Origin of the sequence: Xanthomonas sp. BRIP62415 (assembly GCF_003993515.1) — a bacterium.
In the GTDB taxonomy this organism is placed as follows: Bacteria; Pseudomonadota; Gammaproteobacteria; order Xanthomonadales; family Xanthomonadaceae; genus Xanthomonas; species Xanthomonas euroxanthea.
This window is the reverse complement of record NZ_QEZH01000018.1, coordinates 1-389,887: the sequence shown is the minus strand read 5'-3', so window position 1 is coordinate 389,887 and position 389,887 is coordinate 1. Positions and strand designations below refer to the sequence as shown.

The following is a 389,887-nucleotide window of genomic DNA, read 5'->3' as shown; positions in this document are numbered from 1 at the left end:
GGATTGGGGATTGGGGATTGGGGATTGGGAGTCGGGAATGGGAATTAGGGTGACTGCGCTTGATGTGGGATGACTGCGTGTTCCGGGTATCTGTCTATCAGCCCGTTACGCGTTGCCCGGCATCATCCAGCACGCGTTCGCCGTCTTCCTTGACGAAGCCGTGCGTCGCCGGCGGCAGCAGGTCCAGCACCCGTTCGGAAGGGCGGCACAAGCGCGTCCCCAGCGCGGTTTGCACGAAGGGTCGGTTGATCAGGATCGGATGCGTGAGCATGGCGCTCAGCAGCGCTGCGTCGTCCAGCGCGGGATCGTCGAGCCCGAGTTCCAGATACGGGGTGCCTTTCTGACGCATGGCCTCGCGGACCGGGATGCCGGCGGCAGCGATCAGGGATTGCAGTGTTTCGCGTGTGGGCGGGTGTTGCAGGTAGTCGACGATCTGCGGCTCGATGCCGGTATGACGGATCAGGGCAAGGGTGTTGCGGGAGGTTCCGCAGTCGGGGTTGTGATAGATGACGGCGTGCATGGAAGCCTGGTGCGCGGGGTTGCCGACACTATAAATCGCTGCGATGGAATGGCATGCGCAACCAGCGCAGCGTACGCGCAGCGCGCCGATGCCGATGCCGATGCCGATGCAGGGCATCAGCATCTCGCCAGCAGGCGCCAGTGCAGGGCTTGCGCACGTTGGTGCATCCGCGCTGCCTGCACAGGCCCTGCCGCCGGCCTGGGCGGACTACTGCCCTGCTCCCTTCGGCAGAGGGGTTGGGGTGAGGGTACGGGCCGAAATGCAGATAGACCCAACGCTGTACTCAAGCTCCGCCGGGCTTCGCGCCTGCCCTCATCCGCCCCTTTGGGGCACCTTCTCCCAAGGAGGAGAAGGGAGACGTGATCCGGCTACTGGCGGCCAAGGACGGCCTCTGGCCCCCCGGTTTGCGTCAAAACCCTGACCAGCCCGCTCGCCAATCGCCGTTGCACTTCTCGGAAATTTCCCTCGACGCAAGTGCGCAGGTGACTGTTTCAGGCGCTCGTTTCGCATTCAGCACCCTACATGTCAAAAGATTGACACACATCACAGATTCATGATTCAGTCATGAACAGACTGAAACGGAAGGATTCCCCCGACGCTGGTGTCTGCACGGCGTCCCTTTTCCCTGCTGGACCCAAGGAAACCCCAACGATGATGAGCTTTCGTAAGCCCGGATGGATGCTGTCCGGTGTGTTGTGCGTCGTTTGTCTGCCGGCCATGGCCGTCGCGCAGGAGGCCGCAACCAGCAGTTCCAAGGTCGGCATCGACCCCGCCACCGGCAAGCTGCGCCCGCTGACCGACGCCGAGAGCGCGGCGCTGGACCAGCAGGCCGCCTCGGACGCCCGCAGCAGCGCTGCCCGCACTGCGGTGCCGCAGACCGAATCTGCCGCACGCGCGACCGAGCGACGCCTGCCCAACGGCACCGTGGCGCGCAAGTTGCCGGCCACGCAGATGAGCTCACTGATGGCGACGCGCCAGGCCGATGGCCGCATCGTCATCGAGCACGGCGACGACGCCGCCACCCAACCCGCCCACGCCGAGCACGGAGCGCTGCCGCATGAATAAGCCCTTGTTGCTGTTGTCCCTGGCCGTGGCTGCCGCCATCGCGCCGCTGCACGCCAGCGCCGCCAACGTCACGCTGATCAATGGCGACGCCGGCACCAGCGTCGGCTTGAACGACCCCACCAGCGCTGCGCCCCTGGGCGGCAATCCGGGGCGCTCGGTCGGCGAGCAGCGTCGCATCGCCTACCAATACGCGATGGACCTGTGGGGCGCGGTGCTGCAGAGCAATGTCGAGATCAAGGTGTATGCCTCGTTCGCACGGCTGACCTGCACCGCCACCGGCGGCACGCTGGGCCAGGCCGGCCCGAACTGGATCGTCAACGACTTCCCCGGTTCCAAGCCCAATACGCTGTATCCGTCCGCGCTGGGCGATGCGATCGCCGGGCAGGACCTGGTCCCCGATCCCAGCGATCCGGCCGACGTGTTTTCGCAATTCAACGGCGACCTGGGCAAGGACGACTGCCTGGCCGGCTCGGGCTGGTACCTGGGCCTGGACGGCAAGACGCCCGAAGGCCAGATCAACTTCCTCAACGTGGTGATGCATGAGATTGGCCACGGCCTGGGTGCGGCCGGCTTCCTCAACAAGACCACCGGCGTGCTCGGCTCGGGCAGCGGCCTGACCGACGTCTACACCGCGCAGGCCTTCGACAATGTGCAGAACAAGCGCTTCGACGATCCGGCCATGACCAACGCGCTGCGTGCCGAAGCGATGCGCACGCCCGGCCGTACGGTCTGGGCCGGCACGCGCGTCAACCGCGAGGCGGCGCTGATCCTGGATCCGCGCACCCTGTTGCAGGTGAGCGCACCGGCCAGCGCGGCCGGCAAGTTCGAGGTGGGCTTTGCCAGCTTCGGGCCGCTGGCCACGGCGGCCAATTTCCCGGCACGCGCAGTGGTGACGGTCAATGACGGGGTGGCTGCCGCGTCAGCCAGCGATGGCTGCGAAACGCCGTTCGTCAATGCGGCCGAGGTGGCCGGCAAGGTGGCGCTGATCGACCGCGGCACCTGCGCGTTCGCGATCAAGGTCAAGAACGCACAGCTCAACGGTGCGGTGGGCGTGATCGTGGCCAATAACGCGTCCGGCGTGCAGACGATGGGCAATGCTGCACCGCCGATCACCGACATCACCATCCCGGCCATCATGGTCTCGCAGGCCGATGGCGCGCGGCTGAAGGGCAGCGCCGGAGTGGTGGCGGCGTTGTACGAAGACCCCGAGCTGCTGCAGGGCACCGACAGCGCAGGCCGCACGCGGCTGTACGCACCCAGCGTGGTGGCCGGTGGTTCGACGTTCTCGCACTTCGATACCGACCTGCAGCCCAACGCGTTGATGGAACCGTTCGATACGCCGGAAGTGCAGGCGCATCTGAACATCGACCTGACCCCGGCGCTGTTTGCCGATATCGGCTGGACGCTCAATCGCGGGCTGGCCAAGCTGGGCAACTGCAATACGCTGGTGCCGACGCTGGAGACCGGCGGGCTGATTCCCGGCGCGAACATCTCGGCCGAAAACAGCCTGTGCAAGGCGCAGAACGCCGGCAACCGCCTGGGTTACCTGACCTGCATGGACGAGCACGCGCGCGAGTTGCAGAACCAGGGGGCGATCAGCCGCATTCAACAGGCGGCGGTATTTGTCTGTGCCACCAAGGTGCGCCCGTAATCCGCAAGATTCACTGCGTGTAATGCGAACGGCGCCGTCAGGCGCCGTTCGTTTATCTGCAATCACCCTATTCAACGCAAGCAGATCGGCTGCCTGCCAGCGCAGGCGTCGCGATTTCGCTTCAGCGTCTGCCATTCCCGCACGGAGCTCGCTCCCAGCTGCGATTGAGCGATGCGCCGCAAGGTTGCTGCTGCCTGCTATGAGCGGCAACGGTTCTCGATGCGCCGCTGCACGTCAGTCACTGCCGCGCGTGGTCACCGGCGTCCGGTACCGGCGGCAGGCCGAACACATCGCGCAGATAGCGCAGGTAACCGGCGTCCTCGCACATGCTCTTGCCCGGCGAGTCGCTGAGCTTGGCCACCGGCTGCCCGTTGCAGCGGACCATCTTGATCACGATCTGCAGCGGCGTCGGCCCCAGGTCGTTGGTCAGGCTGGTGCCTACGCCGAACGCCAGCCGGCAGCGCGTGTGGAAGTGCGCGTACAGCCGCATCACCTTGTCGATGTTGAGGCCATCGCTGAACACCAGCACCTTGGTCGCGGGGTCGATGCGGTGTGCCTGCAGGTGGGCGATGACACGCTCGCCCCATTCGAACGGGTCGCCCGAATCATGGCGCATGCCGTCGAACAGCTTGCAGAAATACAGGTCGAAGTCGCGCAGGAACGCGTCCAGCCCCACCACATCGGACAGGGCGATGCCCAGGTCGCCGCGGTACTCGCGCGCCCACGATTCCAGCGCGGCCACCTGCGAGTCGCGCAACCGCGGCCCCAGTGCCTGGAACGCCTGCAGATATTCGTGCGCCATCGTGCCCAGCGGGGTCAGGCCGTAATGCTTGGCGAAATACACATTGCTGGTGCCGACGAACTGCGCGCCCAGGCCATCGCGCAGCAACGGCAGCAACTCGCCGTGCCAATGCCGCGAATAGCGCCGCCGGGTGCCGTAATCGGCAATCTTGCAGCCGGCCGGCATGCTGCGCAGGCTGCTCACCTTCTCGCGCAGGCGGCTGCGGCCTTCCTCGAAATCCGGCTCGGAGGTGTTGCGGAACCACACTTCGTTGATGATCGCCAGCAACGGCACTTCGAACAGGATGGTGTGCAGCCACGGGCCGCGGAGGGTCAGCTCGATCTCGCCCGGATGGGTGGTCGATGCCGACAGCTGCAGGTATTTGCGGTCCAGATGGAACAGCGCCAGGAAGTCGGCGAAATCCGGCTTGATGAAGCGCAGGCCGCGCAGATAGGCCACCTCGTCCTCGTGCAGCCGCAGCCGGCACAGCGCGTCGATCTCACCCGAGATCTCGTCGATGAACTGCGCCAGATCCACGCCGGGCGTGCGGCATTTGAAGCGGTACTCGACCTGCGCGGCCGGATGCTGATGCAGCACCGCCTGCATCATGGTGAATTTGTACAGGTCGGTGTCGAGCAGCGAATGGATGATCATGCCGCCGGATTATGCCCGCAGCGGCGGGCGTGCCGCGTGCAAGCCGGTCGATGCGCGGGGGCGGCGGCACGCAAGCTGGCGGCAGTGCGCCGGGCCATTACCTTGGCGATACCTCGGCAATGGCGCTGGGCAATGGCGCTGGACGATGCCCAGCGCCATCGCTCAGCGCGCCAGCACCTGCTGCGCCGGTTTGCCCTGCACGGTGAAGTCGCTGTCGCCCGGCCCGCCGGCCTTGGGATCGGTGTACCAGCACCACAGCGCGATGCCTTCCACCCCGTGCGCCTGCAACACCTTGCGCCACTGCTGCAACACCTGCAGTTGCAGGCGGGTATCGACGGCGGCAGCGCGTTGTTCCGGGCTTTCCCAGGGTGCGGCCAGGCTGCCGCGTGCAGACCTCAGGCCCAGCTCCGCCACCCACACCGGCTTGCCCACACGCTGGCCCAGTTGCTGCAGGCGCTGCGCGGCGGCGTTCATCTCGGCCGTGCGGGCGGCGGCCGCTTCGGACAGGCGCGGATACAGGCTGGTGCCCACCGCATCGAACAACGACCAGTAGCGGAAGCTTTCGGCGTGCTCCATGCCGTCGGCCACGTACAGCAGCTTGCCGCGGTAGACCTTGCGCACCTCCGCCACCAGGCCGGGCCACTGCGGCGCGTCCTGCAGCTTGCGCAGTTCGGTGCCGATCACCAGTGCTTCGGCGTGCTCGTCTTCGGCCAGCCTGGCCAATGGCAACACCGCGTTCTGATACGCGGCAAACCAGGCTGCCTGATCGGTGGGCGCGGTATCGCCGGCCCAATGCCCGGGAATCCACACATGCACCTTGAGCGTGGCCTGCAGACCGGCGTGGTGGCTCTGCCGCAACGCGGCGCGCATGTCCTCCACGCTGCTGTCGCTACCCAATACCGGGTCGTTCGACTGCGGGCTGGCCTGCCACACAAACGCCACCAGCAGCGCCTTGCTGGCGCCGGTCTTGGCCAGCGCATCCAGCGACTGCCCCGCCGCCTCGCTTTGCCACGGCGCATTGGCCGAGACCTTGACGTTGGCGCCCATCCACGTCGATGCATCCGCATTGCAGCCGTTGGCCAGCATGCACGCCCCGACCAGCAACGCGGTGCTCAGAACGCGTTTGAACATGTGGCAGATGCCTCGGTGGTGGACGCTGCGGTGCTCCGCGCACAGTCCATTGCACCAATGGCCGCGGTGTTCTTGCCCGGCTGCACCATCGCCGCAGTGGCAGCCGCAGCGGGCGCACTGGCGCCGGCAGCACCCTGCGTGGCCACGGCATCGCCCACGGCGGTCGCCGCGGTGGGCGGCAACTGCGCCGCGTCCGCTGCCGGCGTCGCCGGGTCACTGGTCGGCAACGACACCGGCGCGGTCATCACCACCGCCTCGCCCTGCAGCAGGGATTGCGCATCGGCAGGCGCCGCACGCATCCAGCTGCCCCAGCCCTGCGGCTGTACCCAGGCCGCCCCGATCAGGCCCAGCAACAGCAGGCCGGCGGCCTGGGTGCGCTGATCGGCATGCAGTGCGCGCAGCAGCAACGCGGCCGGCACCCACAGCAGCAGCAAGGCGTCAAACCCGGCCCAGCCGAAGGCGAACGCCAACGCCGCCGCACAGAGGACGGTGCCGGCACTGGCCACCACGCCGCGCGTGAGCGCGCTGCTGCGGCTGCGGGACAGCAAGGCCAGGACCGGGAAGCAGACTACCGCCGCCACGCCCCAGCGTACCGCCGGCAACCAGCCTTGCGCATGCTCGGCCAACGGCAGCGGGAGCGGATGCGCGCCCTGCCCGATGCTGGACAGCGTCGGCCATGGTGCGTTGAACACGGTCAGGTTGACGTAGGCCCACATGCCGACCAGAAACGCGAACGGCAGGTAGCACACCAGGTAGAACGAGCCCGGCGCCTTGCGCAGCATCTGCGGCGGCATCACCAGCAGCAGCCACGGTGCCACCATCGTCGACAGTGCCAGGGTCTGCAGATCCAGGCACAGCAGGATGCACAACCAGCCGGCGATACGCAGATAGGTGAAGGCCTCCACCGGTGTCTGCAGGCGGCGCAAGGTGCGGCACAGGCCGTAGAACGCCAGAAGGCCCAGCGCCTGGCTTCCGCCTGCGGCGATCGGCAGCAGGAACAGCGGATTGCAGCCCACCAGCACCGTCAGCCCACTGGCCCAGCCACGTCCGAACACGCCGGCCAGATCGCGCCACAGCAGCGACAGGAATAGCGCGTTGGCGGCGACCGCCAGGAACGGCCAGACCTGGAACGGCAGATTCCAGCTGTCCAGCCCCAGATTAATCGCCCAGGCCAGCACGCCGGTTGCCGGCAAGCCGGCTGCTGGTGCGATGGCCGGTGCGGCGGAGCCGGCCGACTGCAGCAGCAACGGCTGGCTCAGCAGCGACAGCGCCACCACGGCGACCAGAAACGCCGGGAGCCCGCTGTGCCGGCGCGGAACTGCCGACTCACTCTTCGAGTGCGGCGCGGCGCTCGTTTTCCGAATGCTTGCTGATGCCATGAGTGGTCTTCTCCCAATAGAACGGATTGTGGATCAGCTGCCAGAGGCCCTTGTAGGCGGCGATCGACTGCAGCGCCCAGTACAACGGCACGGTCAGCGCGTAGGGCGCCAGCTTGAAGTAGTCGCGTTTGAACGCGGCCACCAGCGTGATGTAGATGAAGAACGCATTGGCCAACAACAGATTGACCAGCGAAATGGTGGCCAGCCACGGCGGGAAGAACCGTTCGAACGCGCTTGTCCCGGTGACTGCCCAGACCACGTACAGCGCCCACAGCACCGGCACGCCCAACGCGGTGAAGAAGCCGCCACCGATGAAGAACTGAAAGCCCCAAAAGCCCTTGAACCCGGTGCTGCGATACAGATGCACCGGGTCGCGCATGTGCACCAGCCAGGTCTGCATATAGCCCTTGAGCCAGCGCGAACGCTGCCGGATCCAGTTGGGAATGCTGACGTTGGCTTCTTCGAACGTGGTGGAGTTAACCACGTTGACGCGGTAGCCGTTCTGGATCAACCGCACGCCCAGATCGGCGTCTTCGGTGACGTTGTACGGGTCCCACGCGCGCACCTGGCGCAGCACATCCAGACGGAAATGGTTGGAGGTGCCGCCCAACGGAATCGGAATGCGCAGGTATTCCAGCGCCGGCAGGTAGAAGTCGAACCAGAGCGTGTACTCCAGCGTAAACATCCGCGTCAGCCAGTTTTCGTCGGCGTTGTAGTAGTTCAGGCGCGCCTGGATGCACACCACATCCTTGTCGGCCTTGCGGAATGCCGCCACCACGCGCTTGAGCTGATCCGGCTCGGGCTTGTCTTCGGCGTCGTAGATGGTGAGCAGTTCGCCGCGCGCAAAATGCAGCGCGTAGTTGCAGGCCTTGGGCTTGGTCTTGGGCTGCGACGGCGGCACCCGGATGATTTCGAAGAACGCTTCCAGGCCGAGTTTCTTGGCGGCCTCGATGGTGTCGAAATCGTCCGCTTCCAGTACCAGCTTCACGTCGAGCTTGCTGATCGGGTAATCCAGCTTGCGCAGCGCATTGGCCAGGATCGGCAGGACTTCCGGCTCCTTGTACATGGGCACCAGCACGGTATAGACCGGCAGGTCGTCATCGCGCAGTGCGGCCACTTCGTCCTCGGTGACCTTGATGTCGATGCGGTGGCGCGAGCCGAACCACACCAGCAACAGCTTCAGTCCGAAGGTCGCCAGAAAGCCCAGCGCCACCAGCACGTTGACGGTGATCAGGGCCGGCACCGGGAACAGCACCATCGCGATCACCAGCACCGCGGCAATTGCCCACAGCGTGAGCTTCTGCCCGCGCGTCACCACCTGGCGCGCCGAGTAGGTCGGCGCATGCGATGCGAGCAGGTTCAGCGCGTTGTCGGTGAGCTGTTCGTCGGCGTAGCGCTGCAGGCTCCAGATGATGTCGAACTTGGCGGTGCCGACAAACCGCACGTCTTCGCCATAGTGCGCACGCGCCCAGGCGAACACCGCCGGGTCGGGGTCGGCCACGGCCAGCACCAGCACGCCGTCTTCGCGGCGCCACGGCAGCAGCAGACGCTGCGCATAACTTTCCAGATCGCCGGGGGTGAGCAGTTCCGGATCCGGCGGTTGCTGCACCAGGTCGACGAACTCCAGGCCGAAGTGCGCGGCGACGATGGCGTAGAACCGCTGTGCCGGCACGCCGCGCTGAGCCAGGATCACATCGCCCAGGCGCGAGTTCCAGCGTTGCTGCAATGCCAGCGCCGAGCGCAGTTGTTCGTCGGTGATGACGCCTGCCGTGACCAGCGCGCGGCCCAACAGACCGCGTTCGCGGCCGATGTCCGGTGCCCGTCCCAGCGCGTCCATTTCGCAGGTGACCGTCATTGTCGTGGCGTCCTTAGAACCGCCACCAGGCAGCCACGAATGGCCCACCTGCAGCAGCGGTGTTGCGGCCCATCACTGGCTGCTGATACCCCACCTGCCACTGGCTGCCGCCCGGCGCGGTGTACAGCGTGGACAACTGCAGCTTCGTGAGGTCGTAGTTGGTGCCGGTGGCAACGAAGCCGACGCCCCCAGCAGAGCCTGGGACGTCAAAATTGTTGCGCCCGTTGCCCAGACCCTGGATCACGTTGACTTCGCCAAGCAGCAACCAGCTCGGGGTCAGGCTCAGGCCGCTGGAGGCGTCCACGCGCAGTTCGTCGGAGGCCGCACTGCCGCGCAAGCGTACTGCACCCCCCAGATCAACGTAGCCGTTGCGCCCGCCCAGCGTGTAACCACGCCCACGGCTGTAACGCAGCTCTAGGCCATAGTCGCCCAGGCCCAGCGCAGGATCGGTATTCGCACTGGGATTGTTCGGATGGTAGGTCTTGCTGCGGCCATAAGCCGGAATGCTGACCAATGCCTGCACCGAGCTGCGCCAGACGTCCTCTTGCGCGCTTGGCAGCGCATAGCGCAAGCCAACTTCCTGATCGGCAAGACCGGTCGTGCTGGTGCGGGTCCGGCCATCACCGCCGTAATTGCTGAAACCCACTTCGGTGAAATAGAAATTGCCGATGAAGCTCAGCTTGTCGGTCAGCCCATGCTCGACGTAGACATTCAACTGGTCCTGGCGGCTACGCCCGTTTCCGTCGAATTGTTGGCCGTCGCCAAACGTCGTGCGGTGATGGCTGTCGTCGAACCAGCCGCGGCCATCGCTATGCAGCGCCTTGACGATCACCAGGGTGTCGCCCTGCGGCTGGGTCCAGGCACCGGCCACGGCGGTGCCTGGCACGGCGGCCATCACACAGCTCAGCGCAAGCGCCGATAGCGCGGCTGCCGGCACGCGGCGGGTGCTGGATGCAAGAGAAGGAGGCGAGACAACCGGACGGGACTGCAGCGCAGCGGCGCACGGCTGACGTACCCGCAATTGCGGGTCGTTCTGTAAGGACATTTGCACGATTCCTGATGGGGGACCCGGAAGGGACAGGAAGCTAGTGATTGATCACACTTCGAAGCGAAACGTATCACAGTTACGCCCCGCCACCCATCACTGATTTATCACAAATTTAACGCTAGCGAACTCATCTCTTTCGCAACAATTTCGGCACCTGGGCAGCGGCATGGGTCCAGATCGCCAGCCATACGCCGAGCCGGGTGACCGGCCCGCGCCGGCCCGCCTCGAACTTGCGGAAATAGCGCCACAGCCCGCGGTGTTTGTGCCACTCCACGAAGAATGGCCGCGACCGGCTGGACACGCCACGCACGTGCACGACCTGCAGATCGTTGGCCACCGCCACCAGCGCGCCGGCCTGACGCGCCCGCCGGCACAGGTCCAGGTCTTCGGCATGCAGGCGGTATGCACCGTCCCAGCCGTCGAGCCGGTCGAACAGGCTGCGCTGCATCAGCATCAAGGCGCCGGAGATGGCGTCCACCACCTGCAACGTCGCAGAAGGATCGGCCGGCACCGCCAGCTGCGCGGCAGCGCGCGGTGCGCGCAGCATCGCGGCAAAATCCGGATCGCGGCGGCGCACTGCCGCATCCGGCTGCCCCTGCTCGTCCACCTGCTCCACGCCCAACAACACTGCCGCATGCCCCGCCGCGCGTGCGCACAGCTGCGCCAATGTGTCGCGCTCGACCATCAGGTCCGGATTGATGAACACCAGCCAGGGCGCCTGCGAGTCGCGCGCGCCCTGGTTGCAGGCCGTCGCAAAGCCGGGGTTGTCCGGGTTGGCGATGAAGTGCAGGCGCGCATCGGCCAGGGCATGCCGCTGCACGACTTCCAGGGTGTCGTCGCTGGAGGCGTTGTCGACCACCCGGATCTCGCTGATGCCCTCTGCCACGCGCAGCCGCGACAGGCACGCATCGATGGTGCTGCTGCTCTGGTAGGTGACGACGACGGCGGCGATCTGGACAGGAGTCATCGGTCCATTATCCGGTGCCGAGGCCGCGCAGCGCCATCACGCCGATGCCGGCCCGCACATGACGGCTGGCAGCGCCAGCAGGCATACTGCGCGCCCGGAGCCGCCCGGCGGTCTTCCGCAGGCGCCGCCCACGGCGCACCCCACATTTTCAGTGTCGAGATGACGGCCAGCGACCTTTCGGTGTTGCGCTGCCTTTTCATTCCCTGCAGCGCAACCGCCTGATGGCGCGCGCGCTGCAACGACGGCCCGGCAGCGCCGTCCGTGTTATCGCCGGTGCGCGCGCCGGGTCCGCTACAACGGCATCGATTGGCTGGTCTATACCACTGGCGTGCGCCGCACCGGAGCTGCGCGCATGAGCACCTCGCATCAGGTGCACGGCATGAGCCTGGAGTTGGCACTGCCGGACTGGCCGGTGTTGACTGCCGAGGAAATCCATCGCGTGCTGCAGCACGTTTGCGCTGCCGGCGATGGCGCACGGATTCGCTGGCATAGCGCACGCCCGTTTTCCGCTGCCGCCTGCGTGGACACCGCCACCGGCACACTCATCGTCAAGCGGCATCACCGCAGCGTGCGCAGCATCGCCGACTTGCGCCAAGAACATGGCTTCATGGCGCACCTGCGCTGGGCCGGCGCGCCGGTGGTCGAGGTGCTGCACGATGCCGCCGGCCACACCGCCCTGGCCGATGCGCACTGGGTCTATGAAGTACAGCGCGCAGGCCTCGGCCAGGACCTGTATCGGGACGCCTTGTCGTGGACGCCCTTTACCAGCGCGGCGCATGCGTTGGCCGCAGGCGCCGCGCTGGCACGCCTGCATCTGGCAGCGCAGGGATTCGATGCGCCGCCACGTCGAAGCAGCGTCCTGGTCGCCAACCTGGCGCTGTTCGCGCAGGCCGACCCGCTGCGGGAGGTGGAACAGGCATTGCTGTCGCGCCCCGGCCTGGCCGCCGATTTCCAGGGCCGGCCCTGGCGCCGCGACCTGGCCGACCATTTGCTGCCCTGGCACGCCCGGGCATGGCCAGTATTGTCGGTGCCCGGCGCATTGCCGCCGCTGTGGACGCACGGCGACTGGCATGCCTCCAACCTGCTGTGGCGCACGCACGACGATGGCGACACCGAGGTCGGCGCGGTGTTCGACTTCGGCCTGTGCGACCGCAACTTTGCGATGTTCGACCTGGCCACGGCGATCGAACGCAACCTGATCCCATGGTTGAACCTGGACGCAGGGCAACGTGCGCAGCCACAGCTGGAGCAACTCGACGCCTTGCTGGACGGCTACAGCCGGCACTGCACGCTGGGCGCGGTGCAGCTGCGGCAGCTGGTCGCCTTGCTGCCGATCGTGCATGCCGACTTCGCCCTGAGCGAGATCGACTACTTCGCCGGCATCACCCGCTCGGCCGACAACGCCGACATCGCCTATCACCGCTACCTGCTCGGCCATGCGGACTGGTTTGCCAGTGCCGATGGCCAGCGTCTGCTCGACCACCTGCACGCGCGCGCGCGCCGGTTGCCATGAGCGCTCTTTCTTCTCCTTTTCGAGTCCTGCGCATGCACCTGCCCGTCTCCCTGCCCCACCGCCGCCCGCTCGCGCTTGCACTCGCGCTGTGCGTGGCCACCCCTGCACTCGCGCAGCAAGACCCAGCCGCCGAGGCGGTGGAACTGGATGCGGTCAACGTGCGTGGCGAACGCGCCGAGGCCAGCACCGCATTGACCGGCTTCGGCGCCACGCGGCTGCTGGATGCCCCGGCCTCGATCGCGGTGATCGATCGCCAGCAAGTGCTCGACCGCCAGGCACGCGTGCTCAGCGAGGTATTGCGTGCCGATGCCTCCACGGGCGAGGCCTACGCACCGATCGGCTACTACGAAAATTTCGTCGTGCGCGGCTATTCGCTCAACGCCGCCAACAGTTACCGCATCAACGGCCTGAGCGCAGTGGGCGAGCAATCCATCGCGCTGGAAAACAAGCAGCAGGTGCAGCTCCTCAAGGGTCTGGCCGGGCTGCAATCGGGTGTCAACGAACCCGCCGGGTTGATCGACTACCGCACCAAGCGGCCCGAGCACGTGCGCAGCGTGACCCTGGGGACCGACGAACAAGGTTCGCGCTATGTCGCCGCCGACCTGGGCGACTGGTTCGGCGCCGAACGCAGCCTGGGCCTGCGCGTCAATGCCGCACGCGAAGACATCGACAGCTATGTCGACCACGCCGACGGCTACCGCAATTTCCTCTCGCTGGCCGGCGACTGGAAGATCACCCCGCAATCGCTGCTGCAGCTGGACGTGGAATACCAGCATCGCCAGCAACGCTCGGTGCCGGGTTATCAACTGCTGGGCGGCACCCAGGTGCCGCGCGCCATCGATGTGCATCGCCTGCTCGGCTACCAGCCATGGTCGCGGCCGGTGGAGATGGATGCGCTCAATGCGCAGCTGCGTTACGCCTACCAGTTCAACGACGACTGGCGCGCCACTGCCGAAGCGGCGCGCAGCCGCTCGGTGATCAACGATTTCTCCGCATTCGCCTGGGGCTGTTACGGCGCGGCCAGTTGCGCCGACAGCGTCACCCCGAATTTCTTCAGTGCGCAAGGCGAGTACGACGTCTACGACTACCGCAACCCCGACGACACCCGCGTGCACGATCAACTGCGCGCCATGCTGGAAGGCCGCGTGCTCACCGGCGCACTGGATCACCACCTGAGCATCGGCGGCGACTGGCTGCGCCGCACCATCGATCGTTTCGGCTCGGTCAACGAATTCGTCGGCAGCGGCAGCATCGACCGCGACCCGGAGGTGTTTGCACAAACCGACGTCGCCCTGGACCCGAAACAGCGCCGCCTGGACAGCCGTCAACGCGCCCTGGTGGTCGCCGACCGGATCGGACTGGGGCCGCGGTGGGAGCTGTCGCTGGGTGCGCGCTATGTGCGCCTGGACGAGCGCAGCTTCGATCGCGATGGCGTCCTGGAGCGCCGCACACGCAAGGACACGCTGCTGCCGCAGGCCGCACTGCTGTTCAAGCCGCAACAGAACGTGTCGCTGTATGCCAGCTACGCCAAGAGCCTGGCCGCCGGCGGCACCGCGCCGTGGTTTGCCGACAACGCCGATGAGATCCTGCCGCCGACCAATGCCTACCAGCTGGAAACCGGTGCAAAATTCGATTTCGACGGCCTGCGCCTGGGCGCGGCGCTGTTCGACATCCGCCAGGCCTACCAGTTCACCCAGCCGCAGGCCGATGGAGGCTTGCGCTATGTGCAACAGGGCCGCCTGCACAACCGTGGGCTGGAACTATCGGCCGACGGGGCGGCAACCGAACAGCTGCGCCTGTTCGCCAGCGTCGCCGCCATCCGCGCGCGCGCCGAAGACACCGACATTGCCGACTACGAAGGCCATCAGGCCATCAACGTACCCAAGCTGCGTGCCAGCCTGCAGGCCGACTACAGCGTGCCCGGCATCGACGGCCTGGCGCTGCTGGCAGGCCTGCAATACAGCGGGCGCAAGTTCGCCGACCGGCTCGGCAATGCCAGCGTGCCGGCCTACACCGTGGCCAACCTGGGCGCGCGCTATGCCACCGCACTGGGCGGGGCGGCCACCACCTGGCGCTTGAACGTGGACAACGTGTTCGACAAACGCTACTGGCGCGATGCCGGCGAATACCAGGGCGATGCGTACCTGTTCCCGGGTGCGCCGCGTACGGCGCGCCTGACGGTGCAGGTGGATTTTTGAGGCCTGCTGCCCCCATCCGCCCTTCGGGCAGCTTCCCCCGCAGGCGGGGGAAGGACCTCGAAGCGAGTCAGCTGTGCTTGTGCGTGTTTGAGGCAATGGCTGAAAACAGCAGGCACCAGTTGAAGGCAGGGACTCAGCGGTGAGAGCGCTATCGCGTTTCCATCGCATGCAGATTCGGGGCACCGCGCAGCATCCACTTCCGACCGCACCGCTGCTTTGCACGGCCTGCACCTCTCCCACCGCTGTCCACTTTCCATCAGGCATTGCATGTCGTTGCTCGAATCCACCGCCGTCGTGATCAACCTGCTGGGCGTGTGGCTGACCGCGCGGCGCATTCGCTGGTGCTGGCCGGTCGGCATCGTGGCGGTGGCGCTGTATGCCTGGCTGTTTTATCAGTGGAAGCTGTATTCGGACATGCTGCTGCAGGGCGTCTACGTGCTGACCCAGCTGTACGGATGGTGGCACTGGCAACGCGGTGCCGCTGCAGAAACGCGGATTCGCCCGCTGCCGATGCCGGTTGCGGAACTGTGGCTATCGCTGTGCATCGGCGCGGCGTTCGCTGCCGCGCTCGGTGCCTACATGCATCACCGCACCGATGCCACGCTGCCGTGGCTGGATGCGGCGCTGGCCAATTTCAGCCTGGTCGCCAGCGTGTGGGCCGCGCGCAAACGCATCGCCAACTGGGTGCTCTGGATCGTGCTCGATTGCATTTACGTAGGCGTGTTCCTGAGCAAAGGGCTATACCCCACCGCCCTGCTCTACGCCGGTTTCGTGGGGCTTGCGGTGTATGGATGGCGTAGCTGGAAAGCCCAACAGCAGCAGAACCCGGCAGGCGTTGTCTGAGCCACCTGCGGTTTGCGGGCGCGTTCTTCTTTACCATCGCCGCATGTACCTCTCTCACCCGACTGCCTTGCACAGGCGCTGCAGCCACCACCGGCGGATCGCCGCATGAGCGCACCGCGCCAGCACGCCATCACCGAAATCGTCTCCGCGCAGATCGCCGCCGGCGAATGGGGTCCGGACCAGCGCCTGCCGGTAGAGCGCGAGCTTGCCGAACGCTTCGGCTGCACCCGCATCACCTTGCGTGAGGCCTTGCAGCAACTGGAAGCGCAGGGACGCATCTACCGCGAGAACCGGCGCGGCTGGTTCGTCAGCGCACCGCGCGTGCGCTACGACCCCACCAGCATCGCCGGTTTCATGCAGTACGTGGCGGCGCAGGGGCGCAAGCCGCGCACCGAGCTGTTGAGTGCCAACCGCCAGGCGGCGGGCGCTGCCTACGCGGCGGCGCTACGGCTGCAGACGCCCTACGAAGAGGTCTTCGTGCTGCAACGCCGGCGCTGGATCGACCGCCGCGCGGTGCTGCTGGAAACCAACGTGGTGCTGGCTGCCTGGGCGCCGGGCCTGCTGGAACACGACCTGGCCGGCTCGCTGTCGAGCGTGTTCAACCGGAAACTCGGTCTGTTCCTGAGCCGCGCGCAGTTGTCGATGCATCCGGCCGGGCTGGACGCCGCGCAAGCCCTGTTGCTGCAGTCCACCACCGGCACGCCCTGCTTCCGGCTGCAGCGGATCAGCTTCGCCGAAGACGGCCGCGCGGTGGAACTGGATATCGAATCCTGGCGCCACGATGCGCTGGAGGTGGTGGTACGCACCGAGGCACCGATGCGTTCGGCTTCTTGAGCGGCTAACAAGACGACGTCACGTCAGTCATTGCACTGCGGCCTGGCTGCAGGGCCCTTGCCCGCCCACCATCGCGGGACACGCCGTGAATCCGTCCATGGAGGCTCTTACGCGGCATCCATGCCGCGTAAGGTCCCGCGACGGTGGGCGGGCAAGGACCAGTCGAGATGGTCGGTGTGCATGTTTTCAACAAAGCAACCGACTCACTCTCCGGTGCGGTGTCCTCGCCGATTGCGGGACCGTGTGGCGGCATGGATGCCGCCACCGAGCCCCCAGGGACGGGTTCACGGCGTGTCCCGCGAGCGGTGAGGGCACCGCGCCCTCGACCCCCTCGGCGTTTGACCTGGACTCCCGATAGCATCTACCAGCATACGGCCGACAAGCCACTGCACTCACCGCACGGCAAGCAGTCGTCAGGTTGCATAGGACAGCGCTCAAGAAACTGCACTGCACAAGTCCACCGAACACCGGCTGCGCCCGCCTGACGGTGAGCATGCCGCTTTGGCAGCTGTTCTACGCGTCAAATAGCCTGCGTTGTGGATCCGGCGGCGGTAAATCGGCTAGCAGCTGCGCGAGTTGATCGCGCTGCGCACGTAGCGGGTCGTGCATCAGGAAGTTGGCCAGGCGGGCGTGCCAGGCCGGCCAGCGCGTGGCCAGGGCATCCATGTCGCCATCGGCCGGGCGGCCTTCGTGTGGCGAGGCGACAAAGGCGGTATCGCACAGCACGTTGCGCCATCCCAGCCCCGCCATGCGCAGACTCAGGTCCACCAGTGCCGCATACCAGGAGCCGTAGCTGCTGGCATCCAGGCCGCCGGCCTTGCGCCGTGCGCTGCCGCGCAGCAGCACCGCGTGGCCGATCGCCGATGGCAGTTCCGGATGCAGCGGCGGCATCGCCGCACACGCAGCGGCGAGCCGCTCCCGCGCCTCGGGCATCGGGTTGAGTTCGCCCAGGCGTGGCCAGGCACAGGCTTCGCCCACATTGCTCCACGGGGTGGCGGTGGCAATCGCCGCATCGCGCGCAAAACAGGCATCGAGCTGATTCAACCAACCCGGCAGCGGGCAGGCGTCCACGCCCAGCACCACCACGTCGGCATCGCTGCAGGCGCTGAGCATTTCGTCCAGATGCGCGACCTCGCCGAGCATGCGCTGGCGCCGTGTGTGATGCGCCTGCAGATGCGTGCGCGCCAGCCAGTGCTCGATCACCGCGCGGCCGCGCGGGCCGGCCTGCGCGTCGTCGGCCAGCCACACCCGCGTGCCGGCGGGGGTGGCCGCATCCAGTGCACCCAGGCAGGCATCCAGGGCCTCGTCGTCGGTGCCGACCGGCACCAGCACGACGGGCAGTGCCGCACTCATTGCGGCTTCTGGCTGGGCTTCAGCGGCTCCATGGCCTTGAACTTCTGGCCGTACTCGTCGGTGAGATTGCGCGCTTCCTGCGGGTTGCGCACGATCGACGGGGTGATCAGCACGATGACTTCGCGGCGGGTATTGCTCTTTCCCTTGGTTCCGAACAACGCACCGACTACAGGAAGCTTGCTCAGGAAGGGCACGCCATCGCTCGTATCCGTGGTTGTGTCATCAATCAGACCGGCCAGCATGATCGTGTCGCCGCTTTGCACAGCAGCTTCTGTTTTGACACGGCGGGTGTTGATGTCGACGTTACAGGCTGCTGCGTTTACCGTTGCGGTCGCCGAAGTACACGCGGCAGGCCGATCACCGGGGCTACTTACTTCTTGGACGATATCCAGAAACACCATCCCGTCCTTGGTCACACGCGGACGCACCTTCAAAATCACGCCCGTATCAATGTATTGCACAGAAGAGAAACTACTGTCGCTACCAAGACCCGTATTGATCGAAGTTGAGTTGATCGCAATTCGCGAACCGACGTTGAGCGTCGCTTCTGCATTATTTCGCACAAACACCGAAGGCGTTTGGAGCAATCGGACATTTGTCACCCGATCTAACGCAGTGATGATGGCAGCCGCATTCTTTCCAAGAAATGTCCATCCCAAACCGTTACTAGTCACGCTTCCGGCAATATCCCCCCAGATGTTCCGACCCGCAGCGTTGGTAAGGCCAGCGCCAACACCAATACCAGTGGCATTCGTTAATGCAGTCGCTGGATCTCTCGAAGCATTCACCGCGTTTTCGAAGTACCAATTGACGCCGTAGCTGAGGTCGCCCGTCAAATTCACCTCAGCCACCTGCGCTTCGATATGCACCTGCATCGGCATCACGTCGAGCTTTTCAATGACGTCGCGGATGGAGGTCCATGCCTGCGGGGTGGAACGCACCAACAAGGTATTGGTTTCGGCCACCGCCGACACGCCGACCTTGTCGCCTTCCACCTCCAGCGTCACCGCACCATTGCCGTTGCTGCGCGGCGACAGCTGCAGGCTGCCGTTGCCCAGCCCACCGCTGCTGCTGCCACTGCCACTGCTGCCACCGAAGCTGCTGCCGGAGGAGCTGCCATCGCTGCTCTCGCCGACGCTGCCGCCGGTCATGCCCGAGCTGCCGCCCATGCTGCTGTCGCGATTGCCCAGCTGCCCACCCAGCACGCTGGTTTCCGCGCCCGGCGCCAGCGAAGCATTGGAGTCGCCGTTGTTGCCGCGGCCGCCGAACACTTCCGACAGGCGGTCGGCCAGGTCCTTGGCCTTGATGTACTTCAACTCATACGAGAACAGGCGCACGCCGCCACCGGCGCTGTCGATGCGGTCCAGCCACTGCTGGATCTGGTCCAGGTAGCGCGGCTGCGGGGTGATCACCAGCACCGCGTTGGCGTTCTCCAGCGGCATGAAGCGGAACATGCCGGCGCTGGGCGTCTTGCTCTGTTCGCCGAACACCTTCTCCAGATCGGCCGAGACCTTTTCGGCCTTGCCGGACTGGATCGGGAACACGCCCACCGACATGCCCGACAGCCAGTCCACGTCGAAGATCTGCACGGTGCGCAGGTAGTTTTCCAGCTCGGCGCGGGTGCCCCCCAGCGTGATCACGTTGCGCGAGGGGTCGGTACCGACGATGGCGTTGGGGCGCGCGTACGGCTCCAGCACCTTCTTCATTTCGCTGGCGGAGATGAACTTCAACGGCACCACGCGCACTTCGAAACCGCGCGCGGCCGAGGGCGATGCGGTGCTGGGCGCGACGGTGCCGGCCAGCGCCTGGTCGGCCGGCACGATGTTGTAGCGGCCACCGCTGAACACCATGCGCGCGTTGTTCCAGCCCAGCACCATTTCCAGCAGGTTCAAGGCCTGCGCCGGCGAGACCGGATTGGGCGTGGCCAGGGTCACGGTGCCCTGCACGCCGGGGGCGATGACGTAGTTCTGCCCGAGCATGTCGCCCAGGATCGCCTTGACCACCGCCTGCACCGATTCGCCTTCGAAGTTGAAGGTGGCGCTGCCGCTGCTGGCCATGCCCAGCGAGGGCGACGGCGCGGCGGCGGCGCTCTGGTTGATCATGGTGCCACTGCCACGCCGGATCACCGGGGTGGGCTTGGCGCTGGCATTGCCCTCGGCGCGTTGCTCGGCGCTGGTCTGGGTGGCGCCGGCAGCGCCGACTTGCGGGTCCAGGCGCGCGTCGCGGCGCACCTCCGGCGGCGGCGTGGAGGCGCAACCGGCCAGCAGGCCGATCAGCAGGGACACGGGAAACAGGCGCTGCGTCATGCGTTCACTCATTGGGTCTGACCGGGGGTAGAGCCGCTCTGGCGCTGCTGTTGCAGCTGGCGGCGTCGGGCTTCGATACGTTCGCGGATGGCGCGCATCTGATCGTCGGAGGGGCGTGGGGCTTCCTGAGCGCCATCGCTGCGCTGCGGCGGCACCGTCGGCGGTGTCTGCCCGCCGGGCTGCTGTGGCTGCGCGGCGGGCTGGGTCTGCGGCGGTTGCGTCGGCGCAACGGCGGCGGCATCGGGCGAGGGTAACGGCGGGATGGCACCGGCAGCGGCGCGCGCGCCCGCATTGGCGGTGGGTGGCTGCCCGCCCAGGCCGTTGAACACATGCAACTCCAGTGTCTGAGTGCCGCCGGGGCCCTCGATGGTTGCGCTGCGCGGCTGCAGGGCGAGCAGGCGCCAGCCCTTGACCGCCTCGCCGCCCAGTTGCACACGCACCGAATCCTGCGGGTCCAGCGTCAGCGTGGCCATCTTGAAGTTGTCCGTCAGCAGCACGCCGGTCAGGCGCACCGTCGAGGCAGCGCTGCTGCCGTCGTTGCCGGACAGGAAGAACGGATGCGGCAGGCGGTCTTCGGCGAAGGCCGGATGCGCGGCGATCTCCGAATATTTTTCGAATGCGCCCAGCCGTTCCGGGGCTGGTGCCGGCAGCGTGGGCAGGCGCTGCACAAGCGCCGGGTCGTCCGGCAGCAACTCCACGCGCTTGCCCAGCCCGGCCACGGCCAGCACGCATACCAGCAGCGCCCAGCCGACCACGGTGGCCAGCAGCCAGGTGCGCAGGCCGATCATGTCAAGGCGCATTGCCGGCCTCCGCAGCGTCGGGGGCGGCGGGCGCCGCGTCGGTGTTCAACGGCGCGGCGCTGGCGCCCGGGCGCAGATAGCCGGCCAGTTCGAAGGCAATGTCCAGGCCGTTGCCGCTTTCGTTGGGCGAGAGTTGGTAGCGCTGCGCCATCACGTTGAGGTTGTCCACGAACAGGCGCGGGGTGCCGTTTTCCAGGCTGTACAGCACCGAGGCCAGCTCCGGGGTGCCGCAGCGCAGGCGTACCTGCACCGCGACGCGGGTGAAGCGGTCCTTGCTTTCCGGCTGCAGCGGCGAGCGGTTGCTGATCGCGCAGCTGCGGTTGCCGGGGCTGGCTTCCACCACGGCGCGTTCCAGCCGCTGCACCAGGCCGGCCGATGCCAGTTCGGCCGAGGTTTCCGGCAGGAAGCCCGGGCGGCTTTCCAGGGTCTGGCGCGCCTGGCGTAGCCGTTTGCTGACTTCCGGCGCCTGCTGCAGTTGCACGCGCACGCGCAGCTCGCGCTCGCGCAGCGCTTGCAGGTCGTCCTGCACCGCGATCATCGGCTGGGTGAACCAGGGGTGCACCAGCACCAGATAGGCCACGCCGATCACCAGCAACAGCAGGCCCAAAGCGATCCAGCGATCGCGCTTAACGCTGCGTGGCATCGGCCGCCTCCTTAGCATCGGGGCCGGCCAGTTCGGCGGTGATGGTGAAGCGGTCGACGTTGCGACCGGCATCGCTCTGCAGCACGCCGGTCAGCGAGGGCGTGCGCCACAGCGGCGAGCCTTCCAGGCGCCGCACCAGCGAGGAGGCTTCGTTGCTCAAGCCGATCAACTGCAATTGCCCACCTTCGACCGAAAATTTTTCCAGGTAGGTGCCGCCCGGCAAACGCCGGCTCAGTTCGTCCCAGATTTCCACCGAGGTGGGGCGGGTGGCACGTTGCTGCTGAAAGAAGTTGGCCCCTTCGACCAGATCCAGCAATTGCTGGCGTTCGGCGGCGACCTGGCGCGCACGTGCGGCGTTGGCCTGCACCTTGGCACGCAAGTCGTCGGCGGCCTGGCGGCGGTTGTCCAGCAGCAGCCAGCCGGCCACGGCCAGCAGCACCAGTGCGGCGGCAGCGAGCAACAGATTCCAGCGCTGCATCGGGTCGCTGCGCCGCAGCCGCCGCGCCGGCGGCAGCAGGTTCACGCCCAGCGGCAGGCCCTGCGCATCGGCGACATCGATGCCGGACAAGGCGCTGGCCCATGCGTCGGGCACGCCGTCCGGGCCATCGATCAGGCGCCGCGGCACCACCACCAGTTCGGCATCGAGCTGGCCGTCCTCGCGCACGTCCAGCACGCGCGCATCGAAGTACACCTGGTCGGCAGTGAACGGGGTTTGCCGATCGATCTCGAAGCGCGCCACATCCTGCAGCCGCGCCGCTGCCGCAGCAGGCAGGCGCAACGGACGACGCAAGGCATGCGCGGCCGGCAGCAGCCAATGCCGCGGCAAGCCTTCCATCGCGGTCGGCAACAAGGCATGCACTTCCTGCGGCTGCACCGGCCACGGCAGGCTGGCGATGGTCTCGCTGCTGTGATCGCGCTGACGCAGCAACTGCAACGCCTGCCCATCGGGCTGCAACAACAGCCGCGACGGCGACAGGCCCAACTGCCATTGCCAGCGCTGCGGCAGCCAGGCCAGCAGCGATTGTTGCCACCAACGCCAGAAGCCTCCGGCTCCCGGCATGGCGCGTACGCCGATACGACCCAAGGTGTCCCGCCATGCGGTCATTGCACTGCTGCTCCCTCTTCCCAACGCAACACGGTATACGCCGACCCAGGTAGTGCGGACGCACTGGTGGAGACCACCGCCCGCAACACAGCCTCGCGTCCCTGACTCAGTCGCGCCCGGCTCTCGATACTATAAGTGTCCGACCCACCGACCGTCGCCTCGCTGCCCGGCAAACCCGGCGGCGCGTCACGCTGGGCCAGCAGTTGCCGCGCATCCAGGCCCATCGCGGTCAGCACCGGGCCCGGCGCAAAGCGCGCTTCGGGGCGCGAGCGTCCGCTGTACAGGGTGAGGTTGGGCAACAGCTTGCGATACAGCTCGCCATCCATTCCCAGCACCAGGCGCAACTCGCCCAGCGTTTCGAACGGGCCATCCTTGGCACCGTACGGCAATCCGGCATCGGCATAATCGCGATCTTCCGCGCCACCGCCGGGCTGGCTCAGCGAATCGCCATCGCGCCAGTCGACGATCGCGCCGGCAATGCGCGTATCGCGGCCCTGCTCGCCACCGACCGCGCGTACCAGGCCAGCCAGCAGCGCGGGCTCGGCCATGTTCAAGTCCACCTTGCCGCTTTCATCGGTAATGCGGATCTCCACCGTGGCATCGTCCATCTGCCAACGATAGCGCCGGCCGTCTGCGAGCCAGCGTGCCTGGGTGTCGGTGCTCTGCAGGCGGGACAATGCGTATTCCAGCCCCGAGCGCGCATATTCCTGCGCCTGCGCGCCATTGCGCAGCATGCTGCCCTGCAGCGCTTCCACCCGCGCGGTCAGCGCGAATGCACCGATCATCGCGGTGAGCAGCGCAATCAGCCATAGCACCAACACCAGCGCGGCACCGCGCATCGCGCTCATTGCCCCGCTCCCGGGTTGCTGGATTGCGGCAGGGCCACCACCAGCGGCGGCCAGGCGGCACCGCCACTACGGATCTCGATGCGCACCAGCAACGGCAGGCGGTCGTGCCATTCCCACTGCGGCAACCACGCGCTGAGGCGTCCGCTCTGCGGATCCATGCCGCGATACCGGAAGCTCACCTGCTGCACGTCGTCGGCAAGTGTTTCCGGCGGCAGCGTGGTGCCCTCCTCGATCGGCTTGCCCGATTGCAGCATGGTCAACGCGATCCGCAGGGTGCGCTGCTCGCCATCGCCGGCCACCGACAGATCATGCAGGTACGGCCCGCCGCGGCCCAGGTAATCCGGCACATCGGCGGCAAACCGCATGCGCTGCGCCTCGCCGATGAACAGCATCGGCTGCTGACTCTGCGGGTCGATGCCCATCGCGATCGGCAGTGCCGCCGCCAGTCGCCGGCGCAGGAATTCCTCCACTGCACGCACGCGCTCGCTGCGCTGGGCGATCGCCTCGCCGCGCTGGCTCACCGCGCTGGCCGAGCGCAAGGTGGCAAACGCCAATGCCAGCCCGCCCACCAGCAACATCGTCGCCAGCAACACTTCGATCAAGGTGAAGCCGGCACTACGCGGCCGACTCATGGCGCGCTGCCCGGTTGCGCCGCCGCGACCAGCCGCAAGGTGCGCCACTGCAACACCTGGTTGGGTTGCTCGCCCCAGCGCACCACCAGGGTCAGCTGCAGCAACGTGTGTGCGCCGGGGGACACCGGCGCCTGCGGATTGCGTCGCGGCTCGTCGTACGGGCGCACATCCATCGACCAGCGGAAATGCCCGTCCTCGAACGTGCCTTGCTGCTGCTCGGGCACCAGCGGTTTGTCCATGCCCTGGGCCGCCAGCAACGATTGCGCATGCAAGGTGGCGCGCGTGCTCTCGTCGGCCGCGCGCACCTGACGCGCGGCACCGGACAGCGATCCCAGCAACAGGCTCAATGCCAGCGCCAGTAACGCAAAGGCGACGATCACCTCGATCAGCGTGTAACCGCGCTGGCGCTTCATGGCGCCGGCGTCCGCAACTGCCCGGAACGCACTTCGCCGGTGATCCAGCCCACGTCCACGCGCCAGGTCGCGTCCTTGACGCGCAGATCGATGCGCCCGCCGGTGGAGGCGCCATCGGGAAAGAACTGGATGGCGCCCTGATCCTGCCGCGACTGCACCTGCCGCGCGCCGGTGAAACGCACCTCCAGCGACGCCGGCAGATCGCCGTGATGGCCGCCGGGTGCTTCCCAGCGGCGCTGCTGCGGGTCGATCAGAAAGCGCTGCGGCGTGCCGGTGGCGATCGCCTGCGTGCGCGTATAACGCAACTGCGAGGCGATCGCCTTGCCGGCGGTGCGCAGGCGCATGCCGTCGATCCCGCCGTTGAGCGCTGCGGCGGCCAGCACACCGGCCATCGCGATCAGGGCGATGACCAGCAGCATCTCCAGCAACGAACTGCCACGCGTGCGTGTGCGACCAGGGCCGACCACTCCATGCGGATGACGCAACGGCTGACACGCAACGCGCATGGCGAACGGCTTATTGGTACTTGATATCCGCGTCGTAACTGCTGCCACCGGGGCGGCCGTCCTTGCCCAGGCTGATCAGATCGAACGGCTGGCCATCGCCGGGCGCGCGGTATTCGATGGTGTGGCCCCACGGGTCGTTGAGTTCGGCCGGCTTGGCGTACGGGCCCAGCCAGCCGCTGCTGCCGCCGGGCTGGGTGACCAGGTCATCGAGCTTGCTCGGCAACTTGCCGGTGTCCAGCTGGAAATTCTCGATCTTGCCGGCCAGGGTCTGGATCTGCGACTTGGCCAGATTGGCCTTGCCGCGATCGGCACCACCGAGCACACGGCTGCCGACCAGGGTCAGCACCGCGCCGATCAGGACGATGACGATGATGATTTCCAGCAGGCTCATGCCGGCCTGGCCTGCACGCGATGGGCTACGGGTGATGGAGCGCTTGATCATGAACGATTTCCTTGCACGTCGATGAAAGATGCTGCCGCCAGAAGATGACACAGCGGCCATTGCAATGGTTCCCGCATGGGTGTCGCGCGGTCGCCGGAACGTTGTTGTGAATCCACCGCCACGTTATCCGATGGCATTGGTCAGGTCATACAGCGGTACCAGCACCGAGATGATGACAAGCCCCACCACCGAGGCCAGCACCAGCGTGATCAGCGGCACCAGCGCGGCCAGCGCGCGGTCGATGGCCTGCGCGGTTTCCAGCTCGAAGGTGTCGGCGGTCTTGAGCAGCATCGTATCCAGCGCGCCCGATTCTTCGCCGACCTGGATCATCTGCAGGGCCAGCCGCGGGAAGCGCTTGCCACGTGCCAGCGCCATCGCCAGGCCATGGCCGTTCTTGACGTCGTCGGCGGCGGCATCGACATCCTCGACCAATGCCAGGTTGGACATCACGTTGCGCGCAATGCCGATCGCCGCCAGCAGCGGCACGCCGTTGCGCAACAAGGTGCCCAGGGTACGCGTCAGCCGTGCGGTTTCCAGGCGCGCGATCAGGCTGCCGACCACTTTCTGCCGCAGCAACCATTCGTCCAGCGCGGCACGGAAGGCGGCATTGCGGCGTTTGCGATCCAGCCACAGCCCAAGCACGCCCGGCACCACGATCAACACCACCCACCAGTCGCGCACCAGCAGGCCCACGCTCAACACCGCCTGGGTGAACCACGGCAAGGCCACGTCCAGGCTTTCGTACATCTGCGCGAACTGCGGCACCACATAGCCGAGCAGGAACAGCAGCGCGCAGCCGACCACCGCCAGCAGGATCGCCGGATAGATCAACGCGTTGATCACCTTGCCGCGCAGCGCGCGGCTGCGCTCCAGGTAATCGGCCAGGCGTTGCAGCGTGTCCTGCATGCTGCCGCCGGCTTCGCCGGCGCGCACCATGTTGATGTAGAGCTTGGAAAACAGCCCGTGCTGGCGTTCCAGCGCCGAGGACAGCGGCGCGCCGCCACGCACGGTGTCACGCACATCGCCGATCACGCGCCGGCTTTTGTCGTCTTCGGGCAGATCCATCAGGATCGACAACGCGCGATCCAGCGGCTGGCCGGCACCGATCAGCGTGGACAACTGCTGGGTGAACTGCACCAGCGCGGCGTTGTCGAACGGCTTCTTGCGCAACAGCATGCGCAGCGACGGCGAGTCGTTTTCGCCGGTGGCCAGGCGCGTTTCCACCGGCAGGTGGCCCTGCTCCTGCAGGCGCAGGGCCACGTCGGCGTCGCTGGCCGCTTCCATCTGGCCATCGAGCATTTCGCCGTGGGCGTCGAGCGCCTTGTAGCGGTACAGGGGCATCAGGCTGGAAGGCCGGGAGTGGGGAATCGGGAATCGGGAATCGGGCAAAGCACGGTGCTGCGCTGTGCTGGCGCGACTGCGCGCATCTGCGCGTGCGCGCACCGCAGTGCCAGGACGCTGCTTTGGTTATCTTCCGATCCTGAGCATCCGATGCTCGTTGTGGCTCCGTTGACTCTCACGCATCCTCCGTCACGCGCAGCACTTCTTCGATGGTGGTTTCGCCGCGCAAGGCCTTGGACAGGCCGTCTTCGTACATGGTGCGCATGCCGGCCTTGCGAGCCAGTTGCTCGATCTCGCCCATGCCGGCGCGACGCATCACCGCGCGCCGCAACTCGTCGTTCATGACCAGGAATTCGACGATGGTGGTGCGGCCGAGGTAACCGGTCGGCGCGGCGGCAGAGGCGCGCGGGCGATACAGGTAGATCTCCCCGTCCGGCTGCAGCCGGCGCAGGTTGAAGCGTTCGATTTCTTCCGGCGATGCCGGATAGCGCTCGGCGTTGGCCAGGTCGAGCTTGCGCACCAGGCGCTGCGCCAGGATGCCGTTGATGGTGGAGGTGAGCAGATAATCCTCCACGCCCATGTCGAGCAGGCGGGTGATGCCGCCGGCCGCATTGTTGGTGTGCAGCGTGGACAGCACCAGATGGCCGGTGAGCGCGGACTGGATCGCGATGCGTGCGGTTTCCAGATCGCGCATTTCGCCGATCATGATGATGTCCGGATCCTGGCGCACGATGCTGCGCAGCGCGTTGGCGAAATCCAGCCCGATCTGCGGTTTGGCCTGGATCTGGTTGATGCCTTCGATCTGGTATTCCACCGGGTCTTCGACGGTGATGATCTTCACGTCGGAGGTATTGAGCTGGCTCAATGCGGTGTACAGCGTGGTGGTCTTGCCCGAGCCGGTCGGGCCGGTCACCAGCATGATGCCGTGCGGTTGCTCCAGCACCTTGCGGAACTGCGGCAGAAACTCTTCGGTGAAGCCGAGCTTGTAGAAGTCGAACACCACCGTCTCGCGATCGAGCAGGCGCATCACCACGCTCTCGCCGTGCGCGGTGGGCACGGTGCTGACACGCAGGTCCAGCTCCTTGCCCTGCACGCGCAGCATGATGCGGCCGTCCTGTGGCAGCCGGCGTTCGGCGATGTTGAGCTTGGCCATGATCTTGATGCGGCTGATGACCGCGGCGGTGAGCTTGGCCGGCGGGCTTTCGCCTTCCACCAGCACGCCGTCCACGCGGTAACGCACCTTTAGCCGGCTTTCGAACGGTTCGATATGGATGTCCGAGGCGCGCAGCTCCACCGCGTGCTGGATCACCAGGTTCACCAGGCGAATCACCGGCGCCTCGGACGCCAGGTCGCGCAGCGCTTCGATATCGTCGCTGCTGTTGGCATCGCCATCGGCGGTTTCCACGATGGTGCCCATCGCGCTGCGGCCCTGGCCGTACCAGCGCTCGATCAGATCGTCGATTTCCGAGCGCAGGCCAACCTGCAGGAACAGCGCACAGCCGATGGCAAGCCGCACCGCGTCGATCGCGTAATCGTCGTAGGGATCGGCGATCCACAGCTCCAGCCGGCCATCGCGTTCGCCGACCGGGCACAGATGGAATTGCTTGAGGAAGCGCAGCGACAGCCCCTGCACTTCCGGCAGCATCTCCGGCGGGGTATCGCCGAGCTGGCGGGCATCCACCAGCGGCAGACCCAGCACATCGGCGCAGGTCTCGGCATGATCGCGTTCGGACACCAGGCCCAGACGGCCGAGCAAGGCCAGCAGGCCCATGCCGGATTCGGTCTGCAACTGGCGCGCGCGCAGCAGATCGGTGTCTTTCAGACGACGGCGTTCGAGCAGCGCCTCGACGATGCGCGTCTCCGCACTGCGATGCTCAATTGGATCGACGGCAACCGCGTTCACACTCGTCTCCACTGGTCCGGCGCCGACTGTAGCAGTTTGCCGCGACGATCAACCGTACGCATCTGAATCGCCATGAAAAACGATGCCCCCGGTGATTGGCCGGGGGCATCGGTCACACTATTTAGCTACTTACTGTCGTGCAACGAGCGTCAGCTTCGCGTAGTCGCCAGCGCCCACCAGCTTGATGTAGTAGGTGCCTGCCTTGGGAGCAGTGAAACGCACGGTTTCGCTGTTGCCCGGGCGGGTCGACTTGGCGTCGTAACTGGTCGCGCTGGGTTCGGCTTCATGGCTGACGTACACCGACACATCGCCGGTGCCGCCGTAGGTCATGAAGCTGAGCACGGCCCCGGCCTTGGCTTCGAAGCTGTACAGCGTGGCGCTGCCGGCGGTACCACTCAGGCCGGTCAGCGGGGCCTTGTTGGTCAAGGCAATGGCGGTCGGCGCGCAGCTTTCGGTGGCCGGATCGCAGGGCTCCACCAGCACCGCTTCCAGCGCGGCCTTGGCATCGACGATGCCGCTGCCGATCGGGGTACTGGCCGGCGGCGTCACCGGGAAGCGGCGGCTGGTCTGCTTGAGCAGGGCTTCCACTGCGGCCGGAGTCAGCGGGCCATCGCCCAGGCCGATCGCCGCGCTCTGCACCAGGGCGACGACACCGGCCACGTGCGGCGATGCCATCGAGGTGCCGCCTAGTCCCATATAGGTATAGGTGCCCGAGGTCGGCGTGGTCGCACCGGTATAGCCGGCCTGCCAGATGTAGCCGCCCGGATTGCCGTCCACGCTGCCACCGCCGCCCGGACCGGACAGGTCCACCTTGCTGCCGTAGTTGGAGTAGTAGGTGATGCCGCCGGTGATGCGCGTGGCACCCACGGTGATGGTGTTGTTGCAGCTGGCCGGCGAATGGTTGGCCGCGTCTTCGCCGCTGTTGCCGGCCGCCACCACCACGGTGGTGCCGCGCGAGACGGCGCCGTTGATCGCCAGCTGGGTGGCCGAATCGCACGGCTCGCCGCCGCCCAGGCTCATGTTGATGACCTCGGCCGGGTTGGTGTTGGCGGGCACGCCGGCAACCGTACCGCCGGAGGCCCAGACGATCGCATCGGCGATGTCGGAGGTGTAGCCACCGCAACGGCCGAGCACGCGCACCGGCAGGATGGTCGCCTTCGGTGCCACGCCGGCCATGCCGACGCCGTTATTGGTCGCTTCGGCCACGGTGCCCGAGACATGGGTGCCGTGCCAGGAGCTTTCCTGCGCCACCGAGCCGTCATAGCAGACGTTGTCGGCCTCTTCCCAGTCGCCGTAATCCAGCGCGCCCGGTACGCGGGCATCGGTGGGACGACGCGAGACTTCGGCATCGGTAATGAAGTCGTAACCCTGTAGCAGGTTGCCGGCAAAATCCGGATGGCCCGGCAGGATGCCGGTATCCAGCACTGCCACCACCACGCCGGCGCCCTGCGACAGATCCCATGCGGCCGGCGCATTGATGCCGCCGTTGGGGTTGCTCAGATGCCACTGGTACTGCGCGTACAGCGGGTCATTGGGCACCAGCTGCGGGCTCACGTCGGTGGCGGCGAGGCTCTTCTTGATCTCGACCGGGCGCAGCATGCGGTCGATCTGCACGTCGGCCACGGACGGGTCGTTCTTGAGCTCGACCACGACCTTGTCCACCTGTGCGGTGGTCAGCGTGCTGGACAGCTTGATCAGGTCCGAGCCGATGCCGAGCTTGCGCACATACGTCGCCTTGGCGGCGGCTGCGCTGCTGCGTGCGCCAGTGCTCGCACCGACACGGCCGACGGCGGCCTGCACCGCGCTCAGCTTGCTGGCGCGATCGGTCGCGGCGGCGGTGTTGTCCTTGTAGCGCACGATCAGGCGGCTACTGAACGCAGCGCCGGCCGATGCTGCCTGGGTCGGTTCCTTGACCAGCAGTTGCGGGGCAGCAGCGAGCGTGCCCGATGCACCGAGCGCCATCATCAAGATGGCGCCGGTCAGCGGGGAGAGACGGAAATTCTTGTCGATCACGGTGAAGTCCTCTTCGTGTTTTTCGTCGATCAGCTGGGAGCGGCTTTCGAAACTGCTGCGCAACTGCGGTGCAGCTCGCTGCGTTTGATCAGCCACTCCTGGTAAGGCCATCACTCCATCGAATCCGTTGGCCGGCCCAGCCACGGTCCTTGCCCGCCCCCTCGGGCCTTGCTCTGGCGCGGCGGCGCACACCGGCGCCGGCGCGTGTCATGCACCCAGCGGGTTACCAGCCGAAGCCGGCACCCACACCGATCGAACTGTCGTCACCGCTGAGTGCGCCGCCCACCGTCAGCGTGGCGCGCGGGCTGATCGCACGCTGGTAGCCCACCGACAACGCCGATTCGCCGTTCTGGAAACCGACGCCGGCACCGACGCGGTTCTGCGTGGCGATGCCACCGACGCTGGCGGCCATGTTCAACATCGCCGAACTCATCGCGCCCTGACGATCCAGGCGACGGTTCTGCCGGCGCAGACGGTCTTCGATATCGCCCTGGTAGGTCTCGAAGCTGTCGGCCATCGCGTTGTAGCGGCTGTCGGTATAGCTGTTGGCCGCGGCAACGCCGTTGTCCAGCTGTCCCTTGTTGACCGCATCGGTGGCACGTGTGCCGGCGGCCACGTTGGCCACCTGACGCTCGCCGCCGACGCTACCCACCGACACCGTGTTGGCGCGATCGGCAACCGACCCCTGACCCAAGGCAACCGCACCTTGCGCACTGGCACGTGCGCCCTGGCCGATCGCCGTGCCGGAGGCCGCACTGACCTGCGCGCCTTCGCCCATGGCCACCGCATTGGTCGCCACCGCGGCAATCTGCGTATTGGCGCCGACCGCGGTGCTGCCGTCGGCATTGACGCGCGCATTGCTGCCGATCGCAGTGTCGTTGGGGCCATGCGCATACGCGCTGCCGCCGATCGCCGTGCCGGTCACGTGGTTGGCCACTGCCGCCGTGCCGACGGCGGTGGACGCTGCGGCCGGGGTGATGCTGCCGACCACCGCTGCGGTCGGCGTGCCCTGCACGCTGGCGCCGGTATCGGCGACAGCGTTGCTCGATGCAGTCACTGCACTGGTGGCAACAGCCGGCACCGCTGCGGTGCGCAGCGACAGCGTGCGTGCCGCAGTGCTGGCCGTTGCAGTACCGCCACGCGCGTCCAGCTCGGTGACCTTGCTGTCCAACGCGGTCAATGCCGCACCGACGTTGTTGTAGCTGGCACCCTGGATCACGTAGGTCGGCGCGACGAACACGCCTTGCGCACCGATCGCCGCACCACCGCCGAGGAAGCTGGCAGCGTTGCTCAACGACTGGAACAACTGGCCGCCGTTGACCGCATCGGTGCTGGCACTGGCAATCGCGCCGCTGCCGACATTGACGATGCGACGGGTGGCCGGGCCGCCGCGGCCATCGCCGCTACCGACCGACACCACGTTGGCGTCATAGGTGCGCGAGCCCGAGCCCAACGCCACCGAGTCCGCACCGCTGGCACCGGCATTGGCACCCAGCGCCACCGCATTGGCACCGCTCTGGCGCACGAAGGAGTTGTAGCCCAGTGCCACGCCGTTTTCGCCGATGGAATTGGTCTGCCGGCCCATCGCAGTGCTGTTCACGCCGCTGGCGCTGCTGTCCACGCCCATGGCGCTGGCGCCGGTGGCAGAGGCGCGGCTGCCGGAGGCGATCGCCACGCTGCGTGCGCCACTGGCAGTTGCGCCGGCACCTGCGGCGGTGGCGCGATCACCGGTCGCGGTGGCCACCCCTTCGCCGGTGGTCTGCACCATGCCGGTGGTGGTCTGCACATCGGCCGCCAGCGCATCCAGCTGGCCCTTGTTGACCGCATCGGTCGCCGCCTGGCCGTCGCTGACATTGACGATACGACGGGTGGCCGGACCGCCGCGGCCGTTGCCGCTGCCGATCGACACCGTGTCGGCTTCGTCGCTGCGCGAGCCCGAGCCCAGTGCCACCGAATCGGCACCGGTTGCACCGGCATTGGCACCCAGGGCCACACCGTTGACCGCGCTCTGGCGCACAAACGAGTTGTAGCCCACCGACACCGCGTTCTCGCCGATCACGTTGACCTGTCGGCCGACGCCGGTGCTGTTGATGCCGGTCGCCGATGCATCCACGCCGACCACGCTGGCACCGACCGCATCGGCGCGGCTGCCGCCACCCAGGGCCAGCGTGTTGTCGGCAAGTGCCGCCGCGCTCTGACCCAGCGCGGTGGCATTGACGCCGTCGGCATAGGAATTCCAGCCGATCGCGGTGGTGTAGTCGGCCGTGGCCCAGGCACCTGCACCGAATGCGGCAGCGCCGGTGCCGGTGGCACGCGCCGGGATGAAGCCGAAGAACGTGCTGCCGCCCACCGCCACGCTTTCGTCGCCGGTGGCTTCGCTGAACTCGCCCACGGCGACCGCGCTTGCACCGGAGGCCAGCGATGCGGCACCGACCGCGGTGCTGTAGTCGCTCGAGGCCACCGCGCCGTAACCCAGCGCCGACGACAACCGGCCGCTGGATTCGCTGTAGCCACCGAAGGCGGCGCTGCCGACATTGGAGGCGGTGCTGCGGAAACCGGCCGCCGTGGCCTGGTTGTCCGATGCCACTGCCTCGCTGCCGAGCGCGGTGGTATAGGTCGAAACCGCTTGCGCGCCGGCACCGTTTGCGGTGGCGCCGACATCGCTGGCCAGGGCATTGCTGCCGACCGCGCTGCTGTTTTCGCCGGTGGCCTGGGCATTGTTGCCCACCGCCGCCGCGCCGATGCCGCTGGCCAGTGCGCTCACGCCGACCGCCGTTGCGTTATCGACTACCGCCTGCGCGCCTGCGCCCAACGCCGTGGTGCCGGTGCTGGTGGCATTGGCGCCCTCGCCTGCAGCCAGCGCGTTGTCGCCATCCACATAGGCGCCGGCATCGCTGTCGGCGCTGCCGCTGGCCTGGAAGTACTTGCTGGTGGATTGCGCGGTTTCGGCCACGGCGTTGAGCTGGTCCAGATTCACCGCATCGGTGCCCTGCGTACCGGCGGCCACGTTGGTGATCTGACGCTCGTTACCGGCGCTGCCCACCGAGACCGCAAAATCGCGATCGGCCACCGAATCGGCGCCCAGCGCCACGCTGCTTTCGCCGGTGGATTCGGCGAAATTGCCGAGTGCGGTGCTGTTGAGGCCAGGCGCCCATGCAGCGCCGCCGAGCGCGGTGGAGAAGTCGCCGGAGGCTTCGGTCGGCAGCAGGCCGAGCAAGGCGCCACCGACCGACACGCTGTTGTAGCCGCTGGCCACGCTGCCCTGGCCGGCCGCGACGCTGTAGTCGCCGGTTGCGGTGGCATCGCCACCCACGGCCACGGTACTGGAGCCGCTGGCGGTGCTGAAATTGCCCAGCGCGGTGCTGTTGAACCCGGTCGCGCTGGAATAGCCGCCCAGGGCGGTGGAGTAGTTGGAGGTGGCCTCGGCGCCGAAGCCGAACGCCGCCGCGCTGGTGCCATCGGCCACGCTTTCCGCGCCGACCGCGGTGGCCGAATCGCCACTGGCGCTGGCGAAATAGCCCACTGCGGTGGTTTCGCTGCCATCGGCCACGCTCAGCGTGCCGGCCGCCAGCGACCCATCGCCATAGGCGCCTGCCGCCGCACCCAGCGCGGTGCTCTGCGCGCCGGCGGCTTCGCTTTCGCCACCCACGGCCACGGCATAATCACCGCTGGCCTGGCTGAAGGCGCCGCTGGCCACACTGCCGTATCCGCTGGCGGCGGCGTTGTAGCCGGCCGCATTGGCGTACTGCGCGGTGGCGCTGGCACCGCTGCCGATGGCGACCGTGCCGATCGCGGTGGCCTGGCTGCTGGAGCCGAACGCGCTGCTGTAATCGCCATCGGCGGTGGCGTTGGACCCGGCCGCGATGGCGTCCTCGCCCTGCGCATCGGCGGTGCCGGTGCCGGTACCGGTAAACAGGCGCGCAGTGGCTTCGGCGGTCTCGCCGACCGCGTTGAGCTGGTCCAGGTTCACCGCGTCGGTGCCTTCGGTACCGGCGGCGACATTGGTGACCTGGCGCTCGCCACCGACGCTGCCCACCGACACCGTATTGGCGCGATCGGCAACTGCGCCGGCGCCCAGCGCTACGCTGTTTTGCGCGGACGCAAGCGCGTTGCTACCGATGGCCACGCTCTGCGCGCCATCGGCCTGCGCTTCCCAGCCCAGCGCAGCGCTTTCATCGCCTACCGCGGCAGATTCACTGCCAAGTGCAATGGCACGCGCGCCCCACCCGTTGGCGAACGCACCCATCGCCACCGAGGCGGTGTCGGCGGCGAAGGCATTGGGGCCCACTGCGGTGCTGTCGTAGCCATAGGCCGAACTCTCGATGCCGATCGCGGTGCTGCCATCGCCCCAGGCGACGCTGGCCCTGCCCAGCGCAGTGGCCGAGCCGCCGTTGGCGATGCTTTCATAGCCGATCGCTGTCGAGTAGCGTCCGTTGGAGATGCTGTTGCCGCCGACGGCGGTGCTGAAATATCCCGATGCATTGCTGTCGCCGCCGAGCGCGGTGGCGTAGTCGTCACCGGCGCTGCTGTTGAAGCCCACCGCCGTGGCATTGGCGATGCTGGCGTTGGCATTGCTGCCGACCGCCGTCGTGCCCAGCGCGGAGGCCTGGCTGCTCGCACCGAGCGCAATGCTGTCGTCGCCCGACGCGTTACTGGCGCCACCCAGCGCAACGGTGCGCTCGCCGAAGGCACTGCTGTTTGCGCCGATCGCAGTGGATGCGCTACCGCCGGCGGCGGCATTGGCGCCGAAAGCGGCGCTGTCATCGCCGAACGCGACGCTTGCACCGCCCACGGCCGTACTGGTGTCGCCGAAGGCCACACTGCCCGCCCCCAGCGCAGTGGAGTCGGCGGCGTTGGCGATGCTCTCGTAACCCAGTGCGGTCGCGCCGCTGGCGGTGGCCTGGCTTGCGCCGCCCACTGCGGTGCTGGACTCGCCCGACGCGCTGCTGGTGGCGCCAAGCGCAGTGGCGTTGTCGGCGACTGCATTGCTGTTGAAACCGAGCGCGCTTGCATTCTCGCCGGTCGCGATGGCGCCGCTGCCGAGCGCGGTGCTGCCCTGCGCGGATGCCTGGCTGGTCGAACCGAATGCAGCGCTGTAGTCACCCGTTGCCGATGCGTTGGAACCGGCCGCAACACTGTCGATGCCTTCAGCAATCGCGGTGCCATCGCCGGTGGCCACGAACGTGCGCGCGGTGGTGGAAGCAACGTCGGACACGGCGGTGAGCTGGTCGAGATTGACCGCATCGCTGCCTTCGGTACCGGCGGCGACATTGGTGATCTGGCGCTCATCGCCGGCCGCGCCAACGGACACGGTGTTGGCGCGCGTGGCAATCGAATTGGCGCCCAACGCAACCGAGTTGGCGCCGCGTGCGGTGCTGTAGTAACCCAGCGCCGTGCTCAGCTCGCCGCTGGCCCAGGATTCCGGGCCGACTGCCGTGGCACCTTCGCCGGGTGCATAGGCGAAGTAACCCACGGCGGTGGCTTCGGTGCCGGAGGCTTCACTGAGCACGCCGACGGCGGTGGTGTAGGTACCCGATGCGATCGCCCCGGCGCCGAGCGCGGTGGACGCATCGCCGCTGGCCTGGGTCTGCACGAAGAAACCCAGACCCGGGACGTAATCGACCGGACCACCGACTGCGGTGCTGCTGGTGCCGCTGGCGCTGGTCTGCGTGCCCACGGCGGTGGCGTAATCGCCTGCCGCATTGGCAACCGCACCGAACGCGGACGACTGCGCACCGGCCGCATACGCGCCGACGCCGAACGACGAGGCCGCGAAGCCATCGGCATTGGCGCTGGCGCCGACCGCGGTTCCGCCGACGCCGGCACTGGTGGCACCGGTGGTGACCGGCACGCCGCCGTTGGTAACCAACGGCTCGCCGTCTTCGTCTACTGCAGCGCCGCCGACGGCCACGCTGCCGGGGCCGTTGGCCTGCGCGTTATGGCCGAATGCCGCGCTGTTCTGCCCGGAGGCGAGCGCATTGGCACCGACCGCGGTGGCATTGTCGGCCACCGCATTGGCACCGGTTCCCAGCGCAGTGGTCGCCGTGCCCGTGGCATTGGCGGCATCGCCGGCAGCCAGCGCGCTGTCGCCATCGACATAGGCGCCGACGCTGTCTTCGCCCGGGGTCGCCTTGAAGAACGTGGCGGTGTCTTCGGCCACGTCGGCCACGTCGCGCAACTGCGCCACGTTGACCGCGTCGGTGGCGTTGACGCCGGCGCTGACGTTGGTGATGCGGCGCGTGGCCGGGCCACCGCGGCCATTGCCGCTGCCGACCGACACCACATCGTCCTCGTGGGTGCGCGAGCCTGCGCCCAGCGCCACCGAGTTGGCACCGGTCACGCCGGCGTTGGCGCCCAGCGCCACGCCGTTTTCGCCGCTCTGGCGCACGAAGCTGTTGTAGCCGATGGCCACCGCGTTCTCGCCGATCGCATTGGTCTGGCGGCCGATCGCGCTGCTGTTGACGCCGCTGGCGCTGCTGTCGGCACCGGTGGCGAGCGCGCCGGTCGCGCTGGCGCGACTCCCGGCGCCGATGGCGGTGGCGTTGGCGGCAGGTGCCGACGCACCGCGACCGACTTCGACCGATTGCGCCACTGCGGAAAGGGGGATGGCGATGCCGGCGCTACCCAGCGCCAGGGCGATCGCGGCAACCAGGCAACGGCTCTGGCGGCGGTCGATGAATGCGGCGGTGCTCACTGCGCCCGGGCTGTCGCCGCTGGCCAACTCCGATGCCACGGCCCACACGCCTAACGATTTGTTCCAGACCTTGCGATAAATCCGATTCATCGACGCCCTGCTCCTGAATGTTGGGACTGGTTTTTTTGACAAACACCCACCGTCGCGAGGCCGTCAGCCACTGCGATCCCCGTGGTGATTGGCGCCATGGGCCAACTGGCGGTGCGCGGAAAGCGGCACCCTGGATAGTCAAAAAGTGAACGCTACCCAACCATAGAACTGAGCGAAGTGTTAACAGCGGTCAAATCGGGCGTCAAGTTTTTGACAGAAAGCGAAGCTGAGCGTGCTTTTCGTCACACTTCGGCTTGCGATTATTAGTTTTTTGATAATTCTTTGGAAAACAGCGATCTAGATCATGTCCTGCGAGACATTTGAAAGCTGAATACGGATGTCTGCAGCAGACAAAAAAGCCCGCTGGCAGGACGCCAGCAGGCTTGGTTGCGCAAAACCGCGCGCGAAACAGGTCAGGAACCGCGCCAGCGCATCCCGCGCCGACGCTTCAGGCCACGACGCCTCGCAATGAGGCCGCTCTCATCCGCATCATCGCGCCAAGAAACCGGCGGCAGCGCCCTCTGGGGCCACCGCGTGTCGGATCACTGGCGCGCCAACAGGCTCACCCCATCGAAGCTGCTGCCATCGAGCCGGATGAAATAGGTTCCGGCACGCGGTGCGGTGAAGCGCACCGTCTGGCTGGTCCCGCTCCGGCTGGACATGCCGTCGTTGTCGGTTGCGGTCGGCGCGCGGCCCATGGCGACATACAGCGCCACCTGCCCGCTGCCGCCGAAGCTGACGAAGCGCAGCACCGCACCCGCATTCGCTTCGAAGGCGAAGACGCCGGCATCGCCGGCCACATTGGACAGACCGCGCTCGGGCACGCTGTTGCGCAGCGTCTGCGCGTCCAGCTGGCAGCCCAGGTCGCCGCTGTCGCAACGGCGCAGTGCCCGATCGATGGCCGCGCCGGCATCCACGATGCCGCTACCGGCCGGCGTGCTCAACGGCAACTGCACCGGAAACGCGCGCGCACTGCGCTTGAGCAGGCGCTCCAGTGCCGCGGGTGTCAGCGGCGGCTTGCCGTCGGCGATCAGGGCGCTCTGCACCAGCGCGGCCGTCCCCGCCACATGCGGCGCGGCCATCGAGGTTCCGGCAAACCCAGGCCCGAGATAGGCGAATTGCCCGGACGTGGGCGTGGTCTTGCCGGTGTAACCGGTCTGCCAGATCCAGCTGCCGATCGGGCCGTCGTACAAGGTGTCGGTTTCCAGATCGCGCGCGCCGCCGCCGGGTGCTGCCAGATCGATCAAGCTGCCGAAATTGCTGTAGTACGCCAACCCGCCGGTCAGGCGGGTGGCCGCCACCGATACCACGTTGGCGCAGTTGGCCGGCACGGCACTGGACACGTCCGCGCCATCGTTGCCGGCCGCCACCACCACGGTGGTGCCACGCGACACCGCAGCGTTGATCGCCGCCTGCGTGACCGAATCGCAGGGGCCAACGCCGCCCAGGCTCATGTTGATGATTTCCGCCGGGTTGCGATTGTCCGGCACGCCATCCACATGGCCGCCCGACGCCCACACGATGGCATCGGTGATGTCCGAGGACGAACCGCCGCAATGACCCAGCACGCGTACCGGCAGCACCTTGGCCTTGTAGGCCACACCGGCACCGCCAATGCCGTTGCCGGTGGCTTCGGCAATCGTGCCGGCCACATGCGTGCCGTGCCAGGAACTGTCGCGGGCCGCTGAAAAAATGCCGCATTCGCCGTCCGTCGCTTCCCAATCCCCGTAATCCAGCGCGCCCGGCGCACGCGCGTCGGTGGCGCGTCGCGATCTGTCGGCGTTGGTGATGAAGTCGTAGCCCTGCAGCAGGTTGCCGGCCAGATCCGGGTGCCCCGGCAAGATGCCGGTATCGATCACCGCCACGACCACGCCTTCGCCCTGGGCGGTGGCCCAGGCCGCCGGCGCATCGATGCCGCCAACCGGATCGGTGAGATGCCATTGATTGCCCGCCAGCAGCGGGTCGTCGGGCAGGCTGCCACCGCTGTTCTGCAACGGATACATGCGCGTGTCGATCTGCGCGTACTCCACTGCAGGATCGGCCTGCAGTTCGCGCACCAGGCGGTCGGCGTCACTGCGGCTGAGCTGTGCGGGCAACCTGATCAACTCACTGCCCACCGCCAGCGTACGCACATGCGTCGGCGCGGCTTGCGTGCCGCTGCGCGCGGCCGGCACCAGGCGCACTGCCGCGCGCGATGCCGCCGCGGCGATCGTGGCCACCGACGCAGTGCCGACACTGCGCGCGCTCACCCGGCCACTGCGATAGTTGACGATGATGCTGTCGACCGGGGCGTCGCGCATGGCCTGCTGACGTTGCGCAGTGCGTACGCCGGAATCCGGCGTGGCCGCGGTGGCGATGCCGCTGGCGAGCGACAGGACGGCACTGCAGGCGATGGCGAGCGTTCGGGAACGATGGGTCTGAATCACGATGACGTCCTCTTCAAGATGAAATGCAAAGCAAATGAGTGAGCACGCAGCGGCCACACGCGCGCCGCTGCAACGGCAAGGCCTGCGTTACCAGCCGAAGCCGGCGCCCAGGCCGATCGACCTGTCGTCACCACTGAGCGCGCCGCCCACCGTCAGCGTGGCGCGCGGGCTGATCGCACGCTGGTAGCCCACCGACAACGCCGATTCGCCGTTCTGGAAACCGACGCCGGCACCGACGCGGTTCTGCGTGGCGATGCCACCGACGCTGGCGACCATGTTCAACATCGCCGAGCTCATCGCACCCTGCCGGTCCAGGCGACGGTTCTGCCGGCGCAGACGGTCCTCGATGTCGCCCTGGTAGGTCTCGAAGCTGTCGGCCATCGCGCTGTAGCGGCTGTCGGTATAGCTGTTGGCCGCGGCGACGCCGTTGTCCAGCTGGCCCTTGTTGACCGCATCGGTGGCACGCGTGCCGGCGGCCACATTGGCCACCTGCCGTTCGCCGCCGACGCTGCCCACCGACACCGTGTTGGCGCGATCGGCCACCGACCCCTGACCCAGGGCAACCGCACCTTGCGCACTGGCACGTGCGCCCTGGCCGATCGCCGTGCCGGACGCCGCGCTGACCTGCGCGCCTTCGCCCATCGCCACCGCATTGGTCGCCACCGCGGCAATCTGCGTATGGCGCCGACCGCGGTGCTGCCATCGGCATTGACGCGTGCGTTGCTGCCAATCGCAGTGTCGTTGGGGCCATGCGCATACGCGCTGCCGCCGATCGCCGTGCCGGTCACGTGGTTGGCCACTGCCGCCGTGCCGACGGCGGTGGACGTTGCGGCCGGGGTGATGCTGCCGACCACCGCCGCAGTCGGCGTGCCCTGCACCGCGTTGCCTGCATCCAGCGCGCTCGCCGTTGCAGCAACCGACGACGCCGAACTTTCTGGCATGCCGTCGGTGGCCAGCGCTGTCGCCTGCAGGCCATCGTCTGTCGCATCCGCCGTGGTGGCGACAGTCGAGGCGTCCGCAACTGGTGAAGGCGCCGCTGCCACACGCGCAGCGCTTGAACGTGCGGCAGTGCCGGAGGTGGCCGTTCCACCTCGCGCATCCAGCTCGCTGACCTTGCTGTCCAGCGCGGTCAGCGCCTCGCCCACATTGCGGTAACTGCTGCCCTGGATCACGTAGGTCGGTGCCACGAACACCCCTTGCGCACCGATCGCCGCGCCACCGCCGAGGAAGCTGGCAGCGTTGCTCAACGACTGGAACAACTGGCCGCCGTTGACTGCATCGGTGCTGGCACTGGCAATCGCGCCGCTGCCGACATTGACGATGCGACGCGTGGCCGGCCCGCCGCGGCCATTGCCGTTGCCCACCGACACCACGTTGGCCTCGTAGCTGCGCGAGCCCGCGCCCAGTGCCACCGAATCGGCACCACTGGCACCGGCATCGGCACCGAGTGCGACGGCGTTACTGCCCCCTTGCCGAGTGAAGGCGTTGTAGCCCATCGCCAGACTGTTGTTGCCCAGCGCATTGGATTGCACGCCCAGTGCCATCGCCGCGCTGCCCGCTTCACCGACGAATACGCCGACGCTGGCATTGCGCCCGATCGCGATCGCGTCGGGCGCATCCGCCCTGGCGTTGGTTCCCAGGGCGATATTGTCGCCATGGAGGATCGACGTATTGGCGCCGCTGCCGATCGCGATGCTCCTGCTGGAGGTGGCGCGCGCGTCGTAGCCGATGCTGATCCCCTCAACGCCCTCGGCAGATGCCAGCGCCCCCAGCGCCACCGTGCGCGGCGCGAACGAGGCCGCACTATGGCCGATCGCCACCGCATCGGCATTGCTGTCGTTGGAGAACACATTGGCGTTGTAGCCCAGCGCAACGGCGTAATCGCCGTCGCTTCGCGCGCCGGCGCCGATGGCAACGCCACCGACCCGGAAAGCACCTGCCGACCTGAGCGTGGAGCTGATCAGTGACATGCCGCCAAGCGTCACACTGCGCTCACCAGCGGCAACCGCCAGACTGCCCACGGCCACACTGCCCTCGCCAAGACTGGAGGCGTTGAAGCCCACTGCCGTGGTCATGCTCGCGTTGGCCAGCGCACCGAAGCCGAAGGCCGACGCCGCCGCACTGCGGGCGCTCGAAAAGGCGCCCACCGCAGTGGCCACATCATCCTGCGCACGGGCGCTGAATCCGGCCGCCATCGATTGCTCGCCACTGGCCGCGGCCCCCGTGCCGACCGCAGTGGCGAAGCTTCGCTGGGCAATGGCCGCGCTGCCCAGCGCCACCGCGCCGCGTGCCTGGGCCGAGGCACCCTGTTCCTGCGCGCCGACGATCGAGCCCGCCGCATCGAACACCGGCACGGACGCCACGCCGCCCACTGCAACGGCCGATGCATCGGCCGCGCTGGCGTTGCGGCCGACAGCCACGGTATCGCGCCCCAGCGCCAGGCTGCCCGAGCCCAGCGCATTGGCGCCGTCGCCGATGGCGTTGCTGGCGCTTCCCAAGGCCAGCGCATTGAGTCCGTCGACATGGGCAGCGGCTTCGTCCGTATCGGTCTTGCCAATGGCCAGCGTGCTGTCGAGCCGATTGGTGATCGCACGCACGCTGTCGAGTTGGGCCACATTGACCGCATCGTTGGCTTCGGTGCCTGCCGCCACGCTGGTGATCTGCCGCATCAAACCCGCCTGCACATCGCCCACCGACACCGTGTTGCTGCGGTAGGCGTAGGAATGTGCGCCCAGTGCGACGGCACTGGATGCCGAACGGTTCCAGGCATCGTCGACAAAATCGCCCACGCGCGCGCCATAGCCGATCGCCAGCGCATCGATGCCATTGGTCTGGGAATCTGCACCGATCGCGGTGTTGTTGCCGTTGAACCACGAGGTGGCGGCGCGCGCGCCCAAGGCGATACTGTTTTCCACGTAGGCCGTGCTGTCGTGACCGATCGCGATGCCGCCATCGCCCATCGTCAATGCAAAACCACCCAGCGATACCGTGCGTGGCGCGAACGAACCGGCGCTGTGGCCGATCGCCACGGAATCGGTATTGCCAGGCCGATTCGGAAAGATGTTGGAATCGTAGCCAATGGCAATCGCATAATCGGACTGGCTCTGCGCACCTGCGCCGAGCGCGATGCCGCCTGTTCCGGTGGCGGCGGTGATCGAGCCGAAGTTGCTGATGCCACCAACCACCACACTTTGCACCCCGCTGGCCAGTGCGGTATCGCCCACTGCAATACTGCTACTGCCTTCGCTGCGCGCCCGGTAACCGAAGGCGGTGGACGTATCTCCGCTGGCACGCGAACTGTAGCCGCCGGCGGTGGAGAGAAAACCACTGGCCGTGGACAGACCGCCCACCGCGGTGGCGCCGTCGTTGCCGGTCTGCGCGCGATACCCCACCGCCGTGCCCTGCACGCCGATGGCGCTGGCGCCGCTGCCCAGGGCGCTGGAAAACGGATCGCCGGCCAGTGCACCACCGCCGATGGCCGTCGCCCCCACCCCGGACGCTTGCGTGGCCTGTTCGCGTTGCCCGATGACAAAACCGAATGCGTCGTAGTCGTAGACCGTTGCCACGCCGCCAATGGCGGTTGCCGATTCCCCGGCGGCCGATACGTTGTGCCCGATCGCGGTGGCGTCGCGCTCCAGCGCCAGGCTTCCGCCACCGAACGCACTGGTGCCATCGCCCAGCGCGTTGCTCGCATTGCCCAGTGCCAGCGCATCCTGCCCATCCGCAAACGCCGGTGCATCGGTATCGGCCGCAGGCGTTGCGGTCACCTGCACGCTCGCGGTTGCAGGCACTACGTCGTTGCGGGTCGCCGCATCGGTGTCGCAACGTTGCCGGCCTTCGACCACCGTGCAATGCGCAAGCGCATCGGCATGCGTGGTGGCCTGGGCAGCTGCGGCCACGCCGGCAAGTGCCAGCAGCATCGCTGCCGCCAGCCTGGCGCGCGCATGCACCGGCGATCGATTCAACCGCTGATTCCCCACATCGCAGGCAAGCCTGCCCGTTCGGCAATGGGCATGCTGCCCACCGCCGGCATCCAAGTACATTGGTTTCATCGACGACTTACTCCCCATTGGTCTGGTGTAAAAACCGACCACCGCGCGATTGCATCGCACGGTCCCCCTGAGGTTTATCTAAAATGCACTCGCACTGCGTCTGCGCCGGAGATTACCCGCGCAAAAGAACCCACGAATCGCGACATAAAGTGCTGCAGAAACGCCATGAATCAATGATTCAAAACGTGGTCTGAATCTATTGAAAAACCAAAGATTCAATTGGGATTGACATCACACAAGCAGCATCACCGTATACCGCAAGTAAATAACTAGTAGTTTTTATAGTGACGTGAAGTAAACCATGTCCCGGCGTTGATTAACGTGCTTTCTTGCAGGATCAGCAACGACAACGGCCGTGTGCATCGCTGCACACGGCCGTCCAATGGCACCGTTGGTACGGCGCTTCAGCTCATGCCGTACCGCGCCACATCATCAACCGCACCAGACTCGCGCATTGCGGAACATGCGCAGCCACGGCGAATCCTCGCCCCAGTCGGCCGGGTGCCAGCTCAGGTTTGCCGTGCGCGGGGTGCGCTCCGGATGCGGCATCAGAATGGTGGCGCGACCGTCGGTGCTGGTCAGACCGGTGATGCCGTCCGGCGAGCCGTTCGGATTGAGCGGGTACTGCGAGGCCACCGCGCCATCGCCATCGATGAAGCGCAGGGCCACACGTGCAGCGGCCTGATCCACCACGGTGTCGAACGCGGCGCGACCTTCGCCATGCGCCACCGCCACCGGAATCCGCGAGCCGGCCATGCCGCGCAGGAAGATCGACGGCGACTCCACCACTTCCAGCAAGGCGGTGCGCGCTTCGAACTGCTCGCTGCGATTGCGCAGGAACCGCGGCCAATGCTCGGCACCGGGAATGATGTCCTTGAGCTGGCTGAGCATCTGGCAGCCGTTGCACACGCCCAGCGCGAAGGTGTCGCTGCGTGCGAAGAACGCGGCGAACGCATCGCGCAAGGCTGACCGTTCCAGGATCGAGGTGGCCCAACCGCGGCCGGCACCCAGCACGTCGCCGTAGCTGAAGCCGCCGCAGGCGGCAAACCCGGAGAATTGCGCCAGATCCACCCGGCCTTCGATCAGGTCGCTCATGTGCACGTCGAACGCACGGAAACCGGCGCGCTCGAAGTTGTAGGCCATCTCGATCTGCCCGTTGACGCCCTGCTCGCGCAGGATCGCCACCTTGGGCCGTGCACCGGTCGCCACGAAGGGCGCGGCCACGTCTTCGGACGGATCGAACACCAGCTTCGGACGCAATCCCGGCGCCTGGAAGTCGCGCGCCTGTGCACGCTCCTCGTCGGCGGTTTCCGGGTTGTCGCGCAACTTCTGCATGGCGTGGCTCACCGACCACCAGGCATCGAACAAGGCTTCCCAACGCCACTCGGCCAGCACGCGGCCCTGCCCGCTCACGCGGATGCGCGGCGCGCCGGTGGGACGTGCGATGCGCTGCGCGCATTCGGTCAAGGCATGCCGCTCGACCAGATCGGCGAACGCGGCGCGATCCTCGTTGGCGATCTGCACCACCGCGCCCAGTTCTTCGTTGAACAGGCTGCGAAACGCGTCGTCGCCCCAGGCATCGAGCGTGATATCCAGGCCCTGGCGCGAGGCGAACGCCATTTCGCACAGTGCCGCAAACGCACCGCCATCGCTGCGGTCGTGATACGCCAGCAACAGGCCGCTTTCGCGCGCGGCGCGGATCAGTTCAAAGAAACTGCGCAGCCGCTGCGCATCGTCCAGATCCGGCACCTCGCCGCCGAATGCCGGCAACGCGGCATCGTCGGCATACACCTGCGCCAGCACCGAGCCCCCCAGACGCTGCTTGCCGCCGCCCAACCCGATCAACCACAGCTCGCTCTCTTCGTCACTACGCAACAGCGGCGTCAACTGCGTGCGCACATCGCCGACAGGCGCGAACGCACTGATGATCAGCGAGACGGGTGAAACGCTCTTGTGCGTTCCACCGGGAATGGGGAGTGGGGAATCGGGAATGGTGGAAGCGGCGGGCTGCGACGTTTCGTCATTCCCGATTCCCGATTCCCCATTCCCGACAACCCACTGCGCCTGCATCGACAGCGAGTCCTTGCCCACCGGTACGCTCAGTTCGAGCGCCGGGCACAGCTCCATGCCGATCGCGCGCACCGCGTCGTACAGCAAGGCGTCTTCGCCGGCATGACCGGCCGCGGCCATCCAGTTGGCCGAGAGCTTGATGCTGTCCAGCGTCTGCACCGGGGCGGCGCACAGGTTGGTGATCGCCTCGCCCACCGCCATGCGCGCCGACGCGGCGGCGTTCAACAACGCCAGCGGGGTGCGCTCGCCGATCGACATCGCCTCGCCGGCGAAGGTATCGAAGCCGGCCAGGGTGATCGCACAATCGGCCAGCGGCAGCTGCCACGGGCCGATCATCTGCTCGCGCGCGGTCAGGCCGCCCACGCTGCGGTCGCCGATGGTGACCAGAAAGCTCTTGGACGCCACCGTGGGATGCGCCAGCACGCGCAGGCCGGCCTGCTGCAGATCCAGCGCGGCGGTCTGCAGCACCGGCCATTGCGGCGCCGGCGGATGCACCGCATCGCGATGCATCTTCGGCGCCTTGCCGAAGAGCACGTCCATCGGCAAATCGATCGGCAGCTGGGAATCGGGAGTGGGGAATGGGGAATGGTGAGAAGCGACATCGGCAACCGGCAGTGCGCCGTTACCATTCCCGATTCCCAACTCCCCATTCCCGGCGTCGAAGACGCCGTAGCCGACCACCAGCCGCTCCTCGGCCGTGGCCACGCCGACGGCGGCAAACGGGCAGCGCTCGCGCGCGCAGATGGCGGCGAATTCGTCCAGGCGCGCCTGCGGTACGCCCAGCACGTAGCGCTCCTGCGATTCGTTGCACCACAGTTCCAGCGGCGACAGCGAGGGGTCGTCGGTGAGCACGCGGCCCAGGTCGATGATGCCGCCCACGCCCGAATCGTGCAGCAACTCGGGAATGGCGTTGGACAGGCCGCCCGCGCCCACGTCATGGAACCAGCGGATCGGGTTGTCGGTGCCCAGCGCCACACAGCGGTCGATGACCTCCTGGCAGCGGCGCTCCATCTCAGGGTTCTCGCGCTGCACGCTGGCGAAATCCAGTGCCTCGGCGCTGTCGCCGGCGGCCACCGAACTGGCCGCACCGCCGCCCAGGCCGATCAGCATCGCCGGGCCGCCCAGCACGATCACCGCATCGCCGGGCTGCAGGCGCAGCTTCTCGACCTGGTTGCGATCGATTGCGCCCAGGCCACCGGCCAGCATGATCGGCTTGTCGTAGGCACGGGTCAGGCCCTGCCCTTCGGCAAGCTCGAAGCTGCGGAAATAGCCCAGCAGGTTCGGCCGGCCGAATTCGTTGTTGAACGCGGCGCCGCCGAGCGGGCCGTCGAGCATGATGTCCAGCGCCGGGGCCATGCGCGGGTTCAGCGCGCGCGGCGCCTCCCACGGCTGCGGCAGGGTCGGGATGCGCAGGTGCGAGACCGTGAACCCGGTCAGGCCGGCCTTGGGCTTGCCGCCGCGGCCGGTGGCGCCTTCGTCGCGGATCTCGCCGCCGGCACCGGTGGCGGCGCCGGGGAATGGCGCGATCGCGGTCGGGTGGTTATGCGTTTCCACCTTGATCGCAAACGCCGACGGCAGCACCGCCTCGGCGCGGTACTCGCCGCTGGCCGGATCCGGCCGATAGCGCGCGGCCGGCACGCCTTCCACCACCGCGGCGTTGTCGCTGTAGGCCGACAGGGTGTGCTGCGGGGTCTGCTGGTGGGTGTGCTTGATCATGCGGAACAGCGAGCGTTCCTGCGGCTTGCCGTCGATGGTCCAGCTGGCGTTGAAGATCTTGTGCCGGCAGTGCTCGGAGTTGGCCTGGGCGAACATCATCAGCTCGACATCGGCCGGGTCGCGGCCCAGCTCGGCGAAGCGTTCGCGCAGGTAGTCGATCTCGTCCTGCGCCAGGGCCAGGCCCAGGTCGCGGTTGGCCTGCTCCAGCGCCGCCAGCGGCACGCGCTGCAACTGCCCGCGATCGGGCACGTTGAACAGCGCCTCGGCGGCCGCGGCCGAGCCAAGCAGCGACTGCGTCATCGGGTCGTGCAGCAGCTTGGCCACGGCGGCCTGCATCGCGTCGTCGGCCGGCCAGCCGGCCAGATCGATGCGGGTGCCGCGCTCCACGCGCTGGATCGGCTGCCCAGCCCCGCGCACCAGTTCGGTGGCCTTGCTCGACCATGGCGACAGCGTGCCCAGGCGCGGCACCACGTAACGCGAGGAAGCCTCCTCGGCCCGCGGAGCGGGGGCGGCTTCGGCCTGCAGGATCCGCTGCAAGGTGGCCTGGTCGGGCGCTTGCCCGGCCTCGGCGCGGATGAAGTACACGTGCCAGGCGCCGGTGATGCGCAGCGCGGGAACGAGGGTTTGCAGGCGGGTTTCGAGCCGAGCGCGGCGGAACGGCGAAAGGGCGGAAGCGCCCTCGAGGACCATCATGTCCGGGGAACCGTGTCAGAAACGGGGCTGCAGATTGTAACGGAGCTGATGCGTCGGCGCCGGACCCGGGATGTGGCGGCCAGCGATCTGTGCGGTGGTGACTCGCCCCGCCCGGCGCGGATTCGGCACGTTCCGGCCAGATGCGGCAGCGGCAGCGGCGGATGGCGATGCCGACCCGGATTCGCGCGCACACCTGCCCAGGGCCGGATCTGCGCGCGGGGGCGACGTCCGCAGCGCTGGCCGCCACGCCGGTCCATCGCCGCTCTCACCCGACAAACCGTGCTGCCAGCCCAAACCCCGCTGCCAGCCGGTCCTGAAACGCAACAGGCCGGAATGCATGCGCATCCCGGCCTGTTGATCGATCACGCCGACCGTCGCGGCGGCCAGCGTCAGCGCAGCATCACGGCGCTGCCGGCGGCGACGTCAGCGGCTGCCACCGGCGGTGGTCACCGCGCGCTTTTCCAGCGCTTCACGCAGCTGCGCCGGCGGCAGGTAGCCGCCCAGCTGGGTGCCGTCCGGGGCGAAGATCGCCGGGGTGCCGTTGACGCCCAGGCGCTGGCCCAGCGTGTATTCCATCGACACCGGATTCTTGCAGTCCTTGGCATTGACCGGCTGCCCGGACTTGGCCGCGGTCAGCGCCTGCTTGCGGTCGGCGGCGCACCACACCGCGATCATTTCCTTGTGGTCCTGGCTGCCCAGGCCCATGCGCGGAAACGCCAGGTATTCCACCGCGATGCCCTGCTTGTTGAGCTCGCCGATCTCGCTGTGCAGCTTGCGGCAGTAGCCGCATTCCACGTCGGTGAACACCGTCACGGTGTATTTGGGGTTTGCCGGCGCAAACACGATGCGGTCGGCCTTGGGCACGGTTTCCAGCTGCTTGCGGCGGTAGGCCAGCAGGCCCGGGCTGGCAGCAAACTGCTTGTTCTGGATGTCGAACGGCTGCGCCTGGATCAGGTAACGGCCGTCGTCGCTGACGTACAGCACCTGCCCGCCGACCACCACTTCGCGGAAACCGGGAAACGGCGCTGCGCCGATGTAATCCGGCTTGAAATCCGGATCCAGCGCCTTGAGCGCAACGCTCACACGCTGGTCCACGTTGCCCGCGGCGGCGGGGGCGGCAGCAGCGGCTGGCTTGGCGCCGGCGTTGCTTGCCGCAGGCTGCGAGGATTGCGCGCAGGCGGTAAGGCTGAGTGCGCCCAGCAGCGCGGCGATGGCAAGACGATACATTCACGCATCCAGTGGAATGGGGTGCCTGGATTCTCGCACAGCGCAGATGAAGCCAGACAGCGGCTGAAACGCTTTCTTCTTTCTCTGGACAGTTGCCTCGCCTGCGGCGCACCCGCCATCACCCGCGCGGGTGATGGGCGGCATGCAGCTTCTGCAGGTGCTGACGCGCAACCAGCGTATAGATCTGGGTGGTGGACAGCGAACTGTGCCCGAGCAGCATCTGCAGCGCGCGCAGGTCCGCGCCGTGGTTGAGCAGATGGGTGGCAAAGCTGTGCCGCAGCCCGTGCGGGCTGACCGTGGCGGGGTCGATCCCGGCCACTGCCGCATAGCGTTTGACCAGCGCCCAGAACTGCTGGCGGCTGGGCGGCTGCCGCGCCGCATCGATGAACAACGGCACCTGCCCGTCCACCGCTGCCACCGCCTTGTGGCTGGCCAGCAGCGGGCGCGCCTGGCTCAGATAGCGCTCCAGCCAGTGCTGGGATTCCTCGCCCAACGGCACCAGGCGCTCCTTGCTGCCCTTGCCGGTGACCCGCAGCACGCCCTGGCGCAGGTTGACCCCCACCGCCGGCAGGTTGACCAGTTCGCTGACGCGCAGGCCGGCCGCATACATCAGCTCGAGCATCGCGCGGTCGCGCAGGCCCAGCGGCGTGGCGATATCGGGCGCAGCCAGCAGCGCCTCGATCTGCGTCTCGGTCAGCGCCTTGGGCAGCGAGCGCGGCAGGCGTGGCGGGTCCAGCAATGCGGTGGGGTCGTCGCCGCGCACGCCGTCGCGCAGACACAGGCCGTAGAACGCACGCAGGGTCGACAACAGCCGGGCATTGCTGCGCGGCGAATAGCGCGCCTCGGTGCGCCAGCGCAGATAGTCGAACAACACCGCCCGATCGACACCCAGCAAGCCGCCGCCGGCACCGTCGCGCCAACGCGCCAGCCCTTCCAGGTCGCGCCGGTAACTGTCCAGGGTCTGCCGCGCCACGCCCTGCTCGGCCCACAACCGGTCCAGAAAGCGTTCGATGGCGGCGGCATCGGCGGCCTGCACCGGCGGCAGGTGTTGCGCCAGTTGGCGGCGTTCGGCAGGACTGCTGGCTGACATCGCAACAGCATAGAGCGTGGCATGCGTTTTGCGGCGCGCCATGTCAGCCAGGAGCGGGATTTGGCAACGCAGACTGCCTCGATCGGCCACACGCCACGTGGCTCTCAGCTCAACACCCAGGCCCCGCCTGGCGCGGGATTGCCGCAGCGCGACGTTGCTCGCTCGCCTGCGCCGGCTATGCTCGCAGCATGACTTCGCCCCCCGCACCGCGCAGCGCGCGCGCACCTGCCCTAGTGGTCTGGCGACTGCTGGCCATGTGCTACGACGCCTGGCCGGTGCTCGCGCTGTGGATGCTGATCTCCGCCGCGTTCACGCTGGGATTTACGCTTGCCGGGCATCCGGCCCGCGAGAACATTGCCCCCTTCAGCGGCTGGCAATGGCTGTTGTGGCTGTGCTGCTGGATCGCGGCCGGGGTCTACGCCACCGTCAGCTGGCGGCGGGGTGGCCAGACCCTGGGCATGCGCCCGTGGCGCTTGTCGCTGGTCGGGCCGCAAGCCTCGTGGCGCGTACTGTGGATCCGCTATGCCGTCGGTACGCTGTCGCTGGCCCTGGCTGGCGCGGGATTCTGGTGGGCCTGGCTGGACCGCGATCGGCTGGCCTGGCACGACCGTGCCAGCGGCACCCGGCTGCAGCGCACGCCCAAGCGCTGAAACGCCTGGGCCGGCAGCTTGCCGACCTCCCCGGCAGGCAGTGCTGGAATGCGGCCGCCGTGCAAAGCCCTGGCAGCCACACGCGCAAACCGGTACCACCGTTTAGCGCAGGCAGCGCACGGTTCCGAAGACGCTGAACCGGCGCAGCCGCGTCAGCTACTGCGCCGTCGGAACAACCACACCGACACGCCCAGCATCACCATCGGCGGCAGCGCATAGGCGATGCGGTAGTCCAGCTTGAGGGCACCGGCCATGCGGCCGAAGAACAGCTGCAGCAGCCAGAACCCCAGCGCGAACAGGATGCCCAGGAACAGGCGCTTGCCCAGCCCGCCGCTGCGCAGCGAACCGAACGAGAACGGGATCGCCGCCATGCACAGCGCCAGCACGTTGAGCGGGTAGAACCAGCGGCTCCAGTACTGATCTTCGTAGTCGCGCGCATCCAGGCCGTTGCGGCGGCGGTATTCGATGCTCTGCTGCAGATCGCGCGCAGACAGGTTGCGCGGCTTGGCCAGCCCGGCCGCCAGCGCTGCCGGGCTGAGCTGCGACTGCCACGCCAGCTCGGGGAAGGTTTCGCGCTGCACCGAGCGTTCCTGGAAGGTATCGCGGCGCACCTGGCGCAGCGTCCAGGTCCCGTTGCGGTTCTCGGCCAGCGCCGCGTAGGTCAGCTGCGCCAGACGGCCGCCGGCATCGAGGTGATACAGCCGCACATCGTGCAGATCCAATGCGGTGCCGCCGCCGTCGAGCAGCTTCTCTTCGCCGCTCAGCGCATTGAGGAAGGTGTCGCCCTCGCGCGCCCACAGGCCGGAATAGCGCGCCATTGCCATGTCGCTGTTGTAGCGAGCGCTGGTTTTCAGGGTATCGGCCTGGTTCTGTGCCCACGGCCCCACGGTCTCGCCGCTGATCACCATGGTGGCGGTCAGCAGCGCCATGGCCGCCACCACCGAAGCCGACATGCGCTTGCGCGACACGCCGAGTGCGCGCAGCGCGGTGAGTTCGGACGTCGCCGCCAGCTGGCCCAGGCCCATCAAGGCGCCGATCACCGCAGCGGTCGGAAACAAGGTGTAGGCCCGGCGCGGCACCGTGTAGGCCACATACGCGATCGCGTGTCCAAAGGTGTAGGCACCCTGGCCGATGTTCTTGGCCTCGCTGGCAAAGGCATTGACCAGGTCCAGGCCCAGCAGCACCGCCCACGTAAGCAGCACGGTGAACAGCACCGCACGCCCGACGTACCAGTCATGCACCCGCGGCATCAGCCTCATGCGCGCACCCTCGGCCGGCGCACGCGGCCATCGCGCGCATATGCCCAGATCGCCACCGCCAGCAGCGGCAAGGTCAGCCACCACAGACCGAGCGCAGCCGGGGTCTTGCCATTGGCGATCCACTGGGTGCCGACGATCATCAGATTGGTGCCCACCATGTAGGCCAGGAAGGCCAGCATGATCCGGCCGTAACGCTGTTGCCGCGGCGCGCTGCGCGACAGCGGCAGGGTCAGCAGCGCGAAGGCCAGCGCCAGCAACGGCGGCGCCAGGCGCTCATGCAGCTGCGCGCGCGCCGCCGGGCGCTGGTCCGAGAGCAGCTGCGTGGTCCACATCACTTCCGGATCGTTGGCATCGTGCACCTGGGCCCGGTCGGGCAAGGCCACGTCGTTGCTGGCGAACTTCATCAAACGGTAGTCCAGGGTGTTGCCGGCGGCCGGGCCTTCGATGCGGTAGCCGTCCTCCAGGCGCAGGTAACGGTCGGCCTTGCCTTCGAAGAACATCGCGCCGCGGTCGGCGGTGACCACGTCGATGCGGTCGTCCTTCTGGCGCTGCAGGAACACCTTGCCCAGGCCCTTGCCGTCGGCCGAGATCGTAGTCAGGTAGACCACCCCGCCGCCGGACAGCGGCGTGAACTTGCCCGATTCCAGGCCGGCCATCACGATGCTGCGGTTGGCGTCCTCCAGCATGGTCTCGGCGGTGCGGCTGGCCCAGGGGCCCAGCCACAGCGAGCACAACCCGATCACCACCACGACCGGCACCACCAGCATCAACATCGGCCGCAACATGCGCCGCGGGCCCACGCCGATGGCGGTGATGACCGCCATTTCTGAATCGCGGTACAGCCGCGCCAGTGCCAATAACAGCCCCAGCATCAGCGCCAGCGGCAGGATGATCGGCAGGTACGCCACAAATTGCAGGCCCACCTGGGACAGCAGCAAGCGAGCAGGGATGCGGCCATCGGCGATATTGCCGAGGATATCCACCAGCACACCGCCCACGCTGACGACCAGCAGCACGATCAAGGTGGCCAGGAAGCTCTGGGTGAAATCGCTAAGCAGGTATCGATCGAGCTTCGGCATGGGGTGGGCTTGTTTTAAACTCTCGGATTCGTTCGCGGCGGCGCCAGCCTAGTCCGGTTGGCGTAAACAGCCCGCGATTGTACGGATTTGCCTACGGAATCTGATCAATGGCCCTGCAATTCACCCTGAACCAAGACGCGCCGGCAAGCGCCGCCGTCGACTGCATCGTGGTTGGCGTGTTCGCCGACAAGACCCTGTCGCCCGCCGCCCAGGCGCTGGACAGTGCCAGCCAGGGCCGTCTGACGGCCCTGGTGGCACGTGGCGACGTGGCTGCCAAGACCGGCAGCACCAGCCTGCTGCACGACCTGCCGGGCGTTGCCGCCCCGCGCGTGCTGGTGGTGGGCCTGGGCGAGGCCGGCAAGTTCGGCGTGGCGCCGTACCTCAAGGCGGTGGGCGATGCGACCCGCGCGCTGAAGACCGGCCCGGTCGGCACCGCCCTGCTCACCCTGACCGAATTGCCGGTCAAGGCGCGCGACAGCGCCTGGAACATCCGCCAGGCGATCATCGTCAGCGACCATGCCGCCTACCGCTACACCGCCACGCTGGGCAAGAAGAAGGTCGACGAGACCGGCCTGACCACGCTGGCGATCGCCGGCGACGACGCCCGTGCCCTGGCCGTGGGCGTGGCCACCGCCGAGGGTGTGGAATTCGCCCGCGAGCTGGGCAACCTGCCGCCGAACTATTGCACCCCGGCCTACCTGGCCGAGACCGCAGCCGCCTTCGCCGGCAAGTTCCCCGGCGCCGAGGCCGAGATCCTGGACGAGACGCAGATGGAGTCGCTGGGCATGGGCTCGCTGCTGTCGGTGGCGCGTGGCTCGGCCAACCGCCCGCGGCTGATCGTGCTGAAGTGGAACGGCGGCGGCGACGCGCGCCCCTACGTGCTGGTCGGCAAGGGCATCACCTTCGACACCGGCGGCGTCAACCTCAAGACGCAGGGCGGCATCGAGGAAATGAAGTACGACATGTGCGGCGGCGCCAACGTCATCGGCACCTTCGTGGCCACGGTCAAGGCCGAGCTGCCGATCAACCTGGTGGTGGTGGTGCCGGCGGTGGAGAACGCCATCGACGGCAATGCCTATCGCCCCTCCGACGTGATCACCAGCATGTCCGGCAAGACCATCGAGGTCGGCAATACTGACGCCGAAGGCCGCCTGATCCTGTGCGATGCGCTGACCTACGCCGAGCGCTTCAACCCCGAAGCCCTGGTGGACGTGGCCACGCTGACCGGCGCCTGCATGGTGGCGCTGGGTCACCAGACCGCCGGCCTGATGAGCAAGCACGACGACCTGGCCAACGAACTGCTGGCCGCCGGCGAGCACGTGTTCGACCGCGCCTGGCGCCTGCCGCTGTGGGACGAGTACCAGGGCCTGCTGGATTCTACCTTCGCCGACGTCTACAACATCGGCGGCCGCTGGGGCGGCGCGATCACCGCCGGCTGCTTCCTGTCGCGCTTCACCGAGAACCAGCGCTGGGCACATCTGGACATCGCCGGCGTCGCCAGCGACGAAGGCAAGCGCGGCATGGCCACCGGACGCCCGGTGGGGCTGTTGACGCAGTGGTTGCTGGACCGCGCCGCAGGTGGGAATTGAGAATCGGGAATAGGGAATCGTGAAATCCCTTTCCTCTCAGTCATCGCCGCGACCTTCGAGGTCGCGGCGATGCCGTGACCATTCCCGATTCCCCTCTACCGATTCCCTGCCCTGATGCCCCGTGCCGACTTCTACCTGATCGCCAAACCGCGCTTCCTCAACGAACCGCTGCGGCTGGTCTGCGAGCTGGCGCGCAAGGCCAACGACGCCAACCTGCCTACGCTGATCCTGGCGCGCGACGCCGCGCAGGCCGAGGCATTGGACGACCTGCTGTGGGCATTCGACGACGAGGCCTACATCCCGCACCAGATTGCCGGCACCGACGAGGAAGACGAGCTGGCGCCGGTACTGATCGCCTCGCCGGAGTTCGATGCTCCCTCGCGCCCGCTGGTGATCAACCTGCGCGACGATCCCTACCTGGGCGCCTGCGACCGCGTGCTGGAAGTCGTCCCCGCCGACCCGGCGGCCCGCGAACCGCTGCGCGAACGCTGGAAGCAGTACAAGGCCCTGGGCCTGGAACTGACCAAGTACGACATGTGAGAGGGGCGGGGATTGGGGAGTTGGGATTGGGGATTCGTAAAAGCAGACTTTTTGCGCGTCCCTAGGCTGCATCCAGCCACGCATCCCAAATAGCCGATCTTCGCTCCACACCACCACTGCTGACGTTGATGAGTGGATTGCCAGTGCTTCTCGCCGGCCCCATGACGCAACCAATCCCGAATCCCGAATAACGAATCCCCGCCCCACTATGACCACCCTCGCCTCCAGCTACGACCCCTCTTCCTTCGAATCGCGCCTGTACGCGCAGTGGGAGGCTGCCGGGTATTTCGTGCCGTCCGGCCAGGGTGAGCCGTATACGGTGCTGCTGCCGCCGCCGAATGTGACCGGTACGCTGCACATGGGCCATGCGTTCCAGCAGACGCTGATGGATGCATTGGTGCGCTATCACCGCATGCGCGGCTTCGACACGCTGTGGCAGGTGGGCACCGACCATGCCGGCATCGCCACCGAGATGGTGGTGTCGCGCAACCTGGCGCTGGAAGGCAAGGGCGAAACGCGCGACTCGCTGGGGCGCGAGGGCTTCATCGCCAAGGTGTGGGAGTGGAAGGCCGAATCCGGCGACACCATCGAGCGCCAGATGCGCCGCCTGGGCACCTCCAGTGACTGGTCGCGCAGCACCTTCACCATGGACCCGCAGCCGTCGGCCGCGGTCAACGAGGCGTTCGTGCGCTGGTACGAGCAGGGCCTGATCTATCGCGGCCAGCGCCTGGTCAACTGGGACCCGGTGCTGAAGACCGCGATCTCCGACCTGGAGGTGGAAAACGTCGAGGAAGACGGCTTCCTGTGGTCGATCCGCTATCCGCTGGCCGATGGCGTGACCTACGAGCACGTCGAGCACGATGCCGACGGCGCCGAGACGCTGCGCGAGACCCGCGATTACCTGGTGGTCGCCACCACGCGCCCGGAGACCATGCTGGGCGATACCGCAGTGATGGTGCATCCGGAAGACCCACGCTATGCCACGCTGCACGGCGCCCGCATCGTGCTGCCGCTGACCGGCCGGCAAGTGCCGGTGATCACCGATGACTATGTCGACCGCGCCTTCGGCACCGGCGTGGTCAAGGTCACGCCTGCGCATGACTTCAACGATTACCAGGTGGGTGTGCGGCATGAGTTGCCGCTGATCAACCTGTTCACCGTCACCGCCACCATCAACGAGAATGCGCCGGAGCGGTACCGCGGCCTGGATCGTTACGACGCACGCAAGCTGGTGCTGTCCGAACTGGAAGACCTGGGCGTCTTGGTCGAAACCAAGCCGCACAAGCTGCAGGTGCCGCGCGGCGACCGTACCGGCCAGGTGATCGAGCCGTATCTCACCGACCAGTGGTTCGTGAAGATGGACGCGCTGGCCAAGCGCGGCCTGGAGCTGGTCGAAAGCGGCCAGGTCAAGTTCGTCCCGCCGAACTGGATCAATACCTATCGCCACTGGATGGAGAACATCCAGGATTGGTGCATCAGCCGTCAGTTGTGGTGGGGGCATCGCATTCCGGCGTGGTTCGACGAGGCAGGCAAGTGCTATGTCGGCCATGACGAAGCCGAGGTGCGCGCGAAACACGGCCTGGGGGCCGACGTCGCGCTGCACCAGGACAGCGACGTGCTGGAAACCTGGTTCTCCTCGCAACTGTGGCCGTTCTCCACGCTGGGCTGGCCGGACGCGAACGCGATGGCCGAGCGCGGTTTCGCGCGCTATCTGCCGTCGTCGGTGCTGGTCACCGGCTTCGACATCATCTTCTTCTGGGTGGCGCGCATGATCATGGCCACCGACAGCTTCACCGGCCAGGTGCCGTTCCGCGATGTCTATATCACCGGCCTGATCCGCGATGCGCAGGGCCAGAAGATGTCCAAGTCCAAGGGCAACGTGCTCGACCCGCTGGACATCATCGACGGCATCAGCATCGAAGACCTGGTTGCCAAGCGCACCACCGGGCTGATGCAGCCACGCATGGCCGAGAAGATCGAAAAAGCCACGCGCAAGGAGTTCCCGGACGGCATCATCGCCCATGGTGCCGACGCGTTGCGCTTCACCATCGCCGCACTCGCCACGCATGGCCGCGACATCAAGTTCGATCTGGGCCGCGCCGAAGGCTACAAGAACTTCTGCAACAAGCTGTGGAACGCCACGCGCTTTGTGCTGATGAACACCGAAGGCGCGCGCTTTGCCGGCGTGCCGCAGCCGCGTACCGAAGCCGAGCAATGGATTCTGGCGCGCCTGGACAAGGTGACTGCAGAAACCCACGCACACTATGCCAGCTACCGCTTCGATCTGCTGACGCAATCGCTGTACGAGTTCGCCTGGAATGCGTTCTGCGACTGGTTCGTCGAACTGGCCAAGCCCGCGCTCAACGGCCAGGACAGCGAGGCAGCCGCCAGCACGCGCCACACACTGCTGTACGTGCTCGAAGCGCTGCTGCGCCTGCTGCACCCACTCACCCCGTTCGTCACCGAGGAACTGTGGCAGCAGGTTGCACCGCGCCTGGGCATCAGCGCCGCCACGATCTCGTTGCAGGCATTCCCGCAGGCCGGCGATGTCGACACTGCGGGCTACACCAGCGCAGAGGCGGATGTCGAATGGCTGAAGTCGATGGTGTCGGCACTGCGTCGTGTGCGCAGCGAGTTGAACGTACCGCCGTCCAAGCAGGTGCGCCTGCTGCTGCAGGCCGGCACTGCCGACGATCGCACCCGTGTCGGCCGCTTCGCCTCGCAGCTGTCGTTCCTGCTCAAGCTCGAAGCGATCGACTGGCTCGACGCCGGCCAGGACACACCGCCGTCGGCCACGGCCATCGTCGGCGAGCTCACCCTGCTGGTGCCGCTGGAAGGCCTGGTCGACATGGATGCCGAACGCACGCGCCTGGACAAGGAAATCAAGCGCGTGGAAGCCGAGATCGGCAAGTGCAATGGCAAGCTGGGCAACGCCACGTTTGTGCAGAACGCACCGGCCGTGGTGGTCGAGCAGGAACGCGCGCGCCTGAACGACTGGACCACGCAGCTGACCGGCCTGCGCGAGCAACGCGCCAAGCTCTAGGACCGCCAATCACTGTTGGCCGAGACGGGGTCAACAGCCTGGTTAGTCGAGGGCGCGGTGCCCTCACCGCGTGCGCGACACGCCGTGAACCCGCCCCTGGGAGCTCGGTGGCGGCATCCATGCCGCCACACAGTCCCGCAACGGACAAGGACACCGCACCAGGCAATTGGTCGGCGCTCATCTGAAAAGCTGTCTGTCGTGCGGTGTGCATTAGACGCGGGGCCGATACGTCACGATCGAACAGGGCGCATCCAGCACTGCTCTTCCATGCACACCGACCGTCTCGACTGGTCCTTGCCGGCCCACCGTCGCGGGACCCTGAGCGGCATGGATGCCGCGCCGGAGCCTACATGGACGTACTTGCGGCGTGTCCCGCGATGGTGGGCCGGCAAGGGCCCTGCAGCAAACTCGCAGCGTCGAGTGCGCGGTGCCCTCACCGCTTGCGGGACACGCCGTGAACCCGTCCCTGGGGGCTCGGTGGCGGCATCCATGCCGCCACACGGTCCCGCAACCGGCAAGGACACCGCGCCAGACAGTTGGTCGGCTGCTTTACTGAAAACCATGCACACCGATCATCTCGACTGGTCCTTGCCCGCCAACCGTCGCGGGACCTTACGCGGCATCGATGCCGCGTAATGGTGGGCGGGCAAGGGCCCTGCATGGATCCTGCGCCCGGCTGCGCAGAGAACTGAAGACGCGTGATGCTGCGCGCACGCGCCACGGCGTCGAAACAGCGTATGTCGCCGGACAATGAGACATCGATAAGGACATTACGCAAACGCACAACGCCCACAGTGCTGCGGGCGTTATGGAAAGACGTGCAACGCTGCACGCATCGCGGCGTTGCGTACCGCAGGGGCCTTACAGCTTGCCCGCCCCGGCCTTTGCCTTGACGTCTGTAGGTATAGGGCGGCTTCCAGCCGATGTTGCTGTTCCACGAGCAATTCAGCGCCTTGCCGTTGATCAGCGAACCCTGGTCACGATACACGCTGCCCTTGTAGTCGCCGGCGATCTTGTCGCAGCTGCTCACACCACCGATGTCGAACGCATTTGCAGTACCCGTCTTGCGGGCACTGCATTTGCGTGGTGCATTGATAAGGCTTACAGCTTTCCGGCGCCGGCCTTCGCCTTGACGTCCGCAGCGACCTTGTCGGCCGACAGCAGGCTATAGGTGTACGGCGGGGTCCAGCCGATGTTGCTGTTCCACGAGCACGTCAGTGCCTTGCCGTTGAGCAGCGAGCCTTGATCGCGATAGACGCTGCCGCCGTAGTCGGCCGCAATCTTGTCGCAGCTGCTCACCCCACTGATGTCGAACACGTTGCGCTCGGAGAAGATCTTCGACTCCTTGCCCACGCCATGCGCATGCGAGAACGGGTAGACCTTATTGCTGGTGCTGCCGACGTGGTAGTTGTTGTACAGATGCACCTGCCCGAAGCGCACCCGCGGTGCGCGTGCGGAGATGTTCTCGAACAAGGTGTTGTGGATGGTCACCTTGAGCTTGCCGCTGTCGGTGCTGGAGGCGCTGTCGCTGGAGCCGATCAGGTCGTTCTTCTCGTGCGACTTGAACGCCGAGTAGGAAATGGTGACGAAGTTAGCGCCCTTCTTAACGTCCATCGCACCATCGTGATGCTGCTTGGGACGGCCGTTGGCGGTGCCGTTCTGATCGTCGGTACGACGACCGTCGGTGAAGGTGACATGGTCCACCCACACATTGGTTGCGCCCTCGACCGTCAGGCCGTCGTACTCGGCATTCCAGTTGCCGGCGCTGCCGTCATCCGGGTCCCAGACCGGCTGCGGATCCCACGGATTTTCAATGGTGAGATTGCGGATGATGACGTCGTTGGCCTTGACGTAGAAATAGCCTTCGCGGATCTCCGCATTGCTGGTGATGCCGATCAGCGTGGTCTTGGTGGGGATGTCCAACCGCGCGCGGCTCTTCATGTCCGAGGTCGTGGTGTACGGCTTGCCTTCGCTGATATCGATGATGCCGCTGATCTTGATGATGCGCCCGTTGCTCCCCACGCTGGCTTTCAGCGCGCTCTTCAGCTCGGCGGCAGTCTTGACCGTGTAGATATTGGCTGCGGCCGCTTTGGAACCGCCCTTGGTCCCTCCGTTCTGTGTTGCCCAACCAGTGGTTGCAACTTCCAGTGCAGGATCGGCGCAGGCAACGCCAACAACCAGCAACGACCCGACAAACAGCGACGCGGCGGCCGCCGTTGAAAATTTCGGCTTCATCTTGATCTCTCCCTCGGATAGGTTCGATGCGCCGCGCGGCGGCACACCCCTCGTCTAGCAGGCGCGGAACATACTTTTCATCTCTGTAATGTTCAGTTCCGCGACGCCGATACTAGGAGCATCGCAATGGCTTGTATCTAGCCGATGTATCGATGTGCACGCGCAGTCACGCAAACGGTTGCGGGACATCCAGGAGAAGACAAAACGCTGTAATCAAGACACGCGGAGACAGGCATGAGGACACTGCAGCGCAGCATGCTCTGCATCGCAACGCAGACCGACACAGCTCCAGCACGGTGTGCCGCCGCCATCACATGCATGCGTGTTTTTTTTCGGCGCGCACGGCAATTGCACTGCGATGCATCGCTATCGCAATGCGCCTGGCACATGGACACAGTCGATTGGCGCTGCTGGAAACCACGGGTGGCACGTGGCGGCATGATCACCGTCGCGGTTGCAGGTGCGCCCTGCCGGATGGCGCCGCGCAGACGACACCTCGGGCGATGCAAATGGGAAAAACATTCACCCTGTTGCGATCGATTGCAGCGATGCGCAACAGCTCGGCGCACAGCGGGTGCGTTGCCTGATGACCTGATCGTGGTGCATCACCACAACGCCGCTTCAGTGGCGAAACAGCAAGGCGCCGGCACGGTCGCCTGGCGGCTACGCAGGAGCCGGGGTGGTGTCTCGGGTCGTGACGCGTGCCTCACCGATGCAACCGCGCGACGCGTATCAGGTGCGTCGGGGCAGAACCAGCCGGACGCGGGAGAACGCTTCCATCAGCCTCGGCCGATGAGGCTCAGGAGAACCCTTCGAAGGACAACTCGATTGCCATCACCAGCGCATCTTCGCGGCCGGTATTGGAGGGGTAGTAGCGTGGGCGCCGCCCGATCTCATTGAAGCCCTCGGAGTGATACAGCGCAATCGCCGACGGATTGGACGGGCGTACTTCCAGAAACGCGCGCCGCGCGCCGCGATCGCAGGCACCCTTGATCAGCGCGCGCAACAGCACGCGGCCATGCCCGCGGGATTGCGCCTCCGGTGCGATGCAGACATTGAGCACGTGCGCCTCGTCGGCAGCGATGCTGATCACTCCGTAGCCAATGACCTGCCCGCCCTGCTCCATCACCCAGCCCGGATAGCCGGCCTGCAGGCAGTCGCGAAAGATGCTGCGCGTCCACGGGAACGGATAGGCCCGATGTTCGATTTCCATCACCACATCCAGATCGCTCTCGCGCATGGCGCGCAGCGAGGTGGGCAGCGGCGCGTTCAAGGCGCTCATGCCGGGTTCCGACGCCGCCGCAGCGCGCGCAGTTGCGGCCACAGCGCGCGCTTGGCGGCCGGGTTGCCGCGCAGCTCGGCCAGCGGCCAGGACGCCATCAAGGCTTGCGTATTCGGATCGCCGGGGTTGCAGCCGGAGGCGCGCAGCAACGCCATCTGCAGGCGATCGGGCATGCCGACCCGGCTGCGCCGCGGCGGCGCTGCCGGCGGCGCAGTCGTGACCGCATCCGGCGCGTGGGCCGGCGCCACCGGTGCGCTGCGGCGGACCGCTGGCGCCGGCATTGGTGGCGTGCGCTCCACGCGCGGCGGTGCAGCCGCCGGCGCGCGCTCCATCGTCTCCTCAGGCACCGCCGCCGCGTCCACGGTGTCGCGATCCAGATACACGGTGTGTCCCAACGCCTGCAGATACGACACCTGCAGATCGGACCACATCGGCTCGGAGGCCAATTGACTCATGGCATCTGGCTCATGGCAGCTCGGGCGTGCGCCGCCAGCGCCGCCACAGCCACATCACCGGCCCGGACAGTGCATACAGCACGCCGATCACCAGCAGCGAACGGGCCAGATCGATCACCAGCAGCGCGATCACCACCGTGGCGATCGCCAGCGCCAGGAACGGCACACGGTCGGCACGCGGACCACGCGCGCCGCCCTTGAAACTCCAGAACCGGATCCGGCTGACCATCAGCAAGGCCGATACCACCGTGACCGCCAGCGCCAGGTAACGCAGCTGCTCGCCATCGAAGCCCAGGCTGTCGTCGGCAAACGCCCAGACGAAGGACATCATCAAGCCGGCGGCCGCCGGGCTGGCCAGGCCGATGAACCAGCGCTTGTCGACCACCCCCACTTGCGTGTTGAAGCGCGCCAGGCGCAGCGCCGCGCAGGCCGCATACAGAAACGCGGCCGACCAGCCGACCCGGCCCATCACGTTGCTGTCGTACTTCAGCGCCGACAGCGACCAGTGATACATCACCAGCGCCGGGGCCATGCCGAAGCTGACCAGATCGGCCAGCGAGTCGTACTGCACGCCGAACTCGCTGCTGGTATTGGTCAGGCGCGCGACCCGGCCGTCCAGCCCGTCCATCACCGCGGCCACGAACACCGCCATGGCGGCCTGGACGAATTGCCCGTTGGCGGCGGCGATGATGGCGTAGAAACCGGAAAACAGCCCGGCGGTGGTGAACAGGTTCGGCAGCAGGTAGATCGTGCGCGAGCGCGGGGGCGGTCTCATCTCATCCATCCGGCAAGTGTAGGGCCTGAGGTCCATCCGGCGGTAGCGCGCCGGCGTCTTGCAGCCTCACTTGCCAGCGCCGGCCGCGGATGCTGCAATCGCCGCGGGAATCATCCAGGGGAAGCCACATGCACCTGTCGTCCGGGCTTTGCGCCCTGTTGATGCTGGTCAGCGCCGCCGCCGGCGCGACCGATCTGTACAAATGGAAGGACGCCAAGGGCGTCACCCACTACACCGAAACCCCGCCACCGTCCGGCCAGCGCTACGAAGCGCGCCGGATCGATGCACGCAGCGGCACCGCCGCCATCGCCGCGCCGGACACCACCACGCCCGAATCGGCCGACTGCCTGACCGCACGCCGCAACCTGGAGCTGCTCAGCGGCAAGGGCGAGGTCACCATGGGCGCCGGCGCCGATGGCAAGCCCGGCACCCCGCTGGACCCGGATGCCCGCGCGGCGCAACGCAACCTCGCCGAAGCGGCCGCCAAGGCCTATTGCAAGCCGGCAGCGAGCGGCACTCCGGCCTCCTGAGCCGGCCCGGGAGCGAGCACCTACCGGCCCATGCGTCCGGCCGATCGGCCGGCGCCACTGACCGGCAGGGCGCGAGACTGGCAAACTATGGGCTTTCCGCCCAAGCGAAGCCCGATGCGTCTTTCCCAGTTCCACCTGCACACCACCAAGGAAACCCCGGCCGACGCCGAGTTGGTCAGCCACCGTCTGATGCTGCGCGCGGGCATGATCCGCAAGCTGGCCTCCGGGCTGTACACCTGGTCGCCACTGGGTCTGCGCGTGCTGCGCAAGGTCGAGGCCATCGTGCGCGAGGAAATGAACCGCGCCGGGGCGGTGGAAGTGCTGTTCCCCACCATCCAGCCGCGCGAACTGTGGGATGCCACCGGTCGTTGGGAAAAGTTCGGCGGGCAGTTGCTCAAGATCAAGGATCGCAAGGAGCAGGAGTTCTGCTACAGCCCGACCGCCGAAGAGGCCGCGGCCGAATTCGCGCGCCAGGAAATCAACAGCTACAAGCAGTTGCCGCTGAACTTCTTCCAGATCCAGACCAAGTTCCGCGATGAGATCCGTCCACGCTTCGGCGTGATGCGCGCGCGCGAATTCCTGATGAAGGACGCCTACTCCTTCCATCTCACCGATGCCGACATGGCGCGCGAATACGACAACATGCGCGCGGCCTACACCCGAATCTTCACCCGGCTGGGGCTGGAATTCCGCGCCGTGCAGGCCGACTCCGGCGCGATCGGCGGCGATGCCTCGCAGGAATTCCACGTCATTGCCGCTTCCGGGGAAGACTCGCTGGCATTCTCCACCGGCTCCGATTACGCCGCCAACGTGGAAACCGCCAGCGCCGCCCTGCCCGCCCCGCGCGCCGAGGCTGGCGAGGCGATGCGCCAGGTCGCAACGCCCACCCAGAAGACCTGCGAAGACGTCGCCCGGTTGCTGGGCATCACGCTGCAGCGCACGGTCAAGTCGGTGGCGGTGATGACCGAGGCCGGCTTCGTGCTGGTGCTGGTGCGCGGCGATCACGCCGTCAACGAGATCAAGCTCGGCAAGGTCGCCGGCCTGGCCGGCTACCGCCTGGCCAACGAGACCGAGATCCGCGACCACCTCGGCTGCGAGCCGGGCTTCCTGGGCCCGGTGAACACCGCCCGCCCGGTGCGCGTGGTGGCCGACCGCGATGTCGCGGCGATGGCCGATTTCGTGGTCGGTGCCAACGTGCCCGGCGAACACCTGGCAGGGGTCAACTGGGGCCGCGACCTGCCCGAACCTGACACCGTTGCCGATGTGCGCAACGTCATCGACGGCGAACGCGCGGCCGATGGCGGCGAACTGCGTCTGGCGCGCGGAATCGAGGTGGGCCATGTGTTCCAGCTCGGCGACCAGTATGCGCAGGCACTGCAGGCCACCGTGATCGACGAGAACGGCAAGCCCGCGGTGATGAAGATGGGCTGCTACGGCATCGGCATTTCGCGCATCGTGGCTGCGGCGATCGAGCAGAACCATGACGATGCCGGCATTGTCTGGCCCGCACCGATGGCACCGTGGCAGGTGGCGATCTGCATCATCAACCCCAAGCAGGATGCACAGGTGGTTGCCGCCGCCCAGGCATTGCTGGACGAATTGATCGCCGCGGGGATCGACGCGGTGCTGGACGATCGCGGCCTGCGCCCGGGCGCCATGTTTGCCGATATGGAACTGCTGGGCATTCCGCATCGGGTGGTGGTCTCCGAACGCGGATTGGCCGCCGGCACATTTGAATATCGTGCCCGCACTGCAGAGGCAGCAGAAAACCTGGATAAGGCCGGGTTATTCTCCCGCCTGGGTTGTTGATCAAATCAGCCGAAACTACTTGGATTGGATGAACACAAGGCGCCGAATTATTTCGGCGCATTTGTCACCCGGGTTTTCTGACATTATGATGGCAAGCGCTGCCACGGACCGGCATTCTTTTCTCTCTCATCCTCCGGAGTAGTGATGTCGATCGATCTTAGCGGCCTGTCGGCCAAGCAGTTGGGTGCCCTGATCAAAAACGCGAAGAAGCAGCAGACCGTGGTTGCCAAGCGTGCTCCGATTGCCAAGGTCCGCACGCAACTGACCCGCGCGGCAAAAGCCCAGGGTTATTCCATCGAAGAATTGTTTGGCACCAGCGCCGGCCCGGGTCGTCCTGCTGCCGCTGCCAAGCCGGGGCCGCGCGCCGGCCGCAAGCTGGGCAAGGTTCCGCCCAAGTATCGCAACCCCGCCAATCCCCAGGAAGCCTGGACCGGCCGCGGCAAGCAGCCGCGCTGGCTGGCCGAACTGACCGCCGCCGGCAAGAAAGTCGAAGACTTTCTGATCAGCAAGGTCAGCACCAAGAAGACTCCGGCCAAGAAGGCCGCCCCGCGCAAGGCCGCCACCAAGCGCGCGCCCAAGAAGTCCAAGGCCGCCTGATTCACAGCAATAAAAACCCCGGCATTGCCGGGGTTTTTATTGCGCGTTTTTATCTGTCATAAATTCTTGCGGGCCGGAATCAACAGATTGCCGAACAGCAATCCGGCCATCAAGGCCATCACGATATTGGTCACCGCCAATAGTGCGGCCTGCCCGACACTGACATCCTGTTGCTGTACCAGGGTCAGAAAGCCACGCAAGCTGACACTGCCCGGAACCAGCATGATGATGCCGGGCAAACGGATCAATGCACCGGGTTTTTGCACCACCCGCCCGAACAGATTACCGGCGGCGGTCAATGCCATCGCCGATGCAAAGACACCGGCCGGACCACCCCAGGCATGTCCGGCATAACGCGCAATGACATACCCGGACATGGCCGCTGCCATGATCCATAAATAATCGCGCCGATTGGCCTTGAACAACACCGCAAATGCATAAGCGGCCACCAGCAGCGAGGCCCATTCCACCCAGCTGGCCTGCGGGCGCAATGCAGCCACCTGCGGATGCAGGCCGACCACCTGGGTCAGCGTCACCGCGATCACCGCACCGACGGTGAGCTTGAGCACCGTGGTCACCGCACCGGCCAGCCGCGCCGTGCCCGAGACCCAGTGCTGGCTGGCCAGCTCGTTGAAGGCATTGGTCAACGACATGCCGGGCAGCAGCACCACCAGCGAGGCGATGATCACCGTATTGAGGTTCAACGGCCCGAGCAACGACGCCACCACGGCGGCCACGACCCCGGCCAACAGCCCGGCCAGCGCCTCGCCGGCCTCCTTGGTCGCCGGCCGCTTGTCGGTGTACTGGGTCAGCAGGCCGATCGACATGCCGATCGCGCCGGCGGTGGCGATGTCCAGCCAGGGCAGTTTCCACAGCCCTGCCACGCCGGCGGCGGCCAGCCCGAATGCCAGCACCTGCATGGTCTTGCCGCGCCGATCGACCTCGCGGTCCAGCCGCCGCAGCGCGGTGTGGCCCTGCGCGATGCTCATGCGCCCGTTGGCCACGCTGTCGGCCACGTAATCGGCCACGCTGAGCTTGTACAGGTCATTCTCGCCCGGGGCCAGCCGGATCACCCGGGTGATGTCGCTGGAGCCGATGGCCTTGGTCGGATCGCTGAAGCTCAAGATGATCCCGGTGGGATTGGACCAGGGCTCGCAGTCCAGGCCCAGCTTCTGCGACAGTCCGACCACGGCGGCCTCCAGGCGCTGCGCGGTGGTGCCGTAGGAATGCAGGCGTCCGGCGATTTCCGAAACAAAGGCGACGCGCTGGGCATAGGTGGCGCTGGCGGACGGTTGGACGACGGTGGCAGCGGACATGCGTGGCGGGTCGGATCGGAGAAACGCCGTCTGGCGAGGCCGCCAGTGTATGCCGCAGCGCCCCTGGCCGGCGTGCCGATCGTCTGTGCCGGGACCACAAGTGCGAAGCGTCCCCATCATTCGCTCACGCCGGGCGCGGTATGCTGGCGCCACGGACAGGCCACCCATGATCAAACCGCAACCTCCCCGCATCGACCAAGACTCGCAGGATCAGACCCAGCTCCGCCTCGCCGGCAGTTGGGTGCTGGCAACCGCCCTGTCCCAGGCAGAACAGCTGCAGGCCGTGCCCGACGGGGTGCGCCGCATCGACGCGCGCGGCATCGGCCAACTGGATTCGGCCGGCGTGCTGCAGTTGCTGCGCTTCGCCGGCCGCATGGGCCTGAAGGAAGATGCGATCGATTTCCGCGATGAGCACCAGGCCCTGGTGTGCACCATCGAGGAACTCAACGACGAACGCCCCAAGCCCAAACGCGACTACGGCTTTGTCGCCGCGCTGGACCGTCTGGGCCGCACCACCCATGGCGTCGGCCAGGGCATCCTGGAACTGAACAGTTTTCTAGGCGAGAACCTGGTCAAGATCGGGCGGCTGATCCACGAGCCGCGCCGCTTCCGCCTGACCGCCACCGTGCACCACATGGAGCAGGTCGGCCTGGACGCGGTGCCGCTGGTGGTGCTGCTGTCGTATCTGGTTGGCGCGGTGATCGCGTTCCTGGGCTCGACCATCCTGCGCGACTTCGGCGCGGAAATTTATGTGGTGGAGCTGGTGTCCATCGCCTTCCTGCGCGAGTTCGCGGTGCTGCTGACCGCCATCGTGCTGGCCGGGCGCACTGCCAGCGCCTTCACCGCGCAGATCGGTGCGATGAAATCACGCGAGGAAGTGGACGCGATCCGCACCCTGGGCCTGGACCCGATCGACCTGCTGGTGATCCCACGCCTGCTCGCGCTGATCTTCACCCTGCCGCTGCTGACCTTCATCGCGATGATCGCCGGTCTGGCCGGCGGCGTCACCGTGGGCGCGTTCGACCTGGACATTCCGCCGCAGATGTATCTGGCGCGCATGCACGACACCATCCAGTTGCGGCATTTCCTGGTCGGGCTGTCCAAGGCGCCGCTGTTTGCGCTGGTGATCGGCCTGATCGGCTGCCTGGAAGGCCTGAAGGTCAGCGGCACCGCGCAATCGGTGGGCGAGCGCACCACCTCCTCGGTAGTGCAGACGATTTCCTTGGTCATCATCCTCGACGCGGTCGCCGCGCTGTGGTTCATGAAGATGGGGTGGTGATGAGGACGGGATTCGACATTCGGGATTGGGGATTCGTGCAGGGCGCGAGCGCAGCTGGTGCCCTGACTTTCGGGAGAGCTGTGCTGTGACCCATCCCGAATCCCCACTCCCCAATCCCGGCACAGAGGCCGAGGCCGACGACGACCAGCTGGCGATTTCCGTGCGCGGGCTGACCAACCGTTTCGGCAGCCAGGTCGTGCACGAGGACCTGGATCTGGACGTGCGTCGCGGCGAGATCCTGGGCGTGGTCGGCGGCTCGGGCACCGGCAAGTCGGTGCTGATGCGCAGCATCCTGGGCCTGCGCGAGCCGGATGCCGGCAGCATCCAGGTATTGGGGGCGGATGCGCGCTCGGGCCGCTTCGCCGACCGCCAGCACATCACCCGCAATACCGGCGTGCTGTTCCAGGACGGCGCGCTGTTCTCGTCGATGACCGTCGGCGAAAACGTGCAGGTGCCGCTGAAGGAGCATCACGGCGAGTTTCCGGAGCGCTGGTATTTCGAGCTGGCGCTGCTGAAGATCAAGCTGGCCGGCCTGCCGGCCGATGCGCTGGACAAACTGCCCTCGCAGCTGTCCGGCGGCATGCGCAAGCGCGCCGGCCTGGCGCGGGCGCTGGCGCTGGATCCGCCGCTGCTGTTCCTGGACGAGCCCACTGCCGGGCTGGACCCGATCGGCGCGGCCGCCTTCGACCGCCTGATCCGCACCTTGCAGCAGGCATTGGGCCTGACCGTGTTCCTGATTACCCATGACCTGGATACGCTGTACGCCATCTGCGACCGCATCGCGGTGCTGGCCGATCACAAGGTGATTGCCAACGCGCCGCTGGCCGAGATCGAACAGGTCGACCACCCCTGGATCCAGGAATACTTCCACGGTCCGCGCGCCCGCGCCGCGCGCGCGGCCAAGACCGACTCCACCGAGACCGCCTGAGCATGGAAACCAAAGCCAATTACGTCCTGATCGGCGCCTTCACCATCGTGGCAGGCCTGGCCCTGCTGCTGTTCGGGCTATGGGCCGCAAAGTATTCCTCCGACCGCACCTGGCAGCAGTACCGGGTGGTGTTCCGTGAGGCGGTGACCGGCCTGTCGGTCGGCAGCCCGGTGCAGTACAACGGCATCGCGGTCGGCTCGATCACCGAGCTGACGCTGGCGCCGAACGACCCGCGCCAGGTGGTCGCGCACGTGCGGGTGAACTCCACCACGCCGATCAAGAGCGATACCCGCGCCAAGCTGGCCATCACCAGCCTGACCGGCCCGTCGATCATCCAGCTCTCCGGCGGCACGCCAGAGGCACCGTCGCTGACCACCATCGACAAGAGCGACGCGCCGATCATCCAGACCACGCCGTCGGCGCTGCAGAACATCACCGACACCGCCAACCGCATCGTCGAGCGCATGGACCAGATGCTCTCGGACAAGAACGTGGCCAGCATCACTGCCACCTTGCAGAACCTGGAAAAGATCAGCGGCGGCATCGCCGATCGCGACGAAGGCATGCAGGCGCTGATCGTCAGCGCGCGCGATGCCGCACGCAATCTGGACACCACCCTGACCACCACCAACGGCACCATCAAGCGGCTGGACCAGAACCTGGTGCAGCAGCTGCCGGGCATCCTGGAGAAGCTCGATGCCACCCTGGTAAAGCTGGATTCGGCTGCCGGCAACGCCGACAACATCCTTGGCGAGAACCGCGCGGCCATCAACAGCTTTGCCAATGACGGGCTGGGCCAGCTCGGGCCCACGCTGACCGAATTGCGCGGCCTGATCCGCGACCTGCGCCGGGTCAGCGACAAACTGGACAACAACCCTGCGCGCTACCTGCTCGGCCGCGACGCACCCAAGGAGTTCGAACCGAAATGACTGCCATGCGCCTGTTGCGTCCCGTGTTGTGCGTCTCCCTGCTGGCGCTGGGCGGCTGCTCGCTGCTGACCGGCGGCGACCAGAAGCCGGCCACCATCTACGCGCCGACCGTGCGGGTGACGCCCAATCCGTCCTGGCCGCAGGTGGCCTGGCAACTGGCGGTGGCCAAGCCGAGCGCGGCGCGCATCATCGACAGCCCGCGCATCAACGTGCGCCCGACCCCGAGCGAATTGCAGGTCTACCACGGCGCAGGCTGGGCGCAGCCGGCCACCGATATGCTGGAAGACAGCGTGGTGCGCGCATTCGAGGACTCCGGCAAGATCGCCGCAGTCGCCCGCATCGGCACCGGCATCCGCTCCGACTACAAGCTGGCGATCGACCTGCGCCGCTTCGAGTCCGATTACGCCGGCCAGGCGCTACCCTCGGCCACCATCGAGCTCAATGCCAAGCTGCTGCACGCCGCCGACCAGCGCGTGGTGGCCTCGCGCACCTTCCTGGTGGCACGCCCGTCCAGCGGCACCGACACGGCGGCAGTGGCAGCGGCATTCGAACAGGCGATGACGCAGGTCACCACCGAACTGGTCGGCTGGACCCTGCTCAATGGCCAGCAGGATAGCCAGCGAGTGCCGCGTCCGCTGTCACCGCGACAGCCGGACTAGCGCTTGGGGCCCCGCGCATCAATCTTGCGAAACGTCAGATTGATGCGCTCGCCGACCGGTTTTGCGGTGCGCGGCAACGCATGCTTGTAGTGGCGCTGGGTATCGCCTCCCATCAGCAGCAAATCGCCGTGCCCCAGTTCCAGCGCCTGCTTCAACGCCGCATCCTCGCGATGCCTGAAGGCAAAGCGCCGCGTCGCGCCCAGGCTCAGCGAAGCGATCAACGGCTGCGCGCCCAACTCCGGCTCGTCGTCGCTGTGCCAGCCCATCGCATCGTTGCCGCTGCGGTAACGGTTGGCCAGCACGCTGTTGAATGGCGCCCCGGTCTCGGCCTGCAGGCGCGCGCGTAGAGGCTGCAATACCTCCAGCCACGGCTGCGGCGCGAACTGCGTGCCCGAGTAGCGGTAGCTGGCGTCCGCATCGCCGATCCAACTGCTCAGACGCGGCGAATCCACCGTCCGCCCGAACATGCGGATGCGATGCACCTCCCACTGCACCTGCGTCAGCAGCGCCTGCAGCAGCGCATCGGCCTGCGCGCGCGGCAACCAGCCACGGCACCAGGCGATCTCTGCATGCGGCAAGGCAACCCGAATCTTCATGCTTCAAACGCTAGCACGCTCCCGCTGCGTGAGGCTGGGCGGTACGGATGAATCGATCCGATTTGCCGCCGTCACATCGAATCCCGGAAAATGCGCGGTAGCCATCGAGCCAACGGGAGCGGAGCAATGTCGGAAGCAGGAGTCGGCGCAAGTGCGCCAGAGACGGTCGAGCGCGACGTGATGGAGTACGACGTCGTCACCGTCGGCGCCGGCCCGGCCGGGCTGGCTTTTGCGATCCGGCTCAAGCAGCTGGATCCGGCCATCAGCGTCTGCGTGATCGAAAAATCCAGCACCATCGGTGCGCATATCCTGTCCGGCGCGGTGATCGAGCCGGGCCCGCTGGATGCCTTGCTGCCGGGCTGGCGCGACAACCCGCCGCCGATCTGCGTGGCCGCCACCGACGACGAGTTCTGGTTCCTCGGCAAGGACAGCGCGCGCAAGTTCCCGGTGGTGCCGCCGGGCATGCGCAACCACGGCAACTTCATCGTCAGCCTGGGCGCAATGTGCGCCTGGCTGGCGCCGCAGGCCGAAGCATTGGGCGTGGAGATCTATCCGGGCTTTGCCGCTGCCGAAACGCTGCACGACGCCAACGACCAGGTCATCGGCGTACGTATCGGCGACATGGGCGTGGCCAAGGATGGGTCGCACAAGCCCGGTTACACCGCCGGCATCGACATCCGTGCCAAGGTCACCGTGCTGGCCGAAGGCGCACGCGGGCACCTCACCAAGCGCCTGCTCAAGCGCTTCGACCTCACCGCCGACGCCGACCCGCAGGGCTATTCGATCGGCATCAAGGAACTGTGGCAGGTACCGGAGGGGCGCGTCAGTCCCGGCAAGATCGTGCATACGCTGGGCTGGCCGGCCGACAACCGCACCTACGGCGGCAGCTTCCTGTATCACCTGGACAATAACCAGATCGCGCTTGGTTATGTGAGCGGGCTGGACTACAGCGACCCGCAATACCAGCCATGGGAAGCCTTCCAGCAATGGAAAAACCACGCGCTGATCAAGCCGTTGCTGGAAGGCGGCAGCATCCTCTCGGCCGGCGCGCGCGCCATCGTCACCGGCGGCTGGCAGTCGCTGCCGAAGGTGGAAATGCCGGGCGCCCTGTTGATCGGCGACACTGCCGGCCTGCTCAACGTGCCCAAGATCAAGGGCACCCACCAGGCGATCCGCAGCGGCATGCTGGCCGCCGAACATCTGGTGCAATCGCAGCTGGCGCCGCAAGGCTTCGACGCCAAGTTGCGCGCCTCCGATGCGATGGCCGAGCTCAAGCAGGTGCGCAACATCAAGCCGGGCTTCAAGAAGGGCCTGTGGTTCGGCCTGCTCAACGCCGCCTGGGAAACTGCGCTCAAGGGCGCCTCACCATGGACACTGAAGAACAAGCCCGACTGGTCGGCATTGCACAAGATCGGCGAGTACGAGCAACCCACGCGCCACTACGGCACGCGCGAGCTCGCTCCGCGCGACCGGCTGCAGGCGGTGTACTTCGCTGCCACCGAGCACGACGAAGACCAGCCCGTGCATCTGAAGGTACTCGACACCGACGTGTGCGCTACCCGCTGCGTACAGGAATACGACAATCCCTGCACCCGCTTCTGCCCGGCCAACGTCTACGAAATGGTCGCAGACGCCGGCAGCCCGTCCGGCAAGCGCCTGCAGATCAACGCCGCCAACTGCGTGCACTGCAAGACCTGTGACATCAAGGACCCGTACGAGATCATCACCTGGGTCACGCCGGAGGGTGGTTCGGGCCCGAACTACCAGAATCTATAAATAAAAAAGGCGCTCATCTGGCGCCTTTTTATTTAGACCCGATAATCTTTACAGATTATTTAACAGGGTCAAGCTCCAGCGTTGGCTGCCCAAAATCAGAAAACCAGCTAACACCTTCTTGTACCACATCCACCTTAAGCTTACGTCCATCCAAGCGCGACTCTAGTGGAAACTGCACAGTAACGGAAGCTGCATTACCTGGCGCAATATCGGGCAAGGGCGTACGCGAAAAATCTCTTACCATCCCTTCTGCACTCCCGTCAGGGCCAAGAATCTGAACCCCTAGATTCACAGGCGGATTGCTAGCCCCGGAAAGTGCTGCAACACCATGGTTTTCCACTTTCACCACGAAACTGACAGACCCAGAGGCTGTATCAACCTTAGGCTGAGACTCAAGCGTTAGCTTTACACCAACTTGATCTGCTGTAAGTTTTTTAATTTCCTGAACACCAATAGGCGTTGCAGGTTCAGAAGAGGCTGGGGTAGCAGTCGAGTCTTTAGAAACCTCAGGTGCATTTGACTCATTTTTACTGCATGCAACTGTCATCATCGTCATCGCGATAGACAGCATAAATATATATGAGCGTTTCATCATTTGACCTAGGAGTAGTTAAGTAAAATTCTCGTGAAGAATTCACCAAGCAAATTGGTGCTACTGGTCCATACTACACTGCTAACGCCCGCTTGAATTGATCTCCTGTACGATATTCGACGCCCGTTTTCTCTCGAAGGTCAAGCTCACTTACCCCGTCCGCCGCCTCCACCAACACCAGCCCGCCATCGGTGACGTCGAATACGGCCAGATCAGTGATGATGCGATCGACCACGCCAACGCCGGTCAATGGCAGGTCGCATTCGGGCAGGATCTTGTGGCTGCCGTCCTTGGCGACATGTTCCATCAGCACCACCACGCGCTTGACGCCAGCCACCAGGTCCATTGCGCCACCCATGCCCTTGACCATCTTGCCGGGCACCATCCAGTTGGCCAGGTCGCCGCGGTCGGTGACCTGCATCGCCCCGAGAATCGCCAGATCGATGTGCCCGCCGCGGATCATCGCAAACGAGTCGTGGCTGCCGAAATAACTGGCACCGGCACGCGCAGTCACCGTCTGCTTGCCGGCATTGATCAGGTCCGCATCCACCTCGTCCTCGGTGGGAAACGGGCCGATGCCGAGCAGGCCGTTTTCCGATTGCAGCCACACGTCCATGCCATCGGGAATGTGATTGGCCACCAGCGTCGGCAGGCCGATGCCCAGGTTGACGTAGGCGCCATCGGTCAATTCGCGCGCCGCACGTGCGGCCATCTGCTCCCTGGTCCAGGCCATCAGTGCTGTCCTTCGCGCACGGTGCGCTGTTCAATGCGTTTTTCCGGCGTGGCGTTGAGCACCAGCCGGTCGACATAGATGCCGGGCAGATGCACCTGGTCCGGATTGATCGCGCCCACCTCGACGATCTCCTCGACCTCGGCAACGCAGACGCGACCGGCCATGGCACAGGCCGGGTTGAAGTTGCGCGCGGTCTTGCGGAACACCAGATTGCCGGCCGTGTCCGCACGCCAGGCCTTGACCAGCGCGACATCGGCCTGCAGCGCGGTTTCCATCACGTACTGTTTGCCGTCGAATTCGCGGGTTTCCTTGCCCTGGGCCACGATGGTGCCGTAGCCGGTTGCGGTGTAGAACGCGGGGATTCCCGCACCGCCCGCGCGCAGACGCTCGGCCAGCGTGCCTTGCGGGTTGAACTCCAGCTCGAGTTCGCCGGCCAGATACTGCCGCTCGAATTCCTTGTTTTCGCCCACGTAGGACGAAATCATCTTGCGGATCTGCCGGGTGGCCAATAATTGGCCCAGCCCGAATCCATCGACGCCGGCGTTGTTGGAAATCACGGTCAGCCCGCCGACCCCGCTCTCGCGCACCGCTGCAATCAGCGCCTCCGGAATTCCGCACAGGCCAAAGCCGCCGACCGCCAGGGTCTGGCCATCGGCCAGCACCCCATCCAGCGCCGCCCCGGCATCGGCATAGCGTTTGCCGCTTGCCGCACCACGCCCACCATTGCTCATCACCGCCCTCGCCTCGCTGATGTGAAGCGGCCATTCTAGCCGCTGACTGTTCCCTGTCCCCGATCGCAATTCCGCCACACCCAAGACACGGCGCAGCCGCTAAACTCGGGATTTCCCCCACCCCAGGAATTGCCCATGACGCTACCCGCCTTCAAGGCCTACGACATTCGCGGCCGCGTGCCGGATGAACTCAACGAGGACTTGGCGCGCCGCATCGGCGTGGCATTGGCGGCGCAGCTGGAGCAAGGGCCGGTGGTCCTGGGCCACGACGTGCGCCTAGCCAGCCCCGGCCTGCAGGAAGCGCTCTCGGCCGGCCTGCGCGCCAGCGGCCGCGAAGTGATCGACATCGGCCTGTGCGGCACCGAGGAGGTCTATTTCCAGACCGATCACCTCAAGGCAGCCGGCGGCGTGATGGTCACCGCCAGCCATAACCCGATGGACTACAACGGCATGAAGCTGGTGCGCGAGCAGGCGCGGCCGATCAGTTCCGACACCGGCCTGTTCGCGATTCGCGACACCGTCGCTGCCGACACCGCCGCCCCCGGCGAGCCCACGGCAAGCGAGCACAGCCGCACCGACAAGACCGCATATCTGGAGCACCTGCTCAGCTACGTGGACCGCAGCACGCTCAAGCCGCTCAAGTTGGTGGTCAACGCCGGCAACGGCGGCGCCGGCCTGATCGTCGACCTGCTTGCACCGCAGCTGCCGTTCGAGTTCGTCCGCGTCTTCCACGAGCCCGATGGCAACTTCCCCAATGGCATTCCCAACCCGTTGTTGCCGGAAAACCGCGACGCCACGGCCAGGGCGGTCAAGGAACACGGCGCCGATTTCGGTATCGCCTGGGATGGTGACTTCGATCGCTGCTTCTTCTTCGATCACACCGGCCGCTTCATCGAGGGCTATTACCTGGTCGGCCTGCTGGCGCAGGCGATCCTGGCCAAGCAGCCCGGCGGCAAGGTCGTGCACGACCCGCGCCTGACCTGGAACACCGTCGAGATGGTCGAGGACGCCGGCGGCATTCCGGTGCTGTGCAAGAGCGGCCATGCCTTCATCAAGGAAAAGATGCGCAGCGAAAATGCCGTCTATGGCGGCGAGATGAGCGCGCACCATTATTTCCGTGAGTTCGCCTATGCCGACTCCGGCATGATTCCGTGGCTGTTGATCGCCGAGCTGGTGTCGCAGTCGGGTCGTTCGCTGGCGGATCTGGTCGAAGCGCGCATGCAGAAATTCCCCTGCAGCGGCGAGATCAACTTCAAGGTGGACGATGCCAAGGCGGCGGTTGCCCGCGTGATGGAGCACTACGGCGACCAGTCGCCGGAACTGGACTACACCGACGGCATCAGTGCCGATTTCGGCCAATGGCGCTTCAACCTGCGCAGCTCCAATACCGAGCCGCTGCTGCGTCTGAACGTGGAAACGCGCGGCGACGCCGCACTGCTGGAAACGCGTACGCAGGAAATTTCCAACCTGCTGCGCGGCTGATTTAACATCGTCCCCCACTTTGACGCATTGGAGTTTCCCCGCTCATGAGCGATGTCCTTCCGATTATCCTGTCCGGCGGTTCCGGCACGCGCCTTTGGCCGTTGTCGCGCGAATCCTATCCCAAGCAGTTCCTGCCGCTGGTCGGCGAGCACAGCATGCTGCAGGCCACCTGGTTGCGTTCTGCTCCGGTGGCGGCACACGCCCCCATCGTGGTGGCCAACGAAGAGCATCGCTTCATGGCCGCCGAGCAGTTGCAGCAGCTGGGCGTGAAGCCGTCGGCCATCCTGCTCGAGCCCAAGGGACGCAATACTGCCCCGGCAATTGCCGTCGCTGCGCTGGAAGCCACCCGTAACGGTGGTGATCCGCTGCTGCTGGTGCTTCCTTCGGACCACGTCATTCGTGACGAGGCTGCTTTCCAGGCGGCAGTCACCGTCGCAGCCGCCGCCGCAGAGCAGGGCAAGCTGGTCACCTTCGGCATCAAGCCGACCGCGCCTGAAACCGGTTATGGCTACATCAAGGCCGGTGCCGGCACCGGCGCCACTGCGGTCGAGCGCTTCGTCGAAAAGCCCGACCTGGCCACCGCGCAGGGGTATCTGGCCAGCGGCGAGTATTACTGGAACAGCGGCATGTTCCTGTTCCGTGCCTCGCGCTACCTGGAAGAACTGCGCAAGTTCCAGCCGGCCATTGCCGATGCCTGCCAGAAGGCGTGGGAAGGCGGCAAGCGCGATGCCGACTTCACCCGTCTGGACAAGGACGCGTTCGCCTCCAGCCCATCGGATTCGATCGACTATGCGGTGATGGAAAAGACTGCCGATGCAGTGGTGGTGCCGCTGGATGCCGGCTGGAACGATGTCGGTTCGTGGTCGTCGCTGCTGGACGTCTCCGAACAGGACGGCCAGGGCAATGCACACCACGGCGATGTCATCCAGCTGGACTGCAAGAACACCTATGCGTATGGCTCGCGCCTGATCGCCATGGTCGGCCTGGAAGACGTGGTTGTGGTGGAAACGCCAGACGCCGTTCTGGTCGGTCACCGCGATCGCATCCAGGAAGTGAAGGATGTGGTCGGCCGGATCAAGGCCGACGGTCGCTCCGAGGCGACCTGGCATCGCAAGGTCTATCGTCCGTGGGGTGCTTACGATTCGATCGACATGGGTCACCGTCACCAGGTCAAGCGCATCACCGTCAAGCCCGGTGCCGTGCTCAGCCTGCAGATGCATCACCACCGCGCTGAACACTGGATCGTCGTCAGCGGCACCGCAGAAGTCACGCGTGGCGAAGAGGTGCTGTTGCTCACCGAGAACCAGAGTACCTATATTCCGCTTGGCGTGACCCATCGCCTGCGCAATCCGGGCAAATTGCCGCTGGAACTGATCGAAGTGCAGTCCGGCAGCTATCTGGGCGAAGACGACATCGTGCGTTTCGAAGATACCTACGGGCGTACCTGATCGGTCGCTTTCGGGATTCTGCAGTACATAAGCAAACAGCCGGGGATTCCCGGCTGTTTGCGTTTGCGGCTTGAATGCGTCGGCGGAAATATCGCCACCGGCCAGAGTCGCGTATCTAGTGCCTGGCAGCGGCGATTTCGGCAATCACGCGCTGCAGGCCGACTTGCCAGTCCGGCAACACGATGTCGAAATCGCGCTGCAGTTTGTCGATCGACAGCCGCGAGTATGCCGGCCGCTGTGCGGGCGTCGGGTAGTCGGCGGTCGTGATGGGCACCACACGCGGCGCGCGCGACAACAGGCCTGCGCTGACCGCCTCCTGGAAGATCGCCTCGGCAAAGCCATGCCAGCTGGTCTGCCCTGCTGCCGTGAGGTGCCATGTCCCCGAGGTGCCTGGTCTGCGTTGGCGCAGCAACTGCGCGGTGACATCGGCGATCAGGGCCGCGGGCGTGGGTGTTCCGACCTGGTCGGCCACCACCCGCAGCTCATCGCGCTCGGCACCGACACGCAACATGGTGCGCAGGAAATTCGCGCCATGCGAGGCATACACCCATGCCGTGCGCAGGATCAGATGCTGCGCGCCGGAAGCACGGATGGCCTGCTCACCCGCAAGCTTGGTCTCGCCATACATGCCCAGCGGCGAGGTCGGCGCGTCTTCCGGATACGGTTCTGTGCCCCGACCGTCGAAGACGTAGTCGGTCGAGTAGTGCACCAGCGGTACGTCACGGGATGCGCACCAGGCGGCGATGACGCCAGGCGAGGTTGCATTGACACGCAATGCGCTGGCGCGATCCTGCTCGGCGCGATCCACCGCGGTATAGGCGGCGGCATTGACCACATGCGACGGGGAAACCCGGTCCAGCAAGGCAGTTAGCGTTTGCGGTGCGTCCAAGTCCGCCGTCTCGCAGGCGCTGCCGTCAGGCAGCTGACCACTGCGTGTCGTTGCCTGCACCGAGCCATCGGCGGCCAATGCGCGCAACAGTTCCGCCCCCACCTGCCCGTTCGCACCAAACACCAACGTGGTCACGGCATATACACCGGCAGTCGGTCGGCTGGCACCTCATCCAGAAACGGCGCCTTGGCGTCCTTGGCCGACAGCAATGGATCGCTGATCGGCCAATCGATACCGATCGCCGCATCGTTCCAACGCACGCCTGCATCCGCTTCCTTGACGTACACGTCGGTGCAGAGATAGTTGAAGAAAGCTGTTTCAGAAAGTACAGCAAACCCGTGTGCGAAACCTTCTGGAACCCAGAACTGCCGGCGATTTTCACCACTAAGTATTACTGCCTCCCACTTTCCAAAAGTCGGCGAGCCGACGCGGATGTCCACTGCAACGTCGTAGACCTCACCTTCGAGCACGCTAATCAATTTCCCCTGAGGGCGAGGCCACTGGTAGTGCAACCCACGAATGACGCCCTTGCTTGAACATGAAACATTGCTCTGCACGAACTGCATATTCAAGCCATTTTGCTTGAAGCGCTCAGCATTCCATGCCTCAAAAAAAAATCCACGATCATCTGTATGAATCGCAGGCTCGATAACGCAGCAGCCATCCAGCCTTGTGGGTAGGATTTTCAAAGCTTGGCTCCTCGCCGCGCAAGCTCCTTCAGGTAGCGACCATAGTCATTTTTCAGCAATGGCGCAGCTAGCGACTCAAGCTGCGCAAGATCAATCCATCCCTGCCCGAACGCAATTTCCTCTGGGCAGCAAACCTGTAACCCCTGCCGTGCCTGGATGGTTTCGATGAAGTTGGACGCCTCATGCAATGATTGGTGCGTGCCGGTGTCCAGCCATGCGTAACCTCGCCCTAAGGCTTCCAGATGCAGGTCTCCTTCCTCAAGGTAACGTCGATTGAGATCGGTAATTTCCAATTCGCCACGTGGGGAAGGCTTCAGTCCAGCCGCATACTCTGCTGCCTTGCCGTCGTAGAAATACAAACCGGTGACCGCATAGTTGGATCGAGGCGAACTTGGTTTTTCTTCGATGCCGACAACTTTTCCATTGCCATCGAACTCGGCTACACCGTATCGCTCCGGGTCGTTGACCCAGTAACCAAACACGGTGGCTCCATCGCTGCGTGCGGCGGCACGACGCAGAATGTCCGTAAGTCCATGCCCATGGAAAATATTGTCTCCCAGCACGAGACAGCTTGGCTTGTTGTCGACGAAGTCGCGCCCGATCAAGTACGCCTGCGCAAGCCCGTCAGGGCTTTGCTGAACTGCATACGAGATTGACATTCCCCATTGAGATCCGTCACCTAACAACGATTTGAATAACGCCTGCTCGTGGGGAGTGTTGATGATCAGAACTTCGCGTATCCCAGCAAGCATCAAGACGCTCAGCGGGTAATAGATCATCGGCTTGTCGTACACCGGTAGTAGCTGTTTGCTGACACCCTTGGTGATTGGATACAGGCGGGTCCCGGAGCCGCCTGCCAGGATGATGCCTCGACGTTGGGTCATATGGTTCTCACTGATTTAGATGGCACGTTCATTGGTGAGTACCTTACAAGGCACCTAGGCGTTGCATCCGGTAGCTACCGTCCAGGACACCACGCACCCACTCTTGATTTTCCAGATACCACTTAACCGTTTTGCCGATTCCTTGCTCAAACGTGTACTTGGGCTCCCAACCCAGTTCGTCCTTCAATTTGGACGCATCAATTGCATAGCGACGATCGTGTCCGGGGCGATCGGTGACATGGGTGATCTGGCTTGCGCGTGGCTTGCCGTCCGCACGCGGGCGATGCTGATCCAGCAGCGCACAGATCGCCTGCACGACCTCGATGTTCTGGCGCTCGGAGTTGCCGCCCACGTTGTAGGTCTCGCCGACCTTGCCCTTGGCCAGCACGGTGCGGATCGCCTCGCAGTGGTCGCTGACGAACAACCAGTCGCGCACCTGCTTGCCATCGCCATACACCGGCAACGGCTCGCCGTCCAGCGCCTTGGCGATCACCAGCGGAATGAGCTTTTCCGGGAAATGGTAGGGGCCGTAGTTGTTCGAGCAGTTGGTGGTCAGCACCGGCAGCCCGTAGGTGTGGTGGAACGCGCGCACCAGGTGATCGGAGGCCGCCTTGGATGCTGAATACGGGGAATTGGGTGCATACGGCGTGGTTTCGGTGAACTTGCCGGTCTCGCCCAGCGTGCCATAGACCTCGTCGGTGGACACATGCAGGAACCGAAAGGCCTCGCGGCGCGCGTCCGGCAGCGCTTTCCAGTAATCGCGCACGGCCTCGAGCAAGGCCAGGGTGCCGACCACGTTGGTCTGGATGAACGCGCCGGGGCCTTCGATCGAGCGATCCACATGGCTTTCGGCAGCGAAGTTCAGCACCGCATCCGGTTGATGTTCCTGCAGCAGCCGGGTCACCAGCGCGCCGTCACCGATGTCGCCCTTGACGAAGACATGGTCGGCATTGCCCTCCAGCGACGCCAGCGTGTTCAGGTTCCCCGCATAGGTGAGCGCGTCGAGATTGATCACGCGGACCCCGCGCGCGACTGCCTCAAGAACAAAATTTCCGCCGATAAAGCCGGCCCCGCCGGTTACTAGCCAAGTCGCCACTGTCTACCCCTCCTGGTCGCGCGCGCGCGGCGCCGCATTTTCAAACCACACAGGATATACGGTCCGGGCAATACCGGGCCTAAGCATTGCCCGAACAACTGCGCGAAGCTGTTGCGCCGCAGCATCCATACGCCATCGCATGGTACTGCTTGCCCGGTTAGAATGGCCCCACTCCCGAGCCTGCCGCCGCGGCCGGGCCTTCCCGCAACAGCTGAAGGATCTCGTACACGATGAAAATCCTCGTCGCCTACAAGCGCGTGGTGGACTACAACGTCCGCATTCAGGTCAAGCCCGATGGCTCCGGTGTGGTCACCGACGGCGTCAAGCTCTCGCCGAACCCGTTCGACGAAATCGCCCTGGAAGAGGCGCTGCGCCTGCGCGACGCCGGCATCGCCACCGAGGTGGTGGTCGCCACCCTGGCGCCGGCCGATGCGGCCGCGCATCTGCGCAACGGGCTTGCCATGGGCGCCAACCGCGCCATCCACGTGGTCACCGACGCGGCGATCCAGCCGCTGACCGCCGCGCGCGCCCTGCTCAAGCTGGTCGAAAAGGAACAGCCGGACCTGGTCATCCTGGGCAAGCAGGCGATCGACGACGACGCCAACCAGACCGGTCAGATGCTCGCCACGTTGTGGGGGCGCCCACAGGCGACCTTCGCCGGCAAGCTGGTGGTCGCCGATGGCAAGGCCACGGTGACCCGCGAGGTGGACGCAGGCCTGGAAACGCTGGAAGTGGACCTGCCGGCGGTGATCACCACCGATCTACGCCTGAACGAGCCGCGCTTCATCAAGCTGCCGGACATCATGAAAGCCAAGAGCAAGCCGCTGGAAACGCTGGCCTTTGCCGATCTTGGCGTCGCTGCGCACGACAGCCTCAGCACCACCCACTATGCGCCGCCGTCCAAGCGTAGCCGCGGGGTGATGGTCAAGGATGCCGCCGAACTGGTGGCCGCACTCAAGCAGAAGGGGTTGCTGTAATGGCCAAGGTTCTCATCGTTGCCGAACATCTCAACGGCCAGCTCAACGCGGCCACCGCCAAGACCCTGAGCGCCGCGCTGGCCGTGTCGGCCGAGGCCATCGACGTCGTCGTGCTGGCGGCCGACCCAGCCGCGGTTGCGACCCAGGCCGCGCAGCTGGCGGGTGTTGCCCGCGTCCTGACGGTGGCAAACGCCGCCAACGAACATGCCATCGCGCAGGTGCTGGGGCCGCAGATCGCCCAGCTCGCCGGCCAGGGCTACACCCATGTGTTCGGCCCCTCGACCACCTTCGGCAAGGACCTGATGCCGGTGGTGGCCGCGCTGCTGGGCGTCAACCAGGTCTCGGACCTGATGGCAGTCGAAGATGCCTACACCTTCAAGCGCCCGATCTACGCCGGCAATGCGATCATCACGGTGAAGGCACCGGCCGACCAGGTCGTGGTCGCAACCGTGCGCAGCGCCTCCTGGCCGGAAGCGGCAGCCGGTGGCAGCGCAACGATCGAGTCCGTCGCTGTGGATGCCGCGCTGCCGACCCACACCCGCTTCATCGGGCTGGCCGCAGGCAGCTCCGACCGCCCCGACCTGCAGAGCGCCAAGCGCGTGGTCTCCGGCGGCCGCGGCGTCGGCTCGGCCGAGAACTTCCAGCACATCTACAGCCTGGCCGACAAGCTCGGCGCCGCCGTGGGCGCCTCGCGTGCCGCCGTGGACGCCGGCTATGTGCCCAACGAACTGCAGGTCGGCCAGACCGGCAAGATCATCGCCCCCGAGCTGTACGTGGCGATCGGCATCAGCGGGGCGATCCAGCATCTGACCGGCATCAAGGACGCCGGCACGATCGTGGCGATCAACAAGGACCCGGAGTCGCCGATCTTCGAGATTGCCGATATCGGGTTGGTGGGGGATTTGTTCACGCTGTTGCCGGAGCTGGAACAGGCGTTGAGCTGATACGGCGATGCGCGCCGCGTGGCCAATCGGCTGCGCGGCGCCGGTCAGGATCGCGGGGGGCGGCCGACAAACTGTCCGCCACAACAGCACGTGTCGTTATAATTGGCGTCACTTATCGGGATACCGTAGATGCCCTTGCAGAGCTTCGAGGTTCCGGCCACACGTGGGTTGAAGGTCGTCAGCTCCGTGTCGCCCCTCGTCGCCGGAACCGGTGCGTCGACAAGTCCCGGTGCTGCGAATGAAGACGGATACGCGATAGACCGCGCTGCAAGGAGGCGGATCTGGCAGCCAGCGCTGCCCATGCACTGCCGGCATCGATTGCGGGGCCGACGCTTGTGTTCGTTCAAACCTCCTGCGCTGCATCGAAAGTCCGGCGCCATACCAAACAAGCCAGGTTGGCTCCCCCAATCGTCCCCCTGGGCCAGGCCTGCCCGCTGACCAGCGGTCGAACGCGATATCCTTCTGCTCAAAGATTCCTCGGCCGTGCATCGCTGCCGCAGCATTTCAACTCCATCCACACATCACTTGATACCTCGGATTCCATGGACGCTCTGATTCCCGTCAACTCGTTGTCCCGCCACATCGCGCCCGTACAGGATGCCCTGTCTCAAATCGCAAGCACTATCGTCGCAAGTGGCTACTATGTGCTCGGTCCGAACGTGAAGGCCTTTGAGCAGGAGTTCGCCAACTATTGCGGCGTCCGTCATTGTGTCAGCGTCGCCAATGGAACCGACGCCCTGGAGCTCTCCCTGAAGGCCTTGGGCGTCGGGCCCGGTGATACGGTGGCCGTTGTTGCGAATGCCGCGATGTATGGCACCAGCGCAGTCCTGGCATGTGGCGCTTCGCCGGCGTTTGTCGATACAGGTGCGGGCACTGGGCTGATGTCCGTACCTGCGCTGGAAGCAATGCTCGCTGGCGGCAGTGCGCCAGCAGCCGTCATCGTGACCCACCTGTATGGCCAACTTGCCGACATCGAAGCGATCGTCGCGCTTTGCCAACCGCGTGGCATCAAGGTCCTGGAAGACTGCGCCCAGGCCCACGGCGCGGAGCGAAATGGCCATCGCGCAGGCAGCTTCGGCGATATCGCTTGCTTCAGCTTTTATCCGACCAAGAATCTGGGTGCACTGGGCGATGGCGGCGCGATCGTGACAAAGGACGACGAGCTGGCCGCCAGAGCTGCGCAACTGCGTCAGTACGGATGGACAGCCAAGTACACCAACAGCTTGCGGGGTGGCCGCAACAGTCGTCTCGACGAGCTGCAGGCCGCCATGCTGCGGTACATGCTTCCCCTGCTGGATGGCTGGAACCAGCGTCGCAGGGAGATCGCCAACCGCTACGCCCAGGGGCTGTCCAACCCTAGGATCGAAGCAGCCGGCCAGGTGGGCGCTGACAACGTGGCGCATCTGTACGTCGTGCGTTGCGATGACCGTGAGCAACTGCGTGCACACTTGCAGGCCACCGGTGTGCAGACGGAAGTCCATTACCCGTTGTGTGACCACCGTCAGCCCTGCCATGCGGGTGCATTTGATTCAGTGGTACTGCCAAACACGGAAGCCGATGCGGCGCGCGTCACCACACTGCCCTGCTTCCCCGAGCTGACCGACGCGGAAGTCGACCGGGTCATCGAAGCATGCAACCGGTTCTGAGCGACGTGCAATTGCCTTCTCTCAGCCTCGTCGTTCCGATCTATGGCAACGAGGGTTCGATCGATGAACTGCTACAGGCCGTCGACTTCATCGCACGGAGCGTGGGTGGGGATTTCGAAGCGGTTTTCGTGGTGGACGGCAGCCCTGACCGCAGCTACGCCCTGCTGCGCGAAAAGTTGCCGGGCTGCGCGTTCCGCTCGCAACTGGCAACGCTGACCCGCAACTTCGGCGCATTTCCGGCGATCCGTACCGGGCTGCAGCTCAGCTCCGGGGAGCTGACGGCGGTCATGGCCGCCGATCTGCAGGAACCCCCAACGCTGGTCATCGACTTCTGGCAACGCTACGCCAGCGAGCGCTATGACGTGGCCTTCGGCGTGCGCGAAGCGCGCAGCGATCCGGCGGCCTCGAAGCTGGCGTCGACCTTGTTCTGGGCAACCTACCGGCGCATGGTCATCAAGGACATTCCCAAGGGTGGCGTGGATATCTTCGCTGTCAGCCGTGGTTTCCTCGAGCGGCTGTTGCTGTTGAACGAAGCCCATTCCAGCCTGCTTGCGCAGCTGTTCTGGCTGGGCGGCAAGCGCGAATTCGTCAGTTACCAGCGGCGCGAGCGGCAGCACGGCAAGAGCGCCTGGACCCTGAGCAAGAAACTGCGGTATCTGTCCGACAGCGTCTTTGCGTTCACCGACCTGCCGGTCCGCATGCTGACGGCGCTGGGCCTGATCGCGCTGGCATTTACCACGCTGCTCGGTGCGCTGGTGCTGGCCGCGAAGTTTTCCGGACTCGTCGCAGTGCCGGGCTATACCCTGACCATCCTGACCATTCTCTTCTTCGGCGCGCTCAATTCATTGGGCCTGGGTATCGTGGGTACCTACGCCTGGCATGCGTTCGAAAATACCAAGGCACGTCCGCTGTCGATCATGCAGTCGGTCGAAAACTTCGAAAAGGATAAACCGTGAGTTATTTCGTGCATCCCAATGCCCTTTGCGAGAGCGAGAACATCGGCGAGGGCACCCGCGTCTGGGCATTCGCGCACGTGCTTCCCGGAGCGCGCCTAGGCCGCGACTGCAATATCTGCGACGGCGTGTTCGTTGAATCCGATGTCATCGTAGGTGACCGCGTCACCGTCAAATGCGGCGTGCAACTGTGGGACGGCGTGCGTTTGGGCGACGACGTTTTCGTAGGGCCGAACGCAACCTTCACCAACGACCTGTTCCCGCGCAGCAGGGTGTATCCCGAGAAATTCCTCGGCACCGTGGTCGAGTCGGGCGCCTCGATTGGCGCCAATGCAACCATCCTGGCCGGCACCACCATCGGCAGTGGTGCGATGATCGGCGCTGGCGCAGTCGTTACGCGCTCTGTGCCGCCCAATGCCATTGTGGTTGGCAATCCCGCACGCATTGTCGGCTACGTTTCCGACAAGGACGCAAACCAGCCTGCCGCATTGCCGGTTGACCAGGGAATCACCGACACTGCCGTTCCGGGCGTCAAGCTGTACCGGATGCCCAGTTTCGCCGACATGCGTGGCTCGCTCTCCGTGGGAGATTTCGATAGTTTCCTGCCTTTCAATGCAAGACGGTATTTTCTGGTTTACGGCGTCCCCACCCAGGAGACCCGTGGCGAACACGCGCACAAGCGCTGCCATCAGTTCCTGATCTGTGTCTCCGGTTCGGTCAGAGTCCTTGCAGATGACGGCACCCGCCGTATCGACGTCGAACTCAACTCGCCGAACCAGGGCATCCACCTGCCGCCGATGATCTGGGGCACCCAATACAAGTACTCGAAGGACGCTGTTCTCCTGGTGTTTGCTTCCGAGCCCTACGATTCAGATGAATACATTCGCGATTACGCTGACTTCAAGAGTCTGGCGAATGCAGCCGGATGAGTCCTCACAGGCCGATGCCCTGCTCGGGCGGCATCGGCCACTGATCTCCGTAGCGCTGCGCTTCCTGCTGGGCGGGGCACTCAACACGGGCCTGACTCTGGTGCTGTACTGGGTGCTCCTTCGCTTTATGCATTATCAGTGGGCTTATCTTGCGAGTTTCTGTGCAGGCATCTTGCTCAGTTACCTGATCAACACCCGTTACGTCTTTCGTGCTGAACACAGTTGGTTGAAGTTCGCGGCGTTTCCGCTCATCTACCTGGTGACCTACGCACTTGGCGCCTTGGCGCTGAAACTCAGCGTAGGGCATCTGGGCGTGCCGGCAGCGGTCGGCCCACTGATCTCCATCGTTGTCACGCTGCCGGTGTCGTTCATCCTGAGCAAGTTGTTGTTGCAGGCCCCCAAGCGAGACTCCCCCCAGGGCTGAGCCAGACGCGGCGCAGAACGTCACCCCACCTAACGCCTGCCTGCAGCCTCCGATGGCGCAGCGCATCCATCCTTGAACTGTGGACTAGATGAGCACCCTACTTCCTCCTACGACGCCGGCCCGCCCACTTCTCAAGGCCGAATGGCTGCCCCTGCTGTTAGGCGCCGTTCTGTCCGTAGTGGCCGGCAGCGTCCTGCTCGTCGGCTGGCGGGCGGGCCTGTTGCCTGTGCTGGATTACCCACTCTCGTATAGCGGCGACGCTTTGAGTAGCCTCTGGCTGACGCAGCGAGCGATGGAAGGATGGATCTTCGAGAACGCCCGGAGCGGATTCCCATTCGGCTCCTCCTTCCTGGATTATCCCGGAGCAGATTCCGGCAGCTTCCTGTTCCTGAAGCTTGCCGGCATGCTTGCCGGCAGCAGTGCCGCGGCACTCAATCTGTTCTTCCTACTGGGTTTTGCGGCGAACTTTCTAACGGCATATTGGGTGATGCGCTGGCTGCGCATCGGTCGTTCGCTGTCCTTTACCACAGCCATGCTCTTTACGCTGGCGCCGTTCCACTTCCTTCGACTGGGACACATCTTTTACACTTGGTACTTCAGCATCCCGATCTACTTCATGCTTGCGATCCGGATTGCACGCGCGGATGCATCGCTGGATTTCTGGAGCGCCCGACCCACGCGCAAGATCGCACTTGCAGTGCTTTACCTCGTCCTGAGCTGCTTCGGCGTTTACTACACGGCATTCGGCCTCATCCTGATTGGAACAAGCTGCCTTATTGCGCTGTTTCAAAAGAATTGGACGTCAATCACCCGCATCGCTGCACCTGCCATTTTTTTCCTCGCGGCTGGAACGCTGGCAAATGTCGCGCCCAATGTGATCAACGAGCGGATCAACGGTCACAACCCGGAGGTCGCGGCCCGCGCACCTGGCGAGTCCGAAATCTATGGCGTGAAATTGATGCACTTGATCCTGCCCAGACCAGAACATAGATTGCCGAAACTAGCCAACGTGACCGCCAAGTACATGGCCAACACGCCCTTAAACAATGAGAATACGACGGCCTCCATGGGCTTGATCGGCTCCTTTGGCCTAGCCATCCTGGCATTGGTCGCCTTCGCGCGGCTGGCCGAGCAGCGTACAGAAGAACGCATTGCGCTGTTTGCCACTCTGTCTGCTGTCCTTCTCGCATTCATGACCATTGGTGGGCTTGGCTCTCTCTTCGCGCATGTTGTATCGCCATCTATCCGAGGTTGGAACCGCGCCAGCATTTTCATCACATTCAGCACGCTCGCCGCAGTGGCAATAGTGCTGCAGTTGCTGTCCGACAAGTTAGGACGTCGGCACGGTATCACCATCGCTCCGGTCGCGGCTGTCGTCATACTGGTCTTCGGTGCATGGGACCAAACCTCCCCTGTCTGCAGCGGATGCCAATCTGACGCTCGCACTGCGTACGAGCAGGACAAGCGTTTCATACAGAGCATCGAAGCTGCCCTGCCTCCCGGTGCAGCCGTTTACCAGTTGCCCTACATGCCATTCCCGGAAGTGCCTCCCAGGAACGCCTTGCATACTTATGACCTGGCTGTGGGATTCCTACATTCGCAGCATCTGAAGTGGAGCTACGCGGGAATGAAGGGGCGCGAGGGTGACCTATTTTACCGAAACCTAGAAACCCAACCGGCTGCGACGCAGCTGCAAGCTCTTCATCGCTTCGGCTTCGACGCCGTCTATATCGACAAGAGAGGCTATGCTGACCAAGGCGCTGAAGTTATCGGTGAATGGACACGCGCTATCGGCGAGCCGCCGGCGATGGTTCGCGAAGACGGCGACGTCGTGGTTTTCCGTTTGCCAGGTGGTGCGAAACCTTCAAATGCAGCTGCTGCTAAGGAAGCATTAATCGCCGAACCGCCGGCAGACACCAAGATTGCCGCCGCCTCACTTCGCAGCTTTCTCACGGAAGGCTGGTCGTCCGACGAGGCGTGGGGCGTCTGGTCCGCAGGTGCAACGTCATCATTGCGCTACCGCGTCAACGCAGCGACTGCTGGCAGGACAACGGTGATTTTGCGTGGAAATCCGTTTTTGCCCGGTCCTCAGCAGGCCCTGCGTGTACTCGCCACTGTCAACGGCATCCAAGCGCTCGACACCCGCATCACTGCAGCACAGCCGCTGCCACTGGCGCTTAGAATTCCCGTCACAACCCGCCAGCCGGGTGAGGTAGTGCGCATCGTTCTAAACTACGAAACACCTGTATCTCCCGCAAAGATCGGCTTATCTATGGACCAGCGGCTGCTCGCCTTCGGGCTCACCAGCTTAGAAGTTTGCACGTCCGAGTGCGACAGACGATGAGCCTTCGGAAACAATGCGTGGTCTGTTGCTACTGATGAAGGCTTGACTGTAAGGACAACGCCGAGAAAACACTACGCTTACCGCACAGCGAGGGCTCAGCTGGATTTTCCAGCCGCCCTCGGCTGCTCTCACTATTTGAGGCTGGAGGCCTCGAGCATCCAGCGCAGAGTCTCCTCAAGCGGCGGACATCGCCAATCACCAATGAGGCGCTGCAGCTTGGCATTGCTGCCAAGTAACTTCTTGACTTCATTCTGCCGAACAAAATCCGGGTTCACTCGAACTTCGATTTCGTGACCAGTGATCTTTGCGCAGATCCTAATAATGTCACCAAGTGAACTGGCTACGCCCGAACATACATTGACGATCTGACCCTCGGCCGCAGGCAACTGCAGAAGCTGGCGGTAAGCCAGCACGACCGCTCTAACATCGCCGAAATCACGCCATACCTCAGTGTTCCCTAGTTCTATAGAAGCAGCCCGCGACGCAAAATGGGAAACAATCTTGGGTACCAGGAAATTAGCTGCCTGACCCACCCCGGTATAGTTAAAGGGGCGGGCAATCACCAAGGGAAGGCGCTCCTGCCATAATCGGGCGACGTGCTCCATTGCGAGCTTACTAACCGCATAATCGTTCGCTGGCGCAGGCTCAACCGATTCCTCGATCACGCCCTCAGTTGCATTGCCGTAAACATTCGCACTACTCGCAATCAGCACCTTTTCGGGCCGGCGCCGGGTTGAAGCCAGCGCCTGTAGTAGGTTACGCGTGCCGAGCAGATTGACGCGGTAGAAATCGTCGACGTCGCCATGGCCGACGAAAGCCACTGCCGCCAGATGAACGACATATTCGGCGTCAGCCTCTGTGACAACACGAGCGACGTCCGCAGGGTCCCGCAGATCCATCGGCCAAAACTCGTCGATGCCGGCCGAGCTCGTAGTGTCGGGGCGCGTCCCGACACCAATGACCGTGCACCCCTGCTCTTTGAGCTGCTGCGTCATATAGCGTCCGGTGAAACCGGTCGCTCCACTAACCAGCACCCGCTTGCCAGTCAGATCAGAATGAGAAGCCACGCTCGTTCCTCTTGAGATCGGCCTCAACCATCATCTGGCACAGCTGCTCCAGCGTGGTTTCAGGCTTCCAACCAAGGACGCGGGCCGCCTTCTCCGGGTCGCCGATCAGCAGCTCAACTTCTGCAGGGCGATGAAATTTCGGATTGATGCGCATAACCGCCTTGCCGGAGGCCATGTCCACAGCAACCTCATCGACATCCTTACCGCGGAACTCGACGTTGATACCCGCACCCTTGAACGCCATGCTGACGAAATCACGGACGGTTTCGGTACGATTGGTTGCCAGCACGAAGGTATCCGGCTCGTCAGCTTGAAGCATCCGCCACATTCCCTCGACATACTCCTGCGCAAAACCCCAGTCTCGCTTCGCGTCTAGATTGCCCAATTCAAGACAGTCAAGCAGACCGAGCTTAATCTTTGCGACGGAGTCGGTGATCTTACGTGTCACGAACTCACGTCCACGCAGTGGACTTTCGTGATTGAACAAGATCCCGCTGGAACCAAAGATGTCGTAGCTTTCGCGATAATTCACCGTAATCCAGTGCGCGTAGAGCTTTGCGACGCCATAGGGACTACGAGGCCAGAAAGGCGTGTCTTCTTTTTGAGGAATTGCCTGAACCTTACCAAACATCTCCGAGGTCGATGCCTGATAAAAGCGAATTTTTGAGTTCACCAAGCGAATGGCTTCCAGTATGTGCAACGCACCGACACCTGTGATTTGGGCCGTAGTGGTCGGCTGCTCAAAACTGACGCCTACGAAGCTCTGAGCAGCCAGGTTGTATATCTCATCCGGCTGGATCCGCTGGACCATCGCAATGGTCGTGCCGAGGTCGGTGAGGTCGTACTCGACCAGTTCAAGATTAGGATGTTTGGCGACTCCTACCTCCTCAAGTCGCCAGAAATTTACAGAACTAGTACGGCGGTAGGTCCCATAGACCTTGTACCCCTTGCCCAACAGGAGTTCGGTCAAGTAGGCACCGTCCTGCCCGGTAACACCAGTAATAATTGCCGTCTTTTTGTTAGTCATTTACATTACTCTTTGAGAATTAGGGAGGCAGCCTAGTTTGGAGTGCGGGCTGTTGGTCTTGCCCAGCACACCCCACGTAAGATGCCATCTGCGTATCATAACTTGCCGTTGACTAAGACTGACTCTTGGGCCACAGGTGCCAACGCAACATTTGCAAGTTGGTCGGCACTTTGCACCCACGTTAACCAAGGCATTGCATCCGTGCGCGGATGCGCACCGCGAGCATGAAGCTCTAGCCACTTCTCGATCGCATCCCCGATCTCCAACGGCGTGCGGCCCACAAAGTAAGCAGCATGCTCACCAGCCACTTCTCGAAATACTGGAATATCGCGGGCGAGCACCGGCAGCCGGCGCTGGCCGGCCTCAATAAGCGGCAACCCGAAACCCTCACCTTCGGAGGCAGCAATGAGGCAAGTGCATGCTGCATACAGCATCTCCAAGAACTCATCACTGGCGGAAGCCAACCAGAACAAGTTGCGGTGCAATTGAGGATGGTTTTCGAGCTTTTCGCAGAGTTCGTCAACCAGCCAGCCTTTCTTGCCAACGATCACCAAAGCGATGTCACTGCCCATTGACCAGAGATGCTCAAACGCAGCCAGGACCCCTGCGTGTCCTTTGCGTGGTTCGAGAGTACCAACTAGCAAAAAGCTTGGCACCTGCTGTAGACGCGACAACAAAAGCTCCGCACGTTCTGGCATTCCGCGGCTTGGCGCACTACCTTCAAGATCCGCACCAAGGTGAAACCACTTCATATCTGGACATTGTTTGATTCCGTTCTCAAGCATCCAGCCTTCAACGTCGTCTGCCACAGCTCGCGAAATACAAATCAAACGATCTGACACGTCGATGATCCCTCGCAGCCAACGTTCGTGGTGCTGCCCACCGGGTCCGGGCCACCACTCGGGATGTCGCACAGGCAGGATGTCGTAGATGACGAAATTGATAAGCACACCGGTTGCACGAAAGTAGTCGAACCACTCGGATGCAACATCGACCGCGTGGCCTACTAAATCCAGACCTAGAAACACGTCCCCGGCATGGCAAACAAGCGGAGCGTCTTGACCCAGATCCTCCCCTAGCAGGTAACCAGCATACGCATTCGCACAGATATAGCGGCGTGAATCACGGTCTAGACGAATTAGTTGAACTCTGTAGCCATCCGGCGCCTGACGCAGCCACTCGTTAGAGATCGCACGGGTCACGCGCTGAATCCCGGTGCCAAGGTCATGCGCTGCGAGTTCGGTCACGTCAAGCATCAACATTCGCGTCGCTGGCGCGATGCTGCGATCAAGCGCATCGGCTGCAGCAACAAGTGCCAGAGGATGAACGTCATCGGCGCTGATCGCCGCAATCGCAAGATCAATCACCTCCTCAACGCCTATCCGTGGCAGCGACCGCGCATGGACTTCTTCACATGCATCCAAGAAGGACTCTGCGCTTTTCTCCCAAGAGAACGCGTTTGCGCGTTGCAAGGAAAATGCACGAGAGGCGGCAACTGCCGCTTCGTCTTCAAGCATCCATCGGATGCGTTCACTCATCTCGGCTGTGTCGTAGGGGTCGAACAACATCGTTGGCTCGGTGGCAATTTCACGTATGCTCGATGCATTGGCAGCGATCACAGCGGCGCCACATGCCATGGCTTCCAGTACTGGCAAACCAAATCCCTCATGCCAAGATGGAAACACAAAAAAACGACATTCGTTATAAAGCGCAACCAACTCCTCGTCGGTCACGTAGCCTGTAAAACGAACTTCGCGGGATTCGAGGCCACAGACAGCTGCCACTTGCATCAGCTCATCGACTAGCGGCGACGGCATTCGTCCTGCCAGCACGAGTTGAGCTGTCTTGCGAAGATTTGCAGGTACGCCAGCGTATGCCTCGACCAAGCGCTTGAGGTTTTTGCGCCTATCTGCGCCCCCTGTATACAGAATAAAATCACCCTCGATCGCAAATTTGCGTCGAGTCGAGCGGCGCGCTGGATCAAGCTTCTGGAGAGGCACGAACACGGAGTCGCAACCTGCAGAGATGTTGTATACCTGCTCCCGTTCAAATCCACCGACAAGGCATGCCTCTTGGACAGAACTGTCCGAGATCGCAAGCAAGGCATCAGCCTCCTGCAGATAAGAAAATTTCTTCAAATAAGCGTTTTTATAATTTGGCTCCGGGTCAAGGTAAATCTCAGGATTCATGATGGGAATCAGATCGTACATCGTAACGATAGTCGGGACCCTGCATGCGCGGCCAATGCTGGTCACGGCATTGTCCCCATAGCCCTCGAACAGACTAGATACATGTAAAACGTCCGGCTGCAACGCAGCTAGCGACGCCTCACGAATGATCTCCGCATGATTACATCGCGCGGCGTTTCCCGAGTCGCACGTATTGACAGGAAGCGAAACATGCCACACATGAATATTTTCGGGGGGGACGAGACCCTTGAATGTGGTACGTATATCCTTGATGGATTCAGTGAAAGCCCCGTTTAGTGCAAGATGGATGTCATGCCCTCTTGCACGGCGCGCCACAAAAAGCGCGAGAGAAAGACTATACCTGCCGATACCGCGAAAGCGGCTTTCGGATTGTGCACCCTGAAGATCTATAACAATACGCATCAAACAAGCTCCGTGTTACGCGCTGTCAGCATGCGCCCATAAAACTTTAGTCCGCGAGAAGACAACTGGCTCGCGGCACTGTGCTCGGTGAGCGCTGTTGTATCGATCACATGACCAACAATTGAGACGTGTTGCGGGGCAGCGTGAGCTGCACGTTCAATAAGCATATCTGAGGTCGCAAGCGCTCTTATTTTCGAATGCAATGGGGGTGAGTTACGCAGCGCACGATTAAGCATTCTTGCAAACGCAGGTCGCTTCAAAACCCGGCGGATCAAGGCAACCATTATCCGTCTAATTGAGGCTCTCGGACCTCTTGCCAAACGCGCCATGCCCCTTAATGGTCGAGTCAAGCGCCATGACGTAGTTGCATGGACCGCATGAAGATTTTGTTCGGCAACGCTGGCACGCAAGTACCAATGATGTGCGTTCTGGAGCGAGGAGTTGAGTTGCGCACGCACATCCTCAATTTGCTCACGCAGTGTTGCAAAACTTACCCCTGTAGCTTGCAGTCGGCGACGAACCTCATTCATTTTTGCATTGTCCGAACTATGCACCTCATTCAGACTTAGGATCGTCTCGTTGAGTTCTTCTCTGATTCTGTCGCCTTCCCCGGCCTGTAGATACCAGCGGTGTGCGTTGCTCAGCGACTCGTTCAACTTAGCCTTCAGCCCCTCTAGCTCGCTCTGCAGATGTCTGGCAGAACGCTCGTATATTAACAATGCTCCCTCCTGCTTGCGCAGGACGTGCAACCAGCCGGCCTGCTCGGGCATAGATGTAGTTAGGCCGAGTGCGTCATGCAAGGCTCGATAGGTCCAATTCTCCTGAGGCAAGGCAAGAACATGGTGGAACGCATCCCTATATCGCGCAGGCAGCATGGAAATATCCAGTAGTGGGCGTCGTACCGGAAGCGGCGCACTCACCTGTCCGTGCACGATCTCACGAAGAGTAATAAGTAAAGAAAGCAACAAGTCATTTGGCCAAACGCAGTCGGCAGCCTCGGTAGAAACGGCGCCATAGTCGATGAAGGCAATGCGCCCGGCGTCATCGAGCAACAAATTCCAGCATCTAATATCATTGTGATATAGCCCGGCAGCTTCAAGTGCTACAAGCTGTGCAATGATGGTATCGGCGACTTCTTCATAGGCATAGGGCGCCTTCTCCTCGATCAGCTCCGAAAGCAGCCTCCCGGCGAGCTGTTGACGCAGTATCCACACGTCCTGGCTGTCCTGAAGATGCGCCATCAAGGATGGAGCAGTTACGCCTGGCGGCGGCATGCGCAAGAAACTGACTTCGTTTTCATACTCCGTGAGATTGATATTTCGACGTGCAGGATTGACTAGCGACATTTTCTTGAGCAAGACGCCTTCCGCAAAATAGTAGCGTCTCGTTCCAGCATGGCTGTTCATCGCATTGGCATGCGATTCGCTACGCCAAGTATCGAACTGTCTAAAATCCTCGCCTAACAGCCAATAGTGGCTGCTTGCGTAATACAGGGGGCGCGTGATTCCTGAAAGATGCGTGACCTGGTGAGCTAATACGCGAAGCAATGCGTAGCGCTGCAGCAGTTCTGCAGGATCGGCAGGCTGGCTGGGAGCCCAATAAAGAGGTTCCTCTCGAACAGCCAATTCGTAGATCCCAATCGGGATGCAACTATTGATGCGACCGACGAGATCGACAACAGGCTCGAGCCCGTGCTCATGGATCAGGTGATGGAAAACGCTCAGCCCGAGTACAAGATCATACCTGCCGTGCTCTAGCCGCCCGACAATCTCTTCGATCCGCCCGCATTCAAACGTTGCTGCTGCCGATCCTTGCTCACGCGCCAACGCCTGACACACCGCAACGTTGCGATCCAAGAAATCCACCCCGTGCACGATGAATCCTCGCGCAGCGAGATTGAGCGAGAAAAAGCCCTGGGCGCACCCCAGGTCAAGTATGCGAGCAGGACGTTCCAGTGCCGTCTGGAGCCGACCAGCAACATCCAGAATCAGCTCGAGTCTGTCCTCGCAACTACGCGAGCTATCCTCGGAAAGCTCCGGGTGGCCAAAGATCGGCTGATACTTTTCAGGGAGGGCGGCCACCAAGTCGGAAATCGAGCTGGTGACAGATGGCAAAGAATCGATCATCGATAGGAACCTAAGCGGAGGCGGCATGTCAGCGTGACATGCGGAAGTTGGCAATCAGGCAGCGTCGGTAGAAAATTCGGCCTTTAGGTCGATGATTCCCCAGAACTGCATAGGGCGACTGACGTCAAGCATGATTGCATCGTAACGGCGATCCAAGGGCACTAGTTCAGCCAGCGGATCACCGCTAGAAATTCCCAGGGAAACCATGTAATGCCCCTCATTGACGCTCATCGGAAGACTGAAGTGGCAGGTCACCATGTCACCGGCACGCGGAGCGATCACTTCACGTCCATCACTGGACAAAAACGAGTTGGTCCCATATAGAAATAGCCCTTCCAATGTTTTGAGCAAAAACCCGGGCACAACGTTATCAAAATCACGCTCGAAGACGACTTTCATATAAAAATTGGTGACCGCTCCGCTTTCGATCCGCGCGGGGAAACGCTCCCCCCCGCTCACGACGGCGTAGTCGATGATCTTCGCCCCGCCCTGGCCCCAACGATGCTCGCCGCGGTTGTAGCCGTGTCGGGTATGAAAGACGTCTTCGGCGCCTTGGTCAGGCATTACCTCTAATGAAACATGACCTGGCGAAAGACTGGCACCCGACGTGCGCCCAAACAATTCGTCCAGATATAGATTTGAGATCTCACGCGCGGGACCATCCGCGTAGACTCCCCCGTCCTTGATAAAAAGAACGCGATCGCAATGCTTCACGATGTCGCCTACGGCATGACTCACAAGGATCAGGGTGGTCCCGTGTTCCTTGAACGCCTGAACACGTTTAAAGCACTTCGCTTGAAAGTAAGCATCGCCGACCGAAAGTGCCTCATCGACGATCAACACGTCCGGCCGGAACGCCGTCGCCACTGCAAACGCCACCCTCACCTGCATACCGCTGGAGTAGGTCCTTACCGGTTCGTCAAAGTATTCACCAACCTCTGCGAACTCCTCAATGTCTGCTATTGCTGAATCGATCTGCTGCTGCGAGTAACCCATCAGGCCCGCCGAATGGTAGGCGTTCTGCCGGCCGGTCAAGTCGGGATTGAACCCCATGCCCAGCTCAAGGATTGCAGCGATATGACCAGAGCGGACAATACGGCCTTCGGTTGGCTGCACCGTTCCTGTGATCAGCTTCAGCAAGGTACTCTTGCCAGCGCCATTGCGTCCAACCACACCAACTGTTTCGCCGCTTTTTATGGAGAACGACACGTTGCGCAGAATCCAGTGCTCCTCGCGGGGGCGAACAGGGGCGCCAAACCAACTCGCCGCGCGCAGCCACTGGCTGCTCCAGACCCGATAGGCCTTGCCGACCCCCTCGACCTTCATAACAAAATCGTTCATAGGGCGTCCACCAGTTCCTGACTTGCTCGCCGGAACACCACGAGCGACATTACGCCCAGCACTACTGTCGCCAAACCAAGCGGCGCCAGTGACATCCAGTCAGGGTTCTTGTCATATAGCAGAACCTGCTGATAGGCCGTAACAAGCGGATACAGAGGATTGAGCCTGAAAACATCTCCAACCTCCTTCGGCAAGATGGTGATGTTGTAAACAATGGGAGTCAGCCAGAACAGTGCCTGCAGTATCACCGGCACGACCTGTGCGATATCGCGCATGAACACATTAAACACACCAAGTAGCAGCCCGACTGACATAGCGAAGGTGAGCGTCAGTAGCATGAGCATCGGCAGCCAAAGAACAGGATGCCCGGGGAAATGTCCGAGGACAGCGAAGACAATAAAGATGGCAAACAGCAATAGTATGTTGTTCACAAGCATTGCACCGCCAGCGATGAAGGGCAGGCAAATGCGGGGAAACGCCATTTTTTTCATCAAGTTACCATTCTCTACAAACAGTGAGACACACTTATTGATTGTCTCGCTGAACATGCTCCAACATAGCGTGCCTGACATCAGGTACAACGCGTATGCGTATTTATTGTCAATGCCTGGCAGCTTGGCTGACAGCACTTCCGAAAGAATCGTTGCAAAAATCAGAACCTGCATTAATGGATGGATGATCATCCACAGTGCGCCGAGTTTGCTTTGTATAAAACGCATCCTCAATTCGTTCTTGATCGAGGAGAAGATGAAATACCTGTAGGCCCATAGGGACCGCAGCATGTCTTTCATGATGTAACGCTTCCTGAAAAGGATGACGGCACCGCAGCCGATGCGGCAGCCCGGACGGGTTGATGAGCGCCAGCGCGGCGATTCATTGCAGAATCGTCTCTAAACGCGTTTGCATGGAGGGGACTTGGCTACTGCTCGCATGTTGCCAGAGCAACGAGCGGATCATGTTGCGCAAACGTTCTATAGGTTCGTTTAGTGCTCCAACTTCGTCCGGTGGGGGCAATATGGCGGCATTTGCGACGATACCGCACTGCCTGAGCACATTGAGCGCGACGATGTCAGGCACCAGGATGCGGTGGCACCGTCTGAGAGTAGCCAGAAGTGCTGGGGCACATTGCATCGACTCTGAAACATTGCTCAGCAACACGATCACGACCCGATCGTGGCGCTGTTGAGAATCCAAGAGATCGGCAAGACCCTCCTGTCCGTCCAAAAGATCCTCCTCGATCACAACAGCATTTACTCCGTTGCGGTCGAACGCGGTGATCGATTGCTCGGCTACAGAGACAGGCGAAACGCCTCCCGCCACGTCAATCGATACACTTGAAGACATGCTCCGGAGAAGCACTACTTTGCCTGATAGCGCATCAGCCAATGAGTCTTTTTCTTGCGCTGCACCTAAGTAATGCGCTGATCGCTCGATCCATCCGATTACTGGCTCGACCGCGCGTATTGGCCGAGTGGATATGTCGTGAGCGAAATCCACTAGCCGCTGCGCAACATGCTTCCAAAGGAATTGATTGCGAAGTAACCGCTGGCCACACAAGGTTCGCTCCATCCGCTCCTCGGGGGAGAGCCCGTATACCTCGCGCAACAGACCGGATAGCCCCCTTCGAGATGGCTCCGCCCAGACTGAATGTGGAAGGCCAAAGACCGTCTCGGCCGGTGCGAATGTGTAATCAATGAGCCACGAAGTATCCTCATTACAGAACTCGCACTGCCCTCCCCAAGCAGTGGTAATCACCGCTAAACCGGACACCATGGCCTCTGCAAGCGGGAGGCCGAAGCCTTCTGCTCGACTAGGGGCAACCATCACATCACACTTCGAGTAGAGTTGTTTGAGCGTGGCGCTGTCGATGTCTTCTTCAATGATGATCACGTGCGGAAAGTCAGCATTTTCCCGTTGCGCATCATTTAGCCAACGCCGGACGTCGTTTTGAGGATTGGTAAATGTCTTGATGACCAAAGTCACATCGTCTGCATTGCTGAAGGAATCGCCATAAGCCTTGAGCAGCACATCGACACCCTTGCGCGGAAGACAGGACGACACATGCAAGAAACGGAAGCTACGCGCCTGTAACTGGAAGTCCTCTCCGTCCGGAATACCATCCCAGTGATCCACGCCTGCGCCGCAGACCGCCAAAGGAAGCGCAGCACCGCTATCGACCAACGTTTTTACAACATGCGTCGAAAGAGCTGAAATACCCTGAAGAAATTCATTGAAGTCCGCGACCCACTCTGCCGGTATCTCAGACTCCTCCCATGCGTAAGCATGAAGCAGGTTGAATCTGGACATCATATCGGCAACGCGCGGGGGATACAGCAGGCGACTGCAGACATCAGCTGCGGCTGGCGGATATTTGTCGGTTTGGTCGTGAAGCTCTGCGATCGCGGGATTTGCAGCAAGAAATTCGGTGTTCGCAGCGAAGTCCCCTGCCCCATCGGTCGAATGTAAGGCCACGTCTAGGTTCAACGAGGCGAGCGCGCGTGCAAGTTCGCGATTGACAAGGGCAAGGCTATAGCTACTGTCGAACGGGCCTTCGACACGCCAAATGGGGCGATCAGCAAGCGGAGAGTAACGGCGTAGCACGTCGCGCGCGAGATCCTCGTTGGCATCAATGGCCGCAGCGGCCTGCATAAGATCCTCTTCAGACACCACGTCCTGCGGGCTACGCGCATCAGCAAGCTCCGCGACGAGCGCACCACGGGTGGTTTCCAGGGCTTCATGGGCTTCGCGCCACCCCAGGCGCACGATAGGGCGACTGCCACAACAATCCTCAAATGCGTCGAGCGCGCGCGACGCGGACTTTGCCCAGGAAAACTTACTTGCACGTTGCGGGCCATACTGGCGCAGGCTCGCTGCAAAATCGATATCGTCCAGCACGCGGCGGATTGCGAACGCGATAGCCGACGCATCGCTGGGATCAAACAACGCATCCTCGCGCCCAATGACCTCGGGAATACTGCTTGCGCGAGCGCCGATCGCGGGAGTCCCGCAAGCCATAGCCTCCAGCAAGGGGAGACCAAATCCTTCTTGCAACGAGGGAAGTACAAACAACTCAGCGCCGCAATAAAGTTTCACCAAAGCGTGATCGGACACCCACCCTGTGCAGATGATTCGATTCGCTGGTAGACGCAAGCGACGCGCCACCAACGCAAGTCGCTCGCGCTCCAGGTCAGTCAATTGGCCGGTCACTACAAGCTGATAGCGCTGCTGAATGTCCTCACCAAGTAGCGCATATGCCGCGATAAGAGTCTCCAGATTTTTGCGGGGGTCCATCGCACCGCTGTACATCAAGTAATGCCCGTAAATACCGTAAGCACGTGCAAACCCGGCTCGTACGTCGTCGCTGATCGGAATCGGCCTGAATGCTTCCGATGCGGCGGACGAAATATTGACAACACGGTCAGGATCCACAGAAAGGCTATCGATTGCATCGCTCCTTACGTGATCAGAGATAGCCAGCAGAAGATCTGCACGCCGCAATGACTTAACCTTGTCTGCGTACCACTGTGCTGCCCAATCGACAGCGATGTATCGCTGATCATGGAGAGGAATCAGGTCATACAAGGTAGTCGCAGTGAACGGCGATGAAGGCCGACGCCCGATGGAAGTCACCGCGCTATCCTGCGCGCCTTCAACAAGGCTGGACACATGGATAACATCGGGCTGCAAGGTTTGTAGAAACGCCTCGCGCATTCGTTCTGATGCTGCCCGTCGCCACGCATTCGCCGGATCACGCCAATGAACAGGCTGCACCGAGCGGAATTTCACCACTCTTTCTGGTGGCAGCAAGTACGCCAGTGCATCCACATCGGTTTGTTCGATGTCACCGTTGACGACTAGCCAGAACTCGTGATCTCTCGGCTCACGGAGCATCGCTTCAGCCAAGGAAAGCGAATAACGACCAATGCCTCGGTGCCTACTCTCCGTTTGAACGCCCTGCAGATCTATAGCAATGCGCACGGCTCAAAGTGCCCTATCAGACATTGCCCGACGGAGATCGTCATAGATGCGAGCCCCGCGTGCATTTAGCCGCCCTCGCAGGGCTGGATTGCTCGGCCTACCGTTGATTGCCAAGTGACCATGCCCCATCACATCACCCAACCCAGCGCGCGCACCGAACCGCTTGGCGACCAAGAGCAAACTTGGCGCAGCCGATAACCCACGCATCAGCGCCCGCTTAAGGACAGGACGCAACAAGATGTATCGCATCGTTCCGATCAGTACGGATCGAAACCTGCTGCTGCGCGGCCTGATGCCACCCGGCAAGCCGCTCATCGGGATTTGCCTAAGTGGCACTGATGCAGCGCAGCCTTCACCACGGCAGCGACGGACTTATCACCCAAGAAGCGCACGATCCAAATCCCCCCGCAAATCCCCAACATCCTCAATCCCCACACTAAGTCTGACCAGCGCGTCGCTGATGCCGAGCTGGTCGCGGCGGGCCACCGGGATGGAGGCATGGGTCATGACGGCGGGATGGTTCACCAGGCTTTCCACACCGCCCAGGGATTCGGCCAGGGTGAACAGCTCGGTCTTCTCGCAGAAACGCTTGGCCGCGTCGAAGCCGCCCTTGAGGACGATCGAGACGATGCCGCCGAAGCCGGACATCTGGCGCTGGGCCAGGGCGTGCTGCGGGTGCGAGGCCAGGCCGGGGTAGATCACCTTTTCGATCGCGGGGTGGGTGTCAAGCCATTGCGCCAGCGCCAGCGCGTTGTCGCAATGCGCGCGCATGCGCAGCGGCAGGGTCTTGAGGCCGCGCAGGGCGAGGAAACTGTCGAAGGGCCCCTGCACGCCGCCGATGGAGTTCTGCAGGAAGGCCAGTTGCTCGGCCAGCTCGGCGTTGTCGCCGACCACCGCGATGCCGCCGACCATGTCCGAGTGGCCATTGAGGTACTTGGTGGCCGAGTGCACGACGATATCGGCGCCCAGGCCGAGCGGGCGTTGCAGCATCGGCGAGGCGAAGGTGTTGTCGACCACGATCAGCAGGCCGTGCTTGCGCGCGATCGCGGCAATGGCGGCGATGTCGACCAGCTTGAGCATCGGGTTGGTCGGGGTCTCGATCCACACCATCCTGGTCTCGGGGCGGATCGCAGCTTCGAAGGCGGCCGCATCGGTCAGGTCGACGAAGCTGAAATCCAGGCCAGCGGTGCGGCGACGCACGCGCTCGAACAGGCGGAAGGTGCCGCCGTACAGGTCGTCCATCGCCACCACGTGGCTGCCGGCATCCAGCAGCTCCATCACCGTGGAAGTGGCGGCCATGCCGGAGGCGAACGCGAACGCGCGCGTGCCGCCTTCCAGCGACGCGACGCAGCGCTCATAGGCAAAGCGCGTGGGGTTGTGGGTGCGCGAGTATTCAAAGCCCTGATGCTCGCCCGGGCTGGACTGCGCATAGGTGGACGTCGCATAGATCGGCGGCATCACCGCCCCGGTGCTGGGATCCGGCGACTGCCCTCCATGGATCGCCAGCGTCGCCAGCGACAGTGCGCGCTCGCCATCGTGGCTGGGTGGGGTGCGATTGGACATGGAGGTTCCCGGAAAAAGTGGCGGATTGTAGCAAGCAGGTCTGAATGGCCGGTGCCGCGCGTCTCATCCGGGCGCGCGGCGCTACCCGACCCTGCCTGCAATCACTGCACGCGGCGGCGCAGGTAGTTCAGCAGGTCGATACGGGTGATCAGGCCGAGGAACTGGTTGCCGTCCATGACGATGGCCACCTGGCCGCGGTCGAACACCGGCAGCAGCGCTTCGATCGGCGAGGCGACATCCAGGCGATCGAGCTTGCTGACCATGGCGGTGGAGATCGGGTCGCGGAAGCGCGCCTCGTCACCGTACACATGCAACAGCACGTCGCTCTCGTCGACGATGCCGACCAGCTCACCGTCATCGATGACCGGCAGCTGTGAGACGTCGTACAGCTTCATGCGCTGGTAGGCGGTGGTCAACAGGTCCTTCGGCCCGACCACCACGGTGTCGCGCTTGTTGTACGGGCGCAGGATCAGGTCGCGCAGGTCGCCGTGCTGCGGGCGCTCCAGGAAGCCGTTGTCCAGCATCCAGTAGTCGTTGTACATCTTGGACAGGTACTTGTTGCCGGTATCGCAGACGAACACCAGCACGCGCTTGGGCGTGGTCTGCTCGCGGCAGTACTTCAGCGCGGCGGCCAGCAGGGTGCCGGTGGACGAGCCGCCCAGGATGCCCTCCTTGGCCAGCAGCTCGCGCGCGGTGTGGAAGCTTTCCGCGTCGGTGATCGAATAGGCCTTCTTGACCCGCGAGAAGTCGGAGATATCCGGCAGGAAGTCCTCGCCGATGCCTTCGACCAGCCAGCTGCCGGATTTCTCGCTGACCGTGCCCTCTTCGATGTACTGGGTCAGGATGGAGCCGACCGGGTCGGCCAGCACCAGCTCGGTCTGCGGCGATGCGGTGGCGAACGCGCGCGACAGGCCGGTCATGGTGCCGGAACTGCCGCAGCCGAACACGATCGCGTCCAGCTTGCCGTCCATCTGCGCCAGGATTTCCGGGCCGGTGCCGAATTCGTGCGCGGCCGGGTTGTCCGGGTTGCCGAACTGGTTGATGAAGTAGGCGCCCGGGGTCTCGGCGGCAATCTTGGCGGCCAGGTCCTGGTAGTACTCCGGGTGGCCCTTGGCCACGTCCGAACGGGTCAGCACCACCTGGGCGCCCATGGCCTTGAGGTTGAAGATCTTCTCGCGGCTCATCTTGTCCGGCACCACCAGGATCAGCGTGTAGCCCTTCTGCTGGGCGACCAGTGCCAGACCCAGGCCGGTGTTGCCGGCAGTGCCTTCGACCAGGGTCGCACCAGGGCTGAGGTCGCCGCGCTGCTCGGCCGCTTCGATCATCGACAGGCCGATGCGGTCCTTGATCGATCCACCGGGGTTGGCCGCCTCCAGCTTGAGGAACAGCTCGCAGACGCCGGTGTCCAGGTGCTGTGCCTTGACGATCGGCGTGTTGCCGATCAGTTCGAGTACGGAGGAATGGATCGCCATCGGAATATCGTCACTGCGTCGCGCGGGGCTTGGCCGCCCATTATCCGACGAACCGCTGGGGAATGCTCATTCAGACTGGAACCGATCGCGCCGGCCCGTGAACGAGCGGGCCCAACGCGCGCTGCCATGACCTGACTGTCCGGCCGCAGGGCAGGCGTTGGCGCCATCCTGCCCGCCGCGTGACCCACAGGTTGCGCATAGAAAGACGCGGACGGTGGCAAGCCGACGAGGAGGCCGCCACCGCCCGCGACGGTGAACTTGTTCTAACGGTGGGGAAGGATCAGTGGGTGAGCTGGTCGTACATCCGGGTGAGCTTCTCTTTTGCCTGCAACTTCTCGCGCTTCATCTGGCCCAAGGTCACGTCGTCGATGGGGAGCACCCCGAGTTCGGCATCCATGCATTTCTTGTTCAAGAGCTTGTGGCGTTGGTACAGCTGCTTGAACTCGGGATCTGACTTGACCAATGCGTCGATTTCGGTCTGCGGTTGCCCTTCGAACATGGCGTTACCTCCTTCACTTGAAACACTTAAAACAAGAACGCCCCGGCCGCGGCCGGCACGGGGCGCTGCTTGGGGATGGAAGACTCACGGATCACAATGGCAGGCGCACTGGCGGAACCCACACGCTGCCCGCCAAATTGCGTTGATGCGTGCCCTTGCGTCACTGGCCCGGCCCTCCGTACGTCCAGGCAGCGGAGTGCTGCCCGGGAGTACGACCCTACGCCGGTCGCGGAGGGGGTTCAAGGCCGGAACGGCCGCTTTTGCCGTTCCCTGTGCCAATCAGTGACCGCGGTTCAACCGGGCGTCATGCCCGGGTTAAAAGACCTTAACTTCCAACCACTTGCATCACGGCGAGACAACAACCTCGGCAGCGCGCGTCTTGCTGGCGGCGGCCTTGGTGCCATTGACCTGCAGACGCGCACTGGCAACGCCGGCAGCCACCAACGCGTCGCGCAGCGCTTCGGCCCGCTTCTTGGCCGTGGCCGCATCGCTGTCGTAGCCGACGATGCTGACCCGGCCCTTCTTGCCGATGTTCAAGTATTCGGCCAGCGCCTTGGCCTGCCCTGCGGCATCGCCTGACAGCGCCGCCTTGCCACCAAACGCGCCACTGCCCAACGAAAATACTTCGCCGCGGCTGTCGAACCTGGCGGATGGCAACTTGGCCCCGGCCACCAGCTCGGCTTCTTCGTGCGCCAGTTGCACGGCCTTTTGCTGGGCCGCATTGAGCTTGGCGGTCTGCTTGCCGGCCACGCTGGTCAGCGCCAGCTCGGCGTCCTGGCGGGCCAGGGTCTCCTGCTCGGCCGCCTGACGCATGCGCTCGGCCTCCTCGGCCTGGATCTGCGCCTGCACGCGCAGACGCTCGGCCTCCTGGCGCGCACGCGAGGCGTCACGGCGGCTGGCTTCGATCAGCAGGTCGTTGCGGGTGCCCTCCAGCCGATCCAGTTCGCGCCGGGCCAGCGCAGTGCGGGCGGTGAGTTCGGCGATTTCGACCCGGCGGTCGGCCAGGAACACCAGTTCGTCGCGGTCGCGGCGCTTGGCCTCGGCCAGCGCCGCCACGCTTTGCTGCGCCTGCAGCCGCTCGTAGCGGGCCAGGTCGTTGGTCTGCGGGTCGTTCTGCAGCGCGGCCAGGCGCCGGTTGAGCGCATCGGCCTGCGGGTCGTCCTTGGCGGCCATCGCCAGCGGCGGCAGCGTGGTCAGGCTCAGCACACCAAGATAGAGGAGCGGACGCAGTTTCATCGGCCGGCCTCCCCGGTGTTGAGGCTGTTCTGCAGCTGCGCCACTTCCTTGCGGCGTTGTTCCAGCTGGGCGGTGACCACCGCCTCTTCGCTGCGCGCCTTGGCCAGGTCGGCGTCGGCCGCTGCGCGCAAGGCGATCTGCGGCACCTGCTTGCGCTGGCGTTTGTCCAGTTGCGCCTGCTGGGCCTGCATCAGTTCCTGGCGGGCCAGGTTCACCAGGTCGGGGGCGTATTGGTCGGCATCGGCCTGGGTGGCGCGTTGCACGGCCTGTTCGGCGGCGGTGAGCTCCGGTGCCACCTGGGCAGCAGCAGGAGAGGAAAGAACCATGAAACAGGCGATGCCATACAGGGATCGCCGCAAGTATGCGAAGCTAGCCGTCATTAGGGGAGCCGTAGCGAGAAGTCTCGAGCACGGCCATTGTCGGAAGCCTGCGGCGTACTTGCAACGAGACGCTGCTGTTTGTTGGGGAACCATTGCGCATGGATATCGGCTACTTCCTGAAGCTGATGACCGAGAAGAATGCCTCGGACATGTTCTTGACCACCGGCGCACCGGTGTACATCAAGATCGAAGGCAAGCTCTACCCGCTCGGCAATACGGGATTGCCGCCGGGAATGGTCAAGAAAATCGCCTACTCGCTGATGGACGAAGGCCAGGTGCCGCAGTTCGAGCGCGAGCTGGAACTCAACATGGCCATCGCCCTGCAAGACGCCGGCCGGTTCCGCGTGAACGTGTTCAAGCAGCGTGGCGAGGTGGGTATGGTGATCCGCGCCATCCGCAGCCGGATTCCCAGCATCGAAGAGCTGAACCTGCCGCAGGTGCTCAAGGACGTCATCATGACCCCGCGCGGGCTGGTGCTGGTGGTCGGCTCGACCGGCTCGGGCAAGTCGACCTCGCTGGCCTCGATGATCGACCACCGCAACAGCACCACCACCGGGCACATCCTCACCATCGAGGACCCGATCGAATATCTGCACAAGCACAAGATGTCGATCGTGAACCAGCGCGAGGTGGGCCTGGACACGCATGCCTTCCAGAGTGCGCTGAAGAACGCGATGCGCGAGGCGCCGGACGTGATCCTGATCGGCGAGATCCTGGACGCCGAGACCATGGAGGCGGCGATCGCCTTCGCCGAGACCGGCCACCTGTGCCTGGCGACGCTGCACTCCAACAATGCCGACCAGACCATCGAGCGCATCCTCAATTTCTTTCCCGAGAGCGCGCACAAGAACGTGCTGATGAACCTGGCGCTGAATCTGCGCGCCGTGGTGTCGCTGCGCCTGGTCAAGGGCGTGGACGGACGCCGCCGGCCGGCGACCGAGGTACTGCTCAACACGCCGATGATCCGCGACCTGCTGCGCCGCGGCCAGGTGCACGAGGTCAAGCAGGCGATGGAAGAATCGCTGGAAGAAGGCATGCAGACCTTCGACCAGTGCCTGTTCCGCATGGTCAAGTCCGGCGAAATCGAGCAGGAGGAAGCGCTACGCGCGGCCGACTCGCGCGACGGGCTGGCGCTGAAGTTCCGCCTGTCCGAGGGCGGCTCCGGCGAGCACGACCCGTATGCGGACTACGAAACGGCAGCGGCACCGAAGATCAGCCACGGCTTTATCTGATGGATTCGGTAGCGAAACGCGGCATGCGGCAGCACTGATGGATCACGGCTGCCGACGCTGGGTTTTCCGGCGTGCTGGCGCTGCCGCAGGCACCCTCATCCGGCGCTGCGCGCCACCTTCTCCCGCCCGCGGGAGAAGGAGAAAGACGTCGGTAACACCGGAACGTCACCCAAGGGCTCAGGGCGAGCGCCATCGCGGTCGGCGGCACCTTTTCCAGCGCTGCTGCCTTCTCCAGGCACATCACCCGCTCGAAAGCACATCACCTGCCTTCTCTGGAGCGTCACCTGTTCCAAAGCACGTCATCCGGCTTCTCCAGAGCGCCTCACCTGCTCCGAAGCGCATCATCCGGCTTTTCCAGAGCGCCTCACCTGCACCAAAGCACATTATCCGGCTTGTCCAAAGCGCCTCACCTGCTCCGAAGCGCACCATCCGGCTTCTCCAGAGCGCCTTACCTGCTCCAAAGCACGTCATCCGGCTTCTCCAGAGCGCCTCACCTGCTCCGAAGCACGTCATCCGCTTCTGCAGAGCGCATCCTGCGTTTCTCCAAGGCCCCCACTCCGCACTCTCCGAAGCACCTGGACCGGCGTTGCGAGCCTCTCCTCTCATTAATGGCGACACCAGGATCGGCGGTCGTGCAAAGCGGCGAGCCATTCGCCCGGAGCGCCTGGCCGGAAGCTGACGCGTCGGCTCCCCGGCATACCCTTCTCCCGCGCGGCGGGAGAAGGTGCTCGCAGCGCGGATGAGGGCCCTGATGCGCCAGCGGCGAGCCAGTTCCCGGGAGTACCTGGCCGGCCGCCAGCGTGTCGGTGCCCGGCATACCCTTCTCCCGCGCGGCGGGAGAAGGTGCCCGCAGGGCGGATGAGGGCCTTGATGCGCCAGCGGCGAGCCAGTTCCCGGGAGTACCTGGCCGGCCGCCAGCGTGTCGGTGCCCGGCATACCCTTCTCCCGCGCGGCGGGAGAAGGTGCCCGCAGGGCGGATGAGGGCTTGACACCCTGCCCTCACGCCACCGCATCCACCTGCATTTCCGGCCGTGCCGCATCGAAGGCCGGCAGCGCCAGGCAGGCCTGCTCAATGCGTTGCAAGGTCGGATACGGCGCCAGATCGACCTCGAAGCGATGCGCGTTGTACAGCTGCGGAATCAACACGCAATCGGCCAGGCCTGGCGTATCGCCATGGCAGAAGCGCCCGGTGTGCGCATCGCGCGCCAGTTGCGTTTCCAGCGCGGCGAACCCGCGCTGCATCCAGTGCCGGGTCCAGTGCTGACGTTGCGCGACGTCCAGCGCGAACGCGCGCTCCAGCAGCTGGGTGACACGCAGATTGTTGAGCGGATGCACATCGCAGGCGATGAGCTGCGCCAGGGCGCGCACGCGGGCGCGCTCGGCCGGCGCAGCCGGCAGCAAGGCCGTGGTGTCCGCGAACGCCTCTTCCAGATACTCCAGGATCGCCAGCGACTGCGCGATCACCACGCCGCCGTGGCGCAGCGTCGGCACCAGTTCCTGCGGGTTGAGCTGCGCATAGGCCGGCGCGTGTTGCTCGCCACCATCGCGCACCAGATGCACCGGATGCGCGAGGTAGACCAGCGCCTTCAGCTGCAGGCCGATGCGCACGCGGTACGCAGCGCTGGAGCGCCAGTACGAGAACAATTCCAGTGGCGCACTCATGCCCGGCCCCGCATGCGCTGTTGTGCGTGCACACGCGCCGATGTCATGGCAGCGGCTGACGTTCGACGCGTTGTTCGATCGCACCGAAGATGCTGGCGCCATCGGCGGCGACCATCTCGATCCGCACCACGTCGCCGAAGGACAGGAACGGCGTGCGCGGCGCGCCGTCGCGCAGGGTTTCCACCACGCGCTGTTCGGCAAAGCACGAGGCGCCCAGCGTGGTGTCCTGGTTGGCGATGGTGCCGGAGCCGACGATGGTGCCGGCCGACAGCGGCCGGGTCCTGGCGGCGTGGGCGATCAGCTGGGCGAAGTCGAACTGCATGTCGTTGCCGGCCTCCGGCGCGCCGAACCAGGCGCCATTGACGTGGGTGACCAGCGGCAGGTGCACCTTGTTGTCGCGCCAGGCCTCGTCCAGCTCATCGACGGTGACGAACACCGGCGACAGCGCCGAGCGCGGCTTGGATTGCAGAAAGCCAAAGCCCTTGGCGAGCTCGGCCGGAATCAGGTTGCGCAGCGACACGTCGTTGACCAGGCCGACCAGCTGGATATGCGCGGCGGCCTGCTCGGGCGAGGCGCCCATTGGCACATCGTCGGTGATCACCACGATTTCGGCTTCCAGGTCGATGCCGTGGTCTTCGCTGATCACCTTGATCGCATCGCGCGGGCCGTAGAACCCGGCGCTGGTGGCCTGGTACATCAGCGGGTCGGTGTAGAAGCTCTCCGGCACCTCGGCGTTGCGCGCGCGGCGCACGCGCTCCACGTGCGGCAGGTAGGCGCTGCCGTCGACGAATTCGTAGGCGCGCGGCAACGGTGCGGCCAGCGCCTGCAGATCCAGATCGAACACGCCATCGGCGCTGCCCTCGTTGAGCGAGGCCGACAAGGCATTCAGGCGCGGCGCGACATTGCTCCAGTCTTCCAGCGCGCGTTGCAGCGTCGGCGCGATGCCGGTGGCGCGGACCGCGGTGCGCAGGTCGCGCGCGACCACGATCAGGCTGCCATCGCGGCCGCCTTCCTTCAGGGAACCTAGCTTCATGACCGTCCAATGCTGTGGCTGATCGGTCGATTGTACGGCCTGCCACAAGGGTGGTTGCACCTGAAACAACTGACCCGTGGCCCAACCGGGGAACTGGCCTTTTGTGCAGCGCGCCAAACGCGCGTACACTGGCCCGGTCTGCATGCGGCCGTCCGTTTCCCTTAGGGACAGCCGGCGAGGCCAGGATCGATCGATCCGCTCGCCCGCCCCACCCGACGCCTTTCGTGGTGCCGACAAACCCATCGTTCCTTGATTGGGTTGTTCCACCATCTCGCAGCGCGGTTCACGGGAACGCTCCGAGCCTCACCTTTTTGCATCTGCAATGCGTTTGCGCTCCGGGCCTGTCCTGGTGGCGACGCTTTACTTGGAGCTTCCTGATGTCTTTTGAATCCCTGGGCCTGGCGCCCTTCCTGCTGCGCGCGTTGGCCGAGCAGGGCTACGAAACCCCCACTGCGATCCAGCAGCAGGCGATCCCGCTGGTGCTGGCAGGCCACGACCTGCTGGCCGGCGCACAGACCGGTACCGGCAAGACCGCCGCGTTCGGCCTGCCGCTGCTGCAGCACCTGGGCACCAGCCCGCAGCCGGTCAACGGCCCGCGCAAGCCGCGCGCGCTGATCCTGACCCCCACCCGCGAGCTGGCCACCCAGGTGCACGACAGCCTGCGCGGCTACAGCAAGTACCTGCGCATCCCGAGCGCGGTGATCTACGGCGGCGTGGGCATGGGCAACCAGCTGGACACGCTGCGTCGTGGCGTGGACCTGCTGATCGCCTGCCCGGGCCGGCTGATCGACCATATCGAGCGTCGCAGCGTGGACCTGTCCGGCATCGAAGTGCTGATCCTGGACGAAGCCGATCGCATGCTCGACATGGGCTTTTTGCCCTCGATCAAGCGCATCCTGACCAAGCTGCCGCGCCAGGACCGCCAGACCCTGCTGTTCTCGGCCACCTTCGAAGAGAACATCAAGCAGCTGGCGCTGGAGTTCATGCGCAACCCGATGCAGATCCAGGTCACCCCGAGCAATACCGTGGCCGAGAGCATCACCCACCGCGTGCACCCGGTCGATGGCGCGCGCAAGCGCGACCTGCTGCTGCACCTGCTGGCGCAGGACAGCCGCGAGCAGACCCTGGTGTTCGCCCGCACCAAGCATGGCAGCGACAAGCTGGCGCTGTTCCTGGAAAAGTCCGGCATCAAGACCGCGGCGATCCACGGCAACAAGAGCCAGGGCCAGCGCATGCGTGCGCTGAGCGACTTCAAGGCCGGCCGCGTGACCGTGCTGGTGGCCACCGATATCGCCGCGCGCGGCATCGACATCGACCAGCTGCCCAAGGTCATCAACTACGACCTGCCGATGGTGGCCGAGGATTATGTGCACCGCATCGGCCGCACCGGCCGTAACGGCTCCACCGGCGAGGCGATCTCGCTGGTGGCGCAGGACGAAGCCAAGCTGCTGCGCCAGATCGTGCGCATGCTGGGCCGCGATGTGGAAATCCGCGACGTGCCGGGCTACGAGCCGCAGACCCCGATCCGTTGGGGCAATAGCGCGCCGGGGCGTGCCGAGCAGCCGGGCGGCGATCGCGCGCCGCGCAAGAGCCACGCCCGTCGTCCGCATGGCGATGCACCGCGTCAGGCGCATGCGCATGCCGGCCCGAAGAAGCCCGGTGGCCAGCGCAGCAGCGGCCCGCGTCAGGCCGGTGTTGCTGCCGGTGCCGGCGCAGGCCGTCGCGATGGCGGCCGTGGCGGTCAGCGTCCGGGCGGCACGCGCTGAAAATTCTGCGCGCCGGCACGACCGGCGCCCAGGTCTGCGTTGCACTGAAAAAGCCGCCCCTCGGGGCGGCTTTTTTTGTGGGCACGGCGCAGGCGATGCGGTACGAACAGGACTGCGCGTAAACACCCGACGCAGTCCGTCACGTCCCTAACCCTCGATCAACGCCGTATTGCGATCGATCGCCTCGCGATACCGATCCAGCACCGCGGCGGTCTGCACGATGTAGGCGCTCAGATCCTCCCAGCGCCGGTCTTCCAGCGCTTCGCGGATGCCGGGCAGGGTCTTGACCTCGTAGCCGGTGGCCAGGCCGGGGGCGTAGATCAGGTTGCGGTACCACGGCCGCCCCGGCAGACCGCCTTCGGCCAGCAGGGTCTGGTCGATGCGCTGCAGCGAGGCATTGAGCTTGCCGCGCACGCGTGCATCCAACGCGCCGCCGCGCGATGCCAGCGCATCGTCATAGCGCTTGGCGCTGGCCTGCAGGCGGGCAATGGCCTGATCCAGTGCAGCGAAGTCGATCTGCGGCACCGCGGCTTTCGGCTCGGGGGCGCGTTGCGGCCGGTTCGGGTTGTCGACAGCCGCATAGGCGCCGGCCTGCAACAACTCGGCCTGGGTGCGTGCGGCAGTGCGGTCGCTGTCGGCCTGCTGCTTGAGCTCCTGCGCGTAGCCGGCCACCGCGTCGGCGAAGTCGCCGAAGCGCTGCGGCAACACCGGCGCGTTGGCCACGCGCAGCACCGTGCGGCCGACCGTCTGCGACAACAGCGGCAGATAGCTGAAATCCGGGTCGATATAGCGCGCGAAATAATCGTAGGAGTCGTACAGCGAGTGATAGACACCGCTGCCGCCGCCCTGCCCGCCATAGCCCAGATCCAGCGTCGCCAGCCCCAGATGCTGCAGGAACGGGCTGTAGTCGCTGCCCGAACCGAGCGCCTTGAGCGGCACATCGCCGCCGGCCGCGACCTGCCTGGCGATGTCCTTCTGCGCCGGCTTGGCGGTGGCCGCCAGCGCATCGATACGGGCGCGGGCGCGTTGCCGTTCGAGCACGCTCACGCCGCTGTCGGGATCGCGCAGGTCCGCCGCCACGCCGTTGACCATGCGCTGCAGCGCATGGCTGCCGCCGGCATTGAGAAAGCCGCGCCCGTTGCCGTCGGTGTTGACGTACAGCACCGCCTTGCGGCGCAGTTCGTCGGCGTGCTGTTCGGCCCATTCGGTGGAGCCGAGCAGGCCGGCCTCCTCGCCGTCCCAACTGGCGTAGACGAGCGTGCGCTTGGGGCGCTGCCCCTGCCTGGCCAGCTCGCCGATCGCCTTGGCTTCGGCCAGCAAGGCGGTGGTACCCGAGAGCGGATCGGCCGCACCGAACACCCAGCCGTCGCGGTGATTGCCGCGCACCACCCACTGGTCCGGATACTCGCTGCCACGCAGGGTGGCGATGACGTTGTAGATGGTCTTGCTGCCCCACTCCGCGTCCACCTTGAGATGCACGCGCGCGGTGTCGTCGCCGCCGATGCGGTAGGTGATCGGCAGCGCGCCACGCCAGTCCTCCGGTGCCACCGGCCCACCCAGCGCGGCCAGCAAGGGCTGCGCGTCGCCCCAACTGATCGGCAGGGTCGGGATCTTCAACACGCTGCCGGCCTGGTCGATCTTCAGGCGTTTGGCGCCCTTGCTGGCGCCGACGCCCGGGGTCAGCGGATCGCCGGGATAGATCGCGAAATTGGCAACCGAGCCGCGCTGCACGCTCCATTGATTGCGCGCCGGGCCATCCGGATACGCCCGATCCTGGAAATAGCCGTCGTCGCGCGGATCGGAATAGATGATCGCCCCGATTGCGCCATGCTCCTGCGCCAGCCGCGGCTTGAGCCCGCGCCAACCCTTGCCGTAGCGGGCGATGACGATCTTGCCGCGCACATCCACGCCGTTGCGCGCCAGCGCTTCGTAGTCTTCGGCGATGCCGTAATTGACGTAGACCAGATCGCCGGTGACATCGCCGTTGCCGCCGTAGATCACATACGGCGGCAGCACGTTCTCGGTCTGGGTGGAGGTGCTGTCGCCCGGCAGCGGCGGCTCCTTCAGACGCGCGACATACGGCTTGGCCCCGAGCAATTCCAGCTGCGAGCTCCTGGGCGAGGGCCACAGCACCTGGAAGGTTTCGATGCGCGCATCCCAACCGTAGCCGCGCAGGCGGTTTTGCAGATCGCGGGCGTTCTCCAGGTTGTGCGGCGCGCCAACGTGATTGGGCGCCGACGACCATTGCTTCAACCAGCCGCGATAATCGGCATCCTTCAGGCCGCTATCGAAACGCGCTTCCAGCGCGCGCTGCGCCTGTGCGGCAGCGGCGTCGTAACCCGGCAGCGCGACGGGTTGGGCCGCAGGTTGGGCGGCGAGGCAAGGTGCGACAAAGGCCAGGGCGAGCAGCCAGGCATGCGGCGAAGATGTCATCGGAGTTCCTTGGAAAGTGTCCGGGGGCGAACGGCGATTGGGTTGAGACAGCACGCTGGAGTACGCACGCACCATCGCACGGGCGTGCATGGGCCGTGCGTATGCCGGTCAGAATCGATAGTCCAGGCCCACGGTGAAGTAACGCCCGCGCAGGTCGTACTGGGTAAAGTCATAAGGCGCACGAATGCCCGGGAACGAGGCATCGACCGGTGGCTGCTTGTCGGCCAGGTTCTCGATCTTGGCGTACAAGGTCAGCTTGTCGATGCCGGTGTAACCCAGATACAGGTCGAACTGGTTGTAGTCGCCCACGCGCGACTGCACGGCAGTGGCCGCGGCGCTGGCCTTCTGGTCGTAGCCGCCGGTGTAATACCAGGTCAGTGCGGCGCTGACGGTGCCCAGGTTCCAGTCCAGCGTGGTGGTGGCTTTGTTGCGTGGCAGCGACGGGCCGAGATTGCTGCCGGCGTAATCCTGCAACGGGCCACCGACCACGGTGGGGCGGCGGTAATCGCGCACATGGGTGTAGGCGGTATTGAGGCCGAAGTTGCCGGCCGCCTCGGTGCGCCAGCGCTGGCGCAGTTCGACATCGATCCCCGAGGTCGTCAGCTCGCTGAGGTTCTGGTAGCGGTTGTACACCGCCACCAGCGTGCCGCGCTCGTTGCGGATCACGTCGGCCGGGTCGTTGTTCTGCACGATGGTGGCGTTGTTGCCGGTGCCGACCAGATTCTCCAGCTCGATCTTGTACCAGTCCACGCTCAGGCTGGTGTCGGCCCATGGCGACAGCACCACGCCGAGGTTGTAGCTGCGCGTGCGCTCGGGTTCGAGCGCGGTGTTGCCGACGGTGAAGAAGGTCGGGTTCTGGCGCGAGCCCGGCACGTCCGGATCGAACGGGTCGACCACCGAGCCGTAGGAAATATTGGTGCTGGCCGCATTCTCCGACAACGATGGTGCGCGAAATCCGCGCGAGGCGGCCGCGCGCACCAGCACGGCGTCCAGTGGTTGCCAGCGCAGGCTGGCCTTGGGCGAAAACGCCTCGCCAAAATCGCTGTAATGATCGCCGCGCCCGGCAAGCTGCAGTTCCAGCGACTGCAGCAGCGGCAGGTTGACCTCGGCATACAGCGCCGACACCCTGCGCTCGCCATCCACCGCGGCAATGGCAGGGCGGATCTGCAGACCCTGGTCGATCTGCCAGGGATTGCGCGAGACCAGCTCCTCCTGCCGCCACTCGGCGCCGGCGGCGAACCCGACGCTCCCGGCCGGCAGCTCGAACAGGTTGCCGGACACCTTGGCATCGACGCCGCGCAAGGTCGATTGCGCAGGGCGCAGCGTGCTGAGGTTGATGCCGTCGATCACCGACTGCGGCGTGGCCGACGGGTCGAGCAGGTTGTAGCTGCCGTCGGCCAGCGCCTGCGCCAGGGTGAAGCGATTGGCGAAACCGCCGGAGACGGTCTCATGCTCGGTGCTGCGCGCGGCGAATGCTGCCGCCTCCCAATCCCAGCGCTCGGTCTTGCCGCGCACGCCGCCGAGAAAGCGGTAGGACTGCGAGCGATTGGTTTTGAGCGTCTGGCCCAGGTCGAAGAAGGTGTATTCGATCGGCACCGCGCTGCCGTACGGGTTGTACGGGCTGGAGGCCGGCAGCAGGTTGGACACCGGCTCGGCCAGCCCGCTGGTGGCATTCAATGCAAAGCGGCCGCCCTCCAGGGTGAAATACGGGCTGGAGCCGAAGATCGACACGCCCTTGACCTCGCTGTAGAGCGCCTCGCCGAAGGCTTCGACGGTGTCGCTGAGGCGAAAGGTTGCGTTGGTGTAGGCCTGATAGCGCTTGGTCGAGGGGATCAGCGTGGTGAACGGGGCCTGGTTGAAGCCACAGGTGTCGCCGGCCAGGCCGTCGATCGGTGCGCTGGCGGTGAGCACAGTCCCGGCGGGGCAGTTGCCTTGCGCATCCAGCATCGGCACCGAGCGGCCACCGACCAGGTAACGGGCGCCCTTGGCCGACCAGCCGTTCCAGCGCCCGCCGGGCAGGTCGGTGTAGATGCCCGAGCGGGTCAGCGCGCGCTGGTCCTGATCCAGCCGATCGCGGTTGTAGGCGTCGAAACTGAAAAGGATGTTGTAGCCGTCGCTATCCAGGTCGCCGACGCCGCCGATGAACTTGGCACGCTGGGTGTCCATGCCGCCCTGATCGGAGCTGCCGCCGCTCACGCCCAGCTCGGCACCCTGGAAATCCTGCCGGGTGATGATGTTGACCACGCCGGCCACCGCATCGGAGCCGTATACGGCGGAGGCACCGTCCTTGAGCACCTCGATGCGTTCCACCGCCACCAGCGGCAGCGCATTGAGGTTGACGAAGGTGTCGCCCAGGCCATTGGCAGGAAAGCCGTAGTTGGCCAGGCGGCGTCCGTTGAGCAGCACCAGCGTGTTCTTCTGCGACAGCCCGCGCAGGCCGATGCCCGCCGAGCCGGACGCCCACCCGTTGTTGGTGGTTTCGTTGGTGGCGTTGCCGGTGTTGGCCGAGATCGAGCGCAGCGCGTCGGCCACGGTGACCTTGCCGGACTGCTCCAGCTGCTGGCGGTCGATCACCTGCACCGGGTTCGGGCCTTCGCTATCGGTGCGCTTGATGTTGGAGCCGGTGACGCTGACGGTGGCCAGGGTCTTGCCCGCGCCGGGTGTCGCGTCATCGGCATGGGCGAGGGGAATCAGCGCGGACAGAACGGCAGCGGACAGCAGATAAGGCATCGGGCGCTTCACGCACGGCCTCCATGAATGGGGGGTGTTGCAGTGGGCCACGCGCAATCGATTAACAAAAATTACAGATCTGCATAGAGATATGACGCGCGGTGACACACGCCGCTGGCCGGACGCGGCAGAGCGCGCGTCGGACTTGTGCGGCCGATCGGGTGTGGCGCTCCAGCGCGGTGCGGCCAACCCATGTTGTGGATGCCACGCGGGCGCGCCAGTCCGTTGTGTCGCCGCGCTCGGGGCAGCCCGGTAGGCACCAGCGCACTTACAATGGCGCGCATGGATATCTTCAAAGTCTTTACGCTCGAAGCCGCGCATCGGCTTCCCAATGTGCCGCCTGGCCACAAGTGCGCCCGTTTGCACGGGCATTCGTTCCGGGTCGAGCTGCATGTCAGCGGCGAACCCGGTGCCGAGACCGGCTGGATCATGGATTTCGGCGACATCAAGGCCGCCTTCCAACCGATCTACGACCGCCTGGACCACCATTACCTCAACGACATCGAGGGGCTGGAAAACCCGACCAGCGAGCGGCTGGCGATCTGGATCTGGAACCAGCTCAAGCCGGCGCTGCCGCAGTTGAGCGAGATCGTGGTGCACGAAACCTGCACCTCCGGCTGCCGCTATCGCGGCTGATCACGTAGCGCAGTCTGTGACCCAAGGCCGCCTCCCGGGCGGCCTTGCCATTTCTGCGGCACGGATAATTGATTGATTCCACGCCATTTTCCAGGCGATTTCGGAAATTTTCAGCAAACGTGTTGCATCGCAGCAATATCCGGGTATGCTGCAACGCAACAAACGGTCACGGCTTTCCCCGAGGGGTTCGCAATGTCGGCGCAGTTCGAAAACAGCTTCACCAGTCAGTTCGCCTCTGTCGCAGCACGTGCCAACCAGTTGGCATTGGACACGCTGGAGCAGAACGTCAACGCAACCACCACGTTTTTCGGTGAGTTTGCGCAGGCACGCGACCTGGGTGCCTACCAGACGCTCTGGCCAAAAGGCTTGCAACTGGCCCGCGACAACCTGGAACGCCTGGCTTCGGCCAATCAGGAAGTGGTCGGGATGGGATTGAAGATGTCCAGCGAGCTTGGACAGTTTGCAAAGCAGCAGTTCGACACCGGCAGCGAACAGGCCGGCGCAACAGGCAAGAACCGGCGCAGGTAACGGCCGCCAACATTCAGCGTCTTTGCATGGGTCCCTCCCCCCATGCAATCCGGCCCGACAGATCCCTCCCTCTGTCGGGCTTTTTTATTGTTTTCTGTGCGGGCGTCTTCGATCCAGCACCGGCATGCGGGCCGCCGCAGTCAGCGTACCGGAGCCGGGTGCACGGGAACGACGGCGTACCGCCCATTTGCCGGAAGTGCAGGCGCGGCGAGCTCAAGCACGGCCCTGATCTCTGCGACAGCGCGCGCGCGGGCCGCAGCCCAGGCCGATGAAGAGCCTGTCCGCAACAGCAGAACATGCAATGACCGCCTCTAACTAGACTGGCAGCTGCAGCCCTTGCGCCTGGCGGGCGGCGTCGGCATCGGGTGCCCAGCGGATCCGGCCCCAGCACGGCATCGCCAGGCGCTGGTGCAGCATGCCGATGTTCTCCTCGATGCGCTCCATCTGCGGGTCGATCTCGTTGGCGATCCAGCCGATGCAGTCCAGCCCGTCGGCGGCGATCGCCGCAGCGGTCAGGCGCGCGTGATTGATGCAGCCCAGCCGGACGCCGACCACCAGCACCACGGGCAGCGTGAGCGCGCGCACCAGGTCGGCCTGGTCCAGCTCGGCACTCAAGGGCGCGGCCCAGCCGCCGACACCTTCCACCACCACCACCTCGGCCTGCGCGCGCAGTTGCGCGAAGGCCTGGGCGATCGGCTCCAGCGCCAGGGTCACACCGACATCGGCGGCAGCCAGTTCCGGTGCCAGTGGTGCCGGCAAGGCATAGGGATTGAGGGTGGCGTAGTCGGGTTGCGGGGCGCTGGCCGCCTGCAGCGCCAGCGCGTCCTCGTTGCGCCAGCCCTGCGGTGTGTTCTCGCAACCGCTGGCCACCGGCTTCATGCCCACCGCCGTGCGGCCTTGCGCGCGCAGTGCGTGCAGCAGCGCGGTGCTGGCCATGGTCTTGCCGATGCCGGTGTCGGTGCCGGTGACATACAACGCCGGAAGCTGCATGCGTGTGTTCCTGCGGCCGCGCCGCGGTTGCCGTGGGGGCGCGCAGCATAGCGTGCGGATCCGAACGCGCGGCTGAGTCGCAATGCCGCTGCGGACGGCCGCTGCTAAACTTCGGCCATGTTCGCCACCTCTTCGCTGACCGGCAGCAAGCCGGAACAATACGCCCAGCTCACCGCCCAGGCCCAGGCACTGGTGCACGGCGAGCCGGATCGGATCGCCAATGCCGCCAACCTGGCTGCGCTGATCTTCAATTCGCTACCGTCGCTCAACTGGGCCGGCTTCTATTTCTACGACGGCCGCGAGCTGGTGGTGGGGCCGTTCCAGGGCTTGCCGGCCTGCGTGCGCATTCCGCTGGACAAGGGCGTGTGCGGCGCGGCCGCCAGCACCCGGCAGAGTCAGCGTATTGCCGACGTGGATGCCTTCCCCGGGCATATCGCCTGCGATTCGGCCTCGCGCTCGGAGCTGGTGATCCCGCTGGTCAAGGGCGATGTGCTGATCGGCGTGCTGGATCTGGACAGCCCGGAGCTGGATCGCTTCGACGCCGACGATCAGCGCGGCCTGGAAGCCATTGTGCAGGTCTTTGTCGGCGCGCTGACGTGACCACCGAACGGCTGCGCAACATCGGCCCGAAAAGTGCAGCGTGGCTGCGCCAGGTCGGCCTGCGCACGCAGCAGGATCTGCAGGCGGTAGGCGCGGTGGGCGCATTCGTCAAGGTGCGCCGCGCCGGCTTCAAGCCCAGTCTCAACCTGCTGTATTCGCTGGAAGGCGCGTTGACCGACTGCCATTGGCAGGACGTGCCGGAGGCGCGCCGACATGCCTTGCTGGCCGAATACGAAGCGGCGAGCGCGCTGTTGCCGGTACGCGGCCGCGCGGTCGCCGGGCCGGTGGAAACCGTGCACTACGCACGTGCCGACAACGACGACACGCATGGCGACCTGATCGAGGCTGCCGACGACGCTGCGGACCTGGGCCAGACGCACGACGACTGAGCGCCTGTGCCGGGTGGCCGCCGCCGCATGCGTGCGGCGCCAGCGCTGCGATCGGCGAGAGCGCACCTGTTGATGCCCAGCGCGGCGTCGCTTCGATCGCCTGCTCGATGGAGTGTCGTCAACGCGCCGCTGCAGCTTGTAACGTTGGCGCAAGCGATGCGCCCAACGTCTGACCATGGCTGAGGCCTGGCAGCGGTCGGTACTCGGCGGTGAGGCCCGGTAACGCCGACAGCAGCGCTACGAGATGCTGTGCGGCCTGCGGATCTGCACGCGGCCGCCCCGGACGATCGGGTCTTGCAGGGTTCGCCGGTGCTCCGCCCTCGCCTGCCAGCAGCGTCAGACGACGCGTGGCTTGCTGTATGTCTGCCGAGGCGTCCCGGGCTTGCTCGACCACTCGCTGCGCCTGCTGGACGATAAACCCATCGCCCCACCACAGCGACGGATCGACCGCGACGTAGTGCTGGAACAGCTGCGGCTGCGTCAGCACTACCTGCAGCACGAACAGCCCGCCATACGAATGGCCCCAGAGCGTCTGCCGCTGACGATCCACCGCCACGCGCGCTTCCACCTGCGGGCGAATACGTGTGGCGATCAGCTGCGTGAACGCCGCCGCACCGCCGGTCCTGCGCTGCGGATTCAGCGGATCGGTTTCCACCCGCCCGTCGCCGTAGCGCGCAGGCGTGTAGTCCAGGCTGCGCCCCACCGCATCGATGCGCAACGCGCTGTCGTCGGCGATGAACACCAGCACCGGCGCATCGCCGTGGGTGGACAGGCTGTCGAGCAGGCGCTCATCCAGTTCCATCAATGCCGCATTGCCATCCAGCAGATACACCACCGGATATCCCGCCGCCGGTGGCACGGCTTTGGGGGTGGCAATGCGCACGCGGTAATGGCGTTGGCCATCGGCCGAATCCAGGCGCAATGCGCTGAAGACATACGAGGCACTGGGGCGATCGGCGACAGTGCTGCCGATCGTGCGGCTCAGGTCCGGCTGTGCGAAAGCCGGCACCGTGCCGACGATCCACGTCAGCACGCCGGCACAGGCAAGCCACCAGGAATCACGTCGCGTCACTGCATGTTCTCCTCGTCGTGCGCCCACGTTCGCGCGCGCTGCCGCATTGCTGTCAGAAACCGAAACTCAGGCTCGCCCAATACGCGCGACCGGGCTCGTTGTAGGTAGCTGCACCCGCTGCACCGCTGGTGTTGTTGGTGCCTTCGCGGAACAGACGGGTGTCGAACAGGTTGTCCACACCGACGCCCACGCTGACCTTGCGGGTGATGCGGTAACGCGCACTGACGCCCCACAGATCGTAGGGGTCGCGCGAGTCGGGGGCGATGGCACCGCCGCTGGTGCTCGATTGCGTGGCCGACTCCTGCTTGCCGTAGAAGGTGCCGGTGAGCAGCAACGACAAGGCCTGGGTCGGTTGCCAATCCAGCGTGGTGTTGACCGTGTATTCCGGGATCACCGACAGCGGCTGATCGGTGGCGGTGTTCTTGTTCTCGATCATGTAGGTGACATTGGTATTCCACTTCAACACGCGGCCCTGCTCGCCCAGCAGCGGCAGGGTGAGATTGCCTTCCACCCCCTGCACGATCGCTTCCGATGCGTTGGTCCACTGGAACACCTGCCCGCGCCGGTCGACCGTGACCCCGACCGGCACCATCCCGGCGACGATCTTGTCGTCGTAGGCATTGTGGAAGTACGTCAGCGAGGCATGGTGACCGGTCTGCGGCGCCCACTCGACGCCGATTTCCTTGTTGATGCTGGTCTCCGGATCGAGATCGTCGTTGCCCTGGATATAGCAGCCCGAGCCGAGATTGGGGAACAGCACCGGGCAGCCATTGCCGCGCGTGTAATACAGATAATTGGCGTTGGACTGGTACAGGTTGGGTGCCTTGAAGGCGCGCGCGATGCCGCCCTTGAGCAACCAGTCTTCGCTGAGCTTGTACTGCACGTTGAGGCTGGGGCTGAGGTTGTTGCCGAACTGGCTGTGGTGGTCCAGCCGCACACCCGGCGTCAGCGTCAGCCGCTCGCTGGCGTAGATGTTGTCTTCCAGATACACCGCGCTGAGCGTGGCCTCGCTGCGCGGGCTGCGCGTCCCGTTGGGAAGGCCGGGGAAACCACCACCGGCACTCACCATCTGCGACATCGAATACGCATCGCTGAGGCGGCTCTGGCGGCGCTCGAAGCCCAGCGTCAGCACCTGCTCGGCCCAGGCCTGCAGCGGCAGGTTGAACTCGCCATCGATATTGAGATTGTCGAGCGTGGCGGTGGAGTTGAGCAGGCTGGCGGCAATGGAGCCTTCCGGCCCGCCGGCCAGGCCTTCGTTGAGGCGGGTGTTGTCGGTGCCCTCATAGGCGGCGGTGAGGCGCGAGGTGCCGAGCGCCCAGGTGCCGCGATGGGTCAGCGAGGCGGTGCGGCGGATCATGGTGTTGGTTTCGCTGCCGAACAAGGCGCCCAGGTCGGCACCGGCCAGGCCATCGGCGCTGACCGCACGATCGCCGGCATACAGATTGCCCTGGCGACTGACGCCGGCATCGAGTTCGATCACCTGGCCTTCCATCGGATCCCAGCGCAGCAGGCCGTTGATGTCCTTGTTGCGCACGCCCTCGCGCCCGGCCGGCGGCACCGCAGCGGCACTGCTGGCAAAGCGGCGATTGAGCTCCAGCGAATCCGGATCGGTCTTGTTGAGGTTTCCATACAGGCGGAAGGAGAACGTATCGCTCAGCGGTCCGCTGAGCTGGAAGCCGGCACGCTGGCCGCCGCCTTCGGCACCGTGCTGCGGCACCAGGCCGAATAGGCTCATCGAGCCGGTCAGATCGCCGGTGGGCTTCTTGGTGATGATGTTGACCACGCCGCCGGAGGCACCGGAGCCATAACGTGCCGCCGCCGGGCCGCGCAGCACTTCGATGCGCTCCACCGCTTCGGCCGGTACCCAGTTGGTGTCGCCGCGCGTATTGCGCTCGCCGCTGCGGCCCATGCGCACCGCATCGCGCGATCCCACCGGTTTGCCATCGACCAGAATCAGCGTGTTTTCCGGGCCCATGCCGCGCAGGTCGATCTGGCGATTGTTGCCGTACTGGCCGGAGGCACTGTTGCCGGTGAGGTTGACGCCCGGCATGGTGCGCAGCAACTGCGACAGATCGTTGACCGGCGGACGCCGTTCGATGTCCTCGGCGGTGATGACCGATGACCCCAGGGCCTGGCGGGCGATCTGCGCGGCGGTGACGTGCACGGTGTCCAGCGACTGCGGCTCGGCCGCGGCGTCTTCGGCCGATGCGCTGCAGATGCCGCTGCCACAGCCAAGCGCAATGGCCAGCACCAGCTGACGGTGGGACAACACGGGACGACGTGCAGACGCAGACATCCATGACCGGCGTGATGCGGACATTCTCAAACCTCTCGACAGGCGATGGACCTCTGGCGACGGCTTGAGGTGATACGTGGGGGAGGCTGCGTGCAGCAGGCGCATGATGTGCTTGCCAGGCGCTGACGCAGTCAAAGTTGTCCGGACATTCTACACGGATGCGATTCATTCTCAAATGGAACGAACGCGCTAGCGGAGCGGCATGCGGCACTGGCGGAACCAGAGCAGCGCTTTGTCGCAAGGCGTTGCGCACCATTGCAGACAGGTGCGCATGCCGGCTGGCTTACGCTGCCGGTCTCAGGCCTGCGACGTTGATCCAGGGCGGCAAGCCGAGCGCGGCATTGCTGCTGCAAGCCATGCTGGACGCAGTCTACACCCGGTGCCGATCCCCTTGCGCGTTCTGCTTCAAGGCAAGCAGCTCGCGCATGTCATCCATGATCGCCACCGCCCCGGCGCTGTGCACATCGAAGCCGCGCAGATAGCCGTAACGCACCATCGCCAGCGGCATCGCCGCGGCGTTTGCCGCCGCCGCATCGGTGGCCGAATCGCCGACCATCAGGCACTGCTGCGGGGTGAGCCGGAACTGGCTGGCCAGGTGCAGCAGCGGCGCCGCATCGGGTTTGCGCTGCGGCAGCGAATCGCCACCGAGCACGCTGCTGAAATGCGCAGCGATACCAAGATGCTCCAGCAGCGGCGCGATGAAGCGCGCGGGCTTGTTGGTGCACAACGCCAGCGTGGCACCGGCCTGGCGCAGGCCGGCCAATGCCTCGGCAACACCGGGATAGAGCTGCGGGTTGTGCAGCAGGCTGGCCTGGTAGTGACGCATCATCACCGGCATCTCGGTATCAGCATCGTGCGTGCCGCCGGCTTCGCGCAAGGCGGTGGCGAGCAGCACGTGCACTCCTTCACCGATCCAGCTGCGGATCGTCGCCTCGCTGAACTGCTGCAGCCCGAGTTCCTGCAAGGTGGCATTGAGCGCTTCGGCGATATTGGGTGCGCTGTCCACCAGCGTGCCATCCAGGTCGAAGATCACCAGCGGATACGGAAACATGCGCACAGTCTCGTTGGGGGAGCGGCCTGCAGTGTACGAGCGACGGGATTCAGGGCGCGTCACCGTGGCGCACTGCGGATGCTCAATGCAGGCGCCGATGCAGGTGCGCATGCGCGCGTGGTTGCCGTCATCGCTGCACGCTGCACGCCACGTCCGCAGCAACGCGGGTACGGCACGCGCACTCACTGTGCCTGCGGCATCTCGCCGAACAACTCGCCCTGCACCGCGCCCGCTTCCGCGTCGCTGAAACCGCTCAAGCCCACACCGACCAGGCGATAGCGCGTGTCGTCGGGCAACTCCACGCGCCGGGTCAGCGCCAGCGCGATCTCCGCCAATACCTCCAGCGAAGCCGGTGGCTGATCCGGCGTGTAGGAACGGGTCAGGATGCGAAAGTTGGAAGTCTTCAACTTGAGCACCACGGTGCGCCCGATACGCTCGGTGCGGCGCGTGGCCAGCCAGGTCTTCTCGGCCAGGCGCAGGATGTGCGGATCCAGTGCCTCCAGTGCGATGTCCTCGCTGAAGGTATCTTCCGAAGACACCGACTGCACCTCCTGGTCCGGCTCGACCGGGCGTTCGTCGATGCCGCGCGCGCGCCGGTACAGGCTCTGCCCGAAGCTGCCGAAATGGGCCTGCAGTTCTTCCAGGGGGCGCAGCCGCAGATCGGCCACGGTGACGATGCCCAACGCTGCCAGCTTGCCGTCCATCACCTTGCCCACGCCGGGAATGCGGTTGACCGGCAGAGGCAGCAGGAACGCATCCACGCGACTGGGCGCGATGACGAACTGCCCATCGGGCTTGCGCCAGTCCGAGGCGATCTTGGCCAGGAACTTGTTCGGTGCGATGCCGGCCGATGCGGTGAGCCGGGTTTCCTCGCGGATCTGGGTGCGGATCAGCTGCGCGATTTCGGTGGCCAGCTGCATGCCGGTCTTGGCCTGCGTGACGTCCAGGTAGGCTTCGTCCAGGGACAGCGGCTCGACCAGGTCGGTGTGGCGATGAAAGATCTCGCGCACCTGCCGCGACACCGCCTTGTAGCGCGCGAAATCCGGCGGCACGAACACCGCATCTGGACACAGGCGCTCGGCACGCAGCGCCGGCATGGCCGAACGAATGCCATAGGTGCGCGCTTCGTACGAGGCCGCGCACACCACCGAGCGCGCACCGCGCCAGGCCACCACCACCGGCTTGCCGCGCAGCGATGGGTCGTCACGTTGCTCCACGGACGCGTAGAACGCATCCATGTCCACGTGCACGATCTTGCGCATCAAGCTGGCATCTCTCCGAAAGCGTACCGGCAATGATAAATCAGCCGCGTCTCACGCCTTGCGCCGGGTCAGGGCGTCAGCCCGGGCGCGAACGGACGCAAGCGTCGGCAGGACGCGCAGCTGCGTCTTTTTCCCAGCGTCCCGCCCCGAGTACGCACGCCTGACCGCGCTTGGCCGGAGGCCGTCGCCTGCGCTCGCTAGTGTCGGCACAACGCGCTTGCCGCACTGCGCGCGCGGCTGAAAACAGCACGCATGCGTACGGATAAAACGTTTGATTGAACCGCGCGCCCTCATGCACCCTTGCCCGCCTCGCCTTTCGCTTCTTGCAGGAAACGTTCGTCATGACTCGTCAAAGTGCGTACTCGCGCGACCAGCTGCTGGCCAGCGCGCGCGGGGAATTGTTCGGGCCCGACAGTGCCCGCCTGCCCAACGATCCGATGCTGATGTTCGACCGCATCACCGAGATCAGCGACAGCGGCGGCGCGCACGGCAAGGGCGTGATCCGCGCCGAACTCGACGTGCGCCCGGACCTGTGGTTCTTCGGCTGCCATTTCATCGACGACCCGGTGATGCCCGGCTGCCTGGGCCTGGACGCGATGTGGCAGCTGACCGGCTTCTTCCTCACCTGGATCGGTGCCGCAGGCCGCGGCCGCGCACTGGGCTGCGGCGAGGTCAAGTTCACCGGCCAGGTGTTGCCCAGCGCCAAACTGGTCAGTTACGAAATCGATGTCAGCCGCGTGATCAACCGCAAGCTGGTGATGGCGCAGAGCGATGCACGCATGCTGGTGGACGGGCGCGAAATCTACACGGCCAACGACCTGCGCGTGGGCATGTTCACCTCAACGGAGAATTTCTGATGCGTCGTGTCGTCGTCACCGGAATGGGCATCACGTCCTGTCTGGGCAATGATCTGGACACCGTCTCCAGCGCCTTGCGCGAGAGCCGCTCGGGCATCACCGCATTGCCCGATCATGCCGAGGCCGGCCTGCGCAGCCAGGTGGGCGGCGCGGTGGCGCTGGATCTGGACAGCCTGATCGACCGCAAGCTCAAACGCTTCATGGGCGATGCCTCGGCCTACGCCTATCTGGCCATGCGCGATGCGATCGCCGATGCCGGACTGGATGCCGAGCAGGTCAGCGACCTGCGCACCGGCCTGATTGCCGGCTCCGGTGGCGGGTCCAGCCAGTGGCAGGTGGAAACCGCCGATCTGCTGCGCAACCGCGGCGTGCGCAAGGTCGGCCCGTACATGGTGCCGCGCACGATGTGCTCGTCGGTCTCGGCCTCGTTGGCAACCGCGTTCAAGATCCGCGGCCTGAGCTATTCGCTGTCGGCGGCCTGCGCGACCTCGGCGCATTGCATTGGTGCGGCCGCCGATCTGATCCGGCATGGCGCGCAGGATGTGATGTTCGCCGGCGGCGGCGAAGAACTGCACTGGACCATGAGCGTGATGTTCGATGCGATGGGCGCGTTGTCCACCGGCTTCAACGACCGCCCGGCGGTGGCCTCGCGCCCCTACGATGCGCAGCGCGATGGCTTCGTCATCGGCAGCGGCGGTGGCATGCTGGTGCTGGAGGACTACGACCACGCCATCGCGCGCGGCGCGCACATCCACGCCGAATTGCTCGGTTATGGCGTGACCTCCGATGGCGCCGACATGGTCGCGCCCAGCGGCGAAGGTGCGGTGCGCTGCATGCACATGGCCATGCACGGCCTGACGCAGCCGATCGACTACCTCAACACCCATGGCACCTCCACGCCACTGGGCGATGTCACCGAACTGGGCGCGGTGCGCGAGGTGTTCGGCGACAACGTGCCGCCGCTGTCCTCGACCAAGGCGCTGTCCGGCCATTCGCTGGGCGCCGCCAGCGTGCACGAGGCGATCTACAGCCTGCTGATGCTGCGTGACGGCTTCATGGCCGGCTCGGCGCATATCGACGAACTCGACCCGCGCGCCGAAGGCTTCCCGATCCTGCGGCAGACCCGTGACGCCACGTTGAATACGGTGATGTCCAACAGCTTCGGCTTCGGCGGCACCAACGCGGCGCTGGTGTTCGGCCGGGTGTAGTGGCACGGCGCAAGGCGCCGCGCGGAACCGGGATTTGGGGGGCGGTGTGCCGAGAGCGCGCGCTTGGCACTCCCCGCTCCCGATCCCCCACTCCCGATCCCCTATCCCGGCTCAGCCGGCCATGCCGCTATGCCGCAACAGCGCATCGATGCTCGGCGCGCGCCCACGGAAGGCGCGGAAGTTGTCGGCCGCGCTGCGGCTGCCGCCACGCGACAACACTTCATGGCGAAAACGCGCGCCGGTGTCGGCCACCTGCTCGGGCGCTTCTTCGAAGGCGGCGTAGGCATCGGCGCTGAGCACTTCGGCCCACTTGTAGCTGTAGTAACCGGCCGCGTAACCGCCAGCGAAGATGTGGCTGAACTGGTGCGGGAAGCGATTCCATGCCGGCGGGCGGTTGACCGCCACCTCGTCGCGCACGCGCTCGATCAGCTGCAGCACGTTGTCCTGGGTCGGGTCGAAGCTGCTGTGCAGCTGCATGTCGAACAACGCGAACTCCAGCTGGCGCACGGTGAACATGCCGCTCTGGAAATTACGCGCGGCCAGCAGCCGATCGAACAGGTTGCGCGGCAGCGGCTCGCCGGTCTGCACGTGCGCGGTCATCGCCTGCACGCGCTCCCATTCCCAGCAGAAGTTCTCCATGAACTGGCTGGGCAGTTCCACCGCGTCCCATTCCACGCCGTTGATGCCGGCCACGCCCAGTTCGCCGATGCGCGTGAGCAACTGATGCAGGCCGTGGCCCATTTCATGGAACAGCGTGGTGACTTCGCCATGCCGGAACGTGGCCGGGGCATCGCCACTGCCGCGGCCGAAGTTGCACACCAGATACACCAGCGGCGTCTGCACGCCATTGGCGGTGTCGCGGCGGTTGCGGCAATCGTCCATCCATGCGCCGCCCCGCTTGCCTTCGCGCGCGTACAGGTCCAGGTAGAACTGGCCGACCAGCGCGCCCTGCGCATCTTCCAGGCGATAGAAGCGCACGTCCTCATGCCAGACCGGCGCACGATCGAGCTTGACGGTCAGGCCATACAGGCTGTGGATCACATCGAACAGGCCGGCCAGCACCTTCGGCTCGGTGAAGTACTGCTTCACCTCCTGCTCGGAGAAGCTGTAGCGCGCCTGCTTGAGTTTTTCGCTGGCGTAGGCCAGATCCCAGGCCTGCAGTTCGTCCAGGCCCAGCGCATCGCGTGCAAAGGTTTCGAGTTCGGCGCGATCGCGTTGCGCATACGGCTTGGCGCGCACCGCCAGATCGCGCAGGAAGCCCATCACTTCGTCCGGGCTTTGCGCCATCTTGGTGGCGACCGAATACTCCGCGTAACTGGCAAACCCGAGCAGCTGCGCCAGCTCGGCGCGCAGGGCCAGAATACGATCGATATTGGCGCTGTTGTCCAGCGCCGCATCGCCGAACTCGGAGGCGCGCTCGGCGTTGGCGCGATACAGCCGCGCGCGCAGTTCGCGATTGTCCGCATCGGTCTGCACCGGCAGGTAGCACGGCATCTGCAAGGTGAGCTTCCAGCCCGGCACGCCGTCCTTTTCGGCAGCGGCGCGTGCCGCGGCGACCACTTCGGCGGGCAGGCCGGACAGCTCGCTTTCGTCTTCGCTCACGTACGACCATGCATCGGTGGCATCGAGCACGTTCTGCGAAAACTTGGCGGCCAGCGCGGACAGTTCTTCCTGGACCTGCGCAAACCGGGCCTTGGACGCGTCATCCAGCTCGGCACCGCCGAGGCGGAAATCGCGCAGCGCGTTTTCCAGCACCTTGCGCCGCGCGGCGTCGTAGTGCGCCGCTTCCGGCGCGTCGGCCAGCGCCTTGTACTGCGCGTACAGCGCCAGGTTCTGCGCCAGCGCACTGCCGAAGCGGCTGAGCTTGGGCAGGTTGCTGTTGTAGGCCTCGCGCAGTTCCGGCGTGTTGACCACCGCCTGCAGATGGCCGACCTGGCCCCAGGCGCGCCACAGCCGCTCGGTGGCATCGTCCAGCGGCACCACGAAGCTGTCCCAGCTGACCGGGCTGACCTGCTCGGCCGCTTTCACTGCGGCCTCGGCGTCGGCCAGCAGTTGATCGATCGCCGGGCCCACGTGCTCGGGGCGGATCGCATCGAAGGACGGCAGTCCGGACAGGTCGAGCAGCGGGTTGGTCATGGGGCGCTCCGGCAGTGGACTGGATCAGGAATCAGGATGAGGTGCTGGCAGAGGTTGCGATACGCAACGGTTTTGCCGGCGGCGTGCAGGATATGGCGGTCATTCCAGCGCTGCACAAGGCAGCGCCGGCAAGTCGCCGCCGTTGACGGCGATGGCAATGGCCGCATCGCTGTCGGTGACGTCGATCTCGCGCGCCGCGTACCAGGCCGGGTCGTAGTAGCTGTGCGCGTAGCGCTCGCCGGCATCGCACAGGATGGTGACGATGGAGCCGCTGCGGCCGGCCTGGCGCATGCGCTGGGCGGCCTGCAGCACGCCGACGAAGTTGGTGCCGGTGGAACCACCGACGCGGCGGCCGAGCGTGGCGCTGACATGGCGCATCGCCGCCAGGCTCAGGGCGTCGGGCACCTTGATCATCATGTCCACGCAGCTGGCGATGAAGCTGGACTCCACCCGCGGGCGGCCGATGCCTTCGATGCGCGAGCCGCCGGTGATGGCCAGCTCCTTGGGGCACTGCCCGTCCACCGCGCGGCAATAACCGTCGAAGAACACCGACACTTCCGGGTCGGCGCACAGGATGCGGGTGGCATGGCGCCGATAGCGCACATAGCGGCCCAGCGTGGCGCTGGTGCCGCCGGTGCCGGGGCTGCAGACGATCCAGTCGGGAATCGGATGCGGCTCCTCGGCCAGCTGCTTGAAGATCGATTCGGCGATGTTGTTGTTGGCACGCCAGTCGGTGGCGCGCTCGGCGTAGGTGAACTGGTCCATGAAATGGCCGCCGGTCTCGCGTGCGAGCTGGTGCGAGGCACTGTCCAGATCGCAGGCACGTTCGACCAGGTGGCAGCGGCCGCCCTGGAACTGGATCGCGGCGATCTTTTCCGGCGAGGTCGACGCCGGCATCACCGCGATGAAGGGCACACCCAGCAGCCGCGCGAAATAGGCCTCGGAGATGGCGGTCGAGCCACTGGACGCCTCGATCACCGGCCGCCCCGCACGCAGCCAGCCGTTGGTCAGCGCATACAAAAACAGCGAGCGCGCCAGCCGGTGCTTGAGGCTGCCGGTCGGGTGGCTGGACTCGTCCTTGAAATACAGGTCGATGCCCGGAAAGCCCGGCAGGTCCATCGGAATCAGATGGGTGTCGGCCGAACGGTTGAAATCGGCCTCGATCTTCTGGATGGCGGCGGCCACCCACTGGCGCTGCGACATGGCAGGACTGTGCGGCGAAGGAAGCCCCAATTCTACCGCTGCCTGGCGCGCGGCCACGGCGGGCGGGTCATCGGGCGGACAGCTGGGCGCCGGTGCTATGCTGGCCGCACCTGTCCGCCGCCCTGACTGCCCGTGCTGCGTTGCCTGCTCCGCCTGCTGCTGTGCCTGTGCCTGGTTGCCAATACGGCCACCGGCGCCTGGGCGTCGGTGGGCATGGCGCTGCCGGCCATGGCCTCGGCCCAGGCGGCGTCGGCCGCAGCGATGGCGCACGCGGCGATGCCGGCCGCGTTGCCGTGCCATGAGGACACGCAGCCACCCGTTGCGGCGCATACCCCGGACCAGGCCAGGCACGCGCACGCGGCCGACTGCTGCAAGCTGGGCAGCTGCGACTGCCTGCAGCACTGCAGCCTCGCCCTGCTGACCCTGCCTGCGGTGCCCGCCGGCCTGCCTGGCCGCCCCACCCTGCCTGCCACCCTGGCCGAAGGGCGCGGCAGCCCGGTGCCCGAGCAACCGGTTCGACCTCCCATCGCCTGAGCGCTGACGGCCTTGGCCGTCATCGGTCCCGCGCGCGTGTTGCGTGGGTTTCCCAGCGATGCATGCGCCCGCCTTCAGTGGTGGGCCGCAGTGGAGATGTCATGTCTTTCGATCCAACTTCTTTCGATCCACCCTCCAATGGGGGCCTGAGCCGACGCCGCTTCGTGCAAGGCCTTGCCCTGGGCGGCATCGCCGCCACTGGCGGCCTGTGGCGCGGCGCTGCACGTGCCGCCCCCCCGGCGACGCCCGAGTTGCGCGGCAGCAGCCAATCGCTGCAGATCGGCCGCATGCCGGTCAACCTCACCGGGCGCACGCGCAGCGCCATCACCGTCAACCAGAGCCTGCCGGCGCCCACGCTGCGCTGGCGCGAGGGCGACACGGTCAGCGTGCGCGTGCGCAATGCGCTGGCCGACCAACCCACCTCGGTGCACTGGCACGGCCTGTTGCTGCCGGCCAACATGGATGGCGTGCCGGGGATGAGTTTCGACGGCATCGCGCCGGGCCAGGAGTATCACTACCGCTTCGCGCTGCGCCAGTCCGGCACTTACTGGTATCACAGCCATTCGATGTTCCAGGAGCAGGCTGGCTTGTATGGCGCCATCGTCATCGACCCGCTGGCGCCGCCGCCGTATCGGCACGATCGCGAGCATGTGGTGCTGCTCTCGGACTGGACCGACCTGGACCCGGCCGCGCTGTTCCGGCGGCTCAAGCAGATGCCCAGCCACGACAACTACGCGCAGCGCACGGTGGGCGATTTCCTGCGCGGTGCGCGCGACGACGGCTTGCGCGCAACGCTGGCCGATCGCGGCATGTGGGGACGCATGCGCATGACCCCGACCGACCTGTCCGACGTCAACGCCAACACCTATACCTACCTGCTCAACGGCGTCGCCCCGGCAGGCAACTGGACCGGACTGTTCACCCCCGGCGAGAAGGTGCTGCTGCGTTTCATCAACGGCTCGTCGATGACCTACTTCGACATCCGCATCCCCGGCCTGCGCATGACCGTGGTGGCCGCCGACGGCCAGTACGTGCATCCGGTCAGCGTGGACGAGCTGCGCATCGCGGCGGCCGAAACCTTCGACGTACTGGTCGAACCCATCGGCCAGGATGCGTTTACGTTGTTCGCGCAGGACATGGGCCGCACCGGCTTCGCCTGCGGCACGCTGGCGGTGCGGCAGGGGTTGCAGGCGCCGATACCGGCGCTGGACCCGCGCGCGATCTTGACCGTGCAGGACATGGGGCACGGCGATGGCATGCACCATGCGGTACCGCCGATGCACGGCGCCGCCGGGATGCAGGCCGCGCATGCGGGGCATTCCTTGCACACGCATGACGCTTCCCCGGCGGATGCGCACGACAAGACGCCACGCCACCCTGCCAGCGAAGATGGCAATCCCTTGATCGACATGCGCAGCAATGCCACCGCGCCGCGCCTGGACGACCCCGGCGTTGGCCTGCGCGACAACGGCCGCCGGGTGCTGTGCTACGCCGACCTGCACAGCCTGTTCGAGGATCCGGACGGACGCGAGCCCGGGCGCGAGATCGAACTGCATCTGACCGGGCATATGGAGAAATTCGCCTGGTCGTTCGACGGCATCGCCTTCGCCTCGGCAGAGCCCTTGCGGCTGCAGTACGGCGAGCGGCTGCGCATCGTGCTGGTCAACGACACCATGATGCAGCACCCCATCCACCTGCACGGCATGTGGAGCGATCTGGAAGACGCCGACGGAAATTTCCAGGTGCGCAAGCACACCATCGACATGCCGCCCGGCACGCGCCGCAGCTATCGCGTCCGCGCCGATGCGCTGGGCCGCTGGGCCTACCATTGCCATCTGCTGTACCACATGGAAGCGGGCATGATGCGCGAAGTGCGGGTGGAGGCATGAGCGCACTGCATACGCAACACGTGGCGCTGCTCGCACTACTGCTGAGCGCATCGGCTGCTGCACAGGAGCATCAGCATGCGGTGATGGCGCCATCCGCGCATGCCGATGACGCGCATGCGATGCAGATGGCTGAGCAGGCGACGGCGTCCCAGCCGCAGACGTCCATCGCGACAGAGACATCGCCGTCATCCGCGCAGGTGAGCGCAGATGCAATGCAGATGGATCATGCGCATCTGCACCACGCGCAGCACTCCAGCACCACATCGGCATCGGCATCGACAAACGCTGCTGACGGCACGCCTGCGCAACGCGCGGTACACGCCGACGTTTCGGCAGTGCCGACATCGACGCACCACGCCGGCATGCAGCACGCCGATGTCCAGCACGCCACACGCCAGACCTCTGCCAATCCGCACCCGGACCCCACCCTGCAATCACAGGTAGACAGCGACCACGACGCGATGGAGCACGCGTCGATGGATCACGCGTCCATGGAGCATGCGTCGATGCAACATGGACAGGCGCAGCACGGGGCGATGGATCACGCCGCGATGGAACACGCGCCGCATCCCGAAGCAACCACGCAAACACCGGCATCACCCACCGCCAGCGCAGTGCCACGCATGCCGATCCCCGAGCCCACGGCCGAGGAAATCGCTGCGGCATTCGCACCCCTGCAGCACCATGCGATGCACGCGCCAGGCATCAATCACTACGTACTGCTCGATCGGCTGGAAGCCTTCGACACCACGCGCGGCAGTGGCCAGGACTGGGAAGCACGCGCCTGGATCGGTGGCGATATCGACCGGCTCTGGTTGCGCAGCGAAGGCGAGCGGCAGGACGGGCGCACGCAGGCCGCATCGGTGGAGGCGTTCTATGGCCACGCCATCTCGCCATGGTGGGATCTGCTGGTCGGTGCACGCCAGGACATCGGGGCGGGCGAGCATCGCAGCTGGGCCGCCTTCGGCGTGCAGGGACTGGCGCCCTACAAGTTCGAGACCGAAGCCACACTCTACGTCGGCAGTGGCAGCCGCGCCGCCTTGCGGCTGGAGGGCGAGTACGAGGTGCTGCTCACCAACCGGCTGATCCTGCAACCGCGTGTGGAAGCCAGCATCGCCCTCACCGATGATGACCGGCGCGGCGTCGACAGCGGCCTGGAGCAGGTCGAGGTCGGCCTGCGGCTGCGCTACGAAATCACCCGCCGCTTCGCGCCCTATATCGGCTGGGTGCACAGCCGCAGCTTCGGCGACACCGCCCGCCGCGCTGCGATCGACGATGAGCCTGCACGCGACAGCCGGTTCGTCGCCGGCGTGCGCATCTGGTTCTGAGACAGCCGGTGTGCGCATGGGCCTGGCCATTGGGATTCCAATGCAGGCCCATGCCACGCGCTTGACCAGCGCAAGTCGTGCTGGCGCGCGCGATCGATCGGAGCGCGACGCCAGATCACCGATGCGCACCCTGCAGACATACCGACAACCCCTGCCCCGCTACCATCGGCACCCAGCGCAGCCCGACCTGCCACCACATTCCACCGAGGAGACCACAATGCCCTTGACCGACCTGCAACACGTCCCCGGCGCCAGCGCCGCACCTGCCGACACCGCCGGCTTCGTGTTCAACCACACCATGCTGCGCATCAAGGATGCGCAGCGTTCGCTGGATTTCTATACGCGCGTGCTGGGCTTCCGCCTGCTGGATGCGCGCCATTTTGCCGATGCGCAGTTCAGCCTGTACTTCCTGGCCCTGCTGCCCGACGGCACCGCGATCCCCGACGACGATGCCGCGCGTCGGCTGTGGATGGCCGGCATCCCCGGCGTGCTCGAACTCACCCACAACCACGGCACCGAAACCCAGGACGGCCCGGTCTACCACGACGGCAACAGCGACCCACGCGGCTTCGGCCACATCTGCATCTCGGTACCGGACATCCACGCCGCCTGCGCGCGTTTCGACAGCCTCAACGTGCCGTACCAGAAACGCCTGGAGGACGGCCGCATGAAGCACCTGGCCTTCATCAAGGACCCGGACGGCTACTGGGTGGAGATCATCTCCAATACGCCGCTGGCGTAACGCATAACGCCGCATGGCAAGGTGCCCGGAGTTCCCGGGCACCGACGATTTCAAGCATTACGCTACCGGCACTTGCCACCAAACGCCGCGCGCGAACAGGCTGCGCCAGCGGAGACCACCGCTCCCGCATGTGTCCGCGCGCCATGCACCCAGATGCGGGTGCCATCGTGCGCCACGACGCCGGGCGGGACATCGCTGGCCATTGCGGCGCCGCTCAGCGCCGAGGCCGCCACCGCAATAAACGCTTTCATGGATTCCTTCCCCTGGAAACAGCGTCGCATTGCGTGTCCCCCACGCAATGCGACATGGCACTGTCAGATCGCGCGGACAGCGATCAACCGCACAGTGCTTCGGTCCATCAGACAACGGTCCGCAGTCGGCTAGAACGCTCAGTTGCGGGCTGAGTGTGAGCGCATCGTGCGCACTTGGCAGTCGGGGCGGTCCCCACAGCTGTAGGGACCGCCCCGGAAGTGACGCTTAGCTACGCATGCAGCAGTCCGCCGTGACTGCGCTGCCACTGGCGCGGCGGGCGCAGTGCGGCAAGCGTGCGGACCAGTTCGCGGTAGGTCCCGGCCAACTGTGCAAACAGGCCTGCATCGCTGTAGCGGGTGTCGGCCACTTCGAAATATGCGCCGCGGCCCAGTTCGATGAAGTAATCGACGCTGAGCCGGCGGCGCTGCGCGATCCCGGGAAACAGGCCTGCAATCAGCAGGCATTGATCTCCGATGTCGCGCAATGCATCCGCCCGCAGACTGCCGGTCTGGTCCTGCGCGTGCAGCCAGGCCAGCGCCTGGGTGCGCGAGACCAGCTGCGCATCGCGCTGCAGGCGCAGCAGCACGAACACCAGATAGTGCTCGCGCGATTCGTCCAGCGGATGTGCGATCCGCTGCCCGGCCTCACGTACCAACGCCTGCCACAACTCGGCAGGCGCGCCCTGTTTGAAAGACTCGTGCATACGTCCTCCTGCGTGATGGGACCCTCGCAGCAAGCGTATGCATAACCTGGGCCATCGCGTTGGCAGCCGGACCGGTCGTCTGCCAATCTTCCATCACTTCCGCATCGATCGCGCCCTGAACCCGGTGGCACGACCCGATGACCCCTCAACCTGTGGGTCATGGCGACGCAAGCCGCCGCACCCGTCACCCGATGCCAGGCGCAACCAAGGGGGAGGCTGGCCAGACGCGGCGGGCAGTCGTCTGCAGGTGCGGTGGAGAACCGCCATGCACGTGGGTGGATGCCGTAGCTGGCGGCGACTGCGCTCGCGTTGCACCGAGCGCAGCCCTTCGATCACCTGCGCCTACCTACTCCACCGTCACCGACTTGGCCAGGTTGCGCGGCTTGTCCACATCGGTGCCGCGCGCCAGTGCGGTGTGATACGCCAGCAGCTGCACCGGAATGGTGTGGATCACCGGCGACAGCACGCCGGCATGGCGCGGGGTACGGATCACGTGCACGCCTTCGGATTCGCTGAAGTGGCTGTCCTGGTCGGCGAACACGAACAGCTCGCCGCCGCGTGCACGCACCTCCTGCATGTTGGATTTGACCTTCTCCAGCAGGCGGTCATTGGGCGCGATCACCACCACCGGCATCGCCGCGTCCACCAGCGCCAGCGGGCCGTGCTTCAACTCGCCGGCCGGATACGCTTCGGCGTGGATATAGGAGATTTCCTTGAGCTTGAGCGCGCCTTCCAGCGCGATCGGGTAATGCAGGCCGCGGCCGAGAAACAGTGCGTTTTCCTTGACCGAGAAACGCTCGGCCCAGGCCATGATCTGCGGCTCCAGATTCAGCGCGTGCTGCACGCTGCCGGGCAGAAAGCGCAGCTGCTCCAGATAGTCCGCCTCTTCGGCTTCGCCGATGCGCCCCTGCAATTTGCCCAGCACCATGGTCAGCTGGAACAGCACCGCCAGCTGGGTGGTGAACGCCTTGGTCGAGGCGACGCCGATCTCGGCACCGGCACGCGTGTAGCAGACCAGTTCGCTGGCGCGCGGGATGGCGCTTTCGGGCACGTTGCAGATCGACAGCGTGTGCAGATGCCCCAGCGACTTGGCGTATTTCAGCGCCTCCATCGTGTCCAGCGTTTCACCGGATTGGGAGATGGTGACGATCAGATGTTTCGGGTTGGCGTAGGCGGCGCGATAGCGGTACTCGCTGGCGATCTCCACGCTGCACGGCAGCCCGGCGATCGCCTCGATCCAGTAGCGCGCGGTCATGCCGGCGTAATAGCTGGTGCCGCAGGCCAGGATCTGCACGCCTTCGATGTCGCGCAACACCGCTTCGGCAGTCGGGCCGAACAGGGACGCAGGGAAGCCCTTGGCATCGATCGCCGCTTCGATGGTATCGGCCAGCGCACGCGGTTGCTCGTGGATTTCCTTCTGCATGAAATGGCGGAACGGGCCCAGTTCCAGCGATGCCAGCGACACATCCGACAGATGCAACGGGCGCTCGACCGGCGCGTCGTTGCCATCGAAGATGCGCACGCCATCGCGGCGCAACTCGGCGGTGTCGCCCTCTTCCAGGAAGATCACCTGGCGGGTGGCCTGCACGATGGCCGAGACATCGGAGGCGACGAAGTTCTCGCCCTCGCCCACGCCGATCAGCAACGGGCAACCCATGCGCGCGCAGACGAAGCGCTCCGGCTCGGCCTGGCTCATCACCGCCAGCGCGTAGGCACCGGTGAGCTCCTTCACGGTGCGCTGCAGCGCGGTCAACAGGTCGCCTGCGCTGCCCAGATGGTGATGGATCAGATGCGCGATCACTTCGGTATCGGTCTGCGACTCGAAGGTGTAGCCCAGCGCGCGCAGCTTCTCGCGCTGCTGTTCGTGGTTTTCGATGATGCCGTTGTGCACCAGCGCCACGCCGTCACTGATGTGCGGGTGCGCATTGGCCTCGGTGACCCCGCCATGGGTGGCCCAGCGGGTGTGGCCGATGCCCAGCGTGGCCCCGAACTGCTCGGCCTGCGCCGCCTGCGCCATCTCCGCCACGCGCCCGGTGCGGCGCACGCGGCGCACCTGGTCGCCATCGAGCACGGCGATGCCGGAAGAATCGTAGCCGCGGTACTCCAGACGCTTGAGTCCCTCGATCAGGACCGGGACCACGTCGCGCCCGGCGATCGCTCCGACAATGCCGCACATAGGACAACCCTTGAGGACGAAGCCGCGCATTTTAGCGTGTCCGCTCTTGTCCGCTGCATGACCATGCCCGGACAACCTGTCCGCAGCGGTGTCCGCGGACACTGCGGACACCGCCCGCCAGCCCATAAAGATGATTGCTTTCAATCACTTGAAGATTGGCACACGTCCTGCTTTATCGCAGTGACGCCACCGAGCCAGCCGACCATGATTCGCGATACCTCCGCCCAGGACCAGGTTCTCCGTACACCCGCCCGGCACGCGCCCTGGCGCCGTTGGCTATGGCCCGGCGTCGCCGTGGTCGCGGTACTGGCCGGCATTGGCTGGGCGGTCACCGCGTGGAGCGCCGGCAGCCGTTCGTTCGATGCCAGCCGGGTGCGGATCGCCACCGTCAGCCAGGGTGACCTGGTGCGCGACATCGCCGCCGATGGCCGCGTCATCGCCGCCAACAGCCCCGTGCTGTACGCCATCTCGGCCGGCACGGTGACGCTGAGCGTGGTGGCCGGCGACGTGGTCAAGCAGGGCCAGGAGCTGGCGCGCATCGACAGCCCGGAACTGCGCAGCAAGCTGGCCCAGGAGCAGGCCACGCTGGCAGGCCTGGAAGCCGAATCCAGCCGCGCCGGGCTGGACGCCACGCTGGCCCGCGCCAACGCCAGCAAGCTCACCGACCAGGCCAAGATCGACAAGCAGGCTGCCGCGCGCGACCTGGAGCGCTACCAGCGCGGCTACGATGGCGGCGCGGTGCCGCAGGTGGAACTGGCCAAGGCGCAGGACACCTTGAAGAAGACCGACATCGACCTGCAGCACGCCGAGCGCGACGCATCGCTGAAGAGCCAGGGGGCAGACCTGGATTCGCGCAACAAGCGCCTGCTCGCCGACCGCCAGCGCGCGGTGGTGGCCGAAGTGCAGCGCCAGGTCGATGCGCTCACGCTGCTGTCGCCGTTCGATGGCCAGGTCGGCCAGGTGCAGGCGGTGCAGCACACCCAGGTCGCGGCAAACGCGCCGATCCTGGGCGTGGTGGATCTGTCCAAGTTCGAAGTCGAGATCAAGGTGCCGGAAAGTTTTGCGCGCGACCTGGCCATCGGCATGCCGGCGCAGCTCACCAGCGGCAGCGGCGAACCGTTCCCCGGCGCCATCTCGGCGGTGTCGCCGGAAGTGGTCAACGGCGAAGTCACCGCACGCATCCGCTTTGCCGACAAGCAGCCGCCGGGCCTGCGCCAGAGCCAGCGCATGAGCGCACGGGTGGTGATGGACACGCGCCGCGACGTGCTCAAGGTCGAGCGCGGCCCGTTCGTCGAACAATCCGGCGGCAGCTACGCCTACGTGATGGATGGCAACACCGCGGTGCGCCGACCGGTGCGCATGGGTGTCAGCAGCCTGGGCGAGGTGCAGGTGCTGTCCGGGCTGCAGGCCGGCGACCGCGTGGTGGTCTCCGGTGCAGACAACTTTGGCGATGCGCCACGCGTCACCGTCCACTAGAAAGCGGCCACTACGCAGCCTTACACACGCCGGACGACCGCGCGCCACGTTGCGGTCGCCACTCTAAAGCTCTTTCGCACCTACCTCTCTTGCAAAGGACTCGGCAATGCTCAAGATGCAATCGGTCTCCAAGGTCTTCCGCACCGAACAGGTGGAAACGCATGCACTGCGTTCGCTGGACCTGCATGTGCGCGAAGGCGAATTCGTCGCCGTCACCGGCCCTTCGGGCTCGGGCAAGACCACCTTCCTCAACCTGGCCGGGCTGCTGGAGACCTTCACCAGCGGGCAGTACCTGCTCGACGGCGAGGACGTCAGCCATCTGTCCGACGATGCGCGTTCGCGCCTGCGCAACCGCAAGATCGGTTTCATCTTCCAGGGCTTCAACCTGATTCCCGACCTCAACCTGTTCGACAACGTCGATGTGCCGCTGCGTTATCGCGGCATGGCTGCGGCCGAGCGCAAGCAGCGCATCGAAGAGGCCTTGACCAAGGTCGGCCTGGGCTCGCGCCTGAAGCACTACCCCACCGAACTGTCGGGCGGCCAGCAGCAACGTGCCGCCATCGCCCGCGCATTGGCCGGCAGCCCGCGCCTGCTGCTGGCCGACGAACCCACCGGCAACCTCGACTCGCAGATGGCACGCGGGGTGATGGAACTGCTGGAAGAGATCAACAGCCAGGGCACCACCATCGTGATGGTCACCCACGACCCGGAACTGGCCGCACGCGCGCAGCGCAACGTGCACATCGTCGACGGCCAGGCCACCGATCTGGAACGCAACCCCGCCCTGATGCGCGCGCGCCACAGCGCCCCCACCCTGGCCGAATAAGAGGCACATCCCATGTTCGGCTACTACTTCAATCTGGCGTTACGCAGCTTCCGCCGCAACAAGATACTGACCGCACTGATGGTGCTTGCGATCGCGCTGGGCATCGGCGCCAGCATGACCACCTTGACGGTGTTCTATGTGCTGTCGGGTGATCCGATTCCGCAAAAAAGCGATCGGTTGTTCAGCGCCTTGGTGGATCCATACCCCAAGGCAGGCTACCAGCCGGGAGAAGAGCCTGGCGACCAGGTCACTCGCTTCGATGCCGAAACGCTGCTGCGCGAAAAACGTGCAAAACGGCAAGCGCTGATGACCGGTGGAAGAGTGGCGATCGAGCCCGACAAGAACGGTATGACTGCCTTCAAATCGGAAGTGCGCTTTACGTCGGCAGATTTCTTCCCGATGTTCGAAACGCCTTTCCTGTATGGCCAAGGCTGGTCGGCCGGTAGCGACGCGGGCCACGAACGGGTTGCGGTGATCACCAAGGAACTCAACGACAAACTGTTCGACGGCAGCAATAGTATCGGCCGCGACCTGCGCATGGACAAGAACACCTTTCGTATCGTTGGTGTTCTCAATGACTGGAAAGTCAACCCACGTTTCTATGATGTCACCAACAGCTACGGCTCGAACGAGCAAGTGTATCTGCCATTCTCCGTCGCAATGGATCTGAAGATGGACCATTACGGCGGTATGAATTGCTACGGTAAAAACGACAACAGCGATCAGACAGCGCTCAACGCATCCTGCACATGGATGCAGTACTGGGTGGAGCTTGACAGCCCAGCGCAGGCCGGCGACTACAAAGCCTACCTGGATAACTACTCCGATCAGCAGCGCGCTGCAGGGCGCTTTGAACGTCCGAACAATACCCGCCTGCGCAACGTGATGGAGTGGCTGGACTACAAGGAAGTGGTCCCGAGCGACGTCCGACTGCAGCTGTGGCTGGCGATGGGCTTCCTGCTGGTGTGCCTGCTCAATACCGTAGGGTTGTTACTCGCCAAGTTCCTGCGCCGCAGTGGAGAGATCGGCGTGCGTCGCGCCCTGGGTGCCTCACGCGGCGCCATCTTTGCGCAATGCCTAGTCGAAGCCGGAACCATCGGACTTGCAGGCGGCATGGCAGGGCTTGGGCTGGCATGGTTGGGGTTGTGGGTCGTGCGCCAACAACCTGTCGACTACGCCAAGCTTGCGCACCTGGATCCGAAGATGTTGTTGCTCACCTTCGCATTGGCGCTCGTTGCCAGCCTGTTGGCCGGCTTGCTGCCCTCCTGGCGTGCCATCCAGGTTGCGCCCGCGCTACAGCTCAAAGCGTCCTGACCACCAGGCCCGCCGCCCAGCGGCGGGCACGGCCTCTTATCCGAAGGTACCGCCCATGGACATCCGCCCCATCATTTCCACCCTGCGCCGTCACAAGACCGCAGCAGCATTGATCGTGCTCGAGATCGCACTCGCCTGCGCCATCATCTGCAATGCCATGTTCTTGATCGGCAACCGCATCGAGACGCTGCAGCAACCCAGCGGCATCGCCGAATCGGAACTGGTCAGCATCCAATTGGGAGGCATCGGCACCCAGGTCAATGCAGAAGCGCGCACACGCGAAGACCTGGCTGCACTGCGCAGCCTGCCAGGTGTCCGCAGCGCGATCGTCATCAACCAGATTCCCTTTGTGCATTATTCATGGAACAGCAGCATCTCTCTGACGCGTGAACAAGAGCGCCAGACACTTAGCGCTGCGCAATACATGGCCAGCGAAGGCACCCTCGGCACGCTTGGCCTGCAACTGGTGGCGGGGCGTGACTTCACCGCAAGCGAATTCATCGATATGGCACAGGCCAATAACGACAGGTCCATCGACCAAAAAGGCCTGTCAGTGATCATCACCCAGCGCATGGCCGACAAGCTATTCCCCTCGCAAAATGCATTGGGAAAGACAGTCTATGCAGGCGATACCGCACTCCACATCATCGGCATCGTGCAGACACTGGCACGCCCCACCAACAACAGCGCCGGCGGTGTTGATCAAAGCAATTACTCGATGTTGCTGCCACTGCGCATCGACTACACCGCAGGCCAGTACATCATTCGTGTCACCGACCCAACGCGGCGGGCAGAAGTGCTGCAATCTGCCGTCGCTGCGCTGATGAAATTAGACAATAGCCGGCTGGTCCTGAAACAAGAGACGTACAGCGACATTCGGACGGAATATTTCGAGAATGATCGCGCAATGGTGTGGCTACTTGGCGCGGTCTGTATCGCACTGCTGATCGTCACCGCACTGGGCATCGTCGGCCTGGCCAGCTTCTGGGTGCAGCAACGCACCAAGCAGATCGGCATCCGTCGCGCACTGGGCGCTACACGCGGGCAGATCCTGCGCTACTTCCAGATCGAGAACTTCCTGCTGGCCTCGGTCGGCATCGTGCTCGGCATGTTGCTGGCGTACTCGATCAATATCTGGCTGATGGACCGCTACGAGTTGCCACGCCTGCCGGTGCTGTATCTGCCGATCGGTGCGCTACTGCTCTGGGCGCTGGGCCAGATCGCCGTGTTCTGGCCCGCCCGGCGCGCCGCGCTGGTGCCGCCGGCAGTGGCCACGCGCAGCGCGTGAGGTGACACAGATGCCGATCGAACCCCGCAAAGACGTCCGGTGATGTTGCGTTACTGCCTGCAACTGGCCTGGCGCAGCCTGTTGCGCACCCCGATCGCCAGCACCCTGGTGGTACTGGCAATCGGTCTGGGCATCGGTGCGAGCATGACCATGCTGACGGTCCTGCATGTCATGTCGCGCGATCCGCTGCCAGGCAGAAGTCAGCTGCTCTACACCCCACATCTGGATCCGCTGCCCCTGGACCTTCCACGCACGCGGGAATGGGGCGACCCGTCGGACAATCTGACCTGGCCAGATGCGATAGCCCTGCTACGTGCAGGGCCGGCCGTCCATCAAGCGGCAATGGCGAGCGGGCAAACGCTGATCTGGCCGGTGCAGGCCGCCACAGCCCCACTCGACCTCAACGGCCGCTATGCCACTGCAGGGTTCTTTGCGCTGTTCGGCATCCCGCTGCAACGTGGGCGCGGCTGGAGCGGGCAGGACGACCAGAACCACGCGCGCGTGATCGTGTTGAGCCAGCAGCTTGCAAACACCTTGTTCGGTTCACGCAATCCAATCGGCCAGACCGTCGCCGTCGGCGAGCAGCGCATCGGTCTTCGCGTTATTGGCGTCCTTGCCAAATGGAATCCGCAACCGCTCTTTTATGCCGACCCAAGCCGCAAGGGCGCCTTTGGCGACCAGGACGATTTCTTTCTGCCGCTCTCGACCGCGATGCAGCTTGAGCTGGACGCCGGCACCAGCATCAGCAGTTGGGAGACGCGCAGCGACAGCGGCGTCAGACAACTCCACACCCCATCCACCAGCTGGCTGCAGTTCTGGGTGCAACTGGATACCCCGCAACAGGTGGCCGCATACGAGCGTTTTCTCTACGACTATGCTGCGACTCAACACGCCAGCGGGCGCTTTCAGCGGCCACCGCAGACGGCACGACTGTATTCGCTGATGGACTGGCTGAAACACCTGCAGATGGTGCCCAACGACCTGCGCCTGCAGACGCTGCTGGCCTTGGGGTTTCTGTGGATCTGCCTGATCAACGTGATTGCGTTGTTGCTGGCGAAATTCCTGCGCCGCCGTGGCGAGATTGGCGTGCGCCGCGCACTTGGCGCGCGCCGCGGCCACGTGATGTTGCAGTTTGGCACCGAAGCGGCGCTGATCGGCGTCGTGGGCGGCCTGCTGGGGACCGCGATCGCCGAAGTGGGGCTCTGGAGCGTGCGCCAGCGGCCCGACGACTATGCCGCGTTGGCGCACCTGGATGCACCAATGCTGCTGACCACCGTGGCGCTTGCCATCGTCGCCGCACTGCTTGCAGGACTGCTGCCGGCCTGGCGGGCCAGCCGCATCAACCCGGCCCTGCAGGTCAAGGACCTCTGAGATGCGCCTGCCACTTCGCCCGATTCTTTCCAGCTTGGGACACCACCGCCTCACCGCCGGGCTGTTGGCCCTGCAGGTGGCGCTGACCTGTGCATTCGTCACCAATGCGGTATTCCTGATCGACGACCGGATCGACAGACTGCGCACGGCGACCGGCTTGCCCGAAGACGAAGTATCGCTGGTCACCGTTCGCGGCCTGCACGCCAAGGCCGATGCGCCAGCGCAATGGCAGGCGGACCTGATCGCGCTGCGCGGCATTTCCGGGGTCACGGCAGCCACCGCAATCGGAGCGACGCTGCCGTTGTCGGGTGGCGCCGACGACAGCGGCATCTGTGCCGATCAACGCGCACTGGAGCGCGCAATCGCACTGCGATCCAGCGGCGCTGCCGGCTGCGTCGACGCCAGCTACTACACCGGCTCGCCCGGCTTCGTGCAGGCCATGGGCGCACGCCTGATCGCCGGCCGCGATTTTCGACCGGACGAGTATTCCGGCGCCACGCCGGGCGCGATCATCGTCACCCGCTCGCTGGCGCAGCAACTCTGGCCAGATCAGCTGGCCGTTGGCAAAACGCTGTACGGATGGGACAGCCAAAGCACCGTCGTCGGCGTGGTGGAGGACCTGCTGCGGCCAAGGCTGCGCAAGCCCGAGCTCGATCATCTGGTGGCCTTGTCGCCGCAACTCCCCAGCGGCAATCAGACGCACTATCTATTGCGCAGCGCGCCGGAGGACCGCGGTCGCGTGCTGGCGCAGGTGGCCGGCGTGCTGGCCAGATCCGGCCCGTTGCGGATGGTCCCGGGCGACAAGCAACGCAGTTTTGCGCAGATACGCGCACGCTATTTCCAACGCGATACGACGATGATCGGCCTGTTGCTTGCGGCGACCACGGGCCTGCTGTTTGTCACCGCCCTGGGCATCGGAGGACTGGCCAGTTTCTGGGTCCAGCAGCGGACGCGACAGATCGGCATCCGTCGCGCCATTGGTGCAACCCGTGGCGATATCCTGCGTTACTTCCAGGCGGAAAACCTGCTGATCGTCGGCAGCGGCAGCGCCCTGGGCATGCTGTTGGCAGTGCTGCTCAACCAATGGCTGATGCTCCGTTACGACGCGGTGCCCCTGCCGCCACTTTACTTACCCGCCGGTGCGGTGACCGTGCTGCTGCTCGGCCAGCTTGCGGTGCTGTGGCCTGCACGACGCGCTGCGGCAGTGGCCCCGGCGATTGCGACACGTAGTGCATGAGGCGCCCGGCCTGCCGGATGCCGGCACGACAATCCTGCCTGCTGCTGCGATGATGCGATCTGTCAACCTCGTCCGTCCGTTCGCCCTCGCACTCCAACAAGGTTCCCGATGCCGCAGATCCTGATCATCGACGACAACACCGCCGTGGCCACCGCGCTGGAGGTGCTGTTTTCCTTGCACGACATCGAGGCGCGGCACGCGCATTCGCCGCAGGCCGGGTTGGCGCTGCTGGACGAGCAGGTGTTCGACCTGGTGATCCAGGACATGAACTTCACTGCCGACACCACCTCCGGCGAGGAAGGCGAAGCGCTATTCACCCAGATCCGTCAGCGCCACCCGGACCTGCCGGTAATCCTGCTCACCGCCTGGACCCACCTGGGCAGCGCGGTGGGCCTGGTCAAGGCCGGGGCAGCCGACTACATCGCCAAGCCCTGGGACGACACCAAGCTGCTGACCACGGTCAACAACCTGCTGGAGCTGTCCGAAGCGCGCCGCGAGCTGGAACGTCGGCGCGCGCGCGAGCGGCGCGGCCGTGAGCAACTGACCCAGCGTTACGATCTGCGCGGGGCGGTGTTCGCCGACCCGGCCAGCGAACGCGCAATCGCGCTCGCCTGCCAGGTCGCACGCTCGGACCTGCCGGTGCTGATCACCGGCCCCAACGGCAGCGGCAAGGAGAAGATCGCCGAGATCATCCAGGCCAACTCACCTGCCAGGCACGGCCCCTTCATTGCGCTCAATTGCGGCGCGTTGCCTGGCGAACTGATCGAAGCGGAGCTGTTCGGCGCCGAGGCCGGCGCATACACCGGCGCCAACAAGGCGCGCGAGGGCAAGTTCGAAGCCGCCGATGGCGGCACGCTGTTTCTGGACGAAATCGGCAACCTGCCGCTGGCCGGGCAGATGAAGCTGCTGCGCGTGCTGGAGACCGGCCGTTACGAGCGCCTGGGCTCCAACCGCGAACGTCATGCCAAGGTGCGGGTGATCAGCGCCACCAACGCCGATCTGCCGGCGATGATCCGCGATGGCAGCTTCCGCGAAGATCTGTACTACCGCCTCAACACGGTGGAAATCGCGTTGCCGGCCCTGGCCGAACGCCCTGGCGATATCGGCCCGTTGGCCGAGCACTTCCTGGCCGGCGAAAAACCCTTGTCCACACAGGCACGCGATGCCTTGCAACGGCACGCCTGGCCCGGCAACGTGCGCGAGCTGCGCAACGTGCTGCAACGTGCGTCCCTGCTCGCGCAAGGTGCGCGCATCGAAGCCAGCGATCTGAACCTGCCGCGCGCGGCCGCAGCGCGCCCGGCCGCGCCGACCGCCGGCGAGCCGGATCGCGCCCGGATCGAGCAGGCGCTGGCGCGCGCGCAGGGCGTCATCGCCCAGGCCGCCGCCGAGCTGGGGCTGAGCCGGCAGGCGCTGTACCGGCGCATGGACCGCTACGGCATCAGCCAGGAGTAAGCCTGAGCATGTGGCAGCCACGTTCCTTCACCTTCTCGCTGTTCCTGCGCCTGCTGCCGGTGCTGGTGCTGGCCGCCGCCCTGCCCTGGTTCACCGCGTACTGGCTGGATCACGGCTGGGAAGTGGCAGTGATCTCCGCCATCGTGCTGCTGGCGACGATGTGGTGGAGCCTGCAACGCGCCACTGCACCGATGCGCTCGCTGTTCCGCGCCCTGGCCGGCACCACCAGCAGCTACCGCGATGGCGAATACAACTTCGGCGTGTACTGGCGCGGCAGCGACGAACTGGCGCAACTGGTGCAGGCGCATGCGGAACTGGGCGAGGTGCTGCGCGCGCAGCGGCGCAATCTGGTGCAACGCGAACTGATGCTCGACACCATGTTGCAGAACACCCCGGTGGCGATGCTGTTGGTCGTGGCCGGGGGCGATGGCGTGCGCCGCATCGGTTTCTCCAACAATGCTGCACGCAAGCTGTTGCACGACGGCCGCAAGCTCGAAGGCCAGCACCTGGACGACGTGCTCGCGCGCATGCCCGGCGAACTGCGCGATGCGCTGGCACGCGGCGGCGATTGCCTGTTCGCGGTGCGCGAGGACGGCGATGACGAAGACGACGAGCAGATCTATCACCTGTCACGCCGCAGTTTCCATCTCAATGGACGCGGCCACGAGCTGTTGCTGATCCGCACCTTGACCACCGAATTGCGGCGCCAGGAAGTGCAGACCTGGAAAAAGGTCATCCGCGTGATCAGCCATGAATTGAACAACTCGCTCGCACCGATCGCCTCGCTGGCGCATTCCGGCGCCGAGTTGCTGCGCCGCGAACGCACCGACCGGCTCGGCACGGTGTTCGAAACCATCGAAGAACGCGCCCGTCATCTGGAAGGTTTCATCCGCGGCTACGCGCGGTTTGCCAAGCTGCCGCAGCCGCAATTGCAGACCATTGAATGGGCGCCGTTCCTGGAACGTTTGCGGCAGCAGATTCCGTTCCAGCTGCAAGGCGCACTGAGCGATGTCTCCAGCCGCATCGATGCCGCGCAGATCGAGCAGGCGCTGCTCAACCTGCTCAAGAACGCGCACGAGGCCTGCAGCGAAGCGCAGCCGCCCAACAGGGATGTCGCCGTCCGCGTCACGCGCGTGCCGCAATGGCTGCGGATCGAAGTGCTGGACCGCGGCAACGGCATGAACGAGGCCGTGTTGCATAACGCACTGATGCCGTTCTACTCGACCAAGCGCAATGGCACCGGGCTCGGGCTTGCGCTCACCCGCGAGATCGCCGAAGCGCACGGCGGACGTATCTCGCTGCATAACCGCGAACACGGCGGCTTGTGCGTCACCTTGCTGCTGCCGGCGGCGGCGGCGACCGGCTAGCGCGTTGCAAGCGATCGCAGCGTTCAATCGCCGCGCAGCGTCCCGCGCTCCTGGATCCGTGGCTGTTTCAACGCACCGCAGGCATCGTCGGCACCGCTGGTGCGGGTGGCGGCGATGGCGCCGTAATAGCCGGCTCCCACGGTGTTGTCGACGAACTGCCCGCCTTGCGACGGACATTCGCCATCGGGCTTGATCCAGTCCGAAAACGCCGCGTACTTGCCGGCCCGGACAAAACGATTGGTCGCCACGTAGGTATTGTCGGAGGCATCGCGGGTACGCACGGCATCGCCGTTGACCTCGGTGAAGGTATTGCCTTCGATGCGGTTTCCGGAGGAGTGGCGCGCCAGGTAGATCGCGTGCACGAAACCCGAGGTCCGGGTGTCGTTTTCGATGGACACAAAGCGATTGCGTTCGATGCGGTTGTCGCGCGAGTTCTGCAGGCGGATCGCCGCGAACGAATAGGCGGCCTCGCTGCTGCTGCCATGGATGCCACCGATCCGCTCGAAGGTCATGTTGCGGATGACGTTGCCGCTGTTGCCGTCGGCGCTGCGCTTGCTGCTGCCCAGGTCCATCGCCATCCAGTAATTGCTGACCTTCAACCCGGCGAAGGTCAGCCGGGTGGCGGCATCACCACCGCCCTTCAGCGTGAACCAGGTCGCACCGCCGCGTCCGTCGAACCACGGTGGCGCGGCCGCATCCGGCGCAGCGATGAAGCGAATGGGCGCCCCGTTGGTGAAGGTCCATTGCACCGACTGCCGCAGATACGTGCCTGCGGCAATCACCACGTCCACCGCACCGCCCGGCCGCTGCTCCAGCAGCCGTTGCTGGGCAGCCGCCAGGCTCCGCAACGCGGTCGCTGCGCTGGTGCCCGCCGCCGCATCGTTGCCGTCCGGCGCCAGATACAGCCGGTAGGTCTGCGCATGGGCTGACATGGGCAGCAGTGCCGCCAATGTCAGCAGTAATGTCACCCACAACGCGCAACGTGACGTTTGCATCGTGCACCTCGTGATCGGTCGTGGCGGGCGTGGCCTGTGCACGGCACCGCTGCACAGCGGCGGCCCGCCCCTTGCAGCGACGTGCAGCCACGCCACACGCCTGGAAAACACGCTATTTCTTGGTCGGGCGTTCCCAACCTTCGATCACCGTCTGCCGCGGGCGCGCCACGCTGAGCTGGCCGGCCGGCGCATCGCGCGTGATCACCGAGCCCGCACCGATGGTGGCCATTGCGCCGATCTCGATCGGTGCCACCAACGCGCTGTTGGACCCGACGAAGGCGCCATCGCCGATGGTGGTCTGCGACTTGTTCACCCCGTCGTAATTGCAGGTGATGGTGCCGGCGCCGATGTTGACCTTGCTGCCGATCACCGCATCGCCCAGGTAGGTCAGATGGTTGGCCTTGCTGCCCACGCCCATTGTGACCTTCTTGGTCTCGACGAAGTTGCCGATATGCACGCCATCGGCCAGCACGGTGCCAGGACGCAGCCGCGCGAACGGGCCGATCTGCACCGCCCCTTCGGTCACCACGCCTTCCAGGTCGCAGTGCGCGCGGACCTGCGTGCCGGCGCCCAGCGTCACATCGCGCAAGCGCACGAAGGGGCCGATCACCACGCCATCGCCCAGTGTCACATTGCCTTCCAGGACCACATCGATGTCCAGCTGCACGTCGCTGCCTACCGTCACCGAGCCGCGCTGCTCCACGCGCGCCGGGTCGGCCATGCGTACGCCCTGCAGGCAGAGCGCACGCGCCGCACGCAGCTGCCAGGCGCGCTCCAGCTGCGCCAGCTGCCAGGGGTCGTTGGCGCCTTCCACGTCCTGCGCATCGGCCACGTGCACCATGTCGGCCGGAGTGAAATCGGCAGCGGCGCTGGCGAACACGTCGGTGAGATAGAACTCGCGCTGTGCATTCTCGTTGGACAGACCGCCCAGCCAGCGGCGCAGCGCCGTGGACTCGGCAGTGAGGATGCCGGTGTTGATGGTGCGGATGCGGCGCTGCTCGTCATTGGCGTCCTTCTGCTCGACGATCGCGGCGACCTTGCCTTCGGCATCGCGCAGGATGCGGCCGTACCCGGTGGGATTGGGCACATCGGCCACCAGCACCGCCATGCGTCCGGGTGCATGCAGCAGCTGCAGCAGGTCCTGGCACTGGATCAGCGGCACATCGCCGTACAGCACCAGCACCGTCGCCGCATCCGGAATCGCATCCATCGCCTGTTGCACCGCATGCCCGGTGCCCAGTTGCTGGCGCTGCTCGGCCCAGTGCAGGTCGTCCTGCGCGGCGAACGCCGCCTGCACCTGCTCGCCGCCATGCCCGTGCACCACATGGATCGCTGCCGGCTGCAGCTGCCGCGCGGTGGCGATCACATGTGCCAGCATCGGCTGGCCTGCCAGCGGCTGCAGCACCTTGGGCAGGGACGAGCGCATGCGCTTGCCCTCGCCCGCGGCCAGGATCACGACGTGCAAGGGCAGAGTCATCGAAGCGTTCCAGAACGTGGGAGCGCTAAATTCTAGTCGCTGTCCCGGCAATGCGTCGTGTTCCGCCTGCAGCACGCGCGACGATGACACTTTTCAAGCGCCGCTGCCGTTAGCATGAGCGCCCCTCCACGATGACCCGGCCTGCATGAGTCTGTTCCGCCAAGGCAGCCAATTCATGATCATTGGCGCCCTGCAGCTGGCGGTGGATTGCGGCATCTTCATCGCCGCCACCGCGGCCGGCATGCCTGCCGTGCCGGCCAACCTGCTCGGGCGGATCAGTGGCGCGGTGCTGGGCTTCTGGCTCAACGGCCGCTACACCTTTGCCCAGGACGGCGGTGCACGCCTGGGCTGGCCGCGTTTCCGTCGCTTTGCGCTGATGTGGCTGGCACTGACCCTCATCAGCACCTGGCTGTTGTCGGCGACAGTGGACCTGGTCGGCCTGCGTCAGGCCTGGCTGGCCAAACCGCTGGTGGAAGGTGGCCTGGCGATCGTGTCGTTTTTCCTGGGCCGGCACGTGGTGTATCGCTAGCGAGCCCGCTGACGTCAGCGCAGTCGTCGACAACGGTGCCGGGTTGGACTGACAGAAAACGCGATCGGCGTTGCCGTCACCCGCACCGCCGAGGTCTGCGCCGTGCATGGCCCGCCTTGGACGCCACGCGAATCAGTGGCAGAAATCGCCCAGGCTGCGGACCAGCGCCGCGCGATGCAGCGCGTCCAGCTGCCATTGCGCCGCATACCGGGCGGCGGCATGCGCGGTATTGGCCGGGCATTGCGGCGCTGCACGCGCCGGCGCGACATCGGCCAGTGCGTCGAGCAGTTCGCCTTGCAGCTGATCCAGACGCGTGCGCAGACCCGCCAGATCCGGACGCGCCGTGTCCGGCGCGCGCCCACGTTCGCGCCAGTGGTTCAGCAGTGCGTACTGCACCGACTTGTTGGCCTCGATCTGCGCAGCGAAGAAGCGCGCCGCATCGTCGGCATCCAGCCCGTGCGCAGGCGCCTGCTCGCGCACGCTCTGCAGCACCGCCGCCTCGCGGGTCTGGTCCAGCACCGGCTTGCCGCTGTCCCACTTGCTCAGCGCCACCGCATCGCCGATGGCGTTGCGTTGCACGATGCGGTCCAGCAATGGATCCAGCGGCGGCTGGCTGCGTGCCGGCAGCGCACACCCCAGCAACGCCACGGCCAGCAGGCCGCTCAGCGCGTAGCCACGAAAGTCATCGATCGTCCGGGTCATCGGGTGTTCCTCGATATGCAGGTGAGATGCCGCGCCGCCGGCAGCACAGCACAAGCCACGCAGTGTGCCTGCAGTCCCCGAGCCTGCAAGCCGCCCCACGCATGCGCAGCGCCAGAAACGAAAACGCCGACACGAGGGTCGGCGTTTTCACTCCACACCTGGGTGTGGCGGTGCAGCAGGTACCGCGTAACGCGCAAACGGGCGCGAGCCCGCGTGCTTAGTGCTTGAGGGTGCGACGCAGCCGTTCCAGTGCCTGCAGCTGCACGGTCGCTTCGGCCAGCCGACGCTGCGCATCGGCCACGTCCACGGTGTCGCCACGGTTGGCCAGCAGACGCTCGGCCTCTTCCTTGACCTTGCGCACGGCGGCTTCGTCAATGTCCTGGGCACGCACCGCGGTGTCGACCAGCACGGTCACCACCTGCGGCTGCACTTCCAGGATGCCGCCGGAAATGGCGAAGTCCAGGTGTTCGCCATTGGCGGTGGTGACCACCACCTTGCCCGGCTTCAGGCGCGTGATCAGCGGCGCGTGCTTGGGCGCGATGCCCAGCTCACCCAGCTCGCCGGTGGCCACGACCAGCGTCGCCTCACCGTGGAAGATTTCCTTCTCGGCGCTGACGATGTCGCAACGGATAGTGCTCATGGTGCCTCACTGTAGTGAGGCGGGAATCGGGAATCGGGAATCGGGATTGGGAAGAGCGGCTGGCTGCACGCTTTCCCTCTTCCTGTCGATTCCGACCTACCGATGACCCGCCTTTACGATTCCCGATTCCCGATTCCCGATTCCAGCCGCATAGCGGCTGGGATCCATCAGGCCTTGGCGCTCATCTTGTTGGCTTTCTCGACGGCTTCTTCGATGCTGCCGACCATGTAGAACGCCTGCTCCGGCAGGTGGTCGTACTCGCCGTCGCAGATCGCCTTGAAGCCGCGGATGGTGTCCTTCAGCGAGACGTACTTGCCCGGCGAGCCCGTGAACACTTCGGCCACGTGGAAGGGCTGGCTGAAGAAGCGCTCGATCTTGCGTGCGCGCGAGACCGACTGCTTGTCTTCTTCGCTCAGCTCGTCCATGCCCAGGATCGCGATGATGTCCTTCAGTTCCTTGTACTTCTGCAAGGTCTGCTGGACGCGCTGGGCGGTGTCGTAATGCTCGTGGCCGATCACCAGCGGGTCCATCTGGCGGCTGGTGGAATCCAGCGGATCCACCGCCGGGTAGATACCCAGCGAGGCAATGTTACGGCTCAGCGTGACGGTGGAATCCAGGTGGGCGAAGGTGGTCGCCGGCGACGGGTCGGTCAGGTCGTCCGCGGGCACGTACACGGCCTGGATCGAGGTGATCGAACCGCTCTTGGTCGAGGTGATGCGCTCCTGCAACACGCCCATTTCCTCGGCCAGGGTCGGCTGGTAACCCACTGCCGACGGCATGCGGCCGAGCAGCGCGGACACTTCGGTACCGGCCAGCGTGTACCGGTAGATGTTGTCGACGAACAGCAGCACGTCCTTGCCCTTGCCGCTGGCGTCCTTCTCGTCGCGGAAGTACTCGGCCATGGTCAGGCCGGTCAGCGCAACGCGCAGACGGTTGCCCGGCGGCTCGTTCATCTGGCCGTACACCATCGCGACCTTGTCCAGCACGTTGGAGTCTTTCATCTCGTGGTAGAAGTCGTTGCCCTCGCGGGTACGCTCGCCCACGCCGGCGAACACGGACAGACCCGAGTGCGCCTTGGCGATGTTGTTGATCAGCTCCATCATGTTGACGGTCTTGCCGACGCCGGCGCCGCCGAACAGGCCGACCTTGCCGCCCTTGGCGAACGGGCACATCAGGTCGATGACCTTGATGCCGGTTTCCAGCAGCTCGGTGCTGGAGGACTGGTCTTCGTACGACGGCGCAGCGCGATGGATTTCCCAATGGTCCGATGCCTGCACGTCGCCGGCTTCGTCGATCGGGCGACCCAGCACGTCCATGATGCGGCCCAGCGTCCCGGCACCGACCGGCACCGAAATCGCACGCTCGGTGTTGGTGGCCAGCAGGTTGCGCTTCAGGCCGTCGGTGGAGCCGAGCGCAATGGTGCGCACGACGCCGTCGCCGAGCTGCTGCTGCACTTCCAGGGTGATTTCGGTGCCATCGACCTTCAACGCGTGATAGACCTTCGGCACTTCATTGCGCTGGAATTCGACGTCGACGACCGCGCCGATGATCTGAACGATCTTGCCCTGACTCATTTTGCTGCTCCGGTTAGCTATGCTTTGTCCGAGTGGCAGATGCCATCTCGTTGAATTTTGTGATTTGGGATTCGTGATTGGGGATTCGCAAGGGCGCAGTCCGCTGCGCTCCTACCAATCCCGAATCCCCAATCCCGGCTGCTCTTACACAGCGGCCGCGCCGCTGACGATTTCCGAAATTTCCTGGGTGATCGCCGCCTGGCGCGCCTTGTTGTAGACCAGTTGCAAGGTGCCGATCATCTTGTTGGCGTTGTCGCTGGCGGCCTTCATCGCCACCATGCGCGCGGCATGTTCGGAGGCCACGTTTTCCAGCACGGCCTGGTACACCAGCGACTCGATGTAACGCGTCATCACGTGCTCCAGCACGGTCGCGGCATCGGGTTCGTACAGGTAATCCCAATCGTGGTGGGCCACCTTGTGCTCGGCGGCCGGCAGCGGCAGCAGCTGATCGAAGCTGGCCTTCTGCGTCATCGTGTTCACGAAGCGGTTGTAGACCAGATACACGCGGTCCACCTTGCCCTCGACGAAGGCATCCAGCATCACCTTGATCACGCCGATCAACTGCTCGATCTGCGGGCTGTCACCCAGATGGGTGACGCTGCCGACCATGTTGACCTTGATGCGACGGAAGAACGCCGAGGCCTTCTGCCCGATGGTCACCACGTCGATCTCGGCACCTTTGTCCTGCCACGGGCGCACTTCGCCCAGCATCTTGCGGAACAGGTTGTTGTTCAGACCGCCGGCCAGGCCGCGGTCCGAAGAGATCACGATGTAGCCGACCCGCTTGACCTGCTCACGCTCGACCAGGAACGGATGCTGGTAGTCGGTGCTGGCCTGCGCCAGATGCCCGATCACCTGCTTCATCGCCTGCGCGTACGGACGCGAGGTCTTCATGCGGTCCTGCGCCTTGCGGATCTTGGAGGCCGAGACCATTTCGAGCGCGCGCGTCACCTTGCGGGTGTTCTGCACGCTCTTGATCTTGGTTTTGATTTCGCGTCCGCCTGCCATACTCGCTCGCTTCGCTCGCTTAGTGGGAATGGGGAATCGTGAATCGGGAATTGGCACAGCCAACCCGCTTTGACGATTCCCTATTCTCGATTCCCGATTCCCGCAGCTGGATTTACCAGCTGCCCGTGGTCTTGAACTCTTCGATGCCCTTCTTGAAGGCAGCTTCGATGTCGTTGTCCCAGCCGCCGGTGGCGTTGATCTTGGAGATCAGCTCGCCCTGGGTGTTGGCGAAGTGCGCGTGCAGGCCTTCTTCGAACGCCAGCAGCTTGTTGACCGGCACTTCATCGAGGTAACCCTCGTTGACGGCGTAGATCGACAGCGCCTGGTTGGCGATGGACATCGGCGCGTACTGCTTCTGCTTCATCAGCTCGGTGACGCGCTGACCGCGCTCGAGCTGCTTGCGGGTGGCTTCGTCCAGGTCCGAGGCGAACTGCGCGAACGCCGCCAGCTCACGGTACTGCGCCAGCGAGATACGGATGCCGCCGGACAGCTTCTTGATGATCTTGGTCTGGGCCGCACCACCGACGCGCGACACCGAGATACCGGCGTTCACGGCCGGGCGGATACCGGCGTTGAACAGGTCGGTTTCCAGGAAGATCTGGCCGTCGGTGATCGAGATCACGTTGGTCGGCACGAACGCGGACACGTCACCGGCCTGCGTTTCAATGATCGGCAGCGCGGTCAGCGAACCGGTCTTGCCGGTCACCGCACCGTTGGTGAACTTCTCCACGTATTCCTCGGAAACGCGCGCAGCGCGCTCGAGCAGGCGGGAGTGCAGGTAGAACACGTCGCCCGGATAGGCTTCGCGACCCGGCGGGCGCTTGAGCAGCAGCGAGATCTGGCGGTAGGCCACGGCCTGCTTGGACAGGTCGTCGTACACGATCAGCGCGTCTTCACCGCGGTCCATGAAGTACTCGCCCATGGTGCAGCCGGCATACGGGCTGATGTACTGCATCGCGGCCGATTCGGACGCGGTCGCAGCCACCACCACGGTGTGCGCCAGCGCGCCGTTCTCTTCGAGCTTGCGCACGATGTTGGCAACGGTCGAGGCCTTCTGGCCGATCGCCACGTACACGCACTTGATGCCGGTGCCCTTCTGGTTGATCACCGCATCGATCGCCAGCGCGGTCTTGCCGGTCTGACGGTCGCCGATGACCAGCTCGCGCTGGCCGCGGCCGATCGGAATCATCGCATCGACCGACTTGTAGCCGGTCTGCACCGGCTGGTCGACCGACTTGCGCCAGATCACGCCCGGCGCCACGCGCTCCACCGGTGCGGTCTGGGTGGCGCCCAGCGGGCCCTTGCCATCGATCGGCTCGCCCAGCGCGTTGACCACGCGACCGAGCAGCTCCGGACCGACCGGCACTTCCAGGATGCGGCCGGTGGTCTTGGCCACGTCGCCTTCGCGCAGGTTTTCGTAATCGCCCAGCACCACGGCGCCGACCGAATCGCGCTCCAGGTTCAGCGCGAGCGCGAAGGTGTTGTTCGGCAGTTCGATCATTTCGCCCTGCATCACGTCGGCCAGGCCGAAGATGCGCACGATGCCGTCGGACACGCTGGTCACGGAGCCTTCGTTGCGCGACTCTGCGGACAGCTTGACCGCCTCGATGCGGGTCTTGATCAGGTCGCTGATTTCGGAGGGGTTGAGCGTGGTTGCCATCGTTCAGTCCTAGGTGCCGGCCGCGAGGGCCATGCGTTTATGTGAATTCAGTGGGCGAGCGAGCTTTGCAGACGCGCAAGCTTGCCCTTCAGCGAGCCGTCGATGACCACGTCGCCGGTGTCGATCACCGCGCCGCCGATCAACGAAGCATCCACCGCGGTGGTGATGTCCACCTCGCGGCCGAAACGCTTCTTCAGCGCAGCAGCGATCGTGTCCAGTTCCGCCTGGCTCATTGCAGCCGCCGAGGTCACCGTCGCCTTGACGACGTGTTCGGCGTCGGCCCGCAGCTGTTCGTACAGTCCTGCCACTTCCGGCAGCAGCGACAGCCGCTGCGCGTCGGCCAGCAGGCCGAGGAAACGCAGATAGTCTTCGCTCGCCTGCGGCGGTGCCAGCAACGTCACTGCCTGATCCTGGCGCAGCGCCGGGTTGAGCAGCAGCGCGGCCACGCGCGGGTCGCCGGCCACCTGCGCCGAAAACGCCAGCGCATCGGACCAGGGCGCGAAGTTGCCGCCCTCACGCGCGATCGCAAACGCGGCGCGGCCGTACGGACGGGCAAGTGTGAGGGCCTGACTCATCGATTAAATCTCCGCCGCCAGCTCGTCGAGCAGCGCCTTGTGGGCGTTGGCATCGATTTCGCGCTTGAGCAGCTTCTCGGCACCGCTGACGGCCAGCACGGACACCTGCTTGCGCAGTTCCTCGCGGGCACGCGTGGCGGACGCGTCGATCTCGGTCTGTGCCAGATCCTTCTGGCGGTTGGCTTCGGCAATTGCCTCGTGCTTGGCCGCTTCGATGATCTGGTTGGCGCGCGCATGGGCCTGATCGATGATCTCGTTGGCCTTGGTGCGTGCGTCCTTCAGTGCTTCGTTGACCTTTTCCTGCGCCTGCGCCAGATCCTTCTGACTGCGATCGGCCGCAGCCAGACCTTCAGCGATCTTTTGCTGACGCTCTTCGATCGCCTGCAGCAGCGGCGGCCAGATCTTGGTCGCGACGATCCAGATCAGACCGGCGAAGGCCAGCGCCTGGGCAAAGATGGTAAGGGTGATATCCATGGGTCGCTCAATCGCTGTTTAGGGGTGAAAGCGCCACCGCGGGGCGACGCTTTCCGACCTTCATCCGCGGGGGCAACCGCACGCGGTTGCCTCCACATCCTGCTACCGCTGGATCAGCCGGCAGCCTGCGACAGACGTTCGATGAACACCTGGGCCAGCGGGTTGGCGAAGGCGAACAGCAGGCCGACAGCGACGCTGATGATGAACGCGGCGTCGATCAGGCCGGCGGTGATGAACATGCGGACCTGCAGCACCGGGATCAGTTCCGGCTGGCGCGCGGCAGATTCCAGGAACTTGCCAGCCATGATGGCCAGACCGAGGCCGGCACCCAGCGCGGCCAGGCCGATCATGATGCCGACGGCGAGGACGGTGGAGCTCTGGACTTGAGCGAGGTTGGTCAGGACGGCGAGGTACATGGTGATCTCCGAACGAAAGTTTCTAAGGGTGATGGATGAATCGGGATGAAGCAGATGAAGGGTGCAGCAAACTCAGTGGCTGTCTTCGGCAAGGCTCAGATACACGATCGACAGCATCATGAAAATGAAGGCCTGCAGCGGAATCACCAACAGGTGGAACAGCATCCAGCCGAGGCCGAATACGCCGCCAGCGACCATGCCGGCGATGCCCGCACCGCCCAGCACCCAGATCAGCAGGAAGACGATCTCGCCGCCGAACATGTTGCCGAACAGTCGCATCGCCAGCGAAATCGGCTTGCTCAGCCACTCGACGATGTTCAAGAGCAGGTTGAACGGCATCATCCACTTGCCGAACGGCGCCGTGAGGAATTCCTTGGTCATGCCACCCACGCCCTTGGAGCGCAGCGAGAACACGATCATCAGGAAGAACACGCTGATCGACATGCCCAGGGTGGCATTGACGTCGGCGGTCGGCACCGGCTTCCAGGCGTGGATACCGGCCCAGCCCAGCGGGATGGCGATGAAATCGGCCGGGATCATCTTGATGAGGTTCATCAACAGGATCCAGAAGAAGATGGTGATCGCGATCGGCGTCACCAGCTTGCTGCTGCCGTGATAGGTGTCTTTGGCCTGGCGGTCGACGAACTCCAGGCAGATCTCGACGAACGCCTGCCACTTGCCCGGCACGCCGGCGGTGGCATTACGGGTCGCCGTCCAGAACGCCAGGACCATGACCAGGCCCATCAACACCGCCATGACCAGGGTGTCGACGTGGATGGTCCAAAACGTGCCGCCACCCTCGCGAACCGGATAGATCAGGTTCTGCAAGTGATGCTGGATATAGGAGGTAGGTGTTGCTGCCTCGCCCGCCATGTGTCCGGAGCCCTTTAAGTTCGAATCAACGCCTGGCCAGAGCCAGAACCTGAAAAATCAGCCCGATGGCGATACCCGCCAGCAAGGCCAGAGGAGGCAGCCGCCACAGGCCGAAGCCGAGCGCCAGCGCCACGAAAACCAACACCCACTTCAACACCATCGCCAGAATCAGCCGGACCATGGCAATGCCGGCTGCCTGAATACCGCCACCTAGCGCGGTACGTGCTGCCACCCAACCGCCCAGCACCGTCGCAAACCCGGTCAATGCCAGACCGGCAGAGTAACGGGGACCGACCAACAGCAACCCCAGACTGGTTATAGCTACGGCGGCAAGCGGATATACCGCAGCGCGCAGCATCAACCGCCGACCCGCGTCAACGGAGTTCAGCACTACGGTTACCTTACGTGTGAATGAGTGGGAAGCGCAGATGCGCCTCGTCGAGCCGCGAAAGTATAGCAATGGGACAAATTGCGAGACAACCGGCAGAGGTCATCCGTTGCTGCGGCGCACCAGACAGGGGGCGCCGCAGCGGGTGGGAACTTTGCCACAAACTGGCGGTCATAACTGCCGAGGCCTGCACATCCTCGTCGAAAGGTTCCGCCGCAGGTCGCGTATGGGAGCCCCGGGCCACCGGGGCTCCTGCTTTTTTACGCATTTTGTCGCACCCTGCAACCTTCCCATCGGCGGTCCAATCAGCGCAGTCGCTGCGCGACCCCGGTGGTATCGCGTCACCGTTGGCGCCCTAATTGCGCAGCGCACGACCAACATCGGAGCGCCTGCGGCAGCGGACCGTTTTGTCCGATTGCTATCTTGCCCTTCACGCGTATGCGACAGCTCCTTCACTTATGGAAGACGCCGTCTTATCGAAGATGCGCGGCACAGGCCCAACCGCCTGATCATTCCAAGAATCGGAGCTCCCCATGAAACACCTCCTCGCACTGGCCATCCCGTGCGTATTGGCTGCCGCCTATGCCGCGCCGGCGCACGCCGAAGATACCGATGACCGCTTCCAGATCCGTCTGGGCGCGATGAACATCGACAACGACAACACCTTGCGTGGCAACACCGTGGTGGCCGGCAACGAAATCGCGCTGGACCAGGATTTCGATTTCGGTGGCAAGGAGTGGGAGCCGCGCATTGATGGTGTGTTCCGCATGAGCACCCGTCAGCGCTTGATCTTCGACTACTTCAAGTACGACAAGGATCGCCGCGAGACCCTGGGTGAAGACGTCAGCGCCGGTGGCTTCACCGTGCCGAGCGGCAGCTTCATCAAGGGCGAGCTCAAGTATCAGGTGGCGAGCCTGGTGTACGACTACTCCGTGGTCGACACCCCGGAATTCAGCCTGGGCCTGCAGATCGGTGCCGAATACGCCAAGGTCGAGGCGAATGCCTATGCCGACCTGGGCGACGTGTTCACCGGCGACGTGCTGGACGAAAGCGAAGACGGCGTGGCGCCGGTGGTCGGTATCCGCTTCACCGCACGTCCGAGCGAGCATTGGCTGTTCAACGTGCAGGGCCAGTACCTCAACACCAGCTGGGGCGACTTCGGCGACTATTCGGGCGACCTGAGCCGCGCCAACGCGATGGCCGAATACCGCTTCACCAAGAACTTCGGCATCTTCGCCGGCTACGACTGGTTCAAGCTCGACGTCGACCAGCGCGGCAGCGACGGCCTGATCGGCCTGAAGCAGGAGTTCAAGGGCCCGGTGGCCGGCGTGACGTTCGCGTTCTGATTCTTTCGGGCCCCGGAACCCGGGGCCCGCAAAGGCAGCTTCATGCAGAACCCCGCAGCGATGCGGGGTTTTGTCGTTTAACGGATGCGTGGCAAGTAACCGACGCGGCTGCAACCCAGGGCAGCAGCGGACACACGCTCAGGGCGGCCTGGTCGCACCCGCCACCAACAGATGCTGGTGCGTGGTGCAGTAGCACTCGTCGTGCCAACCGTAGTGCGGATCGGTGCAGATCGCATGCTGCACCGTTGCCGGCAGCGACGCCACGTCGCTGTGCAAGTCGCGCTTCAGCGAGACGAACACCGAGCCCGGATGTGGCCAGTCGGTCCGCCGCGGCGGCTCGGCGATCCGGTTGCCGCTGGCCAGTTCGCGCTGCAGCAGCGCCTGCAGCTCAGGACACAGATCGCCCTGCCCCATCACGACCTCCATGCGTCGACTCACCACCGCGGCGACCGCACCACACGCGGCGGCAAGGCCGTGCTTACTTCTTCTTCGGGATGTACAGGTCGGTGATGGTGCCGTCGTAGACCTCGGCGGCCATGCCGACCGACTCGCTCAGGGTCGGATGCGCATGGATGGTGTGGCCGATGTCTTCGGCTTCGGCGCCCATCTCGATCGCCAACCCGATCTCGGCCAGCAGGTCGCCGGCGTGCACGCCGACGATGGCACCACCGATGATGCGATGGGTGTCTTCGTCGAAGATCAGCTTGGTGAAGCCCTCGGTGCGGCCGATGCCGATCGCACGGCCGCTGGCCGCCCATGGGAACTTGGCCACGCCGACCTTCAGGCCCTTGGCCTTGGCCTCGGTCTCGGTGACGCCGACCCAGGCGATTTCCGGGTTGGTGTAGGCCACCGACGGGATCACCCGCGCCACCCACTCCTTCTTCTCGCCGGCAGCCACTTCGGCGGCCAGCTTGCCTTCGTGGGTGGCCTTGTGCGCCAGCATCGGGTTACCGACGATGTCGCCGATGGCGAAGATATGCGGCACGTTGGTGCGCATCTGCCGATCGACCGGAATGAAGCCGCGATCGGTGACGGTAACGCCGGCCTTTTCCGCGCCGATCTTCTTGCCATTGGGCGAGCGGCCCACGGCCACCAGCACGCGGTCGAACGCAGTGGCCTGCAGGCCGGGTTTCTCGCCCTCCACGGCCGCTTCGAACGACACCGTGATGCCGGCGCCGTCGGCGGTGACGTCGGTGGCCTTGGTCTTGAGATGGACCTCAACGCCCTGCTTTTTGAGACGATCGGCCAGCGGCTTGACCAGGTCCTTGTCGGCGCCCGGCATCAGCTGGTCCATGAACTCGACCACGGTGACCTTGCTGCCGAGCGCGCTGTACACCGTGGCCATTTCCAGGCCGATGATGCCGCCGCCGACCACCAGCAGGGTCTTGGGGATGTCATGCAGTTCCAGCGCGTCGGTGGAATCCATCACGCGCTTGTCGTCCCACGGGAAGTTGGGCAGCTTCACCGCCTGCGAACCGGCGGCGATGATGCAGTGCTCGAAGCGCAGCAGCTGGGTCTTGCCGTCGTCGCCGACGATCTCCAGCTCGTTGGGCGACACGAACGACGCCACGCCGGTGACGGTACGCACCTTGCGCTGCTTGGCCATGCTGGCCAGGCCGCCGGTGAGCTTGCCGACCACCTTTTCCTTGTACTCGCGCAGCTTGTCCAGGGTGATCTGGGGCTGGCCGAAGTCCACGCCAAAGTCGCCGGCATGCGCCACTTCGTCGATCACCGCGGCGGCATGCAGCAGCGCCTTGGACGGGATGCAGCCGACGTTGAGGCAGACCCCGCCCAGGCTGGCGTAGCGCTCGATCAGCACCGTGTCCAGGCCCAGGTCGGCGGCGCGGAACGCGGCGGTGTAGCCGCCGGGGCCGGCGCCGAGCACCACCATCTTGCATTCGATATCGGCCGGCTTGCCGCTGGCCAGTGCCGGCTTGGACGGCGCCGGTTCGGCCGGGGCGCGATGCGACGGCGTCACCGGCGGCTTGCTGCCGGGCGCGGCAGCTGCGGGGGCCGCAGCAGGCGCAGCGGCCTTGGTCTCGGCCTTCGGCGCGGCCGGTGCGGCAGCGGCCTCGCCTTCGGTTTCCAGCAGCAAGACTACTGCACCTTCGGACAGGGTGTCGCCAATCTTGACCTTGAGCTCCTTGACCACGCCGGCGGCCGAGGACGGCACTTCCAGCGTGGCCTTGTCCGACTCCAGCGTCACCAGGCCCTGGTCCTTGACCACGCTGTCGCCGACGGCGACCAGCACTTCGATGACGGGGACATCGCTGTAATCGCCGATGTCGGGAACCTTGATTTCAATGACCGCCATTTGCTTCTCCTGTGGCTCAACCGGCCGTGCCGGCAAGCGTCTGCTGGAGTTCATCCAGCGACGATTCGATTTGGGTCCAGCGCTTGTCGCGCTTGTTTTGCTTGCTTTCGCTGGCTTCGATCAGCAACGCGGCCTGCTGCAGCAGCAGCTCGCCAGCGCCGCAGCTCGGGCGGGTGCCGCTGTAACGCACGCCATCGACCTGGAACGACAGCACCTCGCCCTCGCTTACCGGCGCGGTGCGGCCGACTGGTGCCAGTTGCGTCAGTGCGCCGCTCCAGCGGCTGACCAGGCGTTCTGCCAATGCCGCCGGGATCGGGATCTCCACCGTTTCCGGGGTCTGCTCGGTGCGGAACTGCACGCTGCCGCGGTCGCTCTGGCTGACCCAGCTGTAGACGCGCTCATCGGCGCGGCTATGCCGCAGGGTCCAGTCGGCACCATCCTTGCCCGGCACCAGCGACACCCCGCTTTCCACGCCGCGGGTAGGCAGCGTCAGCAACGCCAGGCTCGGCCTGGTACCGGCGTCGAGCAGCGTGGTCACCGCGGTGCCGTAGTTGCCCACCGCCGGCGGCCAGCCGCGCCCGAGCGTGCTCTCGCACTGGCGTGCCGCCGCCGATGTCCACGGCAGCACGCCCAGCAGGGCAAGCGTCAGCAGCGCTGCTCTCACAGCAGGACGCGGCGCATGTCGGCCAGCACCTGGCTGAGGTAGGTGGTGAAGCGTGCGGCCAGCGCGCCGTCGATGACGCGGTGGTCGTAGCTCAACGACAACGGCAGCATCAGCTTGGGCGCGAACTCCTTGCCGTTCCACACCGGCTGCATCGCCGACTTGGACACGCCCAGGATCGCCACTTCCGGCGCATTGATGATCGGCGTGAACGCGGTACCACCGATGCCGCCGAGCGAGCTGATCGAGAAGCAGCCGCCGCTCATGTCGGCCGGGCCGAGCTTGCCGTCGCGCGCCTTCTTGGCCAGCTCGCCGCTTTCCTGCGCGATCTGCAGCACGCCCTTCTTGTCGACGTCGCGGATCACCGGCACGACCAGGCCGTTCGGCGTATCGGCGGCGAAGCCGATGTTGATGTACTTCTTCAACGTCAGGTTTTCGCCGGCCGCATCCAGCGAGGCATTGAACTCGGGGAACTTCTTCAACGCCGCGGCACTGGCCTTGACCAGGAAGGCGAGCATGGTCAGCTTGATGCCGGCCTTCTCGTTTTCCTTGTTCAGCGCCACGCGCAGGGCTTCCAGGTCGGTGATGTCGGCCGATTCGAACTGGGTGACGTGCGGAATCATCGCCCAGTTACGCGCCAGGTTGGCACCGGAAATCTTCTTGATGCGCGACAGCGGCTGGGTCTCGGTCTCGCCGAACTTGCTGAAGTCCACCTTCGGCCAGGCCAGCAGGTTCAGCCCCGTGCCGCCACCGGCCGGCGCAGCACCGGCGGCGGCAGGCGCGCCGCCGCTGAGAGCGGCCTTGACGAAGCGCTGCACGTCCTCACGGGTGATGCGGCCGCCCTTTTCGCTGCCCTTGAGCTGGTTCAGGTCCACGCCGAGCTCGCGTGCGAACACGCGCACCACCGGGCTGGCGTAGGCCACCTTGGACGGCAGCACGCTGTCGGCGTCGAAGGTCACCGGCGGGCTGGACGGGCTGCCGGCGGACGGCTGGCCGCCCTGCGCAGGCTGCGCGGCCTCGCTGGGGCGGGCGCCCTGCACCTGTGCGATCTCGCGCTGGGCCAGCTTGTCCGGCACCGCGGACACCGCGACCGGCTCGACCTTGCCGGCGGTTTCGGCGGTGTCGGTGCTGGGCTTGGCCGGGGACTGCGCCGCACCGGCGCCGCCATCGCTGGCAGCGATGATCGCCACCACGTTGCCCTGCGAGAGCGTGTCGCCGACCTTGACCTTGAGTTCCTTGACCACGCCGGCGGCCGAGGACGGCACTTCCATCGTGGCCTTGTCCGATTCCAGCGTGACCAGGCTCTGGTCCTTGGCGACGGTATCGCCGACGGCGACCAGCACCTCGATCACCGGGATGTCGGTGTAGTCGCCGATATCGGGCACGCGGGCCTCGACCAGGCCGCCTTCCGAAGACGCGGCGGGCGCGGCCGGCTCGGCCTTGGCGGCAGGCGCCGGCGCGGCAGCGGCCTTGGCCGGGGCGGCGGGAGCGGCGGCCGGTGCAGGTGCCGCGGCGGTTTCGGCGCCGGCGTCGGCCACTTCGATCAGCGCGACCAGCGCACCCTGCGACAGCGAATCGCCGACCTTGACCTTGATCTCCTTGACCACGCCGGCCACCGACGAAGGCACTTCCATCGTGGCCTTGTCCGATTCCAGCGTGACCAGGCTCTGGTCCTTGCTGACCGTATCGCCGACCGACACCAGCACCTCGATTACCGGGACATCGCTGTAGTCACCGATATCGGGGACAAGTGCTTCCTTGATTTCGGCCATACGGGGAACTCCGGCAACAGAATGGGGAAACCCCTATTGTGGCCGGCTGCGGCCCGCAGCGCCAACCATTGCCGTGGAAAAAGTCGCGCATCGGGCGGGACGCAGCGTTCGCAGGCGCAGGCGCCGGATCATTTCGACGCGTGGCGATCGACCCGCAACAGTTGCAATGGCTCGCCCGAGGGCAAACGATACGCCAGCGCATTGTCCAGGCCGTCGAGCGCTTCGACCCGTGCGCACAGCTGTTGCGCGCGTGGTCGCAGTGCACGCGCCTGCGGCTCGATCAGGCGCTCGATGCGCGTTTCCACCCCCTCCAGCGACCGCAGCTGCAGATCGTTTCCGGTCAGTGCCGACTGCACCGCGCCGGCGACGACATCGCCGATCAGCTGCGGCAGCAGCTCGGCCACCATCGCGCCGATGTCGTCATCGATATCGATCGAGGTCAGCTGGCTTTTCCCGAAGCTCTGCTTCAGGCGCATGTCGATCTTTTCGCGCACGGCCGCCAGTTGCACGCGCGTGGCCTCGGGGCTGTGGCTGAAGCCGGCCGCCACCTCGCCCAGCGCGGTGACGGCGATATCGGCCGCTTCGCGCCCGACCTCCTGGGCCAGCGGCACTACCTCGCGGGTCTGCCGCTCGAACTGGATCAACCGGGCGCGATCGTCCGCGCTCAATGCGACCCAGCGGTCGTCGACGAACAACGCGCCCTGACGCAGCACCAGCCGCTGCGGCGCGCCCGACGTGTCCGACGTGTCCGACGTGCCCGAGGTACCCGGGGTGCGGATCAGGATCACGCTGCGCGGGTTGAGCGTGAGGTCGTAGTCGCTGCTGACGTTGCAGTGCAGATCGTCGGCGCTGGCGGCCTGTCCGGCGACCAGCAGGCCCAGCAGCAGGCCCGCTGCCCTCGGTCGTGCGTGCTTGATCGCCATCTGGTCGTTTCCGTTATGGGTTGGGGGCAGCATGCCTGCGCAGGAGGCGCACTTGCCCGTGCCGGAGGCTGGCATGACTTCCGGCCGGTGGCTGCGCCGTCGCCAGCACGGCCGGCACTGCGGTGCTCACACGTGCTGGCTGGACCGGCCGCATGCGGGCAGCTGGCGCCAACGGCGCCCTTGGCCCCACGGATGCCTCGATCGTGGAATGGCTGGGTGGCGATCCAACCTCGTTAATCCAGCGCGTCGCGCAGCGGCTGCCAGGCGTCGCACAGCCGTGGCAGCGACCATGCCGCATTGGCCGGGCTGGTGGATGGCAACGCCCACATCGGCACGGCATGCAACGCAACCGGCAGCAGCGGCCACACATGCCGGCGCCATGCCTGCGCGGCGGCCGCGCCATTGCAGGCCACTGCGCGCAGCTGCGGCAGCGTGGCCAGCCGCGCCGCCAGCGGGTTGGCCACGATGCTGCTGGCAACGATGGCCGTGTCCAGGCTGCCGCGCCGCGCGCATTGGCCGATCACATCCCACAGGCCGATCCCGCAGCCGGCCAGCGCCTGCAGCCGGGCCGGATACGCCAACCCGGCATCGATGCCCAGCAATGCCTGCATCAGCGGCCAGAAACGGTTGCGCGGATGGGCGTAGTACATCGATGCCTGCAACGAGGCGTTGCCGGGCATCGAGCCGAGCACCAGGACACGGCAATCGTTAGGAATGTGCGCTGGAAGGCCCTGCAGGATGTCGGTTTTCATCACAACGGTCGCATCTGCGTGAATGCCTTTTTCAGCTTGCCCATTGCAGCCACGGCCTTCTCCGGAAACTTGCTGAACAAACGAAATTTTAGCGAGCCACGGGTGGGCGTGGATTCAGATTTTCAGGAATAGCTTTGGCGCGGCCCACTCCACGGGCCCAACAAGAATACTGAGGAGACCCCCAATGCGTGCCATTTCCATCCTGAGCCTGGCTGCCGTATCCGCACTTGCGTTTGCCCCGTCTGCATTTGCACAAGACACCACCTACACCGGCGACACCTCCTCGGCTTCCACCAGCGCCGACAGCGCCTCCGGAAAGCATTGGGCAGTGGTCGGCGGTGTTGCGCTGATCAAGCCGAAGAACGATCCGGCCCCGGGCCTGGACGTCGATGGCGGCCCGGCGCCGACGCTGAGCGCCAGCTACTACATCAACGACAACTGGGCCGTTGAACTGTGGGGCGCCGCCGACAAGTTCAACCACCGTGTCAACGCCGATGGCGTGGGCAAGATCGGTACCGTCGAGCAGCAGCCGATCGCCATCAGCGGCCAGTACCACTTCGGCCAGGCCGATAACGTGTTCCGTCCGTTCGTGGGCGTGGGCTACTACGAGTCGAACTTCAGCAACGAGAAGATCGACGCGGCGTCGGCCACCGGCCAGCACGTGGGCCTGGATACCGCCAAGGGTGTCATCGGCACCGTCGGCGTGGACATGAACATCAACTCCACCTGGTTCGCACGTGCCGACGCCCGCTACATGCGTTCGCGTCCGGAACTGCGCGTGGGCGGCCAGGGCACCGGCAGCGAGCTGGAACTGGATCCGTGGACCGTCGGCTTCGGCGTCGGCGCGCGCTTCTAAGCACGCGCAGGCAAGCGACGTTTCAGTCGAACAAAAACGGGCCGCAAGGCCCGTTTTTTTATGCGCGTGGAAAGCGCGGTGCTGCATCGATTGCGAAGCGCTGAATCTCGCACGCGATCTGCGTGGGAACGCTGCGTGCGACGGGTAGCCCGCCCGCGTTCGTGCCCTTCCATACCAGTGCGATTGCGATTGCCGGTGCGGGTAATACCGGTGGTGCCAGTGCCAGTGAAGCACCGCCATTCGCTACGTACGCGCGCCAGCTCACCGCCAGTAGACGCTGCCGCGCAGGCGCGCACTGCGCCAGCGCCACCACAGCAAGGTGGCATAGGCCAGCGCGTAGCCGAGCAAGACGCCGGCCGCGCCCAACAGGCTGGCGTGGCTGAGCCACCCTTCCGTGGGCCAGGCCGCTCCCTGCCAGGTGCTGCGCCACCCCTGCACCATGCCCGCGATCACGCGCACCACCACCAGCGCGGTCAGGGCCAGCACCAGCCACAGGTTGGGCCGGTAGAACAGGCCCTGCTGGGTGCGCTCGAAGCGGGTCAGGCGCAACGCCAGCAAGCCCAGCGCCAGCCCGCAGGCCCAGCCGAAGGCGGCGTGGCTGATCGCGCCCGGCCAGAACGCGGCGGCGATCAGTACGAAGATCACGAACAACACGGTGGACAGGCCGGCCGAGACCAGATTGATCATCAACAGCCAGCCACGCGCCTGCCGCCGCGCGGTACCGACACGAAAGCGCTGCACCAGCGACAACGGCAACAGCACCGCGAGTACCGCCAGGGCGATGATCACGGCCAGCGGAATGGCGAGGAGAAGTGGCATCGGATGCTCGGTGGCGGCAAGGAGTGACCAGCACGACGTAGCGCGCGGTCGTCAGGTGGACGTGGACAGCGCGCTCGGAACCGACGTGTCCGCATGGTGCATGCCGACGCCGAGCAGCGACCGTGCCCGCCTGGCGGTCAGCGCAGTCGGTTTGTTAGCCGCTCTCAGAACGCCGGCAACACCGCGCCTTTGTACTTCTGCTCGATGAACGCCTTCACTTCCGGGCTGGTCAAGGCCTTGGCCAGCTTCTGCACGCGCGGATCGTCCTTGTTGTCCGGGCGCGAGACCAGGAAGTTCACGTACGGCGAATCCTTGCTCTCGATCGCCAGCGCGTCACGGGTCGGGTTGAGGCCGGCGTCGAGCGCGTAGTTGGTATTGATCAGCGCCAGGTCGACCTGGTCGAGCACGCGCGGCAGCATCGCCGAGTCGAGTTCGCGGAACTTCAGCTGCTTGGGGTTCTCGACGATGTCGCGCTGGCTGGACAGGGCGTTGCTCGGATCCTTGAGTTTGATCACGCCCGCCTTGTCCAGCAGGATCAGCGCGCGGCTGTTGTTGCTCGGGTCGTTGGGAATCACCACGTCGGCACCGCTGGGCAGTTCGGCCAATGCCTTGAACCGGCGCGAATACGCGCCGAACGGTTCGATATGCACGCCGACCACGGTCACCAGCTGGCTCTTGCGGTCGCGGTTGTAGGCATCCAGATACGGCTCGGTCTGGAAATAATTGACGTCGATCTGCTTCTGCACGACCTGGTCGTTGGGCTGCACGTAGTCGTTGAACACGCGCACGTCCAGCTTGACGCCCTGCTTGGCCAGCAGCGGTTCGACCACCTCCAGGATCTCGGCGTGTGGCACCGCGGTGGCGGCCACCGTCAGCGTGTCGCCGCCGCTACTGCCGCCGCTACCGCCACAGGAAGCCAGGGCCAGCGTGGCCGCAGCCAGGAGGGAACGAAACGCGAATGTGCTCATGTAGGGGTCCGTGGGAGGAGGAATGCGGCACTGCCGCAAGAGGTAAACCTAGCAGACCGCGGGTGCAGCGGCGATTCGCAAGCGCATGCCGCATGCGCGGCCCTCCGCGCCACGCGGCACCCGGTCGCGGCAGACCTCAGCGCCGGCTGTAGCGCGCCACCAGCCAGTCGCCCAGCATCTGCAGCAGCTGCACCAGCACCAGCAGGGCGATCACGGTGATCAGCGCGACATCCGAATGCGAGCGCAGATAACCCTCGCGGTACGCGACATCGCCCAGCCCGCCGGAGCCGATCGCACCGCCCATCGCGGTGAAACCGATCAGCGCGATGGTGGTCACGGTGGCGCCGGCGATCAGGCCCGGGCGGGCTTCGGGCAGCAGCACGCGCAGCACCAGCTGGCGGGTGGTGGCGCCCATCGCCTGGCTGGCCTCGATGATCCCGCGGTCCACTTCGCGCAAGGCGGTTTCCACCAGCCGCGCATAGAACGGCGCGGCACCGACCACCAGCGGCAGGATCGCGCCGCGCACACCCAGCGAGGTGCCCATCAGCGTCAGCGTGAGCGGAATCATCGCGATCATCAGGATGATGAAGGGCACCGAGCGCAGCAGGTTGATCACTGCCGCGAGCACGCCGTACAGCACCGGGCGGCGGCGCAGCTGCGGGGCGCCGCACAGGAACAGCGCCACCCCCAGCGGCAGGCCGATCAACAGCGTCAGCGGCAGCGCGCCGGCGAGCATCAGCAGGGTGTCCAGGGTGGCCTGGCCGATGTCGCCCCACTTGCCGGCGTCGAGATTGCGGAAAAACCCGCTGGTTGTCGCGATCGACAGGGTCATGCGCGCAAATCCTCCACATGCACGCCGGCGGCGACGAAGCCGGCGCGTGCCGCGTTATGGTCGCCACCGGTCAGGGCGACGATAAGCTGCCCATACGGGGTGTCCTTGATGCGGTCCACGCGCCCGGACAGGATGTTGTAGTCCACCCCGGTCTCGCGGGCGATGCGGCCGAGCACCGGTTCATAGGTGCCGTTGCCCAGGAAGGTCAGCCGCACGATGCTCCCGCCCACCGCAGCGAAGTCGCGATGCAGCTCGGCCTCGTCCACGTGTTCGGCCTCGGACACGAAGCGCCGGGTGGTGGGGTGCTGCGGATGCAGGAACACCTCGGTCACCGGGCCGGTTTCCACCAGCTTGCCGGCATCGAGCACCGCGACGCGGTCGCAGACCCGGCGGATCACGTCCATCTCGTGGGTGATCAGCACGATGGTCAGGCCCAGCTCGCGGTTGATCTGGGCCAGCAGCTGCAGCACCGAGGCGGTGGTCTGCGGGTCCAGCGCGCTGGTGGCCTCGTCGCACAGCAGGATCTGCGGCCGGGTGGCCAGCGCGCGCGCAATGCCCACGCGCTGCTTCTGCCCGCCGGACAACTGCGCCGGATACTTGCCGGCGTGCTGCTCCAGCCCGACCCGCGCCAGCAGCTCGGCCACGCGCGCATCGACCTCGGCGCGCGGGGTACCGGCCAGTTCCAGCGGAAACGCCACATTGCCGGCCACCGTGCGCGAGGACAGCAGGTTGAAGTGCTGGAAGATCATCCCGACACGCCGGCGCAGCGCGCGCAGGCCCTGGCTGTCCAGCGCGGTGACGTCCTCCTCGCCGATCAGCAACCGCCCGCCGCTGGGTTCTTCCAGCCGGTTGATCAGCCGGATCAGCGTCGATTTGCCGGCACCGGAGTGGCCGATGATGCCGAACACCTCGCCGGGGCCGATCCGCAGGTCGAGGGGATGCAGCGCCACGACCTGGCGACCGTCAACGGAATAAGACTTGTGCAGGCGCTGAAACTGGATCACCGCGCGTGGCCGATTGGGGGGCCGTGAAGCCTACCAGTCAATGTTTGCGGACGATATTCCATTAGGTTCTAACCGTGGGGATTCGGGAGTCGGGATTGGGGATTCGTTAGAGCAACGGCAAGGCGCCCTGACTTTTGCGAATCCCGAATCCCCAATCCCCAATCCCCAATCCCCAATCCCGACTCCCGACTCCCGACTCCCGAATCACGGCCTATCCAACGCCGCCGGGCGATCCGCCTGCCGTATCCGCTCCCGCCGCAGCAAATACAGCCCGCTTGCGACGATGATGCCGGCGCCGGTCCAGGTCCAGCCATCGGGCAGGGTCTGCCACAGCAGCCAGTCCAAGCCGATCACCCAGACCAGGCCGGTGTATTCCAGCGGCGCGATCATCGAGGCCTCGCCGCGCAGGAAGGCCTGGGTCAGCGCAATCTGCCCCAGTGCGCCAGCCAGGCCCATGCCGGCGATCAGCCAGGCGTGCTCGCCCCGCAACGGCACCCAGTCGGGAATGGCCAGCAGGCCGGCGCCGACCGCCATGAACAGCAGGAACGACACCACCATCGCCTGCGGGGTGTCGGTGCGGGTCAGCAGACTCACGCTGATGGCGGCGATGGCATAGGCGGTGGCCGCCAGCAGCACCATCAGCCCGGGCAGCGAGATCAGCCCGTCCACGCCCGGGCGCAACACCACGATCACCCCGACCAGGCCAATCCCGATCGCCGTCCAGCGCCGTGGCCCGACCCGCTCGCCCAGCAACGGCACCGACAGCGCCGCCACCAGCAACGGGGCGACGAAATACAGCGTGTAGGCGGTGGACAGCGGCATGCGCTTCAGGCCGTAGACGAAGCAGCCGATCATCACCATGCCCAGTACCCCGCGCAGCAGGTGCAGGCCCCAGCGCACCGGCACGATCGAGCGCGGGCCGGCGGTGGCAAATACCCACACCAGCACGAACGGCAGCGAGGCGGCGCCACGCAGCAAGGTGACCTGCAGCGGCGGGTAATGCGCCGACAGCAGCTTCATTCCCGCGTCCATCAGCGAGAAGCAGGCCACGGCGGCCACCATCCAGGTGATGGCGGGAAGCGGAGAGCGGGTGGTGGGCATGGGCCATTATCGCTGCGCTTGCGCGCAGACTGCCAACCGCGTGTGGACCGGGGCGACGACGCGATGCCCTAGAATGGCGGCTGTTTATAGAGAGCAGGAGCTTTGCATGCCTTCCTTCGACGTGGTGTCCGAAGTCGACAAGCACGAACTGACCAATGCGGTGGACCAGGCCAATCGCGAGCTGGATACACGCTTCGATTTCAAGGGCGTGGAAGCCAGGTTCGAGCTGGAGGACGGCAAGGCGATCAACCAGTCCGCGCCCAGCGACTTCCAGGTCAAGCAGATGACCGACATCCTGCGCGCGCGCCTGCTGGCACGCGGCATCGACGTGCGCTGCCTGGAGTTCGGCGACATGGAGACCAACCTGGCCGGTGCGCGCCAGAAGGTCACCGTCAAGCAGGGCATCGAGCAGAAACAGGCCAAGCAGCTGGTCGCCAAGCTCAAGGAGGCCAAGCTCAAGGTCGAGGCGCAGATCAATGGCGACAAGCTGCGCGTGAGCGGCAAGAAGCGCGACGACCTGCAGGATGCGATGGCGCTGCTGAAGAAGGCCGATTTCGAGCTGCCGTTGCAGTTCGACAACTTCCGCGACTGAGCACGCGTTGTGGCTGACACGGCGCCTTGTTGTGCCGCGCTGTGCAGGCGGGCCGCGCAGCGCGGTGTGTCGGCCGCCCGTTACCCAGGCATCGGCCACGCGCGCGCCGGCGCGTTACGGAGCTGATGCAAGCATGCGTGGCCTGCTCTCCAGCCTGTTGCAACGCGCGCACCTGGCCACGGTGCCGCAGGCGCCGCCCGCTGCCGGGACGGCGTGCGCCATGACGCACGCACAGCCACGCATCGAAGCCGGCTCGACGCTGCACACGCTGGCCGGGCTGGACCCGCTCGCGGCTGCAGCGTTTGCCGATGCCTATGCGACGGAAGTGCAGCGCGCCATCGCCAGCTGCACGCTCGGCCAGGCCGGCACCACCCAGGCGCAGGCGCTGGAGCAGATCCATTCGCTCAAGAACACGCTCTCGCTGACCGGCTCTGCCGAACTGATGAACGCCTGCGACCAGTTGCGCGGCGATGTCGACGGCGGCGAACTCGGGTGCGCGCTTGCGCAGCGCTACACCGCCATTGCGACCGCGGCCGGCCTGTTGGTCAAGAATTACCGACGCACCCTCCCCAACGACGACACCGGCCCCGATGCGTAGTGGATCCAACCGTGCAGCGCCCGGCCTGATTCTGGCCGCCCGGCAGCTGCGCAACGACCGGCTCGTACGGCTGTTCGAATCGTTCCTGGAATACCGCGCCTGCGTCGGCCGGGTGATCGTGCAGACCATCGTGGCCCTGTGGTGCTTCGGCTGGCTGTACGGGCCGCAGCCGGTGCTGGTCAGGGATGCGCAGGCGGTGTTCCCCACCGCGGCGATGCTGTGGGGGCTGGCGGTGGTCTGGATGGTGCTGGTGCGACGCAGGCTCATCCCGCCGGGCGAGTGGCTGGATGCGATCGGGTTTGCGATGAACCTGCTGTTCATCGGCATCCAGACCTATCTGGCCTTCATCCTGCTGATGTCGCTGAATGCCTTCCTGCCCTTCATCACCATCGCCGCGGTGGCGCGCTACGGGCAGAAGGCGACGCTGCCGGTGCTGCTCAGCACCTTCGTGCTGATGCTGTTGACCGCGCCGGCCGGCTACTGGCTCTCGCGCCCTGCCTACTTCGTGTATGCGGTGGCGCTGAGCGTGGTACTGCCGCTGCTGGTGGCGCGCATCGTCAGCGCGATGCAGGAGATCGCCCTGCAGGCGCTGGCCTCGCGCGATGCGCAGAGCCGCTTCATCAGCACCATGAATCACGAACTGCGCACACCGTTGAACGCTGTCATCAACTGCGCGCAGCTGATCGATGGCGACACCTTGTCGGCACAACAACGCGAACTGATGCAGGCGATGACGGTCAATGCGATCGCGCTGCGCCACCGCGTGAACGAAGTGATCGACGTGGCCAGCATCGACGGTGGCCGGCTGCAGCTGCACAGCAAGCCGCTGAGCCTGCTCGATGTGCTGGCCACGGTCAAAGCGGTGTGTGCGAGTGCCGCGTCCACCAAGGGCGTGGCGCTGGAACTGCGCAGCGCTGCGGCACAGACGCCTGACCTCATCGGCGACGAGGGGCGTATCGAACAGGTCATCACCAACCTGGTCATCAATGCGATCAAGTTCACCCCGGCCGGTGGGTCGGTCGATGTGCTGCTCGCCGCCACGCAGGTGCAGCAGCGCTGGGCGATTTCGGTGACCGTGACCGACACCGGCATCGGCATTGCCGACGACCAGAAGGCCTACATCTTCACCCCCTTCACCCAGCTCAGCACCGGCTTCAACCGCACCGAGGGCGGGGTCGGCCTGGGTTTGTACATTGCGCTGTCGGTGTCGGACGCGATGGGCGGCAGCCTGAGCGTGCGCGACAATCCCGGCGGCGGCAGCGTGTTTCGCTGGACCTTCGAACTGGCTGCCGCCGCGGCGCACCGCAGCCGACCGCCGGCGCTGCGCGAGGCCCTGCAGCAGCATGCCGCAACGGTGCCGCCGCTGCATTGCCTGGTGTTCGAGGACTTGGACACCAATCGGCTGGTGATCGGCAACCTGCTCACCCGCGCCGGGCATCGGGTGAGCTTTCACAGCGATGGCAGCAACGCGGTGCAGCGCATCCGCGAAGCGGCGCCGGACCTGGTGTTCCTCGACCTGCACATGCCCGGCACCTCGGGCTGGGACGCGCTGCGCGAGGCGCGCGAGGCGATCGCCGCCCTGCCGCCGATCATCGTGCTGACCGCCGACACCCGCACCGATTCGATGCGCGAGGCCACCGCTGCCGGCGTTGCCGGCTATCTGTCCAAGCCGATCAACGCGCACGAGTTGCTGGCCATCCTGGGCGCGCAGGCCCCCCATGCAACCGGCTGACCTGAAACCGGGCAACGCGGCACGCCAGCACTGGCATGCCGGCGCGCAGACGCGCACACCGCTGGCGCTGCTGTACCTGCACGGGTTCACCGCCAGCCCCGGAGAAGCCGGCGACCTGCCCGAGCAGATCGCCGATGCGTTGGCCGCCAACCTGTACGTGCACCGGTGGCCAGGGCATGGCCGCAGCGCGGCCGACGCGATGCAGGGGCTGACGCCGGCGGTGTTGCAGGCCTCGGCACTGGATGCGCTGGCGCAAGCGCAGCGCATGGGCGCGCGCGTGGCGATCGTTGGCTCCTCCATGGGCGCCACGCTGGGCTTGTGGCTGGCGGCGCAACGGCCCGATGCGGTGGCTGCGGTGATTGCCTGGTCACCGGGCATCCGGCCGGCCGACCCGGCGCTGCTGGATCAGGTCTGCGCCGCGCAAACGCCATTGACCGACCCACGCCCGCGCACCGCCGCGTCCCTGGCGTTCTGGTCGAGCACCATCCACCCGGACGGCTTCCGCGCGCTGCGCAGCCTGTTCGACGCGGTTGCCGCCGATCCACCCTGGCCACGCGTGCGCTGCCCGGTGTTTCTGGGCTATTACCGCGCTGCCAACGGCGAGGAGGATCCAACCGCCTCGGTGCCGGCGATGCTGGCCATGTTCGCCGCGCTCGGCAGCGCGCCGGCACACACCTGCGCGATGGCCTTCGACACCGGCGCGCATGCGATCGGCTCGCCGCACAAGACCCCGCACGCCGATACGGTTGCGCAGGCCTCCATTGCATTCTTGCGCGCGCATGTCGGCCTCAATGGCGCACGTCGCTGATGCCGGGTCCGCGTGAGCGCTGCAACTGCCGCGGGTTTTCCCCGCACTCCGCTCGCCGTGTCGGCCGCGCCCGCTCGGCGCCGCAGTGGCACTGGCGGCCGCGCCGGCAGCGATCGCATACACTGGCCAACCATCACGCCGCCGCCACGATGACGCCCACGCCTGCCACGCTTGATCCGTTGACCGCCACCCGCCAGTGGATCGAGCGCGCGGTGATCGGCTTGAACCTGTGTCCATTCGCCAAGGCGGTCTACGTCAAGGAGCAGGTGCGGCTGGTGCTCAGCGATGCCAGCACGCCCGAGGCGCTGCTCGAACAACTGGCCGAGGAGCTGGTGCTGCTGCGCGACACGCCGGCCGAGCAGATCGACACCACCTTGATCGTGCATCCGGACGTGCTCACCGATTTCCTGGACTACAACGACTTCCTCGACAACGCCGACGCGGCGGTGGACGCGCTGGATCTGGACGGCGTGCTGCAGGTGGCCAGCTTCCATCCGGACTATCAGTTCGCAGGCGCGGCGGTGGATGACGTGGCCAACTTCACCAACCGCTCGCCCTTCCCCACCTTGCACCTGCTGCGCGAAGACAGCGTGGAGCGCGCGGTGGCCGCGTTCCCGGACCCGGACGTGATTGTCGAACGCAATATCCAGACGCTGGAACGCCTGGGCCAGGACGGCTGGGAACGGTTGTTGAGCGCATCGCAGCACTGACCGCCGCAGCGCGTGCGGCGGCACCAGCGGTACCGGACGGCCGCGACGGCCGCGTCGGAGACACGTGGCGCCGTGCCGGCGCGCCCTAGCTCGGCGCCCCGATGACAGCGCGGTAAGGCACCAGAAGGCACCAGCATGCCCGGGCCGCACGCGGGAATCGCGTTGCTATGGCCACCACGGCGCCCGCGTTACAGTGCGCGCGACCTCACTGCCATGGTGCGCCCGATGCCGCTGACTCCCGCCGTCTCCGCATGGAATCCCTCCCCGTTGCAGGACCGCGTGGTGGTGATCACCGGTGGTGCCCAAGGCATCGGCCGTGGCATCGCGCAGGCGGTGCTGGGCGCCGGCGGCAGCGTGGTGATCGGCGACCTGGATGCCGATGCCGGCAAGGCCTGCCTGCAGGAGTGGGCGTTGCCGCGGCGCAGTGCCTTCGTGCGCTGCGATGCCGCGCGCGAACCGCAGGCAGCGCGCCTGATCGCTACCGCGCTCAGGCGCTTCGGGCGACTCGATGGCCTGATCAACAACGCAGGCGTGGCCGATCCGCATGTGGCGCCCTTGCCGCAACTGGACTGGCAGGAGTGGAATCGCAGGCTGGCCAGCCTGCACGGCGCATTCCTGTGCAGCAAGCAGGCCTTGCCCGCCTTGGCGCAGGCCCCGGGCGGCGGCGCGATCGTCAATATCGCCTCCACCCGCGCCTGGCAATCGGAGCCGCATAGCGAGGCCTATGCCGCCGCCAAGGGCGGGCTGGTGGCCTTCACCCACGCCTTGGCGCTGAGCGAAGGCCCGCAGGTGCGCGTCAACAGCATCAGCCCGGGGTGGATCAGCACCGACGCCTGGCGCGCGCCGCAGCGCCGGCGCACACCCAAGTTATCGCGGCGCGACCATGCCCAGCATCCGGCCGGACGCGTCGGCACGCCGGACGACATCGCGCAGCTGGCGGTCTATCTGCTGTCGCCGCAGCTGTCGGGCTTTGTGACCGGGCAGGACTTCATCGTCGATGGCGGCATGTCGCGCAAGATGCAGTACGTCTGAGGGATTGCCGCGCAGGTGGCTTGCAGCAAATCGCGCGTGTCGGGATCACTGCATCGGCGATCAGCGGCAACGCGGCTCAGGCCTGCGCGCTGCGGCCGAACAACACCGCAAGATCGTCCGCCGCCAACGCGCGCCATTGCCCGGACGGCAGGCCATCCAGCGACAAGCCACCGATGCGGCTGCGGTGCAAGGCCACCACGTGATTGCCGGCGGCGGCGAACATGCGCCGCACCTGGTGATAGCGGCCTTCGTGCAAGGTCAGGCGTGCCTGGCGTGGGCCGAGCACGTCCAGTTCGGCCGGCAGCAGCGGCTTGGTTTCGCCTTCCAGCAGGAGCGTGCCGCTGGCAAACAGCGCCGCTTCGTCGCCGCGCAGGTCCTCGGCCAGGGTGACGTCGTAGACCTTGTCCAGTGCCGACTTGGGCGAAATGATCCGGTGCAGCAGCGCGCCGTCGTCGGTCATCAGCAACAGGCCGCTGGTCTCGCGGTCCAGCCGCCCCACCGGCGCCAGCACCGGTGCGCGCGAGCGGAAGCGCGGCGGCAGCAGTTCGTAGATCAGCCGGCCGGTGTCCTTGGTCGAGCAGGTGTAGCCGCCGGGCTTGTGCAGCAACAGGCTCAGACCCGGTGGCGGATCCAGCGGCTCGCCATCGATGCGGATCGCATCGTGCTCCACCTGATCGTCGGCATACAGCACCTCGCCGGCGGCATCGGTGACCGCGCCCTGGCGAAACAGCTGGGTCACCTGCTTGCGGCTGCCGTAGCCGAGATTGGCGATGTGCTTGACCAGCTTCATGCGCGCGCTCCGCGGCCGCGGATGGCGGAAATCAGCTTGAACCCGTCGCGTTCGGCGGCCACGCGCACCTGCCCGAAGCTTTCGTTGAGCACGTATTCGTAGGGCAGATGCCGGTTGGCGACCAGCAGCAGCTGCCCACCCGGGCGCAGCGCCTGCGCGGCCACGGCAATGAAGCGCTGACCGATATCCGGGCGGTCGGCGCGCGAAGGCGTGTGGAACGGCGGGTTGCTGACGATGAAATCGTACTGCGCCGCCAGGCCGGCGGTGACGTCGCGCCAGTGGTACTGCAACTGCGCCGGATGCGCGATGGCCTGCAGATTGCGCTGCGCCAGGGTGAGTGCACGCGCCTCGGCCTCGTACAGATCCAGTCCGGTGACCTTGGGACAACGCGCCAGCACCTCGGCCGACAGATAGCCGAAGCCCGCGCCCAGGTCGGCACCGTGCCCGGCCAGCGTGCCCGGCAGATGCTCGACCAGCAGCGCCGAGGCAGGATCGATGCGGTCCCAGGCGAACACACCGGGGCGGCTGACGAAGCGTCCGTCCAGGATCGGGCGCGGCGCATCCAGCGCGGCCCAGCGCGCCTGCAGCGCCGCATCGGTGTCGGCGGGCAGCGGCGGGCTCCAGTAGGTGCGGCAATGGTGCTTGGTCAGGCTGCCGGCCAGGCCGGTGAGCTGACGCAGATCGGCCTCGCCCGAGCGCGCGCCCTCGTTGTTGGACTGGCAGGCCACCACGCGGCCGCCCGGCGCAGCCAGCGCGACCGCGCGCGCAAACAAGGCACGCGCTTCCTCGCGTTGCCGCGGCGGTAGCACCAGCACCAGGGCGTAACGGGTGCTGTCGGCCCCGATCTGGCCCTCTTCGCGCACGCTCCAACCGTTGCGCTCCAGCGCCTCGGCGAACGGGCGAAAGCTCTGCTCGCAGGTCAGTGCATCGGCCGCCGCATGCGCGCGCAGCGGAAAGCCGTCGCGCGCGCGCAGGAACAGCACCGGGCCGCTGGGCCACGGCAGCACGCCCTGGGCAAAGGGCAGAAACAGGGCTTGAAGCGGGGCATCGTGCGGGCCAGCCATCGGATCATCGGGTCGGGAACAGGCTGCCATTGTAAGGGAGCACTGCCTGTCCCCCGCCCTGGTGCTGGTTTGAACGGGCGTTCGATTGCGTGACCTGCAGACCGCGGCCCTTCCAATGTCTATACGGACTATTGATGCGCACGCAACATCCGCCCACCTAGGCTGGAATCACACCAATACCGGAGAGACGCGATGCGAGCCCTGTTCGTAGGTGGAGTGGTCGACAACAGCGAAATGGATCTGGATGACACCCCGCCACCGATGCATTACCCCGAAAACACCGGCGCGGGCCGGCCGCGTTATCGCCTGCACCAAGTCGGCGAGCGCGATGACGGCAGCGTGGCGTATGCGGTCTATGGCGCACCGGAGATGGCCGATGAAGACATCAGCCGGATCACCGAGGAGCGCGGCTATGCACGACGTTTCAGCGCGTCGCCCGAATCGCCGCGCTGAGCGCACCGGCGCAATAAGCGCGTGCGATAGCGGAACGCGCATGAAAAAACCGGGCCTGGGCCCGGTTTTTCCTGTTTGACGGCCGGGATCAGCGCGTCTTCGGTGTCACCCGCCAGATCACGTTCCCGACATCGTCGGCCACCAGCAGCGCGCCGGTATTGTCCGGGCTCACGCCCACCGGGCGCCCCTGTGCATTGCCCTCGGCGTCCAGGAAACCATCCAGTACGGTGATCGGCGTGCCGCTGGGCTTGCCGTCGGCAAACGGCACGAACAACACCTTGTAGCCGCTGGGCGGATCGCGATTCCACGAGCCGTGCTGGCCGATGAAGGCGCCCTGCCGGAAGCGCTCCGGCAGCAGGCTTCCGCTGGCAAAGCTCAGACCGAGCGAAGCGGTATGCGGGCCCAACGCGTAATCGGGCTTGAGCGCCTTGGCCACCAGCTCGGGGTTTTGCGGCTTGACCCGCTCGTCCACGTGCTGGCCGTAGTAGCTGTACGGCCAGCCATAAAAGCCGCCGTCGCGCACCGACGTGAGGTAGTCGGGCACCAGATCGCTGCCGATCTCGTCGCGCTCGTTGACCACGACCCACAGCGACTTGCTCTGCGGCTCCCAGGCGGTGCCGACCGGATTGCGCAGGCCGCTGGCAAACACGCGGCTGCTGCCGGTGGCCGGGTCGATCTCCAGAATCGCCGCACGGTTGAGTTCGGCCTCCATGCCGTTTTCGGCCACATTGCTGTTGGAGCCGACGCCGACGTACAGCTTGCTGCCATCGGCACTGGCCAGCAGCGACTTGGTCCAGTGGTGATTCAGCCCGCCAGGCAGATTGGCCACGAAGGTCGGCTTGGCGGTGATATGCGTTTCGCCGGGCTTGTACGGGAAGCTCACCAGCGCATCGGCATTGGCCACGTAGAAACGATCGCCGACCAGGGCCATGCCGAATGGCGAAAACAGGCCGCTGATGAACTGGGTACGCACTTCGGCCACGCCGTCGCCGTCGGCATCGCGCAGCAAGGTGATGCGGTTGGCGCTGGGCACCACGGCACCGGCCTTGCTCATCATCGCGCCCTGCACCTTCTTGCGAATGCCACCGCCTTCGGCGCTGTCCGGTTTTGGCGGCTCGGCGGTTTCGGCCACCAGCACGTCGCCGTTCGGCAGCACATAGATCCAACGCGGGTGGTCCAGATCACGCGCGAACGCGGCAACCTGCAGGTCGTCGGCGGCGATCGGCTTGGCGTTCTCGGTCCAGCGCTTGACCGGCGCCACCTTGACGGTGGGGATCAGGCGTTTGACCGGCTCGGGCAATTGCGGGTTCGGCCCGGTCCCCTGTTCGATGGCAAGCGTGGCGGTGTCGCCGCAGGCGGCGAGGACGGCGACGGTCAGTAACGACAGCGGCCAGCGGGCAAGCTTCAACGCGGGAGCATTCATTGCGCGGGCAATCCTGAACAGTTGCGACAATCGGCCATCATGCCGTCACCGCCACGACGAGAAGTAAACACATCGTCAATGCATCGTTCAGGGCGCGGCTTGCGGATCACTGCCCAATGGCAACGGATGCACGGCCACGATGCGGTCCATCCAGATCCAGTGCGGCTCCTGTGCGGCGTCCAGCTGGTCAATGCGCAGCTGGCCGTTGAGCCCTTCGCGCTGCTGGTCGTCCAGGTAGGTCTGGATGCTCGGGCGCACCGCAACGGTGCCGCTGATCATGCTGCCGTCGTCGAGTTCGACGCGGACGCGCTCCTGGCCACCGAGCAGCGAGACCCAATGTTCGAGCGTGGCGATCTGCACTTGTTCCGAATAGACGTGCGGGGCGTATCTGGACATGGCGTCATCTCCATCGAGGGAGTGCATCACGCTAGGCCACATGCTGTGAAAGAGGCAGCAAACAGCCTCATACCTGGCTGCGGGTTTTTCGACGACGCAGCGGCGCGACATCAGACCCGCCTTCGGTCTCACTCCACCGATTCGCGCGCGGCGCGCACTGCGGTGACCAGCTGGGCGACGCTGTAGGGCTTGGCCAGATGCTCCTGGAAACCGGAGTCCAGCGCGCGCTTGCGATCGTCGTCGCGTGCCAGTGCGGTCACGGCCACCGCCGGCAGTGCTGCCGCATCCAGCCCCAGGTTGTCGCGCACGGTGCGGATCAGCCCGTAGCCGTCCATCCCCGGCATGCCGATGTCGGTCAGCATCAGATCGAAGCGTGCGTGGCCGCGATGATCGATCAACGCCAGCGCATCGGTGGCGCTGCCGGCGGTGACCACTTCGGCGCCCTGCTCTTCCAGCAGGCGGCGCAGGTAGTCGAGCATGTCCGGCTGATCTTCCACCGCCAGCAGGCGCAGGCCATTGAGCGCACGCGCTTCGATGATCTGCTCGGACATCAGCCGCCGGCGCAGCTCGCGCCGCGGACGCCTGGCCTGGTCGGGAACATGCTCGGGCAGGCGCACCGTGAACGTGGCGCCCTTGCCGCGCCCGCCACTGGTGGCGCTGACCTGGCCGCCATGCATTTCCACCAGCTGCTGCACGATCGCCAGGCCCAGGCCCAGGCCGCCGTGCTGGCGCGTGGTGGTGCCGTCGGCCTGGCGGAACCGGCCGAACAGATGCGGCAGGAATTCGGCTGCGATACCGTCGCCCGAATCGCGCACCGACACCAGCACGTGGCCATCGTCGCGCTCGATGGTGACGTCGATGCGGCCATGCGCCGGAGTGAACTTGATCGCATTGGACAGCAGATTCCACAACACCTGCTGCAGCCGCGTGGCATCGCCAAGCACCAGGCACGGCGTCGACGGGGCATGCACCTCCAGCACCTGGTCCTTGCCCTCGGCCGCCAGCTCCTGGGTGTTCAAGGCTTCGCGCACCTGCTCGGCCAGGTCCAGCGACTCGACCTCCAGCTGCACCTTGCCCAGCAACATGCTGCTGAGATCGAGCATGTCCGAGATCAGGCGTTTCTGCGCGCGGGCGCTGCTGGCGATCACCGACAGGCCCTTGTAGTTGGGATGGCCTTCCTCGACCCGCTGCAGCAACAGCTCGCTCCACCCCAGGATGGTGGTCAGCGGCGTGCGCAGCTCGTGCGACAAGGTGGCCAGGAACTCGTCCTTCAGCCGCGCCATGCTCTCGGCTTCGTTGCGCGCACTGCGCTCGGATTCGAGCAGTTGCTCGCGCGCCAGTTCGATCTCGCGCTGTTCGGTCACGTCCGGGCTGCTGCCGGCCAGGCCGATGAAGCGCCCGTCGGCCGAGTAGCGCGGCGTGGCGGTCATCTCGATCCAGCGCCACTGCCCGTCGTGGCGACGCGCACGCACCAGCGCATGCAGGCCGCGCTGTTCGTCCAGCGCGGCGGCGAGTTCGAACTGGAAGATCGACAGGTCGTCCGGATGCAGCAACTCGCTCCAGGCCGAGACCGTGCCGCTGGAAATGTCGATGCCGAAGAATTCGCCATACGCGCTGTTGACGAAGCGCACCACGCCCTGCGCGTCCAGCACCCAGACCGGCATCGGCAGGCCGTCGGCCAGCGCGCTGAAGCGAGCCTCGCTCTCGGCCAGCTCGCGCTCCACCCGCTTGCGCTCGGTGATGTCCATGAACAACACCGCCACCCGCGCCTGCTCGGGCTGACCGACCCGGAACGCATCCACCGAGTACCAGCGGCGCAGCGCCTTGGCCTGCATTTCGAAGTGGATGCGGTTACCGGTGCGGGCGACATGACCGTAGCGGTCGAACCACTCCTGTTCGTGGTCGGCCAGCATGCCGCGAATGGACACGTTCACTACGTCAGACAGACCGGTGTAACGCTCGAACGCGTCATTGGTCATACGGAACACGTAATCGACGGCCTGGTCGCCATCGAACACCATGTCGATGACGCAAAACCCCGCATCCAGGTTATGGAAGATCTCGTGGTACATCCCCGGGTCGAGGAAGGGCTCGGCGGATGCTGCCGGGAGGCCGGTGGCCAGATCGGGGCGGGTGGTCGAGGTGCTCAAATCGGGATCCAGGGGTGATGCCAGGGCGGATGACGGGCAGATGAAAGCACGCACGGTGTCGTCAGCGGGTGCACAGCCAGCCGACCCGGTTCACATGCATCCAGCCGGTTCCCCGGCGATCACCACAACAGCGCCGCGCACAGCGCGATGCATGCCGCCAGCACCACGATCCCGGCGATCACGCCGCGGAACACCCACTCACCTTCGCGGCGCAATTGCTCGTCCATCCAGCGCTGCGCTTCTTCGCGCCAGGCGGTGGAGCGCGCGTACTCTGCGTCGAGCAACAGCAGCCTCACCCGCGACAGGCCGAGCTTGGCGCATTCGCTGCGGCAGCGCTCGCTGAAACCATCTTCGCCGGTGGCGACCTGTGCGCCCAGCGGCAGCTGCAGTTCGAGTTCATGCCTGGACATAACGGGGACGCTCCTGATCAAGCTCGTGTTCCAGCGCCATCCGCGCCAGTTGGGTGTAGTTGGCACGCGGACCCTGGCCCCGGCCGGTAAGCATTCCCTGGTAATCCAGGTCCTGCCACACCCGCCCGGTCCACTCCACGCAATCCTCGGCAATCACCAGCATCAGCGAGTAGCGATACTCCAGCCCGTTGGCGGCGGTGTAGGCGTAGACCGGCGGAAACTGCACCGCCACATCGCCCTGGCGCGCCAATGCGGCCAGGTGCTCGCGCAAGGCCTCGCGCGGCGAGGCCCCCGGTGCCAGGCGCAGCGTGCGCGTTGCCAGATCCAGGTCCACCTCGCTTTGCAGGGCGACGAAGGCGGCCGCCCCGGTAGCGGGGTTGTGGCCGTGCTGCTTCGCCCAGTCGATGAACTGCAGGCGCACGTCCGACGGCATGTGTGCCGGCGCCGAAGAGGCTGATTTTGTGCGGAAAGAGTGGGTGTCCATGCTGGCGATCTTCCCGGCTGCGCCGTGAAGCGCAGGCGCAGGCGCAGTGAACCCGCCGTCATGGTGCCGACGCCGCGGATTAACCGCGTGGCAATGACCTGCCAGGCCTTGCGCGGCAAGCGTTGCCGGCAAGCAGACGCGCCCCCACACTGCAGAAACGCCCGGTACTTCCACGTACCTTCCGCTTGGAGACTCTCCATGAAACGTTCCAGCCTTTGCGGCGCCAGCCTGTTGCTGGCAGGACTGCTCGCGGCAACCGGCGCGCAGGCACGTGTTCGTAACGTCACCGATCCACAGGCGCCGCGCGCGCTGAGCGGCGACGGCAAGGTCGATGTCCGCTGGACCGATCCGGCACAGTTTTCCGAAGTGCGCTTCAGCGGCAACCGCTGGGAAGCACAGCGTGGCGACTGGGTCACCCAGCTGGCGAGCTATTTCCAGCAGAGCGCCGCGCGCAAACTCCCCGACGGCCAGCGCCTGAGCGTGACCATCACCGACATCCGCCGCGCCGGCCAGTACGAGCCCTGGCGCGGGCCACGCATGCAGGACGTGCGCATCGTCAAGGACATCTACCCGCCGCGCCTGAGCTTCAACTACACGCTGACCGGCGCCGATGGCCAGGTGATCGACCAGGGCGAACGCAAGCTGGTGGATTCGGCGTTTCTGATGAGCGGACCGCGCCTGACCGACAGCGACCCGCTGCGCTTCGAGAAGGCGATGATCGACGACTGGGTGCGCAAGCAGTTCCGCGGCGACCGGAGCACGGCCGGGCTGTGATTGGTTGGTGCTGACGGCGCCAGAAAAGCAACTCGGCTTTGTGTGAGAACGGCGCGTCGCGACGCGCCGTTTTTATTCATAGCGCAAGGCGATTACGCATCCGCAATGCCATGACGGTTAACAGCGCCATAGGAGTTACTAGCGCACTTCCGGCGTACGACAACCCCTCATCGCCCCTCTCCCGGCGGGGCGATAAGGCACTGCCTGCGCGCCAGCAGCGCGGGCCTTGGAGTGCCCGCGCTGCTGGCGCGGGCCGGGCGCGGAGCGGGGGTTGGGGTGAGGGTATGGGGCGAAGCCCACGTGTCGTTCCAAATGCCTGTGGCTTCGCACGTCTCCTCATCCTTCCCTTCGGGGCAGCTTCTCCCGATGGGAGAAGGGACACACCTCACCGCGTGAGGCCCTCGCCCACTGCAGCCTCGCCCACATACACCCGCGGCACGCGCTTGAGTCCGCACAGCAGCTGATACGCGCTGACATTGCACTGCGTTGCCAGCGGACTGACACGCGGCGCATCTCCCCAGAGCTGCACGCTGGCACCGATGTCGGCCTGCGGATGCCCGGTGAGATCCACGGTCAGCATGTCCATCGACACGCGGCCGATCAGCGGGCAGACCTGTCCATCCACCAGCACCGGCGTGCCGTTGGGGGCAAACTGCGGATAGCCGTCGGCATAGCCCATCGCCACCACGCCCACGCGGGTCGGCCGTTCGGCGACGAAACGTGCGCCGTAGCCCACCGGCTCGCCGGCCGGCAGCTCGCGCACCGAGATGATGCGCGAGCGCAGCGTCATCACCGGACGCAGCTGCGCGGTGATGTCGGTGTCCTGCGGGAACGGGTTTGCGCCGTACAGCATCAGCCCCGGACGCGACCAGTCGTTGCGCAGCGCCGGCCAGCCAAGCAGGCCGGGCGAATTGCGCAGGCTGGTTTCCGCAGGCATGCCGCCGGCGGTCAGCGCGAACGCCACCGCCTGTTCGTCGGTGCGGCTGCACTCCAGCTCGTCGGCGCGCGCCAGATGGGTCATCAGCACCAGCGAGGCGATCTGCGGCAGCCCGCGCAGACGCAGCCACGCCGCACGGAAATCTTCCGGCGACAGGCCCAGCCGGTGCATGCCGCTGTCCAGCTTCAGCCACACCCGCAACGGACGCGGGCTCTGGAACTCGGCCAGCGCGCGCACCTGCTGCGGCGTGGCCACCACCGTCCACAGATCGTGCTCGGCAATCAGGCGCAGTTCGTCGTGTTCGAAGAACCCTTCCAGCAGCAGGATCGGCGCGCGGATGCCGGCCTGGCGCAGCTCCAGCGCTTCTTCGATGCAGGCCACCGCAAAGCCGTCGGCCTCGCCGTCCAGCGCCTGCGCGCAGCGCACCGCGCCGTGGCCGTAGGCATCGGCCTTGAGCACCGCCAGGGCCTTGCTGTTGCCCAGGCGCCTGGCCAGGCGGTAGTTGTGACGCAATGCGTCCAGGTCGATCAACGCTTGCGCAGGACGCACTACGCGGCCTCCTGCTGCGCGCGTGCGCTGCGTGGCGACAGGTAACGGAAGATGTCCAGGCCTTCGCTATCGATGTCGGGCGTGCGGCCCTGCATCAGGTCGGCCAGGTAGCGGCCAGACCCACAGGCCATGGTCCAGCCCAGGGTGCCGTGGCCGGTATTGAGGAACAGGTTGGCATACGGCGTGGCGCCGACCACCGGCGTGCCGTCCGGCGTGGCCGGGCGCAGGCCGGTCCAGAACTCGGCCTGGGCCAGATCGCCGGCCCCGGGAAACAGGTCGTTGACCACCATCTCCAGCGTGGCGCGGCGGCGCGGATTCAAGGACAGGTCGAAGCCGGCCACCTCGGCCATGCCGCCGACGCGGATACGGTCGTCGAAGCGGGTCAGCGCGATCTTGTAGCTCTCGTCCAGCACCGTGGAGGTCGGCGCGCGCTGTGCGTCCACGATCGGAATGGTCAGCGAGTAGCCCTTGAGCGGATACACCGGCAGATGCAGGCCGAGCGAGAGCAGCAGGTCGGCCGAATAGCTGCCCAACGCCAGCACGTAGCGGTCGGCGGTTTCGATGCGGCCATCGATCTGCACGCCGGTGACGCGCCCGCCTGCGTGCTGCAGATGCTCGATCTGCTGCCCGTAGCGGAACTCTACCCCGGCCTGCGTGGCCAGTTCGGCCAGGCGCTGGGTGAACAGCCGGCAGTCGCCGGTCTGGTCTTCGGGCAGGCGCAAGGCACCGGCCATCTGCGCGCCACCGCCGGCCAGGCCCGGTTCGAACTGCGCGATCTGCGCCGGGGTCAGCAGCTCGTAGGGCACGCCGTACTGGGCCAGCACCTCGATGTCCTGCGCGGCGGCATCCAGTTGCTGCTGGGTGCGGAACAGCTGGGTGGTGCCGAGCTGGCGGCCTTCGAATTCGATGCCGGTGCTGGCACGCAATGCGTTCAGGCAATCACGGCTGTAGTCGGACATGCGCACCATGCGCGCCTTGTTCACCGCATAGCGCTCGGCGGTGCAGTTGCGCAGCATCTGGCTGAGCCAGGCCAGTTGTCGCAGGTCGCGGGTGGGCCGGATCGACAACGGTGCATGCTGCTCGAACAGCCACTTCATCGCCTTGCCGGGCACGCCGGGCGCAGCCCATGGCGAGGTGTAGCCAAACGACAGCTGGCCGGCGTTGGCATAGCTGGTCTCCAGCGCCGCCGCCGGCTGGCGGTCGACCACGGTGACCTGGCAACCGGCCTGCGCCAGATACCAGGCCGTGGTGGTGCCGATGACGCCGCTACCGAGAATGAGCACCCGCATGTCGTTCTCCTGGAAAGGGTATTCCCCCACAACCAGGCGCCGAGGGGGATAGTTAGACGCAGTATATTGCGAGCCAGGCAGTGCCATTTCTGGAATCAGCGCACCTTGGCAGTGAATCCTCCTGTCAAAACTTGTGGAAGCAGACCCGATGACGACCCGCACCCGCGAGCTGGACAAGATCGACCGCAAGATCCTGCGCATCCTGCAGCAGGAGGGGCGGATTTCCTTTACCGAACTGGGCGAGCGGGTGGGTCTGTCGACCACCCCCTGCACCGAGCGCGTACGCCGGCTGGAGCGCGATGGCGCCATCACCGGTTACTACGCGCGGCTGGACCCGCACTATCTCAAGGCCAGCCTGCTGGTGTTCGTCGAGATCAGCCTGGCCTACAAGTCCGGCGACATCTTCGAGGAGTTCCGCCGCGCCGCGCTCAAGCTGCCCAACGTGCTGGAGTGCCATCTGGTGTCGGGCGATTTCGACTACCTGCTCAAGGCGCGCATCAGCGAGATGGCGTCGTATCGCAAGCTGCTCGGCAGTACCTTGCTGACCATGCCGCATGTGCGCGAATCCAAGAGCTACATCGTGATGGAAGAGGTCAAGGAGACCCTGGCGTTGCCGATCGAAGGCTGATGGCTGGGATTCGGGATTCGTGACAGCGTGGGTCAGCGCACCACGCGCATGCCGTCGCCGGCCGGGACCGCGTCGTAGTAGCGCCCGGTCTTGGTATCCAGCACCCGGTTGGCGCCAGCCGGCTGCATGCCCTGCAACAAGCGGCCATTGCGGTCGTAGACCATCGGCGCACTGGCCGGCGCAACCTGGCTGCCGGCCGGTGCCACCGGCGTCTGTGCCGGGCCACGGGTCGGAATGGTGGGCGCGGACGGGCGCTGGCCGAGCTGCGAGGGCACCGGAGCCGTGCCCGGCGCAGGCTGCACGACGCGCGGTGCGGTCAGCGTGGGCTGGGCGGGCGTGGGGCTGGTGATCGGCTGCAGGGTATTGGACGCGCGTGTGCTGGTGGCCGATTGCGCCGTTGCCGCGCCTGCGGCAAGCAACAGACCACACAGCAGCAGGCCGCGCATCGAAGAAGGAATCGCCATGACGGACACCGTGCTTGATCGAGGAGTACCGTCTGGATGGGGGCGCCGATGTACTGCGGCAATGCGGGAGATTGGCTGCGGGATGAACGCGTTCGTGAGGTGATAGCGGCGCGAAAGCATCCTTCTCCCGGCGGGAGAAGGTGGCGCGCAGCGCCGGATGAGGGTGCGTGCAACACCTGGCAATCAGTACTGGGCCATGGCCCCGCCGCCATGCCCTCAGCCCCCCGCTCCGCGCCCCGGCCTGCGCCGCTGGCGCAGGCGCACCAAGGCACGCGCGCCAGTGGCGCGCAAGCTGTGCCGTGGCGCCCCGGCAGAAGAGGGGCTTGGTCACCCGCACGCTTGAACCATGCCGACAACGCCCACATCACGGGTGCAGGCGCGGCACCCCTGCCAGCGCGCGCATGCGAGAACCCCATGAGCCAGTTCGACCTGACCCCTCCCTCCCCCGCCCAGCGCGACGCCCTGATCGCCGGGCTCAGCGACGAGGAACAGCGCGTGCTGCTGCACCATGGCACCGAAGCGCCATTCTGCGGGGTGTTCCTGGACAACAAGCTCGACGGCGTCTACACCTGCCGCCTGTGCGGCTTGCCGTTGTTCCGCTCCAGCGCCAAGTTCGAATCCGGCACCGGCTGGCCAAGCTTCTTCGCGCCCTACGACGCCGCCCATGTGCGCGAGATCCGCGACATCAGCTACGGCATGATCCGCACCGAGATCGTCTGCGCGCGCTGCGACAGCCACCTGGGCCACGTCTTCCCCGACGGCCCGCCGCCGACCGGCGAACGCCACTGCCTGAACTCGGTCTCGCTGGGGTTTACCGAAAACGGCCAGGCCCTGCCCAACCCCTTGCAGCGCGAAGGTGCCGAGGCGCAACCGGCCTGAGCCGACGCGTGGTGTCCGGCACGCAGGGATTCCGTGCCGGACGCCGTGGCGCACACCTGCGCCCCGCATGCACACACCGGCAGGCGCTGCCGCATCGCCAACGCATGCGGTACGCGACGAGGCGTTGATCCATTCCGGCCACCCGGTGCGACTCACTTGAGCCGGGTTGCGTCAGGACACGTGTTGCAGAGAGTGCTTGGCATGGGCGGTTGCACCGCGAAACCCCGTGATCCCAGGCTGAAGCGGCCCGCAGGCTACCTGGCGCGTGCAGCGCTGTTGCCGCCAATCTGCTGCGTGACGATCCGCCGTGCCAGTTGATCGTTCAGCTACACCGCACACCTTCACGCCGTGCGCTTCAAGAATCCGCCGCGCAAGCCGAAACAACAGCAACCCTGTTTGCTTCTGGCTGCGCCATGCTCATCATCATCGGCTTCATCGTCGTCATCGTCAGTGTCCTGGGCGGCTATGTGCTGTCGCATGGCAAGCTGGGCGCGCTCTGGCAGCCGTACGAGCTGATGATCATCGGTGGCGCGGCGTTCGGCGCGTTTCTGGTCAGCACGCCCGGCAAGATCGTCAAGGAAACCTTCAGCAGCATCATGGGCGTGTTCAAGGGCCCGCAGTACAAGTCCGACGACTACAAGGACACGCTGAGCCTGATCTACGAACTGCTCAACAAGGCGCGCCGCGACGGCTTCATGGCGTTGGAAGACCACGTCGAAAAACCGCAGGACAGCACCATCTTCGGCAACTACCCCAAGGTGGTTGCCGACCATCACCTGCTGGACTTCATCACCGACTGCCTGCGCCTGATGATCGGCAGCAACATCGAACCGCACGAGCTGGAGCCGTTGCTCGAACTGGAGCTGGAAAAACATCACCACGAGGCGCTGGCGCCCTCGCATGCGTTGAGTAAGGTGTCCGACGGCCTGCCCGGCTTCGGCATCGTGGCGGCCGTGCTCGGCATCGTGATCACCATGGGCTCGATCGGCGGGCCGATCGAGGAGATCGGCCACCACGTCGGCGCCGCCCTGGTCGGCACCTTCCTGGGCATCCTGCTGGCCTATGGCTTCGTCGCGCCGCTGGCCGCGGCGATGGAAGCGCGCGCCGAGCAGGACGGGCGCATGTACGAGGCGGTCAAGACCGCGCTGCTGGCCTGCCTGCGCGGCTACAACCCGAAGATTGCGCTGGAATTCGCGCGCAAGACACTGCCCTCCAACGTGCGTCCGAGCTTTGCGGATTTCGAAACGCACCTGAAGACGATCAAGTAGGGCCGCGGTCATGGCCGAGGGCAAATCCACCGTCGTCATCCGACGGGTCAAGAAGGTGCAGGGCGGCGGCCATCACGGCGGCGCCTGGAAAGTGGCGTTTGCCGACTTCGTGACCGCGATGATGGCGTTCTTCCTGGTGCTGTGGCTGATGGCCGCCACCACCAAGGAACAGCGCGCGGCGATCTCGGAATACTTCCGCAATCCCAGCCCGCTGTCGGGCAAGTCGCCGGCGCCCTCGCCGGGCATGAACGGCCCCGGCGGCGCCAGCACCTCGATGATCAAGCTCGGCGGCACCGCCGACATGGCCAAGGGGCAGAAGGACGAAATGGGCCGCAAGCGCGACAACGCCGCCGACACCAACCAGGACAGCCGCGCCAAGGACAAGAAGCGCCTGGAAGCGCTGATGCAGGACCTGAAGGAAGCCATCGACAAGAGCCAGGCGCTGGAGCCGTTCAAGGACCAGCTGCTGCTCGACCTCACCCCGGACGGCCTGCGCATCCAGATCGTGGACAAGCAGAACCGGCCGATGTTCGACATGGGCCGCGACCAGCTCAAGCCGTACACCGTGGCGATCCTGCGCGAGCTGTCCAGCTTCATCAACCAGGTGCCCAACCACATCAGCATCACCGGCCACACCGACACCACCGCCTACAGCAGCGATGCCGGCTACACCAACTGGGAACTCAGCGCCGACCGCGCCAACGCCGCGCGCCGCGCGCTGGTGGGCGGCGGCATGGACGATGCCAAGGTGACGCGCGTGGTGGGGCTGTCCTCGTCGGTGCTGTTCGACAAGACCAACCCGCAGAACCCGATCAACCGCCGCATCAGCATCGTGGTGATGACCCAGGATGCCGAACAGGCCGCGCTGGCCGGCGCCGGCCAGGGCATTGCGCTGGGCAAGCCCACCCACGATGCCGACACCCATGTGCCGGACCTGAGTGCCGCAGCGACTGCGGCCACCACGGCGGTGGGGACACCGGCCGCGCTGCCTGCGGCAGGGCCCACCGCGGCGGCGGGCGGACCTGCAGCTGCTGAGAACGCCAAACCGGCCGCGGCAACCACCACGGTCGGCAGCACCGCGCCGGCCGCGCCGCGCGTCTCCACGCGCACCCAGCTGGCCTCGGCCACGGCCCTGGCCAAGGCTGCCGAAGCTGCCGTGGCGGCGCCGCGCACTGCCGTCGGCGAAGCGCCCCAGCGGCGCTGACGGCGGCTGAGGGCATCTGGCCTGGTGATTGCCTGGCGGTTGCCTGGCGGCGGCTAGCGGTTGCTGGCGGCTGTACGGCTGGAGGCGGCAGGTTGTCATGCAGACCTGACTGAGGTGCATGCCGAATTCCAGCATCCTGCGGCCGGCCGCTCCGGCTGCATTCCGGTCCCGACCAGCAGCGGCGCGCTCGTGCTCGGGCACAGGCGTGGTGTCGGCCGCTGCAGCCTGCCCGAAATACCGGCGTCGGCGCCTTCGACACGCTGGAGGGCTCCACAGGAGTGTGGACTGGCGCGGCGGGCGTTCACCGGCCCGATGGCGGTACCCGAGCCGGGCTGCGCACAAGCGCCTAGAATGGTCGGCCATTCCCAGCGTCGAGAACACCGTGTCCCGCAATTCCAAGGCCAAGCGCGACAAGCGCAAGAAGTCCCAACCCAAGCGCCCGATCGTCCGTCTGGGCCAGGCGCCGCAGATCGCCAACCATGCCGTGCTGCAGGATGCCGACGGCCGCGTGGTCGCGGCGATCGGCTTGCAGAACGACAGCGAATGGCTGCTGTCGATCGGCGGCCAGACCATGGGCAGCGCCGACAATCCGGTGCCGATGCTGGCCATGCTCAAGCACCTGGCCAATCTGCAGGAGAAGGAAGGCAAGACCATCTCGCTGGAATACTCCACCCAGCTGCAGCAGATGATCGACGACCTGGCCGCCGAAGACGGCAAGACCGCCGAGGAATACCTGACCACGCTGGTGTCCGAGTTCGAGAACAGCGACGCCGAGGGCGATGACGGCGAAGCCGAAGACGCAGATGCCGAGGCAAGCGATGCCCAGGCAGATGCTGACGCCGACGCCAGCGACGCAGACGCCGTTGCCGAAACCGCAGGCGACGCGCCGCAGGACGATGCCGACGACGCAAGCGACGGCAGCAAGAAAAAGAAGACCAAGAAGGCCTGAGGGCCTGCCGGTGGCCGTCTACGTCGACGATGCGGTGCATCTGTGGCGCGAGCAGCGCTGGGCGCACCTGCTCGGCGATACGCTGGACGAGCTGCATGCAATGGCGGCGCGGCTGGGCATTCCCCGCCGCGCCTTCCAGAACAAACTCAGCGGCGCGCACTACGACGTGCCCGCACCGCTACGCACCGAAGCCATCGCGCTCGGTGCCATCGCCATCTCCCGTCACACCGATCGCGTCTTGCTCAAGGCCTTGATCGCCAATGCACGTGCGCAGGCACGGGGCCAGGCGCCTTGAGGCGGGGATTGGGGATTCGCAACGGCGGTGGCCGCAACCTGATTGGCGGCGCGCCTTAGTAGGCGCGCGCCGAGCGCGAGGAGCTGTCCCGGTAACGCCCGTCGCGCGCAGGCACGCTCCTACGTGGCCATCGCTGGGCCGTGTAAGCCTCCTGGTAAAGAGGCCTGCAACGTCACGACGGCGGCATCCCCCTCTGCACCATGACGCCACGCGTTGTAGGAGCGCGCCCGAGCGCGAGGGGCTGTCCCGGTAACGCCTGTCGCGCGCAGGCACGCTCCTACGGGGCAATCGCTGGGCCGTGTAAGCGCCCTGGTAAAGAGGCCTGCAACTTCACGACGGCGGCATCCCCCTCTGCACCATGACGCCACGCCGTTGTAGGAGCGCGCCTGAGCGCGAGGGGCGGTCCCGGTAACGCCTGTCGCGCGCAGGCACGCTCCTACGTGGCAATCGCTGGGCCGCGTAAGCCTCCTGGTAAAGAGGCCTGCAACGTCACGACGGCAGCATCCCCCTCTGCACCATGACGCCACGCCGTTGTAGGCGCGCGCCCGAGCGCGAGGGCTGTCCCGGTAACGCCTGTCGCGCGCAGGCACGCTCCTACGTGGCAATCGCTGGGCCGTGTAAGCCTCCTGGTAAAGAGGCCTGCAACGTCACGACGGCGGCATCCCCCTCTGCACCATGACACCACGCCGTTGTAGGAGCGCGCCTGAGCGCGAGGGGCTGTCCCGGTAACGCCCGTTCGCGCGCAGGCACGCTCCTACGGGGCAGTCACCTGGCCGCGGACAATGCCAGCCAGACCCACACACCCGGGGACCGCTCTCGCGACTCCCCGATCCCGACTCCCCACTCCCGGCCCTCAGAACGCCTCGTTCCCCAGCCGCACCTCGACCCCCAGCAGCGAGGTCAGCGCCAGCATGGCGTCGTCGTCGCGGCTGAGGGCGATCCAGCCGGCATAGGCGTCGCCACCGGTGTTCCAGTTCCACAGCGAGTAGCCGTGCTCGCGCAGACGATCGTAGGCCACCGCCATCAGGTCCGGCACACTCAGATCGCTGGCAAACTCCTCGTCATCCAGGTCGCCGCCCCAGTCGATGCGCAGGTTCCAGCGCGCGCTGAGTTCGTCGATGGCGGCAATGAACGCGTCGGTGTCCTTCCAGTCCACGAAGAAACCCGAGCGCCAGTCGATCGCATCCTTCAAGGCCCACAACCAGGCATCGTCGCCCTCGTCGTCGTCCAGGTCGGCCTGCGCCTCGCGCCAGGTATCGAACTGACCCAATGCGGTGTCTTCGTCGCCGGGATTGATCAGCACCAGCAGATTCCACACCCGCGCCGGGTGGTCGTCGACATCGTCTTCGTCGCCCTCGGGCTGCAGGCCTTCGTCGTCTTCGTAGTCGGCGCTGTTATCGGGCATGGCGGTCTGGGTTCTCAGGAGAGCAGGCGTGAAGTGTGGAGGCCTGGCGACGCGCACGCAAACCGCCCGGCGCATGCGCACGCAGTGCCGGGGCTGATCTTCGCAGCGCGGGCCCGTATCCTGTGCGGCCGAAGACGGCCATCCCGGCCGCCATGACGCCTTTCCCATGAGCGATACCCCTCCCGATCATCTGGCCATCGATGCACGCAGCCCGTTCCACGATGCCGACGCCCTCAACCGTGGCATCGGCGTGCGCTTCAACGGTGTCGAACGCGACAACGTGGAGGAGTATTCGATCAGCGAAGGCTGGATCAAGGTGCAGGTCGGCAAGGCCCGCGACCGTCGCGGCAACCCGATGACGATGAAGATCAAGGGCGAGGTGGTGGCCTACTTCCTGGACACCAAGGGCGACGCCAAGGCTGCTGCCGAGTAAGCGCGGCTGACCAGACTACTTCACGCTGTCCTATTGCAGAGCTGCCGGGCGGCGAGTTTGCTGCGGGGCCCCTGCCCGCCCACCCTCGCGGGACACGCTGCAAGGACGTTCGTGTAGCAGCGATGACTGGCCATTCGCAGCTGATCTGCGACTTGGCTGCAGGGCCCGCCCGCCATGGCGGGACATGCCACAATTACTTCCATGCAGGCTCTTACGCGGCATCCATGCCGCGTAAGGTCCCGCCACGGTAGGCGGGCAAGGACCAGTCGCGATGGTCGGTGTTCATGGCCTTCAAACAACCAGCAGACTTTCTGGTGCGGTGTCCTCACCGGTTGCGGGACCGCGTGGCGGCATGGATGCCGCCACCGAGCCTACATGGATGGGTTTACGGCGTGTCCCGCGAGCGGCGAGGACACCGCGCACTCGCGTTTGATACTTCCGACGCGTTTGACCTGGACGTCCGACGGCATCCACCAGGATGCGGCCGACCAAACCACTGCATCCACCCCTCAGGCCTTGAGCCGGTAACCGCTGCGGAAGATTGCCGCCACCACGCCCAGGCACACCAGCAGGAACAGGAAGGTCATGCCGGTGCTCACTGCGATGTGCACGTCGGCCTTGCCGTAGAAACTCCAGCGGAACCCGCTGATCAGGTACACCACCGGATTGAACAAGGTGACCTTCTGCCACAGCGGCGGCAGCATGTTGATCGAGTAGAAACTGCCGCCCAGGAAGGTCAGCGGCGTCACGACCATCAGCGGGATCACCTGCAGTTTCTCGAAGCCGTCGGCCCAGATGCCGATGATGAAACCGAACAGGCTGAAGGTCAGCGCGGTGAGCACCAGAAAGCCCAGCATCCACAGCGGATGGGCGATCTGGTAAGGCACGAACAGCCGCGCGGTGAGCAGGATCAGCAAGCCGAGCAACACCGACTTGGTCGCCGCCGCGCCCACATAGCCGATCACGATCTCCCACCACGCCACCGGCGCCGACAGCACCTCGTAGATGGTGCCGGCCCAGCGCGGCATGTAGATGCCGAACGAGGCATTGGAAATGCTCTCGTTGAGCAGCGACAGCATCACCAGCCCGGGGATGATGAAGGCGCCGTAGCTGATGCCGTCGATGTCGCCCATGCGCGAGCCGATCGCCGCGCCGAACACCACGAAATACAGCGAGGTCGACAACACCGGCGAGGCGATCGACTGGGTCAGCGTGCGGAAGGCGCGCGCCATTTCGAAGCGGTAGATCGCCGCGATCGCATGCCGGTTCATGCGCGCACCTCCGCGTTGCGGGCGCCATGCACCAGGTTGACGAAGATCTCCTCCAGCGAGCTCTCGCTGGAATGCAGATCCTTGAAGTCGATGCCCTGCTCGTTGAGCCGGCGCAGCAATGCGCCGATGCCGGTCTGCTCGGCCTGGGTGTCGAAGGTGTAGACCAGGCTGTTGCCGTCGGCCGCCAGTTCCAGCGGCAGATCACCCAGCGCGGCCGGGATGGCCTGCAGCGGCGCCTGCAGGCTCAGCGTGAGCTGCTTCTTGCCAAGCTTGCGCATCAGCGTGTGCTTGTCTTCCACCAGCACCAGCTCGCCGCGGTTGATCACCCCGACCCGGTCGGCCATGTCTTCGGCTTCCTCGATGTAATGGGTGGTCAGGATCACCGTGGTGCCTTGCTCGCGCAGCCGCCGCACCATCTGCCACATGTCGTGACGCAACTCCACGTCCACGCCGGCGGTGGGCTCGTCCAGGAACAGGATGCGCGGCTCGTGCGCCAGCGCCTTGGCAATCAAGACGCGCCGCTTCATGCCGCCGGACAGCGTGGAGATCTTGTTGTGGCGCTTGTCCCACAGCGAAAGTTCGCGCAGCACCGTTTCCAGATACGCCGCATTGGCCGGCTTGCCGAACAGGCCGCGGCTGAAGCGCACAGTGGCCCACACGGTTTCGAACGCGTCGGTGGCCAGCTCCTGCGGCACCAGGCCGATGCTGGCACGCGCGGCGCGGTAGTCGCGCACGATGTCGTGGCCGTCGGCCAGCACGGTGCCGGTGCTGGGGTTGATCAGCCCGCAGATGATGCTGATCAGCGTGGTCTTGCCGGCGCCGTTGGGACCGAGCAGCGCGAAGATCTCGCCGCGCTGGATGTCCAGATCCACCTGCTTGAGCGCCTGGAAACCGCCGGCGTAGGTCTTGCTCAATCCCTGGATGGAAACGATGGGAGTCATGGGCTGTGCATGGCAACGATAAGCGCCACAGGGTAGGCCGCGTGCCGTGACGATGGGAGGGGGTCTGGTGGGATGGTGTCTCCCGACCCGTGGTTTGCCTGGTGCCTGGTGCCCGCTGCACACGGATAAGACCGGCAGGTTGCGCATTGCGTCGGCTCAAGGGATGCGATGCTTACATCCTTGTAGCGCGCGCGGTGTCGCAGGAGCGCACCTGGGCGCGACGGGGCTGTCCAGAGAACGCCTCTCGCGCCCGGGTGCGCTCCTAGCGCAGCCGTAGTCATCGTCCTGGCCGCTGCGATTTCCGATTCCCGAGCCGGCACGCCTGGACGTGTGTCGGGACAGCCCGGTCGCGCCCTGGTGCGCTCCTACGATGGCCGTGGCCATTGCCCTGGCTTTTGCGACTCCCTATTCCCGAATCCCGACTCCCGATTCCCGCGCGCGCAAGCGCGCTCAAGCGCGCTTGCGCGACTCGATCAGATCCAGGTTGCGCACCAGCCGGCGCGACAGGTCATCGGAAATCTCGCGGCGCCGGGCCAGCTTGAACAACTCGTTGCGCTCGGCCACCAGCGCGGCATGGCGGAACTGGCGCAGCGCCTGTTCGTAGGCACCGGCCTCTTCCGGATCGGTCTCGGCCATGTCCACCGCACCGAGCTTGCGTTGATAGCGCTGGCTGACCTGGTTGGCGGCGGCGTTATAGCGCTCGGCATGCCGGCTGTCCTCCACCAGGCGCTGGCGCAGTTTTTCCACCGCTTCCAGCGCGGCCTGCGAGGCGGCCTTCACCGCCAGGTCTTCCTTGAGCTGTTCGTCTTCCTCTTCGGGCAGCTCCAGCCCGCGCAGCAGCCGCGGCAAGGCCACGCTGGCCACCAGCAACGACACCAGGATCACCGAGGCGGCCAGGAAGATCGCCAGCTGGCGCGCAGGAAACGGCGAGCCATCTTCCAGCATCAATGGCAGCGTGAGCACGCCGGCCAGGGTGATCGCACCGCGCACGCCGGCCAGCGAGACCGCCACCACGATGCGCCACGGCGGGCTGACATGCTGCTCGCCGCGCCACTGCGCCTTGAAGATGTTCCAGCGCAGCGACAGGAATACCCATACGAAGCGCAGCGCCATCAGGCTGGCGCTGATGGTGGCCACGTACACCGCCAGCCACCACGGATTGAGGTGCCCGGCTTCCTGCACGCTGCGCACCGCCCCGTCCAGGATGCCCGGCAACTGCTCGCCCAGCAGCACGAAGATGATGCCGTTGAAGGTGAACTGCACCGTGTCCCACACCGCCGAACGCTGCAGCCGCATGTTGCCCGGCGCGTTGCCGGCCATTTCCACGTAGCTCATGGTGACGCCAGCCGCCACTGCGGCCAGGATGCCGGAGGCATGGAAGGCCTCGGCCAGCAGATAGGCCGCGAACGGGGTCAGCAGATTGACCAGGATCGCCGAACCCGGCTCCTCGCCGAAGTGGCGCCAGATCCAGGCCTGGATGCGGCTCAGGCCGAAGGTGGTGGCCACGCCCAGCGCCAGCCCGGCCAAGGCCACCCACAGGAAGGTCAGCGAGGCGGTGGCGATCGAGAAGCTGCCGGTCAGCACCGCGGCCACCGCAAACTGGAAGCACACCAGCCCGGAGGCATCGTTGAGCAGCGACTCGCCTTCCAGGATGTGCATCAGCCGCTTGGGGATCGGCACCTTGGAGGCGATCGAGGACACCGCCACCGGATCGGTCGGCGAGATGATCGCCGCCAGCGCGAAGGCCACCGCCAGCGGCATCGCCGGGATCAGCCAATGGATCAGCAGGCCCGCGCCGACCACGGTGAACACCACCAGCCCCAACGCCAGCTCGAGGATGGCGGCCTTGTCGCGGAACAGGCCTTGTTTGGGAATGCGCCAGCCATCCAGAAACAGCAGCGGCGGCAGGAACAGCAGGAAGAACAGCTCCGGTTCCAGCTCATGCCCGGCATCGAACACACCCGAGACCACCGCGCCAAGCGCAATCTGGACCAACGGCAGGGGCAAGGAGAACGGCAGGATGCGGATCAGATAACCGCTGGCCGCGACCGCCAGCAACATGGCGAGGACGACATCGATCGAATGCATGGAAAACCCGGAAGAAAAAACAGTGCGCGTGCGGCATCGCAGAGTGCAACGCACCACCACGTGCCAACGGAAACATACCGGTTTGCACCCGGCGATGAAACCTCTGTGCCCCCTGACTGGCACGCCACAGGCTGCGGCAGAGCTGCCATGCGCCCGTGTCGATGCCACGCGGTTGCCCATCCGTATGGCGCTGGCGCCGTTGGATGCGCCAGCGGATGGACGCCGGCCCGATGGTGCGGCAGTGCCCTGCCCAGGCCCACGGCCTGACCCGATGGTCGGCCGCTGCAACGCCAGCAACGGCAACACTGCCGACCACGCACACCGCCTGCGAAAAGCGCAGTTGCTGCGTTAGCCGCCTGGCAGGCAGCTCACCGGCGACAACGCGATCAGGCGTGGCGAACGTGCTCCTTCGCATGCAGCGTCGATTGCCGCGTGGTCTCGACCGCGACGATGGAGGTTGCTTCCTGCAGTGTCAGCCGGGAAGCGAGGTGACTTCCCATCACCTTGACCACCCTGGGCTTCTGCCTGAAGGCATACGGCCACTGCGCACCGACCATCTGCTGGCCCACCGTCCTGCCGTTGGCGTCTTCCACGGGCCTGAAGTGCACCGGGTGATTGCCTGCGCCGCCATTGTCGGCATCGTCGGCATCGACCACCTCGATGTGGGCCCGCGAAAACGCGTGCCGTCGATTTTCCGCGTCATGCATCTACGACCTTTGTGCGTGAGTCGAATTTTCCGCTTCATGCATCTAAGACCTTGTGCGTGATTCGGTGCGCCATGTCGCCCGCGAATGCGGATGCCGGACAGCGACTTTCAACACCATGATCTGCATCCGCCACCGACAAGGATAGGCAGCCGTTGGCGCGAGGCTACATGGCGCAAGTGCGACGTCGCGCGCAGGAGCGTGCCCTGAAAGTTGTATCGCGCACGCCTGTGTAAAAACGGCGTGATGCATCCGCGCTGCATCCACCCGCGTATCTGAGCACACGATTGCCAACCGGGCAGTCGCCTACCCAAAGGATCGATGCCTCATGAAGACCTCATTCCAGTCGCTTGCCGTCGCCACTGCCATCGCCCTGACCAGCGCAATGGCCCCCGCCTACGCCGTATCGAACCCGACCGTGGGCGGCGCGCCGATGCTGGTGACCAAGGACATTGTCGACAACGCCGTCAACTCCAAGGACCACACCACCCTGGTTGCCGCGGTCAAGGCCGCCGGCCTGGTCGACACACTGAAAGGCCCGGGCCCGTTCACCGTCTTTGCCCCGACCAATGCCGCATTCGCCGCACTGCCGGCCGGCACGGTGGACACCCTGCTCAAGCCCGAATCCAAGCCCACGCTGACCAAGGTGCTGACCTACCACGTGGTACCGGGCAAGGTCGACGCTGCCTCGTTGATCGCCAAGATCAAGGCCGGTGGTGGCAGCGCGACGCTGACCACCGTGCAGGGCGAGGCACTGACTGCAAAGCTCAACGGCAAGAAGGTCACCATCACCGATGCCAAGGGCAACACCGCCAACGTCACCATTGCCGATGTCATGCAGAGCAATGGCGTGATCCATGTGGTCGACAAGGTGTTGATGCCGTAACTGGGTCTTGCTGTGAAGCAGGCGGTTGCATGCACATGCCTTCATCGGCGGAACCGAGCCACGTTCCGTCGGTGGATCGACAACGATTTGCGCAAGCCGGCGGTTTAAGCGTGGAGATGAGGCATGACAAGCACTCCGGTAAGCGCGGACGGTGCGCTCGACGCCGGGCGTTCCGGCGGTACATGCCGATTTCGCACACTGGCCGCGCCTGCCTGACGGCCATGTAGCAGTCCTTGCGGGCCATTCTTGCTTGACGTGTTTGGCTACGCTGGCGTTTGCACTACAACGCCAGCGCATCAGCTGCACGTTACGACGTGCAGACATTGTTCAATTGCGAATCCGCGCGTGCCTGGAAACAGGGTCCAGGCAGCGCCACCACACCGCGAAGCGGCGGTGAGGACCACTGGCTCGCCAGTGGCCCACTTGGTGTCATCATTCTCCGACACCGTGCGCGTGCACTTGCACGCGCATTTTTTATGTCCGCGCCGCGCGCGCTGCAGCGCTCGGTGCATCCAGCAACTGGCGCAGGTCGGCGACAAATCCGCGGTAGCCGTCCTCGCGTGCGGCCTCCGAGCCCTGCCGCAGTACCCATGAGGGATGCACGGTGGTCAGCACCGGCGTGCCGTCGTCCAGCCGCAGCCACTGGCCACGCTGCTGCATCAAGCGGAAGCTGTTTCCCAGCACCGCCTGTGCGGCGGTCGCACCCAGGCACACGATCTGTGCCGGACGCAGCTGCGCGCGCTCGGCCTGCAACCAGCCACTGCAGGCCTGCACATGCGAGCGTTCCGGGTTGCGATGCAGACGCCGCTTGCCACGTTGCTCGAAACGGAAATGCTTGACCGCATTGGTCACGTAGACCGTGGTGCGATCGAGACCGATCTCGTCCAATGCCCTATTGAACAAACGCCCGGCCGGCCCGACGAACGGACGCCCGCTCAGATCCTCTTCGTCGCCGGGCTGCTCGCCGATCACCATCACCGACGCGTCGCTCGGCCCCTCGCCGAACACCGTCTGCGTTGCCGGTTGCCATAATGCGCAGCGCCGGCAATCGCGCGCGGCCACGCGCAACTGCGCCAGGCTTTGCGTGGCCACTTCCTGGATCGGCGTTGGCGCTACCGGCACGCGCCGCCGCACCGGCTCGGGCGCACGCTCGGCCATCTCGCGCACGCGCACGCCGGCCTCGCGGATCAGCTCCGGCAGCAAGCGCGCCTCGGGCAGGTTCTTCCAGTATTTCTGCGGCATTTCCTGCCGCATCATGGTCGGGTTGAGCCGCGCCGGATTGAAGATATGCGCGTAATAGGTGCGCCAGAGCGTCTCCTGCGCATCGTCGGCCGGCACCTGGGTGCGCACGGCGCCCTCGCCGAACGTCAATGCCTCGCCATCCCAGCGCACGCTGCGATACGGGGTGAGGATCGCCCAGCGCATGCCGGCGAAGCGGCGCGCGAAAAACGGCGCCACCCGGTCCACGATCCAGTGCTCGGGCTCGAACCACGCCACGAAGTCCTCCTCTTCCACCGGCAAACGCCGAAAGCGCACGAACGCCTTCATCTTGTGGGTGTCGCGCTGCACTGCCTTTTGCCACTGCGTCACCCGATGCACATCGACATCGGTGGCCCGCTCCAGCAGCGCGCGCTCTCCGCTCGCCACCCGCCACAACAAGCGGTACAGCACCGCATGGCGCTGCGGGTCGCGATGACACAGCACTGCCCCCGCCATCTGCAGGAACGCGGCCGACACCCGCGGCGGCGCAACCACGGCCGGCAGATCCAGCAGCCCCTGCCCCATCAACAGGCCGCCCTGCGCTCCGCCATTCCACGCGATGGAGTCCGGCTCCACCTGCGCGCACCACCCCGCCCGCGCCAATGCACGCCATGCGTCAAGGCTCCAGCCCGGCGCAACGTCAGCGTTGAACATCGCGGTGGTCGGGATTGGGGATTGAGGGATTGGGGATTGGCAACAGCGTCATGTTCCTGGGTAAGCACTGGCGCTCGATGGCGCCTTTGCGCTTGATGCCATCCTTATCCGCCCTTCGGGCGCCTCGGCCGGCAACAGGGGAGAAGCCAGTGGAAGCGGCGATGCGCCGGATGCTGGCGGAGAGCTGCGATCTCAATCGAACAGACTCGCCTGCCTGGGCGCTGGCGCCAGTTGCGCGCGCAAGCGCACCGGATCGTCCAGGCGCTGGCGCGGATGATGATCCAGCACACTCACGAACGGCAGCAGCTTCTTCATCGGCACCCGCAACCGCGCCAGATCGCCCACCCGCAGGCGCGCATGCCGGCGCGACAACAGCAGCCGGTCCACATTGCGGGTGCCCAGGCCTGGCACCCGCAGCAGCATCTCGCGCGGCGCCACGTTCAGGTCCACCGGAAAGCGCTCGGGATTGCGCAGCGCCCAGGCCAGCTTCGGGTCCACGTCCAGATCGAGCATGCCGCTGGACTGGGTTGGCGCGATTTCCTCCACGCTGAATTCGTAGAAGCGCAGCAGCCAGTCGGCCTGATACAGCCGGTGCTCGCGCTGCAGCGGCGGCGCCTGCAACGGCAGTTTGGACGAGGCATCCGGGATCGGGCTGAAGGCCGAGTAATACACCCGACGCATCCGGTAGTTGCCGTAGAGATTGTAGCTGGTGTCCAGGATGCTGCGGTCGTTGGCATCGTCGGCGCCGACGATCATCTGCGTGCTCTGCCCGGCCGGCGCAAAGCGCGGCGGCTTGGCACGGCGCACCTTTTCGGCCTTGCGCTCCAGCTGGTTTTCTTCGATGCGCCAGCGCAACTCACCCATGGCCGAACGGATGCCGCCGACGCTTTTTTCCGGCGCCAGCAGCGTCAATCCCTGCTCGGTCGGCAGTTCCACGTTGATGCTCAGGCGGTCGGCATAGCGGCCGGCAGCGGCCAACAGGTCAGGCGCGGCATCGGGAATGGTCTTGAGGTGGATGTAGCCGGCGAAGTGATGCACCTCGCGCAGCTGCCGCGCCACTTCCACCAGCTGCTCCATCGTGTAGTCGGAGTTGCGGATGATGCCGCTGGACAGGAACAGGCCTTCGATGTAATTGCGCTTGTAGAAGTCCAGCGTCAGCGTGACCACTTCTTCCGGCGTGAAGCGCGCGCGGCGCACGTTGCTGGAGACACGGTTGACGCAATACGCGCAATCGAACACGCAGAAGTTGGTGAGCAGGATCTTCAACAGCGACACGCAGCGGCCGTCGGGTGTGTATGAGTGGCAGATCCCCATGCCCTCGGTGCTGCCGACCCCGCCGGTCCCGAGCGAATTGCGCTTGTTCGCGCCACTGGAGGCGCAGGACGCGTCGTATTTGGCCGCATCGGCCAGCACTGCGAGTTTGTCGAGGATTTTCACGCGAGCAGCATGTCGCGCTGCAGTCTCAGCCTGTGAGACTGCAGCACGCTTGATCGTGAATGCTTCAGAGCGCTGCGCTGCCGATGCTTATCGGCACCATACCTGGTGGCTGCAGTGCGGGCGCTTGTCGGCGCCATGCCTCACGCCGGGGGCCGCGCTTGCCGGCACCCTGCCTATGGCTGCGGGCCGGTTCGCCGTAAGCCCAAGCCTTAGCGCTGCGGGCCTTGCTCGTTGTCGCCACCGCACCGGGCCGGCTTGCAGCGGCAGCAACAGGCCGCATGCCATCGCGTGCCGGCGGTTGGGCGGTGCCCCGTGGCCGTCGGTCCGGCGCGCTGCCTGCACCGTCGATAACGGCCACGGTGCAGGTGTGCCGCGCTCGCCACGGCTCAGGCGACGACCGTGCCCGCGCGCGCGATCAGCATGGATCGCCATCGAACCGGTAGATATCCATCGCCAGAAACCCCGCATCGATGCCGGCATCGATGCGCTGTGCGCCGAGCCGGTCCCCGCCGGCCGCGCCCATCGCCACGTACAGCGGCAACAGGTGCTCGTCGGTGGGATGCGCGCGCGCGGCGTGCGGCGCCTGCCGGCGATAGTCCAGCAGCGCGGCGATGTCGTCCTGGACCAGCTTGCGCTCGGTCCACTCGATGAACGGCCGCACATACGGCGCCTCGCGCTCGGCGCTGTAACCGTGGCGGAAGTCGTGCAGGTTATGGGTGATGCTGCCGGAGCCGACCACCAGCACGCCGTCCTCGCGCAGCGGTGCCAGCGCGCGGCCGACCGCAAACTGGTGCGCCGGCCCCAGCTCGGGCTGGATCGACACCGACACCACCGGAATCCCGGCGGCCGGATACAGCAGGCGCAGCGGCACCCACACGCCATGATCGAAGCCGCGCTGCGGGTCCAGGTGCGGATGCAGGCCGGCCTGCTCCAGCCGGCGCACGATCTGCTGCGCCAGCGCCGGCTCGCCGGGTGCGGGATACTCCAGTTCGTACAGCGGTGCCGGAAAACCGCCGAAGTCATGGATGGTCGGCGGCTGCAGCGCGCCACTGACCAGCGGGCGGCGGCCCAGCCAATGCGCGGACGCCACGACGATCGCGCGCGGCCGCGGCAAGGTCTGCGCAAGCTCGGCCAGGCGCTCGCCGACCTGCCCCGGCTGCAAGGCGGTCATCGGCGATCCGTGCGAGATGTACAGGGAAGGCAAACGGCTCATGGCGCACTCCTCGGAAGAACGATCATCAGCCTCGACGCGCCGGCTTCAGCGCCCACGCGCCCTCGCCAAGCAGCGATTGCACGACCAGCAACACTGCCCACAGCGCCGGGTATTCCCAGCCGCCGCCCGGATTGGAGAAGCCGAAGCCGTTGCCGCCATGCACGCTGATGATGGTACCCAGCAGCAACGGCACCCCCAGCAGCCCGACCCAGCGTGCGTAGATGCCCAGCAGCAGGGACAGGCCCAGGCCGAGCTCCAGCGCGATGGTGAGGTAGGCCAGCGCGCCCGGCAGGCCGAGCGACTGGAAATAGGCCACGGTGCCGGCCGGGGTGAACACCAGCAACTTGATCAGGCCATGCACCAGAAACAGCGCGCCCAGACTGATGCGCAGCAAGGCCGCGCCATAGGCAGCGGTACGCGGGGAAGCGAGGGAGGTGGACATTGGACGGACTCCAGTGAGGACCTGCACAGCCTATTACTTACAAATTTCTGATAAATAGCTTCACTTCGGATAATTTATTGCACTCAAGGCAACAATCGGATACCGATGGATACCCTCGATGCGATGCGCGTATTTGCAGCGGTGGCCGAACGCAGCGGCTTCAGTGCCGCTGCCGATGCGCTGGACCGTTCCACCGCCAGCGTGACCCGGCAGGTCGCCGCGCTCGAGCAACGGCTGGGCACGCGCCTGCTCAACCGCACCACCCGGCGGGTCAGCCTGACCAGTGCCGGCACTGCGTACTACCAGCGCTGTCTGCAACTGCTGGCCGACCTGGACGATCTGGAGGCCACGGTCGGCGCGCAGGCACTGGAGCCGGCCGGCGTGCTGCGCGTCAACGCGCCGGTGAGTTACGGCATCGAGCGCCTGGCCGCGCTGCTGCCGGACTTCTGCGCGCGCTACCCGCAGGTGGAACTGGACCTGTCGCTGTCGGACCGGCTGGTCGACATGGTCGAGGAAGGCTTCGATGTGGCCATCCGCATCACCCGCCAGCCGGCGCCGACCTTGATCGCCCGGCGCCTGGGCACGGTCCGCCTGGTGCCCTGCGCGGCGCCGGCCTACCTGGCCCGTGCCGGCACCCCGATGCATCCGTCCGACCTGGCCGGCCACGACTGCCTGCTGTACCACTACTCGCCCAACGGCGACGAGGTGCGCTTCCATGGGCCCGAGGGCGATAGCGAGGTGCGCCTCCACGGCAACCTGCGTGCCAACAACGGGCATGTGCTGAGCGCGGCGGCGGTGGCCGGCCTGGGTATCGCGATGCAGCCGGACTTCCTGGCCGACGAGCATCTGGCCGCCGGCCGGCTGGTGCGTATCCTTCCGCAGTACGCGCTGGGGGAGATCGGCATCTTCGCCGTCTATACCAGCCGCAGCCACCTGGCCCCGAAGGTGCGCAGCTTCATCGATTACCTGGTCGAGCGCATGGGCGATCCCGGGCGCTGATGAGCCCGGCAACAGTACGTCCCGTCGATGATCATTAACCTGACACGGCATGTGTGGTCACAATCGGCTCCCCCCCCGACCACAGGACTGCGCATGAGCAAGATCGCCATCATCTATTTCAGCGGCTACGGCCACACCACCAAGCTGGCCGAAGCCGTGCATGCCGGCGCCGCCAGTGTCGGCGAGGCCACGCTGTACCGCATCGACCAGGACGGCAACCTGCCCGACGACGCCTGGGAGGCGATCGGCGCCGCCGACGCCATCATCTACGGCAGCCCCACCTACATGGGCGGGCCGGCGTGGCAGTTCAAGAAGTTTGCCGACGCCAGCTCCAAGCCGTGGTTTGCGCAGGCCTGGAAGGACAAGATCGCAGCCGGCTTCACCAACTCGGCCTCGGTGAACGGCGACAAGTACGCCACCATCCAGTATTTCTGGACGCTGTCGCAGCAGCACGGCCAGGTCTGGGTCGGTACCGGTCTGCTGCCGGCCAACACCAAGGCGCACGGTCCGCAGGACATCAACTGGACCGCCGGCTCGGCAGGCGCGCTGGCGATCTCGCCCTCCGATGCCTCGCCGGAAGAAGCGCCACGCAGCGGCGATCTGGAAACCGCCAAGTTGCTCGGCAAGCGCGTGGCCGAGTTCGCCGGCAAGCTCAAGGGCTGACGCGGCAGCTGGTAGCGTCCGCGTCACCCGTGCATGGCAGTGGGCCCTGGTCTGCTGACATGTGCGGGTTGTTGGGTCGGTCGCAGCGCGCGTTCGGTGCGTGATGTCGGGCCCAATGCCGGCCTGCTCGCGCATCGTCGCCCGGGCCACATCGCGCTAACGCACGCCGCTGCATCCTTCTTCCTGCCTTCCTTGCCGCACGGAGTTTTCTCCACCATGCAAACCCGCACGCTTGGCCGTTCCGGCCCCACCGTTTCTGCGCTCGGCCTCGGTTGCATGGGCATGAGCGCGTTCTACGGCAATCGCAGCGACGAGGCCGCCTCGATCGCGGTGATCCACCGCGCCCTCGATCACGGCGTCAGCCTGCTCGACACCGCCGACATGTACGGCCCGCACACCAACGAAATCCTGGTCGGCAAGGCCATCGCCGCGCGCCGGCACGAGGTGTTCCTGGCCACCAAATTCGGCATCAAGCTCGATCCCAACGACCCGTCGGTGCGCGGCATCGATGGCAGCCCGGACTATGTGCAAACGGCCTGCGAAGCCAGCCTGCGCCGCCTGGGCGTGGAGCATATCGACTTGTACTACCAGCACCGCGTGGACCCCAACGTGCCGATCGAAGACACCGTGGGTGCGATGTCGCGCCTGGTCGAACAAGGCAAGGTGCGTTTCCTCGGGCTGTCGGAAGCCGCCGCAGCAACCATCCGCCGCGCGCATGCGGTGCATCCCATCACGGCGGTGCAGACCGAATATTCGCTGTGGTCGCGCGAGCCCGAGGACAATGGCGTCTTCGAAACCGTGCGCGAGCTGGGGATCGGATTCGTTCCGTATTCGCCGCTGGGCCGCGGTTTCCTGACTGGCGCATTCGCCTCTCCCGACGACTTCGAGGCCGACGATTACCGTCGCCATTCGCCGCGTTTCCAGGGCGAGAACTTCACCCGCAACCTGCAGCTGGTGGAGCAGGTCAAGGCGATCGCCGCCGACAAGGGCATCACGCCGGGGCAGCTGGCGCTGGCCTGGGTGTTGGCGCAGGGCCAGGACCTGGTGCCGATCCCGGGCACCAAGCGGCTGGCCTACCTGGAAGAAAACCTCGGCGCGCTCGACGTGGCGCTGATGCCGGACGAGCTCGCACGCATTGATGCGATCTTCCCGCTGCAGGCCGCGTCCGGGACGCGTTATCCGGAAGCGATGATGGGCGCGCTCAGCCGCTGAGCGGTGCGCGTGGAAGCGCACGCCGCCGCGGTGGCCCGGCGATGGCGTGCGCTCACGCCATCGCACCGGCATGGCTCGCACACTGGACATCACCGCCATCGGAGTGACGCGTCCTGCCATGCTGTCTTTCGTGATCCCCGCCCATGACGAGGCCGCGCTGATCGGCCAGACGCTGCAGTGCCTGCACGCCTGTGCGCAGACCCTGCAGCTGGACTACGAGGTGATCGTGGTGGCCGATGCCTGCGAGGACGCCACCGCCGCCATCGCGCGTACGGCCGGTGCGCAGGTGCTGGAGGTGCAATTGCGCCATATCGCCGCCACCCGCAATGCCGGCGCGCAGCAGGCGCAAGGCGATCGCCTGCTGTTTCTGGACGCCGATACGCTGGTGAACCCGCAGGTGATCGGCGCCGCGCTGGCGGCGCTGGATGCCGGCGCCGTCGGCGGTGGCGCGCAGGTGCATCTGCAGGGCAGGCGCGTGTGGTTCGAGCGCATGGCGCAGGCGATCTTCGGCGGGTTGTTCCGTCTCGGCGGCATCGCACCGGGCTGCTTCCTGTTCTGCACGCGCGCCGCATTCGTCAGCGCCGGCGGCTTCGATACGCGTTACTACGCCGGCGAAGACGTGGCATTGAGCCGCGCGCTGGCACGCTGCGGGCGGTTCGTGATCCTGCGCCAGACCGTGCACACCTCCGACCGCAAGCTGCGCAGCTTTTCCAAGCGCGAGCACCTGGGCCTGCTGTTGCGCTTCCTGTGGCGTGGGCGAGGCATGCTGCAGACCCGCGATGCCCTGGGCTTCTGGTACCAGCGCCGGCGCTGAACCGCGCGTGTCTGCAGGGCGGCCACGGCGGCGGCGCGCTGCCTTGCGTGGGGACGTGGCGACGGTGGCAATTTACACTGGTATGTCTGTTTTTCGTTTCCGAGTTGCACCGCATGGCTCTTCTGCACCGTCCTGTCCTGATCGCTGCCCTGTCGGCTGCCCTGCTGAGCACCGCCGCGTGCCACCGCGATGGCGCCTCACCGGCAACGACGACGCACGCCAAGGCCACGCCCACCACGCCCAAGCTGGGCGATTTCGGTTTCGATGCGGCGGGCATGGACCGCAGCGTGGCGGCGGGCGACGACTTCTTCAGCTACGCCAGCGGCAACTGGGTCAAGACCACCCAGATCCCGGACGACCGCTCCAGCTTCAACAGCTTCGTCGGCATCGCGATCGAAACCGAGCAGCACAGCCGCGACATCATCGAAGGCGCCGCTGCCAACGACCGCGTCACCGGCGAAGACAAGCAGATCGGCGATTACTACGCCGCCTACATGGATGAAGCCGGGATCGAGACCAAGGGCGTGCGCCCGGTGCAACCGGAACTGGACGCCATCGCGCAGCTGGACGACAAACAGGCGCTGGCGCGCACCCTGGGCGGCCAGCTGCGCGCCGATGTGGATCTGCTCAACTCCACCAACTTTTATACCGACCGGCTATTCGGCCTGTGGATCTCGCAGGATCTGCATCACCCCGGCCGCTACGTGCCGTATCTGGTGCAGGGCGGCCTGGGCATGCCGGACCGCAGCTTCTATCTGGACGACGGGCGCATGACGCAGATGCGCGAGGCCTACCGCGCGCACATCGTCAAGCTGCTGGAACTGGCCGGCATCGCCGACGCGCCAGCCAGGGCCGAGCGCATCCTGGCCCTGGAAACCGCGATGGCGCGCGTGCACGCCACCGCCGAACAGACCAACAACGTGCAGGCCGGCGCCAATGCCTGGAAACAGGCCGATTTCGCGCGTAATGCGCCTGGCCTGGATTGGGCGCCGTTTTTCGAAGCGGCCGGCCTGAAGGCGCAGCAGGATTTCATCGTCTGGCAGCCCGGTGCGGTGACCGGCCTGTCGGCGCTGGTGCGCTCCGAGCCCCTGCAGACCTGGAAGGATTACCTGAGCTTTCGCGCCCTGGACCGCGCCTCGCCGTACCTGTCCAAGGCCTTTGCCGACGAACGCTTTGCGTTCTACGGCACCACGCTGGAAGGCACGCCGCAACAACGCCAGCGCTGGAAGCGCGGCATCGACGCCACCAACGCAGCCTTGGGCGAAGCGGTGGGCCAGCGCTACGTGCAGAAGTACGTCAGTGCCCAGACCAAGACCCGTGCCGAGGAGATGGTCAAGAACATCGTCACCGCCTTCGGCAAGCGCATCGACGCGCTGGCGTGGATGAGTCCGGAGACCAAGCAGCATGCCAAGGCCAAGATTGCCGGGCTGACCGTGGCGGTGGGTTATCCGGAGACCTGGCGCGACTACAGCGGGCTGGACGTGCGCCGCGACGATGCGCTGGGCAATGTGCAGCGCTCGGAGCTGTTCGAGTACCGGCGCAATCTTGCCAAGCTGGGCAAGGCCGTGGATCACCGCGAGTGGTATCTGCTGCCGCAGGAAGTCAACGCGCTGAACGTGCCGCTGGAAAACCGCCTGCTGTTTCCGGCGGCGATCCTGCAGCCGCCGTTCTTCGACCCGGCGGCCGACGATGCGGTGAACTACGGCGCCATCGGCGCGGTGATCGGCCACGAGATCAGCCACAGCTTCGACAACATGGGCGCGCAGTTCGACGAACATGGCGAGCTGCACAACTGGTGGACGCCGCAGGACCTGAAAAAATTCGCAGCCGCCGGCGATGCGCTCGCAGCGCAGTTCAGCGCCTACAAGCCATTCGACGATCTGAACGTCAACGGCAAGCTGACGCTGGGCGAGAACATCGCCGATGTGGCCGGCCTGGCGACCGCCTACGACGCCTATCAGCTGTCGCTGCAGGGCAAGCAGCCGCAGACCATCGACGGGTTCAGCCCGGACCAGCGCTTCTTCCTGGGCTTTGCGCAGGCCTGGCGCGGCAAGTACCGCGACGCGGCGCTACGCAACGCCGTGCTCACCGACGTGCACGCACCCGGACGCTTCCGCGCGCAGACCGTGCGCAACCTCGATGCCTGGTATCCGGCATTCGATGTGCAGCCGGGCCAGCAGTTGTATCTGCCGCCCGAGCAGCGGGTGCGGATCTGGTAGCAGACTGGCCCCTCATCCCTCGGGAGAGGAGTTGGGGCGAGGGTACGGCCACACGGCGCACCATCCTCCGCATGACGCCATTGCCTTGCACTCCAGGCAGGCACCCGCACTCACCGCTGCCCGGGCCACTCCAGCAACATCGCCTGCGGCAGCTGCATGCGGCGGCACGCGCGTGCAGACAGCCCATCGCGTAGTGCGGTACGGAACAGCGGCGACAGACTGCGCAGCAACCGTGCCGACGCATGTGCCTGTGCGCGCTGGGTGGTGGTGCGGCCGAGCATGTCGCTGGCCCAGCCTGGCAACAGGGCGGTACCGGCACCGAGGAACACGCCGCGCGACAGCCCGGCCGCCGGCACCGGCAACTGGATGCTGGTGAGGATGTCGAGCACCTCGCGCGAGCGCGTGTCCATGCGCAGCTGCCCGCGCACGGTGGCGAAATAGGCATCGACCTGCGCCTCGCTGGCGGGTACATCGGCCGCGCCCAGCGCTTCGGCGACACGTCGCGCTTCGTCGTAGTAGCGGTCGGCGATGCTTGCCGGCACGTCGCGGCAATAGCGTCGGCAGCCCTGCAGAAAACCGTAGGCCTCGGTGACGTGCACCCAGGTCAGCAACTGCGGGTCGTTGGCGTCGTAGGGCACGCCGTCGGCGGTGTGGCCGTGGATATGCGCATGGATGCTGCGCACGCGGGCGATCAACTGCTCGGCCTCGGCGCGCGGGGCATAGGTGGTGCCGGCAACGAAGTTGGTGGTGCGCCGCAGCCGCCCGATCAGGTCGGCGCGGAAGTTGGAATGGTCGTAGACCCCGGCCAGCGCGCGTGGATGCAGCAACTGCAGCATCAAGGCGCACAATCCGCCGGACAACATGCCGGGAAATTCCGAATGCACCCGCCAGGTGACGCTGTCGGGCCCGAAGATGCCGGGATCGCCGAGGGGCTGGTCGTAGTCGATGGAGCTCTGACCACGCGGAAACGCGCCCAGCACCCAGCGATGGATCTGTCTGGCGGCAGGGGCAGTGAGGGTACGCAGGACGGCTGACATGCATGCGAGCATACCCAGCCCGCTGCAAGACCGCGTCGTGGCCTTGAGGGGCTGGGATTGGGGATTCGGGATTTGGGATTGGTGAAAGGCGGCTCTGTGTTCGCTGCTCGTCCCCATGCGCATCGACCGTCTCGACGGGCGCTTGCCCGCCTGTCGCCGGACCTTGCGCCGCATGGATGCGTGCGCGGCGCTCACGCGACCTGCACGCCGGAATCGATTGCGCGCCGGTCGCACCCGCCTCGATCACGGATGCATGCACGCAAGCGCGAGTGTGCAGTGCAGCAAGAATGGCCACGCACTGGCGCTGCAGTCGTCCGGCAAACGCTGCGAAGCGCCTGAATACCGCGATTTGTGCGCAGGTGCGCAGGATTGGCCGCTCATCGGATTGCGGCAGGCATTGCCATGCACAGCGAAAGTGCTAGAACTAGGGCCGTCCGAGCGCCGGCCTGCATCACTGCCAGCCATTGCCCGGCCGCTTCAGGGCACCGGCGCTTTGCCGGGTGCAGCAAGTCGTTCGTACCAGCCATCCGTCAGGAGCTTGTCATGATCGCTTTGTTCCAGGGTTTGGGCCTGCTGTTGCAGGACAACGCACTCCATCGACTCCCCTTCGACGAGCAGGTCGCGCACTGGCGCGAGAAAACCGACGACCAGCTCGACCAGGAGCTCAATCTGCTCAAGGTGGCCAAGAAACAATGGGTGATCGCCTCGATCATCGGCTGGCAGGCGATCTCGCTGGTGTTGCTGGGCGTGATCACCCATCAGCTGTGGCAGAACGACTACCACCTCACCTTCAGCCGCGTGGTGATCATCTTCACCTCGTGGGCCTCGATCCTGTTCGTCATGTGGTACATCGCCGATCTGTTCGATCACAGCGCCGGTTTCGAACGCTGGCTGCGCGCCTTCAACAGCCGCGCGCGGCTCACCCCGGACGCCGACTCGGTCGAGTGCGTGGCCGATGCGCTGGACATGACCCGTCGCTACCCGGAAGTGCTGCGCTACAAGCAGGAAGTCAGTTCCAGGCGCGAATTGCGCCACGAGGACATCGTCAACATGCGCGAGATGGGGCGGCTGCGTCGCTACACCGAATTGCTACGTGATCTGGACCGCTTCGATGGTGCGCCACGCCTGGTGACCAATACCAATACCAATACCCATAGCGCAGCGGCGACACTGGCGTAGCGGTCAAGCGATGGATGCGGTGGTTGCCGCAGGGCATCGGCAATGCGGCGCGCCGGACGAAAACAGGCGGATTGATCGGCCCGATCTGATCGCTCCAGGGCGTGCGCTGCCAAGGCAGTGCCAATCGCTGCACCGGCGTGCGTAGCGACCAACAAGAACGGCCGGTGCAGTGCACCGGCCGTTCTTGTTTGCGGCGCCTGGAGACAGGCGCCCGGTCGATCCGTTGTCAGCAAGCAGGCGCTTACGCCTGCGCGACGGCCTTTTCCACCGACGGCGTACGCCAACCGCTGCGCACACCCCAGATGTAGAACACCGCGCCGACCACCGCGACCACGGCCAGATCGGTGCCGTAGCTGAGGTAGCCATGCCCGCCGAAGTCGCTGCTGCCGGCCCAGGACAGCAGCGCGATCGTCGGCAGGTAGCAGATCATCCAGGCCGCGCCCTTGAGGTTGCGGCCAAGATCCGGCCAGCCCTGCTTGGCCTGGTAGTAGCAGTACACCGGCAGCGCCACGACCATCAGCAGGATGATCTCGCCGGTCAGCGGCCAGCGCGCCCAGTACAGCAGCTCGGTGGCCATCACGAAGGCCACGCCAGCCAGCACCGGCAGCGCGGCGATGCGCAGCGGACGGTGCAGTTCGGGCGCATGACGGCGCAGCGCCATCGCGCTGATCGGGCCGGTGAGGTAGGAGATGATCGTCGCCACCGAGATCACCGCCGCCAGCGTGCCCCAGCCACGGAAGAAGAACAGGAACACGAACGACACCGCCAGGTTGAAGAACATCGCCATGCGCGGCACGCCCCAGACCGGGTGCAGTTTGCCCAGCACCGACGGCATGGTGCCGTTCTTTTCCATGCCGTAGACCATGCGCGCGGTGGTGGCGGTATAGGTGATGCCGGTGCCGCTGGGGCTGACGAAGGCATCGATGTACAGCAGCATCGCCAGCCAATGCAGGTTGACGATGATGGCCAGCTCGGCGAACGGCGAACGGAAGTCGATGCCGTGCCAGCCGGCCTTGGCCAGCAGGTCCGGCGGCACCGCGCCGATGTAGGCCACCTGCAGGATCACGTAGACCACCGTGGCCAGCGCGATCGAGCCCAGCACCGCGAAGGGGATGCTGCGGCCCGGGTTGCGCGCTTCACCTGCCAGGTTCACCGGGCTCTGAAAGCCGTTGAAGCTGAAGACGATGCCGGCAGTGGCCACCGCGGTGAGCACCGCGGCCAGGTCGATCACATGCGCATCGCCGTGGATGCCGACGCTGAAGTTCTCGCTGTGGAAGCCGCTGGCGATCAGGGCCACGCCGGTCGCCGCCGGCACCACCAGCTTGAACACGGTGATCAGGGTATTGGAGCGCGCGAACAGCTTGACGCTCCAGAAATTGAGGAAGAAATACACCAGCACCAGCACCGCCGAGATCAGCAGGCCGGGCACCGACAACTCCCCCGCCCCGCCGGGTGCCTGCACATACAGGCCCTGCGCCCAGGCCCACGGCCAGGACGCCATGTACTGCACCGAGGCCTCGGCCTCGACCGGGATCACCGACACGATCGCGATCCAGTTGGCCCAGCCGGCGATGAAGCCCACCAGCGAGCCGTGCGAGTAATGGCTGTAGCGCACCATGCCGCCGGACTCGGGGAACATCGCGCCCAGTTCCGCGTAGGACAGCGCGATGGTGGTGATGATCGCCGCGCCCAGGATCCAGGCCCAGATCGCACCGGGGCCGGCCAGGCCGGCGGCGCGCCAGGCGCCGAACAGCCAGCCGGAACCGATGATCGAGCCCAGACCGGTAAGCATGAGGGCGAAGGGGCCAACGTCGCGGCGTAGCGATTGTTCGGACATGAGAGCCTGACTGTGAGGACGCCGTGAACCGGCAACAAGCCGGCAATGATCGCAGAAGCGGCCGCTGATCGTCAGTGCGTATTCAGGCTTGCGTCCGGTTGCGCCCTGCCGCACGACAGGGATGAAGCGTCGTTGCGACAGTTCCGGCGTCAGGCGCCCGGCTCAGCCATGGCAATCGACGCCGGGCGCGCTGGTATCCACGCAGGTGCGCGCCTGACGCGGGATGCCGTGCAGTTCGCGCACCTGCCCGGGTGCCAGCGCAAAGCTGTCCAGGGTCCTGCGTGCGCAGGCCGGCGTGCCCGCGGCCTGCCCGGCGGCAGACGCAGCGCAGTGGTCCTCGTAGACCAGGTAATGGCAGCGGCCGCTGCTGCTGGCCAGGCAGTGCACATTGAGATCGGTGGCAGTGGCCAGGGTCTTGCTGAACAGCACGTCCTGGCCGTTGCTGGTGGCGCGGGTGATGGAGGTGGTGCCGTTGCGGTCGTGGCAACCGGCCAATGCCAGCAGGCAATACACGAGGGAGGCGATCAGGCGCATATCAGCAATCCTTTCAGTCGATGCGATCGGGGGAATTACATGCCGCGAAACAGGCTCATGAAGGGCTGGCTGACGGTGAGCGTTTCGCTGCGCCCGCGCAGCGCCAGCCGGCCCTTGCCGGTGTCCTCGCGCACCACCGAGGCGACCGCCTTCATGTTGACGATGGTGGAGCGGTGGATCTGCTTGAACACCTGCGGGTCCAGCACGTCGAGCAACTCGCGCAGCGGCGTGCGCAGGATCGCCTCGCCGGCGGCAGTCATCACCGTGGTGTATTTCTGGTCGGCCTGGAAATACGCCACCTCGTCCAGCGCGATCAGGCGCGTTTCGCGGCCGCTGCTGGCGGTGAGCCAGGCCAGCGGCGGCGCGGCGCCGGCGGCGGCAGGGCGCGCGGACAGGCGCTGCAACAAGGCCTCCAGCAGCTGGCCGTCCGGCTGGCCGGCGGCGGCACGCTGTTGCACGCGCTGCCAGGTGGCCTGCAGGCGCTCGCGGCTGATCGGCTTGAGCAGGTAGTCCACCGCGCCGTGTTCGAACGCATCGATGGCGTACTGATCGTAGGCGGTGACGAACACCACCTGGGTGCGCGGGCTGACTTCGCGCAGTGCACGCGCCACCTCGATGCCGGTGAGCCCGGGCATGCGGATATCCAGGAACACCACATCGGGCTGCTGCGTGGCGATGGTTTCCAGCGCGCTGGCGCCGTCCTCGCATTCGCCCACGATCTGCAGTTGCGGGCACACCTGCGCCAGCAGGGTCAGCAACGATTGCCGCAGCAGCGCCTCGTCTTCGGCGATCACCGCACGCAGCGCGCTCATGCCTGCACCTGTGTGGCATGAATCTGCGCAGCGGGCACCGGCGGCGGCATGATGGACGCGGGCAGCGGCAAGGTGATGGTGGCGGCCACACCGCTGGGGAAGTTGGACACGATGGCAAAGCTGGCCCTGCCGGCGTAGATCAGCTGCAGACGTTCGCGCAGGTTCTTCAGGCCGATACCGGTACCTTGCGTGTGCGTGCTGAAGCCCTGGCCATCGTCGGCCACGGTCAGCGTGGCATGGTCGTCGATGCGACGCGCCAGGATCCACACCGTGCCGCCGCCGGGCTTGGGTTCCAGCCCATGCTTGATCGCATTCTCCACCAGGGTCTGCAGCATCATCGAGGGCAGTTGCAGCGCGCGCAGCTCGTACGGCACCTCCACCTGCAGCGCCAGCCGCGTGCCCATGCGGATGCGCAGGATCTCCAGGTAGGCCTGGGTGCGCTCCAGTTCCTCGCCCAGGGTGGAGATGGCCCCGTCGGCGCTGGGCAGCGAGCTGCGCAGGTACTGGATCAGATGGCCGATCATGATGTCGGCGCGCGGCGGGTCGGTGCGCGCCAGTACCTGCGCGCTGGCCAGCGTGTTGTAGAGGAAGTGCGGCTCCACCTGGGCATGCAGCAGATTCAGGCGTGCCACGGCCAGCTCCTTTTCCATCACCGACTGCTCGGCCGCAGCCTGTTCGTCGCGGCGCTGCTCGCCGACCCGCCGCACCACCGCGCGGTTGATCGCCTCGGCGTTCTCGTAATTGCTGCCTTCGTCCACCGCAAACAGGTCCACCCAGGCGCCGGCGTCGGGCTCGCACAGCACGGTGACGCTGCTGGTGCCCTGCCCTGGCGTGATCGTCACCAGCACCTGGTTGCGCTTGATCGCAAAACGCGCAAACAGGTTCCAGCGCGAGGGCTGGCGTCCTTCGTAGGGGTCGATGCGGCGCACCTTGGCGCGGATCAGCAGGCTGCCGGGCGCGCACTCGATGTCCTGCACGCGTGGCAGCACGCGCACCGCCTCTTCGACCACGGCGAAGCTGGCCTGCACGTCCAGCGGCACTTCGATCTGGCGCCGCTGGCGGGTCGACAAGGTGTCGTGATCCAGCCGCCCGGCGATCAGGCGCACCCGCCGCACATGGGTGATCGCACTCATCAGGGCCAGGGTCAGCAGCACCACGCAGATCAGCCCGAAGAACGCGCCGGTGGAGCCGAACAGCTGCGCCCACATGATCCCGGCCACCACCAACGCCGCGGCCCAGGCGAACACGATACGTACGATCAGGAAGACGCTGGCAGACACGGGTGGCGACTCGTCGGGTTGGGACGCGGCGAGCATAGCCGGCAAGCGATCGGACGAAAGCCCCGGGCGACGAATGGCCGTCAGCGCGGCCCCAGTTGCCCGGATCGCGGTGCGAAACCCGGCCCGGCCGGCGATGGCAGGCGCTGACGCGCGCGGTATGCTCCAGGTCCGCAAGCGGCGGCCACCGGGCGTCGCGCGCGGCGACGCAGCTCCTGGCTTCTACCGATGCTGCGTGGTGCGCGCGGCGCGTGGCCGGTCGCGCAGGCGCCGTGGTCCCGATCATCTCCTCCATACCGCTCAGGAGTCGCATGCACCGTCGTCATTTCCTGCACAGCGCCGGTCTTGCGCTTGCGGCCGCTTCCACCGGAAGCTGGGCCGCGACCGGCAAGGCGGCCGCTGCGCCGTCTTCGCCATTGCCCGCCATGCCACCGGGCGCCCTGCCCGAGCAGTTCGCCGCAGCGCTGCCGCTGGCACCGATCCGTGCGTCCGTCGATCGCATCATCGCGATCAACGGCTGCACCCGCCCGTTCCGTGCGCAGGGGCCGCGGATCGAGGCCGAGCGCATCGGCCGCAAGACGGTGGTGCACAACTATGGACATGGCGGCAGCGGGTGGTCGCTGTCGTGGGGCGCGGCCGAGCATGCGCTGCGGCTGGTGCGCGCCGCCGATGCGGAGGTGCGCGAGCTGGCGGTGATCGGCTGCGGTGCGATCGGGCTGACCACCGCGCTGGTGGCGCAACGCGCGGGCCTGCGCGTGCGCATCTATGCGCGCGAGCGCCTGCCGGACGTGCGCTCGTTCTACGCCACCGGCGTGTGGTCGCCGGACTCGCGGGTGTGCACCAGCGAATATGCCAGCGCCGATTTCAGGACCCGCTGGGAAGAGATGGCGCGCATCTCGTTCCGCCGCTACCAGACCCTGCTGGGCCTGCCGGGCGAGCCGATCGAATGGCGCGATGGTTACGCGCTGTCGGATGTGCCGTTCGACCAGCCGAGCGCATCGGCCGAAGCGCACGAGCCGGACTACCCGCCGCTGGAGCGCGAACTGCTCGACGATCTCGGCCCGCGCTCGCAGCCGGTCGCCCCCGGCAGGCACCCGTTTCCGGTGCCGTTCGTGCGTCGCTACAGCCAGTTGACCTTCAACCTCAGCGCCTATGCGCGGCTGCTGATGGACGACTTCCTGCAGGCCGGCGGCGAGCTGCAGACGCGCAGCTTCGAGCATCCGCGCCAGTTCGGCCAGTTGCGCGAGAAGATCCTGGTCAATGCCACCGGCTACGGGGCACGTGCCTTGCTTGGCGACGACAGCGTCATCCCGGTGCGCGGGCAGACCGCGCGCCTGATTCCGCAACCGGAAGTGACCTACGGGCTGGTGTGGCGTGGCCACAATCTCAACGTGGTGCCACGCCGCGATGGCGTGCTGGTGCAGGCGCAGGGTGCCAACGATTTCAACAATCCGGATCCCACGCCGGATCACGCCGCGTCCGCAGCAGCGGTCCGCGAGCTGGCGCGGCTGTTTCCTCAGGCCTGAGTCGCCTTGCCTGCGCGCTGCAGTCAGGACTCGCCGAGCGAGGCCTGCAGCGCGTGGGCCAGTGCGGCATCGCCGCTGACCAGCTCGCCCCAGCGCAAGGTCACGCCGTTGCGGCGGCCTTTTTCGACCAGCTTCAAGCCCTGCGGGTCGATGATCAAGGTGTAGGCCTGCTCGCCGATCTGCAGCTCGCGGCGTAGCGGTTTGTCCAACGGCGTCATGGCAGCCTCCGGGGCAAGGACGAGCCATCGGTTGTAGCGCATCGGTCCGAAACGGCGTGCATCCTCCGCCGTCCATGCTGCACGGTGCCGATACTGGCGCTGATCGCCGGTCTTGCCCTCTGCGCAAGGTGGGTGCGTGATGCGGCAGGTAGCGCATTCACCATGCGCGGTGCACGGCGCAGCTTGAGCAAGTGCCCCTGTTGCTTGCAGCGAGGCCCCACCACGTGGCGCCATCGCATCGGCGACCGCGTGTGGTCGGCGCAGCCTACGGCACAGGTCGCCATCGCATCGGGATCACCGCATCCACCAATTGCGCTAACACGCCGACAGCTAGCGTAGCGACCATGCGAGACAGCGTGCATGTGCACGACCCAACGCTGCATGGCAGGCGTCATGGCAGGCAGCGTGCCGTCGAGGCGATGCAACTGCTGGCTCGCGCGCATCGAAGGGCAAGACCCACACCCGGTGCACCGCATTGTTCATCCATCCATTCATCCCCTAGGAGCCGCCCATGGCGATCAAGACAATTGAAGAGCTTTTCGTCCACGAGCTGTCGGACATCTACAGCGCAGAAAAGCAGTTGACCAAATCACTGCCGCGTCTGGCACGCGCGGCAACCGAACCCAAGCTGGTGGAAGCGTTCAAGCTGCACCTGGAAGAAACCCAGGGCCAGATCGAACGCATCGACCAGATCGTCGAACTGCTCGGCATCAAGCTCAAGCGCATCAAGTGTGCCGCGATGGAAGGCCTGGTCGAGGAAAGCCGTGAGGTGATCGATGAGATCGAGGAAGGTCCGGTACGCGATGCGGCGCTGATTGGCGGCGCGCAGAAGGTGGAACATTACGAGATCGCCTCGTACGGCACCATTGCAGCGATCGCAAAGCAGCTGGGCTACACCGATGCGGTCACCTTGCTGCTGTCCACGCTGGAAGAAGAAAAAGCCACCGATGAAAAGTTGACCCTGCTTGCCGAGCAAGGCGGCAATCAGAAGGCATCCAAGCCCAGCAAGGCGGCCTGATGCCCTGCGCAGGCGGTGCTGCCGCCTGCGTTTGCCTGCATACCGCAGGCAACCCCCACCCGTAGCCAGCCTCAGGTTTCTGCGCGCATGCTGCGTTGCAGTTGTCGCCGGGCGCCAGCCAGGAAACACGACCCATGTTCATGCATAACAAGCGTTTGATGTACACCGTTCGCGTCGCCGAACCCAATCCGGATCTGGCCACGTTGATGCTCGAGCAGTTCGGCGGGCCGCAGGGCGAGCTTGCCGCGGCGATGCGGTATTTCACCCAGGCACTGGGCGAAAACGATCCGGGCCGCAAGGACCTGTTGTTCGATATCGCCACCGAAGAACTGAGCCACCTGGAAATCATCGGTTCGATCATCGCCATGCTCAACAAGGGCCCGAAGGCCGTGTTGTCCGAAGGCATGGAAGAGGCCATGGAGATGCGCTCCATGACCCAGAACAGCACCAGCCACACCCAGCAGATCCTGTACGGCGGCGGCCCGGCGCTGGTCAATTCCAGCGGCGTGCCGTGGACCTCGGCCTATGTCGATTCGATCGGCTGCCCGACCTCGGACATGCGCTCCAACATCGCTGCCGAAGCCCGCGCCAAGCTGGTCTACGAGCGTCTGATCACCGTCACCGATGACCCGGGCATCGTCGATGCGCTGCGCTTTTTGATGACGCGCGAAGTGGCGCATCAGAAATCCTTCGAGAAGGCGCTGTACGCGATCGAACCGAACTTCCCGCCGGGCAAGCTGCCGGGCGACCCGCGCTTCACCGACGTCTACTACAACATGTCGCAGGGCGAAGGCGATACGGTCGGCCCCTGGAATGCCGGCGAGCAGTGGGACGTGGTGGAAGACCGTGAGCTGCAGTCCGCGGTGGACGGCGGCGATGGCTCGGCCACAGTCACGCTGGATGCAACGCAGACCGAAGCACTGGATGCGATGTCGCTGCGCCTGCTGTCCAACCCGGAGCTGGATCGGGTGACCGGTGCAGACCTGGGCGCAGGCCCGGGGGCCGGCTCCACCACTGGCGACATCCAGCGCTGATCGTGCTCGACAGCGGTCGCTGAGATTAGCCCGGGTCGTTCGCGACCCGGGCTTTTTAATGCGCGGCGTACTTTCCGTTGACGGTCCTGCAGGTGGCTGTTGCCGCACCTGGGCACATCATCTGCCACGACCACGCACTGCAGCTGGCGCGCCAAGGGACGCCGCCCCGTGGGCAACGCCTTACCGAACGACAAAAAAAGAGGCCCATCGGGCCTCCTGTTGCCACTGCCTGCCACCACGCCTCACACCGGCGCGGCCTGTCGGGCCTGCGCATCGGTCCACTCGGGCCGCACGTCCGCCGCGGTGGTGCAACGCTCCAGCCGCCAGGGCAGGAGGTGACGCATCGCCTCCTCGCCACTGCGCTGCAGCCACTGCGTGGCATCGCCGTCGACGCATAAGGGACGCTGTGTCGGCAGGCTGGCCGAGGACGCGACCAGCAGCGAGAACCCCATCTGCAGGCGACCGCCGATATCCATGACATTGCGCAGGCCTGCGGCGTACAGCGCACCCCCGTCCTGGCTCAACCAGGTTGCCGAGGTGGCGCCATCTGCCGATGCGGTACAGACGAATCCGCACAGCGGGATCAGGCAGCGCTGGGTTTCCCAGATGGCGAGGTCGACCCGCCCCAGCCACTCCGGCTCCTGCGTATTGATCGAGCGCTGCTGTCCCGGCGCACGTCGACCGAAGGTTGCACGCTCCTCGCGTCTGCCGCCACGGTCGGCAACCAGAATGTCGGCATCGGCACCGACACCGATCTCGACCCAGGCATTGCTCGCAACGCGGCCTGACAACTGAAGGATGCGCGTAATCATGTTGACTCCACTGTGCAGCTTGATGACAGCAGCAGCTACGCACAATACGCGCCAAGTTTTTCGATCCCGCACACAGGCGTCCTGCAACGGTCTTGGATGACGGCAGCGGCAGCGGCGGCGCTGCGAGGTGCGAATTGGTCGCAAACATCTGCACGCACGCGCAGGATTTTCCGTGCGGGTGCGTGGATGTGCACTGCATTCGCACATCGGCACCGTAGCGCCTGCCAGCGTGCGCAGAGACTGCACGCACGCGTGCGCTCGGCTATGGATCGTGCAGCGAGGTCAGCGGCAACTGGATCTCGCATTCCAGGCGTGTATCGCTGAGCTCGTAACGCGTCTGCGCGCCATGGCTGTATGGCAGGGCTTTTTCGATCAGGCGGCGGCCGAATCCGCTTGCCTGGTCGCGATCGTTGCGTCGTTGCTGGCTGGCGCCTTCTTCGGTCCACAACAACACCAGGCGCGCCGAGGCGTCGTCGTTGGTCACCACTTCCCAGCGCACCGACAAGGTGCCGGTCGCTACCGCCAATGCGCCATGCTTGAGTGCATTGGTCGCGAGCTCGTGCAGTGCCAGCGCCAGCGTCTGCACGGTGGACTTGCGCAGTGCCACCTCCGGGCCGTCCACCACGATGCGCCGTTGGTCGGGCTCGGCACCGAGCGCATCCAGCTCCATGCGCAGCAATGCGCCGATGGTGGTGGGCTCGTTGTCCGACTGCGACAACAGCCCTTGCACGCGCGACAACGCCGAGAGCCGGTCGTCGAACCTGCCGGCGAATTCCGGCATGCTGTGGCTGGTCTGTACGGTCTGCTTGGCGACCGACTGCACCACGGTGATCAGGTTGCGGGTGCGATGCTGCAATTCGCTGACCAGCACGCGCTGCTCATCCTGCAGGCGGCGCAGGTTGTCCGATTCGGTGGAGGTTCCCAGCCACTCCAGCACCTGGCCACGTTCGTCCAGCACCGGCGCGCTGCGCGTATGGAACCAGCGGTAGCGGTGCTCGGCTGCATTGAACAGGCGGTGCTCCACGTCCAGCCCGCCGGTGCGCGCACTGTCGTGCCAGGCATTCAAGGTCAGCTCGCGCTCGTCCGGATGCACTGCCTGCAACCAGCCCAGCTCCAGGCTCTGCCCATCGTGTTGCCCGGTATAGCTGGACCATTGCGGGCTGGACCAGGTCCAGCGGCCGCCATCGCGCGAACGCCACACCAGTTGTGGAATCCCCTCCATCAAGGTGCGCAGGCGCTGCTCGCTGCTGCGCAACGCGCGCTCGGCGCGCGTCAGCGGGGTGACGTCCATGAAGGTCAACACCGCGCCGCCGATGAAGTTGTTGACCGTGCGGTATGGCAGCACCCGCACCATGTAGCGGGCACGGGTGGCGGGGTTTTCCACCTCGCGATCCAGCACCGCCAGCGTGCGGATCACCCGGCGCACATCGTCCTGCAGTTCGTCGTAGGTCACGTGCAGCTTGATGTTGCTGATCGGCCGGTGGATATCGCTTTCCACCAACGGCAGGATGTCGGTCACCGCGGGGGTGAAGTTGGTCACGCGCAGCTCGTTGTCCAGGAACACGGTCGCGATCTGGGTGCTTTCCAGCAGGTTCTTCAGGTCGCTGTTGGCATGCGCCAGTTCCTGCACGCGGTGGGCCAGCTCGCCGTTGACCGTGGTGACTTCCTCGTTGACCGACTGCAGCTCTTCCTTGGAGGTTTCCAGTTCTTCGTTGGCGCTCTGCAGTTCTTCGTTGAGCGACTGGTATTCCTCGTTGGAGGACTTGAGCTCTTCGTTGGTGCTCTCCAGCTCCTCGATCATCGACTGCAGCCGCTCGCGGGTCATGCGCAGCTCGTTCTCCAGCGCCTGCACATGTGCGTTGTCGGACACGGTGTCTTTCGGCGGCGCCAGCTCGGCCAGCTCACGCGCTTCCACCTCCTGGAACAGCACCACGTAGCCGCGCGGCACCTCCGAATCCGAGGTCGGCTCCACGAACAGGTCCACCGCCAGGGTCGCCGCATCCTCGTGCATCTGGATGCCCTTGGCCTGCACCGGCGTCATGTCCGCTTCGGCACGGCCGAGCGCGCTGCGCAACTCCAGCCGCAGGTCGCGGTGAACGAGGTTGAGCAGGTTGAGGCTGGGCGCGCCGCCGCCGGGACGGATGAAGCGTCCGGCCTGCGAGGAGAAATGCAGCACATCGAAATGCTCGTCCAGCACCGCATAGGCCGGCGCGTAGCGGTCGGCGATGCGCTCGCCGGCAAGCACCAGTGCATTGCTGACGCTGCGCTGCTGGCGGCTTGCCGCCGGCGCGTGGCCGTCCAGTCCGGGCGCGGACGACGGGAAGGGGGCATGCATGCGGCTGTCGGCATCGATCTTCTGGAACACGCGGAAGCTGCGCTCCACCGGTGCGAACAACTTGGCATGCCGCGAGACGTTTTCGGCATTGCCCAGGAACAGGTAGCCGCCCGGCTTGAGCGCAAAGTGAAACACCGGGATCACCCGGTTCTGCAGCTCGGCATCCAGGTAGATCAGCAGGTTGCGGCACGACACCAGATCCAGCCGCGAGAACGGCGGGTCCTTGACGATGCTGTGCTGCGAGAACACGCACAACTCGCGCAGCTGCTTGCTCACCACATAGGTGTCGCCTTCCTTGACGAACCAGCGCTGCAGGCGCTCCGGCCCCACATCGGCGACGATGCTGGACGAATAACGCCCCACCCGCGCAATGGCCAATGCCCGCCCGTCGATGTCGCTGGCGAAGATCTGGATGCGTGGCGCCACGTCCAGCGTCTGCGCATGCTCGCGCAACAGCATCGCCAGCGAATACGCCTCTTCGCCGGTGGAACAGCCCAGCACCCACACACGCAGGTGGTCGCCCGGCTGCTTGCCCTGGAACAGGCGCGGAATCACCTGCTGCTCCAGGAACTCGAACTCGCGGCGGTCGCGGAAGAACTGGGTCACGCCGATCAGCAGATCGTTGAACAACAACAGCGGTTCGTCGAAGCGGCTGCGCAGCTGCTCCAGATACTGCTCCAGCGTGTCCGCCTGCACCACCTGCATGCGGCGCTGCACGCGGCGCAGGAACGTGGCGCGCTTGTACCCATGGAAATCGTGGCCGGTGGCATTGCGCAGGATGCTGGCGACCTGGCTGAGCTGATCGTTCTCGCTGCCGTTGCGCACGCCCACCGGTGCCGGATGACCGAAGCGATGGTGGCGCTGCATGTGTGCGGCGATGCGTGCGGCCACCCGCGGCAGCGGCAGGATGTCGTCGCTGATGGCGGCCGGGTTGCCGGCATTGCGCAGATCCATGCCGTGCAAGGACGGGTCGTCCACCGCCAGCGCCAGGCCGCCACACTCCTTGATGGCCGCGGTGCCCAGCGTGCCGTCGCCATCGAAGCGCCCCATGATCACGCCGATCACGTTGCCGTCCTGGTCATGCGCCATCGAGACGAAGAAGCTGTCGATCAGGCCGTGATCGCTGGCGTCCTCCAGCGGGCGCAGCCGCAACCGCCCTTCTTCCAGGGTCACCAGCGTCTGGCTGGGCGGCAGGTAGATGCGTCCGGGATGCAGCGCATCGCCATCTGCGGGTGCCAGCAGCAGACTGGATTGCGGGCCGAGCAACTCGCGCAGGCGCGACTCGTCGAGCAGGTGACGATCGCGCAGCAACAGCATGATGACCAGATTGGGCGCGCCGGCCACTGCGTCGAGCAGTTCGGCCAGGCGCGTGGCGTCCAGGCCATCGGCACCGACACCGAGAATGAACAACGGCGGTGGCGCCACGGCATCGGGCGCAGTGGCCGCTGCGGTGTCGTCGCAGGAGGTGTCGTCGTCTGTCATTGCAGCCATCGCATCAACGGCGCCGGGTGTCAGGCGCAATCGTCAATGATGGCGTAAACCTGCCTCTACCGCTACGCGGCATCTGAGCGGTACAGGCACTGCACGCGATGGGTCTGGAAGCGCCTGCTTACGCGCGGCCTTAACCGACACGGCGCGCACTATGGCGTGCGCGTCGCCGGACCGCGCCATCGCGCGAGGAATTCCCATGCTGGACAATCCACTCAACGGACTTCGCATCCTCGTGGTCGAGGACGATTACCTGCTGGCCGAATCACTCAACGACCTGTTGGTGGAGGCCGGCGTCTGCGTGCTCGGACCGGTGGGCAATGTGCCCGAGGCGCTGTCGCTGGTGACCTCCGGACAGACCATCGACGGCGCATTGCTCGACGTCAATGTGCGTGGCCAACCGGTGTTTCCGGTGGCCGATGCGCTGCTGCAGCGCGGGGTACCGTTTTCGTTCTGCTCCGGCTACGACCGCTACACGCTACCGCCGCGGTTTGCGCACCTGTCGTACTGCATGAAGCCCTACAACCCACGCACGATCACCGCGCTGCTCAGCAGCCAGACCCAACCGGCCGAGCATTACTGATCGGTGCCGTCGGCAGGCACCGCACCGTCCTGGCGCAGGGCGCGCTCTTCCTCGCCGAGCTGGTTGAGCAACTCCACCGCCGACTGATGGGTGGCACGCAAGGTCTCCATGGGCTTGGAGGTCTCGCTGCGTAATGCATACAACGCAAAGCCCATCACGTTGAGGCGGTTGCGCAGCTGATGCAGCAGCTCGCGCCGCCGTCCATGCGATGCGTCGCTCACTTACGCGTCCTTGTCGCTGAGCCGGTTGTGCAGCGTGCGCACGCTGATCCCCAATTCGCGCGCAGCCGCCTTCTTGTTGAAGCGCGTGCGCGCCAGTGCCGCCTCGATCATGGCGTCCTCGGCCTGGCGCATGGTCCACCCCGCCGGAATCAGCAAGCCGTCTTCGTCGGCCTGCGGCACGGTCTGCACCACATCCGGCGCGCTCAGCAGGTCGCCGTCCGAGCGCAGGTACAGGTAGCGGATGAACGAGCGCAACTCGCGCACGTTCCCCGGCCAGGTGTGGTAGGCCAGATAACGCAGCAACGATTTGGTCGGCAGCTTGCGGGTGCCGTACTTGACGTTGAGCTCGTCGATCACGCGCAGGCCCAGCAGACGCGCATCGCCGCGACGCTCGCGCAGCGGCGGCACCTGGATCGGGTATTCGTTGAGCCGGTAGAACAGATCCTCGCGCAGCACGCCGTGCTCGCGTTGCACATGCTGGTGCGTCGCCGCGACGACCCGCGCGTCCAGCGGAATTTCCTCGCTGCCGCCCACACGCATGAAGCTGCGCGACTCGATCGCGCGCAGCAGGTAGACCTGCAGCCGGGTCGGCATCTCGCCGATCTCATCCAGGAACAGCGTGCCATCTGCTGCCTGCTCCAGGAACCCGGCATGCCGACGATCGGCACCGGTGAAGCTGCCACGCTCGTGGCCGAACAGCTGGCTGGCCAGCAGTTCCTCGGGAATGGCGCCGCAGTTGACCGGCACGAAGCGACCACGCCGGCCGGAGACCCGATGGATGGCGCGCGCGACCAGGTCCTTGCCGGTGCCGGTTTCGCCGGTCACCAGCACATTCAGATCGGTCGGCGCCACGCGCACGATGTCCTTGCGCAACAGCACGATGCTGTCGCTGTTGCCGATGATGCCCAGGTTGCCCTGCTGCGCCTCACGCAGGCCGCCGAGCACGCGTTCCAGCCGTTCGGGCGCGAACGGTTTGGTGAGGAACTCGCTGACGCCAAACTGCTGCGCGCGGCCCTGGGTTTCGTAGGCGTAATCGCCCGAGACCACCACGATCTGCGGCGTGTGATCCGGGTCGAGCCGTTCGATGAGATCGAAACCGCTGCCGTCGGGCAGGCCAACATCCACCACCAACAGGTCGGGAAAGTTGCTGTCCAGCCAACGGCTGGCTTCGCCAAGGGTGTGGATGCCCTTGGCACGGAAGCCGCTATCGGTGGCTAGCTCAACCACCTGATCGCAGAACTCCACGTCGTCGTCGATGATGGCGCAGGAAAGACGGTCCATGAGCGCTTCTGTCCGCAATGACTAATACATGTTCAGTTGAGAATTGTGACGGCGGCGCGAAAAACGCGCCTGCACGCCACCACGAAAATCGCACATCGCTGTCACGGCCGTCCCGCCACCTGGCGCTCGCTTCCCCAGAGTCGAGCTCGCCGTAGAAGTTTGCCCGAAGTACGCAGGGCAACGCGGGATTACGCCAGTGCCAAGCGTCACGGTTGGGGTCGGTCGACGCGTCGAATGCGCCGAAACGCCAAACAGCGCAAGCTTTGATGGGGATGGGAGCGCGGCCTGCGCACGGACGCGGTTGGACCGAGCTGCTGGATCAGCTCGCTTGCGCCGTGATGTGGCGGCGAGGCGGTTGAGGGGCGATGAGGCGAGCCGAGACGCTGGTTGCAGCGTCGCGCAACCGCGGCTTCAGGGCCAACGGATGCAAGCCGTGATCGCGAGGTGTGACCGCTAGCCTACGCGGCAGGCGTAGAGACGGTGTGCATGGATCCGCCACGCCAGCGCCATGACGCGGCGCGCGCCTGCGTGCGCCGGCATGACGGACGCCGCAATTGCAGCATTGCGCGTGACTCAGCGCTTTTCTGAGCCGTCCGGGCGTTCGTAATCGTGTTCAGGGTCGGCCTTGTTCACATCGCGGTCTTCGTCGGGCATGTCGTGGACCTTCCACTCCACATCCTCGTTGCGCTGTTCCTGCGGCGTAAACGGCTTTTTCTGATCATCGTCCGGACCCCACGGCTTTTTCGGTTCACTGCCCATCGTCGTTCTCCTGCGTTGTGGTCATGAGCCCACGCTAGGCCGGTGCGCATTGCAGAGCAGTGAACAAAGCTGCGCGGTGGCGTGAAGCAAGCGGCGCGCGCGCAATCGGCGGCGGCGGCACCACACACGCCGCCGACATGGCCTAGCCCGTGCGTTTACGTTTGCGTGCGCACACTGCTGCATCACAGTGATGCGTCATCTCGTCAGGAGACAACAATGCCCGTACCCAACTACCCCCGCCCGCCGTTCAAACCGCAGCAACAGGGTTTCCCCGGGCGTACCGAAAAGATGGACCCGCGACCGGACCATGGCGAAGACAGTTATGTCGGCCACGGGCAGCTCACCGGCAAACGTGCGTTGATCACCGGCGGAGACAGCGGCATCGGCGCGGCCGTGGCGATTGCGTATGCACGCGAGGGGGCCGACGTGGCAATCGCCTATCTTCCCGATGAGCAGGAAGACGCTGCCAAAATCGGCGCATTGATCGAGAAGGCCGGCGTCAAGGCGTTGCTGGTGGGCTGCGATATCAGCGACCCCGCCCAGGCCGCTGCGTTGATCGACAAGGTCAACAGCACCTTCGGCGGCCTGGACATCCTGGTCAACAACGCCGGCTACCAGCAGTATTTCGAAACGTTTGAGGACATCACGCTGGAGGAGTGGCGCAAGACCTTCGACACCAACGTGCATGCCGTGTTCCATCTGGTGCAGTTGTCGGTGCCGCTGATGACCGACGGTGGCTCCATCATCAACACCGCCTCGGTGCAATCCAAGAAACCGACGCCGAACATCCTGCCGTATGCCGCCACCAAGGGGGCATTGGCCAACCTGACCATTGGCCTGGCAGGCGTGCTGGCCGACAAGCACATCCGCGTCAATGCGGTATTGCCGGGTCCGATCTGGACGCCGTTCATTCCCGCCGGCATGGATGAGGAGTCGGTGGAAAACTTCGGCGGCCAGACACCGATGGGCCGCCCCGGGCAGCCGGTCGAGCTGGCATCGGCGTACGTGATGCTGGCAGCTGATACCGCCAGCTACACCTCGGGCACCTTGCTCACCATTGCCGGCGGCGCCGTCACGCTGTAACCCGCCCAACGCCGCACCGCATCGTCAAGCCCGCCTCGCTTCCTTGCCCAGGCGGGCTCTTTGTTCGATCAATAAAAGTCTGTTCACTCGCAGCACCGGCCATATCGGTGTCGACTTGGTACGGTGTGGCCAGCAAGTGTGCACTGTCGATGACGTAAGCGACTGCTCCGAGCGCATGCTCGACCAATGCAGCGCCTGATGGATTGCGCCCGGACGTTCGTTGTCGCAGGACGGTCGCCTAGTCGAGATGGCAGTCCCGCGCAGCTGCGTGGACACGGTGGCGTGTTCGATGGCCTGTGGCAACGCCAGGCCGCGGGATTCGAGCAAGCGGCCCCTGACGCGTGATGACGACCGTGTTGCGACAAGGTCGCCCGGCAACGGCTGAACCTGCGGCCTGCGGCGTACATGCGCGATGCGCGCCGCGCTTGCCCACAACGGCAACAGGCAGCCGAAGCTGCCTGTTGTCCGTGTTCACCGCATACGCTGCGGTGCGCGATAGCGATCGCGGTTGATTAATGCGCCTGGTTCGCCTTGGCCCGCAGCGACTTGGCATGTTCCAGATGCTGGGCGATGGTCTGGCGTGCACGCTGCAATTCCTTGCCCAGATCGCTCGATCCCGGCTCGCTGGCCAGCTGTGCGTCCAGCAACGTCAACGCCTGCTCGTGGCTGGTCACACTGGCTTGCAGGTACTGCGTTTCGAACTCCTTGCCGTCCAGGCCTTCCAGGCGCTTGCGGGTGCCATCGGCGCGGCTGGACGCGGCCTGCGCCAGCGTACCGCTGCGATCGGGCGCAAAACGGCTGAGGTCGGTCAACGCTGCGCTGTGTGCCTCGTCCATCTTGCGGGCGAACTGCAACGTCTCGCCTTCAAGGCCCTTGACGACCGCCAGCTGCGCAAGCGTGCGCTCCTGCTCGTTGAACACCACCAACGCACCCAGTGCCTGCTTGCGGTCGCTGGACAGCGTGGTGGCTGCACGCAGCGGGTCACCATGCGGCGGGGTGCTGCCGGCCTTCGCCGGCGCACTGAGCGACTGCTGTTGAACGTCGCGGTCGTTGTTCGTCGGGCTGGCCGTTTCACCGGTGTCGCCCTGACGACGCTGCCACGCCTTGTACGCCACGTAGCCCACCGCGCCGGCGGTCAGCATCTTAAAAATTCCCATCGTTGTCTCCTTGATTGATCGCGCAAGGCGCGGTCGTTGATTGTCGGGGTCGCATGGTCGCTGCAGGCATGAGCTGCGGACGATCCAGCGTGGCAGTCGAGAGTGCGAGTGCGCGGGTTATCCAGACGTGACACGCGCATCAACGCCGCGTCGCCAATCGGGCGCGTCCACACCGTGCGCACGTGCCGTGCTGATGGACTTAACGGCGCGCCGCCAACACTGCACGGCGTTGCCGCATACCGACGGCCTTACGGGAGATCTCCATGCTTGCCCTCAACTACCACGGCTCACGCGATGTGCGGGTCGAAACCGTGCCGGATCCGACCCTTGTCGAACGCGACGATCTCATCCTGCGCGTCACCGCCACCGCCATCTGCGGCTCGGACCTGCATCTGTACCGCGGCAAGATTCCGGACCTGCGGCATGGCGATATTCTCGGCCATGAGTTCATGGGCATCGTCGAAGACGTCGGCCCCGATGTCACCGCGGTCAAACCCGGCGACCGTGTGGTGATCCCGTTCGTGGTGGCCTGCGGACGCTGCTTCCACTGCATGCTGCAGGAGTTCTCCGCCTGCGAGACCACCAATACCGGCAAGGGCGCCGCACTCAACCACAAGGACATGCGCCCACCGGCGGCGCTGTTCGGCTTCAGCCACCTATATGGCGGTCTGTCCGGCGGGCAGGCCGAGTACGTGCGCGTGCCCAAGGCCAATGTCGGGCCGTTGGTGGTGCCCGATGCATTGCACGACGAGCAGGTGCTGTTCCTGTCCGACATCCTGCCGACCGGCTACCAGGCCGTCATCGATGCCGGGGTCAAGCAGGGCTCGACAGTGGCGATCTTCGGCGCCGGCCCGGTGGGCCTGATGGCCGCGGCATGCTGCCGCATGCTGGGCGCCGAGCGCATTTTCATGGTGGACCGGCATGCGTACCGGCTGGACTTCGCGGCCAAGGCCTACGGCATCATCCCGATCAACTTCGACGAGGTCGATGACCCGGCCGATGTGATCGTGTCGCAGACCGATGGCCGCGGCGTGGACGCCAGCATCGAGGCAGTGGGATTCGAGGCCGAAGGCAGCGCGATCGAAACCGCACTGACCAACCTGAAGCTGGAAGGCAGCAGTGGCGTGGCGATTCGTCAGTGCATTGCCGCAACGCGCCGCTGCGGTGTGGTCAGCGTGCCGGGCGTGTATGCCGGCTTCATCCATGCCTTCATGTTCGGCGATGCCTTCGACAAGGGCCTGAGCTTCAAGATGGGCCAGACCCATGTGCAGAAGCATATGCCGTACCTGCTGGAATGCATCGGCAATGGCGACCTCAAGCCCAGCGCGATCATCTCGCACCGCATGCCGCTGGCCGACGCCGCGCGAGGCTATGAGCTGTTCGACAAGAAGCAGGACGATTGCCGCAAGGTGGTGTTGACGCCGTAACCGCCAACAGCGCTGCAAATGCTGCAAACGCAAACGGCGCGGTCGATGACCGCGCCGTTTGCATTGCTCGTCGATGTGCGGCCTGGTCAGTCCAGCGGCTTGGCCGGCACGAACGGCGACACCGGATCGCTGGCCGGAAAGGTTTCCTCCAGCGCATCGTCCTGCAAGGCGTCCTGTTTTTCCTTCTCGCTGCGTTGGTCGTCGTGATCGCCAGCCGAATCGGGCGCAGCTGCGTGGTTGTGGTCGGTGGTCATGGGTTCTCCTGTCGCGTGGATGCGGACCACCCAACGCTACGGTGGTCCGGCGACGGCACAGGTGAAAAACGTCTTCGCATCGGCACGACAAAGGCAACCGTTTAGGGATGCATCCAGCCGCGCGGCGCGCTGCGGGCGCTGTTGCATGCTGGCAGCCGTTGATCGCTGTGGATCCGGCAATCCAGGCCGTGACGCAACGGAGCAGCGGAGCATGCGTGGATCGACGCGCCCTGTGCGTCGTCTGTCTGCGCATTGCACCGTTCGACATCGCCATCATGATCGGCATGGCGCGCGTTTATCTCCTTACCTGCCTGTCTTCTGTCGATGCCAACGGCGCAGCGTCGATGACGCACACACGCAATCCGCACCATTGAGTGCCTCGACCGATGCCTCCGCGCGCGACACCCGCACCGCAGGCCCACACGCAATGCACGCATCGCAGTGCCGACGACGCGGCCATCCAGGGCGCTGCCGCAGCGCAATGCCCGTCTGCTGCATCCAAGGCAGGGGCCGGTTCACACCCCGGCACGCCCAGGGTGTATGGTGCAAGGGCGGCCGGACTCCGGTGTCGCCTTCACTCTATCTGGCCTTCTCCATCAAGAATCTCTGCGAACGCTGCGATGCCGTCTGTTGCCGGCTCACCGTCATGGTCGATCCATCCGACCGCATCCCCAACCACCTGACCAGCGTGACGCCGCAAGGCTGGCACGTGATGGCGCGTGACGAGGAAGGCTGGTGCGTGGCCATCGACGCGGCGCGCATGTGTTGTTCGATCTACGAGACGCGGCCGGCGATCTGCCGGCGTTTCGTCATGTCCGGGCCGTATTGCCGCGACGTGCGTGCCACCTACGACGACCAACGCCGACGGGGCATTCCCTTGACGCTCTACAACGCATGAGGATTTCGCCATGAACAACTCCCGCCGTCAGTCGATGACCGTGAGCAATCAGCCAGGCAAGCCGCGGTTGTCCGAGCAGCGTCTGGCCGCCGATCTGGAGGCGTTCCAGCAATCCGGCGGCGCGATCGAGCGGCTGGGCGATACCCCGCTGCGTCGCGACAAGAAGCGTGGCGAGCCCGAGGCCACGCCTGCGGTCGCGGTCAAACCGGCAGCTGCCGACGCCAAGTAAGCGTGCGCGGCGCCTGCCGGTACAGCCGGCCCGCCGCACCCCCGCAGCCTTGGGTTCTATAGCAGCTGCGCGCGATCGATCGCGCCAAGCCCTTGCGCCAGCGAGGCCATTTCATTGGCCAGGTTGATCATGTTGCCGCCGGCCTGTGCTGCGATGGCCATGATGCGTTGATACGCATCCCAGAAGTCCGGTCCACGGCCATAGGCATCGTGGAACCCTTGCAGCTCCAGGACCAGCAGATCGGACACTTGCATGTCGGAGTGGTCCATTGCGTTCCCTCGTTGGGGGTTTCCCGGCCCGCAGCTTATACCCGTTCACCTGGCAAAACCGGCGCGATCAGACCACCGGGGATTGAAACCTGAATTGGTTAGAGAGGGTGACCGGGGTGACATCACTGCGCAATTTCCGCCGCTGCCGCGCTGGTTGCGCCTGGCACCGTGGCGCCCCACGGCGCCAGGCAGCCGCCGGCACCTGCCGCGGAGAGGAGCCGGCTCAGCCAGCACCAGCACGGCTGAATGCCGCCAGCCCTGCCCGCAGCCACAGGCGCTCCGGCCCTGGCGCGGGCGCCGAACCACGCACATTCCCGTGTAAAATGCGCGGTCTTTGACCGGACCAATGGCGAAAGCTGCTCCACGGGCGCCCTTGTCGGGCCCGGCGTTCATTCGCCTGCTCGCTCGCCTCACCGATGCCCACGTTGCCCAGTCCAACCATGCGCTCGCCGACCGGCTCAGCCAATGGATCGACTGGACGCGCGCGGTCGCCGTGTCCAAGGCACTGGATGGCAAGCTGCCCGAGATCGAAGCGCTGCCCGAGACGCGCCGGCTCGACGTCGAGGCCTGCGCACGCGTGCGCACCGGGTTGGCGACCAGCAGCGTGGTCGACCTGGATGCCGTGGTCGCACGCGTACGCCGCGATGCGCGCAGCGCCGCCGCTGCCGGCAGCGACGCAGCGGCAGCCTTGCCTGCGCCCGACTATGCCCCGTTCCGCCAGCACTACCTGGCCATGCAACGCGCAATGCGCACCGCCACCGGCGACCTGCGTGGCCGCCTGCGCGACATGCTGGCCCTTGAGTCCGGGCAGATGGCGCGGCTGGCCGAGGTGGATGCGGTGATGGAGCTGACCTTGAGCCCGCGCGAGCAGACCCTGTTGAACCATGTGCCGACCCTGCTCGGTGCGCATTTCGAGCGTCTGCGCGATGCCGCGCAGGCGCCAACCCCGGCAGCCGACGGCGACGCCGCGCCACGCGCGGTCTCCGACGGCTGGCTGGATGTGTTTCGCAAAGACATGCAGAGCGTGTTGCTCGCCGAACTGGATGTCCGTTTTCACCCGATCGAAGGCCTGCTTGCAGCGCTTCGTACCCGCTAACTGGGACCTCATGTTCAGAACTCTCGTTCACCTGTGTGTGTTTGTCGTCGGCCTGTTGGCGGTTTGCTGGGTCGGCATCGGTTATCTGGGCTCCAACCCGCTGGGCGCCTGTGTCGCAGCGGTGATCGGCGCCTGCTATGTGGCCGGCGCGCTGGAGCTGTATCGCTATCGCCAGGCCAGCGCCACGCTGGACGATGCCGTTGCCGCGTTGACCACCGCACCAACGGCATTGAGCGAGTGGCTGGAGCGCCTGCATCCGAGCCTGCGCAATGCGGTGCGCCTGCGCATCAAGGGCGAGCGCGTGGCGTTGCCGGCACCGGTGCTGACACCGTACCTGGTCGGCCTGCTGGTGTTGCTGGGCATGCTCGGCACCCTGCTCGGCATGATGGCCACGCTCAAGGGCACCGGCTTTGCATTGCAGAGCGCCACCGACCTGCAGGCCATCCGCGGCTCGCTGGCCGCACCGGTGGAAGGCCTGGCGTTTGCGTTCGGCACCTCGATCGCCGGCGTGGCGACCTCCGCAATGCTGGGGCTGTTGTCGGCGCTGTGCCGGCGCGAACGGCTGCAGGCAGTGCAGCGGCTGGACCTGAAGATCGCCTCCGAACTGCATCCGCACTCGGACGCGCACCAGCGTGGCGAAGTGTTCAAGTTGCAGCAGCAGCAGAGCGCGCTGATGCCGGCGCTGATCGATCGCCTGCAGACGCTGATGGGCAGCATCGAGCAGCAGAGCATCGCTGCCGATGAGCGCCTGGCCGCGCAGCAGGCCGAGTTCCACGCCAGGAGCGAGGCGACCTATGCGCGCCTGGCCACGGCGATGGAGCACGCGTTGCAGGCCGGCGTGGCAGAAAGCGCACGCGCGGTGGGCGCGGCCCTGCAGCCGGCGATGGAAGCGACCATGACCAGCATCGCGCGCGACACCGCCGCGTTGCATGAGCGCCTCACCCACGCCGTGCAGCAGCAACTGGACGGCATCACCAGCGGCTTCCAGCACAGCGCCAGTGCCGCGGCCGCGCACTGGACCACCGCGCTTGCCGCCCAGGAACGCGGGCAGCAAGCGCTCGACACGCAGCTGCAGAACACGCTGGAGCAGCTCTCACAACAGGCCACTGCGGTGCAGGACGGCGTCAACAGCGCCGTGCAGCAGCAACTGCACGCACTCAACGACGGCTTCCAGCACAGTGCGCAGACGGCCGCCGACCATTGGCAGGCCGCATTGGCCGCGCAGGAACGTGCCCAACACGCACTGACCGAGCAGCTGCAGGCCACGTTGGCGCAGATCGATCAGCGCAGCATCACGGTGCAGGACGGCGTGAGCCACGCGGTGCAGCAGCAGTTGCACGCACTCAATGACGGCTTTGACCGCAGCACCGCCGCCGCTGCCGACCACTGGGCAGCGGTGCTCGCCGAGCAGCAGCGCGCAGGTGCCGCGTTGAGCGCGCAGTTGCACGCCACGCTCGCACAGCTCGCGCAGCAGACCACCGCGCTGCAGGACGGCGTGCACCAGGCCGTGCAGCAACAACTCGATGGCCTGAGCAATGGCTTCGAAAGCAGCACCGCGGCGGCTGCCGCCACCTGGACTGCGGCAGTGGCCGAGCAGCAGCGCGCAAATCAGGTACTGACGCAGGAATTGCAGGGCACGCTGAGCCAGTTCGCCAGCACCTTCGACGCACGCTCCAGCGCCCTGGTCGATGCGGTGTCCAGGCGCATGGATCAGTCCAGCAGCGAGACGGCCAGTGCCTGGAACGATGCGCTGGCGCAGCAACGCGACGCCAGCGCCGCCCTGGCGAGCCAGCACCAGGGCGCGCTGGCGGCCGCCACCGCCAGCTTCGACACGCATGCCGCCGCCCTGGTCGGCACGCTGCAGCAATCGCATACCGACCTGCAGGCCGCGCTGGAAGCGCGCGATTCCCAGCGCCTGGCGCTGTGGAGCGAGCGCTTCACCGCGATGAGCGCGGAGCTGACCACGCAGTGGGAACGCACCGGCGAACGCGTCACCCAGCAACAGCAGGCGATCTGCGACACCCTGGCCAGCACTGCCAGCGAGTTGTCCACGCAGGCGCAGGCACAGGCCAGCGCCACCATCAGCGAGGTGGCGCGCCTGATGCAGATCGCTTCCGAAGCGCCCAAGGCCGCCGCCGATGTAGTGGCCGAGCTGCGCCAGAACCTGTCCGAAAGCATGGTGCGCGACACCGCCATGCTGGAAGAACGCAGCAAGCTGCTCGCCACCCTGGACACCTTGCTCAACGCGGTCAATCACGCCTCCACCGAACAACGCGCAGCGGTGGATGCACTGGTCACCACCTCGGCGGACCTGTTGCAGCGCGTGGGCACACAGCTCACCGAACAGATCGGCAGCGAAACCGGCAAGCTCGGCGCGGTGGCCGCGCATGTCAGCGGCAGCGCGGTGGAAGTGGCCAGCCTGGGCGAAGCCTTCGGCGTGGCGGTGCAGCTGTTCAGCGGCTCCACCAGTGAGCTCAACGTGCGCCTGCAGCACGTCGCCAGCGCCCTGGACGCCTCGCTCGCCCGCAGCGACGACCAACTGGCGTATTACGTGGCGCAGGCGCGCGAGGTGGTGGACCTCAGCATGCTGTCGCAGAAGCAGATCATCGAAGAACTGCGCCAGCTCGATCGCGGCCGCAACGATGCCGGTGAGGCCGCTGCCGACGAGGCCAGCGCGGCATGAGCGACGAGATCGACATCGACGGCGAATCGGGCACACCGATCTGGGCCGCCTTCGGCGACCTGATGTCGGTGCTGCTGGGGGCGTTCGTGCTGATCTTGGTCGGGGTGATCGGCGTGCAGCTGCAGCTGTCCAGCCGCCTGGATGAAGAGGTCAGACAGCGCCAGGCCGAAGCGCAGCGCCGCAAGACGCTGGAGCAGGCGCTGGCCGCGCCCCTGGCCGCCGGCCGCGTGACCCTGGTCGATGGCCGCATCGGCATCCGCGGCAATGTGCTGTTCGCCTTCAATTCCGATCAGTTGCAGCCGGAAGGCCGCGAGGTGCTGAAGACACTGGCCGCGCCGTTGACCGAGTACCTGGCGGCGCGCGAGGAGATCCTGATGGTCAGCGGCTTCACCGATGACCGCCCGGTGCTGGGCGGCAACCGTCGCTACGCCGACAACTGGGAACTCTCCGCGCAACGCGCGCTCACCGTGACGCGTGCATTGATCGCCGAAGGCGTGCCGGCCGCGTCGGTGTTCGCCGCGGCCTTCGGGTCGCAGCAGCCGGTGGATTCCAATGCCGACGAAACACGCCGCGCCAGGAACCGCCGCGTGGAGATCGCGCCGATCGCGCGCCCTGCCACGTCGCGTGCCTCTTCTGCCGCCAAGCCCACAGCGGCCGCAGGCACGCGATGAGCACGCAGGCGACATCCGCGCACGCACGCCTGCAGCGCTGGCGCAGCCAGGGTGCCGACCAGCTGGATCCGGTGCGGTTCCACCTGATGGAGACGCTGGCCGCGCGGGCCGGCACCCAGGCCGAGGCGGTGCGCCAGGTGCTGGAAGAAAAGCTGGGCAGGCTGGTCGATGCGTATGCGGCAACGGTGAAGCAAGCGGCGCGTCGTCCTGTGGCTAGCGATGCCGCGCAGCCACTGCAACGCAGCGCGCTGGGCGCACTGGCCGAGCAGATGGCAGGCCATGCCGCGTTGATGGAAGTGGACAGCAGAAAGACCGCCACGGCCGACGCCACGCCGTTTCCCGAGCTGCCGGCGCTGGAGGATTTCCGTCGCACCTGGACCACGGTGCGCACCGCCAGCCAGGTGCGGCAGTCGCTGCAGGACGCCCCCAAGGACGCCGGCCCGCTCAATTCCAGCGTGCTGGTGCACCGCTGCATCAGCCTGATGCGCGAGTGCTCACCGGGCTATCTGCAGCACTTCCTCGGCTATGTCGATGCGCTGTCGTGGCTGGAACAGCTGCACAACGGTGGCGCGTTGGCCAGCGAGGACGCCGCAGCCGTGGCGCCCGGCAAGAAGCGCAGCAAGCGTCCTTCCACGCGGCGCAGCTAGCGCGACCAATCACGCACGCTGCGCTGCACGCGCACGCCGCTGGCGGATACCAGCCTGGCGCACGCACGGTGCGGTGGCAGCCAGTCCGACGGCCTGCCGTCGTTCGCACCCACCTGGCCGTCGCGTGCTCCATCGACCACGCAGGAGCGTCGATCATCGCTCAGCGTGGCACCGCACCGCTGCTCAAAACCGCAGCCGCACACCCACCGTCCAGCTGCGCGGCGCGCCGGGATACACCCACTGCTCGCTGTAGGAGAACGCGGCGTAGCGGCGGTCGGTGAGGTTCTCGACCTTGGCATACAGGCGCAGGCGCTCGCTCAGGTCGTAATGCCCGACCAGGCGCCACACGGTGTATGCAGGCAGCACGAAGTCGGTATTGCTATCCACCGAGCCCAGCCGCTCACCGGTATGCGACACGCCCACGCCCACCGCCGCACTGCGCTTGCCGGTCAACGGCTGCTCATAGTTGAGGAAGGCATTGCCGCTGAAGCGCGGCACGTTCGGGAAGCGGCGCCCCTCGGCCAGGCCGGTGCCGGCGGCGGCCTCACTGCTGCGCGTCACCTGCGAATCGGTATAGGCCAGGCCCACCGATGCGGCCAGACGCGGGGTCAGCCGCCCGAGCAGATCCAGCTCCACGCCCTGGCTGCGCATCTGGCCCACCGGCAGCGAAAAACTGGTGTCGGCCGGATCCAGGCTCAGCACGTTCTTCTTGTCGATGCGGAACGCGGCCAGCGTCGCTTCCAGGCCATCGCCGGGCTGCACGTATTTCAGGCCGGTTTCCAGCGAGCGGCTTTTCTCCGGCGCAAAACTCTGCCCGTCCGCACCCACGCCGCTGTTGGGACGAAAGCCGGCCGCAGCACTCGCATACAACGACAATGCCGCGTCGACATGGAAGATCACGCCCGCACGCGGGCTGACCACACCGTCGGAGGCGCGCTGCGTGGCGCCGCGCAGCTGGTTGTCGAGATCCTGCTGGTAGTGGTCGTAGCGCAGGCCGAGCAAGGCTTTCCAGCGCGCACCCAGATCGAGCTGATCCTGCGCATAGACGCCCCACACCTGTTGGCGTTCTTCGGTGTCGGTGATTGTGGCCAGCCGCCCCGGCTGCGCAACGCCGTACTGCGGCGCAAGCACGTCGATGCTGTACGGCGTGGCCGCAGAGCGTGCGCGCTGCTGAAAGCGGCTGTCGTCGAAGCGATTGCCATCCACGCCGAACAACACGTTGTGGGTGACGCCACCCATCTGCAAGCTGCCAAGCAATTCGGCACGCGCAGCGATGTCGCGGCCCTGGTAATCGCGGTAGCGGCGCTCGCGGCGCAGCGTGCGCTCGTCGGCCTGCAGCGTCCACGGTTCGGTGGAAAACCCGCGCATGCCGCTGTCGCGATAGGTCGCCCCGCCCTGCAGCGACCAGGTCTGGTTCACGCCATGCACCACAAAGACCTGGTGCCCGGTGGAATGCAGGTCGATATCGCCATCGCGCGGCTCGCCCAGGAAACGCCCGGCCGGCAGCCGATTGGCATCGCCATCGATGGCGGTGACCCCGCGATCGAACGGCGCATGGATGCGCACGAACTCCAGCTCGTAGGACACCGTGGTATCGGGCGTCGGCATCCACAGCAGCGAGGGCGCCAGCAGCGTGTTGTCGCTGTCGACGGTGTCGCGGAAGCTGTGCTGATCCTTGTGCATGACATTCAGCCGATAGGCCAGGTTCTCGCCCAGCGGGCCGGTGCTGTCGAGCGCAGCGCGATAACTGTCAAAGCGCCCCGCCGACAGATCCACGCTGTGCTGCGGCTGGAACAGGGGCTTCTTGGTGACGATGTTGACCGCCCCGCCCGGCTCGCCGCGCCCGTACAACGCCGAGGCCGGGCCCTTGATCACCTCGATGCTCTGCGTGTTGGCGCCATCGCGCAGGCCGTTGTAGCCGCGGCTGGCGTTGAAGCCGTTGACCATGTAATCCGAGCTGAAATTGGGGTCGCCGGTGAAGCCGCGCATCGAGTAGCTGTCCCACAACCCGCCCAGGTTGTTGGCCTTGGTGATGCCGCTGGCCAGCTCCAGCGCGCCGGCCAGATCGGTGACCCCGGCGTCCTCGAGCAGGGTCTGGTCCAGCACGCGCGCACTGATCGGCAGATCGCGCAGCGGCGCATCGGTCTTGGTGGCGCCGGTCACGCTCAAGGCGCGGTACGGCGTGTACTGGCTGCGCACCTGCACCGTATCCAGATCGCGCGCCTGCGGCTCGGCGGCCGCGGCTAGGGGGCTGACGCCTGCGCAGCTCAGTGCACCGAGCAAGGGCAGCGTGTTGGACAGACGGCGGCGCGGGGTGGACATCGGGCAGGACTCCTGAAGCACCCGGGCACGCTGGGCCCGGGTCGCACGTGAGACAACGAAGGTTGAGGGGTGAAATGCAGCCGCTATGACGCGGGATCGGCACTTGCATCGAAACCTGGCGCGCGCCCGAAGTCCTCGCGCGTAAAGGGCCGGTCGCGAAACAGATAGCCGTAATAGAACGTCCGCAGCGCACGGTGATAGGTGCGGATGCGATCCTGATACGCCAGTTGCGCACGCAGGTCGGTGGCTGCCAGGCGCGTCAATGCAGCCTGCAACGCCACCGGTGGCAACACACTGGCCACGCGCTGCGCCAGCGCTTCGCGGCGCTGCAGGCCCTGGCGATACGCCGCAACCTGCGGCGCCACCTGCTGATCGCCGTTTTCGTGGAAGGCGAAATACCACTTGTAGTGGAACGCCCCGGTCAGCGGCGCCGAATCGGCCCACTGCGGGTTCTGCGCGTAGAAGGCCCGCATGGTGTCCTGGCGTGGAATATCCCAGGCACGGTTGACCGCCTCGCGCTGCAGCCGCGCGATCTCGCTGCCTTGATTGACCGGCACCGCCTGGTTGATCGCCACATGCGCCAACGCCGGCGCCACCAGCGCCAGCACCACCCAGCAGGTCGCCAGGGCGGTGGCATGCGCGGCCGGGCGCCAATGGATGCGCCCGACCAGCACCGACAGCAGCACCCAGAACAGCAGATAGGCGCAGGTCAGTGCCAGCACCGCGAGTTGTTGCAGCAGCGGCACCGCATTGACGCTTGCCGCGATCACAAACGGCACGCACAGACAGGCCAATACCGCAGCTGCACGTACCACCACGCGCCGCACCAGCAACGCCGTGCCCGCACCCGGCAGCGCCGCGAGCATGCGCGCGCGTCCGGCCTCGCGCTCACCCGAGCGCAGATCGAACAGCAGTGCGATCACGAACAAGGGCAGCAGGAACACCAGCACGAAGGCGTAGTCGAAGCGCCCGGCCAGTGCCAGCTCCGGGTTGTAGCTGTCGCCATCGTGGATCTGCGCTTCCAGGCCCAGCGCGCGCACACGCAGGATGTACGGCGAGACATCGCGCATGCCCACCGCGGCAAATGCCAACGGCGTGGGCAGGTCCCAGGTCGGGTGGAAGCTGTAGTAGGCCGCGCTGCCCGCGTCGTTGGAGCGCGCCACGTAGTCCTGCACCGCCGCGATATCTTCCTGTTGCAGCGCCGCAATGCGCGCAATATTGGCGCGCTGCGCGGCGATGACATGCTGGCCGGAGAGCAGGCTGCACACGGTCAGCACCGCCAGCAACAGCAAGCCGGCCAGCGCGGCGCGTGCGCGCAGCAACAGCAGCAGTTCGTATTTCCACAGCAGCATCAGCGCGCCACTCCCACACGCCGGCCCGCGGCGACCAGCATGCACAGCGCAGCCAGCAGCCAGGCAGCGACCAGGCCGAGCGCGGCGCCTGCGGCCCGCAGCACCTCTGTCGTGGCCGGCGGCTGGAATGCGAACACCGGAATCTGCTGCCAATGCGCGGAGGAGATGCGTTTGCGTTGGTCGGCGCCGGCATCCTGCGCGGTGTCGTCGGCCATGCTCACCGCATCGGCCTGCAGCTGGTTAAGCTGCTGCACCAGCGTGTAGCGGTAACGCTCGGCCTGGGCGAGAAACCGCTCGTGCGCACGCAGGTCGGTTTCCGCCAGCGTCATCGACAACGTGCGCAGTGCAACCGTGGGGCTCAGCAAGGCGAACGTGCGCACCAGCAGATTCTGTTGCTGCTGGATGGCCGAATCGCGCGCGGCATAGCGCTCGAACAGGCCCGATGTCAGCCGCTCGCCTTCCAGCGCTAGCAGGCCCTTGTAGTTCACCGGCAGCTCTTCCACCCGCTGCACGCCATAGCGCGCCAGCGTCTGCTGCTTGAACTGCGCAAAGTGCGGGTCATCCGGGTTGTGGCTGTCGCCGAGGGTGCGCAGGTCGCGCTGGATCGCCACATCGGTTTCCAGCCGCGTCGGCAGGCGATATGCGGCACTGGCCACATCCGGCGCCAGGCGCGGCACCAGCAGGGCCAGCCACACCCACACCGCCAGCGACACCAGCAGCGCATCGCGGCCGCGCCGGCACAGCATCGACACCGACAGCACCAGCGCGCACCACACCAGCAGATACACCGCATACGCCAGTATCAGCAGTGCGACCCGCAGCGCCTGGCCCGGCAACAACGCAACCGGCACCAGCCCGACCAGGGCCGGCAATAAACAGGCCGCCGCCACCGCGGCAAGCGCCAGATATTTGCCGCCGAACAATTGCCGGCGCGTGGCACCCTGCAACAACAGCGCACGCAAGGTGCCGGTCTCCTGCTCGCGCGCCACCGCGCCATAGCCCAGGAACACCAGCAGCAGCGGCGCCAGCACCTGCAACACGAACGCAGGCGTCAGTTGTCCGAAGCGCACCAGCAACGAACTCTGGCGCACATCGCCGAAGTTGGCGGTGTTCTGGCGGTGACCTTCCAGGAACATGCTGTTGCCGGTGAACGCGTCCACGCCGGCATCGAACGCAGCCAATGCAGGCAGCGGGCGATAGATGAAATGGCCGTAATGCACCACCCGATGCGGGTGGCGATCCGGCTGCGCCTCGAAGGCCTGCTGTGCGGCCAGTTGCTGGCGCGCGCGGAACGCGGCCACCTCGCGCTGATGATGCGCAGCGGTCAATGCCGCCACCAGCGTGAGCAGCATCAGCAACACCACACCGATGGCAGCGGAACGATTGCGCGCCATGTAACGCAGCTCTTCGCGCGCGACCAACAGCACCGCACTCATGCAGCCTGATCCTGGTTGCGCGTAAAGCGCGCATGCAAGGTGCGCACGTCGAAGCCGCTGTCGCCGGCACCGATGTCCCCGGCGATGCGCCCGTGTTCCAGGAACCCGATCCGGTCGGCCACCTCCACTGCGCCGAGCAGGTCGTGGGTGACCATCAGCACCGCGCCGCCACGCTCGCGCACGCTGCCGACCAGCCGGTTGAAGTCGGCGATGGCGCGCGGGTCCAGGCCGGAGGTGGGTTCGTCCAGCAGCAGCACCGGCACCCGGCGCAGCGTGGCCACCGCGATCGCTACCTTCTGGCGCATGCCCTTGGAAAACCCCGCCAGCCGCTGGCGCCAGGCCTCGTCCTGCAGACCGGCAGCGGCCAGCGCCTGGCCGATCTCGGCCTGGCTGCGGCGCTGGCCGGCCAGCGCCAGCAGGTAGTCGGCATTTTCCAGCGCGCTCAGGTGCTCGTAGAGCGCAACGTTTTCCGGCAGATAGGCCAGCCGCGTACGCGCGGCACCGGGGTCGGCGACCGGGTCGATGCCATCGATGCGCAGGCTGCCGGCGCTGGGTTTGACGAAACCGAGCAGGCTGGAAAGCGTGGAGGACTTGCCGGCGCCATTGCCGCCCAGCAAGGCGTAGACGCTGCCGGGGGCGACCTGCAGATCCAGCCCCTGCAGCACGGCGCGGCCACGATAGGCCACATGGAGGTTGCTGATCGAGATCGCGGGAGCGGCGTGGGGACTGGAAGGCATGGCAAGGCAGTAGTTCAACGAAATGATACGTTATCACATTGCGATTGAGGCCTGAAATGCGCCGTCATCGCGAGACGACAGCTGCCCGATACCGCCGCGACCGTCAAAGCGAGCGCCGCCGGTCAAATGTTACTGTATTACGCAACCGCCCCCGGTGCGTGCAGGTGTTCGGCAATCCCTGCGACGCGCGGCTGCACCTGGAGAGACCCACCACCCAGGCGCACGCAGGCGCACGCAGGCGGCTGGAACCTTGATGCGGCACGGCGCTCTTCAAGCGCCGCCGCCTTGCCGGCGCAGCCATCCAGGATCAGCACGCCTTGCCACGTCTTCCCCCTCAATCGAGATCCCGTACGTCCCACATGACTTCCGATACGCGCCCCTTTGCTCCGCACGCTTCGTCCCTTCCCGCACGCGCCCGCGACAACACCATGGCCGAGACCACGACCACGGCCCGCGGCGCCACGCGTGCCGCTGCCGGCCTGCTCGCCGCAACCCTGTTCACCGCCGCGCAGGTGGGCGCGCAGTCCATCGACACCAGCGCACCACTCCCGCCGGTGCGCGCCTGGCATGGGGCCAGCGAGGCGTTGATCGCCACGCCGGACGATCCGTGGAGCACGCCGGCGGAGCGCTGCGATTTCGCCAGCACGCCCAGTTACGACGAAACGCGCGCCTGGCTGGAACGCCTGGTCGCCGCCTCGCCGCTGCTGTCGTTGGAGGTCTTCGGCAAGAGCAGCGAGGGCCGCGACCTGCTGCTGGTACGCGCGCACAAGGGCGCGCCGGGCAAGCCGGTGGTGCTGGCGCAGGCCGGCATCCACGCCGGCGAGATCGATGGCAAGGATGCCGGCCTGATGTTGCTGCGCGATATCGCCCAACGCGGCAAGGACACCTTGCTCGACCAGGTGGATCTGGTGTTCGTGCCCATCCTCAATCCCGATGGCCACGAGCAACGCGGCCCGCTGATCGGCGCGGCCTTGCGCGGCCCGCAACAGATGGGCTGGAACACCACCACGCGCGGCATCAATCTCAACCGCGACTACCTCAACCTGGAAGCGCCGGAAACCCGCGCGATGGTCGCGCTGCTGCACACCCTCGACCCGGCGCTGTACATCGACCTGCATGTCAGCGGCGGGCTGGATCATCAGTACGACATCACCTTCACCTTTGCCGGCTGGGGCACCTACGCACGCTCGCGTGCCACCGCCGACTGGCTGCAACAACGCTTTACGCCGGCGGTGAACACCGCGCTGCGCAGCCAGGGCCATGCACCTGCGATCTATCCCAGCCTCATCGACGAAGACGCGCCGCGCTCGGGCCTGCGTTACTCGCCGGAAGGCCCGCGCTATTCCACCGGGTATGGCGACTTCGCCGGCATCCCCACCGTGCTGGTGGAGAACCACCGCCTGAAGTCGTACCGGCAGCGCGTGCTGGGCGACTATGTGCTGCTGGAAGCAGCACTGCGCGTGGTTGGCCGCGATGCAAGAAAGATCGCTGCGGCCAAGCGCGCCGATCGCGCGGCCCGCCCTCAGGAGCTGATGGTCGCCTGGGAACGCCTGCCACAGCCGATCGCCCAGGTGCCGTTCCAGGGCGTGACCTACACCCGCGCGTTCTCGCCGGTGTCCGGCCGGCAGGAACTGCGCTGGGAAGGCCGCGACGAAACCTGGACCATGCCGGTGATCGGCTATCGCCAGACCCAGGCCGTAGGCTATCCGCTGGCCTGGTGGATCCCGCCCGGCAACGACGATGTGATCGCACTGCTGCAGGCGCATGGCATCGCCTACGAACGCCTGCAACAGCCGCGCCAGCTCAGGGTGCAGCAGATCCGCGTGGTGAAACAGGGCCACGCCCAGATACCGCAGCCCGACGAAGCCGACGAAACCTTCGCCGCCGGCAGCATCCGCGTGCCCGCCGATCAACCGATGCGCATGCTGGCGGCCGCGTTGCTGGAACCGGCCAGCAGCGACTCGCTGCTGGCCAGCGGACGCTTTCGCAATGCCGGCAGCCCCGATAGCGGCTTGTACGGCACCGAGCTGGTGGATTTCACCGAGCGCGTGCTGCACAACGACGCCGCCCTGCGCGCCGCGTTCGAACGCAAGCTCGCAGACGATGCCGCCTTCCGCGCCGATGGCGATGCGCGGCTGCAATGGATCTATGCGCGCTCGCCGTACGTGGCGATCACCGGGTGGCGTTATCCGGTGCGGCGTCAGCTGGTGGAATGAAAATGTCGCATGCCGGTTGCAGACGGGGCGGCAGTAACCGTTTCCAGTCGCGCGTCAGCCGTTATCTGGCGACGCGTGCATAGCCGACCAGACTTTCGAAAGCGGCAACGCACCCGCGCCAAGTAACTGGCGCGTTTGCCCGAAGTAACTCAACAACGCCACGCCTGGCCTGCCAGTGCGTGGCGTTTTTTTTTTGCACGCGCACGCGCTGCAAAGGTGGCAAATGCCGGTTTCTGCCGCCTAAAACGCGCTGTGGCTGGTGTCACCCACTGGGTTCCACCGACGCGGACGATTATGTCCGTAGATAGTCGTGCTCGCTGTTTCAAACACGCCAATCAATTGCCTCGATAGAGCAAAACTATCGCCCGCTTTTTTTGCGCGCGTTGGATTCTTAACCGGCCAATCCCGATTGTAAAAATCCTGCTAAAGCAACGATGCAGACGGCCGCTACCGCATTCCAGGGCGTCACGGCGCCCATCTCCGTTTTTGCCCGCGCGCCATCGATGGTGCTGCGTCCATCACCCACCCAGCCGAGATTTCAATGAAATTGACCGTCAAGCTTCTCAGTGGCGCCATCGCCCTGGCATCGTCGACCTGCGCCTACGCGCAGCAGGACGCGATGTTTTCCTTCAGCGGCTTCGGCACGCTGGGTGTGGTGCATTCGACCGAGGACCAGGCCGACTTCACGCCCGACATCCAGACCGTGGAAGGTGCCGGCGCCAGTCACTCCACCTCGGCGCGCCCGGACTCGCGCATTGCCGGCCAGGTCAACGCCAACTTCACCGAGAAGTTCACCGGCGTGCTGCAGGTGACCAGCGAATACGCCGAGCGTGCCGATTACACGCCGAAGGTCACCCTGGCCCACGTGAAGTATCAGTTCGGCCCGCAGTTCGCCGCGCGCCTGGGGCGCATCACCGCGCCGCTGTACATGCTGTCCGAATACCAGCGCGTCGGCTACGCCACGCCGTGGGTGCGTCCGCCGTACGAGGTCTACAACTATCTGCTGCCGATGGACGGCGTGGAAGGCGTCTACACCATCAACGCCGGGCAGAGCGTGGTCAGCGTGCAGGGCTTCTATGGCCGCATCGACTCCAAGAAGGCCGACGTGGACGCGCTGCGCGGTCTGGCCATCGGCCTGGAATCGGGCGCATCCACCTTCCGTGCCGGCTACATCGTCGGCACCAGCACCTTCGACACACCGTCGCTGGATCGCCTGTTCTCGGCCTATCAGCGCATCAATCCCGCGCTGGCCGATCGCCTGACCACCTATGGCGTGGACGGCAGCTTTGCCAGCGTGGGTTATGCCTACGATCCGGGCAACTGGTTCCTGCGCAGCGAAGTGATCCGCGCCGATTACTCGCCTTCGCTCAACGGCAAGACCACCTCCGGCTATCTCAGTGTCGGCGGGCGTTTCGGCACGCTGACGCCGTCGATCACCTATGCCAACGTCGATCGCAAGGGCCCGAGCATCGCGCCCGGCCAGGATCCGGTCGGCGTGATGACGCGCGCACTGGCGCAGGCCGAGAGCGGCCGCCACAGCTTCACCGCCGCGCTGCGTTGGGATGCGCGTGAGAGCGTTGCGTTCAAGCTGCAGGCCAGCCACATCAACAACAACGCGGGTTCGTTCGGATCGTTGAACAACATCCAGCCGGGCTTCCGTCCGGGCGGCAGCTACAACCTGCTGTCGGCCTCCGTCGACTTCGTGTTCTAAGAGAGCCCCCATGACCATTTCCAAGTGTTTTGCAGTCTCGCTGCTTGCCGCGTTGTCGCTGACCGCGTTCTGCGCCAATGCCGATGTCGTGGTGGTGATGGCGGCCAAGGGCGGCCCGGACAGCCTCAGCGCCGCACAGGTGTCGCAGATCTTCCTGGCCAAATCCAGCAGCCTGCCCGGTGGCGGCGCAGCGGTGCCGATCGACCAGGAAGAAGGCGTGGCCACCCGCGATGAGTTCTACAAGAAAGTCGCTTCGCGCGATTCGGCGCAGCTGAAGTCGTACTGGTCGCAGCTGATGTTCACCGGCAAGGCGCAGCGTCCCAAGCGTGTCAGCGGCGACGACGCGGTCAAGAAGGCCGTCGCCGCCACGCCGGGCGCCATCGGCTACATCAGTGCAAGCGCAGTCGACCCCAGCGTCAAGGTCGTCCTGAAGCCGTGACCCGCCCCCTGCTCGAGACTCACGTCATGAGACGCATCCTGTCGCTACCGTTGTTCTGGAAAATCCTGATGCCGGCCGCGGTGGCGATCCTTTGCCTATCGAGCTATGTGGCCTTCAGTACGCTGGTGTTCCACCGCAACAACGATCGCCTGGAAGCGGTACGCGACGTGCATTTTCCGCTGCTCGACGCCATGACACGCAACGTGGCTGCGCTGGACAAGCTCATCAACGGGCTCAACGGCGCCGCTGCCGCCGGCGATGCCGACATGCTGGCGGCCACCAAGCCGGTGGCCGAAGAGATCCACGCTTCCTACGTGAAACTGCAGAAGGCCGATCCGGCCAATGCCAGGGAGCTTGCCCGGCTGGGCAAGCAGTTCGACGACTACTACGGCCTGGCCCAGGGCGTGGCCGCCGCGTTCGTGGAGCAGCGCGAACCCGACGCGGCGCAGATGAGCGCCATGGCGCCGGCACTGGAGACCTATCGCACCACCCTGACCGCCATGCAGAAGCGCGCCGATGCACGCTTCCGCGGCACCGTGCAGGAAGCGGTGGACAGCTCGGTGGCGGCAAGCCTCGGCGGGCTGGTGCTGGGTGTGGTCGGTGCGGTGCTGTGCATCGCCTTCGGCTGGATCGTGGCACGCGCCATCACCCAACCACTGAACCGTGCGGTGGGCATTGCGCATGCGGTGTCCTCGGGCAAGCTGGACAACAGCATCTCGATCGACCGCAACGACGAGGTCGGCCAGCTGCTGCAGGCGATGGACAGCATGCAGCGCCAGCTGCGTCGGGTGATCCAGGCGCAGACCGACATGGGCGACAGGCACGAGGCCGGCATGGTCAGTCACCGCATCGCCGAGCAGGAATTCCCCGGCGAATTCGGCAGCATGGTGCGTGCCAGCAATGCGCTGGTGTCCAGCCATATCGCGGTGACGATGCAGATCGTTGCATTGACCGAACGCTATGCCGCCGGCGACCTGTCGCAGCAGCTGGAGCCGTTGCCGGGCGAGAAGGCGGTGATCAGTCAATCGATCAACGATGTGCGGGCCAGCCTGCTGTCGATCAACGGCGAGATCAAGCGGCTGGCATCGGCCGCAGCCGCGGGCGACTTCAGCGCACGTGGCGACGAGACCGCGTTCGAGCATGACTTCCGCCAGATCGTGGTGGACCTCAATCACCTGATGGGCAGCTCGGACAAGAGCCTGGGTGCGGTGTCGCAGGTGTTGCAGGCGATTGCCGGCGGCGATCTGACCACGCGCATGCACGGCGACTTTGCCGGCGTGTTTGCGCGCATGCGCGACGATGCCAACACCACGGTGGATCGCCTGACCGACATCGTCGGGCGCATCCAGCACTCCTCGTCCGAGATCGATACCGCTGCCGGCGAAATCGCCGCCGGCAATCAGGACCTGTCGCGGCGTACCGAACAGCAGGCAGCCAGTCTGGAAGAGACCGCCGCCTCGATGGAGGAGCTCACCTCCACCGTCAGGCAGAACGCCGAACATGCGCTGCAGGCCAACGAGCTGGCACGCAGTGCGGCCAGTGTGGCTTCGAAGGGCGGCGAGGTGGTCAGCCAGGTGGTCGGCACCATGTCGGGCATCGAAACCTCATCGAAGAAGATCGCCGAGATCATCTCCGTCATCGATGGCATCGCCTTCCAGACCAATATCCTGGCCCTGAACGCGGCCGTGGAAGCGGCGCGTGCCGGCGAACAGGGCCGTGGATTTGCAGTGGTGGCCTCGGAAGTGCGCACGCTCGCCCAGCGCTCGTCCGCTGCAGCCAGGGAGATCAAGGAGCTGATCGACGCCTCGGTGGGCAAGGTGGCCGAAGGCTCGGTGCTGGTGCACAAGGCCGGCACCACCATGACCGAGATCGTCGCCAGCGTGAACCGGGTCACCGACATCATGGGCCAGATCACCGCCGCCTCCAGCGAACAGTCGGCCGGTATCGAACAGGTCAACCAGACGGTGATCCAGATGGACGAAACCACCCAGCAGAATGCAGCGCTGGTGGAAGAGGCCATGGCCGCGGCCCGGGCGATGGAGAAGCAGTCCAGCACCCTGACCCAGTTGGTCTCGCTGTTCCAGCTGGAGCCTGCCGGCGCGCAGCAGCTGGAACGAGACGCCGCATAGGCGATCGACCGGATCCTCCCGCGATGTCCCCGACGCCCCTCTTCTGCATGGACTGCAGAAGGGGGGTTCCTGTATTCCCAGGCGGCAGACACGGGGGTGATCCGGCGTCGTTTCACGTAGCGCCACGCGCATGGCGCACCGACGACGATCGGTGCAGTGTCCCGACGTCGCTCCCGGCGTGCTCCCCCTGCCAGCCAGCGCTGGCTTACCCGACCTGGACATGCGGGGTTGTCCGACACCCGCGACCGCGCTTTACCGATGGCGCAACGGCGCGCCATCGCGAAAGCCCGGTTCGGAAGGCGCGTCTGCGCACTCTATGCATACCCCTGCGCTTATCGACTGCCGGGTCATATGCCGAACAATGCGCAAAACAGATCACAGTTCTGCGGAAAAAAGTGGCGCGACCGCACAGTCCTCACGGCTACGTCACCACCAAGCAACATTTGCATGCGATAGCTGTCGCGCTCGCTGAACACCGAGCCAACTGTCCCCCATCCAGCGCGCGTTCCGCTGAGCGTCGATCTGCCCCCCGGCAGCCGGCGGTGGCCTCGTGCGTCCGATCGATTTCCAGGAGATTCACACCCATGCGCTTCCGGACTTTCTTCGCCGTCCTGCTCTTCACCGCTGCCAGTGCCAGCGCAAACGCCCAGGTCGTCACCCTCAACAAGGGGGGCTACACCTTGCGCTACGACTGCACCAACCACACCGCGTTGCGCTATGAGTATGTCCTGCAGGCCGATACCGGCTCGGCGGCGCGTCCGTCCAGTTTCAATCTGGATACCGAACTGCCCAGCGGCTGCGCCGGCCAGACCTCCACGGCCTCCTACGCCAGCGTGCGCACCGGCTACGATCGCGGCCACCTGGTGACCTCCAACCACATGGACTACAACGCGACCTACATCCGTCGCGCCAACCTCATGTCCAACATCGTGCCGCAGGTGGCCAGCTTCAATCAGGGCATCTGGGTGCGCGCGGAAAACGTGGCCGAGTGTTACCGCGACATCGCCAGCGTGCAGGTCTACGGCGGCGTGATCTACAGCGATACCACCAACGATTACTTCCTGAGCAGCCACGGCATCCGCACCCCGGATTTCTTCTGGAAGACGATCATTACCGCCAACCCCGGCGGCGGCACCCGCGCGATCAGCTGGCTGATTCCCAACAGCGCCAACCTCGGTTCGCTGGACAGCTACATCGTCAGCATCGACGAACTGGAAGACCTCTACGGCGCCAGCACCATCGGCATCACCGCACCGGCCGACGTCAAGGCCATGCTGCCCGCCACCACCTGGCCGCAGCCGAGCAATTGCGACCTGGGCTGAGCGCGGGCTGCGCGCGTCTCTCGCCGCGTCGATCAACAGCGGCTGACGCCATGTTGCGAGCAGTTGTCAGGTGGGTGCGGACGGCGCGCCCGGAACCGGAGTGTCCGCATGGCCCTTGCCGATGCCGGGCACCGGCCGTGCCCGCCTGGCGCTGAGCGCAGCAGCCTGGCCAGCCGCGCTCCATAGGGGGCGTGTGATCCAGCAGACAAGGCCCGGGATTCCCGGGCCTTGTCGTTGCAGGCAGCGCCACGCATGGCCCGCCGCAACGCGCACTCAGGCTTCGGGCGCGACAAGCGCGGCAAACCAGTCCGCGTAGGGCGTGTTCTTGACCAGATGCCGATTGAAGTCCTTTGCGCCATCGCTCCACCACACCGGGCCGCGCTCTCCCAGCGCCGTCTTGGCACGGTCCACGGCCGCACGCGCTGCAGCCAGCCGCCCGGCATCGTCATCGCGCCTGGCCGCCTTGACCGCGCGCCGCGCATCCATCAACGCGCCGACCAACCCGGCACGCACGTCTTCGCGCAGATGCGGGTTGGCGGTACGCCAGAGCCGGCCACGCACGATCAGATACCGGCCATCGGGCGTGGTGACGGGCGCAGCGGCGGCCGTCATTGCCAACGCACTCGCAAACAACCCTGTAGCGGGCAGGCCAAGCCGCGCCTACTCGACCCGCGCAAAGCGGGGACGCGCAACGCCGTCCACCTCGACCTGCGCGACGAACATCGCATACGGCCGCACCCACAGACCGACGTCGCTGTCCAACGGGCGGTAGAGCACCAGCGGGGCCAGCGTCTCGCTGCAGCGCACGACGCCGAGCACGTCATAACGGCCGCCCTTGAAGTGGCGGTACTGGCCCAACGCGATGCTGGGTAATGGCGACAGAGAGGTGTCCATGGATGTCACAGGATGGGCAGCCCCCAAGTCTAGGCAGCCCGGCCCGCGACAGCCAGCACATGCCGCGCAACCGGCGGCATGCGGGTGTCACCGATGCACGGCGCGGACAACGCCACGACGTGCTTACTGGTCGTCGTCCTCTTCGTCCTCTTCGTCTTCGTCGCCCAGGTCGCTATCGTCCTCCACCGGGTCCTCGATGCCATCGTCGTCATCGATCTCGCTGTCCTGCGCAGGCCCTTCCTGGATTGGCGCAGTGTCCCTGCCTGGCGCCTTGACGCCATTGGGCGGGGTCGGATCGTCCACGCCGCGATTGCCGTTTTCGTCGTTGCTCATGGTCAGCTCCAGCGGTGAAAGACCGCACGGCCACCCTCCTCCCGCCGATGTGACGTGCACGTGTGTCCTGCACGATCGCAGCGCAGCCCATGCCGGCCACGCCTGAGCCGAGCGGGCGCCACCGCATCCGGCCGGTGCCTGTGGCCGTACTGATGAAAACGCCCACGGAGTCACCCGCATGCCGAGCTTGATCCGCAACCTGGAAAACCTGCTCGCCGCCTGGAAAGCCGAGGCCAGCACCTTCGATGCCTGCGACATGCCGGCCTCCGCGCTGGCCTTCCGCGACTGCCACCGTCGCCTGTCCGCGTTGCTGGACGAACATGCGCGCCACACGGCCGCGCCAGTGGTCGAGCGGGCCGCGCACGAGCAGCAGAACTCAGTGCCCCAGCTGCAGGCGCGCGCCATCGCGCCGATGGGTTCCTAGGGTGTCGATCAGCGTGTCGCTGGCCTGATTCACGCCCATCACCTCGACCTCGGCGCCGTGCGCGCGCAGCTTGAACACCACCCGATCCAGCGCCGCCACCGCGCTGATGTCCCAGAAGTGCGCGTGGCTCAGATCGATCAGCACCTTGGGCGGCGTGCCCGGGAAATCGAAGCTGGCCACGAACTGCCCGGCCGATGCAAAGAACACCTGGCCGCGCACCGCATACACGCGCACCCCGTCGTCACGCTCGCTGGCCTGCACCTGCAACATGCGCCCGACCTTGCGCGCAAAGAACAACGCCGACAGCAGCACCCCGGCCAGCACGCCGCGGGCCAGATCGTGCGTCCACACCGTGACCACGACGGTGCCCAGCATCACCACCGACGAACTCCCCGGGTGCGTGCGCAGATCGCGTAGCGAGCCCCAGCTGAAGGTGCCGATGCTGACCACGATCATCACCGCCACTAGTGCCGCCATCGGAATCTGGCGCACCCAGGGCGCGCCATACACCACCATCAACAGCAGGACGACGCCGGCCACCAGGCACGACAGGCGCCCGCGTCCGCCCGAGCGCACGTTGATCACCGATTGCCCGATCATCGCGCAGCCGGCCATGCCACCGAAGCACCCGGCCAGCAGGTTCGCCAGTCCCTGGCCTGCGCATTCGCGGTTGCGCTGCGACGGGGTGTCGGTGAGGTCTTCGACAATCTGTGCAGTCATCAGCGACTCCAGCAGGCCCACCACGGCCAGCGTCGTCGACACCGGCAGCAGGATGCGCACGCTGTCCCACGTCAGCGGCACGTCCGGCAGCAGGAACACCGGCAGGCTGTCGGGCAGACGGCCCATGTCGCCCACGTTGCGGATGTCGATGTGCCAATACGCGCACACCGCCGTCAGCACCACGATGGCGACCAGCGGCGAGGGAATCGCCGTGGTGAAGCGCGGCAGCAGATAGATGATGGCCAGGCCCGCCGCACACACCGCATGCACCGGCCATGGCATGCCGACCAGCTCCGGCAGCTGCGCCAGGAAGATCAGGATCGCCAACGCATTGACGAAGCCGGTGATCACCGAGCGCGAGACAAAGCGCATCAATGCACCCAGGCGCAATGCCGCCGCGATCAGCTGCAGCACGCCGGCCAGCACGGTGGCCGCCAGCAGATACTGCAGCCCGTGTTCCCTGACCAGGTCCACCATCAGCAACGCCATTGCGCCGGTGGCAGCCGAAATCATCCCGGGCCGGCCACCGGCGATGGAAGTCACCACCGCAATGCAGAACGCCGCGTACAGCCCGACCTTGGGGTCGACACCGGCAATGATCGAAAACGCGATGGCTTCGGGAATCAGCGCAAGCGCGACCACGATGCCGGCGAGCACATCGCCACGCACGTTGCCGAGCCATTGCTGGCGCAACGAGAAAACTCTGGACATTGAAACGCCTCCGCGCACCGGCAAACACACGGCGCGACTACATGAACGTCAAACACCTGGACCTTCGCAGCAACTGCGAGCGCGTGATGCCTTAGGTCAGGGTGGTGTCATGTGTCGGAGGAAATCGCACTGGACGAAGCTTCATGCTAACGCGCTGATGTCGGTGTGCACAACCGATGGCGCGCTGCTGCGCATGCACATCGAGCAGTCGAAGCCGGGCAACGCTGCCGATGCCGGAACACCACCAATGCGCAGGCCGCTGGAAGATCCCTACTGGCATCGCATGGTGCCGCTGGCGCGGGGCAAGCTGCATGCGTCGCGGGCGCAGGGCATTGCCGGAGACGCCGTCTACATTCGGTGGATGTGCCGGACCAGCACGCGCCTTGTCGCTTCAGCCACTGCCGGCAGCACGTGGCTCAGTCATCGCCGAGCACACGCTCGCCCATCAGTTCGCGCTCGCGCTTTTCCAGTTCCTCGGCATAGCGCTTGCGCACGAAGCTTTCCGACAACACGCCCAGCACCTTGCGTTGGGCATCGATCACCGCCAGCTCATCGGCCTGCGTGGCATCGAAGACCTTCATCACCGCCACGATGTCGGTGTCTGCCAGCAATGCCGCGTCGCGGTGGCTGGCGTAGTCGCTCACCGGTGCATCGGCCTGCACGTTGTCCGCATACAGCACCGCCAGCGGCACCACACCGGCGTAATGGCCGGCGGCGTCTTCCAGCACCACGCGTTGCGTGGACCCCAACGGAAACCGCCGGCGAAACTCGCTCACCGTGGTGTCGTGCGCCGTGTGGTTGGCGTCCTTGCGCATCATCTTGCCGGCCGACAGATTGCGCACCCAGCCCACGTCGCGTGCGCTGCGGATGTTTTCGCCACGTAGATGCAGGCGCCAGGTGGAGAACGAATAGCCAAACACCTGGCGCACCACCGTATTGGCCACCAGCACCGCCACCATCACCGCGCTCGCCAGCACAAAGTCGTGCGTGCCTTCCAGGATCAGCATGGCCATCGTCATCGGCGCACCGACAATGGCTGCCGCCAACGCGGCCATGCCCACCAACGAGGCGCTGGTGATGTCCACCGCCGCGGCGCCGACCAGCAGGTTCAGGAACACCGCAAACAGGCTGCCCACCAGCGAGCCCATGAACAGCGAAGCGAAGAACAGGCCGCCACGGAAGCCGAAACCCAGCGAGATGCCCGACGCGATGCATTTGAGCACCAGCACACCGGCCAGTACCTGCAGCGTGCTGCTGCTGGTCAGGTCCAGGTGCAGGGCGCCATGCCCCGACGACAGCACCTGCGGCGAATACATCGCCAGCGGAATCAGCAGCAATCCGCCCACCACCGGGCGGCCCCAGATCGGCAGCGCGATCCGCCCTACGGCGCGTTCGATACCGGCCACCAGCCGCATCACCGCGATGCCGATCAACGCGCAGGTCAGCCCCAGCGCGATATAGATCGCATAGTCGCGCGGCTGCAATTGATAGGCGACCGCCGCCGGCAGCGAATACGGTGCGGCACCGAGCGCATTGGCCATGAACGCGCCGGCCAATGCCGCTGCGGCCACCGGCGCAAGCGCCGAGGGCGTGTAGGCGCCGATCACGATCTCGAACGCGTAGAACGCACCGGCCAGCGGCGCCCCGAACGCACCGGCGATCGCGCCGGCCGCACCGGCACCGACCAGCGTGCGCATGTCGGCCCGGCGGACCCGCAACACACGGCCCAGCTGCGAACCGGCGCCCGCGCCCATCTGCGTATAGGTCGCCTCCAGCCCCACCGATGCACCAACGCCGTTGGACAGCAGCGTCTGCACCGCAACGATCAGGTTGTCGCGCATCGACATGCGCCCGCCGTGCAGGGCATTGGCTTCCACCGCATCCACCAGCGGCCGCTTGCGCCGCCGCGCCAGCAAGGCCATCAGGCCCACCAGCAGGCCGCCCAATGGCAACACCAGCAACTGGGTGGTGGTGATCGCTTCGGCGGTGCTGAGCCGCTCGCCCGGCGCGAGCGTGTACAGCCAGGCCTGCAGCGCGTGCGCAATACCGGCCTGCACCACCATCAGTGCCGCCGCGATCAGCCCCACCACGGCTGCCAGCCCGATGAACCACAGATCGTTGGCGCGCAACTGCCGGCGCAACCACTCCAGCGGCCGGCGCCAGGGTGCGACTGCCGGGTGCACGACATGCGTGGGGTTGTGAGGAAGTGGCTGCATGGAAGACCAGCGCTCCGCCGGATCAGGGTGCCGGCGCGCGGGGAGACGTCAGCGATGCGGCCTAGTGTGCAGCAACCTGGCTGACCTGCCGCAGTCTGGCCGCGGCAGGGCACGCAACGAACACGGCGGCGCAGCGGGCGCCGGCCACGCGCCGGGGGACGGCGCGCTCACCCCAGCGCACACAGCGGCTTTTCGCCTGGCCGTAATGTGAGCACACGCACGCCGGTACGCGTCACCGCCACGGTGTGCTCGAACTGCGCCGACAACGTGCCGTCACGCGTACGTACCGGCCAGCGATCCGGCTCGGCGCGGATCGCCGCCCTGCCCTGGTTGAGCATCGGCTCGATGGTGAACACCATGCCTTCCTGCAGCGGCATCCCGGTGCCGGCATGCCCGTAATGCAGGATCTGCGGCTCCTCATGCATCTGCCGGCCGATGCCATGCCCGCAATATTCCTTCACCACGCCATAGCCCTGCTCGCGCGCATGCCGCGCGATCGCATGACCGATGTCGCCCAGCCGCGCGCCCGGACGTACCGCGGCAATCCCCTTCCACATCGCCTGATAGGCAGCCCGCACCAACCGCCGCGCCGGATACGCCACCTCGCCCACCAGGTACGTCGTGCTGGAGTCGGCGATATAGCCGTTCTTTTCCAGCGTGATATCCAGATTGACGATCTGCCCGTTGCGCAGCACGTCCGCAGCCGATGGCACGCCGTGGCACACCACATCGTCGATCGAGGCATTGAGCACGAAGGGAAAGTCGTACTGACCCTTGCTGGCCGGCCGCGCGTCCAGCTCATCGACAATCATCCGCTCGACGAAGTCGTTGAGTTCCAGCGTGCTGCGGCCTGCCAGCGGCAGCCGATCCAGCGCATGGAACACCTGCGCCAGCAACGCCCCGGCGGTGGCCAGCAGCGCAATCTCCGCCGGCTGCTTGATCATGCCCGCGCCGGTTTCAAGGATGGCGGCCGCACGCCCGCCGCACGCAGCTGCTGCGCCACGATCTGCTGAAACGACAACTCCGGATGCATCTCGCACAGCATGCCGACCTTGATCCAGAACGTGGCCTGCGCATTGATCGACCGGCTGGTCACCGTGCACGCGCGACGTAGCTGATCGTGCAGTTCGTCATCGATATTGACGATGCCCATGCAAGCTCCAATGTCAGGAATATACGAATCGTATATGAAACGTATATCCGCGCACAAACGCCGGTACATGCCCTCGGCTGCGCTCGGGGTATGCCAAGCGAACGCAGCCGGGAAGGAAACCGGGAACGGCGCGCTAGTGGCCGGCAACCGGCGAGCGTGCGCCCGCGGCAAACCCATGGCGTCTGGCACGCCATGCAATCAACCATCCGATGGCCAGCAGCAAGGCCATGGCAACCGGGAAGGTCTGCGCGCCCCAGTGGTCCAGCAGCACGCCGCCCACCACGCCACCGCCGGCGATGACGCTGTTCCACGCCACCACATTGAGCGATAGCGCCACATCGGCGCCTTCGCCTGCGCTGTCGGCAAGTGCCGTCTGCAGCAGGGTCGCCGCACCGCCGAAGGTTAGGCCCCACACCGCCACACATACGTAGACCACAGGTTGCACGTCCTGCAGGAATGCCAGCACCACCGAGATCGCGAGGAACGTTGCCAACGACACCAACACCGTGCCACGCAGATGCTGCTCCACCAGCCTTGCCGCCACGCCGATGCCAGCCAGTGCCGCAACGCCGAAGATCAGCAGCAACACGTCCACGCGATGTCCCAGCCCGGCGTGTGCGGCGAACGGCGCCACATAGGTGTACAGGATGTTGTGGGCCAGCATCCACGCCATCACCGTGGCGAGCACGGGACGCACGCCCGGCGTGCCAAGCACCTTGCGCAGCGGCACCCGCTGCGCTGCCGACTGGCCCGGGTAATCGGGCACCTTCAGCAGCACCCACACGATCAGGATCAGCGTCAATCCGGACATGGCGGCGAACGCGCTCCGCCAGCCCAGCAGGCCACCCATCCAGGTGCCCAGCGGCACGCCGAGGGACAGCGCAACCGGCGTGCCCACCATCGCAATCGCCATGGCCCTGCCCTGCTGGTCCGGCTGCACCATGCGCCGCGCATAACCGGCAAGCAGGCTCCACGCCAGGCCTGCCGCTGCGCCGGCAAAGAAGCGCGCCGCCAGGGTCAGGCTGTAGTTGCTCGACAGTGCGGTGACCGAGTTGAACAACAGGAAGCCGACGATGGTGAGCAGCAGCACGTTACGCCGCCGCCACTGCTGGGTCGCAATGGTCAGCGGGATGGCAGCCATCACCGAACCCAGCGCGTACGCGGTCACCGTCTGCCCGGCCAGTGCCGGGCTGATGCCAAGGCCCGCGGACAGTTGCGGCAACAGCCCTGCCGGCAGGGTTTCGGTCACGATGCAGATGAAACCGGTCATGGCCAGTGCCAACAGGGCGGCGATTGGTAATGGCGGCGGGATCGCACCGGCGGTGGATGCAGTTGGAGAGGTCACACGCTGTCCTTCGTTGGGGAGGGAGATTTCTGCACGGCTCGCTATATCTATATTGATCGATACATATCTAGACCAAAAAAAACAGGTCGTCGTCTTGGGAGCTGCCGGCCGGCAGCACCACGCCATGATCTGTATCGTTCGATATATATATATCCGCGCGGCGACCGCGTTGTCAACGATATCTGTATCGACTAGTCTTGATGTAGAGATCGGAGGGCGTCATGGCGCAAATGGGAAGGCCGCGCAGCTTTGACCGCGACGCCGCGGTCGAGCAGGCGCTTCACCTGTTCTGGGAACAGGGCTACGAATCCACCTCGCTGAGCCAGCTCAAGGCCGCGATTGGCGGAGGCATCACCGCGCCCAGCTTCTATGCCGCGTTCGGCTCGAAGGAAGCGCTCTTCAGGGAATGCATGGACCGCTACCTGGCGACCTACGCAAAGGTGACCCACTGCTTGTGGGACACCACGCTCGGCCCGAAACAGGCGGTGGAACTCGCGCTGCGCCGCTCGGCCAAGATGCAGTGCGAGCGCGGCCACCCGAAAGGCTGCATGGTCACGCTGGGAGTGATGAGCGCGCCGTCGCCGGAGTTCTCGGCACTGTGCACACCGCTGACGCGCTCGCGCGCCCGCACCCGCGCCGGCATCCGCGCCTGCGTGGACCGCGCCATCGCCAGCGGAGACCTCGGGCCGGCCGCCGACGCTGCCGCACTGACCTGCGTGTTCGACAGCTTCCTGCTCGGGCTCTCCACACTCGCCCGGGATGGCATGAGCTTCAAGGCGATGGATGCGGCCATCACCCAGCTCATGGGGTTCTGGGACGCGCAGGCCGGCTAAGACGGCAGCGCGCATTGCGCTGAATTTCTCAGTCGAAGGTGCCGATCGCAGCAAGCCGCACCAACTCGTCCACCACGTAGCGCACCTTCGGGCGCAAGTGCCGCGTGCGCGGCCAGAGCGCGTAGATTTCGATGCAATAGCCCGTGCACTCTTCCAGGACGAGACGCAAGCTGCCCGACTGGATGTGCGGGCGCACCAGCGAGATCGGCATCTGGCAGATGCCCAGACCTCCGATCGCAGCGTCGATGACAGCGTCCCCGTCATTCAACTGGTGCGTTCCTTCAGGCACGAAATCGCGGTCGGCCACCTTGCCGCCAAACCGCCAGCCGACAGGCTGGCCATTGCGGAAGCCCACGACGCTGCGATGCGCCTGCAGGTCCTTGATCGTGCGAGGAGTGCCGTGCGCGGCGAGATACGCGGGCGATGCGCATAACACCAGGCGCTGGCGTCCCAGCTTGCGTGCCACCAGGCCACCCGAACTTTCGAGTCCGCCAAACCGGATCGTCAGGTCGATGCCTTCCTGGGCCGGGTCGATCAGATGATCGTTGAAGGAGAGCGTGTAATGGAGGTCGGGATGCGCTGCGCCGATGCGGAGCAGGATCGGCAACATGACGTGGCGGCCGAAAGACGACGGCATGTCCACCCGCAGCCGGCCGGTGGGCAATGACGACTGCGAGGCCAGGCCGGCTTCTGCACTGGCGATCTCTTCCAACGCAGCAGCGCATGCGGCGAAATAGGATTCGCCGTCGGCGGTGAGCGCGATGCGGCGCGTGGTGCGATGGAACAGGCGCACGCGCAGCCGCGCCTCCAGGCGGGCGATCGCCTTGCCCACCGCCGATCGCGAGATCCCCAGCGACGCGGCCGCCTCGGTGAACGTGCTGGAACGGGCCGCGGTGACGAAGGTGACCAGCCCATTGAGTGTCTCGACAGGAATCATCCGACCTCCGTTGGGGAATTGATGTCCCCAATGGCGGGACTCCTGGCACCTTTATGTGCATCGAAGTCAACCTTACCTTCTTTAGCCCTCCCCACCAAATACCCTCCCCCCATGACATCAACGATTTTCCAACCCTTCGATCTCGGCGACACCCGGCTGAGCAACCGCATCGTGATGGCACCGATGACCCGCGCCCGCAATCCGGAGTACGTTGCGAACGCATTGACGGCGACGTATTACGGCCAACGCGCGAGCGCAGGCCTGATTGTCAGCGAGGGCACGCCTGTCTCGCAGCAAGGCCAGGGCTATATCGACGTGCCCGGCATCTGGTCGCAGGAGCAGGTTGCCGGCTGGAAGGTGGTGACCGATGCAGTGCATGCGCGGCAGGGCAAGATCTTCGCCCAGCTGTGGCATGTGGGCCGCATGTCGCATACCTCGCTACAGCCCAATGGCGCCGATCCGGTGAGCGCGAGCACGCGCCCGGTTGCATCCAGCTCCAAGAGCTTTGCATTCATCTACCGCGAGGACGGAACGCGGGGGACGGCTGAGCCCAGCCCGGCGCGTGCGCTCGAGACCGAAGAAGTGCCAGGCATCGTCAGGGATTTCGAACAGGCGGCCCAACGCGCGATCGATGCGGGCTTTGACGGCATCGAGATCCACGCGGCCAATGGCTACCTCTTCGAGCAGTTCCTCAACCCGATCACCAACGACCGTGTCGACGCCTACGGTGGCTCGCTGCAGAACAGGGCGCGGCTCATCCTCGAGACCGTGGATGCAGTGGCAGCGCGCATCGGCTCGGGCAAGGTGGGAATCCGCCTTGCACCGAACAATCGCCAATTCGACATGCCCGCATACGCGGAGAGCGAGGCCAGCTACCTGTACCTGGCCGAAGAACTGGCCAAGCGCGGGCTTGCGTATGTGCATCTGAACGACAACCACGCAAACGGCTCTCCCGACATGAGCGAAACGTTCCTCGCAGCGTTCAAGCGCAGCTACGGCGGCACCGTGATCCTTGCAGGCAAATTGACCCTGGAATGGGCCACTCGGTTGATCGACCAGGGGGTGATCGACCTGGCCGCGTTCGGCCAGCCTTTCATTGCAAACCCGGACCTCGTCGCCCGCCTGCAGACAGGTGTCCCGCTCGCCACTCCGGATCGCGACACCTACTACGGCGGCGGTGCAGAGGGTTACATCGACTATCCGGCCGCAACCTGATCGCAACCTGACAAGACGCATCCACCGCGTCGATGCACCGCCGGCAGCTGCCGCTGCGCCCTGCGAACTCGCCTCCATGGGACATCGCAGCGCGCAGCGGCATGCTCCTGCGCGGGGCTGCAGCGCGCATGGAGGTGGACGCGAGTGACGCGTCGTCCCTTGCGCTGGCAGCATGCGTGATTGCCGGCGGCGCGCCATCGACCTGCAATAGCGCGCGCACAAACGCCGGGCAACGGGCGCCGAATGCCAGGTGGCGCGTGACACTGGCAACGATGACCACCAAGACCATGCGCTGCCGACGGCAAGACCGCCCAGGCGCAGCTAATTGCGCGGCAATTTCCCGGCCACCCTCAAATCAAACGCCTGCAGACCGCTGAGCCGGCTGCAGAGCACAGCGCTATCCAGGCGCGTGGCGCCTGCCACCATGGGCGGCGACGAACATTCCGACAGCCGACCGGCAGTAGGACTCGATTTCATGGCTGTCTTCTGCTTTCCGCGCATCGAAGCGCGCGATGATCAGCAGGTCGGCTCCCTTGAAAAGCGCCGCAAACAAGCGCGCGGAGCCGAGAGGATCGGGCACGTCCAGCAGTGCCCGCTCATGCAACTGACGTAACAACGCCGCGATTTGGGCAATGACATACGCGGGGCCGCCCTCGTAGTGGAGCCTGCTCAAGGAATTCTGGTTCGTCTTGTCGGCCATGACCATGGCTTCAACGCTGCGGACATCCGGGCTCAACAGGGTGCGAAGCAGCGATGATCCAACGGCCATCAGTTGGTCTTCAGCCGGGCCGTCGACGCTTTCAGAAAACACCTGCGGCGCAAATTGGTGGCACCGGTCTGCGATGGCCGCGCTGAACAGCGCCTCCTTGCTCTCGAAGTGCCGGTAGATGCTGAGCTTGGAGATCTTCGCCCGCTGGGCGACCTTGTCCAATGTGGTCGCCTGGAAGCCCAGTTCCACAAAAAGCGCATAGGCAGCGTCGATGATCGTTTGACCAAGCGCCGCATTGGTTGGCCGGCCGCGCCGGCTTTGGCTGTTCTGGGCCACTCGAATTTGAGTCCTTGACAGTATCCTAATTCTGTATTTAGGATACTAACCAGTACCAAAAATGGCAACCCGCAGGCTGGCGCGTTTCCAGCTCCAGGCGTTTCGCCAGGCCGGCGGCCTCCTTCATTGACAGTTCGGAACCTATTCCTATGGATGACGTCATCATCATCGGCGGCAGCTTTGCAGGTCTCGCCGCCGCCCTGCAGCTTGGCCGTGCCCGCCGCAAGGTCACTGTCCTGGACACCGGCCGGCCGCGTAACCGCTTTGCCGGACACTCGCACGGCGTGCTCGGCCACGATCACAAGCCACCGCTGGACATCCTGGTCGAGGCCCGGCAGCAACTTGCGCGCTATCCAACGATCAGGCTGATCGATGCGCGGGCCGAGCGGGTGTCAGGCGTTATCGACGATTTCTGCGTGCTCACCGACGATCACGAAAGCCTGAAGGCGCGTCGCCTGATCCTGAGCTATGGCGTTGTCGACCAGATGCCTGCGGTGCCGGGCTATGCCGAAAGCTGGGGGACATCCATCGTGCCCTGCCCTTACTGCGATGGCTTCGAAGTCGCCTCGCAACATTGGGGCCTGGTCTGGTCCGGCCCGCAGTCGATGCACCAAGTCCGGCTGTTCCACGATTGGACTGACAGGCTGACGGTCTTTGCCGATGGCCATGCCATTGCACCCGAGCTACGGGCCGATCTGGCAAGTCGCAACGTGCCTGTGGCCGATGGCCGGATGACCGGGATTGCCCGTCTCGGGGACCACGGCGCCACCATCAGCATCGATGCCGGCTCCGACGTTGCGGTCGATATCCTGTTTGCGCATCCGCGCACCACGCCATCGGCAAGCCTGCACGAATTGCTGGGCCTGGCCACGGTCAACACGCCAACCGGCATCGCGCTCAAGGTCGACGAGCGCCGCGAAACCAGCATTCCCGGCATCTACGCCGCAGGCGACCTCGCCAATCCCGGAATGGCCTCGGTCACCACCGCATCATGGCAGGGCGCCACGGCGGGTATCGCCGCCCAGCAATCGATGCTGGTTTGAGACAGACCGACGAATGTCGAGCACATCACCTTCGATCTGCCACATCGCGGCGTCCACGCATTGCAGCGGCCGAGGGTCTCAACAACGACGTTGGGCCCGACTACGACATCCCCAACGGCAGATACAGTGTCAGCGCACTCTCTGCAGCCTCACGGAATCCGTAGCTCTTGTAGAACCCGGCTGCCTTCGTATGCAAGGCATCCACCAGCAGCACTCGCACGCCCAACTGCTCCCGCAGACTCAAGCAACGAGCGATCGCATGTGCCAGCAGGTAATCCCCATGCCCTTTACCCTGCTCTGCTGATGAAACCGCCAAGCGTCCCATCCGGATCGCGGGCACCGGGTAGTTGGGCAGGCGCTTGCGATCCTGCTCCTGTAACGCTGTCAGCAAGAGCTGGGCCGCTGACAAGGTGTAGTAGCCCAGAATGTTGCCAGCAACCTCATCATCCACCAGGACATGGGTCGTGCTGATGCCATCGCGGTGATGCTGCACCGCCTGCCGCCGCAGATACGCATCCAGTGTCGACTCCCCGCAGCTGAAACCGTTGCGGTCGTGCCGCTTTGGCTGGAGTTGCTCAACGATTAGCACGCACTTAGCCCTGCGCGACGCGGGCGAGCGCCTTCCTCAACTTGGCATTGGGCTGGAAGGGTGCGTCCAAGGCTTTCAGGAATCGCTTGGATTCCTCCGCCGACAACGTCACTGTCAACTCGGCGGCCATGACGCTCTCCGCCTCGCGCATGACCGCATCACGCACAAAGGCCGAAAGTGGCACGCCACGCAGATCGGCGGCACGGGAAATCCTCGCCTTGTCGGCAGGGTTCAATCGCAGGTCGAGACGGGCAGCAGCGTTGGTCATTGCAAGCTCCTATTTGTACGGAATATTACCGTACAGGCCGCCCGTGTCAAATAACCAGCCCCGCCCCAGGCGGGCGTCGTGGTGGACCTTCAACGACCTTGGTGGCTTGGACAAGACAGCAGACAGGCGGTGCGCGTGACAACCGCCAGCGAGCAGACGGGCGCTTTGGCCAGTGCCTGGCATCAGAGGTTGGACGACATGGTTGCCTGCCTTGACCTGCAACGCGTGTGCTCGCTCACCGGCTACAGCGCCCAGCCCGAAAGAGCGTCAGGCACGCCTACGTAGTGCCGGAGTTTCTCGAAATGAGCTCTGCCAACTCCAATGCTTTCTCGTTGACACGCGCCATGAGCTGGGGCGAGGATGCGTGCGTCGCCGCATATTCGGCGACCGGGATTGGCGTCCCGGAACCTGAGGCGCACCAGCGCCCATCGATCGATGCATGGCGCTTTTTTTATCGCTCGCATCGTCGCGGGCGCATGCCGGCCAGCTTTATGGCGGGCGGTGCGCGGGGGTCGCAAGGCCCACCGGTCCTCAGGCCGGCACGCCAACCGCGTACCGTCCGTCACCCGGATTGGCGTCGGGGTGACGGATTTCCAAAACCTGAGGAAATCCACATGTCCTACGACACCCAAGAAACACCCGCGTCTGTGGCGCGTCAGATTGCCCAGCATGTCGGCCTGATCGCCAATACCTTCGAATGCAGCCATACCGCGTGGCTGAGCCGGTTGGCACGCCCCGCAAATACAGGCAAGGCCGTCCACGCCCTCACGTTTGCAGACTGCGAAGCAGCGCTCGCTGCAGTCGACGCCTTGCATGCGCAGGTGCGGCGATGAGCACGCGCAAACAGTTCCGCGTCTGCACGGGCGTCACCCTCAGCTTCGAAATGATGCAGGGCTATGTGCTGGCCATGCTGCATTCCCACGCGCAACCCGGTCTGCCGCCGGTCCTGATCGCCTGCGAAGCCGCTGGCCTTGATGACATATTGCCCGGCAGCGATGCGCACAGCGTGGTGCTGGGCCGGCTGCATGTCTGCATGCATGAGGACCCGGCAGTTGATGTCCTCACTTGGCTGCGCAGGCACGCGCACGGCGATGGAGCCGTACGATGACCACCACACACGTAATCGCTTATCCAGAAGACGCCGACTCCGCGATCAGCGAAGAAGGACACGAGGTCACCCGGTAGTTGCCGAGCCACAAAAATGGCACTTGGACGCGCGTCCAAGTGCCTGCTTTCTAGTGGTGGTCCACCAGGATTCGAACCTGTAACCAAAGGATTATGAGGCAGCACAAGTGAGCTTTTTGACAGTCACTTGGCTACGCTAATTTGCGGGCTGTACCTCTTGAGGTTGTTGATGAGGTTGGCTGGCACGTCAATTTTGAGCGTCGAGCTCAATAGCCAAGTTGCCATTAAATCGTGTACCGTTATATGGTGCACAAAATAAATGCAGGACAACTATGGCACGGAAACAGCAGAGCGTAGGTGAGCAGCTCTCGTTCGCGCTCTATGGCGCGGCTGGCCGAGTTACGCGGCTGCATAAGCCCCTATTGGAACCACTGGGCCTGACCTTCCCCCAGTACCTGGTCATCCTGAACCTGCTAGACGGTGCCCCACAGACTGTAGGCGAATTGGGGTCCCGCCTTGGAATGGATCCAGGCACGCTCACCCCGCTGCTGAAGCGCCTGCAGGTCGCTGGCATGGTGACCCGCACACGTGACCTGGACGACGAACGTCGGGTACTGGTCGACCTTACTGACGCCAGCCGAGCGATCGAACGTGAGATCCGTGCGGTTAACGGTCAGATCAAAGCAGCCTGTCAGTTGACGGAGGCGCAGATCCAGTCGCTGTGCAAAACCCTCGAAGGACTGGCCCACCCAGCGCCGGAATGATCGGCATCTAAGGATGCCGCCAATGAGGATAAGAAGAACCATATGAAAATAGGAATTCTGGGCGCGGGCAGTATCGGTACGACGCTCGCGCGGAAGCTGGCTGCGGCTGGACACTTCGTGAAAGTTGCTAATTCGCGTGGCCCTGAGACAGTTGATCTGCATGCATTGGCAACTGGAGCGCAGGCGGCCACCGCCGAGGCAGCTGCGAACGGTGTCGAAGTTCTGATCCTGTCGATGCCACACGCCGGCTTTGCCGAGGCGAAACACCTCGTTACACCGCTCCCCGCGCAGACGTCGGTGATCGATACATCGAACTACTTCCCCCAACGGGATCGGGTCAATCCTGCGATTGAGTCTGGCGCCGTCGAGAGCCAGTGGGTCCAGGACTTCTTCGGCCGGCCCATTGTCAAAGCATGGAACGCCGTCGCTGCGGCGCCTTTTGCCGAGTGCGGCCGACCACAGGGACATCCCGGACGCATCGCCATCCCTGTCGCCGCCGACCGTGCCCGTGACCGGCAAGTGGCAATGGCACTGGTAAACGATACCGGCTTCGATGGCTTCGACGCAGGCGTGCTTGAGCACTCCTGGCGACAGCAGCCCGGCTCGCCAGCGTATTGCACCCATCTCACCTACCCAGAAATCGGTGCTGCACTCGCTGCGGCCGAGCGCGACCGGCTTCCCAAACGTCGCGACTTGTCGGTCGCGATATTTGCAGAGCGGTTCGGTCACGGGGTCAATCCAGACGCCTGCACGATCACCAGGATCAGTCGCGCACTACAGATGTAACGCCAACAAGAGGTTCTATTGCCATGAAGATAGGAATACTTGGAACCGGGTTCATGGGTCGAGTCCTAGCCCGGAAACTCGCCGCAGCGGGGCATGACGTCAAGGTCGCAAACTCCCGCGGCCCTGGCAGCATCGCTGAAGAAATTCTTGAGACGGGCGCACATGCCGCAACAGCAGAAGAAGCGCTCCAGGATGTGGACGTGGTCATTCTGGCCATGCCCCATCCCGGCTTCGAGAAGATCAGGCACTTGGTAGCGGGCCTGCCCGAGCAGACAACGGTCATTGATATTTCTAACTACTTCCCCGGACGCGACCCCGTCAATCCTGAACTTGATGGTGACAAGGCAGAAAGCGAATGGGTACGTGACTACTTCGGCAGGCCCATCGCCAAGGCGTGGAACTCCATTGGAATGCTGTCTTTCGAAATCAACGGGCGCGGCAAGGGTGAGCAGGGGCGCATTGCCCTTCCCGTCTCGGCAGACCGGCCACAGGATCAGGAAATTGCCTTGCGCTTGGTGGAAGACACCGGATTTGATGGCTTCTACGCTGGATGTCTCGCCGATTCTTGGCGCCAGCAACCCGGCTCGCCGGTGTACATCACCGACCTGACTTTCGACGAGATGGGGCCTGCACTAGCGTCTGCAGAGCGGGACCGCCTGCCCAAGCGCCGTGACCTGTCGGCGCAGGTGTTTGCCGAGCGCGTGGGCGAGCGCGCATCCCCCGATGCAGAAACGGTGGTCAAAATCGCGCGTGCACTGTTCATTTAATAATTTGGAGATGCATATGAAGGCGTGGCAGGCGAGCTCCTTCGGAAAACCCAGCGATGTGCTGGAGCTGGTTGACGTTGACATACCCAGCCCTGGGCCCGGAGAGGCCCTGCTCAAGGTACTGGCGACGAACATCGGTCTGCCAGACCGCATGATGCTGGAAGGGCGTTACTTCTTGACTCCGCAGCCACCGGTGACGCCAGGCCAGGAAGTGGTGGGGATCGTGGAGGTGGCCGGGCCTGGATATCCCTTCCCCGTCGGCACGCGTGTGATCGGCGGCGCCAATTTCATGAGTGGTTCGGGCGGATTGGCCGAGTACTGCATCTCGCCGAGTGATGGAGCGGTACCTGCAGCCGATGACATGCCGGACGAGCAGGCCGCGGCGTTTCTCGGCACGTTTCACGTAGCCTATGTAGGACTAGTCAATCGCGCTCGCGCAGGCGTCGGCGAGACTCTGTTGGTGCTGGGCGGAAGTGGTGGCACAGGTTCGACAGCAATCCAGCTTGGCAAAGCGCTGGGCCTCAGGGTGATTGCGACCGTCAGAAGCGCTGATAAAGCCGCATTCTGCACCCGACAAGGAGCTGACCACGTGATCGTGACCGGTACGGAGTCACTGAGCGAACAAGTACGCAAGATCACCAACGGCAGAGGCGCCGACATCGTGTACGACACGGTTGGCAATCCACTGGCGGAACCGGCGCTCGAGGCAATAGCCATCGGCGGGCGATACGTCCTGGTTGGTTTTGCAGGCGGGGCAGATTTCCCGAGGATCGAGCCGCTCAAGATCCTAACGCTAGGCATCTCCGTCACCGGTGCACTGCACAGCGTGCGTACCCCCGAAGAACAAGAAGATGCCGTCACTGTCCTCGGTAAGTTCTTCTCGGAGGGAAAAATCTCGATGCCCATCGACCAAGTCGTGGCCTTCGCTGATGTGCCTCAGGCCCTGGAGCACCTCGGGGGTGGGGTGAGTGGCAAGCTGATCGCACGAGTCGGCGTGAACTGACTCCGATACAGGACGCTGAGGGGGGAGTAACGGGAGCGGCCCGCTCCCGCCCGGCATTGACGACGCTGAAGTGGCGCACAGTGAAAAGCTATCCAATCTGCGAAGCGTCAGTGTGTACCCGCAGGGCTTACCGCATCAGCCGTAACAACAACTCCCGGCATGGCGCCGAAAAGATCCTGCAGCCCCGTTGCCCGACCGTTATCGCGCAGGTGGCCCGGCTGGAAGTAGCGTGGTTGGCATCGCCCTGCCCGCCAAATGGCACATTTTCTGAAGTCCATCGAGGACAAGTAAATCAGTCAACTACCCAGGCACAACCCTATCTTTTATAGCCGATTATGTAGCTTATAAAAGATATTGAAATTGATTCCAGATACCGCTGCCTGAAGCTCCAGTCAGCGGCTATGACGGTGGTTCACGCCGATGTAGGAGCTAAGGTTTCCCTTTACGCAAGCAAACTGCCACCGTTGACTGAAATGGTTTGCCCAGTGATCCATCCGGCACGCGGCGAGAGCAGCCATTCGACACACGCGGTGATGTCATCGGGCTTGCCGACACGACCCACCAATGTCTGCTTCGCTATCCCTTCCACCATTTTGGCGCTGTCGCCAAAGCCGCCAGCTTCGAAGAACTCGGTATCACCGACAAAGCCTGGAGCGATAGCATTGGCCGTGATGCGTTGCTTGCCCACACGCCGTGCAAGGTCGCGGGTGTAGCCGTGCAGCGCAGCCTTAGCGGTTGCATAAGGTCCGCCCTGCCCGTCCAGGCCCGCCATTGAGCCGATGAGAACGATGCGGCCATCCGCTTCCATCCGTGGAAGCACCGCCTCGATCAGCAGCACGGCACTGAACAGGTTTTTACCTAAGGCATCGGACCACGCCCCTTCGATGGCCCCGACCGAACCGCCTGGCTGCTTGAATTCTCCCTGACCGCCTGCCGTAGCGACGATCGCATGCAATGCCTGATCGCCAATCGTTTCAACCACTGACTCGACATCGCTGACGACCGACAAGTCGCCAGTTGCGATCGACACCAATGCGGGATCTGCACTGAGCGAGGCAGTCTCCCTCAGGGAATGCTCACGTCTCCCAATCGCCAGGACGGGCCGGCCAGCTGCGACCAGCGACAGCGTGATGTCTCGGCCCATGCCACTTCCGGCTCCGGTAACTATCGTGAGGGCCACAGTGTTTTCCTTTTTGCGTTGAGGGGAGACTTTCGGTCATTCGCATCACGGCAGGGGAGCCCTGACCGCAATCTAATGGTGGGCTTGCAATCGTAGGGGCGCATTTGTTCGGATTCTGTCAGTCGAGCGTCGAGAGCCGAGGTCGGTCACCGCCGTCCGCCAGCGCATCCTGCCGCAGGTGTTCATCCCGACCGCGACGATCATGATCGCCCTGCTTGCACTAGCTGCCCTTGCGCCGGCAGTCGCTACCCGCTGGTTCACTGCGGCCAAGACCTGGGCCGCCAACGATGCCGGCTGGTTCACCATCCTGGCTGTCGCCGGATTCCTGGTAGTCGTGATCGGGGTTGCGGTGAGCGGTTATGGCCGCATCAAGCTGGGCCGGACCACCGTCCACCGGATTGCAACTATGGCTTTTGGTTTGCAATGCTGTTCGCTGCAGGCATGGGCATCGGGCTGATGTTCTTCGGCGTCGCCGAATCCATCACGCATTACGCACTCCGCCGGTCGGCGTGCCGGAATCGGCGGCGGCGGCGCGCCAGGCGATGCGCATCACTTTCTTCCAGTGGGGCATCCATGCCTGGGCGATCTATGCTGTCGTCGCACTTTCCCTGGCCTACTTCGCGTATCGGCACAACCTGCCGCTGCGCGTGCGATCTGCGCTCTACCCGCTGATTGGAGATCGCATCCACGGCCCGCTCGGACACGCAGTGGATGCGTTCGCCGCGCTAGGGACCATCTTCGGCCTGGCCACCTCGCTCGGCCTGGGGGTCATGTAGATCAACGCCGGCCTGAACTATCTTTTCGGCCTGGAGGTCAGCACGCGCTCCGCGCGCGCCTGCATCAATGACATGGCTGGGTATTCGCCAATGGTCACAATGCTTGGCTTGCCGGCATACCGATAGCGGTGGCGCCAAGCCTTCGAGGCCGTGGGACGAACCTCTATGCAGAGGCCGTTCGAGTCCGCCACCCGAAAGGCGGCCACTTTAGGTTTGAGCGCGCGAAGCTTGGCATCCGTGATGCATGTGAGTCAGATATTTGCGAGTCGGAGTAACCCGTTGCCGCTCCACGACTCACAGCCCGACTCGCTATTTCGCCGGATGCAACTGGATACCACTGGACGTCAAAAGATTTTCGAGTAGTTTCCCGCGATTCTTGGACTAACTCGCACATCCCTGGACTGCTTTTTGGTGGGCCCACCAGGATTCGAACCTGGAACCAAAGGATTATGAGTCCTCTGCTCTAACCGTTGAGCTATAGGCCCGGCAGGGTGGGTGGCGAGATGCGGGGCATGTCGGACCGTCCAGCTGAGGCGAAAGTTTACCTGTCCGCGCGCGTCGCTGTCTGCTGACATCCGGCGTCGATGAGGACAAGCGCCTGCACCCACCTGCGCTTGCCCGCACAAAAAAGCCCGGCGCAAGCCGGGCTCTTGAATCTGGACGCGGTCAGGGTGCGCTGCGCACCATTGGCGGTGCAAGATCCGGTAGCTACTGGCACCCAGCAATCAGCACTCCCGAATCCCCACTCCCCAATCTCAGCCTCTAAGCCACCTCAAGCTGCGCATCGACCAGCTGCCGGCCCGCGCGGAATCCCTGCGCGATGGCTTCCTGGTAGGTCTCCCAGCCCGCTTCCCGGCCACTGATGCGTGGCTGGCGTTTGCCGCCCAATGCATACACGTCGACCCACAGCGTCCACTTGGCGCCAGGGGACGCCTGCTCGGCGCGTACGCGAATCTCGTGCTCGCGGTATGTGGTGGTTTCAAACCGGCTTTGCCTGCTCATACGACGGCCTCGTTCCATTCGTCCATCAACTTAGAAGCCACGGCTAGAACGTCACGTGAGCCTGGAACAAACATCGGCTTCATGTTGCGCCGCTGTCTGGCTTCGTCGCCGAGGCGTGAACGTCAGCTGCGCCATCCCCGACGCATCTTGGTTCGGCAAACGTCCACCCAACAAGCATAGCCTGCGGCACGCCCCACAACGCAACAGCCCCGCAAGTGCGGGGCTGTTGTGTGATCACTGCACCAGTACGACGACTGGATCAGTCGATGTCCAGGAACGAGCGCAGCTGCTCCGAACGGCTCGGGTGACGCAGCTTGCGCAACGCCTTGGCCTCTATCTGACGAATCCGCTCGCGGGTGACGTCGAACTGCTTGCCGACTTCTTCCAACGTGTGATCGGTATTCATGTCGATACCGAAGCGCATCCGCAGCACCTTGGCCTCGCGCGGGGTCAGCCCGGCCAGCACGTCACGCACCGTCTCGGAGAGATTGATGTTGGTGGTGTTGTCGATCGGGGACTCCACGTTGGTGTCCTCGATGAAGTCGCCCAGATGCGAATCCTCGTCGTCGCCGATCGGGGTTTCCATCGAGATCGGCTCCTTGGCGATCTTCATCACCTTGCGGATCTTGTCCTCGGGCATGTCCATTTCCTTGGCCAGCTCCTCCGGCGTAGCCTCGCGGCCGAACTGCTGAAGCATCTGGCGGGAAATGCGGTTCAACTTGTTGATCGTTTCGATCATGTGCACCGGAATACGGATGGTGCGCGCCTGATCGGCGATCGAACGGGTGATGGCCTGACGGATCCACCACGTTGCATACGTCGAGAACTTGTAACCGCGACGGTATTCGAACTTGTCCACGGCCTTCATCAGGCCGATGTTGCCTTCCTGGATCAGGTCGAGGAACTGCAGGCCACGGTTGGTGTACTTCTTGGCGATGGAGATGACCAGGCGCAGGTTGGCCTCGACCATTTCCTTCTTGGCCTTGCGTGCCTTGGCTTCGCCATAGGCCATCGCGCGACTGATCTCCTTGATCTCGCCCAGGGTCAGGTAGTTGGCCTTCTCCATCTCGATCGAGCCCTGCTGCTCGGAGACGATCTGGTCCTTGACGTCGCGCAGCGCCGACGACCACTTCTGCTTGCGCTTGAGTGCGTCTTCCACCCATTCCAGGTTGGTCTGGTTGCCTTCCCAGGAGCGGATGAAATCCTTGCGCGGCATGCGTGCCACGGTGGTGGCCAGGTGCAGCACCTTGCGCTCGTGGTCCTTGATGCCGTTGACCACGCCACGCAGCTGGGTGACCAGCGCATCGGTCAGCGGCAGCGGCAGCTTGAGCGTGGTGAAGATGGCGGCCATGTCCTCGCGCGCCTTGACCACCAGCTTGTGCTCGGCGCCGTTCTTGGCATAGATCTTCTTGAACTTGGCGTATTCGTTGGCCAGGTTCTCCATGCGCGTGGCCACTTCCACCGGGTCCGGACCGGTCGGGCCGGCCTCTTCCTCGGCAGCGTCGTCATCGCCGTCTTCGTCGTCGTCTTCATCGACCGCATCCTCGTCGACCGCGACCGGGCCGGCGGCGGCCAGCGCGGCAGCGGCGGCGTCGGCTTCTTCGATCAGGTCGTTGAAGCCGACCACGATCTCGGCCAGACGCTTCTTGCCTTCCTTGTGCGCTTCGTAATCGGCCAGCAGCATTTCGGTCGACAGCGGGAACACGCCCAGTGCTGCCTGGACCTGGCTCAGGCCTTCTTCGATACGCTTGGCAATGGCGATTTCGCCTTCGCGGGTCAGCAGCTCGACCGTGCCCATTTCGCGCATGTACATACGCACCGGGTCGGTGGTGCGGCCACCTTCGGTGTCGAGCGCGGTCAGCGCGGCGGCAGCTTCCTCGGCTGCGGTGTCGTCAACCTCGCGGTTGCCGGTGTTGCCATCGTTGAGCAACAGGGTTTCAGCATCGGGCGCAACTTCATGGACATCGATGCCCATGCCGTTGATCATGCTGATGATGTCTTCGATCTGCTCCGGGTCGACCAGGTCGTCGGGCAGGTGGTCATTGACTTCGGCGTAGGTCAGATAGCCCTGTTCCAGGCCCTTGCTGATCAGTAGCTTGATGTCGGATTGCTGGGCAGGACGTTCGTTGGCCATGAGTGCTCGCGCCACCGGCTTTGAGATTGGAAAGAGAACCTAGCATTATACCAGCGTGAAGCCCGGTCTGCCGGATTCAAGACAGGACCGCTGGTGGACGTGGGTTTCTAGGGTCTGAGAAGGAAAGTCACCGGGCCATCGTTGACCAGGTCGACAACCATATGGGCACCGAAGCGCCCGGTTTCCACCCCGCCGCGATGTTTTTGCCGGCAGATCGCCACCAATTGATTGAACGCCCGTTCAGCCTCCACAGGCGGCGCCGCCGTGCTGAAGCCGGGGCGATTGCCGGAACGGGTGTCCGCGGCCAGGGTGAACTGGCTGACCAGCAGCAGGCCGCCGCCGGTGTCGGCGAGTGAGTGGTTCATCTTGCCGGTGTCGTCGGCGAACACGCGGTAGCCGAGCAGGCGCTCGGCCAGGCGCCGGATCTGCGCGTCGCTGTCGCCGGGCTCTACCCCGACCAGCGCCAGCAGCCCGGGACCGATCTGCCCGACGGTCTGCGCATCGACCGTGACTGCGGCGCGGGTGACGCGTTGGATCAGCGCAAGCATGGGCACTCTCAGGCAGCAAACCGGGCCGCGCAGCATGCCCAGCGCCGCCCGTGCTGTCACGCGCGGGCCTTGGCCGGCCGCGCTGTTTAGAATTGCGCGGATGAAACCCGATGTCCGTGCCCGCCTGCTCTACGCCACCGCCGCCACCGTGGGCCGCCTGCCGTGGCCGCTGCTCAAACGTGTGGCCGACGCGCTGGCCTGGAGCTGGCGCAAGCTCGATGCACGCGAGTCCCGAGTGACACGCCGCAACCTGGAGCTGGCGTACCCGGAACTGGATGCCGGCCAGCGCGCGCAGCTGCATGCGCAGGTGCTGCGGTCGACCGCGCGGCAGACGCTGGAAGTGCTGCGTACCTGGACCCGCCCGCCGGCCGAGAACCTGGCGCGGCTGAAGCGCAATGGCCAGGAACTCTACGACGCGGCGCTGGCCTCCGGGCGCGGCGTCATCGTGGCCGCGCCGCACTTCGGCAACTGGGAGCTGCTCAACCAGTGGCTGTCCGAACGCGGGCCGATTGCCATCGTCTACCGCCCGCCGGAATCGGACACGGTGGACGGCTTCCTGCAACTGGCCCGCGGCGGCGACAACGTGCGCCAGGTGCGTGCCGAAGGCCCGGCGGTGCGGCAGTTGTTCAAGGTGCTCAAGGACGGCGGTGCGGTCGGCATCCTGCCCGACCAGCAGCCGAAAATGGGCGATGGCGTGTTTGCGCCGTTCTTCGGCATCCCCGCCCTGACCATGACCCTGGTCAACCGGCTTGCCGAGCGCACCGGCGCGATCGTGCTGTATGGCTGGTGCGAACGCGCCGGCGGTGACCTGCAGTTTGCGCTGCATGTGCAGCCGGCCGACCCTGCAGTGGCCGACGCCGACCCGGTGCGCGCCGCCAGCGCGCTCAACGCAGGCATCGAACAGATCGCCCGGCGCGACCCGGCGCAGTACCAATGGACCTACAAGCGCTACACGCTACGCCCGCCGGGCAGCGGCGAGGCCAATCCATATGCGACCGAGCGGCATCCGCACTGACCGCGGCGGACTGCAGACAGATCCGCTTGCGCAAAGTGCCGCCGCCGTTGCGGCGTTGGCAACCACCGCCACAGGCTCAATCGTCGTGCGGATCGGCCGGGGTGGCCAGGATGCGCTGATAGAACGCCAGGTCCAGCCAACGGCCGAACTTGAAACCGGCCTCGCGCACGGTGCCGGCGTGGGTGAAGCCGAATTGTTCGTGCAAGGCGATGCTGGCCTGATTGCTGGCATCGATACCGCCGACCAGCACATGCACGCCGCGCTGTTCTGCCGCCGCGATCACACCCTGCAACAGCAGGCGTCCCAGGCCCTTGCCGCGATGGTCGCGGTGCACGTAGACCGAATGCTCGACGCTGTACTTGAACGCCGGCCAGGCGCGGAAGGTGCCGTAGCTGGCAAAGCCCATCAGGCTGCCGTCGGCCGCTTCCACCCCGATCACCGGAAAGCCGCCTGCACGCTTGGTGGCAAACCAGCCGACCATGCTTTCCGGCGGCCGCGGCTTGTAGTCGTACAACGCGGTGGAGGTGGCGATGGCGTCGTTGAAGATGTCCAGGATGGCGCTGGCGTGGCGGTCTTCGCTGCAGTCGATAAGAGACATGGGATCCGATACGGGCAGGGGGGTCTGGGGATTAAAAGGCATTGCCCGGCGATGAACAACGCAGCCGGCATGCAACCAATCCACGCCTGCCGTGCAACTCAAACGGCGGGCGCTGGATGCAGCGTTCCACCCGGCCGTGGCGACTGGCGATTGCGAACCACGCGACAATGGCCGCATGCGGCAGGCAGTGGCCGCGGCAGCGTCCGCCTTGAAGCGGCCGTGGCAATCCCCATCTGGAGTCGTGCATGAGCAGCCCCGTCCCCTCCCCCAGCGCACAGGCCTTCGGTGATCCGGCGGCGATCCGCTGCGAGCGCGCCGCCTCCGAGCTGCGCGCTGGCCGCCCGGTGCTGCTGACCGCGGCCAACGGGCAGGCACGCGCGGTACTGGCATTGGACAGCAGCACCGCGCAGTCGTATGCGGCCTTCGCACGTGCGGCGCAGCGCCGGCACTATCTGTTCGTCACCCCGACCCGTGCCCAGGTGCTGGGCCTGAACGCCCCGCAGGGCGCACGCGTGGCACTGGCCGAGCACGACTACGACCAGCTCGCGGCCCTGGCCTACCTGCGCGACACCCCGGTCCCGACGCAGTGGACCGCGGGCGATGCGCTGGACGCAGGCGTGGTGGAGATCGCGCGGCTGGGACTGCTGCTGCCGGCGATGCTGGCGGTGGAGCTGCACGACGCGGATGACCAGGCCGCCTTCGCCGGCTGCCAGTCGCTGGCACTGGACGATCTGGCCAGCGGTTGCGCTACATCCGCCGCTGCCGGCTACGAGTTGGTCACCCGCACGCCGGTGCCGTTGCGCGGGCTGGGGATGAGCGAGTTCGTGGTGTTTCGCGGCGGGGTGGCGCAGCGCGACCAGGTGGCGATCGTGGTCGGCCAGCCCGACCTGTCGGCCGCAGTGCCGGTGCGCGTGCATTCCTCCTGCCTGACCGGCGATCTGTTCGGCTCGCTCAAATGCGATTGCGGCGACCAGCTGCGGCATGGCCTGGCCAAGCTGAAGGACCTCGGCGGCGGCGTGCTGCTGTACCTGGACCAGGAAGGCCGCGGCACCGGCATCGCCGCCAAGATGCGCGCGTACGGCTACCAGCATGCCGGCCTGGACACCATCGACGCCGACGCGCAACTGGGCTTTGGCCCGGACGAGCGCCGCTACGGCAGTGCGGTGGCGATGCTGCGCGGCTTGGGGATCGGCCGGATCCGGCTGCTGACCAACAATCCCGCCAAGGCCGAGCGCCTGCGCGCGGCCGGTATCGCGGTCGAAGACCGCATCCCGGTGACCGGCGACATCACTGCGGAAAACGAGCAGTACCTGCGTACCAAGGCCGCGCGCGCCGGGCATGCGCTGGATGTGGACGCGCTGATCCTGGCCGCACAGTAAGCGCCGCCTGCGCCGGATGCGCCCGCCCTCGGCGCCCGGCTATGCTTGCGCACCGCTTCTGCAGGCCAGCCTTGTGCACGACGCTCCACCGCCGCACCCCGAGGTCATCGTCACCGCCGCGCCGGCAGAGGGTCCGGCCGTGGACCACACGCAGTGGCAGCCGCTACCGCAGCGCGGGGCCTATGTGGCCGGCGTCAACGGCGCACTGGGCGGCGGATGTGCCGGGCTGATCGCGGCCGGCGTGACCGCCACGGGGTTGCACGCCTGGCATCACTGGCCGCTGGTGCTGGGCCTGACCGTGGTTGCCGCGCTGCTGGGCGCGTGGTTCGCGGTCAAACGGCATCGGCTCACCCACTGGAAACTCGACCACCACGGGCTGGCGCTGCAACGCGGTCATCTCTGGCAGAGCGACACGCGCATTCCGATTTCGCGCGTGCAGCACGTGGACCTGCGCCGCGGCCCGATCGAACGCGCCACCGGGCTGACCACGCTGGTGGTGCATACCGCCGGCAGCAGGCTCAACGCGGTGGCCTTGTCCGGCCTGGATCAGGGCGATGCCGAACGCCTGCGCGACCGCCTCGCCCGCCAGCTCGATCACGACGACGACGCGCTGTGAGTGCCATCGAACATCCCGGCCAGGACGAGCAGCGCCTGCATCCGTTGTCGTGGGTGTTCGTGCTGTTGCAGCAGATCCGCCAGTTCCTGATTCCGCTGGCGGCCTTGATCCTGTTCGGCAGCCGCGATGGCAGCCGCGACTCGGCCGACCACATCGCCACCGGCGTGGTGATGACGGTGCTGGTGGCGATCTCGGTGCTGCGCTATTTCACCTACCGCTACCGCATCGGCACCGATGGCGTGGCGATCCGCAGCGGGCTGCTGGAACGCAGCCGGCGCGATATCCCGTTCGCGCGCATCCACAACGTGGTGGTGCACCAGTCGCTGCTGCACCGGCTGGCCGGGGTGGCCGAAGTGCGCCTGGAATCGGCCGGTGGCCACAAGCCCGAAGCGGAAATGCGCGTGCTGCGGCTGGACCAGGCGCTGGCGCTGGAAGACCTGATCCGTCGCCGCACGCATGATGCCGACGCCACGACGCCGCAGCCCGAGGCCGACAGCAACAGCTTGCTGCGCCTGCCGTTGGGCGAAGTGATCCGGCTGGGGCTGATCTCCAATCGCGGCATGGTGGTGGTGGCTGCCAGCTTCGGCGTGATCTACCAGATGATCCCGCGCCGCACGGTGTCCAACTTCGTCGAGCACAACGGCGAGCTGGCGTACCGCTATGTCAGCCAGGTCCATCCGGGGACGGCCGTCGCCGCGACCCTGGTGGTGCTCGGCACCCTGGCCGTGCTGATCGCGATGCGCGCCTTGTCGGTGGCCCTGGCGGTGGCGCAGTACCACGGCTTCCACCTCAGCCAATCCGAGCGCCGCCTGACCGTGGAGCGCGGCCTGCTGACGCGCATCCGCAGCAGTGTGGCGCTGCGGCGCATCCAGTCGTGGACGTTGTACGAAAGCCGCCTGCATCGCCTGTTCGGCCGTCGCCAGTTGCGGGTGGAGACCGCAGTGGCCGGCACCGCCGACAGCGAAGGCAGCGCATTGAAGGAGCTTGCGCCGATCGCCGAGCCCCAGCGCTGCGATGCCTTGTTGCAGCGCCTGCTGCCGGGGATTGCCTGGCCGCCTGCGCAGTGGCAGGCGATCGCCACGCATTGCTGGTGGCGATTGAGCCTGCCCACGCTGTTGGTGCTGCTGCCGCTGGTGGGCGGCCTGGCCTGGCAATTCGGCAACCAGGCGGCGTGGTTGCTGCTGTGGTTGCCGTGGAGTGCGTTCAAGGCGCATCGCCAGGTGCACCGCATGGGCTATGCGGTGGATGCGCGGTTTGTCGCCGTGCGCGGCGGCTGGTGGAAACGCTGGTGGCGGCTGGCCGAGCTGGACAAGCTGCAGGCGCTGCAACTGCAACGCTCGCCGCTGGATCGCCTGTCCGGCACCGCAACGCTGTGGCTGGACACCGCCGGCGCCAGCCCGACCGGCCCGGGGTTACGCCTGCGCTTTGTGCCGTTGGCACAGGCGCAGGCGCTGCAGGCCCGGTTGGGTGCCGCGTTGACGCGGCGCAAGTTGCGTTGGTGAGTTGGGAATCGGGAATCGGGATTAGGGATTCGGGATTGGTTGAAGACTGCTGATAGGCAGCCACTTGGAGCCACTGATCAAACCCCGGTTTCAGCGCCGGGACGGGCCCCAGTATCCGAGCTCGCGGCGGATCTGCAGGCCGCGCCACACTGCGCCCAGCGGCTTGCGCCGCAGTGGACCGAGCTTGCCGGCGATGAAGTCCTCGGTCGCTGCAATCACCCGCTCCGACGACTGCCCGTCGCGGTACGGGTGGATCGCGTCGGCATACCTGGCCAGCGCGCTGCGCAGCGCCGCATCCGGCGCCAACGCGCGCGCCAGCTGCTGTGGTAATTGCCCGGGCTGCTGGAAGTCCAGCATATGCGGCTGTGGCACGCGGTTGCGGAAGGTCACCACCGGTTTGTGCTGCACCACGAACTCGGACACGATCGATGAGGTATCCGACACCAGCACATCGGCCGCACGCTGCGCGGCCATGACCTGTTCGGGTTCGACAAAGCATGCATGCGGCCCGGCCAACGCGCGATAGCGATCGAACAGCTCCGGCGCGCACTTCGGGTGCAGGGTCAGCAGCCAGTAATGCGCACCGCGCGCGATATCGGGGGCGATTTCGTCATAGAGCGCGGGCGCAGCGCTCAAGCGCTCGGTAAACGTGGAGCCGAACAGGATCACCGGCCGCCCGTTGGCGGGCGCGCGCAGTGCAGCGCTGCGTCCGCCATCGTCGCGAAACACCGGGTCGAGCTTGGGCCAGCCGGTTTCGACCACCGCGAAATGCCCTTCGCGCTCGGCCAGTGCGCGAAACGGCGCCGTGGTGGCCGGGCCCTGGGTGCAATACAGATCGAACAGTCCACGCACGCGGAAGTGCCCACGGTTGTCTTCGCGTTTCTGCACGTTGAAACCATGGAACAGCTGCACCTTGGCACCGGCAATGAACGGCGGCACCCAGTTGGCCGCGCTGAACACCGCCTGCGGGCGCAGCGACAGCGCCTCGCGCAGGCCGACCTGGCGCACATCCGGCAACACCAGCCCGCGCGCACCACCCTCGAACCAGGCCGACACGGCGTGCCCGCGGGCCTGTAATGCCTGCGCCAATGGCGCCAGAATAGGCAACGCGTAACGCTCCGTTGCGAACAGCAGGTATTGAGCCATCACATGTCCTCTTCGACCGCACCCGACGAACGGCCGCGCATCAGCGCCTGCATTATCGCGTTCAACGAGGCCGATCGCCTACGCGACTGCCTGCGCTCGCTGGCGTTCTGCGACGAGATCGTGGTGGTGGACTCCGGCTCCACCGATGCCACCGTGACGCTTGCCACCGCACATGGCGCACGCGTCCTGCAACGTACCTTCGATGGCTATCGCAGCCAGAAGGCGTTCTGCGTGGCGCAGGCCAGCCATGACTGGGTGTTGTGCCTGGATGCCGACGAACGCGTCAGCGATGGCTTGCGTGCGTCGATCATTGCCGCGCGCGATGGCGGTTTTGCCGGTGCGGCCGGCTATCGCTTCGCACGGCTGTCGGATTATTTCGGCCGGTTCCTGCGCCATGGCAATGCGTATCCGGATCGGGTGCTGCGCCTGTTCGATCGACGCCGTGGCGGCTGGCGCGGCAAGCGCGAGATCCACGAAGCGGCCAGTGTCGACGGGGCGGTCATGACCCTGGCGGGCGACCTGATCCACTACCCCTACCGCTCGCTGGCGCAGCAACTGGCCAAGACCCAGCGCTACGCGCAGATGATGGCCGAGCACGACTACGCGCGCGGCAAGCGTGCGACCTGGAACAAGCTGGTGCTGGCACCGGCCTGGCGCTTCTGGCGCGGCTACCTGCTGCGTGGCGGGTTTCGCGATGGCTGGCACGGCTTGATCTACGCCTATGTCCGCGCCAACTACGTGCGCCAGAAGACCATCATGTTGTGGCTGCTGCAGCACAACCAACCGGTGCAGGATCCGCCGCGCGTGGACGATCGCCGCGACGGCTGAACGCAGCGACCCGCTTGCGACCGCCGCGACGGCTGCACCCGCCGCCAGGTCGGCGCTCCGAGCCAACAGTCACCTATCCGATGATGGGGCCGAGCCCACCACCCACCGCAAGGCCGCTCGCTAGGCCTTGTCGGCCGCTCGCACCGAGTATGCCTGCGCCTGGCGCGCTGCCAGGCCGACCAGCACACCGACCATCGCCGTGTAGAAGCTGGCCGACACCTGGTGCGCAAACATCGACTGGGTCAGTCCGCACAGGGCATAGCTCACCACGATCATCACACCGGCCGCTGCCGGCCCGCGGAACTGGCGCTGGCCGCTGCGTCGATGCAGCCGCACGAAGATCCACAACGGCACGCCGTAGACCGCAAACAACAACAACAGCCCCGGTACTCCCTGGGTGGCGCCCCACTCGGCCAGATCGTTGTGCGCATGGCCCAGATGACAGCGCAGCAGCCAGGTGTCGCCGGCGCACACCGGCAGCTCGCGCATCGCATCGTCGAAGCGCCCGACGCCGATGCCGGTCAGCGGATGCGCGCGCAAGGTATCCCAGGCCACGTGCAGCCGCTCGATACGGGCACCGGCAGACGAGTCGCTGTCGCCGACCTCGTAGCGCCGCAGGTCGCTCTGCAACTCGCCCAGGCGCATCTGCTCGGTCAAGGCCGGCACGCTGAGCACCACGCCCACCGCCAGCACCGCACCGCCGACGAAGGTCAGCAAGCGCAGGCGTGCGCTCTGCCAGGGCGCGCCCCAGATCAGCACGCCCAGGGTCACCAGCAACGACAACCACACCCCGCGACTGCCGCTGAGCACGATCACCACCACCGTGGCGATGCCCGCGCCCACCAGCCAGCGCACATGGCCGACCGGACGGCAGAACACTGCCACCACCAGCAGCATCAGCGCGATATCGGCAAACACGATCGCATTGGTCCAGCCTTCGGCGCGGGGGGCCCCGTTCATCACCTGCAGCATGGCGATCACCATTGCCGCGAACACGCCGGCCAACGCGCCGCGCCAGAGCCAGATCTGGCGCGGCTGCAGTGCGTACGCCCACACCGCCGCCCAGGGCAGCACCAGAAAGCGCGAGCGGTTGTCGACATCGCGCAGCCCGTGTTCGAACAGCACGATCGACAGCAGCGACATCGCGATCACCGCCGCCGTCAGCCAGCCCAGCGCGCGCACCGACCAGCTGCGCGCGACGATGCCCGCGCGCAGGCTGCGCCAGCCCACCAGCGAGCCAAGCAGCAGGCACAGCCCGAAGGGCAGCAAGCCACTCGGCATGTTGACCACCAGCGCGGTCAACGCAAAGACACCCAGTTCGGCAATGCCCACACCTGCCGGTGATGCAATGGGAGCCGAGGAGGAAAGTGCAGCGGGCTGGGTGGGCAAGGAATTCATTCAGACATCGGTGGCGAATGGGGGTGAATCGGGCGGCACGCGTCAGCGACGCCGGCCAAGCTAACGACGTCCCGCATGAATCCATGCTAGACGACGGCCGGCGGCGGCGTTGACGCGCCGCCGATCGTGGCCGGAGCCTGTGCTGCGCCGGCTCATTCGGTGTCCAGGTTGCCCTGCTCCTGCGCTTCCACTGCCCGCTGCTCGGCACTTGCCACGCAGCTGCCGTGCACGGCATCGGCCGGTACCAGCCACCAGCGACGGCGGTTGGCCACGCCCACCATCTGGCTGCGGCTGCGGTCCACGCAGGCCAGCAGCGCGGTCTCCTGCGCCATCAGCCAGCGTTGCTCCGGGTCTTGTGCCTGCCAGGCCACCGCACGCTGCAGTTGCTGCTCCCACGGCACCTTGAAGCCGAAGGTCTGCGCGGGGCGGTCGGCCATCAGCAGGTTCTGCTCCTTCCAGGCCACCAGCCCGAGCTGCGCATCCGGGCCGATCCGGCGCCCGGCCTCGCGCATCACCGCGCCCGCCGAACTGGAATCGTTGAAGATCGGATAGCAGACCAACCCGAACGCCACCCACCACGCGCCCAGCAGCGATGCGGCGGCAAGCGCGGAACGGCGCACCCGCAGCAGCAACAGGCTGGCCATGCCCCACAGGCCCACCGCCAGCAGCAGCCAGCCGAGCGGGTCGGTGGCCTCGCTGCCGACTCCACGGCTGTCCATGATCTTCTGCTCGAACCCCGGGTGCCCGATCAGCATCGCCGCACCGCCGGCAACGAAGGCCACCGTCAGCAGCACCACGAATCCGAACAGCAGCCGCTGCACCCCGGCACGGCGCAGCAGGCCTGCCGCCAGCGGCGCCAGGGCCAGGCAGAACATCGGCAGCGCCGGAAGGATGTACACATCGCGCTTGCCGCTGGGAATGGTGAAGAACACCAGCACCAGCAGCCACCAGGCCAGCGGCAACAGATAGCGCGCATCGCGTCGCTTGAGCCGGCGCCACCAGGCCGGGATCGCCCAGGGCAGCAACAGGATGGTCGGCAGCCACATCGTGGCCATGCCCTTGAAGTGGTACCAGACCGGCTGCGCGTGATCCCAGGAATTGGCGTAACGCTTGGCGGTCTGGCGCAGCAGGATGTCGTTGAGATAGACGCGGTACTCGGGCTGGCCGGCAGTCAGCGCGGTCACCATCATCGGCACGAACCACAACAGGATCGCGATGAAGAAGAACAGCGGCCCCAGCCAGAAACGCCGATCGCGCACATGCACGCGCACGCCCGGCCAGCCGCGCGCCGCCGCAATGCCGGCCGGGATCAGCATCAGCAGGGCGATGATGCCGACCCCCTTGGTGATCACGCCCAGCCCGGCGGCGAACCAGCCCAGCGTCCACCAGCGCCAGGCCGGCCCCAGCAACAGATGGCGCAGCAATCCGTAATTGGCCAGGGTGATCCAGAACACCACCAGCGGATCGATCTGCGCCTTCTTGGCCTGGAAGGTGAAGTGCAGCGTGAACAGCAGCATCCAGGCCGCATAGACCCCCACGCGCCGCGTCCATAGCCGCCGCCCGAGGTCGTACACGCAGGCCAGCGTGCCCAGCGCCGCCAGCAGCGACGGCAACAGGAACGCCACCCGCCAGTTGCCCAGCAGCGTGTAGAACAGCGCCTGCAGCCACATCAGCATCGGCGGCTTGTCCGAGTACAGCTCGTTGCCGCGATGCGGGAACAACCAATCGCCGCTCATCACCATCTGCTTGGCAACCAGCGCAAACCGCGGCTCGTCCGACGGCCAGGGGTCGCGCAGTCCCAGGCCGGCGCCGATCACCAGCACAGCCGTGATGGCCAGCAGCCAGAAATCCTTGGAAGCACGAGTCTTGAGCATGACGGATGGCGTGGGTGCGGAGGTGGAGCGCCGGGTTCGGCGCGCGGTCAGGACGCTTTTAGCAAAAGCGCGTAGAAAAAACCGTCGCAGTGCCGCTCGCCGGGGAAACGCTGCCGTCCGGCACCGGCCGCATGCCCGAATTGCGCACCCAGCGGCTGCGCCCGTGCGTCGGCAGTGCGCTGCAGGAAGGCATCCACCTGCGCCTGGTTCTCGCGCGCAAGCAGGGAACAGGTGGTGTAGAGCAGCTGCCCGCCCGGTCGCAGCGTGCGCCAGCTGGCATCGAGCAGACGCGCCTGCAATGCGCACAAGGCGTCGATATCGTCGGCACGGCGATGCAGCAGCACGTCCGGCTGACGGCGCACCACGCCGGTGGCCGAACACGGCGCATCCAGCAGCACCGCATCGAACGGCTGGCCGTCCCACCATGCGGCGGTCTCGGCCGCATCGGCCGCGTGCAGGGTCACCTGCGCGCCCGGCACGGTGCGCTGCAGGGTCTGCTGCACCCGCTCCAGCCGGCGCGCATCCACATCCAGCGCGGTGAGCTGCAGGCCGCGATGGCGCTCCAGCAGATGCGCGGCCTTGCCGCCGGGCGCGGCGCAGGCATCGAGCACACGCGCAGACGGCGCCAGCACCAGCGCATCGGCCACCTGCTGCGCGGAGCCGTCCTGCACCGAGACATCGCCCTCGGCAAAGCCCGGCAACTGGCTCACCGGCACCGCGCCGTGCAGACGCACCGCATCCGGCAACACCGCGTCCGTTTCGGCGGCGATGCCCAGCGCGGCCAGGCCTGCGACATAGCCGGCCGGGTCGATCCGCGAGCGCTGCACGCGCAGCCACATCGGCGCCATCTGCGCGCTTGCCTCGAAAATGGTCTCGGCCTGGTCGCCCCAATCGGCGCGCAGTTGCTTGCGCAGCCAGGACGGCCAGCCCGCATCGGCGGACACCGCCGGAAACCCCTCGCGCTGGGCGCGCCGCAGGATCGCGTTGACCATGCCGGCCTGACGCGGCCGGCCTAACGCGCGGCACGCGTCCACGGTGGCCGACAAGGCCGCATGCGCGGGCAGCTGCAGCACGTCGAGCTGGGCGAAGCCGGCCATCAGCAGCGCCTTCAGTTCGGCATCGCGCGGCGGCAACGGGCGTTCCAGCCACTGCCGCAATGCCACGTCATAGGCCGGGCGGCGGCGCAGCACCGCAAAGCAGATCGCCTCCACCAGCGCGCGGTCGCGTGGATCATCAAGACCGGGCAGGGTCGCGGCCAGTTCGGCCTTGAGCGAGCGGCCCTGGTCGAACACGGCCGTCAGCACCCGTGCCGCGGCCAGACGCGAGCCCACGCCCGCCATTGCGGTCTCTGCCGGCATCAGCGCAGCGCCGGCAGGTCGCGGCGTGCGTTGAGGTAGTCGGCAGCGGTGATCGCCTTGCCGCCCTCGCGCTGCAGCACGCGCACCCGCAGCGCGCCCTGCCCGCAGGCGATGTCGATGCCTTGCTTGCTGGCGGCGAGCAGGGTGCCCGGCGCCTGCTGATGCGCCAGCTCCAGCGCCACCGCGCCATGCAGGCGCACGCGCTCGCCGGCCAGCAACGCCTCGGCCACCGGCCATGGATTGAACGCGCGCACGCGCCGCGCCAGTTCCTGCGCCGGCTGCGCCCAGTCCAGCCGCGCCTGCGCCTTGTCCAGCTTGTGCGCGTAGGTCACGCCCTCGGCCGGCTGCGGTTGCGCCACCGGACGGATGCCGGCACGCAGCAGGCCCAGGCCATCGGACAGCACCTGCGCGCCCAGCGCGGCCAGGCGGTCGTGCAGCTGCCCGCCGGTTTCCTGCTCGCCGATTGCGATGCGCTGCGACAGCAGCACCGGGCCGGTATCCAGCCCGGCTTCCATCTGCATCAGGCAGACGCCGGTTTCGGTATCGCCGGCCTCGATCGCGCGCTGGATCGGCGCGGCGCCACGCCAGCGCGGCAGCAACGAGGCATGTACGTTCCAGCAGCCGTGGGTCGGCGCGGCCAGCACCGCCTTGGGCAGGATCAGGCCGTAGGCCACCACCACCATCAGGTCGGCATTGAGCGCGCGCAGCGTGGCCAGTGCCTCGGGCGAACGTAATGTCTGCGGCTGCAACACCGGAATGCCGCGCGCGATCGCCTCCAGCTTGACCGGCGAGGGCGTCAACCCACGGCCACGGCCGGCAGGCCGATCCGGCTGGGTATAGACCGCCACCACTTCATGCCGCTGCGCGGCGGCGCGCAACGAGGCGACGGCAAAATCCGGCGTACCGGCAAATACGATTCTCATAGGGCGGGGGTTCGGGAGTGGGGATTGGGGAGTCGCAACGGCGGATTCGGCAATCGGTGAGAGAACCGGCTTTGCGAATCCCGACTCCCAAGTCCCAAATCCCGGCCGTCAGGCCACGTGTTTACGCTGCTTGGCCAGCTTCTTGCGCACCATCTCGCGCTTGAGCGGCGACAGGTAATCGACGAACAGCTTGCCGTCCAGATGGTCCATCTCGTGCTGGATGCACACCGCCAGCAGGCCATCGGTGCTCAGTTCCTGCGCCTTGCCCTGGCGGTCGAGATAGCGCACGGTGATCGCATCGGCGCGGGCGACATCGGCATAGATGCCCGGTACCGACAGGCAGCCTTCCTGATACACCTGCTCGCCCTGCCTGCTCACGATTTCCGGGTTGACGAACACCTGCGGGAGATTCTTCTCCTCGCTGACGTCGATCACCATGAAACGCTTGTGCACGTCCACCTGACTGGCGGCCAGGCCGATGCCGGGCGCCTCGTACATGGTCTGGAACATGTCGTCGAGCAGGGTCTGGAATGCCGGGCTGGTGAGCTCGGCAGCATCGACCGGCACGGCCTTGGTGCGCAGCCGCGGGTCGGGGAATTCGAGGATAGGGAGCAAAGCCATGGGATTACCCGTCTGGGAACACCGGCGCTGCGCCGGCAAGACGCTGTCATTCTAGCGCAATGCTTGCGTGACGCCCCGGTTTCTGGACTATAGTGCGCGGACCTGTTGGGGAATCAGGCAAGAAGGCACTCATGTTGAACCGACTTCGTACGGTCGTCGCTGCGGCGATGCTGACCGTCGCGACCTACGCTGCCGCGCAAGCGGTGGGCGAACATCCAGACACCTACGTGGTCCGCAAGGGCGATACCCTGTGGGACATTGCTGGACGTTTCCTGCAGAAGCCGTGGTTGTGGCCGGAAATCTGGCAGGCCAACCCGCAGATCCAGAATCCGCACCTGATCTACCCCGGCGACGTGATCAGCCTGGCCTACCTGGATCGCGTCGCCAAGGGCACCGTCCAGCCCGGCCCGCGCCAGGAAGCGCCGATCAACGCGATTCCGCTGGCGGAGGTCGAGCCGTTCCTGAAGAACCTGCGCGTCACCGATGACTTCGACCAGCTGCCGTACGTGGTGGGCCTGGAAGGCGGCCGCGCGCGCGCCACCACCGGCCAGGTGGCCTATGTGGTCGGCCTGGACGATGCACAGCCGGGCCAGCGCTTTGCGGTGGTGCGCCCGACCGTGAAGTTCAGCCTGCCCAAGCACAACGAAGACCTCGATGCGGCCGGCAACATCACCGCGGGCGCCGGCAACATCTGGAAGAACTACATCGCGCCGAGCACGCGCCGCGAATTCCTGGGCTACGAACTGGCACAGGTCAACGTCGGCACCATCACGCGCAGCGCGGCGGGCGGCAATTCCAAGGCGGCCACCCTGCTGCTGCAGGACAGCGGCCGCGAAGTGCGCGCCGGCGATCGCATCGTTGCCGTCGAAGCGCAGCCGTACGACCTGCAGTTCATCCCGCATCCGCCGTCGGAACAGGCGCTGCAGACCGAATTGCGGGTGCTGGCCATCTCCGATGCCTTCATCGTCGGCGGTACCCGCGATGTGATCGCCATCTCCGGCGGCGCCCGCGAAGGCATCAACAACGGCACGGTGTTCTCGATATGGCGCAAGGGCCGCACGGTCAGCGACCGCGTCAAGCATTCGCGCTTCTCGCGGACCGACGACGACTTCAGCGGCCCGGCCGGCTCCACCGTCGGCCTGCCCGACGAATACGCCTCGCACGCGATGGTGTTCCGCACCTTCGACAAGGTCAGCTATGCGCTGGTGATGGAAAGCGTCAAGCCAACCGGCCTGGGCTACTTCGTCAAGCATCCCGACGCGCAGTAAGCGACAATTCCGATGCGGTAATGCGACGGCGCCCGAGGGCGCCGTCGTCGTTTGCGGTCCAGGCTTGAGGCATGGCTCTCCCGACTCCCGACCTGCGCGCATTCCTGATCCTGCTCATGGCGGGTGGCCGCAGCCCGCCGCGCAGCGCACTGCTGCGCTGTTTTGGCAGCCCGGCAGAGATACTGGTCGCCGGGCACGAGGCCTGGCGTGCCGCCGGCTGCGACGATCTGCAGGCGGCTCGCCTTCAGGCGCCCGATGCGCGCGTCCTGGACGCCGCCCTGCACTGGTGCGAGCAGCCCGGCCATCACCTGATCGGCCTCAACGACCCCGACTACCCCGCCCTGCTGCGCCACATCGTCAACCCGCCGCTGGCCCTGTTCGTGGACGGCGACCCGAACGCGCTCTGGCACCCGGGCGTGGCCGTGGTCGGCAGCCGCTCCGCCACCGCCGGCGGCCGCGACCACACCCGCGCATTCGCCGCCAGCCTGGCCGGCGCCGGCCTGGCCATCGTCAGCGGCATGGCCGCCGGCGTGGATGCAATCGCGCACGAGGCCGCGCTTGCCCGCAGCGACGCCATCACCGTGGCGGTGGTGGGCACCGGCACGGATGTGGCCTATCCCGCGCATCACCAGTGCCTGCGCGATCGCATCGCCGCGCGTGGTGCGGTGGTCAGCGAGTACCTGCCCGGCACCGGGGCGGTCGCGGGACACTTCCCGGCCCGCAACCGGATCATCGCCGGGCTGGCCCTGGGCACCCTGGTGGTGGAAGCAGCCATGCGCTCGGGTGCGCTGATCACCGCGCGGCTGGCGGCGGAGGCCGGGCGCGAGGTGTTCGCCCTGCCCGGCTCGCTGCACAATCCGCTCGCGCGCGGCTGCCATCACCTGATCCGGCAGGGCGCCACCCTGGCGCAGGAGCCGGCCCAGATCATCGACGGCCTGCGCCTGCTGTCGGGCGAACTGGCAGACGCCTTGCGCCAGCGCCTGGCCGCCCCCACTGATCAGGCCAGGACACCACCGCAGGCCGGCACGGCGCGCTCGGATCCGGACTACCAGCGCTTGTGGCAGGCGCTGGGCCACGACCCAACCCCTATGGATTCTCTGGTCGAACGCACCGGATTGACGGCCGCCGCGCTGTCCTCCATGCTGCTCATCATGGAACTGGAGGGAGACGTGGTCGCCGAGCACGGTCGCTATACCCGCAATCCCTAGTTTCTTCACCTCCACAGCGTCGCGCGACGCAGGCCGAGGGGCAATGAAAGAGAGCATTCTTGATGTACTGCTGTACCTGTTCGAACATTATTTCAGCGAAGATGCGGACCTGGTCCGCGACCGTGACTCGCTTCAGAATGGCCTGATCCAGGCCGGTTTCAGTCCCGCAGAAATCAGCAAAGCCTTCGACTGGCTGGACGCGCTCTCCGAGCAGCGGCCCAGTGTCGCGCGCCCGCATGTCGATGGACCTGTACGCATCTATCACGGCCCGGAGCTGGACAAGCTCGATGTGGACTGCCGTGGATTTCTGCTGTTCCTGGAACAACACCGCATCCTGGACGCCGACCAGCGCGAGCTGGTGCTGGACCGCGCCATGGCGCTGGATCAGGACGAACTTGACCTGGACGACCTCAAATGGGTGGTCTTGATGGTGCTGTTCAACCAGCCGGGCGCCGAAGCGGCCTATGCCTGGATGGAAACGCAGATGTTCCTGGACGAGCCTGAACCCGTACACTGAAGCGGAAGCCGCAACGGAAGCGTGCGAGGGGACGGCAATGAGCAGTTGGTATTACGCCGAGGGCAACCGCCATCGGCGTGGCCCGGTGGCCAGCGAGGCCTTGCTGGCGCTGTATCGCGATCACGCGATCGCACTGGACACCCTGGTCTGGCGCGCAGGATTTGCCCGATGGGTGCCGCTGTCGGCGTGCGCCGACGAGCTCGGCCCCCCGATTTCCACCGCCATGCGCACCGCAGTGCTGCCGCCGCCGCTGCCACCGGTTCCGCCTGCGGCTGTTCACGCCGCTGCCGCCAGTTCGTCCCCGTCGTCAGCGCAGCGCCTGCCCGGCAACGGGCCCGGTTGGCCGCTGGCGCTGGTACTGGGCGCGGTGGTGGGCCTGTTCGTGCTGGTGGCGGTGATCGGCATCCTGGCTGCGATCGCGCTGCCGGCGTATCAGGACTACACCGCGCGTAGCAAGGTCGCCCGGGCGATCACGGCGCTGGCGCCCTTGAAGCCGCAGATCGCCGGGTTTCTCGCCCAGCAAGGCCGTTGCCCGGTCAATGGCGATGCCGGCTTCCTCGCGCCCGAGCGGTATGCAAACGAGGTGCTGACCAGCGTGCAGATTGGCCGTTTCGACACCACCGAATGCGGCGTCGAGGCACTGCTGCATGCGCCGACGATGACCAGGATCGACGGCAAGGCGCTGTGGCTGGATTTCGACGCGGACGCCGGCACCTGGCAGTGCAGCTCCGAGATCGACGACGACCAACTGCCGCCGGACTGCCGCGGCTAGTCAATCGCTTTACCCAAGGGGACTTCAATGACGCAGTGGTACTACGCCGACGCACAACGCGAGCGCCAGGGGCCGGTGGACACGGACACGCTTCGCGCGCGCCTGTCCGACGGCCTGATCGATGCATCCAGCCTGGTCTGGCGCGAAGGCTTGCCGCAGTGGGTGACACTTGGCGAGGTCGCGGCCGAGCTGGGCGCCGCCACCGCGGTGCCGATGCCTCCCGCGCCGACCGCCGATGCGGACCCGGACGTTCCGCGCAGCGCGCCGCAGGCGACGGTTGACCCGGCCAGCGGCGCGGCGGGCGGTACGCCTGCCGCAGCCGCGTCATTTGCCGCCCGCACTGCGGACGCTGCGCCTGGGCAGACCGAACCCGGCCTTGCCGATCAGCATGCGGTGGCCGATCACCAGCAGTTTCCGGCGCGCGAGCACGCTGCACCGGCAGATGCTGCACCGGTCGATCCAGTGGCGTGGGCCGCCACGCCGGCAGACGCGGCCACAACTCCAGCGGCCCCAGACCCGATCCTGACCACCACCGCTAACGCGCCTACGCCGGCCTCTACCTCGTCGCATCCATCCGCCGGCGTGCCGGTTCCGGACGCCTGGGGCTCTGCCGCCGCGCCTGCAGCCACCGTTGCCTTGCATGAAGCCCCGGTTGTCTACGCCGGACTGTGGCGGCGCGTGGCCGCCAGCATCCTGGACAGCCTGATCACCAGCTTTGCGGTGTACCTGATCGTGATTCCGTTGGTGTTCGTCGTGGCGCTGGCGACCACCCGGGGCGATTCCGGCTCGGCGCTGGACGACGGCAGCGCACTCGGCACCGCCATCCTGGTGCTGTCCTATGGCATCGGCCTGGCGATTCCGACGCTGTATTTCGCCTGGATGCAGTCCAGCCGGCATCAGGCCAGCCTGGGCAAGCTCGCCTGCGGCATCAAGCTGGTGCGCGCCGACAGCAACGGCGGCCGGGTCGGTTTCTGGCGCAACGTGCTGCGCTATCTGGCCTACATGCTGATCAGCGTGCTCACCCTGGGCATCGGCGCGATCGTGGCGGCGTTCATGGCCGGCATGACCGCGCGCAAGCAGGCCCCGCACGACAAGGTCTGCGACACCCTGGTGGTGGACCGCTGGGCCTTCACCGATCACCCGGAGCGGCAATCCAGGGGTCTGGATACGGTCACCATCGTGGTCCTGGCCATTTATGCGGTGCTGCTGGTGTTCTCGGTCGTGGCGCTGGCCTTCCTGCTGACCGCCATCGGAATGAGCCAGAACTAGCAGTTCGCGGCACTGGCCGCTTGACACGGCGGCGTCCGCCGTGATCTTTCTAATAAGAGAACTGAACGCCCGGGCTCGTTTCCCGGGCGTTGACGTGTGGGAAACAGGCGATCTGCTTCCCTCCACCGGCCAATTAGGCCACGCTACCCGCCCCCCGGGCCCTGCCCAAAGAATTCGCCACCATGCCCAAGCACCTGCTCATCGTCGAATCGCCTGCCAAGGCCAAGACGATCAATAAATACCTCGGCAAGGACTTCACCGTCCTGGCCTCGTATGGGCACGTGCGCGATCTCGTCCCCAAGGAGGGCGCGGTCGATCCGGACAATGGCTTTGCGATGCGCTACGACCTGATCGAGAAGAACGAGAAGCATGTCGAAGCCATTGCGCGCGCCGCCAAGAGCGCCGACGACATCTATCTGGCCACCGACCCGGACCGCGAGGGCGAGGCGATCAGCTGGCACATCGCCGAGATCCTGAAAGAGCGCGGGCTGCTCAAGGACAAGACGATGCAGCGGGTGGTGTTCACCGAAATCACCCCGCGCGCGATCAAGGAAGCCATGCTCAAGCCGCGCGCGATCGCGGCCGATCTGGTCGATGCGCAGCAGGCCCGCCGCGCGCTCGACTATCTGGTCGGCTTCAACCTGTCGCCGGTGCTGTGGCGCAAGGTGCAGCGCGGGCTGTCGGCCGGCCGTGTGCAGTCGCCGGCGCTGCGCATGATCGTGGAGCGCGAGGAAGAGATCGAAGCCTTCATCGCACGCGAATACTGGTCCATCGATGCGCATTGCCGGCATCCGTCGCAGCCGTTCAATGCGCGCCTGATCAAGCTGGACGGGCAGAAGTTCGAGCAGTTCACCGTCACCGACGGCGATACCGCAGAAGCGGCGCGGCTGCGCATCCAGCAGGCCGCCCAAGGCGTGCTGCATGTCACCGATGTGGCCAGCAAGGAGCGCAAGCGCCGCCCTGCCCCGCCATTCACCACCTCCACGCTGCAGCAGGAAGCCTCGCGCAAGCTCGGCTTCACCACCCGCAAGACCATGCAGGTGGCGCAGAAATTGTATGAAGGCGTGGCGCTGGGCGACGAAGGCTCGGTCGGTCTGATCAGCTATATGCGTACCGACTCGGTGAACCTGTCGCAGGACGCGCTGGCGGAAATCCGCGATGTGATCGCGCGCGATTTCGGCACCGCCTCGTTGCCGGACCAGCCCAACGCCTACACCACCAAATCCAAGAACGCGCAGGAAGCGCATGAGGCGGTGCGTCCGACCTCGGCGCTGCGCACCCCGGCGCAGGTGGCGCGCTTCCTGTCCGACGACGAGCGTCGCCTGTACGAGTTGATCTGGCGCCGCGCAGTGGCCTGCCAGATGATCCCGGCCACGCTCAACACCGTCAGCGTCGATCTGTCGGCCGGCAGCGAGCACGTGTTCCGCGCCAGCGGCACCACCGTGGTGGTGGCAGGCTTCCTGGCGGTCTACGAAGAAGGCAAGGACACCAAGAGCAGCGAAGACGAGGACGAAGGCCGCAAGCTGCCGCTGATGAAGGCCGGCGACAACATCCCGCTGGACCGCATCGTCACCGACCAGCACTTCACCCAGCCGCCGCCGCGCTTCACCGAAGCGGCGCTGGTCAAGGCGCTGGAGGAATACGGCATCGGCCGGCCGTCGACCTACGCCTCGATCATCCAGACCCTGCAGTTCCGCAAGTACGTGGAAATGGAAGGCCGCAGCTTCCGTCCCACCGACGTGGGCCGCGCCGTGTCCAAGTTCCTGTCCGGGCATTTCACCCGCTACGTGGATTACGACTTCACCGCCAAGCTCGAAGACGACCTGGATGCGGTCTCGCGCGGCGAGGAAGAGTGGATCCCGTTGATGGAGAAGTTCTGGGGCCCGTTCAAGGAACTGGTCGAGGACAAGAAGGATTCGCTGGACAAGACCGACGCCGGCAGCGTGCGCGTGCTGGGCACCGACCCGGTCAGCGGCAAGGAAGTCAGCGCACGCATCGGCCGGTTCGGCCCGATGGTGCAGATCGGCACCGTCGAAGACGAGGAGAAGCCCACCTTCGCCTCGCTGCGGCCGGGCCAGAGCATCTATTCGATTTCCATCGAGGACGCGCTGGAACTGTTCAAGATGCCGCGCGCGCTGGGCCAGGACAAGGACCAGGACGTCAGCGTCGGCATCGGCCGCTTCGGTCCGTTCGCACGCCGCGGCAGCGTCTATGCCTCGCTGAAGAAGGAAGACGACCCGTACACCATCGACCTGGCGCGCGCGGTGTTCCTGATCGAGGAGAAGGAAGAGATCGCGCGCAACCGCGTGATCAAGGACTTCGAAGGCAGCGACATCCAGGTGCTCAATGGCCGCTTCGGCCCGTACATCAGCGATGGCAAGCTCAATGGCAAGATCCCCAAGGATCGCGAGCCGGCCACGCTGACGTTCGAAGAAGTGCAGCAGTTGCTGGCCGATACCGGCAAGCCGGTGCGCAAGGGCTTCGGCGCCAAGAAGGCCACGCTCAAGAAGAACGCGGTGAAGGATTCGGCCAAGGAGGCCAAGGACGCCGCCAAGAAGACCGCGGTCAAGAAAACCGCCACCAAGACGGCGGCGAAGAAGGCGCCGGCCAAGAAGGCCGCTGCCAAGAAGGCCACCAAGCGCGTGGTCAAGAAGACCGTGAGCAAGGCCGCAGGCTAAGGGCGCCGCATGCAGCACATGCTCAGCCTGGACAGCGCCGTCGCCACCCTGACCCAGGGCGGCGTGATCGCCTATCCCACCGAAGCGGTGTGGGGACTGGGCTGCGACCCGCGCCAGCAGGCCGCGGTGCTGCGGCTGCTGGAGATCAAGCGTCGTCCGGTCGACAAGGGCGTGATCGTGGTCGCTGCCAGCGTGGATGTGCTGCACCCGTGGGTGGATATGGACGCGCTGGCGCCGGCCCGCAGGCAGGAGGTGCTGGCCAGCTGGCCGGGGCCGCATACCTGGATCCTGCCGATCACCGCCCAGGCGCCACGCTGGGTCACTGGCACGCACGACGGGCTGGCGGTGCGCATCAGCGCGCATCCGGTGGTCGCCGCGCTCTGTGCGGCCTGGGGTGGCCCGTTGGTCTCCACCAGCGCCAACCTGGCCGGCGAACCACCCGCGCGCAGCCGCCAGGCGCTGGACCCGGCCCTGCTGGCCAGCATCGACGGGGTGATGGATGGCGAGGTGGGCGCGTTGGCGCAACCGACCCGGATCCGCGATGCCCGCAGCGGACAGATCCTGCGCGACTGAGCAGTGACCACGCGCCGCCTGTCGGCGCGCTTGCCTGCACACCGCCTCCCCCTTTGCCCATAGCCCGGCAGACGCGCACACTGCGGCCATGCGTACCGTCCTGACCCTTCTGTTGCTGGCCACCTCACTCCCTGCGTCGGCGGCCAGCACCGCCAGCAAACCGGATCCGAATGTGCGGATCTACCGCTGCGTCAGCAGCACCGGCACCGTCGCCCTGCAGGATGCGCCGTGCAGCAGCGGGCGCCAGCAGGTAATGGACCTGCAGCGCCCGCAGGATCCACCGCCGCGACCGCAGCGCGCCGACGCCGCCCCGGCCGCCGTCGCCACGCAGCCGCCGCGCGAGGTGCGCATCATCACCGTGCAGCCGCCGCAGCCGATGTACGAGTGCACCACCGAAGAGGGCGAGCGCTATACCAGCGACAGCCCGGAAGGCAATCCGCGCTGGGTGCCGACCTGGGGCCCGGCCTATGTGGGCAATGGCATTGGCCCGCCGGTCAGCGGCGGCGGCATCCAGCGTCCGCCGATCTCGGTCAGCCCACGCCCGGCGGGCGCGGTGCAGGGAAGCTCCGGACGGGGGGGAAGCCTGCGCGGCAGCGCAAGCTTCGGAGGCGGCGGCTACCACGGCGGTTACAACGGCGGCGGCCACGGCGGCACGGTGATCGTGCCCTACGGCAACGTGCAGATCCGCGACGAATGCCATGCCCTGCCCGAACAGGAAGTCTGCGCGCGCCTGGCTGACCGTCGCTGGGAATTGATCCGCCGCTACAACAACGCCCTGCAGAGCGAACGCCAGGATCTGAGCCGCGAGCAGCGCGGCATCGACGCGCGCCTGCAGCGCGACTGCGGCGGCGCATGAAGCGCTGGCTGTGGGTGGCACTGCTGGCGAGCGCCGAGTTGGCCAACGCACAGGAAGTGGCGATCTACCGCTGCACCGATCCGGCCGGCGCGCTCACCGTGCAGAACATGCCGTGCCCGAAAGGCATGCAGCAGCAGAAGAAGCTGATGACGGTACCGGCCGCGGTGCCGTTCACGCAGGGTGGATCGGGCGCAGCAGCGCCTGCGCGGACAGCGCCCGCTGCGCAGCCGCAGGCCACCCCCAAGACCGATGCCCCTGCCTCCGCCCCGGCTGCGACGCCAGCACCGGTGGCAGCGACGCCACCTGCCGTGCCGTCGACATCCACGCTGCCACCGCCGCCCCTGTTCGAATGCACCGCACACGACAACGGGCGCTATTTCACCGAAGACCGCGAGCCGGCCACGCGCTGCCTGCCGATGCAGACCACCAACCTGGCCGGCGGTCCGGCGACCGGCGGCGGCAGCGCCTGCGAGGTGGTCACCGACCGCTGCGCGCCGGTGCCGGACCAGCGCCTGTGCGAGGCCTGGCGCCAGCGTGCCGAGCAGGCCGAATCCACCTGGCGTTTCTCCGACGAGGCGCAATCGGCCGAGCGCAAGCAGCGCTACGTGCAGATGCGCCGGGTGCTGGACGAAAGCCGCTGCGCGCATCCATCCGCCACGCCGTGATGCCGGCAGCGGCGCTCCGGCGCAGGTCAGTCGGTGTACCGGCACTGCGCTGACCGGGCTGATTCTTCAAGCCACCGACAACCGTCACCATCACCAGTTGGCAGGCGCGGTGCATTGCGCCGCGGCACAACCGGGCCTCGCTGTCGCCTGCCTAGCGTGCAGGCGCGGCTGGCAAAAACCTAGAGGAGTGGCGCGCCGACGGTCCGGCGCATGTCTGCGCATCTTCCGATGCCATGCATGGGCACTGTCCGCGTGACCATGCATGCAGACGTGTCAGAACCCGTAGCGCAGGAAGCCGCCATCCACTGCGATGCATTCGCCAGTGATGTAGCTGGCTGCCGGCAGGCAGAGGAAGCCGACGGCGGCGGCCACTTCTTCCGGTTCGCCGATGCGGCGCATCGGGGTGCGTTCGATGACCTGCTCGTAGTAATCCGGGTCCGACAACGGCCCGGAGGTGCGACGGGTGCGGATGTACCACGGCGCCACCGCGTTGACACGGATGCCGTCCTCGGCCCATTCCACCGCCAGGTTGCGGGTCATCTGCTGCAACGCGGCCTTGGTCATGCCGTAGGGCGCGCCGCTGCGCACATGGGTGATGCCGGAGACGCTGCCGACGTTGACGATCGCCGATGCTCCGTGGCGGGTCAGCAACGGGTGCGCATAACGCGACAACTCGAACGCGGCGAACACGTTGGTTTCGAAGATGCCGCGCCATTGGTCCTCGGTGTAATCGATCGCCGCGCGGGTGATGTTGCCGCCGGCATTGTTGATCAGCAGATGCAGGCCATCGGCGTGGTCTTCCACCCAGTCCAGAATCGCGCGACGCTCTTCATCGTCGGCCACATCGGCGGCCAGCCCATGCAGCTCGCGCTCGGGAAATTCCTCGGCCAACTCGTCGCGTGCCTGTGCCAGGGCATCGGCATCGCGCGCCACCATCAGCAGATCCGCGCCGAAGCCCAGCAATTCGCGCGCGATGGCAAAGCCAATGCCGGCGCTGGCACCGGTGATGAGCGCGGTCTGTCCATCCAGCCGCCAACGATGGGTTGTCACGTGGGTGATCCTCTTTCAAGACGCAGGAAACGGCCGCCGCAGCGCAGTTGACGCGCAACGATGGCCCCGGCGTTAGGATACCGCCACCCCGAGCGAGGTCACGACGATGAAACGGCATTGGATTCTTGCGACCAGCCTGATGCTGCTGCTGGGCGCGTGTCAGCGACCGCAACCTGCGCCCACCGAGCAGAAGCCCGAGCCACAGGCCACCGCCCTGCGCGACCACATCCAGCAGCCGTTGAACAAGGCACATGCGGTGCAGGCAGCAAGCGACCAGGCCGCAGACGATCAACGCAAGGCGATCGACGCGGCCACGCAGTAACCGAAGCCTGCTGCCTGACACGCGCGCGTTTGTGTCCAGGCAGCAATGCACGCGCGCGCAGGCGATTGCGCGCCAGGCGAGCACTGCACCTGTGCGCACGGCCAACACGCATAAGTTCGCTCGACCGTGGCGCCATGCGTTGTGCCATCTGTCTTTTGCGTCGTTGGCGCGCCCGCATCGTGGCGTTGCCTGAGCGCTGACACGACAACGCCGGCACGTGGCCGGCGTTGTCGATCCCTCACGCTGGCATCGTGCCGCGTCAGAACCCGCAGAAGCAGTACGCCAGCGACTTGACCGGGGTGCCGCCCGCCTTGCTGTCGTGCACGGCGTCTTCGACGAAGCGCAGCTGCGTGTCCACTTCCGGCAGCGAGCGCGCCAGCAATGCACGTGCCATGCCCGAATCGCCCAGCATCCAGGCACCCATGCGGCTGCCGGCAAATCCGCTCATGAACTGCGAGAACGGCGTGGCCGGCTTTTCCACGTAGCGCACGCGGAACTTGCCGCGGCTCAGCTTGGCGCGGTTGGCCGCATCGGCCACCGCTTCGGACATGCCGCCGAACGCGTCCACCAGACCATGCTGCCTGGCCTGCGCACCGCTCCACACACGGCCGCGTGCGACCTTGTCGATGGCGTCCACCGACTGGTGGCGCGCCTGCGCCACCTTGCCGGTGAAGTCGGCGTAGCCCTTGTTGATCACCGCCTGGATCACCTGGCCGGCGGCCGGGTCCAGCGGACGGGTGATGTCGAAGGCGCCGGCAAACCGCGTGGTGCCCACGCCATCGGTGTGCACGCCGATCTTGTCCAGCGCGCGGGTCAGGTTGGGCACCATGCCGAAGATGCCGATCGAGCCGCTGATGGTCGACGGATCGGCATAGATGCGATCGGCGTTCATGCTGATCCAGTAGCCGCCCGAGGCGGCCAGATCGCCCATCGACACCACCACCGGCTTGCCGGACTGCTTGAGCGCGACCACCTCGCGGCGGATCTGCTCGGAGGCAAACACCTCGCCGCCGGGCGAATCCACGCGTAGCACCACCGCCTTGACCTCGTCGTCGTCGCGCGCCTGGCGCAGCAACGCGGCGGTGGACTCGCCACCGATGCGGCCGGCCGGCTGCTCGCCGCCGCTGATCTCGCCGGCGGCCACCACCACGGCCACCTGCGGGCGGCTGTCCATCGCCGAACGCTGCGCCTGCAGCTGGCTCAGATAGTCGTTGAAGCCGATGTTGCGGAAGCCGCTGTCGGCATCGCTGTCGGCCACGCCGCGCTTGGTCAGCAGCGCATCGACTTCCTCGCGGGTCTTGAGCCCGTCGACCAGCTTCTGCTGCAGCGCGAACTTGGCCAGGTCGCCACCGGCGGCGGTCACGCCCTCGGGCAGCGTGTCGATGCCGGCGCTCAGCTGCGCCGGGCTGAGCTTGCGCGCGGTGCCGACATCGGCCAGGTAGCGCTGCCAGACGTCGTTCATCCAGAACAGGTCCGCTTCCTTGGCGTCGGCCGACGCGGCATCGAGGATGTACGGCTCGGCGGCGGACTTGTACTCGCCCACACGGAACAGATGCACGTCCACGCCGAGCTTGTCCTGCAGGCCTTCGCGGAAGTACTGCCGGTAGCGGCCAAGTCCTTCCAGCAGCACGCTGCCCATCGGGTCGAGATAGACCTCGTTGGCCTGCGCGGCCAGCAGGTACTGGCCCTGGCTCATGCTCTCGCTGAAGGCGACGATCTGCTTGCCGGAGGTGCGCAGCTTCTGCAGCGCCGCGGCCACTTCACGCTGCGAGGCGAAACCGGCCGGCTGGAACTTGTCCAGATTCAACACCACCCGCTCGATCTTGCGGTCCTTGCCGGCCGCCTCGATCACCCGCACCAGATCGCGCAGCTGCACTTCCTCGGCGCTCTTGTCGCCGACCGCCTTGGCCAGCGAGCGGCTCACCGGATCGGCGCTGAATTGCTCGACCAGCGTGCCCTCGGGGTTGATCACCAGGGTGGTGCGCTCGGCCAGCGGCTTGGTGCCGTCGCCCCGCGCGATCGCCACCACGAACAGCAGCAGCATCAGGAACAGAAAACCGAAGAACACCAGGTTGAAGATCAGGCGCCGGGTGAAATTCATCACATCCCAAAGGCCGACGAAGAAACTGGCGATGGGACTGCGACGCACGGGGTGGTTCATGGAAAACTCCGTCGAAAGACGCTGCATGCAATTCAATGGTGTCCAGCATACCGGCTGCGTGGCGCGCGCGGCATGCGCTGGAAGTCAGGGGGTCGTGCCGGCAGTCAGTCGCCGGCTGGTCTGCCGGAAGCGCAAGCCCATCAGGACCGACGCCACGGTCAGGCCCAGGATCAGGCCGATCCACATGCCTTGCGGGCCCCAGCCCAGCCCCAGGCCGAGCCCGGCGCCGATCGGCATGCCGACACCCCAGTACGAGAACATCGCCAGGAACATCGGCACGCGGGTGTCCTTGAGCCCGCGCAGCGCGCCGCTGGACAGCACCTGGATGCCATCGGGAAACTGGAACGTGGCGGCAAACAGCAGCAGCACCGACGCCAGCGCCGCCACCGCCACGTCATCGGTATAGACGCTCACGATGGCATCGTGGCCCAGCAACAGCACGCTGGCCGACAAGGCCTGGGTGCCCAGCACGATGGCGTAGCCGGCCCAGGCCGCGCGCCGCATGCCGAGCGGATCGCCGCGCCCGACCGCATGCCCGACCCGCACGGTGGTGGCCTCGGCCACGCCCATCGGAATCATGAAACACAGCTGCGCGACGTTGATCGCAATCTGGTGCGCGGCCGCTTCGGTGGAGCCGAGCCGGCCAATCAACAGGGCGGTGACGATGAACAGGCCGCCCTCCATCAGTACGGTGATGCCGATCGGCAGACCGGTGCGCAACAGGTCGCCAATCGCGCGCCAGCGCGGCCCCTCGAGATGGGCGAACAACTGCAGATGCGCAAAGCGGTGCGAGCGCCACAGATACAGCGCAAACACGCTGGCCTGCACCCACATGGTGATCGCCGAGGCCATGCCCAGGCCTTGCGCACCATGCTCGGCGAAGCCGAATCTGCCATAGGTCAATGCATAGCCCAGCGGCGCCAGCACCAGCAGGCCGCCAAAGCCCAGCAGCATGGTCGGCAGGGTCCAGTGCATGCCCTCGCTGAGGTAGCGCATGCAGAAGTAGAACGTCAGCGCCGGCCCGCCCCAGCGCACCGCGTGCAGGAAGTCGGTCGCGCCCGGCACGATGTCCGGCGCAATCCCGAAGGTGGGCAGCAGCGGCGGCACCGCGCTCAGGAACGCGAACATCACCGCACCCAGTCCCAGCGACAGCCACAGGGCCTGGCGGAACAGCGGGCCGATCTCGTGCTCGCGGCCGGCACCGCGCAGCTGCGAGACCGAGGCGGTCAACGAGATCAGCGTGCCGATCGGCACCAGCATCGGCAGCCACAGCAGCGAGGTGCCGATGGTGACCGCCGCCAGCGTGGCGGTGCCGTGGTGGCCGGCGATGACGTTGTCGACAAACCCGATCAGGCCGGTGGAGACGTGGCCGAGCACCAGCGGCAATGCGAGCAGGCCGGTGGTGCGCACTTCCGCGGCGAAGCGCGGCGCCGCGGAGGTGGGTGCAGAAGAGACAGACATGAAAACCGATCACTGCGCGGACTACGGCCGTGCCGGGAGGCGCTGGCACCGGGTCGCGTGGGGCCGCTATCTTACCCGGACTTCCGGGATGGGCAGTTGGGTCGCCGGAATGACCACGCCAGGCCGGGAACACGCGGTGCGGCAGATGCGCCACGTCAGGCGGCCGTGATGGCTGGTCCCCGGGCCCGGATGCCTGGGGAACGAGCGGAGTCGATGTCCTGCGGCGTGACGATCGCCCCTGGGCAACTGCACTGCCGAAGACGGCAGCCCTGCATGCCCTCCACGCCGTGTCCGCCTCGGTGCGCGGCATCGAGGATGGACACCGGGCACGCGTGGAGACGGTGCCAGCGCGGGGGCTGGTGCACCGGCGCCGTCCCGCCGCTGCCGCTTAGCGCGCCAGCTGGCGCTTCAACCAGGCGCTGCGCGTTGCCGGTGCTTGCGCAAGCAGGGCGTCGCGCAGGGCATCGCGCTCCTGCGGCGGCGTGCGTTGTGCCAGCACCGCCAACTGCTCCAGCTGCCCGGCATCCAGGCTGCGCAGCGCCGCCAGCAACGTGTCGCGCTGCGCTGGTGGCACATAGCCGATCAAGGGCTGCAACTGCGGATAGAACGCGCCCAGCTGCGAGCCCAGGCGCCAGCCATCGCGATGCAGGCGATCCATCGCGGTGAACTGCGTGCGCAGCGCGCGCTGCTGGTCGTCGGGCAAGCCATGCAGACGCTCGCGTGCCTGCCGCACTACCACCCGGTCGGTGGCGGTGAGCCCCTTCCAGGCCGCATAGCGGGCGCGCAACTCGGACCGCTGCGCAGGCGTCAATGCGTCCCAGCGCGCGCGTTGCTGCGCGGCGCTCGGGGTTGCGGGCGTGGAGGCCGCGGGCGCCGGCGCGTGCGCGCTGCCTTCTTCCAACGGCGCCGGCAGGGTTTGCGCCACGGCCATGCCGACCGCGGCCAACGCCAGCAGGCCGCACCACTTAATTATCGGCATCGACGGTCTCCAGGGCGGCGGCGGCAGGCTGGGCAGTGGCGGCAGTGGCATGCGCGCCAGATTCGTCGGCCGGCACCGGATGCCCGGCCGCGTACCAGGCGTAGAAATCGGCCGAACGCGCCAGTTCCAGGTCCGGGTCGGCCAGCATCGCCTGGTCGCGCGGATCCAGGCCGGGGTTTGCCACCGCGTCCGGCAGGTCGGCGGCGGGAAGGTCTTCCACCAGCACCGGCGCGGCATCGGTGACGTGCAGCACGCCGGCCGGGGCCTGCGAGACCGGCTCGGGCGGCAGCGCCGGCCGGCGATGCGTCCACCACCAGCCCAGCGCCGCGAGCAGCAGCGCCAATGCCAGCACAGCCAGCACGATGCCGGCGTGGCGGCGGTCGATCCGCGGCCAGTGCCACTGGCGGGCAGGCCGGGCGCGCGGTGCGGCCGGGCGCCGCGCCTCGGCGGCGGCAGCCACGGGCGCGGCCGCGGCAGGCTGCAACGGCATGCCGGCCAGGGCCGACTCGCGCAGCTGTGCCAGCCGGCTCACCTGGGCCGGGCCGAGGTCGCGCAACTCCTGCTGCGCCGCCTCGGCGAGCACCCGCCAGGCCTGCGCGTCCGGGTTGCCGGCCGCATCGCGCGGGCAGGCGCGGGCCAGGGACTGCCGATAGGCCCCCACCTCGATGCCTTGCACCTCGCTGGCGGGTTCTTCTTCCAGCCCGGCCACGATACGCAGCAGGAGCGCCAGGCGGTCGGTGGTCTGCATCCGCCCCAGTGCGGTGAACGGAGGCAACCAGGTCCCCGGCATGGGCTCGCGTCGCAGCGGCGGGGCGGTTGCCAGCAGGCTCCAGAAGCGCATCGGCCAGCCGGCCATCGGGCGACCCGCCGCCTGGCTGCTGAACGCCCGCAACGCGGCCGCCAAGGCCCGCTCGGCCGCCGTGCCATCGCCACATTGCAGTTGTGCGAGCACCAGACCCCGGCGTTCGACACCGCGCAAAAACGCTGACAACGCGGCAGGGGTGACAGGGGCGTCGGGGACTACGGTCATGAGAACTCCAGCATCGGCCGGCATGATACCGACGCAATCGGCCCCCGCCGATGGCTTGACAGATCGACCTGGCTACGCTGCGCTCCGGTGCCGCCGACCGCCGTCATCGACGCGGGTTGTGCACAGCGGCAGACATGCCGATACGCAGGCGTCTGTCAACTGTTGATTTTTCTTTGTTGCATTCGTGTTTCACGCCTAAGTGATTGATCCTGATAGCTTTAAGCCGATTGGCTAAAAAATGTCCAACAGGTTGCAGAGGCTAGTGAATCCGCCTTCACAGCGTGGAGCACGAGACTAATTCACAGGCTTATCCACAGGCAGTGTGGATAAACCCGTTTCCTTAACCCTCACATAGGTTTACGTCGGATTTATCACTTCGGTCACACAAACACGTCGTAAGCCCGCGCATCGATCCGGCGCCATCGGCAGGCCCGTGCCGGGTACTGGACAGGGTCGGTAGACTGGCCGGATGTCTTCGACCGTCGCCACCCTGCGCGTCGCCTTGCCGGTGCCGCTGCCCCAACTGTTCGACTATCTGCCCCCGGCCGAGGCCCCACCGACCGACCCGGCGCGGGTCGGCTGCCGAGTGCGGGTGCCGTTCGGGCCACGCGAGCTGGTCGGGGTGGTGGTGGAGATCGGACAGTTGGCCTCCGCCGAGGGGCTGCGCGCGGCGCTGGCATGGTGCGACGACGCCCCGCTGCTGGTCGAGGAGCTGGCCCGTTCACTGCAATGGCTGGCGCGCTATACCCACGCACCGCTGGGCGAAGCCCAGTCCAGCGCCCTGCCCGGCCCGTTGCGCCGCGGCGAGCCGCTGGCCGAGACCCATGCCTGGGCCTGGCAACTGACCGAGGCCGGGCGCACCGGCGCCGCCAGCCTGCGCGCCGGCAGCCGCCCCGCCTTGCTGGCCGCCCTGCTGCTGCCCGGTGCGCTGGGCGAAGAACAGCTGGACCCGTTGCTGCCGCAATGGCGCGAGGCCGCACGCAGCCTGGCCAAACGCGACTATGCCGCGCGCGTGGCGGTGCCGGCCGACAGCATCCCGCCCCGCCCCGGCAGCGGCCCGCAGCTCAACGACGAACAACAGGCCGCCGCCGACGCCATCCGTGCGCAGCGCGGATTTGCCACCTATTTGCTCGACGGCGTCACCGGCAGCGGCAAGACCGAGGTCTACCTGCAGGCAATCGCCGACTGCCTGGCGGCCGGTCGCCAGGCGCTGGTGCTGGTGCCGGAGATTGGCCTGACCCCGCAGACGCTGGGCCGCTTCCGCGCCCGCCTGGGCGTGCCGGTGCACGCGCTGCATTCGGGGCTGTCCGATGGCGAGCGCGCGCGGGTGTGGGCGGCAGCCTGGCGCGGCGAAGCCAAGCTGATCGTCGGCACGCGCTCGGCGGTGTTCACCCCGCTGCCCAATGCCGGGCTGATCGTGATCGACGAAGAACACGACGGCAGCTACAAGCAGCAGGACGGCATCCGCTATCACGCCCGCGACTTCGCGCTGGTACGCGGCAAGGCGCTGGATGTGCCGGTGATCCTGGGCAGCGCCACGCCGTCGCTGGAAAGCCTGCATAACGCCTATTCCGGCCGCTATCAGCATCTGCGCCTGTCGCGCCGGGCCGGCGAGGCGCGTCCGCCACGCGTGCGCGTGCTCGACGTGCGCAAGCGCCCGCTCAAGGACGGCCTGTCGCCGGAAGTGCTGACCGGCATTGGCGCCACCCTGGCGCGCGGCGAGCAGGTGCTGGTGTTCAAGAACCGCCGCGGCTATGCGCCGGTGCTGCTATGCCACGACTGCGGCTGGACCGCCGCCTGCCAGCGCTGCAGCACGCCGCTGCACCAGACCCCGATGACCGTGCACGCCGGTGGCCGGCGCCTGCAATGCCACCACTGCGGCGCGCGCCAGCCCGCACCGCTGGCCTGCCCGGCCTGCGCCAGCCTGGCGCTGCAGCCGCAAGGCATCGGCACCGAGCGGCTGGAAGAACGCCTGACCGAGGCGTTCCCGGACTTTCCGGTGGTGCGCATCGACCGCAGCACCACCCAGCGCCGCGACGCGCTGGAAACCCAGCTGGCGCGCCTGGGCAGCGCCGCCGGCATCCTGGTCGGCACCCAGATCCTGGCCAAGGGCCACGACCTGCCACGGCTGACCATGGTGGTGGTGGTCGGCATCGACGAAGGCCTGTTCTCGGCCGACTTCCGTGCCGCCGAGAAACTCTCCCAGCAGTTGATCCAGGTGGCCGGACGCGCCGGACGCGCCGACCGTCCCGGCGAGGTCTGGCTGCAAACCCACCACCCCGAACATCCCTTGCTGCAGACCCTGGTCAACGGCGGCTACCACGCCTTTGCCGATGCCGAACTGCAGCAGCGCCAGGCTGCGGGATTTCCGCCATTCGCGCATCTGGCGCTGTTCCGCGCCGAAGCCAAGGATGTGGCAGCGGCCAACCAGTTCCTGCTGGCGGTGCGTGGCCTGACCACGGCGGATACCACCACGCAGTCGCCCGCGTTTGCCGCAGTGGAATGCTACGGCCCGATGCCGGCACCGATGCCGCGCCGCGCCGGTTTCCAGCGCACCCAGTTGCTGTTGTCCGCGCAACAGCGTTCGGCGCTGCATCGCCTGCTGGACGCGCAGTTGCCGGCGATCCATGCGCTACCGCAAGCGCGGCGCGTGCGCTGGTCGCTGGATGTGGATCCGATCGATCTGTACTAGTGACGGCATATCGCGCACCGCGCTGCCACCAGACTCACGTTCTAGCCAATGCGCCCACGCTCCGTAGGAGCGCACCCGGGCGCGACGGCGTTACCGGCAATGCCCTCGCGCCCAGGTGCGCTCCTACACACAACGCGAGGCCAGCAAGCCGCGCGGTGGGATCGTGCGTTGTAGGAGCGCACCCGGGCGCGACGCGGCGTTACCGGCAATGCCGTCGCGCCCAGGTGCGCTCCTACAGGCAACGTGAGCTGCCGGGACGCGCGGTGCACGGGGCCGACTGCCTTGCAGCAGCGTATGAGGTCGGCGGCACGCGTGCTGCCTGCCATGCACCACGCTGGCTTGCGCGCAGACCCGACACTCAGGTCAGCGCGGTCATCACACCACGCTGGTAGGCAGGCCGCATCTGCAAGCGCTGATACCACGCCTGCAGATGCGGCAGCGCGGGGCGCTCGATCGGCATTTCGAACCAGGCGTAGATGAAGCTGCCGAGCGGAATATCGCCCATCGCAAACTGCGCGCCGGACAGATACGGCTGCTGCGCCAGGGCCGCATCGGCGCGTGCCAGCAGTTCGCCCGAGCGCGTCAGCGCCGCGGCGATGCGCGCAGGATCACGCTCGGCCTCCGGTGTGCGCAGCACGCCCCAGAACAGGTCGCGAAACACGCCGGCAAACGTCGAGGTGGTCCAGTCCATCCAGCGATCGCCCAGCGCGCGTTCGGCCGGCGCCTGCGGATACAGGGCCGGCGCATATTGCGCGGCCAGGTAACGCACGATCGCGTTGGACTCCCACAGCACCAACTCGCCATCCTGCAGCGTCGGCACCAGGCCGTTGGGATTCAACGCGCGATAGGCGGGCGTGTCGTTATGACCAAACGCACCGCCGACTTCGATCGAGGTATACGACAGCCCGGCTTCTTCGGCGCACCACAGCACCTTGCGCACATTGCTGGAATTACGCCGCCCCCATAGCGTGATCGGGCCGTTGCCTGCAGCCGATGGCGTTGCAGCGTCAGCCATGGTCATTTCCCCGCTGCCGGCTTGGGCGTGGTGCGCGCCGGGCGCTTTGTGGAAGTCGCCTGCGTGGCGAGAGCGGCCGCTGGCTGCGCTGTTTTCGCCCGCCCGCCCTTGGGCGCATCGCGCACCCACAGGGCCTGCTCGTCCTGCTTGATGTCGAACAGGCCGATCGCGCGCACCAGGTCGCTGAGCTTGCGATAGCCGTAGTTGCGTGGGTCGAACGAGGCCTGGTTGGCCACCTGCTTGCCCACCGCACCCAGATGCGCCCAGCCATCGTCTTCACAGGCACTGTCGATCGCATTGCGCAGCATCTGCACCAGCCGGGTGTCGCCGCGCAGCGCGGTGGCGTCCTTGCGGCCGGCGGCGGTGTCGCTGGCCGCTGCCGCCTGCTCGCCCAGCGCTTCGACATAGGTGAACTTGGAACAGGCATTGACGAACGGCGCCGGGGTTTTCTTTTCGCCGAAGCCATACACCTTCATGCCATCGGTGAGCAGCCGCATCACCAGCGGAGTGAAGTCCGCATCGCTGGAGACGATCGCAAAGCCATCCAGGTTGCGCGCATACAACAGGTCCATCGCATCGATCACCATCGCCATGTCCGAGGCGTTCTTGCCCGAGCTGTAGGCAAATTGCTGGATCGGCCGGATCGCATATTCGTGTAGCGCCGCTTCCCAGTTCTTCAGGTGCGGGCTCTTCCAGTTGCCGTAGGCGCGGCGCACGTTGGCCACGCCATAGCGCGCCACTTCGGCCAGCACCACGTCGATCTTGCCGGCCGGCGCGTTGTCGGCATCGATCAGCAGGGCGATGCGTTTGTCGGGATTGTCGATCATGGTCATTCCTCGAAGGTGTCGGCAGAGTCGGTGTCGCTGGCGGTGTCGCTTGCGTCGTCCGTTCCGGTGGCGTCGGCATCGGCCGATGGCAGCGTGTATTGGCTGCCATCGTGCATGGTCAGCACGCCATCGCTCAGGATCTCGCGCTCGGCCCCGCCGCTGACCCAGGTGGCATGCACGCGGCCGCGGCCGCGATCGCCTTCCACGGTGAACACGAAATCGTCGGCGCCCGGCGCCAGACCGGTGCGCACCAGATCCACCCGCATCGTGTGGATCCGGCCGATCTGTTCCTGCACCACCGCATCGTCCTGCAGTGCGGCGCGTGCCTGATCGGCGAACAGCGACCAGCCGAAGACGATCAGCCAGCCCAGCGCGCCCAGCACCACCATGCCGAACAGCACCACGCAGGCCCCCAGCCCGATCAGCCCGATCGTGACGCCACTGACCTGCTTTCCGGGCGTCCGCGCGGCAGCCGCTGCCATCGCGGGCGAAGAAGGTGGTGGTGGCAACGGTGGGGGCAATGCCGGCATGCGGTCACCAGGTCGATGAGATGCGACATGATGCCGCAGGCGGGACGCCTTCAGGCGTCATGTTCATTGCCGATGCGGCATGCTGATGCGCCCGCGTCGCATTCCATCAGACCTGACGATGACTACTTCCCCCTCCCAAGCTCCGCTGCACCTGGTGGTGGTCGGTGGCGGTTTTGCCGGCTTATGGGCCACCCGCGCGCTCGACGATCCTGGCATCCGCATCACCCTGATCGACCGCCAGAACCACCATTTGTTCCAGCCGCTGTTGTATCAGGTCGCCACCGCCGGCCTGTCGGCACCGGATATTGCCGCGCCGCTGCGCCACATCCTGCGCGAACAGCGCAACGTCGAGGTGCTGCTCGGCGACGTTGCCGAAATCGCACCGGCCCGCCGCGAAGTGGTGCTCGCCGATGGCAACGCGCTCGGCTACGACATGCTGCTGCTGGCTACCGGCGCCACCCATGCCTACTTCGGCAACGATCAATGGGCCGAGCACGCGCCCGGCCTGAAGACGCTGTACGACGCGCTGGTGTTGCGGCGCAAGTTGCTGCTCGCCTTCGAGCGTGCCGAAGCCGAATCCGACCCGGCCGCACGTGCGGCCTGGCTGAGTTTTGCCGTGGTCGGCGGCGGCCCGACCGGCGTCGAGCTGGCCGGCACGCTGGCCGAAATCGCCCGCCACACGCTCAAGAACGAGTTCCGCCATATCGACCCGCAACAGGCGCGCGTGCGCCTGGTCGAAGCCGGCCCACGCGTGCTGCCCTCGTTCCCGGACGATCTCACCGCCAAGGCGCGCAAGCAGCTCGAGCGCCTGGGGGTGGAAGTGCACACCGGCACGCCGGTCACCCATATCGATGCGCTGGGCTACCAGTTGGGCGACACCTTCGTGCCTGCCCGCACGGTGGTGTGGGCCGCCGGCGTGGCCGCATCGCCGCTGGCGCGCACGCTCGGCGTGCCGCTGGACCGCGCCGGCCGCGTGCTGGTGCAGCCGGACCTGAGCGTGCCCGGCCACCCGGAGATCTTTGTCGGCGGCGATCTGGCCGCGGTCCAGCAGGACGGCCGTCCGGTGCCGGGCGTGGCACCGGCGGCAAAGCAGATGGGCAAGCACATCGCCAAGGCGATCCGCGCCCGCCATCGCGGCCAGCCTGCACCGGCCTTCCGCTATCAGGACTACGGCAACCTGGCCACGATCGGCCGCATGGCCGCCATCGTGCATGTCGGCAAGCTCAAGCTCTCCGGCATCGTGGCCTGGTGGTTCTGGCTGGCCGCGCATGTGTACTTCCTGATCGGCTTCCGCAACCGCTTCGTGGTGCTGGTGAACTGGGCGATGGCGTACTGGAGCTACCAGCGTGCCGCGCGCATCATCTTCGGCGGCGCCACCGACGACCCGCCGCCCAGCAGCAAGGACGGATGACAGCGCCACGGGCCGTACGCGATGCTGTGCGGCCTGATGCGACGGTCTGATCGTGGCCACTCTCCTGTTCCTGCTGGATCTGCTCGGTACCTTCGTGTTCGCCCTCAGCGGCGCCACCGTGGCGGTGCGCAATCGCCTGGATCTGTTCGGCGTGCTGGTGCTGTCGTGCGCGGCGGCGGTGTCCGGCGGCATCGTGCGCGATGTGCTGATCGGCGCCACCCCGCCAGCGGCGCTGGTGCATCCGCAGTATCTGCTGGTCGCCTGCCTGGCCGGCGTGGCCGGGTTCTACTGGCATGCGGCGGTGGAACGGCTGCGCAACCCGGTGCAGCTGTTCGACGCGGCCGGGCTGGCGCTGTTTGCGGTCTACGGCACCAGCAAGGCGCTCGACTACCAGCTCAGCCCGCTCAGCGCGACCTTGCTCGGCATGCTCAGCGGCATCGGCGGCGGCATCGCCCGCGACCTGCTGGTGGCGCGGACCCCGGTGGTGCTGCAGGCCGAGCTGTACGCCGTCGCCGCGCTGGCCGGTGGCGGCCTGGTCGCAATCGGGCACGTGCTTGAGGTGCCGCAGGCCTGGTCGCTGGCGACCGGCGCGCTGGTCTGTTTCGGGCTGCGTTTCATGGCCATCCGCTACGGCTGGCACCTGCCGGTGGCGCGCCTGCCGGAATAGCGCGGGCGGCCGCAGTGCGTGGTCGATCAGCAGTGGATAGCCCAGCGTCTTCGCACGCGACGTATCGCCAGCACTACACATGCAAACGGCCCGGAAGACCGGGCCGTTTGTGCAACACCTGGGGCATGATCGAAGGATCAGGCCACGAACAGTGCCTTCATCTTCTTCAGCGCATTCGCCTCGATCTGGCGGATACGCTCGGCCGACACGCCATACTCGTCGGCCAGCTCCTGCAGCGTCACCTTGGAGTCGGAATCCAGCCAGCGACGCTTGACGATGTCGCGCGAGCGCGTGTCCAGACCGGCCATGCCTTCGCGCAGCAACTGCAGCTGATTGTCTTCGCTGTCGTGACGCTCATAGGCCTGCGACGGATCTTCGTCGTTGGCCACCAGGTAGCTCACCGGCGACGGCGGGCCGTGATCGTCGTCTTCGTCGGACGAGGCATCGAAGCCGATATCGCGACCGGACAGACGCGACTCCATCTCCATCACTTCGCGTTCGGAGACGTTCAGGTCCTTGGCAACGGCCGTCACTTCCGAGGCATTGAGCCAGCCCAGGCGGGTCTTGGACTTGCGCAGGTTGAAGAACAGCTTGCGCTGCGCCTTGGTCGTGGCGACCTTGACGATGCGCCAGTTCTTCAGGATGAACTCGTGCATTTCGGCACGGATCCAGTGCACTGCGAAGCTGACCAGGCGCACGCCCATTTCCGGGTCGAAGCGCTTGACCGCCTTCATCAGGCCGATATTGCCTTCCTGGATCAGGTCGCCCAGCGGCAGGCCGTAGCCGTTGTAGCCGCGAGCGACGTGCACCACGAAGCGCAGGTGGGAATGGACCAGTTCGCGCGCGGCATCCAGATCCAGCTCGTCACGGAAGCGACGGGCAAGATTCTGTTCCTCATCGACCGACAGCACCGGGATCTGGTGCACGGCACCGATGTAGGCGTCCAGCGAACCGAGCGCACTGGGAATCGGGAGATTGTTTGCCACAAGGGCAGTCGAGGTAATCTGGTTCATAGGGCACCATCTTAGCAGTCGAACTATTGGACTGCCGGGTACAGGAAGAGTTCCCAGCGTTCCATTTATAGGACGTTCGGGCTTTTGGCATCACCGTCGTTCTACGGCGCAGTTTCCGAATTCTGGCCCCTACGCTACCACCGCCGCCCTGCGCAGACCGTGACAACCACGTCGCGAAATGCAACGGCGCCAGCGCCGTTCAGCCGCTGGCCGAAGTGGTGTCCAGCGTGTTGCGCGGCGGCAGCGACCAGTCGATCTGGCCCAGCCCGCGGCGCTGCAGGTGTTCGTTGGTCTTGGAAAAGTGCTGGCAGCCCAGAAAGCCGCGATGCGCCGACAACGGCGACGGATGCGGGGCCTTGAACACGCGATGGCGCGCCTGGTCGATGACCTTGCCCTTGGACTGCGCATAGCTGCCCCAGAGCAGGAACACCAGGCCTTCGCGCTCGCGGTTGAGGGTTTCCACGACATGGTCGGTAAAGCCTTCCCAGCCCTTGTTCTGGTGCGCGCCGGCCCGGCCCTGCTCCACCGTCAGCACCGCATTGAGCAGCAGCACGCCCTGGCGCGCCCACGGCATCAGATAGCCATGGTCCGGCCGCGCAATCCCCAGGTCGTCCTGGATCTCCTTGTAGATGTTGAGCAGCGACGGCGGCACCGGCACGCCGGGCAGCACCGAAAAACACAGCCCATGCGCCTGGCCTTCGCCGTGATACGGGTCCTGGCCCAGGATCACCACCTTGACCTGCTCGAACGGGGTGGCGTCGAAGGCGGCAAAGATCTGCGGACCCGGCGGGAACACCCGCGCCCCGGCCGCCTTGCGCTGGCGCAGGAATGCAGACAGCGCCTGCATCTCCGGGCGCAGCAGCCAATCGCCCACCCGCGCCTTCCATGACGGTTCCAGCTGGATACGCGCTTCCACTTCAGCCACTTCGGTCATAGCGTGACGGCCTGGTCCTCGAGCCGTGCCAGGCGCAGCTGGAACAGCACCTTGGTCACCAGCAGACGTTCTTCGATGGGTTTTTGCACCAGATCGTTGGCGCCGGCGCGCAGCAGTTCGGACTGGTTGCGCGGATTGGTGTCGCCGGTCATCACCAGCACCGGCAGGCGGCGCTTGCCGTAGGCGAAATCGATGCGGATGCGCTCGACCACGTCACGGCCGTTGAGCTCGCCCTTCAGGGTGACGTCGGTCAGCACCACGTCGATGCGGCGTTCGGTGCGGCCCAGCGATTCGGCGGTCAGCAGCGCAAAGGCGTCCTCGGCGGTGAGTACGTGGATGACCTTCAGGCTCTGCCGCTCGAGCATGCGCTTGGTCGCCTCGGCCACCACACGGCTGTCCTCGATGTACAGCACGGTCGCGCCGACCACCGGCTCGGGCTGCACATAGCCGCGGATGAAGGTCGCCAGGGCTTCGTGGCCCAGCGCCTTGTCGAAGTAGTCGGTGACGTACTCGGTGAAGCGACGCTCCACCAGATGCTGCTGCGCGTCGCCGGAGACCACGATCACCGGCACATAGGCCTGGCCGGCCGCCTCGCGCACGCTGCGCGCCAGCGTCAGGCCGTCACCGTCGGGCAGCGACAGCGAAGTGGTGACCAGATCCACCGCACCGGCTTCCAGCGCCTGGCGCGCTTCGGCGATGCTGGAGCAGCCGATCACCTGCACGTTGGGCAGATCCCGCTGCAGCACATCGGCGATCAGCTTGCGCACCAGCTTGGAGCCATCGACCACCATCACGCGCGGCGCGTCGCTGATCAGATGCTTGAGATCTGGTGGATGCATGGCAGGCCTCAGGTCTCGGTGGGACGGGTCTGGCGAAGGAAGTGGCCGGTCACCAGCCAGGCGCCCAGCCAGCCCAGGACCAGGGTGCCGACCAGCACCATCGCAGAATGCAGCAGATCCAGCCCGTGCAGGGTAAAGGAGCTGCCGTAACTGTCGGCCAGGCTCGCCAACGGCGCGCGCAGCGCCAGCCCGGAGGCGGCGATCAGTGCCAGCGCCACGGCGCCGGCACCGAGCCCGTACCAGGCACCCAGATACAGGAACGGGCGCCGGATGAAGCCATCGCTGGCGCCCAGCAACTGCAGCACGCCGATTTCCTCGCGCCGCGACTGGATATCCAGACGCACCGTATTGCCGACCACCAGCACCGCGCCGATCCCCAGCAGTGCCGACAGCACCTGCACCAGCCGCTCGCCGAAATGCAGCCAGCCATCCAGGCGCTTGCGCCACAGCGCGTCGTGCTGCACCTGATCGGCCTGCGGCAAGGCCTGCAGCGCGCCGGCCAGTTGCGCATCGTCGGCCGTCTCGGTGGGCGTGACGATCAACAGCGTGGGCAGCGGGTTGTCGCCGAGTGCGTCGATCGCCTCGTCGAGCTTGGCGCTCTCGCGCAGCTCGGCCAGCCCCTGCGCCGGCGTGCGCAACGTGACCTGGGCAACGTCCGGGCGGCCACGCAGTTCACCGGCCAGCGCCTGCGCGGCCTCGGCACCGATCTCGACCTTCAGGAACAGATTGATCTCGCGCGACTGCTGCACGCTGCCTGCCAGCAACTTGACGTTGTCCAGCGCGATCGACAACCCCAGCGGCAAGGCCAGCGCCAGCGCCATCACCACGATGGTCAGCAAGGTGGCCCAGGGCTTGCGCATGGCCCGCCCCAGGCTGAAGGCGATGCTGTGCAGATGGTGGTCGATCCATACGCCGAACCGCGAGGGGGCGACGGCTTCGGTATTGGCGGGCTTGCTCATTCGGCCAGATCCTGCGGCGAGATGTCGTCGACCAGCCGGCCGTGGTCCAGGATCAGCACGCGCTTGCGCATCTGCTTGAGCAGGGCCAGGTCGTGACTGACCACCAGCACGCTGGTACCGCGTGCCGGCAGCTCGGCGAACAACTGCATGATTTCGGCAGCCAGTGCCGGGTCGAGATTGCCGGTGGGCTCATCGGCCACCAGCAGGCGCGGCTCGCCGACGATGGCGCGGGCAATGCCCACGCGTTGCTGCTCGCCGGCCGACAACTGCGACGGCAGCGCCTTCTCGCGATGGGCCAGCCCGATCCGCTCCAACGCCGAACGCACGCGCTTGCCGATCTCGGCACGGCGGGTGCCGCGCAGGATCAACGGCAAGGCCACGTTCTCGGCGATGCTGCGGTCGTTGAGCAGGCGATGGTCCTGGTAGACCGCACCCACCTGACGACGATGCAGCGGAATCTGCCGGCCGCGCACCTTGAGCAGGTTGCGCTCGCCCAGCAGCACCGTGCCCTGGCTGGGCCGCTCGCTGAGATGGATCAATTTGAGCAGGGTACTTTTGCCAGCGCCGGAGTGGCCGGTCACGAACAGCATCTCGCCATCGGCCACTTCGAAGCTGACATCGGTCAGCGCCTGGTGGCCACCGGCGTAGTGCTTGCTGACGTTGTCGAAACGCAGAACGGTCATCCAGCGATTATGCCGGAGCGCCAGCGCTTGCGTCGCATCGCCGGAGCCCGGCGATGCGATTGGCAATGCGTGCGATCAGCTGCCCGAGACCAGCGAACGCAGGCGACGACCGATACGGCTCAGCAGCGACGGGCTGCCGGACGGCTTGGCCGCGCTGCGCACCGGCTTGGCGACCACCTGGGTGGGCTTGCGCGGTGCGGCAGGTGCGGCGACCGGCGTGGAGGCCACTGCCGGCTCGGCCCCTTCGACCGGGCGGCCGTTGCGGCGACGACGACGCTTGCGCGGTGCGCGCTCGGCATCGGCCACGATGGTGGACGGTGCCTCGACCGACGCGGCGGCAACCACCGGTGTTTCGCCCGGCGCGGCCACTGCCGGGGCTTCGCCCTCCACCCGCGGCTTGCGACGCGGACGCGGCTTGCCATCGGCACTGCCGCCATCGCGACGACCGCCGCCACTGCCGCTGCGCGATGCACCGCCCGGGCCGCTGCGACCACCGCCGCGACGCTGCTCTTCGGCGGCCCGCTGCTCGCGCGCCTCGCGGAAGATCGTACCCACGCTGTCGCCAGCGTCGTCATCGGCCTCCTCGCCTTCCACCGGCGCGCGCGGGGTGCGCGGCAGCGGCGTCAGCAGCTCGGCGGTCACCGGCTCGACCGGGATCTTCTGCTCGATATAGGCCTCGATGTCCGGCAGGCTCATCGCATAGCGCTCGCAGGCGAAGCTGATTGCATCGCCTTCTTCGCCCAGCCGCGCGGTGCGGCCGATGCGGTGCACGTAATCTTCCGCATCGAACGGCAGGTCGTAGTTGTAGACGTACTTGACGCCGTCGATGTGCAGGCCGCGCGCGGCCACATCGGTGGCGACCAGGATTTCGAGCTGGCCCTTCTGGAAGCGGTTGAGCAGCGACTCGCGCTTCTTCTGCGGCACATCGCCGGACAGCACGCCGACCCGGTAGCCATGCCGCTCCAGCGTGCGCGCCACGCGCTCGACGAACGCCTTGGTATTGACGAACACCATGGTGCGCGCGCCTTCGCTACGCGACAGCAAGCCCAGCAGCAAGGTCTGCTTTTCTTCGTCGGACGGGAAATAGATGCGCTGGCGCACCCGTGCGGCGGTGATGGTCTCGGTTTCGACCACCAGCTTTTCCGGCTCGTTCATGTGCTCGTAGGCGAGCTCGAGCACGCGATGGCTGAGCGTGGCCGAGAACAGCAGGGTCTGCCGGGTGCCGCGCTCGGGCATGCGCCGCAGCAGGAAGCGGATGTCCTTGATGAAGCCCAGGTCGAACATGCGGTCGGCTTCGTCCAGCACGCAGATCTCGCAGGCGTGCAGCGAGACCACCTTGTGCTGCTTGACGTAGTCGATCAGCCGGCCCGGGGTGGCGATGATCACGTCCACGCCCTGCTGCAGCAGCTCGCGCTGCTTGTCGTAGTCCACTCCGCCGTAGACCAGTGCAAAGCGCAGGCCCAGGTCGGCACCGAACTTGACCGCATCCTTGTGGATCTGGATCGCCAGCTCGCGGGTGGGCGCCAGGATCAGCGCGCGCGGGTCTTCCGGCTTGCGGTCGGCCAGCGCCGGGCGGATCAGCAGGCGGTTCATCACTGCCACCAGGAATGCCAGGGTCTTGCCGGTGCCGGTCTGGGCCTGGCCGGCGACATCGCCGCCCGGCAGCGCGACCGGCAGGGTCAGCGCCTGGATCGGGGTACAGCGGGTGAACCCGGCGCTCTCCAGCCCGGTGATCAGCGCCGGATGCAGGTCGAACGTGGAAAAAGTCAAATCGGTCAGCGGTTTGTCGCTCATTATTCCGTCTTCGTGAGGCGCCCTGGGCAGCCCGGGCGCGGCTTGCATCGATGCCGACAGCGTCGCAAACTGCGGCTGTTGTGGCGGACAGCGCGGCTTCAGGACTGACACTTGATTCAGTCGCGCAATGCCCCAGTTTAACGCAATGTAGCGGCCTGCCCGTTCGGGCGGGCCGTTTTGGTTTCCAGGAGACCCAACGTGAGCGACAAGGTTCAACATGTCGGCGATGCCGACTTCGATACAGCTGTACTGCAATCCGGCGAACCGGTACTGGTGGATTTCTGGGCCGAGTGGTGCGGACCCTGCAAGATGATCGCCCCGGTGCTGGACGATCTGGCCGATACATACCAGGGCAGACTGAAGGTTGCCAAGGTCAATGTGGACCAGAACCGCGCCCTGGCCATCAAGTACCACGTGCGCTCGATCCCGATGCTGTTGCTGTTCAAGGACGGGCAGGTGCAGGCCACCCAGATCGGTGCGGTTGGCAAGGGCCAGCTGACCCAGATGATCGACAAGACCCTGGGCGGCGCGGCCGCCTGAGCGAGTGGGCGTCCAGCGATGGGCGCCCCGTGATGCGCCAGCAGTTAAATCCTGCTGAGGCAGGCGCTTGCGCGGTTGCGCGCAGCGGTGATAGTGTCAGTTGATCCGGAGCACGTTCGTGCGCCGACGTACCCCTCTAGAAACCTCTTCTAGACTCCCATCACCTAAAGTTCGCCCCCCAGCCGGGCGCTCGCACTCTTAGCGAGGAATCACGCACTTGTCCGATCATCCTTCCTCCGATACCGGGAGCAGCGTCGACGCTCCTGTCGAGAAGCGCGTGCGCAAGCCGCGCGTGAGCAAGACCGCCGCTGCCACCGACGACGGTGGCGCGCAGCAGCCCAACCTGCCCTTGCCCGCCAGCCCCGCACCCGAGACCCCACGTGCCCCGCAGGCCCCGTCGCACGCTGCCGATTCGGCACCGGCGCAGACGTCCGGCGATGGCGCGTCCTATGCCGGTAACGCCCCCAGCCCCAACCAGGGCAACCAGGGCAACGACACCCATGGCGACTCCCGCGAGGGTGGCCAGACACAGCAGCAGCGCTTCAATCAGGCGCAGCAGCAGCAGAACCAGAATCAGGCGCAGCACCGGGGCCAGGGCCAGAACCAGGCTCAGCCCCAGGCGCAAGGTCAGGGTCAGGGTCAGGGTCAGGGTCAGGACCAGGCCCAGAATGGCGGCCAGAATCAGCAAGGCCAGGGCCAGGGGCAGAACCAGCAGGGCAACCGCCGTGACCGCTTCCGCAACCGCCGCGACCGTGGACGCGACCGCTTCGGCAACGAAGGTGGTGGTGGCATGCCGTCGTCGGATGGCAGCAACGAGCCGTTCGTCGCGCGCCCACACCCGGCCGTGCCGGAAGGCTTCCCGGTCTACTCGCTGAGCGATCTCAAGCGGATGCCGGCGCAGAAGCTGCTGGATATCGCCGACCAGCTCAACATCCAGGAAGGCGTGGCGCGCGCGCGCAAGCAGGACGTGATCTTCGCCCTGCTGAAGGTGCTGACCCGCCACGGCGAAGGCGTTGCCGCCGATGGCGTGCTGGAAATCCTGCCCGACGGCTTCGGCTTCCTGCGTGCCGCAGAAGCCAGCTACCTGGCCGGCCCGGACGACACCTATATCTCGCCCAGCCAGATCCGCCGCTTCAACCTGCGGACCGGCGATCACCTGTCCGGCCGTATCCGCTTCCCGAAGGACGGCGAACGCTATTTCGCGCTGTCGATCGTCGACACCATCAATGGCGAGCCGCTGGAAGCCAGCAAGAACAAGGTGCTGTTCGAGAACCTGACCCCGCTGTTTCCACGTCGGCGCTTCCGGCTGGAGCGTGGCGATGGGTCCACCGAGGACATCACCGGCCGCATCCTGGATCTGATGGCGCCGCAGGGCAAGGGCCAGCGCGCGCTGATCGTCTCCCCGCCCAAGGCCGGCAAGACGATGATGATGCAGCAGGTGGCCACGGCCATCACCAGCAATCATCCCGAAGTGCACATGATCGTGCTGCTGATCGACGAGCGCCCGGAAGAAGTGACCGAAATGCAGCGCACCGTGCGCGGCGAGGTCATCTCCTCCACCTTCGACGAACCGGCCGCGCGTCACGTGCAGGTCGCCGAGATGGTGATCGAGCGCGCCAAGCGCCTGGTCGAGCACAAGAAGGATGTGGTGATCCTGCTCGACTCGATCACCCGCCTGGCACGCGCCTACAACAACGTGGTGCCCAGCTCCGGCAAGGTGCTCACCGGTGGTGTGGACGCCAACGCGCTGCACCGTCCGAAGCGCTTCTTCGGTGCGGCCCGTAACGTGGAAGAAGGCGGCTCGCTGACCATCATCGCCACGGCGCTGGTGGAAACCGGCAGCAAGATGGACGAGGTGATCTACGAAGAGTTCAAGGGCACCGGCAACAGCGAAGTGCATCTGAACCGTCGCATCACCGAAAAGCGCGTGTACCCGGCGATCGACATCAACCGTTCGGGCACGCGTCGCGAAGATCTGCTGATCGAGCCGGAGCTGCTGCAGAAGATCTGGATCCTGCGCAAGCTGCTGCACCCGATGGACGAAATCGCGGCGATGGAATTCCTGCTGGACAAGATGAAGACCACCAAGTCCAACGACGAGTTCTTCAGTTCGATGAAGCGCTGAGTCGCTCGGTATTCTCGACAAGAAAAAGCCCCGCATTGCGGGGCTTTTTTGTGGGTGCGGAGTTGTGTGTCCGACGAGCACCTCGTTATCGCCGCGCCACGCACATCGGCATTCGGCAGCTACGCCAGCCGACGCGAGTCTGCGTAGGGCGGGGTGTCGGGGTAGTCGTCCTCGCGCAGCCGGGTTTGCAGGTCGCGCCACCATTGCGGGTCGAACAGTTCCGGGTGCAGGTGCTTGACCGCTTCCAGCTGCGAGGGTGGCAAGCCCATGAATAGCGCGAAGCGCTCGGGGAACACATCGCGCGGGCCGACATGGAACCAGGGCTCGGCAGCCATCTGTTCTTCATAGGTGGTGGCGGTCGGCCAGTCGCGGAAGGTGCATTCGGTGATCAGGCACAGCTCGTCGTAGTCGTAGAACACCGCACGCTGATGGCGGGTGATGCCGAAGTTCTTCAGCAGCATGTCGCCGGGAAAGATATTGTTGCGCGCCATGTCCTTGATCGCCTGGCCGTAGTCCAGCGCGGCCGCATGCGCGGCTTCGGGCAGCTGTTCGCGCAGGTAGAGATTGAGCGGACGCAGGCGGCGCTGCACGTAGCACAGCGCGATCAGCACGTCCTGGCCATCTTCGCTCAGACTCGTCGCACAGCTGGTCTGCAGCTCTTCCAGCAACGCTGGCGAGAAACGCGATTTGGGAAACCGCAGGAAGCGATACGGCTGCGCGTCCAGCAAGCGACCGATGCGATCGAGCTGGAACACCAGCTCGTATTTGCCTTCGACCTGCGCGCGGCTCATGGTCTTGGGATAGGCGAAGCGGTCGCGAATCAGCTTGAACACCAGCGGATAGCTGGGCAGCGTAAACACCACCATGACCATGCCGGGCGTGCCATCGGCATGCACCAGCTGCTCGGACGGATGTGCCTGGAAATGGCTGAAAAAAGTGCGATAGCGTTCGGTCTTGCCCTGCTTGGCGCGCCCGAGCATCGTGTACAGCTCGTCGACCGGCTTGTGGGTGAGCAGGCTGCGCAAGAACACCACCGCATCGCCGACGGTGGACAGATCGGCCTGGAAGTAACTGCGCGAGTTGCTGAACAGTTGCGCGACATCGCTGCGTCGGGTCAGCACCGCTTCGGCGCGCAGGCCGGCGTCGTCGTTGACCAGGGCAATGACGCAGGGCGAGAAGCGATGTTCGCCGAACACCCGGCCCACCAGGTAGGCGCGGCGCTCGCGATAGAACACCGTCTCCAGCAATTCCACGCTGCGCACCGGGTGCTCGCCCCAGTGCGCGAGATCGTCGAGCAGGCGCACTGCGATCGCCGCCGCGCAGCGGGTGCGATGCGCATACGGCACGTCGAAGGAATAATCGCCAAGCACGCGCACCAGCATGTCGGTCAGCCGGCCGGGCGAGACCGCGTAGGTATGCCGCGCCACCGGCACGGTGATCGCATCGGTCGGCTCGATATCCAGCGCGATGAATTCGATATCGGCATCCACGCCGTGGGTGCCGAAGTAACGCCGGGTCAGGGTGTTGTAGAAGGTCTTGTACAACTCCTGATCGATCAGCCCGCGCAGCAGCGCGGCGTAATGCACGCGTGCGCGCATCCACAGCGCGCGATCGTGCGCCTGCCCCAGCAGCACCGCACGCAAGCGCAGCATGCATTCGCTGATGTACTGGTCGTACAGCGCGATCCGCGCCACCGCGTCATCACGTGCGCCGCTCCAGTCGCGCGTTTCAAAGCGCTGTTTGGCGCGTGCGGTGATCTCGGCAAACCGGGCGTGGTAGTCCTCGAAGGCGTCGTACACGGCATGGGCGATCGCCAGCGCACGGCGCTCGGACTGCGGCGGTAACGGGAGCTGGCTCATGCCGGCAGTGTACCCAGCGCATGTTGCGACGTGCAGCGGAGACAAACGATCCATCGAACAGGCGCACAGTCGGCCACATGCCGAGACTGCTCGCACCAAGGCGCAGGCTCTCTCGCAGGCACGGCATTGCCAGGTCGTGAGGCCTGGCACGCAACGACCGTGTTCTCGCTGTTGCGCGCAAACGCCGGAAACGACAAGGCCCGCCCCTCATCGAGGCGGGCCCTGCCTGTTGCACCTGCTGGACGCACCGCCAGGCGGTGCGCTGGATCAGGCCTTCAGCGTGGCCAACACGTCGTTGAAGGTCTTGCTCGGGCGCATCGCCTCGCTGACCTTGGCCAGATCGGGGTGATAGTAGCCGCCGATCTCGACCGGCTTGCCCTGGGCGCCGTTGAGCTCGGCCACGATGGTGGCTTCGTTCTCGGTCAGGGCCTTGGCCAGCGGTGCGAACTTGGCCTGCAGGGCGGTGTCCTCGGTCTGCGCAGCCAGGGCCTGCGCCCAGTACATCGCCAGATAGAAGTGGCTGCCGCGGTTGTCCAGTTCACCGACCTTGCGCGCTGGCGACTTGTTGTTGTCCAGGAACTGACCGTTAGCGACGTCCAGCGCCTTGGCCAGCACCGTGGCCGACGGATTGTCGTAGCGGTTGCCCAGATGCTCCAGCGAGGCGGCCAGGGCCAGGAACTCGCCCAGCGAATCCCAGCGCAGGCTGTTCTGTTCGACGAACTGCTGCACGTGCTTGGGCGCCGAGCCACCGGCACCGGTCTCGAACAGGCCGCCACCGGCCATCAGCGGCACGATCGACAGCATCTTGGCGCTGGTGCCCAGTTCCAGGATCGGGAACAGGTCGGTGAGGTAATCGCGCAGCACGTTGCCGGTGACCGAGATGGTGTCCTGGCCCTTGCGGATGCGCTCCAGCGAGAAGGTGGTCGCTTCCACCGGCGGCAGGATGCGGATATCCAGGCCGTTGGTGTCGTGATCCTTCAGATAGGTTTCAACCTTGGCGATGACCTGCGCATCGTGCGCGCGGGCCTTGTCCAGCCAGAACACCGCAGGGGTATCGCTCAGACGTGCGCGCTCGACCGCCAGCTTGACCCAGTCCTGGATCGGCGCGTCCTTGACCTGGCACATGCGCCACAGGTCGCCGGCTTCCACCGCATGTTCGAACACGGTGGCGCCGGTGTCGTCGGTGACCTTGACGGTCCCGGCGGCGGCAATCTGGAAGGTCTTGTCGTGCGAGCCGTATTCCTCGGCCTTCTGCGCCATCAGGCCGACGTTGGGCACCGAGCCCATGGTGGACGGATCGAATGCGCCATGCGCCTTGCAGTCGTCGATCACCGCCTGATAGACATCGGCGTAACAGCGATCCGGGATCACCGCCTTGGTGTCCTGCAGCTTGCCTTCGGCATTCCACATCTGACCGGAGTCGCGAATCATCGCCGGCATCGACGCATCGACGATCACGTCGCTGGGCACATGCAGGTTGGTGATGCCCTTGTCCGAATTGACCATGGCCAGGGCCGGGCGCTGCGCGTATTCGGCCTGGATATCGGCCTTGATCTGCGCCTGCTGGTCGTCCGGCAGCGTGGCGATGCGTGCGTACAGGTCGCCGATGCCGTTGTTGGGGTCGAAGCCGACCGACGCAAGCGCTTCGGCATGCTTGCTCAGCGTGTCCTTGTAGAACTCGCCGACCACCACACCGAACAGCACCGGGTCGGAGACCTTCATCATGGTGGCTTTCAGATGCACCGAGAACAGCACATCCTTGGCCTTGGCATCGGCGATCTGCGCGTCGATAAAGCTGGCCAGCGCGCGCTTGCTCAGCACCGCGGCATCGACGATTTCGCCGGCCTTGACCGCCACCTTGTCCTTCAACACGCTGCTGCTGCCGTCGTTACCGACGAACGCGATCTTCAACGCGCCGGCGGCCGCCACGGTGGCGGATTGCTCGCTGCCGAAGAAGTCGCCGTCGTCCATATGGGCCACGTGCGACTTCGAATCGCTGCTCCACTTGCCCATGCGGTGCGGATGCTTGCGTGCGTAGTTCTTCACCGACAGCGGCGCGCGGCGGTCGGAGTTGCCTTCGCGCAAAACCGGATTGACCGCGCTGCCCTTGACCTTGTCGTAGCGCGCCTTGACGTCCTTTTCGGCATCGTCCTTGGGCGTGTCCGGATACGCCGGCAGCGCATAGCCCTGGCCCTGCAGTTCGGCGATGGCGGCCTTGAGCTGCGGCACCGAGGCGCTGATGTTGGGCAGCTTGATGATGTTGGCTTCCGGCGTGGTGGCCAGCTCGCCCAGCTCACCGAGGTCGTCGGCGATCTTCTGCGCGTCGCTCAGGTGCTCGGGAAACAGCGACAGGATGCGGCCGGCCAGCGAGATGTCGCGGGTTTCGACCACGATGCCGGCAGTATTGGTGTAGGCATCGATGATCGGCAGCAGCGACTGCGTGGCCAGATACGGTGCTTCGTCGGTGAGCGTGTAAATGATCTTCGGTGTCTTCGACATAAGGTGCGATGGCTCGTGTGGTCGGAAGGAGCGCCGGCGTTGTTGGCACTGGCGTTGGCGTGCGCGACGGGGGTCGCTGCTGGCACGCCGATCGGCCGGCGCGTGGAACGCGGCGATGGATCAGCACGGCATTGTCGCGTCTGAGCCGCGCCCGGGTAAAGCGACCACAGGCGGATGCTCCGTCCCGCCACCCGGCCAATGCAATGGATGCAGCTGTAACGAACAGGCCATCCATGCAAAAGGGCGCGACCTTGCGATCGCGCCCTGCTGCGTCATGTGCCGAGTCAAGCATGCTGCGCGCCATCTCCCGCCTCATCAAACAGCCGCAAGAATTGCCTTGCGGGCCGTCGGCTGCCAGCGATGTGCCAGATGCCTGCCTGTCGGCGCGCTTACTTCACCGTAACGGTCTGCGGCGTACCGGCCGGCTTGCCATCCACCATCGCCTGCACGGTATAGGTGCCGGCCGGCCAGCCATCGGGCTTGCTGAAGCTCAGGTTGGTGGTCTCGGCTCCGCTGGTATTGAGCGTGGCGGTCTGTTCGCCGGCAACCTGGCCATCCTGGTAGGTCATCTTGGCCGACACCGGCACGTTGCTGGCGCTGCCGTCGGTCTTGATCGACACGATGATGGTGCTCTTGGCCCCGATGCTGGCCGACGGTGTCACGCTCTTGTCGGCAGCGGCCTCGGTGCCGACCACCACGCTGGAGACCGCGACTGCCGATCCAGCCGTGGCGGCGCTGTCGGTGCTGGCGGCGCCGGTCGCGGTGCTCTGGCCAGCCTGGTCACTTGCCGGCGGTGTTGCGGCCGGACCCGGCATCGCTTCGGTAGCGGCGCCGGAAGTCGGATCCTTGGACACGCTGTCGTCGTCGGCCTTCTTGCTGCAACCCGACAAGGCAAGCACGCCGACCAGCGCGATGGCGAGGGTGCTGGAAACGGATTTGGTACGCATGGATCAATCTCCGGAAGATCAAGCTAAAAGTGGGTTTCGAAAAGTGGGTTTCGAAAAATGGATTCGAGAAGTGGGTGCGCGGAGCGCCTAGGCCTTCGGCGGCAACTGCAGGACCTGGCCGGGAAAGATCTTGTCCGGATCCTTGAGCGTTTCGCGGTTGGCCTCGAAAATACGCGGCCACAGGTTGCCGTCGCCGTAATGGCGCTTGGCAATGCTGGACAGACTGTCGCCCGCCTGCACGGTGACCGATTCGCCAACCAGTTGCGCGGTGCTCTGCACGCTGGTGCGGACGTTGGAAAAATCCGCCGCAGGCGCAACCTCCGCGGTGCTGTCGACCGAGGAGGTCACGTTGGAGAAATCTGCTTTCTTGTCGACATTCATTGCCGCAATCCCTTTGCATCACGATGCCTGAAGGGTGCGCGGTGCGCTGTTAAGCGTGGATCGCGCCACCGTGAAGCTGGCGCGATCCTGCAATGGCGGCGATTACTGGCGCAGGTCGCGGAAGATCGACAGCGGTGTCGGCACGCTGGGTGAGCTGCGCAAGGGGTTGATGTCCAGCCCGCCACGACGGGTGTAACGCGCTTCGACCACCAGCCACTCGGGCGCGCAGCGCAGCAGCACGTCATGGAAGATCCGCTCCACGCATTGCTCATGAAACTCGGCGTGGTCGCGGAAACTCACCAGATAACGCAGCAGGCCTTCGCGGTCGATCGGGGCGCCGCGGTAGCGCAACGTGACGCTGGCCCAATCCGGTTGACCGGTGACCGGGCAATTGGACTTGAGCAGGGCCGAGGTCAGCACTTCTTCCACCACTGGTTGTGCGTGCGCCGCCAGATATGCGGCATTGGGCGGGCCGTAATCGTCGATGCTGACGTCCAGCGCGTCGATCGATTCGCCCTCGCCGACCGCATCGATCGGCGGCAGACCGAATTCCACCGCCACGTCGGCACCGGCGCGCGTGGACAGGTCGGTGGCGATGCGCGTGCGCACCGCTTCGGCGCTATTGAAGCGGGTGGCGTTGAGCGAATTGAGATACAGCTTGAGCGACTTGGATTCGATCAATGACGGCGAATCGCAGGGCACGTGCAAGGTGGCAGTGGCCACGCACGGCTTGCCCTGCGCATCGAGCCAGCTCAGTTCATAGGCATGCCAGCGGTCACGCCCGATGAAGGGCAAGGCCCCGCGCAGGCCGATCGCCTCGCGCCCGGCCGCGCGCGGAATCGGAAACAGCAGCGACGGATCGTAGCCGCTGGGGTAGGCAACCTCACGGCCGAGGGTGGAATCTTCTGGGGTATTCATCGCGCCAGTTTAGGCCGGGCGGGCTGGCCGTGAGGTATATGGCAGACGCGGGAGCGCGCTGGCGACAGCAGCAGGCCGCTCCGAGCAGCCCGCCGACCAATGGATCGCCACCGGTCAACGGGAACCGCGCAACTGCACACGATTCCCGATCCCACTCCCGATTCAGCCCGCCTGCCCCTGATGCAGGTAATCCAGCGACACCTGCAACAGTGCCCGCAAGCCCACATCCAGCGACGATTCGTCGAGCAGGAACTGCGGCGAATGGTTGCTGGGCGCGGTGGCCGGGTCGATGCCCTTGGCGGTGGAGCCGACGAAGAAGAACATCGACGGCACCTGCTGGGCGTAGAACGAGAAATCTTCCGCGCCCATCTGCAACGGCGGCTCGTAGACATTGTCGGCGCCGACCACGGCCTGCAGGCTGGGCAGCATCTTCGCAGTCAGCGCCGGGTCGTTGACGGTGGCCGGATTGCCGGGCTGGTCCGGTACCTGCGCCTGGACGGTGGCGCCGTGGGCGGCGGCGGTGTGCTCGGCCACCGTCTTGAGATCGGCGAAGATCTGCTGGCGCATGCCTTCGTCGAAGGTGCGGATGGTGCCGACCATGTCCACGTCGTCGGGGATGATGTTGTAGCGGATGCCGCCCTTGATCGCGCCAAAGCTCAGCACCGCCGGCTGCTTGGACAGGTTGGCGCGGCGGCTGACCACGGTCTGTGCAGCGCCGATCATGTCGGCACTGGCCACGATCGGGTCGATGCCGTTCCACGGCGCCGAGCCATGCGTCTGGCGGCCGATCATCTTGATCGCGAAGCGGTCCGAGGCCGCCATCAGCGGGCCACTGCGCACGGCGATCTTGCCGGCCTGCACGCTGGAGAACACATGCAGGCCGAACACCGCCTGTGGCTTGAAGTCGGCAAACAGGCCTTCCTTGAGCATCAGCGACGCGCCACCCTCCTCGTTGCCCGGCGCGCCTTCCTCGGAGGGCTGGAAGATCAGCATCACTTCGCCCGGCAGCTGCTCGCGCATGCCGACCAGCGCCTCGGCCACCCCGAGCAGGATCGCGGTGTGGGCGTCGTGGCCGCAGGCGTGCATCACCCCGACCTGCTCGCCGCGGTACTCGGCGGTGGCCTTGGAGGCGAACGGCAGGCCGGTCTGCTCCTTGACCGGCAAGGCATCCATGTCGGCGCGCAAGGCGATCTTCGGACCCGGCTTGCCGCCCTTGATGATGGCCACCACGCCGTGATGGGCGATGCCGGTGCGCGGCTTGAGGCCGAGCTTGCGCAGCTGCGCGGCCACGGTGGCGGCGGTGCGCTCCTCGCGGTTGGACAGTTCCGGGTGCTGATGGAAGTCGCGGCGCCACTGCACCAGCTTGGTCTGCAAGGGCGCGGCGGCGGCCTGCACCTCGGGCCGGGGCACAGCCTGGGCGGCGGCCAGGGTGGGCAGGGCCAGCAGCAAGGCGCTGGTCAGCAGGCGGGAGTGGCGCATCGGCAATCCTCTGAAGATGGTTGCTTAATGTAGTGCAGGCGCGTGCCCGGCGGGCGGCAGTGGGGCTCGATTCAGTCCTGCGGTCAACCGCATCGGCCCTGGCGCGTTGCCGCTGCACTGCATCCGTGAACGCTGCGGTCGTTTCGCCCGGCGAGCCGTTACTTCAGTAACGCTCAATTGCCTGACCGCAACGATATGCTGCGCACAGCCGCCCCACGGTCGCACCAGCGCCCGGCCCGCCATCAGGAGTTGTCGCATGTCGCGTTTTTGGAAGATCACACTGCTGGTCGTAGCGGTGCTCGTCGTGGTGTTCGTCGCCATGCGGATGTTCGGCGGGGGAGACCACGGCAAGCGGGCGGACGCGCCGGACGGCAATGGCACCGAGAACAGCGGCCCGGTGCCGGTCACGGTCGTGGCCGCCACCACCCAGGATGTGCCGGTCTACGCCAGCGCGCTGGGCACGGTGACCGCGCTCAATACGGTCACGGTCAGCCCGCAGGTCGGCGGCCAGCTGATGAGCCTCAACTTCAAGGAAGGCCAGGAAGTGAAGAAGGGCGAGCTGCTGGCGCAGATCGACCCGCGCACCCTGCAGGCCAGCTATGACCAGGCACTGGCGGCCAAGCGCCAGAACCAGGCGCTGCTGGCGACCTCGCGGGTGAACTACCAGCGCTCCAACGACCCGGCCTACAAGCAGTACGTCTCGCGCACAGACCTGGATACTCAGCGTAACCAGGTGGCGCAGTACGAGGCGGCGGTGGCGGCCAACGATGCGCAGATGCGCTCGGCGCAGGTGCAGTTGCAGTTCACCCGCGTGACCGCGCCGATCGACGGGATTGCCGGCATCCGCGGCGTGGACGTGGGCAATATCGTCAGCGCCAGCTCCACCATCGTCACCCTGACCCAGATCCGCCCGATCTACGTGTCCTTCAACCTGCCCGAGCGCGAGTTGCAGGCGGTGCGCAGCGGCCAGGCGGCTGCCCCGCTAGACGTGGCGGCGCTGGATCGCGGCGATGCGCACGTGATCAGCGGCGACGGCAAGCTGGAGGTGATCGACAACCGCATCGCCGCCGACAGCGGCACCTTCGGTGCGCGTGCGATCTTCGCCAACACCGACAACGCGTTGTGGCCGGGCCAGTTCGTCAACGTGCGCCTGCAACTGCGCACCATCTCCGGCGGCACCGTGGTGCCGACCCAGGCCGTGCAGCGCGGCCCGGACGGCGATTACGTCTACGTGGTCGGCAGCGACAACACCGCGCAGATGCGCACCGTGGTGCAGGGCGTGGAAGTGGACGACAGCCATGTGCAGGTCACCAAGGGGCTCAAGCCGGGCGAGCGGGTAGTCACCGAAGGCCAGTTCCGGCTCAAGCCGGGCAGCAAGGTCAGTGCGCTCAAGCCCGGCGAAACCCCGCCGGAGCCGACCGAGGCCGAACTCAAGGCCGCGCAGGACAAGAGCCATGGCGGCGCCGGTGGCCGACGCGGCGGCGGCGGTCCGCGCTAACTCGCGCGCACCGGCGACGGGACTTCCGTCACCGGTGCGCATCGGCGCCATGCGCGCCGGCATCGATTGACGTCTTCAGCAAGGACACCCCCCGTGGGCTTTTCGACCATCTTCATCCGCCGTCCCATCGCCACCTCGTTGTTGATGGCGGGCATCCTGCTGCTGGGCATCCTGGGCTACCGGCAATTGCCGGTCTCGGCGCTGCCGGAAATCGATGCACCCAGCCTGGTGGTCACCACCCAGTATCCCGGCGCCAACGCGACCACCATGGCCTCGCTGGTGACCACGCCGCTGGAGCGCCAGTTCGGGCAGATCTCCGGGCTGCAGATGATGACCTCCGATTCGTCGGCAGGCCTGTCCACGATCATCCTGCAGTTTTCGATGGACCGCGACATCGACATCGCCGCGCAGGATGTGCAGGCGGCGATCCGTCAGGCCACCCTGCCCTCGTCATTGCCGTATCAACCGGTCTACAACCGGGTCAATCCGGCCGACGCGGCGATCCTGACCCTCAAGCTCACCTCCGACTCGCTGCCGCTGCGCGAGGTCAACCGCTATGCCGATGCGATCCTGGCCCAGCGCCTGTCGCAGGTGCCGGGCGTGGGGCTGGTGTCGATCGCCGGCAACGTGCGCCCGGCGGTGCGCATCCAGGTCAATCCGGCGCAGCTGTCGAACATGGGCCTGACCATGGAGTCGCTGCGCAGCGCGCTGACCCAGACCAATGTCAGCGCGCCGAAGGGGTCGCTCAACGGCAAGACCCAGTCCTACAGCATCGGCACCAACGACCAGCTCACCGACGCGGCGCAATACCGCGAGACCATCATCAGCTACAGCAACGGCCGCCCGGTGCGGCTGGCCGATGTGGCCAACGTGGTCGACGGCGTGGAGAACGACCAGCTTGCCGCCTGGGCCGACGGCAAGCCGGCGGTGCTGCTGGAAATCCGACGCCAGCCCGGCGCCAACATCGTGCAGACGGTGGAGCAGATCCGCGGCATCCTGCCGCAGCTGCAGTCGGTGCTGCCGGCCGACGTCCACCTGGAGGTGTTCTCCGACCGCACCGAAACCATCCGCGCCTCGGTGCACGAGGTGAAGTTCACCCTGGTGCTGACCATCGCGCTGGTGGTGGGGGTGATCTTCGTGTTCCTGCGCCGGCTGTGGGCCACCATCATCCCCTCGGTGGCAGTGCCGCTGTCGCTGGCCGGCACCTTCGGGGTGATGGCGTTTGCCGGCATGTCGCTGGACAACCTGTCGCTGATGGCGCTGGTGGTGGCGACCGGTTTCGTGGTCGACGATGCGATCGTGATGATCGAGAACATCGTGCGCTACATCGAACAGGGCAAGAGCGGGCGGGAAGCGGCCGAAGAAGGCGCCAGGCAGATCGGTTTCACCGTGCTGTCGCTGACCGTGTCGCTGGTGGCGGTGTTCCTGCCGCTGCTGCTGATGCCGGGCGTGACCGGGCGCCTGTTCCATGAGTTTGCGTGGGTGCTGTCGATTGCGGTGGTGATCTCGATGCTGGTGTCGCTGACGCTGACGCCGATGATGTGCGCCTACCTGCTCAAGCCCGACGCCCTGCCCGAAGGCGAGGACGCGCACGAACGCGCCGCCGCCGCCGGCAAGACCAACCTGTGGACGCGCACCGTGGGCGCCTACGAGCGCAGCCTGGACTGGGTGCTGGCGCACCAGCCGCTGACCCTGGCGGTGGCGATCGGCGCAGTGGCGCTGACCGTGGTGCTGTACGTGGCGATCCCCAAGGGTTTGCTGCCCGAGCAGGACACCGGCCTGATCACCGGGGTGGTGCAGGCCGACCAGAACGTGGCGTTCCCGCAGATGGAGCAGCGCACCCAGGCGGTGGCCGCGGCGCTGCAGAAGGACCCGGCGGTGACCGGCGTGGCCGCCTTCATCGGCGCCGGCACCATGAACCCGACCATCAACCAGGGCCAGCTGGCGATCGTGCTGAAGACGCGCGGCGACCGCGAGGGCCTGGACGAGGTGCTGCCGCGCCTGCAAAAGGCGGTGGCCGGCATTCCGGGCGTGGCGCTGTTCCTCAAGCCGGTGCAGGACGTCACCCTGGACACCCGCGTGGCCGCCACCGAATACCAGTATTCGATATCGGACGTGGACAGCAGCGAGCTGGCCACCTGGGCCGGGCGCATGACCGAGGCGATGCGCAAGCTGCCCGAGCTGGCCGACGTGGACAACAACCTGGCCAACCAGGGCCGTGCGCTGGAACTGAGCATCGACCGCGACAAGGCCAGCATGCTCGGCGTGCCGATGCAGACCATCGACGACACGCTGTACGACGCCTTCGGCCAGCGCCAGATCTCCACCATCTTCACCGAGCTCAATCAGTACCGGGTGGTGCTGGAGGTGGCGCCGGAATTCCGCAGCAGCACCGCATTGATGAATCAGCTGGCGGTGGCCAGCAACGGCAGCGGCGCGCTGACCGGCACCAATGCGACCAGCTTCGGCCAGCTGACCTCGTCCAATTCGTCCACCGCCACCGGCGTGGGCGCGCAGAACACCGGCATCGTGGTCGGTGCCGGCAGCATCATTCCGCTGGCCGCGCTGGCCGAGGCCAAGGTCACCAACACGCCGCTGGTGGTCAGCCACCAGCAGCAGCTGCCGGCGGTCACCATCTCGTTCAATCTGGCACCGGGACATTCGTTGTCGCAGGCAGTGGCGGCGATCGAGCAGGCGCGCCAGGACCTGAAGATCCCGACCCAGGTGCACGCGCAGTTCGTCGGCAAGGCGGCCGAATTCACCGGCAGCCAGACCGACATCGTCTGGCTGCTGCTGGCCTCGATCGTGGTGATCTACATCGTGCTGGGCGTGCTGTACGAGAGCTACATCCATCCGCTGACGATCATCTCCACGCTGCCGCCGGCCGGCGTCGGCGCGCTGCTGGCACTGATGCTGTGCGGGTTGAGCCTGTCGGTGGACGGCATCGTCGGCATCGTGCTGCTGATCGGCATCGTCAAGAAGAACGCGATCATGATGATCGACTTCGCCATCGACGCACGCCGCGAAGGCGCCAACGCGCACGAGGCGATCCGGCGCGCCTGCCTGCTGCGCTTCCGCCCGATCATGATGACCACCGCCGCGGCGATGCTGGGCGCGCTGCCGTTGGCCCTGGGCACCGGCATCGGCTCGGAACTGCGGCGTCCGCTCGGCATCGCCATCGTCGGTGGCCTGCTGCTGTCGCAGCTGGTGACGCTGTACACCACGCCGGTGATCTACCTGTACATGGAACGTGCCGGCGAGCGGCTGCGCGACTGGCGCGCGCGCCGCGCCGCACGTCATGGCGATGCAGCTGTGGCTCCAAGCCCGGAGCGCCCGGCATGAGGACCGGTAGCGGTATCGCTGACCGATCCGCTGGCCCGCGGCATCGCCCGCTCGCACGCACGCGTGGCAGTCGCTTTGGTTTCGGCTTTGGTTCTGGCCTTTCCCGAATCCCTAATCCCGATTCCCAAATCCCGGCACCACAGCCATGAACATCTCCGCGCCTTTCATCAAGCGCCCGATCGGCACCGCGCTGCTGGCGATCGGTTTGTTCGTGATCGGATTGATGTGCTACCTGCGGCTGGGCGTGGCGGCGTTGCCGAACATCCAGATCCCGGTGATCTTCGTGCACGCCACGCAGTCCGGCGCCGATGCCAGCACCATGGCCTCCACCGTCACCGCGCCACTGGAACGCCATCTGGGCCAGCTGCCCGGCATCGACCGCATGCGCTCCTCCAGTTCGGAGAGCAGCAGCCTGGTGGTGCTGGTGTTCCAGAGCAATCGCAACATCGATTCGGCCGCGCAGGACGTGCAGACCGCGATCAACTCCTCGCAGTCGGACCTGCCGTCCGGGCTCGGCACGCCGATCTATTCGAAAGCCAATCCGAACGACGACCCGGTCATCGCCATCGCGCTGACCTCGGACACGCAATCGGCCGATGAGCTCTACAACGTTGCCGACTCGCTGCTGGCGCAACGGCTGCGCCAGATCACCGGCATCAGTTCGGTCGACATCGCAGGCGCCTCCACGCCGGCGGTCCGCGTGGACGTGGACCTGCGTGCGCTCAACGCGCTGGGCCTGACCCCGGACGACCTGCGCAACGCGGTGCGCGCGGCCAACGTCACTTCGCCGACCGGGTTTTTGTCCGACGGCAACACCACCATGGCGATCGTGGCCAACGATTCGGTGTCCAAGGCCGCCGACTTCGCGCAGCTGGCAATCTCCACACAGTCCAATGGGCGCATCGTGCGGCTGGGCGACGTGGCCACCGTCTACGACGGCCAGCAGGATGCCTACCAGGCGGCCTGGTTCGACGGCAAGCCGGCGGTGGTGATGTATGCCTTCACCCGCGCCGGCGCCAACATCGTCGAAACCGTGGACCAGGTAAAGGCGCAGATTCCCGAGCTGCGCGCCTACCTGCAGCCCGGCACCACGCTGACGCCCTACTTCGACCGAACCCCGACCATCCGCGCCTCGCTGCACGAGGTGCAGGCCACGCTGATGATCAGCCTGGTGATGGTGATCCTGACCATGGCACTGTTTCTGCGCCGCCTGGCCCCGACGCTGATCGCGGCGGTCACCGTGCCGCTGTCGCTGGCCGGCTCGGCGCTGGTGATGTACGTACTGGGCTTCACCTTGAACAACCTCAGCCTGCTGGCGCTGGTGATCGCCATTGGCTTTGTGGTCGACGATGCGATCGTGGTGATCGAAAACATCATGCGGCATCTGGACGAAGGCATGCCGCGTCTGGATGCCGCATTGGCCGGTGCGCGCGAGATCGGCTTCACCATCGTGTCGATCACTGCCTCGCTGGTGGCGGTGTTCATTCCGATGCTGTTTGCCAGCGGCATGATCGGCGCGTTCTTCCGCGAGTTCACCGTGACCCTGGTGGCGGCGATCGTGGTGTCGATGCTGGTGTCGCTGACCTTGACGCCGGCGTTGTGCAGCCGCTTTCTGTCCGCGCACACAGAACCGGAAAAACCTAGCCGTTTCGGCGCCTGGCTTGACCGCATGCACGAGCGCATGCTCGCGGTGTACACGGTGGCGCTGGATTTCTCGCTGCGGCACGCCTTGCTGCTGTCGCTGACGCCGCTGCTGCTGATCGCCGCCACCGTCTTCCTCGGCGGCGCGGTCAAGAAGGGCTCGTTCCCGGCGCAGGACACCGGCCTGATCTGGGGCCGCGCCAATTCCAGCGCGACGGTGTCGTTTGCCGACATGGTCAGCCGCCAGCGCCGCATCACCGACATGTTGATGGGCGACCCGGCGGTGAAGACCGTCGGTGCACGGCTGGGTTCCGGTCGCCAGGGTTCCAGTGCGTCGTTCAACATCGAATTGAAGAAGCGCGACGAAGGCCGCCGCGAGACCACCGCACAAGTGGTCGCGCGCCTGAGCGCCAAGGCCGACCGTTACCCGGATCTGGATCTGCGTCTGCGCGCGATCCAGGACCTGCCCAGCGACGGAGGCGGCGGCACCAGCCAGGGCGCGCAGTACCGTGTCTCGCTGCAGGGCAACGACCTCGCCCAGCTGCAGGAATGGTTGCCCAAACTGCAGGCCGCGTTGAAGAAGAATCCGCGCCTGCGCGATGTCGGCACCGACGTGGATACCTCGGGCCTGCGCCAGAACATCGTGATCGACCGCGCCAAGGCCGCGCGCCTGGGCATTTCGGTCGGTGCCATCGATGGCGCGCTGTATGGCGCGTTCGGCCAGCGCTCCATTTCCACCATCTATTCGGATCTCAACCAGTACAGCGTGGTGGTCAACGCACTGCCCTCGCAGACGGCAACGCCCAAGGCGCTGGATCAGGTGTTCGTGCCCAATCGCGCCGGCCTGATGGTGCCGATTACCTCCGTCGCCACCCAGGTGCCCGGGCTGGCGCCGCCGCAGATCGTCCACGAAAACCAGTACACCACGATGGATCTGAGCTACAACCTCGCACCGGGCGTGAGCACCGGCGAGGCGGACCTGATCATCAAGTCCACCGTGGAGGGCTTGCGCATGCCCGACGGCATCCGCCTCAGCGGCGACGACAGCTTCAACGTGCAACTCAGCCCCAACTCGATGGGCGTGTTGCTGCTGGCCGCGGTGCTCACCGTCTACATCGTGCTGGGCATGCTGTACGAGAGCCTGATCCACCCGGTGACCATCCTGTCCACGCTACCGGCCGCCGGCGTCGGCGCGCTGCTGGCGTTGTTCCTCACCAACACGGAATTGTCGGTGATCTCGATGATCGCGTTGGTGCTGCTGATCGGCATCGTCAAGAAGAACGCGATCATGATGATCGACTTCGCGCTGGTGGCGCAGCGCGTGCACGGCATGGATGCGCGCGCGGCTGCGCGCGAAGCCTCGATCGTGCGCTTCCGCCCGATCATGATGACCACGATGGTGGCGATCCTGGCCGCAGTCCCGCTGGCGGTGGGCCTGGGCGAAGGCTCGGAGCTGCGCCGCCCGCTGGGCATCGCGATGATCGGCGGGCTGATCTTCTCGCAGGGCCTGACCCTGCTCAGCACCCCGGCGCTGTACGTGATCTTCTCCTGCCTGAGCGAACGCTGGAAGGCGCGGCGCGCACGCGCGCGTGCACGCCGCGCCGAGCGCGCGGCGGCACGGCGCCCGGCAACCTCGGCGCACTGAGCCTGCTCAAAAGACCGCACCCCGCCGGACGCGTGCGGTCTTTGTTTGGGTAACAGATCGGGCTGTTTTTTTACTAAGCTCACCGCCATATGGATGGCGCAGGCTTTCTGGTTCCCGTCGGTACACGACCACGTTGGCAGGTGCGGTGCCCTCGCCGCTTGCGGGACCGTGTGGCGGCATGGATGCCGCCACCGCGCCTACATGGGCGTACTTGCGGCGTGCCCCGCAAGTGCTGAGGACACCTCGCCCTCGACATGCTCGGCGTTGACTGAACTCAAACGATGCTAAGAGTCGAATTTTTGGATGTCTTGGTGTGATTGGGCAGTACTGATGGATCAGTCCTAGAGTGGCTGATCTGTGGGTTGGCTGCGGGGCCCTTGCCCGCCCACCATCGCAGGACACGCCGCAAGTACGTCCCTGTAGGCTCTTACGCGGCATCCATGCCGCGTAAGGTCCCGCGACGGTGGGCGGGCAAGGACCCATTGAGATGGTCGGTGCGCATGGTGCAAGCAATGCATGACGCGCATTGTTCGGTAACGGCGCGCCCACTCAGCCTCCCAAGACGGGCAGAGCAGACGCGAGGTTTCAACACGTCGACGGCAACCGTCTCAGCGTTCCCAGAGCAGGCGTAGCGATGGCTTTTTTTGACCCGACAACCGACCGACGTCCTGGTGCGGTGCCCTCGCCGCTTGCGGGACCGTGTGGCGGCATGGATGCCGCCACCGCGCCTACATGGACGTACTTGCGGCGTGTTCCGCAAGTGGTGAGGGCACCGCGCCCTCGACTCACCAAGCTTTTGACCAATGCACCGCGCGATCACGCCACGCGCGACAGGGCCGGCAGATCGCAGGCCTGCACACGCACGCGCCGCGGCGGGACCGCTACACCAGCAACGCCTGCAGCGACGCCCGTTCCAGCTGTGCGTACAACGCGCACTCATCGTGTACCTGCGCACCCAGCGCCTGTTCGAAGCTGCGCTTGCTCGAATGGGCGGCGTAGGCGCGTTGCTCGGCGCCGCCGAGATTGGACTGGAAGATGCCGGCCGCACTCACCGGCAGGAAGTCTTCATAGATGATCGGGTCGGCGCTGAGCAGACCGAGCGCAATCGCGGTTTCTGCCGGCAGTGCCGCCACTTGCGCGGGGTCGGCACGTCCGGCCTCGGTCAGCGCGTAGCGGAAATAGCCCAGGCCTTCCTGACGCAGCACGGCTTCGTCGTCGGGAAACGCCACGAACGCGGTCTGCAGGCGCGTGGCGTAATCGACGCCGGTGCTGCCCGCGCCATCGCTGTCGCGGGCCTGCGCCAAGAGCGCGTCATACAGCGCGCGACCCTTGGGGGTCAGTGCGAGTCCGCGCTGTTCGATCTCGCCGAAGCGTGCGGTATGCGTGCCGTGCTCGGCCTGCCCGCTGTCGCCGACAAAGCGCACCGGCTCCTCCAGGGCCTTGAAGCTGGTCTGGCGCAGCAGGATCGGCACACGCCGACGCGGCGGCCCCTCGATCACCGCCTTGGCATCGATACCGGCGCGCTGCATCTGCGCCTGCGCCGCATCGATATCCAGCGTGCGTGGCGTCAGGTGATTGATATGCGGGCCGTGGAAACTCACCACGTCGGCAATCAGCTTGTGCGCCTCGCTCAACGCGCGGTAGGTCGGCAGCGACACCGTGGCATCGCCATGCCAGCGGAAGGTTTCCAGCGCTTCGGCCACGAAGTGCTGCGCCTGCGCCGCTTCCAGCCCGCCGTGGCGCTCATGCTGCTCGATCAGCTCCAGCGCAGCGGCGGTGAAAATCTGCCGCTGTTCGAGGATCTGCGCAGCCTGCGCACGCAGCGCGGTGTCCTCGATCAATTCCAGCCGCAACAAGGAAGTGAACACGCGGAATGGATTGGCCGACAGCGCCGCCTCGTCGATCGGGCGGAACGCGGTGGAATGCACCGGCACCCCGGCCACCGACAAATCGTAATACCCCACCGGATGCATGCCCATCACTGCAAACAGCCGCCGCAGCGTGGCCAGTTCCTGCGCCGTGCCGACCCGGATGGCGCCATGCCGTTCCAGATCCAGCCGCGCGCGCTCGTCATTGCGCTGCAGGCGCGCGGCCAGGGCCGGATCGGCGCTCAGGGTATCGGCGTTGACCTGCGCCACCAGCGTCATCAGGTCGCCGTACAACGGCACCTCGGCGCGATACATGTCCGACATCGCCTGCGCGAACAGGTTGCGGATGTGATCGGGGGAGACAAACACGGTATCGCGCATGGGCTGGTCTTGGCAGTGCCGGCCAACGCCGGCGTTGCCGCATTCTCGCCGACCGCGCCCCGCGGCGACCAGCTGCACGGCAGCATCGCGTCCGCGCGTTGCCGCGCAGACAGCCGCGGCCGTAGCACGCCCGCCTCCGGCGAAGCGCCTTGCGCCGCGTTACAACCCCGCCTGCGCTGCGGCGTCGGCCGCCTCGCTGGCCTCGCGCGCAGCCTCCAGCCGCTGCGCATAATCGCCGAGCTGGCGACGCAGCAGTGCGTCCAGGGTGATCGGCCGTTCCCAGCGGTCGTAGCTGGCGACGATGGCATGCCGCAGCGCGCGCAGATGCGCGTTATCCGGTGCCACCGACAGCCGCGTGATCACGCCCTCCCAGCCGTCATGATGGTCGCGCGTGTAGGCGCGCACACTTTCGCGGCACGACAGCTGCACCGTGTGCGCCCACGCGCAGGCGAAGTAGATGTCGCCGGCATGCCAGCCATGCACCTGCAACAGCGCCTGCACATAGCCGCGCGGGGTCTCGGTATAGCGGGCAACCTCATCGATGAAACTGTCGGGATAGCGCTGCGCATAGCTGCCCATATCGGCAAGATGCTGGTCCACCCACGCATCGCCGGTGCCGGGCATCACCGCCGGCGCAGCCTCTTGCGCCGGGATGCCGGCAGCCGGCGCCGGTACGCCCTGTGCCATTGCCAGCGCCGGAGCCAGAAGGGCAGCCAGCAGTGGCAGCGATCGCAACCGAGGTGAGCGGAAGGCAGGCATGCCCCGATGATGCCGCATGCACGCGCCGGTGTCAGGCCACACGCGTGTCAGCGCAGATCGTAAAAGCCGATGGAATGCACTTCGCGGCAGCCGCTCAGGTCGCAGGAGCCCACGTAACCGGGACCGATGTAACGCTGACGCGCATCGCGGTTGTGCGGGCTGCTGTACGGGTCCGGCCCGTACAGGCCGTTGCCGTAGTAGATCTGCCCATACGGACGGTTGCGCGATGCACCAAACCGTAGCTCACGGCCATAGCCATAACCGCTATAGGCACCGCCGTATCGTGCATCGGAATATCGATCGGCCGAAAACGCAGAACCGCGATCGCCCGCAGTCGGGCGGGACTGCAATGTCGCGATGCTCTGGCCGTGCGCATCCACATAGCCTTGCTCTCGGTCGAAGCGGACGGTGCGGAAATACACGGTCTCCCCACCCACCTTGCGCGTGCGAAGACGCACATAGTCGCCCGCATCGTCGTAGTACGGCTGCCCGTCGCGAAAGATCACCTCGCTCGGGTTGATGATTTCTTCTTCCAGCTCGGCCGCCGCAAGCGGCGTGGCGCCCACAAGCAGCCCCAGCGCAACGGCCAGCACTGCACGATGGATGACGGACAACATGTTCATGGGCAATCCCTCCAAGGTCGGCCACGCACGCCTGGTGGCCGGAACGTCCTGTTGGCGGGCACTGCGATACGCCCGCATGTTGATTCATAGCATCTGCAAACCGGCGCCTCGGTCACGCCCGCCCCTGGCTCCTGCAGCCGAGGTGGAAAATCCAGCCACTATCACGGCGGTGCGATGACCTAAGGCGAGTCGACACGGAGCAGGTATCCCAAGCGGCCGCGGCCGCTCCCCATGCCCGCAGACGCGTGCCGCGGTGCTCAGCTTAGCGCGTGCTGCCTGGCCAGTGCATCCAGGCCATGCACTGCCGCCGGCCAGCCGGCGGCGTCGGGCACTTCGCGCATGCGCGGTTCGTCGGCGGCCACCCCGTGCTCCTGCTCGTGCGCCCAGGTGACCGCGTACGGGGTGTAGATCCCCCAGCCGCCGATGGCCAGCACCGGCTCCACGTCCGAGCGCAGGGAATTGCCGATCATCACAAAGCGCTGCGCCGGCAGGTCGAACTCGCCCAGCACGCGCGCATAGGTGTGGGGATCCTTTTCGGACACCACCTCCACGCGCAGAAACAGATCGGCCAGACCGGACTGCTCGATCTTCTGCTCCTGATGGAACAGGTCGCCCTTGGTGATCAGCACCACCGCATAGTCGGCGGCGATCGCGCTGACCGCCTCGCGCACGCCGGCAATCACCTCCACCGGGTGCTGCAGCGTGGCCCGGCCGATTTCGACGATGCGCTGGATGTCGCGTGCATCGATGCGCGCCTGCGTCAGTTCGATCGCTGTCTCGATCATCGACAGCGTCATGCCCTTGGCGCCGTAGCCGAACACCTTGAGATTGCGCCGTTCCACCGCCAGCAGATGCTGCTGCATGCGGCTGTCGCCCAGATCCAGATACGCGGCCAGGATCGCTTCGAAATCCGCCTCGGCAGTGCGGTAATAGTCCTCGCTTTTCCAGAGGGTATCGTCGCCGTCGAAGCCGACCAGTTGGATCGCCTGGCCGTCGCGCTGTGCAAGAGAGCTCATCGCGACAGTTTAGCAGCGCACTGGAGCGCTGCTGCGATCAATCCCCTGCGGCATCACCCGGGCCGGGCTGGTAGCTGGCAAATTCGTCGCGCGACAGGCGCCCATCGCCATTGCTGTCGAAGCCTGCAAAATTCTCGCGCAGGACGGGGTCGGCGCCGGCTTCGGCCGGGGTCAATGCACCATCGGCATCGCTGTCCAGGCTGCGGAAGGTGCGTGGCGCCAGCGTGCCGGCTTGTGGCACCAGCGCGGCCTCTGCCCCACCCTTGGCGCCCGATGGCGCGGCAGCGTCGGCCGGTAGCAAGGGCGTGGTGGCAGGCGACGGTGGGTCGATCGGCAACGGCGCCATTACCGGTGCTGCCGGTCCTGCGCTGGAAGACCCCGCACGCGGCGGGTTGGCGGGCGGCAACTCTGGCGGCGCCGCCAGGGCCCACAATGGGTTCGACAGGCCGATTAACACGGCAATGCGCGGCAGCATGGGCATGTGCCAAGGAGACGGGCCGGCGAATGTAGCGCGGCGCACGTAAAGAAAACGGGAGCGACCCTGGCAGATCGCTCCCGCGTGTCCATCCTGTTACCTGGTCATACTGCTATTTGCTCAAGTACATGCCCGAGCCGGGCATCTGACAGCGATGCTGCGGATCGAACCGCTGTTCAAACAACTGCGACTGCGGAAGCTGCCTCCTGGTATCGAAAGAACTGTCAGCAAACGAATTCACTGCGTTGCGTACTCCTCCCTCAGTTGCCCTCAGTTGCCTTGCGACCCGCTTGCCGCGGCGCCGCCCTGCTGCTTGACGACAAACGCCTTGTATTCATCCGGGGTCAGTTTGCCGTTCTTGTCCGAATCGGCGTCATTGAAGATCTGCGCGAGCCCGGCGTTGACCTGGGCCTCTTGCGTGCTGATGGCGCCGTCGCTGTCGGTGTCGACACTCGCCCAGGTCTGGCCGCCGCCGGATTGCGCAGGCTGCGCCGCAGTGGTGGCAGAACTTCCCGACTGGGCCGACGTCGCGGCGGCATCCTGCTGCGTACTCTGCGCCATGGCCGGCAGCGCCAGGGCGGCGGCAAGAGCGGCGGTGGCGGCGAGCAGCGAGGTGCGGTTGCGATTCTTCATTGGGTGGTCTCCTTGGCTTGGGAATGCGCGGTGTCGCCGCACATGGCCCCACCTTACCCAGCCCGAATGAACGTAAAACCCGCTGCAATTTCCTGCAAAACATCCTCTTAACCACCCGCCGAATGTTTGCGTCTAGTCGTCTGTTAGACCTCGGTGAGCCAAACAGAAGCACCGCATTCAATGCATGGAAATATGCGAACCACGCCGCATTTCAGTGCGTAGTTTTACGCGGTCGGCGCCTCGTCGTCCCAGCTGCCGGAGCTGAACAGTTTCCAACCCACCACGACGCCCGCGATCGCCCCGGCCACTTCCAGCACCACGCGCGATCCCAATTCATTCGGATCGTGGATCCTGGCCAGTGCCAGACGCGCGTAGAGCGGCGACTCCAGCCGCACGATGCTGGTATAGACAAGATTCCAGATGTCGTAGCCGCCGCCGATGGCGACCGCGAGCAGACAGGCAATGCCCAGCGTGTGCCCGTGGCTGAAGTGCAGACGCCGGCCGAGGTGCTCGACCGCCGCGAAGACCAGCACGCCCAGCACCAACGCGATCAGGCCAGCCTCCAGTGAACCGAGCAGACCGAAGTGCAGGGGCAGATTCATCGTGACGATCCAGGCAGCAGGCGCATCAGTCTAGCGGTTGCGGGGGATGGATCCCGGCCAGAGCCGCAGGCGCGAGCGGTGATGCGAACGAGGCTGGGCCGGGTGATCCAGCTGCCCGATCCTGCGACACCCCGCGCTCACGCATCGTCCTGCCCGCGCGCGCGCACCTGCGCTTCGCCTTCTTCATCCCATTGCACGCTGACCGAGATCGGCTTGCAGCACACCTGGCAATCTTCGATGTAATGCTGGTCGCCGCCGGTCAGATCCAGCGTCAGGGTGATCCACTCCCCGCAATACGGGCAGGCGATATCGACAAAGCGTTCCGGGTCGGACATGGCAATTCCTTGCAGCGGCTTGGAGTGATGGACAACAGGGATAGTGCGGTGCCGCGTCACCGCCTGCGGCGCGTCATTCAGTTGACCGGCACATCGAACGCGGTCTCCGGCATCGGCTCGGGGCGGAACGTGAAGTGCCACCACTCCATCGGATAGTTGGCAAATCCCTCCGCCGCCATCGCATGCAACAACTGCTGGCGGTGGGCACGCTGTACCGGGCTGATGTCGCGCGCATCGGTATGCGCACGCGCATCGAAGAAATCGAACTCGGTGCCCATCTCCACCGGCTGGCATGGGCCGTGCCGGCAGTCCAGCAGCCCCAGGTCCAGCGTTGCGCCGCGGCTATGCCCGGAGGTCTCGGCGATGTAGTCCCCCAGCAGCGCGCGTTTGTCCACGCGCGGGTAGTGCTGCGCCTTGGTCGACTGGTCCTGCAGATCCGCAGCCCAGGCCACGAATGCCTGCACCGCCCGCACCGGCCGGTAGCAATCGAACACCTGCAGTCGATAGCCCTGGGGCTTGAGCGACCGCGCTACCCGCGCCAGGGCCTCCGCGGCCGGACGCAGCAAATAGCAGGTGGGCGCCAGATACCCTGGCACCACGCGCCCGGTGAAGTTGTTGCTGCCCGCATAACGCATGTCCACCGCGATTTCCGGCGCGAGGTCCTGCACATTGACCAGACCGGCTTGTGCGGCGGTCGTTGCCGGCGAGAGGATGGGAGCCGCTTGCACGTTGGGGACTGCGCAGAGAAGAAGCAGCGCGGGCACCTGCCATCTGATGCGTTGCAGGGTGCATGCGAGGTGGTGCGATATGAGGTGTACGGGGGATCGTGCCTGCGTCATGCGCCAAGCATAAGCCACGACAGGCAAAGTGCCTGCACAGAAGCGCTCGAACAAGCAAAGCGTATGGGTCGCTTTACGAACAACGGCTCGGGACCGACATACAGGATTGCTGCACCAGCCATCAGCGCGTCCACGCGAGATTCAACCTCCTGCGTGATCGCCAGTCCGGTCGAATGCCGGCTGGCGATCGCTATCTCACGAATTCGCAACCTGACTAGACGTACCTAGCGCGCAGGACCCGACTGTGTCTGGGTGGTCTGCGTACGCTGCTGATCCTCCTGACTCTGCCGCTGCGTCTCCGCTGTGAGCTGTTGCTGGCTCTGCTCCAGCGGCACCAATGCGGCCTGCTGCTTGTCCACATAGGCACGATTCACATCGAGCGGGTTGTTGGGATTGCGCTCCACCGCGATCAATCCCTTGCCATTGGTGCTAGGCACCAACTCGTCGATACGCGACATCCCACTGACCTTGGCTTCGAATGCGATTTGGCCGGCGGCACGCTGCATTTCGTCGCGACTATTGAAGCCACCATTCGGCCCATGCTTCTGAAGATGGTCCATTGCCTGCTTGACCAAAGGATCTACCGGACGTTGCGCTTCGACAGCGGCAGAAGCGGGGAGCTTGGCCTCGCCGCTATTCCGAGTCTGGCCCTGTTGCTTGCCCAGCGCTTCGAGCGTGGCCTTGTCGGCAATACCGGTTGGATCCAGGCCCTTCTCGCGCTGCAGGTTTGCCACCACTTCCTTGGTCTTGTCGCCGTAATAGCCGGTGCCGGACAGCAACTTGCCACTGTTGTCCTTCATCCCAAGTTCGATCAGGGCCTGCTGCATTGCCTTTACATCCGCACCTTCCTCCCCCGGTCGCAACGATGTGCGCGTTTGATGGTCCTGATTCTGTGACTGTGTCTGTTGCTTGTCCTGCAGCAGGTCGCGCGCCTTGGCGAACGGATCGGACACAAACAACTTGGCGTTCTGGTTGTCGGCCAGATACTTGTCCAACGGCATGGTATTGACGCCCTTTGTGCCGCTGGACTGGCTGACCTGCAGCTCGCCACTCTTCGGGTCGCGCACCACCATCAGGATGTGGTCGATGCCCTTCCAGTGGTCATGCCCCGAATTCCGGCTGGCATCCACCCCGATGACCATGCCTTCCTTCAGCACACCGGGCTTGAAGACGTCCTGGCCTTGTAGCAGCACGCCGGAATTATCAAACGCTTTCTTGACAATGCCGCCGGAGCCAGTCATTCCTTGCACCAGCATGTCCTGGCGGCCGAAGACATCGCGGCCGGCCTTCTGATTGATCTCCCGCATTGTGGCGTTCTGCAACTCAGACACCCAGCCGGAGCAGTCGATGTAGCCCTGCTCCAGGTGCTTGCCGTCCACGCCGGGGTGGGAGAGCCTGTGGCCCTTGATATTGATCGCGTACTTCACATCGTCGTACTTGACACCCATCTCATACGCGGCGGTGAGCTTGATTGCGTCTTGATTGTCCTGCCCGGCCGCTGCAGCCGGATGCGACTGCACGCGGGCCGGCGCAGCCGGCTGTTGGGACTGGCCCTCGGCAACCGGCTTGATGCCCTTTTCCGGGATGGCGATATGGTCGAACTTGGTGTCCCAATACTTCAGAAAGGTCTTGGCCATGTCCTGATCGGACAGCTTCTTGAACTCGGCCAACGAGCTGCCGGTGTAAGCCTCGAACTGTTTGGCACCCGCCGCATCCTTTTCGCGCGGCACGTTGTTGATGATGTTCGCGCGCGTGTCTCCGCGTGCGAAGCTACCGTTGGCAACCGCCTGCTGGATCGACCGATAACCAGCAGCACCCTGCTGGTGCGCCATGTACATATCCAGCCCGTCGGGCTGCGGCTTGCCGGACAGGTACGGACGATTGTCTTTGTCGTGTTGGCGGGTCAGCGACCTCGCATTGTCCTGATATAAACGCGCCGCGGCATCGGTATTGGCCACCGCATCCAGTTCGCGGCCGCTGATGCCGTAGGCCGCAGCGGTACCCGGAGTGAACTGGAACAGTCCCTTGGCGCTGTTCGGGCCACGGCTGGCCTGCTCGTCGAACCTGCCGCCAGTTTCGATATAGGCGAAACGCATGAAATCGTCGACCGGAATATGCCGTTCCCTGGCCTCACGCTCGATGATGTCGAGGTTCTCGGCCTTCGTGTAATCGCGTGCCATCTCGTGTTACTCCTTGAGGTTGATATACGGCGCTGGGCGCCGACAAGGTCAACCGAGCTCGTCCATGAGCTAATTAGTGTGCGGTCAACAAGATTGTTCGGTGTTGCAGGTCGCGGGTTCTTGCTGTTCGCTAGACTGCTCTCGGCAGATACTGGCCACTCGCCTGGTCATGCACGTAGACCACCGCGTCGGATGCATCGAGCAAGCGCGCCCGGCCAGGGCCGGAAATGACGGTGCCCTGCAACGCCACCTGCACGGCAGGCATCCGCTCGCCGGGCACCGGCTGGAAGCTCAATGTGCCGATGCTGGAGACGTGCGGAACGATGCTTTCCTCGTCGCTGCTGACCTCGTTGTCTTCGCCGGCCGCAACCGTTCCACGGTAGATCCAGCCTTGGTAGTCGCCCAGGTCGTTCTTGTGCGGATCGAAGGTAAAGAGCGCAAAACCGAAACTAGTGACGCCATTGTCGAAGCTGGAGGTCGGCAGTGCCAATAGCAGGTGCCCGTTGTCCAGAATGTGCTGCAGCGGCTTGCGCGTTTCGTCGACCGCGTCGGCGCGCTCGTAGCCGCCGAAACGCCCCACGTACTGTTGCGCGTGGAACAGCATCCATGGCCGCTCGCTGTCCGGCGCGGTCAACAGAAACGTGGCCTGGCTGATCGACACGCCTTCGCCCGGATCCGGAACGGTCTCGGCTTCGTCGTTGCCGTACTTATTGGGCGTGGCATAGGCGAAACCGGTGTAGTAATGCTTGCCGCCCAGATCGAAATGCTGGCCATGCCAGAAACTGGCAACAGCGCCGTTATCGATCTCGTACGAAAGCGCGCCGTCCCCATCCATCCCATAAATCAGGTAGAGCACGCTGCCCGGATAGGGTGGTGCCACGGTCGTGACGGCTACTTGAGTGTCGTTGGACATGTGCAGAACATCCTGTAAGTGTTGAAGAGGCCGGAAACACAACTGCAATCCCGACACACCATGCCGCGTTATCCGGAAAGCCGCCCTGCTACGCATCACGGACATGGCCCGCCCCACAGAGACGCAGCTGTCGCAGGCGCGGCTTCGGACAGAAAACGGTGAATTGCAATCCGGCCCCAAGGCAGGGGCGGTGATGGCGATTCGCGCATGGCAAACCGCAAGCCGGCGATCCGCTCCGGCATTTCGGGCGAGTGCAGCATCCATTGCCGCTCGCGAATGACTCGCCTGATCATCAGGCCCCGTGGGCGAATCTTATCCAGTTCCCGCATCCGAAACCAGCCGGCCCTGCCGGCCATTCCGCATCCCGTATGCCGTAATAGATCGGCACGCAAGAAGGCTCAGCGATCCAGCGGCGGTGTGTACTGGTGCTTGGCGGCGTCGTAGGTATAGGTGACCACGTCGGCGGCGCCGAGGCTGCGGACCTTACCGGGGCCGGCAATGGCGGTGCCACTCATGGCCACACGCAGAGTCGGCATCGACCCACCGCCGGGTTCGAAGCTCAGCGTGCCGGTGCTGGACGCGCACTTCATGTTGCCCTCATCGTCGCAGGCCGCGCTGTTGTCTTCGCCGGTGGCCACGGTGCCCAGATAAACCCAGCCCTTGTAGTCGCCCATGTCGTTCTTGTTCGGATCGAAGGAAAACAGCGCAAAACCCAAGCTGCTGACGCCATTGGCGAAGCGCGTGGTCGGCAGCGCCAGCAGCAGGTGGCCATCCTTGGTCTCGGTGCGCTGCGGCTTGCGCTTCTGGTCAAGCGTGTCGGCCTTCTCGTTGCCGCCGAAATCGCCGGCCCATTGCTGCGCATGGAACAGCACCCATGCCGGTTTGCCACCGGCATCGTCCAGCACATAGGTCGCCTGGCTGATGCTGACGCCGACGGCAGGGTCCGGAGAGCCCTCTTCCTCGGATTTGCCGTACTTGCCGGGGCCCGCGTTGGCGAAGCCGGTGTAGTACTGCTTGCCGCCAAGGTCGAAGCGGTAGCCGTACCAGAAGCTGGCCAAGGCGCCGTTGTCGATGGTGTACGACTCCGATCCGTCGCCCTTCATCCCATAGATATCGGCAAGCACATGCCCGGGCGCCGGCACCTCGGCGTCTACCGTGGCAGGACTCGCCGCCGCTGGCACAGCAGCAGGAGCGCTCTGCGAGGGCGGTGCCTGCACGTCTCCGGGCGTTGCGTCGGGTGTCTTGGTGCAGCCGCCGACCATCAGGATCGTGGCGGCCCACAGGGCGGTCTTTCCTAGCCTCATCACACGACGTCCTTCAAGGGTTGGGCGAGCGGATGCTACCAAGAATAGGGTCGGGATCCAGTACACGTAGCGCTCGTAAGGTGATGCAACACGATCACTCGGGATGGCTAAGGCGCATCCGGTTCGACGGGCACCGCCGGAGGCTGCAACTGCCGCAGCGCTGGCCCGGTCAACGCATGCAGGATGCGCACATCCTCGGCATCCAGCATGCGGGCGTCGCTGCTGCGGTAGTGATGATGAAACGCCTGCAGGGTGGCGGCGGGATCGTCGAGGCTGTAGCCGAGCAAGGCGAGCGCCTGCCAGGGATCGAAACCTGCCGGCGCGGCAGGGGCATCGGCGGCAGGCCAGCGGCCGAAGCCGGCGTCGGCCAGGCGTTTCCACGGAAACAACGGGCCGGGGTCGTTCTTGCGGGTCGGGGCCACGTCTTCGTGGCCGACGATCTGGGTGCGCGGGATGCGCAGGCGGGTGCACAGGTCGTCCAGCAGCACCAGCAGGCTGTCGATCTGGGCGGGCGCGAACGGCTCGCTGCCGTCGTTGTCCAGCTCGATGCCGATCGAGGCGGAGTTGATGTCGGTGATGGTGCCCCAGCGCCCGGCACCGCCGTGCCAGGCGCGCTGGTCGTCGCTGACCAGTTGATAGCGTGTGCCATCTTCGCCAATCAGATAGTGGGCACTGACCCGACCGCCGCTATTGCGCCCGCGCAGCGTGCCCAGGCTCTGCGGCACCGACTGCTGGTCGGTGAAGTGCAGCACGATCAGGATCGGCCGCCGTGCGTCGTAATTGGGCGAAGGCACCCACCGGGCCAGCGGGTTGCGCTGCGGCGCATGCGCACACGCGCCCAATGACAGCACCACCAGACACAGCGTGGCGCGTAGCCAGGGCGATGGCGACAGCGTGGAAGCAGATGACATCGGATTCTCCTGGCGAAACGACAAAGGCCTGCGCTGTGCCTGCGCCCTGATGGGCCGCGCATGCGATGCACCCATTATCTGCTGTGCGGGGCGATGGCGTGCAGCACGCGGCTGCGGCCGGTGGCAGGCAGACTGCACGTGCGCAGAGACCGACAGACCTTACGGCACCGCTGCGCCATGCGACACGCACCGGGGATACTTGCGCATGCGTACACTACAAGCCGGCGTGGTCGGCGCAGGTCCGCGCGCCTGCGGTCGTGATTCCCTGTAAAAAGCCTTGCCAGTCGCTGCACCCCTCAAGAGTCTTCTTCATGCCATTGTCGCGCTGCCTGCTGACGTTGTTGCTGCTGGTCATCGGCCTGCCCTGCGGTGCCGCTGCGGCAAACCCTGCCACTCCAACGCCGCACACCGCGCCATTTACGGCCAGCGATGCGCAGTTGGCGGCCGACTACTGGATCCAGCGCAGTCGCAACGCGCAAACGCTGCGCATGACGGCCGCGCAGATTGCCGGCCTCAATGCACGCTTGCTGCGCGACGATAGCTCCATGCACGACCTGTCGCAGCTGGCCGAGGTGCTACCCGCGGCCGAGGTGCGCGCGCGCATCGAAGTACGGTCGGCCACACCGACGCGTGCGCTCTACGACAGCGATGGGCGCAGCATCGATGCCTTGCGCCTTGCGACGCTGCGCCAGGCCCTGGCACTGGATGCACTGCCCGCACAGGTCGTGCCACGGTTTGCACTGGTGGTGCAGCGTGCGGCACTGCGCACCTTCCCCACTGCGCAGCGCGTGTTCAGCACCACCGACGACCACGATATCGACCGCTTCCAGGAATCGGCGCTCTACCCCGGCACGCCGGTGGCAGTGCTGCATACCAGCGCCGATGGTGCATGGCACTTCGTGCTGGCGGCCAACTATGCGGCCTGGATTGCTGCCGACCGGATTGCCCTGGGCACGCGTCGCGAGGTGCTGGACTACGCACGCCGCCCCCCGCAGCTGGTGGTCACCGGCGCACGCGTGCAGAGCGCCTACACCCCGGACGTGCCGGCCGTTTCCGCACTGACGCTGGACATGGGCACCAGCGTGCCGCTGCTCGGCGACTGGCCGCCGCAACAGCCGGTCAACGGGCAGCTGCCGCAGGCTGCCTACGTCGTGCAGTTGCCGCTGCGCGGCAGCGACGGGCGTTTGCAGCTGGTGCCGGCACTGATTCCGCGCGGCGCCGACGTGCGCCTTGGCCCGCTGCCGGCCACGCCTGCGGCATTGCTGCAGCAGGCGTTCAAGTTCCTCGGCGAACGCTATGGCTGGGGCAACGACTACGATGCGCGCGACTGCAGTGGGTTCGTGCTGGATGTGTATCGCAGCCTGGGCATCGCATTGCCACGCAATACCGGCGACCAGGCACGCAGTCCGGCACTGCTCGGCGTTCCGTTCCAGACGCAGGCGCCACTGCCGCAGCGCCTGCAGCAACTTGCACGGCTGCAGGTCGGCGATCTGATCTATATCCCCGGTCATGTGATGCTGGTGATCGGACACGAGCACGGCGCACCATGGGTGATCCATGATGTGGCCGGTGCCCATTACCGCGACGCGGCCGGCAGCGTGCAGCGCGCGCGCTTGAACGGTGTGTCGGTGACCCCGCTGCTGCCCCTGCTCGCCAGCGACGGCACGCCGTTCGTCGATCACATCACCCGCATCCAACGCATCGCACCGATTGGCTCCCCATGAAGATCACCGGCTTTCGCCTCGGCATGCTGCGCGTGCCATTGAAGACCCCGTTCAAGACAGCGGTCCGCACCGTGCAGGCGATCGAGGACGTGGTGGTGCTGCTGCAGACCGATAGCGGCCATATCGGTTATGGCGCCGCGCCGGCCACCGCGCCGATCACCGGCGATACGCACGGCGCCATCATCGCCGCCATCAGCCATTGCATCGGCCCGGCGTTGATCGGCCAGGACGTGGCCGATCTCAACCGGCTATGCGTGCTGGTGCAACACGCGCTGGAGCGCAACACCAGCGCCAAGGCGGCGGTGGAGATCGCGCTCTACGACCTGTGGGCGCAGGGCTTCGGCACCCCGCTCTACCAGGCGCTTGGCGGCGGCACGCCGCGCATCACCACCGACATCACCATCAGCGTCGATAGCATCGACGTGATGGTGGCGCAGGCGCACTCGGCGCTCGCACGCGGCTATCGGTCGCTGAAGATCAAGGTCGGCAAGGACAGCGACTCGGACGTCGAACGGATCATGGCGATGCATGCCGCTGTCGCTGGTCGCGCATCGCTGCGCCTGGATGCCAACCAGGGCTGGACGCCCAAACAGGCGGTGCGCACCATGCGCACGCTGGAACACGCCGGCATCGTGATGGAACTGGTGGAACAGCCGGTCAAGGCCGCGGACATCGACGGGCTGGCGTTTGTCAGCGCACGGATCGACACGCCGGTGATGGCCGACGAAAGCGTGTTCTCGCCGATCCAGGTGATCGACCTCATCCAGCGCCGCGCCGCCGATATCGTCAACATCAAGCTGATGAAGACCGGCGGGCTATCCAATGCGATCCGCATTGCCGATATCGCGTCCGTGTACGGCGTGCCGTGCATGATCGGCTGCATGATCGAATCTAGCATCAGCGTGGCTGCGGCAGTGCATCTGGCAGTGGCCAAGGCCGACAGCATCACCCTGGCGGATCTGGATGCGCCTGCACTCGGGCAGTTCGATCCCACCGAGGGCGGCGTGCATTTCGACGATGCCCGGATCCATATCGACGACTCGCCAGGCCTGGGGATCCGCCGCATCCGCGGGCTGGAGCTGTTGCCGGGCTAACGCGCCATTGGAAATTTCCAAGCCGCGTCGGTCGGTCGGTCGAGCGCGCGGTGCCCTTGCCGCTCGCAGGACACGCCGTGAATCCGTCCGTGGGGGCTCGGTGGCGGCATCCATGCCGCCACACGGTCCCGCAAACGGCCAGGGCACCGCACCAGAGAGTTCGTCGGTTGCCCTACTGAAACCGTGCATACCCGCACTGTCGAATGGTCTCAGCCGCTCCAAGGCCCGCCAAGCACAGGAACATCGCGCATGCATGCACTACACAGCTGCGTTGCTGGGTACAGTAGCGATAAGGTGTTGGTCAGCAATGCAGTGTCGAGGCACCGCACTGTCGCCGCCAACAGCCGATCGACTCAACGCAGCTCACCCTGCCAGACCCATTCCCCCGGAGCCTGCATGCGCCTTGCCACCGTGTTTCGATCCGTTGCGCTGCTGGCGCTGGCAAGCTGCAGCAGCCTTGCCGTCGCTGCCGGCCCAATCGACGCCTTGAATCAGGCGCGCGCACTGGTCGTGGTGACCACGCCGGATTGGGACAGCACCCAGGCACGCCTGCAGACATTCGCCCGTGTGGACGGTCACTGGCAACCGGCCGCACCGGGCTTTACGGTCGCGCTCGGGCGCCACGGCAGCGCCTGGGGCGATGGCCTGCATCCAAAGCAGACGCAAGGCCCGCAGAAGCGCGAAGGCGACGGCCGCAGCCCGGCCGGTGTGTTCGCGATCGGCCCGGCCTTCGGTTACGCCCAACAGATCGACAGCGCCATGCCGTACCAGGCGATGAGCGCCACCCACTACTGCATGGATGTGCCGAGCTCGCCGCTGTACAACCGTATCGTCGACGCCGCGCAGGTCGGGGAGGCCGCAGTGGCCGGGTCGAGCGAACCGATGCGCCTGGACCTGCAACATCCCGGCGATGCGCGCTACAGCGAGGGCTTTGTGATCGCGCACAATCCCGATGCGGTGCCCGGGCACGGCAGCTGCATCTTCGCGCATCTATGGCGCACGCCGGGCCAGTTCACCGCCGGCTGCACTGCGATGGCGCCGACCGATATGCAACGCCTGTTGGCCTGGTTGAAGCCCGACGACACACCGCTGTTCGTGCTGTTGCCGCGTGCCGAATACGCACGCCTGCAGGCCCAGTGGCAGTTGCCCGAGTTGAAGGAGGTCGGCCGATGAGCAGCGCGGCTCCCGCACCCGACCCCACTGGCCTGGTCCGCGTGGTCAGCCGCTGGCAGATCGTCGGCTTGTCCATCAACGATGTCATCGGCAGCGGCATCTACCTGCTGCCGGCGGCCACCGCTGCGCTGCTCGGGCCGATGAGCCTGTGGGCAGTGCTGCTGGCCGGTCTGGCAGTGGCACTGCTGGTGTTGTGCTACGCGCAGGCGGCGAGCTATTTCGACACCCCGGGCGGCAGTTATCTGTACACGCGTGAGGCGTTCGGCCCGTTTGTCGGCTTTCAGATCGGCTGGATGATCTGGCTCACCCGCATCAGTTCGGCAGCGGCATTGAGCAACGGCCTGGCCGACGCGGTCGCGCGGTTCTGGCCGACCGTGGCAACCGATCACTGGGCACGCCTGCTGGTGGTCGTCGGTTCTTTGGGTGTGCTCACCGCCATCAACGTGATCGGGGTGAAATCGGCTGCACGTACCGGCATTGCGCTGGTGATCGGCAAGCTGGTGCCGTTGCTGCTGTTCGTGGCAATCGGCGTGTTCTACGTGGACTGGTCGTGGGCCTTTGCCGGCACCACGCCGGACCTGCGCGACCTGGGCAATCTCGGCGAAGCGGCCTTGCTGCTGCTGTTCGCCTATGCCGGCTTCGAAAACATCCCTGCGGCCGCTGGCGAGTACCGCAACCCGCGTCGCGACGTGCCATTTGCGTTGATCACCATGATCGTCACCGTCACCTTGATCTATGCGGCGGTCCAGGTCGTGGCACAAGGCACGCTGCCCAATCTCGCCGCCTCGCCCACGCCCCTGGCCGATGCCGCAAGCCGTTTCGGCGGCGAAGCGCTGGCACTGATCCTCACTGTCGGTGCCACCATTTCCATCCTCGGCACCACCAGCAACACGGTCATGCTCGGGCCGCGCTTTCTGTTCGCGCTGGCGCAAGACGGCTACGGCCCGGCATTTCTGGCACGTGTGCATCCACGCTTCCACACCCCGGCAGCGGCGGTGCTGACCCAGGGCGTGCTGTCGCTGGCGCTGGCGGTGTCGGGCTCGTTCACGCAGCTGGCATTGCTGTCGATGGTCACCCGGCTGTTTGCCTATATCGGCACGGCCGCGGCAGTGATCGTGCTGGCGCGTCGCTACCGGCAACGCACCGACACCTTGCGCCTGCCCGGCGGGCCGGCCATTCCCATCGCCGCGCTGCTGCTGTCGCTGGGCCTGCTCGCCAGCGCCAGCTGGCAGAACCTGGCGGCCGCCGGTGTGGCGCTGCTGGTGGGCTGGGTGATCTACCTGTTCCCGCGCAAGCCTGCATAGCCACTTTCGCAGGACGCTCGCGCAACGCTCACGTACGACTAACCGCGCGCGTCCAACGCTGCAGCCCTGACCTGCATGGGAGCTTGCGATGAAACTGCGCCGTGTCTACAGCACGCCCGATATCGAGAGTGCGCAACGCGTCATGCAGGCCGCACGCAGCGCCGGCATCGACAACGATGCGCTGTCGTTGATTGCCCGTTCGGATATCGAACTCGAAGGCATTCCCGACGAGCGCAAGGATGCCAAGACCGATTTTCTCCCCGCCGCAGCGCGCGGCGCAGCGACCGGTGGCGCTGCGGGCCTGGTGGCCGGGCTGGTCGCGATTGCCGTGCCTCCGATCGGGCTCACCATTGCCGGGGCAGGTGTCATGGCGCTGGCAGGGGCTCTGGTCGGCACCTGGTCATCTGCGTTGATCGGCGCCACCGTGCCCGACCCGGTACGCCGCCAATTCGAGGACGAAATTCAGGCAGGGCGCGTGCTGGTGATCATCGATGCCGACGAGCCATCGCTGCAGCACGCAGAGGCCAGCCTGAATGCCGCCGGCGCCACGCCGCTGCCATATGAGGCCGCATCGGCTGCGACGTGATGCGTGCGCACGCACTGGCAGCCTCGCATGCGTCGCGTCCGGCATCGACGACGCGGCGCGCCACACAGCGCGGCCGGCAAGCGGTTGCCAGACGCCGACATGTCTTGATGCCCCCCTCACCCGCCATGGCAACGGATTTAACACCCGCCCGCCTAGGTTAGGGCGTACATTCACCACGGAGACGAGCATGAACGTGCCGTATCAGATTCCAGGCCGTGCGCCGGACGAAGACCGCAGCCAGAACGTATCCAACTATTGGCGCGAGCGCTTCACCGAAGAATCGTATTACACCGAAGGGGACCGCTACGAGGATTACGAGGGCGCCTACCTTGCCGGACACGAAGCGCGTATCCGCGAAAACGCGCGCGCCTACGACCAGGTGGAAGCGGAGTTGCACCGCGATTGGGAAGCCAACCGCGGCACCAATGGCCTGAGTTGGAGCAAGGCGCGTCACGCAGTCAAGCGCGCCTGGGAAAATGCGGCTGACTTCGTCGCCGGCGACAACAAGTCCAAGCCCTGAACACAACAACGCCACCGTCGAGGTGGCGTTGTTGTATCACCAGCTCGCGCAGCAGTGGCGGCGGATGTGTATTCACCGTTGGCAACACGATGCATCACTCATTGTCAGCCTCACCACATCGGGCGTGTCCTTTCGCACGCGATCGCACCGGACGGGCGGCCCTAGTGCGATGCAGCCACCGAAACTCGCTTCATGGTGAAACAACGCTTCGGGATAAGCGCGTTCCGCAGAGAGTGATCTACGACAAGGGCGGCCCCGACGGCGTCGTGTAAGGTGTTGAAAACCCAACGCAGGACACGTTGCGGGAGGGCTGCAACGTCACTGCGCCCATCCCCTGGAGGACCTCATGTCTGTCCGACGTCTGCTTGCCCTGGCCTGCTCGGCCAGCTTGTTCACCACCACCGTCGCATGTGCTGCGCCTGCCGTCGCGCCGGCTGCCGCCATTCCCAAGGCGCAGTGGCCGTTCCAGGCCACCACCGTTGCCGATTTTGACGAACCCTGGGCGATGACCTTCCTGCCGGACGGCAGCCTGTTGGTCAGCGAAAAACGCGGTGCGCTGATGCGGCTTGACCTCAAGACCAAACGCAAGAGCGCCATTACCGGCATTCCGGCGGTGGCCTACGGCGGCCAGGGCGGCTTCGGCGATGTACTGGCGCATCCGCGCTTTGCCAAGAATGGCCTGGTCTATGTCAGCTACGCCGAACCCGGGCAGGGCGATACGCGCGGCGCTGCGGTGGCAAGGGCCAAGCTCACGCTGGATGGCACCGGCGGCGGCACGCTGTCGGATTTGAAGGTGATCTGGCGACAGGATCCCAAGGTCACCGGCAACGGTCACTTCGGGCATCGGCTGGCCTTCGGCCCGGATGGCAAGCTGTGGATCAGCTCCAGCGAGCGCCAGAAGTTCACCCCGGCCCAGGACATGCAAGCCAATCTCGGCAAGCTGATCCGTCTCAATGATGACGGCAGCGTGCCGGCCGACAACCCGTTCGCTGCACAGGGCGGCGTTGCCGCGCAGGTGTGGTCGCTGGGTCACCGCAATATTCTCGGCCTGGCCTTCGACGGCAAGGGGCGCTTGTGGGAACACGAAATGGGTCCGCTTGGCGGCGATGAGCTGAATCTGATCCAGCGCGGCGCCAACTACGGTTACCCGGTCGTCTCCAACGGCGACAACTACGACGGCACCCCGATCCCGGACCACAATACCCGCCCGGAATTTGCCGCGCCCAAGATCAGCTGGACTCCGGTGATCTCGCCGGCTGGCTTTGTGATCTATAGCGGCAAGCAGTTCCCTGCATGGCGCGGTAACGGCTTTATCGGCGGCTTGTCGTCGATGGCGCTGGTGCAGGTGTCCCTTGGCGATCAGCCACGTGAGCTGGCCCGCTACGACATGGGCGCGCGCATTCGCGAAGTGGAACAGGGTCCGGACGGCGCGCTGTGGTTGCTGGAAGACGAAGCCAGCGGCAGCACCGGGCGCCTGCTCAAGCTGACGCCCAAGAGCAAGGCGGCGGTCGAGAACGACGCGTAATTGCGCGGAAATGCGTCCAGGGGATCGTGCCACCGCCACACGTCAACCGCGTGCTGGCGGTGGCCACGATTTTCGCGGCCGGCCACGTTCGAGCCGGTACGGTGCATGTCGCGGCGCACGCAGAATCCACGCACCCGTGGCAACACCGATCGGTCACGCGCCTGCGTCACCCGTGACCCGATGACGGTGCGCCCTTCGGCCACGTCCGTCATCGTTTATCTGGTGCAATAGCCGCACGCGCTGCTTACTACGCAAGCGCGCGCACCACGCCCGGGTGTGCTCAGGCGTCCAGCAACTCGAACGTCACTGCCTCGCCACTCTTGGCCGATGCGCACACCCATACATCGAACACCCCCGGCTCGGCACCAAACACGTTCCTGTGATTGGTGAAGGCCAGCGCGTCGCGCGCCAGGGTGAAGGTCACGTCCGCGCTTTCGCCGGGCTGCAACAACACCTTGCGGAAGCCCTTGAGTTCGCGCACCGGTCGCACCCGGCTGGCCACCCGATCGTGCACATACAGCTGCACCACTTCCTCGCCGGCCACGCGGCCGGTGTTGGTGACGCGCGTGGTGATGGTCAGCGTCTGGTCCCAGCCAAGCTGCGCGCTGCTCAATTGCGGCTGCGCATAGGCAAAGGTGGTGTAACTCAGGCCATGGCCAAACGGATACAGCGGCTCGTTGGGCATCTCGCGCCAGCGCGCCTTGTACTCGGACAGCGTCGGCAGTTCCGGGCGACCGGTGCGCAGATGGTTGTAGAAATACGGCTGTTGCCCGGTCACCTGCGGAAAGCTGATCGGCAGACGCGCGGACGGGTTGTAGTCGCCGAACAACACATCGGCCACGCCGGTACCGGTCTGCGTGCCCAGGTACCAGGTCACTGCAATCGCATCGGCATCGCGCACTGCACCGCTCAGGGCCAGCGCGCGGCCATTGCGCAGCAACACCACCATCGGCGTGCCGGTGGCGGCGATGGCTTCGGCCAATGCCTGCTGCGCCGGCGGCAACACGATCTCTGTGCGCGACTGCGCCTCGCCACTGAACCGCTGCGGCTCGCCCAGCGCCAGCACCACCACGTCGGCGGCCTGCGCCGCATCGATGGCGGCGGAAATACCACCCGGCAGCGCCTCTTCCAGGCCGCAGCCCGGCACCACCGTCAGATGCTCGCTGCCGACCACCGCACGCACGCCCTGCTCCAGGGTCACATAGCGGTCCTTGTCGCCGAACAGCGTCCAGCAACCCTCGATGTTCTCGCGGTCCTGCACGAACGGCCCGATCAGCGCGATGCGCTGGCCGCTTTTCTTCAGCGGCAACAGGTCGCCGTCGTTCTTCAGCAACACGATCGAACGCCGCGCCGCATCGCGCGACAGCGCATCGTGCGCGGGCAGATGCGTGGTATCGGCTTCGCGTGCCGGATCCAGCGAGCGGTACGGGTTGTCGAACAGCCCGATCGCTTCCTTCAGCTGCAGCATGCGGCGGACGCTGGCATCCAGCGTGGCCATCGGCACCTCGCCACTTTCCACCAGCGACGGCAGGTGCGCGGCATAGAAACCGCTCTGCATGCTCAGATCCAGGCCGGCCAGGAACGCCTTCTTGGTCGCATCGCGCTCATCGGCCGCATAGCCGTGCGCAATCAGTTCCATGTCGGCGGTGTAATCGGAAATCACCACGCCGGGGAACTGCCATTCACCGCGCAGGATCTCGGTCAGCAATTCGTGGTTGGCGCTGGCCGGCACGCCGTTGATGTCGTTGAACGAGGACATCACGGTCAATGCGCCGGCATCGAAGGCGGACTTGAACGGCGGCAGGTGCACATCGCGCAGGGTCTGCGGCGCGATGTCCACGGTGTTGTATTCCATGCCCGCCGCCACCGCACCGTAGGCGGCGAAGTGCTTGGGCGTGGCCAGCAGGCAGTCGTCGGCCTTCAGATCGCCACCCTGGAAGCCGCGCACGCGGGCGGCGGCAAACGCCGCGCCCAGCACCACGTCTTCGCCGGCGCCTTCCGCGCCACGGCCCCAGCGCTGGTCGCGCGCGATGTCCACGGCCGGTGCGTAGGTCCAGTGCAGGCCGGCGGCGGTCGCTTCGATCGCGGTGGCGCGCGCGGTGCGCTCGGCCAGTTCGGGTTCGAAGCTGGCCGCTTCGCCCAGCGGAATCGGGAACACCGTGCGCATGCCGTGGATCACATCCGCCGCCAGGATCACCGGGATGCCCAGGCGGCTTTCTTCCACCGCCACCTTCTGGATCTGTGCGCCCAGCGCAGCGCCGACGCCGTTGAACAGCGAGCCGACCCGACCCGCGCGCACCTGCTGCAGCACCTCGTCGGCGTTGAGCACGTTGGCTTCGGGATTCACGTCCGGTGCGAACGGCCGCACCATGTCGGCGAACACACCCAACTGTCCGACCTTCTCTTCGACGGTCATCTGGGCAATCAGGGTTTCGATACGATCAGCAGCCATGAGATCCTTGAGAAAACGTTTACATGGCCGTCAATTCTAGCCTGACGCGACCGCGAGGGGGCAAGTGTCGGGATTTGGAATGCGGGATCCGGGATTTGCAGGGGCCGGTTGCACCACGCGTTGGCGCGGTGGATCGGTCGCGTGGTCGTGGACCGCTGGTCCGGTGCCGGTTGGATCTCAGGGGGCTCGGCATGGCTCGAAGTCGCCGCCCGATGCAGCACTCGGTAGCCGTCAGCGGGCCCGCTCGCGCTCGATGATCACCCCCACCGCCTGCGCGCCGCGCACCGCACCGGGCTTGCTCAGCTTCAGCCGCAGCCAGTGCACGCCGAATTCGTCCAGCACGATCGCCGCGCAGCGCTCGGCCAGGGTCTCGACCAGCCCGAAGTCCGATGCCTGCACGAATTCGATCAGCCGCTTGCTCACCGCCTTGTAATTCAAGGTATCGGCGATATCGTCGCTGGCGGCCGGAATGCGGTTGTCGAAGCCCATTTCCAGATCGAACCGCAGCGTCTGGCGGATGCGCCGCTCCCAGTCGTAGATGCCGATCAGCGCATCGATTTCCAGGCCTTCGATAAAAACTTTGTCCATAGGTGGGGAATCGGGAATGGGGATTAGGGAATGGTGAGAAGCACAAGCAACAACAAGGCAGCGCGAACGGAATCGAAATAGCGCTCTTACTATTCCCGATTCCCGATTCCCGATTCCCCCGCCGCCAGCGGCGGCAAGCCAGCCATATCCCAACGCGGCGTCACATGCACCGCCGCGTCGGCGCGCTCGCCGGCCTCCAGCCGCAGTGCGCCGGCGAAGGCAATCATCGCGCCGTTATCGGTGCACAGGGCCGGCCGCGGGAAGCACACCCGGCCACCGCGCCGCTGCGCCGCCTCCTGCAGGCGTGCACGCAGGCGCTTGTTGGCGCCGACGCCACCGGCCACCACCAGGGTGTTGCAATCGGCCGCATCCAGCGCGCGCAGGCATTTGATTGCCAGCGTCTCCACCACCGCATCCTCGAACCCGCGTGCGATATCCGCCCGCGTGGTGTCGGACTGGTCGCTGCCGCGCCAGGCCAGCAGCACCTGGGTCTTGAGCCCGCTGAAACTGAAATCCAGCCCGGGCCGGTCGGTCATCGGCCGGGCGAACTTGTAGCGCCCAGGGGTGCCGGTTTCGGCCAGGGCGGCCAGCTGCGGCCCGCCCGGATACGGCAGGCCCATCATCTTGGCAGTCTTGTCGAAGGCCTCGCCGGCCGCATCGTCCAGTGTCTCGCCGAGCACGGCGTACTGGCCCAGCGCCTTCACCGACACCAGCTGGGTGTGCCCGCCGGAGACCAGCAGCGCCACGAACGGCGGCTGCGGCGGGTCGTCTTCCATCAATGGCGCCAGCAGATGGCCTTCCATGTGATGCACGCCGATCGCCGGCACATCCAGCGCCCAGGCCAGCGATCGCGCCACGCCGGCACCGACAAGGAGTGCGCCGACCAGGCCCGGGCCGGCGGTATAGGCCACCCCATCGAGTTCATCGATCCCCAGTCCGGCCTCGTCCAGGGTCTGGCGGATCAGCGGCAGCAGCTTGCGCACATGGTCGCGACTGGCCAGCTCCGGCACCACCCCGCCGTATTCGGCATGCAGCGCGATCTGGCTGTAGACCGCGTGGGCGCGCAGCGCCGGCACCCCGGACAGCGCGGTGTCGTAGACCGCCACACCGGTCTCATCGCATGATGATTCGATCCCAAGAACTTTCACGGCAACTCGGCAGGCAGGCACATGCGGCCTATTTTCGCAGCTTTTGCCCTGCGCAGATCGGCCAGGGGCGATCTGCTGCGCTGCCGGCCGATCGCCACCGATCCCGCGCCAGCGCAGGGTTTAGCAGGCCTGCTCGCGTCCATGCTGCAGGGGGCTTGCAGGCCGCCTGCAAGTCGTTATAATGCGCGGCTCGCCGGGGCAACCCGGAAATTCCGTCACGCGAGTCCGCTCGCACCCGCCCGGGGCTCCCGGACGGAAATCCCATTATCTGGAGAACCCATGCCCAGCGTTAAAGTCCGCGAGAACGAGCCCTTCGAATTTGCGCTCCGCCGTTTCAAGCGCACCTGCGAAAAGGCCGGCGTGCTGGCCGAAACCCGCAAGCGCGAGTTCTATGAAAAGCCGACCCAGGAGCGCAAGCGTAAGGCTGCCGCTGCTGTGAAGCGTCAGTTGCGTCGTTCCTCGCGCGACGTCACCAAGCGCCAGCGCTTGTACTGATCGAACGCGGTTCCTTGCCGACGGGCATGCGCTGAAGGCGCGGCCCATCGGAGTGGAACCCAAGAGCCGGCACGCGCAAGCGTCGCCGGCTTTTTGTATTGGTCCGATGCCAGGCGACTGCCGCGTTCTGCGCAGCTACAGAGCCGACCGGCATCGCTGCCGCCATCCGCGCCTGCCCAGCCGGACGTCCTGCACAGCCCCACTTCCTGCCGATGCACTGCGCCCGTCATGGCGCATCGGCACATCTGTCACACGCACTCCCAGGAGTTACACCATGCCCCTCAAGCAACAGCTCACCGATGACATGAAAGCCGCCATGAAGTCCGGCGACAAGCACAGCCTGGGCGTGATCCGGCTGATCAATGCCGCGATCAAGCAGAAGGAAGTGGATGAGCGCATCGAGATGGACGATGCCGCCGTGATCGCGGTGCTCGACAAGATGGTCAAGCAGCGCAAGGACTCGGTCACCCAGTACGAGGCCGCCGCACGCGACGACCTGGCGCAGATCGAGCGCGAGGAGATCGTGGTGATCGAGCGCTACCTGCCGGCCAAGATGGGCGAAGCCGAGATCGTCGCTGCCATCCAGGCAGCCATCGCGCAGACCGGTGCCAGCAGCCCGGCCGATATCGGCAAGCTGATGGGCGCGCTCAAGCCCAAGCTGGCCGGTCAGGCCGACATGGGCCTGGTCTCCACGCTGGTCAAGCAACATCTGGCAGGCTGAGTCTTCGCCTGCGCAGCGCCCTGTGCCCGATGGCCAGGGCACCGCAGCCAGCCGCCTGCGTGCGGCTGGCTGCAGCGCCGTTTCAACGGCAGCACACGCGCAACATCCAGCGCCCGCTTTCACCCGATCTTTGAACACGCCCTGTTAGAACACCTTCGCCAGCACAGGCCCGGGTGAAGCATTCCGCATGCCGGCTTCGCCTCACGACGCCTGCGCACACAACGGTATGCCCAAGGATTCCCACGCCGGTGACGAAGCTCTCAACCGAACACCTGCAAAAGCACCTGAGCCGCCTGCAGCGCAGCCTGCCGATGGCACTGCTCAATCGCTTTCTCGAGATCGACGTGATGACGCAGGCCGCGTCGCTGTCGTTCTACGCCTTGCTGTCGCTGGCACCGCTGCTGGTGCTGCTGCTGTGGCTGACCGCCTCGCTGTATCCGCCTGCACAGGAAGCGCTGGTGCAGCAGATCGCGCAACTGGCTGGCGGCAGCGCGGCGGAAGTGGCCGATACGGTGATCCGCAACGCCACCGATCAACCCGGCGTGGGTTCGCTGGCCGGACTGTGGAGCACGCTGCTGCTGTTCATCGGTGCCACTGCGGTGTTCGCGCAGTTGCAGAACGCGCTGAACCTGATCTTCCGCACCGACAAGCAGCGCCTGGAAGGGCTGATGGCGTGGCTGAAGAAGCGCGTGTTCTCCTTCGGCGTGATCCTGGCACTGGGCTTTTTGTTGATCGTGTCGATGATTGCCACCACCGCGTTGCAGGTGGTGTTCGCACGCTTGCCGTCGGTGCTGCCGGCGATTGGCTACATCACCACCCTGGCGCTGTATTCGCTCGCCTTCGCCTTCCTGTATCGCTATCTGCCCGACCGCACCGTCAACTGGCGGCAGGCCTTTGTCGGCGGCGTGATCACTGCGCTGCTGTTCGCGCTGGGTCGCTACGGCATCGGCCTGTACATCGCCAGGGCCGCCCCTGGCAGCGCGTACGGATCGATGGGCACCCTGGTGATCCTGCTGGTGTGGATGTACTACGCCTCGGTGGTGTTCTTTGTCGGCGCCCTGCTGACGGCAGTGATCGATGAGCGCGTGCGCTCGCATCGCAAGCTGCGCGAGGCCGGCGTGGATACGGACAACCTGCCCCCGGTCGCCGCCGACCCTGGCGCCACGCCGCAGCCGCCGGCTGCCCCGACGCGCAGTTGATGGCGCCTGCGAAGCCTGCTGCCGCGGATACGCAGGCAGCGGGCTTCGCTTCGCTGAGGTCCGTCGCTCACTGACGCCGGCGCACGCCGGCGGCTGGGATATCCTAGCGGGATGGCCCGCATCCCCGACGCGTTCATCGACGAACTGCTTGCCCGCACCGACATCGTCGAGGTGGTGGGCGGCCGGGTGCCGCTCAAGCGTCAAGGCAAGGAATATTCGGCGCGCTGCCCGTTCCACGACGAGCGCTCGGCCTCGTTCACGGTCTCGCCGACCAAGCAGTTCTATCACTGCTTCGGCTGCGGCGCGCACGGCACCGCGATCAGCTTTCTGATGAATTACGACCGCCTCGAATTCCTCGATGCAGTCGACGAGCTGGCCAAGCGCGCCGGCATGGACATCCCGCGCGAGACCCAGCAACGCAGCCCGCAGCAGCAGGACGACAGCCGCGAGCTGTATTCGGCGCTGGAGGCAGCGACCAAGTTCTTCCAGCGCCAGCTCGAGGGCAGCGAACGCGCGCGCGACTATCTGGACGGCCGCGGCGTGGATGCCGACAACCGCGCGCGCTTCCAGATCGGTTACGCCCCCGATGGCTACAGCGCGTTGAAGGACACGCTGGGCACCGATGCACGCCGCATGAGCGTGCTCGAACGCGCCGGGCTGTTTTCCAAGAACGATCGCGGCCATGTCTACGACAAGTTCCGCGACCGGGTGATGTTCCCGATCTTCGACCGCCGCGGCCGCGTGATCGCCTTCGGCGGCCGCATCATGGGCGCGCCGGCCGACGGCCGCGACCCGGGGCCGAAGTACCTCAATTCGCCGGAAACCGCGCTGTTCCACAAGGGCCGCGAGTTGTACGGCCTGTGGCAGGTGCGCCAGGCCAATCAGAAGATCGAGCGGCTGATCGTGGTGGAAGGCTATATGGACGTGGTCTCGCTGTTCCAGTTCGGCGTCACCCAGGCGGTGGCCACGCTGGGCACCGCGACCACGCCCGAACATGCCGAACTGCTGTTCCGCAACGCGCCGGATGTGTATTTCTGCTTCGACGGCGACAACGCCGGCCGCAAGGCGGGCTGGCGTGCACTGGAATCGGTGCTGCCACGCATGAAGGACGGCCGCCAGGCGTTCTTCCTGTTCCTGCCCGATGGCGAGGACCCGGACACCATCGTGCGCAAGGAAGGCGCGCAGGCCTTCGATCAGCGCCTGAAGCAGGCCACGCCGCTGTCGCAGTTCTTCTTCGACGAGATGTCGCGCGAGATCAACCTGCACACGCTCGATGGCAAGGCACGGCTGGCCGAACGCGCAAAGCCGATGCTGGCACAGATTCCCGAAGGCGCGTTCGGCGACCTGATGAAGCAGGAGCTGTCGCGCCTGACCGGCGTGGGCGTCAGTCAGGCGGCGCAGGCGTCTACATCGCAGGCACGGCCACCTGCCCGCATGGGCGCGCCCACGCAAAAACGCAGCCTGGTACGCGCCTCGATCGCGATCCTGCTGCAGCGGCCGTCGCTGGCGATGAGCCTGGAGGGCGACCACGATTTTTCCGGCCTGCGCCTGCCCGGCATCGACCTGTTGATGGAACTGCTGGCGCTGGTGCGGCAACGCCCGGAAATCAGCACCGGCGCGCTGCTGGAGCACTTCGCCGAACGCGAAGAACTGGTGGCGCTGCAGAAACTGGCCGCCCAGGCACTGCCCGGCGACGAACACAGCTGGGCGATGGAGCTGCATGACGTGGTCGCGCAACTGGACAAGCAATTGCTGCGGCAGCGCCTGGACGAACTGCAGGACAAGCAGCGCGCGCAGGGCCTGGACGACACCGACAAGTACGAGCTGCGCGAATTGTTCAAGGCGCTTGCCGCGTTGTAGCGCATGGGGCAATCGGCGCAGACCACCTGTTGCCGACGCCGGTCAGCCATGCAGGCACGCGCTCATGGCTGCCTGAACAAGGTCCTGGCCATCGGGCCGAGCGTCGCGCTGACTGCTTCACTCCTGCCCCGGGTGTCGGCCGATGCCGGCGCGACCGACTCGCAGGCGGCCCACGGGCCTCTACAATGGCACTCTGCAGACAGCTCCCCCCCTCAATACGCACGATGATCAAACACTGGCTGGCGCGGCTGCGCATCGATCCATTCACCCTCGCGCTGCTGTGCACGGTCACGCTCGCCTCGTTCCTGCCGGTCTCGGGCACCGCCGCCGCGATCATGGACGATGTCACCGACGTGGCGATTGCTGCGCTGTTCTTCCTGCACGGCGCGCGCCTGTCGCGCGAGGCGGTCAAGGCCGGCGCGCTGCACTGGCGCCTGCACCTGCTGATCCTGGCCTGCACCTTCGTGCTGTTCCCGCTGCTCGGGCTGTTGTTCAAACCGCTCGCGCATCTTGCACTGACACCGGAGCTGTATATCGGCGTGCTGTTTCTGTGCGCGCTGCCGTCCACGGTGCAATCGTCGATCGCCTTCACCTCGATGGCGCGCGGCAACGTGCCGGCGGCTGTCTGCGCCGCCTCGCTTTCCAGCCTGCTGGGGGTGTTCTTCACACCGTTGCTGATGGGCGCCCTGGTCGGCAGTCAGGGCGCGATGGCGCACCCGGCTGAGGCGATCGGCAAGATCCTGCTGCAGTTGCTGGTGCCGTTTCTGGCTGGCCATTTCATGCGCCCGTGGATCGGCGGCTGGGTCGAACGGCATCGCGCCGTGCTGCGTTATACCGACCAGGGCACCATCCTGCTGGTGGTCTACACCGCCTTCAGCGCATCGGTGAACGAAGGCCTGTGGCAGAAGACGCCGTTGCCGGCCTTGCTCGCGGTGCTCGGTGCGGCCGCGCTGTTGCTGGCGGTGGCGATGCTCTCGATCACCTTCATCGCGCGGCGCCTGCGCTTCAACCGCGCCGACGAAATCGCGATCGTCTTCTGCGGTTCGAAGAAAAGCCTGGCCACCGGCGTGCCGATGGCCAAGGTGATGTTTGCCGGCGGTGGCCTGGGCGCGATCGTGTTGCCGATCATGCTGTATCACCAGCTGCAGCTGATTGTCTGCGCCTTCGTGGCCGCGCGTTATGCACGCACCGCACCGGGCGAGACGCCGGCCGATGCCGGCGGGCATTGAACCTGACAACCACGGCACGACGGTGGCCTGATCGATGACACCCGGCGCCTCCCGCGCTGCGTGTCCTGCCAAGGAAGGCTGCTTGCCACCGGTGGGTTGCCTGCGCCGGATTCGCCAGGCCGCTACGCCCGGCGCGACACCGGTTCGCGCTGCGTGTCGCTGCGGGTTGTAAGCAGATATACAACGGGCATGACGCACTCCGCCGCTGGCACGGTGCCGCTCGCTAGAGTGTTCGATCCACCTGCCTGCCACGCCCATCGGTGATTGCCATGACGCTGTCGTTCCGACGCCCTGCCCCGCCCCTGATTGCGCTGCTGGCGGTACTGGCCACGCTCACCGCCTGCAACAAGCCCGCCACGCCGGCCGCCCCCGCGCAGACCGGGGCAGCGACCACGCCGGCGCCCGCGTCCAGCATTGCCTGGCGCGAGGGCGATGTCGACGATGCCTTCGCCGAGGCCAGGGAAAGCGGCAAGCCGATCCTGTTGTACTGGGGTGCGGCCTGGTGCCCGCCCTGCAATCGCTTGAAAGCCACCTTGTTCAAGGACCCTACCTTCATCGCCCGCACCCAGCAATTCGTGGCGGTGCATCTGGATGGCGATTCGGAGGGCGCGCAGGCCTGGGGCGAGCGCTTCGGCATCAAGGGCTATCCGACCATCATCGTGCTGCGTCCGGATCGCAGCGAGATCACCCGCCTGGCCGGCGATGCCGACAACGCGCGGCTGGCCGATGTCTTGCGCGTGGCCGCCAAGAGCACCAGCACCGTCAGGCAACTGCTCGACACCGCATTGCAGCGCCCGCAGCAACTCAGCGCGGACGACTGGGCCGTGCTCGGCAACTACGCCTGGGGCACCGATGACCGGCTGGTCAAGCCGGAACAGGCCGTCGATGTGCTCACGCGCCTGTCCAGGTCGGCGCCGCAGCCGGCCCTGCAACGCAGCTTCGCCCTGGCAGCGATTACCGCAGCCAAGCACCCACCGGGCGCCAGCGCGGCGTCGCGCAGCTTGCTGGAAGCGGTGCTGGCCGACCCGGCAGAGGTGCGCGCCAATCTCGGCACGCTGAGCTACATGCCCGCACGGCTGGTCGCCGCTGCCAGCAGCGATGCCAGCGAGCGCACCACCTTGTCCAACGCGCTGAATCTGGCGCTGGACAAGATCTATGCCAACCCTGCATTGCCGATCGCCGACCGGCTCGGCACCGCGTACGCACGGATCCAGCTGGCCCGCCTGGCGCAAGGCCAGCCCACCGAGACCGAGGCCAAGGGCGCGCAACCGCCGCTGCCCAAGGCCGTGGTCGACACCGTGCAGCAACGCGTGCAATGGGCCACCGACACCGCCAGGACCGATGAGGAACGCCAGTCCACCATCAGCACCGCCGCAGCGTTGCTCGGCGAGGTGGGCGACAACAGCGGCGCCGAACAGTTGCTGCTGGCCGAGTTGACGCGCAGCAAGACGCCCTACTACTACATGCCTGAACTGGCCGGCCTGGCCGAACAACGCGGCGATAAGAAGACCGCGCTGTCCTGGCTCAGGAAGGCGTACGAAAGCGCGCAAGGACCGGCCACCCGCGTGCAGTGGGGCGTGATGTACGTGGATGGGCTGATCCGGCTCAGCCCGGACGACACCGCCGGCATCGAAGCCGCTGCCACGCAGGTGATCGGCGAGCTGGCCGGGCAACCCGATGGCTACCGCCAACGCACCCGGCAGCGCTTTGCCACGCTGGGCGCTGCCTTGAAGACCTGGAGCAAGCAGCATCACCAGGACGGCAATGCGGTGCTGGCGCGTCTGCAGCAGAAGATGCAGAGCAGCTGCGGCAGCAAGAACACCGGCGAATGTGCCAGCTGGTTGGGCTGAGCCGGCATGGCGGCGCAGCCAGCCGCACCGCGAGTGTGGGCACGCTGACACCATCGCAGCGGCGGTTTGGCGGTTGGCCGCCGGATGCCCGACCACGCGCGCAACCGGCGGCTATGAGCGAGATGGGCCGGTTGCAGCCGCGCCGGCCAGCTCACTCCGCCAACAGCCTGGCAGGTCTACCGATGGCTGTTGGCGGTGGCGGGCTTCACTGCGCTGCCGCTAGCGCACCCACGGCAACAGCAGGTGATCCACCATCAGGAACGCGAACAGCGCCATCAGATACACGATGGAGTAGCCGAACATCTTCATCGAGAACAGCTCGTCCGGCGGGTCGAGCATGCGCCAGGCGTACCAGAGGAACACCACGTTGAGCACCACCGCGCCGCCCAGGTAGAACAGCCCGCTCATGCCCACCGCCACCGGCAGCAGGGTCACGATCGCCAGCAGCACCGTGTACACCAGGATCTGCTTGCGCGTATGCGGCACACCGTGGGTGACCGGCAGCATCGGGATCGCCGCCTTGGCGTAATCGGCACGCCGGAAGATCGCCAGCGCCCAGAAATGCGGCGGCGTCCAGATGAAGATGATCAGCACCAGCAGCGAGGCGTTGATCCAGTCGGCGCTGGTCGGCAAGCCGGTCACTGCGGCCCAGCCCAGCATCGGCGGCGTGGCGCCTGCCAGGCCACCGATCACGATGTTCTGCGAGGTCGCCCGCTTCAGGTACACGGTGTAGATCACCGCGTAACCGATCAGCGACGCAAACGTCAGCACCGCGGTGATCACGTTCACCCAGACCACCAGGATGGTCATGGAGATCACGATCAGCACGCTGGCAAACAGCAGCACCTGCCACGGCCGTACCTTGCCCACCACCAGCGGCCGCCATGAGGTGCGTGCCATCTGCGCGTCGATCTTGGCATCCAGCAACTGGTTGATCGCCGCCGCGGCCGATGCCGCCAGCCAGATGCCCAGAAAGCCCAATGCACCGGTGCGCACCTGCAGCCACGTCGGGACATCCGGGATGGCCAGGAACATGCCCACCAAGGCGGTGAACACGATCAGTGCCACCACCTTGGGTTTGGTCAGATCCCAGTAGTCGCGTGCGCTGACGGCCATGCTCACTCCGGCGCGCGCAGCCGCGCCAGCAGCGAGACCAGCACGAACAGGAGCGCAACTGCGCCGCCGTTATGCAGCACCGACACTTCCAGCGGCAGGGCCAACTTGACGTTGAGCATGCCCAGCGTCACCTGCACCGCCACCAGCACCGCCAGCGCACCGGCCCACACGCGCATGCCCGGCGAGCGCGACAGACGCCAGGCCAGCCACCACAGATACAGCGCCGTCGCAATGGCCCACAACCGGTGCGCCATCTGGATGGCGATACGCGCTGCGCCGTCGAGCACACCGCCTTCGTAATCCACTCCGATCCCGCGCCAGAGCGTGAAGCCTTCGCGGAAGTCGTGCGGCGGCCACCACTGGCTGACGCAACGCGGGAAATTGTCGGCCGACCAGCTGCCGCCGCCACAGGCCAGCGCCGCGTAATTGGCACTGACCCAGCCGCCAAGCGCGATCTGCAGGCCCAGCACCGCCACGCCCGCGCGCAACAGCCAGGTGAGCCGCGATGCGTCCGCCAGCGTGATCGGCAAATGGGTTGCGCGCCAGGCCATCCACACCAGCAGCGAGAACATCAGCATGCCGCCGAGCAGATGGCCCATCACCACGATGGGCTTGAGCAGCAACGTCACCGTCCACATGCCCAGCAGCGCCTGGAAGATCACCACTGCCAGCGTCAGCACCGCCGCACGCGCCAGGTCGATATTGCTCCAGCGCAGCGCCGCCAGCAGCAGGATGGCCTCGCCCGCGATCGCCACGCCGAACGCCAGCGTGTGCCAGCCGGACATGTACAGCGGAATGGACAACGCCACCAGCACCGCGGCAGCGACCACCTGGGCGATGCCCATGCGGCGGCGGCGCACCGCCAGCAACGACAGCACCAGCACCTCCACCCCGAGCGCCCCGGCCAGGAAGCGGTGCACCTGCTCGCGCCAGGCCTTGTGCGATTCCAGCGGCCGGATCTTGCTGGCCACATGCGCGTTGGCTTCGTCGCTGGTCTGTGGCCAGGTGACGCGGCCATAGCAGGTCGGCCAGTCCGGGCAGCTCATGCCGGCATCGGACAGCCGCACGAACGACCCGAACAGGATCGTGCTCGCAGTGAACAGCGCAGCCAGCCAGGCCATGCGATGGAAGTGGCGGAACAATGCCGGTGGCGCAAACAGATTCATCGAAACGGGCTCACATCAGTTTCAGCAGCTTGACCAGATCGGCACGCAGGCCGGCCGGGTCGAACCCCGGGGCATAGCGCAGGATCACGAAGCCGTTGGGGTCGATCACATACACCGGCACGCCGGCGGCATCGTCGGCACGCGGCAGGCCCTGCCGCAGCCGCGCGTCGTCGCGCAGCACACGCAGGGCCGGCATCGGCGGCAAGCCGGCCGGCGGGGTGCCGATCCACAACACCTCCACCTTGTCGGCGCGATGCCCGAGCAGTTGCCAGACCTTGTCCAGTTCGGCCGCCAGCGTCACGCATTGCTGCGTGCAACTGGCCGGCGGTGCGAGCGCAATCCGCCACACGCGTTCGGCAGGCGTCCAGGCATACGGCTGCCCGTCCGCGCGCACCGGCAACAAGCCGCGCAGGTCGGCAGGCGGCTGGAGCAACTCGCCGTGATTGCGCATCGATGCCGGCTGCCATCCGGAGAAGCGCAGCACGCCGGCCAGCAACATCGAGCCGAAGAACAGCACCGCCAGGGCAATCAGCATCCTGCGGCCGCGTTTGACCGAATGCGGCGTGGCCGATGTGGAGGAGGTCATGCCGGCGATTTTCTCATGCCGCAGGCGTCAGTGCCCGCGTCGACGGCGGCGACGCGCACGCCACGTCAGCAGCGTCGCGGTGACCAGCACGGCTGCGGCCAGACCGAACCATTGCACCGCATAACCCAAGTGCCGCGCGGGCGGAAGCGTATTCGGCAGCATCTCCAGGTCGCGTGCGTAACCGACCGGCAGGGCCGGATCCAGGCGCAGGACCTGCGACGAAATGTCGCGCCTGCCAAGCGCGCTGCGCAGGGCGGTGGTCTCCAGACGCGTAGCCAGCCAGGTCTGCGGCGCATCGGCAGCCGACAACGCCGGCCCCATCGCAAGCCCGGCCGAGGGCGGCGCACCCAGCAACCCCTGCAGCGTATGGGTCCCTTGCAGCGGCGTGGTCCTCGGCAATTGCCGATTGGCCGGCAACGGCAGCCAGCCCAGATCGACCAGCAGCGTGACGGGGCTGCCCTGCGGCGCGGCAAGCTGATAGATCCGCACGCCGGCGCGCCCGGCATGCAGCTGATTGTCCAGCAGCACCTGCTGCGGCAGAAACCGCACCTGCCCGCTCACCCAGGCCAGCGCATGCGGCGTGGCCAGGGCCTGCACCAGGGTCAACGGCGTCTGCCGCACCTGCGCCGCGCGTTCCAGCAACGCCTGTTTGTCGTGCATGCGCTGCAGCTGCCACTGTCCAAGCGCCACAAAACCCGCGCTGACCAGCACGGCCAGGCACCATCCCAGCACCGCCGTGTGCTTGCGCATCATGACAAGCGACGCAAAAAGGCGTGCAATGCCGCTACCACGCCGACGACCACCGGGGCTGTTGTGAACGATTCGCTCAAGACGTTGCTGATTGTCGCCTTCCTGATCGTGATCCTGTGGAACCTGGGCGCAGGCCTGTACTACCTGCTCACCGACCGTGGCGAAACCAAGCGTACCGTCAACGCACTGACCTGGCGCATCGGCCTCTCAGTCGCACTGATCGCCGTGGTGATCCTGGGCATCTATACCGGCTGGATCAAGCCGCATGGGCTCGGCCGCTGACGCGGCCGACGGGATTGGGGATTCGGCATTGGGGATTGGTAACAGCAAACGCGGATCGCTCTTGCCAATCCCCAATGCCGAATCCCCAATCCCAGCCCTCAAAGTACATACACGAACAGGAATAGCGCCAGCCACACCACGTCGACGAAGTGCCAGTACCAGGCGGCCGCTTCGAAGGCGAAGTGGTTGTCGCGGGTGAAGTGCCCGCGCGCGACACGCAGCCACATCACCGCCAGCATGATCGTGCCCAGCAGCACGTGCATGCCGTGGAAGCCGGTGAGCATGAAGAAGGTCGAGCCGTAGATGCCAGATCCCAGCGTCAGATTGAGCTCGGTGTAGGCGTGGATGTATTCCTCGGCCTGCAGGAACAGGAACACGCAGCCCAGCAGCACGGTCAGCCCCAGCCACAGCAATAGCGCGCCACGACGACCGCCCTTGAGTGCGTGGTGCGCGATGGTCAAAGTCACGCCGGAGCTGAGCAGGATCAGCGTATTGATCAGCGGCAGGCCCCAGGCCGGAATGGTCTGGAATTGCCCACCGATCGTGCCGGGGCCATTGGTCGGCCACGCAGCGGAATAACCGTTCCACAACAGTTCGTTGGTCATGACGCCATCGCCTTCGCCGCCCAGCCAGGGCAGCGTCAGCACGCGCGTGTAGAACAGCGCACCGAAGAAGGCGCCGAAGAACATCACCTCGGAAAAGATGAACCACACCATCCCCATGCGGAACGAGCCGTCCACCTGGCGGTTGTAGTGCCCGGCGTTGGATTCGCGGATGACATCGCCAAACCACATGAACAAGGTCGCCAGCAGCATCGCCATGCCGACGAAGAACGTCCAGCGTCCCCATGCCGCATCGTTGAGCCAGCTGGCCACGCCGATCATCATCACGAACATCGCAATCGACCCGACAAAGGGCCACTTGCTCTGGCTCGGGACGAAATACGCATCGGCGTTGGGACTGTGGTCGGCCATGGCGTTGCTTCCGTGTCGGTGCTGCGTGTGGATGAGGGATTACGGCGCGGCGCGCGGCGCGCTGGATGCGCCACCGCCCTGCAGCTCCGAGGTCAGGGTGTCGTTGCGATAGAACGTGTAGGACAGGGTGATCGTGGTGACTTCCGGCGGCAGCGCAGGGTCGACGATGAAACGCAGCGGCATGTCGCGCGTTTCGCCGGCCTGCAAGGTCTGCGCGGTAAAACAGAAACATTCGGTCTTGTTGAAGTATCCGGACGCGCGCGCCGGTGCGACCGATGGCACCGCACTGCCGACCACCGCACGCGCGCTGTCGTTGCGCGCAAAATACAGCGCCTCGTTGAGTTCGCCCGGCACCACATCCATCGTCATCTGCTCGGGATGGAAGGTCCACGGCAGCTTGGAATTGACCCCGGCATCGAACTCCACCCGCACCGTGCGCTTGCCAGGCCCTGCAATCGCCGCCGCATTGCCACGCGTGCTGCCCGGTGCGCGTTCCATGCGGATGCCGAACACTTTTTCGCACGCGATGCGATACAGCGGCACCAGCGAAAAGGTCAGCACGAACACGCCCAGCACCACGCCCAGCAGCTTGAACAAGCCAGCCGTCGGTGCAGGTGCAGGCGCCCGCGCATTCATCGTCCGATGACTCCCGAGGCGATGAAACCTGCGTAGATCAGCAACGCGATGATGCCGACGGTGATCGCCGTGCGGCGCACCGCGCGACGCTGTCGCGCCTGCCGTTCGGCAGCCGAGAGCAGCCGTGCCACCGCTGCCGGCGCCGGCTCAGTGACCGATGTCTTCATGCGCGAGATCTCCAGGCTTGATCACCGGCGGCACGGTGAAGGTATGCGCCGGTGCGGGCGAGGGCACCGTCCACTCCAGTCCCCTGGCGCCTTCCCAGGCACGTGCGTCGGCCTTGGCCCCGCCGCGCAGCGAGGCGAGCAGGATGCCGGCCATCAGGAACGGCGTGGCGAACATGCCGAACGCGCCGATCGAGCTGATCAGGTTCCAGTCGGCAAATACCACGTTGTAATCGGGAATGCGCCGCGGCATGCCGGCCAGGCCAAGGAAATGCTGCGGGAAGAACAGCAGGTTGACGAACACCATCGTCCACCAGAAATGGAACTTGGCCCAGGTTTCGTTGTACATCCGCCCGGTCCATTTCGGCCACCAGTAGTACACCGCCGCAATCAACGCGAACACCGCTCCGGTGACCAGCACGTAGTGGAAATGCGCGACCACAAAATACGTGTCGTGGTACTGGAAATCCGCCGGCACGATCGCCAGCATCAGGCCGGAAAATCCACCGATGCTGAAAAGGATCACGAATGCCACTGCCCACAGCATCGGCGATTCGAACGTCAGCGATCCCTTCCACATCGTGCTGACCCAGTTGAACACCTTCACCCCGGTCGGAATGGAGATCAGCATTGTGGCGAACATGAAGTAGATTTCGCCACCGAGCGGCATGCCCACGGTAAACATGTGGTGCGCCCACACGATGAAACTCAGGAACGCGATTGCCGCGATCGCATAGACCATCGCCTGATAGCCGAACAGCGGCTTGCGGCTGAAGGTCGGAATGATCTCGCTGACCACGCCAAACGCCGGCAGGATCATGATGTAGACCTCCGGATGCCCGAAGAACCAGAAGATGTGCTGGTACATCACCGGGTCGCCGCCGCCGGCCGCGTTGAAGAAGCTGGTGCCGAAGAACTTGTCGGTCAGCAGCATGGTCACTGCACCGGCCAGCACCGGCATCACCGCAATCAGCAGGAAGGCGGTGATCAGCCAGGCCCAGCAGAAGATCGGCATCTTCAACAGATCGATGCCGGGCGCGCGCATGTTGAGCACGGTGGCGATGATGTTGATCGCCCCCATGATCGAACTGACGCCGGCCACGTGAATTGCAAACACGCTGAAGGCCACGTTGTAGCCGCCCTGCAGCGACAGCGGCGGATACAGCGTCCAGCCACCGGCCGGCGCACCGCCGGGCAGGAACAACGTCAGCAGCAGCAGGGTAAAGGCCACCGGCAGCAACCAGAACGACCAGTTGTTCATGCGCGGCAACGCCATGTCCGGCGCGCCGATCTGCAGCGGAATCATCCAGTTGGCCAGACCGACGAAGGCCGGCATCACCCCACCGAAGATCATCACCAGTGCATGCACGGTGGTCATCTGGTTGAAGAATTCGGGTTTGACGAACTGCAGCCCGGGCTGCATCAGTTCGGCGCGGATCACCACGCTCATCGCCGCACCGATGATGAACATCACGAAGGAAAACAGCAGGTACAGCGTGCCGATGTCCTTGTGATTGGTCGAGAAGAACCAGCGCTCGACGAAACCGGGCTGGTGGTGTCCGTGGTGATCGACTGCGGTATGCGCCATGACGGAACGACCTCTACGAAGCGGTGCGGTTGCGGGCGATTAAAGAGCGGCAGTGGGCGCGGCGGCCGGAGCAGGCGCAGCCTCGCCGGCAGGCGGCGCTGCAGGTGTGGACGCCGGCGCCGGTGCGGGGGCGCCCGCCGGTGCAGCAGGCGGCGCATTGGCGCTGCGACGCGCCGCCAGCCAGCGCTGGAACTCGGCCTTGGGCAGCGCCTCCACCACGATCGGCATGAAGCCATGGTCCTTGCCGCACAACTCGGCACACTGCCCGCGATACACGCCGGGCTGCTCGATGTTGGTCCATGCCTCGTTGACGATGCCGGGGATGGCGTCCTGCTTCCAGCCAAGGGCCGGCACCCACCACGCATGGATCACGTCATCGGCGGTGATCACGAAACGGATCTTGGTCCCGACCGGCAGCACCAGGCGGTTGTCCACATCCAGCAGGTAATGCGGTTGCGAGGCCGCAGTCGGACGCTCGCCACTCTGGCGGATACGGTCGGACTCGCGCGCCAGCCGGCTGGTGAACTCCACGCCCTGGCCCAGATACTCGTATTTCCACATCCACTGGTAGCCGGTGACCTTGACGGTCATTTCCGACTCGCGGGTGTCGTACATCGCAATCAGCTTGGCCGTCGCCGGCCAGGCCATCGCGATCAGCACCAGCACCGGGATCACCGTCCACAACACCTCGGCCGTGGTGTTGTGGCTGAATTGCGCAGCCACCGCGCCCTTGGACTTGCGGAACTTGAAGATCGCATAGCCCATCGCACCGAACACCAGCGCGCCGATCACCACGCAGACCCACAGCGCCACCATGTGCGCCTCGTAGGCCATGCGCGCGGTCTGGGTGACCCCGCGGCCCATGTTGAGCTGCCATTCCTTCGGATCGGCCGATTGCGCCCAGGCAACTGAAGCGCCCAGCAGCGCCACCATCGCCAAAGCCCACTTCGAATACGTTGCCTTCCAGCTGCTGCGTTGCGTCATTGCCTAGACCCTTACGTCATCGGTGACGGCCATTGGCGGCCGCGAGCAAGCATTTCAACGTCGTTGCCAGTTCCACACGTTCGGCCGGCCCGAGAAAACTTCCAATCTCGATCTGCTTGCCGCTGCTGACCAGCACCACCCTGTCGTCGCGTTCCATGCATAACCGCACCCAATGCGGATGTGCCTGAAACGCTGGTGGCGCATGCCCGGACGCAAACACCTCGACGACGGTGTCTCCCACCCGGATCGCTTCTTCGCGCTCGCCACTTCGCCACAACTGCCGCAGCGCCAGCGCCACCACACCACTGTGCAACAGGGCGAACACCGGCGCGAATGCATTGCCGGTCCACCACCCCAGGCCCGCAACTACCCACATCGTTCCCGCCAATACTGCGAACAACTGCACGAACTGCCTGGCCGACAATGCCCGCGGAGGCCGCAACCGCAACTGCGTCCCGACCCCTTCGGACATCAACGGCAGTACTTCGATCATTGGCAACACGCAGCGCGCTGCGGGAACAGCCCGATGGTAGACCCGCGCGAACGCAGGCGGCAAGCGTTTCCGGCAATCATCGAATTGCTGCAGTGCAGCTAAAAACACGCGTAAATCAACCACTTCCCGATGCCGGCAGCGATCCCCGTGCCCGTGGCCGGCAACGATCGAGCCCGCTTGGGCCTGCGCTGGCCACGTGCACAAAACGGCGGAAAAGCTGCCGCTTCCACACAAGTGCGCGGAGCCCGCGGCTCTCTAGAATGAGCACGGATTCCCAGGCGCCCTACGCATGAACGCTCAGCTCGACCCGCTTGCCTCTCCCTCAGTTGCGCGCCCGCTGCTGGCGCCCGAGCTGCCTGCCGCACCCGGCGCATTGCGTGCGGCGATCACCGCCGCCTGGCTCAAGGACGAAACCGAGCACGTCCGCGAATTGCTCGACCAGGCGCGTCTGCCCGCCGCCGAACAGGCCAAGGTGCAGGCAGTCGCCGCCGATCTGGTCACCCGCGTCCGCGCACGTGCGCAAGACCAGGGCGCGATCGAAGCCTTCATGCGCCAGTACGACCTGGGCAGCGAAGAAGGCGTCTTGCTGATGTGCGTGGCCGAAGCGCTGTTGCGCATTCCCGACCAGGACACCGCAGACAAGCTGATCCGCGACAAGCTCGGCGATGCGGACTGGAAAAAACACGTCGGCGGCAGCGACTCGGTGCTGGTCAACGCATCGACCTGGGGCCTGATGCTCACCGGCAAGCTGGTGCAGCTCAACGACCTCACCCGTGCCGACGTGCCGGGTGCGTTCAAGCGCCTGATCGGCCGCGTCGGCGAGCCGGTGATTCGCCTGGCAGTGCGCCAGGCGATGAAGATCATGGGCCACCAGTTCGTCATGGGCCGCACCATCGGTGAGGCCCTCTCGCGCTCGCGCAAGGGCGACAACGCCGATTACCGCTATTCCTTCGACATGCTCGGCGAAGGCGCATTGACCATGAAGGATGCGCAGCGCTATCTGCAGGCGTACCGCGATGCCATCCATGCGATCGGCCGCAGCGGCAGTTTCGTCGGTACCGATGTCTTTGCAGCGCCCAGCATCTCGATCAAGTTGTCCGCACTGTATCCGCGCTACGAGCATGCCAAGCGCGCACGCGTGATGGCCGAACTGGTGCCGGGCGTGCTCGAGCTGGCGCAACTGGCCAAGTCCTACGGCATCGGCTACACCGTCGATGCCGAAGAAGCCGACCGTCTGGAACTGTCGCTGGACATCATCGAGGCCACCTTCTCCGACCCGTCGCTGGATGGATGGGAGGGCTATGGCCTGGCGGTGCAGGCGTATCAGAAGCGCACGCCGTACACGATCGATTTTCTCGCCGATCTGGCGCGCCGCGTCGGCCGTCGCATTCCGGTGCGTCTGGTCAAGGGCGCGTACTGGGACGCGGAGATCAAGCGCGCACAGATCGAAGGCCACCCCGGCTACCCGGTCTTTACCCGCAAGCAGAATACCGACGTGTCGTATCTGGCCTGCGCGCGCCGCATGTTCGCGCACAGCGATGCGCTGTATCCGATGTTCGCCACGCACAACGCGCAGACCATCGCGGCAGTACGCGCAATCGCAACGACCAAGCATTACGAACACCAGAAACTGCACGGCATGGGCGATGACCTGTATGCCGAAGTGATTCCGGCCGATCGCCTGGGGCTGCCCTGTCGCGTGTACGCCCCGGTCGGCTCGCACGAGGATCTGCTGCCGTACCTGGTGCGTCGCCTGCTCGAAAACGGCGCCAATTCCAGCTTCGTCAATCGCATCACCGACGAGGACGTCGCCATCGAAGAGCTGATCCGTGATCCGGTCGAAGCAGTGTCCTCGTTCGGCTCCATTCCGCATCCCAAGATTCCGCTGCCGACCGATCTGCTGCGCAGCCAGAACCAACACAGGAAAAATTCCATGGGCGCCAATCTCGCCAACGACAACGATCTGCGGCAGCTGGCCGAGCAACTCAATGCCGCCATCAAGCCGTGGAAGGCCGGCCCGCTGGTGCCCGGCGCGGTGATCGGCACGCCCAGCCAGGCCGTGCGCAACCCGGCAGACCGCCGCGACACGGTCGGGCAGTGGCAGCCAGCCGATCCTGCCACCGTACAGACGGCGTTGGCGACCGCGGCTGCCGCGCAGCCAGCCTGGAACCGCACACCTGCCGCCAGCCGCGCCACCATCCTGGAGCATGCGGCCGACCTGCTCGAAGCGCGCATGCCCGAGTTCATGGCCATCTGCGTCAAGGAGGCCGGCAAGACCCTGCCCGACGCCGTGGCCGAGGTGCGCGAGGCGGTCGACTTCCTGCGTTACTACGCCGGCCAGGCACGCGCCCAGTTCGGTGCGCCCGAACGCCTGCCCGGACCGACCGGTGAATCCAACGAACTGCAGCTGCATGGCCGCGGCGTATTCGTCTGCATCAGTCCCTGGAACTTCCCGCTCGCCATCTTCCTGGGCCAGGTCGCCGCCGCACTGGCCGCCGGCAACAGCGTCATCGCCAAGCCCGCAGAGCAGACCAACCTGATCGGCTACGCCGCAGTGAAGCTACTGCACGAAGCAGGCATCCCCGAGACGGTCGTGCAGTTCCTGCCGGGCGACGGCGCCACCGTCGGCGCGGCGCTGACCAATGACCCGCGCGTGGCGGGCGTTGCCTTCACCGGCTCCACCGAGACCGCACGCGTCATCAACCGCACCCTGGCTGCGCGCGATGCCGCAATCGGTGTGTTGATTGCCGAAACCGGTGGCCAGAACGCCTTCATCGCCGACTCGTCCTCGTTGCCGGAAGCCGTCGTCAAGGACGCGATCTCCAGCGCCTTCATGTCCGCCGGCCAACGCTGCTCGGCGGCCCGCGTGCTGTTCGTGCAGGACGACATCGCCGACAAGGTCATGACCATGCTGGCCGGCGCCATGGGGGAATTGAAGATCGGCGATCCTGCGCTCCTGTCCACCGACGTTGGTCCCGTCATCGATGCAGATGCACTCAAGATCCTCGATGATCATGCAGCGCGCATGGATCGCGAAGCCCGCCTGATCGGCTCCACCACCCTGGATCCGGCCGCCGCTAACGGCAGTTTTTTCGCCCCACGTGCGTACGAGCTGACCTCGCTGGCGCAGCTGCAGCGCGAGGTTTTCGGACCTGTGCTGCACGTCATTCGTTGGAAGGCCGACCAGCTCGACGCCGTCATCGACCAGATCAACGCCACTGGCTATGGCCTGACCCTGGGCGTGCATTCGCGCATCGACGAGACCATCGATCGCATCACCGCACGCGTTGCGGTGGGCAATGTCTACGTCAACCGTAACCAGATCGGCGCGGTCGTCGGCGTACAACCCTTCGGCGGCCAGGGCCTGTCGGGCACCGGCCCGAAAGCCGGGGGTCCACATTACCTGCTGCGCTTCGCTACCGAGAAGGTCGTCACCGTCAACACGACCGCCGCCGGCGGCAATGCCTCCCTGCTGACCTTGGGCGACTGATCCTCGATGCAGACGTCATAGTGCAGTCGATTGGACCAAAAAACCCCGCTCACGCGGGGTTTTTTGTTGGCTTGTGCCCTGCCAATGCCTCATGCGACGGCGATAAGTGATGTGGCCAAGCACATGCGTATCGGATGCAATCTCGGTGAGCAGCATGGCGGCCAAGAGAATAGACCAGTCACCGAGTCACCGAGGCACCGGGTGACTTCGATCTTGATGAATTGCATGGCCCTGATAGTCCCAGGGCCTCTGATAGTCCCCAGGGCTCCTGATGGTCCCAGGAGTCTGGCGCCTGTGGAGTGCAACCAGGCCCCATTTGCCCGCACTAGCCGGCAACCGGTGCTCCTCGTGCCGATCTATAAGCGGGAAGCCAGCAACCATCACAGGTACTTTTAGGTGCTTTTAAATGCTTTCACTGGCGACGCACTGACTGGTCGGTTCTTTGACCATCTACCAATCGATCGATAAACAGATGTCTTTGCGATCATCAGGGCAAGGTGGATGCCGCTGCAGTACCGGGAAGTCGGCCCTCAGCGTCAAGCGCGTGTCGTGCCACCAGTGCCTGGCTCAGCCTGAGCGTTGAGCCTGCGGATGCGGATCCGCTGGTCAGCGTGCGTCCTTGCGCGGTGTTTTTGGCGGTTACGTTGTGGATTTTGGACAAAAAGAAACCCTCAGTCCTGTTGGACTGAGGGTTTCGGGTAAAGCCCCTGGCGATGACCTACTCTCGCATGGCTTGAGCCACACTACCATCGGCGCAGCTGCGTTTCACTTCCGAGTTCGGGATGGGATCGGGTGGTTC

333 protein-coding genes, 1 tRNA gene, 1 rRNA gene, 2 other RNA genes and 5 pseudogenes are annotated in these 389,887 nt (G+C 66.0%); 140 read left to right on the top strand and 202 right to left on the bottom strand.

The genetic code is table 11. The annotated features are described in order from the left end of the window. Nucleotides 1-97: 97 nt before the first annotated feature. On the bottom strand, nt 98-520 hold the full coding sequence (gene arsC, locus EO141_RS07540; protein ID WP_104649443.1) for an arsenate reductase (glutaredoxin): 423 nt from the start codon (nt 518-520) through the stop codon (nt 98-100). 651 nt (nt 521-1,171) lie between these two features. On the opposite strand from arsC, the gene EO141_RS07535 reads away from it, so the two are divergent. Together EO141_RS07535 and EO141_RS07530 are read left to right on the top strand one after the other, a co-directional pair. After that, a complete protein-coding gene (locus EO141_RS07535) occupies nt 1,172-1,585 on the top strand; it encodes a hypothetical protein (RefSeq protein WP_164739107.1) in 414 nt (137 codons plus the stop codon). Further along, entirely contained in the window at nt 1,578-3,236 is a 1,659-nt protein-coding gene (locus EO141_RS07530) for a PA domain-containing protein (protein ID WP_127168858.1), read from the top strand. The genes EO141_RS07535 and EO141_RS07530 overlap by 8 nt, the downstream gene beginning before the upstream one ends. Before the next feature lie 238 nt (nt 3,237-3,474). Here the strand turns inward: EO141_RS07530 and pncB are convergent, their stop codons facing one another. The 6 genes from pncB to EO141_RS07500 form a co-directional block, all read right to left on the bottom strand. Further along, nucleotides 3,475-4,671 (bottom strand): nicotinate phosphoribosyltransferase, encoded by a 1,197-nt coding sequence (gene pncB, locus EO141_RS07525; RefSeq protein ID WP_115677932.1) that lies wholly within the window; start codon nt 4,669-4,671, stop codon nt 3,475-3,477. 162 nt (nt 4,672-4,833) lie between these two features. Continuing rightward, a complete protein-coding gene (locus EO141_RS07520; protein ID WP_119131826.1) occupies nt 4,834-5,802 on the bottom strand; it encodes a glycosidase-like protein in 969 nt (322 codons plus the stop codon). After that, nucleotides 5,784-7,079: a hypothetical protein gene (locus EO141_RS07515; RefSeq protein ID WP_164739106.1), complete on the bottom strand. Its 1,296-nt coding sequence runs from the start codon at nt 7,077-7,079 to the stop codon at nt 5,784-5,786. The genes EO141_RS07520 and EO141_RS07515 overlap by 19 nt, the downstream gene beginning before the upstream one ends. Nucleotides 7,080-7,128: 49 nt before the next feature. Further along, nucleotides 7,129-9,036: a glycosyltransferase family 2 protein gene (locus tag EO141_RS07510; protein WP_104585558.1), complete on the bottom strand. Its 1,908-nt coding sequence runs from the start codon at nt 9,034-9,036 to the stop codon at nt 7,129-7,131. Nucleotides 9,037-9,049: 13 nt separating this feature from the next. Beyond that, entirely contained in the window at nt 9,050-10,081 is a 1,032-nt protein-coding gene (locus tag EO141_RS07505) for a transporter (RefSeq protein WP_164739105.1), read from the bottom strand. Between the two features lie 130 nt (nt 10,082-10,211). Next, nucleotides 10,212-11,051, bottom strand: a complete 840-nt coding sequence (locus EO141_RS07500; RefSeq protein ID WP_104649423.1) for a glycosyltransferase family 2 protein — start codon at nt 11,049-11,051, stop codon at nt 10,212-10,214. 352 nt (nt 11,052-11,403) lie between these two features. Between EO141_RS07500 and EO141_RS07495 the strand changes: the two genes are divergently transcribed. The 4 genes from EO141_RS07495 to EO141_RS07480 all read left to right on the top strand — a co-directional run bounded on the left by EO141_RS07495 (nt 11,404) and on the right by EO141_RS07480 (nt 16,439). Further along, entirely contained in the window at nt 11,404-12,564 is a 1,161-nt protein-coding gene (locus EO141_RS07495) for a phosphotransferase (RefSeq protein ID WP_127168856.1), read from the top strand. 32 nt (nt 12,565-12,596) lie between these two features. Further along, the gene (locus EO141_RS07490) at nt 12,597-14,762 is read left to right on the top strand and encodes a TonB-dependent receptor (RefSeq protein WP_127168855.1); all 2,166 of its coding nucleotides are present in this window, start codon (nt 12,597-12,599) and stop codon (nt 14,760-14,762) included. A gap of 267 nt (nt 14,763-15,029) precedes the next feature. Further along, the gene (gene pnuC, locus EO141_RS07485) at nt 15,030-15,605 is read left to right on the top strand and encodes a nicotinamide riboside transporter PnuC (protein ID WP_127168854.1); all 576 of its coding nucleotides are present in this window, start codon (nt 15,030-15,032) and stop codon (nt 15,603-15,605) included. A gap of 105 nt (nt 15,606-15,710) precedes the next feature. Beyond that, nucleotides 15,711-16,439, top strand: coding sequence for a UTRA domain-containing protein (locus tag EO141_RS07480; RefSeq protein WP_127168853.1), 729 nt, complete (start codon nt 15,711-15,713; stop codon nt 16,437-16,439). Between the two features lie 513 nt (nt 16,440-16,952). On the opposite strand, the gene EO141_RS07470 is transcribed toward EO141_RS07480, so the two are convergent. The 19 genes and pseudogenes from EO141_RS07470 to xerD all read right to left on the bottom strand — a co-directional run bounded on the left by EO141_RS07470 (nt 16,953) and on the right by xerD (nt 50,802). Then, nucleotides 16,953-17,792: a glycosyltransferase gene (locus tag EO141_RS07470; RefSeq protein ID WP_127168852.1), complete on the bottom strand. Its 840-nt coding sequence runs from the start codon at nt 17,790-17,792 to the stop codon at nt 16,953-16,955. Further along, entirely contained in the window at nt 17,789-20,110 is a 2,322-nt protein-coding gene (gspD, locus tag EO141_RS07465) for a type II secretion system secretin GspD (RefSeq protein WP_127168851.1), read from the bottom strand. The genes EO141_RS07470 and gspD overlap by 4 nt, the downstream gene beginning before the upstream one ends. Beyond that, the gene (gene xpsN, locus EO141_RS07460; RefSeq protein WP_104585576.1) at nt 20,107-20,898 is read right to left on the bottom strand and encodes a type II secretion system protein XpsN; all 792 of its coding nucleotides are present in this window, start codon (nt 20,896-20,898) and stop codon (nt 20,107-20,109) included. Before xpsN ends, gspD begins: the two co-directional genes overlap by 4 nt. After that, on the bottom strand, nt 20,888-21,541 hold the full coding sequence (gspM, locus tag EO141_RS07455) for a type II secretion system protein GspM (protein ID WP_115677921.1): 654 nt from the start codon (nt 21,539-21,541) through the stop codon (nt 20,888-20,890). Before gspM ends, xpsN begins: the two co-directional genes overlap by 11 nt. After that, entirely contained in the window at nt 21,525-22,646 is a 1,122-nt protein-coding gene (locus EO141_RS07450; protein ID WP_127168850.1) for a PilN domain-containing protein, read from the bottom strand. The genes gspM and EO141_RS07450 overlap by 17 nt, the downstream gene beginning before the upstream one ends. Then, on the bottom strand, nt 22,643-23,494 hold the full coding sequence (locus EO141_RS07445; protein WP_016901924.1) for a type II secretion system protein GspK: 852 nt from the start codon (nt 23,492-23,494) through the stop codon (nt 22,643-22,645). Before EO141_RS07445 ends, EO141_RS07450 begins: the two co-directional genes overlap by 4 nt. Further along, nucleotides 23,491-24,126: a type II secretion system protein J gene (locus tag EO141_RS07440; protein ID WP_104585580.1), complete on the bottom strand. Its 636-nt coding sequence runs from the start codon at nt 24,124-24,126 to the stop codon at nt 23,491-23,493. Before EO141_RS07440 ends, EO141_RS07445 begins: the two co-directional genes overlap by 4 nt. Beyond that, on the bottom strand, nt 24,123-24,539 hold the full coding sequence (locus EO141_RS07435) for a prepilin-type N-terminal cleavage/methylation domain-containing protein (RefSeq protein WP_029218999.1): 417 nt from the start codon (nt 24,537-24,539) through the stop codon (nt 24,123-24,125). Before EO141_RS07435 ends, EO141_RS07440 begins: the two co-directional genes overlap by 4 nt. Then, the gene (locus tag EO141_RS07430; RefSeq protein WP_119131815.1) at nt 24,536-25,045 is read right to left on the bottom strand and encodes a GspH/FimT family pseudopilin; all 510 of its coding nucleotides are present in this window, start codon (nt 25,043-25,045) and stop codon (nt 24,536-24,538) included. Before EO141_RS07430 ends, EO141_RS07435 begins: the two co-directional genes overlap by 4 nt. 10 nt (nt 25,046-25,055) lie before the next feature. Next, the gene (gene gspG, locus EO141_RS07425) at nt 25,056-25,487 is read right to left on the bottom strand and encodes a type II secretion system major pseudopilin GspG (protein ID WP_024939118.1); all 432 of its coding nucleotides are present in this window, start codon (nt 25,485-25,487) and stop codon (nt 25,056-25,058) included. A 123-nt stretch (nt 25,488-25,610) separates the two neighbouring features. Continuing rightward, nucleotides 25,611-26,828, bottom strand: a complete 1,218-nt coding sequence (locus tag EO141_RS07420; protein WP_104585582.1) for a type II secretion system F family protein — start codon at nt 26,826-26,828, stop codon at nt 25,611-25,613. A 175-nt stretch (nt 26,829-27,003) separates the two neighbouring features. Next, nucleotides 27,004-28,731: a type II secretion system ATPase GspE gene (gene gspE, locus EO141_RS07415; protein ID WP_164739104.1), complete on the bottom strand. Its 1,728-nt coding sequence runs from the start codon at nt 28,729-28,731 to the stop codon at nt 27,004-27,006. 129 nt (nt 28,732-28,860) lie between these two features. Continuing rightward, nucleotides 28,861-30,744, bottom strand: coding sequence for a diffusible signal factor-reguated S8 family serine peptidase (locus tag EO141_RS07410; protein ID WP_104585978.1), 1,884 nt, complete (start codon nt 30,742-30,744; stop codon nt 28,861-28,863). Nucleotides 30,745-30,967: 223 nt separating this feature from the next. Beyond that, complete coding sequence (locus tag EO141_RS07405) at nt 30,968-37,528, bottom strand: ESPR-type extended signal peptide-containing protein (protein ID WP_127168848.1); 6,561 nt, start codon at nt 37,526-37,528, stop codon at nt 30,968-30,970. A gap of 542 nt (nt 37,529-38,070) precedes the next feature. Then, nucleotides 38,071-39,954 (bottom strand): S8 family peptidase, encoded by a 1,884-nt coding sequence (locus tag EO141_RS07400; protein WP_127168847.1) that lies wholly within the window; start codon nt 39,952-39,954, stop codon nt 38,071-38,073. Nucleotides 39,955-40,041: 87 nt separating this feature from the next. After that, a pseudogene (locus EO141_RS07395) lies at nt 40,042-44,006 on the bottom strand (YadA-like family protein). A gap of 432 nt (nt 44,007-44,438) precedes the next feature. Further along, nucleotides 44,439-48,485: a phosphoribosylformylglycinamidine synthase gene (gene purL, locus EO141_RS07390; RefSeq protein WP_127168846.1), complete on the bottom strand. Its 4,047-nt coding sequence runs from the start codon at nt 48,483-48,485 to the stop codon at nt 44,439-44,441. A gap of 423 nt (nt 48,486-48,908) precedes the next feature. Continuing rightward, a complete protein-coding gene (locus tag EO141_RS07385) occupies nt 48,909-49,712 on the bottom strand; it encodes a DsbC family protein (RefSeq protein ID WP_104585968.1) in 804 nt (267 codons plus the stop codon). Between the two features lie 118 nt (nt 49,713-49,830). After that, nucleotides 49,831-50,802, bottom strand: coding sequence for a site-specific tyrosine recombinase XerD (xerD, locus tag EO141_RS07380; protein ID WP_104585982.1), 972 nt, complete (start codon nt 50,800-50,802; stop codon nt 49,831-49,833). Nucleotides 50,803-50,990: 188 nt separating this feature from the next. Between xerD and EO141_RS07375 the strand changes: the two genes are divergently transcribed. Next, nucleotides 50,991-51,452, top strand: coding sequence for an RDD family protein (locus EO141_RS07375; RefSeq protein WP_126970913.1), 462 nt, complete (start codon nt 50,991-50,993; stop codon nt 51,450-51,452). Nucleotides 51,453-51,604: 152 nt separating this feature from the next. Here EO141_RS07375 and lptG read toward each other — a convergent pair whose 3' ends face one another. Both lptG and lptF read right to left on the bottom strand, forming a co-directional pair. After that, nucleotides 51,605-52,711, bottom strand: a complete 1,107-nt coding sequence (lptG, locus tag EO141_RS07370; protein WP_104585972.1) for an LPS export ABC transporter permease LptG — start codon at nt 52,709-52,711, stop codon at nt 51,605-51,607. Further along, complete coding sequence (lptF, locus tag EO141_RS07365; protein WP_104585974.1) at nt 52,708-53,790, bottom strand: LPS export ABC transporter permease LptF; 1,083 nt, start codon at nt 53,788-53,790, stop codon at nt 52,708-52,710. Before lptF ends, lptG begins: the two co-directional genes overlap by 4 nt. Nucleotides 53,791-53,897: 107 nt before the next feature. Here lptF and EO141_RS07360 point away from each other — a divergent pair, with 107 nt between their 5' ends. From EO141_RS07360 to EO141_RS07350, 3 genes are all read left to right on the top strand, one after another. Beyond that, complete coding sequence (locus EO141_RS07360; protein WP_104649404.1) at nt 53,898-55,379, top strand: leucyl aminopeptidase; 1,482 nt, start codon at nt 53,898-53,900, stop codon at nt 55,377-55,379. 114 nt (nt 55,380-55,493) lie between these two features. Beyond that, nucleotides 55,494-55,919 (top strand): DNA polymerase III subunit chi, encoded by a 426-nt coding sequence (locus tag EO141_RS07355; RefSeq protein ID WP_104535058.1) that lies wholly within the window; start codon nt 55,494-55,496, stop codon nt 55,917-55,919. Nucleotides 55,920-56,127: 208 nt separating this feature from the next. After that, a complete protein-coding gene (locus tag EO141_RS07350) occupies nt 56,128-58,962 on the top strand; it encodes a valine--tRNA ligase (RefSeq protein ID WP_127168845.1) in 2,835 nt (944 codons plus the stop codon). A gap of 861 nt (nt 58,963-59,823) precedes the next feature. Here the strand turns inward: EO141_RS07350 and EO141_RS07335 are convergent. The 5 genes and pseudogenes from EO141_RS07335 to pssA all read right to left on the bottom strand — a co-directional run. Then, nucleotides 59,824-60,007, bottom strand: a pseudogene (locus tag EO141_RS07335) (pectate lyase); the annotation flags it as partial. A gap of 56 nt (nt 60,008-60,063) precedes the next feature. Beyond that, the gene (locus EO141_RS07330) at nt 60,064-61,197 is read right to left on the bottom strand and encodes a pectate lyase (RefSeq protein WP_104583309.1); all 1,134 of its coding nucleotides are present in this window, start codon (nt 61,195-61,197) and stop codon (nt 60,064-60,066) included. A gap of 799 nt (nt 61,198-61,996) precedes the next feature. After that, nucleotides 61,997-62,479 (bottom strand): ribosomal protein S18-alanine N-acetyltransferase, encoded by a 483-nt coding sequence (gene rimI / locus EO141_RS07325; protein WP_164739103.1) that lies wholly within the window; start codon nt 62,477-62,479, stop codon nt 61,997-61,999. Further along, nucleotides 62,476-62,934, bottom strand: coding sequence for an alanine acetyltransferase (locus tag EO141_RS07320; protein ID WP_127168844.1), 459 nt, complete (start codon nt 62,932-62,934; stop codon nt 62,476-62,478). Before EO141_RS07320 ends, rimI begins: the two co-directional genes overlap by 4 nt. Nucleotides 62,935-62,944: 10 nt before the next feature. Beyond that, entirely contained in the window at nt 62,945-63,718 is a 774-nt protein-coding gene (gene pssA / locus EO141_RS07315) for a CDP-diacylglycerol--serine O-phosphatidyltransferase (protein WP_104583307.1), read from the bottom strand. Between the two features lie 119 nt (nt 63,719-63,837). Between pssA and EO141_RS07310 the strand changes: the two genes are divergently transcribed. The 3 genes from EO141_RS07310 (at nt 63,838) to EO141_RS07300 (ending at nt 66,645) form a co-directional block, all read left to right on the top strand. After that, complete coding sequence (locus tag EO141_RS07310; RefSeq protein WP_104583306.1) at nt 63,838-64,239, top strand: DUF4124 domain-containing protein; 402 nt, start codon at nt 63,838-63,840, stop codon at nt 64,237-64,239. Between the two features lie 114 nt (nt 64,240-64,353). Then, on the top strand, nt 64,354-66,048 hold the full coding sequence (locus EO141_RS07305) for a proline--tRNA ligase (RefSeq protein WP_104583305.1): 1,695 nt from the start codon (nt 64,354-64,356) through the stop codon (nt 66,046-66,048). 144 nt (nt 66,049-66,192) lie between these two features. After that, nucleotides 66,193-66,645, top strand: coding sequence for an H-NS family nucleoid-associated regulatory protein (locus EO141_RS07300; protein WP_104583304.1), 453 nt, complete (start codon nt 66,193-66,195; stop codon nt 66,643-66,645). Between the two features lie 56 nt (nt 66,646-66,701). Here EO141_RS07300 and EO141_RS07295 read toward each other — a convergent pair whose 3' ends face one another. Continuing rightward, nucleotides 66,702-67,961: a threonine/serine exporter family protein gene (locus EO141_RS07295; protein WP_104583303.1), complete on the bottom strand. Its 1,260-nt coding sequence runs from the start codon at nt 67,959-67,961 to the stop codon at nt 66,702-66,704. 49 nt (nt 67,962-68,010) lie between these two features. On the opposite strand from EO141_RS07295, the gene EO141_RS07290 reads away from it, so the two are divergent. From EO141_RS07290 to EO141_RS07275, 4 genes are all read left to right on the top strand, one after another. After that, on the top strand, nt 68,011-69,240 hold the full coding sequence (locus EO141_RS07290; RefSeq protein ID WP_180496775.1) for an ABC transporter permease: 1,230 nt from the start codon (nt 68,011-68,013) through the stop codon (nt 69,238-69,240). 85 nt (nt 69,241-69,325) lie between these two features. After that, nucleotides 69,326-70,168: an ABC transporter ATP-binding protein gene (locus EO141_RS07285; protein ID WP_104649397.1), complete on the top strand. Its 843-nt coding sequence runs from the start codon at nt 69,326-69,328 to the stop codon at nt 70,166-70,168. 2 nt (nt 70,169-70,170) lie between these two features. After that, the gene (locus tag EO141_RS07280) at nt 70,171-71,097 is read left to right on the top strand and encodes an MlaD family protein (protein WP_011035876.1); all 927 of its coding nucleotides are present in this window, start codon (nt 70,171-70,173) and stop codon (nt 71,095-71,097) included. After that, on the top strand, nt 71,094-71,756 hold the full coding sequence (locus tag EO141_RS07275) for an ABC-type transport auxiliary lipoprotein family protein (protein WP_127168843.1): 663 nt from the start codon (nt 71,094-71,096) through the stop codon (nt 71,754-71,756). The genes EO141_RS07280 and EO141_RS07275 overlap by 4 nt, the downstream gene beginning before the upstream one ends. Here EO141_RS07275 and EO141_RS07270 read toward each other — a convergent pair. Beyond that, nucleotides 71,753-72,352, bottom strand: coding sequence for an alpha-ketoglutarate-dependent dioxygenase AlkB (locus tag EO141_RS07270; protein ID WP_126970901.1), 600 nt, complete (start codon nt 72,350-72,352; stop codon nt 71,753-71,755). The two genes, EO141_RS07275 and EO141_RS07270, sit on opposite strands and share 4 nt — an antisense overlap. Before the next feature lie 126 nt (nt 72,353-72,478). Here EO141_RS07270 and EO141_RS07265 point away from each other — a divergent pair, with 126 nt between their 5' ends. Beyond that, nucleotides 72,479-74,128, top strand: coding sequence for an electron transfer flavoprotein-ubiquinone oxidoreductase (locus EO141_RS07265; protein ID WP_104583298.1), 1,650 nt, complete (start codon nt 72,479-72,481; stop codon nt 74,126-74,128). 55 nt (nt 74,129-74,183) lie between these two features. Here the strand turns inward: EO141_RS07265 and EO141_RS07260 are convergent, their stop codons facing one another. The 3 genes from EO141_RS07260 to EO141_RS07250 form a co-directional block, all read right to left on the bottom strand. Beyond that, the gene (locus EO141_RS07260) at nt 74,184-74,720 is read right to left on the bottom strand and encodes a hypothetical protein (RefSeq protein WP_127168842.1); all 537 of its coding nucleotides are present in this window, start codon (nt 74,718-74,720) and stop codon (nt 74,184-74,186) included. A 73-nt stretch (nt 74,721-74,793) separates the two neighbouring features. After that, nucleotides 74,794-75,453 carry a CoA transferase subunit B gene (locus EO141_RS07255; protein ID WP_127168841.1) on the bottom strand — a complete coding sequence of 220 codons (660 nt, stop codon included), beginning with the start codon at nt 75,451-75,453 and terminating at the stop codon, nt 74,794-74,796. Then, a complete protein-coding gene (locus EO141_RS07250; protein ID WP_127168840.1) occupies nt 75,453-76,184 on the bottom strand; it encodes a CoA transferase subunit A in 732 nt (243 codons plus the stop codon). Before EO141_RS07250 ends, EO141_RS07255 begins: the two co-directional genes overlap by 1 nt. Nucleotides 76,185-76,319: 135 nt before the next feature. Here EO141_RS07250 and EO141_RS07245 point away from each other — a divergent pair, with 135 nt between their 5' ends. Then, nucleotides 76,320-77,666, top strand: a complete 1,347-nt coding sequence (locus tag EO141_RS07245; RefSeq protein ID WP_104583295.1) for a phosphomannomutase — start codon at nt 76,320-76,322, stop codon at nt 77,664-77,666. 44 nt (nt 77,667-77,710) lie between these two features. Continuing rightward, a complete protein-coding gene (locus EO141_RS07240; protein ID WP_104535074.1) occupies nt 77,711-79,114 on the top strand; it encodes a mannose-1-phosphate guanylyltransferase/mannose-6-phosphate isomerase in 1,404 nt (467 codons plus the stop codon). 115 nt (nt 79,115-79,229) lie between these two features. Here the strand turns inward: EO141_RS07240 and rfbD are convergent, their stop codons facing one another. From rfbD to rfbB, 4 genes are read right to left on the bottom strand one after another with little or no spacing between them, the layout of a single operon-like run. Then, complete coding sequence (gene rfbD / locus EO141_RS07235) at nt 79,230-80,138, bottom strand: dTDP-4-dehydrorhamnose reductase (RefSeq protein WP_127168839.1); 909 nt, start codon at nt 80,136-80,138, stop codon at nt 79,230-79,232. Further along, nucleotides 80,135-80,692 (bottom strand): dTDP-4-dehydrorhamnose 3,5-epimerase, encoded by a 558-nt coding sequence (rfbC, locus tag EO141_RS07230; protein ID WP_127168838.1) that lies wholly within the window; start codon nt 80,690-80,692, stop codon nt 80,135-80,137. Before rfbC ends, rfbD begins: the two co-directional genes overlap by 4 nt. After that, nucleotides 80,689-81,576: a glucose-1-phosphate thymidylyltransferase RfbA gene (gene rfbA, locus EO141_RS07225; protein WP_127168837.1), complete on the bottom strand. Its 888-nt coding sequence runs from the start codon at nt 81,574-81,576 to the stop codon at nt 80,689-80,691. Before rfbA ends, rfbC begins: the two co-directional genes overlap by 4 nt. Nucleotides 81,577-81,619: 43 nt before the next feature. Next, nucleotides 81,620-82,672 carry a dTDP-glucose 4,6-dehydratase gene (rfbB, locus tag EO141_RS07220; protein WP_127168836.1) on the bottom strand — a complete coding sequence of 351 codons (1,053 nt, stop codon included), beginning with the start codon at nt 82,670-82,672 and terminating at the stop codon, nt 81,620-81,622. A gap of 230 nt (nt 82,673-82,902) precedes the next feature. On the opposite strand from rfbB, the gene EO141_RS07215 reads away from it, so the two are divergent. The 7 genes from EO141_RS07215 to EO141_RS07185 all read left to right on the top strand — a co-directional run bounded on the left by EO141_RS07215 (nt 82,903) and on the right by EO141_RS07185 (nt 90,889). After that, the gene (locus EO141_RS07215) at nt 82,903-83,649 is read left to right on the top strand and encodes an electron transfer flavoprotein subunit beta/FixA family protein (RefSeq protein ID WP_104583290.1); all 747 of its coding nucleotides are present in this window, start codon (nt 82,903-82,905) and stop codon (nt 83,647-83,649) included. Further along, nucleotides 83,649-84,593: an electron transfer flavoprotein subunit alpha/FixB family protein gene (locus EO141_RS07210; protein ID WP_127168835.1), complete on the top strand. Its 945-nt coding sequence runs from the start codon at nt 83,649-83,651 to the stop codon at nt 84,591-84,593. The genes EO141_RS07215 and EO141_RS07210 overlap by 1 nt, the downstream gene beginning before the upstream one ends. A 542-nt stretch (nt 84,594-85,135) precedes the next feature. After that, nucleotides 85,136-86,239 (top strand): DegT/DnrJ/EryC1/StrS family aminotransferase, encoded by a 1,104-nt coding sequence (locus EO141_RS07205; RefSeq protein ID WP_127168834.1) that lies wholly within the window; start codon nt 85,136-85,138, stop codon nt 86,237-86,239. After that, nucleotides 86,224-87,195 carry a glycosyltransferase family 2 protein gene (locus tag EO141_RS07200; protein ID WP_127168833.1) on the top strand — a complete coding sequence of 324 codons (972 nt, stop codon included), beginning with the start codon at nt 86,224-86,226 and terminating at the stop codon, nt 87,193-87,195. The genes EO141_RS07205 and EO141_RS07200 overlap by 16 nt, the downstream gene beginning before the upstream one ends. After that, entirely contained in the window at nt 87,192-88,121 is a 930-nt protein-coding gene (locus EO141_RS07195) for a WxcM-like domain-containing protein (protein ID WP_014506561.1), read from the top strand. Before EO141_RS07200 ends, EO141_RS07195 begins: the two co-directional genes overlap by 4 nt. Next, nucleotides 88,108-88,545, top strand: coding sequence for a GtrA family protein (locus tag EO141_RS07190; protein WP_127168872.1), 438 nt, complete (start codon nt 88,108-88,110; stop codon nt 88,543-88,545). Before EO141_RS07195 ends, EO141_RS07190 begins: the two co-directional genes overlap by 14 nt. An 88-nt stretch (nt 88,546-88,633) precedes the next feature. Continuing rightward, a complete protein-coding gene (locus tag EO141_RS07185) occupies nt 88,634-90,889 on the top strand; it encodes a sugar translocase (RefSeq protein ID WP_127168832.1) in 2,256 nt (751 codons plus the stop codon). A gap of 131 nt (nt 90,890-91,020) precedes the next feature. Here EO141_RS07185 and EO141_RS07180 read toward each other — a convergent pair whose 3' ends face one another. The 12 genes from EO141_RS07180 to EO141_RS07120 form a co-directional block, all read right to left on the bottom strand. Beyond that, nucleotides 91,021-91,956: an NAD-dependent epimerase/dehydratase family protein gene (locus EO141_RS07180; RefSeq protein WP_127168831.1), complete on the bottom strand. Its 936-nt coding sequence runs from the start codon at nt 91,954-91,956 to the stop codon at nt 91,021-91,023. Further along, the gene (gene gmd, locus EO141_RS07175; protein ID WP_127168830.1) at nt 91,940-92,983 is read right to left on the bottom strand and encodes a GDP-mannose 4,6-dehydratase; all 1,044 of its coding nucleotides are present in this window, start codon (nt 92,981-92,983) and stop codon (nt 91,940-91,942) included. Before gmd ends, EO141_RS07180 begins: the two co-directional genes overlap by 17 nt. A gap of 95 nt (nt 92,984-93,078) precedes the next feature. Beyond that, nucleotides 93,079-95,595 (bottom strand): glycosyltransferase family 1 protein, encoded by a 2,517-nt coding sequence (locus EO141_RS07170; protein WP_127168829.1) that lies wholly within the window; start codon nt 95,593-95,595, stop codon nt 93,079-93,081. Further along, nucleotides 95,595-97,721 (bottom strand): methyltransferase domain-containing protein, encoded by a 2,127-nt coding sequence (locus tag EO141_RS07165; protein ID WP_127168828.1) that lies wholly within the window; start codon nt 97,719-97,721, stop codon nt 95,595-95,597. Before EO141_RS07165 ends, EO141_RS07170 begins: the two co-directional genes overlap by 1 nt. Before the next feature lie 54 nt (nt 97,722-97,775). Beyond that, complete coding sequence (locus tag EO141_RS07160; RefSeq protein ID WP_127168827.1) at nt 97,776-99,062, bottom strand: ABC transporter ATP-binding protein; 1,287 nt, start codon at nt 99,060-99,062, stop codon at nt 97,776-97,778. Beyond that, complete coding sequence (locus EO141_RS07155) at nt 99,059-99,853, bottom strand: ABC transporter permease (RefSeq protein ID WP_184360992.1); 795 nt, start codon at nt 99,851-99,853, stop codon at nt 99,059-99,061. Before EO141_RS07155 ends, EO141_RS07160 begins: the two co-directional genes overlap by 4 nt. An 82-nt stretch (nt 99,854-99,935) precedes the next feature. Then, complete coding sequence (locus tag EO141_RS07150) at nt 99,936-103,040, bottom strand: glycosyltransferase (protein ID WP_127168826.1); 3,105 nt, start codon at nt 103,038-103,040, stop codon at nt 99,936-99,938. Between the two features lie 375 nt (nt 103,041-103,415). Next, nucleotides 103,416-104,603: a cystathionine gamma-synthase gene (locus tag EO141_RS07140; protein WP_127168824.1), complete on the bottom strand. Its 1,188-nt coding sequence runs from the start codon at nt 104,601-104,603 to the stop codon at nt 103,416-103,418. Nucleotides 104,604-104,704: 101 nt separating this feature from the next. After that, complete coding sequence (locus tag EO141_RS07135) at nt 104,705-106,075, bottom strand: pyridoxal-phosphate dependent enzyme (RefSeq protein WP_104583283.1); 1,371 nt, start codon at nt 106,073-106,075, stop codon at nt 104,705-104,707. Between the two features lie 280 nt (nt 106,076-106,355). Next, a complete protein-coding gene (locus EO141_RS07130; RefSeq protein ID WP_002814034.1) occupies nt 106,356-106,574 on the bottom strand; it encodes a YdcH family protein in 219 nt (72 codons plus the stop codon). 345 nt (nt 106,575-106,919) lie between these two features. Next, on the bottom strand, nt 106,920-107,810 hold the full coding sequence (locus EO141_RS07125; RefSeq protein WP_104649384.1) for a hypothetical protein: 891 nt from the start codon (nt 107,808-107,810) through the stop codon (nt 106,920-106,922). After that, on the bottom strand, nt 107,807-108,190 hold the full coding sequence (locus EO141_RS07120; RefSeq protein ID WP_039525328.1) for a DUF4398 domain-containing protein: 384 nt from the start codon (nt 108,188-108,190) through the stop codon (nt 107,807-107,809). The genes EO141_RS07125 and EO141_RS07120 overlap by 4 nt, the downstream gene beginning before the upstream one ends. Before the next feature lie 98 nt (nt 108,191-108,288). Here EO141_RS07120 and EO141_RS07115 point away from each other — a divergent pair, with 98 nt between their 5' ends. Further along, nucleotides 108,289-109,422: a PilT/PilU family type 4a pilus ATPase gene (locus EO141_RS07115; RefSeq protein ID WP_104583280.1), complete on the top strand. Its 1,134-nt coding sequence runs from the start codon at nt 108,289-108,291 to the stop codon at nt 109,420-109,422. Between the two features lie 999 nt (nt 109,423-110,421). Here the strand turns inward: EO141_RS07115 and maiA are convergent. Together maiA and EO141_RS07105 are read right to left on the bottom strand one after the other, a co-directional pair. Continuing rightward, nucleotides 110,422-111,084 (bottom strand): maleylacetoacetate isomerase, encoded by a 663-nt coding sequence (maiA, locus tag EO141_RS07110; RefSeq protein ID WP_119131785.1) that lies wholly within the window; start codon nt 111,082-111,084, stop codon nt 110,422-110,424. A 43-nt stretch (nt 111,085-111,127) separates the two neighbouring features. Further along, nucleotides 111,128-112,186 (bottom strand): fumarylacetoacetate hydrolase family protein, encoded by a 1,059-nt coding sequence (locus EO141_RS07105; RefSeq protein ID WP_206514788.1) that lies wholly within the window; start codon nt 112,184-112,186, stop codon nt 111,128-111,130. A gap of 308 nt (nt 112,187-112,494) precedes the next feature. Here EO141_RS07105 and EO141_RS07095 point away from each other — a divergent pair, with 308 nt between their 5' ends. Next, nucleotides 112,495-113,883, top strand: a complete 1,389-nt coding sequence (locus EO141_RS07095) for a DEAD/DEAH box helicase (protein WP_104649381.1) — start codon at nt 112,495-112,497, stop codon at nt 113,881-113,883. A gap of 147 nt (nt 113,884-114,030) precedes the next feature. Here the strand turns inward: EO141_RS07095 and EO141_RS07090 are convergent, their stop codons facing one another. Continuing rightward, nucleotides 114,031-116,316 (bottom strand): transferrin receptor-like dimerization domain-containing protein, encoded by a 2,286-nt coding sequence (locus tag EO141_RS07090; protein WP_127168823.1) that lies wholly within the window; start codon nt 116,314-116,316, stop codon nt 114,031-114,033. Nucleotides 116,317-116,424: 108 nt separating this feature from the next. Next, a complete protein-coding gene (locus EO141_RS07085) occupies nt 116,425-119,046 on the bottom strand; it encodes a TonB-dependent receptor (RefSeq protein ID WP_127168822.1) in 2,622 nt (873 codons plus the stop codon). Between the two features lie 282 nt (nt 119,047-119,328). Here EO141_RS07085 and queD point away from each other — a divergent pair, with 282 nt between their 5' ends. Both queD and EO141_RS07075 read left to right on the top strand, forming a co-directional pair. Then, nucleotides 119,329-119,682: a 6-carboxytetrahydropterin synthase QueD gene (gene queD / locus EO141_RS07080; protein WP_039529685.1), complete on the top strand. Its 354-nt coding sequence runs from the start codon at nt 119,329-119,331 to the stop codon at nt 119,680-119,682. A 192-nt stretch (nt 119,683-119,874) separates the two neighbouring features. After that, nucleotides 119,875-120,210 carry a phasin family protein gene (locus EO141_RS07075; protein ID WP_104583276.1) on the top strand — a complete coding sequence of 112 codons (336 nt, stop codon included), beginning with the start codon at nt 119,875-119,877 and terminating at the stop codon, nt 120,208-120,210. A gap of 315 nt (nt 120,211-120,525) precedes the next feature. On the opposite strand, the gene bioD is transcribed toward EO141_RS07075, so the two are convergent. Continuing rightward, nucleotides 120,526-121,200 (bottom strand): dethiobiotin synthase, encoded by a 675-nt coding sequence (gene bioD / locus EO141_RS07070; protein ID WP_127168821.1) that lies wholly within the window; start codon nt 121,198-121,200, stop codon nt 120,526-120,528. 117 nt (nt 121,201-121,317) lie between these two features. On the opposite strand from bioD, the gene EO141_RS07065 reads away from it, so the two are divergent. Both EO141_RS07065 and EO141_RS07060 read left to right on the top strand, forming a co-directional pair. Further along, nucleotides 121,318-121,800: a GAF domain-containing protein gene (locus EO141_RS07065; RefSeq protein WP_127168820.1), complete on the top strand. Its 483-nt coding sequence runs from the start codon at nt 121,318-121,320 to the stop codon at nt 121,798-121,800. Then, nucleotides 121,797-122,189 (top strand): TfoX/Sxy family protein, encoded by a 393-nt coding sequence (locus EO141_RS07060; protein ID WP_104583274.1) that lies wholly within the window; start codon nt 121,797-121,799, stop codon nt 122,187-122,189. Before EO141_RS07065 ends, EO141_RS07060 begins: the two co-directional genes overlap by 4 nt. Nucleotides 122,190-122,307: 118 nt before the next feature. Here the strand turns inward: EO141_RS07060 and EO141_RS07055 are convergent, their stop codons facing one another. The 4 genes from EO141_RS07055 to dinB form a co-directional block, all read right to left on the bottom strand. After that, the gene (locus EO141_RS07055) at nt 122,308-123,222 is read right to left on the bottom strand and encodes an alpha/beta hydrolase-fold protein (protein ID WP_127168870.1); all 915 of its coding nucleotides are present in this window, start codon (nt 123,220-123,222) and stop codon (nt 122,308-122,310) included. 91 nt (nt 123,223-123,313) lie between these two features. Continuing rightward, nucleotides 123,314-125,557 (bottom strand): TonB-dependent siderophore receptor, encoded by a 2,244-nt coding sequence (locus EO141_RS07050; RefSeq protein ID WP_127168819.1) that lies wholly within the window; start codon nt 125,555-125,557, stop codon nt 123,314-123,316. A gap of 370 nt (nt 125,558-125,927) precedes the next feature. Then, complete coding sequence (locus tag EO141_RS07045; protein ID WP_104583323.1) at nt 125,928-126,608, bottom strand: phosphoglycolate phosphatase; 681 nt, start codon at nt 126,606-126,608, stop codon at nt 125,928-125,930. Between the two features lie 182 nt (nt 126,609-126,790). Beyond that, nucleotides 126,791-127,870, bottom strand: a complete 1,080-nt coding sequence (gene dinB / locus EO141_RS07040) for a DNA polymerase IV (protein WP_127168818.1) — start codon at nt 127,868-127,870, stop codon at nt 126,791-126,793. 341 nt (nt 127,871-128,211) lie between these two features. On the opposite strand from dinB, the gene fabA reads away from it, so the two are divergent. Together fabA and fabB are read left to right on the top strand one after the other, a co-directional pair. Then, the gene (gene fabA, locus EO141_RS07030; RefSeq protein WP_104649437.1) at nt 128,212-128,727 is read left to right on the top strand and encodes a 3-hydroxyacyl-[acyl-carrier-protein] dehydratase FabA; all 516 of its coding nucleotides are present in this window, start codon (nt 128,212-128,214) and stop codon (nt 128,725-128,727) included. After that, nucleotides 128,727-129,935 carry a beta-ketoacyl-ACP synthase I gene (gene fabB / locus EO141_RS07025; protein WP_104649373.1) on the top strand — a complete coding sequence of 403 codons (1,209 nt, stop codon included), beginning with the start codon at nt 128,727-128,729 and terminating at the stop codon, nt 129,933-129,935. The genes fabA and fabB overlap by 1 nt, the downstream gene beginning before the upstream one ends. A 111-nt stretch (nt 129,936-130,046) precedes the next feature. Here fabB and EO141_RS07020 read toward each other — a convergent pair whose 3' ends face one another. Together EO141_RS07020 and EO141_RS07015 are read right to left on the bottom strand one after the other, a co-directional pair. Further along, nucleotides 130,047-132,071: a M3 family metallopeptidase gene (locus EO141_RS07020; RefSeq protein ID WP_127168816.1), complete on the bottom strand. Its 2,025-nt coding sequence runs from the start codon at nt 132,069-132,071 to the stop codon at nt 130,047-130,049. 99 nt (nt 132,072-132,170) lie between these two features. Next, nucleotides 132,171-133,274: a PLP-dependent cysteine synthase family protein gene (locus tag EO141_RS07015; RefSeq protein WP_104583268.1), complete on the bottom strand. Its 1,104-nt coding sequence runs from the start codon at nt 133,272-133,274 to the stop codon at nt 132,171-132,173. 132 nt (nt 133,275-133,406) lie between these two features. Here EO141_RS07015 and EO141_RS07010 point away from each other — a divergent pair, with 132 nt between their 5' ends. The 4 genes from EO141_RS07010 (at nt 133,407) to gloA (ending at nt 137,767) form a co-directional block, all read left to right on the top strand. Further along, nucleotides 133,407-133,808 carry a CopL family metal-binding regulatory protein gene (locus EO141_RS07010; protein ID WP_127168815.1) on the top strand — a complete coding sequence of 134 codons (402 nt, stop codon included), beginning with the start codon at nt 133,407-133,409 and terminating at the stop codon, nt 133,806-133,808. An 80-nt stretch (nt 133,809-133,888) separates the two neighbouring features. Further along, the gene (locus EO141_RS07005) at nt 133,889-135,697 is read left to right on the top strand and encodes a copper resistance system multicopper oxidase (RefSeq protein ID WP_206514787.1); all 1,809 of its coding nucleotides are present in this window, start codon (nt 133,889-133,891) and stop codon (nt 135,695-135,697) included. Further along, nucleotides 135,694-137,025: a copper resistance protein B gene (locus EO141_RS07000; RefSeq protein ID WP_127168813.1), complete on the top strand. Its 1,332-nt coding sequence runs from the start codon at nt 135,694-135,696 to the stop codon at nt 137,023-137,025. Before EO141_RS07005 ends, EO141_RS07000 begins: the two co-directional genes overlap by 4 nt. A gap of 217 nt (nt 137,026-137,242) precedes the next feature. Next, the gene (gene gloA, locus EO141_RS06995; protein WP_104583264.1) at nt 137,243-137,767 is read left to right on the top strand and encodes a lactoylglutathione lyase; all 525 of its coding nucleotides are present in this window, start codon (nt 137,243-137,245) and stop codon (nt 137,765-137,767) included. Nucleotides 137,768-137,829: 62 nt separating this feature from the next. On the opposite strand, the gene EO141_RS06990 is transcribed toward gloA, so the two are convergent. The 3 genes from EO141_RS06990 to glmS all read right to left on the bottom strand — a co-directional run bounded on the left by EO141_RS06990 (nt 137,830) and on the right by glmS (nt 140,898). Next, nucleotides 137,830-138,018: a hypothetical protein gene (locus EO141_RS06990; protein WP_126970862.1), complete on the bottom strand. Its 189-nt coding sequence runs from the start codon at nt 138,016-138,018 to the stop codon at nt 137,830-137,832. A gap of 230 nt (nt 138,019-138,248) precedes the next feature. Beyond that, complete coding sequence (locus tag EO141_RS06985; RefSeq protein ID WP_104649366.1) at nt 138,249-138,722, bottom strand: hypothetical protein; 474 nt, start codon at nt 138,720-138,722, stop codon at nt 138,249-138,251. Between the two features lie 346 nt (nt 138,723-139,068). Beyond that, nucleotides 139,069-140,898: a glutamine--fructose-6-phosphate transaminase (isomerizing) gene (gene glmS / locus EO141_RS06980; RefSeq protein ID WP_127168869.1), complete on the bottom strand. Its 1,830-nt coding sequence runs from the start codon at nt 140,896-140,898 to the stop codon at nt 139,069-139,071. Nucleotides 140,899-141,102: 204 nt separating this feature from the next. Between glmS and EO141_RS06975 the strand changes: the two genes are divergently transcribed. From EO141_RS06975 to EO141_RS06940, 8 genes are all read left to right on the top strand, one after another. After that, nucleotides 141,103-142,374: an efflux RND transporter periplasmic adaptor subunit gene (locus tag EO141_RS06975; RefSeq protein WP_127168812.1), complete on the top strand. Its 1,272-nt coding sequence runs from the start codon at nt 141,103-141,105 to the stop codon at nt 142,372-142,374. Between the two features lie 106 nt (nt 142,375-142,480). Then, the gene (locus tag EO141_RS06970; protein ID WP_104583259.1) at nt 142,481-143,200 is read left to right on the top strand and encodes an ABC transporter ATP-binding protein; all 720 of its coding nucleotides are present in this window, start codon (nt 142,481-142,483) and stop codon (nt 143,198-143,200) included. Nucleotides 143,201-143,212: 12 nt separating this feature from the next. Next, nucleotides 143,213-144,514: an ABC transporter permease gene (locus EO141_RS06965; RefSeq protein WP_127168811.1), complete on the top strand. Its 1,302-nt coding sequence runs from the start codon at nt 143,213-143,215 to the stop codon at nt 144,512-144,514. A 55-nt stretch (nt 144,515-144,569) separates the two neighbouring features. Then, nucleotides 144,570-145,802 carry an FtsX-like permease family protein gene (locus EO141_RS06960; protein WP_119128298.1) on the top strand — a complete coding sequence of 411 codons (1,233 nt, stop codon included), beginning with the start codon at nt 144,570-144,572 and terminating at the stop codon, nt 145,800-145,802. A gap of 42 nt (nt 145,803-145,844) precedes the next feature. Then, nucleotides 145,845-147,173 (top strand): ABC transporter permease, encoded by a 1,329-nt coding sequence (locus EO141_RS06955; protein WP_127168810.1) that lies wholly within the window; start codon nt 145,845-145,847, stop codon nt 147,171-147,173. A gap of 1 nt (nt 147,174) precedes the next feature. Further along, a complete protein-coding gene (locus EO141_RS06950; protein ID WP_127168809.1) occupies nt 147,175-148,410 on the top strand; it encodes an FtsX-like permease family protein in 1,236 nt (411 codons plus the stop codon). A gap of 108 nt (nt 148,411-148,518) precedes the next feature. Next, complete coding sequence (locus tag EO141_RS06945) at nt 148,519-149,862, top strand: sigma-54 dependent transcriptional regulator (RefSeq protein ID WP_127168808.1); 1,344 nt, start codon at nt 148,519-148,521, stop codon at nt 149,860-149,862. 8 nt (nt 149,863-149,870) lie between these two features. Next, the gene (locus EO141_RS06940) at nt 149,871-151,229 is read left to right on the top strand and encodes a HAMP domain-containing sensor histidine kinase (RefSeq protein WP_127168807.1); all 1,359 of its coding nucleotides are present in this window, start codon (nt 149,871-149,873) and stop codon (nt 151,227-151,229) included. Between the two features lie 23 nt (nt 151,230-151,252). Here the strand turns inward: EO141_RS06940 and EO141_RS06935 are convergent, their stop codons facing one another. Next, complete coding sequence (locus EO141_RS06935) at nt 151,253-152,224, bottom strand: NosD domain-containing protein (protein ID WP_127168806.1); 972 nt, start codon at nt 152,222-152,224, stop codon at nt 151,253-151,255. A 112-nt stretch (nt 152,225-152,336) separates the two neighbouring features. After that, nucleotides 152,337-153,701, bottom strand: a complete 1,365-nt coding sequence (glmU, locus tag EO141_RS06930) for a bifunctional UDP-N-acetylglucosamine diphosphorylase/glucosamine-1-phosphate N-acetyltransferase GlmU (RefSeq protein WP_127168805.1) — start codon at nt 153,699-153,701, stop codon at nt 152,337-152,339. Between the two features lie 145 nt (nt 153,702-153,846). Between glmU and EO141_RS06925 the strand changes: the two genes are divergently transcribed. Further along, nucleotides 153,847-154,230 carry a GtrA family protein gene (locus EO141_RS06925; protein WP_104583250.1) on the top strand — a complete coding sequence of 128 codons (384 nt, stop codon included), beginning with the start codon at nt 153,847-153,849 and terminating at the stop codon, nt 154,228-154,230. A 132-nt stretch (nt 154,231-154,362) separates the two neighbouring features. Here the strand turns inward: EO141_RS06925 and EO141_RS06920 are convergent, their stop codons facing one another. The 10 genes from EO141_RS06920 to EO141_RS06875 all read right to left on the bottom strand — a co-directional run bounded on the left by EO141_RS06920 (nt 154,363) and on the right by EO141_RS06875 (nt 162,543). Continuing rightward, nucleotides 154,363-154,932 carry a chorismate mutase gene (locus EO141_RS06920; RefSeq protein WP_104649357.1) on the bottom strand — a complete coding sequence of 190 codons (570 nt, stop codon included), beginning with the start codon at nt 154,930-154,932 and terminating at the stop codon, nt 154,363-154,365. A gap of 217 nt (nt 154,933-155,149) precedes the next feature. Continuing rightward, nucleotides 155,150-155,572: a F0F1 ATP synthase subunit epsilon gene (locus EO141_RS06915; RefSeq protein WP_104583248.1), complete on the bottom strand. Its 423-nt coding sequence runs from the start codon at nt 155,570-155,572 to the stop codon at nt 155,150-155,152. Between the two features lie 167 nt (nt 155,573-155,739). Beyond that, on the bottom strand, nt 155,740-157,146 hold the full coding sequence (gene atpD, locus EO141_RS06910; RefSeq protein WP_104583247.1) for a F0F1 ATP synthase subunit beta: 1,407 nt from the start codon (nt 157,144-157,146) through the stop codon (nt 155,740-155,742). Nucleotides 157,147-157,290: 144 nt separating this feature from the next. Next, nucleotides 157,291-158,154, bottom strand: coding sequence for a F0F1 ATP synthase subunit gamma (gene atpG, locus EO141_RS06905; RefSeq protein WP_065032896.1), 864 nt, complete (start codon nt 158,152-158,154; stop codon nt 157,291-157,293). A gap of 112 nt (nt 158,155-158,266) precedes the next feature. Next, complete coding sequence (atpA, locus tag EO141_RS06900; protein WP_104535126.1) at nt 158,267-159,814, bottom strand: F0F1 ATP synthase subunit alpha; 1,548 nt, start codon at nt 159,812-159,814, stop codon at nt 158,267-158,269. 47 nt (nt 159,815-159,861) lie between these two features. Continuing rightward, a complete protein-coding gene (locus EO141_RS06895) occupies nt 159,862-160,389 on the bottom strand; it encodes a F0F1 ATP synthase subunit delta (RefSeq protein WP_104583245.1) in 528 nt (175 codons plus the stop codon). A 3-nt stretch (nt 160,390-160,392) separates the two neighbouring features. Next, a complete protein-coding gene (locus tag EO141_RS06890; protein ID WP_016901014.1) occupies nt 160,393-160,863 on the bottom strand; it encodes a F0F1 ATP synthase subunit B in 471 nt (156 codons plus the stop codon). A 113-nt stretch (nt 160,864-160,976) separates the two neighbouring features. Continuing rightward, entirely contained in the window at nt 160,977-161,279 is a 303-nt protein-coding gene (gene atpE, locus EO141_RS06885) for a F0F1 ATP synthase subunit C (RefSeq protein WP_002814105.1), read from the bottom strand. Nucleotides 161,280-161,351: 72 nt separating this feature from the next. Next, on the bottom strand, nt 161,352-162,152 hold the full coding sequence (gene atpB, locus EO141_RS06880; protein ID WP_039421795.1) for a F0F1 ATP synthase subunit A: 801 nt from the start codon (nt 162,150-162,152) through the stop codon (nt 161,352-161,354). A 25-nt stretch (nt 162,153-162,177) separates the two neighbouring features. Next, nucleotides 162,178-162,543: a hypothetical protein gene (locus EO141_RS06875; RefSeq protein WP_016901016.1), complete on the bottom strand. Its 366-nt coding sequence runs from the start codon at nt 162,541-162,543 to the stop codon at nt 162,178-162,180. Nucleotides 162,544-163,073: 530 nt separating this feature from the next. On the opposite strand from EO141_RS06875, the gene EO141_RS06870 reads away from it, so the two are divergent. After that, nucleotides 163,074-163,886, top strand: a complete 813-nt coding sequence (locus EO141_RS06870; protein WP_042594608.1) for a hypothetical protein — start codon at nt 163,074-163,076, stop codon at nt 163,884-163,886. Nucleotides 163,887-164,024: 138 nt separating this feature from the next. On the opposite strand, the gene EO141_RS06865 is transcribed toward EO141_RS06870, so the two are convergent. The 6 genes from EO141_RS06865 to EO141_RS06840 form a co-directional block, all read right to left on the bottom strand. Then, nucleotides 164,025-164,312, bottom strand: coding sequence for a hypothetical protein (locus EO141_RS06865; RefSeq protein WP_127168804.1), 288 nt, complete (start codon nt 164,310-164,312; stop codon nt 164,025-164,027). A 52-nt stretch (nt 164,313-164,364) separates the two neighbouring features. Then, complete coding sequence (lpdA, locus tag EO141_RS06860; RefSeq protein ID WP_119131762.1) at nt 164,365-166,200, bottom strand: dihydrolipoyl dehydrogenase; 1,836 nt, start codon at nt 166,198-166,200, stop codon at nt 164,365-164,367. A gap of 16 nt (nt 166,201-166,216) precedes the next feature. After that, complete coding sequence (locus EO141_RS06855; protein ID WP_127168803.1) at nt 166,217-166,864, bottom strand: hypothetical protein; 648 nt, start codon at nt 166,862-166,864, stop codon at nt 166,217-166,219. Further along, complete coding sequence (locus EO141_RS06850) at nt 166,861-168,633, bottom strand: dihydrolipoyllysine-residue acetyltransferase (protein WP_127168802.1); 1,773 nt, start codon at nt 168,631-168,633, stop codon at nt 166,861-166,863. The genes EO141_RS06855 and EO141_RS06850 overlap by 4 nt, the downstream gene beginning before the upstream one ends. Nucleotides 168,634-168,761: 128 nt before the next feature. Continuing rightward, nucleotides 168,762-169,556: a DUF2884 family protein gene (locus tag EO141_RS06845; protein ID WP_127168801.1), complete on the bottom strand. Its 795-nt coding sequence runs from the start codon at nt 169,554-169,556 to the stop codon at nt 168,762-168,764. 233 nt (nt 169,557-169,789) lie between these two features. Next, nucleotides 169,790-170,308 carry a DNA-deoxyinosine glycosylase gene (locus EO141_RS06840; protein WP_127168800.1) on the bottom strand — a complete coding sequence of 173 codons (519 nt, stop codon included), beginning with the start codon at nt 170,306-170,308 and terminating at the stop codon, nt 169,790-169,792. Between the two features lie 184 nt (nt 170,309-170,492). Here EO141_RS06840 and EO141_RS06835 point away from each other — a divergent pair, with 184 nt between their 5' ends. Further along, nucleotides 170,493-171,164 (top strand): OmpW family outer membrane protein, encoded by a 672-nt coding sequence (locus EO141_RS06835; protein ID WP_016901022.1) that lies wholly within the window; start codon nt 170,493-170,495, stop codon nt 171,162-171,164. A gap of 261 nt (nt 171,165-171,425) precedes the next feature. Here the strand turns inward: EO141_RS06835 and EO141_RS06830 are convergent, their stop codons facing one another. From EO141_RS06830 to EO141_RS06805, 6 genes are all read right to left on the bottom strand, one after another. Next, the gene (locus tag EO141_RS06830; RefSeq protein WP_104583237.1) at nt 171,426-171,983 is read right to left on the bottom strand and encodes a DUF1453 family protein; all 558 of its coding nucleotides are present in this window, start codon (nt 171,981-171,983) and stop codon (nt 171,426-171,428) included. A 25-nt stretch (nt 171,984-172,008) separates the two neighbouring features. After that, nucleotides 172,009-172,085: non-coding RNA, sX9 sRNA (locus EO141_RS06825), on the bottom strand. Between the two features lie 62 nt (nt 172,086-172,147). After that, the gene (locus EO141_RS06820; RefSeq protein ID WP_127168799.1) at nt 172,148-172,951 is read right to left on the bottom strand and encodes a MetQ/NlpA family ABC transporter substrate-binding protein; all 804 of its coding nucleotides are present in this window, start codon (nt 172,949-172,951) and stop codon (nt 172,148-172,150) included. 136 nt (nt 172,952-173,087) lie between these two features. After that, complete coding sequence (locus EO141_RS06815; protein WP_104583236.1) at nt 173,088-173,783, bottom strand: methionine ABC transporter permease; 696 nt, start codon at nt 173,781-173,783, stop codon at nt 173,088-173,090. Continuing rightward, entirely contained in the window at nt 173,780-174,787 is a 1,008-nt protein-coding gene (locus tag EO141_RS06810; RefSeq protein WP_104583235.1) for a methionine ABC transporter ATP-binding protein, read from the bottom strand. Before EO141_RS06810 ends, EO141_RS06815 begins: the two co-directional genes overlap by 4 nt. 204 nt (nt 174,788-174,991) lie before the next feature. Then, on the bottom strand, nt 174,992-175,888 hold the full coding sequence (locus EO141_RS06805) for a DMT family transporter (protein WP_104583234.1): 897 nt from the start codon (nt 175,886-175,888) through the stop codon (nt 174,992-174,994). A 106-nt stretch (nt 175,889-175,994) separates the two neighbouring features. On the opposite strand from EO141_RS06805, the gene EO141_RS06800 reads away from it, so the two are divergent. The 6 genes from EO141_RS06800 to EO141_RS06775 all read left to right on the top strand — a co-directional run bounded on the left by EO141_RS06800 (nt 175,995) and on the right by EO141_RS06775 (nt 181,360). Further along, nucleotides 175,995-176,480 (top strand): YajQ family cyclic di-GMP-binding protein, encoded by a 486-nt coding sequence (locus EO141_RS06800; RefSeq protein WP_016903460.1) that lies wholly within the window; start codon nt 175,995-175,997, stop codon nt 176,478-176,480. 133 nt (nt 176,481-176,613) lie between these two features. Further along, entirely contained in the window at nt 176,614-177,078 is a 465-nt protein-coding gene (locus tag EO141_RS06795; protein WP_119128285.1) for a hypothetical protein, read from the top strand. After that, a complete protein-coding gene (locus EO141_RS06790) occupies nt 177,071-178,810 on the top strand; it encodes an ATP-binding protein (protein WP_127168798.1) in 1,740 nt (579 codons plus the stop codon). The genes EO141_RS06795 and EO141_RS06790 overlap by 8 nt, the downstream gene beginning before the upstream one ends. Then, nucleotides 178,797-179,618 (top strand): alpha/beta fold hydrolase, encoded by an 822-nt coding sequence (locus EO141_RS06785; protein WP_127168797.1) that lies wholly within the window; start codon nt 178,797-178,799, stop codon nt 179,616-179,618. The genes EO141_RS06790 and EO141_RS06785 overlap by 14 nt, the downstream gene beginning before the upstream one ends. A 149-nt stretch (nt 179,619-179,767) precedes the next feature. Further along, complete coding sequence (locus tag EO141_RS06780; protein WP_104583230.1) at nt 179,768-180,328, top strand: DUF1415 domain-containing protein; 561 nt, start codon at nt 179,768-179,770, stop codon at nt 180,326-180,328. A gap of 225 nt (nt 180,329-180,553) precedes the next feature. Further along, nucleotides 180,554-181,360, top strand: coding sequence for an SDR family oxidoreductase (locus tag EO141_RS06775; RefSeq protein WP_127168796.1), 807 nt, complete (start codon nt 180,554-180,556; stop codon nt 181,358-181,360). 76 nt (nt 181,361-181,436) lie between these two features. On the opposite strand, the gene EO141_RS06770 is transcribed toward EO141_RS06775, so the two are convergent. Together EO141_RS06770 and EO141_RS06765 are read right to left on the bottom strand one after the other, a co-directional pair. Further along, a complete protein-coding gene (locus EO141_RS06770) occupies nt 181,437-182,150 on the bottom strand; it encodes a pseudouridine synthase (RefSeq protein ID WP_127168795.1) in 714 nt (237 codons plus the stop codon). Further along, a complete protein-coding gene (locus EO141_RS06765) occupies nt 182,147-183,214 on the bottom strand; it encodes a class I SAM-dependent methyltransferase (protein WP_127168794.1) in 1,068 nt (355 codons plus the stop codon). Before EO141_RS06765 ends, EO141_RS06770 begins: the two co-directional genes overlap by 4 nt. Before the next feature lie 192 nt (nt 183,215-183,406). On the opposite strand from EO141_RS06765, the gene EO141_RS06760 reads away from it, so the two are divergent. After that, nucleotides 183,407-183,667, top strand: a complete 261-nt coding sequence (locus EO141_RS06760) for a hypothetical protein (protein WP_104583227.1) — start codon at nt 183,407-183,409, stop codon at nt 183,665-183,667. Nucleotides 183,668-183,755: 88 nt separating this feature from the next. Here the strand turns inward: EO141_RS06760 and EO141_RS06755 are convergent, their stop codons facing one another. From EO141_RS06755 to EO141_RS06735, 5 genes are all read right to left on the bottom strand, one after another. After that, nucleotides 183,756-185,090: a sorbosone dehydrogenase family protein gene (locus EO141_RS06755; RefSeq protein WP_104649342.1), complete on the bottom strand. Its 1,335-nt coding sequence runs from the start codon at nt 185,088-185,090 to the stop codon at nt 183,756-183,758. 87 nt (nt 185,091-185,177) lie between these two features. After that, complete coding sequence (locus tag EO141_RS06750; RefSeq protein ID WP_016903450.1) at nt 185,178-185,486, bottom strand: DUF3247 family protein; 309 nt, start codon at nt 185,484-185,486, stop codon at nt 185,178-185,180. Between the two features lie 128 nt (nt 185,487-185,614). Next, nucleotides 185,615-187,648: a PAS domain-containing sensor histidine kinase gene (locus EO141_RS06745; protein WP_104583321.1), complete on the bottom strand. Its 2,034-nt coding sequence runs from the start codon at nt 187,646-187,648 to the stop codon at nt 185,615-185,617. 107 nt (nt 187,649-187,755) lie between these two features. Beyond that, complete coding sequence (locus tag EO141_RS06740) at nt 187,756-188,046, bottom strand: hypothetical protein (protein ID WP_016903448.1); 291 nt, start codon at nt 188,044-188,046, stop codon at nt 187,756-187,758. After that, complete coding sequence (locus tag EO141_RS06735; RefSeq protein WP_164739102.1) at nt 188,033-188,479, bottom strand: hypothetical protein; 447 nt, start codon at nt 188,477-188,479, stop codon at nt 188,033-188,035. Before EO141_RS06735 ends, EO141_RS06740 begins: the two co-directional genes overlap by 14 nt. Nucleotides 188,480-188,728: 249 nt before the next feature. Here EO141_RS06735 and EO141_RS06730 point away from each other — a divergent pair, with 249 nt between their 5' ends. Next, nucleotides 188,729-189,304 (top strand): DUF3016 domain-containing protein, encoded by a 576-nt coding sequence (locus EO141_RS06730; RefSeq protein WP_115677853.1) that lies wholly within the window; start codon nt 188,729-188,731, stop codon nt 189,302-189,304. Between the two features lie 385 nt (nt 189,305-189,689). Here EO141_RS06730 and alr read toward each other — a convergent pair whose 3' ends face one another. Next, nucleotides 189,690-190,790, bottom strand: a complete 1,101-nt coding sequence (gene alr, locus EO141_RS06725) for an alanine racemase (RefSeq protein WP_127168793.1) — start codon at nt 190,788-190,790, stop codon at nt 189,690-189,692. Next, nucleotides 190,790-192,079, bottom strand: coding sequence for a D-amino acid dehydrogenase (locus EO141_RS06720; RefSeq protein ID WP_104649339.1), 1,290 nt, complete (start codon nt 192,077-192,079; stop codon nt 190,790-190,792). Before EO141_RS06720 ends, alr begins: the two co-directional genes overlap by 1 nt. 148 nt (nt 192,080-192,227) lie before the next feature. Between EO141_RS06720 and EO141_RS06715 the strand changes: the two genes are divergently transcribed. Continuing rightward, nucleotides 192,228-192,707 carry an Lrp/AsnC ligand binding domain-containing protein gene (locus EO141_RS06715; protein WP_024940284.1) on the top strand — a complete coding sequence of 160 codons (480 nt, stop codon included), beginning with the start codon at nt 192,228-192,230 and terminating at the stop codon, nt 192,705-192,707. Nucleotides 192,708-192,739: 32 nt separating this feature from the next. Here EO141_RS06715 and EO141_RS06710 read toward each other — a convergent pair whose 3' ends face one another. Beyond that, nucleotides 192,740-193,171, bottom strand: a complete 432-nt coding sequence (locus EO141_RS06710; protein ID WP_127168792.1) for a hypothetical protein — start codon at nt 193,169-193,171, stop codon at nt 192,740-192,742. Between the two features lie 414 nt (nt 193,172-193,585). Here EO141_RS06710 and msrB point away from each other — a divergent pair, with 414 nt between their 5' ends. The 5 genes from msrB to EO141_RS06685 all read left to right on the top strand — a co-directional run bounded on the left by msrB (nt 193,586) and on the right by EO141_RS06685 (nt 197,766). Beyond that, nucleotides 193,586-194,050, top strand: coding sequence for a peptide-methionine (R)-S-oxide reductase MsrB (gene msrB, locus EO141_RS06705; RefSeq protein WP_104649337.1), 465 nt, complete (start codon nt 193,586-193,588; stop codon nt 194,048-194,050). A 413-nt stretch (nt 194,051-194,463) separates the two neighbouring features. Then, on the top strand, nt 194,464-195,318 hold the full coding sequence (gene motA / locus EO141_RS06700) for a flagellar motor stator protein MotA (protein WP_104583217.1): 855 nt from the start codon (nt 194,464-194,466) through the stop codon (nt 195,316-195,318). A 10-nt stretch (nt 195,319-195,328) separates the two neighbouring features. After that, nucleotides 195,329-196,522, top strand: a complete 1,194-nt coding sequence (motB, locus tag EO141_RS06695) for a flagellar motor protein MotB (protein ID WP_127168791.1) — start codon at nt 195,329-195,331, stop codon at nt 196,520-196,522. A 280-nt stretch (nt 196,523-196,802) separates the two neighbouring features. After that, nucleotides 196,803-197,471 carry a hypothetical protein gene (locus EO141_RS06690; RefSeq protein WP_241236630.1) on the top strand — a complete coding sequence of 223 codons (669 nt, stop codon included), beginning with the start codon at nt 196,803-196,805 and terminating at the stop codon, nt 197,469-197,471. A gap of 10 nt (nt 197,472-197,481) precedes the next feature. After that, nucleotides 197,482-197,766, top strand: a complete 285-nt coding sequence (locus tag EO141_RS06685) for a DUF4031 domain-containing protein (RefSeq protein WP_104649334.1) — start codon at nt 197,482-197,484, stop codon at nt 197,764-197,766. A gap of 853 nt (nt 197,767-198,619) precedes the next feature. On the opposite strand, the gene EO141_RS06680 is transcribed toward EO141_RS06685, so the two are convergent. Next, nucleotides 198,620-199,171 (bottom strand): hypothetical protein, encoded by a 552-nt coding sequence (locus EO141_RS06680; RefSeq protein WP_104583213.1) that lies wholly within the window; start codon nt 199,169-199,171, stop codon nt 198,620-198,622. Nucleotides 199,172-199,337: 166 nt separating this feature from the next. Here EO141_RS06680 and EO141_RS06675 point away from each other — a divergent pair, with 166 nt between their 5' ends. Continuing rightward, entirely contained in the window at nt 199,338-199,604 is a 267-nt protein-coding gene (locus EO141_RS06675; protein ID WP_119131745.1) for a DUF3297 family protein, read from the top strand. 509 nt (nt 199,605-200,113) lie between these two features. Here EO141_RS06675 and EO141_RS06665 read toward each other — a convergent pair. The 4 genes from EO141_RS06665 to EO141_RS06650 all read right to left on the bottom strand — a co-directional run bounded on the left by EO141_RS06665 (nt 200,114) and on the right by EO141_RS06650 (nt 204,560). Continuing rightward, nucleotides 200,114-200,875, bottom strand: a complete 762-nt coding sequence (locus tag EO141_RS06665) for an ABC transporter permease (protein ID WP_104535170.1) — start codon at nt 200,873-200,875, stop codon at nt 200,114-200,116. Next, entirely contained in the window at nt 200,872-201,816 is a 945-nt protein-coding gene (locus EO141_RS06660; RefSeq protein ID WP_127168789.1) for an ABC transporter ATP-binding protein, read from the bottom strand. The genes EO141_RS06665 and EO141_RS06660 overlap by 4 nt, the downstream gene beginning before the upstream one ends. Nucleotides 201,817-202,266: 450 nt before the next feature. Then, nucleotides 202,267-203,904: a Na+/H+ antiporter gene (locus tag EO141_RS06655; RefSeq protein ID WP_104583208.1), complete on the bottom strand. Its 1,638-nt coding sequence runs from the start codon at nt 203,902-203,904 to the stop codon at nt 202,267-202,269. Between the two features lie 386 nt (nt 203,905-204,290). Beyond that, nucleotides 204,291-204,560 carry a hypothetical protein gene (locus EO141_RS06650; protein WP_206514784.1) on the bottom strand — a complete coding sequence of 90 codons (270 nt, stop codon included), beginning with the start codon at nt 204,558-204,560 and terminating at the stop codon, nt 204,291-204,293. A 376-nt stretch (nt 204,561-204,936) separates the two neighbouring features. Between EO141_RS06650 and EO141_RS06645 the strand changes: the two genes are divergently transcribed. After that, nucleotides 204,937-205,494 (top strand): fasciclin domain-containing protein, encoded by a 558-nt coding sequence (locus EO141_RS06645; protein ID WP_164739101.1) that lies wholly within the window; start codon nt 204,937-204,939, stop codon nt 205,492-205,494. A gap of 474 nt (nt 205,495-205,968) precedes the next feature. Here EO141_RS06645 and EO141_RS06640 read toward each other — a convergent pair whose 3' ends face one another. The 4 genes from EO141_RS06640 to EO141_RS06625 form a co-directional block, all read right to left on the bottom strand. Beyond that, nucleotides 205,969-207,408 (bottom strand): UdgX family uracil-DNA binding protein, encoded by a 1,440-nt coding sequence (locus tag EO141_RS06640; protein ID WP_127168788.1) that lies wholly within the window; start codon nt 207,406-207,408, stop codon nt 205,969-205,971. A 192-nt stretch (nt 207,409-207,600) separates the two neighbouring features. Beyond that, nucleotides 207,601-208,845: a putative DNA modification/repair radical SAM protein gene (locus EO141_RS06635; RefSeq protein WP_127168787.1), complete on the bottom strand. Its 1,245-nt coding sequence runs from the start codon at nt 208,843-208,845 to the stop codon at nt 207,601-207,603. A gap of 415 nt (nt 208,846-209,260) precedes the next feature. Then, on the bottom strand, nt 209,261-210,058 hold the full coding sequence (locus EO141_RS06630) for a class III extradiol ring-cleavage dioxygenase (protein WP_115677845.1): 798 nt from the start codon (nt 210,056-210,058) through the stop codon (nt 209,261-209,263). Between the two features lie 25 nt (nt 210,059-210,083). Continuing rightward, complete coding sequence (locus EO141_RS06625) at nt 210,084-210,500, bottom strand: DoxX family protein (RefSeq protein ID WP_119128269.1); 417 nt, start codon at nt 210,498-210,500, stop codon at nt 210,084-210,086. Between the two features lie 105 nt (nt 210,501-210,605). Between EO141_RS06625 and EO141_RS06620 the strand changes: the two genes are divergently transcribed. From EO141_RS06620 to EO141_RS06600, 5 genes are all read left to right on the top strand, one after another. Continuing rightward, entirely contained in the window at nt 210,606-211,499 is an 894-nt protein-coding gene (locus tag EO141_RS06620) for a LysR family transcriptional regulator (protein ID WP_115677843.1), read from the top strand. A gap of 93 nt (nt 211,500-211,592) precedes the next feature. Continuing rightward, on the top strand, nt 211,593-212,162 hold the full coding sequence (locus EO141_RS06615) for a flavodoxin family protein (protein WP_104583203.1): 570 nt from the start codon (nt 211,593-211,595) through the stop codon (nt 212,160-212,162). 216 nt (nt 212,163-212,378) lie between these two features. Beyond that, complete coding sequence (locus EO141_RS06610; protein ID WP_115677841.1) at nt 212,379-213,374, top strand: aldo/keto reductase; 996 nt, start codon at nt 212,379-212,381, stop codon at nt 213,372-213,374. Between the two features lie 118 nt (nt 213,375-213,492). Then, nucleotides 213,493-214,188 carry a glycosyltransferase gene (locus tag EO141_RS06605; protein WP_127168786.1) on the top strand — a complete coding sequence of 232 codons (696 nt, stop codon included), beginning with the start codon at nt 213,493-213,495 and terminating at the stop codon, nt 214,186-214,188. A gap of 149 nt (nt 214,189-214,337) precedes the next feature. Beyond that, complete coding sequence (locus EO141_RS06600; protein ID WP_104583319.1) at nt 214,338-216,407, top strand: M13 family metallopeptidase; 2,070 nt, start codon at nt 214,338-214,340, stop codon at nt 216,405-216,407. Between the two features lie 110 nt (nt 216,408-216,517). Here the strand turns inward: EO141_RS06600 and EO141_RS06595 are convergent, their stop codons facing one another. Next, complete coding sequence (locus EO141_RS06595) at nt 216,518-217,444, bottom strand: oxygenase MpaB family protein (protein ID WP_104583318.1); 927 nt, start codon at nt 217,442-217,444, stop codon at nt 216,518-216,520. Nucleotides 217,445-217,987: 543 nt separating this feature from the next. Between EO141_RS06595 and EO141_RS06590 the strand changes: the two genes are divergently transcribed. Continuing rightward, the gene (locus EO141_RS06590; RefSeq protein WP_241236629.1) at nt 217,988-218,623 is read left to right on the top strand and encodes a hypothetical protein; all 636 of its coding nucleotides are present in this window, start codon (nt 217,988-217,990) and stop codon (nt 218,621-218,623) included. Nucleotides 218,624-218,864: 241 nt separating this feature from the next. Here EO141_RS06590 and EO141_RS06585 read toward each other — a convergent pair whose 3' ends face one another. The 4 genes from EO141_RS06585 to EO141_RS06570 all read right to left on the bottom strand — a co-directional run bounded on the left by EO141_RS06585 (nt 218,865) and on the right by EO141_RS06570 (nt 223,086). Further along, the gene (locus EO141_RS06585) at nt 218,865-220,460 is read right to left on the bottom strand and encodes an APC family permease (RefSeq protein ID WP_126946271.1); all 1,596 of its coding nucleotides are present in this window, start codon (nt 220,458-220,460) and stop codon (nt 218,865-218,867) included. Nucleotides 220,461-220,622: 162 nt separating this feature from the next. Next, nucleotides 220,623-220,994 (bottom strand): hypothetical protein, encoded by a 372-nt coding sequence (locus EO141_RS06580; protein ID WP_104650183.1) that lies wholly within the window; start codon nt 220,992-220,994, stop codon nt 220,623-220,625. A gap of 35 nt (nt 220,995-221,029) precedes the next feature. Further along, entirely contained in the window at nt 221,030-221,806 is a 777-nt protein-coding gene (locus tag EO141_RS06575) for a LytTR family DNA-binding domain-containing protein (protein ID WP_127168785.1), read from the bottom strand. Next, the gene (locus EO141_RS06570; protein ID WP_119128354.1) at nt 221,803-223,086 is read right to left on the bottom strand and encodes a histidine kinase; all 1,284 of its coding nucleotides are present in this window, start codon (nt 223,084-223,086) and stop codon (nt 221,803-221,805) included. Before EO141_RS06570 ends, EO141_RS06575 begins: the two co-directional genes overlap by 4 nt. Nucleotides 223,087-223,394: 308 nt before the next feature. On the opposite strand from EO141_RS06570, the gene EO141_RS06565 reads away from it, so the two are divergent. After that, nucleotides 223,395-224,609, top strand: a complete 1,215-nt coding sequence (locus tag EO141_RS06565; protein WP_127168784.1) for an FAD-dependent oxidoreductase — start codon at nt 223,395-223,397, stop codon at nt 224,607-224,609. Between the two features lie 23 nt (nt 224,610-224,632). Here the strand turns inward: EO141_RS06565 and EO141_RS06560 are convergent, their stop codons facing one another. Continuing rightward, the gene (locus EO141_RS06560) at nt 224,633-224,827 is read right to left on the bottom strand and encodes a hypothetical protein (RefSeq protein WP_127168783.1); all 195 of its coding nucleotides are present in this window, start codon (nt 224,825-224,827) and stop codon (nt 224,633-224,635) included. Between the two features lie 511 nt (nt 224,828-225,338). Between EO141_RS06560 and EO141_RS06555 the strand changes: the two genes are divergently transcribed. Then, the gene (locus EO141_RS06555) at nt 225,339-225,845 is read left to right on the top strand and encodes a ferritin-like domain-containing protein (protein WP_104583195.1); all 507 of its coding nucleotides are present in this window, start codon (nt 225,339-225,341) and stop codon (nt 225,843-225,845) included. A gap of 134 nt (nt 225,846-225,979) precedes the next feature. Continuing rightward, nucleotides 225,980-226,879: a manganese catalase family protein gene (locus EO141_RS06550; RefSeq protein ID WP_104583194.1), complete on the top strand. Its 900-nt coding sequence runs from the start codon at nt 225,980-225,982 to the stop codon at nt 226,877-226,879. 242 nt (nt 226,880-227,121) lie between these two features. On the opposite strand, the gene EO141_RS06545 is transcribed toward EO141_RS06550, so the two are convergent. Together EO141_RS06545 and EO141_RS06540 are read right to left on the bottom strand one after the other, a co-directional pair. Next, complete coding sequence (locus tag EO141_RS06545; protein WP_115677836.1) at nt 227,122-227,691, bottom strand: hypothetical protein; 570 nt, start codon at nt 227,689-227,691, stop codon at nt 227,122-227,124. 262 nt (nt 227,692-227,953) lie between these two features. Continuing rightward, complete coding sequence (locus tag EO141_RS06540) at nt 227,954-231,508, bottom strand: CheR family methyltransferase (RefSeq protein WP_164739099.1); 3,555 nt, start codon at nt 231,506-231,508, stop codon at nt 227,954-227,956. Nucleotides 231,509-231,713: 205 nt separating this feature from the next. On the opposite strand from EO141_RS06540, the gene EO141_RS06535 reads away from it, so the two are divergent. After that, on the top strand, nt 231,714-232,097 hold the full coding sequence (locus EO141_RS06535; RefSeq protein ID WP_104583192.1) for a hypothetical protein: 384 nt from the start codon (nt 231,714-231,716) through the stop codon (nt 232,095-232,097). On the opposite strand, the gene EO141_RS06530 is transcribed toward EO141_RS06535, so the two are convergent. The 3 genes from EO141_RS06530 to EO141_RS06520 all read right to left on the bottom strand — a co-directional run bounded on the left by EO141_RS06530 (nt 232,091) and on the right by EO141_RS06520 (nt 234,358). Continuing rightward, nucleotides 232,091-232,318 carry a hypothetical protein gene (locus EO141_RS06530; protein WP_164739098.1) on the bottom strand — a complete coding sequence of 76 codons (228 nt, stop codon included), beginning with the start codon at nt 232,316-232,318 and terminating at the stop codon, nt 232,091-232,093. The two genes, EO141_RS06535 and EO141_RS06530, sit on opposite strands and share 7 nt — an antisense overlap. Next, nucleotides 232,319-233,599, bottom strand: coding sequence for a sigma-54 dependent transcriptional regulator (locus EO141_RS06525; protein ID WP_104583191.1), 1,281 nt, complete (start codon nt 233,597-233,599; stop codon nt 232,319-232,321). It lies immediately after the preceding gene. Between the two features lie 573 nt (nt 233,600-234,172). Continuing rightward, entirely contained in the window at nt 234,173-234,358 is a 186-nt protein-coding gene (locus EO141_RS06520; RefSeq protein WP_104535190.1) for a hypothetical protein, read from the bottom strand. 216 nt (nt 234,359-234,574) lie between these two features. Between EO141_RS06520 and EO141_RS06515 the strand changes: the two genes are divergently transcribed. Beyond that, entirely contained in the window at nt 234,575-235,441 is an 867-nt protein-coding gene (locus tag EO141_RS06515) for a glucose 1-dehydrogenase (RefSeq protein WP_119131733.1), read from the top strand. 512 nt (nt 235,442-235,953) lie between these two features. Here the strand turns inward: EO141_RS06515 and EO141_RS06505 are convergent. Beyond that, a complete protein-coding gene (locus tag EO141_RS06505; protein WP_104583184.1) occupies nt 235,954-236,598 on the bottom strand; it encodes a DUF4142 domain-containing protein in 645 nt (214 codons plus the stop codon). 263 nt (nt 236,599-236,861) lie between these two features. Between EO141_RS06505 and EO141_RS06500 the strand changes: the two genes are divergently transcribed. After that, on the top strand, nt 236,862-238,025 hold the full coding sequence (locus EO141_RS06500) for a zinc-dependent alcohol dehydrogenase (protein WP_127168781.1): 1,164 nt from the start codon (nt 236,862-236,864) through the stop codon (nt 238,023-238,025). An 86-nt stretch (nt 238,026-238,111) separates the two neighbouring features. Here EO141_RS06500 and EO141_RS21340 read toward each other — a convergent pair whose 3' ends face one another. Further along, on the bottom strand, nt 238,112-238,279 hold the full coding sequence (locus EO141_RS21340) for a hypothetical protein (RefSeq protein ID WP_164739097.1): 168 nt from the start codon (nt 238,277-238,279) through the stop codon (nt 238,112-238,114). Nucleotides 238,280-238,494: 215 nt separating this feature from the next. Here EO141_RS21340 and EO141_RS21335 point away from each other — a divergent pair, with 215 nt between their 5' ends. From EO141_RS21335 to EO141_RS06485, 3 genes are all read left to right on the top strand, one after another. Then, nucleotides 238,495-238,653, top strand: a complete 159-nt coding sequence (locus tag EO141_RS21335) for a hypothetical protein (RefSeq protein ID WP_164739096.1) — start codon at nt 238,495-238,497, stop codon at nt 238,651-238,653. Nucleotides 238,654-238,760: 107 nt separating this feature from the next. Further along, the gene (locus EO141_RS06490; RefSeq protein WP_104650172.1) at nt 238,761-239,177 is read left to right on the top strand and encodes a YkgJ family cysteine cluster protein; all 417 of its coding nucleotides are present in this window, start codon (nt 238,761-238,763) and stop codon (nt 239,175-239,177) included. Nucleotides 239,178-239,187: 10 nt separating this feature from the next. After that, entirely contained in the window at nt 239,188-239,406 is a 219-nt protein-coding gene (locus EO141_RS06485; protein WP_119131730.1) for a hypothetical protein, read from the top strand. 56 nt (nt 239,407-239,462) lie between these two features. On the opposite strand, the gene EO141_RS06480 is transcribed toward EO141_RS06485, so the two are convergent. Further along, nucleotides 239,463-239,675, bottom strand: coding sequence for a hypothetical protein (locus EO141_RS06480; protein WP_104583180.1), 213 nt, complete (start codon nt 239,673-239,675; stop codon nt 239,463-239,465). A 346-nt stretch (nt 239,676-240,021) separates the two neighbouring features. Here EO141_RS06480 and EO141_RS06475 point away from each other — a divergent pair, with 346 nt between their 5' ends. Genes EO141_RS06475 through EO141_RS06460 form a run of 4 tightly spaced genes read left to right on the top strand, consistent with a single transcriptional unit; the run spans nt 240,022 to nt 244,772 of the window. After that, a complete protein-coding gene (locus EO141_RS06475) occupies nt 240,022-240,771 on the top strand; it encodes a DUF3348 domain-containing protein (protein WP_164739095.1) in 750 nt (249 codons plus the stop codon). A 10-nt stretch (nt 240,772-240,781) separates the two neighbouring features. Continuing rightward, the gene (locus tag EO141_RS06470) at nt 240,782-243,454 is read left to right on the top strand and encodes a DUF802 domain-containing protein (RefSeq protein WP_164739094.1); all 2,673 of its coding nucleotides are present in this window, start codon (nt 240,782-240,784) and stop codon (nt 243,452-243,454) included. Beyond that, nucleotides 243,451-244,125 carry an OmpA family protein gene (locus EO141_RS06465; RefSeq protein ID WP_126972036.1) on the top strand — a complete coding sequence of 225 codons (675 nt, stop codon included), beginning with the start codon at nt 243,451-243,453 and terminating at the stop codon, nt 244,123-244,125. Before EO141_RS06470 ends, EO141_RS06465 begins: the two co-directional genes overlap by 4 nt. Further along, nucleotides 244,122-244,772 carry a DUF2894 domain-containing protein gene (locus EO141_RS06460; protein ID WP_127168778.1) on the top strand — a complete coding sequence of 217 codons (651 nt, stop codon included), beginning with the start codon at nt 244,122-244,124 and terminating at the stop codon, nt 244,770-244,772. Before EO141_RS06465 ends, EO141_RS06460 begins: the two co-directional genes overlap by 4 nt. A gap of 183 nt (nt 244,773-244,955) precedes the next feature. Here the strand turns inward: EO141_RS06460 and EO141_RS06455 are convergent, their stop codons facing one another. The 4 genes from EO141_RS06455 to EO141_RS06440 form a co-directional block, all read right to left on the bottom strand. Beyond that, nucleotides 244,956-247,094, bottom strand: coding sequence for a TonB-dependent siderophore receptor (locus EO141_RS06455; RefSeq protein WP_127168777.1), 2,139 nt, complete (start codon nt 247,092-247,094; stop codon nt 244,956-244,958). Nucleotides 247,095-247,177: 83 nt separating this feature from the next. Next, nucleotides 247,178-248,446 (bottom strand): DUF3526 domain-containing protein, encoded by a 1,269-nt coding sequence (locus EO141_RS06450; RefSeq protein WP_127168776.1) that lies wholly within the window; start codon nt 248,444-248,446, stop codon nt 247,178-247,180. Continuing rightward, nucleotides 248,446-249,882, bottom strand: coding sequence for a DUF3526 domain-containing protein (locus tag EO141_RS06445; protein WP_127168775.1), 1,437 nt, complete (start codon nt 249,880-249,882; stop codon nt 248,446-248,448). The genes EO141_RS06450 and EO141_RS06445 overlap by 1 nt, the downstream gene beginning before the upstream one ends. Beyond that, nucleotides 249,879-250,619, bottom strand: coding sequence for an ABC transporter ATP-binding protein (locus EO141_RS06440; RefSeq protein WP_119128249.1), 741 nt, complete (start codon nt 250,617-250,619; stop codon nt 249,879-249,881). The genes EO141_RS06445 and EO141_RS06440 overlap by 4 nt, the downstream gene beginning before the upstream one ends. A gap of 428 nt (nt 250,620-251,047) precedes the next feature. On the opposite strand from EO141_RS06440, the gene EO141_RS06435 reads away from it, so the two are divergent. The 5 genes from EO141_RS06435 to EO141_RS06415 all read left to right on the top strand — a co-directional run bounded on the left by EO141_RS06435 (nt 251,048) and on the right by EO141_RS06415 (nt 258,436). Next, entirely contained in the window at nt 251,048-252,835 is a 1,788-nt protein-coding gene (locus tag EO141_RS06435) for a M14 family metallopeptidase (RefSeq protein WP_241236628.1), read from the top strand. Between the two features lie 541 nt (nt 252,836-253,376). After that, nucleotides 253,377-254,546, top strand: coding sequence for a hypothetical protein (locus EO141_RS06430; protein ID WP_104583172.1), 1,170 nt, complete (start codon nt 253,377-253,379; stop codon nt 254,544-254,546). A gap of 10 nt (nt 254,547-254,556) precedes the next feature. After that, nucleotides 254,557-254,985, top strand: a complete 429-nt coding sequence (locus tag EO141_RS06425; RefSeq protein ID WP_104583171.1) for a substrate-binding domain-containing protein — start codon at nt 254,557-254,559, stop codon at nt 254,983-254,985. Beyond that, nucleotides 254,982-257,114: a methyl-accepting chemotaxis protein gene (locus tag EO141_RS06420; RefSeq protein ID WP_127168774.1), complete on the top strand. Its 2,133-nt coding sequence runs from the start codon at nt 254,982-254,984 to the stop codon at nt 257,112-257,114. Before EO141_RS06425 ends, EO141_RS06420 begins: the two co-directional genes overlap by 4 nt. Before the next feature lie 584 nt (nt 257,115-257,698). Further along, nucleotides 257,699-258,436 carry a DNA/RNA non-specific endonuclease gene (locus tag EO141_RS06415; protein WP_104650158.1) on the top strand — a complete coding sequence of 246 codons (738 nt, stop codon included), beginning with the start codon at nt 257,699-257,701 and terminating at the stop codon, nt 258,434-258,436. Between the two features lie 40 nt (nt 258,437-258,476). On the opposite strand, the gene EO141_RS06410 is transcribed toward EO141_RS06415, so the two are convergent. From EO141_RS06410 to EO141_RS06395, 4 genes are all read right to left on the bottom strand, one after another. Then, a non-coding RNA gene (locus tag EO141_RS06410) (sX9 sRNA) lies at nt 258,477-258,553 on the bottom strand. A gap of 156 nt (nt 258,554-258,709) precedes the next feature. Then, nucleotides 258,710-259,048 carry a hypothetical protein gene (locus EO141_RS06405; protein ID WP_119131720.1) on the bottom strand — a complete coding sequence of 113 codons (339 nt, stop codon included), beginning with the start codon at nt 259,046-259,048 and terminating at the stop codon, nt 258,710-258,712. A gap of 48 nt (nt 259,049-259,096) precedes the next feature. Next, the gene (locus tag EO141_RS06400) at nt 259,097-259,330 is read right to left on the bottom strand and encodes a DUF1653 domain-containing protein (RefSeq protein WP_104650156.1); all 234 of its coding nucleotides are present in this window, start codon (nt 259,328-259,330) and stop codon (nt 259,097-259,099) included. Nucleotides 259,331-259,453: 123 nt separating this feature from the next. Further along, entirely contained in the window at nt 259,454-259,663 is a 210-nt protein-coding gene (locus EO141_RS06395) for a hypothetical protein (RefSeq protein WP_119128246.1), read from the bottom strand. 178 nt (nt 259,664-259,841) lie between these two features. On the opposite strand from EO141_RS06395, the gene EO141_RS06390 reads away from it, so the two are divergent. Next, the gene (locus tag EO141_RS06390) at nt 259,842-260,087 is read left to right on the top strand and encodes a hypothetical protein (protein WP_126942194.1); all 246 of its coding nucleotides are present in this window, start codon (nt 259,842-259,844) and stop codon (nt 260,085-260,087) included. Here EO141_RS06390 and EO141_RS06385 read toward each other — a convergent pair. The 5 genes from EO141_RS06385 to EO141_RS06365 form a co-directional block, all read right to left on the bottom strand. Then, nucleotides 260,040-261,518 carry a SulP family inorganic anion transporter gene (locus EO141_RS06385; RefSeq protein WP_241236627.1) on the bottom strand — a complete coding sequence of 493 codons (1,479 nt, stop codon included), beginning with the start codon at nt 261,516-261,518 and terminating at the stop codon, nt 260,040-260,042. The two genes, EO141_RS06390 and EO141_RS06385, sit on opposite strands and share 48 nt — an antisense overlap. 416 nt (nt 261,519-261,934) lie before the next feature. Next, on the bottom strand, nt 261,935-263,734 hold the full coding sequence (locus EO141_RS06380) for a chloride channel protein (protein ID WP_127168773.1): 1,800 nt from the start codon (nt 263,732-263,734) through the stop codon (nt 261,935-261,937). A gap of 167 nt (nt 263,735-263,901) precedes the next feature. Next, nucleotides 263,902-264,678, bottom strand: coding sequence for a type I methionyl aminopeptidase (gene map, locus EO141_RS06375; protein WP_127168772.1), 777 nt, complete (start codon nt 264,676-264,678; stop codon nt 263,902-263,904). After that, nucleotides 264,675-264,887, bottom strand: coding sequence for a ParD-like family protein (locus EO141_RS06370; RefSeq protein WP_104583161.1), 213 nt, complete (start codon nt 264,885-264,887; stop codon nt 264,675-264,677). The genes map and EO141_RS06370 overlap by 4 nt, the downstream gene beginning before the upstream one ends. Before the next feature lie 133 nt (nt 264,888-265,020). Then, nucleotides 265,021-266,232, bottom strand: a complete 1,212-nt coding sequence (locus EO141_RS06365; protein WP_127168771.1) for an MFS transporter — start codon at nt 266,230-266,232, stop codon at nt 265,021-265,023. Nucleotides 266,233-266,453: 221 nt separating this feature from the next. On the opposite strand from EO141_RS06365, the gene EO141_RS06360 reads away from it, so the two are divergent. Further along, nucleotides 266,454-267,065 (top strand): TetR/AcrR family transcriptional regulator, encoded by a 612-nt coding sequence (locus tag EO141_RS06360; protein WP_127168770.1) that lies wholly within the window; start codon nt 266,454-266,456, stop codon nt 267,063-267,065. A gap of 28 nt (nt 267,066-267,093) precedes the next feature. Here the strand turns inward: EO141_RS06360 and EO141_RS06355 are convergent, their stop codons facing one another. Beyond that, on the bottom strand, nt 267,094-268,002 hold the full coding sequence (locus EO141_RS06355; RefSeq protein WP_104583159.1) for a LysR family transcriptional regulator: 909 nt from the start codon (nt 268,000-268,002) through the stop codon (nt 267,094-267,096). 111 nt (nt 268,003-268,113) lie between these two features. Here EO141_RS06355 and EO141_RS06350 point away from each other — a divergent pair, with 111 nt between their 5' ends. Further along, nucleotides 268,114-269,217 carry an alkene reductase gene (locus EO141_RS06350; RefSeq protein WP_126946523.1) on the top strand — a complete coding sequence of 368 codons (1,104 nt, stop codon included), beginning with the start codon at nt 268,114-268,116 and terminating at the stop codon, nt 269,215-269,217. A 397-nt stretch (nt 269,218-269,614) separates the two neighbouring features. Here the strand turns inward: EO141_RS06350 and EO141_RS06345 are convergent, their stop codons facing one another. Next, nucleotides 269,615-270,262: a TetR/AcrR family transcriptional regulator gene (locus tag EO141_RS06345; protein ID WP_127168769.1), complete on the bottom strand. Its 648-nt coding sequence runs from the start codon at nt 270,260-270,262 to the stop codon at nt 269,615-269,617. A gap of 149 nt (nt 270,263-270,411) precedes the next feature. Here EO141_RS06345 and EO141_RS06340 point away from each other — a divergent pair, with 149 nt between their 5' ends. After that, nucleotides 270,412-271,305 (top strand): NAD(P)/FAD-dependent oxidoreductase, encoded by an 894-nt coding sequence (locus EO141_RS06340; RefSeq protein ID WP_127168768.1) that lies wholly within the window; start codon nt 270,412-270,414, stop codon nt 271,303-271,305. A gap of 100 nt (nt 271,306-271,405) precedes the next feature. Here the strand turns inward: EO141_RS06340 and EO141_RS06335 are convergent, their stop codons facing one another. Both EO141_RS06335 and EO141_RS06330 read right to left on the bottom strand, forming a co-directional pair. Further along, a complete protein-coding gene (locus EO141_RS06335) occupies nt 271,406-271,894 on the bottom strand; it encodes a GNAT family N-acetyltransferase (protein WP_127168767.1) in 489 nt (162 codons plus the stop codon). 4 nt (nt 271,895-271,898) lie between these two features. Continuing rightward, on the bottom strand, nt 271,899-272,162 hold the full coding sequence (locus EO141_RS06330) for a DUF1778 domain-containing protein (protein WP_104583154.1): 264 nt from the start codon (nt 272,160-272,162) through the stop codon (nt 271,899-271,901). 614 nt (nt 272,163-272,776) lie between these two features. Here EO141_RS06330 and EO141_RS06325 point away from each other — a divergent pair. The 6 genes and pseudogenes from EO141_RS06325 (at nt 272,777) to EO141_RS06300 (ending at nt 276,607) form a co-directional block, all read left to right on the top strand. Next, a complete protein-coding gene (locus EO141_RS06325) occupies nt 272,777-272,995 on the top strand; it encodes a hypothetical protein (protein WP_127168864.1) in 219 nt (72 codons plus the stop codon). Beyond that, on the top strand, nt 272,992-273,270 hold the full coding sequence (locus tag EO141_RS06320; protein ID WP_127168766.1) for a hypothetical protein: 279 nt from the start codon (nt 272,992-272,994) through the stop codon (nt 273,268-273,270). The genes EO141_RS06325 and EO141_RS06320 overlap by 4 nt, the downstream gene beginning before the upstream one ends. Nucleotides 273,271-273,619: 349 nt before the next feature. After that, nucleotides 273,620-274,051 (top strand): MarR family transcriptional regulator, encoded by a 432-nt coding sequence (locus EO141_RS06315; RefSeq protein ID WP_104583151.1) that lies wholly within the window; start codon nt 273,620-273,622, stop codon nt 274,049-274,051. Between the two features lie 36 nt (nt 274,052-274,087). Then, nucleotides 274,088-274,837: pseudogene (locus EO141_RS06310) on the top strand (NAD(P)-binding domain-containing protein); the annotation flags it as partial. Continuing rightward, nucleotides 274,759-275,604 (top strand): NAD(P)-binding domain-containing protein, encoded by an 846-nt coding sequence (locus EO141_RS06305; RefSeq protein WP_241235986.1) that lies wholly within the window; start codon nt 274,759-274,761, stop codon nt 275,602-275,604. The pseudogene EO141_RS06310 and the gene EO141_RS06305, both read left to right, overlap by 79 nt. Nucleotides 275,605-275,620: 16 nt before the next feature. Next, nucleotides 275,621-276,607 carry an NADPH:quinone oxidoreductase family protein gene (locus EO141_RS06300; protein WP_127168764.1) on the top strand — a complete coding sequence of 329 codons (987 nt, stop codon included), beginning with the start codon at nt 275,621-275,623 and terminating at the stop codon, nt 276,605-276,607. 442 nt (nt 276,608-277,049) lie between these two features. Here EO141_RS06300 and EO141_RS06295 read toward each other — a convergent pair whose 3' ends face one another. Next, nucleotides 277,050-277,787 (bottom strand): SDR family oxidoreductase, encoded by a 738-nt coding sequence (locus tag EO141_RS06295; RefSeq protein ID WP_256359911.1) that lies wholly within the window; start codon nt 277,785-277,787, stop codon nt 277,050-277,052. Nucleotides 277,788-277,989: 202 nt separating this feature from the next. Here EO141_RS06295 and EO141_RS21835 point away from each other — a divergent pair. Next, nucleotides 277,990-278,112, top strand: a pseudogene (locus EO141_RS21835) (hypothetical protein); the annotation flags it as partial. Nucleotides 278,113-278,296: 184 nt separating this feature from the next. Further along, nucleotides 278,297-278,563 carry a BCCT family transporter gene (locus EO141_RS21830; protein ID WP_206514782.1) on the top strand — a complete coding sequence of 89 codons (267 nt, stop codon included), beginning with the start codon at nt 278,297-278,299 and terminating at the stop codon, nt 278,561-278,563. A 17-nt stretch (nt 278,564-278,580) separates the two neighbouring features. Here the strand turns inward: EO141_RS21830 and EO141_RS06285 are convergent, their stop codons facing one another. From EO141_RS06285 to dtd, 5 genes and pseudogenes are all read right to left on the bottom strand, one after another. Next, entirely contained in the window at nt 278,581-278,805 is a 225-nt protein-coding gene (locus EO141_RS06285) for an Arm DNA-binding domain-containing protein (protein WP_127168863.1), read from the bottom strand. A gap of 167 nt (nt 278,806-278,972) precedes the next feature. Further along, nucleotides 278,973-279,048 (bottom strand) — tRNA-Ile (locus EO141_RS06280). A 277-nt stretch (nt 279,049-279,325) separates the two neighbouring features. Then, a pseudogene (locus tag EO141_RS06275) lies at nt 279,326-279,639 on the bottom strand (hypothetical protein). Nucleotides 279,640-279,824: 185 nt separating this feature from the next. Next, complete coding sequence (gene rpoD / locus EO141_RS06270; protein WP_016902493.1) at nt 279,825-281,699, bottom strand: RNA polymerase sigma factor RpoD; 1,875 nt, start codon at nt 281,697-281,699, stop codon at nt 279,825-279,827. 107 nt (nt 281,700-281,806) lie between these two features. Then, complete coding sequence (gene dtd / locus EO141_RS06265; RefSeq protein WP_115677810.1) at nt 281,807-282,247, bottom strand: D-aminoacyl-tRNA deacylase; 441 nt, start codon at nt 282,245-282,247, stop codon at nt 281,807-281,809. On the opposite strand from dtd, the gene EO141_RS06260 reads away from it, so the two are divergent. Beyond that, the gene (locus EO141_RS06260; RefSeq protein ID WP_206514781.1) at nt 282,246-283,262 is read left to right on the top strand and encodes a lauroyl acyltransferase; all 1,017 of its coding nucleotides are present in this window, start codon (nt 282,246-282,248) and stop codon (nt 283,260-283,262) included. The genes dtd and EO141_RS06260 overlap by 2 nt on opposite strands. Before the next feature lie 76 nt (nt 283,263-283,338). Here the strand turns inward: EO141_RS06260 and EO141_RS06255 are convergent, their stop codons facing one another. Next, complete coding sequence (locus EO141_RS06255; RefSeq protein ID WP_115677809.1) at nt 283,339-283,860, bottom strand: GNAT family N-acetyltransferase; 522 nt, start codon at nt 283,858-283,860, stop codon at nt 283,339-283,341. A 245-nt stretch (nt 283,861-284,105) separates the two neighbouring features. On the opposite strand from EO141_RS06255, the gene ribA reads away from it, so the two are divergent. From ribA to EO141_RS06240, 3 genes are all read left to right on the top strand, one after another. Continuing rightward, entirely contained in the window at nt 284,106-285,239 is a 1,134-nt protein-coding gene (gene ribA / locus EO141_RS06250; RefSeq protein WP_127168761.1) for a GTP cyclohydrolase II RibA, read from the top strand. A 139-nt stretch (nt 285,240-285,378) separates the two neighbouring features. Beyond that, entirely contained in the window at nt 285,379-285,855 is a 477-nt protein-coding gene (locus tag EO141_RS06245; RefSeq protein ID WP_104584141.1) for a PH domain-containing protein, read from the top strand. Beyond that, a complete protein-coding gene (locus EO141_RS06240; protein ID WP_127168760.1) occupies nt 285,852-287,357 on the top strand; it encodes a PH domain-containing protein in 1,506 nt (501 codons plus the stop codon). Before EO141_RS06245 ends, EO141_RS06240 begins: the two co-directional genes overlap by 4 nt. A 90-nt stretch (nt 287,358-287,447) precedes the next feature. On the opposite strand, the gene EO141_RS06235 is transcribed toward EO141_RS06240, so the two are convergent. Further along, on the bottom strand, nt 287,448-288,506 hold the full coding sequence (locus tag EO141_RS06235) for a CDP-glycerol glycerophosphotransferase family protein (RefSeq protein WP_127168759.1): 1,059 nt from the start codon (nt 288,504-288,506) through the stop codon (nt 287,448-287,450). On the opposite strand from EO141_RS06235, the gene EO141_RS06230 reads away from it, so the two are divergent. Then, nucleotides 288,507-289,331 (top strand): glycosyltransferase family 2 protein, encoded by an 825-nt coding sequence (locus tag EO141_RS06230; protein ID WP_127168758.1) that lies wholly within the window; start codon nt 288,507-288,509, stop codon nt 289,329-289,331. Between the two features lie 120 nt (nt 289,332-289,451). On the opposite strand, the gene EO141_RS06225 is transcribed toward EO141_RS06230, so the two are convergent. From EO141_RS06225 to def, 5 genes are all read right to left on the bottom strand, one after another. After that, on the bottom strand, nt 289,452-290,729 hold the full coding sequence (locus EO141_RS06225; RefSeq protein WP_127168757.1) for an O-antigen ligase: 1,278 nt from the start codon (nt 290,727-290,729) through the stop codon (nt 289,452-289,454). Between the two features lie 152 nt (nt 290,730-290,881). Next, nucleotides 290,882-292,603: a glycosyltransferase family 39 protein gene (locus tag EO141_RS06220; RefSeq protein WP_127168756.1), complete on the bottom strand. Its 1,722-nt coding sequence runs from the start codon at nt 292,601-292,603 to the stop codon at nt 290,882-290,884. A gap of 47 nt (nt 292,604-292,650) precedes the next feature. Then, nucleotides 292,651-293,961 carry a 16S rRNA (cytosine(967)-C(5))-methyltransferase RsmB gene (gene rsmB, locus EO141_RS06215; protein ID WP_127168755.1) on the bottom strand — a complete coding sequence of 437 codons (1,311 nt, stop codon included), beginning with the start codon at nt 293,959-293,961 and terminating at the stop codon, nt 292,651-292,653. Continuing rightward, nucleotides 293,961-294,884 carry a methionyl-tRNA formyltransferase gene (gene fmt, locus EO141_RS06210; protein WP_115050834.1) on the bottom strand — a complete coding sequence of 308 codons (924 nt, stop codon included), beginning with the start codon at nt 294,882-294,884 and terminating at the stop codon, nt 293,961-293,963. Before fmt ends, rsmB begins: the two co-directional genes overlap by 1 nt. Before the next feature lie 108 nt (nt 294,885-294,992). Then, nucleotides 294,993-295,505, bottom strand: a complete 513-nt coding sequence (def, locus tag EO141_RS06205) for a peptide deformylase (protein WP_104584070.1) — start codon at nt 295,503-295,505, stop codon at nt 294,993-294,995. Nucleotides 295,506-295,636: 131 nt separating this feature from the next. Here def and EO141_RS06200 point away from each other — a divergent pair, with 131 nt between their 5' ends. From EO141_RS06200 to EO141_RS06160, 9 genes are all read left to right on the top strand, one after another. Further along, nucleotides 295,637-296,773, top strand: a complete 1,137-nt coding sequence (locus tag EO141_RS06200; RefSeq protein ID WP_104584069.1) for a LysM peptidoglycan-binding domain-containing protein — start codon at nt 295,637-295,639, stop codon at nt 296,771-296,773. Nucleotides 296,774-296,844: 71 nt separating this feature from the next. Further along, on the top strand, nt 296,845-297,981 hold the full coding sequence (gene dprA, locus EO141_RS06195) for a DNA-processing protein DprA (protein WP_127168754.1): 1,137 nt from the start codon (nt 296,845-296,847) through the stop codon (nt 297,979-297,981). Nucleotides 297,982-298,024: 43 nt separating this feature from the next. Then, nucleotides 298,025-298,498, top strand: a complete 474-nt coding sequence (locus EO141_RS06190; RefSeq protein ID WP_003484452.1) for a DUF494 family protein — start codon at nt 298,025-298,027, stop codon at nt 298,496-298,498. 37 nt (nt 298,499-298,535) lie between these two features. Further along, nucleotides 298,536-299,270 carry a pilin gene (locus tag EO141_RS06185; RefSeq protein ID WP_127168753.1) on the top strand — a complete coding sequence of 245 codons (735 nt, stop codon included), beginning with the start codon at nt 298,536-298,538 and terminating at the stop codon, nt 299,268-299,270. Nucleotides 299,271-299,297: 27 nt separating this feature from the next. Next, a complete protein-coding gene (locus EO141_RS06180; RefSeq protein ID WP_127168752.1) occupies nt 299,298-300,539 on the top strand; it encodes an RDD family protein in 1,242 nt (413 codons plus the stop codon). Nucleotides 300,540-300,721: 182 nt separating this feature from the next. Further along, a complete protein-coding gene (locus tag EO141_RS06175) occupies nt 300,722-303,217 on the top strand; it encodes a DNA topoisomerase I (protein ID WP_104584082.1) in 2,496 nt (831 codons plus the stop codon). 9 nt (nt 303,218-303,226) lie between these two features. After that, nucleotides 303,227-303,790, top strand: a complete 564-nt coding sequence (locus EO141_RS06170) for a Sua5/YciO/YrdC/YwlC family protein (RefSeq protein ID WP_127168751.1) — start codon at nt 303,227-303,229, stop codon at nt 303,788-303,790. An 88-nt stretch (nt 303,791-303,878) separates the two neighbouring features. Then, nucleotides 303,879-304,646, top strand: a complete 768-nt coding sequence (locus EO141_RS06165; protein WP_127168750.1) for a DUF4124 domain-containing protein — start codon at nt 303,879-303,881, stop codon at nt 304,644-304,646. After that, nucleotides 304,643-305,311 (top strand): DUF4124 domain-containing protein, encoded by a 669-nt coding sequence (locus EO141_RS06160; protein WP_127168749.1) that lies wholly within the window; start codon nt 304,643-304,645, stop codon nt 305,309-305,311. The genes EO141_RS06165 and EO141_RS06160 overlap by 4 nt, the downstream gene beginning before the upstream one ends. Before the next feature lie 273 nt (nt 305,312-305,584). Here EO141_RS06160 and EO141_RS06155 read toward each other — a convergent pair whose 3' ends face one another. Next, on the bottom strand, nt 305,585-306,361 hold the full coding sequence (locus EO141_RS06155; protein WP_104584086.1) for an SDR family oxidoreductase: 777 nt from the start codon (nt 306,359-306,361) through the stop codon (nt 305,585-305,587). Between the two features lie 106 nt (nt 306,362-306,467). Here EO141_RS06155 and EO141_RS06150 point away from each other — a divergent pair, with 106 nt between their 5' ends. After that, nucleotides 306,468-306,683, top strand: a complete 216-nt coding sequence (locus EO141_RS06150) for a hypothetical protein (protein WP_047127474.1) — start codon at nt 306,468-306,470, stop codon at nt 306,681-306,683. 259 nt (nt 306,684-306,942) lie between these two features. Here the strand turns inward: EO141_RS06150 and sppA are convergent, their stop codons facing one another. The 4 genes from sppA to EO141_RS06130 form a co-directional block, all read right to left on the bottom strand. After that, nucleotides 306,943-308,844 carry a signal peptide peptidase SppA gene (gene sppA / locus EO141_RS06145; RefSeq protein WP_104650047.1) on the bottom strand — a complete coding sequence of 634 codons (1,902 nt, stop codon included), beginning with the start codon at nt 308,842-308,844 and terminating at the stop codon, nt 306,943-306,945. 84 nt (nt 308,845-308,928) lie between these two features. Continuing rightward, nucleotides 308,929-310,305 carry an MATE family efflux transporter gene (locus EO141_RS06140; RefSeq protein ID WP_126946413.1) on the bottom strand — a complete coding sequence of 459 codons (1,377 nt, stop codon included), beginning with the start codon at nt 310,303-310,305 and terminating at the stop codon, nt 308,929-308,931. Between the two features lie 388 nt (nt 310,306-310,693). Next, the gene (locus EO141_RS06135) at nt 310,694-311,284 is read right to left on the bottom strand and encodes a DUF3106 domain-containing protein (protein WP_164739092.1); all 591 of its coding nucleotides are present in this window, start codon (nt 311,282-311,284) and stop codon (nt 310,694-310,696) included. Further along, complete coding sequence (locus EO141_RS06130) at nt 311,271-312,314, bottom strand: hypothetical protein (RefSeq protein WP_127168748.1); 1,044 nt, start codon at nt 312,312-312,314, stop codon at nt 311,271-311,273. Before EO141_RS06130 ends, EO141_RS06135 begins: the two co-directional genes overlap by 14 nt. A gap of 469 nt (nt 312,315-312,783) precedes the next feature. Here EO141_RS06130 and EO141_RS06125 point away from each other — a divergent pair, with 469 nt between their 5' ends. Next, a complete protein-coding gene (locus EO141_RS06125) occupies nt 312,784-315,006 on the top strand; it encodes a primosomal protein N' (RefSeq protein ID WP_127168747.1) in 2,223 nt (740 codons plus the stop codon). Nucleotides 315,007-315,364: 358 nt separating this feature from the next. Here EO141_RS06125 and EO141_RS06120 read toward each other — a convergent pair whose 3' ends face one another. Genes EO141_RS06120 through EO141_RS06110 form a run of 3 tightly spaced genes read right to left on the bottom strand, consistent with a single transcriptional unit; the run spans nt 315,365 to nt 317,378 of the window. Continuing rightward, complete coding sequence (locus EO141_RS06120; RefSeq protein ID WP_127168746.1) at nt 315,365-316,027, bottom strand: glutathione S-transferase; 663 nt, start codon at nt 316,025-316,027, stop codon at nt 315,365-315,367. Then, the gene (locus EO141_RS06115; RefSeq protein WP_164739091.1) at nt 316,024-316,854 is read right to left on the bottom strand and encodes an NYN domain-containing protein; all 831 of its coding nucleotides are present in this window, start codon (nt 316,852-316,854) and stop codon (nt 316,024-316,026) included. The genes EO141_RS06120 and EO141_RS06115 overlap by 4 nt, the downstream gene beginning before the upstream one ends. Continuing rightward, on the bottom strand, nt 316,851-317,378 hold the full coding sequence (locus EO141_RS06110) for a hypothetical protein (protein ID WP_115677796.1): 528 nt from the start codon (nt 317,376-317,378) through the stop codon (nt 316,851-316,853). The genes EO141_RS06115 and EO141_RS06110 overlap by 4 nt, the downstream gene beginning before the upstream one ends. A gap of 118 nt (nt 317,379-317,496) precedes the next feature. Between EO141_RS06110 and EO141_RS06105 the strand changes: the two genes are divergently transcribed. Then, on the top strand, nt 317,497-318,789 hold the full coding sequence (locus EO141_RS06105; protein WP_115677795.1) for an NAD(P)/FAD-dependent oxidoreductase: 1,293 nt from the start codon (nt 317,497-317,499) through the stop codon (nt 318,787-318,789). A 52-nt stretch (nt 318,790-318,841) separates the two neighbouring features. Beyond that, entirely contained in the window at nt 318,842-319,456 is a 615-nt protein-coding gene (locus EO141_RS06100) for a trimeric intracellular cation channel family protein (protein ID WP_104584094.1), read from the top strand. A gap of 137 nt (nt 319,457-319,593) precedes the next feature. Here the strand turns inward: EO141_RS06100 and rpoH are convergent, their stop codons facing one another. The 6 genes from rpoH to rhlB all read right to left on the bottom strand — a co-directional run bounded on the left by rpoH (nt 319,594) and on the right by rhlB (nt 325,678). Further along, a complete protein-coding gene (rpoH, locus tag EO141_RS06095) occupies nt 319,594-320,469 on the bottom strand; it encodes an RNA polymerase sigma factor RpoH (protein WP_024938885.1) in 876 nt (291 codons plus the stop codon). A gap of 199 nt (nt 320,470-320,668) precedes the next feature. After that, entirely contained in the window at nt 320,669-321,394 is a 726-nt protein-coding gene (gene ung, locus EO141_RS06090) for a uracil-DNA glycosylase (protein ID WP_127168861.1), read from the bottom strand. Between the two features lie 5 nt (nt 321,395-321,399). Further along, complete coding sequence (locus EO141_RS06085) at nt 321,400-322,242, bottom strand: response regulator (RefSeq protein ID WP_164739090.1); 843 nt, start codon at nt 322,240-322,242, stop codon at nt 321,400-321,402. An 8-nt stretch (nt 322,243-322,250) separates the two neighbouring features. After that, a complete protein-coding gene (ftsX, locus tag EO141_RS06080; protein ID WP_104584095.1) occupies nt 322,251-323,201 on the bottom strand; it encodes a permease-like cell division protein FtsX in 951 nt (316 codons plus the stop codon). Next, nucleotides 323,198-323,884 carry a cell division ATP-binding protein FtsE gene (gene ftsE / locus EO141_RS06075; RefSeq protein ID WP_104584147.1) on the bottom strand — a complete coding sequence of 229 codons (687 nt, stop codon included), beginning with the start codon at nt 323,882-323,884 and terminating at the stop codon, nt 323,198-323,200. The genes ftsX and ftsE overlap by 4 nt, the downstream gene beginning before the upstream one ends. A gap of 75 nt (nt 323,885-323,959) precedes the next feature. Continuing rightward, the gene (gene rhlB / locus EO141_RS06070; protein WP_127168745.1) at nt 323,960-325,678 is read right to left on the bottom strand and encodes an ATP-dependent RNA helicase RhlB; all 1,719 of its coding nucleotides are present in this window, start codon (nt 325,676-325,678) and stop codon (nt 323,960-323,962) included. Nucleotides 325,679-325,876: 198 nt separating this feature from the next. On the opposite strand from rhlB, the gene trxA reads away from it, so the two are divergent. Both trxA and rho read left to right on the top strand, forming a co-directional pair. Then, the gene (trxA, locus tag EO141_RS06065) at nt 325,877-326,218 is read left to right on the top strand and encodes a thioredoxin TrxA (protein ID WP_005923050.1); all 342 of its coding nucleotides are present in this window, start codon (nt 325,877-325,879) and stop codon (nt 326,216-326,218) included. 217 nt (nt 326,219-326,435) lie between these two features. After that, nucleotides 326,436-328,343: a transcription termination factor Rho gene (gene rho, locus EO141_RS06060; RefSeq protein ID WP_164739089.1), complete on the top strand. Its 1,908-nt coding sequence runs from the start codon at nt 326,436-326,438 to the stop codon at nt 328,341-328,343. A gap of 119 nt (nt 328,344-328,462) precedes the next feature. Here rho and aceK read toward each other — a convergent pair whose 3' ends face one another. The 6 genes from aceK to EO141_RS06030 all read right to left on the bottom strand — a co-directional run bounded on the left by aceK (nt 328,463) and on the right by EO141_RS06030 (nt 336,426). After that, nucleotides 328,463-330,202, bottom strand: a complete 1,740-nt coding sequence (gene aceK, locus EO141_RS06055) for a bifunctional isocitrate dehydrogenase kinase/phosphatase (RefSeq protein ID WP_127168744.1) — start codon at nt 330,200-330,202, stop codon at nt 328,463-328,465. A gap of 267 nt (nt 330,203-330,469) precedes the next feature. Next, entirely contained in the window at nt 330,470-332,701 is a 2,232-nt protein-coding gene (locus EO141_RS06050; protein WP_127168743.1) for an NADP-dependent isocitrate dehydrogenase, read from the bottom strand. A 389-nt stretch (nt 332,702-333,090) separates the two neighbouring features. After that, a complete protein-coding gene (locus EO141_RS06045) occupies nt 333,091-333,648 on the bottom strand; it encodes a hypothetical protein (protein ID WP_127168742.1) in 558 nt (185 codons plus the stop codon). A gap of 87 nt (nt 333,649-333,735) precedes the next feature. Continuing rightward, entirely contained in the window at nt 333,736-334,029 is a 294-nt protein-coding gene (locus EO141_RS06040; RefSeq protein WP_104584101.1) for a LysM peptidoglycan-binding domain-containing protein, read from the bottom strand. Between the two features lie 102 nt (nt 334,030-334,131). Continuing rightward, the gene (gene queF, locus EO141_RS06035) at nt 334,132-334,947 is read right to left on the bottom strand and encodes an NADPH-dependent 7-cyano-7-deazaguanine reductase QueF (protein ID WP_127168741.1); all 816 of its coding nucleotides are present in this window, start codon (nt 334,945-334,947) and stop codon (nt 334,132-334,134) included. A gap of 162 nt (nt 334,948-335,109) precedes the next feature. Further along, the gene (locus EO141_RS06030) at nt 335,110-336,426 is read right to left on the bottom strand and encodes a M20 family metallopeptidase (RefSeq protein WP_127168740.1); all 1,317 of its coding nucleotides are present in this window, start codon (nt 336,424-336,426) and stop codon (nt 335,110-335,112) included. A 256-nt stretch (nt 336,427-336,682) separates the two neighbouring features. On the opposite strand from EO141_RS06030, the gene EO141_RS06025 reads away from it, so the two are divergent. From EO141_RS06025 to EO141_RS06015, 3 genes are all read left to right on the top strand, one after another. Beyond that, a complete protein-coding gene (locus EO141_RS06025) occupies nt 336,683-337,924 on the top strand; it encodes an efflux RND transporter periplasmic adaptor subunit (protein ID WP_127168739.1) in 1,242 nt (413 codons plus the stop codon). A 93-nt stretch (nt 337,925-338,017) separates the two neighbouring features. After that, nucleotides 338,018-341,266, top strand: a complete 3,249-nt coding sequence (locus tag EO141_RS06020) for an efflux RND transporter permease subunit (RefSeq protein ID WP_127168738.1) — start codon at nt 338,018-338,020, stop codon at nt 341,264-341,266. Between the two features lie 145 nt (nt 341,267-341,411). After that, nucleotides 341,412-344,552 carry an efflux RND transporter permease subunit gene (locus tag EO141_RS06015; RefSeq protein WP_127168737.1) on the top strand — a complete coding sequence of 1,047 codons (3,141 nt, stop codon included), beginning with the start codon at nt 341,412-341,414 and terminating at the stop codon, nt 344,550-344,552. An 881-nt stretch (nt 344,553-345,433) separates the two neighbouring features. Here the strand turns inward: EO141_RS06015 and EO141_RS06005 are convergent. From EO141_RS06005 to EO141_RS05945, 13 genes are all read right to left on the bottom strand, one after another. After that, nucleotides 345,434-346,801 (bottom strand): VOC family protein, encoded by a 1,368-nt coding sequence (locus tag EO141_RS06005; RefSeq protein WP_127168736.1) that lies wholly within the window; start codon nt 346,799-346,801, stop codon nt 345,434-345,436. A 159-nt stretch (nt 346,802-346,960) separates the two neighbouring features. Next, nucleotides 346,961-347,578: a hypothetical protein gene (locus EO141_RS06000; RefSeq protein WP_127168735.1), complete on the bottom strand. Its 618-nt coding sequence runs from the start codon at nt 347,576-347,578 to the stop codon at nt 346,961-346,963. Between the two features lie 29 nt (nt 347,579-347,607). Beyond that, entirely contained in the window at nt 347,608-348,183 is a 576-nt protein-coding gene (locus EO141_RS05995) for a hypothetical protein (RefSeq protein ID WP_127168734.1), read from the bottom strand. Between the two features lie 257 nt (nt 348,184-348,440). Next, nucleotides 348,441-349,199 (bottom strand): HAD family hydrolase, encoded by a 759-nt coding sequence (locus tag EO141_RS05990; RefSeq protein WP_127168733.1) that lies wholly within the window; start codon nt 349,197-349,199, stop codon nt 348,441-348,443. Between the two features lie 37 nt (nt 349,200-349,236). Continuing rightward, a complete protein-coding gene (locus EO141_RS05985; protein ID WP_206514785.1) occupies nt 349,237-349,644 on the bottom strand; it encodes an EF-hand domain-containing protein in 408 nt (135 codons plus the stop codon). 300 nt (nt 349,645-349,944) lie between these two features. After that, nucleotides 349,945-350,307 carry an EF-hand domain-containing protein gene (locus EO141_RS05980; protein WP_104584111.1) on the bottom strand — a complete coding sequence of 121 codons (363 nt, stop codon included), beginning with the start codon at nt 350,305-350,307 and terminating at the stop codon, nt 349,945-349,947. A 224-nt stretch (nt 350,308-350,531) separates the two neighbouring features. Next, nucleotides 350,532-350,909: a hypothetical protein gene (locus EO141_RS05975; RefSeq protein ID WP_119131680.1), complete on the bottom strand. Its 378-nt coding sequence runs from the start codon at nt 350,907-350,909 to the stop codon at nt 350,532-350,534. A 137-nt stretch (nt 350,910-351,046) separates the two neighbouring features. Further along, nucleotides 351,047-351,244, bottom strand: a complete 198-nt coding sequence (locus EO141_RS05970) for a CPXCG motif-containing cysteine-rich protein (RefSeq protein WP_104584113.1) — start codon at nt 351,242-351,244, stop codon at nt 351,047-351,049. A gap of 77 nt (nt 351,245-351,321) precedes the next feature. Beyond that, entirely contained in the window at nt 351,322-352,029 is a 708-nt protein-coding gene (locus EO141_RS05965) for a M15 family metallopeptidase (RefSeq protein ID WP_127168860.1), read from the bottom strand. A gap of 278 nt (nt 352,030-352,307) precedes the next feature. Continuing rightward, entirely contained in the window at nt 352,308-354,263 is a 1,956-nt protein-coding gene (locus EO141_RS05960; protein ID WP_127168731.1) for an XVIPCD domain-containing protein, read from the bottom strand. A 130-nt stretch (nt 354,264-354,393) separates the two neighbouring features. Beyond that, a complete protein-coding gene (locus tag EO141_RS05955) occupies nt 354,394-355,440 on the bottom strand; it encodes a hypothetical protein (protein WP_241236626.1) in 1,047 nt (348 codons plus the stop codon). Nucleotides 355,441-355,574: 134 nt separating this feature from the next. Beyond that, nucleotides 355,575-356,480, bottom strand: coding sequence for a hypothetical protein (locus EO141_RS05950; RefSeq protein ID WP_127168730.1), 906 nt, complete (start codon nt 356,478-356,480; stop codon nt 355,575-355,577). A 107-nt stretch (nt 356,481-356,587) separates the two neighbouring features. Beyond that, on the bottom strand, nt 356,588-357,391 hold the full coding sequence (locus tag EO141_RS05945; protein ID WP_127168729.1) for an N-acetylmuramoyl-L-alanine amidase: 804 nt from the start codon (nt 357,389-357,391) through the stop codon (nt 356,588-356,590). A gap of 311 nt (nt 357,392-357,702) precedes the next feature. Between EO141_RS05945 and EO141_RS05940 the strand changes: the two genes are divergently transcribed. The 7 genes from EO141_RS05940 to EO141_RS05905 all read left to right on the top strand — a co-directional run bounded on the left by EO141_RS05940 (nt 357,703) and on the right by EO141_RS05905 (nt 365,317). Next, the gene (locus EO141_RS05940) at nt 357,703-359,115 is read left to right on the top strand and encodes an SH3 domain-containing protein (protein ID WP_127168728.1); all 1,413 of its coding nucleotides are present in this window, start codon (nt 357,703-357,705) and stop codon (nt 359,113-359,115) included. Then, nucleotides 359,112-360,209 carry a dipeptide epimerase gene (locus EO141_RS05935; RefSeq protein ID WP_127168727.1) on the top strand — a complete coding sequence of 366 codons (1,098 nt, stop codon included), beginning with the start codon at nt 359,112-359,114 and terminating at the stop codon, nt 360,207-360,209. Before EO141_RS05940 ends, EO141_RS05935 begins: the two co-directional genes overlap by 4 nt. A 396-nt stretch (nt 360,210-360,605) precedes the next feature. Continuing rightward, on the top strand, nt 360,606-361,382 hold the full coding sequence (locus EO141_RS05925) for a L,D-transpeptidase family protein (protein ID WP_127168725.1): 777 nt from the start codon (nt 360,606-360,608) through the stop codon (nt 361,380-361,382). Beyond that, nucleotides 361,379-362,686, top strand: coding sequence for an APC family permease (locus tag EO141_RS05920; RefSeq protein WP_104650020.1), 1,308 nt, complete (start codon nt 361,379-361,381; stop codon nt 362,684-362,686). Before EO141_RS05925 ends, EO141_RS05920 begins: the two co-directional genes overlap by 4 nt. Before the next feature lie 88 nt (nt 362,687-362,774). Beyond that, nucleotides 362,775-363,272 carry a hypothetical protein gene (locus tag EO141_RS05915; protein ID WP_104584121.1) on the top strand — a complete coding sequence of 166 codons (498 nt, stop codon included), beginning with the start codon at nt 362,775-362,777 and terminating at the stop codon, nt 363,270-363,272. Nucleotides 363,273-363,459: 187 nt separating this feature from the next. Further along, nucleotides 363,460-363,792: a hypothetical protein gene (locus EO141_RS05910; RefSeq protein WP_115677782.1), complete on the top strand. Its 333-nt coding sequence runs from the start codon at nt 363,460-363,462 to the stop codon at nt 363,790-363,792. Between the two features lie 346 nt (nt 363,793-364,138). Then, nucleotides 364,139-365,317 carry a PQQ-dependent sugar dehydrogenase gene (locus EO141_RS05905; protein WP_127168724.1) on the top strand — a complete coding sequence of 393 codons (1,179 nt, stop codon included), beginning with the start codon at nt 364,139-364,141 and terminating at the stop codon, nt 365,315-365,317. A 280-nt stretch (nt 365,318-365,597) separates the two neighbouring features. Here the strand turns inward: EO141_RS05905 and EO141_RS05900 are convergent, their stop codons facing one another. From EO141_RS05900 to tsaD, 3 genes are all read right to left on the bottom strand, one after another. Further along, on the bottom strand, nt 365,598-367,769 hold the full coding sequence (locus tag EO141_RS05900; RefSeq protein ID WP_115677780.1) for a glycoside hydrolase family 3 N-terminal domain-containing protein: 2,172 nt from the start codon (nt 367,767-367,769) through the stop codon (nt 365,598-365,600). A 231-nt stretch (nt 367,770-368,000) separates the two neighbouring features. Continuing rightward, on the bottom strand, nt 368,001-368,357 hold the full coding sequence (folB, locus tag EO141_RS05895) for a dihydroneopterin aldolase (RefSeq protein WP_024938857.1): 357 nt from the start codon (nt 368,355-368,357) through the stop codon (nt 368,001-368,003). 89 nt (nt 368,358-368,446) lie between these two features. Then, entirely contained in the window at nt 368,447-369,505 is a 1,059-nt protein-coding gene (gene tsaD / locus EO141_RS05890; RefSeq protein ID WP_127168723.1) for a tRNA (adenosine(37)-N6)-threonylcarbamoyltransferase complex transferase subunit TsaD, read from the bottom strand. A gap of 279 nt (nt 369,506-369,784) precedes the next feature. Between tsaD and rpsU the strand changes: the two genes are divergently transcribed. The 6 genes from rpsU to EO141_RS05860 all read left to right on the top strand — a co-directional run bounded on the left by rpsU (nt 369,785) and on the right by EO141_RS05860 (nt 376,859). Further along, nucleotides 369,785-370,000: a 30S ribosomal protein S21 gene (gene rpsU, locus EO141_RS05885; RefSeq protein WP_002808376.1), complete on the top strand. Its 216-nt coding sequence runs from the start codon at nt 369,785-369,787 to the stop codon at nt 369,998-370,000. 274 nt (nt 370,001-370,274) lie between these two features. Then, entirely contained in the window at nt 370,275-370,721 is a 447-nt protein-coding gene (locus EO141_RS05880) for a GatB/YqeY domain-containing protein (RefSeq protein ID WP_119128052.1), read from the top strand. Between the two features lie 248 nt (nt 370,722-370,969). Continuing rightward, nucleotides 370,970-371,920, top strand: coding sequence for a YihY/virulence factor BrkB family protein (locus EO141_RS05875; RefSeq protein ID WP_104584127.1), 951 nt, complete (start codon nt 370,970-370,972; stop codon nt 371,918-371,920). Nucleotides 371,921-372,031: 111 nt separating this feature from the next. Then, the gene (gene dnaG / locus EO141_RS05870; protein ID WP_127168722.1) at nt 372,032-373,780 is read left to right on the top strand and encodes a DNA primase; all 1,749 of its coding nucleotides are present in this window, start codon (nt 372,032-372,034) and stop codon (nt 373,778-373,780) included. Nucleotides 373,781-374,004: 224 nt separating this feature from the next. Beyond that, on the top strand, nt 374,005-375,009 hold the full coding sequence (locus tag EO141_RS05865) for a bile acid:sodium symporter family protein (protein ID WP_164739088.1): 1,005 nt from the start codon (nt 374,005-374,007) through the stop codon (nt 375,007-375,009). A gap of 269 nt (nt 375,010-375,278) precedes the next feature. Then, nucleotides 375,279-376,859, top strand: coding sequence for a thioredoxin family protein (locus EO141_RS05860; protein WP_127168721.1), 1,581 nt, complete (start codon nt 375,279-375,281; stop codon nt 376,857-376,859). 219 nt (nt 376,860-377,078) lie between these two features. Here EO141_RS05860 and cyoE read toward each other — a convergent pair whose 3' ends face one another. Genes cyoE through EO141_RS05840 form a run of 4 tightly spaced genes read right to left on the bottom strand, consistent with a single transcriptional unit; the run spans nt 377,079 to nt 380,480 of the window. Next, nucleotides 377,079-377,975, bottom strand: a complete 897-nt coding sequence (cyoE, locus tag EO141_RS05855) for a heme o synthase (protein ID WP_104584131.1) — start codon at nt 377,973-377,975, stop codon at nt 377,079-377,081. 2 nt (nt 377,976-377,977) lie between these two features. Further along, nucleotides 377,978-379,141 carry a COX15/CtaA family protein gene (locus EO141_RS05850; RefSeq protein WP_104584132.1) on the bottom strand — a complete coding sequence of 388 codons (1,164 nt, stop codon included), beginning with the start codon at nt 379,139-379,141 and terminating at the stop codon, nt 377,978-377,980. A gap of 10 nt (nt 379,142-379,151) precedes the next feature. Then, nucleotides 379,152-379,727: a hypothetical protein gene (locus EO141_RS05845; protein ID WP_127168720.1), complete on the bottom strand. Its 576-nt coding sequence runs from the start codon at nt 379,725-379,727 to the stop codon at nt 379,152-379,154. Between the two features lie 27 nt (nt 379,728-379,754). After that, nucleotides 379,755-380,480: an SURF1 family protein gene (locus EO141_RS05840; protein WP_119131666.1), complete on the bottom strand. Its 726-nt coding sequence runs from the start codon at nt 380,478-380,480 to the stop codon at nt 379,755-379,757. A 60-nt stretch (nt 380,481-380,540) separates the two neighbouring features. On the opposite strand from EO141_RS05840, the gene EO141_RS05835 reads away from it, so the two are divergent. Further along, nucleotides 380,541-380,759 (top strand): twin transmembrane helix small protein, encoded by a 219-nt coding sequence (locus tag EO141_RS05835; RefSeq protein WP_006449736.1) that lies wholly within the window; start codon nt 380,541-380,543, stop codon nt 380,757-380,759. Nucleotides 380,760-380,857: 98 nt separating this feature from the next. Here the strand turns inward: EO141_RS05835 and EO141_RS05830 are convergent, their stop codons facing one another. From EO141_RS05830 to EO141_RS05805, 6 genes are read right to left on the bottom strand one after another with little or no spacing between them, the layout of a single operon-like run. Continuing rightward, nucleotides 380,858-381,733: a cytochrome c oxidase subunit 3 gene (locus EO141_RS05830; protein ID WP_104535425.1), complete on the bottom strand. Its 876-nt coding sequence runs from the start codon at nt 381,731-381,733 to the stop codon at nt 380,858-380,860. A 39-nt stretch (nt 381,734-381,772) separates the two neighbouring features. After that, a complete protein-coding gene (locus EO141_RS05825) occupies nt 381,773-382,369 on the bottom strand; it encodes a cytochrome c oxidase assembly protein (RefSeq protein ID WP_127168719.1) in 597 nt (198 codons plus the stop codon). Then, entirely contained in the window at nt 382,366-382,536 is a 171-nt protein-coding gene (locus EO141_RS05820) for a hypothetical protein (RefSeq protein ID WP_127168718.1), read from the bottom strand. The genes EO141_RS05825 and EO141_RS05820 overlap by 4 nt, the downstream gene beginning before the upstream one ends. Further along, nucleotides 382,517-384,121, bottom strand: a complete 1,605-nt coding sequence (gene ctaD / locus EO141_RS05815) for a cytochrome c oxidase subunit I (protein WP_115050952.1) — start codon at nt 384,119-384,121, stop codon at nt 382,517-382,519. Before ctaD ends, EO141_RS05820 begins: the two co-directional genes overlap by 20 nt. A gap of 39 nt (nt 384,122-384,160) precedes the next feature. Continuing rightward, nucleotides 384,161-385,105: a cytochrome c oxidase subunit II gene (gene coxB, locus EO141_RS05810; RefSeq protein ID WP_115050953.1), complete on the bottom strand. Its 945-nt coding sequence runs from the start codon at nt 385,103-385,105 to the stop codon at nt 384,161-384,163. Between the two features lie 16 nt (nt 385,106-385,121). Then, complete coding sequence (locus EO141_RS05805; protein WP_127168717.1) at nt 385,122-385,598, bottom strand: DUF2244 domain-containing protein; 477 nt, start codon at nt 385,596-385,598, stop codon at nt 385,122-385,124. Nucleotides 385,599-385,887: 289 nt separating this feature from the next. On the opposite strand from EO141_RS05805, the gene putA reads away from it, so the two are divergent. Beyond that, a complete protein-coding gene (gene putA, locus EO141_RS05800) occupies nt 385,888-389,088 on the top strand; it encodes a bifunctional proline dehydrogenase/L-glutamate gamma-semialdehyde dehydrogenase PutA (protein WP_127168716.1) in 3,201 nt (1,066 codons plus the stop codon). 705 nt (nt 389,089-389,793) lie between these two features. Here putA and rrf read toward each other — a convergent pair. Then, nucleotides 389,794-389,887: ribosomal RNA gene (rrf, locus tag EO141_RS05795) — 5S ribosomal RNA — on the bottom strand; the annotation flags it as partial.

Bases quoted from the DNA above. Each gene is read 5' to 3' on its own strand.
- EO141_RS06845 (WP_127168801.1), bottom strand. From the start codon at position 169,556: ATGGCGATCAAGCACGCACGACCGAGGGCAGCGGGCCTGCTGCTGGGC.
- EO141_RS07190 (WP_127168872.1), top strand. From the start codon at position 88,108: ATGCAGCCGGATGAGTCCTCACAGGCCGATGCCCTGCTCGGGCGGCAT.
- EO141_RS06380 (WP_127168773.1), bottom strand. From the start codon at position 263,734: ATGCAGCCACTTCCTCACAACCCCACGCATGTCGTGCACCCGGCAGTC.
- EO141_RS07215 (WP_104583290.1), top strand. From the start codon at position 82,903: ATGAAAATCCTCGTCGCCTACAAGCGCGTGGTGGACTACAACGTCCGC.
- gspG (WP_024939118.1), bottom strand. From the start codon at position 25,487: ATGATCAAGCGCTCCATCACCCGTAGCCCATCGCGTGCAGGCCAGGCC.
- rpoD (WP_016902493.1), bottom strand. From the start codon at position 281,699: ATGGCCAACGAACGTCCTGCCCAGCAATCCGACATCAAGCTACTGATC.
- EO141_RS07250 (WP_127168840.1), bottom strand. From the start codon at position 76,184: ATGAGCAATGGTGGGCGTGGTGCGGCAAGCGGCAAACGCTATGCCGAT.
- EO141_RS06140 (WP_126946413.1), bottom strand. From the start codon at position 310,305: ATGTCTGTCTCTTCTGCACCCACCTCCGCGGCGCCGCGCTTCGCCGCG.
- EO141_RS06015 (WP_127168737.1), top strand. From the start codon at position 341,412: ATGAACATCTCCGCGCCTTTCATCAAGCGCCCGATCGGCACCGCGCTG.
- EO141_RS06840 (WP_127168800.1), bottom strand. From the start codon at position 170,308: ATGAAAACCGACATCCTGCAGGGCCTTCCAGCGCACATTCCTAACGAT.
- EO141_RS07240 (WP_104535074.1), top strand. From the start codon at position 77,711: ATGAGCGATGTCCTTCCGATTATCCTGTCCGGCGGTTCCGGCACGCGC.
- atpG (WP_065032896.1), bottom strand. From the start codon at position 158,154: ATGGCAGGCGGACGCGAAATCAAAACCAAGATCAAGAGCGTGCAGAAC.
- EO141_RS07530 (WP_127168858.1), top strand. From the start codon at position 1,578: ATGAATAAGCCCTTGTTGCTGTTGTCCCTGGCCGTGGCTGCCGCCATC.
- EO141_RS06915 (WP_104583248.1), bottom strand. From the start codon at position 155,572: ATGAGCACTATCCGTTGCGACATCGTCAGCGCCGAGAAGGAAATCTTC.
- EO141_RS07275 (WP_127168843.1), top strand. From the start codon at position 71,094: ATGACTGCCATGCGCCTGTTGCGTCCCGTGTTGTGCGTCTCCCTGCTG.
- EO141_RS06615 (WP_104583203.1), top strand. From the start codon at position 211,593: ATGAGCAAGATCGCCATCATCTATTTCAGCGGCTACGGCCACACCACC.
- EO141_RS06440 (WP_119128249.1), bottom strand. From the start codon at position 250,619: ATGCCTTCCAGTCCCCACGCCGCTCCCGCGATCTCGATCAGCAACCTC.
- EO141_RS05830 (WP_104535425.1), bottom strand. From the start codon at position 381,733: ATGGCCGACCACAGTCCCAACGCCGATGCGTATTTCGTCCCGAGCCAG.
- EO141_RS07090 (WP_127168823.1), bottom strand. From the start codon at position 116,316: ATGACATCTTCGCCGCATGCCTGGCTGCTCGCCCTGGCCTTTGTCGCA.
- EO141_RS07495 (WP_127168856.1), top strand. From the start codon at position 11,404: ATGAGCACCTCGCATCAGGTGCACGGCATGAGCCTGGAGTTGGCACTG.
- rpoH (WP_024938885.1), bottom strand. From the start codon at position 320,469: ATGAACCAGATTACCTCGACTGCCCTTGTGGCAAACAATCTCCCGATT.
- EO141_RS06755 (WP_104649342.1), bottom strand. From the start codon at position 185,090: ATGAATGCTCCCGCGTTGAAGCTTGCCCGCTGGCCGCTGTCGTTACTG.
- lptF (WP_104585974.1), bottom strand. From the start codon at position 53,790: ATGCCGAAGCTCGATCGATACCTGCTTAGCGATTTCACCCAGAGCTTC.
- atpB (WP_039421795.1), bottom strand. From the start codon at position 162,152: ATGGCGGGCGAGGCAGCAACACCTACCTCCTATATCCAGCATCACTTG.
- EO141_RS06425 (WP_104583171.1), top strand. From the start codon at position 254,557: ATGACCATTTCCAAGTGTTTTGCAGTCTCGCTGCTTGCCGCGTTGTCG.
- EO141_RS06605 (WP_127168786.1), top strand. From the start codon at position 213,493: ATGCTGTCTTTCGTGATCCCCGCCCATGACGAGGCCGCGCTGATCGGC.
- EO141_RS06560 (WP_127168783.1), bottom strand. From the start codon at position 224,827: ATGACGCCGTTGGACAAACCGCTACGCCGCGAGCTGCAGATCGGCGAG.
- EO141_RS06040 (WP_104584101.1), bottom strand. From the start codon at position 334,029: ATGAATGTCGACAAGAAAGCAGATTTCTCCAACGTGACCTCCTCGGTC.
- EO141_RS06355 (WP_104583159.1), bottom strand. From the start codon at position 268,002: ATGATTCCTGTCGAGACACTCAATGGGCTGGTCACCTTCGTCACCGCG.
- EO141_RS06555 (WP_104583195.1), top strand. From the start codon at position 225,339: ATGGCGATCAAGACAATTGAAGAGCTTTTCGTCCACGAGCTGTCGGAC.
- EO141_RS06150 (WP_047127474.1), top strand. From the start codon at position 306,468: ATGAAACGGCATTGGATTCTTGCGACCAGCCTGATGCTGCTGCTGGGC.
- EO141_RS06330 (WP_104583154.1), bottom strand. From the start codon at position 272,162: ATGACCAACGCTGCTGCCCGTCTCGACCTGCGATTGAACCCTGCCGAC.
- EO141_RS06395 (WP_119128246.1), bottom strand. From the start codon at position 259,663: ATGAGCAACGACGAAAACGGCAATCGCGGCGTGGACGATCCGACCCCG.
- EO141_RS06160 (WP_127168749.1), top strand. From the start codon at position 304,643: ATGAAGCGCTGGCTGTGGGTGGCACTGCTGGCGAGCGCCGAGTTGGCC.
- EO141_RS06715 (WP_024940284.1), top strand. From the start codon at position 192,228: ATGACGACCCGCACCCGCGAGCTGGACAAGATCGACCGCAAGATCCTG.
- EO141_RS07135 (WP_104583283.1), bottom strand. From the start codon at position 106,075: ATGGCGATCCATTCCTCCGTACTCGAACTGATCGGCAACACGCCGATC.
- EO141_RS06455 (WP_127168777.1), bottom strand. From the start codon at position 247,094: ATGTCCACCCCGCGCCGCCGTCTGTCCAACACGCTGCCCTTGCTCGGT.
- EO141_RS06045 (WP_127168742.1), bottom strand. From the start codon at position 333,648: ATGCGTACCAAATCCGTTTCCAGCACCCTCGCCATCGCGCTGGTCGGC.
- EO141_RS07050 (WP_127168819.1), bottom strand. From the start codon at position 125,557: ATGTCTGCGTCTGCACGTCGTCCCGTGTTGTCCCACCGTCAGCTGGTG.
- EO141_RS06025 (WP_127168739.1), top strand. From the start codon at position 336,683: ATGTCGCGTTTTTGGAAGATCACACTGCTGGTCGTAGCGGTGCTCGTC.
- arsC (WP_104649443.1), bottom strand. From the start codon at position 520: ATGCACGCCGTCATCTATCACAACCCCGACTGCGGAACCTCCCGCAAC.
- rimI (WP_164739103.1), bottom strand. From the start codon at position 62,479: ATGAGCGCCTTGAACGCGCCGCTGCCCACCTCGCTGCGCGCCATGCGC.
- EO141_RS06255 (WP_115677809.1), bottom strand. From the start codon at position 283,860: ATGTCTCTTATCGACTGCAGCGAAGACCGCCACGCCAGCGCCATCCTG.
- EO141_RS06185 (WP_127168753.1), top strand. From the start codon at position 298,536: ATGAGCAGTTGGTATTACGCCGAGGGCAACCGCCATCGGCGTGGCCCG.
- EO141_RS06460 (WP_127168778.1), top strand. From the start codon at position 244,122: ATGAGCACGCAGGCGACATCCGCGCACGCACGCCTGCAGCGCTGGCGC.
- EO141_RS06985 (WP_104649366.1), bottom strand. From the start codon at position 138,722: ATGCACGAGTCTTTCAAACAGGGCGCGCCTGCCGAGTTGTGGCAGGCG.
- EO141_RS05975 (WP_119131680.1), bottom strand. From the start codon at position 350,909: ATGAATCTGCCCCTGCACTTCGGTCTGCTCGGTTCACTGGAGGCTGGC.
- EO141_RS07200 (WP_127168833.1), top strand. From the start codon at position 86,224: ATGCAACCGGTTCTGAGCGACGTGCAATTGCCTTCTCTCAGCCTCGTC.
- EO141_RS05905 (WP_127168724.1), top strand. From the start codon at position 364,139: ATGTCTGTCCGACGTCTGCTTGCCCTGGCCTGCTCGGCCAGCTTGTTC.
- EO141_RS06435 (WP_241236628.1), top strand. From the start codon at position 251,048: ATGGCCGAGACCACGACCACGGCCCGCGGCGCCACGCGTGCCGCTGCC.
- EO141_RS05945 (WP_127168729.1), bottom strand. From the start codon at position 357,391: ATGTCATCTGCTTCCACGCTGTCGCCATCGCCCTGGCTACGCGCCACG.
- def (WP_104584070.1), bottom strand. From the start codon at position 295,505: ATGGCTTTGCTCCCTATCCTCGAATTCCCCGACCCGCGGCTGCGCACC.
- EO141_RS06565 (WP_127168784.1), top strand. From the start codon at position 223,395: ATGCACCGTCGTCATTTCCTGCACAGCGCCGGTCTTGCGCTTGCGGCC.
- EO141_RS05960 (WP_127168731.1), bottom strand. From the start codon at position 354,263: ATGGCACGCGATTACACGAAGGCCGAGAACCTCGACATCATCGAGCGT.
- EO141_RS06580 (WP_104650183.1), bottom strand. From the start codon at position 220,994: ATGCGCCTGATCGCCTCCCTCGTGTATTGCCTGCTGGCATTGGCCGGT.
- EO141_RS06785 (WP_127168797.1), top strand. From the start codon at position 178,797: ATGCAACCGGCTGACCTGAAACCGGGCAACGCGGCACGCCAGCACTGG.
- EO141_RS06525 (WP_104583191.1), bottom strand. From the start codon at position 233,599: ATGGACCGTCTTTCCTGCGCCATCATCGACGACGACGTGGAGTTCTGC.
- EO141_RS06520 (WP_104535190.1), bottom strand. From the start codon at position 234,358: ATGGGCAGTGAACCGAAAAAGCCGTGGGGTCCGGACGATGATCAGAAA.
- EO141_RS07500 (WP_104649423.1), bottom strand. From the start codon at position 11,051: ATGACTCCTGTCCAGATCGCCGCCGTCGTCGTCACCTACCAGAGCAGC.
- fabB (WP_104649373.1), top strand. From the start codon at position 128,727: ATGCGTCGTGTCGTCGTCACCGGAATGGGCATCACGTCCTGTCTGGGC.
- EO141_RS06465 (WP_126972036.1), top strand. From the start codon at position 243,451: ATGAGCGACGAGATCGACATCGACGGCGAATCGGGCACACCGATCTGG.
- EO141_RS07210 (WP_127168835.1), top strand. From the start codon at position 83,649: ATGGCCAAGGTTCTCATCGTTGCCGAACATCTCAACGGCCAGCTCAAC.
- EO141_RS06805 (WP_104583234.1), bottom strand. From the start codon at position 175,888: ATGCCCACCACCCGCTCTCCGCTTCCCGCCATCACCTGGATGGTGGCC.
- EO141_RS05995 (WP_127168734.1), bottom strand. From the start codon at position 348,183: ATGAACATGTTGTCCGTCATCCATCGTGCAGTGCTGGCCGTTGCGCTG.
- putA (WP_127168716.1), top strand. From the start codon at position 385,888: ATGAACGCTCAGCTCGACCCGCTTGCCTCTCCCTCAGTTGCGCGCCCG.
- EO141_RS07270 (WP_126970901.1), bottom strand. From the start codon at position 72,352: ATGAAGATTCGGGTTGCCTTGCCGCATGCAGAGATCGCCTGGTGCCGT.
- EO141_RS06575 (WP_127168785.1), bottom strand. From the start codon at position 221,806: ATGAGCGCGCTGCGTGCGGTGATCGCCGAAGACGAGGCGCTGCTGCGG.
- EO141_RS06390 (WP_126942194.1), top strand. From the start codon at position 259,842: ATGCCGAGCTTGATCCGCAACCTGGAAAACCTGCTCGCCGCCTGGAAA.
- EO141_RS07160 (WP_127168827.1), bottom strand. From the start codon at position 99,062: ATGAACGATTTTGTTATGAAGGTCGAGGGGGTCGGCAAGGCCTATCGG.
- EO141_RS06940 (WP_127168807.1), top strand. From the start codon at position 149,871: ATGTGGCAGCCACGTTCCTTCACCTTCTCGCTGTTCCTGCGCCTGCTG.
- EO141_RS07300 (WP_104583304.1), top strand. From the start codon at position 66,193: ATGTCGATCGATCTTAGCGGCCTGTCGGCCAAGCAGTTGGGTGCCCTG.
- EO141_RS07065 (WP_127168820.1), top strand. From the start codon at position 121,318: ATGTTCGCCACCTCTTCGCTGACCGGCAGCAAGCCGGAACAATACGCC.
- EO141_RS06730 (WP_115677853.1), top strand. From the start codon at position 188,729: ATGAAACGTTCCAGCCTTTGCGGCGCCAGCCTGTTGCTGGCAGGACTG.
- EO141_RS05845 (WP_127168720.1), bottom strand. From the start codon at position 379,727: ATGACCTCCTCCACATCGGCCACGCCGCATTCGGTCAAACGCGGCCGC.
- EO141_RS07290 (WP_180496775.1), top strand. From the start codon at position 68,011: ATGCCGCAGCGCCCCTGGCCGGCGTGCCGATCGTCTGTGCCGGGACCA.
- EO141_RS05935 (WP_127168727.1), top strand. From the start codon at position 359,112: ATGAAGATCACCGGCTTTCGCCTCGGCATGCTGCGCGTGCCATTGAAG.
- EO141_RS07075 (WP_104583276.1), top strand. From the start codon at position 119,875: ATGTCGGCGCAGTTCGAAAACAGCTTCACCAGTCAGTTCGCCTCTGTC.
- dnaG (WP_127168722.1), top strand. From the start codon at position 372,032: ATGGCCCGCATCCCCGACGCGTTCATCGACGAACTGCTTGCCCGCACC.
- motA (WP_104583217.1), top strand. From the start codon at position 194,464: ATGCTCATCATCATCGGCTTCATCGTCGTCATCGTCAGTGTCCTGGGC.
- EO141_RS05950 (WP_127168730.1), bottom strand. From the start codon at position 356,480: ATGAGGCTAGGAAAGACCGCCCTGTGGGCCGCCACGATCCTGATGGTC.
- EO141_RS06655 (WP_104583208.1), bottom strand. From the start codon at position 203,904: ATGCATTCGATCGATGTCGTCCTCGCCATGTTGCTGGCGGTCGCGGCC.
- EO141_RS07350 (WP_127168845.1), top strand. From the start codon at position 56,128: ATGACCACCCTCGCCTCCAGCTACGACCCCTCTTCCTTCGAATCGCGC.
- EO141_RS06720 (WP_104649339.1), bottom strand. From the start codon at position 192,079: ATGCGGGTGCTCATTCTCGGTAGCGGCGTCATCGGCACCACCACGGCC.
- EO141_RS06430 (WP_104583172.1), top strand. From the start codon at position 253,377: ATGAAATTGACCGTCAAGCTTCTCAGTGGCGCCATCGCCCTGGCATCG.
- EO141_RS06760 (WP_104583227.1), top strand. From the start codon at position 183,407: ATGCGAGCCCTGTTCGTAGGTGGAGTGGTCGACAACAGCGAAATGGAT.
- EO141_RS06385 (WP_241236627.1), bottom strand. From the start codon at position 261,518: ATGTCCAGAGTTTTCTCGTTGCGCCAGCAATGGCTCGGCAACGTGCGT.
- dinB (WP_127168818.1), bottom strand. From the start codon at position 127,870: ATGCGCAAGATCGTGCACGTGGACATGGATGCGTTCTACGCGTCCGTG.
- EO141_RS07265 (WP_104583298.1), top strand. From the start codon at position 72,479: ATGTCGGAAGCAGGAGTCGGCGCAAGTGCGCCAGAGACGGTCGAGCGC.
- EO141_RS06000 (WP_127168735.1), bottom strand. From the start codon at position 347,578: ATGCGGCATCATCGGGGCATGCCTGCCTTCCGCTCACCTCGGTTGCGA.
- EO141_RS06550 (WP_104583194.1), top strand. From the start codon at position 225,980: ATGTTCATGCATAACAAGCGTTTGATGTACACCGTTCGCGTCGCCGAA.
- EO141_RS07510 (WP_104585558.1), bottom strand. From the start codon at position 9,036: ATGACGGTCACCTGCGAAATGGACGCGCTGGGACGGGCACCGGACATC.
- EO141_RS06625 (WP_119128269.1), bottom strand. From the start codon at position 210,500: ATGTCCACCTCCCTCGCTTCCCCGCGTACCGCTGCCTATGGCGCGGCC.
- EO141_RS06415 (WP_104650158.1), top strand. From the start codon at position 257,699: ATGCGCTTCCGGACTTTCTTCGCCGTCCTGCTCTTCACCGCTGCCAGT.
- gspM (WP_115677921.1), bottom strand. From the start codon at position 21,541: ATGCCACGCAGCGTTAAGCGCGATCGCTGGATCGCTTTGGGCCTGCTG.
- EO141_RS06325 (WP_127168864.1), top strand. From the start codon at position 272,777: ATGTCCTACGACACCCAAGAAACACCCGCGTCTGTGGCGCGTCAGATT.
- ftsX (WP_104584095.1), bottom strand. From the start codon at position 323,201: ATGAGCAAGCCCGCCAATACCGAAGCCGTCGCCCCCTCGCGGTTCGGC.
- EO141_RS06190 (WP_003484452.1), top strand. From the start codon at position 298,025: ATGAAAGAGAGCATTCTTGATGTACTGCTGTACCTGTTCGAACATTAT.
- EO141_RS07255 (WP_127168841.1), bottom strand. From the start codon at position 75,453: ATGGCCTGGACCAGGGAGCAGATGGCCGCACGTGCGGCGCGCGAATTG.
- EO141_RS06610 (WP_115677841.1), top strand. From the start codon at position 212,379: ATGCAAACCCGCACGCTTGGCCGTTCCGGCCCCACCGTTTCTGCGCTC.
- EO141_RS05825 (WP_127168719.1), bottom strand. From the start codon at position 382,369: ATGAATGCGCGGGCGCCTGCACCTGCACCGACGGCTGGCTTGTTCAAG.
- map (WP_127168772.1), bottom strand. From the start codon at position 264,678: ATGATCAAGCAGCCGGCGGAGATTGCGCTGCTGGCCACCGCCGGGGCG.
- EO141_RS06675 (WP_119131745.1), top strand. From the start codon at position 199,338: ATGAGCGATACCCCTCCCGATCATCTGGCCATCGATGCACGCAGCCCG.
- atpE (WP_002814105.1), bottom strand. From the start codon at position 161,279: ATGTACCTCGCCGTCCTGACCAACCTCGCTCAAGTCCAGAGCTCCACC.
- ftsE (WP_104584147.1), bottom strand. From the start codon at position 323,884: ATGACCGTTCTGCGTTTCGACAACGTCAGCAAGCACTACGCCGGTGGC.
- EO141_RS07490 (WP_127168855.1), top strand. From the start codon at position 12,597: ATGCACCTGCCCGTCTCCCTGCCCCACCGCCGCCCGCTCGCGCTTGCA.
- EO141_RS07170 (WP_127168829.1), bottom strand. From the start codon at position 95,595: ATGCGTATTGTTATAGATCTTCAGGGTGCACAATCCGAAAGCCGCTTT.
- lpdA (WP_119131762.1), bottom strand. From the start codon at position 166,200: ATGGCGGTCATTGAAATCAAGGTTCCCGACATCGGCGATTACAGCGAT.
- EO141_RS06795 (WP_119128285.1), top strand. From the start codon at position 176,614: ATGCGTGGCCTGCTCTCCAGCCTGTTGCAACGCGCGCACCTGGCCACG.
- EO141_RS06870 (WP_042594608.1), top strand. From the start codon at position 163,074: ATGAAACACCTCCTCGCACTGGCCATCCCGTGCGTATTGGCTGCCGCC.
- EO141_RS07120 (WP_039525328.1), bottom strand. From the start codon at position 108,190: ATGACGGCTAGCTTCGCATACTTGCGGCGATCCCTGTATGGCATCGCC.
- cyoE (WP_104584131.1), bottom strand. From the start codon at position 377,975: ATGGCCGTCAGCGCACGCGACTACTGGGATCTGACCAAACCCAAGGTG.
- queD (WP_039529685.1), top strand. From the start codon at position 119,329: ATGGATATCTTCAAAGTCTTTACGCTCGAAGCCGCGCATCGGCTTCCC.
- dprA (WP_127168754.1), top strand. From the start codon at position 296,845: ATGGCTCTCCCGACTCCCGACCTGCGCGCATTCCTGATCCTGCTCATG.
- aceK (WP_127168744.1), bottom strand. From the start codon at position 330,202: ATGAGCCAGCTCCCGTTACCGCCGCAGTCCGAGCGCCGTGCGCTGGCG.
- EO141_RS06475 (WP_164739095.1), top strand. From the start codon at position 240,022: ATGGCGAAAGCTGCTCCACGGGCGCCCTTGTCGGGCCCGGCGTTCATT.
- EO141_RS05940 (WP_127168728.1), top strand. From the start codon at position 357,703: ATGCCATTGTCGCGCTGCCTGCTGACGTTGTTGCTGCTGGTCATCGGC.
- EO141_RS06340 (WP_127168768.1), top strand. From the start codon at position 270,412: ATGGATGACGTCATCATCATCGGCGGCAGCTTTGCAGGTCTCGCCGCC.
- EO141_RS06540 (WP_164739099.1), bottom strand. From the start codon at position 231,508: ATGACAGACGACGACACCTCCTGCGACGACACCGCAGCGGCCACTGCG.
- EO141_RS06320 (WP_127168766.1), top strand. From the start codon at position 272,992: ATGAGCACGCGCAAACAGTTCCGCGTCTGCACGGGCGTCACCCTCAGC.
- EO141_RS07430 (WP_119131815.1), bottom strand. From the start codon at position 25,045: ATGCGCGTTGCGTGTCAGCCGTTGCGTCATCCGCATGGAGTGGTCGGC.
- EO141_RS06170 (WP_127168751.1), top strand. From the start codon at position 303,227: ATGCAGCACATGCTCAGCCTGGACAGCGCCGTCGCCACCCTGACCCAG.
- glmS (WP_127168869.1), bottom strand. From the start codon at position 140,898: ATGTGCGGCATTGTCGGAGCGATCGCCGGGCGCGACGTGGTCCCGGTC.
- rfbA (WP_127168837.1), bottom strand. From the start codon at position 81,576: ATGACCCAACGTCGAGGCATCATCCTGGCAGGCGGCTCCGGGACCCGC.
- EO141_RS07535 (WP_164739107.1), top strand. From the start codon at position 1,172: ATGATGAGCTTTCGTAAGCCCGGATGGATGCTGTCCGGTGTGTTGTGC.
- EO141_RS05860 (WP_127168721.1), top strand. From the start codon at position 375,279: ATGACGCTGTCGTTCCGACGCCCTGCCCCGCCCCTGATTGCGCTGCTG.
- EO141_RS07015 (WP_104583268.1), bottom strand. From the start codon at position 133,274: ATGTCGCAGCGCCAGTGGGTGGCCGCCGCCATCCAGAAGATCGAGGCC.
- EO141_RS06480 (WP_104583180.1), bottom strand. From the start codon at position 239,675: ATGGACCACTCCGACATGCAAGTGTCCGATCTGCTGGTCCTGGAGCTG.
- EO141_RS06965 (WP_127168811.1), top strand. From the start codon at position 143,213: ATGTTCGGCTACTACTTCAATCTGGCGTTACGCAGCTTCCGCCGCAAC.
- EO141_RS07435 (WP_029218999.1), bottom strand. From the start codon at position 24,539: ATGAAGCGCCAGCGCGGTTACACGCTGATCGAGGTGATCGTCGCCTTT.
- EO141_RS21340 (WP_164739097.1), bottom strand. From the start codon at position 238,279: ATGACCACCGACCACAACCACGCAGCTGCGCCCGATTCGGCTGGCGAT.
- EO141_RS06750 (WP_016903450.1), bottom strand. From the start codon at position 185,486: ATGTCCAGATACGCCCCGCACGTCTATTCGGAACAAGTGCAGATCGCC.
- EO141_RS06665 (WP_104535170.1), bottom strand. From the start codon at position 200,875: ATGAACCGGCATGCGATCGCGGCGATCTACCGCTTCGAAATGGCGCGC.
- EO141_RS06315 (WP_104583151.1), top strand. From the start codon at position 273,620: ATGGCACGGAAACAGCAGAGCGTAGGTGAGCAGCTCTCGTTCGCGCTC.
- EO141_RS06005 (WP_127168736.1), bottom strand. From the start codon at position 346,801: ATGCGCGATACCGTGTTTGTCTCCCCCGATCACATCCGCAACCTGTTC.
- lptG (WP_104585972.1), bottom strand. From the start codon at position 52,711: ATGAGGCTGATGCCGCGGGTGCATGACTGGTACGTCGGGCGTGCGGTG.
- EO141_RS06660 (WP_127168789.1), bottom strand. From the start codon at position 201,816: ATGACTCCCATCGTTTCCATCCAGGGATTGAGCAAGACCTACGCCGGC.
- EO141_RS07375 (WP_126970913.1), top strand. From the start codon at position 50,991: ATGACTTCGCCCCCCGCACCGCGCAGCGCGCGCGCACCTGCCCTAGTG.
- sppA (WP_104650047.1), bottom strand. From the start codon at position 308,844: ATGAACCACCCCGTGCGTCGCAGTCCCATCGCCAGTTTCTTCGTCGGC.
- bioD (WP_127168821.1), bottom strand. From the start codon at position 121,200: ATGCAGCTTCCGGCGTTGTATGTCACCGGCACCGACACCGGCATCGGC.
- EO141_RS06945 (WP_127168808.1), top strand. From the start codon at position 148,519: ATGCCGCAGATCCTGATCATCGACGACAACACCGCCGTGGCCACCGCG.
- EO141_RS06445 (WP_127168775.1), bottom strand. From the start codon at position 249,882: ATGAGTGCGGTGCTGTTGGTCGCGCGCGAAGAGCTGCGTTACATGGCG.
- EO141_RS07045 (WP_104583323.1), bottom strand. From the start codon at position 126,608: ATGTTTCCGTATCCGCTGGTGATCTTCGACCTGGATGGCACGCTGGTG.
- EO141_RS06835 (WP_016901022.1), top strand. From the start codon at position 170,493: ATGCGTGCCATTTCCATCCTGAGCCTGGCTGCCGTATCCGCACTTGCG.
- EO141_RS06200 (WP_104584069.1), top strand. From the start codon at position 295,637: ATGTTGAACCGACTTCGTACGGTCGTCGCTGCGGCGATGCTGACCGTC.
- EO141_RS07450 (WP_127168850.1), bottom strand. From the start codon at position 22,646: ATGACCGCATGGCGGGACACCTTGGGTCGTATCGGCGTACGCGCCATG.
- EO141_RS07310 (WP_104583306.1), top strand. From the start codon at position 63,838: ATGCACCTGTCGTCCGGGCTTTGCGCCCTGTTGATGCTGGTCAGCGCC.
- EO141_RS07520 (WP_119131826.1), bottom strand. From the start codon at position 5,802: ATGTTCAAACGCGTTCTGAGCACCGCGTTGCTGGTCGGGGCGTGCATG.
- EO141_RS06895 (WP_104583245.1), bottom strand. From the start codon at position 160,389: ATGAGTCAGGCCCTCACACTTGCCCGTCCGTACGGCCGCGCCGCGTTT.
- EO141_RS06740 (WP_016903448.1), bottom strand. From the start codon at position 188,046: ATGTCCAGGCATGAACTCGAACTGCAGCTGCCGCTGGGCGCACAGGTC.
- EO141_RS06620 (WP_115677843.1), top strand. From the start codon at position 210,606: ATGGATACCCTCGATGCGATGCGCGTATTTGCAGCGGTGGCCGAACGC.
- EO141_RS06545 (WP_115677836.1), bottom strand. From the start codon at position 227,691: ATGATTACGCGCATCCTTCAGTTGTCAGGCCGCGTTGCGAGCAATGCC.
- motB (WP_127168791.1), top strand. From the start codon at position 195,329: ATGGCCGAGGGCAAATCCACCGTCGTCATCCGACGGGTCAAGAAGGTG.
- EO141_RS07125 (WP_104649384.1), bottom strand. From the start codon at position 107,810: ATGAAACTGCGTCCGCTCCTCTATCTTGGTGTGCTGAGCCTGACCACG.
- EO141_RS06960 (WP_119128298.1), top strand. From the start codon at position 144,570: ATGGACATCCGCCCCATCATTTCCACCCTGCGCCGTCACAAGACCGCA.
- EO141_RS06790 (WP_127168798.1), top strand. From the start codon at position 177,071: ATGCGTAGTGGATCCAACCGTGCAGCGCCCGGCCTGATTCTGGCCGCC.
- EO141_RS06780 (WP_104583230.1), top strand. From the start codon at position 179,768: ATGACGCCCACGCCTGCCACGCTTGATCCGTTGACCGCCACCCGCCAG.
- EO141_RS06955 (WP_127168810.1), top strand. From the start codon at position 145,845: ATGTTGCGTTACTGCCTGCAACTGGCCTGGCGCAGCCTGTTGCGCACC.
- xerD (WP_104585982.1), bottom strand. From the start codon at position 50,802: ATGTCAGCCAGCAGTCCTGCCGAACGCCGCCAACTGGCGCAACACCTG.
- EO141_RS07385 (WP_104585968.1), bottom strand. From the start codon at position 49,712: ATGTATCGTCTTGCCATCGCCGCGCTGCTGGGCGCACTCAGCCTTACC.
- EO141_RS07000 (WP_127168813.1), top strand. From the start codon at position 135,694: ATGAGCGCACTGCATACGCAACACGTGGCGCTGCTCGCACTACTGCTG.
- EO141_RS06175 (WP_104584082.1), top strand. From the start codon at position 300,722: ATGCCCAAGCACCTGCTCATCGTCGAATCGCCTGCCAAGGCCAAGACG.
- EO141_RS05990 (WP_127168733.1), bottom strand. From the start codon at position 349,199: ATGAGCTCTCTTGCACAGCGCGACGGCCAGGCGATCCAACTGGTCGGC.
- EO141_RS07420 (WP_104585582.1), bottom strand. From the start codon at position 26,828: ATGCCCCTGTACCGCTACAAGGCGCTCGACGCCCACGGCGAAATGCTC.
- atpA (WP_104535126.1), bottom strand. From the start codon at position 159,814: ATGGCAACCACGCTCAACCCCTCCGAAATCAGCGACCTGATCAAGACC.
- EO141_RS07295 (WP_104583303.1), bottom strand. From the start codon at position 67,961: ATGTCCGCTGCCACCGTCGTCCAACCGTCCGCCAGCGCCACCTATGCC.
- EO141_RS06115 (WP_164739091.1), bottom strand. From the start codon at position 316,854: ATGACCATGATCGACAATCCCGACAAACGCATCGCCCTGCTGATCGAT.
- EO141_RS06505 (WP_104583184.1), bottom strand. From the start codon at position 236,598: ATGGGAATTTTTAAGATGCTGACCGCCGGCGCGGTGGGCTACGTGGCG.
- EO141_RS07440 (WP_104585580.1), bottom strand. From the start codon at position 24,126: ATGAGTCGGCCGCGTAGTGCCGGCTTCACCTTGATCGAAGTGTTGCTG.
- EO141_RS07095 (WP_104649381.1), top strand. From the start codon at position 112,495: ATGTCTTTTGAATCCCTGGGCCTGGCGCCCTTCCTGCTGCGCGCGTTG.
- EO141_RS06990 (WP_126970862.1), bottom strand. From the start codon at position 138,018: ATGAAAGCGTTTATTGCGGTGGCGGCCTCGGCGCTGAGCGGCGCCGCA.
- purL (WP_127168846.1), bottom strand. From the start codon at position 48,485: ATGATGGTCCTCGAGGGCGCTTCCGCCCTTTCGCCGTTCCGCCGCGCT.
- EO141_RS06125 (WP_127168747.1), top strand. From the start codon at position 312,784: ATGTCTTCGACCGTCGCCACCCTGCGCGTCGCCTTGCCGGTGCCGCTG.
- EO141_RS07205 (WP_127168834.1), top strand. From the start codon at position 85,136: ATGGACGCTCTGATTCCCGTCAACTCGTTGTCCCGCCACATCGCGCCC.
- gmd (WP_127168830.1), bottom strand. From the start codon at position 92,983: ATGACTAACAAAAAGACGGCAATTATTACTGGTGTTACCGGGCAGGAC.
- EO141_RS05820 (WP_127168718.1), bottom strand. From the start codon at position 382,536: ATGAAGACATCGGTCACTGAGCCGGCGCCGGCAGCGGTGGCACGGCTG.
- EO141_RS06585 (WP_126946271.1), bottom strand. From the start codon at position 220,460: ATGTCCGAACAATCGCTACGCCGCGACGTTGGCCCCTTCGCCCTCATG.
- EO141_RS07355 (WP_104535058.1), top strand. From the start codon at position 55,494: ATGCCCCGTGCCGACTTCTACCTGATCGCCAAACCGCGCTTCCTCAAC.
- EO141_RS06925 (WP_104583250.1), top strand. From the start codon at position 153,847: ATGAGTCTGTTCCGCCAAGGCAGCCAATTCATGATCATTGGCGCCCTG.
- EO141_RS05850 (WP_104584132.1), bottom strand. From the start codon at position 379,141: ATGAATCTGTTTGCGCCACCGGCATTGTTCCGCCACTTCCATCGCATG.
- EO141_RS06970 (WP_104583259.1), top strand. From the start codon at position 142,481: ATGCTCAAGATGCAATCGGTCTCCAAGGTCTTCCGCACCGAACAGGTG.
- fmt (WP_115050834.1), bottom strand. From the start codon at position 294,884: ATGAGAATCGTATTTGCCGGTACGCCGGATTTTGCCGTCGCCTCGTTG.
- EO141_RS07115 (WP_104583280.1), top strand. From the start codon at position 108,289: ATGGATATCGGCTACTTCCTGAAGCTGATGACCGAGAAGAATGCCTCG.
- rhlB (WP_127168745.1), bottom strand. From the start codon at position 325,678: ATGAGCGACAAACCGCTGACCGATTTGACTTTTTCCACGTTCGACCTG.
- EO141_RS06085 (WP_164739090.1), bottom strand. From the start codon at position 322,242: ATGCATCCACCAGATCTCAAGCATCTGATCAGCGACGCGCCGCGCGTG.
- EO141_RS06405 (WP_119131720.1), bottom strand. From the start codon at position 259,048: ATGACGGCCGCCGCTGCGCCCGTCACCACGCCCGATGGCCGGTATCTG.
- EO141_RS07020 (WP_127168816.1), bottom strand. From the start codon at position 132,071: ATGACCAACCCGCTGCTCGACCTGTCCGGACTGCCGTCCTTCGATGCG.
- pssA (WP_104583307.1), bottom strand. From the start codon at position 63,718: ATGGATGAGATGAGACCGCCCCCGCGCTCGCGCACGATCTACCTGCTG.
- EO141_RS06165 (WP_127168750.1), top strand. From the start codon at position 303,879: ATGCGTACCGTCCTGACCCTTCTGTTGCTGGCCACCTCACTCCCTGCG.
- EO141_RS07260 (WP_127168842.1), bottom strand. From the start codon at position 74,720: ATGAAACGCTCATATATATTTATGCTGTCTATCGCGATGACGATGATG.
- EO141_RS06360 (WP_127168770.1), top strand. From the start codon at position 266,454: ATGGCGCAAATGGGAAGGCCGCGCAGCTTTGACCGCGACGCCGCGGTC.
- EO141_RS06975 (WP_127168812.1), top strand. From the start codon at position 141,103: ATGATTCGCGATACCTCCGCCCAGGACCAGGTTCTCCGTACACCCGCC.
- EO141_RS06260 (WP_206514781.1), top strand. From the start codon at position 282,246: ATGGGCACTCTCAGGCAGCAAACCGGGCCGCGCAGCATGCCCAGCGCC.
- EO141_RS05970 (WP_104584113.1), bottom strand. From the start codon at position 351,244: ATGTCCGACCCGGAACGCTTTGTCGATATCGCCTGCCCGTATTGCGGG.
- EO141_RS06490 (WP_104650172.1), top strand. From the start codon at position 238,761: ATGCCCGTCTGCTGCATCCAAGGCAGGGGCCGGTTCACACCCCGGCAC.
- EO141_RS05980 (WP_104584111.1), bottom strand. From the start codon at position 350,307: ATGAAGAATCGCAACCGCACCTCGCTGCTCGCCGCCACCGCCGCTCTT.
- EO141_RS06400 (WP_104650156.1), bottom strand. From the start codon at position 259,330: ATGGACACCTCTCTGTCGCCATTACCCAGCATCGCGTTGGGCCAGTAC.
- EO141_RS07470 (WP_127168852.1), bottom strand. From the start codon at position 17,792: ATGAGTGCGGCACTGCCCGTCGTGCTGGTGCCGGTCGGCACCGACGAC.
- queF (WP_127168741.1), bottom strand. From the start codon at position 334,947: ATGAATACCCCAGAAGATTCCACCCTCGGCCGTGAGGTTGCCTACCCC.
- EO141_RS06050 (WP_127168743.1), bottom strand. From the start codon at position 332,701: ATGTCGAAGACACCGAAGATCATTTACACGCTCACCGACGAAGCACCG.
- EO141_RS05900 (WP_115677780.1), bottom strand. From the start codon at position 367,769: ATGGCTGCTGATCGTATCGAAACCCTGATTGCCCAGATGACCGTCGAA.
- EO141_RS06230 (WP_127168758.1), top strand. From the start codon at position 288,507: ATGTCCTCTTCGACCGCACCCGACGAACGGCCGCGCATCAGCGCCTGC.
- folB (WP_024938857.1), bottom strand. From the start codon at position 368,357: ATGGACAAAGTTTTTATCGAAGGCCTGGAAATCGATGCGCTGATCGGC.
- EO141_RS06735 (WP_164739102.1), bottom strand. From the start codon at position 188,479: ATGCCGTCGGACGTGCGCCTGCAGTTCATCGACTGGGCGAAGCAGCAC.
- EO141_RS07305 (WP_104583305.1), top strand. From the start codon at position 64,354: ATGCGTCTTTCCCAGTTCCACCTGCACACCACCAAGGAAACCCCGGCC.
- EO141_RS05880 (WP_119128052.1), top strand. From the start codon at position 370,275: ATGCCCCTCAAGCAACAGCTCACCGATGACATGAAAGCCGCCATGAAG.
- EO141_RS07480 (WP_127168853.1), top strand. From the start codon at position 15,711: ATGAGCGCACCGCGCCAGCACGCCATCACCGAAATCGTCTCCGCGCAG.
- EO141_RS06350 (WP_126946523.1), top strand. From the start codon at position 268,114: ATGACATCAACGATTTTCCAACCCTTCGATCTCGGCGACACCCGGCTG.
- coxB (WP_115050953.1), bottom strand. From the start codon at position 385,105: ATGACGCAACGCAGCAGCTGGAAGGCAACGTATTCGAAGTGGGCTTTG.
- EO141_RS07085 (WP_127168822.1), bottom strand. From the start codon at position 119,046: ATGCCTTATCTGCTGTCCGCTGCCGTTCTGTCCGCGCTGATTCCCCTC.
- EO141_RS05805 (WP_127168717.1), bottom strand. From the start codon at position 385,598: ATGATCGAAGTACTGCCGTTGATGTCCGAAGGGGTCGGGACGCAGTTG.
- EO141_RS06640 (WP_127168788.1), bottom strand. From the start codon at position 207,408: ATGTTCAACGCTGACGTTGCGCCGGGCTGGAGCCTTGACGCATGGCGT.
- EO141_RS07330 (WP_104583309.1), bottom strand. From the start codon at position 61,197: ATGAAGCCGAAATTTTCAACGGCGGCCGCCGCGTCGCTGTTTGTCGGG.
- rpsU (WP_002808376.1), top strand. From the start codon at position 369,785: ATGCCCAGCGTTAAAGTCCGCGAGAACGAGCCCTTCGAATTTGCGCTC.
- xpsN (WP_104585576.1), bottom strand. From the start codon at position 20,898: ATGCGCCTTGACATGATCGGCCTGCGCACCTGGCTGCTGGCCACCGTG.
- EO141_RS06500 (WP_127168781.1), top strand. From the start codon at position 236,862: ATGCTTGCCCTCAACTACCACGGCTCACGCGATGTGCGGGTCGAAACC.
- EO141_RS06865 (WP_127168804.1), bottom strand. From the start codon at position 164,312: ATGGAGGTCGTGATGGGGCAGGGCGATCTGTGTCCTGAGCTGCAGGCG.
- EO141_RS07405 (WP_127168848.1), bottom strand. From the start codon at position 37,528: ATGAATCGGATTTATCGCAAGGTCTGGAACAAATCGTTAGGCGTGTGG.
- EO141_RS05840 (WP_119131666.1), bottom strand. From the start codon at position 380,480: ATGATGCGCAAGCACACGGCGGTGCTGGGATGGTGCCTGGCCGTGCTG.
- gloA (WP_104583264.1), top strand. From the start codon at position 137,243: ATGCCCTTGACCGACCTGCAACACGTCCCCGGCGCCAGCGCCGCACCT.
- EO141_RS06225 (WP_127168757.1), bottom strand. From the start codon at position 290,729: ATGAATTCCTTGCCCACCCAGCCCGCTGCACTTTCCTCCTCGGCTCCC.
- EO141_RS06950 (WP_127168809.1), top strand. From the start codon at position 147,175: ATGCGCCTGCCACTTCGCCCGATTCTTTCCAGCTTGGGACACCACCGC.
- maiA (WP_119131785.1), bottom strand. From the start codon at position 111,084: ATGAGTGCGCCACTGGAATTGTTCTCGTACTGGCGCTCCAGCGCTGCG.
- EO141_RS06800 (WP_016903460.1), top strand. From the start codon at position 175,995: ATGCCTTCCTTCGACGTGGTGTCCGAAGTCGACAAGCACGAACTGACC.
- EO141_RS06645 (WP_164739101.1), top strand. From the start codon at position 204,937: ATGAAGACCTCATTCCAGTCGCTTGCCGTCGCCACTGCCATCGCCCTG.
- EO141_RS07320 (WP_127168844.1), bottom strand. From the start codon at position 62,934: ATGAGTCAATTGGCCTCCGAGCCGATGTGGTCCGATCTGCAGGTGTCG.
- EO141_RS06815 (WP_104583236.1), bottom strand. From the start codon at position 173,783: ATGACCCTGTCGATCGCGACAACCAGCGGGTTTTTCCGCAATCTCGAC.
- EO141_RS07130 (WP_002814034.1), bottom strand. From the start codon at position 106,574: ATGTTCGAAGGGCAACCGCAGACCGAAATCGACGCATTGGTCAAGTCA.
- EO141_RS06180 (WP_127168752.1), top strand. From the start codon at position 299,298: ATGACGCAGTGGTACTACGCCGACGCACAACGCGAGCGCCAGGGGCCG.
- EO141_RS06120 (WP_127168746.1), bottom strand. From the start codon at position 316,027: ATGACCATGGCTGACGCTGCAACGCCATCGGCTGCAGGCAACGGCCCG.
- EO141_RS06110 (WP_115677796.1), bottom strand. From the start codon at position 317,378: ATGCCGGCATTGCCCCCACCGTTGCCACCACCACCTTCTTCGCCCGCG.
- gspD (WP_127168851.1), bottom strand. From the start codon at position 20,110: ATGAGTGAACGCATGACGCAGCGCCTGTTTCCCGTGTCCCTGCTGATC.
- EO141_RS06765 (WP_127168794.1), bottom strand. From the start codon at position 183,214: ATGGCTGGCCCGCACGATGCCCCGCTTCAAGCCCTGTTTCTGCCCTTT.
- EO141_RS06470 (WP_164739094.1), top strand. From the start codon at position 240,782: ATGTTCAGAACTCTCGTTCACCTGTGTGTGTTTGTCGTCGGCCTGTTG.
- EO141_RS06890 (WP_016901014.1), bottom strand. From the start codon at position 160,863: ATGGATATCACCCTTACCATCTTTGCCCAGGCGCTGGCCTTCGCCGGT.
- EO141_RS06630 (WP_115677845.1), bottom strand. From the start codon at position 210,058: ATGAGCCGTTTGCCTTCCCTGTACATCTCGCACGGATCGCCGATGACC.
- EO141_RS06300 (WP_127168764.1), top strand. From the start codon at position 275,621: ATGAAGGCGTGGCAGGCGAGCTCCTTCGGAAAACCCAGCGATGTGCTG.
- EO141_RS06935 (WP_127168806.1), bottom strand. From the start codon at position 152,224: ATGCAAACGTCACGTTGCGCGTTGTGGGTGACATTACTGCTGACATTG.
- pncB (WP_115677932.1), bottom strand. From the start codon at position 4,671: ATGATCATCCATTCGCTGCTCGACACCGACCTGTACAAATTCACCATG.
- EO141_RS06770 (WP_127168795.1), bottom strand. From the start codon at position 182,150: ATGAAGCTGGTCAAGCACATCGCCAATCTCGGCTACGGCAGCCGCAAG.
- EO141_RS05910 (WP_115677782.1), top strand. From the start codon at position 363,460: ATGAACGTGCCGTATCAGATTCCAGGCCGTGCGCCGGACGAAGACCGC.
- EO141_RS06030 (WP_127168740.1), bottom strand. From the start codon at position 336,426: ATGCGCCACTCCCGCCTGCTGACCAGCGCCTTGCTGCTGGCCCTGCCC.
- fabA (WP_104649437.1), top strand. From the start codon at position 128,212: ATGACTCGTCAAAGTGCGTACTCGCGCGACCAGCTGCTGGCCAGCGCG.
- EO141_RS07165 (WP_127168828.1), bottom strand. From the start codon at position 97,721: ATGATCGATTCTTTGCCATCTGTCACCAGCTCGATTTCCGACTTGGTG.
- EO141_RS07505 (WP_164739105.1), bottom strand. From the start codon at position 10,081: ATGTCCTTACAGAACGACCCGCAATTGCGGGTACGTCAGCCGTGCGCC.
- EO141_RS06595 (WP_104583318.1), bottom strand. From the start codon at position 217,444: ATGTCAGCCGTCCTGCGTACCCTCACTGCCCCTGCCGCCAGACAGATC.
- EO141_RS06775 (WP_127168796.1), top strand. From the start codon at position 180,554: ATGCCGCTGACTCCCGCCGTCTCCGCATGGAATCCCTCCCCGTTGCAG.
- EO141_RS06220 (WP_127168756.1), bottom strand. From the start codon at position 292,603: ATGCTCAAGACTCGTGCTTCCAAGGATTTCTGGCTGCTGGCCATCACG.
- EO141_RS06135 (WP_164739092.1), bottom strand. From the start codon at position 311,284: ATGCCGATAATTAAGTGGTGCGGCCTGCTGGCGTTGGCCGCGGTCGGC.
- EO141_RS06130 (WP_127168748.1), bottom strand. From the start codon at position 312,314: ATGACCGTAGTCCCCGACGCCCCTGTCACCCCTGCCGCGTTGTCAGCG.
- EO141_RS05865 (WP_164739088.1), top strand. From the start codon at position 374,005: ATGATCAAACACTGGCTGGCGCGGCTGCGCATCGATCCATTCACCCTC.
- EO141_RS07140 (WP_127168824.1), bottom strand. From the start codon at position 104,603: ATGTCCAATCGCACCCCACCCAGCCACGATGGCGAGCGCGCACTGTCG.
- EO141_RS05915 (WP_104584121.1), top strand. From the start codon at position 362,775: ATGAAACTGCGCCGTGTCTACAGCACGCCCGATATCGAGAGTGCGCAA.
- ctaD (WP_115050952.1), bottom strand. From the start codon at position 384,121: ATGGCGCATACCGCAGTCGATCACCACGGACACCACCAGCCCGGTTTC.
- EO141_RS07445 (WP_016901924.1), bottom strand. From the start codon at position 23,494: ATGAGCGCGATGCGCGGTGCCGCGCTGGTGTTGGTGCTATGGCTGATT.
- EO141_RS06850 (WP_127168802.1), bottom strand. From the start codon at position 168,633: ATGGCCGAAATCAAGGAAGCACTTGTCCCCGATATCGGTGACTACAGC.
- EO141_RS07185 (WP_127168832.1), top strand. From the start codon at position 88,634: ATGAGCACCCTACTTCCTCCTACGACGCCGGCCCGCCCACTTCTCAAG.
- pnuC (WP_127168854.1), top strand. From the start codon at position 15,030: ATGTCGTTGCTCGAATCCACCGCCGTCGTGATCAACCTGCTGGGCGTG.
- EO141_RS07360 (WP_104649404.1), top strand. From the start codon at position 53,898: ATGGCCCTGCAATTCACCCTGAACCAAGACGCGCCGGCAAGCGCCGCC.
- EO141_RS06710 (WP_127168792.1), bottom strand. From the start codon at position 193,171: ATGGCGATTCCTTCTTCGATGCGCGGCCTGCTGCTGTGTGGTCTGTTG.
- EO141_RS07245 (WP_104583295.1), top strand. From the start codon at position 76,320: ATGACGCTACCCGCCTTCAAGGCCTACGACATTCGCGGCCGCGTGCCG.
- EO141_RS06485 (WP_119131730.1), top strand. From the start codon at position 239,188: ATGAACAACTCCCGCCGTCAGTCGATGACCGTGAGCAATCAGCCAGGC.
- EO141_RS07280 (WP_011035876.1), top strand. From the start codon at position 70,171: ATGGAAACCAAAGCCAATTACGTCCTGATCGGCGCCTTCACCATCGTG.
- EO141_RS05955 (WP_241236626.1), bottom strand. From the start codon at position 355,440: ATGGATGCTGCACTCGCCCGAAATGCCGGAGCGGATCGCCGGCTTGCG.
- msrB (WP_104649337.1), top strand. From the start codon at position 193,586: ATGAGCCAGTTCGACCTGACCCCTCCCTCCCCCGCCCAGCGCGACGCC.
- EO141_RS06820 (WP_127168799.1), bottom strand. From the start codon at position 172,951: ATGAGCACATTCGCGTTTCGTTCCCTCCTGGCTGCGGCCACGCTGGCC.
- EO141_RS06450 (WP_127168776.1), bottom strand. From the start codon at position 248,446: ATGCTGCTGTGGAAATACGAACTGCTGCTGTTGCTGCGCGCACGCGCC.
- EO141_RS06590 (WP_241236629.1), top strand. From the start codon at position 217,988: ATGATCGCTTTGTTCCAGGGTTTGGGCCTGCTGTTGCAGGACAACGCA.
- EO141_RS06830 (WP_104583237.1), bottom strand. From the start codon at position 171,983: ATGCCACTTCTCCTCGCCATTCCGCTGGCCGTGATCATCGCCCTGGCG.
- EO141_RS05925 (WP_127168725.1), top strand. From the start codon at position 360,606: ATGCGCCTTGCCACCGTGTTTCGATCCGTTGCGCTGCTGGCGCTGGCA.
- EO141_RS06920 (WP_104649357.1), bottom strand. From the start codon at position 154,932: ATGACCCGGACGATCGATGACTTTCGTGGCTACGCGCTGAGCGGCCTG.
- EO141_RS06680 (WP_104583213.1), bottom strand. From the start codon at position 199,171: ATGCCCGATAACAGCGCCGACTACGAAGACGACGAAGGCCTGCAGCCC.
- EO141_RS06105 (WP_115677795.1), top strand. From the start codon at position 317,497: ATGACTACTTCCCCCTCCCAAGCTCCGCTGCACCTGGTGGTGGTCGGT.
- EO141_RS07155 (WP_184360992.1), bottom strand. From the start codon at position 99,853: ATGAAAGACATGCTGCGGTCCCTATGGGCCTACAGGTATTTCATCTTC.
- EO141_RS06370 (WP_104583161.1), bottom strand. From the start codon at position 264,887: ATGGGCATCGTCAATATCGATGACGAACTGCACGATCAGCTACGTCGC.
- dtd (WP_115677810.1), bottom strand. From the start codon at position 282,247: ATGCTTGCGCTGATCCAACGCGTCACCCGCGCCGCAGTCACGGTCGAT.
- EO141_RS05920 (WP_104650020.1), top strand. From the start codon at position 361,379: ATGAGCAGCGCGGCTCCCGCACCCGACCCCACTGGCCTGGTCCGCGTG.
- atpD (WP_104583247.1), bottom strand. From the start codon at position 157,146: ATGAGTCAGGGCAAGATCGTTCAGATCATCGGCGCGGTCGTCGACGTC.
- glmU (WP_127168805.1), bottom strand. From the start codon at position 153,701: ATGACTCTGCCCTTGCACGTCGTGATCCTGGCCGCGGGCGAGGGCAAG.
- EO141_RS06535 (WP_104583192.1), top strand. From the start codon at position 231,714: ATGCTGGACAATCCACTCAACGGACTTCGCATCCTCGTGGTCGAGGAC.
- EO141_RS06515 (WP_119131733.1), top strand. From the start codon at position 234,575: ATGCCCGTACCCAACTACCCCCGCCCGCCGTTCAAACCGCAGCAACAG.
- ribA (WP_127168761.1), top strand. From the start codon at position 284,106: ATGAGCAGCCCCGTCCCCTCCCCCAGCGCACAGGCCTTCGGTGATCCG.
- rsmB (WP_127168755.1), bottom strand. From the start codon at position 293,961: ATGCCGGCAGAGACCGCAATGGCGGGCGTGGGCTCGCGTCTGGCCGCG.